Origin of the sequence: Lysobacter cavernae, from assembly GCF_042648505.1 — a bacterium.
In the GTDB taxonomy this organism is placed as follows: domain Bacteria; phylum Pseudomonadota; class Gammaproteobacteria; order Xanthomonadales; family Xanthomonadaceae; genus Lysobacter_L; species Lysobacter_L cavernae.
The window spans coordinates 226,166-639,649 of sequence record NZ_JBHRXK010000002.1; the positions used below are offsets into that span (position 1 = coordinate 226,166).

General features: G+C 69.2%; 341 protein-coding genes, 2 tRNA genes and 1 pseudogene (1 of these 344 running past the window's edge). 185 read left to right on the forward strand and 159 right to left on the reverse strand.

Going from position 1 to position 413,484, the window contains the following annotated elements; translation table 11 throughout:
* A protein-coding gene (locus tag ACFOLC_RS05465) for a TonB-dependent receptor family protein (RefSeq protein ID WP_386758220.1) crosses the window boundary here: on the forward strand, positions 1 to 670 show its 3' portion. It extends 1,436 nt beyond the left edge of the window; only the last 670 of its 2,106 coding nucleotides appear in the window; its start codon lies beyond the left edge, outside the window; it ends in the stop codon at positions 668 to 670.
* 2 nt (positions 671 to 672) lie between these two features.
* Here the strand turns inward: ACFOLC_RS05465 and mddA are convergent, their stop codons facing one another.
* Entirely contained in the window at positions 673 to 1,431 is a 759-nt protein-coding gene (gene mddA / locus ACFOLC_RS05470) for a methanethiol S-methyltransferase (protein WP_386758221.1), read from the reverse strand.
* Between the two features lie 187 nt (positions 1,432 to 1,618).
* Here mddA and ACFOLC_RS05475 point away from each other — a divergent pair, with 187 nt between their 5' ends.
* The 4 genes from ACFOLC_RS05475 to ACFOLC_RS05490 all read left to right on the forward strand — a co-directional run bounded on the left by ACFOLC_RS05475 (position 1,619) and on the right by ACFOLC_RS05490 (position 5,749).
* Entirely contained in the window at positions 1,619 to 2,671 is a 1,053-nt protein-coding gene (locus ACFOLC_RS05475) for an alpha/beta fold hydrolase (RefSeq protein WP_386758222.1), read from the forward strand.
* Positions 2,672 to 2,934: 263 nt separating this feature from the next.
* Entirely contained in the window at positions 2,935 to 4,899 is a 1,965-nt protein-coding gene (locus tag ACFOLC_RS05480; RefSeq protein WP_386758223.1) for a SpoIIE family protein phosphatase, read from the forward strand.
* On the forward strand, positions 4,899 to 5,330 hold the full coding sequence (locus ACFOLC_RS05485) for an ATP-binding protein (protein WP_386758224.1): 432 nt from the start codon (positions 4,899 to 4,901) through the stop codon (positions 5,328 to 5,330). Before ACFOLC_RS05480 ends, ACFOLC_RS05485 begins: the two co-directional genes overlap by 1 nt.
* Positions 5,331 to 5,359: 29 nt before the next feature.
* The gene (locus tag ACFOLC_RS05490; RefSeq protein WP_386758225.1) at positions 5,360 to 5,749 is read left to right on the forward strand and encodes an STAS domain-containing protein; all 390 of its coding nucleotides are present in this window, start codon (positions 5,360 to 5,362) and stop codon (positions 5,747 to 5,749) included.
* A gap of 255 nt (positions 5,750 to 6,004) precedes the next feature.
* On the opposite strand, the gene ACFOLC_RS05495 is transcribed toward ACFOLC_RS05490, so the two are convergent.
* From ACFOLC_RS05495 to rsgA, 3 genes are all read right to left on the reverse strand, one after another.
* Positions 6,005 to 8,305 carry an NADP-dependent malic enzyme gene (locus ACFOLC_RS05495; RefSeq protein ID WP_386758226.1) on the reverse strand — a complete coding sequence of 767 codons (2,301 nt, stop codon included), beginning with the start codon at positions 8,303 to 8,305 and terminating at the stop codon, positions 6,005 to 6,007.
* Positions 8,306 to 8,473: 168 nt separating this feature from the next.
* The gene (locus ACFOLC_RS05500) at positions 8,474 to 9,736 is read right to left on the reverse strand and encodes a flavohemoglobin expression-modulating QEGLA motif protein (protein WP_386758227.1); all 1,263 of its coding nucleotides are present in this window, start codon (positions 9,734 to 9,736) and stop codon (positions 8,474 to 8,476) included.
* Between the two features lie 6 nt (positions 9,737 to 9,742).
* On the reverse strand, positions 9,743 to 10,867 hold the full coding sequence (rsgA, locus tag ACFOLC_RS05505; RefSeq protein WP_386758228.1) for a ribosome small subunit-dependent GTPase A: 1,125 nt from the start codon (positions 10,865 to 10,867) through the stop codon (positions 9,743 to 9,745).
* Between the two features lie 171 nt (positions 10,868 to 11,038).
* Here rsgA and ACFOLC_RS05510 point away from each other — a divergent pair, with 171 nt between their 5' ends.
* The 6 genes from ACFOLC_RS05510 to ACFOLC_RS05535 all read left to right on the forward strand — a co-directional run bounded on the left by ACFOLC_RS05510 (position 11,039) and on the right by ACFOLC_RS05535 (position 15,165).
* Entirely contained in the window at positions 11,039 to 12,289 is a 1,251-nt protein-coding gene (locus ACFOLC_RS05510; protein WP_386758229.1) for a pyridoxal phosphate-dependent aminotransferase, read from the forward strand.
* A 9-nt stretch (positions 12,290 to 12,298) separates the two neighbouring features.
* Complete coding sequence (locus tag ACFOLC_RS05515; protein WP_386758230.1) at positions 12,299 to 12,928, forward strand: SGNH/GDSL hydrolase family protein; 630 nt, start codon at positions 12,299 to 12,301, stop codon at positions 12,926 to 12,928.
* 32 nt (positions 12,929 to 12,960) lie between these two features.
* Positions 12,961 to 13,632: a methyltransferase domain-containing protein gene (locus tag ACFOLC_RS05520; RefSeq protein WP_386758542.1), complete on the forward strand. Its 672-nt coding sequence runs from the start codon at positions 12,961 to 12,963 to the stop codon at positions 13,630 to 13,632.
* Positions 13,633 to 13,655: 23 nt separating this feature from the next.
* Positions 13,656 to 14,024 carry a VOC family protein gene (locus ACFOLC_RS05525; protein WP_386758231.1) on the forward strand — a complete coding sequence of 123 codons (369 nt, stop codon included), beginning with the start codon at positions 13,656 to 13,658 and terminating at the stop codon, positions 14,022 to 14,024.
* 60 nt (positions 14,025 to 14,084) lie between these two features.
* Positions 14,085 to 14,708 (forward strand): hypothetical protein, encoded by a 624-nt coding sequence (locus ACFOLC_RS05530; RefSeq protein ID WP_386758232.1) that lies wholly within the window; start codon positions 14,085 to 14,087, stop codon positions 14,706 to 14,708.
* A 259-nt stretch (positions 14,709 to 14,967) separates the two neighbouring features.
* Positions 14,968 to 15,165, forward strand: coding sequence for a hypothetical protein (locus tag ACFOLC_RS05535; protein WP_386758233.1), 198 nt, complete (start codon positions 14,968 to 14,970; stop codon positions 15,163 to 15,165).
* Between the two features lie 89 nt (positions 15,166 to 15,254).
* On the opposite strand, the gene ACFOLC_RS05540 is transcribed toward ACFOLC_RS05535, so the two are convergent.
* Positions 15,255 to 16,130: a polysaccharide deacetylase family protein gene (locus tag ACFOLC_RS05540; RefSeq protein WP_386758234.1), complete on the reverse strand. Its 876-nt coding sequence runs from the start codon at positions 16,128 to 16,130 to the stop codon at positions 15,255 to 15,257.
* A 69-nt stretch (positions 16,131 to 16,199) separates the two neighbouring features.
* On the opposite strand from ACFOLC_RS05540, the gene grxD reads away from it, so the two are divergent.
* On the forward strand, positions 16,200 to 17,126 hold the full coding sequence (gene grxD / locus ACFOLC_RS05545; RefSeq protein ID WP_386758235.1) for a Grx4 family monothiol glutaredoxin: 927 nt from the start codon (positions 16,200 to 16,202) through the stop codon (positions 17,124 to 17,126).
* Positions 17,127 to 17,198: 72 nt separating this feature from the next.
* Here grxD and ACFOLC_RS05550 read toward each other — a convergent pair whose 3' ends face one another.
* From ACFOLC_RS05550 to ACFOLC_RS05570, 5 genes are all read right to left on the reverse strand, one after another.
* Positions 17,199 to 19,043, reverse strand: a complete 1,845-nt coding sequence (locus ACFOLC_RS05550; RefSeq protein WP_386758236.1) for a DUF885 domain-containing protein — start codon at positions 19,041 to 19,043, stop codon at positions 17,199 to 17,201.
* A gap of 199 nt (positions 19,044 to 19,242) precedes the next feature.
* Entirely contained in the window at positions 19,243 to 19,779 is a 537-nt protein-coding gene (locus ACFOLC_RS05555; protein ID WP_386758237.1) for a DUF924 family protein, read from the reverse strand.
* 112 nt (positions 19,780 to 19,891) lie between these two features.
* Positions 19,892 to 20,458, reverse strand: a complete 567-nt coding sequence (locus ACFOLC_RS05560) for a lysozyme inhibitor LprI family protein (RefSeq protein WP_386758238.1) — start codon at positions 20,456 to 20,458, stop codon at positions 19,892 to 19,894.
* Between the two features lie 80 nt (positions 20,459 to 20,538).
* Positions 20,539 to 21,105: a GNAT family N-acetyltransferase gene (locus ACFOLC_RS05565; RefSeq protein ID WP_386758239.1), complete on the reverse strand. Its 567-nt coding sequence runs from the start codon at positions 21,103 to 21,105 to the stop codon at positions 20,539 to 20,541.
* Positions 21,102 to 21,509 carry a GFA family protein gene (locus ACFOLC_RS05570; protein ID WP_386758240.1) on the reverse strand — a complete coding sequence of 136 codons (408 nt, stop codon included), beginning with the start codon at positions 21,507 to 21,509 and terminating at the stop codon, positions 21,102 to 21,104. Before ACFOLC_RS05570 ends, ACFOLC_RS05565 begins: the two co-directional genes overlap by 4 nt.
* A 196-nt stretch (positions 21,510 to 21,705) precedes the next feature.
* On the opposite strand from ACFOLC_RS05570, the gene ACFOLC_RS05575 reads away from it, so the two are divergent.
* Positions 21,706 to 22,005, forward strand: coding sequence for a hypothetical protein (locus ACFOLC_RS05575; protein ID WP_386758241.1), 300 nt, complete (start codon positions 21,706 to 21,708; stop codon positions 22,003 to 22,005).
* Between the two features lie 78 nt (positions 22,006 to 22,083).
* On the opposite strand, the gene ACFOLC_RS05580 is transcribed toward ACFOLC_RS05575, so the two are convergent.
* Positions 22,084 to 22,860, reverse strand: a complete 777-nt coding sequence (locus tag ACFOLC_RS05580) for an AMP nucleosidase (protein WP_386758242.1) — start codon at positions 22,858 to 22,860, stop codon at positions 22,084 to 22,086.
* A 215-nt stretch (positions 22,861 to 23,075) separates the two neighbouring features.
* Here ACFOLC_RS05580 and ACFOLC_RS05585 point away from each other — a divergent pair, with 215 nt between their 5' ends.
* Both ACFOLC_RS05585 and ACFOLC_RS05590 read left to right on the forward strand, forming a co-directional pair.
* On the forward strand, positions 23,076 to 24,518 hold the full coding sequence (locus tag ACFOLC_RS05585) for an amidohydrolase (RefSeq protein WP_386758243.1): 1,443 nt from the start codon (positions 23,076 to 23,078) through the stop codon (positions 24,516 to 24,518).
* Positions 24,519 to 24,643: 125 nt separating this feature from the next.
* On the forward strand, positions 24,644 to 25,927 hold the full coding sequence (locus ACFOLC_RS05590; protein WP_386758244.1) for an amidohydrolase family protein: 1,284 nt from the start codon (positions 24,644 to 24,646) through the stop codon (positions 25,925 to 25,927).
* 809 nt (positions 25,928 to 26,736) lie between these two features.
* Here ACFOLC_RS05590 and ACFOLC_RS05595 read toward each other — a convergent pair.
* Positions 26,737 to 28,371 carry a GGDEF domain-containing protein gene (locus ACFOLC_RS05595; RefSeq protein ID WP_386758245.1) on the reverse strand — a complete coding sequence of 545 codons (1,635 nt, stop codon included), beginning with the start codon at positions 28,369 to 28,371 and terminating at the stop codon, positions 26,737 to 26,739.
* A 148-nt stretch (positions 28,372 to 28,519) separates the two neighbouring features.
* On the opposite strand from ACFOLC_RS05595, the gene ACFOLC_RS05600 reads away from it, so the two are divergent.
* The 5 genes from ACFOLC_RS05600 to ACFOLC_RS05620 all read left to right on the forward strand — a co-directional run bounded on the left by ACFOLC_RS05600 (position 28,520) and on the right by ACFOLC_RS05620 (position 35,278).
* Positions 28,520 to 28,924, forward strand: a complete 405-nt coding sequence (locus ACFOLC_RS05600; protein ID WP_386758246.1) for a DUF1761 domain-containing protein — start codon at positions 28,520 to 28,522, stop codon at positions 28,922 to 28,924.
* A gap of 7 nt (positions 28,925 to 28,931) precedes the next feature.
* Positions 28,932 to 29,564 (forward strand): 2-hydroxychromene-2-carboxylate isomerase, encoded by a 633-nt coding sequence (locus ACFOLC_RS05605; protein ID WP_386758247.1) that lies wholly within the window; start codon positions 28,932 to 28,934, stop codon positions 29,562 to 29,564.
* Positions 29,565 to 29,654: 90 nt separating this feature from the next.
* The gene (locus ACFOLC_RS05610; protein WP_386758248.1) at positions 29,655 to 30,602 is read left to right on the forward strand and encodes a DegV family protein; all 948 of its coding nucleotides are present in this window, start codon (positions 29,655 to 29,657) and stop codon (positions 30,600 to 30,602) included.
* 789 nt (positions 30,603 to 31,391) lie between these two features.
* Positions 31,392 to 34,826, forward strand: coding sequence for an amidohydrolase family protein (locus tag ACFOLC_RS05615; protein ID WP_386758249.1), 3,435 nt, complete (start codon positions 31,392 to 31,394; stop codon positions 34,824 to 34,826).
* Between the two features lie 107 nt (positions 34,827 to 34,933).
* Complete coding sequence (locus ACFOLC_RS05620; RefSeq protein WP_386758250.1) at positions 34,934 to 35,278, forward strand: hypothetical protein; 345 nt, start codon at positions 34,934 to 34,936, stop codon at positions 35,276 to 35,278.
* 181 nt (positions 35,279 to 35,459) lie between these two features.
* Here the strand turns inward: ACFOLC_RS05620 and fghA are convergent, their stop codons facing one another.
* From fghA to ppc, 3 genes are all read right to left on the reverse strand, one after another.
* Positions 35,460 to 36,290 (reverse strand): S-formylglutathione hydrolase, encoded by an 831-nt coding sequence (gene fghA, locus ACFOLC_RS05625; protein WP_386758251.1) that lies wholly within the window; start codon positions 36,288 to 36,290, stop codon positions 35,460 to 35,462.
* Between the two features lie 100 nt (positions 36,291 to 36,390).
* A complete protein-coding gene (locus tag ACFOLC_RS05630) occupies positions 36,391 to 37,500 on the reverse strand; it encodes an S-(hydroxymethyl)glutathione dehydrogenase/class III alcohol dehydrogenase (RefSeq protein ID WP_386758252.1) in 1,110 nt (369 codons plus the stop codon).
* Between the two features lie 166 nt (positions 37,501 to 37,666).
* A complete protein-coding gene (gene ppc / locus ACFOLC_RS05635; RefSeq protein ID WP_386758253.1) occupies positions 37,667 to 40,432 on the reverse strand; it encodes a phosphoenolpyruvate carboxylase in 2,766 nt (921 codons plus the stop codon).
* A 170-nt stretch (positions 40,433 to 40,602) separates the two neighbouring features.
* Here ppc and ACFOLC_RS05640 point away from each other — a divergent pair, with 170 nt between their 5' ends.
* A complete protein-coding gene (locus ACFOLC_RS05640) occupies positions 40,603 to 42,252 on the forward strand; it encodes a hypothetical protein (RefSeq protein ID WP_386758254.1) in 1,650 nt (549 codons plus the stop codon).
* A gap of 33 nt (positions 42,253 to 42,285) precedes the next feature.
* Here the strand turns inward: ACFOLC_RS05640 and ACFOLC_RS05645 are convergent, their stop codons facing one another.
* Positions 42,286 to 43,677: a glutamate--cysteine ligase gene (locus tag ACFOLC_RS05645; protein WP_386758543.1), complete on the reverse strand. Its 1,392-nt coding sequence runs from the start codon at positions 43,675 to 43,677 to the stop codon at positions 42,286 to 42,288.
* Positions 43,678 to 44,022: 345 nt separating this feature from the next.
* On the opposite strand from ACFOLC_RS05645, the gene ACFOLC_RS05650 reads away from it, so the two are divergent.
* Entirely contained in the window at positions 44,023 to 44,718 is a 696-nt protein-coding gene (locus tag ACFOLC_RS05650; protein ID WP_386758255.1) for a VIT1/CCC1 transporter family protein, read from the forward strand.
* Between the two features lie 62 nt (positions 44,719 to 44,780).
* Entirely contained in the window at positions 44,781 to 45,833 is a 1,053-nt protein-coding gene (locus ACFOLC_RS05655) for a LacI family DNA-binding transcriptional regulator (RefSeq protein WP_386758256.1), read from the forward strand.
* A gap of 146 nt (positions 45,834 to 45,979) precedes the next feature.
* Here ACFOLC_RS05655 and ACFOLC_RS05660 read toward each other — a convergent pair whose 3' ends face one another.
* From ACFOLC_RS05660 to ACFOLC_RS05670, 3 genes are all read right to left on the reverse strand, one after another.
* On the reverse strand, positions 45,980 to 47,641 hold the full coding sequence (locus tag ACFOLC_RS05660) for an alpha-amylase family glycosyl hydrolase (RefSeq protein ID WP_386758257.1): 1,662 nt from the start codon (positions 47,639 to 47,641) through the stop codon (positions 45,980 to 45,982).
* 109 nt (positions 47,642 to 47,750) lie between these two features.
* Positions 47,751 to 49,244, reverse strand: coding sequence for an MFS transporter (locus ACFOLC_RS05665; RefSeq protein WP_386758258.1), 1,494 nt, complete (start codon positions 49,242 to 49,244; stop codon positions 47,751 to 47,753).
* Positions 49,245 to 49,478: 234 nt separating this feature from the next.
* A complete protein-coding gene (locus tag ACFOLC_RS05670) occupies positions 49,479 to 52,268 on the reverse strand; it encodes a TonB-dependent receptor (RefSeq protein WP_386758259.1) in 2,790 nt (929 codons plus the stop codon).
* A 362-nt stretch (positions 52,269 to 52,630) separates the two neighbouring features.
* On the opposite strand from ACFOLC_RS05670, the gene ACFOLC_RS05675 reads away from it, so the two are divergent.
* Positions 52,631 to 54,277, forward strand: a complete 1,647-nt coding sequence (locus ACFOLC_RS05675) for an alpha-glucosidase (protein WP_386758544.1) — start codon at positions 52,631 to 52,633, stop codon at positions 54,275 to 54,277.
* 42 nt (positions 54,278 to 54,319) lie between these two features.
* On the opposite strand, the gene yihA is transcribed toward ACFOLC_RS05675, so the two are convergent.
* Positions 54,320 to 54,925, reverse strand: a complete 606-nt coding sequence (gene yihA / locus ACFOLC_RS05680; RefSeq protein ID WP_386758260.1) for a ribosome biogenesis GTP-binding protein YihA/YsxC — start codon at positions 54,923 to 54,925, stop codon at positions 54,320 to 54,322.
* 189 nt (positions 54,926 to 55,114) lie between these two features.
* Between yihA and ACFOLC_RS05685 the strand changes: the two genes are divergently transcribed.
* The 4 genes from ACFOLC_RS05685 (at position 55,115) to ACFOLC_RS05700 (ending at position 58,399) form a co-directional block, all read left to right on the forward strand.
* Positions 55,115 to 55,954 carry a c-type cytochrome gene (locus ACFOLC_RS05685; RefSeq protein WP_386758261.1) on the forward strand — a complete coding sequence of 280 codons (840 nt, stop codon included), beginning with the start codon at positions 55,115 to 55,117 and terminating at the stop codon, positions 55,952 to 55,954.
* Positions 55,955 to 56,067: 113 nt separating this feature from the next.
* Complete coding sequence (locus tag ACFOLC_RS05690; protein ID WP_386758262.1) at positions 56,068 to 56,724, forward strand: thiol:disulfide interchange protein DsbA/DsbL; 657 nt, start codon at positions 56,068 to 56,070, stop codon at positions 56,722 to 56,724.
* Positions 56,725 to 56,841: 117 nt separating this feature from the next.
* Entirely contained in the window at positions 56,842 to 57,621 is a 780-nt protein-coding gene (locus tag ACFOLC_RS05695; protein WP_386758263.1) for a thiol:disulfide interchange protein DsbA/DsbL, read from the forward strand.
* 40 nt (positions 57,622 to 57,661) lie between these two features.
* Positions 57,662 to 58,399: an endonuclease/exonuclease/phosphatase family protein gene (locus ACFOLC_RS05700; protein WP_386758545.1), complete on the forward strand. Its 738-nt coding sequence runs from the start codon at positions 57,662 to 57,664 to the stop codon at positions 58,397 to 58,399.
* On the opposite strand, the gene cobA is transcribed toward ACFOLC_RS05700, so the two are convergent.
* The 8 genes from cobA to ACFOLC_RS05740 form a co-directional block, all read right to left on the reverse strand.
* Positions 58,384 to 59,178, reverse strand: a complete 795-nt coding sequence (gene cobA / locus ACFOLC_RS05705) for a uroporphyrinogen-III C-methyltransferase (RefSeq protein WP_386758264.1) — start codon at positions 59,176 to 59,178, stop codon at positions 58,384 to 58,386. The genes ACFOLC_RS05700 and cobA overlap by 16 nt on opposite strands.
* A gap of 33 nt (positions 59,179 to 59,211) precedes the next feature.
* On the reverse strand, positions 59,212 to 61,989 hold the full coding sequence (locus tag ACFOLC_RS05710) for a nitrate reductase (RefSeq protein WP_386758265.1): 2,778 nt from the start codon (positions 61,987 to 61,989) through the stop codon (positions 59,212 to 59,214).
* The gene (gene nirD / locus ACFOLC_RS05715; protein WP_386758266.1) at positions 61,989 to 62,354 is read right to left on the reverse strand and encodes a nitrite reductase small subunit NirD; all 366 of its coding nucleotides are present in this window, start codon (positions 62,352 to 62,354) and stop codon (positions 61,989 to 61,991) included. The genes ACFOLC_RS05710 and nirD overlap by 1 nt, the downstream gene beginning before the upstream one ends.
* A gap of 2 nt (positions 62,355 to 62,356) precedes the next feature.
* The gene (gene nirB, locus ACFOLC_RS05720; RefSeq protein ID WP_386758267.1) at positions 62,357 to 64,810 is read right to left on the reverse strand and encodes a nitrite reductase large subunit NirB; all 2,454 of its coding nucleotides are present in this window, start codon (positions 64,808 to 64,810) and stop codon (positions 62,357 to 62,359) included.
* A gap of 13 nt (positions 64,811 to 64,823) precedes the next feature.
* Entirely contained in the window at positions 64,824 to 65,279 is a 456-nt protein-coding gene (locus ACFOLC_RS05725) for a GNAT family N-acetyltransferase (RefSeq protein ID WP_386758268.1), read from the reverse strand.
* A gap of 1 nt (position 65,280) precedes the next feature.
* Entirely contained in the window at positions 65,281 to 66,450 is a 1,170-nt protein-coding gene (locus ACFOLC_RS05730) for a nitrate/nitrite transporter (RefSeq protein ID WP_386758546.1), read from the reverse strand.
* A 428-nt stretch (positions 66,451 to 66,878) separates the two neighbouring features.
* Complete coding sequence (locus tag ACFOLC_RS05735; RefSeq protein ID WP_386758269.1) at positions 66,879 to 67,967, reverse strand: CmpA/NrtA family ABC transporter substrate-binding protein; 1,089 nt, start codon at positions 67,965 to 67,967, stop codon at positions 66,879 to 66,881.
* A 7-nt stretch (positions 67,968 to 67,974) separates the two neighbouring features.
* Positions 67,975 to 68,547 carry an ANTAR domain-containing response regulator gene (locus ACFOLC_RS05740; RefSeq protein WP_386758547.1) on the reverse strand — a complete coding sequence of 191 codons (573 nt, stop codon included), beginning with the start codon at positions 68,545 to 68,547 and terminating at the stop codon, positions 67,975 to 67,977.
* A gap of 89 nt (positions 68,548 to 68,636) precedes the next feature.
* On the opposite strand from ACFOLC_RS05740, the gene ACFOLC_RS05745 reads away from it, so the two are divergent.
* A complete protein-coding gene (locus ACFOLC_RS05745) occupies positions 68,637 to 69,605 on the forward strand; it encodes an NAD(P)-dependent oxidoreductase (protein ID WP_386758270.1) in 969 nt (322 codons plus the stop codon).
* Between the two features lie 40 nt (positions 69,606 to 69,645).
* Here the strand turns inward: ACFOLC_RS05745 and ACFOLC_RS05750 are convergent, their stop codons facing one another.
* The 5 genes from ACFOLC_RS05750 to ACFOLC_RS05770 form a co-directional block, all read right to left on the reverse strand.
* A complete protein-coding gene (locus tag ACFOLC_RS05750) occupies positions 69,646 to 71,076 on the reverse strand; it encodes a sugar porter family MFS transporter (RefSeq protein WP_386758271.1) in 1,431 nt (476 codons plus the stop codon).
* A gap of 111 nt (positions 71,077 to 71,187) precedes the next feature.
* Positions 71,188 to 72,525: a xylose isomerase gene (xylA, locus tag ACFOLC_RS05755; protein WP_386758272.1), complete on the reverse strand. Its 1,338-nt coding sequence runs from the start codon at positions 72,523 to 72,525 to the stop codon at positions 71,188 to 71,190.
* Between the two features lie 181 nt (positions 72,526 to 72,706).
* Entirely contained in the window at positions 72,707 to 75,082 is a 2,376-nt protein-coding gene (locus tag ACFOLC_RS05760; RefSeq protein ID WP_386758273.1) for a glycoside hydrolase family 95 protein, read from the reverse strand.
* A gap of 57 nt (positions 75,083 to 75,139) precedes the next feature.
* Positions 75,140 to 77,977 (reverse strand): TIM-barrel domain-containing protein, encoded by a 2,838-nt coding sequence (locus ACFOLC_RS05765; RefSeq protein ID WP_386758274.1) that lies wholly within the window; start codon positions 77,975 to 77,977, stop codon positions 75,140 to 75,142.
* Between the two features lie 47 nt (positions 77,978 to 78,024).
* Positions 78,025 to 79,707 (reverse strand): GH35 family beta-galactosidase, encoded by a 1,683-nt coding sequence (locus ACFOLC_RS05770; RefSeq protein WP_386758548.1) that lies wholly within the window; start codon positions 79,705 to 79,707, stop codon positions 78,025 to 78,027.
* Between the two features lie 315 nt (positions 79,708 to 80,022).
* Between ACFOLC_RS05770 and ACFOLC_RS05775 the strand changes: the two genes are divergently transcribed.
* Complete coding sequence (locus ACFOLC_RS05775; RefSeq protein ID WP_386758275.1) at positions 80,023 to 81,087, forward strand: DUF4380 domain-containing protein; 1,065 nt, start codon at positions 80,023 to 80,025, stop codon at positions 81,085 to 81,087.
* 118 nt (positions 81,088 to 81,205) lie between these two features.
* Here ACFOLC_RS05775 and ACFOLC_RS05780 read toward each other — a convergent pair whose 3' ends face one another.
* From ACFOLC_RS05780 to ACFOLC_RS05790, 3 genes are all read right to left on the reverse strand, one after another.
* Complete coding sequence (locus ACFOLC_RS05780) at positions 81,206 to 83,131, reverse strand: sialate O-acetylesterase (RefSeq protein WP_386758276.1); 1,926 nt, start codon at positions 83,129 to 83,131, stop codon at positions 81,206 to 81,208.
* 237 nt (positions 83,132 to 83,368) lie between these two features.
* The gene (locus ACFOLC_RS05785; RefSeq protein WP_386758277.1) at positions 83,369 to 85,579 is read right to left on the reverse strand and encodes a cellulase; all 2,211 of its coding nucleotides are present in this window, start codon (positions 85,577 to 85,579) and stop codon (positions 83,369 to 83,371) included.
* Positions 85,580 to 85,743: 164 nt separating this feature from the next.
* Positions 85,744 to 88,743 carry a TonB-dependent receptor gene (locus ACFOLC_RS05790; protein WP_386758278.1) on the reverse strand — a complete coding sequence of 1,000 codons (3,000 nt, stop codon included), beginning with the start codon at positions 88,741 to 88,743 and terminating at the stop codon, positions 85,744 to 85,746.
* A gap of 797 nt (positions 88,744 to 89,540) precedes the next feature.
* On the opposite strand from ACFOLC_RS05790, the gene ACFOLC_RS05795 reads away from it, so the two are divergent.
* Complete coding sequence (locus ACFOLC_RS05795; protein WP_386758279.1) at positions 89,541 to 91,226, forward strand: glycoside hydrolase family 43 protein; 1,686 nt, start codon at positions 89,541 to 89,543, stop codon at positions 91,224 to 91,226.
* A 37-nt stretch (positions 91,227 to 91,263) separates the two neighbouring features.
* Entirely contained in the window at positions 91,264 to 92,901 is a 1,638-nt protein-coding gene (locus tag ACFOLC_RS05800; protein WP_386758280.1) for a family 43 glycosylhydrolase, read from the forward strand.
* A 16-nt stretch (positions 92,902 to 92,917) separates the two neighbouring features.
* Here the strand turns inward: ACFOLC_RS05800 and ACFOLC_RS05805 are convergent, their stop codons facing one another.
* Positions 92,918 to 93,874 (reverse strand): LysR substrate-binding domain-containing protein, encoded by a 957-nt coding sequence (locus ACFOLC_RS05805; RefSeq protein ID WP_386758281.1) that lies wholly within the window; start codon positions 93,872 to 93,874, stop codon positions 92,918 to 92,920.
* Positions 93,875 to 94,147: 273 nt separating this feature from the next.
* Here ACFOLC_RS05805 and ACFOLC_RS05810 point away from each other — a divergent pair, with 273 nt between their 5' ends.
* The 5 genes from ACFOLC_RS05810 (at position 94,148) to ACFOLC_RS05830 (ending at position 98,583) form a co-directional block, all read left to right on the forward strand.
* Positions 94,148 to 94,888, forward strand: a complete 741-nt coding sequence (locus ACFOLC_RS05810) for an SDR family oxidoreductase (RefSeq protein ID WP_386758282.1) — start codon at positions 94,148 to 94,150, stop codon at positions 94,886 to 94,888.
* A gap of 10 nt (positions 94,889 to 94,898) precedes the next feature.
* On the forward strand, positions 94,899 to 95,525 hold the full coding sequence (locus ACFOLC_RS05815; protein ID WP_386758283.1) for a 2-dehydro-3-deoxy-6-phosphogalactonate aldolase: 627 nt from the start codon (positions 94,899 to 94,901) through the stop codon (positions 95,523 to 95,525).
* Entirely contained in the window at positions 95,522 to 96,670 is a 1,149-nt protein-coding gene (gene dgoD / locus ACFOLC_RS05820; protein WP_386758284.1) for a galactonate dehydratase, read from the forward strand. Before ACFOLC_RS05815 ends, dgoD begins: the two co-directional genes overlap by 4 nt.
* Positions 96,671 to 96,805: 135 nt before the next feature.
* A complete protein-coding gene (locus tag ACFOLC_RS05825; protein ID WP_386758285.1) occupies positions 96,806 to 97,699 on the forward strand; it encodes an SMP-30/gluconolactonase/LRE family protein in 894 nt (297 codons plus the stop codon).
* The gene (locus ACFOLC_RS05830; protein WP_386758286.1) at positions 97,696 to 98,583 is read left to right on the forward strand and encodes a 2-dehydro-3-deoxygalactonokinase; all 888 of its coding nucleotides are present in this window, start codon (positions 97,696 to 97,698) and stop codon (positions 98,581 to 98,583) included. The genes ACFOLC_RS05825 and ACFOLC_RS05830 overlap by 4 nt, the downstream gene beginning before the upstream one ends.
* Before the next feature lie 105 nt (positions 98,584 to 98,688).
* On the opposite strand, the gene ACFOLC_RS05835 is transcribed toward ACFOLC_RS05830, so the two are convergent.
* Together ACFOLC_RS05835 and ACFOLC_RS05840 are read right to left on the reverse strand one after the other, a co-directional pair.
* Positions 98,689 to 100,278 (reverse strand): sodium/sugar symporter, encoded by a 1,590-nt coding sequence (locus ACFOLC_RS05835; RefSeq protein ID WP_386758287.1) that lies wholly within the window; start codon positions 100,276 to 100,278, stop codon positions 98,689 to 98,691.
* Positions 100,279 to 100,469: 191 nt separating this feature from the next.
* Positions 100,470 to 103,043: a glycoside hydrolase family 3 protein gene (locus ACFOLC_RS05840; RefSeq protein WP_386758549.1), complete on the reverse strand. Its 2,574-nt coding sequence runs from the start codon at positions 103,041 to 103,043 to the stop codon at positions 100,470 to 100,472.
* Between the two features lie 561 nt (positions 103,044 to 103,604).
* On the opposite strand from ACFOLC_RS05840, the gene ACFOLC_RS05845 reads away from it, so the two are divergent.
* On the forward strand, positions 103,605 to 104,672 hold the full coding sequence (locus ACFOLC_RS05845) for a LacI family DNA-binding transcriptional regulator (protein ID WP_386758288.1): 1,068 nt from the start codon (positions 103,605 to 103,607) through the stop codon (positions 104,670 to 104,672).
* A gap of 43 nt (positions 104,673 to 104,715) precedes the next feature.
* On the opposite strand, the gene eda is transcribed toward ACFOLC_RS05845, so the two are convergent.
* The gene (eda, locus tag ACFOLC_RS05850; protein ID WP_386758289.1) at positions 104,716 to 105,354 is read right to left on the reverse strand and encodes a bifunctional 4-hydroxy-2-oxoglutarate aldolase/2-dehydro-3-deoxy-phosphogluconate aldolase; all 639 of its coding nucleotides are present in this window, start codon (positions 105,352 to 105,354) and stop codon (positions 104,716 to 104,718) included.
* Complete coding sequence (locus ACFOLC_RS05855; protein ID WP_386758290.1) at positions 105,341 to 106,351, reverse strand: sugar kinase; 1,011 nt, start codon at positions 106,349 to 106,351, stop codon at positions 105,341 to 105,343. Before ACFOLC_RS05855 ends, eda begins: the two co-directional genes overlap by 14 nt.
* Positions 106,352 to 106,548: 197 nt before the next feature.
* Here ACFOLC_RS05855 and ACFOLC_RS05860 point away from each other — a divergent pair, with 197 nt between their 5' ends.
* From ACFOLC_RS05860 to ACFOLC_RS05875, 4 genes are all read left to right on the forward strand, one after another.
* The gene (locus tag ACFOLC_RS05860; RefSeq protein ID WP_386758291.1) at positions 106,549 to 109,335 is read left to right on the forward strand and encodes a TonB-dependent receptor; all 2,787 of its coding nucleotides are present in this window, start codon (positions 106,549 to 106,551) and stop codon (positions 109,333 to 109,335) included.
* 185 nt (positions 109,336 to 109,520) lie between these two features.
* On the forward strand, positions 109,521 to 112,631 hold the full coding sequence (locus ACFOLC_RS05865; protein ID WP_386758550.1) for a TonB-dependent receptor: 3,111 nt from the start codon (positions 109,521 to 109,523) through the stop codon (positions 112,629 to 112,631).
* Between the two features lie 318 nt (positions 112,632 to 112,949).
* Entirely contained in the window at positions 112,950 to 114,320 is a 1,371-nt protein-coding gene (locus ACFOLC_RS05870; protein WP_386758292.1) for a pectate lyase family protein, read from the forward strand.
* A gap of 131 nt (positions 114,321 to 114,451) precedes the next feature.
* The gene (locus ACFOLC_RS05875; RefSeq protein WP_386758293.1) at positions 114,452 to 115,558 is read left to right on the forward strand and encodes a pectinesterase family protein; all 1,107 of its coding nucleotides are present in this window, start codon (positions 114,452 to 114,454) and stop codon (positions 115,556 to 115,558) included.
* 135 nt (positions 115,559 to 115,693) lie between these two features.
* Here the strand turns inward: ACFOLC_RS05875 and ACFOLC_RS05880 are convergent, their stop codons facing one another.
* The 4 genes from ACFOLC_RS05880 to ACFOLC_RS05895 all read right to left on the reverse strand — a co-directional run bounded on the left by ACFOLC_RS05880 (position 115,694) and on the right by ACFOLC_RS05895 (position 120,553).
* The gene (locus ACFOLC_RS05880) at positions 115,694 to 116,530 is read right to left on the reverse strand and encodes a rhamnogalacturonan acetylesterase (RefSeq protein ID WP_386758551.1); all 837 of its coding nucleotides are present in this window, start codon (positions 116,528 to 116,530) and stop codon (positions 115,694 to 115,696) included.
* 127 nt (positions 116,531 to 116,657) lie between these two features.
* Positions 116,658 to 118,292 carry a carboxylesterase/lipase family protein gene (locus tag ACFOLC_RS05885; protein ID WP_386758294.1) on the reverse strand — a complete coding sequence of 545 codons (1,635 nt, stop codon included), beginning with the start codon at positions 118,290 to 118,292 and terminating at the stop codon, positions 116,658 to 116,660.
* On the reverse strand, positions 118,289 to 119,257 hold the full coding sequence (locus ACFOLC_RS05890; RefSeq protein WP_386758295.1) for an alpha/beta hydrolase: 969 nt from the start codon (positions 119,255 to 119,257) through the stop codon (positions 118,289 to 118,291). Before ACFOLC_RS05890 ends, ACFOLC_RS05885 begins: the two co-directional genes overlap by 4 nt.
* Before the next feature lie 9 nt (positions 119,258 to 119,266).
* On the reverse strand, positions 119,267 to 120,553 hold the full coding sequence (locus tag ACFOLC_RS05895) for a pectate lyase family protein (RefSeq protein WP_386758296.1): 1,287 nt from the start codon (positions 120,551 to 120,553) through the stop codon (positions 119,267 to 119,269).
* 234 nt (positions 120,554 to 120,787) lie between these two features.
* Between ACFOLC_RS05895 and ACFOLC_RS05900 the strand changes: the two genes are divergently transcribed.
* The 10 genes from ACFOLC_RS05900 to ACFOLC_RS05945 all read left to right on the forward strand — a co-directional run bounded on the left by ACFOLC_RS05900 (position 120,788) and on the right by ACFOLC_RS05945 (position 130,780).
* Complete coding sequence (locus ACFOLC_RS05900) at positions 120,788 to 121,621, forward strand: 2-keto-4-pentenoate hydratase (RefSeq protein WP_386758297.1); 834 nt, start codon at positions 120,788 to 120,790, stop codon at positions 121,619 to 121,621.
* Positions 121,618 to 122,613, forward strand: a complete 996-nt coding sequence (locus ACFOLC_RS05905) for a TRAP transporter substrate-binding protein (protein WP_386758298.1) — start codon at positions 121,618 to 121,620, stop codon at positions 122,611 to 122,613. Before ACFOLC_RS05900 ends, ACFOLC_RS05905 begins: the two co-directional genes overlap by 4 nt.
* Before the next feature lie 46 nt (positions 122,614 to 122,659).
* The gene (locus ACFOLC_RS05910) at positions 122,660 to 123,178 is read left to right on the forward strand and encodes a TRAP transporter small permease (RefSeq protein WP_386758552.1); all 519 of its coding nucleotides are present in this window, start codon (positions 122,660 to 122,662) and stop codon (positions 123,176 to 123,178) included.
* 3 nt (positions 123,179 to 123,181) lie between these two features.
* Complete coding sequence (locus ACFOLC_RS05915) at positions 123,182 to 124,465, forward strand: TRAP transporter large permease (protein ID WP_386758299.1); 1,284 nt, start codon at positions 123,182 to 123,184, stop codon at positions 124,463 to 124,465.
* Positions 124,466 to 124,468: 3 nt separating this feature from the next.
* A complete protein-coding gene (gene pelA, locus ACFOLC_RS05920; protein ID WP_386758300.1) occupies positions 124,469 to 125,674 on the forward strand; it encodes a pectate lyase in 1,206 nt (401 codons plus the stop codon).
* 29 nt (positions 125,675 to 125,703) lie between these two features.
* Complete coding sequence (locus ACFOLC_RS05925; protein ID WP_386758301.1) at positions 125,704 to 127,317, forward strand: family 43 glycosylhydrolase; 1,614 nt, start codon at positions 125,704 to 125,706, stop codon at positions 127,315 to 127,317.
* Positions 127,318 to 127,357: 40 nt separating this feature from the next.
* Positions 127,358 to 128,449: a LacI family DNA-binding transcriptional regulator gene (locus ACFOLC_RS05930; protein WP_386758302.1), complete on the forward strand. Its 1,092-nt coding sequence runs from the start codon at positions 127,358 to 127,360 to the stop codon at positions 128,447 to 128,449.
* 122 nt (positions 128,450 to 128,571) lie between these two features.
* Positions 128,572 to 129,417: a 5-dehydro-4-deoxy-D-glucuronate isomerase gene (kduI, locus tag ACFOLC_RS05935; protein WP_386758303.1), complete on the forward strand. Its 846-nt coding sequence runs from the start codon at positions 128,572 to 128,574 to the stop codon at positions 129,415 to 129,417.
* A gap of 102 nt (positions 129,418 to 129,519) precedes the next feature.
* Positions 129,520 to 130,275: a 2-dehydro-3-deoxy-D-gluconate 5-dehydrogenase KduD gene (kduD, locus tag ACFOLC_RS05940; protein ID WP_386758304.1), complete on the forward strand. Its 756-nt coding sequence runs from the start codon at positions 129,520 to 129,522 to the stop codon at positions 130,273 to 130,275.
* A 31-nt stretch (positions 130,276 to 130,306) separates the two neighbouring features.
* Positions 130,307 to 130,780 (forward strand): cupin domain-containing protein, encoded by a 474-nt coding sequence (locus tag ACFOLC_RS05945; protein WP_386758305.1) that lies wholly within the window; start codon positions 130,307 to 130,309, stop codon positions 130,778 to 130,780.
* A 76-nt stretch (positions 130,781 to 130,856) separates the two neighbouring features.
* On the opposite strand, the gene ACFOLC_RS05950 is transcribed toward ACFOLC_RS05945, so the two are convergent.
* The 4 genes from ACFOLC_RS05950 to ACFOLC_RS05965 all read right to left on the reverse strand — a co-directional run bounded on the left by ACFOLC_RS05950 (position 130,857) and on the right by ACFOLC_RS05965 (position 138,148).
* Positions 130,857 to 133,817, reverse strand: a complete 2,961-nt coding sequence (locus ACFOLC_RS05950; RefSeq protein ID WP_386758306.1) for a TonB-dependent receptor plug domain-containing protein — start codon at positions 133,815 to 133,817, stop codon at positions 130,857 to 130,859.
* Positions 133,818 to 134,509: 692 nt separating this feature from the next.
* The gene (locus tag ACFOLC_RS05955; protein WP_386758307.1) at positions 134,510 to 135,232 is read right to left on the reverse strand and encodes a hypothetical protein; all 723 of its coding nucleotides are present in this window, start codon (positions 135,230 to 135,232) and stop codon (positions 134,510 to 134,512) included.
* Positions 135,229 to 136,200 (reverse strand): alpha/beta fold hydrolase, encoded by a 972-nt coding sequence (locus ACFOLC_RS05960; protein ID WP_386758308.1) that lies wholly within the window; start codon positions 136,198 to 136,200, stop codon positions 135,229 to 135,231. Before ACFOLC_RS05960 ends, ACFOLC_RS05955 begins: the two co-directional genes overlap by 4 nt.
* Positions 136,201 to 136,204: 4 nt before the next feature.
* Positions 136,205 to 138,148, reverse strand: coding sequence for a M1 family metallopeptidase (locus ACFOLC_RS05965; RefSeq protein WP_386758309.1), 1,944 nt, complete (start codon positions 138,146 to 138,148; stop codon positions 136,205 to 136,207).
* Between the two features lie 217 nt (positions 138,149 to 138,365).
* Here ACFOLC_RS05965 and ACFOLC_RS05970 point away from each other — a divergent pair, with 217 nt between their 5' ends.
* Positions 138,366 to 139,106, forward strand: a complete 741-nt coding sequence (locus tag ACFOLC_RS05970) for an SDR family oxidoreductase (RefSeq protein WP_386758310.1) — start codon at positions 138,366 to 138,368, stop codon at positions 139,104 to 139,106.
* Between the two features lie 565 nt (positions 139,107 to 139,671).
* Here ACFOLC_RS05970 and ubiE read toward each other — a convergent pair.
* Positions 139,672 to 140,469, reverse strand: a complete 798-nt coding sequence (gene ubiE / locus ACFOLC_RS05975; protein ID WP_386758311.1) for a bifunctional demethylmenaquinone methyltransferase/2-methoxy-6-polyprenyl-1,4-benzoquinol methylase UbiE — start codon at positions 140,467 to 140,469, stop codon at positions 139,672 to 139,674.
* A 109-nt stretch (positions 140,470 to 140,578) separates the two neighbouring features.
* Between ubiE and ACFOLC_RS05980 the strand changes: the two genes are divergently transcribed.
* The 7 genes from ACFOLC_RS05980 (at position 140,579) to ACFOLC_RS06010 (ending at position 146,753) form a co-directional block, all read left to right on the forward strand.
* Complete coding sequence (locus tag ACFOLC_RS05980) at positions 140,579 to 142,264, forward strand: MFS transporter (protein WP_386758312.1); 1,686 nt, start codon at positions 140,579 to 140,581, stop codon at positions 142,262 to 142,264.
* Positions 142,261 to 143,358, forward strand: a complete 1,098-nt coding sequence (locus tag ACFOLC_RS05985) for an HlyD family secretion protein (protein WP_386758313.1) — start codon at positions 142,261 to 142,263, stop codon at positions 143,356 to 143,358. The genes ACFOLC_RS05980 and ACFOLC_RS05985 overlap by 4 nt, the downstream gene beginning before the upstream one ends.
* Positions 143,359 to 143,379: 21 nt before the next feature.
* Positions 143,380 to 143,877, forward strand: coding sequence for a GNAT family N-acetyltransferase (locus ACFOLC_RS05990; protein WP_386758314.1), 498 nt, complete (start codon positions 143,380 to 143,382; stop codon positions 143,875 to 143,877).
* Positions 143,874 to 144,332: a nucleoside deaminase gene (locus tag ACFOLC_RS05995; protein ID WP_386758315.1), complete on the forward strand. Its 459-nt coding sequence runs from the start codon at positions 143,874 to 143,876 to the stop codon at positions 144,330 to 144,332. Before ACFOLC_RS05990 ends, ACFOLC_RS05995 begins: the two co-directional genes overlap by 4 nt.
* 74 nt (positions 144,333 to 144,406) lie before the next feature.
* On the forward strand, positions 144,407 to 145,126 hold the full coding sequence (locus ACFOLC_RS06000; protein WP_386758316.1) for an AraC family transcriptional regulator: 720 nt from the start codon (positions 144,407 to 144,409) through the stop codon (positions 145,124 to 145,126).
* Positions 145,127 to 145,168: 42 nt separating this feature from the next.
* Positions 145,169 to 146,263, forward strand: a complete 1,095-nt coding sequence (locus ACFOLC_RS06005) for a hypothetical protein (protein WP_386758317.1) — start codon at positions 145,169 to 145,171, stop codon at positions 146,261 to 146,263.
* Between the two features lie 43 nt (positions 146,264 to 146,306).
* Positions 146,307 to 146,753 (forward strand): OsmC family protein, encoded by a 447-nt coding sequence (locus ACFOLC_RS06010; protein ID WP_386758318.1) that lies wholly within the window; start codon positions 146,307 to 146,309, stop codon positions 146,751 to 146,753.
* A gap of 192 nt (positions 146,754 to 146,945) precedes the next feature.
* Here ACFOLC_RS06010 and hslU read toward each other — a convergent pair whose 3' ends face one another.
* From hslU to ACFOLC_RS06065, 11 genes are all read right to left on the reverse strand, one after another.
* A complete protein-coding gene (gene hslU / locus ACFOLC_RS06015; RefSeq protein ID WP_386758319.1) occupies positions 146,946 to 148,343 on the reverse strand; it encodes an ATP-dependent protease ATPase subunit HslU in 1,398 nt (465 codons plus the stop codon).
* A gap of 83 nt (positions 148,344 to 148,426) precedes the next feature.
* Positions 148,427 to 148,978: an ATP-dependent protease subunit HslV gene (hslV, locus tag ACFOLC_RS06020; protein ID WP_386758320.1), complete on the reverse strand. Its 552-nt coding sequence runs from the start codon at positions 148,976 to 148,978 to the stop codon at positions 148,427 to 148,429.
* 500 nt (positions 148,979 to 149,478) lie between these two features.
* Positions 149,479 to 150,306 (reverse strand): tyrosine recombinase XerC, encoded by an 828-nt coding sequence (xerC, locus tag ACFOLC_RS06025; RefSeq protein ID WP_386758553.1) that lies wholly within the window; start codon positions 150,304 to 150,306, stop codon positions 149,479 to 149,481.
* Positions 150,307 to 150,412: 106 nt separating this feature from the next.
* A complete protein-coding gene (locus ACFOLC_RS06030; RefSeq protein ID WP_386758321.1) occupies positions 150,413 to 151,087 on the reverse strand; it encodes a DUF484 family protein in 675 nt (224 codons plus the stop codon).
* Positions 151,080 to 151,958, reverse strand: coding sequence for a diaminopimelate epimerase (gene dapF / locus ACFOLC_RS06035; protein ID WP_386758322.1), 879 nt, complete (start codon positions 151,956 to 151,958; stop codon positions 151,080 to 151,082). Before dapF ends, ACFOLC_RS06030 begins: the two co-directional genes overlap by 8 nt.
* Positions 151,951 to 152,202 (reverse strand): LPS translocon maturation chaperone LptM, encoded by a 252-nt coding sequence (gene lptM / locus ACFOLC_RS06040; RefSeq protein ID WP_386758323.1) that lies wholly within the window; start codon positions 152,200 to 152,202, stop codon positions 151,951 to 151,953. Before lptM ends, dapF begins: the two co-directional genes overlap by 8 nt.
* 40 nt (positions 152,203 to 152,242) lie before the next feature.
* On the reverse strand, positions 152,243 to 152,689 hold the full coding sequence (locus tag ACFOLC_RS06045) for a YbaN family protein (RefSeq protein WP_386758324.1): 447 nt from the start codon (positions 152,687 to 152,689) through the stop codon (positions 152,243 to 152,245).
* Between the two features lie 134 nt (positions 152,690 to 152,823).
* Entirely contained in the window at positions 152,824 to 154,917 is a 2,094-nt protein-coding gene (locus ACFOLC_RS06050; protein ID WP_386758554.1) for a S9 family peptidase, read from the reverse strand.
* A 192-nt stretch (positions 154,918 to 155,109) separates the two neighbouring features.
* Entirely contained in the window at positions 155,110 to 157,257 is a 2,148-nt protein-coding gene (locus ACFOLC_RS06055) for a prolyl oligopeptidase family serine peptidase (protein ID WP_386758325.1), read from the reverse strand.
* 217 nt (positions 157,258 to 157,474) lie between these two features.
* Positions 157,475 to 157,801 carry a hypothetical protein gene (locus tag ACFOLC_RS06060; protein WP_386758326.1) on the reverse strand — a complete coding sequence of 109 codons (327 nt, stop codon included), beginning with the start codon at positions 157,799 to 157,801 and terminating at the stop codon, positions 157,475 to 157,477.
* A 93-nt stretch (positions 157,802 to 157,894) separates the two neighbouring features.
* Entirely contained in the window at positions 157,895 to 158,863 is a 969-nt protein-coding gene (locus ACFOLC_RS06065) for a helix-turn-helix transcriptional regulator (protein ID WP_386758555.1), read from the reverse strand.
* A 188-nt stretch (positions 158,864 to 159,051) separates the two neighbouring features.
* On the opposite strand from ACFOLC_RS06065, the gene ACFOLC_RS06070 reads away from it, so the two are divergent.
* The 6 genes from ACFOLC_RS06070 (at position 159,052) to ACFOLC_RS06095 (ending at position 165,638) form a co-directional block, all read left to right on the forward strand.
* A complete protein-coding gene (locus ACFOLC_RS06070; protein WP_386758327.1) occupies positions 159,052 to 159,630 on the forward strand; it encodes a hypothetical protein in 579 nt (192 codons plus the stop codon).
* 131 nt (positions 159,631 to 159,761) lie between these two features.
* Positions 159,762 to 162,734, forward strand: coding sequence for a molybdopterin oxidoreductase family protein (locus ACFOLC_RS06075; protein WP_386758328.1), 2,973 nt, complete (start codon positions 159,762 to 159,764; stop codon positions 162,732 to 162,734).
* Positions 162,731 to 162,934 (forward strand): hypothetical protein, encoded by a 204-nt coding sequence (locus ACFOLC_RS06080; RefSeq protein ID WP_386758329.1) that lies wholly within the window; start codon positions 162,731 to 162,733, stop codon positions 162,932 to 162,934. The genes ACFOLC_RS06075 and ACFOLC_RS06080 overlap by 4 nt, the downstream gene beginning before the upstream one ends.
* Positions 162,931 to 163,776: a 4Fe-4S dicluster domain-containing protein gene (locus ACFOLC_RS06085; protein ID WP_386758330.1), complete on the forward strand. Its 846-nt coding sequence runs from the start codon at positions 162,931 to 162,933 to the stop codon at positions 163,774 to 163,776. Before ACFOLC_RS06080 ends, ACFOLC_RS06085 begins: the two co-directional genes overlap by 4 nt.
* Before the next feature lie 103 nt (positions 163,777 to 163,879).
* Entirely contained in the window at positions 163,880 to 164,857 is a 978-nt protein-coding gene (locus ACFOLC_RS06090) for a dimethyl sulfoxide reductase anchor subunit family protein (RefSeq protein ID WP_386758331.1), read from the forward strand.
* Positions 164,858 to 164,975: 118 nt separating this feature from the next.
* The gene (locus ACFOLC_RS06095; protein ID WP_386758332.1) at positions 164,976 to 165,638 is read left to right on the forward strand and encodes a DUF481 domain-containing protein; all 663 of its coding nucleotides are present in this window, start codon (positions 164,976 to 164,978) and stop codon (positions 165,636 to 165,638) included.
* A 99-nt stretch (positions 165,639 to 165,737) separates the two neighbouring features.
* Here ACFOLC_RS06095 and hemC read toward each other — a convergent pair whose 3' ends face one another.
* From hemC to ACFOLC_RS06120, 5 genes are all read right to left on the reverse strand, one after another.
* Positions 165,738 to 166,655 carry a hydroxymethylbilane synthase gene (gene hemC / locus ACFOLC_RS06100; RefSeq protein ID WP_386758333.1) on the reverse strand — a complete coding sequence of 306 codons (918 nt, stop codon included), beginning with the start codon at positions 166,653 to 166,655 and terminating at the stop codon, positions 165,738 to 165,740.
* 152 nt (positions 166,656 to 166,807) lie between these two features.
* Entirely contained in the window at positions 166,808 to 167,233 is a 426-nt protein-coding gene (locus tag ACFOLC_RS06105; RefSeq protein WP_386758334.1) for a DUF1801 domain-containing protein, read from the reverse strand.
* Positions 167,234 to 167,512: 279 nt separating this feature from the next.
* Entirely contained in the window at positions 167,513 to 168,097 is a 585-nt protein-coding gene (locus tag ACFOLC_RS06110) for a hypothetical protein (protein ID WP_386758335.1), read from the reverse strand.
* 152 nt (positions 168,098 to 168,249) lie between these two features.
* Entirely contained in the window at positions 168,250 to 168,981 is a 732-nt protein-coding gene (locus ACFOLC_RS06115; protein ID WP_386758336.1) for a LytR/AlgR family response regulator transcription factor, read from the reverse strand.
* 87 nt (positions 168,982 to 169,068) lie between these two features.
* Positions 169,069 to 169,773 (reverse strand): alpha/beta hydrolase, encoded by a 705-nt coding sequence (locus ACFOLC_RS06120; RefSeq protein WP_386758337.1) that lies wholly within the window; start codon positions 169,771 to 169,773, stop codon positions 169,069 to 169,071.
* Between the two features lie 158 nt (positions 169,774 to 169,931).
* Between ACFOLC_RS06120 and ACFOLC_RS06125 the strand changes: the two genes are divergently transcribed.
* The 4 genes from ACFOLC_RS06125 to ACFOLC_RS06140 all read left to right on the forward strand — a co-directional run bounded on the left by ACFOLC_RS06125 (position 169,932) and on the right by ACFOLC_RS06140 (position 176,238).
* The gene (locus ACFOLC_RS06125; protein WP_386758338.1) at positions 169,932 to 170,300 is read left to right on the forward strand and encodes a DUF2946 family protein; all 369 of its coding nucleotides are present in this window, start codon (positions 169,932 to 169,934) and stop codon (positions 170,298 to 170,300) included.
* A gap of 54 nt (positions 170,301 to 170,354) precedes the next feature.
* On the forward strand, positions 170,355 to 171,638 hold the full coding sequence (locus ACFOLC_RS06130) for a TolC family protein (protein WP_386758339.1): 1,284 nt from the start codon (positions 170,355 to 170,357) through the stop codon (positions 171,636 to 171,638).
* On the forward strand, positions 171,635 to 172,906 hold the full coding sequence (locus tag ACFOLC_RS06135) for an efflux RND transporter periplasmic adaptor subunit (protein ID WP_386758340.1): 1,272 nt from the start codon (positions 171,635 to 171,637) through the stop codon (positions 172,904 to 172,906). Before ACFOLC_RS06130 ends, ACFOLC_RS06135 begins: the two co-directional genes overlap by 4 nt.
* 149 nt (positions 172,907 to 173,055) lie before the next feature.
* A complete protein-coding gene (locus ACFOLC_RS06140; protein ID WP_386758341.1) occupies positions 173,056 to 176,238 on the forward strand; it encodes an efflux RND transporter permease subunit in 3,183 nt (1,060 codons plus the stop codon).
* Between the two features lie 84 nt (positions 176,239 to 176,322).
* Here ACFOLC_RS06140 and ACFOLC_RS06145 read toward each other — a convergent pair whose 3' ends face one another.
* On the reverse strand, positions 176,323 to 177,873 hold the full coding sequence (locus ACFOLC_RS06145) for an arylsulfatase (protein ID WP_386758342.1): 1,551 nt from the start codon (positions 177,871 to 177,873) through the stop codon (positions 176,323 to 176,325).
* 497 nt (positions 177,874 to 178,370) lie between these two features.
* Between ACFOLC_RS06145 and ACFOLC_RS06150 the strand changes: the two genes are divergently transcribed.
* Entirely contained in the window at positions 178,371 to 179,378 is a 1,008-nt protein-coding gene (locus tag ACFOLC_RS06150; protein ID WP_386758343.1) for an XdhC family protein, read from the forward strand.
* Positions 179,375 to 179,977 carry a nucleotidyltransferase family protein gene (locus ACFOLC_RS06155; protein WP_386758344.1) on the forward strand — a complete coding sequence of 201 codons (603 nt, stop codon included), beginning with the start codon at positions 179,375 to 179,377 and terminating at the stop codon, positions 179,975 to 179,977. The genes ACFOLC_RS06150 and ACFOLC_RS06155 overlap by 4 nt, the downstream gene beginning before the upstream one ends.
* 80 nt (positions 179,978 to 180,057) lie before the next feature.
* Here ACFOLC_RS06155 and ACFOLC_RS06160 read toward each other — a convergent pair whose 3' ends face one another.
* Positions 180,058 to 180,441, reverse strand: a complete 384-nt coding sequence (locus tag ACFOLC_RS06160; protein WP_386758345.1) for an HU family DNA-binding protein — start codon at positions 180,439 to 180,441, stop codon at positions 180,058 to 180,060.
* A 244-nt stretch (positions 180,442 to 180,685) separates the two neighbouring features.
* The gene (locus ACFOLC_RS06165; protein WP_386758346.1) at positions 180,686 to 181,591 is read right to left on the reverse strand and encodes a LysR family transcriptional regulator; all 906 of its coding nucleotides are present in this window, start codon (positions 181,589 to 181,591) and stop codon (positions 180,686 to 180,688) included.
* Between the two features lie 128 nt (positions 181,592 to 181,719).
* Here ACFOLC_RS06165 and ACFOLC_RS06170 point away from each other — a divergent pair, with 128 nt between their 5' ends.
* The 3 genes from ACFOLC_RS06170 (at position 181,720) to ACFOLC_RS06180 (ending at position 183,722) form a co-directional block, all read left to right on the forward strand.
* Positions 181,720 to 182,583, forward strand: a complete 864-nt coding sequence (locus ACFOLC_RS06170) for a pirin family protein (RefSeq protein ID WP_386758347.1) — start codon at positions 181,720 to 181,722, stop codon at positions 182,581 to 182,583.
* Between the two features lie 88 nt (positions 182,584 to 182,671).
* Positions 182,672 to 183,352 (forward strand): hydrolase, encoded by a 681-nt coding sequence (locus ACFOLC_RS06175; protein WP_386758348.1) that lies wholly within the window; start codon positions 182,672 to 182,674, stop codon positions 183,350 to 183,352.
* 294 nt (positions 183,353 to 183,646) lie between these two features.
* Positions 183,647 to 183,722, forward strand: a tRNA-Ile gene (locus ACFOLC_RS06180).
* Here the strand turns inward: ACFOLC_RS06180 and ACFOLC_RS06185 are convergent.
* Entirely contained in the window at positions 183,679 to 184,944 is a 1,266-nt protein-coding gene (locus ACFOLC_RS06185; protein WP_386758556.1) for a cation:proton antiporter, read from the reverse strand. The genes ACFOLC_RS06180 and ACFOLC_RS06185 overlap by 44 nt on opposite strands.
* Before the next feature lie 453 nt (positions 184,945 to 185,397).
* Here ACFOLC_RS06185 and ACFOLC_RS06190 point away from each other — a divergent pair, with 453 nt between their 5' ends.
* The 4 genes from ACFOLC_RS06190 (at position 185,398) to ACFOLC_RS06205 (ending at position 191,764) form a co-directional block, all read left to right on the forward strand.
* Positions 185,398 to 186,486 carry a sensor histidine kinase gene (locus ACFOLC_RS06190; RefSeq protein ID WP_386758349.1) on the forward strand — a complete coding sequence of 363 codons (1,089 nt, stop codon included), beginning with the start codon at positions 185,398 to 185,400 and terminating at the stop codon, positions 186,484 to 186,486.
* 11 nt (positions 186,487 to 186,497) lie between these two features.
* Entirely contained in the window at positions 186,498 to 187,355 is an 858-nt protein-coding gene (locus ACFOLC_RS06195) for a LytR/AlgR family response regulator transcription factor (protein WP_386758350.1), read from the forward strand.
* A gap of 186 nt (positions 187,356 to 187,541) precedes the next feature.
* Positions 187,542 to 190,640 (forward strand): efflux RND transporter permease subunit, encoded by a 3,099-nt coding sequence (locus ACFOLC_RS06200; RefSeq protein ID WP_386758351.1) that lies wholly within the window; start codon positions 187,542 to 187,544, stop codon positions 190,638 to 190,640.
* 26 nt (positions 190,641 to 190,666) lie between these two features.
* A complete protein-coding gene (locus tag ACFOLC_RS06205) occupies positions 190,667 to 191,764 on the forward strand; it encodes an efflux RND transporter periplasmic adaptor subunit (protein ID WP_386758352.1) in 1,098 nt (365 codons plus the stop codon).
* Positions 191,765 to 191,833: 69 nt separating this feature from the next.
* Here ACFOLC_RS06205 and rpoD read toward each other — a convergent pair whose 3' ends face one another.
* Positions 191,834 to 193,693 carry an RNA polymerase sigma factor RpoD gene (gene rpoD / locus ACFOLC_RS06210; protein WP_386758353.1) on the reverse strand — a complete coding sequence of 620 codons (1,860 nt, stop codon included), beginning with the start codon at positions 193,691 to 193,693 and terminating at the stop codon, positions 191,834 to 191,836.
* A gap of 83 nt (positions 193,694 to 193,776) precedes the next feature.
* A complete protein-coding gene (gene dtd, locus ACFOLC_RS06215) occupies positions 193,777 to 194,217 on the reverse strand; it encodes a D-aminoacyl-tRNA deacylase (RefSeq protein ID WP_386758354.1) in 441 nt (146 codons plus the stop codon).
* A 93-nt stretch (positions 194,218 to 194,310) separates the two neighbouring features.
* On the opposite strand from dtd, the gene ACFOLC_RS06220 reads away from it, so the two are divergent.
* The 4 genes from ACFOLC_RS06220 (at position 194,311) to ACFOLC_RS06235 (ending at position 198,752) form a co-directional block, all read left to right on the forward strand.
* Complete coding sequence (locus ACFOLC_RS06220; protein ID WP_386758355.1) at positions 194,311 to 195,231, forward strand: lauroyl acyltransferase; 921 nt, start codon at positions 194,311 to 194,313, stop codon at positions 195,229 to 195,231.
* A 62-nt stretch (positions 195,232 to 195,293) separates the two neighbouring features.
* Positions 195,294 to 196,733, forward strand: coding sequence for a hypothetical protein (locus ACFOLC_RS06225; protein WP_386758356.1), 1,440 nt, complete (start codon positions 195,294 to 195,296; stop codon positions 196,731 to 196,733).
* Positions 196,730 to 197,257 (forward strand): PH domain-containing protein, encoded by a 528-nt coding sequence (locus ACFOLC_RS06230; protein ID WP_386758357.1) that lies wholly within the window; start codon positions 196,730 to 196,732, stop codon positions 197,255 to 197,257. Before ACFOLC_RS06225 ends, ACFOLC_RS06230 begins: the two co-directional genes overlap by 4 nt.
* Positions 197,241 to 198,752, forward strand: a complete 1,512-nt coding sequence (locus ACFOLC_RS06235; RefSeq protein ID WP_386758358.1) for a PH domain-containing protein — start codon at positions 197,241 to 197,243, stop codon at positions 198,750 to 198,752. The genes ACFOLC_RS06230 and ACFOLC_RS06235 overlap by 17 nt, the downstream gene beginning before the upstream one ends.
* 33 nt (positions 198,753 to 198,785) lie before the next feature.
* On the opposite strand, the gene ACFOLC_RS06240 is transcribed toward ACFOLC_RS06235, so the two are convergent.
* Positions 198,786 to 199,859 (reverse strand): CDP-glycerol glycerophosphotransferase family protein, encoded by a 1,074-nt coding sequence (locus ACFOLC_RS06240; RefSeq protein WP_386758557.1) that lies wholly within the window; start codon positions 199,857 to 199,859, stop codon positions 198,786 to 198,788.
* 43 nt (positions 199,860 to 199,902) lie between these two features.
* Here ACFOLC_RS06240 and ACFOLC_RS06245 point away from each other — a divergent pair, with 43 nt between their 5' ends.
* From ACFOLC_RS06245 to ACFOLC_RS06265, 5 genes are all read left to right on the forward strand, one after another.
* Entirely contained in the window at positions 199,903 to 200,676 is a 774-nt protein-coding gene (locus tag ACFOLC_RS06245; protein WP_386758359.1) for a glycosyltransferase family 2 protein, read from the forward strand.
* Between the two features lie 437 nt (positions 200,677 to 201,113).
* Positions 201,114 to 202,010, forward strand: a complete 897-nt coding sequence (locus tag ACFOLC_RS06250) for a glycosyltransferase family 2 protein (protein WP_386758360.1) — start codon at positions 201,114 to 201,116, stop codon at positions 202,008 to 202,010.
* Positions 202,007 to 203,224, forward strand: a complete 1,218-nt coding sequence (locus tag ACFOLC_RS06255; RefSeq protein WP_386758361.1) for an O-antigen ligase family protein — start codon at positions 202,007 to 202,009, stop codon at positions 203,222 to 203,224. Before ACFOLC_RS06250 ends, ACFOLC_RS06255 begins: the two co-directional genes overlap by 4 nt.
* The gene (locus ACFOLC_RS06260) at positions 203,221 to 204,066 is read left to right on the forward strand and encodes a glycosyltransferase family 2 protein (RefSeq protein WP_386758362.1); all 846 of its coding nucleotides are present in this window, start codon (positions 203,221 to 203,223) and stop codon (positions 204,064 to 204,066) included. The genes ACFOLC_RS06255 and ACFOLC_RS06260 overlap by 4 nt, the downstream gene beginning before the upstream one ends.
* 37 nt (positions 204,067 to 204,103) lie before the next feature.
* Positions 204,104 to 205,219: a glycosyltransferase family 4 protein gene (locus ACFOLC_RS06265; RefSeq protein WP_386758363.1), complete on the forward strand. Its 1,116-nt coding sequence runs from the start codon at positions 204,104 to 204,106 to the stop codon at positions 205,217 to 205,219.
* Here the strand turns inward: ACFOLC_RS06265 and ACFOLC_RS06270 are convergent.
* The 4 genes from ACFOLC_RS06270 to def all read right to left on the reverse strand — a co-directional run bounded on the left by ACFOLC_RS06270 (position 205,205) and on the right by def (position 209,919).
* A complete protein-coding gene (locus ACFOLC_RS06270; protein WP_386758364.1) occupies positions 205,205 to 206,935 on the reverse strand; it encodes an ArnT family glycosyltransferase in 1,731 nt (576 codons plus the stop codon). The genes ACFOLC_RS06265 and ACFOLC_RS06270 overlap by 15 nt on opposite strands.
* A gap of 64 nt (positions 206,936 to 206,999) precedes the next feature.
* Positions 207,000 to 208,292 (reverse strand): 16S rRNA (cytosine(967)-C(5))-methyltransferase RsmB, encoded by a 1,293-nt coding sequence (gene rsmB, locus ACFOLC_RS06275; RefSeq protein WP_386758365.1) that lies wholly within the window; start codon positions 208,290 to 208,292, stop codon positions 207,000 to 207,002.
* The gene (gene fmt, locus ACFOLC_RS06280) at positions 208,289 to 209,209 is read right to left on the reverse strand and encodes a methionyl-tRNA formyltransferase (RefSeq protein WP_386758366.1); all 921 of its coding nucleotides are present in this window, start codon (positions 209,207 to 209,209) and stop codon (positions 208,289 to 208,291) included. The genes rsmB and fmt overlap by 4 nt, the downstream gene beginning before the upstream one ends.
* 194 nt (positions 209,210 to 209,403) lie before the next feature.
* Positions 209,404 to 209,919, reverse strand: coding sequence for a peptide deformylase (def, locus tag ACFOLC_RS06285; protein ID WP_386758367.1), 516 nt, complete (start codon positions 209,917 to 209,919; stop codon positions 209,404 to 209,406).
* Positions 209,920 to 210,104: 185 nt separating this feature from the next.
* On the opposite strand from def, the gene ACFOLC_RS06290 reads away from it, so the two are divergent.
* From ACFOLC_RS06290 to ACFOLC_RS06305, 4 genes are all read left to right on the forward strand, one after another.
* Positions 210,105 to 211,253 carry a LysM peptidoglycan-binding domain-containing protein gene (locus tag ACFOLC_RS06290; RefSeq protein WP_386758558.1) on the forward strand — a complete coding sequence of 383 codons (1,149 nt, stop codon included), beginning with the start codon at positions 210,105 to 210,107 and terminating at the stop codon, positions 211,251 to 211,253.
* 77 nt (positions 211,254 to 211,330) lie between these two features.
* Entirely contained in the window at positions 211,331 to 212,467 is a 1,137-nt protein-coding gene (gene dprA, locus ACFOLC_RS06295; protein WP_386758368.1) for a DNA-processing protein DprA, read from the forward strand.
* An 84-nt stretch (positions 212,468 to 212,551) separates the two neighbouring features.
* Positions 212,552 to 213,040 (forward strand): DUF494 family protein, encoded by a 489-nt coding sequence (locus tag ACFOLC_RS06300; RefSeq protein ID WP_386758369.1) that lies wholly within the window; start codon positions 212,552 to 212,554, stop codon positions 213,038 to 213,040.
* A 216-nt stretch (positions 213,041 to 213,256) separates the two neighbouring features.
* Complete coding sequence (locus ACFOLC_RS06305; RefSeq protein WP_386758370.1) at positions 213,257 to 215,737, forward strand: DNA topoisomerase I; 2,481 nt, start codon at positions 213,257 to 213,259, stop codon at positions 215,735 to 215,737.
* 134 nt (positions 215,738 to 215,871) lie between these two features.
* On the opposite strand, the gene ACFOLC_RS06310 is transcribed toward ACFOLC_RS06305, so the two are convergent.
* Positions 215,872 to 216,906 (reverse strand): NADP-dependent oxidoreductase, encoded by a 1,035-nt coding sequence (locus ACFOLC_RS06310; RefSeq protein ID WP_386758371.1) that lies wholly within the window; start codon positions 216,904 to 216,906, stop codon positions 215,872 to 215,874.
* Between the two features lie 117 nt (positions 216,907 to 217,023).
* Positions 217,024 to 217,623, reverse strand: coding sequence for a TetR/AcrR family transcriptional regulator (locus ACFOLC_RS06315; RefSeq protein ID WP_386758372.1), 600 nt, complete (start codon positions 217,621 to 217,623; stop codon positions 217,024 to 217,026).
* Between the two features lie 224 nt (positions 217,624 to 217,847).
* On the opposite strand from ACFOLC_RS06315, the gene ACFOLC_RS06320 reads away from it, so the two are divergent.
* From ACFOLC_RS06320 to ACFOLC_RS06335, 4 genes are all read left to right on the forward strand, one after another.
* A complete protein-coding gene (locus ACFOLC_RS06320; protein ID WP_386758373.1) occupies positions 217,848 to 219,023 on the forward strand; it encodes a lytic polysaccharide monooxygenase auxiliary activity family 9 protein in 1,176 nt (391 codons plus the stop codon).
* A gap of 79 nt (positions 219,024 to 219,102) precedes the next feature.
* Positions 219,103 to 219,672, forward strand: coding sequence for a Sua5/YciO/YrdC/YwlC family protein (locus ACFOLC_RS06325; RefSeq protein WP_386758374.1), 570 nt, complete (start codon positions 219,103 to 219,105; stop codon positions 219,670 to 219,672).
* A gap of 99 nt (positions 219,673 to 219,771) precedes the next feature.
* Positions 219,772 to 220,383, forward strand: coding sequence for a DUF1579 domain-containing protein (locus ACFOLC_RS06330; RefSeq protein WP_386758375.1), 612 nt, complete (start codon positions 219,772 to 219,774; stop codon positions 220,381 to 220,383).
* Positions 220,384 to 220,480: 97 nt separating this feature from the next.
* Positions 220,481 to 221,185, forward strand: coding sequence for a DUF4124 domain-containing protein (locus ACFOLC_RS06335; RefSeq protein WP_386758376.1), 705 nt, complete (start codon positions 220,481 to 220,483; stop codon positions 221,183 to 221,185).
* A gap of 66 nt (positions 221,186 to 221,251) precedes the next feature.
* Here the strand turns inward: ACFOLC_RS06335 and ACFOLC_RS06340 are convergent, their stop codons facing one another.
* The gene (locus ACFOLC_RS06340) at positions 221,252 to 222,028 is read right to left on the reverse strand and encodes an SDR family oxidoreductase (RefSeq protein ID WP_386758377.1); all 777 of its coding nucleotides are present in this window, start codon (positions 222,026 to 222,028) and stop codon (positions 221,252 to 221,254) included.
* Between the two features lie 83 nt (positions 222,029 to 222,111).
* Here ACFOLC_RS06340 and ACFOLC_RS06345 point away from each other — a divergent pair, with 83 nt between their 5' ends.
* On the forward strand, positions 222,112 to 222,330 hold the full coding sequence (locus ACFOLC_RS06345; RefSeq protein WP_386758378.1) for a hypothetical protein: 219 nt from the start codon (positions 222,112 to 222,114) through the stop codon (positions 222,328 to 222,330).
* A 194-nt stretch (positions 222,331 to 222,524) separates the two neighbouring features.
* On the opposite strand, the gene sppA is transcribed toward ACFOLC_RS06345, so the two are convergent.
* Positions 222,525 to 224,408: a signal peptide peptidase SppA gene (gene sppA, locus ACFOLC_RS06350; protein ID WP_386758379.1), complete on the reverse strand. Its 1,884-nt coding sequence runs from the start codon at positions 224,406 to 224,408 to the stop codon at positions 222,525 to 222,527.
* Positions 224,409 to 224,562: 154 nt separating this feature from the next.
* On the reverse strand, positions 224,563 to 225,942 hold the full coding sequence (locus ACFOLC_RS06355) for an MATE family efflux transporter (protein WP_386758380.1): 1,380 nt from the start codon (positions 225,940 to 225,942) through the stop codon (positions 224,563 to 224,565).
* A gap of 189 nt (positions 225,943 to 226,131) precedes the next feature.
* Between ACFOLC_RS06355 and ACFOLC_RS06360 the strand changes: the two genes are divergently transcribed.
* Positions 226,132 to 227,619, forward strand: a complete 1,488-nt coding sequence (locus tag ACFOLC_RS06360; RefSeq protein WP_386758381.1) for a DUF3667 domain-containing protein — start codon at positions 226,132 to 226,134, stop codon at positions 227,617 to 227,619.
* The gene (locus ACFOLC_RS06365; protein ID WP_386758382.1) at positions 227,616 to 227,948 is read left to right on the forward strand and encodes a DUF4286 family protein; all 333 of its coding nucleotides are present in this window, start codon (positions 227,616 to 227,618) and stop codon (positions 227,946 to 227,948) included. Before ACFOLC_RS06360 ends, ACFOLC_RS06365 begins: the two co-directional genes overlap by 4 nt.
* Before the next feature lie 53 nt (positions 227,949 to 228,001).
* Here ACFOLC_RS06365 and ACFOLC_RS06370 read toward each other — a convergent pair whose 3' ends face one another.
* The gene (locus ACFOLC_RS06370) at positions 228,002 to 228,649 is read right to left on the reverse strand and encodes a DUF3106 domain-containing protein (protein ID WP_386758383.1); all 648 of its coding nucleotides are present in this window, start codon (positions 228,647 to 228,649) and stop codon (positions 228,002 to 228,004) included.
* The gene (locus ACFOLC_RS06375) at positions 228,636 to 229,679 is read right to left on the reverse strand and encodes a hypothetical protein (RefSeq protein ID WP_386758384.1); all 1,044 of its coding nucleotides are present in this window, start codon (positions 229,677 to 229,679) and stop codon (positions 228,636 to 228,638) included. Before ACFOLC_RS06375 ends, ACFOLC_RS06370 begins: the two co-directional genes overlap by 14 nt.
* Before the next feature lie 443 nt (positions 229,680 to 230,122).
* Here ACFOLC_RS06375 and ACFOLC_RS06380 point away from each other — a divergent pair, with 443 nt between their 5' ends.
* Complete coding sequence (locus tag ACFOLC_RS06380) at positions 230,123 to 232,321, forward strand: primosomal protein N' (RefSeq protein ID WP_386758385.1); 2,199 nt, start codon at positions 230,123 to 230,125, stop codon at positions 232,319 to 232,321.
* Positions 232,322 to 232,347: 26 nt separating this feature from the next.
* On the opposite strand, the gene ACFOLC_RS06385 is transcribed toward ACFOLC_RS06380, so the two are convergent.
* From ACFOLC_RS06385 to ACFOLC_RS06395, 3 genes are read right to left on the reverse strand one after another with little or no spacing between them, the layout of a single operon-like run.
* The gene (locus ACFOLC_RS06385) at positions 232,348 to 234,897 is read right to left on the reverse strand and encodes a hypothetical protein (protein WP_386758386.1); all 2,550 of its coding nucleotides are present in this window, start codon (positions 234,895 to 234,897) and stop codon (positions 232,348 to 232,350) included.
* Positions 234,887 to 235,630: a protein-L-isoaspartate(D-aspartate) O-methyltransferase gene (locus ACFOLC_RS06390; RefSeq protein ID WP_386758387.1), complete on the reverse strand. Its 744-nt coding sequence runs from the start codon at positions 235,628 to 235,630 to the stop codon at positions 234,887 to 234,889. Before ACFOLC_RS06390 ends, ACFOLC_RS06385 begins: the two co-directional genes overlap by 11 nt.
* Positions 235,631 to 235,687: 57 nt before the next feature.
* Complete coding sequence (locus ACFOLC_RS06395) at positions 235,688 to 236,437, reverse strand: NYN domain-containing protein (protein ID WP_386758388.1); 750 nt, start codon at positions 236,435 to 236,437, stop codon at positions 235,688 to 235,690.
* A gap of 114 nt (positions 236,438 to 236,551) precedes the next feature.
* On the opposite strand from ACFOLC_RS06395, the gene tal reads away from it, so the two are divergent.
* From tal to ACFOLC_RS06410, 3 genes are read left to right on the forward strand one after another with little or no spacing between them, the layout of a single operon-like run.
* Entirely contained in the window at positions 236,552 to 237,517 is a 966-nt protein-coding gene (gene tal / locus ACFOLC_RS06400) for a transaldolase (RefSeq protein ID WP_386758389.1), read from the forward strand.
* 7 nt (positions 237,518 to 237,524) lie between these two features.
* Positions 237,525 to 238,889, forward strand: a complete 1,365-nt coding sequence (locus tag ACFOLC_RS06405) for an MFS transporter (protein ID WP_386758390.1) — start codon at positions 237,525 to 237,527, stop codon at positions 238,887 to 238,889.
* Entirely contained in the window at positions 238,886 to 240,190 is a 1,305-nt protein-coding gene (locus tag ACFOLC_RS06410) for an NAD(P)/FAD-dependent oxidoreductase (RefSeq protein ID WP_386758391.1), read from the forward strand. Before ACFOLC_RS06405 ends, ACFOLC_RS06410 begins: the two co-directional genes overlap by 4 nt.
* Before the next feature lie 24 nt (positions 240,191 to 240,214).
* On the opposite strand, the gene ACFOLC_RS06415 is transcribed toward ACFOLC_RS06410, so the two are convergent.
* The 7 genes from ACFOLC_RS06415 to rhlB form a co-directional block, all read right to left on the reverse strand.
* Positions 240,215 to 240,682: a DUF1203 domain-containing protein gene (locus ACFOLC_RS06415; protein WP_386758392.1), complete on the reverse strand. Its 468-nt coding sequence runs from the start codon at positions 240,680 to 240,682 to the stop codon at positions 240,215 to 240,217.
* Positions 240,683 to 240,847: 165 nt separating this feature from the next.
* Entirely contained in the window at positions 240,848 to 241,741 is an 894-nt protein-coding gene (gene rpoH / locus ACFOLC_RS06420) for an RNA polymerase sigma factor RpoH (protein ID WP_386758393.1), read from the reverse strand.
* A 217-nt stretch (positions 241,742 to 241,958) separates the two neighbouring features.
* Positions 241,959 to 242,672: a uracil-DNA glycosylase gene (gene ung, locus ACFOLC_RS06425; RefSeq protein ID WP_386758394.1), complete on the reverse strand. Its 714-nt coding sequence runs from the start codon at positions 242,670 to 242,672 to the stop codon at positions 241,959 to 241,961.
* A complete protein-coding gene (locus tag ACFOLC_RS06430) occupies positions 242,669 to 243,517 on the reverse strand; it encodes a response regulator (RefSeq protein WP_386758395.1) in 849 nt (282 codons plus the stop codon). Before ACFOLC_RS06430 ends, ung begins: the two co-directional genes overlap by 4 nt.
* The gene (ftsX, locus tag ACFOLC_RS06435; RefSeq protein WP_386758396.1) at positions 243,514 to 244,524 is read right to left on the reverse strand and encodes a permease-like cell division protein FtsX; all 1,011 of its coding nucleotides are present in this window, start codon (positions 244,522 to 244,524) and stop codon (positions 243,514 to 243,516) included. Before ftsX ends, ACFOLC_RS06430 begins: the two co-directional genes overlap by 4 nt.
* Positions 244,521 to 245,207 carry a cell division ATP-binding protein FtsE gene (gene ftsE, locus ACFOLC_RS06440; protein ID WP_386758397.1) on the reverse strand — a complete coding sequence of 229 codons (687 nt, stop codon included), beginning with the start codon at positions 245,205 to 245,207 and terminating at the stop codon, positions 244,521 to 244,523. The genes ftsX and ftsE overlap by 4 nt, the downstream gene beginning before the upstream one ends.
* A 239-nt stretch (positions 245,208 to 245,446) precedes the next feature.
* Positions 245,447 to 247,186, reverse strand: coding sequence for an ATP-dependent RNA helicase RhlB (rhlB, locus tag ACFOLC_RS06445; RefSeq protein ID WP_386758398.1), 1,740 nt, complete (start codon positions 247,184 to 247,186; stop codon positions 245,447 to 245,449).
* Between the two features lie 257 nt (positions 247,187 to 247,443).
* Here rhlB and trxA point away from each other — a divergent pair, with 257 nt between their 5' ends.
* On the forward strand, positions 247,444 to 247,770 hold the full coding sequence (gene trxA, locus ACFOLC_RS06450; protein ID WP_386758399.1) for a thioredoxin TrxA: 327 nt from the start codon (positions 247,444 to 247,446) through the stop codon (positions 247,768 to 247,770).
* 257 nt (positions 247,771 to 248,027) lie between these two features.
* Entirely contained in the window at positions 248,028 to 249,707 is a 1,680-nt protein-coding gene (gene rho, locus ACFOLC_RS06455) for a transcription termination factor Rho (RefSeq protein WP_386758400.1), read from the forward strand.
* Between the two features lie 69 nt (positions 249,708 to 249,776).
* On the opposite strand, the gene ACFOLC_RS06460 is transcribed toward rho, so the two are convergent.
* Complete coding sequence (locus ACFOLC_RS06460; protein ID WP_386758401.1) at positions 249,777 to 250,628, reverse strand: protein tonB; 852 nt, start codon at positions 250,626 to 250,628, stop codon at positions 249,777 to 249,779.
* Positions 250,629 to 250,742: 114 nt separating this feature from the next.
* On the opposite strand from ACFOLC_RS06460, the gene ACFOLC_RS06465 reads away from it, so the two are divergent.
* The gene (locus ACFOLC_RS06465; protein ID WP_386758402.1) at positions 250,743 to 252,578 is read left to right on the forward strand and encodes a monovalent cation:proton antiporter-2 (CPA2) family protein; all 1,836 of its coding nucleotides are present in this window, start codon (positions 250,743 to 250,745) and stop codon (positions 252,576 to 252,578) included.
* 52 nt (positions 252,579 to 252,630) lie between these two features.
* Here ACFOLC_RS06465 and ACFOLC_RS06470 read toward each other — a convergent pair whose 3' ends face one another.
* From ACFOLC_RS06470 to ACFOLC_RS06485, 4 genes are all read right to left on the reverse strand, one after another.
* On the reverse strand, positions 252,631 to 255,843 hold the full coding sequence (locus tag ACFOLC_RS06470; protein WP_386758559.1) for an ankyrin repeat domain-containing protein: 3,213 nt from the start codon (positions 255,841 to 255,843) through the stop codon (positions 252,631 to 252,633).
* Between the two features lie 97 nt (positions 255,844 to 255,940).
* Complete coding sequence (locus ACFOLC_RS06475; protein WP_386758403.1) at positions 255,941 to 256,210, reverse strand: YcgL domain-containing protein; 270 nt, start codon at positions 256,208 to 256,210, stop codon at positions 255,941 to 255,943.
* A 195-nt stretch (positions 256,211 to 256,405) separates the two neighbouring features.
* Positions 256,406 to 257,419: a cytochrome d ubiquinol oxidase subunit II gene (cydB, locus tag ACFOLC_RS06480; protein WP_386758404.1), complete on the reverse strand. Its 1,014-nt coding sequence runs from the start codon at positions 257,417 to 257,419 to the stop codon at positions 256,406 to 256,408.
* Complete coding sequence (locus ACFOLC_RS06485) at positions 257,419 to 258,822, reverse strand: cytochrome ubiquinol oxidase subunit I (RefSeq protein ID WP_386758405.1); 1,404 nt, start codon at positions 258,820 to 258,822, stop codon at positions 257,419 to 257,421. Before ACFOLC_RS06485 ends, cydB begins: the two co-directional genes overlap by 1 nt.
* Before the next feature lie 153 nt (positions 258,823 to 258,975).
* Between ACFOLC_RS06485 and ACFOLC_RS06490 the strand changes: the two genes are divergently transcribed.
* A complete protein-coding gene (locus tag ACFOLC_RS06490) occupies positions 258,976 to 261,345 on the forward strand; it encodes a prolyl oligopeptidase family serine peptidase (RefSeq protein WP_386758406.1) in 2,370 nt (789 codons plus the stop codon).
* Between the two features lie 100 nt (positions 261,346 to 261,445).
* Here ACFOLC_RS06490 and ACFOLC_RS06495 read toward each other — a convergent pair whose 3' ends face one another.
* Both ACFOLC_RS06495 and ACFOLC_RS06500 read right to left on the reverse strand, forming a co-directional pair.
* Positions 261,446 to 262,351, reverse strand: a complete 906-nt coding sequence (locus tag ACFOLC_RS06495; protein WP_386758407.1) for a DUF2950 domain-containing protein — start codon at positions 262,349 to 262,351, stop codon at positions 261,446 to 261,448.
* Positions 262,352 to 262,371: 20 nt separating this feature from the next.
* A complete protein-coding gene (locus tag ACFOLC_RS06500) occupies positions 262,372 to 263,958 on the reverse strand; it encodes a DUF3300 domain-containing protein (RefSeq protein WP_386758408.1) in 1,587 nt (528 codons plus the stop codon).
* 130 nt (positions 263,959 to 264,088) lie between these two features.
* Here ACFOLC_RS06500 and hemF point away from each other — a divergent pair, with 130 nt between their 5' ends.
* Positions 264,089 to 265,057: an oxygen-dependent coproporphyrinogen oxidase gene (hemF, locus tag ACFOLC_RS06505; protein WP_386758409.1), complete on the forward strand. Its 969-nt coding sequence runs from the start codon at positions 264,089 to 264,091 to the stop codon at positions 265,055 to 265,057.
* Here hemF and ACFOLC_RS06510 read toward each other — a convergent pair whose 3' ends face one another.
* A complete protein-coding gene (locus ACFOLC_RS06510; RefSeq protein WP_386758410.1) occupies positions 265,058 to 265,552 on the reverse strand; it encodes a DUF421 domain-containing protein in 495 nt (164 codons plus the stop codon). It lies immediately after the preceding gene.
* A gap of 713 nt (positions 265,553 to 266,265) precedes the next feature.
* Entirely contained in the window at positions 266,266 to 269,046 is a 2,781-nt protein-coding gene (gene polA / locus ACFOLC_RS06515; RefSeq protein ID WP_386758411.1) for a DNA polymerase I, read from the reverse strand.
* 98 nt (positions 269,047 to 269,144) lie between these two features.
* Here polA and ACFOLC_RS06520 point away from each other — a divergent pair, with 98 nt between their 5' ends.
* The 3 genes from ACFOLC_RS06520 (at position 269,145) to ACFOLC_RS06530 (ending at position 271,129) form a co-directional block, all read left to right on the forward strand.
* Entirely contained in the window at positions 269,145 to 269,450 is a 306-nt protein-coding gene (locus tag ACFOLC_RS06520; RefSeq protein ID WP_386758412.1) for a DUF2782 domain-containing protein, read from the forward strand.
* A 150-nt stretch (positions 269,451 to 269,600) separates the two neighbouring features.
* Positions 269,601 to 270,350 carry a methylated-DNA--[protein]-cysteine S-methyltransferase gene (locus ACFOLC_RS06525; protein WP_386758413.1) on the forward strand — a complete coding sequence of 250 codons (750 nt, stop codon included), beginning with the start codon at positions 269,601 to 269,603 and terminating at the stop codon, positions 270,348 to 270,350.
* Positions 270,347 to 271,129: a 2OG-Fe(II) oxygenase gene (locus tag ACFOLC_RS06530; RefSeq protein WP_386758414.1), complete on the forward strand. Its 783-nt coding sequence runs from the start codon at positions 270,347 to 270,349 to the stop codon at positions 271,127 to 271,129. The genes ACFOLC_RS06525 and ACFOLC_RS06530 overlap by 4 nt, the downstream gene beginning before the upstream one ends.
* A gap of 15 nt (positions 271,130 to 271,144) precedes the next feature.
* Here ACFOLC_RS06530 and uvrD read toward each other — a convergent pair whose 3' ends face one another.
* Complete coding sequence (gene uvrD / locus ACFOLC_RS06535; RefSeq protein WP_386758415.1) at positions 271,145 to 273,334, reverse strand: DNA helicase II; 2,190 nt, start codon at positions 273,332 to 273,334, stop codon at positions 271,145 to 271,147.
* 591 nt (positions 273,335 to 273,925) lie between these two features.
* On the opposite strand from uvrD, the gene ACFOLC_RS06540 reads away from it, so the two are divergent.
* From ACFOLC_RS06540 to ACFOLC_RS06555, 4 genes are all read left to right on the forward strand, one after another.
* A complete protein-coding gene (locus tag ACFOLC_RS06540) occupies positions 273,926 to 274,903 on the forward strand; it encodes a M61 family metallopeptidase (RefSeq protein WP_386758416.1) in 978 nt (325 codons plus the stop codon).
* Between the two features lie 110 nt (positions 274,904 to 275,013).
* The gene (locus ACFOLC_RS06545) at positions 275,014 to 275,706 is read left to right on the forward strand and encodes a glutathione S-transferase N-terminal domain-containing protein (RefSeq protein ID WP_386758417.1); all 693 of its coding nucleotides are present in this window, start codon (positions 275,014 to 275,016) and stop codon (positions 275,704 to 275,706) included.
* Between the two features lie 41 nt (positions 275,707 to 275,747).
* Entirely contained in the window at positions 275,748 to 277,988 is a 2,241-nt protein-coding gene (locus tag ACFOLC_RS06550; RefSeq protein ID WP_386758560.1) for a S9 family peptidase, read from the forward strand.
* 317 nt (positions 277,989 to 278,305) lie between these two features.
* Complete coding sequence (locus tag ACFOLC_RS06555; protein WP_386758418.1) at positions 278,306 to 279,169, forward strand: hypothetical protein; 864 nt, start codon at positions 278,306 to 278,308, stop codon at positions 279,167 to 279,169.
* 77 nt (positions 279,170 to 279,246) lie between these two features.
* On the opposite strand, the gene ACFOLC_RS06560 is transcribed toward ACFOLC_RS06555, so the two are convergent.
* The 3 genes from ACFOLC_RS06560 to ACFOLC_RS06570 form a co-directional block, all read right to left on the reverse strand.
* Positions 279,247 to 279,780 carry a 2OG-Fe(II) oxygenase gene (locus tag ACFOLC_RS06560; protein WP_386758561.1) on the reverse strand — a complete coding sequence of 178 codons (534 nt, stop codon included), beginning with the start codon at positions 279,778 to 279,780 and terminating at the stop codon, positions 279,247 to 279,249.
* The gene (locus tag ACFOLC_RS06565; protein WP_386758572.1) at positions 279,729 to 280,172 is read right to left on the reverse strand and encodes a hypothetical protein; all 444 of its coding nucleotides are present in this window, start codon (positions 280,170 to 280,172) and stop codon (positions 279,729 to 279,731) included. Before ACFOLC_RS06565 ends, ACFOLC_RS06560 begins: the two co-directional genes overlap by 52 nt.
* 90 nt (positions 280,173 to 280,262) lie before the next feature.
* Positions 280,263 to 280,946: a YdcF family protein gene (locus ACFOLC_RS06570; RefSeq protein WP_386758419.1), complete on the reverse strand. Its 684-nt coding sequence runs from the start codon at positions 280,944 to 280,946 to the stop codon at positions 280,263 to 280,265.
* Positions 280,947 to 281,101: 155 nt separating this feature from the next.
* On the opposite strand from ACFOLC_RS06570, the gene ACFOLC_RS06575 reads away from it, so the two are divergent.
* The 3 genes from ACFOLC_RS06575 to ACFOLC_RS06585 are packed head-to-tail and all read left to right on the forward strand — an operon-like array spanning position 281,102 to position 283,933.
* The gene (locus tag ACFOLC_RS06575; RefSeq protein WP_386758420.1) at positions 281,102 to 282,313 is read left to right on the forward strand and encodes a beta-ketoacyl-[acyl-carrier-protein] synthase family protein; all 1,212 of its coding nucleotides are present in this window, start codon (positions 281,102 to 281,104) and stop codon (positions 282,311 to 282,313) included.
* Positions 282,310 to 283,098 carry a beta-ketoacyl synthase chain length factor gene (locus tag ACFOLC_RS06580; RefSeq protein ID WP_386758421.1) on the forward strand — a complete coding sequence of 263 codons (789 nt, stop codon included), beginning with the start codon at positions 282,310 to 282,312 and terminating at the stop codon, positions 283,096 to 283,098. The genes ACFOLC_RS06575 and ACFOLC_RS06580 overlap by 4 nt, the downstream gene beginning before the upstream one ends.
* Positions 283,091 to 283,933 carry a glycosyltransferase family 2 protein gene (locus ACFOLC_RS06585; protein ID WP_386758422.1) on the forward strand — a complete coding sequence of 281 codons (843 nt, stop codon included), beginning with the start codon at positions 283,091 to 283,093 and terminating at the stop codon, positions 283,931 to 283,933. Before ACFOLC_RS06580 ends, ACFOLC_RS06585 begins: the two co-directional genes overlap by 8 nt.
* Before the next feature lie 68 nt (positions 283,934 to 284,001).
* On the opposite strand, the gene ACFOLC_RS06590 is transcribed toward ACFOLC_RS06585, so the two are convergent.
* The 11 genes from ACFOLC_RS06590 to ACFOLC_RS06640 form a co-directional block, all read right to left on the reverse strand.
* Positions 284,002 to 284,499: a hypothetical protein gene (locus ACFOLC_RS06590; protein ID WP_386758423.1), complete on the reverse strand. Its 498-nt coding sequence runs from the start codon at positions 284,497 to 284,499 to the stop codon at positions 284,002 to 284,004.
* Between the two features lie 92 nt (positions 284,500 to 284,591).
* Positions 284,592 to 285,326, reverse strand: coding sequence for a 3-oxoacyl-ACP reductase FabG (gene fabG / locus ACFOLC_RS06595; protein WP_386758424.1), 735 nt, complete (start codon positions 285,324 to 285,326; stop codon positions 284,592 to 284,594).
* A 132-nt stretch (positions 285,327 to 285,458) separates the two neighbouring features.
* Entirely contained in the window at positions 285,459 to 285,893 is a 435-nt protein-coding gene (locus tag ACFOLC_RS06600) for a phosphotransferase (protein ID WP_386758425.1), read from the reverse strand.
* Complete coding sequence (locus tag ACFOLC_RS06605; RefSeq protein WP_386758426.1) at positions 285,886 to 288,255, reverse strand: MMPL family transporter; 2,370 nt, start codon at positions 288,253 to 288,255, stop codon at positions 285,886 to 285,888. Before ACFOLC_RS06605 ends, ACFOLC_RS06600 begins: the two co-directional genes overlap by 8 nt.
* A complete protein-coding gene (locus tag ACFOLC_RS06610; RefSeq protein ID WP_386758427.1) occupies positions 288,252 to 288,476 on the reverse strand; it encodes a hypothetical protein in 225 nt (74 codons plus the stop codon). Before ACFOLC_RS06610 ends, ACFOLC_RS06605 begins: the two co-directional genes overlap by 4 nt.
* The gene (locus ACFOLC_RS06615; RefSeq protein ID WP_386758428.1) at positions 288,473 to 288,673 is read right to left on the reverse strand and encodes a hypothetical protein; all 201 of its coding nucleotides are present in this window, start codon (positions 288,671 to 288,673) and stop codon (positions 288,473 to 288,475) included. The genes ACFOLC_RS06610 and ACFOLC_RS06615 overlap by 4 nt, the downstream gene beginning before the upstream one ends.
* On the reverse strand, positions 288,670 to 289,341 hold the full coding sequence (locus ACFOLC_RS06620) for a LolA-related protein (protein ID WP_386758429.1): 672 nt from the start codon (positions 289,339 to 289,341) through the stop codon (positions 288,670 to 288,672). Before ACFOLC_RS06620 ends, ACFOLC_RS06615 begins: the two co-directional genes overlap by 4 nt.
* Positions 289,253 to 290,236, reverse strand: coding sequence for an LpxL/LpxP family acyltransferase (locus ACFOLC_RS06625; RefSeq protein ID WP_386758430.1), 984 nt, complete (start codon positions 290,234 to 290,236; stop codon positions 289,253 to 289,255). Before ACFOLC_RS06625 ends, ACFOLC_RS06620 begins: the two co-directional genes overlap by 89 nt.
* The gene (locus ACFOLC_RS06630; protein ID WP_386758562.1) at positions 290,233 to 290,550 is read right to left on the reverse strand and encodes a hypothetical protein; all 318 of its coding nucleotides are present in this window, start codon (positions 290,548 to 290,550) and stop codon (positions 290,233 to 290,235) included. The genes ACFOLC_RS06625 and ACFOLC_RS06630 overlap by 4 nt, the downstream gene beginning before the upstream one ends.
* Positions 290,551 to 290,714: 164 nt before the next feature.
* Positions 290,715 to 291,404 carry a ketosynthase gene (locus ACFOLC_RS06635; RefSeq protein ID WP_386758431.1) on the reverse strand — a complete coding sequence of 230 codons (690 nt, stop codon included), beginning with the start codon at positions 291,402 to 291,404 and terminating at the stop codon, positions 290,715 to 290,717.
* 22 nt (positions 291,405 to 291,426) lie between these two features.
* A complete protein-coding gene (locus tag ACFOLC_RS06640; RefSeq protein WP_386758432.1) occupies positions 291,427 to 291,696 on the reverse strand; it encodes a phosphopantetheine-binding protein in 270 nt (89 codons plus the stop codon).
* Between the two features lie 154 nt (positions 291,697 to 291,850).
* Here ACFOLC_RS06640 and ACFOLC_RS06645 point away from each other — a divergent pair, with 154 nt between their 5' ends.
* From ACFOLC_RS06645 to hemB, 11 genes are all read left to right on the forward strand, one after another.
* The gene (locus tag ACFOLC_RS06645; RefSeq protein ID WP_386758563.1) at positions 291,851 to 293,221 is read left to right on the forward strand and encodes an NAD(P)/FAD-dependent oxidoreductase; all 1,371 of its coding nucleotides are present in this window, start codon (positions 291,851 to 291,853) and stop codon (positions 293,219 to 293,221) included.
* The gene (locus tag ACFOLC_RS06650) at positions 293,218 to 294,261 is read left to right on the forward strand and encodes a chorismate transformation enzyme, FkbO/Hyg5 family (RefSeq protein ID WP_386758433.1); all 1,044 of its coding nucleotides are present in this window, start codon (positions 293,218 to 293,220) and stop codon (positions 294,259 to 294,261) included. The genes ACFOLC_RS06645 and ACFOLC_RS06650 overlap by 4 nt, the downstream gene beginning before the upstream one ends.
* A 78-nt stretch (positions 294,262 to 294,339) precedes the next feature.
* Entirely contained in the window at positions 294,340 to 294,588 is a 249-nt protein-coding gene (locus ACFOLC_RS06655; RefSeq protein ID WP_386758434.1) for a hypothetical protein, read from the forward strand.
* A gap of 239 nt (positions 294,589 to 294,827) precedes the next feature.
* Positions 294,828 to 295,259 carry a post-PEP-CTERM-1 domain-containing protein gene (locus tag ACFOLC_RS06660; RefSeq protein WP_386758435.1) on the forward strand — a complete coding sequence of 144 codons (432 nt, stop codon included), beginning with the start codon at positions 294,828 to 294,830 and terminating at the stop codon, positions 295,257 to 295,259.
* Positions 295,252 to 296,919 (forward strand): PA domain-containing protein, encoded by a 1,668-nt coding sequence (locus ACFOLC_RS06665; protein ID WP_386758436.1) that lies wholly within the window; start codon positions 295,252 to 295,254, stop codon positions 296,917 to 296,919. Before ACFOLC_RS06660 ends, ACFOLC_RS06665 begins: the two co-directional genes overlap by 8 nt.
* 214 nt (positions 296,920 to 297,133) lie before the next feature.
* Entirely contained in the window at positions 297,134 to 298,600 is a 1,467-nt protein-coding gene (locus ACFOLC_RS06670; protein ID WP_386758437.1) for an OprO/OprP family phosphate-selective porin, read from the forward strand.
* A gap of 28 nt (positions 298,601 to 298,628) precedes the next feature.
* Entirely contained in the window at positions 298,629 to 299,633 is a 1,005-nt protein-coding gene (locus ACFOLC_RS06675) for a sulfate ABC transporter substrate-binding protein (RefSeq protein WP_386758438.1), read from the forward strand.
* 187 nt (positions 299,634 to 299,820) lie between these two features.
* Positions 299,821 to 300,693, forward strand: a complete 873-nt coding sequence (gene cysT, locus ACFOLC_RS06680) for a sulfate ABC transporter permease subunit CysT (RefSeq protein ID WP_386758439.1) — start codon at positions 299,821 to 299,823, stop codon at positions 300,691 to 300,693.
* Between the two features lie 299 nt (positions 300,694 to 300,992).
* Positions 300,993 to 301,835 carry a sulfate ABC transporter permease subunit CysW gene (gene cysW, locus ACFOLC_RS06685; protein WP_386758440.1) on the forward strand — a complete coding sequence of 281 codons (843 nt, stop codon included), beginning with the start codon at positions 300,993 to 300,995 and terminating at the stop codon, positions 301,833 to 301,835.
* A gap of 151 nt (positions 301,836 to 301,986) precedes the next feature.
* Complete coding sequence (locus ACFOLC_RS06690; protein ID WP_386758564.1) at positions 301,987 to 303,027, forward strand: sulfate/molybdate ABC transporter ATP-binding protein; 1,041 nt, start codon at positions 301,987 to 301,989, stop codon at positions 303,025 to 303,027.
* A gap of 232 nt (positions 303,028 to 303,259) precedes the next feature.
* On the forward strand, positions 303,260 to 304,255 hold the full coding sequence (hemB, locus tag ACFOLC_RS06695) for a porphobilinogen synthase (RefSeq protein ID WP_386758441.1): 996 nt from the start codon (positions 303,260 to 303,262) through the stop codon (positions 304,253 to 304,255).
* A gap of 241 nt (positions 304,256 to 304,496) precedes the next feature.
* Here the strand turns inward: hemB and ACFOLC_RS06700 are convergent, their stop codons facing one another.
* A complete protein-coding gene (locus ACFOLC_RS06700) occupies positions 304,497 to 305,348 on the reverse strand; it encodes a TolB family protein (RefSeq protein WP_386758442.1) in 852 nt (283 codons plus the stop codon).
* A gap of 142 nt (positions 305,349 to 305,490) precedes the next feature.
* Here ACFOLC_RS06700 and aroE point away from each other — a divergent pair, with 142 nt between their 5' ends.
* Both aroE and ACFOLC_RS06710 read left to right on the forward strand, forming a co-directional pair.
* The gene (gene aroE / locus ACFOLC_RS06705) at positions 305,491 to 306,333 is read left to right on the forward strand and encodes a shikimate dehydrogenase (protein WP_386758565.1); all 843 of its coding nucleotides are present in this window, start codon (positions 305,491 to 305,493) and stop codon (positions 306,331 to 306,333) included.
* Positions 306,334 to 306,347: 14 nt separating this feature from the next.
* Positions 306,348 to 306,602 carry a YkgJ family cysteine cluster protein gene (locus ACFOLC_RS06710; protein WP_386758443.1) on the forward strand — a complete coding sequence of 85 codons (255 nt, stop codon included), beginning with the start codon at positions 306,348 to 306,350 and terminating at the stop codon, positions 306,600 to 306,602.
* A 16-nt stretch (positions 306,603 to 306,618) separates the two neighbouring features.
* Here ACFOLC_RS06710 and ACFOLC_RS06715 read toward each other — a convergent pair whose 3' ends face one another.
* A complete protein-coding gene (locus ACFOLC_RS06715) occupies positions 306,619 to 307,179 on the reverse strand; it encodes a gamma carbonic anhydrase family protein (protein WP_386758444.1) in 561 nt (186 codons plus the stop codon).
* Between the two features lie 146 nt (positions 307,180 to 307,325).
* Between ACFOLC_RS06715 and ACFOLC_RS06720 the strand changes: the two genes are divergently transcribed.
* Positions 307,326 to 308,756: a coniferyl aldehyde dehydrogenase gene (locus tag ACFOLC_RS06720; RefSeq protein ID WP_386758566.1), complete on the forward strand. Its 1,431-nt coding sequence runs from the start codon at positions 307,326 to 307,328 to the stop codon at positions 308,754 to 308,756.
* A gap of 61 nt (positions 308,757 to 308,817) precedes the next feature.
* Here ACFOLC_RS06720 and ACFOLC_RS06725 read toward each other — a convergent pair whose 3' ends face one another.
* A complete protein-coding gene (locus tag ACFOLC_RS06725; protein ID WP_386758445.1) occupies positions 308,818 to 310,146 on the reverse strand; it encodes a type II toxin-antitoxin system HipA family toxin in 1,329 nt (442 codons plus the stop codon).
* Positions 310,143 to 310,400, reverse strand: coding sequence for a helix-turn-helix domain-containing protein (locus ACFOLC_RS06730; protein WP_386758446.1), 258 nt, complete (start codon positions 310,398 to 310,400; stop codon positions 310,143 to 310,145). The genes ACFOLC_RS06725 and ACFOLC_RS06730 overlap by 4 nt, the downstream gene beginning before the upstream one ends.
* A 196-nt stretch (positions 310,401 to 310,596) precedes the next feature.
* Here ACFOLC_RS06730 and xth point away from each other — a divergent pair, with 196 nt between their 5' ends.
* The gene (gene xth, locus ACFOLC_RS06735) at positions 310,597 to 311,367 is read left to right on the forward strand and encodes an exodeoxyribonuclease III (RefSeq protein ID WP_386758447.1); all 771 of its coding nucleotides are present in this window, start codon (positions 310,597 to 310,599) and stop codon (positions 311,365 to 311,367) included.
* Positions 311,368 to 311,432: 65 nt separating this feature from the next.
* Here xth and ACFOLC_RS06740 read toward each other — a convergent pair whose 3' ends face one another.
* Together ACFOLC_RS06740 and ACFOLC_RS06745 are read right to left on the reverse strand one after the other, a co-directional pair.
* Positions 311,433 to 311,705, reverse strand: a complete 273-nt coding sequence (locus ACFOLC_RS06740) for a GlsB/YeaQ/YmgE family stress response membrane protein (protein ID WP_386758448.1) — start codon at positions 311,703 to 311,705, stop codon at positions 311,433 to 311,435.
* Between the two features lie 106 nt (positions 311,706 to 311,811).
* Positions 311,812 to 313,176 carry an AMP-binding protein gene (locus ACFOLC_RS06745; protein ID WP_386758449.1) on the reverse strand — a complete coding sequence of 455 codons (1,365 nt, stop codon included), beginning with the start codon at positions 313,174 to 313,176 and terminating at the stop codon, positions 311,812 to 311,814.
* Between the two features lie 83 nt (positions 313,177 to 313,259).
* On the opposite strand from ACFOLC_RS06745, the gene ACFOLC_RS06750 reads away from it, so the two are divergent.
* From ACFOLC_RS06750 to ACFOLC_RS06810, 13 genes are all read left to right on the forward strand, one after another.
* A complete protein-coding gene (locus ACFOLC_RS06750) occupies positions 313,260 to 313,871 on the forward strand; it encodes a 4'-phosphopantetheinyl transferase family protein (RefSeq protein ID WP_386758450.1) in 612 nt (203 codons plus the stop codon).
* 67 nt (positions 313,872 to 313,938) lie between these two features.
* Positions 313,939 to 314,622: a 16S rRNA (guanine(527)-N(7))-methyltransferase RsmG gene (rsmG, locus tag ACFOLC_RS06755; protein ID WP_386758451.1), complete on the forward strand. Its 684-nt coding sequence runs from the start codon at positions 313,939 to 313,941 to the stop codon at positions 314,620 to 314,622.
* Between the two features lie 105 nt (positions 314,623 to 314,727).
* A complete protein-coding gene (locus tag ACFOLC_RS06760; protein ID WP_386758452.1) occupies positions 314,728 to 315,546 on the forward strand; it encodes a ParA family protein in 819 nt (272 codons plus the stop codon).
* Positions 315,543 to 316,448 carry a ParB/RepB/Spo0J family partition protein gene (locus ACFOLC_RS06765; RefSeq protein WP_386758453.1) on the forward strand — a complete coding sequence of 302 codons (906 nt, stop codon included), beginning with the start codon at positions 315,543 to 315,545 and terminating at the stop codon, positions 316,446 to 316,448. Before ACFOLC_RS06760 ends, ACFOLC_RS06765 begins: the two co-directional genes overlap by 4 nt.
* 14 nt (positions 316,449 to 316,462) lie before the next feature.
* The gene (locus tag ACFOLC_RS06770) at positions 316,463 to 316,897 is read left to right on the forward strand and encodes a hypothetical protein (RefSeq protein ID WP_386758454.1); all 435 of its coding nucleotides are present in this window, start codon (positions 316,463 to 316,465) and stop codon (positions 316,895 to 316,897) included.
* Entirely contained in the window at positions 316,890 to 317,885 is a 996-nt protein-coding gene (locus tag ACFOLC_RS06775; RefSeq protein WP_386758455.1) for an NAD-dependent epimerase/dehydratase family protein, read from the forward strand. Before ACFOLC_RS06770 ends, ACFOLC_RS06775 begins: the two co-directional genes overlap by 8 nt.
* 148 nt (positions 317,886 to 318,033) lie before the next feature.
* Positions 318,034 to 318,765: a glycosyltransferase family 2 protein gene (locus tag ACFOLC_RS06780; RefSeq protein WP_386758456.1), complete on the forward strand. Its 732-nt coding sequence runs from the start codon at positions 318,034 to 318,036 to the stop codon at positions 318,763 to 318,765.
* Positions 318,766 to 318,849: 84 nt separating this feature from the next.
* Positions 318,850 to 319,191 carry a lipid-A-disaccharide synthase N-terminal domain-containing protein gene (locus ACFOLC_RS06785; RefSeq protein WP_386758457.1) on the forward strand — a complete coding sequence of 114 codons (342 nt, stop codon included), beginning with the start codon at positions 318,850 to 318,852 and terminating at the stop codon, positions 319,189 to 319,191.
* A gap of 184 nt (positions 319,192 to 319,375) precedes the next feature.
* Positions 319,376 to 321,124: a DUF885 domain-containing protein gene (locus ACFOLC_RS06790; RefSeq protein WP_386758458.1), complete on the forward strand. Its 1,749-nt coding sequence runs from the start codon at positions 319,376 to 319,378 to the stop codon at positions 321,122 to 321,124.
* A gap of 274 nt (positions 321,125 to 321,398) precedes the next feature.
* Complete coding sequence (gene rpmB, locus ACFOLC_RS06795; protein ID WP_386758567.1) at positions 321,399 to 321,635, forward strand: 50S ribosomal protein L28; 237 nt, start codon at positions 321,399 to 321,401, stop codon at positions 321,633 to 321,635.
* A gap of 10 nt (positions 321,636 to 321,645) precedes the next feature.
* Positions 321,646 to 321,813 (forward strand): 50S ribosomal protein L33, encoded by a 168-nt coding sequence (gene rpmG, locus ACFOLC_RS06800; protein ID WP_386758568.1) that lies wholly within the window; start codon positions 321,646 to 321,648, stop codon positions 321,811 to 321,813.
* 369 nt (positions 321,814 to 322,182) lie between these two features.
* Complete coding sequence (gene cls / locus ACFOLC_RS06805; protein WP_386758459.1) at positions 322,183 to 323,607, forward strand: cardiolipin synthase; 1,425 nt, start codon at positions 322,183 to 322,185, stop codon at positions 323,605 to 323,607.
* 59 nt (positions 323,608 to 323,666) lie between these two features.
* The gene (locus tag ACFOLC_RS06810; RefSeq protein WP_386758460.1) at positions 323,667 to 327,185 is read left to right on the forward strand and encodes a PAS domain-containing hybrid sensor histidine kinase/response regulator; all 3,519 of its coding nucleotides are present in this window, start codon (positions 323,667 to 323,669) and stop codon (positions 327,183 to 327,185) included.
* A 195-nt stretch (positions 327,186 to 327,380) separates the two neighbouring features.
* On the opposite strand, the gene ACFOLC_RS06815 is transcribed toward ACFOLC_RS06810, so the two are convergent.
* The 7 genes from ACFOLC_RS06815 to acs form a co-directional block, all read right to left on the reverse strand.
* Positions 327,381 to 328,715, reverse strand: a complete 1,335-nt coding sequence (locus tag ACFOLC_RS06815; RefSeq protein WP_386758461.1) for a type II restriction endonuclease — start codon at positions 328,713 to 328,715, stop codon at positions 327,381 to 327,383.
* Positions 328,618 to 329,187 (reverse strand): very short patch repair endonuclease, encoded by a 570-nt coding sequence (locus ACFOLC_RS06820; protein WP_386758462.1) that lies wholly within the window; start codon positions 329,185 to 329,187, stop codon positions 328,618 to 328,620. The genes ACFOLC_RS06815 and ACFOLC_RS06820 overlap by 98 nt, the downstream gene beginning before the upstream one ends.
* Before the next feature lie 3 nt (positions 329,188 to 329,190).
* The gene (gene dcm / locus ACFOLC_RS06825; protein WP_386758463.1) at positions 329,191 to 330,435 is read right to left on the reverse strand and encodes a DNA (cytosine-5-)-methyltransferase; all 1,245 of its coding nucleotides are present in this window, start codon (positions 330,433 to 330,435) and stop codon (positions 329,191 to 329,193) included.
* A 541-nt stretch (positions 330,436 to 330,976) separates the two neighbouring features.
* Positions 330,977 to 331,450 (reverse strand): hypothetical protein, encoded by a 474-nt coding sequence (locus ACFOLC_RS06830; protein WP_386758464.1) that lies wholly within the window; start codon positions 331,448 to 331,450, stop codon positions 330,977 to 330,979.
* Positions 331,451 to 331,868: 418 nt separating this feature from the next.
* Positions 331,869 to 333,317, reverse strand: coding sequence for an alpha/beta hydrolase (locus tag ACFOLC_RS06835; RefSeq protein ID WP_386758465.1), 1,449 nt, complete (start codon positions 333,315 to 333,317; stop codon positions 331,869 to 331,871).
* Between the two features lie 165 nt (positions 333,318 to 333,482).
* Positions 333,483 to 334,166 carry a response regulator transcription factor gene (locus ACFOLC_RS06840; RefSeq protein WP_386758466.1) on the reverse strand — a complete coding sequence of 228 codons (684 nt, stop codon included), beginning with the start codon at positions 334,164 to 334,166 and terminating at the stop codon, positions 333,483 to 333,485.
* A gap of 187 nt (positions 334,167 to 334,353) precedes the next feature.
* Positions 334,354 to 336,396, reverse strand: coding sequence for an acetate--CoA ligase (gene acs, locus ACFOLC_RS06845; protein ID WP_386758467.1), 2,043 nt, complete (start codon positions 336,394 to 336,396; stop codon positions 334,354 to 334,356).
* A gap of 158 nt (positions 336,397 to 336,554) precedes the next feature.
* On the opposite strand from acs, the gene ACFOLC_RS06850 reads away from it, so the two are divergent.
* The 3 genes from ACFOLC_RS06850 to ACFOLC_RS06860 all read left to right on the forward strand — a co-directional run bounded on the left by ACFOLC_RS06850 (position 336,555) and on the right by ACFOLC_RS06860 (position 341,184).
* Positions 336,555 to 337,973, forward strand: coding sequence for a DcaP family trimeric outer membrane transporter (locus ACFOLC_RS06850; protein WP_386758468.1), 1,419 nt, complete (start codon positions 336,555 to 336,557; stop codon positions 337,971 to 337,973).
* Between the two features lie 11 nt (positions 337,974 to 337,984).
* The gene (locus ACFOLC_RS06855) at positions 337,985 to 339,652 is read left to right on the forward strand and encodes an MFS transporter (protein WP_386758469.1); all 1,668 of its coding nucleotides are present in this window, start codon (positions 337,985 to 337,987) and stop codon (positions 339,650 to 339,652) included.
* Between the two features lie 137 nt (positions 339,653 to 339,789).
* Complete coding sequence (locus ACFOLC_RS06860) at positions 339,790 to 341,184, forward strand: amino acid permease (RefSeq protein WP_386758470.1); 1,395 nt, start codon at positions 339,790 to 339,792, stop codon at positions 341,182 to 341,184.
* A gap of 218 nt (positions 341,185 to 341,402) precedes the next feature.
* On the opposite strand, the gene ACFOLC_RS06865 is transcribed toward ACFOLC_RS06860, so the two are convergent.
* The 3 genes from ACFOLC_RS06865 to ACFOLC_RS06875 all read right to left on the reverse strand — a co-directional run bounded on the left by ACFOLC_RS06865 (position 341,403) and on the right by ACFOLC_RS06875 (position 344,010).
* Positions 341,403 to 341,720, reverse strand: a complete 318-nt coding sequence (locus ACFOLC_RS06865; RefSeq protein ID WP_386758471.1) for a hypothetical protein — start codon at positions 341,718 to 341,720, stop codon at positions 341,403 to 341,405.
* Between the two features lie 76 nt (positions 341,721 to 341,796).
* A complete protein-coding gene (locus ACFOLC_RS06870) occupies positions 341,797 to 343,002 on the reverse strand; it encodes a DesA family fatty acid desaturase (protein ID WP_386758472.1) in 1,206 nt (401 codons plus the stop codon).
* A 132-nt stretch (positions 343,003 to 343,134) separates the two neighbouring features.
* Complete coding sequence (locus ACFOLC_RS06875) at positions 343,135 to 344,010, reverse strand: CHAD domain-containing protein (protein WP_386758473.1); 876 nt, start codon at positions 344,008 to 344,010, stop codon at positions 343,135 to 343,137.
* A gap of 100 nt (positions 344,011 to 344,110) precedes the next feature.
* Between ACFOLC_RS06875 and mutM the strand changes: the two genes are divergently transcribed.
* From mutM to ACFOLC_RS06890, 3 genes are all read left to right on the forward strand, one after another.
* Entirely contained in the window at positions 344,111 to 344,953 is an 843-nt protein-coding gene (gene mutM / locus ACFOLC_RS06880) for a bifunctional DNA-formamidopyrimidine glycosylase/DNA-(apurinic or apyrimidinic site) lyase (RefSeq protein WP_386758474.1), read from the forward strand.
* 243 nt (positions 344,954 to 345,196) lie between these two features.
* A complete protein-coding gene (locus ACFOLC_RS06885) occupies positions 345,197 to 345,760 on the forward strand; it encodes an ECF-type sigma factor (protein WP_386758475.1) in 564 nt (187 codons plus the stop codon).
* A gap of 12 nt (positions 345,761 to 345,772) precedes the next feature.
* On the forward strand, positions 345,773 to 348,610 hold the full coding sequence (locus ACFOLC_RS06890) for a serine/threonine-protein kinase (protein ID WP_386758476.1): 2,838 nt from the start codon (positions 345,773 to 345,775) through the stop codon (positions 348,608 to 348,610).
* A gap of 366 nt (positions 348,611 to 348,976) precedes the next feature.
* Here ACFOLC_RS06890 and ACFOLC_RS06895 read toward each other — a convergent pair whose 3' ends face one another.
* The 3 genes from ACFOLC_RS06895 to ACFOLC_RS06905 form a co-directional block, all read right to left on the reverse strand.
* Positions 348,977 to 349,606, reverse strand: coding sequence for a thymidine kinase (locus tag ACFOLC_RS06895; protein WP_386758477.1), 630 nt, complete (start codon positions 349,604 to 349,606; stop codon positions 348,977 to 348,979).
* Positions 349,607 to 349,650: 44 nt separating this feature from the next.
* Positions 349,651 to 350,520, reverse strand: a complete 870-nt coding sequence (locus tag ACFOLC_RS06900; protein ID WP_386758478.1) for a methylglyoxal synthase — start codon at positions 350,518 to 350,520, stop codon at positions 349,651 to 349,653.
* Positions 350,521 to 350,629: 109 nt separating this feature from the next.
* On the reverse strand, positions 350,630 to 351,355 hold the full coding sequence (locus ACFOLC_RS06905) for a hypothetical protein (RefSeq protein ID WP_386758479.1): 726 nt from the start codon (positions 351,353 to 351,355) through the stop codon (positions 350,630 to 350,632).
* Between the two features lie 121 nt (positions 351,356 to 351,476).
* Between ACFOLC_RS06905 and ACFOLC_RS06910 the strand changes: the two genes are divergently transcribed.
* The 4 genes from ACFOLC_RS06910 to ACFOLC_RS06925 all read left to right on the forward strand — a co-directional run bounded on the left by ACFOLC_RS06910 (position 351,477) and on the right by ACFOLC_RS06925 (position 355,779).
* Positions 351,477 to 353,456: a UvrD-helicase domain-containing protein gene (locus ACFOLC_RS06910; RefSeq protein ID WP_386758480.1), complete on the forward strand. Its 1,980-nt coding sequence runs from the start codon at positions 351,477 to 351,479 to the stop codon at positions 353,454 to 353,456.
* A 113-nt stretch (positions 353,457 to 353,569) separates the two neighbouring features.
* The gene (locus ACFOLC_RS06915; protein ID WP_386758481.1) at positions 353,570 to 354,061 is read left to right on the forward strand and encodes a GNAT family N-acetyltransferase; all 492 of its coding nucleotides are present in this window, start codon (positions 353,570 to 353,572) and stop codon (positions 354,059 to 354,061) included.
* A 78-nt stretch (positions 354,062 to 354,139) separates the two neighbouring features.
* Positions 354,140 to 355,054: a 5'-nucleotidase, lipoprotein e(P4) family gene (locus ACFOLC_RS06920; RefSeq protein WP_386758482.1), complete on the forward strand. Its 915-nt coding sequence runs from the start codon at positions 354,140 to 354,142 to the stop codon at positions 355,052 to 355,054.
* Between the two features lie 401 nt (positions 355,055 to 355,455).
* Positions 355,456 to 355,779 (forward strand): hypothetical protein, encoded by a 324-nt coding sequence (locus tag ACFOLC_RS06925; RefSeq protein WP_386758483.1) that lies wholly within the window; start codon positions 355,456 to 355,458, stop codon positions 355,777 to 355,779.
* A gap of 13 nt (positions 355,780 to 355,792) precedes the next feature.
* On the opposite strand, the gene ACFOLC_RS06930 is transcribed toward ACFOLC_RS06925, so the two are convergent.
* The 4 genes from ACFOLC_RS06930 to ACFOLC_RS06945 all read right to left on the reverse strand — a co-directional run bounded on the left by ACFOLC_RS06930 (position 355,793) and on the right by ACFOLC_RS06945 (position 360,940).
* Positions 355,793 to 356,860, reverse strand: a complete 1,068-nt coding sequence (locus ACFOLC_RS06930) for a fimbrial protein (RefSeq protein ID WP_386758484.1) — start codon at positions 356,858 to 356,860, stop codon at positions 355,793 to 355,795.
* Positions 356,861 to 356,898: 38 nt separating this feature from the next.
* Positions 356,899 to 359,571 (reverse strand): fimbria/pilus outer membrane usher protein, encoded by a 2,673-nt coding sequence (locus tag ACFOLC_RS06935; protein WP_386758485.1) that lies wholly within the window; start codon positions 359,569 to 359,571, stop codon positions 356,899 to 356,901.
* Between the two features lie 32 nt (positions 359,572 to 359,603).
* Positions 359,604 to 360,335: a fimbrial biogenesis chaperone gene (locus ACFOLC_RS06940; protein WP_386758486.1), complete on the reverse strand. Its 732-nt coding sequence runs from the start codon at positions 360,333 to 360,335 to the stop codon at positions 359,604 to 359,606.
* A gap of 74 nt (positions 360,336 to 360,409) precedes the next feature.
* A complete protein-coding gene (locus ACFOLC_RS06945; protein WP_386758487.1) occupies positions 360,410 to 360,940 on the reverse strand; it encodes a fimbrial protein in 531 nt (176 codons plus the stop codon).
* Between the two features lie 349 nt (positions 360,941 to 361,289).
* Here ACFOLC_RS06945 and ACFOLC_RS06950 point away from each other — a divergent pair, with 349 nt between their 5' ends.
* Positions 361,290 to 362,195, forward strand: a complete 906-nt coding sequence (locus tag ACFOLC_RS06950) for a hypothetical protein (RefSeq protein WP_386758488.1) — start codon at positions 361,290 to 361,292, stop codon at positions 362,193 to 362,195.
* A 26-nt stretch (positions 362,196 to 362,221) separates the two neighbouring features.
* Positions 362,222 to 365,002: a glycerol-3-phosphate 1-O-acyltransferase PlsB gene (gene plsB, locus ACFOLC_RS06955; RefSeq protein WP_386758489.1), complete on the forward strand. Its 2,781-nt coding sequence runs from the start codon at positions 362,222 to 362,224 to the stop codon at positions 365,000 to 365,002.
* An 18-nt stretch (positions 365,003 to 365,020) separates the two neighbouring features.
* Here the strand turns inward: plsB and ACFOLC_RS06960 are convergent, their stop codons facing one another.
* A complete protein-coding gene (locus tag ACFOLC_RS06960; RefSeq protein WP_449284291.1) occupies positions 365,021 to 365,230 on the reverse strand; it encodes a YdcH family protein in 210 nt (69 codons plus the stop codon).
* A gap of 115 nt (positions 365,231 to 365,345) precedes the next feature.
* Between ACFOLC_RS06960 and ttcA the strand changes: the two genes are divergently transcribed.
* The 3 genes from ttcA (at position 365,346) to ACFOLC_RS06975 (ending at position 368,183) form a co-directional block, all read left to right on the forward strand.
* On the forward strand, positions 365,346 to 366,251 hold the full coding sequence (ttcA, locus tag ACFOLC_RS06965) for a tRNA 2-thiocytidine(32) synthetase TtcA (protein ID WP_386758490.1): 906 nt from the start codon (positions 365,346 to 365,348) through the stop codon (positions 366,249 to 366,251).
* A 134-nt stretch (positions 366,252 to 366,385) separates the two neighbouring features.
* The gene (locus ACFOLC_RS06970; protein WP_386758491.1) at positions 366,386 to 367,291 is read left to right on the forward strand and encodes a recombination-associated protein RdgC; all 906 of its coding nucleotides are present in this window, start codon (positions 366,386 to 366,388) and stop codon (positions 367,289 to 367,291) included.
* A gap of 94 nt (positions 367,292 to 367,385) precedes the next feature.
* Positions 367,386 to 368,183, forward strand: a complete 798-nt coding sequence (locus ACFOLC_RS06975) for a M48 family metallopeptidase (RefSeq protein WP_386758492.1) — start codon at positions 367,386 to 367,388, stop codon at positions 368,181 to 368,183.
* 39 nt (positions 368,184 to 368,222) lie between these two features.
* Here the strand turns inward: ACFOLC_RS06975 and ACFOLC_RS06980 are convergent, their stop codons facing one another.
* Entirely contained in the window at positions 368,223 to 369,083 is an 861-nt protein-coding gene (locus tag ACFOLC_RS06980) for an alpha/beta fold hydrolase (RefSeq protein ID WP_386758570.1), read from the reverse strand.
* 5 nt (positions 369,084 to 369,088) lie between these two features.
* Complete coding sequence (gene hemH / locus ACFOLC_RS06985) at positions 369,089 to 370,117, reverse strand: ferrochelatase (RefSeq protein WP_386758493.1); 1,029 nt, start codon at positions 370,115 to 370,117, stop codon at positions 369,089 to 369,091.
* A 215-nt stretch (positions 370,118 to 370,332) separates the two neighbouring features.
* On the opposite strand from hemH, the gene ACFOLC_RS06990 reads away from it, so the two are divergent.
* The 5 genes from ACFOLC_RS06990 (at position 370,333) to ACFOLC_RS07010 (ending at position 373,535) form a co-directional block, all read left to right on the forward strand.
* The gene (locus tag ACFOLC_RS06990; protein ID WP_386758494.1) at positions 370,333 to 371,199 is read left to right on the forward strand and encodes a lipid-binding SYLF domain-containing protein; all 867 of its coding nucleotides are present in this window, start codon (positions 370,333 to 370,335) and stop codon (positions 371,197 to 371,199) included.
* A gap of 130 nt (positions 371,200 to 371,329) precedes the next feature.
* The gene (gene tatA / locus ACFOLC_RS06995) at positions 371,330 to 371,575 is read left to right on the forward strand and encodes a Sec-independent protein translocase subunit TatA (protein ID WP_386758495.1); all 246 of its coding nucleotides are present in this window, start codon (positions 371,330 to 371,332) and stop codon (positions 371,573 to 371,575) included.
* 39 nt (positions 371,576 to 371,614) lie between these two features.
* The gene (gene tatB / locus ACFOLC_RS07000) at positions 371,615 to 372,067 is read left to right on the forward strand and encodes a Sec-independent protein translocase protein TatB (protein WP_386758496.1); all 453 of its coding nucleotides are present in this window, start codon (positions 371,615 to 371,617) and stop codon (positions 372,065 to 372,067) included.
* Positions 372,068 to 372,069: 2 nt separating this feature from the next.
* Positions 372,070 to 372,852, forward strand: a complete 783-nt coding sequence (gene tatC / locus ACFOLC_RS07005; RefSeq protein ID WP_386758497.1) for a twin-arginine translocase subunit TatC — start codon at positions 372,070 to 372,072, stop codon at positions 372,850 to 372,852.
* Positions 372,849 to 373,535, forward strand: coding sequence for an RDD family protein (locus ACFOLC_RS07010; RefSeq protein ID WP_386758498.1), 687 nt, complete (start codon positions 372,849 to 372,851; stop codon positions 373,533 to 373,535). The genes tatC and ACFOLC_RS07010 overlap by 4 nt, the downstream gene beginning before the upstream one ends.
* A 2-nt stretch (positions 373,536 to 373,537) precedes the next feature.
* On the opposite strand, the gene ACFOLC_RS07015 is transcribed toward ACFOLC_RS07010, so the two are convergent.
* Both ACFOLC_RS07015 and ACFOLC_RS07020 read right to left on the reverse strand, forming a co-directional pair.
* Positions 373,538 to 374,446 carry a hypothetical protein gene (locus ACFOLC_RS07015; protein WP_386758499.1) on the reverse strand — a complete coding sequence of 303 codons (909 nt, stop codon included), beginning with the start codon at positions 374,444 to 374,446 and terminating at the stop codon, positions 373,538 to 373,540.
* A gap of 110 nt (positions 374,447 to 374,556) precedes the next feature.
* Positions 374,557 to 375,309 carry a glutamine amidotransferase gene (locus ACFOLC_RS07020; RefSeq protein WP_386758500.1) on the reverse strand — a complete coding sequence of 251 codons (753 nt, stop codon included), beginning with the start codon at positions 375,307 to 375,309 and terminating at the stop codon, positions 374,557 to 374,559.
* 100 nt (positions 375,310 to 375,409) lie between these two features.
* Between ACFOLC_RS07020 and glyQ the strand changes: the two genes are divergently transcribed.
* Entirely contained in the window at positions 375,410 to 376,360 is a 951-nt protein-coding gene (gene glyQ / locus ACFOLC_RS07025) for a glycine--tRNA ligase subunit alpha (RefSeq protein WP_386758501.1), read from the forward strand.
* On the forward strand, positions 376,360 to 378,468 hold the full coding sequence (gene glyS, locus ACFOLC_RS07030) for a glycine--tRNA ligase subunit beta (RefSeq protein ID WP_386758502.1): 2,109 nt from the start codon (positions 376,360 to 376,362) through the stop codon (positions 378,466 to 378,468). The genes glyQ and glyS overlap by 1 nt, the downstream gene beginning before the upstream one ends.
* 78 nt (positions 378,469 to 378,546) lie before the next feature.
* On the opposite strand, the gene ACFOLC_RS07035 is transcribed toward glyS, so the two are convergent.
* Positions 378,547 to 381,462 carry a TonB-dependent receptor domain-containing protein gene (locus tag ACFOLC_RS07035; protein WP_386758503.1) on the reverse strand — a complete coding sequence of 972 codons (2,916 nt, stop codon included), beginning with the start codon at positions 381,460 to 381,462 and terminating at the stop codon, positions 378,547 to 378,549.
* 390 nt (positions 381,463 to 381,852) lie between these two features.
* On the opposite strand from ACFOLC_RS07035, the gene ACFOLC_RS07040 reads away from it, so the two are divergent.
* The 3 genes from ACFOLC_RS07040 (at position 381,853) to ACFOLC_RS07050 (ending at position 388,233) form a co-directional block, all read left to right on the forward strand.
* Positions 381,853 to 383,646, forward strand: a complete 1,794-nt coding sequence (locus tag ACFOLC_RS07040) for an autotransporter assembly complex protein TamA (protein ID WP_386758504.1) — start codon at positions 381,853 to 381,855, stop codon at positions 383,644 to 383,646.
* A gap of 7 nt (positions 383,647 to 383,653) precedes the next feature.
* Positions 383,654 to 387,559, forward strand: coding sequence for a translocation/assembly module TamB domain-containing protein (locus tag ACFOLC_RS07045; protein WP_386758505.1), 3,906 nt, complete (start codon positions 383,654 to 383,656; stop codon positions 387,557 to 387,559).
* Between the two features lie 179 nt (positions 387,560 to 387,738).
* A complete protein-coding gene (locus tag ACFOLC_RS07050; RefSeq protein ID WP_386758506.1) occupies positions 387,739 to 388,233 on the forward strand; it encodes a hypothetical protein in 495 nt (164 codons plus the stop codon).
* A gap of 128 nt (positions 388,234 to 388,361) precedes the next feature.
* Here ACFOLC_RS07050 and ACFOLC_RS07055 read toward each other — a convergent pair whose 3' ends face one another.
* From ACFOLC_RS07055 to ACFOLC_RS07065, 3 genes are all read right to left on the reverse strand, one after another.
* A complete protein-coding gene (locus ACFOLC_RS07055; RefSeq protein ID WP_386758507.1) occupies positions 388,362 to 389,516 on the reverse strand; it encodes a hypothetical protein in 1,155 nt (384 codons plus the stop codon).
* Between the two features lie 444 nt (positions 389,517 to 389,960).
* Entirely contained in the window at positions 389,961 to 391,850 is a 1,890-nt protein-coding gene (gene mnmG, locus ACFOLC_RS07060; protein WP_386758508.1) for a tRNA uridine-5-carboxymethylaminomethyl(34) synthesis enzyme MnmG, read from the reverse strand.
* A gap of 511 nt (positions 391,851 to 392,361) precedes the next feature.
* Entirely contained in the window at positions 392,362 to 392,895 is a 534-nt protein-coding gene (locus ACFOLC_RS07065) for a hypothetical protein (protein WP_386758509.1), read from the reverse strand.
* 195 nt (positions 392,896 to 393,090) lie between these two features.
* On the opposite strand from ACFOLC_RS07065, the gene ACFOLC_RS07070 reads away from it, so the two are divergent.
* The 5 genes from ACFOLC_RS07070 to ACFOLC_RS07090 all read left to right on the forward strand — a co-directional run bounded on the left by ACFOLC_RS07070 (position 393,091) and on the right by ACFOLC_RS07090 (position 397,340).
* Positions 393,091 to 394,020 carry a DMT family transporter gene (locus tag ACFOLC_RS07070; protein WP_386758510.1) on the forward strand — a complete coding sequence of 310 codons (930 nt, stop codon included), beginning with the start codon at positions 393,091 to 393,093 and terminating at the stop codon, positions 394,018 to 394,020.
* Positions 394,021 to 394,029: 9 nt separating this feature from the next.
* Complete coding sequence (locus ACFOLC_RS07075) at positions 394,030 to 395,010, forward strand: threonine ammonia-lyase (RefSeq protein WP_386758511.1); 981 nt, start codon at positions 394,030 to 394,032, stop codon at positions 395,008 to 395,010.
* A gap of 214 nt (positions 395,011 to 395,224) precedes the next feature.
* Positions 395,225 to 395,983 carry a hypothetical protein gene (locus tag ACFOLC_RS07080; RefSeq protein ID WP_386758512.1) on the forward strand — a complete coding sequence of 253 codons (759 nt, stop codon included), beginning with the start codon at positions 395,225 to 395,227 and terminating at the stop codon, positions 395,981 to 395,983.
* A 29-nt stretch (positions 395,984 to 396,012) separates the two neighbouring features.
* Positions 396,013 to 396,759 (forward strand): MHYT domain-containing protein, encoded by a 747-nt coding sequence (locus tag ACFOLC_RS07085; protein ID WP_386758513.1) that lies wholly within the window; start codon positions 396,013 to 396,015, stop codon positions 396,757 to 396,759.
* A gap of 155 nt (positions 396,760 to 396,914) precedes the next feature.
* Complete coding sequence (locus ACFOLC_RS07090) at positions 396,915 to 397,340, forward strand: ketosteroid isomerase-related protein (RefSeq protein WP_386758514.1); 426 nt, start codon at positions 396,915 to 396,917, stop codon at positions 397,338 to 397,340.
* Between the two features lie 11 nt (positions 397,341 to 397,351).
* Here ACFOLC_RS07090 and ACFOLC_RS07095 read toward each other — a convergent pair whose 3' ends face one another.
* The 4 genes and pseudogenes from ACFOLC_RS07095 to bioH form a co-directional block, all read right to left on the reverse strand.
* Positions 397,352 to 397,969 (reverse strand): hypothetical protein, encoded by a 618-nt coding sequence (locus tag ACFOLC_RS07095; protein ID WP_386758515.1) that lies wholly within the window; start codon positions 397,967 to 397,969, stop codon positions 397,352 to 397,354.
* Between the two features lie 106 nt (positions 397,970 to 398,075).
* The gene (locus ACFOLC_RS07100; RefSeq protein WP_386758516.1) at positions 398,076 to 399,083 is read right to left on the reverse strand and encodes a multidrug resistance efflux transporter family protein; all 1,008 of its coding nucleotides are present in this window, start codon (positions 399,081 to 399,083) and stop codon (positions 398,076 to 398,078) included.
* The gene (bioC, locus tag ACFOLC_RS07105) at positions 399,080 to 400,000 is read right to left on the reverse strand and encodes a malonyl-ACP O-methyltransferase BioC (RefSeq protein WP_386758517.1); all 921 of its coding nucleotides are present in this window, start codon (positions 399,998 to 400,000) and stop codon (positions 399,080 to 399,082) included. The genes ACFOLC_RS07100 and bioC overlap by 4 nt, the downstream gene beginning before the upstream one ends.
* Before the next feature lie 95 nt (positions 400,001 to 400,095).
* Positions 400,096 to 400,854 (reverse strand): annotated as a pseudogene (bioH, locus tag ACFOLC_RS07110) (pimeloyl-ACP methyl ester esterase BioH); the annotation flags it as partial.
* Here bioH and ACFOLC_RS07115 point away from each other — a divergent pair.
* Entirely contained in the window at positions 400,847 to 401,143 is a 297-nt protein-coding gene (locus ACFOLC_RS07115; RefSeq protein WP_386758518.1) for a hypothetical protein, read from the forward strand. The pseudogene bioH and the gene ACFOLC_RS07115 overlap by 8 nt on opposite strands.
* On the opposite strand, the gene bioF is transcribed toward ACFOLC_RS07115, so the two are convergent.
* Positions 401,133 to 402,332, reverse strand: coding sequence for an 8-amino-7-oxononanoate synthase (gene bioF, locus ACFOLC_RS07120; protein ID WP_386758519.1), 1,200 nt, complete (start codon positions 402,330 to 402,332; stop codon positions 401,133 to 401,135). The two genes, ACFOLC_RS07115 and bioF, sit on opposite strands and share 11 nt — an antisense overlap.
* 3 nt (positions 402,333 to 402,335) lie before the next feature.
* Positions 402,336 to 403,451: a biotin synthase BioB gene (gene bioB, locus ACFOLC_RS07125; protein ID WP_386758520.1), complete on the reverse strand. Its 1,116-nt coding sequence runs from the start codon at positions 403,449 to 403,451 to the stop codon at positions 402,336 to 402,338.
* Positions 403,452 to 403,500: 49 nt separating this feature from the next.
* On the opposite strand from bioB, the gene ACFOLC_RS07130 reads away from it, so the two are divergent.
* Both ACFOLC_RS07130 and ACFOLC_RS07135 read left to right on the forward strand, forming a co-directional pair.
* Positions 403,501 to 404,229, forward strand: a complete 729-nt coding sequence (locus tag ACFOLC_RS07130; RefSeq protein ID WP_386758521.1) for a ComF family protein — start codon at positions 403,501 to 403,503, stop codon at positions 404,227 to 404,229.
* A 63-nt stretch (positions 404,230 to 404,292) separates the two neighbouring features.
* Positions 404,293 to 404,832 carry an HdeD family acid-resistance protein gene (locus ACFOLC_RS07135; RefSeq protein ID WP_386758522.1) on the forward strand — a complete coding sequence of 180 codons (540 nt, stop codon included), beginning with the start codon at positions 404,293 to 404,295 and terminating at the stop codon, positions 404,830 to 404,832.
* Positions 404,833 to 404,838: 6 nt separating this feature from the next.
* Here the strand turns inward: ACFOLC_RS07135 and ACFOLC_RS07140 are convergent, their stop codons facing one another.
* On the reverse strand, positions 404,839 to 405,345 hold the full coding sequence (locus ACFOLC_RS07140; RefSeq protein ID WP_386758523.1) for a Rid family hydrolase: 507 nt from the start codon (positions 405,343 to 405,345) through the stop codon (positions 404,839 to 404,841).
* A 178-nt stretch (positions 405,346 to 405,523) separates the two neighbouring features.
* Between ACFOLC_RS07140 and ACFOLC_RS07145 the strand changes: the two genes are divergently transcribed.
* On the forward strand, positions 405,524 to 406,075 hold the full coding sequence (locus ACFOLC_RS07145) for an HdeD family acid-resistance protein (protein WP_386758524.1): 552 nt from the start codon (positions 405,524 to 405,526) through the stop codon (positions 406,073 to 406,075).
* A gap of 48 nt (positions 406,076 to 406,123) precedes the next feature.
* Here the strand turns inward: ACFOLC_RS07145 and ubiA are convergent, their stop codons facing one another.
* A complete protein-coding gene (ubiA, locus tag ACFOLC_RS07150) occupies positions 406,124 to 407,032 on the reverse strand; it encodes a 4-hydroxybenzoate octaprenyltransferase (RefSeq protein ID WP_386758525.1) in 909 nt (302 codons plus the stop codon).
* Positions 407,033 to 407,170: 138 nt separating this feature from the next.
* Here ubiA and ACFOLC_RS07155 point away from each other — a divergent pair.
* From ACFOLC_RS07155 to zapE, 5 genes are all read left to right on the forward strand, one after another.
* Positions 407,171 to 407,247: transfer RNA gene (locus ACFOLC_RS07155), tRNA-Arg, on the forward strand.
* Positions 407,248 to 407,360: 113 nt separating this feature from the next.
* Positions 407,361 to 407,876: a c-type cytochrome gene (locus ACFOLC_RS07160; protein ID WP_386758571.1), complete on the forward strand. Its 516-nt coding sequence runs from the start codon at positions 407,361 to 407,363 to the stop codon at positions 407,874 to 407,876.
* A 148-nt stretch (positions 407,877 to 408,024) separates the two neighbouring features.
* Positions 408,025 to 409,752, forward strand: a complete 1,728-nt coding sequence (locus tag ACFOLC_RS07165; protein WP_386758526.1) for an ExeM/NucH family extracellular endonuclease — start codon at positions 408,025 to 408,027, stop codon at positions 409,750 to 409,752.
* 55 nt (positions 409,753 to 409,807) lie between these two features.
* Positions 409,808 to 410,506, forward strand: coding sequence for an alpha/beta hydrolase (locus ACFOLC_RS07170; RefSeq protein WP_386758527.1), 699 nt, complete (start codon positions 409,808 to 409,810; stop codon positions 410,504 to 410,506).
* Positions 410,503 to 411,720 carry a cell division protein ZapE gene (gene zapE, locus ACFOLC_RS07175; RefSeq protein ID WP_386758528.1) on the forward strand — a complete coding sequence of 406 codons (1,218 nt, stop codon included), beginning with the start codon at positions 410,503 to 410,505 and terminating at the stop codon, positions 411,718 to 411,720. The genes ACFOLC_RS07170 and zapE overlap by 4 nt, the downstream gene beginning before the upstream one ends.
* A 47-nt stretch (positions 411,721 to 411,767) precedes the next feature.
* On the opposite strand, the gene ACFOLC_RS07180 is transcribed toward zapE, so the two are convergent.
* The gene (locus tag ACFOLC_RS07180; protein WP_386758529.1) at positions 411,768 to 413,111 is read right to left on the reverse strand and encodes an APC family permease; all 1,344 of its coding nucleotides are present in this window, start codon (positions 413,109 to 413,111) and stop codon (positions 411,768 to 411,770) included.
* Positions 413,112 to 413,484 lie beyond the last annotated feature (373 nt).

The window sequence follows — 413,484 nt, forward strand, 5'->3', positions numbered from 1 at the left end:
CGCCGGTTTCAACCGCGATCTGCAGCCGGCGCGGTTCGACTCGGCCGAGGTCGGTGCGCGCTGGCGTTTCGCATCGACCAACGCCAACGTCGCGGCGTACCGCATCGACGGCAGCGATGAGATCGTGCCGGCCGACAGCCGTGGCGGCCGCGCCAGCTTCGCCAACGCCGGACGCACCCGTCGCGAGGGTATCGAGGCCGGACTCGACGCACGGCTCGGTGCACAGTGGAGCTACGCGCTGACGCTGAACTGGTTGCGCGCGACCTTCCGCGAGGACTTCAGCTACCGCGTGGTCAGCGGCGGCAGCGAGCAACTGCGCCAGGTCGCGGCCGGCAACCGCATCCCCGGCATTCCGCGTGCCGACGGTTATGCCGAACTGGCCTGGAGCAGTGCCGACACGCACACGCTGATTGCCCTGGAGGCCCGCGCCAGCGACCGCATTGCCACCGACGACCGCAACAGCGATGCCGCGCCCGGCTACGCGCGCTTCGCGCTGCGCCTGCAATGGCGAGCGCGCAGCCCGGGCTGGCACGGCTTCGTGCGCATCGACAACCTGTTCGACCGCGATTACGTCGGCTCGGTGATCGTCAACGAGGGCAACGAGCGCTATTTCGAGCCGGGCGCCGGGCGGGCATTCACCGTGGGGCTGGGCTGGACGACAGGCAGTTGAGGCTACGGGTGCGCCGACTGCACCGCCCGGCGTGACGCGCGGCGCGCGCCGGGCACCAGCATCGGCACATCGCGGCGGTACTGCGCGTACTCGGGCAACGTGTCGAGCAGGTCACGCTCTTCCAGGCGGATCGCGATGAGGATGTAGGCGGTGGTCATCACGGCAAACAGCAGGTGGGTGACGGTCATCGTCGGCGTCGCCCAGAAAGCGAAGAACCAGCCGACGTAGAGCGGATGCCGGACCAGCCGGTACGGGCCGGGTGTCTTGAACCCCAGCGACCGATACGGACGACCGCGGAACTGCAGCCACACCTGGCGCAGGCCGAACAGGTCGAAGTGATTGATCAGGAACGTCGACACCAGCACCAGGGCCCAGCCGAATGCGAAGGCAGCGTACAGCGCCACGCGCGCGATCTCGTTCTCCACGTTCCACACCACGCCGCCGATGGGACGCCACTGCCAGAACAACACGATCAGGGCCAGGCTCGACAGCAACGTGTAGGTGCTGCGCTCGGCGCTTTCGGGAATCACGCGCGTCCATGCACGCTTGAACGCGGGCCGCGCCATCACGCTGTGTTGCAGGGCAAACACCGACAGCAGCGCCAGGTCGATGGCCAGCGCCAGGCCCAGGCTGGAGTCGCGCGTCGAATCCATCGCCTTGGGCACCCACAGGTTGCCGACGAAACCGATGGCGTAGAGGAACGTGGCGAAGAACACCAGGTAGCACGCCACGCCGTAGAGCAGGATCAGGGTACGTTTCATCGCAGCCTCGATGCGCCGGAGCGCGTCGGGGGACACGCGGCCGGCCGTTGGGAAGGTGCGGCAGCATCGCCCGCACCCATGGGTCGAAACAGGGGAACGATGTCCCGGCACGCGCCACGGCATGCCGCTACCAGGTGAGGTTTGTCCCGTCTAGACTGCGGCCGGGTGCAGACAGGGTTCCTCCGCGATGAGGCAGTCGATCCGTTACCTCACCACCGGCGATGGCACGCGACTTGCCTGGGCATCGATGGGCTCGGGCATGCCCCTGGTCAAGGCCGCCAACTGGCTGAGCCATCTCGAATACGACGTGGAAAGCTCGATCTGGCGCCACTGGGTGCGCTTCTTCGGCGAGCACTTCCGCTTCATCCGCTACGATGAGCGCGGTTGCGGCATGACCGGCGGCGATGCACGCGGCCTGTCGCTCGATCACTGGCTGGCGGATCTGGAAGCGGTGATCGACGCAGCGGACCTCGATCGACCGTTCGCGCTGATGGGCATCTCACAGGGTGCGGCGGCGTGCGTGGCGTACGCGATCAAGCATCCGCACCGCGTCTCGCACCTGCTGCTGTACGGCGGCTACGCGCGCGGTGCGTACGAACGCGACGATGCCGAGGCCGCGCGCATGTACCATGCCATCGTCGACATCGCGCGCGGCGGCTGGGCCGACCAGAACCCGGTGTTCCGGCAACTGTTCACCGCGCGTTTCATTCCCGACGCCACCGAAGCGCAAGTGCACTGGTTCAACGAACTGGCGCGCACCACCACGACGGCGGAAGCGGCCGGCGCGCTGCTGGAGTCGCGCGCGCGCGTCAACGTCACCGCACTGCTCGGCCAGGTCGCCACGCCGACGCTGGTGCTGCACGCCCGCCAGGACGGCGTGGTGCCACTGCAGGAGGGTCGCCTGCTCGCCGCGGGGATACCCGATTCGCGCTTCGTCGAGCTCGAATCGCGCAATCACGTGCTGCTGGAAAACGAGCCGGCCTGGAGCCGATTCTGCGAGGAGACGCTGCAGTTCCTGTGCAAGGGCCAGGAGAAACCGGCGCTGTCCACGCTGACCGAGCGCGAGCGCGAGATCGTCGCCGGACTGGTGGCGGGCCACACGAATTCCGAGATCGCCGCGACGCTGTTCATCAGCGACAAGACGGTGCGCAATGCCCTCACCCGCATCTTCGGCAAGCTGGGCGTGCGGTCGCGCATGCAGGCCATGGCGCTGCTGCGCGACGATGCGACAACGCGCTGAGGACTGAAGCGTCCAGGTTGGCATCACAAACCTGTTCGACCGCGACTGCGCCGGCTCGGTCATCGCCAACGACAACAACGTGCGCTATTTCGATCCCGACGCCGGCCGCATCGTGACGCTTGGCCTGGATCGGGCACCGCACTGACCGACCGCCACTTTCTGTGACGGCCAACGCAGCTTGCCGACGCCACGCCTCGCCCCATTCACCTCACCGATTCCCTGCGTATGATCGGGACAGGGGATTGATGCAAGGCTCACTCGCGATGTCCACCGGACTTCAAGCACTGCCGCTCGGCCGGATCGACAGCGTGCGCTGGCGCGACAGCCTGCGCTTGCGGATCGCACTGTGGTCGGGCCTGGTCGGGGTGCTGCTGGTGGGCCTGATGATCGGCGGCGTGGCCTGGTACCTGCGCGGGCAGATCGACCGCGACGCGCACCTGGACACGATGGCCAATGCCCTGCAGGCCGCCGAGCAATTGGATGCAACGATGCGTGCGGTGACGGTGAGCACCGACGGGGTGTCGGACCTGGCCGCCAACTCGGGACTGGATCCGGCGGCGCTGACGGCAACGCTGCGCTCGCTGGTCAAGGCCACGCCCGGCTGCGCCGGCGGGCTGCTGGCATTGGAGCCGACCGCGCCGGGCGGTACGCCTTTCGCGCGCTACGTGCAGGTCGACGGTGTCGACCGCGACTTCGTGGCCGAGGGCTACGGCTACCGCAGCAAGCCGTGGTACGCCCGCACGCTGGACACGTCCGCGGGCTGGTGGTCGGAGCCGTATTTCAGCGAGACTGCCGGCAACCGCTGGATGGTGACTTACAACAAGCCGCTGCGCCCGACCGGCAACCGCAGCCGCGCCGGCGGAATGGTCAGCCTGGACCTGCCGCTGAGCGCGTTGACCGACCACCTGCAGACCCTGGCCCACCTGCCCGACTGGCGCGTCAGCCTGGTCGCCCCCGGCGGCACGCTGGCGCTCAATCCGGACGTGACGGTGAGCCGTGGGCTGTCCCTGGACCGCTTCATCCAGCAGTCCGGCCGCCACGACCTGCTGCCGGCGGCGCAAGCGGTGCACGAGCAGCGCCACCTGCAGCTGGTGCACATCGACGCACTGAACGGCGAAAAGCGCTTCACCGTGGTCGAGCCGGTCGGCGACACCGGCTGGAGCGTGCTGGTGGCACAGTCCTACTCGCTGATCATCGCGCGTCTGAATCGCATGCTGATGGTGCTGGCGGCGACCGGCCTGCTGCTGGCCGGGCTGTGCATGCTGCTGATGCGGCGCCTCGCCGGCCGCATAGGCCAGCCGGTACAGCAGTTGGCGACATCGGCCACGCGCCTGGCCCAGGCCAACTACGAGACCCCGGTACCGCATACCGCACGCCTTGACGAGGTCGGCCTGCTGGCACGCGCCTTCGATCGCGCGCGCGGCTCGATCCGCACACAGCTGAGCGAGATCGAACACCTGGCGCGCAACCGGCAGAAGCTGGAGAGCGAGCTGTCGATCGCGCGCGACATCCAGTTGGCGATGCTGCCGGCGGCGCCGGAGGTGCGGATCGACGGCCACCGCCTGCAAGCGCATGCACAGCTGGAGCCGGCCAAGGCGGTCGGTGGCGATTTCTACACGTTCTTCGTTCGCGAAGGCCGCGCGTTGTGGTTCGCGATCGGCGACGTCTCTGACAAGGGCGTGCCGGCGGCACTGTTCATGGCACGGGCGATGACCGTGCTGGAGGTCGCCACCGGCCTGGGCGGCGCCCCGGACCGGGCGTTGCGCATGGCGGCCACGCGCCTGATCGAAGGCAACGACACCTGCATGTTCGCCACCGTGCTGTGCGGCGTGGTGGATGCCGGCAGCGGTGAACTGGCCTTGGCCAGCGCCGGCCACGAAGCACCGGTGCTGCTGCACGCCGACGGCCGTCGCGAACTGATCGAGGTGCCGACGGCACCGCCGCTGGGCGTGGAGATTGCCGACCACTACCCGGTGTGGCGCGGCCGCCTGCAACCCGGCGACGCCCTGGTCGCGTACACCGACGGCATCAGCGAAGCGCTGAACTGCGACCAGCAGGCCTTCGGCAACGAGCGCATGCTGGTCGCCTTGCCGGCCGCTGCGGACGCGCGCGGCCTGTGCGAGGCGTTGGTGGCCGCCGCCCACGAGTTCGCCGACGGCGCGACGCAATCGGACGACATCACGGTGCTGGCATTACGCTACGACCCGACCGACCGAGGCGACAGCTGATGCGGTTTCACCTGGAGATCCCGTGCGAACGTGCGCACCTGGCTTCACTGCTGAGCGCGATCGACCAGGCCCTGCACGCACACGCGGTGACGGGCGCGTTGCGCGAGGATCTGCATCTGATCGCGGAAGAGGTGGCCTGCAACGCGATCGACCATGGCGACAGTGGCGGCGAACGCGCTGCGTCGCGTCACCTTGTCGTCGGCATCACCCGCGATGACGACGACCTGCATGTCGAGTTCCGCGACAACGGCCGCCCGTTCGACCCGCTGGCGCAGGAAGCACCGGACCTGGACGCGCATATTCTGGAGCGCCCGATCGGCGGCCTCGGCGTGCACCTGGTGCGCGAACTCGCACACAGCATCCGTTACCGACGCGAGGGACCGTACAACGTACTGCACGTGGTGCTGCGCACCGCCGATCGCTCCCGCTGACCCTCCGCCCCTCCACCGGTGAAATCCACATGGAACTGCTGATCCGCATCGACCCTCCGAACAACGGCTCGCAACGCATCGCGCTGGAAGGGCGCCTGGACACCCACAGCTACGCCGAGCTGGACCGCCAGCTGCAACCGTTGCTGGGTCCGGGCACCCATTCGCTGGTGCTGGACCTGGGCGAACTGGAGTACATCAGCTCGGCCGGCATCCGCTCGATCTTCAAGGCGCGCAAGGCGCTGGCCGCTCATGCCGGCAAGGTGCTGGTGTTGAATCCGCAGCCGCAGATCCAGAAGGTGTTCGACGTGGTGAAAGCGGTGCCGATGAGCGAGATCTTCACTTCGGCCGAGGAAGCGGACGCCTATCTGGACGCGATGCAACGCAAAGTGCTGCGGGGAGATGAGAAAGACGACGCCTGACCGTCATCCCCGCGAAAAAGAACGACGGCAACCTGACTGACTCGCGCGCGAACGCTCGAGCACTGCGCGCCCGGGCGGCTGCGGGTTGGGGACAGGGCGCACTGACTAAATCAGCGCCGCCTCAAGGCAACGCTGAATGAGTGTCGTCAATCCCGCGAAGGCGGGATCCAGCGCGTTCAAGCCGCTGAAAGATCAAGTCCCTGGATTCCCGCCTTCGCGGGAATGACGAGCGGAAGCGACTTGATCGGCATTGCCTTAGCCCCCCTGCCCCAGCGACGCGCGGATCTGCGCGTCGACCGCGGCGATCGCGGTCATGTTGACCACGCGGCGCGGTGTCGAAGCCGGCGTCAGGATGTGCGCCGGCTTGTCCAGGCCCATCAGGATCGGGCCGATGGCGACTCCGTCGGTCATCACCCGGATCATGTTGTAGGTGATGTTGGCCGCATCCAGGTTGGGCATCACGAACAGGTTGGCGCGGCCCTTGAGCGTGGTGCTGGGGAAGATGCGGTGGCGCAGCTCGTCGTCCCAGGCGGTGTCGGCCTGCATCTCGCCGTCCATCTCCAGCTTGGGCATGCGCTGCTTGATCAGCTGGTAGGCACGGCGCATCTTCGCCGCCGAGGCGTTGTCGTGGCTGCCGAAGTTGGAGTGCGACAGCAGCGCGACCTTGGGCTCGATGCCGAACAGCTTGAGGCGGTAGGTCGCCTGCAGCGTGGCCTCGGCGATCTGCTCGGCGCTGGGGTCGACCTGGACGTGGGTGTCGAGGAAGAACCACACACCCTGGTCGTTGATCACGCCGGTCATGGCGGCCGTGCCCTGCACGCCCTTGTCGAAGTCGAACACGCTGCGCAGGTAGCCCAGCTTCTTGTGGAATCGACCGACCAGGCCCGAGATCATCGCATCGGCTTCGCCACGCTCGACCATCAGCGCGGCGATCAGCGTCGGCCGCGAGCGCAGCAGGTTCTTGGCCGCGGCCGGGGTCACGCCGCGACGCTCGGTCAGGGCGTGGTACTGCTGCCAGTAGTCGTTGAAGCGCGGGTCGTCATTGATGTTGGTCAGCTCGAAATCGACGCCGGCGCGCATGCGCAGGCCCAGGCGCTCGATGCGCGTGTCGATCACGTCCGGGCGGCCGATCAGGATCGGGAAGGCCAGCTTCTCGTCGATCACCGTCTGCACCGCGCGCAGCACGGTTTCTTCTTCGCCCTCGGCGTAGACCACGCGCTTGCGGTCGCTGCGGGCGCGGTCGTAGACCGGCTTCATCACCAGGCCGGTGCGGTAGATGAACTGGCCGAGCTTCTCCTCGTACGCCGCCATGTCCTCGATCGGACGCGTGGCGACGCCCGACTCCATCGCCGCCTGGGCCACGGCCTTGGCCAGCATCACCAGCAGGCGCGGATCGAACGGACGCGGGATCAGATACTCGGCGCCGAAGGTCGGCACATCGCCGCCGTAGGCGCTGCCCAGATCGGACGACTCCATGCGCGCCAGCTGCGCGATCGCGCGCACGCAGGCCAGCTTCATCTGCTCGTTGATGACGGTGGCGCCGACGTCGAGCGCGCCACGGAAGATGTACGGAAAGCACAGCGCGTTGTTGACCTGGTTCGGGTAGTCCGAACGGCCGGTGGCGATGATGCAGTCCGGACGCACGGCCTTGGCGTCCTCCGGCAGGATCTCCGGATACGGGTTGGCCAGCGCGAGGATGATCGGCTTGGCCGCCATCGTCGCGACCATCTCCGGCTTGAGCACGCCGCCGGCGGACAGGCCGAGGAAGACGTCGGCGCCTTCAACAATCTCGGCCAGCGTGCGCTGCGCGGTGTCGCGAGCGTAGCGGGCCTTGTCCGGATCGAGGCGGTCGCGGCCGGCGTAGATCACGCCCTCGCGGTCGAACGCGGTGATGTGCTCCTTCTTCACGCCCAGCGCGACCAGCATGTCGAGGCAGGCGATGCCGGCGGCGCCGGCGCCGGTGGTGGCCACCTTGACGCTGCCGATGTCCTTGCCGACCACTTCCAGCGCGTTGAGCACGGCGGCGCCGACGATGATCGCGGTGCCGTGCTGGTCGTCGTGGAACACCGGGATCTTCATCCGCTCGCGCAGCTTGCGCTCGACGATGAAGCACTCCGGCGCCTTGATGTCCTCGAGGTTGATGCCGCCGAAGGTCGGCTCGAGGCTGGCGATGATGTCGACCAGCTTGTCCGGGTCGCGCTCATCGACCTCGATGTCGAACACGTCGATGCCGGCGAACTTCTGGAACAGCACGCCCTTGCCTTCCATCACCGGCTTGCCGGCGAGCGGGCCGATGTCGCCCAGGCCGAGCACGGCGGTGCCGTTGCTGATCACCGCGACCAGGTTGCCGCGCGCGGTCAGCTCGCTGGCAGAGGTCGGGTCCTCGACGATCGCCTCGCAGGCGTAGGCCACGCCCGGCGAGTAGGCTAGGGCCAGGTCGCGCTGGGTCACCATCGGCTTGGTCGCGCTGACCTTGATCTTGCCCGGCGGGCTGAGGCGGTGGTAGTCGAGCGCGGCTTGCTTGAGATCGTTGGCGGACGGCGATTGGTCGGACATCAGGACGGAAACCACGGGCGGGCCGCCGATTCTAGCCGCTTTCCCGCGGCGGCCGAGGACGGTGTGGTATGGCCATGCACGTCGCCTTGGCAAACGGGCAATCCCGCCACCTTGCCGATGCTGGCGTCATCGCGCGTCTCGGCCGATGACCACGCTACCGGCGCCGCGCTATACGTCGAGGAAACCGTCGCTGCGGGCGATGCTGTCGAGGCGGATGCGGTTGGCGAACAGCGAGAAGGCCAGCATCCCGGCCAGGCCGTTGGCGCGTGCCACCCAGTGCGGTAGCCAGCGCGGCGGCGCCAGCACCCCGGACTCGAACAGCGGCTCGAAGCGCTGCACGTCGGCCAGGGTCATCTTGCCGGCAAACAGCCAGCGGCACAGCTGCAATTTGCGCTGGCGCAGCGCCCAGCGGAAGAAGGTGTGCACGCCGACCAGGCCGCGCAGGTACACGGTGTCCTTGGTGAAGGCGGCGCCGCCGCTGGTCGGCACGCCGCGGAACACGCGCTGGGCCGAGGCGAAGCTGTCCTCCGGCGACTGCTCTGCAGCGAGGAAATAGCGGAACACCTCGATGAAATCGGCGCCGTCCAGCGCCAGCGCCACCGCCTCGATGCGCAGGCTCAGGCGCTTCATGCGGCCGATGTCGATGCTGCCGGTGATCTGCTCGGCGAAGGTCGCCAGGCCTTCCTGGGTCTCGGTGCTGCGCGGTGAGGACAGCGCCAGGCTCGGCAACACCGGCTGCTCGCGACCGTTGAGCGCGGTCAGCGAGTGCACGAAGGCCTCGTGCTGCAGCAGCTGGTTGCGGTCGTAGTCGCTGAAGGCGGCGCCGTGGCGCAGGCGGATGCGGGTGGCGCCGGCGGCAGCCTTGGCGATCAGGTCGGGGTCGAGCTCGACCTCGATCACGCGGCCGTCGAAGTAGTCGTCGAGGTCGCGTTGCAGTTGCAGCTGCAGCGCGGTGGCGGAGATGGTGACGTGCTCGGCCGGCGCCATCAGCTCGTGATCGAGCTCGTCGGCGATCGAGATGAAGTGCTGCGCCGCCTCGCGCGTGCTCGGGCCGTTGCCGGGCAGGGCTTCGTCAGGGCGACCGAACAGGCGCACCGAGTGCGCGGTCACCGCCGGCGTGCCCAGCGCCTCGATCAGCTCGGCCGCGGTCGCCCAGCTGCGCGCCGATTCGGCGACGTAGCAACCCAGCGGATGCTGCGGATCGGCCGCGGCGGCAATGGCCGCCAGCTCACGGCGCACCTCGCCGAAATCGTGGCGCGGGTACTCGACCTGCGGCAGCTTGGCGACGCCGCGGGCGTAGTCGGCGAGGAATTTATCCTCGAGGCCGGCCGGCCAGCTGGCCAGGCCCAGCAGCTTGATGTCGCGCACCGCGTGCACCATGCGCGCGTCGAGCGCGGCATGGTGGGCGACCTCGGGCGCGCGTTCACTCATGGCCGATCAGTGGCGGCCGTACTTCTCGTCGGGCCGCTTGTTCGGCGCTTTGCCCTGCACCTTCGCCGCGGCACTCTCGGCACGGCGGTTGGCGAGCTTGTTGGCGGCGCCGGCGACCTCGTCGCGCAGCTTGAGGTAATTGGCGAATCGCTGCGGATCGAGTTTGCCCGCCTCGATCGCCGCACGCACCGCGCAACCGGGCTCGCGTGCGTGTGCGCAATCGCGGAACTTGCACTGCTCGGTCAGGGCCTCGATGTCGCTGAAGTTCTCGGCGACGTCTTCCTCACCGGTCGGCTTGAGCTCGCGCATGCCCGGCGTGTCGATCAGGCAGGCACCGGACGGCAGCGGGATCAGCGCGCGGTGGGTGGTGGTGTGGCGACCGCGCGCGTCGTGCTCGCGCACCGCGGCGGTCTTCATCTTGTCGACGCCGAGCAGGGTGTTGGTCAGGGTCGACTTGCCGGCGCCGGAGGAACCGACCAGCACCGCGGTGCGGCCGGGCCGCAGCCACGCGCTGAGCGCGGCGACGCTGTCGGCGTCCTTGGCGTTGACCGCGCGCACGGCGATGTCCTGCGCGGCCAGCTCGACCAGGGCGGCCAGCGCCACGGACACGGCGTGGTCGTTGCTGCCGACGGCCTGGTCGGCCTTGGTCAGCACCACCACGGGCTCGGCACCGCCGCGCACCAGCAGCAGGTAGCGCTCGATGCGGCGCGGATTGAAGTCGGCGTCCAGCCCGCAGACGATGAACACGGTGTCGACGTTGGCCGCGATCAGCTGCTGCTGGTAGTGCTCGCCGGCGGCGCCGCGCTTGATCGCGCTGCGGCGCGGCAGCAGCGCCACCGCCTTGCGGCCCTCGATGAGCAGCCAGTCGCCGACGCCGGGGCGCTGGTCGATGGTGACCGTGCCCTTGCGGTAGCCGGGCGGGCGCTGCCACTGCGGCAGGGATTCGACCGGAAACCCGCTGTCCGGGCCGTCGGCGACGACATAACCGCTGCGGTGTTGCTCGACCACCCGCACCGGCCGCGCCTGCGGGTGGGCCGCCAGCAGCTCGCGCCAGGCAGGTTCCGCCGGCAAGGTTTCACCGGCCGCCACGGGCCAGCCGATCGCCTGCAGGGCGAGAATCTCGGGAGTCAAAAGGCACGCTTCGCATCGGGCATGGCCGGATTCTACATACGACCGCCTGGCGGCTTGCGGTCCGACGTAGGGCGGGGAGCACCAGGCAGGGCGATTTACCGCCCATATCCGCTGAATTGGACCGATGATTCGGCTAGTCTGAGGGCTGTCCGTCCCATCCCCCTGCCGCCGATGTCCCTGCCCCCCGTGAAAACCCGCGAACGCCTGTCCGAAGTCCGTTATGAAATCCGCGGTGAACTCGCCCGCCGGGCACGCGAGCTGGAGGCCCAGGGCCGCAAGCAGATCAAGCTCAACATCGGCAATCCCGGCGCGTTCGGTTTCCGTGCCCCCGAGCACCTGCAGCGCGCGATCGCCGAGCGCATCGCCGACACCGACCCGTACACCCACCAGCAGGGCCTGCCGGCCGCGCGCGAGGCGATCGCCGCGTTCCACAAGCAGCGCGGCACGCCCAACGCCGCGCCCGAACGCGTGTTCATCGGCAACGGCGTCAGCGAGCTGATCGACCTGTCGCTGCGCGCGCTGCTCAACCCCGGCGACGAGGTGCTGCTGCCCTCGCCCGACTACCCGCTGTGGTCGGCCGCGACCATCCTCAACGACGGCCGCCCGGTCTATTACCGCTGCGCGCCGGAGAACGGCTTCCTGCCCGACCCGGACGAGATCGAGGCGCTGGTGTCCTCGCGCACCCGCGCGATCGTGCTGATCAACCCCAACAACCCGACCGGCGCCGCCTACCCGCGCGAGCTGCTGGAACAGATCGTCGCGATCGCCGCGCGCCACAAGCTGCTGCTGATGACCGACGAGATCTACGACTCGATCCTCTACGACGGCGCGCAGTTCACCCCGATCGCACCGATCGCCGGCGACCTGCCGTGCCTGAGCTTCGGCGGCCTGTCCAAGGTGCACCGCGCCTGCGGCTGGCGCGTGGGCTGGGCGGTGCTGTCGGGCGACCCGCTTGCCAGCGGCGACCTGCACCACGCCATGGACCTGCTCGGCGCGCTGCGCCTGTGCGCCAACGTGCCGGGCCAGTTCGCGATCGAAGCCGCGCTGCACGGCGAAGACACCATCGCGCCGCTGTGCGCGCCGGGCGGCCGCCTGTACGAGGCACGCCGCGCGGTGGTCGACAGCATCGCCGCCAGCAAGCACCTGCAGCTGGTCGCGCCGGCCGGCGCGCTGTACGCGTTCCCGGCGGTGACCGGCGCGGCGGCGCAGGGCTTCGATGACCACAAGTTCGCGCTCGAGCTGCTCGAAACCGAGGACGTGCTGGTGGTGCCGGGCTCGAGCTTCAACGTGCCCTACCGCAACCACTTCCGCGTGACCCTGCTGCCGCAGCCGGACGACCTGCGCGAGGTGTTCGCGCGCATCGAGCGCGTGCTCGACCGCCACGTCGAGCGCGCCGGCACCCAACGCGCCGCGGTGGCCTGAGCTGCGGCCATGGCCTCCGTGCCGACAACCGCGCTGTCCTACCTCGCGCTCGGCGACAGCTACACCATCGGCGAGGGCGTGGCAGTGGACGGGCGCTGGCCGGTGCAGCTTGCCGCCGCCCTGCACGCACACGACATTGCCCTGGCGGCGCCGCGCATCATCGCCACCACCGGCTGGACCACCGACGAACTGGCCTGGGGCATCGACGGTGCCGAGCCGCTGGGCGAGTGGGACTTCGTCAGCCTCGCCATCGGCGTCAACAACCAGTACCGCGGCCGCAGCGCGGTCGATTACCGCGGCGAGTTCGAGGCGCTGTTGCTGCGCGCGATCCGCTACGCGCGCGGCCGTGCCGACCGGGTACTGGTGCTGTCGATCCCGGACTGGGGCGTGACCCCGTTCGTGAAGACCACCCCGGCCCAGCCCGAGACCATCGCCACCGAGCTCGACGCCTTCAACACCGCCGCGCAGGTGGTGTGCGAGGCACACGGCGTCGCCTTCGTCGACATCACCGCGGCCTCGCGCCAGCGCGGCGCCGAAGTGGACATGCTGGCCGAGGACGGCCTGCACCCGTCGGCGGCGATGTACACGCTGTGGACCGCACTGGCGCTGCCGGTCGCGCGCGACCTGCTGGCGCAATGAGCGCCTATCCGGCCAACGACGCGACACGGCCGCTGCCGCGCGAACAGGCCGCGGACATCGCCGGCGCATTCCGGCCCGCAACACGCTTCGGCAACCGCTGGGACTACTACTACACGCGCAGCAAACTGCGCAGCGACCCGCTCTACCCGGGGGTCTGCGACGCGCTGCGCGGCAGCGACGCCCCCTTGCTCGACCTGGGCTGCGGCCTGGGCCTGCTCGCCCACGCACTGCGCGCCGACGGGCAGACGCTGCCCTACCGCGGTGTCGACAACGACGCCGGCAAGGTCGCGCGCGCACGTCAGGCAGCGGCGCGCGGTGGCGTGGCCGATGCGGTGTTCGACACGATGGACCTCGCCACGACCCTGCCTGCCCACCGCGGCAGCGTCACGGTGCTCGACGTGCTGCAGTTCATCCCGCCCGCGGCGCAGGCGCGCCTGCTCGACACTGCAATCGCGATGCTGACGCCGGGGGCGAAGCTGGTGATCCGCACCGGCCTGGACGACGGCAGCGGCCGCGCCCGCATCACCCGCTACGCCGACCTGTTCGCGCGTGCGGTGGGCTGGATGAACGCGGCGCCGAAGCATTACCCAGAGGCCGAATCCCTGCGTGCGCGCTTCGACGCCGCCGGGTTGGCGTCGCAGTTCATGCCGCTGTCTGGGAATACGCCATTCAATAACTGGCGGATCGTGGCGGTGAAACGATAGTTTGGCGTCACAACGGAGGCTGCATGAGTCTTAACCGCCTTGTTCCAATGCAGCCGGTCAGTGATATGCCGGCGAGCGTGGCGTTCTACGAAAAACTTGGCTTCGCTGTTGAGAATCGCAATGACGAGTGGGGATGGGCCATGCTGCGTTGCGGGAACTGCCAACTCATGCTTGATCAGTCAATCAATCTCCATCCTGGTATTCCCAGAATTTCAGTTCTTTATCTCTATCCGGAAGATCTGGCGAGCTTCCATCGTCGTGCAAAAGAGAATGGCCTCTCCGTCCCTGATCTGGACACTACGTTCTATGACATGGCCGAGTTTCGCCTGGAGGACCCGGACGGCAACCGCCTGTGGATTGGGCAAGCCCAAAGTACTCACGGTGGCGCCTAACAATTCATTCAAGCCCCAAGCCGCTTCGCGGCTGGCTTAGCTCAGGAGTTGGATGCCCCGATGAAGCTGATCGCAGCCCTTGGCCTCGTCACTGTTCTTGTGGCCTGCGCCACCGTACCAGTTGCGGACCCGTGCGCCCATGACAAGGCGGCATTGCTCGCGCTCGACGAAAGCGCCTTCGACCAGGACCTGTCCAACGGTGGAGGTGGTTGGAGAAAGATCGGCAATGTTCCAGGCTGCGAGCCCGCTGCCGCTGACCTCATCTCGGCTTACCGGGTCCAACATCCCTCCGCGAGTTCCACTCTGGCCTGGCACGAAGGACAGATGCTGGCCTCGGCGGGGCAAAACACACGTGCCATTCCGCTGCTTGAAGGCGCCAGGAAAGACCCGTCCCAGGATCACGCCGGCTGGAATCACTACGTCGACGCCACGGTTGCGTTTCTTCGCAACGACAAGGCCGGGCTGTTGCAAGCCAGGGATCACCTTGCTGCGGTTCCCTACCCGACCGACGCGGGCATGCCCGCGCTGAGGGACGGTTACATCGAGCTCCCCACGCAACCCGGGCAGCCTTCCATAAAGATGCGTTGGCCACCGAATATCGAGGTGGTCGATGGATTTGTCGCCTGCTTCGGCAGGGCATACAACGAAGCTTATGGCGCGTCGTGCCGTCCTGCTGCTCCATGAAAGCACACCGACCATTCACCAAGCTGCACAGCAAGACCTGACGCGAACCCGCCATGCCCAAGCCCATCGTCATCGCTCTCTTGGCCGTCGCGGCGTTCGCAGTGCTGTCGCTGGCCTCGGGTGCCGCGTATCTGGAGGCGACTTTGCCCGGGGGACTTCCACTCGGAAACGCACTGGCGGCGGTGGGGCTGTGCGCGCTGGCTGGCGCCGCGCTCGGACTCAGCGCACGCGCGGCACGACGCTGCGCGTGGCGTCTGTCATGTCCTTGCTCGTAGCCGTCGCCTGGCTGCCCGGCTCCATCGCGCTCGCCGGCAACCTGGCGCTCAACTTCAGCGGCGGGCGGGGTTTCGCCTGGATGACCTTCAGCCTGGTCGCGGTCTGCACTGCGACCTGTTCGCTGGCGTGGGCGGTTGTCGCCTGCTGGCTGGCGGCACGCAGACGCGCAAGCACAGCCTGATCGTCCATCCAGTCCAAGCCACGGCCCGATCAGGCGGGGACCACATCACGGTACAGGGAAGCTCATCGATCCCTGCCACACGGGTGCAGTCAAGCCACGGGGTTCCCGCCTGGCCGAAGGCCAGCCTGCCCTGAGCCTGTCGAAGGACGGGAATGACGAGTGAAAGCAATTTCAGGCAGCGCTTCCATCGCCTCCGGCAGCACGCAGCGATAACCCAGTGCATCCAGCCGCCGCAGCAGCAGCGCCAGGGTCTCGGCATTGCGGCCGTGCGCGGCGCCCTCGTGCAGCAGCACGATCGCGCCCGGCGCCAGGTCGCGTTCGATCCGCGCCACCACCCGCGCCGGGTCGCGCAGCACCGCGTCGAAACCGCGCGCCGACCACGCCACCCGGGCCAGGCCGTGCTCCTTCAATGCGACCGCGACGAACGGATTGGCCATGCCGACCACGGCGCGGAACCAGCGCGGCGGCATGCCCGCCAGTTCGGCCAGGGTCGCCTGTGCCGTGGCGATCTGCGCCCGCATCGCCCGCGGCGACAGCGCCCAGAACGTTGCTGATGGATGGTCGTGGCTGTGGTTGCCGATGCCGTGACCGCGGCGGACGATCTCGCGCAGCTGCGCCGGCCGCACCTGCGCGCGCGCGCCGACGACGAAAAACGTCGCCCGCGCGCCGTGCGCGTCGAGCAGGTCGAGCAGCGCCGGCGTGTCGTCGGAGGGACCATCGTCGATGGTCAGCCAGACCACGCGCTCGGACGTCGGCAGCCGCGTCAGCACCGGGCTCAGCAGGCGCGACTGCGGTCGCAACGTCGCCCAGACCAGGACCAGGTGCGTGAGCAGCAAGGCCGGCAGGCCGACGCGCCAGCCATAGCCCCACCACAGCGCGATCACCGCCAGCTGCGAGGCGCCGAACAGCCACGCCCAGGCGTGCGGACGGCGCGGCGGACGGTGCAGGGCGGCGGCCGGATTCATGCCCCATCCTACCTTGCGCCGTAGACTGCCCGCCCCCACCTCGACACCGTCCCCACCAGGTTGCTGCCCATGTCCCTCGACCCCGCGCTGCGTTCGCGCATCGAATCCCTCCTGCAGTCGAACCGCGTCGTGCTGTTCATGAAAGGCTCGCCGGACGCGCCGCAGTGCGGCTTCTCGGCCAAGGCCGTGGGCGTGCTGAACACGTTGCTGCCGGCCGGCTACGGCCACGTCGACGTGCTCGCCGACGCGCAGATCCGCGAGGGCATCAAGCAGTACGGCGAGTGGCCGACGATCCCGCAGCTGTACATCGACGGCCAGCTGGTCGGCGGCAGCGACATCGTCGTGCAGATGGCCGGCAGCGGCGAGCTGCACGGCGTGCTCGGCCTGCCCGCACCCGATCGCAGCCCGCCGAAGCTGAGCATCACCCCCGCCGCCGTGCAGATGCTGCGCGGTGCGATCGCCAACGCCGGCGACGGCTACGCCGTGCAGCTCGACATCGACGCGCGCCACAACGCCAAGCTGCAGCTGGCCCCGGTCGATGCCGACGCGGTCGCGGTCGAGGTCGACGGCGTGCGCGTGCAGACCGATTGGCTCAACGCGCGCCGCGCCGACGGCGTGAGCATCGACTGGGTCGATGACGAGCGCGGCCGCGGCCTGATGATCCACAACCCGAACGCGCCGCCGGCGGTGCAGGCCATCGCGCCCGCCGATGCGGATGCACGCGTGCGCGCCGGCACGTTGCGCCTGGTCGACGTGCGTCCGGCCGACGAGCGCGCGCTGGCGTCCGCGCCGGTCGCGTTCGATACGGTCGACCAGGGCGTCGAGGCCCTCGAAGCCCTGCCCAAGGACACGCCACTGGCGTTCCTGTGCCATCACGGCGGCCGCAGCCAGCAGGCGGCCGAGCACTTCCGCGGCCTCGGTTTCAGTGAGGTCTACAACGTCGTCGGCGGCATTGATGTCTGGGCCGATTTCGACGCGGGGATTCCCAAGTACTGATCGCTGCGGTGCGACGGGGCGCTTGCTTCGTCGCAGCGACACCACGGCCCGGAGCTGCTGGACAGTGGGGCATCAGCGCGCGGGCACGCGCTCCTGCGTCGCGATCCAGTCGTCCACGGCTGCCTCCACCACCGCCAGCGGCAGTGCACCGTTGCCGAGGATCAGGTCGTGGTAGGCACGGATGTCGAAGCGATCCCCCAACTGCTTGCGCGCACGTTCGCGCAACTCGACCATCTTCAGGTGACCGATCTTGTAGGAGCACGCCTGGCCCGGCTGCACCAGGTAGCGATTGATTTCGGTACGCACCTCGACCATCGGCATGCCGAGTTTGCCGTGCATGTAGTCGACGGCCCGCTCCGGCGTCCAGCGCTTGCGGTGCAGGCCGGTGTCGACCACCAGGCGCACCGAGCGGAACAGTTCCGCGCGCAGCCGGCCCAGATCGCCCCACGGGTCGTCGCGGTACAGGCCCATCTCGGCGGCGAGCTGTTCGGCGTACAGCGCCCAGCCTTCGGTGAAGGCACTGGGGTTGAGGCTGCGACGCAGCACCGGCAGGTCGGTCAGGGTCTGGCCGATGGAAATCTGGAAGTGATGCCCGGGCGAACCTTCATGGTAGGTCAGCGTCGGCAGGCTCCAGCGCGTGTTCACCTGCATGTCGGCCAGGTTGATGAAGTAGGTGCCCGGCCGTGACCCGTCCATCGCCGGCGGGATGTAGTACGCACCGGGCGCGGTGGCCTGCGACGCCTTCGGCACCGCTCGCACGTCCAGCGGTTGCGGCGGAACGCGGCCGAAGTACGTCGGGATGTGCGGCTCCAGCGCGACCAGCGTGCGGCGGACGTCGGCGATCAGTTCCGCGCGCCCGGCATCGGAGTCGGCGTACTGGAAGCGCGGGTCCTTGGTGAGCGCGGCCATGCGCTCACCCACCGTGCCGTCGCGCAGGCCCTGCTTGCGCAGCAGCGCATCCATCGCCTTTTCGATCCGCGCCACTTCGGCCACGCCGATGCGGTGGATCTCGTCCGCGTCAAGGTCGGTGCTGGTGTACCAGTGCAATGCGGCGTTGTAGTACGCGTCGCCCTCGGGAACCGCCCACAGCCCGCGGCTGCCCGGCTTGGTCGCGATCACCTCGTCCAGGCGCGCCAGCAGGCGCGCGTAGCCGGGATTGGTGTCGGCACGCACGGCGGCAATGGCCTGGTCCACCAGCGCAGCGCGGCGCTCGGCGGACAGGCCGGCGATCTGGGCGAGCTTGCGCCGGAACGCGTTGACGAACGAGCTGTCCTGCGGCGCAGGCTGGATCAGGCTGCGGATCTGCGCCGCCGCGCCTTCCAACCCGACCTGGGGCGGCAGCACGCCGTTGCGTGCCTGCAGGTCGAAGTTGGCCCGCACCTGATCCAGCTTGGTGGCGATGGCATGCAGGCGCGAGATGTACGCCTTGGCGCTGGCCTCGTCGCGCACCGCGTGCTGGTTCTCCATGAACTGCGGCAGCGACACCGGTACGCTGAAGAGCTGGTCGACGGCGTAGGTGGACGCACCCACCGGCAGCCAGGCCGGCGCCCAGTCGACGCGCATCAGTTCGATCTGCCGCGCGTAGAACCACGCGGCCAGGTCGTAGCTCCAGCGATCCTGCCCGGCGAGCTGGCTGCGATCCCACTGCTGCAACGTGTCGAGGTAGCCCTGGATCTCCTTGCGCAGCACGTCGCGGCGCGGCAGCGAGACGTCGGTGAGCTGGCCGGACAGGTCGATGCCGTCGCCGGAGATGCCCAGCGCCGTGCGCAGCTCCGGATCCCTGCGGATGGCCCCCATCGCCTGTGCATCGATCAATGCGCCGACGGTGGCCGGCCGCGCTTCGGGCTCGGCTGCATGGCAGGACGCACCGATGCACAGCGCGGCGATCCAGGTCAGTGGGTGAAGAACACGACGCATCGAAGCTCCTGAAGTGGTCACGGCCTCGCATCGATGCACGGACCATGCACGGATGGAACGACCAAGAGGGGCCGGCAGCCTGCCAGTTTGCTCGGCACCACGCCATTCCGGCGCGCCGCGCGGTGACCGCTGCATGCCCGGACTGTGATCGCGTTCGCCTGAACGTGCTGGTTAGAGCGTGCTGCCTGGCACGTGCTACCTAGAATCCGCCGCCGGCGTCGAGGTAGGTCTGTTCGTCCGGGGTGTTGACGCGGCCGAGTTCGCGGTTGCGGTGCGGGAAGCGGCCGAAACGCGCGATGACATCGCGATGGGCGATGGCGTACTTCATGAAACCCTCGTCGAGCGCCTGCATCAGTTCGATCGCGCGGTCCTGGTCGGCGAGCGCCTCGGAATGCTCGAACGGCAGGTAGAAGAACACGCGCAGGCCCGGCTCGACGGCGCGGTCGTAACCGAGTTCGATCGCCCGCGCCGCGTAATGCCGCGCCAGCGGATCGGTGGCATAGGCGTGGCCGCTGCCGCGGAAGACGTTGCGCGGAATCTGGTCGAGCAGGATCACCAGCGCCAGCGCGCCGTCGGCGCTGTCCATCCAGTCCTCCAACTCACGCCGGGCGGCGCGGTGGTGGGCGTCGAGAAAGTCGGCGCGACAGCGCGCGTCGAAGGCCGCGTCGCGCGCGAACCAGCGTGCGTAACCGGCCTCGTGCCAGAAGGCGAGGATGGACTGAGGGGTGGGGAGCATTGGCGCGGCAGGGATAGCAGTGGCGGGCTGTCGAGCGTAGCGCAGCGAAGTCGAAGGGTGAGCGGACCCGTCATGCGTCAGACGCAGGGACCGCTGTCTCCAGGCTGTCGCCTCACACCGACTCGTCGCCGAGCTGGGTTTCCAGCTCGTTGATCCACAGCTCGGTGGCGCTCTCCAGCGTGACCGCGTGGATCAGCGGCCGGATCGAACCACCCGAGTACGACTGCGAGACGAAGCGCGCATAACGCTCGCGGAAATCCAGCCAGCTGCGGTGCGCCTCGTCGAAAGTGGCTTGGGTTTCGCCGTCGAGCTGGCGACGCAGGTGCGCCACCACCGTACCCAGGCGCGCGTCGGCGCTGCGGAACTCGTCGATGGCCTGCTGGTTCATGTCGGCCTGGCTCACCGCCTCGTCGTCGCTCTTGCGGGCGACTTCCTCGGCCTTGCTGAAGTAGTTGTCGGCGATGCGCGCCGCGGTCTCGGCCTTGCCAATCAGGCGCTGCTCGAAGCGGCGCAGGTCGTCGAGGTTGGTGTTGGCGCTGTCGAGCCCCTGCTTGAGGTTGAGCAGCTTCTGGTTGCGCTCGATGGTCTCGACGGTGCGCCGGCGCTCGACCCGGCGCTGGACGAAGTAGAACGCCCAGGTCAGTGCCGCGCCGACGAACAGATAAATGAACTTCTCCATGACCGCTCCCTCGTCCCTCGGTTACGGCCGACAGTGTGCCGCGTCGGCGTCGCGGACGTTGCGATCCGCGTTGCGACGCGTCACGCGTGCAGCGGCAGGCCCAGCACGGCGTCCTCGTACTCGTTGGCACCGACGCGGAAGCGGCGCTCGCCCAGGCGCGCGAAGCCGCAGCGCGCGTAGAACGCCAGCGCCCGCTCGTTCTTCGCGTACACGCCCAGCAACAGGCGCCGGCTGCCGCGCTCGCGTGCCACGTCGATCGCCGCCTGCATCAGCCTTGCGCCGAGGCCGCCGCCGTGGAAGCGGTGCAGCAGGTAGATGCGCTTGAGCTCGAGGTCGTCCGGCTGCGGATCGGGCACCGGCAACGCCGCCGGCGTCAGCACCGCGTAACCGACCGGGGCCGCGCCGACCGCGGTCTGTGCGACCCAGACGTCGGCATCGTCGCGGGCCAGCCAGCCGGCATAGACAGCGGCGGCGTGCTGGCTGCGGCAATGCGCCAGGATGTCGCCGCCGTCGAGGATGCCGGCGAAGGTTTCCAGGAAGGTGGCTGCGCCCAGCAGGGCCAGCGCCTCTTCGTCGCCGGGGACGCAGGGCCGGATCGTCGTCTCCGTGCCGGGCCCCGGCAGGTCGCGCAAGGGCTGGCCGCTCACAGGTACGCGGTCACGGTCGGGGGGTTCATCCAATTGTCGTGAAGCCCATCGGAGTAATGCACCGGCAGCGCGGCCAACTGTTCCGGGGTGAGGCCATCGAGGCACACCACACTGACGGTGAAGAACTTGCCGCCGATCTCGGGGATGTCGCCCTGGCCGTAGGCGCGCACGCCGCAGGTCTTGCAGAACGGCCAGTGCACGGCCCGGGTGTTGAACTGGTAGTCGGACGTCGCATCGTCGCCGCTGAGCAGGCGGAAGGCATCGGGCTTGACGCTGGCGCCCCAGTTGCGGGTCTTGCTGCAGATCGAGCAGTTGCACTTGCCGGTGCCCTGGTCGAGGTCAAGATCGGCCTCGAAGCGGACGGCGCCGCAGTGGCAGCTGCCGGTGTAGGTCTGGATGGTCATGGGGGCCTCCTCTGGTCGCAGCGGCGAGCTTACTCCCGCCGTGTCACCGGGGCTGCGACGGGCAGCCAGGCGCAGCAGCCGCTCCGATGGCCGGCGCCCCAGGCGGCCATCGGAGCGGCTACCCTCGCCTTTCGCCACGGCCAGCGGCCGGGCGTCTAGCGCAGTTCACACGGACAATCCATCGAGGGACCTGATCATGAAGCCGAGCTTTGCTGTCGTCCTGTTGTCGTTCGCCGCCGTCGGCGCGTTCGCCCCGAACGCCCACGCCCAGCAGGTCTGCTACAAGCTGTGCACGGTGCCGCCGTCGCTGTGGTGCCAACCGGCGCACTTGCCGCCGCCGTCGTCCCCGGTCATCTGCCGCACCCCGATCCCGGGGACCATGGCCGCGAACACCGCGTTCGCCGAGCCTGCCGCCACCGACAAGAAGGCGTGCATCCCCCGGTACGACTACAACGAGGAAACGCAGCAGTTCGAACAGGCCGTGGCCTGCGACTGATCGCCACGCCGATCGGCACCACCGCAATGCGACAAGGCCGGCATCATGCCGGCCTTGTCATTTCCGCCACCGTCGCGGCTACTCGTCGAAGCGCAGGTGCTTGACCGATTTGCCGTTGCGGCGGATCAGCCGCAGTGCCTCGATGCCGACGTTGATGTGGTTGTCGACGTAGTCGGCACTGACCCGCGCATCGGAGGCCTCGGTCTTCACGCCTTCCGGGATCATCGGCTGGTCGGACACCAGCAGCAGCGCGCCGCAGGGGATGCGGTTGGCGAAGCCGGCGGCAAAGATCGTCGCCGTCTCCATGTCGATGGCCATGCAGCGCATCGCCCGCAGGCGCTCCTTGAAGGCCTCGTCGTGCTCCCAGACGCGGCGGTTGGTGGTGAACACGGTGCCGGTCCAGTAATCGTGGCCGAGGTCGCGGATCATGGTCGAGACCGCGCGCTGCAGCGCGAACGCCGGCAGCGCCGGCACCTGCGCCGGCAGGTAGTCGTCGCTGGTGCCTTCGCCGCGGATCGCGGCGATCGGCAGGATCAGGTCGCCGAGCTGGTTCTTCTTCTTCAGCCCGCCGCACTTGCCCAGGAACAACACCGCCTTGGGCATGACCGCGCTGAGCAGGTCCATCATCGTCGCGGCGTTGGGGCTGCCCATGCCGAAGTTGATCATGGTGATGCCGTCGGCGGTGGCGCTGGGCATCGGCCGGTCCAGGCCGATCACTTCGGCGCCGGTGAGGCGGGCGAAGGTGTGCAGGTAGCCGCCGAAGTTGGTCAGCAGGATGTGTTCGCCGAACTGGTCGAGTGGCACGCCGGTGTAGCGCGGCAGCCAGTTGTCGACGATCTGTTCCTTGTCTTTCATGGGGAGGCCGTGATTCGTGATGGGAGATCGGTGATTTGCAGGATACGGCGACGGATGGGAACGAGCGAGGCCCCGGGCTGGCGCGTGACCGTCTTCGCGAATCACGGATCACCCATCACGAATCACAGCCTCCATGACCATCGTCAGGGTTGGCAGCGGCGCGCGACACCGGCTACGGTGCGGAAGCTGTTGCCGTGCCATCCCGGGGAAATCCAATGCTTCGACCGCTTGTCGCCGCGCTGGTCGCGGTGCTGTCTGCCGGCCTTGCGCAGGCCGCGACGCCCGCCCAATCGCCGTCCCGCTTCGTCCAGGACCCCTACGCCAGTACCTACCGGCCGATCGCCTCCGGCCCGGTGCTGATCGAGCACGCCACCGTGCTGACCGGCACCGGTCAGCGCCTCGACAATGCCGACGTGCTGTTGCAGGGCGGCAAGGTGGTCGCGATCGGTCACGCGTTGCAGGCACCGGCCGACGCCACCCGCATCGACGCCAACGGCAAGTGGGTCACGCCCGGCATCATCGACGTGCACTCGCACCTGGGCGTGTACCCCAGCCCCGGTGTCAGCGCGCACAGCGACGGCAACGAGATGACCGGCGCGGTCACCGCCAACGTCTGGGCCGAGCATTCGGTGTGGCCGCAGGACCCGGGGTTCGCCGCGGCGCTGGCCGGTGGCATCACCTCGCTGCAGATCCTGCCCGGCAGCGCCAACCTGGTCGGTGGCCGCGGCGTGACGTTGAAAAACGTGCCGGCGACCAGCTATCAGGCGATGAAATTCCCGGGCGCGCCGTGGGGCGTGAAGATGGCCTGCGGCGAGAACCCCAAGCGCGTCTACGGCCAGAAGAGCGGCCCGGCCACGCGCATGGGCAACGTCGCCGGCTACCGCGCCGCCTTCATCGACGCCAGCGAGTACCTGCGCAAGAACGGCGGCAAGAAGGCGGAAGCCGAACCGAAGAAGAAGCGCTGGTGGTCCGGCAACGGCAACGGTGCCGACAGCGAGAAGGACACCGGCGGCAAGCGCGACCTCAAGCTCGACACGCTGGCCGGCGCGATCAATGGCGACATCCGCGTGCATATCCACTGCTACCGCGCCGACGAGATGACCACGATGCTCGATCTGGCCAAGGAGTTCGGCTTCAAGGTCGCCGCTTTCCACCACGGCGTTGAGGCGTACAAGCTCGCCGACCGCCTCGCCAGCGAGGGCGTCTGCGGCGCGCTGTGGGCCGACTGGTGGGGCTTCAAGATGGAGGCCTTCGACGGCATCCAGGAGAACATCGCGATCGTTGACCGTCCCGCCAACAGCTGCGCGATCGTGCATTCGGACTCCGAGGAAGGCATCCAGCGCCTCAACCAGGAGGCGGCCAAGGTGATGGCGCACGCCAAGCTTGCCGGCATGGACATCGCCCCAGAACGCGCGATCCGCTGGCTCACCCAGAACCCGGCCAAGGCGCTGGGCATCCTCGCCGAAACCGGCACGCTCGAGCCGGGCAAGATGGCCGACGTGGTGGTCTGGAACGGCAATCCCTTCAGCGTCTACGCGCAGGCCGAGCAGGTCTACGTCGACGGCGCACGCGTGTACGACCGCCACGACCCATCACGGCAGCCGGTGTCGGATTTCATGCTCGGCCAAGGCGCTGCCGCGCAGGGGGGCGTGCTGTGAAGGCTGCAAAGAACTTCCGCGCTTTTGCTTTGGCTCGTCATTCCCGCGAAGGCGGGAACCCAGGGACGTTCGCCTTTCTGGGGCAACGTCAAGAACAAAGTCCATGGATCCCCGCCTTCGCGGGGATGACGAGCAGGAGGGTTGCGCTTGTCCTGTGCCTGTTCGCATCGGCTGGTGCTCACGCCCAGGACGTCCTGATCCGCAACGCCACCGTCCACACCGCGACCGCGCGCGGCACGCTGCACAACGCCGACGTGCTGGTCAGCGGCGGCACCGTGCGCGCGGTCGGCACCGGCCTGAGCGCGCCGGCCAACGCCCAGGTGATCGACGCGCAGGGGCGGCCGCTGACGCCGACGCTGTTCGGCGGCATCACCGAAATCGGCCTGGAGGAGGTCTCCGGAGAGAAGGCCACCGTCGACAAGACCCTCGCGCTCGGCGCCGACACCAAGCAGATGACGGTGCGGCCGGAGTTCGACGTGACCCTGGCCTACAACCCCGACTCGGTGCTGGTACCGGTGACGCGCATCGAAGGCATCGGCTGGACCCTGCTCGGCGCCGGCACCGCCAGCGGCGGCTCGATCGTCGCCGGCCAGGGCGGCGTGATGCGGCTGGACGGCAGCGCCGATCCGATCGGCCCGCGCGAGTTGTTCGTGCGCATCGGTGGCGATGCCGCCGGGTTGAGCGGCAATTCGCGCGCGGCGCAGTGGATGATCCTCGACCAGCTCATCGACGAAGTGCGCGGACGCATCCCGCCCGATGCCAATGCGGCGCTGCTCACTCCGGCCGGTCGCGCCACGCTCGCCAGGTACATCGGCGGCGGCGGACGCGTGGTGGTCTCGGTCGACCGCGCGGCTGACATCCGCCAGCTGCTGCGTTGGTCGGCGCGGCACAAGGTGCGCATCGCCATCGCCGGCGGCGCCGAGGCCTGGCGCCTGGCGCCACAGCTGGCCGCGGCCAAGGTGCCGGTGTTCGTCAATCCGCTCGGCAACCTGCCGTCCGACTTCGACCAGATCGGCGCGACCATGCAGAACGCGGCACGGCTGCGCACCGCCGGCGTGCAGGTCGGCTTCTCGCAGTCCGGCGACGCCTCGCACAACGCGCGCAAGGTGCGCCAGCTCGCCGGCAACGCGGTCGCCAACGGCCTGCCGTGGGAAGACGGTCTGGCCGGGCTGACACGGGTACCAGCCGAGGCCTTCGGCGTCGCCGACAAACTCGGCACCATCGTCCCCGGCCAGCGCGCCGACCTGGTGCTGTGGAGCGGCGACCCGCTCGAGGTCAACACGGTGGCGCTGCAGGTGTGGCTCGACGGCCGCGCGATCGAGATGCGCAGCCGCCAGACCGAGCTGCGCGATCGTTATCTGCGTGCGGAGAATGGGTTGCCGCGGGCGTATCGGGATAACGCGCGCTAGAACGAATGTTAGTCATCTCATCTACTGTGACTCTCTTATTCGCAGCCATATTGGCTGCGAAAGACTGCGCGTCTACCTGCCCACCAACGCAAGCGCCTCCACCACCGCCGCCTCCACGCAAAGACGATTGGTCGTTTTGCGTTCCAACCTCGGCCGATGAAGCGTTTTGGGCGCAGATGCTAGAGGGCAACTACAAGGTTGCAGGTCTAGAGGGTGCAGCGCACGCTTCTTATTCAGGCGATCTGCACATTTCGGGAGGCGGCCCATCACTCCTACTGCGTAAGCAAGTTGGACAAAAAACAACTTACGGTACAGCGCGGTATATGCGCTGCGGTATCGAGACAAGAGTTTTGTTTCTTCATGTCGAATACAACACTCCCCCCGGAAAACAAGAGCTGCTTTGCAGTGTCGCTCCCTATATCCAATTTCCCAATCGAATCATATGCACATCGGAGGACGGTTGGCGTGCAGATTCAAGCCGTGAAGCCTGGTTTGAGGTGACAACGGATGCGTACTAACAATTCCTTCAAGCCGAAGCCGCTTCGCGGCTCGACCTAGGGAACATCTGAACAATTGTCGTCCTTCCCGCGAAAGCGGGAATCCAAGGACGTTGTTGTTCAAGGGTAACGCCCATGGATCCCCCGCCTTCGCGGAGATGACGGCACTTATTCGGTGCGGCCTTGATCGATTGAAGCCAAAGACACTGGACTCCTGCCTGCGGGAACGAGCAAAAGCAGAGTTGTTCATACCTCTCCCAAGCTCGGGCATCAGTCTTTCCGTCTTCAACTCGCGAGAAGGACTGGAGGGCCCTATGCCTCCGCCGCCAGCACCACCACCCGATTGCGCCCCTCGTGCTTGGCGCGGTACATCGCCTCGTCGGCGCGCTTGATCAAGGTTGCGGCGGTGTCGGTCGGGTCGCATTCGACCACGCCCACGCTCAGGGTCAGTGCCACCGGCGCATCCTTGACCATGCGGCAGCTGGCCTCGACCTTGCGCCGGATGCGCTCGGCGGTGCCGCGCGCATCCGCGGCATGGCTGCCCGGCAACAACAGCAGGAACTCCTCGCCGCCGATCCGGCCAAGCTGGAACTCGGGCATGGTTTCGCCGTGGATCGCATCGATCACCGCGCACAGGCAGGCATCGCCGACCGGGTGGCCGTAGCTGTCGTTGATCGCCTTGAAGCGGTCGAGGTCGAGGAACAGCACCGACAGCGGCAGGCGCTTGCGTCGGGTCTCGGCGATGGCGCGGTCGAGACGGGTGATGATGCCGGCGCGGTTGAGCACGCCGGTGAGCGCGTCGTGCTCGGCGTGCTGCTGGGCGGCATCGCGCTCGCGGCGGAAGGTCAGCATGCGGTCGGCCAGGCCCAGCACCAGCACCACCGCGGCGAAGGCCTGCATGATCGGCAGGCCGTATTCCAGCCACGGCGCCAGCGGTACGCCGGCACTGAGCTGCATCGCGCGCGCGGTCGACACCGTGACCAGCGGCACCCAGGCGATCAGCACGAAACCGGCGTGGCGACCGCCACGCAGCCACACCGTGAGCAGGGTGAGCACCGCCAGCAGGTTGCCGAGCAGCAGCAGGCCGTTGCCCAGCGGTGGGAACCAGCCCTTGTCGGCCGGCCACGGCGACACCAGCGCCAGCAGCAGCAGCGCCGGCAATGCCGCCCCGACCAACCACAGCGCGCGGCTCAGCCACGGCGCACGCGGGCGCAGGTCGGCGAACTCGAGCAGGAAGCACACCGTCACGATCGTCGAGCTGGTGGCGATGAACCAGATGCCGGCGACGCCGAAACGCGCCAGCCACGCCAGGCCCGGCATGGTGTAGGCGTCGCCGTAGGCGCACAGCACGTACAGCAGCTGCAGCGCCATGCTGGCGGCGAACAGCAGGTAGACGCGGTCGCGCAGTTGCAGCCAGAACAACAGCACCACCAGCGTCACGCCGATCAGGATGCCTAGGCTGAGCCAGAGCACGCGCACGTGACGGTGGTCCTCGACTGCGTACGCGTGCGCGCTGCGCACCATCACCTGCAACGGGTAGCGCGCGCCCTCGACGCCGATGTAGACCGGCCCGGGCGCGTCCAGCGGGAAAGCCAGCGCCCGCCGCGAATGGCTGGGATCGAGCCCGGCGGTGAAGATCGAAGCCACGCACGGCTGGTAAAGCGGCGGCGCCAGCACCGTCACGCGCGCGCTGTAGGGGTGGTAGACCAGCAACACGCGAGGCTGCTCCGACGCCGCCGGCTGCAGCCGCCACCCGCCGTTGCCACGCACGGCGCCGGCCAATTGGCTGGTCGAGTCCTGGGTGACGTAGGCGGTTTCGGGCAAGGCCCGCGCTGTGGCAATCGACGGCGCTGCCGGGGCCTGCTCGATGCGGTCGATGCGCACGATGCCGACGCGCACGTCCCCTGTCGCCCACGCCTGCGCGCAGGCACACCCCAGCAAGAACATGGCCGCGACCCAGATCCGTCTCATGAATCCCCCGCGCCGGCCGGGGCAGTGTCCGCCTGCCCGCATGACACCGCAAGCCCCGGCGGCCGTATGCTGGCGGCCGTCGTGGAGACGGGCCGTCCGTTTCCATCCACCTCGGAGCCTCGTGATGACCCTGCCTTCGATCGACGTCAACTGGATCGCGGTGATCGCCGCCGCCGTCTCCGCCTTCGTGCTCGGCGGACTCTGGTACGGCCCGCTGTTCAAGAACGCCTGGTGCCGCGAGGCCGGCATCGACCCCAATACGGCGCCACGGCACCCGGCGCGGATCTTCGTCACCGCGTTCGTCTGCAGCCTGCTGGCGGCGCTGGTGTTCGCTCTCTTCCTCGGCCCCAAGGCCAGCGCCGCGGACGGTTTCGGCGCCGGCTTCGTGGTCGGCGTGTTCTTCGTGGCGATGAGCTTCGGCATCAACTACGCCTTCGCCCAGCGCAGCATCAAGCTGTGGATGATCGACGCCGGCTACCACATCGCGCAGTTCAGCCTGTACGGGCTGATCCTCGGCGCCTGGCACTGAGGCCAGCATGAGCGGCGCGGCCCTCACCTGGTACTTCGACTTCATTTCGCCGTTCTCGTACCTGCAGTGGCAGAAGCTCAAGCCGCTGCTGCGCGAGCGCCGGGTGCAACTGGTGCCGATCGTGTTCGCCGCGGTGCTCGACGCCTGCGGGCAGAAGGGACCGGCCGAGATTCCGGGCAAGCGCGAATTCACCTACCGCCACGTGCTGTGGCTGGCGCGGCAGGAAGGCGTGCCGCTGCGCTTTCCGCCGGCGCACCCGTTCAACCCGCTGCCGGCGCTGCGGCTGAGCCTGGCCGCCGGCACCACGCCGGAGGCGGTGGACTCGGTGTTCGACTGGATCTGGGCGCAGGGCCGCGCCGGCGACAGCATCGAAGCACTGGCACCGCTGCTGGCCGCGCTCGACGTCGCCGCCGAAGCCTTGGACAGCGACGCCACCAAGGCCGAATTGCGCCGCAACACCGATGCCGCGATCGCCGCCGGCGTCTACGGCGTGCCGACCCTGGCCCTGGCGGACCAGTTGTTCTGGGGCAACGATGCCCACGACTTCGCCCTCGCCGCACTGCGCGACCCGGCCCTGCTGAGCGAGGCCGAAATGCAGCGCGTCGGCCAGTTGCCGGTCGGCCTGCAGCGCCGCCGCTGAGCCGGCGCACGGCGGGACTCGCACGCCGTCGCGGAAAAGGTATGCTGCCGGTCACACTTCGATCGCCAGCGCCGCATCCGGAGGGGGACCATGCGCATCGGACTCGTCGTCGACTCGGCTTGCGACCTGCCTTTGGACTATCTGCAGCAACACGAGGTCACCGTGCTGCCGATCACCGTCCGCATTGGCGAGGCCGTGCTGGCCGACCACCGTAACGAGCAGGCCACGCTCGAATTCCTGCATGCCCACGTCGCCGAACGCGGCCACGAGGCCGAGACCATGCCGTACACGGTGCAGCAGATCCAGGACCTGTTCCTGAGCCGGCTGGTCATCGACTACGACTACGTGTTCTGCATGACCATCACCAAGACGCGCAGTCCGATCTTCGACAATGCGCAGCAGGCCAGCTTCGCCATCCTCAGCGACTACAAGACCGCGCGCGTCGCCGCCGGCAACCAGACGCCGTTCGCGCTGCGCGTGATCGACACGCAGAACCTGTTCGCCGCGCAGGGCATTGCCGCGGTCGAGGCGGTGCGCCTGCGCGCCGCCGGCGAAGGCGCGCCGAAGATCCGCGCGCGGCTGGAGCACCTGGCCCTGCACACCCAGGGCTACCTGGTGCCGCCGGACCTGTACTACCTGCGCAACCGCGCCCGCACCAAGGGCGACCGCAGCGTCAGCCTGCTCAGTGCCGCGCTTGGCAGCGCGCTGGACATCAAGCCGGTGCTGCACTGCAACCGCGGCGAGACCGGGCCGGTCGCCAAGATCAAGGGCTTCGATCCGGCCGTGGAAAAACTGTTCGCCCACGCCACCCAACGCATCAAGGCCGGCGAGTTGCTGACCCCGACCCTGTGCGTGAGCTACGGCGGCGAGCTGGAGACCCTGCACACCCTTCCCGGCTACGAGCACCTGCGCGTGGCCTGTGCGAACAACAACATCGAGCTGTTCGAGAGCGTGATGAGCCTGACCGGCATGGTCAACGTCGGCAAGGGCGCGGTGGTGGTGGGGTTTGCGGCCGAGGGGCAGAAGTTCCACGGTTAACGGGCAGTCGCAAACATGGTTTGAAAACCGTGAGCTATTCGCTCCTGCTCGTCATTCCCGCGAAGGCGGGGGCGAAGCACCGCTGCTTGCGAACCATTGGTTCGCGCGGCGCTGAGCGCTATCGGCGCTATGCACGATGGCCGGAGATCGAAGATCCAGGGACTTTGCTTTGTCGCTGCAATGGATCTATAGCAAGAGCTTCCGTCCGTTGTCGCGGCCGGGTCACTTTTCTTTGCTGGCCCAAAGAAAAGTAACCCAAAGAAACGGCCTTCCTCGACAAATCAGCCCCACGATCGGAGCGACTGAGGGGATTTTCCGACTCGCCATCCATGGCTCGGTCGGAAAACGGCGTGCATCCATGCACGCCGCCCTTCGGGTCTAGAAGCTGATCGGCTGTTCAAAAGCTAAGACCAAAACCGTCATTCCTTGGCTTCTGCTTGATATAGGGCATCGGCGTGCCAGTCCCATCTCCAGACCCGAAGGGCGCCGCACATGGATGTGCGGCGTTTTTCGACCGAGCCATGGATGGCGAGTCGAAAAATCCCTGTAGTAATGAAGCCTTAGGTTTGCCCTGTCGAGGAAAGCCCTTCTCTTTGGTTACTTTCTCTTGGGCCAGCAAGAGAAAGTAACCCGGCCGCTGCAGGCGGACGGAAGCACTCGCAGTTGCTCCAAAGAGAGGCTCAGCAAGATCAGGCTGCCACCCAACTCCGCAAACAGGACTTTCCGCCTACAGCCGCGCGGCCCCCATCACGCTAGGCTGCGGACTTTGTCCGTCCGCATGGCCCTTGCATGAACCCGACCCGCCGTCTGCTCGCCGTCGCGCTCGCCAGCGCACTGTCCTTCCCTGTCGCCGCCCAGCAACCACCGCCGTCGCCCGCACCCGACAAGGACGCCGCGCAGCTCGAGCAGGACGCGCTCGATCCCGCCGGCACCGATCCGGCCAAGGCCTCGACGCAGACCGCCAAGGGCCGCAGCAAGCCCGGCGAGGACGCCAAGGACGAGAAGAAGTGGGACGTCAGCGCACCGCACGGTGAAACCAAGAGCGTGCGTTTTGATACCGACGAAGGCACCTGGATGGACGTCGATGTCTCGCCGGACGGGCGCGAGATCGCCTTCTCGCTGCTCGGTGACCTGTACCGGCTGCCGATCGGTGGCGGCCGCGCGCAGCGCGTGACCAGCGGCCCGGCCTGGGACGTGCAGCCGCGCTGGTCGCCCGACGGCCGCGAGCTGGCGTTCACCTCCGACCGCGGCGGCGGCAACAACTTCTGGCGCATCCGTGCGGACGGCAGCCACGCCACGCAGGTGACGAAGGAAGACTTCCGCCTGCTCAACAACCCGGCGTGGACGCCCGACGGCCAGTACCTCGTCGGCCGCAAGCACTTCACCGGCGAGCGCTCGCTGGGCGCGGGCGAGCTGTGGCTGTACCACATCGGCGGCGGCGGCGGCCTGCAGCTGACCAAGCAGAAGAACGACCAGCAGGACCTCGGCGAACCCGCCGTGTCGCCGGACGGCCGCCACGTGTACTTCTCCGAGGACGTCACCGGTGGGCCGCAGTTCGAGTACAACAAGAACCCGCACGACGTGATCTACGCGATCAAGCGCCTCGACCGCGACAGCGGGCGCATCGAAACGCTGGTCAGCACGCCCGGCGGCGCGGTGCGGCCGCAGCCGTCGCCCGACGGCAAGTCGCTGGCCTTCGTCAAACGCGTGCTCGAGAAGTCGGTGCTGCACGTGCTCGACCTCGCCAGTGGCCAGGTGCGGCCGGTGTGGGACGGCCTGTCGCACGACCAGCAGGAGGCGTGGGCGATCTTCGGCCCGTACGCCAACTTCGACTGGACGCCGGACTCGAAGTCCGTGGTGATCTGGGCGCAGGGCAAGCTGTGGCGGGTCGACATCGCCAGCGGCAAGCAAACCCATATCGCCTTCAACGCCGAGGTCGAGCAGACCGTCACCGCGCCGCTGCGCTTCACGCAGCAGATCGACGAAGGCACGTTCGCGCCGAAGATGATCCGCGACGTCGCCACCTCCGCCGACGGCCGCACGCTGGTCTTCCACGCCATCGGCCAGCTCTGGCGCAAGCGCCTGCCCGACGGCCGGCCCGAACGCCTGATGTCCAACGACGGCGTGCACGAGTACCAGCCCAGCTTCAGCCCGGATGGGCACAAGCTGCTCTACACCACCTGGTCCGACGCCGGTCTCGGCGCGATCTACGTGCGCGATGCCGGCGGCGGCGGGGCCGGCAAGCGCCTCACGCAGGAGAAGGGCTTCTACTACGGCCCGCGCTTCTCGCCGGACGGACGCCGCATCGTCTACAGCAAGTCCGGCGGCGGCAGCCTGACCGGCTCATTGTGGGCCGGCGACAAGGGCATCTACGTGATGCCAGCCGACGGCGGCAAGGCCGTGCGCGTGGCGCTTGAAGGCGAGACGCCGCAGTTCAGCGCCGACGGCAAGCGCGTGCTCTATCTCACCGGCGGCGGCCTCAAGAAGAAACTGATGTCGGTCGGCCTCAACGGCGAGGACGCGCGCGAGGTGTTCGACCTCAAGTACGTCGACTCGGTAACCGTGTCGCCGGACGGCAAGTGGGTGGCCTTCACCGAGCTGTTCAACGCCTATGTCGCACCGATGGCGAGCACCGGCAAGGCAATCGAGTTGGGCAAGGACAGCAAGGCGCTGCCGGTCACCCAGGTCAGCGCCGATGTCGGCAGCTACCTGCACTGGGCGGCCGACTCGAAGTCGCTGCACTGGATGGTCGGTGACCGCTACTTCTCGCGCGACCTGAGCCAGAGCTTCGCCTTCCTGCCCGGCGCACCGGAAGAGTTGCCCAAGCCGACCGCCAACGGCGGCATCGCCGTCGGCCTGAGCGTTGCGGTGGATGCGCCCCGCGACGTCGTCGCCTTCACCCACGCCCGCGTCGTCACCATGCGCGATGCCGAGCGTACGCAGGAAGTGATCGAGGACGGCACCGTGCTGGTGCGCGGCGACACCATCGAGGCGGTCGGCGCGAACGTGGCCATTCCCGCCGGCGCGCGCGTGATCGACGCCGGTGGCAAGACGATCGTGCCTGGCTACATCGACGTGCACGCGCACGCCGCGCATTTCGGCCAGGGCGTGGTGCCGCAGCAGAACTGGGCGTACTACACCAATCTCGCCTTCGGCGTGACCACGATGCACGACCCGTCGGCGACGACCGAGTTCGTGTTCTCCGAGGCCGAGCTGCAGAAATCCGGGCGCATGGTCGGCCCGCGCATCTTCTCCACCGGCACGATCCTGTACGGCGCCGACGGCGACTTCAAGGCGGTGGTCAACTCGCTCGACGACGCGCGCAGCCACCTGCGCCGGATGAAGGCCAACGGCGCGTTTTCGGTGAAGAGCTACAACCAGCCGCGCCGCGAGCAGCGCCAGCAGATCAACACCGCTGCGCGCGAGCTGGGCATGCTGGTGGTCGAGGAAGGCGGCAGCACCTTCCACCACAACATGACCATGGTGCTCGACGGCGTCACCAGCATCGAGCACAACATCCCGGTCGCGCCGCTGTACAAGGATGTGGTCGAGCTGTGGCGACAGACCGACGTGCGCAACACGCCGACGCTGGTGGTCAGCTATGGCGGCCTGTCCGGCGAGTACTGGTGGTACGCGCGCGACAACGTCTGGGAGGACAAGAAGCTCAACCGCTTCTTCCCGCGCGAGACGCTGGACGCGCGCAGCATCCGCCGCGAGACCGCGCCGGACTGGGACTACTGGCACGTCGAGGTCGCCAAATCGGCCAAGAAGCTGCGTGACGCCGGCATCAAGATCCAGGTCGGCGGCCACGGCCAGTTGCAGGGCCTGTCGCCGAACTGGGAAATCTGGATGCTCACCCAGGGCGGCTTCAGCAACTTCGAGGCGCTGCGCGCGGCCACCATCGACGGCGCCGACCTGCTCGGGCTGTCGGGCCAGATCGGTTCGCTGGAGGCTGGCAAGCAGGCCGACCTGGTGGTGCTCAACGGCAACCCGCTGGAGAACATCCGCAGCACCGCCGACACCCGCTACGTGATGGTCGACGGCCGCTTGTTCGACGTCGACGCCGACATGGCCGAGATCGGCAACCGCGCGGCCAAGGCACCGGTGTTCTACTGGCAGCAGCACCGCGATGGCCGGACGTTCGGTGTCGAGTTCGGCCCGACCGCGGTCTGCCATTGCCCCAAAAGCGGACACGGCCACGGTGCGCACGCGCATCTCGATTGATGCCACGCGTGATCACCCGCGCCAGCGCATCGTGCCGGCGCAGTGCTTTCACGGCGGGCCAATACCGGCCCGCCTAGACTGCAGTCATTCCCACCCGAGATCAGCGCATGGCCACCCGTTACTACCTCAGCCTGCCCGACGCACAACGCGCCCGCGGCAGCGACCCGACGCTGTCGTTCACGGCGGTCAGCGCCGAGGGCTTCGCCGAGCAACTGCAAGCGGCGCTGCGCGAAGGCGCGCTGTTCGAACGCTGGAAGGCGCAGCAGGACGACCCCGACGCGGTTGAACCGGCGCTCGGCGCGACCGACCCCGATGCCACCGTGCAAGGCCAGCAGGACGACCTGCACATCGACCTGGTGGTGACCTCCAGCATTTCCGGCGAGGTACTCAAGCAGCGCCTGCGCTGGCTGGCTGGCAGTGCCTGGGAACTGCGCGACGTAACTGCCGCCTGAGTTGCCATTCCCCTCTCCCTCCGGGGTGAGGGGCTGCGCTTGCGAGCCATTGGCTCGCGCAGCACTGAACGCCTTCGCGTCCACGCGATGGCATTCGCGAACATGCGGGTCTGTGATGCCTGTTACCCCGCCGGGAGAATGGCTACAAACTCGACCGGCGAAGGTTGAACCAACACCTGCTTCAGCCGTGCAATGCCTGCGCGTGGTAGGCGATGTGTTCACCGATGAAACTGGCGATGAAGTAATAACTGTGGTCGTAGCCCGGCTGCATCCGCAACTGCAGCGGGTGGCCAGCCTGCGCGCAGGCCGCCTGCAGCAACTCCGGGCGCAGTCGGTCGACGAGGAATTCGTCGGCCTCGCCCTGGTCGATGAGCAACGGCAACCGCTCGCTGGCCGCGATCACCAGTTCGCTGGCATCCCATGCTTTCCACGCATCGCGGTCGTCGCCCAGGTAGGCAGCGAACGCCTTCTCACCCCACGGCGTGCGTGACGGCGCCACGATCGGAGCGAACGCCGAAACGCTGCGGTAACGCCCGGGGTTTTTAAGCGCGGCAAGCAACGCGCCGTGCCCGCCCATCGAATGCCCGCTGATGCCACGCGCATCGCTCGCCGGAAAATCCGCTTCGATCAGCGCTGGCAATTCATCGACCACGTAGTCGTGCATGCGGTAATGCGTGGCCCACGGCGCCTGCGTGGCGTTGACGTAGAAGCCGGCGCCCTGGCCGAGGTCGTAGCCGTCGGCATCGGCGACGTCGGCACCGCGCGGGCTGGTGTCGGGCGCGACCAGGATCACGCCGTGCTCGGCGGCGTAGCGCTGCGCACCGGCCTTGGTGATGAAGTTCTGCTCGCTGCAGGTCAGGCCGCTGAGCCAATACAACACCGGCAGCTTCTGCGTGGCCGCCTGCGGCGGCAGGTAGATGCCGAAGCGCATCTCGCAGCCGAGCGTGTCGGAGTGGTGTGACCAGACCTGCTGCGAGCCGCCGAAGCAGGCGTGTTGTTCGATGCGTTGCATACGTTGCCCCGATTTGTCATCCCGAGCGCAGCGAGGGATCTGCTGTCGTCTTCGTTTAGAAGCGGAGGCATATCCCTCGCTTCGCTCAGGACGACAGTGGTCAGTAATGGATGACGGAACGGATCGACTTGCCCTCGTGCATCAGGTCGAAAGCGTCGTTGATCTCGTCCAGCGGCAGCGTATGGGTCACGAATGGCGCCAGCTCGATGTCGCCGCGCATCGCATCCTCGACCATGCCGGGCAGTTGCGTGCGGCCCTTCACGCCGCCAAACGCCGTGCCCATCCACTTGCGGCCGGTGACCAGCTGGAACGGCCGCGTGCTGATCTCCTGGCCGGCGCCGGCCACGCCGATGATCACCGACTGGCCCCAGCCGCGGTGCGCGCACTCCAGCGCCGCACGCATCACGTTGATGTTGCCGATGCACTCGAACGAGTGATCCACGCCCCAGCCGGTCATCTCGACGATCACCTGCTGGATGGGCTTGTCGGAGTCCTTCGGATTGACGCAGTCGGTCGCCCCCATTTGCCGCGCCAACTCGAACTTGCTCGGGTTGGTGTCGATGGCGATGATGCGCCCGGCCTTGGCCTGGCGCGCGCCCTGGATCACCGCCAGGCCAATGCCGCCGAGGCCGAACACCGCCACCGAATCGCCCGCCTGCACCTTGGCGGTGTTGTGCACGGCCCCTATCCCGGTGGTGACGCCGCAGCCGAGCAGGCAGACCTGCTCGTGGTTGGCCTGCGGGTTGATCTTCGCCAGCGACACCTCGGCCACGACCGTGTACTCGCTGAAGGTCGAGCAGCCCATGTAGTGGTAAATCGGCTCGCCGTTGTAGGAGAAGCGACTGGTGCCGTCCGGCATCACGCCCTTGCCCTGGGTGGCGCGCACCGCCACGCACAGGTTGGTCTTGCCCGACTGGCAGAACAGGCACTGGCCGCACTCGGCCGTGTACAGCGGGATGACGTGGTCGCCCGGCTGGACGCTGGTCACGCCCTCGCCGACCTCGACCACCACGCCGGCGCCCTCATGGCCCAGCACGCACGGGAACAGGCCTTCCGGATCATCGCCGCTGAGCGTGAACGCGTCGGTGTGGCAGACGCCGGTGTGGCTGATCTTCACCAGCACCTCGCCGGCTTTCGGCGGAGCGACGTCGATCTCGACGATCTGCAAGGGCTGGCCGGGGGCGAAGGCGACGGCGGCACGGGATTTCATGGGGGGACTCCTGCGGATGCACAGGCGCCAATTCTAGTTGTCGAGCGCAACGGGCGCGTGGCACTAGCGGGCGAATGCCATGCCGGTGGCGTGCAGGATGGCGCTGCACCGCGACCCGGATCGCCCGATCCGCCCTTTCGCCTGGCCTTGGCACGCGTAGCGTGTCTCAGCCGGTGTTCTGGATGCCCGCCGAGATCCCGTTCACCGTCGCCACCAAGGCCTGCAGCAACGCGTCGTCCGGCCGGCCGGCGGTACGCCAGCGTGCCAGCAGGTCGACCTGCAGCAGGCTGATCGGGTCGACGTAGGGATTGCGCAGGCGGATCGACTGGCGCAGGCGATAGTCGCCGGCCAGCAGTTCGTCGCTGCCCTTGATCGTCAGCACCGCGTCGCGGGTGCGCTCGAACTCGGCGGCGATGCCGGGGTGGAAGCGTGCATGCAGCTCGCCGGACAACAGCGAATAGCGCTCGAAGATGCCGGGCTCGGACTTGGCCAGCATCATCTCCAGGTCGTCGATCAGCGTGCGGAAGAACGGCCAGTCGCGCGCCATCTCGGCCAACAGGTCGCGGCCGTGTCGCTGCAACGCGCGCTCCAGCGCGGTGCCGACGCCGTACCAGGCGGTCAGCCCGGCACGGTTCTGCGACCAGGCGAACACCCACGGGATCGCCCGCAACGAGGTGATGCCGGCCCGAAGTGAAGCCGAAGGGTCACCATCGCCGCTGCGCTTGCTCGGCCTCGAACCGATGCGCAGCCGCTCGATCACGTCGATGGGCGTGGCGGCGCGGAAGTACGCCGGAAAATCCGCATCCTCGTGCACCAGCGCACGGTAGTGCACGCGTGCGTCATCGGCGAGCTCGGCGGCAACCTCGCGCCAGCCGTCGCCGCGCGGGTCCGGCGTGCGCGGGCGCAGCGTCGCGCGCAGCACCGCGCCGGCGGTCTGCTCCAGGTTGCGCAGGGCGATCGCACGGATGCCGTACTTGCGGTGGATCACCTCGCCCTGCTCGGTCAGGCGCAGGTAGCCGTCGACCGAACCGCGCGGCGCGGCGATCACCGCGCGCTCGGTCTTGCCGCCGCCGCGGCTGATCGAACCACCGCGGCCATGGAAGAACGCGATCTGCACGCCGCATTCGCCAGCCAGCCGGGTCAGCGCGGTCTGCGTGCGATGCAGCGCCCAGCGCGAGGCGAGCATGCCACCGTCCTTGGCGCTGTCGGAATAGCCGAGCATCACCACCTGACGATTGCCGCGCGCCTGCAGATGCCGCCGGTAGACCGGATCGGCGAACAGTGCCCGCAGCGTGTCGGGCGCGGCGTCGAGATCGTCAACGGTCTCGAACAGCGGCGCGACGTCGAGCGGCACGCGGCCCTCGCCGTCGATGCAACCGGCGATGCGCGCCAGTGCCAGCACCGCCAGCGCATCGGCGGCGCTGCGGCTCATGCTGACGATGTAGGGCCCGAATGCACGCGGGCCATAACGCGGACGCAGCCGTGCCACCGCGCGGAAGACTTCCAGGGTCGGTCGCGCATGGCCGTTGCCGACACTCGGCGCGGGCATGCTGCCATCCAGCAAAGCATGCAACCGCGCGGCGCGTTCCTCGCGGCTGCGCGCCTCCCATTGTCGATCGCCGAGCAGTTCCGCCAGTGCCGCATCGTGCGTGCCCGAGTCCTGGCGCAGGTCGAGGCTGGCGAGGTGGAAGCCGAAACACTCGATGCGTCGGCGCAGCCGCTGTACCGAAAACGCGCCTGCGTGCTCGCCCTGGTGCGCGCGCAGGCTGTCCTCGACCGTCTTGATGTCGGCCAGGAATGCGGCTGCGTCCGGATAACCGTTGACGTGGTCCTCGGCGGTCGCCTTCAGCCGCGCGCCGATCAGCACGAGCAGGTTGCGGTAGGGCATGTCGGCGTGACGCGGGCGCAGGCTGGCAGCCGCGTTCGGCAGCAGGTAGCGGTACTCCTCGATGCGTGCCCGCACCTCATCACTGACCGTGACACGTTCGCTCGACTGGCTCAGCAGTTCGGCCAGCGCGGCGACCTCTTCGCGGTATTTTCCCAGCACCAGCGCACGTTGACCGGCCAGCGATGCCGCGATGGTGTCGGCGCCGACGTTCGGATTGCCGTCCATGTCGCCGCCGACCCAGGTGCCGAAACCCAGCACGTTCGCCAGCGGCACGGACTCGCCGTAGCTGCCGCGCAACGCGTCCTCGAACAACTCGTAGAACACCGGCAGCACGCGGTACAGCACTTCCGACAGGTAGAAGCCGACGTGCTCGAACTCGTCGGCAACGCTGGGTTTCACCGGCGGCGTTTCCGCGGTCTGCCAGCTCGCGGTCAGGGCCAGGCGGATGCGCTCGTGATCGGCGCGGCGCTCATAAGGCGTGCGGCCGCGGTCGATGTCGTCGATCAGGCAGTTGACGATCTGTCGTTCCTTTTCCAGCAGCGCGCGGCGCACCGCCTCGGTCGGATGCGCGGTGAACACCGGCTCGATGCGCAACCGCGCCAGCAATGCGGCCAGTTCCTCCAGGCTCACGCCCTGCGCGGCCAGAGCCGCGAACACCTCGCGCAGGCTGCCCGGTTGCGCGTCGGCGCCGCTGCGCTCGTAGTCGCGACGGCGGCGGATGCGATGCACGCGCTCGGCGACGTTGACCGCCTGGAAGTAGGTGGCAAACGCGCGCACCAGGTCGCCGGCATGCTCCAGCTCGGTGCCGGCCAGCTCGGCGGCCAGCTCGGCCACCGGCGCATTGCGCTCGCGGTGGCCGATCGCGGCACGGCGCAGGCGCTCGACTTCGGCCAGGAACTCCGGGCCGCGCTGCTCGGCGAGGATGTCGCCGACCAGCGCGCCGATGATCTTGACGTCCTCGCGCAACAGGGCGTCGGTCGGGGCAAACTCGACCACACGCAGGGGTTCTTCGGAGGCTTCCACGGGCTCGGCGGCTGGATTCATCCACCGAGCCTACCGCACTGCAACATTTGCCGGCGATGGTTACACGCGCAACGGATTGCCGCGGGCTCTGGCCTGTGGGACGTGCCACATCGCCCCCATCGACGTGCGCCACGACCGGTCGCCTGCCGTGTTCACGTTATTGCTGGTTTGACTGTCCCCGGGTACTCATCATGCTCCGCCTGCTCACGCTGTCACTGCTGTTGCTCGGTTGCGCCGTGCTGTCCTCGTGCGAGGGCCCGTCCACCCGCACCGATGTGGCCGGGCCGCCGCTGTTCGAGACCTTCGGCAATCTGCACCGCGACATCGACACGCCCGTGCCCGCTGCGCAGCAATATTTCGACCAAGGCCTGCGCCTGGCCTACGGCTTCAACCACGAGGCCGCCGGGCGCGCATTCGCCGAGGCCGAGCGCCTGGACCCGAACTGCGCCATGTGCGCCTGGGGCCGTGCGCTGGTGCTGGGCCCCAACATCAACCTGCCGATGGCGCCGGAACTGGCCGCCGACGCGACCATGTTCGCCACCCGCGCGAAGAACCTCGCCGCACGGGCGCGCCCGGTCGATCGCGCGCTGATCGATGCGCTGGCGCAGCGTTACGCCACGCCCGCGCCGGACGACCGCAGGCCACTCGACGAGGCCTACGCGCAGGCGATGGCCGAAGTGGCTCGGCAATACCCGGACGACGACGACGTGGCGGTGCTGTACGCCGAGGCGCTGATGGATCTGTCGCCCTGGGCGTACTGGGCGCCCGACGGCCAGCCGACGCAGTACACACCGCGCATTGTCGACACGCTGGAGCGCGTGCTGCGGCGCAACCCCAAACACATCGGTGCGATGCACTACTACATCCACGCCGTCGAGGCCTCCACCGACCCCAAGCGCGCCGAACCCTACGCCGACCAGCTGGCCGCGCTGGCGCCGGGATCGGGTCATCTGGTGCACATGCCGGCGCACGTCTACATCCGCGTTGGCCGCTACCACGACGCGACGCTCAGCAACTTCGCCGCCAGCTCCGCTGACAAGGCGTTCCTGGCCGTGTGCCGTGGCAGCAACGGTGCCTATCCGCTGGGCTACGTGCCGCACAACTGGCACTTCGCCGCGATGACGGCGGCCCTGCACGGCTCGCGCACGCTGGCGCTGGAGGCGGCCGACCAGACCGCCCAGCGCGTGGACCCGGCGCAGATGGAGGCGATGGCCTTCATGCAGCAGTTCGTGGTCGCGCCGCTGTTTGCGCAGGTGCGTTTCGGTGAGTGGGACAAGATCCTCGCCACCCAGGAACCGCCGTCGGAGCTGCCCTACCCGCGCGCGGTCTGGCACTTCGCGCGCGGCATGGCCCTGGTGCGCCAGCGCAAGGCCGGTGAGGGGCAGAGGGAATACCTCAAGCTGCAGGCCATCGCCCGCGATCCAGCACTGCAGAAAGTGATGCTGTTCGACATCAACCGCGCCGACCACGTGCTGGCCGTCGCCGACAGCATGCTGCGCGGCGAGATCGCCCTGGCACGTGGTGACCGCAAGGGCGGGATCGCCGCGCTGCGCAAGGCGGCGACGGCGGAAGATCAGCTCAACTACAACGAGCCGCCCGACTGGCCGCTGCCGGTGCGCCCGTACCTGGGCGCGGCATTGCTGGACGCCGGCCGCGCCAAGGAGGCGATGGCGGTCTACGACGAGGACCTGCGCAAGTACCCGGAAAACGGTTGGTCGCTGTACGGCCTGTCGCTGGCGCAGGCCAGGCTCAAGCAGACCGATACCGCCGCCAACACGCGCCGCCGCTTCAACGCGGCCTGGCAATGGGCGGACGTCCAGCTGGAGTCGTCGCGGTTCTGAGGTTGCGGCACCCGGTGCCGCAGCGCGCGTCACTCAGTACGCGAACTGCGTGAACACCGGGTCGACGTTGCCACCCCAGGCGCCATGGAAGAGTTCGAGCTTGCGTTCGGCCGGGGTGATGCCGGCCTCGACGAACTCCATCATCGGCGCGAGGTAGACCGACTCGTCGGCGCCGTTGCTGTTGTGATGGGCGCGGCGCTGCAGGCCATGCGCGGAGATCTCCAGCGCGCGCCGGGCCAGGTCGAGCACGCTGCCGCGGCGGAACGGCAGCTTGAGCGCATGCTTGGGCACGCCATCGCGCAAGGCGTGGCGCTCGGCCAGGGTGAAGTCGCGGACCAGGTCCCAGGCGGCGTCGAGCGCGGTGTCGTCGTAGAGCAAGCCGACCCAGAACGCCGGCAGCGCGCAGATGCGGTTCCACGGGCCGGAGTCGGCACCGCGCATCTCCAGGTATTTCTTCAGCCGCACCTCGGGGAAGGCGGTGGTGCTGTGGTCGGCCCAGTCGCGCAGCAGCGGCCGCTGGCCCGGGTAGGCCGGCAGCTTGCCGTCGAGGAAATCGCGGAATGATTGCCCGGACGCATCGATGTAGTGACCGTCGCGGTAGACGAAGTACATCGGCACGTCGAGCAGGTAGTCGACATAACGCTCATAGCCGAAGCCGTCCTCGAACACGAAGTCGAGCAGGCCGGTGCGGTTCGGATCGGTGTCGGTCCAGATGTGCGAGCGGTAGCTCAGGTAACCGTTGGGCTGGCCCTCGGTGAACGGCGAGTCGGCGAACAGCGCGGTCGCGATCGGCTGCAGCGCCAGCGACACGCGGAATTTCTTGACCATGTCGGCTTCGGAGCCGACGTCGAGGTTGACCTGCACGGTCGAGGTGCGGGTCATCATGTCCAGGCCGAGCGAGCCGACCTTGGGCATGTACTCGCGCATGATCTTGTAGCGACCCTTGGGCATCCACGGCATCTCGTCGCGGCGCCACTTGGGCTGGAAGCCCATGCCGAGGAAGCCCAGGCCCATCGGCTCGGCCACCGCGCGCACCTCCTTGAGGTGGCTGGAGGTCTCGCAGCAGGTGTCGTGCAGCGTCGCCAGCGGCGCGCCGGACAGCTCCAGTTGGCCGGCCGGCTCCAGCGACACCGAGGCCTGCTCGCGACTGAGCGCGATGACGCGCTGCGCGCCATCATCGGCATGTTCCGTCACCGGCGACCAGCCAAACCGGGTCAGCCCCTTGAGCAGCGCCTCGATGCCGCGCTCGCCGTCAAACGTCGGCGGGCGCAGGTCGTCGCTGCGGAAGCCGAACTTCTCGTGCTCGGTACCGATCTTCCAGTCGGAGCGCGCGCGCGCGCCCGAGGCCAGATAGTCGATCAGCTGCGTGCGCCCCTCGGCTCCCGCGGCAATGGCAATTTCCTTGACCTGACTGGGACCGGACACAGACACCTCGCACATGGAACCCCTCTGCAAGGCCCGATGCCCTGCTCGCGCGATGAAGCCACGGCGCGGAAGCGGCCGCGACACCGCGGCAGCGGATGTCGTCGTCCTGACTGCGATGTTGGGACGCCGCCCCTGATCGCAAGTCCCGGGCAGTGTAGCGGCCGGCCCGGGGCGAACAATGCCGGTCTTGCAACGCTGTAGTGCGAGCCGCCCACTGGCAGCGGTCGCGGCCCGCGTGCTGGCGCGCCCAGTCCGCCGGCGCATCCTTGGGTATACGCTGCGGCCATGAATCTGAATGCCTCCCGCCGCGACGCGGCCGCCACTGTCGATACCGCAGGACCTGCGATGCACCCATTGCACCGGGAAACCCACCGCTCCGGCCGCGTCGGCTGGTTGCGCGCGGCGGTGCTCGGTGCCAACGACGGCATCGTCTCGGTGTCCGGCCTGGTGGTCGGTGTGGCCGCGAGCGGCGCGACCCATTCGGCGGTGCTCTTGAGCGGCATCGCCGGTGTGGTCGCCGGGGCGATGTCGATGGCCGCCGGCGAGTACGTGTCGGTGCAGTCGCAGGCCGATACCGAGCGCGCCGACATCGACCTCGAACGGCGTCAGCTGGCGCAGGCGCCGCAGTACGAGCTCAACGAGCTGACCCACATCTACGTCCGCCGCGGCCTGCAACCGGAGCTCGCCCGGCAGGTCGCCGAACAGCTCAGCGCCCACGACGCACTGGCGGCGCACGCGCGTGACGAACTCGGCATCACCGAGACGCTGCGTCCGCGCCCGGTGCAGGCAGCGCTGGCATCGGCGACGGCGTTCAGCAGCGGCGCGACGCTGCCGATCGCAGCGGTGCTGCTGGCGCCAGCCGGACAGGTAGAACCGATCACCATCACGGTGACCCTGGCCAGCCTGTTCCTGTCCGGCGCCCTGGCCGCGCGCGTCGGCGGTGCCCGCGTCCTGCGCGGTGCGTTGCGGGTGGTGTTCTGGGGAGCGCTGGCGATGGTGGCATCGTCGCTGGTCGGACGGTTGTTCGGCATCGCCACCTGAGACACCGATGCCGTGCCGCGTTGCGGCATGCCTTGTATCGCCGCGCTCACTACACTGCTGCCATGTCGCAACTGCAGCTCCCTTCGCGCAGCAAGAAGACCAAGACCACCTCGTTCGACATTGCCCACAAGGCCGGTGTCTCGCAGGCGACCGTGTCGCGGGTGCTGCGCGGCAGCCCGCTGGTCAACGCCGAGACGCGCCAACGAGTCGAGGCCGCCGTGCGCGAGCTCAACTACAAGGTCGACCGCCATGCCTCCAGCCTGCGCACGCAGCGCTCGGGCACGCTGGCGCTGCTGCTGTTCGAGGACCCGACTCCGGACGAATCGCACATCAATCCGTTCTTCCTGTCGATGCTCGGCTCGATCACCCGTGCCTGCGCGCGCGAGGGCCAGGACCTGCTGATCTCGTTCCAGCAGCTGTCAGACGACTGGCACGCCGACTACGAGGACAGCATGAAGGCCGACGGCCTGATCCTGCTCGGCTACGGCGATTACCTCGCGTACCAGGGCAAGCTGGAGAAGCTGGTCGCGCAGGGCACGCGCTTCGTGCGCTGGGGTGCGGTGCTGCCGGACCAGCCGGGGCTGTCGATCGGCTGCGACAACTTCAACGGCGGGCGCCTGGCAGGCGAGCACCTGGTCGGCCTCGGCCGCCGCCGCATCGCCTTCCTCGGCGGCGCTTCCAGCCACAGTCCGGAATTCTTCGACCGCTTCCGCGGCTGCGACGCCGCACTGCGCGAAGTCGGCGGCGCGATGGAAGCGATCCTGCAGGTGGATGCGGAAAGCTCCGAGGAAGACGGCTACGCCGCCGCCGGCGAGCTGCTGGCACGCGGCGGCGCCTTCGACGCGGTGTTCGCCGCCAGCGACCTGATCGCGCTTGGCGCGATGCGCGCCCTGGCCGACGCCGACCTGCGCGTGCCCGAGGACATCGCCGTGGTCGGCTTCGACGACATCCCGATGGCGCGCTTCGCCACGCCGCCGCTGACGACCGTGTTCCAGGACACCAAGCGCGCCGGCGAACTGCTGGTGGAGACCCTCATGCGCCAGGTCATGGGCGAGACGACGCAGAGCATCACGCTGCCGGCGTCGCTGGTGGTGCGCAAGTCGAGCGGGGCGTAGCAGCAAGAGCGCCCCCTCTTCCGTCCTTCGGGCACCTTCTCCCACAAGGGGAGAAGGAAAAGCGATTCGATCGAAGCTCGGGTTATCCCTCTCCCCTCGCGGGAGAGGGATAGGCCGCCGCACGCGGCCAGGGAGAGGGATCGCAGTCAGCGCGGCCGCTTCACCCGCATCGCCTTGCCCAGCTCGCGCCGCAGCGCCGCCTGCGTCACCGGTGCGTCCAGCAGATACACCTCCACCCCATGCGCCGGCACCGTCGCCGTCAGCGTGCTGCGTTCGCCGACCACCACTTCGCCACCGCCGATGGCGGCGCGCCATTGGCCCGGCTGCAGCCAGTGCTTCACTTCGAACGGCGCCGGCTGGCTGCCCTTGTTGAGCAGCACCAGCGCGATCTGTGAAACGCCCTCGTGCTGGTAGACGCGATAGAACGCGGCACGATCGCTCTTCATCAGCACGTTCAGCTGCAGGCCACGCTGTAATGCCGGCGACGCCGCCCGCAGCTTGGCGATGCGCTTGAGGTTCTCGCGGATCGGATGCCCGACCGCAGCGTCAACGCGGTCCTGGCCGAAGTAGTTGCGATTGCCGGCATGCTCGGCGCGGCCGCGCATGAAGCCGACCTCCGAGCCGTAATACACGACCGGGATGCCGCGCGCGGTGAACAGCCAGTTGTTCGCGTCGATGAAACCGTCGTCGCTGGCGTCCATGCGCGGCATGTCGTGGTTGTCGTAGAAGGTCATCAACTCGTACGGGTTGGCGTACGGGCCGTCATCGAGGTACAGCCGCGGCGGCAGCTGCTCGAATCCCTTGCCTTCGCGTCCGAACACCTGCGCCATGCGTTCCTTGAGCGGGAAATCGAGCACGCTGATCGCGCCGTTCTGCTGCCATGTGTGTGGCGCGATCTTGTCGGGGTGGTACTCGAAGTTCTCGCCGAACATGAAAAGGCCCGGGCGCTGCGCGCGCATGCGGTCGGCGAACTGCTTCCAGAACGCGTGCGGCATCCAGCCGATGGTGTCGATGCGCAGCGCGTCCGCGCCCTGCGACAGCCACTGCAGATAGGCGCCGGACAGGTAATCGAGCACCGCCGGGTTGCGGTCGTCGAAACTCGCCAGCTCGGCGATCTCCACCTGCGTGCGGAAGAACGCGTGCAGCGGGTTGTGCCCGGGGTCGAGCTGTGCCGGCGACAGGTTCTGGTGGTCGGCGACAAGCTGGCCGTCGCGGTCGAACACCTGGCCGAACTTGGGCAGCTGTTTTGGCATCGTGAACGCGGGCGAGCCGTGGTTGCCGACGATGTCGAGCACGACCTTCAGCTGCTGCCCGTGCATGGCCTGGGTGAAACCGGCGAAGTCGAGGCCCGGGCTGGGCAGGTGCTCGTCGAGCTGGTAGAAGTTCACGCCCCAGTAGCCGTGGTAGCCGGTCTTGCCCTGGTCGGTCCAGAAGCTGCCCCAGCTGACCGGCTTGCCGCCGGTGAACGCCGCATCGGGCTGGTCGACGATCGGCGTGATCCACACCGCCGAGAACCCCATGTCGCGGATGTAGCCGGCGTTGTCGATCACGCCTTTGAAGTCACCGCCGAGGTAGCCGATGTTGTCGCTCTCGCCGTCCGGGCCGGGAACGGGCCGGTCGAAGCTGCGCGTGGCCGGGTCGGGGCCGCCTTGTTCGCGCTGGTCGTTGCTCGTGTCGCCGTTGACGAAGCGGTCGGTGACGACGAAGTACACCGCTTCGCTGGCGAACGGTTCCAGCGTGCCGTAGTAGTCGGCGGCCGACACGGTGGCGCTGGCGAGCAACAGGGGCAGCAGGGTCAATCCGCGCATGCGAGTTCCAGGGTTTCCGACAGTAGCCCCGGTAAGCGCAGCGCACCCGGGGAGATGTTGGATGCGCAACACCCGGCTGCGGCCTCCGGCCTTGCCCGGGCTACGCACGTCATTTCGAGGCGACCGCGGCGACGGCCTGTATCCGCGGCTCGTGCACGCGCAGAACGCACAGGCCCGCCACGATCAGGCTGATGCCGCCGATGGTCAGCGCCTGGATCGGCTGCCCGCCGAAGAAGGCCTTGAGCAGGAACCCCAGCAGGCTGGCCGCGACCAGTTGCGGGATGACGATGAAGAAATTGAAGATGCCCATGAACACGCCCATCTTTTCCGCCGGCACGCTGTCGGACAGCAGCGCATACGGCAGCGACAGGATCGAAGCCCAGGCGAAGCCGACGCCGACCATCGACAGCAGCAGCCAGTGCGGGTCGCGGATCAGCAGGAACGACATCAGGCCCAGACCGCCGAGGCTGACGTTGATCAGGTGGCTCATGCGCAGGCCGATGCGGCGCACCATCCACGGAATCACGATGGCCGCCAGCGCGGCGAAACCGTTGTACGCGGCGAACAGCACGCCGACCCAGTTGGCGCCCTCGTTGTACAAGGCCGAACCGGTGTCGCTGCTGCCGTAGTGGACACCGGTCACCGCGGCCGTGGTGTAGATCCACATCGCGAACAGGGCGAACCAGGAGAAGAACTGCACCACCGCCAGTTTGCGCATCACCAAAGGCATGTCGTGCAGGTCGCCGACGATGTGGGCGAAGGCGCTGTCGCGGGACATCAGCGTGACCACGACCAGGGCCAGGCCGTAGCCGGCGAGCAGGCCGGCGAGGATGTAGAGCTGCTTGTCGAGACCGTAGTGCAGCACCGCGAATGCCGCGGCCGCGCCGAGCGCGAGCCAGCCCAAACCGTTGCGGCGCGCGCGCGCGTGGTCGAGCGGCCGCTGCGGCGGGCGCGGCAGGGTGTCGTGCGCGCGCAGCACCTCCGGTGGGTACTCTCGCGTGCGCACGACGGTCCAGCCGACCGCCAGCAGCAGCACCGCGCCGCCGAAGTAGAAGGCATAGCGCACCGTGTCCGGCACCTCGCCGGGGCCGGCGGTGTTGCCGACGCCGGCCTGCGCCAGCAGCCACGGCAACAGGCTGGCGATGACCGAGCCGATGCCGATGAAGAAACTCTGCATCGCGTAGCCGCTGGCGCGCTGCGAGGTCGGCAGCTGGTCGCCGACGAAGGCGCGGAACGGCTCCATCGAGATGTTGATCGACGCGTCGAGCACCCACAGCAGGCCGGCGGCGATCCACAGCGTCGGCGAGTTGGGCATCGCGAACAGCGCCAACGTCGCCAGCACCGCGCCGATCAGGAAGTACGGGCGGCGCCGGCCCAGGCCGGTCCAGGTGCGGTCGGACAGGTAACCGACGATGGGCTGCACGATCAGCCCGGTCAGCGGCGCGGCGATCCACAGCACCGGGATGTCGTCCATGCTCGCGCCGAGCGTCTGGAAGATGCGGCTGACGTTGGCGTTCTGCAGGGCGAATCCGAACTGGATGCCGAGGAAGCCGAAGCACATGTTCCATATCTGCCAGAACGACAGCTGCGGTTTGGACGTCATTCGTGGGCGTGCTCGGTGGTGTCGCCGGCCAGGCGATTGGGTAAGGCCGTCATCCCCGCCGAAGCGGGGGTGATGGACCGCGCTTGTGACATGCATTGAAGTGCATGTCACGCGGCTTTGAACGCCATCGCGCCTTGCGCGATGGCCGGGGATCGTCAGACCCCGTGACTTTCACCCCTTTCGGGGTGAGAGCCAAGTCGCTCCCGCTCACGCGGGAACGGCAGCACCGGTGCTTCAGAACTTCGCCGCAAAGCGCAGCCCGTACATCCGCGGGGTATTGAGATAGCGGATATTGACCGAGTTGTTGACGAAGCCCTTGCCCGAATAGACCTCGTCGGTGAGGTTGGACACGAAGGCATCCATGCGGAAGCGCTCGTCCTCGCCGAAGTTGAGGCCGGCCGACAGGTTCAGCGTGGTGTAGCCGTCAACCTTGTCGTTCATCGCCAGACCGGTCGCGGCCGGGCCGGCGCCGGCCGGGTTGGAGCCGTTGTTGAAGGCCATCTGCGCCAGCGGGATCTCGATGACGTTGCCGTTGGCATCCTCGCCCCAGCCGCGGCTGTTGTACGCGGTCAGGTAGTAGTCGGAGCGATAAGCGAGGTTGATGGTCCAGTCGAACGAACTCACCGCGCCCCAGTTGACGCCGATCGTCTGCGACAGATTGACGTTGGCGTTGTACTTGGAGGTGTTGGGCAGGCGGTTGCCGTCAAGCGGGACGATCAGGCTGGAGCGCGTGTCCAGCACGTCGGAGTCCTTGAACTCGGTGTCCAGGTACGTGAAGTTGTAGCCCAGGCTGAGGCCGTGGTCGAAACCGAAGCGGCCTTCGAACTCCGCACCCAGTACGTTGGCGTCGGCGGCGTTGTCGTTGAGCACCTGGCGCGACACCGCGTTCGGGTTGTCCGGCGTCGGCATCGGCACGTCGATCATGTTCTGCAGCACCTTGTCCTTGTAGTCGTAATAGAACAAGGCGGCGTTGAAGCGCACCGGCATTTCGCCCCAGACCAGGTCGCTCTTGTAGCCGACCTCGTAGGAGGTGAGTTGCTCGGGCTTGAAAGTGATCGACAGCAAGGTACCGTCGGCCAGCGACATCGGCCGGTTCAGGCCGCCCGAACGCGTGCCGGTGGACACCGTCGCATACAGCATCTTGGCGTCATCGAAGTCGTACTCGGCGCCGACGCGCCAGTCGACGTAGCTGTCGTCGTAGACGCTGATGCTGGTCGCGCCCGGGCCGTAGTCCGAGCGCGTGATCACGTCGATCTGGTCGCGGTAGGCGTTGAGGAACTCGTCCCAGTTGTCCTGGAAGCCCAGGCTGGCGAAACCGTTGAGGAAGTAGTCGATGCCGTTGCTGCAGCCGGCGGTGGTAGCCGGGGTCCAGTCGTTGTTGGTGCACACGGTCGGCACCGGCATGCGGTCGCCCGGGTCGCGCAGCTTGAAGCCCGGCGACAGCAGGGTCAGGCCGGTGGTCCACGGCGTGGTGGTGGTGTTCGGCGGCACCCCGAAGAAGTCCTCGAACAACGCATCGGGCACGACGAACTGGTATTTGACGTGACGATCGCGCGCGGTCTTCTTGTCGTCGGTGTAGCGGATGCCGCCGAGCAGGCGCAGCTTGTCGGTCGCCGAGAACGTGAAGTCACCATAGACCGCGTTGGACTGGACCTTGGAGCCGTCACCGCGGTTCTCGCCGCCGAGACCGTCCTGCCAGCCGCAGGTGGTGCCGGGCGCGAACCACTCGCAGTCACCCCAGTAACCGTTGCCGACGTCCCACGACACGTAGTCGTACGTCTCCTCGTAATTGAACACGCCTGCCGACCAGATCAGGCGACCGGTGTCGCCGAAGAAGCGCAGCTCGTTGGTCGTGGTACTGGACTTGTCGGCCTGCATGAAGGTGTCGGACCACTGCAGGCGTTCCGGATTGTGATACGCCTCGACCTCGCTGCCCGGGTACACCGGACCCAGCTGCCACTCGCGCGAGGAATTGCGGTTGTAGAAGTCGTACTTGCGGTAGGAGGTGCTGAACTCCATCGACACCGCATCGGTGAAGTCGTATGTGAAGGTGCCGGAGATGCCTTCTATGTCGTTGGTGGTCTCGCCCTGGGTGCGGAAGTACTGCTTGAACGGGTCATCGAGGTCGTCGATGTCGTAGCCGGCGGACTGCGCGCGCTCGGTGAACATGCCCGGGTCGCCGGTGCCCTCTTCCTTGACCTTGTCGAGCATGACAAAGGCCGAGAACTTGTCGTTGGGTTCCCACAGAAACGTCACGCGCGCGGCCGAGTTGTCGATCGCGCCCGGGCCTTGCAGGTCGAACGGATAACCGTTGCTGATGTAGGAGTCGCGCGACTCGTTGAACAACGCCACGCGCGCGGCCAGCGTCTCGCCGAGCGGAATGTTGACCGTGCCCTCGTAGCTGCGGAAGTCGTAGTTGCCCGCGCCGATCTTGAGGTCACCGCTGAAGGCGTCCATCTCCGGCCGCTTGGAGATCACGTTGATCGAACCGGCAGCGGCGTTGCGGCCGCGCACCGTGCCCTGCGGGCCCTTGTGCACTTCCACACGCTCGACGTCGAAGAACATCGGACCGATCGAGCGCGGCCGCGGCAGGTAGATGCCGTTGTAGTAGGTCGCCACCGCCGGGTCGGACGAGAAGTCCGAGTCGGATGCGCCGATACCGCGCAGGTAGATCTCGTACTTGCCTTCCTGCTTGGTGATCTGCAGCGCCGGCACCACGTTCTGCAGGTTGCGGAAGTCGGTGTTGACGCCGAGTTTTTCCAGCTCGTCGCCGGTGAACGCCTGGATCGAACCGGCGTATTCCTGGATCGACTGCTCGCGGCGGTTGCCGGTCACGGTCACCGCATCGAGCTCGTGCGCGCCCGGCGTGGCCGCCGGCTGCGCCGCGACCGTGTCGCTGGCCGCCTGCGGTGCAGCGGCGGCCTGATCGGCGGCCCACACGGTCCAGGAACTGCACAGGCCGAACGAGGCCAGCGCCACGGTCAACAGATTGGGTTTCAATGAAGCCGATTTGAATTTCAACATGCCCCCTCCCAGAAGCGGTGTCGGTGTTCTGTCGCGGCGCGATGACGCGCGGCAGTGCGAAATGTCACGCCGCGGCAGCCATTGCCTTCGGTGCGGCCAATCTTAGGCAGGCGATTCGTCTTGCAACGCACTCTGCATACGTATTCATGACAAGAACCGCACATTGCGATCACATCGCCGCATCGTGCTGCTATGCAGCATTGCGCTGAATACGTATGCAGGCGCTGGTCATGCGGTACGCGATCGGTAAGCTCGCCTGCATTCCGCGGCCGCGTCCTCGCACGTGTGCCGCTCATGCAGCGACGGGGTGGCGGTTGAACGACTCGGCAGAACGGCAGGACACGCACGCGCAGAGCACGCATGTGCACGACTCGGCGCGCAGGCACGGCGACACCTGGTGGCGCGGCGCAGTGATCTACCAGATCTACCCGCGCAGCTTCCGCGACCACGACGGCGACGGCGTCGGTGACCTGCGCGGCATCATCGACAAACTCGATTACGTCGCCGGCCTCGGCGTCGACGCGATCTGGATCTCGCCGTTCTTCAAGTCGCCGATGGCCGACTTCGGCTACGACATCGCCGACTACCGCGCGGTCGACCCGCTGTTCGGCACGCTCGCCGACTTCGATGCCTTGCTGGCCAAGGCGCACGACCTCGGCCTGAGGGTGATGATCGACCAGGTGCTCAGCCACACCTCGGCCGAGCACGCCTGGTTCAAGGAAAGCCGCGCCAGCCGCGACAACCCCAAGGCCGACTGGTACGTGTGGGCCGACCCGCGCGATGACGGCACGCCGCCCAACAACTGGCTGTCGCTGTTCGGCGGCGTCGCCTGGCGCTGGGAGCCGCGTCGCGGCCAGTACTACCTGCACAACTTCCTGGCCTCGCAGCCCGACCTCAACTTCCACAATCCCGACGTGCGCACGGCGGTGCTCGACAACGTGCGCTTCTGGCTCGATCGTGGCGTCGACGGTCTGCGCCTGGACGCGATCAACTTCTGCTTCCACGATGCGCAGCTGCGCGACAACCCGCCCAAGCCGCCGGAACTGCGGGTCGGTCGTGGCTTCAGTCCCGACAACCCGTACGCGTTCCAGTACCACCACCACAACAACACGCAGCCGGAGAACCTGGCGTTCCTGGCTGACCTGCGCGCGCTGCTCGACCGCTATCCGGGCGCGGTCGCGCTGGGCGAGATCTCCTCGGAAGACTCGCTGGCGACGATGGACGAGTACACGCGCGACGGCCGCCTGCACATGGGCTACAGCTTCGAACTGCTGACTGACGACCACAGCGTCGATTACATCCGCGGCACCGTGCAGACGCTGGAAGCGCAGATGTCCGAGGGCTGGCCGTGCTGGGCGATCTCCAACCACGACGTGCAACGCGTGGTCACGCGCTGGGGACGAGGCGACGAACCGCCGCACCACGCCACGCAGCTGAGCGCGCTGGCGTGTTCGCTGCGCGGCTCGGTCTGCGTCTACCAGGGCGAGGAGCTGGGCCTGCCCGAGGCCGAGGTGCCGTTCGAAGCGCTGCGCGACCCCTACGGCATCGCGTTCTGGCCGACCTTCAAAGGCCGCGACGGCTGCCGCACGCCGATGCCGTGGGACGCCAGCGCCGGCGCCGGCTTCAGCCGCGGGGCGCCGTGGCTGCCGATCCCCGCCGCGCACCTGCCGCTGTCGGTGGCGGCGCAGGAAGCCGACCCGCAGTCGCCCCTGCACGGCTTCCGGCGTTTCCTGCACTGGCGCAAGACGCAACCGGCGTTGCTGCACGGCGCCATCGAATTCATCGACACGCCCGAACCGGTCATCGCATTCGTGCGTGGCCGCGGCGACGACGCGCTGTTGCTGGCGTTCAACCTGTCGTCGCGCCCGGTCGAGATCGAGCTCGAAGACCGACGGATCGGCGACGGCCGCTGGCACCGCGTCGAAGGCCATGGCCTGCCCAGCGGCTTCCTCGACGGCACGTTCCTGGCCTTGCCGTCGCACGGGGCATGGGTCGCCCGGCGCGGCTGATCGCCCCACCCGCGGCGCCGGAATCGCCGGCGCCGTCGGCTGCTAGAGCTGCAGCCAGCCGCCGATCACCGCGCGCGCCTCGTCGACGCCCTGCTTGGACTCGCCCGAGAACACCTGCACGCTGACCGCGTCGCGGTACTCGGCCGTCATCTCCTTGCGCACCGCCAGCATCGCGTTGCCCTGGGCGCCGCGGCCGAGTTTGTCGGCCTTGGTCAGGATGGCGTGCGCCGGCAGGCCGCGGCTGACCGCGTAGCCGAGCATCTGCCGGTCGTACTCCTTGAGCGGGTGGCGGATGTCCATCACCACGACCAGGCCCTTGAGCGCGGCGCGGGTACGGAAGTAGTCGTCGATGAAGGCCTGCCAGTGCGCCTGCAGGTCCTTGGGCACCTTGGCGTAGCCGTAGCCGGGCAAGTCGACCAGGTACTTGTCGGTGTGCGGGGGCACGTCGAAATAAACCAGCTGCTGGGTGCGGCCGGGGGTCTTGGACACCCGCGCCAGCGCGTTCTGCTGGCAGATCGCGTTGAGCGCGGTGGACTTGCCGGCGTTGGAACGGCCGGCGAAGGCGACCTCGAAGCCACCGTCGGGCGGCAGTTGCCGGGCGTTGTGCGCCGCCAGCAGGTATTTGGCGCGGGCTAGGGGATTGGACATGCGCCTAGGATCGCATGTCCAAGATCGCGCGTCGGCGCCACCGGCCACCCGGCCGCGGTGCCCGACGACCTTGCCCAGGCAGGCGCAAAGGCCGATCCGCGTTGACCCGACCGGGAGCGGCGACGATAATTCCGCGGTTCCGGCGTCCGCGCAGCGGCCCGCCATCCCAGTGTTTCGGAGCCCAGCTACATGAGCCAAGCCCGCGTCCTCGGCCTCCTCGGCGTCGCTGCCATCGCAGTCGCCGCCGTCGCCTACGCCCAGACCACGGTCAACCCGGTCCCCGACCATGCACCGGTCGAAACCGCGCCGCTCAACGGCGCGCCGGAGAAGGTCGTGTGGGGCGACGTCAAGGCGGGCCAGACCAAGGCCGGCACCTGCGCGGCCTGCCACGGCCTGGACGGCAACCCGACCGATCCGCAGTACCCGCGCATCGCCGGCCAGAGCGAGCGTTACATCGCCCACCAGATCGCCCTGTTCAAGAGCGGCGAGCGCAGCACCGGCATGGCCGCGGTGATGAAGCCGTACGCCGACGCGCTGACCGCGCAGGACGCGCGCGACCTCGGCGCCTACTTCGCCACGCAGAAAGCCGGTGCCGGCGTCGCCGATGACACCGTGATCGCCAGCGGCCCGAACAAGGACAAGAAGTTCTTCGAGGTCGGCCAGCAGCTGTTCCTGGCCGGCGACGCGTCGCGCGGCATCCCGGCCTGCCTGGCCTGCCACGGCCCGGACGGCGCCGGCAACCCCGGCCCGGCCTACCCGCACATCGCCGGCCAGCAGGCCGCCTACACCCAGCGCCGCCTCGAGGAATACCGCACCGGTACCACCGTCGAGCGCGACCCGCACCTGTTCAACGTGATGGCGACCGTGGCCAAGCAGCTCAGCGACGAAGAAATCGGCTCGCTGGCCAGCTACCTGCAGGGCCTGCACGCGCGCAGCGACGACCTCGCCGCCGCCGCGATGCCGGCTCCGGCCGCCGCCCCGGCGCCGACCCCCGAACCGGCCCCGGCGACCCCGACCACCGGCTCGTGAACTTTCGCCGGTGACTGCGGTCACAGCGGTACTCCTTGTTGTTTGGTGCGCCGGTCGTGAGTTCACGACCGGCGTTTTTATTTCCATCGCCCCACCCCGATGAGCCCACGCCGATGACGCGCCGTCCGCTCCTGCTTGCCCTGCTGTTGCTGGCCCTGCTGCCCACGCTGGCCCTCGCCGCCGACAAACCGGCCGCACCGGCACTGGTGGCCGGCACCGACTATGAGGTGATCGAAGGCGGCCAGCCGTTCGCCCCGGTCAAGGGCAAGGTCGAGGTGGTCGAGGTGTTCGGCTACACCTGCATCCACTGTGCGCATTTCCAGTCGCAGGTGTCGGCATGGAAGAGCAGGCACGCCGCCGACGTCCACTTCGTGCCACTGGCCGCCCCGTTCGGCGGCGGCTGGACGCCGTACGCCAAAGCGTTCTACGCCGCGCAGTCGCTCGGCCTGCTCGACAAGAGCCACGACGCGATGTTCCTGGCCCTGCACAGCGACGGCAGCCTGCCGCTGCGCAACCCGGCGCCGCAGGAGATCGCCGCGTTCTACGCCAAGTACGGCGCCGACCCGCAGCGCTTCATCCAGGCCTACGACAGCCCAGCGGTCGCGGCACGCATGCAGCAGGCCGACGCGTTCATCCAACGCAGCGGCGTCGAGGCCACCCCGACCCTGGTCGTCAACGGCAAGTACCGCGTGCTCGGCAACAGCTTCGACGACGTGCTGCGCATCGCCGACCAGCTGGTCGCGCGCGAACGCGCCGGCGCCAAACGTTAACCACGGCGCCCCGCCCCGGTACAGCGGCCGTTATCCTTGCTCCAGTGATCCTTTGACCGGCGGCGCAACGTCTGCGCTGCCCGCCGGCCCCTCTCAGCCTTGCGGAGAATCCGATCCATGACCTCGCGCCTGTCCCTCCTTCCGGTGGCCCTGACCGCCCTCCTCGCCCTGTCCGCGTGCAGCTCGCCGCAGGCGCCGGCCCCGGCCGAAACCGCCGCGCCGACCGCGCCGGCGACCACCGAGGCCGCACCGGCGGCGGCACCGACGACCACCACCGAAGCCGCGCCGGCCGCGGCCGCCGCAGCGACGCCGCCGAGCGGCCCGGCTCCGGTCGCCGGCACCGACTACGTCGAAATCGCCGGCGGCCAGCCCTACGAGCCCGGCAACGGCAAGATCGAGGTGGTCGAGGTGTTCGGCTACACCTGCCCGCACTGCGCCACCTTCGATCCGCTGATCCAGGCCTGGAAGACCAAGCAGCCGGCCGACGTGAAGTTCGTGGCCCTGGCTGCGCCGTTCGGCGGCTACTGGGAGCCCTACGCCAAGGCGTTCTACACCGCGCAGGCGATGGGCGTGCTCGACCAGAGCCATGCGGCGATGTTCAACGCGATCCACGTCGAGCGCTCGATGCCGGTGCAACCGCTGCCGACCAACGACCAGATCGCCGGCTTCTACGCCCAGTACGGCGCCGACCCGAAGCAGTTCGCCAGCACCATGGCCAGCTTCGCGATCGCCGCCAAGATGAAGCGCGCCGGGCAGTTCATCACCCGCAGCGGCGTCGACAGCACGCCCAACCTCGTCGTCAACGGCAAGTACAAGGTCATCGGCAAGAACTTCGAGGACACCCTGCGCATCACCGACCACCTGGTCGCGCAGGAACGGGCCAAGGCGGGCGGCTGATCGCAACCGTCGCGCCCGCATGACCATGCGCCGGCTCCGTCTGCTCAGTGCCAACATCCAGGCGGGGTCCAGCACGCGCGGCTACCACGACTACGTCGCGCGCAGCTGGTCGCACGTGCTGCCGGCGGGCAACAAGCGCGGCAGCCTCGACACCATCGCGCAGCTGGCCGGCGCGCACGACATCGTCGGCCTCAACGAGAGCGACCCGGGCAGCCTGCGCTCGGGCTTCACCAACCAGACCCACTACCTCGCCCAGCGCGGTGGCTTCGACTACTGGAGCCACCAGCCCAACCGCCGCGTCGGCGGCGTCGCCTCCAGCGCCAACGGCCTGCTGAGCCGGCTGGAGCCGCGCGAGGTCAGTGACCACTCGCTGCCCGGCCGCATCTCCGGCCGTGGCGTGCTGGTCGCGCGTTTCGGCGACGGCGACGACGCGCTGACCATCGCCGTCGCCCACCTGTCGCTGGGCGCCACCTCGCGCGCCTCGCAGCTGAGCTTCATCGCCGAGCTGCTGCACGACCACCCTCACGCGGTGCTGATGGGCGACTTCAACTGCTCGATCGACCGCCCCGAGATGCAGGAGCTGTTCCGCCGCACCCGCCTGCAGCCGCCGGACGGCAACGTGCCGACGTTCCCGAGCTGGCGCCCGCAGCGCGCGATCGACCACATCCTGGTCGGCGACGGCCTCAAGTACTCCGGCGCCAAGGCGCTACCGGCCGCGCAGTCGGACCACCTGGCGCTGTCGCTCGACCTCGACGTGCCGGATCACGCGCTGCGCTGAGGCGCGTCGCAGGCCGGGGTCGATGCGTCCACCGGGTTGCTGGCCTGCGCCAGCGCAGCGCCGACCAGGATCACGCCCGGGCTTGCCAGCCGCAGCGCGCGCGCATCGGCCGTCAGGCGGCCGAGCGTGGTCAGCAGGCGGGCCTCGTCGGGCTGGCTGGCCGACTGCACCACCGCCGCCGGCGTGTGCGCCGGCAACTGGCGCAGCAGCCCGGCCGCCAGCGATTCGATCCGGCGCATGCCCATGTAGATCGCCAGCGTGGTGCCGGTGGCGGCCAGTGCGGCCCAGTCGGGTTCGCCGTGGTCGTGGGTGTGGGCGGTGACGAAGGTGATTCCGTGGCAGTGGTCGCGGTGGGTGAGCGACACGCCCAGGCCGGCGGCGGCGGCGAAACCGGCGCTGATGCCGTTGACGATGCGCACCTCGATGCCGGATGCGCGCAGGAAGGCGATCTCCTCGCCGGCGCGGCCGAACAGCAGCGCCTCGCCGCCCTTCACCCGCACCACGCGTTCCCCCTGCAGCGCGTAGCGGCGCATCAGCCGGCAGATGAAGTCCTGCGGCGTGGAACGGCAGCCGCCGCGCTTGCCGACGCGGATCACCCGCGCCTGCGGCGCCAGCGTCGCGATCTCGGGATTGACCAGTTCGTCGAGCAGCAGCACCTGCGCACCCGCCAATGCCTTGACGGCCTTGATCGTCAGCAACTCCAGGTCGCCGGGGCCGGCCGACAGCAGCACGACTTCGGGCTTGTCGCCGCGCGGGGACCGGGTGGTTTCGTCGTGCATGTGGCCTCCTGTGATTGGTGTCATCGACGCGCGTCACGCCCGCTGCGGCTGTCGACACAACTGCGCCAGCTGCGGCAGGCACGAGCCGCAGACCGTGCCGCAGCCCAGACGTTGCTTGAGCGCGGCGACGTCGGCGCCTTGCACGACCTGTGCGCGGATGGCCGACTCGGTCACCTGCAGGCAGGTGCACACCACCGCGTCGCGTGCACCGCCGCCGGCATGGGCGAACACCGCCAGCCGCGAGCCGCTCCACAGCTGCGCGGACAACGCGGTGTCGAGCAGCGATTCGCTGGTCGGATTGCGCTGCGTATCGGTCAGCAGCAGGCCGTCGATGCGGCTGTCTCCACCCTCGCCGCGCCAGGCCACGCGCTTGAGCAGACCGCGGCGGGCGTCGCGGTATTCGAGCGTGTCGGCACCCGGCTGCAGCGCCAGCGCGTCGGTCAGGGCCGCCAGCCAGTCGGCGGACCGCGCGGTGTCGGCGGCGGCACGCAGCACCAGCCAGGCGCTTGCTCGCTCGTCTGCGCCGGGCTCGGCCTGCAGCGAAACCGCCGCGTAGTCGCAATCCTTCAACAGCGGCTGCACCGCGGCCCGCAGCGCCAGCGGGTCGCCGCGCCGCGCCGCCAGCAGGTGCCAGCCAAACGCGGCCTTCTCCACGCGTACCGCGGCGTGCTTGAGTTCGGGTTGCAACGAGCGCGCATCGAACGCCGGTTGGCTGACCTCGTTGATGCCGCCGCTGGACAGGTGCTGCCCACTCCAGTGCATCGCCGCGAACACGGTGCCGGAGCCGACCTCATCCGACAGCTCCAGCGGCAGCACCAGCTCGCCGCGCTTGCTGGCGATGCGCACCAGCTCGCCGGCGCGCAGGCCACGACGGGCGGCGTCACCGGGGTTCATGCGCAGCCCGGGCTCCGGGCTGTGCGCGAACAACCCGGGCACGCGCCCGGTGCGCGACATCCCGTGCCACTGGTCGCGCAGGCGGCCGGTGAGCAGGCGCAGCGGATAGCGCGCTGATACAGGCTCGGCCACCGGCTTGTAGGGCGTGACGTGGAAGCGCGCGCGGCCGTTGGCGGTGGCGAACACGCCGTCCTCGTAGCGGCGCGGCTGCCCACCTTGCGCGCCAGCCGGGAACGGCCACTGCTGCGGTCCCTGCGACTCCAGCACTGCGTAGTCGAGCCCGCCGATGTCGAGATCACGGCCGACGGTGAGGCGGCGGTGCTCGTCGAAGATCGCCGCGGTGCCGTCGAAATCGAACAGCGGCGCCGCGCCCGGCGACGCCAGGCGCGCCTCGATACGGCGCGCGACCTCGTTGGCGATCCACCAGTCCGGCTGCGCCTGTCCCGGTGCCGGCACCGCGCGTCGCACGCGCGAGATGCGCCGTTCGGAATTGGTCACCGTGCCTTCCTTCTCGCCCCAACTCGCCGCCGGCAGCAGCACGTCGGCGTACGGCACGGTGTCGGTGTCGGCGAAGGCCTCCTGCACGACCACGTACTGCGCGCGCTGCAGCGCCTCGCGCACGCGGCCGATGTCGGGCATGGAGTGCACGGGGTTGGTGCAGGCGATCCACACCGCCTTGACCTTGCCGCTGCGCACGGCCTCGAACAGTTCCACCGCCGCCAGCCCCGGCTTCGCCGAGAGACTGTGCGCGGGCAGACTCCACAACGCTTCCACTTCGGCACGATGCTGCGCGTCGCCGATCTCGCGGTGCGCGGCCAGCATCGTCGCCATGCCACCGACCTCGCGCCCGCCCATCGCGTTGGGCTGGCCGGTGAGCGAGAACGGGCCGGCGCCCGGTCTGCCGATCTGGCCGGTGGCCAGGTGCAGGTGGATCAGCGCGAGATTCTTGTCGGTTCCGTGTGCGGACTGGTTCAGCCCCATGCAGTACAGCGACAGCGCCGCCGGGCTGCGGCCGAACCATTCGGCCGCCTGCACCAGGTCGGCCACGGCGATGCCGCACAGTTCCGCCGCCATCCGCGGCGTGTAGTCGCGCAGCAGCTGCTTGAGTCCGGCAAAGCCTTCGGTGTGCGCCTTGATGTACTCGCTGTCGACCAGGCCTTCCCAGACCAGGTGGTGCAGCATGCCGTTGAACAGCGCCACGTCGGTGCCGGGCTGGATCGCCAGGTGCAGGTCGGCGACAGCGGCCGTGTCGGTGCGGCGCGGATCGATCACGATCCAGCGCACGTCGGGGTCGCGCTCGCGGGCTTCTTCCAGGCGGCGGAACAGCACCGGGTGCGCGTACGCCGCGTTGCTGCCGGCAAACAGCACCGTCTTGGCCAGCTCCAGGTCCTCGTAGCAGGTCGGCGGGCCGTCGGCGCCGAGCGCGAGCTTGTAGCCGGTCACCGCGCTGGACATGCACAGGCGCGAGTTGGTGTCGATGTTGTTGGTGCCGAGCAGGCCCTTGGCCAGCTTGTTGAAGACGTAGTAGTCCTCGGTCAGCAGTTGTCCGGAGATATAGAACGCCACCGCGTCCGGGCCGTGCTGCTGGACGATATCGGCCAGGCGGTCGGCGACGGTGTCGAGCGCGACCGCCCAGTCGACGCGATGGCGCGCTTCATGGCGCTGGTGGCGCAGTTCCGGCATGAGCACGCGGCCGTGCGGGCTGCGCGCGGTCTGCGGCAGGTTGCGGCCCTTGCTGCACAGGCGGCCGAAGTTGGCCGGATGTTCCTTGTCGCCTTCGATGCCGATGATGCGGGCGTTGCCATCGGCGTCGTGCTCGGCCTCGATCACCACGCCGCAGCCGACGCCGCAGTAGCAGCAGGTCGAGCGGGTGAAGCTGCGCTCGCGCTGCACCATCGACACGCCGGCGCCGTCCATCAGCCATCGCCTCCGTTCGATGGCACCGCCGGCAGCGCCAGCCACACCTCGCCGTCGTCCACGCGCACCGGGTAGGTGCGCGCGCAGCCGACGTCGGGCGCGCAGGCCTCGCCGTTGGCCAGAGCGATGTTCCAGCCGTGCAGCGGGCAGGTCACGCTCTCGCCGGCGACGATGCCCTGCGACAGCGGCCCGCCCTTGTGCGGGCAACGGTCGAGCAGCGCGTGCACGTTGCCGCTGGCGGTGCGGAACAGCGCGATGTCGTCCGCTCCGTCGCGCCGGATCACCCGCGCGCCGAGCGCAGGGATGTCGTCGAGTTGGCAGATGCGGACCCAGGTAGCGGCCTGTGGTTCGAGGATTGCCGCCATGCCTAACCCTCCGCCTCGACCAGCTGCGCCGGAATGCGCAGCGGCTGGTACTCGCGCGCCTGCGTGCCGGCGATGCGCGCCGCCCACGGGTCGGGCAGGCCTTCCAGCGCGTACAGCAGGCGCTCGAACAGCGCGCGGCGGTTGGCCGCGTCATCGACGACCTGCTGGCGGATGTAGTCCATGCCGACGCGCTCGATGTAGTGCACGGTGCGGTCGAGGTAGTACGCCTCCTCGCGGTACAGCTGCAGGAACGCGCCGGTGTACTCGCGCACCTCGTCGCCGCTCTTGACCTTGACCAGGAACTGGGCGACCTCGGTCTTGATGCCGCCGTTGCCGCCGATATGGATTTCCCAGCCCGAATCCACCGCGATGATGCCCACGTCCTTGATGCCGGACTCGGCGCAGTTGCGCGGGCAACCGCTCACCGCCAGCTTGACCTTGTGCGGGCTCCACATGTTGGCCAGCATCGTTTCCAGGTCGATGCCCATCTGCGTGCTGTTCTGCGTGCCGAAGCGGCAGAACTCGCTGCCGACGCAGGTCTTCACCGTGCGGATCGACTTCCCGTAAGCGTGGCCGGACTTCATGCCCAGGTCGCGCCACACCTCGACCAGATCCTCCTTCTTCACCCCGAGCAGGTCGATGCGCTGGCCGCCGGTGACCTTGACCATCGGGATCGCGTACTTGTCGGCGACATCGGCGATGCGGCGCAGCTCGCCGGCATTGGTCACGCCGCCCTTCATCTGCGGTATCACCGAGTAGGTGCCGTCCTTCTGGATGTTGGCGTGGGCGCGCTCGTTGATGAAGCGGCTCTGCGGGTCGTCCACCGCGTCGCGCGGCCAGGTCGAGATCAGGTAGTAGTTGATCGCCGGCCGGCAGGTCGCGCAGCCGTTGGGCGTGCGCCATTCCATGAAGTCGTACACCGCACGATGGGTGAACAGCCGGTGTTCGCGGACGGTCTTGCGCACGTCGGCGTGCGTGTGCGCCGTGCAGCCGCACACCGCTTTCGTCTTCGGCGTCTCCTGGAAATTGGAACCCAGGCAGTTCATCAGGAGCTGCTCGACCAGGCCGGTGCACGAGCCGCAGGAACTGGCCGCCTTGGTGTGCTTCTTGACCTCGTCGACGGTGAACAGGCCCTGCTCGTTGATCGCCTTGACGATCGTGCCCTTGCACACGCCGTTGCAGCCGCAGACCTCGTCGCCGTCGGCCATGGTGCTGGCGCGGTCCTGGCCGGCGGTGCCGGCATCGCCCAGCGACTTCTCGCCGAACACCAGCTGGTCGCGGCGCTCGTCGACCGGGCTGGCGTCCTTGATCAGCTTGAAGTACCAGCCGCCATCGCCGGTGTCGCCGTACAGGCAGGCGCCGACCAGCCGGTCGTCCTTGAGCACCAGCTTCTTGTAGACGCCGCCGGCCGGGTCGGACAGCACGATCTCCTCGGTGCCGTCGCCACCCATGAAGTTGCCGGCCGAGAACAGGTCGATGCCGGTGACCTTGAGCTTGGTCGACGCCACCGAGCCCTTGTAGATGCCGATGCCGAACGTCGCCAGGTGGTTGGCGCAGACCTTGGCCTGCTCGAACAGCGGTGCGACCAGGCCGTAGGCGATGCCGCGATGGCTGGCGCACTCGCCGACCGCGTACACGCGCGGGTCGAAGGTCTGCAGCGTGTCGTTGACGACGACGCCGCGGTTGCAGTGGATGCCGGACGCCTGCGCCAGGGCGATGTTGGGGCGGATGCCGGCCGCCATCACCACCAGGTCGGCGGCGACCTCCTCGCCATCGGAGAAGCGCACCGCCGCCACCTCGCCGTGCTCGTTGCCGACGATTTCGGTGGTGGAGGTGTTGAGGCGGAAGGTCAGGCCGCGCTCGACCAGCGACTTCTCCAGCAACTGCCCCGCGGTCGGGTCGAGCTGGCGCTCCAGCAGCCAGCCGGCCAGGTGCACCACGGTCACGTCCATGCCGCGCAGCTTCAGGCCGTTGGCCGCTTCCAGGCCGAGCAGGCCGCCGCCGATCACCACCGCATGCTGCTTCACCTGGGCGGTGTCGATCATGGTTTGCGTGTCGTGGATGTCGCGGTAGCCGATCACGCCCTTCAGCTCCTTGCCCGGCACCGGCAGGATGATCGGCAGCGAACCGGTCGCGAGCAGCAGGCGGTCGTACTGCGCCTGCGTGCCGTCGGCGGCGATCACGCGCCGGTGCACGCGGTCGATCCGCGTGACCTCCTTGCCCAGGTGCAGGGTGATGCCGTGCTCGGCGTACCACGGCAACGGATTGAGCACGATGTCGTCGAAGGCCTGCTCGCCGGCCAGCACCGGCGACAGCAGGATGCGGTTGTAGTTGGGATGCGGCTCGGCGCCGAACACGGTGATGTCGTACATCCCCGGCACCAGCTTGAGCAGCTCCTCCAGCGTGCGGATGCCGGCCATGCCGTTTCCGATCACGACGAGTCTGGGCTTCTTCATGTTTGCGTCCTTCTCACAGCATCCGGGTCATGAACACGCTGTACGGGTCGGCGGCGTACTGCGCGAACGGCCCGCAGGCATGGAAGCCAAAGCGTGCGTACAAGGCGCGTGCCGCGCCGAATTCCGGCTGCGACCCGGTCTCCAGACTCAGCCGCCGGTAGCCACGCCGCTGCGCCTGCTCCAGCAGGTGGCCCATCAGCGCCGAAGCCACGCCGCGGCGCTGGTGCCGCGCCGAGGTGCGCATCGACTTGATCTCGGCGTGGTCAGCACCGAGTTGCTTGAGCGCGACGCAGCCGAGCAGTTCGTCACCGTCGCGGGCGCTCCAGAACGTCACCTCCGGTGCGCGCAGCGCATCGAGGTCGAGCGCATGCACACTCTCCGGCGGCGAGATGCGGTGCATCTCGTCGAGATGCGCGCGCAGCAGCGCGGCGATCTCGGGGCCGGTCAGCGGGTCGACGACGATCTGCATGTCAGACCCGCGCCGCGCTGGTCGCGGCCCAATGCACGCGCCAGCGCTGCTTGACCCCGACCAGGCACAGCGACGCCGCCAGCGCGATGCCGGCGAACAGCCACAGCCCGAGCGCATAACTGCCGACGTGCTGCTTGAGCACGCCCATGCCGGCGGCCAACAGGAAGCCGCCGACGCCGCCGGCCATGCCGATCAATCCGGTCATCAGGCCGATGTCGGCAGCGAAGCGCTGCGGCACCAGTTGAAACACCGCGCCGTTGCCGGCGCCCAGGCACAGCAGCGCGACCACGAACAGCGCCACCGTCGCCGCCGCGCCGCCGATGCCGAGCGCCACCGCGGCGATCAGCACCGCGACCGCGACGTACACCGCCTGCAGCGTGCGCGTGCCGCCGATGCGGTCGGCCATCACGCCACCGAGCGGGCGCATGCCCGAGCCGGCCATCACGCAGGCCGCGGTGGCCCAGCCGGCCGCCTTCGGCGAGAAGCCGAACTCGTCGTGGAAATAGCCCGGCAACACGCCGGCGAAACCGACAAAACCGCCGAAGGTGACCGCATAGAACAGCATGAACCACCACGAATCGCGGTTGCCGACCAGCACGCGGCCGTAATCGGACAGGTGCCGCTGTGGCACCGTCACCGGCGCGTCCTTGGCCCAGCGCGCGAACACCAGCAGCACCAGCACCAGCGGGATGCAGGCCAGGCCGAACACCTGCTGGAAGCCAAACGCCGTCGCCAGCATCGGCGCGAACAGTGCCGCCAGCACCGTGCCGGAATTGCCGGCACCGGCGATTCCCAGCGCGGTGCCCTGGTGCTGCGGCGGATACCAGCGCGAGGCCAGCGGCAGCGCCACCGCGAACGAGGCGCCGGCCACACCGAGCATCGCGCCCAGCAGCAGCATCTGCGCGAAGCTGTGCACGCCCAGCGTCCACGCCGCCAGCAACGCCGCGATCACCACCACCTGCGCCAGCACGCCGGTGCGCTTGGCACCGATCCGGTCGGCCAGCAGGCCCAGGAACAGGCGCAACACCGCACCACACAGGATCGGCACCGCCACCATCAGCGCGCGCTGCTGCGTGTCCAGCTGCAGCGCCTGCGCGATCTGCACCTGCAACGGCCCCAGCAGGTACCACACCATGAAACTCAGGTCGAAATACAAAAACGCCGACAACAACGTGGGCGTATGCCCGGCCTGCCAGAACGAACGATTCATCCGCGCAATCTCCGGTCGAAGACCGCTGCGCCGCGCGGAATCACCGCCGGCGACAACGACTGCAAAGGGTGGAGAAACAAAAAACGGCGCCTACCGGTTCGCACCGGGAGACGCCGTCGTCTTGGCTTGCCGGACCGCCGTTGGCCCGCTCGCCGGATCTGGTTGTCACGGGCACGTCGTTGCACCCGCAGGTATTACTAAGCAATCAGCGTGCCAACTTATGACGGCATGCCGGCACCGATCGAATCCGTCGTCAATTCAAGCAGTTGGATCACCGCCTTGGGCCACGGGCCGGCGATCGAACCGGTCGGCCGCAACGCAAGCGCACCAGTTGCGTGCAGGCCGCACCGCTTTTGTGCAATGCACCATCAAGGTGCCGGCGGTGACGCTTATTCCCAGGCGCTGCCGTCGAACAGGATCGAGCGGCGCGAATCCTGCGCGGGGACCGGGACGCCAATGCGGGCGGCGGCGGCGCGGTAGCTGTCCAGCCGGTGCACATTGGCCAACAGCGCATCGTCGGCCGCGCGCTCGGCGGCCGCCAACCAGCCCCAGCGGCGGAACTGCTGCAGGAACCAGCGCCCGTCCGACAGCCAGGGGAAATTGACGGCACCGCCGTTGTGAAACTGCAGCGCTTGCACCGGCCCGGCATCGTCAGCGGCGGCGTCAGGCAGCAGGCACTGCGCGATGCGCTCGGCCGGCAGGCCGATCACCTCGGCATCGGCCAGCCACGCCACCGCCTCGCGACGGTTGGCGCGCTCGTCGAGCCAACGGCAGGCCTCCAGTACCGCTGCGGTGAGCGCGATCGCCGTGTCCGGTTCCAGCGCTGCGAACTCACGCCGGCAGGCCAGCACCTTCTCCGGATGGCCCGGCCAGATTCGTCCGCTGCGCATCACCCGACGCCCCGCCGCCAGTGCCTGCGCCTGTGTCACCCACGGCTCGCCCGCGCAGAAGCCGTCCAGTTCGCCGCGGGCCAGCGCATCGGGCATCTGCGATGGCGACAGCGTCACGCTGTCGATCGCGGTCATCGGGTCGACTCCCTGCGCCGCCAGCCAGTAGTACAGCCACATCGCGTGCGTGCCGGTGGGAAAGGTCTGCGCGAACACCGGCCGCCGCGGCAACGTCGCCAGCAGTTCGGCCAGCGGCCGCCCCTGCTGCAGCGGCTGCGCCAGCGACGGCGACAGCGCGATCGCCTGGCCGTTGTGGTTGAGCGTGAGCAGGATCGCCAGTTCGCTGCGCGGGCCGCCGATGCCGGTTTCCACGCCGTAGACCAGCCCGGCCAGGGCCTGCACCGCATCGAGCTCGCCCGACAACAGCCGGTCGCGGACCGCCGCCCACGACGCCTGCCGATGCAGCTGCAGCTGCAAGCCATGCTTGCGATCCAGGCCCAGCCGCACCGCCGCGACCAGCGGTGCGCAGTCGATCAGCGGCATGAAGCCCAGTTGCAGCGTGCGGCAGCCGTGGTTGCGTGTCTGGCTCATGCCGGCCTCATCCCAGTAGATCGGCCATGGCGATGATCCGGCGGGCCACGTCCGCCAGCTTCAAGCCCTGGTTCATGGCCTGCTGGCGCAGCGCGGCATAGGCCTGGGCCTCGCTCATGCCGCGCTTCTCCATCAGCAGTCCTTTGGCACGGTCGATCAGCTTGCGCTCGTCCAGTTTGCACTGCACTTCGTCGAGCTTACGGCGCACGTCCGCCTGCTGCTCGAAGCGGGCCAGCGCCACCTGAATGATCGGCGCCAGCCGCGCCGGTGCCAGCCCGTCGACGACGTAGGCGGTGACGCCGGCACCGACCGCGGCACGGATCAACTGGTCGTTGCCGTCGGCCGAGAACATCACCACCGGCCGCGGCGCATGGCGATGCACCAGCGCCAATTGCTCCAGCGTGTCGCGCGAAGGCGAATCGACGTCGACGATGACCACGTCGGGCTGCTGCGATTCCACCGCCTTCAACAGTTCCCGCGCCGACGCCACTTCGGCCAGCACCTCGTGGCCGGCGGCAAGCAGCGTCTGGCGCAGCTCGCCGATCGGCTTGTGGGTATCGTTGACCAGCAGAATGCGCAGCACCGCGGGCAGCACCGAAGTGGAAGGAGTGGTTCGTTGCATGTTGCCATGCAACATTAGCGTCTGCAGCATCCTCTGGAGCGATCCGAATGGCCTTGTATCCCCTGTTCGCCAACCTGTCCGGCCGCGAGGTGCTGGTGGTCGGCGGCGGCGAAGTGGCGACACGCAAGATCGAAGCCCTGCTCGACGCCGACGCCCACGTGCTGGTCCATGCCCACGCGCTCGACGACACGCTGTCGCAGTGGTTGCAGCAAGGGCGGCTGCAGCGCCTGTACGGGGACTTCGATCCCGATTGGCTGGAGCGGGTCTGGCTGGTGGTGGCGGCCACCGACGACCGCGCGTTCAACGCCCGCCTGGCCGACGAGGCGCAGCGGCGCCGGCGCCTGGTCAACATCGTCGACGACGCCGAGCTGTCCAGTTTCCACGTCCCGGCGGTCGTGGCCCGCGCACCGTTGCAGGTGGCGATCTCCTCCGGTGGCGCCGCGCCGATGCTGGCGCGACGCCTGCGCGAGCAGTTGGAAGCGCAGTTGGACGACTCCCTCGGCAAGCTCGCCGCCTTGTTCGCACGCCATCGCGGCACGATCCGCGCGCGCCTGCCGCAGCTGGCGCAACGCCGGCAGTGGTTCGACACGATGCTCGACGGCGCGGTCGCCGAACTGCTGCGCACCGGCCAGGATGCTGCGGCCGAAGCGACCCTCGTCGCCGCCCTGCACCAGGTCACGCAGGCGCCGCTGCGCGGCCGGGTCAGCCTGATCGGCTGCGACGACGGCGACCCGGGCCGGCTGACGCTGCGCGCGCTGCGCACGATGAACCAGGCCGACGTGCTGCTGTACGACGCCGAGGTCGCCGCGACCGTGCAGGCGCTGGCGCGACGCGACGCCGAACGCCTGCCGATGCCGCCCGCACCGGCCGCGCGGCAGGCGCTACTGCTGCTGCACGCCGGCGCTGGCCGCCACGTCGTCTGGCTGCAGGCCGGTGTCGCGCTGCGGACACCGCCGCCGGTGGCACTGGTGGCTGAGCTGGCCGCGCACGACATCGCCTGCGACGCGGCCGGCTGAGCCGCAGCGGCGGCACCAGACGCCGCTGCTGGCGCCGACATCAGCCCTGCATCTGCTCCAGCTCCTTGCCCTTGGTCTCGTGCACGCAGCGCAGCACGAAGAACACCGAGACCACCGCCGCAGCCAGGTACAGACCGTAGGTCGCGGCCAGGCCGATGCCGGCGAGCAGGATCGGGAGGCTCACCGTGATGATGAAGTTGGATGTCCACTGCGCCGCACCGGCCACCGCCAGGCCGGAGCCGCGGATCTGGTTCGGGAACATCTCGCCCAGCATCACCCACATCACCGGGCCCCATGACACGTTGAAGAACACCACGTAGGCATTGGCCGCGACCAGCGCCAGCACGCCCATGCCGTCGGACAGCTGCAGCTTGCCGCTGGCGTCGAGGGTGCCGGTGGCGAACGCGACCACCACCCCGGCCAACGCCACCGCCATGCCGGCCGAGCCGATCCACAGCAAGGGCTTGCGCCCGACCTTGTCGATCAGCGCCACCGTTACCAGGCAGGCGCCGATGCTGAGCGCGCCGGACAGCACGTTGATCAGCAGCGCGTGCTCCTCGGAAAAACCGACCGCCTGCCACAACACCGCGCCGTAATAGAACACCACGTTGATGCCGACCAGCTGCTGGAACGTGGCCAAACCGATGCCGACCCAGACGATCGGGCGTAACTTGCCGGTGGCCTGGTTGATCAGGTCCGACAGCCGCGGGCGGTGGTGGTCGGCCGACAGCGAGGCGCCGATCTCGGCCAGCTTGGTGTCGGCCTCGGCCGCGCCGTACAAGCGGGTCAGCACGCGCCGCGCATCGTCCAGGCGGCGCTTGACGACGAGGTAGCGCGGGCTCTCCGGAATCAGCAGCAGCAACAACAGGAACAGCAGCGACGGAATCGCCTGCATCCAGAACATCCAGCGCCAGGCCTCCTGGCCAGCCCACAGCGGCTGCGTCGAGGCACCGGCCGCCTTGGCCAGCAGGTAGTTGCTCAGGAACGCGCAGAACAGGCCGCCGATGATCGCGATCTGCTGCACCGTCGCCAGCCGGCCGCGATAGCGCGCCGGCGCGACCTCGGCGATGTAGGCCGGCGACATCACGCTGGCCGCGCCGACCGCGAAACCACCGAGCACGCGCGCGAACACGAACCACAGCGAGCTGTGCGCGGCACCGGCGCCGAGCGCCGACAGCAGGAACAGCGCCGCGGCGATGATCAGCACCGAACGCCGGCCCCAGCGGTCGGCGAGACGGCCGGCGAAGAACGCACCGATCGCGCAGCCCAGCAGCATCGAGGCGACCTCGAAGCCGAGCCCGGCCTTGCTTGAACCGAACGCCTGCTGCAGGCCGTCGACGGTGCCGTTGATGACGCCGCTGTCAAAACCGAACAGGAAGCCGCCGATGGTGGCGACGCAGCTGATCAGGACGATGAAACCGGTGTTTTCCGCGCCGCGCATGGCCGCGGCATCGAGGGTGGTGCTGTTCATGTCGTCGTTCTTCTCGTGATGTTCTTGACCGCCCCGCACCCGGACTCGCGGCCCGGGTGCCCCTCCACCTTCGCCATCCCCGCTTTAGCGGGAATGACGAGCAAAGCCCGTTTACCGCAGCAGGTACTGGTTGAGCAGGTTCTCGTACTGCTCCTGGCGGCCACTGAGCTTCGCCGGCTCGCCGCTCTTGAGCGCCAATGCATGCAGGTCGGACAGCCCCAGCTGGCCGTTCGCGAACTCCTTGCCGGCACCGCTGTCGAAGCTGGCGTAGCGCTGCGCGCGCCACTGCTCCCACGGCGAATCGTTGAGCAGCGCGTGCGCCACTTCCAGGCCGCGCGCGAACGCGTCCATGCCGCCGATATGCGCCATGAACAGGTCCTGTGCATCGGTCGACTCACGCCGCACCTTGGCGTCGAAGTTCAACCCGCCCGGGGCCAGCCCGCCCTGGCGCAGCACCACCAGCATCGCGCCGACGGTGTCGTACAGGTCCGTCGGGAACTGGTCGGTGTCCCAGCCGTTCTGGGCGTTGCCACGGTTGGCGTCGATGCTGCCAAGCAGGCCGTGATCGGAGGCGACCTGCAGGTCGTGCTCGAAGGTGTGGCCTGACAGCGTGGCGTGGTTGGCCTCGATGTTGAGCTTGAAGTCCCGGTCCAGTCCGTGCTTTTGCAGGAAGCCGGCGACGGTGGCGCTGTCGAAGTCGTACTGGTGCTTCATCGGCTCCATCGGCTTGGGCTCGATCAGGAACACGCCCTTGAAGCCGATGCTGCGGCCGTAATCACGCGCCATGGTCAGGAAGCGCGCGAAGTGCTCCAGCTCGCGCTTCATGTCGGTGTTGTGCAGGCAGGCGTAGCCTTCGCGGCCGCCCCAGAACACGTAGTTCTCACCGCCCAGCTCGACGGTGGCGTCGAGCGCCGCCTTGACCTGCACCGCCGCGCGCGCGACCACCGCAAAATCCGGATTGGTCGCCGCACCGTTCATGTAGCGCGGGTGCGAGAACAGGTTGGCCGTGCCCCACAGCAGCTTCACGCCGGTCGCCTGCTGGCGTTCCTTGGCCATCGCCACCAGGTGCTTGAGGTTCTTCTCGTACGGGCCGATGTCCTCGGCGTCCGGCGCCAGGTCGATGTCGTGGAAGCAGTAGTACGGCACGCCGAGCTTGGTGAAGAACTCGAACGCGGCGTCGAGCTTGGCCTCGGCGCGCGCCAGTGGTGCGTCGGCGGCGTCCCACGGGTAGTTGCGCGTGCCCGGGCCGAACGGATCGTGGCCGGCGTTGCAGAAGCTGTGCCAGTAGCACACCGCGAAGCGCAGGTGCTCGGCCATGGTCTTGTCGCCGACTTTCTTGGTGGCGTCGTAGACCTTGAAGGCCAGCGGATTGTCGGAATCGCGTCCCTCGAACGCGATGCGGCCGATGCCGGGGAAGTATTCCTGGGCGCCGATGTAGGGAGTGGTCATGGGGATATTCTCGGAGGGGTGACAGAACGGGAGGCGGCTACAGCGACGCCGAACGCGGCGCCTTCGGCCTGCACAGGCACGGCCCTGCATGGCGACGACGTTGCGCTGCGACGGGCCGTAAGCGCGCCGCTTGACACCGCGGGTGCCGACGTCGAGACCGGGTAGCGACTCATGCGAGCGCTCATGCCCGCACCAGCGCGCCGTCGCGCAGCACGAACTGCGCGCTGCGGCCCCGCTTCAGCGCCACCTTCAACGTTTGATTTCGGTGGACGATTTCGTAATCGCCGCCCGCATCGCTGCGCAGCGTGGCTCGCGTGAGCAAGCCGTCGCGCCAGGTCAGGTCGACGCTGGCCGCGCCGCGCACGCGCAGGCCGCGTACTTCGCCGCGCGGCCACGCCGCCGGCAATGCCGGCAGCAGGAAGATCGACCCGCCCCAGCTCTGCAGCAGCATCTGCGTGATGCCGGCGGTGCCGCCGAAATTGCCGTCGATCTGGAACGGCGGGTGCGCGTCGAACAGGTTGGGGTAGGTGCGGTCCGGCTGCAGCAGGCGTTGCAGGATGCGGTAGGCGTGCTCGCCGTCGCCGAGCCGCGCCCACAAGTTCAGGCGCCAGCCGAGGCCCCAGCCGGTGGCGTCATCGCCGCGGATGTCCAGTGATTTCTTCGCTGCTGCCGCGAGTTGCGGCGTGTCGCGGACGTTGATCTGCGCGCTCGGGTACAGCGCGTACAGGTGCGAGACATGGCGGTGGTGGATCTCCGGCACGTCCATGTCCCAATCCTCGCGCCACTCCTGCAACTGGCCCGCCTTGCCGATGCGGTCCTGCGGCAGGCGTTCGCGCAGTGCCTGCAATTGCACGGCGAAATCGCCGTCGACGCCGAGGATGCGCGACGCCTCGATGCAGTGCGCGAACAGGTCACGCAGGATCTGCGAGTCCATCGCCGGGCCGGCGCACAGCGTGCTGCCGTGCGGGTGCATGTTCTCCGGCGACAGCGACGGGTTGGTGACCAGTTCGCCGCTGCGCGGATCCTCCACCAGCGTATCGACGAAGAACTCGGCCGCGCCCTTCAACAGCGGCTGGATGCGCGCGAGCAGGGCGCGGTCGCGGCCGTAATCCCAGCGCTCCCACAGGTGCTCGCACAACCACGCGCCACCCATCGGCCACAGTCCCCATTTCGCGCCATCGATCGGCGCGACTTGTCGCCACAGGTCGGTGTTGTGGTGCGCGACCCAGCCGCGCGCGCCGTACATCCTGCGCGCGGCATCGGCACCGGTCTTCGCCAGGTCCTCCACCATCGCCGCCAGTGGCTCGACGCACTCACCCAGCGCGGTCGGCTCGGCCGGCCAGTAGTTCATCTGCGTGTTGATGTTGATGGTGTACTTGCTCTCCCACGGCGGCTGCCGCAGGTCGTTCCAGATGCCCTGCAGGTTGGCCGGCTGCGTGCCGGGGCGGGAGCTGGCGATCAGCAGGTAACGGCCGAACTGGTGGTAAAGCGCAGCCAGGGCCGGGTCGTTGTCCTGTGCGAAGGCCTGCACGCGCTCGTCGGTGGGGCGGCCCGCGCCTTCGCCGCGGCCGAGGTCGATCTGCACGCGGCGGAACAGGCGGCGATGTTCCTGGATGTGGTCGGCGAGCAGCGTGTCGTACTGCTTGTTCGCCGCCGCATCAAGCCGGACGCGGGTGATGGACGCCGGATCGCCGCCCACGTCATCGAAGCGGCGGTAGCTGGTGGCCGCGGTCAACAGCAGCAGCGCGCCGTCGGCACCGGTCAGTTCCAGACGGTCGTCGAGCGCGCGCAGCGTGCCGCCTTGCGCGATCACTCGCATCCGCATGGCGAAGCGCAGCCGGCCTTCGATGCCGAACGCCGCATCGTTGCGTCCGTGCAGCAGCACCTCATTGTCGCCGACGTGCACGACCTCGCCGTCCTGCGGCGTGTCCAGACCGATGCGCAGGCCGAGCCGCCCGGGTTTGCCGACGCCCAGGCGCACCACCAGGCACTGGTCGACCGGCGAGACGAAAGCGTCGCGGCGGTGCACGACCTGGCGGCTTTCGAATGTCGTCGTCGCCAACGCACAGTCGAGGTCGAGTTCGCGCCGGTAGTCGCCCAGATCTGAGACTTCGAGGAAATCCAGCACCAGGTCGCCGAGCGGCTGGTACGGCATCTGCTTGCGCGGCCTCGCGATCATCGCCGCATCTGCCAGCGCTTCGGCCTCGACGTAGCGGCCGGCGAAGATCAGCTCGCGCACCTTCGCCAGTGCGGCCAGCGCGTCCGGGCTGACCGGATCGTAGGGACCGCCTGCGTACAGCGTGTCCTCGTTGAGCTGCAGCCGCTCGTGCTGGCCGCCGCCCCACACCATCGCACCGAGGCGACCATTGCCGAGCGGCAACGCTTCGACCCATTGCGTCGCCGGGCGGCGATACCACAGCGTCAGCGCGTCGGCAGCGGTGGCTTGCGCTGCCAAGGATCCGGTCGCCGACGCGAAGCGCACGCCACCGAAGCCGGCCAAGGCCAGTGCCGCGGTGGTCGCCTTCAACAGCTCGCGCCGGGTCGAATCGATGGTCATGCCTTCATTGTCCATCCGACAGCACCCCTTTCCCGCTAGCGGGAAAGGGGTGCTGCATCACTTCGCTGCCGGCCGCTTCACCATCAGCGCTTTTCCGTCGTACTGCACGCTCGCATCGGCCACCGGCTCCAGCGCACCGGCATCGGCGCGCGGGCCATCGACGAAGCGCACGTGGAAAGTCCGCTGCGCCTGCATGCCCTCGAACGAACCTTCTCGCGCGCCAATGGTCAGCTCGCCGTTCTTGTCGTTCCACGCCAGTGCAATGCGGCTGGACTCACCCTTCTCGTAGCCGTAACCCTTGCCGTCGTCCTCGTACAGCGAGAACGCACCGTCGCTGCCGATGTAAACGGTGATCGTCAGCGGCGCATCGGGCTTCTCGCCCACCCACTGCTGCACCGGACCCATCGGCACGATCGAACCGGCGCGCACGAACAGCGGCATCCGTTCGAGCGGCGCGGCGGCGGCGATTTTCTGCCCACCGGCGACCTTTTTGCCACTGTAGAAGTCATACCAGTCGCTGCCCGCCGGCAGGTACACCGCGCGCTGCGTCGCCTTGAATTCGCTGACCGGCGCGACCAGGAAGGCCGGGCCGAACAGGTATTCGTCGTCGATGTCGCGCGTGTTCGCGTCCTGCGGGAAATCCATGAACAGGCCGCGCAGGAACGTGCCGTCGCGGTGGTACGTGTCGCCGGCCAGCGTGTACGTGTACGGCAGCAGCAGGTAACGCAGCTTGTTGTAGTAGGCGAGGCTGTCGTAATAGGGCGTGCCTTCCGGCGCGATGTTCCAGATCTCGCGGAACGGGAACTGGCCGTGCGATCGGAACAGCGGCAGGAAAGCGCCGTACTGGAACCAGCGCGTGTTGAGCTCGCGCCACTCGGCCAGGTGCGCCGGGTCCTGCTTCTCGTAGCGCTTCTCCACCGAGAAGCCGCCGATGTCGAGCGTCCAGTTCGGCAGGCCCGACAGCGACATGTTTACGCCTGCGCTGATCTGCTCGCGCAGGTTATCCCAGCGCGAGACGATGTCGCCGCTCCAGCTCGCCGTGGCGTTGCGCTGGGTGCCGGCGTAGGCCTTGCGCGAAAGGATGAACACGCGCTTGCCGTCCTTCGCGCGGTCATGCTCGTAAACGCCCTGCGTGTGCGCCAGCGGATAGGAGTTGAAGTACTCGGTCGACGGGCCAATCGCCGTCGGCGTGGTGCGCGCCTTGCGCTCGCCGATGTCGATGTTGGAGTGCAGGTCGGGCTCGTCGGCGTCCAGCCACCAGGCGTCGATGCCAAGTACGTTGAGCTTCTCGTCGATCTGGCGCCAGTAGATGTCGCGCGCTTCGGCCGCGTACGGATCGTAGAACGAGTTCAGGTAACCCTCGCCGATCCAGTCACGCTCGCCGACCTCGACGTTGCGCTTGTACATGTAGCCCTTGGCGTCGAGCTCCTTGTAGTTCGCGGTGGTCGGGTAGAACTTCGGCCACACCGAGATCATCAGCTGCGCGTGCTTGGCGTGGATCGCGTCGACCATGCCCTGCGGGTCGGGCCAGAACGTCTTGTCGAAATCGTGCGAGCCCCAGGCGTCGGCCGGCCAGTACGACCAGTCGAGCACGATGTTGTCCAGCGACAGGCCGCGCTTGCGGTACTCGTCCACCACGCCGACCAGCTCGGCCTGCGACTTGTAACGCTCGCGGCTCTGCCAGAAGCCGTAGGCCCACTTGGGCAGCAACGTCGCCTTGCCGGTCAGGCGGCGGTAGCCCTTGACCAGGTCGTCCATGTCGGCGCCGGCAACGACGTAGTAGTCGATGATCTGGCCGGCCTCGGACCACAGCGACAGGTCTTTCGCCTCGGCCGCCGGCAACGGATCGCGATGCAGCAGCGCGATGTAGCTCGGGTCGATCAGGTCCCATTGGATGCGCAGCTTGTGGCGCTGGCCGGGCTTGAGGTCAAGCGCGAACTCGTGGTGCCACGGGTTCCAGTTCTGGCGCCAGCGGTCGAGCTTGAGCTCACCGTCGATCCACAGCTTCGCGTATTCGCTGGAATACAGCGAGAAGGTGTGGCGGCCGGCGCTTTGCGCCTCGATCTCGCCTTCCCACACCACCTGCATCGGCTTGTCCTTCGCCTTGGCGTCGGCCGGATAGTTCTTGAGGTCCTTGATGTACTGGTAATTGACCTCGCTCTCGCGACGCACGAGCTTCTCGACGCCGTCGAGGGAGTAGCGCGCGGTCAGCGCGCCTTCCTTGCCGTCGGCGTCGAACAGCTTCAGCGTCTGCCCGACCGGCTGCAGCCCGCGCGGGTCGCCCATCCGCGAGATCGAGTCGTTGTCCCACAGCAAGCCGTAGTTCCGGCTGGAGACCAGGTACGGCACGGCGTTGTCGATGTTGTGCTGGAGCAGCTCGACGTCGCGGCCCTTCAGGTTCATCCAGCCCTGCTGGTGCTGGCCGAAGCCGTACAGCGCCTCGTCCTGCGGCTCGAAGCGCTGGCGCAGGTTGAAGTACGGACGGCCTTCGACCTGCAGCGGCTTGAACTCGCGGGAACCGGCGACTTCGCTGAGCAGCGGCTTGCCGCCGGCGTCGAAGAAGCGGACCTGGCCGTCCTTCACCGACACCGTCGCGCTGATCTGCGGCAGGTTCATGCGCACCGTGCCGTCCTGCTCGCTGACCTCGAACTTGGGCGCGGCCGGCTTGCCCTCGTCCACCCGCATCAGGCTCGCCGAGCGTGCGAATTTTCCGGCCGGATCGGCGCTGACGCGGACGATGGCGTCGCTGACGGCCTGCAGGCGCACCGGCGCCACACCGTCCTGGGTCGGGCGCACGACGATGCCGCCGTCGATGGTTTCGTAATGCTTCGCTGCCTGCCCGCCGCATGCGGTCAGCAGCAGCGCGAAGGGGATCGTCAGTAGGACTTTGTGCATCGGTCGTTGCGCCTGTAGTTTTTGCTTGCCGCGGCAAATGCTTTTCATCAATACGTTGCCAGCTTCACGCGCAGCAGCTGCGTGGCCGACGAGAAGTTCAGTCCGTAATCGGTCTGGTCGCCGTTCCACACGCGCTGGAACTGCCACTGCCCATCCGCGTAGGTGCCTTCCTCGACGCGGTCGTAGATCATCTGGCCGACGCTTTCGCTGGCCGGGTGGATCGTCACGCGCGCATGCATGCCGGTGACCAGGAACTCATCCGGGCCCAGCTCGACGACCAGCGCCGCGCCACTCGCTTCGGGATTGCCCGGCGGTTTGCCCTGGTACCAGAACTGCGGCACGCCGTAGGTGATGGTCGCGTTCCAGCGGTCGTTGAGCTTGAGCAACTGCTCGGGTTCGCCGGCGCGCTCGGCGGTGCCGTGCACGCGGCCTTCGGAGGCAGCCTTGGCGATCACCCGCATCGCCGGTTTCACCAGGCCGTAATTGAGCTTGAACGGCGCCAGTGACTCCTCGTTGATGCGCTTGGCGCCGAGCGGCCAGTTCGAGTACTTCGTGTAGTCGATGCCGAACGGCGACCAGCCGATCGCCTGGTGGCCAAGCGTGGCGAAGAAGTAGCGCGCGTACGGCACGTCGTTGCCGGTCTCGGCGACAAACAGCGCGTTGTCGGCGCGCGCGTAGCGGTCGATCACGGTGGTGTACTTCTCGTGCTCGCGCATGTAGATGTCGGGCGCGAGGAGATCGATGTGCGGTGCGGCGAGCTTCCACACGTCGAGCACGTTGTCGGTGGCGCCACCGCTCTCGTATTGGCCGGGCAGGTCGGGGTGGAACGGGTCGCGCAACGCGGCGTTGACGTACATCGGCAACGGGTATTCGGCCTTGCCGGCCTGCGTCACCTGATCGATGAAGCGTGCGACGTGCCAGGCGTGGAAGTACTCGTCGGCGTCCTTGCCGAACGCTTCACGCCAGGTGCCAGCCGGCTTGCCCAGCCCCTTCACCAGTGCATCTGGCGCCGGGCCATCGAAGACTTTCTGCGCCAGCGGCGAGAAGTCGCGCACGCTGCCGTAGGTGCCGGGCTCGTTCTCCGGCTGCACCATGATCACCGTTCGCTGCGGGTCGGCCTGCCTCAGGTGCCGCATCAGTTGCACGAAGGCCTTGCGGTCAGCCTCCAGCGTCGCCGGCGCGTGCGGCGACAGCGAATTGAGCACCTTGCCGTTCGGGTCGATGACGCGCGGGAAGCGCGCGTTGTCCAGCTTCACCCAGGCCGGCGCGTAGTTCGGGCCGTTGTTCTTCCAGGTCGCGAACCACAACAGCACCACGCGCAGATCGCGCTCGCGCGCCTGCTTCAGCAGCGTATCGAGGAAGGAGAAGTCGAACTGGCCTTCCTTCGGCTCCACCTGCTCCCACGCGACCGGCACCATCACCGTGTTCGCACCGACGTATTCCACCGCCGGCCACACCTGCGGCAGCGCGGCTTCGTAGTTGCTGGAATTGTTGACCTGCGCGCCGAGGATCAGGAACGGCTCGCCGTCGACCAGCAGCGCGTGGCGGCCGTCCTTGCTGACGAATTGCGGGATCGGGGTCGGCTTCGCCGGTTGCGACGACGCGGTCGCGGTGGCAGCGCCAGGTTTCGGCATGGCGGGTTTGTCACCATTGCGCGTGCAGCCTGCCAGCGCCATCAGCAGCGCCAGTACGACGATCAACACTGGCGCAGCGCCAGAGCGCGACTCCATGGACGCTGTGGACATGCTCCCTCCCTTGGTCTTCCGCCCGCGTGTCGCCTGCTTCGGCGCACCCGATGCGGCGGCCGCATACAGGCGGCCGTCATCTGGTTATCGGTCGAGCATAGGAAGGCGAGCCATAACCGTCCAATGAAATATGCCCCAGGTCTGTATATGGCTATGGAATAGCTTGCCAGGCGGGCACGCGCTTGTTGCCCATCGCTCCACGGCCACGAATGGTGAGTACAAAACGCCGATGGATTCCGGCTTTCGCCGGACCGGCGATCCGGGCAAAGTCGCGTCTTCCGCCGCCACGGGTTCACCGCCATGACTGCCGCAGCCACGGCCCGATTCTCCCGCAGCAAACGTCGCCTGGCGTGGCTGCTCGCCGCCGTGCTGGTGCTACCGCAGGCACAGGCGCAGGACACCCTGCGGCTGCGCAACGACACGGTCGAGCTGCAACTCGCACCACAACTCGGTGGCCGCGCCGTGCACCTCGCGCTGCACGGCCGCGCCAACGTGCTGAAGGTCGGCACCGCGGTGCGCGAGCAACCCGCACCGCGCCTCGCAGCCGATGCCGGCAACATCGCCTACCTCGGTCACGAAATCTGGCTCGGCCCGCAGAGCGCGTGGTGGCGGGATCAGGACGCGAACCCGGCGCGACGAGACGTGCAAGCCGACTGGCCACCGGACCCGTGGTTGGCCTTCGGCCGCAACCGCGTGCTGCAGCACGACCCGCACGACGTGCAGCTGCAAGGCCCGGCCAGCCCGGTCAGTGGCGTGCAGGTGACGCAGCGCTACACGCTGTCCGCGCAGCGGCCGGGCACGGTGGAGGTGAGTGTCGAAGCGCGCAACGTGCGAGGCACGCCAGTCGCGCGCGACATCTGGTTCAACACCCGCGTCGCACCGACCACGCGCGTGTACGTACCGGCCGTGCCCGGCGACGTGCGCGTGCGCTCGGACACCGACGCTGACTACGCCGAGCTGCGCGCCGTCCACAGCGACGGCCTGTTCTCGTTGGCGCTGGATGCGTTGCCGGCGGGCAAGCAGGGCCGGCGCGGCAAGGTCTTCATCCAACCGGGCGCGGGCTGGATGGCCGGCTTCGCCGCGGACCAGTTGTTCGTGATCCGCTTCGAGCAGCAGCCGCGCGAACGCATCCATCCGGAGCACGGCCAGGTCGAGCTGTACCTGGAGTGGCGCGCGGACGATGCCAGTGCCGGACTGCTGGAGATGGAAGTGCACGCGCCGTATCGCCACCTCGCAGCCGGCGAGCGCATGAACGCGCGCGAGTGGTGGACGCTGCTTGCATACAACGGGCCGGACGAGCGTGCGGCGCAGGTTGCGTTCCTGCGCAGGCACGCGGTGGCACTGGGCATCGAAATGCCGGAGTGAGTGGCCAAAGTCGCACCCGGCCGGCCATATAGCCCGGGCAAGCACAGCGCACCCGGGGCTTTCGTGCAGGAGGGATGAACCCGGGTGCGGCCTCGGCCTTACCCGGGCTACCTGTACGTCACCACGCCTGTGTCCGGAACGGCGACGCCGGCAAGCCTTCGGCATTGACGAGGTCGGCCTCGGCCGGGTTGTCGCTCCACGCGTAGCGCGCGGCGGCCGGCTGTGCGACGGCATCGCTGCGCACGACCACGGTGTCACCGACGACTTCGGCGGTGGCCCGGTACCAGCGGCGATCGGCACCGGCGAGTTCGAATCCACGCGCCTGCCTCCCACCGCCGCGCACGGCCACGACGCTGCCTTGCGTGTCGAAGCGCAGGATCGCGCGATCGCCGTCGATATCGATGCCGCGGTACACGGGCCCCGAGTACACCTGCGTCTTGCCGTAAGCGACATGGCGTGCACCCAACGCAAGGCGATGGCCGACGGTGCCCTTGTCGCGCGGATGGATGTCGTCGGGATCACCGACGTCGACGATGACGGCCTGCGCGGTGGCCGGCAGCGACAGCGCCGCCGACTGCGATTCGCGCAGCGTCGCCCACGGACTTGCGCTGACGACGCCGCTTGCATCGCGCTGGTCGCTGCCGGAAACCCAGTTGGCCAGCTGTACCCACAGGAACGGCAACTTCGGCGCATGCCAGTCGCCGCGCCAACCTTCGATCATCGCCTTGAACTGGTCGCGGTAGCGGGTCGCGCCGGTGTCGCTGGCGTTGCTCTCGCCCTGGTACCAGATCACGCCACGCAGCGGGTACGGCTGCAGCGGATGGATCATCTTGTTGTACAGCAGCGTGTCGAGCTGGTTCTTCTCGTCGCGCAGGGTGATGTCGGCGTCGCTGCTGCGGAATTTCCATTCGTCGGTGAGCGCGCGACGTGCGCCGCCATTGATCTGGACATAAAGCTGCGTGGCGCTGCCGCCAATGCCGCCACCGCCGGATTCGTCGACGACACGCACCGCGATGGTGTTGCGCCCGGCATGCAACGCCGCGGCCGGCACCGCGTATTCACGCGGGATGTTCCAGGCCTGGCGCAGGCCGCCGACGCGCTGGCCGTTGACCCAGGTTTCATCGTCATCGTCGATCTGGCCCAGGCCGAGGCTGATGCCGGCCTTGGCTTCGCTCGCGCTCAGCTTGAATGTGGTGCGGTACCAGGCCACGCCGTCCATGCCGGGATAACCCTGCAGCTCCCAGATCGAAGGCACCTTGACTGCCGCCCAGTCGCGCTCGTCGAGCTTCGCCGCGGAGAAGTCGGCATTGGCGTCGTTGGGCCATCGCGCGATCTTGGCGCGCGTGCCCGCTTCGACCTTCGCATCGGCATCGATCTTCGCGCGCAGCTTGGCGTCGAGCGCCGGCTTGTCGAGGCCCAGCATCGGCAGGCCCATCCACGCCTCGATCGCGCTGCCGCCCCAGCTGCTGTCGATGATGCCGACCGGCACGCCGGTGGCGGCGCGCAGGTCCTTGGCGAAGTAATAGGCCACCGCGCTGAAGTCGCCGGCCGTCTGCGGTGACGCGGCTTTCCAGCTGCCGCCGGCGAGGTGCGTCTCCGGCTTGTCGGCCCACGACTTGGGCACCTTGAAGTGGCGGATGCTCGTATCGTTCGCTCGGGCGATCTCGGCCTGCGCGCCGTCGGTCTGCAGCAGTGGCCACTCCATGTTGGACTGCCCGGAAGCGAGCCACACGTCGCCGACCAGCACGTCGCTCACGCTGCGGGTTTCGCCGTCGCCCGTGACGGTCAGCGTGTACGGGCCACCGGCCCGGTGCGCTGGCAGTTGCACCTGCCAGCGACCGTCCTGGCCGGCCGTGGCCTTCGCGGTCTTGCCGTCGAAGCCGACTTTGACCTTCGCACCGGGCGTGGCCCAACCCCACACCGGCAACGGTTTGTCGCGCTGGACGATGGCGCCGTCGCTGAACATCAGCGGCAGGTCGAGGGCGGCGAAAGAAGGAGAGGAGAACATCAGCGCAACACCGAACGCGATGCCCTTGCCCGTCATTCCCGCGAATGCAGGAGCCCGGCGACGTCCACCGGCATCCCGACTGGACGAAGGAAGTTGCGAATGGCAAAGCCGCTGGATGGCGCCACCGTTCGGCATCCCCACAGACCCCGTATTCACGGGAATGACGGTCATAGCTAGGTTCATCCACCTGTCTCCTCGTAAAGATCTCGAATTACCCGAACACTTGCGCCCTCGCCCCTGCCGCTGCCCCGCAGGTGGGAGAGGAGTCGACCCTCACTCCCTCGGCTCGCCATACACGATTCCCCGCCCGTGCGTGCCCAGGTACACGCGCCCGTACACACGCGGATCGCCAACGACCAGGCGGATGTCGCCGAAGCGGTGGGCGTCGTCGTCGATGCGAGTCCAGTGGCGGCCGTCGTCTTCGGAGCGATACACACCGATCTTGCCGTCGATCTGGCCGTAGACAAACAGCGTCGGTGCGCCGCCATCGTCCTTCGGCTTGCCCAGGCCGAGTGCGAACGCGTTCTCCACCTTGGGCAGGCGCTCCAGTCCTTTCGCGCTCCAGCGCAGCAGGCCGCGCCAGGATGCGGCGATGTAGACCGTGCCGCTGTGTCCTGGCGCAGGACGCAACTGCGCACGGAACCGCTCGCCGATCGCACCGATGCCACCGGCGGTTTCCTTGAATGTCACGCCGCCGTCGCCGCTGACGTAGAGCTTTCCGCTGACCGGGTCGAAACCGTAGTACAGCGCCGCATCGACACGGTCGGCTTCGACCACCGCCGTCGCCGGCAGGCCTTTCACGCGTCGCCAGTGCGCGCCGAAATCGGCGCTGAGCCAGTGCCCGGCCTTGCGCGGCTGCCACAGCACGCGCTTGCCGTCGGCGGCCACGGTGATGTGCCCGGCGCCATCGCCTTCCGGCGGTTCGCCGGCGAACTCGCGCCACGTGCGGCCAGCGTCCAGCGAATACGCCGCGCGCGCGACGTTGCCGGGATCGTCGTGGAAGTGGCCGCTGCGTACCAGCACGTCCGGTGCGCGGCCGGCCTGACTCATGCTCTCGGTGTTGCTGTAGCGCGGTGGCTTGGCGAACTGCACGGTGGTCCGGTCGAGCCTGTCGTGGACGAAACCGTCGATGTCGCCCAGTCCGCTGATCAACGGCGCACCCTGCGACGGGCTGAGCAGCGCCAGCGGCACGGTTTCCTCGAATCCGCGGTTCTCGAAGCGCCACTGCACGCGCTCACCTTGGTCGAAGGCGGTGAGGTTGCGCGAGGTCCACGCGCCGTAACCGGTGACGAACAGCGCGCGGTCGCCGTCGAACGGATCGATCTCGACATCGGCCAGCCAGTGCGGCGTGGCCTGCGCGGTCCAGGGCGAGGCGCTGTGGTCGTAGTCGGAACGCTCCAGCACCGGCTTCCACGTCTTGCCACCGTCGATGCTGCGGAACAGCTCGTCGCGTGGCCCGTAACGGCAGAACGTGCTGGCGATCAGCACCTGCGGATTGCGCGGGTCGACCGCGACCGCACCCCAGCCGAAGCCGTCGCCCTGCGTATCGATGGACTGCGGTGCCGGTGTGATGTCGGTCCAGCGCTGCTGCGCCGGCTCGTATTTCCACACGGCGCCGTCGTGCATCTGGTCCGGGCCGGGCTCGTCGCCGTAGCTCAGGTAGTAGCTGCCGTCGCTGGCGCGGACCATGTGGTTCGGGCGCAGGCCGACGGGCTGGCCGGCGACGGGCTTCCAGGTCGCACCGGCGTCTTCTGATACATACAGACTGGTTTCGCGTGTGGATACGCCGGCGTAGAGGCGCTTGCTCGGCGAGCCAGGCTTTCCGCTTCGCGGATCGAACACGACGAAGACGATGCCGATCTGCTGTGTACGCCACTTGTTGGCAGCGCTTGCGGATGGCGAAGTCGCGATCTGTGGAAATGCCTTTACCTGCGACCAGCGCGCGCCGTGATCGTCGCTGCGCCACAGCCCGTGCGTGCGCGATCCCAGCAGCAGCACGCGGCCGTCGTTGGGATCGACCGCCAGCCGCTCACCGTTGCCGCGACCGAGCTCGTTGCCGCCGAGCTTGAACGGCAGGTCGCTGCGCGTAAACGTGCGGCCGCGATCGGCCGAGCGCAGGATCGCGGCGTTGCCGGCCTGATCGGTGGTGTAGGTGCCGGCGGCAAGGTAGACGCGCTCGGGATCGGACGGGTCGACTGCAAGGCTGTCGATGCCCATCAGGTTGGCATCGTCGCGGCCGATCCAGTCGGTCAGCGATTGCCACTCGCCTGCGACCGCATCCCAGCGATACGCACCGCCGATGTCGGTGCGCGCGTACAGCAGGCCCTTCTCATGCGGATGAAACACCAGCCCGCTGACGAAACCACCGCCGCCAATGGGGACGCTGCGCCACCGGTAATTTTCAGAAGCCTGCTTGGCCGACGCATCAAGCGCTAGCAGCAGGCCGAACAGGGCGGCCATCAGGCCCAGACGACGCGTGTGCATTGGATTCTCCGGCTCACGGTTCCAGCGCGCCCGTATCGGCACGCCCCTGCGGAAACAACCGTGCGGACGGCCATGGCCGCACAGCCATGGCACGCCCCGTGTGATCCGCCCGGATGCCCGGTACGGAAGGAAGGGGAGCCACGCTCCCCTTCCGCAGGCCGCACTCAGAACGTCAGGCGCAGGGTTGCGGCGTAACGCCGGTCGTTGACGAACCAGGACGTGGTGCGCTCGCCGGCCGCGTTCTGCTGCATGTACGTGCGCTGCTCGGCGTTGTTGAGATTGTTCATCTCAAGGCCGACCTGGATGTTGTCGGTGATCCTGTAGAAGATCGAGCTGTCCAGCTGGCCGTAGCTGTCGCTGTACACCGGCAGCTTCCAGGCCACGTTGTCACCTTCCAGGTCCATGTTGGTGCCGTTGTAGCCGGTGGGGCCGACCGCCAGCAGGAACTCGCTGCGCCAGTTGTAGGCCAGGCGCACCTGCAGCGGGCCCTTCTCGTAGAACGCGGCGATGTTGTACGAGTTCTTCGACAGGCCATCGGCCGGCAGCTCGCCGAACAGCGAACCGTCGGTGTCGACCGGCACCACGTCGAGGTTGTTCGGCACCTTGGTCGAGCTGTCGATGTAGGTGTAGTTGGCCGACATGCCAAAACCGCTCATCCAGCCAGGCAGGAAGTCGAAGAACTGGTTCCAGCCAAGTTCCGCGCCCTGGATCGTGGCCGTGCCGACGTTGACCGGGCGAGTGATCAGGTAGTCATAGCTGTTGCCGTCCACGCCGGGATAGGACACCAGTTGCGACTGGCGACGGAAGTAGTCCTTGATGTCCTTGTAGAACAGGTTCACCCAGGCCATGCCGCCGTGGTCCGGAGCGAAGTACCACTCCAGCGACAGGTCGTACTGGTTGGCCTTCATCGGGTTCAGGTACGGGTTGTCGTACGAACTGCCGCTCAGGTCCAGGTCGGTGACCGGCAACTCGCTGCCGTCCACCGGCGGCGTGATCCCGGGCTTGGTGCTGACATTGAGGATCTGGTAGGCCTGCATGTCGCCGAAGTCGGGACGGGCGATGGCCTTGGACGCGGCAAAGCGCAGGATCACGTTGTCGATCGCCTCCCAGCGCAGGTTCAGGCTGGGCAGCACGTCGGTGTAGCTGTTCTTGGCTTCGACCGGCTCGGACCCGCCCGTGCCCAGGTACGGTGCGTAGGCCACGTTCGGGTAGACCACGAAGCCCTGTGCGCTGTTCTCGGTGCGCACCACGCGCACGCCGATGTTGCCGTCGAACAGCGCGTCATCCAGGCCGAAGTTGAGCATCGCGTACGCGGCCTGGGTGGTCTCTTCCTGGACGTTGGTGTACTCGCCGGAAGGCTGGCGCGGGTTGAACACGCCAAATACCGCGTCCTGCCCGTTGATGTAGTACGGCGCGGCAGCCTCGTGGATGGCGATGTAGCTGTCCGGGTAGCCCAGCGCGGTCGACAGCACCGGCGCATACAACGAGCCCGGCGTGTTGGCTCCACCACGGTAGAAATTGTCGAAGCTGTTCTGGTTGACCAGGCTGGAATTGACCTGATCGTTGAGGTCGAGCGAGGGCATGTCGTTGCTCGGCAGTGCCCACCACGCCATCCAGGGCTTGAATACCGCCTGCCAGTTGTAGCCGGTGTCGATGCTGGTGGCCCGGCGGTTGGTCATGCGCACGCCGAACTTGACCGACTCGATAATGCTGGCGTCGAAGCTGTGCTTGAGGTCGGCGCGCCAGGCGAGCTCCTCGGCCTCGTTGTTGACCACGTCCTCCATCGTGAAGCCCCAGTAGTAGTTGGCGGGGTTTCCGGTGAACTGTTCGTCGACGCCGATGCTCGGCACGCCATTACCACCGAGGGTGACGTCGATGTAGGGCACGTCCACGCCCAGGGAGACGGTGGAATCCAGCAGTTGGGTGTCGGCCTGGATGTACTGGAACTCGGTCGAGAACTCGGTGGCGTCGCTGAGATCCCAGTTCAGGCCGAACGAGAAGTCGGTGGTCTTGGATTGCCGGTGCGACGCGCGGATGTCCGTACCCATCGGCACGCCGTTGGGCGAGATGATCCGGCCCGAGCGGAACACGTTGCCGTCCAGTTCGTAAGGCTGGCTGGTGTCGAGCGTGATCTGGGTGGGATCGTTGTCGAGGAACATCGCGTCCTCGTACCACAGCTCGTCGTACTTGCTCTGGAACGCGGTGGCGAAGACCTCGATGTCGTCGCTGGGCTGCCATTGCAGGGCGATGTAGGCGCCGTCGCGCTCGCGTTCGTATTCCAGCGTGCGCCAGTCGGCGCCGCGCGGCAGCCACAGCCGCTCGTTGGTGCCGTCGCCGTCCAGGTCGGTGTTGGCGGTCTCGAAGAACGGCCGCACGAACAGGCCGTCGGTGCGCGTGGCCAGCTCCGAATGGGCGACATCGACCAGCAGGCCGAATTTTCCGGCGCCGGTCTCCCAGGTGTTGCTGTACAGCGCCGATGCGGACGGCTTCCACTCCTTGGCAAAGTCGGCGTAGTTGCCGCTGAGGCTTGCGGCGATCTTCTGGCCGTCGACGTCGAACGGCTTGAAGGTGCGCAGGTCGACCGTGCCACCCAGGCCGCCTTCGATCATGTCGGCCTTCTGGTTCTTGTAGACGTCCACGCCGGCCATCAGCTCGGACGGCACGTCCTGGAAGCTCAGGCTGCGGCCGCCGGAGGCCGAGAAGCTGTCGCGTCCGTTGAGCTCGGACCGCACCTGGGTCAGGCCGCGCACCTGCACGCCGCTGCCTTCGGCCGAGAAATGCTCCGGGTCACCCTTGGACAGGAAGTGGTCGATGGTCACGCCCGGGATGCGCGACAGCGTCTCGGTGACGCTGCGGTCGGGCAGCGCGCCGATATCCAGCGCGGTCACGGAATCGACGAAAGTGTCTGCGTCGCGCTTGATGTCCTGGGCCCGGTACACGGAGCCGCGGATGCCGGTGACGACGACGGCGTCCAGCTCGGTCGCCTCGTCCTGCGTCGTGGCCGGCTCCTGCGGCTCCTGCGCGGCGGTGGAATCGGCCGATTGCGCATACAGCGGGCCGGCGATCAGTGCGCCGACCACGGCCATGGCGATGGCCGAACGGCGCAGCCGTGCGGATGAATGACGATCGAGTGCGGACGGGCCGCGATCGGAACGCAACGACATTTTCTCTCCCTCCCTTGAAGCGGATGTTCGACTCCGGGTGCCGTTATTGACGGTCTTTGCGATTTACCGGAGCCGCTCTGGTTTCTTTGTTGTCGCCGGTTGGCGGCGACTTTGCTTTTCGTGTTCCCTGCAAAATCGGGCGAAGCAACATCTCCACCGCTCCCGCCTGGGTACAGGCCGGGAGAGGCGTTGAAAGCGATCTGTCAGAAGCTGGAGCGCACGGCGAAACGGCGGTCGCCATGTGCGCAGGCGCGTGGACGCGACCCGCGGGCGACGATGCCGGTGGCGATGGCCAAACTCCACGGCGCGTCAAAGCCGCGGACGTGCGCGAGCCCATGCCGCGGGCGGCGGTGGTGTGAAGACATGTTGCCCTCCCTCGTCTGCTGCCGGGGCGTCCTCGAAACGCGTCGTCATGCGCGTTTTCGGGCGCCCTCATCTGTTCAGTCCGTATGCCTGCAGGCGACGACGGTCACCTGCGACACGGACCCATCGGCCGGAGCTTAGGAGTCACAGCCATGCCATACCAATGAAATGTTGACGCGAAGCTATATCGTGATCGGCATAGCCCACCCGCGCCTGGCGCCCCTCCCTTCACGGGGAATGCGCCCCCTTCTCCTGTCCGCAACCGTCGTCTGCCGCCCACACTGCCATCCCAGGTATTCGCTCCCGGAATAACCCATCCAGGAAAATTTCATTTGTTGCAGGTCGCCGGCCACGCAACGCTTGCGGAAGCAAGGGCGGGCATTGTCGGTCATCGCACCCGGTCCGGGCACTGCACACAACGGCCGAGGTCGACGATGGGCTTGATCAAACGGTTCGCCTGTCTGCTGGCGCTGTGCCTGGCGGTATCGCCGGCACCGGCAAGCGAGGTGGTGCCTGAGGTGGTGTTCACCGAAGTGCGCTATGCCGGTGATGACGGCGGGCCGGCGGTGGGCCCGACGCAGTACCGCAATCCGGTGATTGCCGGCTTCTACCCGGATCCGTCGGCGATCCGCGTCGGTGACGACTTCTACCTAGTCACCTCGACCTTCGGCTATTTCCCCGGTTTGCCGGTGTTCCACAGCCGCGACCTGGTGTCCTGGCGGCAGCTCGGCAATGCGATCGATCGCCCCGGCCAGATCGACTACGGACGCGACGAAGTGACGCGCGGCCTGTTTGCCGCCTCGATCAGCCACCACGACGGCACCTTCTACATCGCCAACACCTGCTTCTACTGCGACGGTGGCAATTTCATCGTCACCGCGAAGGATCCGGCCGGGCCGTGGTCCGACCCGGTGTGGCTGGGGTTCGAGGGCATCGACCCGTCGCTGTTCTTCGACGACGACGGCCGCGCGTGGATGGTCAACAACGGCATCCCGCAGGTCCCGATGCGCTACGACGGTCACCGCGCGATCTGGCTGCAGCAGTTCGATGCGGCTGCGAAAAAGATGGTCGGGCCGCGCGCGGTGCTGGTCGATGGCGGCGCCAACCCGGCCAGCAAGCCGGAGCATGTCGAAGGCCCGCACCTGTTCAAGCGCGACGGCTGGTACTACCTGACCGCGGCCGAAGGCGGCACTGGCGAGCAGCACGCGCAGATGGTCTGGCGCAGCCGACGCGTCACCGGCCCCTATGCGCCGTCGCCGGGCAATCCGGTGCTGACCCAGCGCGACCTGGACCCGGCGCGCACGGCCCCGATCACCTCCACCGGGCACGCGCAGTTCGTCGAGTTGCAGGACGGCTCGTGGTGGGCGGTGTTCCTGGCCACGCGCCCGTACCGCGGCAACCAGTACAACCTGGGCCGCGAAACGTTCCTGCTGCCGGTGACCTGGCGCGACGGCTGGCCCGTGGTGCTGCCGCGTGGCGAGCCCGTGCCGGCGGTGCGGGAGCGGCCGGCGCTGCCACGCGATCCGCAGCCGCTTGCGACCAGCGGGCCGCTGCAATGGCGCGAGCGCTTCACCACCGACACGCTGCCGCCGCAATGGATGACGATCCATCCGCCGCAGCGGGCGTGGTTCCGCACCGGCGCGGGCGGCCTGAGGCTCACGCCTTCGGCCACGCCGCTGGGCGTCCACGGCGGCGACGGGCAGCCGACCTATCTGGCGCATCGCCTGCAACACCACCAGGCCACCCTCACCGCGACGCTGGCGCCGTTCCGGCCGGCCGCGGGCGAACTGGCCGGGCTGGCGCTGCTGCAGAACGAAAGCCATCACTACGTCGTCGGCGTCGAGGGCAGCGATTCCGGACCGGTCGTTGTGCTCTACCGCCGCGCCGGCCAGCAGGACGACGTGCGCGGGCAGCGTCTGGCCCGTGTCGAACTGCCCGCGTTCGACCGCCCCGTTTCGCTGCGCTTCCAGCTCGATGGGCCGCGCCTGGATGTTTTCTACGCGACGCAACCGGAGCAGTGGCTGCCACTGGCGACCGGACTGGACGCCAGCCTGCTCAGCGTCGACGTCGCCGGCGGCTTCATCGGCAACACCTTCGGCCCCTACGCGGTGCGGCCGTGACCGGCGTGCCGACGATACCCATCAGGAACCTCGCGCAATGACCGACGCCTCACGCCGCAACGCGTTCAAGCTGCTGCTGGCCGGCGCGGCGGCCGCGCCCTTCGCCCGCGGCGCAGACGCCGCCTCGCCCTGCGCGAAGGGCACCCCGGCCCCGCACTGGCGGGCCGGCATCGAGGGCCAGCGCCGGGCCGACCTCGGCGACGGCACCTACCTCAACCCGATCGTCGCCGGCGACCACCCGGACCCCACCGTCCTCAAGGACGGGGACGACTACTACATGACGTTCTCGTCGTTCCATTCGTACCCGGGGCTGGTCATCTGGCATTCCACCGACCTGGTGAACTGGACGCCGATCACCGCGGCACTGCGCCAATCGCTCGGCGTGGTCTGGGCCGTCGACCTGTGCAAGCACGGCGATCGCTACTTCATCTACATCCCCGCCGATCCGCATGGAAAGGGCTGGTCGATCTACGCGATCTGGGCCGACGACATCCACGGCCCGTGGAGCGACCCGATCGACATGGGCATCCACGGCTGCATCGACCCGGGCCACATCGTCGGCGAGGACGGCAAGCGCTATTTGTTCGTCAACGGCATCCGCAAGATCCGCCTGCGCGACGACGGGCTGGCCGCCGATGGCGCACTGGAGCCGGCCTACCAGCCGTGGCGTTACCCCGACGACTGGGTCGTGGAGAACTTCGCCCCGGAAGGGCCGAAGCTGCTGCGGCGCGGCGAATGGTTCTATCTGGTCACCGCGGTCGGCGGCACGGCCGGCCCCCCGACCGGGCACATGGTGATCGCGGCCCGCTCGAAATCGGTGCACGGCCCGTGGGAACACTGCCCGCACAACCCGCTGGTGCGCACCACCAGCGCCGACGAGCCGTGGTGGTCGCGCGGCCACGCCACGCTGGTGGAAGGCCCGGCCGGCGACTGGTGGATGGTCTACCACGGCTACGAGAACGGCTTGCGCACGCTCGGCCGCCAGACCCTGCTCGAACCGGTCGAATGGACCGGCGATGGCTGGTTCCGCGCCCTCGGCGGCGACCTCTCGCAACCGTTGCCCGCACCGAAGGGCGGTCGCGCCGGTCCCGCGGGCGTTGCGTTGTCCGACGACTTCAGCACCGACCGGTTCGGCGTGCAGTGGGGATTCCACGAACCCGCCCCCGACGAGACGCGGCGCATCCGCTACGAAGCCGGCGGCCTGCGCATCGCCGCCAAGGGCGGCTCACCGACGGACAGCACGCCGCTGACCTGCATCGTCGGCGATCACGCGTATGCCGTGGAGGCGACGCTCGACCTGGAGGACGGCGCCGAGGGCGGATTGCTGCTGTTCTACAGCCCGAAGGCCTTCGTCGGCGTTGGCTTCACGCCCACGCAGATGAAGACCTATCAGTTCGCCGAGGAACAGCCGTGGCTGCGGCAGGCGATGCGCACGCGCCGTGTGCGGATCAGGCTGACCAACGACCGCAACGTCGTGACCTTCCACTACGCTCGCGATGACGGCACGCATGACAACGGCCGCCACTGGGTACTGCACGGCCACCGCATGGAAGTCTCCGGCCTGCACCACAACGTCTTCGGCGGCTTCCTCAGCCTCAAGGTCGGCCTTTATTGCGCCGGCCAGGGCAGCCTCGTGGTGCGCGACTTCACCTATCGCGCCCTGGGCTCGGGATGACGATGCCGCCGCGCAGTCAGCCTGCGGCGGCCGGATACAACTCCCGCGCCGTCTCCCGCAGCGCCTCCAGCACGCGTTCGGCGCCAGGCGAGAGCGGGTGATCGCGGCGGCGGATGATGCCGAAGTACTCCATGCCCACGCCCAGCTCGACCGGCAGCACGGCCAGCAGGCCGGCGCGGCAATACGGCGCGACCGCGTCGGCCGGCAGCGCGGTCAGCAGGTCGCTGTTCTGCAGCAGGTTGGTCGTGACCGGCAGCGAGGTGGTCTCCACCACATTGCGCGGCGGCGCCAGGCTGCGTTCGAGGAACATCGCATCGAGCTTGCCGCGCAGCACGCTGCCCGGCGGCGGCAGGATCCAGCCGTAGTCGGCCAGTTGCGCATGGCCCAGCGTCGGTTGCCGGGTCAGCGGGTGGCCGGCGCGGGCGATCACCGCGTGCGGCTCGTCGGCCAGCGGTTCGAACTCCAGCGTGTCGATGCCCTCAGGGCCGAGGATGCGGCCGATCACGATGTCGAGCTGGCCGTCGAGCAACTTCGCCACCAGCGGCCGGCTGTAGTCCATCTCCACCGAGACCATGATGTCGGGGAACTCGCGCTTGATGCTGGCGATCGCCTGCGGGACCAGGTTGGTGCCGGGATTGACCACGGTGCCGATCGCCGCCTGGCCCATGCGGCCGCTGCGCAGCGCGGTGATCTCCTCGTGGGCGCGACCGATCTCCGACAACGCGGCGCGGGCGCGGCGGATCAGCACCTGGCCGTACCAGGTCGGCTCGACGCCGCGGGCGTGGCGATCGAACAGCTTCACACCCAGCGTGGCTTCCATCTCGGTGAGCAGCTTGGACGCGGCCGGCTGGGTCATGCGCGCCGCCTCGGCCGCGCGCAGCACCGAGCGGTGCTCGTCCAGGTGCAGCAGCAGCCACAGCTGGCGGGTCTTGAGCCGCGCCAATGGCGTGGCCTGCGAAGTGACGGTCAACATGGTTCCCTCCCCGTGCGCGCCGGACATTGCGACGAGCTATATGGCAAGGGAATAGAATTGGCTGAAAATTTCATTTGCGCAACATAGCTGCGCCGTCGAGGCTATCGCGGCTTCTCCCACCCTCCCGTTCGCGGGCGAGGCACCCTTTCCCGGCAACAGGAGAGGGGTGATGGGAGGATGCTTGAACAGCTGCCGGAAAGGCACGCGGGAGAACGAGGACAAAATGATCCGACGCGACAGCGAGGGCACAGCGCCCGCGCCAAGGGGCCAGCCGTGAGCGGCCGTCTGCAAGGCAAGGTGGCGATCGTCACCGGTGCGGCCAGCGGCATCGGCGCGGCGACGGCGCGGCTGTTCGCCGAGCACGGCGCGACCGTCGCCGGCTTCGACCGCAACGCCCCCACTGCGCCGCATGCCGGCGTCGAATACCTGGTCGCCGATGTCACCGATGGCGCCGCGATCGACGCCGCGGTCGCGCAGGTGCGCGCGCGCCACGGCCGCATCGACGTGCTGGTCAACAATGCCGGCGCCGACGTGTTCGCGCAGCCGCTGCAACTGAGCGACGGCGACTGGCAGCGCTGCCTCGACCTCAACCTCAAGGGCGCCTGGAACCTGGTCCGCGCGGTGCTGCCGTCGATGCTGGACAACGGTGCGGGCAGCATCGTCAACATCGCCTCGGTGCACGGGCACAAGATCATCCCCGGCAGCTTTCCCTACAACGTCGCCAAGCACGGCCTGATCGGGCTGACCCGCGCATTGGGCATCGAGTACGCCGCACGCGGCATCCGTGTCAACTCGATCTCGCCCGGACTGATCCTGGTGCCACGCATCGAGGCCTGGTTCGCCGCGCAACCGGGCATGCGCGAGCAGCAGACCGGACTGTTGCCGTGCAAGCGCATCGGCACGCCGGACGAAGTCGCGCATACCGCGCTGTTCCTCGCCAGCGACGAGGCACGCTTCATCAATGCCACCGACATCCTGATCGATGGCGGCCGTTCGCAGATCTACCACGACTGACAACGCCTCGATGACCTCTACCGCCCTTGCCTTCCACCTGCCGCTGATCGCGATCCTGCGCGGCATCACGCCTGCGGACGTGCTCGATCACGTCGGCGCGCTGGTCGAGGAAGGCTACGACGCGATCGAGATACCGCTGAACTCGCCCGACTGGCAGCGCAGCCTCGCCATCGCGCAGCAAACGTTTGGTACGAGGGCATACCTCGGCGCCGGCACCGTGCTGACGCAGGACGACGCCGACGCGGTCGCCGCACTCGGACTGCGCTTCATCGTCACGCCGAACACCAACCCGGCGCTGATCCGCCATGCCAGCGCACGCGGCCTTGCGGTCATCGCCGGCTTCGCCACGCCGAGCGAGGCGTTCGCCGCGCTCGCCGCGGGCGCGCCGATGCTGAAGTTGTTTCCCGCGGCGACGTTCGGTCCCGGCTACGTGCGCGCGTTGCGCGCGGTGCTGCCGGCGCAGACGCCGTTGTTCGCGGTCGGAGGCATCGCGCCGGCCAGCATCGCCGGCTATCTCGCCTCCGGCTGCAGCGGCGCTGGCCTCGGCGGCGAGTTGTACCGCGCCGGCCAATCCATCGAACAGACGCGAGCCAACGCCCGCGCCTTCAAACAGGCTTACATGGAAGCAATCGAATGAAGATCGCGCGCCTGAGTACTTACCGCGTCGCGCCGCGCTGGTGTTTCCTCAAGATCGAAACCGACGACGGCCTGGTCGGCTGGGGCGAGCCGGTGATCGAAGGCCGCGCGCGCACGGTCGAAACCGCGGTGCACGAGCTGTCGGACTACCTGGTCGGACAGGACCCGTCGCGCATCAACGACCTGTGGCAGACGCTGTACCGTGGCGGTTTCTACCGCGGCGGGCCGATCCTGATGAGCGCGATCGCCGGCATCGACCAGGCGTTGTGGGACATCAAGGGCAAGGCGCTGGGCGTGCCGGTGTACCAGTTGCTCGGCGGCCTGGTGCGCGACCGCATGAAGACCTACCGCTGGGTCGGCGGCGACCGCCCGGCCGAGATCATCGCGCAGATGCAGCGCCACCGCGCCGACGGCTTCGACACGTTCAAGTTCAACGGCACCGAGGAGCTGGGCATCATCGACACGCCGCGCGCGATCGATGCGGCGGTGGCGAAGGTCGCGCAGATCCGCGATGCGTTCGGTTTCGACATCGACTTCGGCATCGACTTCCACGGCCGCGTCAGCGCGCCGATGGCGCGCGTGCTGCTGCGCGAGCTGGAACCGTTCCGGCCGCTGTTCGTCGAGGAGCCGGTGCTGCCCGAGCAGGCCGAGTACTACCCGCGCCTGGCGACGGCCACTTCCATTCCGCTGGCCGCGGGCGAGCGCATGTACTCGCGCTTCGACTTCAAGCCGGTGCTGGCCGCGGGCGGGCTGTCGATCCTGCAGCCGGACCTGTCGCACGCCGGCGGCATCAGCGAATGTTTCAAGATCGCGGCGATGGCCGAGGCCTACGATGTCGCGCTCGCGCCGCATTGCCCGCTCGGGCCGATCGCGCTGGCGGCGTGCCTGCAGCTCGATTTCGTCGCACGCAACGCGGTACTGCAGGAGCAGAGCATCGGCATCCACTACAACGACGGCGCCGACCTGCTCGACTACGTGCTCAACAAGGACGACTTCCGCTGCGTCGACGGCAATATCGCCGCACTGCCGAAACCGGGGCTGGGCGTGGAAATCGACGAGGCGCGCGTGATCGAGGCCAGCCGCAACCCGCCGGACTGGCGCAACCCGCTGTGGCGCCATGCAGACGGCTCGGTGGCGGAGTGGTGAGATGATCCCTCGTCCCGGCTTGGCCGGGACGCGCTTTTTTTGTTCGTCATTCCCGCGAAGGCGGGAATTGAATGCTACGTCCATGGATTCCCGCCTTCGCGGGAATTACGCTGTTTCGAGTCTTCTGGATTGTTCGTGACCACCGCCACCCTCGCCATCGACTCCCGCAACCAGCTCGGCGAAGGCATCCTCTGGTGTGATCGCGCGCGGGCATTGTGGTGGGTCGACATCACCGGCGCGCGGCTGTGGCGGCACCATCCCGGCAGCGGCGACGCGCGCAGCTGGCCGATGCCGCAACCGCTGGCCTGCATCGCGCTGACCGACTCCGGACGCTTGCTGCTGGGTCTGGCGAAAGGCCTGCACCTGACCGACATCGACATGACCACGCCACCGGTCGATGGCTCGACGTTGTCGTTGCAGCCGTTGGCCGAAATCGAAGCCGACAACAGCCACACCCGCCTCAACGACGGTCGCGCCGACCGCTTTGGCGGCTTCGTGTTCGGCACCAAGAACGAACGCGGCGACGCTGCGAAGACCGGCGCCTTTTATCGCTGGCATCCGCAACATGGCCTGCACGCGCTGGCACTGCCCGGGGCGTGGATTCCCAATTCGATCGGCTTCTCGCCTGACGGGCGCACGATGTACTTCTGCGATTCACCCGAACGCCGCATCCTGTACTGCGATTACGACGAACGCGGCGCAGCGTCATCGCCACGATTGTTCGCCACTATCGACGCGCCGGGCGAACCAGACGGTTGCACCGTCGATGCCGAGGGCCATCCGTGGAGCGCGCAGTGGGCGGCGGGGCGCGTCGTGCGTTACCGGCCCGATGGCACCATCGAGCGCATCGTTTCGGTACCGGTGGAAAATCCAAGCTGCTGCGCGCTTGCCGACGATGCGCTCTACATCACCAGCGCGCGCGAGGGCATGAGCGAAGCAGCACTCTCGCAGTCACCGCAGGCCGGGGGTGTTTTCGTCGCCGCACTGGAGCGCGCGTTCGGCCTACCGGAAAGCCGGGTGGCACTGTGATCGCAGTCGACTGGGGCACCACGCGCCTGCGCGCCTACCGGCTCGACGCCGACGGCGCGGTGCTGGAACGGCGTGACGGCGGCGAAGGCGCACTGTCCTGCGCCGGCCGCCACGCGCAGGCGCTCGCCGCACTGATCGCCGGCTGGGACGACGGCGCGATCGTGCTGTGTGGCATGGTCGGCGCGCGCGGCGGCTGGCGGGAAGTGCCCTATGTCGATTGCCCGGCCGATGCGGTGCAACTCGCCGCCGCGCTGCTGCCGCTGCAGGACGAGGACCTGCCTGACCGCAAACTGTGGCTGGTGCCGGGAATGGCCGACCACACGCGCAGCGTGCCCGACGTGATGCGCGGCGAGGAGACGCAGGTGGCCGGACTGCTCGACACGCTCGATGCCGGCGAGCACACGGTCTGTCTGCCCGGCACGCACAGCAAGTGGGTGCGGGTGGAAAGCGGCCGCATCACATCCATCGCCACCGCGATGACCGGCGAACTGTTCGCACTGCTGCGCACGCACAGCACGTTGGGCCGCCTGATGGAATCCGCGCAACACGACCGCTTCGACGCAGCCGCGTTCGACGACGGTCTGGCGCGCAGCGCGCAGCCCGGTGGCTTCAGCCATCACCTGTTCGGCGTGCGCAGCCTGGGGTTGTTCGGCCGCTGGCCGGACGAGGCATTGCCGTCATACCTGTCGGGATTGCTGATCGGGCACGAAGTGCGCGCGTTGGCGGCATCGTCATCCGCGCCGGTGCACCTGCTCGGCGGCGATGCGCTGGTCGATGCGTATGCGCGGGCACTGGCAGCGCTGGGAATCGCCAGCATCCGCCACGCGGAAACACTGGGTGCCACCGGCATGCACCGGCTGGTGCGATTGCGCGGCATCGCCTGACACGTTGTTGAAACGCGCTTCGTGCGCGTTCTTGAATACGCGAGTCCGGCATTGCCCGGACTCGCCCACGCGTCCCACGCCGTGCGCGGGACGCAACGCGATCGGTCACCAGTACGCCGCGTACAACGCCACCAGAATCGCGACCACACCCAGTGCACCGATATTGAAGCCCAGCGGCGTGCGGTAACTGACATCGTCGACGCGGATCAGGTCACTGCCTTCCTTCTGCTTCGGCGTGGCCAGCGACACGATCACCGCCAACGCCAGCGCCAGCAGGAACACCAGGCCGACGCGGTCGATGAACGGCAGCGCCGGCCAGGCCAGCTTCAGCACCACCGACAGCGCGAACGAGCCGATCGCCGCGGCCAGCGCGCCGGCCTCGTTGGCGCGCTTCCAGAACAGACCGAGCACGAAGATCACCACGATGCCCGGGGTGAAGAAGCCGGTGTACTCCTGGATGTACTGGAAGGCCTGGTCGAAGCTGCCCAGCAGCGGCCGCGCCGTCAGGATCGCCAGTACCACCGCCACCGCCGCGGCGATGCGGCCGACACGGACCAGCTTGACCTGCTCCTGCTCGTGGTCGCCGTTCGCGCTCGCCTTGCGGCTACCGTGCTTGGCGTAGAAGTCCAGGGTGAAGATGGTCGCGATCGAATTGATCTTCGATGCCAGCGAGGCCACGATCGCCGCCACCAGCGCCGCGAACACCAGGCCCAGCACGCCGCTGGGCAGCAGCGCCATCATCGTCGGATACGCCTGGTCGGGCTTGGTCAGGTCCGGTGCCAGCATCACTGCGGCGATGCCAGGCACCACCACCACCAGCGGCATCAGCAGCTTCAGGAACGCGGCAAACAGCACGCCCTTCTGCGCCTCGCCCAGGTCCTTGGCGGCGAGCGCACGCTGGATGATGTACTGGTTGAAGCCCCAGTAACTGACATTCATGATCCACATGCCGCCGATCAGCACGCTGATGCCGGGCAAGTCCTTGTAGAAGGGATTGTCGCGGCTCAGGATCATGTCGAAGTGCTCCGGGTGCGCCGCGAGCAGCTTGTGGTAGCCGGCAACCACGCTGCCATCGCCGACCTGTGACAACGTCAGCCAGCTCACCAGCAATCCGCCGAGCACCAGCAGCGTAACCTGCACGATGTCGGTCAGCGCTACCGCCTTCAGCCCGCCGTACAACTGGTAGGCCAGGGCGAACGCGCCCAGCAGTGCCAGCGCCAGCATCTGGTCGATGCCGGTGACCTGGCTGACCGCAATCGAGCCCAGCCACAGGATCGATGTCAGGTTGACGAACACATACAGGCCCAGCCAGAACACCGCCATCAGGGTGCGGATGCCGGTGCCGTACCGTTGCTCCAGGAACTGCGGCATCGTGTAGATGCCATTGCGCAGGAAGATCGGCAGGAAGAACTTGCCGACGATCAGCAAGGTGGCCGCGGCCATCCATTCGTAGGAGGCAATCGCCAGGCCGATCGCGTAGCCCGAACCGGACATGCCGATGATCTGCTCGGCGGAGATGTTGGCCGCGATCAGCGAGGCGCCGATCGCCCACCACGGCAGCGACTTGCTGGCGAGGAAGTAGTCGCTGGCGGATTTCTTGTGGCCTTCCTTCTCGCGCGACACCCATTGCGCGAGCGCGAAGATGCCGATCAGGTAGACCAGCAGGATCGCCAGATCCAGAGTCGAAAGCTTCAAAGCATCATCTCCCCATTTGTCCTGGAGCTCCCTGTTTGCGGGGCCCCTGTTTTTTGTTCGTCATCCCCGCGAAGGCGGGGATCCGATGTTTTGACCGGCCGGAACGAAAGTCGCCGCCTCCCCGTCTGGCTCAAGGCCAACCTGCCTTGAGCCTGCTGAAGGGTCGGGATGACGGCGACGCAAGCGCTCCGTCACTTCGTGGTCCTGCACTCCAGCGTCCGCTCCGCCTGCCCCTGCTCCGCCAGCGCGATGCGCGAGAACGACAGCTGCAGCGGCACCGCGGTTTCGATCGTCAACAGGCTCGACAACTTCGACAGGTCCGCGCCGGCCACCGCGAAGCACTTCAACGGCACCCCGAGCGTGGTCCACTGCCCCACCGGCAGCGACGCCAGCGTCGCGCGCAGCGGCAAGGTGGCGCCGCACTTTTCGCCACAGGCGACGCCCATCGCCACGTCGCCCTTAGGCGCCGCGTCCACGCGCACCGTGAGCACGAGCTGCACGTCGCCGTTGGCCTCGCGGGTCAGGTCCTTGGGCGCGTCGGCGATCAACGACACGCTCGCGGCCGTGGTCCCGGACCAGGTCACCCGCCGCGCGTCTTCCTGGCGCTGGTGGTCGACCGCAGTCACCTTGATGCTGTCGTCGTACAGCGCGACCGGCAGCGTGGCGACCTTGGCGCCATGATGGGTCGCGTTCTCCAGCTTCATGGTCAGGTCCGGTGCGAGCATGCCGAGCGCGTAGAACACGCCCGGCTGTGCCTGCGCGAGCGACACGCCAGCCTCTTCCGACAGCGGCTTGAGGTCGCCGTTGCCGGCGTAGGTCAGGCCGTGGCCATAGGCGAACTGCGGGTTGTAGTCCTTCTGGCCGACGTTGTTCGCGTACTGGTCGGCGCGGCGCGGCCAGGAGAAGCTGAGCTTTCCCTTGAAGTCGTAATGCACACCGCCATCGGGCTTGCGCAGCAGCACGTCGGCGATGCCGCCGCCTTCGCTGCCCGGCAGCCACGCGGCGACGAACGCATCGGAGGCGTTGATCTCGCGGTTCACCCACAGCGGGCGGCCGCTGAGGAACACCGTCACCACCGGGATACCCTCGGCCTTCAGCTTCCTGATCAGTTGCAGGTCGCTGTCATCGCCGGGCTTGTACAGCAGCGTCGGGATGTCGCCCTGGAATTCGGCATACGGGTTCTCGCCGATCACGACGATGGCGGCGTCGGGTTTGGTTTCATACGCACCATCGATCGCGAGTTCCGCACTGCCGCCGCCGGCCTGCACCGTTTTCTGCAGGCCTTCCCAGATCGTCTCGCCGTTCGGGAAATCGGCACGGGTGGTGCCAGTGCCCTGCCAGTTCAGTGTCCAGCCGCCGCTCTGCTTGGCCATGCTGTCGGCGCCGTCGCCGGCGACGAGGATCTTCTTTTTCGCATCCAGCGGTAGTACACCGCGCTGGTTCTTCAGCAGCACCAGCGACTCACGCACCGACTGGCGCGCGATGGCGCGGTGTTCGGGCGCGCCGAGCAACTCGAACTTGCCACCAAGCTCGCGCTGGGACGGCTTGCCGGCGTCGAACAGGCCCAACCGGAACTTCACCCGCAACACGCGCCGCACCGCATCGTCGAGCCGCGCCATCGGGATCGTGCCGGCCTTCACCGCGGCCAGCGTGCTCTCGTAGAACGGCTTCCAGCTGTCGGGCGCCATCATCATGTCGATGCCGGCGTTCACCGCGGCGGGGCACTGCGTGTTGTCGCAGCCTTCGACCTGGCCGTGCGCGTTCCAGTCGGTGACGACGAAGCCGCCGAAGTTCATGCGCCCCTTCAGCACACCGGTGACCAGCGGCTTGTGACCGGCGATCTTGACGCCCTGGTAGCTGCTGAAGGAAGTCATCACCGCCTGCGCACCGGCCGCGATCGACGGCGGATAGCCGGCGTTGTGCACGTCGCGCAGCACCTCCTCGCTGACCTGGGCATCGCCCTGGTCCTTGCCGTTGGTCGTGCCGCCGTCGCCGAGGTAATGCTTGACCGACGAGATCACGTGCGCGCCGTCGAGGAACTCGCGGCTGCCGACCTTGCCCTGCAGGCCTTCGACCATCGCGCCGGCATAGCTGGCGACCAGCTTCGGATCTTCCGAATAACCCTCGTAGCTGCGGCCCCAGCGATCGTCCTGCGGCACCGCGACGGTCGGCGCGAAGGTCCACTCCATGCCGGTGGTGCGCGTCTCGATCGCGGTGACGCGGCCGATCTGCCGGATCAGTTCCGGGTTGCGCGCCGCGCCCAGGCCGACGTTGTGCGGGAACACCGTCGCGCCGACCACGTTGCTCTGCCCGTGCACGGCGTCGATGCCGTACAGGATCGGGATCGCCTTGCCACCGCCAGAGGTGTCCATCGACGCATCAAAGAACGCATCGGACTGCGCCAGCCACTGCGCCGGCGTCGCGTTGTACTTGCCGCCGGGATCGGAACTGCCGCCGGCGAGCACCGAGCCGAGCCGGTACTTGCGCACGTCCTCCGGCGTCAGGCTGGCGGTGTCGCCCTGGATGGTCTGGCCGACTTTTTCCTCGACGGTCATCGTCTTGAGCAGCGCGTCGATGCGTTTTTCCAGCGCCGCGTCAGCCGGCAGCGGCCACTTCGGCGCGGGCCAGCGGTCGGGGTGGATCGTGCCGCCGGGCGGTGTATCCGCGGCGCCGCTGTACCCGGCGATCGAGCCCAGCGCCAATGCGCAGGCCAGGACGAGTCCGCGACGGCGGACCAGGGCAGAGCGTGAGGGCTTCGTTGCGATGTTCAAGCCAGACTCCCGAAAAAAATCGACCCGGCGCCCAGCACCGGATCGCGTCGATGACTGCACCCGGCCGGCACGGTTGCCGTCGGGCGCCACATTTCATAAAGCGATCGCCTTCGTAACGGGCGTCACCAGTGCCGGTCGCGGATGGCCACGTTGCCACGCCCTGCCAACCGGGCCTCGCCCCGTGGATCAGTCGTACCAGCCCCTGCCACCGAGCGAGGCTGCGCGAAGAATGACAGCGCTGTCAACAGCAATGACAGCGCTGACATCCCAGATTATGCTGCAGCTGAAAACACAGCCATTATGTTGCAGTGCAATAGCTGCAGTGCAGCATAATTTCAGCCCAGCCTTGAGGAACGACATGTCACAGGCGCGCAGGAAACGGAGCGTCGGCGTGGCACCACCGGTTGGCTTACCGCCGCTTACCTTGCGCGCTCATTCGTCGTCGATTCCAAGATGTTCCCGCCGGCTGGCTGGCGACGCGCGCATGCCGGCCGACTGGCGGAGTCGACGACACAATCGGCCTGACGCCTGTCGACGTAACGCAGAGCTGCCTCGATGACACATCGACTCAAGCCTGCGGTAGTGGTCGCACCGGCCAGCGCGGACGGCGTGCGCGCCGCGCGGATGGAGGATGTCGCCGCCGCTGCCGGCGTTTCGATGAAGACCGTCTCGCGCGTGTTCAACCGCGAACCGAACGTGCGCGAGGCCACGCGCTCGCGCGTCGAGCAGATTGCGCGCCAGCTCAACTACCAGCCCAACACTTCGGCGCGCAGCCTCGCGGCCAATCGTTCGTACCTGGTCGCGCTGCTGTATGACAACCCGTCGTCGAACTACGTCATGGAAGTGATCGACGGCGTGCTCGATGCCTGCCGCAATGCGCACTACAACCTGATGCTGCGACCCATCGACTACACCGGCGCCGGCCACGTCGAGGCGGTGGCGGAACTGGTCGCGCAGTACCGGCCCGACGGCCTCGTGCTGACGCCGCCGCTGACCGACGACCGCGCTCTGCTGGAACGCCTGCAGCGACTGGGCGTGCGCCACGCCAGCCTTTCCGCCCGCCCCGGCAACGCCCAGCTCGGTGCGAGCTTGAACGAGCGCCGCGCCGCGGCGGAAATGCTGGAGCACGTGGTCGCACTCGGACACCGCCGCATCGGCCACATCACCGGCCACCGCGACCACGGCGCACGCGCGTGGCGCCTGGCCGGCTATCGCGACGGCCTGCGTCGCGCCGGGATCGAGTTCGATCCGGCGCTGGTGATCGAGGGCGAGCACACCTTCCACTCCGGCGTCGAAGGTGCGCGCCGGCTGTTGGGCCTGGCCGATCCACCGACCGCGCTCTTCGCCGCCAACGACGACATGGCCGCCGGCGTGATCTACGAGGCCTGCGAACGCGGCCTGCGCATCCCCGACGACCTGTCGGTGCTCGGCTTTGACGACACGCCGCTGTCGCAGCAGATCTGGCCCGGCCTGACCACCGTGCGTCAGCCCAGCCGCGACATGGGCCGCATCGCCGCCGAGCAGTTGCTGCTGGAGATCCGCGGCACCGGCACCGGACAGGTCGTGCAGGTGCCCTACCAGCTGCAGCTGCGGCGCTCGCTGGGTCCGGCCCGACAGCCTTGAAGCCGAGGCGCCGGGCGACCGGCGCGCCTGCGGTTCGCCTCGGTCAGCCCGCGCCCAGCGTCGCGACCGCCTCGCGCGCCAGCGTTTCGATCCGCCCCCAGTCGCCCTGCGCAAGCGCATCGGCCGGCGTCAGCCACGAACCGCCGAGGCAGGCGACGTTCGGCTGGCGCAGATAGTCGCGCGCACGCGTGGCATCGATGCCGCCGGTCGGACAGAACCGCACCTGCGCGAACGGCCCGCGCCAGGCCGACAACAGTGCCAGCGCGTTGATCGGCTCGGCCGGGAACAGCTTCAGCAGTCGGTAGCCCGCCGCCAACGCCGCCATCACCTCGCTGCCAGTGGCGACGCCGGGCAGATAGGCCAGCGCGGCGTCGCGCCCGGCCTGCAGCAGCTCCGGTGTGCAGCCAGGCGACACCGCGAACGTGGCGCCGGCGTGCTGCACCGCGCGCAGTTGTTCGGCGTCGAGCACGGTACCGGCGCCCACGGCGATGTCCGGCACCGCCTCGGCGATCGCCGCAATCGCAGCCAATGCCACCGGCGTGCGCAGCGTCACCTCGATCGCGCCGATGCCGCCTCGTCGCAGTGCCGTCGCCACCGCCACCGCTTCGGCGACGCTGGCCGGCGTGTACACCGGCACGATGCGCTCACCGTCCAGCACGACCTGCGCGTCAACGACGGACATGGAAACCGGCCTGGGCGACGAAAGCGTCGATGTCGGCGCCGCCGACCAGGTTGAAGTCGCCGGGCAGCGAGTGCTTCAGGCAGGCCGCGCCGAGGCCGAAATGCAGCGCGTCCGCCGGCGTCATCGTCGTCAGCAGGCCGTGCAACACGCCGGCGGCGAAGGCATCGCCGGTGCCGATGCGGTCGACGATGGCCGTGAGTTCGTAACTGGGTGCGCGTTCGCGCCCGCCATCGCGCGCCAGCAGCACCGCCGACAGCGTGTGCCGGTCGACGCTGTGCTGGCTGCGCAGCGTGCTGGCCAACCAGCGCAGGTGCGGGAACGCCGCGAACGCATGCCGCGCCGCCTCCGCCACCGCGTCCTCGCCTTCGGCGGCGATGTCGATACCCAGCGTCACCGCGATGTCGCGGTGATCGGCGAACAGCAGGTCGGCCTCGGCAAAAATCTCACGCAGGATCGTCGCGGCGTCACCGTTCCAGGCCTGCCACAACTTGCCGCGGAAATTGCCGTCGAACGACACCGCCGCGCCGCGCCGGCGCGCGGCGCGGGCCGCGGCGAGCGTCGCCTGCGCGGTCGCCGCGCCCAGCGCCGGGCTGACGCCGGACAGGTGCAACCAGGTCGCGCCGTCGAGCAGCGCATCCCAGTCGTAGTCGGCGTGGCGGACGAAGGCCGAATCGGCGCGGTCGTACAGCACTTCACTCGGCCGCTGCAGCGCGCCGTGGGCGAGGAAGTACAGGCCCATGCGGCCGTCGCGCGCGCGCACGTCGCGGCTGTCGACGCCCCAGCGGCGCAGTTCGGCCACCGCCGCCTCGCCGAGGGCGTTGTCGGCCACCGTGCCGACCATTGCCGCGTCGTGGCCCAGCCGCGCCAGTGACACGGCGACATTGGCCTCGGCACCGCCGATGTGCACCTCCAGTTGCGGCGTCTGCAGCAGACGCTCGCGCCCCGGCGCCGACAGGCGCAGCAGCAGCTCCCCGAAACACACGACCCGTTGTTTCACAGCCCCTCCCGAGTGATGTAACCGTCCGGCAGCATGGCGGACGGACCGCTCATGCTGCGCCGCAGCATGCGGCCAGCGAAACCTTTTGCTAGGTTTTGGCCATCGGTGTCATTGCCGACGCAGGACCACCATAGCAAGCACTACCATCGAGTCAATACGCAGATTTAAAGCTGTTCAGATCATCGGGAGGGGAACCCATGCAGTTGCAGCACCTTGCGAAAAAGACACCGGTTACCTTGCTGGCCGCCGCCATCGGCGTGGCCTTGCACATGGCGGCCGCGCCAGTTCTGGCACAGGACGCAAACGCCGGTACTGGCGCCGCCACACCGACGGAAAGCAGTCAGGATGCCACCAACCTTGATGCTGTCACCGTCACCGGCTTCCGTGGCAGCCTGGAGCGGGCACTGGACGTGAAACGCAGCGAGACCGGGGTGGTCGACGCGATCGTCGCCGAGGACATCGCCGACTTTCCCGACCTCAACCTGGCCGAGTCGCTGCAGCGCATCCCGGGCGTGTCGATCGCCCGCGACGCAGGCGAGGGCCGGCAGATCTCGGTACGCGGCCTCAGCCCGGATTTCACCCGCGTGCGCATCAACGGCATGGAGGCACTGACCACCACCGGCGGCACCGATAGCTCCGGCGGCGCCAACCGCGGTCGCGGCTTCGACTTCAACGTCTTCGCCTCGGAGTTGTTCAACAGCATCAAGGTTCGCAAGACCGCCTCGGCCGAGATCGAGGAAGGCTCGCTCGGCGCCACCGTCGACCTGCAGACCGCGCGCCCGTTCGACTACGCCGGCTTCACCTTCGTCACCGGCGCACAGTTGGGCTACAACGACCTGGCTGGCGATCTCGACCCGCGCGCGACCATGCTGATCAGCAACACCTGGGCGGACAACAAGTTCGGTGCCTTGATGTCGGTGGCCTACACCAAGCGCCGCCTGCTCGAGGAAGGCCACAGCACCGTGCGCTGGGCCAACGGCACCAGCAGCGGTGGCTTCTCCGGCACGCCGCCCGTCGAAAGCAGCAGCGTGTTCCATCCGCGCATCCCTCGCTATGGCGTGCTCGAGCACGAGCAGGAGCGCCTGGGCGTCACCGCCTCGCTGCAGTTCGACCCCAGCGACCGCACGTCGATGGGCCTGGACCTTATGTACGCCGACCTCGACGCCACGCGCGGCGAGAACTTCCTCAACGGGCTGTCCTTCAGCCGCACCGGCTCCGGCAAACCGCAGACGCAGGTACTCGAGAGCGAGGTCGACGGCCGCGGCAACATGGTGTACGGCCGCTTCAACAATGTCGACGTGCGCTCGGAAGCGCGCTACGACGAGCTGGAAACCAAGTTCACCCAGTACAGCTTCTACGTCGACCACGACCTCACCGATGCGTTCAAGCTCAACGCCCAGTTTGGCCAGGCCAAGTCCGAGTTTGAGAACCCGATCCAGACCACGATCACCATCGACCGCCTCAACGCACAGGACTACAGCTACGACTACCGCGGCAATGACCGCCTGCCGGTGATCGACAACGGCTTCGACGTCAACGACCCATCGCAGTGGGCCTTCATCGACGGCACGTCCGAGATCCGCCTGCGCCCCCAGTTCGCCGAGAACACCATCGACACCGGCCAGGTCGGCTTCGCCTGGAGCCTGAGCGACGGCTTCACCCTCAAGGGTGGCGGCCAGTTCAAGGAGTACACGTTCAACACGCGCGAGGAGCGTCGCGCCTCGGAGCTGGTGGTACCGCCCCTGCCACCTGGCACGACTCTGGCCGATCTGACCCGGCAGATCGGGCTGGAGGACATCAGCGTCGGCGCCGGCAATGACTCGACCTGGCTGATCCCGGACATCGACGCATTCAACCGCATCTTCAACATCTACGGCGACAGCGGCATCTTCGCCGTCAGCGATCAGGTGCCTGGCGTCCTGGGCAACAACCGCAGCGTCACCGAGCGTGACCAGGGCTTCTGGCTGCAGGGTGACTTCTCCACCCAGATCGGCACGCTGCCGTTGAGCGGCAACTTTGGCGTGCGCCAGGTCGATACGACGCAGACCTCCACCGGTTACGCCATCGTCGGCGGTGCGCCGGTGCTGACCACGGTCAAGCGCAGCTATGACGACACCCTGCCTTCGTTCAACCTGGTCGCCGATGTCACGCCGGACTTCCTGGTCCGCTTCGCCGCGGCCAAGGTGATGGCGCGTCCGGGCTTAGGCAACCTGACACCCGGCGTGACCGTCAACGTCAGTGGCGGTGCGCGCACGGTCAACGGCGGCAATCCGCTGCTGGAGCCGTTCCGGGCCAAGACCGTCGACCTGAGCTTCGAGTGGTACTTCACCGACGAGGCGTTGCTCGGCCTGGGACTGTTCTACAAGGACATCGACAGCTTCGTGCAGACCTCGCGCGAGACGCGTCCGTACTACACCTCCGGTCTGCCCGACAGCCTGCTGATCGGCACGGGCGCCTCACCGATGGACGACTTCCAGTTCAACATCCCGGTCAACACCCCCGGCGGCGAACTGACTGGCCTGGAACTGAGCTACCAGCAGCCTTTCACCTTCCTGCCCGGGCTCTGGAGTGACTTCGGCGTGCAGCTCAACTACACGTATGTCGATTCGCAGATCCAGTACGTGACCTCCTCCGGTGCAAGTTCGCTCAAGACCGACCTGACCGGCCTGTCCAAGAATGCCTACAACGCCACGCTCTACTACGAAGGCGACAGGTTCAGCGCGCGCGTGTCGGCCGCCTACCGCGACGACTACCTGACCACCGTGCCAGGACGCAATGACAACGACGTGGAAGGCACGGAGGCCACCACCACCATCGACATGTCGATGTCGTACAAGGTAAACGAGCACTTCGAGCTGACCCTGGAAGGACTGAACCTGACCGACGAATTCCAGGACCAGTGGGTGGACTCGATCGGCGACCGCGCCTCGGTCTACCACCACACCGGGCGCCAGTACTTCCTCGGCGCGCGCTACAAGTTCTGACCCTCGGCCGCGCGCGGTCGGGCACGGTGACGTGTCTGGCCGCCGCGGCTTTTTTTGTTTCCATACCAGCCCCGCCGGAAACCACGACAAATCGGCATCTTGGGAGAGGAGATTTGAACATGTGCAGCTTGCGGCGGACGACGCCGATCACCGTATTGGCCGCCTCGATCGGCCTGGCCTTGCAGATGGCAGCGTTGCCCGTGCTGGCGCAGTCAGCGACGGCCGCGACCGATGGCGGCAACGACACCGCCAATGCCGCTACCGCCACCGACCTCGACAAGGTCACCGTCACTGGTTTCCGCGCCAGTCTGCAGAAGTCGCTCGACGAGAAGCGCTACAGCGTCGAACAAATCGATGCGATCTACGCCGAGGACATCGGCAAGTTTCCCGACCAGAACCTGGCCGAGTCACTGCAGCGCATTGCCGGTGTATCGATCGATCGTGAGGGCGGCGAAGGCCAGAAGATTTCGATCCGGGGCCTGGGCTCGGACTTCACAAGGGTCCGCATCAACCAGTTGGAGGCGCTGTCCACCGCCGGCACCGGCACCGCCGGCGTCAACCGCAGCCGCGGTTTCGACTTCAACACCTTCGCCTCTGAATTGTTCAGCGAGGTCAAGGTCAACAAGAGCCAGTCGGCGCAGATGGACGAAGGCTCGCTGGGTTCGACTGTCGACCTGCGCAGTGCGCGCCCGTTCGATTTCGACAGCTTCCAGGCCTCGGCCAGTGCCCAGATCGGTTACAACGAACTTTCAGAAAAATACGACCCGCGCGTGTCAGGACTGATCAGCAACAGTTGGGCCGACGGCCGCTTCGGCGCCCTGCTGTCGGCCGCCTACAGCAAGCGACATATCTTCGAGGAAGGCTACAACCCGGTGCGCTGGGAGCACGGCAACTATCGCAACTCCAACCAGAGCAACGCCAACAACAACGGCACATACGGCTTCTGCAGCCCGGTCGGCTACGACCCGCAGACGCCGCGCAACCCTACTTCGGGTGAGATCAGCAACGCCAGTAGCAACAACGGCTGGGGTACCTACGGCATCGACGCCAACAACTGCGGTACCGACCTGGCGCGCCCGGCCAACACGCCGGAGAACATCGCCGCCTACGAGACCGCGACCAACGCCTGGCTTCCGCGCTATCCGCGCTACATCCGCACCGAGCACGAAATCGAACGCCTGGGTGTAACGGCGGCGCTGCAATTCAAGGTGTCCGACGACACTCTGCTCAGCTTTGACGGCATGTACTCCAAGCTCGACAAGAATCTCCGCGAGGACTCCCTCGGCGCCAACCTGCACCGCGCCGCGAACCTGGGCGGCAAGACCCAGATCGTCGTGCGCGAAGCGCAGGTCGACAACCGCAACCGTTTGACCTATGGCGTGTTCGACAACGTCGACTTCCGCACGGAGTCGACCGCGATCGAGGAGAGCACCGAGTTCAAGCAGTTCACCCTCAACCTGGGACACCGTTTCAACGACGACGTGCGACTGGATGCGCTGGTGGGCCACTCCTCATCGGATTACGAGCGCCCGACGTTCTCGCTGGTCAGCTTCGACAATTCCAATATCGACGGATTCGCCATCAACCTGCGCAACGGCGGGATACCAGGCATGACCCTGCCGTTCAACACCAGCGATCCAGCCGCTTGGTCGTGGCTGGGCTACGGCAACGCGCCGGTCAACTCCAACGGCACCGCGCGCGGCGGCAACATCAGCGAGGTGCGGTTGAATCCGTCCTACGTCAGCAACACCTTCGACACCGCCAAGCTCGACGTGCAGTTCATCCTTACCCCGACCTTCACCTTCCGTAGCGGCCTGGCTTACAAGGACTACGACATGAGCACGGAAGAGTACCGGCACATCAGCTACGGCCGCCTGGCGCAGGCGTTACCGGGTGGGGTGTCCGTGGCCGACATGAGCACCACGCTGTCCGGCTTTGGTCGCGGCCTCGACGACAACCTGCCGAGCAGTTGGCTGATTCCGGACTTCGACAAGATATCGCAGCTGCTCGACATCAACTGCAACTGCGACACCGGCGTGCGCGGCGGCGATTACCGCCTGGCCAGCATCGGCCACTTCGGTGCGTCCAACAACAACTTCGACGTCAACGAGAAAAGCCTGGGCACCTACTTCCAGTTGGACTTCAACACCGACCTGCTCGACCGCGCCTTCCGCGGCAATGTCGGCGTGCGCCTGGTCAACACCCAGATCACCGCATCCGGCTACGCGCCGTGCACGGCCAGCAATCCGGATGGCATGTCGAGCGATTGCGAGGCGTTCTTCGGCGTCGCCAGCGCCACCGCCGACCCCGGCGAGCGTTATCTGGTCAGCAGCGTCGTCACTCACGACTACGACGACGTGCTGCCGGCTCTGAACATGGCCTGGGACGTAGCGGAGAACGTGGTGTTGCGTTTTGGCGCGGCCAAGACCATGGCGCGGCCGACCCTGACCTACCTCTCGCCCAGCGTCAGCGGAGGACCAACCAGCTATGCCGACGATGACCGAACCTATTCGATCAACCTCGGCAACCCGCAGCTTGATCCATTTCGCTCGACCAATTACGACCTCAGCGCGGAGTGGTACTTCCAGGAAGGCGCATTGTTGTCGGCGGCGGTGTTCTACAAGGACATCGACAGCTACATCCAGCGCACGCGCCTGCTGACCACGTGGGAGGACATGGGCTATTCGCTTGACATGCTGCCGGCCGGCTTTACCGCCGACACGTTGTTCAACGTGCAAAGTTACTTCAATACCCCGGGCGGACCGCTCAAGGGTTACGAGCTGGCCTACCAGCAGCCGTTCACCTTCCTGCCGGGGGTCTGGAGCAACTTCGGCATGCAGCTGAACTACACCCATGTCGATTCGACGATCAAGTACATGTTCAGCTCGGCTACCAACGGCAACACCACGGTAGTCACCGAGTTCACCGAGAACCAGTTGGTCAACCTGTCGCCGAACTCCTACAACGCAACCCTCTACTACGACGACAACACCTTCAGCGCCCGCATCTCGACCAGCTACCGCGATGGCTACATCAACGAGGTGCTGAGCCAGGAAAGCGTCTGGGACCTGGACGGCAACGAGATGGCCACCGCCAACGTGACCGGCAAGTACAGCGTCCGCAACGTCGACTTCAACATGTCCTACCGGGTCAACGATTCCCTGACCCTGACCATGGAAGCGATCAATCTGCTCGACACCGAAGACAGCCGCTACGTCGATTCGGCACTGTCGATGCAGGACCGGTACACCCACACCGGCCGCCAGTACTACGTCGGCGCGCGCTTCACGTTCTGATGTCCACCCGCGCAGGCGAGCCGACGACGGCCCGCCTGCGCGACCCGGCTGCAGGCGCGGACAAGCAGCGCTGCAGCGCATGCTCCATTCCGGGACCACCGGGAGACACGTTCCCGAAAGTCGCTTCTCCAGGTCTTTGAACTCAACGGTTTTGGATGCCCCACCGCACGACGGCAGGGGCATCGGCAGGTCGCGCCCGGAATCCCCGGGACGTGCGTCGGAACAGGGCGATGCACGGAAGCGAAAGGCGTCTCACCGGGACGGTGCGGACGACAACCGCCAGGACGGCAGGTTCAGGCTGCAACCACGAGGAAGGCTATGAAGACATCCGCATCGCGTCGCCTGTTGGCGACAGTGCCAGCGCTTGCTGTCGCAATGGCAATGCCGTTGGCCGCCATCGCCGGCCGCATCCCCGATCTCGAACGCGACACCCTGCCCGCCGGCGACGGCTGGGCCTCGCTGCAGACCGTCGCCCGGCCCGATGGCACCACCGGCGGCAGCGCCGCCGACGCCGCGCACGTGTACACCGTCGGCGACCGCAACGCGCTGGTCGCCGCATTGAAGTACCCCGATCCGACGCCAAAGATCATCCGCATCGAAGGCATTATCGACGCCAATGTCGACGCCAACGGTGTCCCGCTCGGCTGCGACGACCATGCGCGGCCCGACCCGCAGACCGGCACGCCGTATTCGCTCGGCGCATTCCTCACCGCCTACGACCCGGCGACCTGGGGCCGCGACAACCCCAGCGGTCCGCTCGAGCGCGCGCGCGTCGCCTCGGCCGCGGCGCAGTCCGCGCGCGTGCGTATCCGCGTGCCGGCCAACACCACGATCGTCGGCACCACCCGCGGTGCCGGCCTGCGCGGCGCCTGGCTCGACATCCGTCCGTCGTCCAGCAACGGCAACCAGCCGATGAACGTGATCGTGCGCAACCTGGTGCTTGAAGACACCTTCGACTGCTTCCCGCAGTGGTCGCCCACCGACGGCGCGCAGGGCAACTGGAACTCGGCTTACGACAGCATCTCGGTGCGCAACGCGACCCACGTGTGGGTCGACCACAACACGCTGCGCGACCGCGTCACCACCGACGACACGCTGCCGAGCTACTTCGGCCGGCTCTACCAGGTGCACGACGGCCTGCTCGACGTGACCAACGAATCGGACCTGGTGACGGTCTCGTGGAACCGCTTCGAGCAGCACGACAAGACCATGCTGGTCGGCTCCTCCGACAGCGCCGTCGTCGACCGCGACAAGCTGCGCATCACCGTGCACCACAATCTGTTCCTCGACCTCGGCCAGCGCGTGCCGCGCGTGCGCTACGGCCAGATCCACCTCTACAACAACCACTACAAGCTCAGCGACGACAGCGCGGCGGAGCGCTACGGCTACAGCTGGGGCGTCGGCGCCGAGTCGCGAATCTACGCGCAGAACAACCACTTCCGCGTCGGCGCGGCGGTCACGCCGGACCGCTTCATCTCGGTGTCGAAGGGCACGGCGATTCACGCCGAAGGCACGCTGGTGAATGGCGTGTCGGAACACAGCACGGTGGACGTGGTGGCCGCCTACAACGCCAGCCATGACACCGCGCTGCTGCCGGAAACGGATTGGCAGCCGACGCTGCACGGGCCGATCGAACCGGCGGGCACGGTGCCGGTCTCGGTACAACAGGGGGCGGGCGCGTTCCGCTGAGCCCCGGCCCCGGAACGCCTGAAGGTTCTTTCCTGCAACTCCCCCGTCGTGTGCATCCACCATCGCGCCGGTAAGCCTGCCGCCGTCATTCACGGCAGGCCCGACGCTTCCGCCACCCAAGGAGCATCGAGATGAGACTTCGCAGCTATCGCACCTGCCTGCTGTCCGCATTGCTGCCGGGCATGCTTGCCGCGGTTCCCGCCACCGCGGCGCAACCGCAGGACCTCGACGGACCGGTGATCGTCGTCGCCGCCGACGGTTCCGGCGACTACACCACCGTGCAGGCCGCGGTGGACGCCGCGCCCGCGTACAGCAGCCAGCGCGTGACCGTGCTGATCGAACCGGGCGTCTATCCGCAGCCGCTGACGATTCCGGCCAGCAAGCCCAACCTGACCCTGGCCGGCGCCAGCGGCAACGCGCGCGACGTGATCATTTCCTGCGACCGCTCCGCCGGTACGTCACGCCCGGACGGCGGCACCTACGGCACCAGCGGCAGCGCCTGCGTGGTGATTTCCGGCAACGACACGCACTCCCACGACCTGACCTACGCCAACACCTATGACCGGCTGGCGCATCCGGAAAACACCGGCACGCAGGCGGTGGCGGTACGCACCACCGGCGACCGCCTGGTGTTCGGCAACGTGCGCTTCCTCGGCCACCAGGACACGCTGTACGCCAACTCGCCCAGCGATTCGGTGCCGGCGCGGCAGTACTACCGCAATTGCTACATCGAAGGCGATGTCGACTTCGTCTTCGGCCGTGGCACCGCGGTGTTCGACGGCTGCGAGATCCGCTCGCTGGACCGGGGCAGCACCAGCAACAACGGTTTCGTCACCGCGCCCAGCACGCCGGCGGGATTCGCCCACGGTTTCCTGATCACGCGCAGTTGCTTCACCAGCGACGCTCCGCCCGCCACGGTCTACCTGGGGCGCCCGTGGGTTCCCAGTTCCAATCCATTGGCGCAGCCGCAGGTGCTGATCCGCAATTCGTGGCTGGGCCGGCAGTTCAGGCAGGAAGGCTGGGTGGCGATGACCTCGAACATCGACTGGCGCAATTACCGCCTGGGCGAGTACCGCAACTTCGGCCCGGGCGCGCTGGTCACGATCGACCGTCCGCAGATGGACGACGAGGAAGCCGCGCTGCACACGCCGCAGGCTTACCTGGCCGGCAACGACGGCTGGAACCCGGTGCCGCCGGGCCCGCCGGCGCCACCGGTGTGCCGGGCGCGCGGGCAGTAGCGGACAGGCGAAGGGCGGCCGGTCGGGTCGCCCTTCGTCGCTTCCGGCGCCAGCATCGATGCAGTCGCCGCATCATCTCCACCCTCGGATAATCCGGGGCTCGTTCCATCGTTGGGAAGCGGAAACGCCCGCGGCTTAAGGCACCAGCTGCGCCCGCAACTGCGGCACCGCGCGCGCCAGCTCGTCGGCGACGATGACGGCGAAAAAGTCCGCGCCGGCCGGGCCCAGGTGGGTGTAGTCGAAGGCGAGCTTGGCCTGGCCCATCGGTTCGACCGCGGTGTTGCCGGCGGCGCGGGCCGTGGGCGTAGCGGTGGTCGTGCCAGTCGCCGGCATCGACGCAGCGTCGGCGGTGGTGCCGCCCTGCGCCGCAGCGACCAGTTCCGGCGACGGCGGGCGCTGTGCAAACTGCATCGCACCGACAGGGCCCAGCGCCTGCACCGCGGCCGTGCTGCGCGCATGCAGGTCGACCAGCGGCACGCGCGCCTGCGTCGCGACCTGGCGCATCGCCTGCGCCCACGGCGTGAGGTCGTCGACCAGCGTTCCGTCGACGAACTGGCGCCGCGTCAACGGCGTCACCAGCACCGGTGTGGCACCGGCAGCGCGGATGTCGTCGATGTAGCGGCGCAGGTTGTCCGGGTATTCGCGGGCCAGATCGGTCGAACGCCCGGGCTTGCCGGGCTGGTCGTTGTGGCCGAACTGCACCAGCACGTAGACGTGGCGGTAACCGCCGCCGCGCATCTCGCGCTCGACGATCTCCCACGAGCCCTCGGCGCGGTAGTTGTAGGTGCTGCGGCCGCCGCGGGCGAGGTTGACGCAGGCCAGGAACGAGGTGACGTGGCGGTTGCAGAAGCTACCGCCCCAGCCGCTGTGCACGGACACCGTGGAGTCGCCGACCAGGATCAGCTTGTCGGCGCGGATCGGCGTCACCGGCGGGCGCGGTTCTGCAGCGACGGCATGCAGGCCCGCCAGCATCAGCACCCCGAACAACGATGTTCTCGTCATCGCTCTTTTCCCCTTGTCGATTGATTGATTGCGTCGTCCGCCGCTGCACGGCGCGATTTGAACGCCGCCGCAATCACGCGGATGCCGTGACGTTGGCTCACATCGTTCCGCGCTGTACGAACGGCACGCGCTGGTACAGCCGCCGTTCGCCGCCGCGCGGGTCGTTGGCCAGCGTCGACGTCGCATCGAACAGCATCGTCTCGCGGCGTTCCAGCGAATAGGGCGCCCACGCCGGCAGGCCGGCATGGTTCGGGTTGCCGCTGCGCGCGAAGGCGAGCAAGGCCGCGCTCATCGCCGCGGCCAGCGCCTGCGCCTCCATGCCGTCGCCGGTGCGCGAACCGGGCTGGCGCACGTTGTCGAACACCAGCGCGATGTCGAGCGTGTGGAACGCGCCGAACTTGCCGCCGTCCAGCGGCGAGCCCCAGTCGAGCTGGTAGGCCCAGGTCGGCGCGGCCGCCGGCACGGTTTGCCGCGCGCGCGCCTCGCACTCCTCGATCGCGCCGCGCCACGAGCGCCCGGCGGTGGTGGCGGCGAAGAACATCTGCGACGGCGTGTAGTGCGGGTACAGGCGGCGGTATTCGGCGACCACGTCGGCGACCGGCAGGTCGACGAACTGCTCGCGTTCGAGCTTGGCCGGCAAGTCGTCCCAGCTCAGAGCGAAGTTCTTCGGATCATTGCCGAGGAAGGCGCGCGTCTCGTCGCGGGTGTTGCCGATCACCATCGGGATGCGCGCCGACTGTACCGGCGCGTCCGGCCAGAACGGGTGCCGCGGCAGCGTGGTGCCGTCGAGCACCGGGCCGAAGTACAGCGCGCTGCTCTCCACCCGCGACGGGTCGCGTGCCTGCGCCGCCTCCAGCAACTTTTCAGGCGGCAGCGTGAGCAGGCGGTCGAGCCGGTCGGACGGCACGCCCAGCGCGTCGAGCAAGACCTGCGCGCGTTGCGTCGCCGCGCGCGGGCCGGCGGCGGTGACCTGCTGGCCGCTCATCGTCCAGGCGCGGTGGAACAGGCCGGCCGCGGCCGGCATCGCCATCAGCGTGGCGATCTTGGCGCCGCCGCCGGACTGGCCGAACACGGTGACGTTGCCGGCGTCGCCGCCGAACGCATGCGCGTGCTGTTTGACCCACTGCAGCGCCTGGATCAGGTCGAGTTGGCCGACGTTGCCGGAGCCGGCGTACTGCGCGGCATCGAACCCGCCCAGGTGCAGGTAGCCGAACGCGTTGAGGCGGTGATTGACGGTGACGACGACGACGTCGCCGCGTCGGCACAGGTTGCCACCGTCGTAGAGCGGGTCGCTGCCGGAACCGTTGTTGTAGCCGCCGCCGTGGATGTAGACCAGGATCGGGCGCTTGCCGCCGTCGCCCAGGCCCGGCGTCCACACGTTGAGGAACAGGCAGTCCTCGCTGATCGCCTCTTTGCCTTTCGACTGCGGCGCGGCTGCGCCGAACGCGATGGCGTCGCGGACACCGCGCCAGGGCGCTTCCGGCACGGCCGGCCGGAACCGGCGCGCGGCGGTGTCGGCGCCGTAAGCAAGGCCCTTGAATACGTGCACGCCGCGATCAAGGGTGCCGCGCACGCGGCCGCTGCGGGTGCGGACGATCACGCTGTCGGCGCCGCTGGCGGCGGGCGCCCAGACCGGCCACGCCAGCGCCGCGGCGAGGCTGGCGCCCGCGCGCAGGAAGTCGCGGCGCGTCGTAGCCGGCACACCCTCGGGGAAGGAACTCGGTGCACTCATGGTGTCTTCTCCGTCACCGAACGGATCCAGGCATCGGCCATCTGTGGCCACAGCGCCAGCGGCGAGCCGGCGATATCGCGCACGCCGAAGCCGTGGCCGCCGTGCGGGTACAGATGCAGCTGCGCCGGCACGTGGGCACGGCGCAAGGCGTCGTAGAACAGCAGGCTGTTGTCGACCGCCACCGACGTGTCGTCACTGGCGTGCAGCAGGAAGGTCGGCGGCGTGGTGGCACCGACCCGGTTCTGCAGCGAGTACGCGGCGATCTGTGCCGGCGTCGGCGCGGCGCCGAGCAGGCGTTCGTGCGAGATCGCGTGCGCGTGCACGCCCATGTCGATCACCGGATACATCAGCAACACAAAGTCCGGGCGCGCGCTGATGCCGTCGCGCGCATCGACCGGCGCGCGCAGGCGCTCGTCGAAACGCGTGCCGAGGCTGGCGGCGACGTGGCCGCCGGCCGAGAAACCGATCGCGCCGATGCGCTGCGGGTCGAGCCGCCACTCGTGCGCGCGCGCACGGATCAGCCGCAGCGCGCGCTGCGCGTCGGCGAGCGGGGCATCCCGCGCATCGTCGTGGCCTTCGCCGGGTAGGCGGTAACGCAGTACGAACAGCGTGTAGCCGAGCTGGTCGGCAAACACCGGTGCCAGCGCCGAGCCTTCCTTGTCGAGCACGATGCGGCGATAGCCGCCACCGGGGATCACCAGCAGCGCCGCGCCGTTCGGCTTCGCCGGCCGGTACACGACCAGGTGCGGGCGGGTGACGCCGGTGACGATGCGGTCGGGCAGCGCCGGGTTGTGGCTGCGCTCGACGATCTGCTGCGCGAGCGCGACGCGTTGCGAGCCCGGCGCGATTTCGTCGGGCCACAGGTACAGGCGCGAGGCCGCTTCCGCCGCGGTGTCGGCCGACGGCGTGTCCGCGCCGGCGGCGCCGGCGAACAGCAGCAGGACAACCAGCGCGAGCTTGTGCATCGCGATGCCTTACCTCAACGGCTCGCCGCGCGGATACGACGTGCGTGGCTCCATCGTGTCGAGGTGCCACTCCGCCTCGACAAAGGCCTTGCGGGTCAGCGCGTACTGCGGATAGCCGCCGACCTCGTCCTGGCTGTCGATGATGACGCCGCGGCCTTCGACCACGTCGGCGACGATGCGGCGGTCGATCGGGTCGCGGTTCCACGGCGTCGCGCCGACGTCGGCGATCACCGCGTCCTGCACCTTGGCCGATGGCAGCAGCGTCACGCCGAACGGCAGTGCCGGCGCGCGCTTGATCGCATCGATCGAGATCGGCGCCGTGGTGTAACGGCCCTGCTGCGGCAGCGGCTGGCCGATGCGGTCGACGGCGAGGTTGTCATCGAAGTACACGTCGATGTCGCCGGAGCCGCCGGCCATGAACAACGCCAGCGGCTCGGTCGAGATGCCGGCGCGCAGCACGTTGCCGCGCGCGACCATCTGCCCGCGCGAGTACGCATGGCCCTGCCATTCCTCGGCGATCAGGTTGTAATGCATCGCGCGCTGGCCCGGGTTGTAGATCAGGTTGTTGAGCACCTGCCCGCGCGCGCCGCCCTTGAACAGCGGGTTGCGCTCGTAGTTGTGCGCGTACAGGTTGCCGACGATCAGCACGTCGTTGACGTGGTCGTGGATCAGCGAGCCCTTGCTGTGCTCGCCCTTGGCGTGGGTGGCATTGGCCAGACCCTCGGCGATGATGTTGTGGCTGTAGGTGATGCGGCGCGAGGCCGCCTCCATCCACCCCTTCTCGCCTTCGCCGAGGAAGCGCGTGCTCGACGCCGACAGGTTCTCGTCGGTGGCCCAGCTCAGCGAGCAGTGGTCGACGATCACGTCGCGCGCGCCGCGCACGGCGGTGATCGCGTCGATGTCACCGGAGCGTTTCGGCCGGTGGCCGTCGCCGGGACGCACGCGCAGGTGGCGCACGATCACATCGTGGGCCGCGATCGTCAGCCCGCCCTTGATGATCGTGATGCCGGGCGCCGGCGCGGTCTGGCCGGCGATGGTCAGGAACGGCTCGTTGATGCGCAGCTCCTTCATGCCCAGGTCGATCACGCCGCCGACCTCGAACACGACGGTGCGCGGGCCCTTGGCGTTGACCGCCTCGGCGAACGAGCCCGGCCCTTCGGCCGCCAGCGAGGTGACGCGGATGATGCGGCCGCCGCGGCCGCCCGGCGTGCGCGCGGCCCAGCCCTGCGCGCCCGGGAAGGCCAGCGGGGCATCCGTCGCGGCGGCGGCCGTGACGGCGCCTGTCCCCGCGGACATGGCAATGGCACCGGGGGCCAATCCGGCGGCAATCGTGGCCGCGATCAGCACCGGCAGTGCCCGGCCAAGACCCCGTCGATTGCCGATAAAACCCTGTATTTGCTTGAGTTCTTCCATCCAACATCTCCCCTGAGCCGGTTCGGACCGTGGACCCGATTGTCAATGACACCGGTTTCCTATACAACTCCCCTTACGGGCCATCTTCTCAGCCACGCTCCGGGGAAACGAACAGGCATGGACACACACCCGTCGAACGACGGCTTCGACAGCGCCGCGACCGCCCAGCGGCTGGTGCAGGCACGTCGCGCCGCGCAGGCCCTGCCGGACTACCCGGGCGCGCTGCCGGCCACGCTCGACCAGGGCTACGCCTGCCAGGACCGTGCAATCGCGCTGTGGGGACAGCCGATCGCGGGTTGGAAGGTCGGCCGCATCCCGCCGGCCTGGGAGCCGCGCCTGGGTGAGGAGCGTCTGGTCGGGCCGATCTTCGCCAACGCCGTGCAAATGCCGGCATCCGGTGTGGCCGGCCGGTTTGCGGTGATTCCGGGGGGATTCGCCGCCGTCGAGGCCGAGTACGTGTTCCGGCTGGGGGCCGACGCGCCGGCCGACCGCACCGACTTCAGCCACGCCGAGGCCGAGACCCTGGTCGATGCGCTGTTCGTCGGCATCGAGCTGGCCGGCAGCCCACTGCCGCTGATCAACGAACTCGGGCCGCCGGTGGTGGTGTCGGACTTCGGCAACAACGCCGGCCTGATCCTCGGCCCGCAGATCCCCGGCTGGCGCGAGATCGACGAGTCCCGCCTGCTGTGCGAGACCTTCATCGGCGGCGCCAGCGTCGGCCGCGGCGGCGCGCCCAACATCCCCGGCGGCCTGCGCGCCGCGCTCGTGTTCGCGCTCAACCGCTGCGCCCGGCGCGGCTACCCGCTGCGCGCCGGCACCCTGGTCAGCACCGGCGCCAGCACCGGCATCCACGACATCGTCGCCGGCCAACACGCCCGGGTATCGTTCGGCTCTTGGGGCGAGCTGCATTGCGACGCCGTGGCGGCCACACCGACGGGAGATCACGCATGACCTCGCGCCGCAGCTTCATTGCCGGCGTCGGCGCGGCCTGTGCCGCGGCCGCGTTGCCGTCGCTGCGCGCGGTCGCCGATGACGGTGCGCGCGTGCTCACCGCCACCGACGTGCACGTCAAGGACTACCCGACCGTGCAGGCGGTGCAGTGGATCGGCGAGCAGCTCGAGCGCGAGACCGGCGGCCGCCTGCGCCTGCGCCAGTACCACTCCGGCCAGCTCGGCCGCGAGGCCGAGTCCATCGACATGGCCCGCTTCGGCGCGATCGATATCACCCGCGTCTACTCCGGCGCGCTCAACAACGCCTTCCCGCTGACCCAGGCGCTGTGCCTGCCGTACGTGTTCGAGTCGGTGGCGCACTGCCGCCGCGCGCTCGACGGCGACGTCGGCACCGAAGTGTTGCGCAGCTTCCAGTCGCGCGGCCTGGTCGGCCTGGCGATCTACGACTCTGGCGCGCGTTGCTTCTACAACTCCAAGCACCCGATCGTGCAGCCAGGCGACCTGCACGGACTGAAGATCCGCGTGGCCTCCTCCGACATCTTCATCAAGCTGATCCGCCTGCTGGGCGCCAACCCGACGCCGATGTCGCTGGGCGAGACCTTCTCGGGCATGGAGACGCACATGATCGACGGCGCCGAGAACAACATGCGCAGCTTCCAGTCCAGCCGCCATTTCGAGGCCGCGCGCTACTGGTCGCAGAGCCAGCACTCCTATGCACCCGACGTGCTGGTGATGTCGCGCGCCACCATCGAAGCGCTGTCCCCGGCCGACCGCGAACTCGTCCTGCACACCGCGCGGGCCTCCGTGCCGGTGATGCGCGAGTTGTGGGACGAGTCGGAAGCCACCGCACGCAAGACGGTGCTCGACCACGGCATCCAGGCCAACGACGTCGACATGCCGGCCTTCCGCAAGGCCGCCCAGCCGCTGCTGGACGAGTACCACCGCCGGCCGGAGATCGAAGCCCTGTACCGCCGCATCCGCGACCTGGCCTGAGGCGAACCCCATGAATGAGATCGCAACCGAAGCCGAGGCCGCCCACATGCCCGAGGCCGCCATCGAAGCGCCGGCCGGCGCCGTACAGCGCGTGTTCGACCGCATCGCCGCGCTCGCCATCGCCACCTCCGCCGCCGCCCTGCTCGGCCTGGTGGTGGTGCAGGGTTGGCAGGTGTTCACCCGCTACGTGCTCAACGACTCGCCCAGTTGGACCGAGCCGGTCACGCTGCTGTTGCTGAGCACGGCCATGAGCCTGGGCGCCGCCGCCGGCGTGCACACCAACCGCCATTTCGGCTTCTACCTGCTCGCCGACCACACCCACGCCAGCCTGCGCCGCGCGCTCGACATCGGCCGCCCGCTGCTGATCGCGGCGGTCGGCGCGGTGGTGGCCTGGTGGGCCGGCCTGCTGCTGCTCGACGGCCTGGACATCAAGATTGCCGGCGCATCGATGCCGCAGAGCATCAATTACCTGCCGCTGTCGCTCGGCGGTGCGCTGATCACGCTGTTCGCCCTGTTCAAGGCGTGGCAGGCCGTGCGGCCGTCGCGCGCAGAAGGAGTGTCCTGAGCCATGGCCATCGCCATCCTGCTGGGCCTGTTCGTGCTGTTGCTGCTCGCCGGCGTTCCCGTCGCCTTCTCGCTGGCCGTCGCCGCGCTGGCCACCCTGCTGTACCTGGACCTGCCGTCCATGGTGCTGATGCAGCAGATCTCCGCCGGCGCCGGCTCGGCGTCGCTGATCGCGATCCCGTTGTTCATCTTCGCCGGTGAACTGATGCTGCGCGGCGGCATCTCCGACCGCCTCATCGCGCTGGCGGCCTCGCTGGTCGGGCGCATGCGCGGCGGCCTGGGCCAGGTCAGCGTGCTGTCGTCGCTGTTCTTCGGCGGCGTGTCCGGATCGGCCATCGCCGACGTCTCGGCGGTCGGCGGCACCATGATCCCGCAGATGATCAACCGCGGTTACGACCGCGACTACGCCGTCAACGTCAGCATGACCGCGGCACTGGTCGCACTGCTGGTGCCGCCGTCGCACAACCTGATCCTGTTCTCGGCCGCGGCCGGCGGCGGGCTGTCGATCGCCGACCTGTTCGCGGCGGGCATCGTGCCGGCGCTGCTGATGACCGCGGCGATGATGGTCACCGGCTACGCCGTGGCCCGCCACCGCGGCTACGGCACCGAGCCGTTCCCGGGTTGGCGCGCGGTGCTGCTGCGCCTGATCGGCGCGCTGCCGGGGCTGGGCCTGGTCGCGCTGATCTTCGTCGGCATCCGCGCCGGCATCTTCACCGCGGTGGAGAGCGCGGCGATCGCAGTGGTGTACGCGCTGCTGGTCACCGCGGTTCTGTATCGCCAGCTGGGCTGGGGCGAGTTCTTCGCCTCGGTCACGCATGCCGCGCGCACCACCGGCGTGATCTTGTTCGTGATCGCCACCGCGGCGGTGTTCGGCTGGCTGCTGGCGTACCTGGAAGTGCCGGCCGCGGCCGTGACCTTCCTGCAGTCGATCGCCGACAGCCAGACCACGGTGCTGCTGATGATCGTGGTCATCCTGCTGCTGCTGGGCATGTTCATGGACCTGGCGCCGAAGATCCTGATCTGCACGCCGATCTTCCTGCCGGTGGTCAAGGCCTACGGGATCGACCCGATCCACTTTGGCCTGGTCATGGTGCTGGCCGGCGGCATGGGCCTGGTCACCCCGCCGATCGGCTCGGTGCTGTTCATCGGTACTTCGATTGGCAAGATCACTGTCGGCGAGAGCATGCGCACGATCTGGCCATTCTGGCTGGCCGGCCTGCTGGTGCTGCTGGTGGTGGCGTTCTTCCCGCAGCTGTCGCTGTGGCTGCCGGCGCTGCTGAGGGCCTGAGCGATGCACCTGCGCCGATTCGTACTGGTCCTGGGCAGGCTGGTTCTGGGCAAGCTGGTTCTGGGCAGGCTCGTCCTGGGCCTGTTGCTGACCGTACCCGCAGCCGCCCTGGCCGCCGACAAGCCAACCGCGCCGTCGCTGGACGGCTTTGACGACGGCATCAAGCACTGGCAAAGCACGCACGGCCAAGACTACCCGCGCTACGCGCCGGAACAAGTCGCGCAGATCGCCGACAACCTGCTGCGTTACCAGCACGCCGACGGCGGCTGGCCGGTCAACCAGGACCCGGCGCGCATCCTCGACCAGGCCGAGCGCGCCCGCCTGCTGGGCGAGCAGTCGCGCAACGGCGGCAGTTTCGACAACCGCAACAGCTACACCCAGGTGCAGTACCTGGCCGCGGCGCAGGCGCGCACCGGCGACGCGCGTTACCGCGCCGCGGCCGTGCGCGGACTGGACTTCATCCTCGCCCAGCAGCTGCCCGGCTGCGGCGGCTGGCCGCACTCGGTGCCGGCGCGCGAGAGCTACCACGGTCTGATCACCTTCGCCGACGAGGTCACTCCCGGCGTGCTGAGCGCGCTGCGTCAGACCGGCTCCGTTGACGGTGCTCGCGGCCAGGGCGACTTCGCCTTCGTCGATGCCGCGCAACGCCAGCGCATCGACGCCGCGGTCGCGCGCGGCGACGACTGCGTGCTGCGCCTGCAGGTGCGCCAGGACGGCATCGCCACCGCCTGGGCCGGCCAGTACGACCCGGCCACGCTGCAGCCGGTGCGCGGGCGCCGCTTCGAACTGCCGTCGATCGTGGTCGACGAGAGCGTGTCGACCGTGCGCTACCTGATGTCGATCCCCGTGCCGTCGCCGCAGGTGGTCGCCGCGGTCGACGCGGCGGTGGCGTGGCTGCGCCGCGTGCAACTGCACGGCCAGCGCCTGGAGACCGTGCAGGCCACGGCGGAGCAGTACCGCTACCACAGCAGCACCAGCGACCGCCGCCTGGTCGCCGACCCGGCCGCGCCGCCGCTGTGGGCGCGCTTCTACGACCTGGCCGACAACACCGTGGTGCTCGCCAACCGCGAGGGCGAACGCGTCGCCAGTTACGACCAGATCCCGCGCGAGCGCCGCACCGGCTACAACTGGTACGGCACCTGGCCGCAGTCCCTGCTCGAGCGCGACTACCCGCGCTGGCAGCAGCGCCTGGCCCAGCGCAAGCCCTGACCCCACATCTCTTCGTTGCAGGAGTTCCGATGAAGCTGTCGCGTCACTGGGCCGTTGCCGCCCTGGCCACCGGCCTGATCCTGTCGGCCAGCAGCTTCGCCGTCACGCCGTCCGTAGCCGACTCGGCTGCGCCACAGTGGCAGCGCGGCATCGAACAGCAGCGCCAGGCCGACCTGGGCAACGGCACCTTCCTCAACCCGGTGTTCGCCGGTGACCGCCCCGACCCGTCGGTGCTCAAGGACGGCGACGACTACTACCTGACCTCGTCCTCGTTCGACGCCTACCCCGGCCTGCCGATCTGGCACTCGCGCGACCTGGTCAACTGGCAGCCGCTGGATCACGCGATCAGCAAGAATGTCGGCTCGATCTGGGCACCCGACATCGTCAAGCACAAGGGCCGCTACTACATCTACTTCCCGGCCCGCACCGGCGGCACCGAGGGCAGCACCCGCAGCAACTACGTGGTCTGGGCCGACGACATCCGCGGCCCGTGGAGCGAGCCGGTCAACATCGGCCTGGGCAAGTACATCGACCCGGGCCATGCGGTGGGCGAGGACGGCAAGCGCTACCTGTTCCTCAGTGGCGGCGATTACGTGCAGCTGTCCGACGACGGTTTGCGCGTGGTTGGCGAACCCAGACACGTCTACGACGGCTGGCAGTACCCGGAAAGCTGGGACGTGGAGGGCTACGCGCAGGAAGGCCCGAAGATCCACAAGCGCGGCGACTGGTACTACATGACCACCGCGGTCGGCGGCACCGCCGGCCCGCCGACCGGGCACATGGTGATCACCGCGCGCTCGAAGTCGATCCACGGGCCGTGGCAGAACGCGCCCAACAATCCGATCGTGCGCACCGTCGACCGCGGTGAACCGTGGTGGTCGCGCGGCCACGCCACCGTGCTCGAAGGCACCGACGGCCGCTGGTGGATGATCTACCACGGCTACGAGAACGGGTACTGGACGCTGGGCCGCCAAGCGCTGCTGGAACCGATCGAATGGACCGACGACGGCTGGTTCATCGCCAAGGGCGGCGACCTCGGCCAGCCGCTGAAGAAGCCTTCCGGCGCGAAGATCGGCCAGCACGGCATGGCGCTGTCGGACACCTTCGACGGCAGGAAGCTCGGCCAGCAGTGGTCGTTCTTCAATCCCGCGCAGGACGAGTACCAGCGACTGTCCTTCGCCGACGGCACGATGAGCGTGCAGGGCAAGGGCAAGACCCCGCATGACAGCTCGCCGCTGACCGTGATCGCCGGCGACAAGGCCTACCAGTTCGACGTGCAGATGCAGATCGAGCCGGGCGCGATTGCTGGGGCGCTGCTGTTCTACAACGATCGCCTGTACGTGGGCGTGGGCAGCAATGGCGAAAAATTCGTCATGCACCGCTACGGCCAGGAGCGTCCGGTCGAGGGCCTGGCGCCGGGCAAGGGCGGCACGCTGTGGCTGCGGGTGACCAACCACCGGCACATCGTCACCTTCCACACCAGCACCGACGGCAAGCACTGGCAGAAGTACCCGGTGCAGATGGAAGTGTCCGGCTACCACCACAATGTCGCCGGCCAGTTCCTGGCGCTGAAGCCGGCGATCTACGCTGCCGGCGACGGCCGCGTGCACTTCCGCGACTTCCGCTACCGCGCGTTGCCGTGACCGGACGTCACGGGCACGCGACGGATAGAATCCACGCACCATGACCGAATCCAGTTCCCGCCGCCGCACCGCCGCCGCACGCAACCCGGGCACTGCGCCCGAGCCGCCCGCGGTGCTGCCCGGCAAGGCCACGATCAACGACATCGCCCGGTTGAGCGGCGTGTCGAAGAAGACCGTCTCGCGTGTCATCAACAACTCGCCGCTGGTTCACCCGGAAACGCGCGAGAAGGTGCTGGCGCTGATGAAGCAGTACGGCTACACGCCCGATCCGCAGGCGCGTGGGCTGGCGTTCCGGCGCTCGTTCCTGATCGGCCTGATTTACGACAACCCGACCGCGCAGTACATCGTCAACATGCAATACGGCGCGCTCGACGCGCTGCGCGACTCCGGCTACGAACTGGTCGTGCACCCCTGCGACAGCTCGCGCGAGGACTACATCGACGGCGTGCGCCGCTTCGTCCAGCAGCAGAAGCTGCACGGCGTGATCCTGATCCCGCGCGTGTCCGAGGACGAGCAGCTGGCCACGGCCCTGCGCGAGATCGGCGTGCGTTACGTGCGCATCGCCTCGGTGCCGCTCGACGCGCCGGCCAGCATGCTGGTCACCAACGACCGCCAGGCCGGCACCGAGGCCGCCAACTACCTGGAGTCACTGGGCCACCGCACGCTCGGCCTGATCACCGGCCCGCGCCGCTACCGCTCCACCATCGAGCGCGGCGGCGGCTTCCTCGACGGTCTGGGCGAGCGCGGCATCGAACTGCCGGCCGACTACATCTTCGAGGGCGGTTACACCTTCGATTCCGGCGTTGCCGGTGCCGAGTACCTGCTGGCCAAGTCGCCACGGCCGACCGCGATCTTCGCCTGCAACGACGAAATGGCCGCCGGCGTGTACAAGGCGGCGATGCGGCGCGGCCTGGCGATCCCCGGCGACCTGTCGGTGGTCGGCTACGACGACAGCCCGGTGGCCGCGCAGCTGTGGCCGGCGCTGACCACGATCCACTCGCCGACCCGCGACATCGGCCGCCAGGCCGCGCAGATCCTGCTGGCCGACGAGGCCGCCCCGGCGCCGCTGGCGCCGCGCACGGTCACCCCGCAGCTGCTCGTGCGCGACTCCAGCCAGCGCCCGCACCCCTGACCCACCCTTGGCACCACCCCGCGACGGGTTTCCCAGGCAAAATTGACACCGGTTACCTAAACCCGATTATGATGGCCCAACGGCCGCAAGGCACCGCAAAAACCCGAGATTCTGGAGGCCCGATGTTCCGCAAGACCTACCACGCCACCCACCCCGACATGATGGTCGGCGCCAGCAACGAGCAGCTGCGCGAGCGCTACCTGATCGGCGACCTGTTCACGGCCGGCCAGGTCACGCTGAACTACTCGCACAACGAGCGCTTTGTGATCGGTGGCGCCGCCCCGACCACGGCCGCCATCGCGCTGCCGGCCCAGACCGAACCGGCCTCGGCCGCCGGCAAGCCGTTCCTGGAGCGTCGCGAGCTGGGCGTGGTCAATGTCGGCGACGGTGTCGGCACGGTCACCGTCGACGGCACCGCCTACACCCTGCAGCCCAAGGACGGCCTGTACGTGCCGATGGGCAGCGCGCAGGTCGAATTCGCCTCGGGCGATGCCGCCACGCCGGCCAAGTTCTACCTGGCCTCGACCCCGGCGCACACCCGCTTCGAGACCAAGCACATCTCGATCTCGCAGGCGGTGCCGCTGGAGCGCGGCGCACTGGAAACCAGCAACGAACGCACGATCTACCAGTACATCGTCCCGGCCACCTGCCAGTCGTGCCAGCTGCTGCTCGGCCTGACCGTGCTCAAGCCCGGCAGCGTCTGGAACACCATGCCGCCGCACCTGCACGACCGCCGCTCGGAGGTCTACTTCTACTTCGACCTCGGCGACCAGCGCGTCATGCACTTCATGGGCGATCCGGCCGACATGCGCCACCTGGTGATCGCCAACGACGAGGCGGTGGTGTCGCCACCGTGGTCGATCCACATGGGCTCGGGTACCAGGAACTACTGCTTCATCTGGGCCATGGGTGGCGAGAACCTCGACTACACCGACATGCACCAGCTCGACATCTGCCAGCTCAAGTAATTCATCCATGACGTCATTCCCGCGAAAGCGGGAATGACGAGCAATACAACGAAGCCCTTCGCGGGCTCATGACCGTCAACCGAATCGCAAGGGGAAATGCCGATGGCCAATCCGTTCAGTCTTGAAGGCAAGGTCGCGCTGGTCACCGGCGCCAACACCGGCCTGGGTCAGGGCATCGCGCTGGCACTGGCGCAAGCCGGTGCCGACATCGCCGGCGCCGGCATCGTCCCGGCCGATGAAACCGCGCAGAAAGTCCGCGCGCTCGGCCGCCGCTTTGTCGACATCGAGGCCAACCTGTCCAGCGTCGAGCCGGTCGAGCGCATCGTCCGCGAGACCGTCGCCGGCCTCGGCGGCCTCGACATCCTGGTCAACAACGCCGGCCTGATCCGCCGCGCCGACGCGGTCGAGTTCAGCGAGAAGGACTGGGACGACGTCATGAACGTCAACATCAAGGGCGCGTTCTTCATGTCGCAGGCCGCCGGCAAGCACATGCTCGCCCAGGGCCGCGGCAAGATCATCAACATCGCCTCGATGCTGTCGTTCCAGGGCGGCATCCGCGTGCCGTCGTACACCGCCAGCAAGAGCGGCATCGCCGGCATCACCCGCCTGCTCGCCAACGAGTGGGCTAGTCGCGGCCTCAACATCAACGCGATCGCGCCAGGCTACATGGCCACCGACAACACCGCCCAGCTGCGCGCGGACGAGGCGCGCAGCAAGGCGATCCTCGACCGCATCCCGGCTGAGCGCTGGGGCGAGCCGTCCGACCTGGGCGGCGCGGCGGTGTTCCTGGCCTCGCGTGCGTCGGACTACATCAACGGCGCGATCATCCCGGTCGACGGCGGCTGGCTGGCGCGCTGACCGGCGCGTACACGTTCTGGAGGCAGCCACGATGACCCCCTCCCCACGTCGGCATCGCCTCACGGCCGCGATCCTGGTGATCGCGGCCGCTCTTTCCTGTCACGCCGCAGAACCGACCGCAACCGACGGCCCGCGCAGCGATTCGTACGTGCAGCACGCACACGACATCGCCGTGCAGCAACCCGGCCCGCACGAAGGCCTGGGCACCACCACGGCGTATCCGTTCTTCGAGGCCGCGCAAGGCTTCGACATCGTGTTCCGCCAGCGCGCGCTGCACCGCGGCGCGACCATCGGCACGCACCGCAACGACAAGGACGAGATCTACTACGTGCTGTCCGGCCGTGGCGAACTGCTGCTCGACGGCAAACGCAGCCAGGTCGGTGCCGGCGATGCCATCCTGACCCGCAACGGCAGCACGCACGGTTTGAAGCAGCTCGGCGACGAGGACCTGGTGATCATCGTGGTCTATCCAAAGCGCAAGGATCCAGCACTGACACGTCCCTGACCGTGGACAGTCCGACGCAAAAGAACGGCCGGTGGCGAACCACCGGCCGTTCCTGTTTCGCCGCTGACGGGTCCGCTCAGAAACGCAGATCGGCACGCACGTAGAAGTAACGCCCGTCCGGAATGTCGTAGTTGGAGGCGTCGTAGCCGTTGAGCGAGCACGACAGGCAGATCGGCGGGTCTTCGTTGAACAGGTTGTTGACGCCGCCGGTCAGCTGCAGGCCCTTGAGCCAGTCGAAGCGATAGCCCAGCTGGATGTCGTGGTAGGTGGTGGCATCGAGCTTGTTGGTGCCGGCCCAGATCGGATCGCCGGCATCGTCGGTGCCGACGATCGCGCCGTCACTGCAGATCGGGAACGACGCCGCGTCGCCGCAGTCCTCCTTCAGCTCCGACAGGTGGCGCACGGTCCACGCCGCGTTCCAGCGGTCCATGTGCCAGTCCAGCGTCGCGGTCGAGGTCCAGTCCGGGATCGCGCTGTCGGTGACTTCGATGCCGACCGTGCGCGGTTGCACCTGCCCGGCCGCGCCGACCGCGTCGTAGCGGGTGACGAAGGTGTTCTGCCAGCTCAGTTTGAACTGGCCAAACGAAGTCTCCGGCAAGGTCCAGAACACATCGGCGTCCCAGCCCGAGGTCTTGATCGAGCCGAGGTTGGTGAGGCGGTTGTTGAAGCCGTTGATGCTGCCGACCGAAGACCGCGTGATGCCGTCGCAGAACAGCGGATCGAGCGTGTCCACGCACAGGTCGAGCTGGGTCTGCGCGTCGATCGCCTGCACCGCGCCCTCGATGGCATGGCGATAGAACGTGACCTCGAAATCGAGCTTCTGCGACCACGACACGTCGCTGGCGAAGGCCGGGCTGAACACCATGCCGGCGGTGAAGCTGCGCGCGGTTTCGGGCTCAAGCTGGTCATTGCCGCCGGTGGTGACCGAAATCTGCGAATTCGACTGCGCGGCCCCGGGCGGCACGCCCAGCGCGGTGCAGTTGGCCGGGTTGCCGGTGGCAGGCGAACCGTCGACACCGATCAGGCAGGGGTCGTCGATCTGCAGGTCGGCGCGGCTGGCCGAGCCGTACAGCTCGCCGATCGACGGCGCACGGAACCCTTCGGCATAGGTCGCACGGAACAGCAGCTCGTCGGCGACCTGCCAGCGCAGGCCGTACTTGGGCGTGAACTGGCCGCCGAAGGTGGAGTAGTCGGAGTAGCGGCCGGCCAGGCTCAGGTCGAGGCCCTTGCCGAACGGGCTGTCCTTGAACAGTGGCACGTTGAATTCGACGTACACCTCGTTGACGTCGTACTCGCCCGAGGTCGGCAACGACGGCACGCCGTTGTAGAAGCCGGCCACGGTGATCGGATCGGGCTGGTAGGAGCCCTCGTACTTGCGGAACTCGTAACCGCCGGCGAACGACAACGGACCGGCCCACATCTCCAACAGGTCGCCGGAGATGTTGGCGGTGAACTGGGTCAGCTCCTGCTCGCTGCGGTCGCGCACGATCGGCTGGATCCATTGCAGCATCTGCGGCGTGATCGTGCCGGGGCCTCCGAAGATGTTGAGCGGCACGCAGCCCGGCGTCGCCGCGCACACCGCCGGATCGCCCAGGGCGATGTTGACGTTGCGGATGTTGTAGCTGCCGCGGTTGGTCTGGTCGGCCTCGTTCTTGCTGTAGGCGGCGTTGACGTCCCAGAACCAGGTGCGCTCGGCGGCGTCGAAGCTGCCCTCCAGGCCGGTGGCGACATACTGGGTGTCGACCTGCTGCTCGAAGATGCGCGCACCGCCCTCGACCGGACGGCGGCCGATCAGCACCAGGTTGGCACCCGCGCCGCTCGAGATCAGGTCGATGCCGAACGGGTTGTGGGGATTGAGCCCCGAGATGGTGATGTCGTCGGCGAACGGATTGCCGGTACCGGCATCGGGACCGAAGAACAGCGGCTCCGGCGCGGCCTGGTTGACCGACTCGCGGCGGTTGTACAGCGCCTTCGCGTACCAGTGGATGTTGTCATTGAAGTAATAGCGCAGCTGGCCGAACACGCCGCTGCGCTTGGACGGCGTCAGCACCATGTTGTATTCGGCGAAGTTGAAACGGTTGGCCGTGCCGAAGCCGATGAAGTCGTTCGGGTAGCTCACCCCACCGGGGAAGCTGCTGCCGTTGGGCGTGGTGATGTTGCAGAACGGGCGGTCCGGCGTGGCGGGGTCCTCGTCGTGATCGATCGCCGGGCACAACGCGTTGGCGGTGTCGGGGAAGAAGACGAAGCGACCGTTCGGCGTTGCCGAACTGCCGAAGCTCAGGCCGGTGCCGGGGATCGGGAAGCGCGCCTGCTCGCGGTCCTTGGAGTAGACCGCATCCTGGTCGACGTAGCTGGCACCGAGGAACAGGTTGAGCTTGTCGGTGTTCATGCCCCAGGCCAGGTCGACGCCCTGCAGGGTGCCGTCGCCTTCGCCGTACTCGCCGTAATTGAGCGTGACCTGGCCGCCGTCGAAATTGCGCCGGGTGATGATGTTGACCACGCCGGCGATCGCATCGGAACCGTACAACGACGAGGCGCCGTCCTCGAGCACCTCGATGCGCTCAACCAGTGCCAGCGGGATCGTGTTGAGGTCGGTCGCGGCGCCGACGCCGGAAGCGGAGGACTCGTTGACCCAACGCAGGCCGTCGACCAGCACCAGCACGCGCTTCGGGCCGAGGTGACGCAGGTCGACCTGGGCCGAACCGGCACCGACACCGTCGCCGTTGGGCGAGAAACCGAAGTTGCCCGACGAATTGAACTTGGTGTTCAGCGCCGAGCCCGAGCCGGTCAACTCCTGGACGATGTCGCCGATCGAGGTCAGGCCGGTGCGCTCGATGTCCTCGCGGGTGAGCGTCTGCACCGGCGTCTGGCTTTCGATCTCGGCCTTCTTGATGCGGGTGCCGGTGACCTGGACGGTGTCGAGCGTGGTGGCATCCGACGCCGGCGGCGTCTCCTGCGCGGCGGCCACGCCGGGCAAGGCAAGCAACAAGGACCACTGGATGGCTTTGGTCAAGGTCTGGCGGCGCAACGCTTTCATCGGCTTCTCTCCCTTAAAAAGATTGGCTGAATAGCTAAGGCGCGCCGCACCCCCTGCCGGGCGGCGTCAGGGAGTTGTAAACAATTCGTGAATCCGCCACAAGCGGCAAAGTCAATGGCCACTCTCGTCGCATGAGCAGGAAGGAGGGGCCGCCCGGCCAAAGCCGGTAACGCCGGGCACGGCGCCACCGCCACGATTCATGGCTCTTGGCTACGGGAAAAACATACAGAATCATGGGGTTGCGATCAGACACCGCAACTGGGTCGCCAGCAGTGCGCTCTTGGGCAAAAGCAAAGAGCCCGCTTTGCGGGCTCTTCTTGACATCATTGGCAGCCAGTGGGCATGCCATCAAGTTGTTCCTCCGGGACACCACAATGGTGCCGGCCCTCCGGCAATCCCCCCCCCCCGCGATCGTGAACCGGGGGCGGAGAGCTCCGGGCGATGGAATGCGCTGCTTGCCAGGCGAAAACGAGCTTTGGATCGACGCAGGAACTGGTCATGATTGATCGCATGCGGTGCTCAGATGGGCGGCATTCTCCGGCGACCGAACGTGCTGTGCCCATGTCGATCCTTAGCCGCAACGCCCGCGTGACTTTTGACTAAAACATTGCCCTGTCTCAGGAGCTAAGACGATAGGGTCTCGAAGCCCATCTCGACTCCATCAACCCACTGCGCCGCACACTCACGCAGCCTCAGTTCCACTTCGGCAGCTTGCTGCTGTCCAACCCGCCGACCTCGAACACCGCCGTGCGCGTGCCGCCGGCCTTCACCGGGAATTCGATCGCGACGAGCTTGGCGTTCTTGACCGTGCGCCACAGCGCGCGCTCGTCCTCGATGAACATCGCGATCGCCTCGTCGGTCTTGGGGCGGCTCGCGGCCATCGGCTTGGGCGCGGCTTCGTCGACCGTCACCTTGACCTTGCAGCCGCCATAGCAATCGAAGTCGCCCGCTTCCAACGTGAGGTAGCTGCTGCGCCCCCACTCGGGATGGTCGCGGAAGATCAGTCGCACCGGTTTGGCACCGCTGGCATCGGTGGCGACGTTCTGCTTGGCGTAGATCGCCGCCGACAACTGGCTGCCGCCTTTCACCGCTTCGGCCTGATAGGCCCACAACCCGGCTGTGCGGCGCTGTTCGCGCGCCTGCGTCGCCTTGGCCCTGGCCTCCTCGTACTGCGGCGCGATGCGTTCGGCGGCGGCGCTGCCAGGGAACCTGGCGATCAGCACGTCGCCGTGGGCGCGGGCGAGCTCCCAGTTCTGCTTGCCGTACTCGACGTCGAAAACCTGAGCGGCCTCGTCGGCAGCCCGCTCGTTGGCGGCGGCCTGCGCTGCCGCGGCGACCCGTGGGTCTTCGGCCGGTTGGCATGCGGCCAAGGCCAGCACCGTGGCAAGCAGCAGCGAAGATTTGGCAACGGTCATCGTGGTTGTCCTCGTTCGATCAGCATCGTCACTGCCTGAGCGACCGCACCGGGTTGTTCCATCAGCGACATGTGGCCGCAGCCGTTGAGCAGCACGCGGCTCGCCTGCGGAATTTTCTGCGCATACAGATCGAGCGCGCTGGCGTCGATCACCGCGTCCTGCCGGCACCACAGCAGTAGCGTCGGCTGTCGGATCGCCACGGACTCGTCGCCGGGCAGGAAGCGCTCGTCGCTGCGGCCGATCTTGTCGAGCACGGCCTGCTCGAACGCAGCGTCGCGCCGGCGCCGGGCGATGTAGATGCCGTCGACCGGCCACGGAATCCACGGCTTGGCCCGGGCATCGAAGAACACGGTGTCGAGGTAGCTCTGCAGCGACGCCGGGTCGCTGACCGCAAACGGATTGCCCCCGGCCAGCACCTGCTCGCCGAAGCGGTTGTCCTTGAAACGCACGCCGGCGGCGTCAAGCAGGCCGAGCCGGGCGACCTCGCGCGGATGCCGTGCCGCAGTCAATGCGGCGATGCCACCGCCCATCGAATGGCCGAGCAACACCACACTGCGATCGCCTGCGACCTGCTCGATGAACTGCGCGATGCGCGCACTCTGCGCGACAAAGCCATAATCGGCGCCGCTGCGGCGCAGGCTCTCGCCCCAACCCGGCAAATCCGGGATCAGCAGGCGGTACTGCTTGCGCAGACGTTTGGCCAGCGGGTACCAGTTCTCCTTGCTGCCGGTGAAGCCGTGCAGCATCACCACGGTCGGCGCGTCGCCCGGCGCTGCGTCGCTGTAGGCATAGACCCAGCGGTGGTCGCCGACCTCGACACGGGCCGTGGACAAGCCGGCAGCCAGACGCTGGCGGACGTAATCGGCGCGCACCACGCGGTAGGGATCGCGCCAGACGAGGATGCCGAGCACCAGCAACAACGCGGCCGCCACGAAGGCGGCCGCGAGGATGGCACGGGATGCTCGCATCGGCCTATTGCGCCGGCTTGGCCTGTGCCTTGGCGATCACCTCTTCCACCGAGGCGGTGGTGATCGGGTGGTAGCCCGGCCGCGCCTTGGCAAAGGTGTCCTGCGCCAGCTTCAGGCCTTCCGGGGTTTTCACCAGTGCGCTGTAGGTCGGCATGATCAGCTTGCGGCGGCCGACACGGGCGATGAACTCGGCGGCGGCGGCGTTGGCCTGGGTGTAGCCGCTGCGCACCGCCAGTGGGTACCAACGCTGCGCGATCTCGCCGTTGGGCGTGCCGCTGAAGTGGTAGGCGGCATCGAGTGCGGCCAGTTGCCCGGGCTTGAGCGTGTCCGGCATGCCGTCGATGAAGTGCACCCATTCCTGCGTGCTCCACTTCGCGGTCGCCACGGTGTCCGGCAGCGTGCCGGCGTCGAGCCACGCCGTGCGTGCGGCATCGACCGCGTCGAAGCGCGGTGACACCGTCTTCGGCGCACTGGCCGGCACGCCCGGCTGGTAGATCCACTCGTCGAGTTCGGCCTCGCTGACCTTGCCCGGGTGCTTGGCGAGCAGGTTGGCCTTGGCGTACTCGATGAACTTCGTGGTCGGGATCGACTGGAACGCGAAGTGGTTGAAGTACTCCTTCAGGAACGGGTCGAACACGTCGCGGCCGTAACGCTCTTCCAGGAACTGCAGGAACCACGCGCCCTTGGTGTAGACGGTCGAGCTGCTGGCGCCATCGGGATCGGACAGCGTGCCCGGGCGCAGCGCCAGCACCTGCAGCTTCGGGTCGATCTCCTTGTACTCGGCGGCCAGCTCGTTGCGCGAGATCACCTTCTCCATGTCGGCCGCTTCCTTGCCGTACAGGTCCTCGACGATGCGGTTTTCGACGTAGCTGGTGAAACCTTCGTTGAGCCAGCCGTCCTTCGGCGTGGAGAACGTCACCAGGTTGCCCGACCAGCTGTGCGCCAGTTCGTGCGCGACCAGCGACACCAGCGACTTGTCGCCGACGATCACGGTTGGCGTGGCGAAGGTCAGGCGCGGGTTCTCCATGCCGCCGTACGGGAACGATGGCGGCAATACCAGGATGTCGTAGCGCTGCCAGCGGTACGGGCCGTACAGGCGCTCGGCCGTGACCATCATCTTCTCGGTGTCGGCGAACTCGGTGGCCGCCTTTTTCACCATGGCCGGCTCGGCCCACACGCCGGCGCGCTCGCTGATCGGCTGGAAGGTCAAGTCACCGGCGGCGATCGCCAGCAGGTACGACGGAATCTTCTGCGGCATGGCGAAGCTGTAGTCACCGTCGCGTGCCGCGTTGGGATCGTTGTCGGCGCTCATCAGCACCATCGCGTCCTGTGGCGAGGTCACGTGCGCGGTGTAGGTGAAGCGCACGCGCGGCGTGTCCTGCAGCGGCACCCACGAGCGTGCGTGGATCTGCTGCGACTGGCTGAACATGAACGGCGTCTTCTTGCCTTCGGTCATCGCCGGCGTCAGCCACTGCAGGCCGGACGCGTCGGGCGAGGTGCGGTAAGTCACGCGGATGCGCGGATTGCGCTGCGGCGACTCGATGGTGAGCTTGCTGCCCAGCACCTTGTCCTTGCCGGCCACGGCGAACGTGAGGTCGTCCCACTTGCCGTCGGCACGTTCGCCGACCACCTTCTCGACGGTGATGTCACGCGTGTCGAGGACAAGCTGCGTGGCGCTCTTGTCGAGCCAGTCGAGCGTGTAGGTGGCGCTGCCGGACAGCTCCTTCTTGTCGAAGTCGACCTTGAGCTGCAGGGCGAGGTCGTTGGTGCGGACCTTGTCCGGCTGAGAGTACGAGTACTCGTCGACTTCGGCGACGGCCTTCGGGTCGGCGGTGGCCACGGCGGCCCCCTTGGCGGCGGGGTCGGCCGGCGGCGCGGCATCGCGCGAGCAACCGGTGGCGGCCACGGCAATGGCGGCGAGGCAAAGAGTCAGGATCGAAGAACGCATGAAAGGCCCACGGCTACAGGGTGTAGCGGCCGAGTTTAGCGCCTCGCCCGGCCAGGGGCATCGCCGAGCATGGCCGTTGCATGGGCCGGTGTCAGCGGCTGCCGGCGCAACGCTGATTTCCGATGCGGCGGCGCTGCAACGGTTCGTCCCGCGCGCCCCGGCTGTCATGGCCGGGGGAACTGCCTAGGCTGCGTACTTTCCCCTCCTGGTGACTCCGATGACTGAACTTGCAGGAAAGGTAGCGCTCGTGACCGGCGGCAGCCGCGGCATCGGCGCGGCGATCGCCCGCCGCCTGGCCGCGGACGGTGCCGACGTGGTGCTGACGTACGCCGCTTCGCGCGACCAGGCCGAGGCCGTGGCTGCGGAAATTTCCGAAAGCGGCCGCCGCAGCCTGGCACTGCGCGCCGACAGCGCCGACCCGGACGCCGTGGCTGCAGCGGTCGAGCGCACCGTCGCCGAATTCGGCCGCCTCGACATCCTGGTCAACAACGCCGGCGTGTTCGCCTACGGCCCGTTCGAGGCCGAGACCCGCGAAAGCTACGCGCGGGTGATGGCGATCCACGTGCAGGCGCCGTTCGTGGCCGCGCAAGCCGCATCAAGGCACCTGCGTGAAGGCGGCCGCATCATCACCATCGGCAGCTGCCTGGGCGAGCGTGTCGGCGCCCCCAACATGACCCTGTACTCGGCGAGCAAGGCCGCCGTGATCGGTCTCAGCAAGGGCCTGGCACAGGACCTCGGCGCGCGCGGCATCACCGCCAACGTGGTGCAGCCCGGCCCGATCGACACCGACATGAATCCGGCCGATGGCGACGGCGCCGATGCCCAGCGCCAAGGCCTGCCACTGGGCCATTACGGCAGCGCCGACGACGTCGCCGCGACGGTCGCGCACCTGGCCGGTCCGGGCGGCCGCTTCATCACCGGTGCGGTGATCTCGGTGGACGGCGGGTTTTCGGCGTAATTGGCAAAAGCAACTTAAACCGTTAGCTCCTGACGCGAGCTTAAAGTCGCGGGAGGTCAAACGCGGCAGAGCACTGCAACTGCAAGAAGCATCCATACGAAGGCCTTGCTCCTTCCCGGCAATGAATGGCCGCAGCAAATGCAAGACCCGAAGGGCGGCGCGCATGGGGTGAAGGCGCGTGCTTGCGAGCCACTGGCTCGCGCGCGTCTGAACGCCCACGCGTTAGCGTGGACCGGTCTTTGGCTGCGTAAGCAGCCAAAGTGCGCCGTTTTCCGACCGAGCCATGGATGGCGAGTCGGAAAGTCCCCGTAGCAGTGAATCCTTAGGTTTGCCCTGTCGAGGAAGGCCGTTTCTTTGGTTACTTTCGACCGGAGGAAGTCCTCTTCGGATCTTTGGGCCAAAAGAAAAGTGACCCGCGGTTTTAGACGCGGAAGCTGTTGATCTTCAGGTAACGCCAAGCACCTCCGCTCATGACGAACGGTGCAACCGGCCTGAAAAGCAAACTTCCCTGGATCCCCGCCTGCGCGGGGATGACGGCACTGGTGGGCTGATCAGCTGAGAACGATCAGACCTTGTAGCCGGTATGGATCGCCACGATCCCACCCGACAGGTTCTTGTAGTCGCAACGCGCAAACCCCGCCGCCTGCATCATCGACTTCAACTCCTCCTGCGGCGGGTGCTTGCGGATGCTCTCGGCCAGGTACTGGTAGCTGTCGGCGTCGCCGGCGAACAGCTTGCCGAGTTTGGGCAGCACGTTGAACGAGTGGAAGTCGTAGATCGGCTTGAACCAGTCGGCCTTGACCTGCGAGAACTCCAGCACGCGCGCCTGCCCGCCGACCTTGAGCACGCGCTGCATCTCGCGCAGCGCCGCGTCCTTGTCGGTGACGTTGCGCAGGCCGAACGCGATCGTGACCAGGTCGAAGCTGGCGTCCGGGAACGGCAGCTTCTCGGCGTTCATCTGCACGTACTCGAAACCGCCGACCTTGCCCATGTCGGTCATGCGGTCGCGGCCGACGCGCAGCATCGCACCGTTGATGTCGCCCAGCACGATGCAACCTTGATCCCGCGCATCCTGAGCTTGTCGAAGGACGCGGTCGCGCAGCAACAGGGCGATGTCACCGGTGCCACCGGCCAGGTCGAGCACGCGATCGCCGCGCTTCACCTGCGCAGTGGCGACGAAGTAGCGCTTCCAGACGCGGTGGACACCCAGCGACATCAGGTCGTTCATCAGGTCGTACTTGCTGGCGACCGAGGAGAACACCTGCCCGACCAGTTTCTGCTTGTCGCCGGTGGGAACGTCGCGGAACCCGAAGTGGGTGGTGCCGGACGGGCGGTCGTGCGGGTTGGGGCTGGATGCGCTCATGCGGCGATTATCGCACCGTGCGTGCGACAATTCGCGGCGCCCACGCCGTCCACGGGCGCCGCGCCGGACATCGCGCCCACAGCGCGCGCCGAGGAGGACCACCGCGCCGATGAGCCGCTACGCACCGCGCGAATGGTTGCCGCACGAGCGGCCGGCGATACCGGGTTCGCCATCGACCCCGCTGCATTCGGCGCGCCGCCGGCTGGCCTTCTTCGCCGTCGGCCTGGTCGTGGCGCTCACCGGCGGCCTCGGCAACGCCCTGGTCACCGCCAACCTGGTCAACCTGCAGGGCGCGGTCGGCGCGACCTCGGCCGAGATCGCCTGGTTGCCGGCGGCCTACGTGATGACCAACGTGTCGGTGAACCTGTTCCTGGTGAAGTTCCGCCAGCAGTTCGGCCTGCGCCTGTTCACCGAGGCCTTCCTCGCCCTGTACGCACTGGTCACCTTCGCGCACCTGTTCGTCAATGACCTGGGCTCGGCGATCGCGGTGCGCGCCGCGCACGGCATCGCCGGCGCGGCGCTGAGCACGCTCGGCCTGTACTACACCATGCAGGCCTTCCCGGCCGCGCATCGCCTGCGCGGGCTGGTGGTTGGCATCGGCGTGGCGCAGCTGGCGCTGCCGCTGGCGCGGATCTTCTCGGCCGAGCTGCTCGAATTCGGCGAATGGCGCGGCCTGTACCTGCTCGAATTCGGCGAATGGCGCGGCCTGTACCTGTTCGAACTCGGCCTGGCGCTGCTGGCGCTGGGCGGCGTGCTGATGCTCAAGTTGCCGCCGAGCGATCGCATGAAGGTGTTCGAGAAGCTCGACTTCCTCACCTTCACCCTGTTCGCGCCCGGCATCGCCCTGCTGTGCGCGGTGCTGTCGCTGGGCCGCATCGACTGGTGGCTGGAGGCGCCGTGGATCGGCTGGGCGCTGGCCGGTTCGATCGTATTGCTGGTGGCGGCGTTCGCACTGGAGCACTTCCGCGCCAACCCGCTGATCAACACGCGCTGGCTGGCCAGCGGCGCGATGATCCGGCTGGGCGTGGCGGTGCTGCTGATCCGCATCGCGTTGTCGGAACAGAGCACCGGCGCGATCGGCTTCCTGCAGGCGCTGGGGTTCACCAACGACCAGATGCACGGCTTGTTCGCGATGGTGTTGCTGGGCTGCGTCGCCGGCATTGTCGCCAGTGCGCTCACCATCACCCCCAACCGGATGATCGTGCCGTCCGTCATCGCCCTGGCCTGCATCGCCACCGGCGCGCTGCTCGACGCGCATTCCACCCACCTCACCCGCCCCGCCGACATGCTGGTGAGCCAGTTCCTGATCGGCTTCGGCAGCACGTTCTTCCTCGGTCCGGCGATGGTGTCGGGGATCGGCCAGGTCATCGCCCAGCCGCGCAACCTGATCACCTTCGTGGTGCTGTTCGGCATGGCACAGAACCTGGGCGGGCTGTTCGGCACCGCGGCGCTGGGCACGTTCCAGACGGTGCGCGAGAAGTACCACTCCAGCCAGCTGGTCGAGCACCTGACCCTGCTCGATCCGCAGGTCGCCGCACGCGTGCAGGCCGGCGCCTCCGCCTACGCCCCCGTCATCACCGACCCGGCGTTGCGCAACGCCCAGGGCGTGCGCGCGCTGGGCGCGACGGCTTCACGCGAAGCCAACGTGCTGGCCTACAACGATGTCTTCCTGGCGATCGCCGTGATCGCGTTGCTGACCATGGCGTGGATGCTGGTCCATCGCCTGCGCCTGCGACGGCGCGATCGGCTCGCCGCACGCCCCGCCCCTGCCCAGGCCACCTCGTCCGCCCCATGAACAACCCCGCTCCCGCCGATGCCACGCCCGCAGTTTCCGCGGCCCGCAACCGTCGTCGCCGCTGGCAGATGGCCGGCTTCGCCGCGGTCGCGTTGGCCGGCGCGTTGATCGTGCTCTACGCCTGGCACCTGCCGCCGTTCCGCAGCGCCATCCAGAGCACCGAAAACGCGACCGTGCGCGGCCAGGTCACGATCATCGCGCCGCAACTGGGCGGCTATGTCACTGCGGTGCCGGTGCAGGATTTCCAGCACGTCACACGCGGCCAGCTGCTGGTGCAGATCGACGACCGCATCTACCGCCAGCGGCTGGAACAGGCGCAGGCACAGCTGCAGAGCCAACAGGCCGCACTGGCCAATGCGCAGCAGCAGGCGCGCAGCGCGCAGGCCGGCGTCAGCCAGAACCAGGCCGAGATCACCAACGCCCGCGCCCAGGCCACGCGCACCGCCGCCGACCTGCGGCGCATCGAGCGCCTGGCCGCGCAGCAGCTGCTGTCGCAGGCCGACCGCGACCAGGCCCGGGCCGCGCACACGCAGGCCACCGCCGCGGTCGCCCAGGCCGAAGCCGGTCTGGAGATCGCGCGCCAGAACGTGCAGACCGTCGCGGTCAATCACGGCGCGCTGGAAGCGGCCGTCGCCAACGCGCAGGCCGCGATCCGGCTGGCGCAGATCGATCTGGACAACACCCGCATCCGCGCGCCGCGCAATGGCCAGCTCGGCCAGGTGACCGTGCGCCTGGGCGCCTACGTCAACCCCGGCACGCAGCTGATGGCGCTGGTGCCGCAACGGATGTGGGTGGTGGCGAACATGAAGGAAACGCAGATGGCCCGCGTGCGCATCGGCCAGCCGGTGTCGTTCACCGTCGACGCGCTCGGCGGTGCGAAGCTGCGCGGCCGGGTCGAGGAGATTTCACCGGCCACCGGCTCGGAGTTCAGCGTGCTGCCGGCCGACAATGCCACCGGCAACTTCGTCAAGATCGCGCAGCGCATCCCGGTGAAGGTCGCGATCGACCGCGGCCAGCCGCTCGCCGCGCGCCTGCACCCAGGCATGTCGGTGGTGGTGCGCATCGATACCGAGGCCAAGCCCGACACGCGCTGAGCGCGCTGGCATGATGCGCACATGACCGCATCGCCACCCGATGTCCGCTGGCAGGCCCGCCTGTTCCGCGAGATCGACACCGACACGCTGTACGCGCTACTGAAACTGCGCGCGGAAGTGTTCGTGATCGAGCAGCAGTGCGTTTACCTCGACCCCGACGGCAAGGACCGCCACCCGCAGGCCGTGCACCTGTTCGGCCTCGCCGACGACGGCGCGCTGGCGGCGTACCTGCGCATCCTGCCGGCGGGGCTGAGCTACCCGCAGGTCAGCTTTGGCCGCGTGCTGACGGCACCGGCGTACCGCGGTCTCGGGCTCGGCGATCCGATGCTGCGCGCGGCACTGGCCGACATCGCCGCCCGCTGGCCCGGCAGCGACGTGCAGATCGGCGCGCAGGCGCACCTGCAGGACTTCTACGGCCGCCACGGCTTCGTGCCGTCGTCCAAGCCTTACCTCGAGGACGGCATTGCGCACCTGGACATGCTGCGCCGCGCCGCCCCCACCCACGAGATTTCCGAATGACGATCGTCACGCCCGACTACCGCGCCCTGCTCGCCACCGCCGTCAACGAGGCTAGCCAGGGGCTGGCCGAAGGCGGCATCCCGATCGGTGCGGCGCTGTACCGCGACGACGGCACCCTGCTCGGTTGCGGCCACAACCGCCGCATCCAGGAAGACGACCCGTCCGTGCACGGTGAGACCGACGCCTTCCGCAAGGCCGGCCGCCAGCGCCGCTACCGCGACACCATCATGGTCACCACCCTCGCCCCGTGCTGGTACTGCAGCGGCCTGGTGCGCCAGTTCAACATCGGCACGGTGGTGGTCGGCGAGTCGGTCAACTTCCGCGGCGGCATCGACTGGCTGCGCGAGAACGGTGTCAAGGTGATCGACCTGGAAGACGGCGAATGCGTGCAGATGCTCGGCGACTACATCGCCGCGCATCCGGACGTGTGGAACGAGGACATCGGCGAGGACTGAGTCCGCGCGGAGCGCACGCGGGTACATGACTTCCGTCGCATGACCGCGCGCGCCATCCGGCACACGATCGCCACATGCCCGACCCCAGCGGTTATGAAGCTTGCGGTTACGAAACCCGCCACGATGCCGGCGATGCCCTGCACATGCACCGGCATGGCCAGGCCTATGCCGCGCTGGTGCTGGAGGGCCACTACATCGAGACCAGCGTCGACGGCCCGATCGAATGCGCGCCCGGCACGCTGCTGCTGCACCCGCGTTATCACGCCCACGGCAACCGCTTCGGCCGTCACGGTGCCCGCGTGGTCAACCTGCTGCTTCCCGACGACATCGCTTCGACTGCGTTGCGCGCACTGCAGGTGCCACAGCTGGCCGAAGCGGCGGCGGTATTCCGCCACGGCGCGCACGACCTGCGCGCGCTGATCGATGCCTCGCAGGCCGCCCCCATTGCGACGCTGCAGGATTGGCAGTCCGCCTTCCTCGATGAACTGCAGCACGGCGACGCACCGATCCAACGCATCGCCCGCCACGCCGGCGTCTCCAGCGAGCACGCCAGCCGCACCTTCCTGCGCAGCCACGGCATGTCGCCGCAAGTACTGCGGCGCGAGCTGCGCTGCCGCCAGGCGCTGTCGCTGCTGGCCGGCAGCGAATCGCTGGTCGACATCGCCGCGCGCAGCGGTTTCGCCGACCAGAGCCATCTGACCCGCACCGTGCGCGCGGCGACCGGCCTGCCGCCGTCGCGGCTGCGGCGGCAGATCAATTGCGTTCAAGACCGCGACGTCGCGGCGATGCGCTAATGACGGCAACGGCGGCACCGTGACCGCCCAGGACTCGTCCCCATGCGCACCGCATCCCGCACCACCCGCCTGCTGCCGTTGACACTCGCCCTGTGGCTGGCCGCGGCGGCCGTGGTCGCCGCACCGGCCACGCCCGCCGCCGCGCCCAAGTCCGATCCCGCCGCCACCGCGGCCATCGCCGAATCCGCCGGCGTCCTGCTGCAGGGCGACAGCCAGCGCGCGATCGTGCTGCTGGAGCAGGCGCCGGCAACCGGCTTCGTCGGGGCGGACGCGGACTACCGCACGTGTGTGATCGACCGTTTCCGCAGCACGACCCCGGTCAACGACCTCAGCGCCGTCAGCGAGCCGTGGGTGCGCGAGGCGCTGCGCCTCTACCAGGACTACTGGTGGCAGTCGCTGCAGGCGCCGGCGCAGCGTTCGACGCAGGAGGTCGCGTTGTTCCGGCAGTTGCAGACCCACCTCGGCAAAGCCGGCTCCGCCGCCACCGACCTGGACAGCCTGGAGCCGCTGCTGCAGCAGGCGCTGCTCGAACGCGGCTACCACGCCCAGCTCGGCCGCACCCTGCCGCTGCGCGACCTGATGCTGTGGCACACGCAGACCACGCGCTATTACGACGTCGAGCTGCCGGAAGGCCAGCACCGCGCCCGCGTCGAACTGCTTGACGACTTCGCCAGCCGCGGCTGGGGCTCGTACGCGCGCTGCGGCCGCGGCGGCGCCGCCGGCTGGGCCACCGCCGAGGCGCTGTACGCGGTGGTGCCGGCCTATGTCGATGGGCTCGACAGCGAGGCGTTCCGGGTGGTGTTCCTCGGCCACGAAACCCAGCACTTCGCCGACCAGAACGCCTATCCCGGCATCACACCGTGGGAGCTGGAATACCGCGCCAAGCTCGTTGAACTGGTGCAGGCGCGCGAGGTCAGCGGCAAGCGCCTGGGCTACATGATCACCGCGCAGGGCGACGACATGGACTCGCCGCACACCTATGCCAACAAGCGCGTCGTCGCTGACTTGACCGCGCGGTTGGGCAAGGCGCCGGACGCGGTGAGCATCGACGAATTGCAGGTGGTCGCGCGCGAACTGCTGCTCGACGACACGCGTCGGCGCAAGACCTCGCCGTCCAACGGCTCTGTCGCCAATTAACGTCCCTGTGGCATGGTGGCGGCCTCCCACACAGGCCGCCACCATGTCCGAGCACATCGCCTCGATCCGCTGGAACCGCAACGGCCAGCCCTTCGACTACGAGCACTACCCGCGCGACCACGAAGTGGCCTTTGACAACGGCAATACGATGAAGGGCTCGGCCGCACCGGCCTACTTCGGAAGCGCCGACGGTGTCGACCCGGAGGAAATGCTGGTCGCCGCGCTGTCGTCATGCCACATGCTGACGCTGTTGGCGATCGCGGCGAAAAAGAGCTGGGTGGTCGACCGCTACGAGGACGACGCAGTCGGCACGCTCGCCAAGAACGAGGACGGCCGGATGATGGTCACGCACGTCACGCTGCGGCCGCGCATCGCCTTCGCCGGCAAGGCACCCGATGCGGCCGAGCTGGAACGCCTGCACGAATCAGCGCACCGCAACTGCTTCATCGCCAACTCGGTGAAGACCGCCGTGCGCGTGGAAGCGCGCTGAACCACGACGTACTGATACGGCCTGAATTTTGTTCCATGTAGGGGCGACTTCAGCCGCGAGCCTTTCGCGTGTGCGCGGGCATCCACTAAAAGCTCGCGGCTGAAGCCGCTCCTGCAACGACTGGCCTGAGGGCCGGATCAACCTCCCAGCCTTCGAACCCTTCTCCACCCGAGGAGAAGGAACGGCGTGGCCTCAGAGGATGTAGCGGCTCAGGTCCGGATCCTGCACCAGCTCGCCCAGGTGCGCGTCGACATAGGCGCGATCAATGCCGACCGCCTGGCCACCGCGATCGGGGGCTTCGTAACTCAAGGTGTCGAGCAGGCGCTCGAGCACGGTATGCAGGCGGCGCGCGCCGATGTTCTCCTGGCGCTCGTTGACCTGCGCCGCGATCTCGGCGAGGCGATCGACGGCATCGGGCGTGAACGCCACCGCGACACCCTCGGTCTTGAGCAGCTCGATGTACTGCGTGATCAGCGCGGCCTTGGGCTCGGTGAGGATGCGGACGAAGTCGTCCTTGTTCAGCGCCGAGAGTTCCACCCGGATCGGGAAACGGCCCTGCAGCTCGGGGATCAGGTCGCTGGGCCTGGCCAGGTGGAACGCACCGGAAGCAATGAACAGGATGTGGTCGGTCTTGACCGCACCGTACTTGGTGCTCACGGTCGAACCTTCCACCAGCGGCAGCAGGTCGCGTTGCACGCCCTCGCGGCTGACATCGCCGCCGCCGACGTTCTCTCCGCGCTTGGCGACCTTGTCGATCTCGTCGATGAAGACGATCCCGTGCTGTTCGCAGGCTTCGATCGCGGCCTCGCGCACCTCGTCCTCGTTGACCAGCTTGCCGGCTTCATCTTCGGTCAGCTGCGCACGCGCGGCCTTGATCGCCAGTGTCTTCTTGTGGGTCTTGGCACCGGCCACCTGCGAGAACATCTGCCGCAGTTGCTGGCCCATCTCTTCCATGCCCGGCGGCGCCATGATGTCGACGCCGACGTTGAGCGCGGTCTCGATCTCGATCTCACGCTCGTCGAGGGCACCGCTGCGCAGTTGTTTGCGCAGCTTGGCGCGGGTCTCGTTGTCGGCCGATGCGCTCTGCGCCGATGGCTCGTCCTTCGCCGCCTCCGCGACGTTGAAGCCGAACGAGGTGGCCGTACCGGTGCGACGCGGCAGCAAGGCGTCGAGGATGCGTTCCTCGGCGCGCTCCTCGGCCTGGGTGCGCACGCGCTGCTTGGCCTGCTCGCGGTACAGCTTGACCGCGGTGTCGGCCAGGTCGCGCACGATCTGCTCGACGTCCTTGCCGACGTAACCGACCTCGGTGAAGCGCGTGGCCTCGACCTTGACGAACGGCGCGTTGGCCAGCGTGGCCAGGCGCCGCGCGATCTCGGTCTTGCCGACGCCGGTCGGGCCGATCATCAGGATGTTCTTCGGCATCACCTCGTTGCGCAGCTCATCACTGAGCTGCATGCGCCGCCAGCGGTTGCGCAGCGCAATCGCGACCGCGCGCTTGGCCGCGTGCTGGCCGACGATGTGGCGGTCGAGCTCCTGCACGATCTCGCGCGGGGTCATGGTGGCGTGACTGGTGTCGGGCTTGATGGACATGGAAGGTGCTTCTCGTAGGAGCGGCTTCAGCCGCGATCACGACGGGGAATGTGTTGCTGGAGCCTTCGCGGCTGAAGCCGCTCCTACAGTTCTTCAACCACGACATTGCGGTTGGTGTAGATGCACACGTCGCCGGCGATGTTGATCGCCTCGGTGGCGATGGTGCGGGCGTCTAGTTGCGTGTGTGCGATCAATGCGCGCGCCGCCGACAGCGCGTACATGCCGCCCGAACCGATCGCAATGATGCCGTCCTCCGGCTCGATCACGTCGCCGGTGCCGCTGATGATCAGCGAGGTCTCGCGGTCGGCCACGGCGAGCAACGCTTCGAGTTTGCCGAGGCGGCGCTCTGTGCGCCAATCCTTGGCCAGCTCGACCGCGGCACGGGTCAGTTGCCCGTGCTTTTCGAGCTTGGCCTCGAACAGCTCGAACAGGGTGAATGCATCGGCGGCGGCGCCGGCGAAACCGGCGATCACCTGGCTGTCGCGGCCCAACCGGCGCACCTTGCGCGCGTTGGCCTTCATCACGGTGTTGCCGAGCGTGACCTGGCCGTCACCGGCGACGGCTACGCGACCGTCGCGGCGCACCGAGACGATGGTGGTGGCGTGGAATACGTTGGGGTTCTGGCTCGGGTCCATGCGACCTCCGGGGGTGTCCAGGACGAAGTGGGGCCGGCCCGGGCGGCTTCAAGGCCGTAGTTGGCGGCCTACCCGCCCACCCTCCGACGTCGGGCGCTACGCACCTACGCTCAGGGCGAACGGGAATAGATTGGCTTGAGCTTTGGGCTTTTTGAGCTTTCGACAGCCCACCACCTCTCTAGACCCGAAGGGCGGCGTGCAGGATGCACGCCGTTTTCCGACCGAGCCATGGATGGCGAGTCGGAAAATCCCGATACGCGTTCCCGTTCGTGGGGCTGATTTGTCGAGGGAGGCCGTTTCTTTTGGTTACTTTTCTTTGGGCCAGCAAAGAAAAGTAACCCGGCCGCCTTTAGGCGGACGGAAGCTGTGGCTGTTGCTTGTTCCAAACATCAAGACAACAGCAACGCCCCTGGATCCCCGCCTTCGCGGGGATGACGAGCAACAGCAAAAAAACGACGCGCGGCTGCATCATCGACGCCAACAACGCCAACAAAACCGTTCTACGGTTTACGTTTCGCGCGCGGATGCGCCGCGTCGTACACCTTGGCCAGGTGCTGGTAATCCAGATGCGTATAGATCTGTGTCGTGGCGATGTCGGCGTGGCCGAGCAGCTCCTGCACGCCACGCAGGTCGCCGGACGACTCGAGGATGTGGCTGGCGAATGAATGCCGCAGCAGGTGCGGATGCACTCGCTTGAACAGCCCCTGCCGCTGCGCCAGAAGGCGCAGGCGCAATTGCACCGCGCGCGGCGTGATCGGACCGCCGCCACGACCGGGAAATACCGGCGCATCGCCGTCGGCCCCGGTGGATGTTCGCCAATCGGTTAGCGCTGTGCGTGCGTGCGAACCCAGCGGCACGCTGCGCTGCTTGCTGCCCTTGCCGAGTACGGTGACCAAACCGTCGGACAGGTCGAGATCACGCCAGCGCAGGCCGCACAGCTCGCTCAGGCGCAGGCCGGATGAATAGAACAACTCCAGCAGCGCGCGATCGCGCAGGCCCAGCGGCGCATCGATCGGCACCTCGACCAGCACCTTGGCCTCGTCGGGATCGAGCACCTGCGGCAGCTTGCGCGACGCCTTGGGCGAACGGATCGCCGCGGCCGGGCTTGCACTCAGGCGGCCCTGCCGAACCAGCCAGGCATAGAAGCTGCGGCACGCCGACAGCCGGCGCTGCAGGCTCTTGGGCGACAGGCCGCGACGGTGCTCGGCAGCGACGAAGGCACGCAGCTGCTCGGCGTGCAGCGCGCCGACATCGAGGCCCTGTGTGTGCGACCAGCCGGCCAGTGCGGCCAGATCACGGCGATAGGCGTCGAGCGTGTGCGCCGACATGCGCCGCTCGACTGCGAGGTGCGCGAGGTAGTCGTCGATGGCGGCGACTGGTGCTACCACGTCATCCCGCTGCGTGCCGGCATGACGCGATGGCGCGGGAGTGCGGTTAGCGCTCATACCTCGTCAGCGCCGTTGCCAGCGACTCACCCATCATGCGCAGGAACAGCGTGCCCATGCCCGGGAAGAAACGGTTGGCATCGCGACTGCCAATCGCGACCAGGCCGACACCCGGCAACGGCAGCAGCGCAGTCGATTGCACGTCCTCGGCGCGCATTGCGTACAGCAGCGAGTGTTTCTCCGGCTGCAGGCGCCCGCACAGCGGCTCGCCATCGGCCAGGCAGTCGCGGAACGGCTGCAGGCGCGCGTCGTCCGGTGCGATCACCTGCAGCCAGTCGGCATCGTCGAGGCCGGCGACCGGGTGAAACATCACCAGTCGTATCAGGTCGCCATTGAAGTCTTCGGCCAGACTCGCTGTCATCGCCCGCAGGGTGTCGGCAGCGCTGTTCTGGCGCATCAAGGCAAGCGTGAGCTGGTGCGTGCGCACGCTCAGGCGCTCGTTCTCCTGGGCGTTGCCGAACAGCTCGTGCAGGCGGCGCGACAGCTCGCGGTTCTTGTCACGCAGCACTTCCAGCTGGTAACTGGCCAGCGACGCCGCCGGGCCTTCATCGCGCGGCACCACCAGGCTCAACGCCAAGTCCGGGAACTGCTGCAGAAAGCGCGGATGCCGGCGCAGCCAAGCGGCGATTTCGTGTGCGCTCAGCTTTTCTTGGGTCTCACTCATGCGTCCACTCTCCTTCGAACACGAAGGCCGTCGGGCCGGCCATCGCCAGCGGCGCGTCGTCCGCTGGCCAGGAAATCCGCAGTTCGCCACCGGGCAACATCACGCTGACGTCGCGGTCGACGCGACCGCGCCGGATCAGCACCGCCGCCGCGGCGCAGGCGCCGCTGCCGCAGGCCTGGGTCTCGCCGACGCCGCGCTCGTACACGCGCAGGCGGATGCGCTGGCGCGACTCGACCTGGGCGAAGCCGACATTGACCGATTCGGGAAACGCCGCGTGCGACTGCAACACCGGCGCCACGGTCTCGACCGGCGCGGCGGTGATGTCGTCGACCTCGATCACCGCGTGCGGGTTGCCCATCGACACCGCGCCGAAGGTGAACACCGCGTCGTTGTGGTCGAGCACGTATTCGTCCTGGGCGCCGACAAAGCCGCGCAACGGGATCCGCGCAGGCGCGAACACCGGCGTGCCCATGACGATGCGGTAGTGGCCGTCGCCGAGGGCGGTCACCGCGTGCAAACCGACCGGGCTGTCGAGCAGGAAGCTCCGATCAAAGGCAGTTCCATCACCGGCCGCGCCATCGCGCACCAGCCATGCGGCGATACAGCGCGCGCCGTTGCCGCATTGCTGCGACGACGAGCCGTCGGCGTTCCAGATGCGGTAGCTGGCGACGGCTCCGTCGCTGCGCGGGGCCTCGACGGTCAGGATCTGGTCGCAGCCGACGCCGCGGTGGCGATCGGCGAGTGCCCGGCACAGCGCCGGAACGGGCGGAGTCGCACCGTCGCGCAGGTCGAGCACGACGAAATCGTTGCCGGCACCGTGCATCTTGCTGAAATGCATGCGAGTGGCGTCCGCGCGCGCGGCTTCAGTCATTCCCGTCGCCATCGGCCGGTGGCGGAACCGGCTCGACCGGGGTGTCGGCGTCGGTGGCGGCCGGCGTGTCGCTGCTCGGCGGCACGGCATCGGCCGGTGCCGCGGGCTCGGCCGGCAGTGTCGCCGGATCGACCGGAATGGGCTTGGGCGGCAGGACCAGCGGGCCCTTGTTACCGCAACCGGCCAGTGCCAGCGGCAGGGCCAGCAGCAGCGCGAAGGGGATCAAGGCAAGGCGTGCATTCATGGCCGCAGTGTAGCCCGCGGCACTGCGCGAAACGAAGCCGTCAGCGTGGCGGTTCAGGTCGCGCCCACAGCCAGATCGCGACCACGCTCATGATCGCGGTGCCGGTCGCGGCCATCCAGGGTTTCGGTGCGGTCAGGAACATGATCACCGCGCACGCGGCCATGGTCGTCACGGCCAGCCACTTGGCGCGGCGGCTGACTGCGCCGTGCGCCTGCCAGTCGCGGATCATCGGCCCGAACTGGCGGTGCGCAAGCAAGCGGGCGTGCAGGCGCTGCGAGCCGCGCGCGGCAGCGAACGCCGACAGCAGCACGAACGGCACCGTGGGCAGCCCGGGCACCACGATCCCGACGATGCCCAGGCCCAGGCTGGCATAGGCCAGCAACCACCAGGCCCAGCGGAAGCGGCTTTTGCCCTTTGCCCCGTTTGCGAGGGAAGGCGGGGATGGGGGCGTGGCGGGACTGGACGAATCTGGCTGCGGCTTGGACATGGGGTTTCGTGCTTGTCATTCCCGCGAAGGCGGCTCCGCTTTACCTCAGCGGAGCTGAGCATCCATGGACGTGACGGGGCCTGCAAGCAACGCCCATGGATCCCCGCCTTCGCGGGGATGACGGTGGCCTTCCGTTATTGGCGCGAAGCGTCAGCCAGCCCCAACTGGTCGAGCATGAACGCGTACATCTCCGACAACTCGCGGTAACGGCGGAAGCGACCGGACTTGCCGCCGTGGCCGGCGTCCATGTTGGTGCGGAACACGATCGGCTGCTGGCCGGCATCGAGGTCGCGCAGGCGGGCGACGTACTTGGCCGGCTCCCAGTACTGCACCTGCGAATCCCACAGGCCGGTACCGATGAACATCGCCGGATAAGCCTGCTTCGACAGGTTGTCGTAGGGCGAGTACGACAGCATGTAGTCGTAGTAGTCCTTCTTCTCGGGGTTGCCCCACTCGTCGTACTCGTTGGTGGTCAGCGGGATGCTGGCATCGAGCATGGTGGTGACCACGTCGACGAACGGCACCTGCGACAGGATCACCCGGTAATCGCCGGGCGCCATGTTACTGATCGCGCCCATCAACAGGCCGCCAGCGCTGCCACCGTAGGCGGCGACGCGGTCCTTGGCGGCGTAGCCCTGCTTGACCAGGGTGTCGGTGACGTCGATGAAGTCGGTGAAAGTGTTCTTCTTGTGGAACAGCTTGCCGTCGTCGTACCACTTGCGGCCCATTTCCTGACCGCCGCGGATGTGGGCAATGGCGTAGACCATGCCGCGATCGAGCAGGCTCACCACCGGGCCGTTGAAGCGCGGATCGGTCGAGCTGCCGTAGCTGCCATAGGCGTACTGCAACATCGCCGCCTGGCCGTTCTTCGCAAAGCCCTTCCTGTAGACCAGCGACACCGGCACCTTGGCGCCGTCGCGTGCGGTCGCCCACACGCGTTCGGTAACGTACTTGTCCGGGTCGTAGCCGAGCACCGGCTCGCGCTTGAGCAGCTTGCGCTCGCCGGTGTCGACATTGACCTCGTAGGTGGTGCCCGGGGTGGTCAACGAGGTGTAGCTGTAGCGCAGCCACGGCGTGTCATGCTCGGAGTTGACCGACAGGCCCATCGCGTAAGCCGGCTCGTCGGCCTTGACGAATTCTTCCTTGCCGTCCTGCTTGAGCAGGCGCAGGCGCTCCAACCCATTCGAGCGCTCGGCCACGGCGGTGAAACCGTCGAACAGCTCGAAGCCTTCGATGAAGACATCGTCGCGGTGCGGCACCCACTCCTGCCACTGCTTGCGCGAGCTCGCGTCGCTCGGCGCGGTCATCAGCTTGAAGTTCTTCGCGCCGCCTTCGTTGGTGCGGATCACCCAGCGGCCGTCGAGGTGGTCGGCCTGGTACTCGACGTCGCGCTCGCGCGGTGCCAGCACGACGAATTTGTCGGGATTGGCCGCCGGCGCGCAGCGCATCTCGCTGGACACGGTGCTCTCGACGCCGATGCAGAGGTAGCGGTCGTCGCGCGAGCGGTCGATGCCCATGTAGAAGCTGTCGTCCTTCTCCTCGTACACCAGCACGTCCTGTGACGCGGGCGTGCCGAGCACGTGCTTCTTGACGCGCACGGTGAGCAGGGTTTCCGGGTCGTTCTCGACGTAGAACAGCGTGCGGTTGTCGTCGGCCCAGACCAGGTTGGGCGACACGCCGGTGATCTCGTCGCTGTAGACCTCGCCCGTCTCCAGGTTCTTGAAGCGGATGACGTACTGGCGGCGGCCCACGGCGTCATCGGCCCAGGCCAGCACCTTGTTGTCCTGGCTCACCTCCCAGTCGCCGACGCTGAAGTAGTCCTTGCCCTTGGCCATCACGTTGACGTCGAGCAGCACCTGCTCCGGCGCCTCCATGCTGCCGCTGCGGCGGGCGTAGATCGGGTAGTCCTGACCGGCCTCGAAACGGCTGTAGTACCAGTGGCCGCGCTCGCGGTACGGCACCGAGCTGTCGTCCTGCTTGATGCGGCTGACGATCTCCTCGTACAGCGTGTTCTCCAGCGGCTTGAGCGGCGCCATCACCGCATCGGCGTAGGCGTTCTCGGCGTTGAGGTACGCCAGCATCTCCTTGTTCTCGCGCTTGTCGTCGCGCAGCCAGTAGTACTCGTCCTCGCGCTGTGCGCCGTGCGGGGCCTTGACGGCATGCGGTTTCTTGGTCGCGTCGGGCGGGGTGGCCGCGGTGGCGGCGAAAGACGGCATGGACGTGGTCATGATCAAGGCGGCCGAGAGCAGGAGAGAGGTCGATTTCATAGATGGGTCCGGTTGTGGACAGCGCAATGGGGCGGCCGACACCCTCTCCCTGGCCGCTTCGCGGCCTGTCCCTCTCCCACAAGGGAGAGGGAGGCCCACCTCTCCCCTTGCGGGAGAGGTCGCTGCGCAAAGCGCGGCGGGAGAGGGGTGCTACTACTCGCTCAACTCATTCCACAGGAAGGTAAACGCCAGCGCACTCATGTGCGCCGCCTGGGCATTGTTGGCCGAGCCGCCGTGCCCGCCCTCGATGTTCTCGTAGTAACGCACGTCCTTGCCGGCTTCGAGCATCTTCGCCGCCATCTTGCGCGCGTGACCCGGGTGGACGCGGTCATCACGGGTGGAGGTCATGAAGATCACCGGCGGGTAGTCGCGCTGCGCGTTGAACAGGTGGTATGGCGAGAACGTGCGGATGAACTCCCAGTCGGCCGTGTCCGGATCGCCGTACTCGGCCATCCACGAGGCGCCGGCCAGCAGGTGGCTGTAGCGCTTCATGTCGAGCAGCGGCACCTGCACCACGACCGCACCGAACAGGTCCGGGTACTGGGTCAGCATGTTGCCGGTGAGCAGGCCGCCGTTGCTGCCGCCCTGGATGCCCAGATGCTCCTTCGAGGTGATCTTGCGCGCGACCAGATCCTGCGCGACCGCGGCGAAGTCCTCGTAGGCCTTGTGGCGATTGGCCTTGAGCGCAGCCTGGTGCCAGCGCGGGCCGTACTCGCCGCCGCCGCGGATGTTGGCGACCGCGTACACGCCGCCCTTCTCCAGCCAGCCCTTGCCGACGCTGCCCGAATACGCCGGCGTCAGCGAGATCTCGAAGCCACCGTAGCCGTACAGCAGGGTCGGCGCCTTGCCGTCGAGCTTGAGGTCCTTGCGCCGCACCAGGAAGTACGGCACGCGGGTACCGTCCTTGGAGGTGGCGAAGTGCTGCTCGATGACGTTGCCGGTGCCGTCGAAGAACGCCGGCATGGTCTTGAGTACTTCAGGGCGCTTCCCGATCTGCGCCAGCGACAGCGTGGTCGGGGTCAGGTAGTCGGTGGCGGTCAGCCATACCGCATCGCTGTCGTCGGCGTCGACCGCGGCCACGCCGAGCGTGCCGAACGTCGGCGCACCGGTGAACTCGCTGCGCGGCCACTCGCCCTCGCCGGGAGTGAGCACGCTGAGGCGGTTCTTGACGTCGTCGAGGACGTTGAGCACCAGGTGGTTCTGGGTCCAGCTGAAGCCAGCCAGCGAGGTGCTGTCGCTCGGTGCGAACAGGGTGGTGAAGGCGCGCTTGCCGGCCATGAAGTCGTCAAACTTCGTCGCGATCAGGCTGCCGGCGGCGTAGGTCTGGCCGGCGGCGCCGTAGGGCTCGCGCAGCTCCAGCAGCAGCCACTGCTTGTGCACCGACTTGCTGGCCGAATTCGGCGCGTCGATCTTGATCAGCTTGCCGTCGCCGCCCCGCAGGTACAGCTCGTCGTTGTAGAACGCGAGCGTGCGGCTGACGAAGTCGCGCTCGAAACCCTTGGTGTGGTCGTGGCTGGCGGCGATGTACATGTCGGTCGGCTGGCCCTCGTAGACGGGCTTGGCATCGGCTAACGGTGTTGCGCGCTTCCATTCCTTGACGATGCGCGGGTAACCCGAGCTGGTCATCGAGCCGGCACCCGAGGCATCCTTTCCAAAATCGGTAAACACGTAAACCGTGTCGCGGTCGATCCACTGCAGGCCGCCCTTGGCCTCGGGCCGGAAGAAGCCGTCCTTGAGCCAGGTCTTGGTCGTCAGGTCGAACTCACGGGTGACGTCGGCGTCGGCGCCGCCGCGCGAGAGCGCGATCAGGCAGCGCGCGGGTTTTTCACCTTGGAGCTTGGGCTTCAAACAGTCGGCACCGTGCCAGACCCAGTTCTCGCCCTCGGTCTTGTTCAGCGCGTCGAGGTCGATCACGGTCTCCCACTGTGGCTTGTCCTTGCGGTACTCGGCCAGGGTGGTGCGGCGCCACAGCCCGCGCTCGTGCTGCTTGTCCTTCCAGAAGTTGTAGTAGTAGTCACCGATCTTCTCCACGCCGGGGATCTTGGCGTCGGAATCGAGGATCGCGCGGATGTCGGATTCGAGCTGCTTGAACTGCGGCGTGGTGGTGAGCTCGGCCTCGGACTTGGCGTTGTGCTGCTTGACCCAGGTCAGCGAGCGCTCGCCGGTGACGTCTTCGAGCCAGGCGTAGGGGTCGTCGGACACGTTCTTGGATTCCTTGGCGGGGGCGGCACCGGCGACCGACGCGGCGGCGAGGCCTGCGGTCAGCAACAAGGTGTGGCAGGCCTGCGACAGCGTGGGCATGGGCGCTCCGTGGGTGTGTAGGTTAAAAAAACAAACCCGAACGCTAGCACAGGCCACCGCCGCGGCCGCCGTGCCGAAGGTCAAGGCGTCCGTATCGCCCGCGTCGGCACTACCCGCGGGCGTGCGGGCCGTTGCTCTGCCCATTCTTTCGCCCGCCCATCGTCTGCGCGGCGCACCCGGTGCGGCGACTCACCCAAGCCGCAACCACCGCGGGCATTCAGGCCGCCTGCGGTTGCCGCCGCGGCACAGCCGGCAGCTTGCGCCGGCGCGCCTGCAAACCCGTCCGGCGCCGACGCGGCTGCGCTTGCTCGTGCCCACGTGCCGGCTCGTACGGCAGACGGAAACGGTGCAGCGCCCACCACGCGCTCAACGGCATCGCCAGCAACCACAGCGGCATCCAGCCGAAGGTGTCACTGAAGCCGCGCGCGGCCGGCACCAGCAGCACCAGCACGACGCCGATCGCCAGTGCGTAACGCGGTACATCGTCCAAGCCCGGTTCGGGGGCGGACGAGTCGGTGCGGGAACGCTGGGCGGCGGTGGTCATGGCGGTGGCTCCGAGGAGGGTGGTCGCCACCATCGCCGCGCCCCGTCTCAGAGGCTGCGACCTTGCGTCGCCGGCCGCGAAAGGCCGTGCGGCTCAGCCGTCGTAGTTGCTCAAGGCCAGCGACAGCACGCTGCGCGCCTGCTCGCGCAGGGACGCCGGCTCGATGATCTCGGCGTCGCTGCCGTAATGCATCACGTCCATCAGCAGCTCGCGGCCGGTGCTGTAGGGCACCTTCAGCTCGAAGCGGCCGTCGGCGAGGAAGCGGCCCTGCTGCTGCGAATGCCAGTGCTCGTCAGCGACCCAGCGCGCGGCCTTGGCGCTGAACACGATCGTCGCCCAGCCCTTGGGTTCGCCGGAGAAGATGCCGTAGCTGGAGGCCAGCTGGCGGTCGAGTTCCTCGTCGGGCACGTCGCGCGCCGGCTCGTCGAGCAGCCTGGCCGCGCTGATGCGGTCGACCGAGAAGCTGCGCAGCGCCTCGCGCTCGTGGTCCCAGGCGTCGAGGTACCAGTTCTCGCGGTAGTGGGTCAGCCGCTGCGGCGACACCGTGCGCCGCGTCTTCTCGTCGGTCGAGCGCGCGCGGTACTCGAAACTCAAGCGCTTGCGGTCGAGCACCGCGGTGGCGACGTTGCGGAACGAATGCTCGTCGAGCCTGCGCGTGCGATGCGGGATCACCCGCACCCGCTCGACCGGCACGCGACGGCCGCCGGCGTGTTCGTCGAGCAGCTTCTCGATGCGGTGCTGCAGCGGCGCCAGCGCGGTCGACAGCACGCCGCCACCGCTGCGCACCAGCAGTTGCTGGGCGGCGAGCAGCGAGTGCAGCTCCTCCGAACTCAGCCACAGCCCCGGCAACTCGAAGCGGTCGCTCTCGCTGTGGTCGTAGCGGAAGCCCGCCTCGCCGTTGCCGACCACCGGCGCCATCAGGTAGTCGCGCAGGTAGGCCAGGTCGCGGTAGACCGTGGCGCGCGAGCACTCCAGGTCCTCCTGCAGGCGCTGCACCGTCACCGGATAGCGGGCGGCGCTGAGGATGCGGTGCAGGGCGTGGATGCGTTCGATGCGTTCCATGGCGGCGCGGCTCGGGTCTTCAGCGGCAAGCATGACATCGGCGCCGCCCCGGCCGCCACTGCGCCTGCGGCCGTGCGGCCGGGACCACGGATGGGTTAACCACTCCCTAACCCGGCCCTGCGCACACTGCGCGCCGACGACGGCATGAGGTGGGCATGCGGGAGACAGGGAGGTTGCAGCGCGATCGCATGATCGCATCGGGAGTCGTGATACTGGTCCACGTCGCGCTGGGCGCGATCCTGGCGCGCCTGCTCCACGGCGCGGCCACGGCCGACGCCGCAGCCGATCCGCCACCGACCTACGTCGAGTTCATCCCGCGCCGCAGTCATGCCGGGAAGGCGACCTCGCCCATGCCACCATCGCCGCGACCGCCAACGCCGCGCATCGCGCGCGACACGCCGCTCGCACCGACGCCACCGACGGCCACCGCGGCCGACCCACCGCCGGCAAACAGGTCGCTGTCGGCCGTGCTGATCGGGCAGGCGCGGGATTGGGCCGAGCGGAAGGCGCGTGCGGAAGCCCTGCCCGTCGATCCGTTCGAGCGCCCCCATCGATTGCAGGGAGTACCCGCCGAGCGCTTCCACATGCGCGAGCCGTTGTCGGTGGCCAGCGTGGTCGACCGCATTGGCAGCGTATTCTATGCGCCCGGCAGCGAACGCGACCCCTGCCCGCGCAATCGCCAGCACATCGCCGCGCTGGCCACCGGCGGCGGCGAAAAAGCCCTGCAGCAGGAGATCGAATTCGAGCGCCGGCATTGCCGGCCGTAGGCAACGCTGAATAAGTGCCGTCATTCCCGCGAAGGCGGGAATGACGGGCAAAGGGGACTTGGTCAGCGTTGCCCTGGTTCCGTCGCCGCGGCGAGGTCGCGATGCGCCAGCCGGATGGGCACAATGACCGCATGCGCACGCCTGCTCCACCAGAGCCAGCCATCGACACCTCGCCCTCGCCCGGCGACGAGGTCAAGACCACCACCTGCTACATGTGCGCCTGCCGTTGCGGCATCAAGGTGTGGCTGCAGGACGGCGGGCCCCAGGGAAAGATGATCCGCTACATCCAGGGCAACCCCGAGCACCCGGTCAACCAGGGCGTGCTGTGCGCGAAGGGCTCGGCCGGGATCATGCAGCACTACTCACCGGCGCGGCTGAGCAAGCCGCTGCTGCGTGTGGGCGAGCGCGGCGCGGGCGAGTTCCGCGAGATCGAATGGGACGAGGCATTGCAGATCGCCACCGACTGGCTGGCGCCGATCCGCGAGCGCAATCCCGACGAGCTGGCGTTCTTCACCGGGCGCGATCAATCGCAGGCGCTGACCGGCTGGTGGGCGCAGCAGTTCGGCACGGTCAACTACGCCGCGCACGGCGGCTTCTGCTCGGTCAACATGGCCGCCGGCGGGCTGTACACGCTCGGTGGCAGCTTCTGGGAGTTCGGCGAACCCGACTGGGAGCACGCGCAGTACCTGATGCTGTGGGGCGTGGCCGAGGACCACGACTCCAACCCGATCAAACTCGGCCTGGGGAAGCTCAAGGAACGCGGCGCCAAGATCGTCGCGGTCAATCCGGTGCGCTCGGGCTACGGTGCGATCGCCGACGAGTGGATCGGCATCCGCCCCGGCACCGACGGCCTGTTCGCGTTCGCGCTGATCCACGAACTGCTCAAGGCTGACCGCATCGACCTCGATTACCTAGTGCGCTACACCAACGCGCACTGGCTGGTGGTGCGGAATCCGGGTGGCCCAGACGATGGCTTGTTCGCGCGCGATGCGGAAGGCAGACCGCTATGTGCTTTGCTCCCCTCTCCCTCCGGGCGAGGGGAGAGGGGCTTTGCGCCCGCCGACGCCACCGACATCTCACCCTCCGTTGTCGGCGAACACACCCTGCCCGACGGTCGCCGCGCGGTGCCGGTGTTCCACCTGATCGCCGAACGCTACCTCGACCCGCAGTATTCGCCCGATGCGGTCAGCGCGCGTTGCGGCATCCCCGCCGACACCATCCGCCGCATTGCCCGCGAGCTGGCGCAGGCCGCCTTCGACCACGCCATCGAACTGCCGATCGCGTGGACCGACGCGCACGGTCGCGAGCACGCGACGATGACCGGGCGACCGGTGGCGATGCACGCGATGCGTGGCATCAGCGCGCACAGCAACGGCTTCCACACCTGCCGCGCACTGCACCTGCTGCAATTGCTGCTCGGCGCGATCGACACGCCGGGCTCGTTCCGTTACCAGCCGCCGTTTCCCAAGCCGATCGCACCACCCAATCGCCCGGGCAAGACCCGCCAGGCCAACGGCGCGCTCGATGCCGCACCGCTCGGCTTCGTGCACGCACCCGAAGACCTGCTGGTCGACGCCGACGGCAATCCGCGCCGCATCGACCACGCGTTCTCGTGGGCTTACCCGCTGTCGGCGCACGGCATGATGCACACGGTCATCCGCAATGCCTGGGCCGGCGATCCGTACAAGATCGACACGCTCATGATGTTCATGGCCAACATGAGCTGGAACTCGGCGATGAACACCGGCCAGACCATCGGCTGGCTCACCGACAAGGACGCCAACGGCGAGTACAAGATTCCGCGCATCATCTATGCCGACGCCTACGCCTCGGAGATGATCGCCTACGCCGACCTGGTGCTGCCGGACACGACGTATCTTGAGCGCTTCGACGCGATCTCGATCCTCGACCGGCCGATTTCCGACGCCGACGGCGCCGCCGACGCGATCCGCCATCCGCTGCTCGATGCTGCACAGCAATCGCTGCATTCCGATGCACGGCCGCGCGACGTGCGCGGCTTCCAGAGCGTGCTGCTCGATCTCGGCGCGCGACTGGGGCTGCCCGGCATGGTCCTTGATGACGGCTCACCGAAGTACCACGACTACGCCGATTACATCGTCCACCACGAACGCGCGCCCGGCGTCGGCCTGCTCGCCGGCTGGCGCGGCGAACACGGCGAACTCGAAGCCAAGGGTCCGCCGAACCCGCAGCAGCTGCAGCGCTACATCGAGCACGGCGGCTTCTGGCGCAGCGAGCTTCCCGAGCACGCGCGCTATTACAAGATGGCCAACCGCGGCTACCTCGACTGGGCACAGCGCATGGGCTTTCTCGGCCACGCCGAACCGATCGTGCTGCAGCTGTACTCGGAGACCTTGCAGAAGTTCCGCCTCGCCGCGCAGGGGCACGGCCCGCTGCAGCCCCCCGCGGAGCACCGCGAACGCGTGGCGACCTACTTCGATCCGTTGCCGCTGTGGTACGAGCCGTTTGAGGGTGCGCAGGCGCAAGTGCGAAACTCCACGCCCGCCCCGAACCCTCATCCGCCCTACGGGCACCTTCTCCCGGGGGGAGAAGGAGAAAACCGGTTCCCGCTGTCCGCCGTCACCCAGCGGCCGATGTTCATGTATCACGCCTGGGGCGCGCAGAACGCGTGGCTGCGTCAGATCGCCACGCGCAACTGGCTGTACCTGCACCCCGACACCGGCGCCCGCTACGGCATCGACGATGAAGACTGGATCCACGTGAGTTCGCACCTCGGCACCATTACCGTGCAGGCCAAGTTTGCCGGCAACGTCCAGCCCGACACGGTGTGGACCTGGAACGCGATCGGCAAGCGCCGCGGTGCGTGGCGGCTCGACAAAGCCGCGCCCGAGGCCACACAGGGCTTCCTGCTCAACCACCTGATCAGCGACATCACGCCACGCGGCGACTACGCCAACGCCGACCCCGTCACCGGCCAGGCCGCCTGGTTTGACCTGCGCGTGCAGATCGCCAAGGCCGCGCCGGCCGCGCAGAGCCAACCGCAGTTCGCGCCGTTGCCGCTCGGCACCGCCGATAATGCGCCGCTGCGCTACGGCGCCGGTTTTCGCCGGGAGAGGCGCAAATGAAGTCTTCGCTGCGCCTGCTCGCCGGCTGGTTGTGTATCGGCCTCGGTCTGGCACTGATGGTGCTGCTCGGTCTCGGCGCCGACTTGCCCAGCGCCACCTCGCCCACCCCGATCCTGGTCGCCCTGCTGCCCAGCGTGAGCTTCGGCCTCGCCCTGTGCACGGTCGGTGCCTGGCTGATCGCCACCCGCAAACGCCCGTGACCGACCTGCCACCGCCATCGAAGAAGAAGCTGGGGCTGGTGATCGATCTCGACACCTGCGTCGGTTGCCACGCCTGCGCAGTCAGCTGCAAGGAATGGAACGCCGGCGGCTTCGCCGCGCCGCTGACCGACGAGCAGCCCTACGGCCGTGACCCGAGCGGTGTCTGGTTCAACCGCGTGCACAGCTACGAGATCGCGGCGACCGACTTCACCACGCCGGCGTTCGATCCGCACGCAACGACTTCAGCCGCCGACCGCAATCCGGGCAACGCCTGCACGTCCAGCCACAGCCTCGCGGCCGAAGCCGCGCAGCCGGCGATGACCCTGCACTTCCCGCGCTCGTGCCTGCACTGCGAGCAACCGGCCTGCGTCACCGTGTGCCCGACCGGCGCCAGCTACAAGCGCGCCAGCGATGGCATCGTCCTGGTCGACGAGGACAAATGCATCGGCTGCAAGCTGTGCTCCTGGGCCTGCCCGTACGGCGCACGCGAGTACAGCGCGGTCGAAGGCGTGATGAAGAAATGCACGCTGTGCATCGACCGCATCTACAACGAGCACCTCGACGAGGCCGAACGCCAGCCGGCGTGCGTGCAGGCCTGCCCGACCCGGGCGCGTCACTTCGGCGACCTCGGCGACCCCGAGTCGAGAGTGTCGAAGCTCGTCGCCGCGCGCGGCGGCGTCGACCTGATGCCACAGCTGGGCTACCGGCCGGTCAACCAGTACCTGCCGCCGCGGCCGCGCCGTGCCGCGCAGACGCCGGCCGCCGAGGCCCCGGCCGAACCCCTCGACACGACCGCGCTGCCGCCGGTGCTGCGCTGGCTCGACCGGGTGCTGTCGCGATGAACACTCCTTGTCGTCCCGAGCACAGCGAAGGACCTGCTTTCACGCTTCACCACGCACCGCTGGCACAGCAGGTCCCTCGCTGCACTCGGGACGACAAATAGACATGCATCCCGCCCTCTCCGTCATTTTTTTCACCGCGCTGTCGGGTGCAGGCTACGGCCTGCTCGCCTGGACCGGCCTGGCCATCGTGTCGATGCTCCTGTCCGGTGACCGACCGCAGCAAGGTGCCGTGCCCGCGATCTGGGGCGTGCTGATCCTCGTCGGCCTGGTGCTGGTCACGACCGGCCTGCTCAGCTCGGTGCTGCACCTGGGCAAACCCGGGCGCGCCTGGCGGGCGTTCTCGCAGTGGCGCAGCTCGTGGCTGTCGCGCGAGGGGGTGTTGGCGCTGGCGAGTTACGTGCCCGCCGTCGCGCTGCTCGCCCTGGTCGCCGCCGTCGCGTCCGGCCAGCCGCATGCGCTGCTGAACACCGCAGCGACGCCGCTATTGGCCGCGGCCATGCTGCTGCTGTCGCTGGCGACCGTCGTCTGCACCGCGATGATCTACGCCTCGCTCAAGCCGATCCCGGCCTGGCGCCATCGACTGGTCGTGCCCGGCTACCTCGCCTTTGCCCTGTTGACCGGCGGCCTGTTGTTCGCGGTGACCCTGGCGCTGGTCGGCGTGGACGCTGCCACCGTCCAGGCCTTGGCGGTGCCGATCGCGGCGGCCGCGGCGCTGGTCGCCGCGCTCAAGCTCGCCTACTGGCGCGCCATCGACCGCGAACCGTTGCCGGTCACGCGCGGCGACGCGCTGGGCCTGCCCGAGCGCACGCCGAGCGTGTTCGAGCGCCCGCACACCGAGCCCAACTACCTGACCCGCGAGATGGTGTTCGTACTCGCGCGCAAGCACGCGCGGCGGCTGCGTGCGATCGGCCTGGTCCTGTTCGGCGCGCTGCCGGTGCTGGCCGCGGCCCTGGCCTGGGCGCTGCCGGCCAGCGCGACGCTGGCCTTCGGCCTCGCCGCGGCGTCGGCACTGGCCGGCGCGTTGGTCGAGCGCTGGCTGTTTTTCGCCCAGGCCCGGCATCTGGTCAGCCTGTACTACTGAGCCACAGGCTGCGGCGCCGGTTTGCTGAACCGGGCATTCAGCGGGTCGCGAGCCCAGATTGGGTCTGTAACCGCTTCCATGGCATCATCCTGGCTGAGTCCACTGCCCATTCCCGACGATGTCCGGTGTCCTGGGGCTGGTCCTGCTCGGCAGCCCGTTCGTCACTCTGCCGTCGCCAGCAATGAATGGCGACCCGACGTTGATCGCGATCGCCAGCGATCCGGCGCAGATGCGGCTGTACTGCTTCTCGACCCGCTGCGGCGACGAGGAATGGCGCCTGGCCTTGGCGCAGCAGGCCACGCCGGCGCGCGCGCGCCACGACGGCCGCCGCTCGCTGCGGCTGCCCGGCAGCCAGCGCTACACCAACCTCAGCGCCCCGGCGACGCCGCGCGAGAGCCAGTCGCTGTACTCCAACGACTGGCGCATCGGCACGCGCTACCGCGTGCAGGCCCTGCGCGACGGCCCGACCCAGCTCGGCCTGCAGTTCGGTGCCGGCTACCGGCTGGCGCCGCTGCACGACGACGGCATCGGCCAGCCCGGCGCGGTGGTGCGCGGCGAGCTCAACTTCGGCCAGCGCATCGGCGAGCGCGCGCTGTGGACGCAACGCGTGCAGGTCGAGAGCGGTCGCGGCGACACCTTCGTCAAGCAGTCGGTCAGCCTGGACGTGAACCTGTGGCCGAACTGGACGCTGGAAAGCGACTTCGCCATCCGTCACGACTCGCGCAACGGCGGCGGCAGCGAGAGCGCGGAAAGTTCGATCGAGTTGCGGCGCCGGTTCTAACCCGGCAACAACCCGTCATGACCCGGAGATCGTTGTAGCTAGGAGCGGCTTCAGCCGCTCCTGGAAACCGCTCCTACCTGCAACAAAACCCGGGCCGGATCAGAGGCTCGCCGCGATGAATTCGCCCGCGCCCTGCGCCAGCAGCTGCTGCGCCACCTCCAAGCCGAGGCATTCGGGCGCATCGCCGCGGCCTTCGCCGTGGGCACGCACCACGCGGCCGTCGGCCGCCGAACCGACCAGGCCGTCGAGCCGCAAATGCTCGCCGTCGAGCCTTGCGAATGCCGCCACCGGCACGTGGCAGCTGCCGTGCAGGGCACGGTTCATGGCGCGCTCGGCCTCGGCGCAGGTGCGCGTGGCACTGTCGTCGAGCACCGCGCACAGTGCGCGCGTGTCCAGGTCGTCGTCGCGGCACTCGATCGCGATCGCGCCCTGCGCCGGTGCCGGCAACCAGTCCGGCGCCTGCAGGCGCACGCGGATGCGCGCGTCAAAGCCGAGTCGCTGCAGGCCGGCGCAGGCCAGCACGATGGCGTCGTAGTCGCCGCCGTCGAGCTTGGCCAGGCGCGTGTTGACGTTGCCGCGCAGGTCGAGCAACTCCAGGTCCGGGCGCAGCGCACGCAACTGCGCCTGCCGGCGCAACGACGAGGTGCCCACGCGCGCACCGACCGGCAAGGCGGCAATGCCGTCGAAGCGGTTGCTGACGAAGGCGTCGGCGTAATCGGCGCGGGCCAGGATCGCCGGCAGGGCGAAGCCCGGCTCCAGTTCCATCGGCACGTCCTTGAGCGAGTGCACCGCACAATCGGCTTCGCCGCGCTGCATCGCCAACTCCAGCTCCTTCAGGAACAGGCCCTTGCCGCCGATCGCCGCCAGCGAGCGATCCAGCACCTCGTCGCCGCGCGTGCTCATCGGCACCAGCGTCACCGCCAGCCCCGGGTGCGCGGCGCGCAGGCGGGCGGCGACGTGCTCGCTCTGCCACAGGGCGAGCGGGCTCTTGCGGGTGGCGATGCGCAGGGTCTTCATGGCGGCATTATCGCCGCTGCGCGGGCCCGGCCCAACTTCTCGTCATGCGGGCGCGATGGCTGCGCCGTGCCGCTCGGCAGCAACTTTTTGCTCGTCATCCCCGCGAAGGCCGGCTCCGCTTTCGCGGGAATGACGAAGTGTTTAGACGTTCCCTAACGGACATGGACAATCCAGCGCCGCACGATCCGCTCGAACTCGGCCTTCTTGTCGTTGAAGTCCGCCAAGCGCTCGAACTCGACCATCGCGCGGTCCGGGCCCAGCCACTTCAGCAGCCCGCTCGGGTCATCGATCGCGAATCCACCGGCCGGCGACTCGCGGACCTTGGCGCCCAGGTGCAGGACGACGCCGAAGCCGGTCTTGCCGCGCAGGTGGGTGGTGGCGAAGTACTCGCCGGTGCGGAAGCTCGGCGTGTTCCACTTGATCCCTTCGGCGATGCCCGCATCGAGGCCGAGCATGAGCCGGCGCAGCGCCTCGACCCCGGCCTTGCACGGGTGCTCGAGCTTGGCCATGAAGTCGTCGACGGCCCGGGTCGAATCGGCGGGCGTGGTGTGAGTGGGTTTTGATTTCGCGCTCGACATGACGCCTCCTTGCGAACGAATGTCTCGATCAAGCTAAGCCACGAAACGGCCTCGGCTTGAAGCGGTTTCGGCTTGGATGAACGGTCAGGCCGCTGACCAGCACAGCCTTACCTCGGTCGCGACTGAAGCTCCAGGACGTTGCCCTCGGGGTCAGTGACGTAAACCCACGTGAGCGGTGAACTGCAGTGCGCCCTGACACCCGAATGAAGCCAAGCCGCAAAGCGGCTTCGGCCTGAATGAATTGCCAAGCCGCAAAGGCGTTGATGTTTAACGACCTGCTCACCGCTGTTCCATGCGATTCACGTTACCGCGCGAGTCTGTGGTGCACAGCCACTGGGCACCCTTGAGGCTGAGAAAAACCTCGAACCCGCCAGCCGCAGGCACGTGCGATATCGGGAGAACAAAGACTGAGTTCATTCCGCTCTTCAGTGCCAGTGCGCTCTTGCATGCAGCGACGGCCGCGTCCGCAGATTCTTTGCTTGTGCTGCTGGATTGTGCCGATTGTCCCTCGCTGGCAGGCGCACCGCTTTGGGGTGCATTGCGCATTACTGCTGCGGGAGTAATGGAGCAAATGCCGTTGGCACCGTTGTTTCCAGTGTAGGACATCTGCGTACCCCCGTCGGGAGTTCGATTGATTGAAAGCGTTATTCCGCTTTTGGCATCCCGAGCTTCATAGTAATTTTCGCTGAACCTGCGAAGGTCAGTCTCCCTGCCGTCGACGAACACTGGACCACCTTCATCGGCATGTACCTCAACTCCGCCAGGGCAGGTGCCATTGAAGGACGAAATTGCGGCGCTTGCTGACTGCGCCACGAAAAGCGTTGCCACAGAAACCAGTGCGGCGAAACAGTGCATACGGGTCATGGTGCTATCCACTCTTGTTTTCTGGGGGAGGGGGCTGTTCTGGAACTGGGGCTGGTCAGCGTTCTGTCACTTGCGGCCTAACACCTGAATGAAGCCACGTCGCGATACGGCTTGGCAGGAATGCAAGGTGAGTGACACGACCTGCCCGGCCGTCACAGGTGCTTGAGCGTCTCGCGCAATCCCGACACGCAGCGGCGGCTGACTTCGAGCGGTTGCTTGCCGTGGCGCAGCACCGCCTGGACGTGGCCGTCGGGGGCGCGCTTGAGTTCGACGATCTCGTGACGCGCCACCAGGCAGTTGCGGTGGATGCGCACGAAACGCTCGCCGAATTCGTCCTCCAGCGATTTCAGCGATTCCTCGATCAGGTCCTCGCCGCGCGCGTGGTGGACGATCACGTACTTTTCTTCGGCGTGCAGGTAGTGCACGTCCTCGACCGGGATCAGGCGCAGGCTGCCGCGCAGGCGCGCGCACAGGTGGCTGCGGCGCTGGCCGTTGCCGGCCGTGGTGGCGGTGCGCTCGCGCCCGGCGGCGAAGGTGCGCACGCGCTCCAGGGCCGCGCTCAGGCGCTCGGCCCGCACCGGTTTGACCAGGTAGTCGATCGCCTCGGCCTCGAACGCCGACAGCGCGTGTGCGTCGTAGGCGGTGCAGAACACCACCGCCGGGCGCGGCTCGAACGCCGCCAGGTGGCGCGCGGCCTCAAGGCCGTCGATCCCGGGCATGGCGATGTCGAGCAGGACCAGGTCGGGGCGGTGCTCGGCGCAGGCGTGCAGGGCGTGCTGGCCGTCGGCGGCCTCGGCGACGACCTCGACCCCGTGCTGATCGGCCAGCAGCGCGCGCAGGCGCTCGCGCGCCAGTGGCTCGTCGTCGGCGATCACTACCCTCATCGGCCCAGCCTCCACCCCGTCCGGCCTGCTCACGCCAGATAGTAGCCCCGCGCGCGCGCAGCGGCCATGTCCGACTGGGCCGCAGTCTCAATTGCCGTTGAAGCGCTGCTCCAGCCAGTCGCCGAGGGCATGGATTTCCTCGGCGCAGACCTGGTGTGCCATCGGGTAGCAATGCCAGTCGAGCGCGAAGCCCAGCTCCTGCAACACCGCCGCGCTGCGCTCGCCGATCTGCACCGGCACCACCGGGTCGAACTGGCCGTGCGCCATGAACACCGGCTGCGCGATGGCGGCCACCTGCACGCTTGCCGCCGCCTGCTGCGGGTTCAGCGGCAGGTAGGTCGACAGCCCGGCCACGCCGGCCAGCGGCCGTTGCCGGCGCAGGCCGGCGGCGAGGGCGATCGCGCCACCCTGGGAAAAACCGATCAGCACGATGCGTTCGGGCGGCACGCCGCGCTCGCCCTCGCGTGCAATCAAGGCCTCCACCTGCGCGACCGATTCGGCCACGCCGGTCTCGTCGGCGCGCTGGTTGAAGTCGAAGCTGACGATGTCGTACCAGGCGCGCATGCGCACGCCGTTGTTGATTGTCACCGCCCGCACCGGCGCGTGCGGAAACACGAAGCGCAACGCCGGCCAACCCGGGCGCAGCAACTCCGGCACGATCGGCGCGAAGTCGTTGCCGTCGGCACCGAGGCCGTGCAGCCACAGCACGGTCCATGCGGGGGCGGCGGCGGTCTCGTGCTCGACGGTGTCGAGTGGGGTGGTCGGGAGCGAGGCGGTCGAGAGCGTGTTCATCGCCGCATTGTCGCCGCTGGTGCACAGGCTCGCCAGCGCGGTGACCGCGCGCCAGCGCCTGCCTCCCCTGTAAACCGCGTCAGGTGCGTGCGACGGGCGTGCTGCACGGCGCAGTACTGCAATGTTGTATCGCCGGCCCCGCCGGTTACCCTAGGGCCATGTTCGGCACGTCCGCCCTCTCGTCTGTGCTACGGCTGCTGGTGATCGGTCTGTTGCTGACCGGCATCGTGCTGCGGCCGGCGCTGGCGTTCGCCGAGGAGATTCATGATCTCACCGCGCACGCCGCGACAGCCTCGGCCGCCGACAGTGGGTCCGAGCATCACCGCGCACCGGCGCCCGGCCAGGACGGCCCGTCCGACGACAGCCACTGGCACCTGACCCATTGCTGCGGCCAGCAGGCCGCGGTGTTGCCGCGCCTGGACCTGGCCCTGCTCGTCCCGGTCACCGCGTCGCCGATACCGGCGGCGACGGTGTCCTTCGTGCCGACACCACGACCCGCGCCGTTCCGCCCTCCGATCGCAGCGTGACCGTGCCGCCGGCCCTGGCGCCGGCGTTCCGTCATCTCATTCGGAGCTTTCCCCATGCTTTTGCGACTCGCGGCCTTGGCCGCGCTGGTCGTCGTGTTCGCCGTGGCCGCGCCCGCGCGAGCCGGCGACCGGCCCCTCAACGACACCCTGACCCTGGACGACGCCTTCGCGCGCGTCGCCGCGTCCCACCCCGACCTGCGCCTGATCGACGCCCGCGACGACGTGCTCGCCGGCGAGCGTGACCAGGCCGCGCAACGGCCGGCACTGGTCGCCGGCGCCGAACTCGAGAACGCCTTTGGCAGCGGCGATTACGCCGCACTCGACCGCGCCGAACTCACCCTCAGCCTGGCCTCGGTGCTGGAACGCGGCGGCAAGCTCGATGCCCGCCGCGCGCTCGCGCAAAGCCGCATCGACGCCCTCGCGCTCGAACGTGAAACCACCCGCCTGGACCTGCTGGCCGAAGTGGCGCGGCGCTACCTGGCGGTGGTCGCCGCGCAACGCCTGCGCGGCATCGCGCAGGCCGACATCGGCCAGCGCCAACGCACCGTCGCCGCTGCGCGGCAACGGCTGACGGCCGGCGCCTCGCCGGAGTCGGTGGTGCTGACCGCGCAGGCGGCACTGGCCCGCGCCGAGCTCGAACGCCACCGCAGCGCGCAGACCGAAATCGCCGCGCGCCAGCACCTGGCCGCCCTGTGGGGCGAGCGCGAACCGCGCTTCGCGATCGCCGCCGGCGACCCGCTGGCGCTGCCGGCCATCGCCGATTTCGATGCGCTGGCCGCGCTGTTGCAAGGTACGCCCGAGCTGGCCCGCTTCGCCGACCAGCGCCGCATCGGCGAGGCGCGGCTGCAGCTGGCGCGCGCGCAGGCGGTGCCGGATCTGGACTGGCAGCTTGGCGTGCGTGCGCTCAATGAAAACAGTGACGCCGCCCTGGTCGCCGGCGTCTCGATGCCGCTGGGCAGCGCGCGCCGCGCGCAGCCGCAGATCCGCACCGCGCAAGCCGAGCTGGCGATGGTCGAGGTCGAACGCGAGGCGCAGGGCCTGGCGCTGTACTCGACCCTGGTCGATGCACACGGCCGCTACCGCATCGCGCAGTTGGAAGTCGCGCGGCTGCAGGACGACGTGCTGCCCAAGCTCGGCCAGGCCGAGGCGGAGGCCGAACGCGCTTACCGCGCCGGCGCCATCAGCTACCTGGAATGGGCGCAACTGCAGTCCGAGCGCACCGCGATGCGGCGGCAGCAGATCGAGACTGCACTGGATGCGCAACGCGCCCTGATCGAAATCCAGCGACTCACCGGCCAGGCGTTCATCGCCGCTCCTGCACAAGGTCCCGCACCATGAAGCCCTCCTCCCTGATTGCCACGTTCGCGCTGACCCTGCTGCTGGCCGCCTGCGGCGGCAGCGCGCCGGACGACGACCACCCTGCCGACGAAGCAGCCGGCCACGCCGACAGCGGTCATGCCGACGCCGAGGAGCCCCAGCAGGGCGAACACGGCGGCCGCCTGCTGCAGCAGGGCGGCTACACCGTCGAGCTCGCCATTGCCGAGGACGGCACGCCACCGAAGTACCGGGCGTGGCTGTACCGCGATGGCAAGCCGTTGCCGCCGAGTGCCGGCACTGTCGAGGTCCGGTTGCAGCGTCTGGGCAACATCGCCGAGAACCACGCGCTCAAGCCGCAGGCCGACGGCAGCCTGCTGGCGGCCAGTGTCGTCGGCGAGCCGCATTCGTTCGCCGTGGTCGTGCTCGCCGGGATCGACGGCAAGACGTTGCGCTGGGCCTACGACAGCTTCGAGGGCCGCACCGTGATCGGCGCGAAGATCGCCGAGGAGTCCGGCATCCGCGCCGCCGCCGTGGGCGCCGGCACGATTGCCGACGAGCACGAAGTGCAGGGCCTGCTGACCCCGATCGAAGGCCGCGAGGCCAAGGTGATGGCGCGCTTCCCCGGCCCGATCCGCAGCCTGCGCGCCAACGTCGGCGACCGGGTACGCGCCGGACAGGCACTCGCCGTCGTCGAGAGCAACCTGAGCCTGACCAACTACACGGTGACGGCGCCGATCTCCGGCGTGGTGCTCGCGCGCAACGCCGCCGTCGGCGCGGTGGCGGGTGAAGGCAGCGCGCTGTTCGAGATCGCCGACCTGTCGCAGCTGTGGGTCGACCTGCACATCTTCGGCGCCGACGCCCAGCACATCCGTGCCGGCGTGCCGGTGGCCGTGACCCGCATGAGCGACGGCGTGACCGCACAGACGGTGCTCGAGCGGGTGCTGCCCGGCACCGCGACGGCCAGCCAGAGCACGGTGGCCCGCGCCACCCTCGCCAACGGCGACGGCCAGTGGCGCCCGGGCTCGGCGGTCAAGGCACGCATCACGGTCGCCCAGCAACCGGCGGCGCTGGTGGTGCCGCTGGCCGCGGTGCAGACCTTCCGCGATTGGGAGGTGGTGTTCGTGCGCGTCGGCGACACCTACGAGGTGCGTCCGGTCGAGCTGGGCCAGCGCGATGCCACGCGCGTGGAGGTCCTGTCAGGGATCAAGCCGGGCGACCAGGTGGTGGTCGAGCAGAGTTACCTGGTGAAGGCGGACATCGAGAAGTCCGGCGCTTCGCACGATCACTGACACGACACAGGACCGTCATCCCCGCGCAGGCGGGGATCCATGGACGTTGATCCTGCTTTCGCAGGCTCGGCTCGACGAAAAAGCAAAGTCCTTGGATCCCCGCCTTCGCGGGGATGACGAGCAAGGGCAAACACAACCAGGAGCATCCCATGCTCGAAAAAATCATCCGCTCCGCCATCGCCCACCGATGGCTGATGCTCGCCCTCACCCTGGCGCTGGTCGCGCTGGGCGTGTGGAGCTTCACCAAGCTGCCGATCGACGCCACGCCCGACATCACCAATGTCCAGGTGCAGATCAACACCGAGACCACCGGCTACTCGCCGCTGGAGTCGGAGCAGCGCGTCACCTACCCGATCGAGACCGCGATGGCCGGGCTGCCCGGCCTGGATTACACGCGCTCGATCTCACGCTACGGCCTGTCGCAGGTCACCGTCGCGTTCAAGGACGGCACCGACCTCTACTTCGCGCGCCAGCAGGTCAGCGAACGCCTGCAGCAGATGCGCTCGCAGCTGCCGACCGGACTGGAACCGGAGATGGGGCCGATCGCGACCGGCCTGGGCGAGATCTTCATGTACACGGTCGAGGCCAGCCCGGAAGCGCGCAAGCGCGACGGCACGCCGTGGACCGCGACCGACCTGCGCACCCTGCAGGACTGGGTGGTGCGTCCGCAGCTGCGCAACACGCCGGGCGTCACCGAGGTCAATACCATCGGCGGCTACGCGCGGCAGATCCACATCACCCCGGAGCCGGCGAAACTGGTCGCGCTCGGCTTCACCCTGCGTGACGTGGTGCAGGCCGTCGCCGCCAACAACCAGAACCTCGGCGCCGGCTACATCGAGCGCAACGGCCAGCAGTTCCTGGTGCGCGTGCCCGGGCAGGTCGCGGACCTGGACGCGATCGGTGACATCGTGCTCGATCGCCGCGAAGGCGTGCCGATCCGGGTGCGCGATGTCGCGCACGTCGGCGAAGGCCCGGAGCTGCGCAACGGCGCCGCCACCCAGAACGGCAAGGAAGTCGTGCTCGGCACCGTCTTCATGCTGGTGGGTGCGAACAGCCGCGAAGTCGCGCAGGCCGCCGCCGCCAAGTTGGCCGAGGCCAACAAGAGCCTGCCGCCCGGCACCCACGCCAGCCCGGTCTACGACCGCACGGCGCTGGTCGACCGCACCATCGCCACCGTCGCCAAGAACCTGATCGAAGGCGCGGTGCTGGTGATCGTGGTGCTGTTTGCGCTGCTCGGCAATTTCCGTGCGGCGTTGATCACCGCGGCGGTGATCCCGCTGGCGATGCTGTTCACCGTGTTCGGCATGGTGCGCGGTGGCGTGTCCGGCAACCTGATGAGCCTGGGCGCGCTCGACTTCGGCCTGATCGTCGACGGCGCGGTGATCATCATCGAGAACTGCCTGCGCCGCTTCGGCGAGATGCAGCACCGGCTCGGCCGGGTGATGAACGAGGAAGAGCGCTTCGACCTGGCCGCCGCGGCCACCGCCGAGGTGATCCGGCCGAGCCTGTTCGGGCTGGGCATCATCACCGCCGTCTACCTGCCGATCTTCGCGCTCACCGGCATCGAGGGAAAGATGTTCCACCCGATGGCGATCACCGTGGTGCTGGCCTTGACCGGCGCGATGCTGCTGTCGCTGACCTTCGTGCCGGCGGCGGTGGCGTTGTTCCTGGGCGGCCGCGTCGAGGAGAAGGAGAACCGCCTCATGCAGTGGGCCAAGCGCCGTTATGCGCCGCTGCTGGCCTGGTCGCTACGGCGCCGCGCGTGGGTCATGGGCGGGGCGGTGGCGCTGGTCGCGGTCTGCGGCCTGTTCGCGACGCGCTTGGGCACCGAGTTCATCCCCAACCTCGACGAGGGCGACATCGCGTTGCATGCGCTGCGCATCCCCGGCACCAGCCTCGACCAGGCGGTGAAGATGCAGGCAACGCTGGAGGCGCGGCTCAAGCAGCTTCCCGAGGTCGAGCGTGTCTTCAGCAAGCTCGGCACGGCCGAGGTCGCGACCGACCCGATGCCGCCGTCGTTGGCCGACACCTTCCTGATGATGAAGCCGCGCGCGCAGTGGCCCGACCCACGCAAGCCACGCAGCCAATTGATCGCGCAGATCGAGGCCGCCGCCAAACAGTTGCCCGGCAACAACTACGAGTTCACCCAGCCGATCCAGATGCGCATGAACGAGTTGATCTCGGGCGTGCGCGCCGATGTCGCGATCAAGCTCTACGGCGATGACCTGGACACGCTGGTCGCGGTCGGCAAACGCATCGAGGCGGTCGCCAAGACCGTGCCCGGCGCCGCCGACGTCAAGCTCGAACAGACGACAGGCCTGCCACTGCTGTCGGTGGTGCCGGACCGGCAGGCGCTGGCGCGCTATGGCCTGAACCCGGGCGATGTTCAGGAGACCGTGGCGACGGCCGTGGGCGGTGCCGTGTCGGGCCAGTTGTTCGAGGGCGACCGCCGCTTCGACATCGTCGTGCGCCTGCCCGAACGCCTGCGTCAGGACCCGGCAGCGCTGGCCGACCTGCCCATCCCGTTGGGCGATGTACTCGCGGGCGGTGCCAACGCCGATGAATCCAGCCGCAGCGGCGGCTGGGTGTCCGGCACGCCACGCACGGTGCCGTTGCGCGAAGTGGCGACGCTGGAGACCGTGCTCGGCCCCAACCAGATCAACCGCGAAAACGGCAAGCGCCGCGTGGTGATCACCGCCAACGTGCGCGGACGCGACCTCGGCGGCTTCGTTGCGCAGCTGCAGTCGCGCGTGGCCGCGCAGGTCGACGTGCCGAGCGGCTACTGGGTCGACTACGGCGGCACGTTCGAGCAGTTGATCTCGGCCAGCCAACGCCTGTCGGTGGTGGTGCCGGTCACCCTGGCGATCATCTTCGCGCTGCTGTTCTGGGCGTTCGGTTCGGCCAAGGACGCGGCGATCGTGTTCAGCGGCGTACCGCTGGCGTTGACCGGCGGCGTGATCGCGCTGGCCTTGCGCGGCATTCCGTTGTCGATCTCGGCCGGCGTCGGCTTCATCGCGCTGTCCGGCGTCGCCGTGCTCAACGGCCTGGTGATGATCGCCTTCATCCGCAAGCTGCGCGAGCAGGGCGACCCATTGGACAACGCCATCGTCGACGGCGCCCTGGGGCGACTGCGACCGGTGCTGATGACGGCGTTGGTGGCTTCGCTTGGCTTCCTGCCGATGGCGTTCAACGTCGGCGCCGGCTCCGAGGTGCAACGGCCACTGGCGACGGTGGTGATCGGCGGCATCGTCTCCTCGACGCTGCTGACGCTGCTGGTGCTGCCGGCGCTGTACCGCTGGCTGCACCGCAATGGGGAAAAGGTCGTGGTGTAGTCCCTCTCCTGCAGGGGAGATGGCCGCGGTTGCCGTGGACTGTCGGTCCGGGCCTGGTGACAGGCCCGAACCGCTTCGTGTCGTTCAGCTGTTGGGATGCAACGATTCCACTTCCTTCAGGCGCTTCATCGCATCGACCTGCTTCAGCAGCCCGTAGTTGATGCCGCCGGCATTGAGGGAACTGCCGGCTTGGTACGGGTAGTCCATGAAGTCGGAGAAGAAGCCCTTGATCTGGCCCATCACCGGCACGATCAGCCACATCTGACGCCCGAAGAATTCCAGTGCACCGGCGCCTTCTTCCAGACCGCGCTCGTAGGGATCCATGCGCAGATTGGTGATCGTCGTCCAGTTGGTCACGGTGCGCGAACCGGTGGCGATGTTGCCGTGGGCCTGCACTGCGAAGCTGAGCTTCCAGTCCTGGTAGCGCAGCGCGTTGAGGTTGCCGCCCTGGTCGAAGTAGAAGATGGCGGCACGCGGCCCCTGCTTCTCCTTGCCCTGGAAGTACGGCATGAAGTTGTAACCGTCCAGTTTGACCTTGAATTTCTTCTTGTTGAGCGTCGTGCCCTTGGCCAGTTGCTCCTTGACGTCGGGCACGCCGGCCGCCGCGCACAGGGTGGGGAACATGTCGATCAGCGAGATCGGATCGTTGTAGACCGTGCCCGGCTTGATCGTGCCCGGCCAGCGGATCGCCATCGGAATACGGAAGCCGCCTTCCCAGGTCGAGCCCTTCTCACCGCGGAACATGGTCATGGCGCCGTCGGGCCACAGCGCGATCTCGGCGCCGTTGTCGGTGGTGTAGACGACGATGGTGTTGTCGTCGATGCCCAACTCGTCCAGCAGATCCAGTAGTTCGCCGACGTGGCCGTCGTGCTCGACCATGCCGTCGGCGTGCAGGCCCTTGCCGGTCTTGCCCATCGACTCCTTCTTCAGGTGGGTGAACACGTGCATGCGGGTGGTGTTGAACCACACGAAGAATGGCTGCTCGGCCTTGACGCTCTTCTTGATGAATTTTTCGGCCGCGCCCAGGAACTCCTCGTCCACCGTGGGCATGCGTTTGATATTCAGCGGGCCGGTGTCCTCGATCTTGCCGTCGGCGTAGGAGTGGATCACGCCGCGCGGCCCGTACTTCTTCTTGAAAGCTGGATCCTTCGGATAGAAGTAGCCCTCCGGCTCCTCTTCGGCGTTGAGGTGGTAGAGGTTGCCAAAGAATTCGTCGAAGCCGTGATTGGTCGGCAGGTGCTGGTCCTGGTCGCCGAGGTGGTTCTTGCCGAACTGGCCGGTGGCATAGCCCTGGGTCTTCATCACGTCGGCGATGGTCGGCATCCAGTCGGCGATGCCGTGCGGGTCGCCCGGCATGCCGATGGTCAGCAGGCCGGTGCGGAACGGCTCCTGGCCGAGAATGAACGACGCGCGCCCGGCGGTGCAGCTCTGCTGGCCGTAGGAGTCGGTGAACATCGCGCCTTCGTTGGCGATGCGGTCGATGTTGGGCGTCTGGTAGCCCATCAGGCCGCGGGTGTAGCAACTGACCTGGGGAATGCCGATGTCGTCGCCAAAGATGACGAGGATGTTGGGTTTACCTGAAGCAGCTTTTGACGAACCGCGCCCGCCCTTTGCCGGGGCTTTCTTCGATGCCATGACCGTCTCCCGATGAGTGGATTCCGCTCAGGCATGATTCGGCGAGCGGGACCCTGGATTTTTCATAGGAGACGTCAGTCCGGCGTGAACCGCGGTGTGCAGCGTGCGTTTATCCCTTCACCAGCGCCTGCGGGCACGGCCCACCTGCATCGGCCCAGGTCTTGAACGCGGTGACGAACCGCTCGTGCGGCACCGGCGCGCGCGTGCCGCCAGGTCCGGCGCTAACGCGGCCAATCGCCGACACGGCCGGTTGCAGCAGCCGACGTTGCCAAGCGCCATGAACGCTCACTCGATGCCTCCGGACGAACCCGGGATACCGGGAACCTTACGAACGGCGACGCCCGCGGCGTTAGCCGATTGTTAATGGATTCTTGCCCGATCCTGCAGCGCTGCGCCGGCCGGCCGCGGCGGCGCAGCCCGCCCCATAATCACCGCCTCGCGCGAGCGTGGCGGCGGCATTGCTTAGACTCGACGCTGCAACGCCCTTCGGAACCGTCATGGACTTTTCGCCGGTCATCGCCCGTTCGCCCGCCCCGTTCGGCACCGGTGGCGCGCGCGCGGTGCTGGACGCCGCCGCGACCGCGCTGCGGCACGACGACGAGGCCGCGCTGGCGCTGGTGCTCGACACCGAGGGTTCGACGTATGTCCAGGCCGGCGCCCTGGCCCTGTTCGGCGCGGCCGGCCGGCAGGTCGGCTGGCTCAGCGGCGGCTGCCTTGAGCCGGACATCGCACTGCGTGCGCAGCAGGCCGTGCGTGCCCAACGCATCGAGTGGCTGGAGATCGACACGCGCAGCGACGAAGACCTGTTCGCCGGCTCGGCGGTCGGTTGCCGCGGCCAGTTGCGGCTGGCGTTGCTGCCGCTGCGTGCGCTGACGGCGTGGGCCACGCTGATCGCGTCCTGGTGCGATGGCATCGGGCCCCTGCGCATCACGTTGCAGGCCAATGGCGGCATCACGGCCCGCGTCGGTGACCGCCGTGTGCAATCCACCCTGGCCACCGCTCCACTGTCCTGGGGCGGCAGTGCGACGCAGTGGGCGGTCGAGGTCCCGCGGCCGCCGGCGGTGCTGGTGTTCGGTGGCGGTCCGGAGTCGCCGATCCTGCTGCCGCTGCTGCGCACGCTCGGCGCGATGACCACGCTGGTCGAACAACGCCCCCGCTGGCGGGCGATGGCCGCCCACGCCGATCGCGCGCTCGAACTGCCGCCGACCCGCGCCTTGGCATCGCCGCAGGCCTGCGACGCCGCGCTGGTGATGCATCACCACTTCGAACTCGACCGCGAAGCGCTGGCGGCGTTGGCCGGGACCACGACCGGTTTCATCGGCCTGCTCGGCCCGGTGCGGCGGCGCGAGGACCTGTTCCGCGTATTACCCGCCGGCGCGCGCGAGGCACTGCTGCCGCGCCTGCATTCACCGGTCGGCCTGCGTCTGGGCGGCACCGGCCCGGAAGCGATCGCGCTGAGCATCGCCGCGCAACTGCAGGCGCATCTGCACGGCGAGGCCGCGTGACACCGGCGCATGCCGCGCTGGTGCTGGCCGCCGGCGGCAGCCGCCGGCTTGGCCGGGCCAAACAGCTGCTGCGGCGTGACGGCGAGGCACTGGTGCACCGCGCGGTGCGCCTGGCCGCACAGACCCGACCGCAACGCCTGCTGGTGGTGACCGGCGCGTACGACACGGTGGTGCGCGCCGCGCTGGCCGGCTTCGGCATCGAGCCCCTGTTCAATCCGCACTGGGCGCAAGGCCTGGCGAGCAGCCTGCAGCAGGCAGCAGCGGCGTTGCACGATTTTTCCGGGGCCACGCTGGTCGTCGGTTGCGATCAACCCGCGCTCGCGGCCGAGCATCTGCAGCAACTGCTCGACGGCGCCTCGACGGCGGCATCGGGTTGCGCGGCCACCGCGCACGGCAGCGCACTGGGCATCCCCGCGGTGGTCTCGGCGGCGCTGCTGCGCGAGGCCGCGCATCTGCAGGGCGACCGCGGCCTGGGCGCGGCGCTGACGCGGCTGCCGTCGGATTCGGTCTGGCGACTGGAAGCGCCGGAGCTGGCGCTGGATATCGATGTCGAAACCGACGTCGTCAAGGCGCAGGCGCTGGGCCTGCTCGACCGCTAGCCGCGGCCGTTGCTACGCGGCGCATGCCGCGCCGGAAGGAAGGATGCGGTGGCGTTGCGCACACCGCATCCCGGCGGTCATCAGGCCGCGGCGTCCTTCAGCTTCTTCAGCGGACGCACCTTGACCTTCACCGATGCCGGCTTGGCAGCGAACCACTGCTCTTCCTTGGTGAAGGGGTTGATGCCCTTGCGCTTCGGCTTGGCCGGCACGTTGACGGCGGTGATCTTCAGCAGGCCCGGCAGGGTGAACGAACCCGCGCCCTTCTTGCTGACCGAACCGTGCACGGCGCCTTCCAGCGCGGAGAACACGGCGCGCACGTCCTTGGCCAGCACGCCCGTCGCCTCGGCGATGTGCGCAACCAGACCGGACTTGCTCAGCGCTTCCTTGATCGGCTTCGGAGCGGCCGGCTTGGCGGCGGCCTTCTTCGGTGCGGCTTTCTTTGCCACTTTCTTCGTCTTCGCCATATGTGTCTCGTAGTACTCGATGGGTGGATGGGTTGCCCGAAAACCCCACTAGGCAAGCGGAATGTAGGGCAACACTCTCGCGCCGCCAAGTCCAAGAAGGCGAAAAATGCGGCTTTATGAGCTCCAGGGCGCCCACGCTGCCACGACCACCTCCGTTTTCACGGCGGAATTGACCTAAACGGTGGCTTTGCGCGCGGCGCCGCCACCGATGCCGCGCCCCGTCACGGACACGCTTGGCCCGCCTTCAGTCCTCGTCGAGGTGCTGGAACCGCTCGCCGAGAAAGTCGATCAGCGCCCGCACCGACGGCAGCAACCCGCGGCGCGACGCGAACACGGCATGGATGATTTCGCGTCGCGGTGCCCACTGCGGCAGCACATGCACCAGTTCGCCGCGGGCGAGCGGTCCGCTCACCACCATCGTCGGCAATTGCACGACGCCGACACCGGCCATTGCCGCCGTGCGCAGCGCCAGCATGCCGCGGGTGATGTAGCGCGGCCGGTGATACACCGTCGCCTGCGCGCCGTCGGGGCCGAACAACTGCCAGACGTGCTCGTTCTGCGGCACGCCCAGATCGAGGCTGGGCAGTTGCGACAGGTCGGCCGGCACCCGCGGTGTGCCGGACTGCTGCAGCAGCGCCGGGCTGGCCACCAGGCATTGGCCGCGATCGGCCAGCACCCGCAGGACCAGGTCGCTGTCCTGCAACGGCGGCGGGCGCACGCGGATCGCGACATCGACGCCTTCGCCAATGACATCGACGCGGCGGTTGGTGGCCTCGAGGTGAAGCTCGACACGCGGGTGCGCGACCATGAAGTCGGCCACCATCTCGCCGATGCGCGAGTCCAGCAGCGTGACCGGGCACGTCATCCGCACGATCCCGCGCGGCTCCGAGCGGGTCATGTCGATGGCCTCCTGCGCGGCCTCGGCTTCGACCAGCATCGCCTTGCAATGCGTGTAGTAGGTCTGGCCGACCTCGGTGACCGAAAAGTGCCGGGTCGAACGCTGGATCAGGCGTATGCCCAGGCGCTCCTCGAGCAGGGCGATGCGCCGGCTCAATTTCGACTTGGGCACGCCGAGCGCGCGCCCGGCCGGGGCGAAGCCGCCGCGCTCGACCACCTGCGCGTAGTAGTACAGGTCGTTGAGGTCCTGCATCGTCCGCGCCCCAGCGTTCACCAGATAGGACTCTGAGGATAAATCCTGGCGACTACCGCGACCATCGTTGCGGGAATACCGTGATCTCCACCAAGCGGCCCGCTCCGGACCGCCCGCAGGAGATCCCCATGAAGAAGGTCCTCGGCGTCTACAGCGCCCCCAAGCCGCACTGGGTGGGTGACGGGTTCCCGGCCCGCTCGCTGTTTTCCTACAACAGTCACGGCCAGCACCTGAGCCCGTTCCTGCTGCTCGACTACGCCGGGCCGCACCAGTTCGCGCCGGCGGCGCAGCCGCGCGGCGTCGGCCAGCACCCGCATCGCGGCTTCGAGACCGTCACCATCGTCTACGAAGGCGAAGTCGAGCACCGCGACTCCACCGGCGCTGGCGGCAAGATCGGCCCGGGCGACGTGCAATGGATGACGGCGGCGTCGGGCATCCTCCACGAGGAATTCCACTCGCACGATTTCACCCGCAGCGGCGGCACGCTGGAGATGGTGCAGCTGTGGGTCAACCTGCCGGCCAAAGACAAGATGGCCGTGCCGGGTTACCAGACCCTGCTCGACGCCGAGATCCCGGTCGTCGACCTGCCCGGCGGCGCCGGCACGCTGCGCGTGATCGCCGGCGAATACGCAGGGCAGCGTGGGCCGGCGCGCACCTTCACCGCGATGGACGTGTGGGACCTGCGCCTGCGGCAGGGGCACAGCACCGACTTCGAATTGCCCGAAGGCCGCACGCTGGCGCTGGTCGTGCTGCGCGGCACGGTGCTGGTCAACGGCAGCCAGGTCGCGCGCGAGGCGCAGCTGGTGATGCTCGATCGCGCCGGCCGCGGCGTCGCCATCGAAGCCAACAGCGACGCCACGGTGCTGCTGCTCAGCGGCGAACCGATCGAGGAGCCGATCGTCGGCTACGGCCCGTTCGTGATGAACACGCAGGAGGAGATCGCCCAGGCGATCCAGGACTTCAACAGCGGCCAGTTCGGCCAGATGCACTGACCCGATCCGCGTCGCTGCCTGGTCCGCCCGAAACGCAGCGACGCGCGGCCATCAACCGCGCTTCCACCCACCCCACAGGAGCACATCCATGAGCACTCCCGCCAACTTCAGCGGCGCCAGGCCGATCATCCACCCCGACGACGCGGTCATGCTGCTGATCGACCACCAGAGCGGCCTGTTCCAGACCGTCGCAGACATGCCGATGACCACGCTGCGCGCGCACGCCACCGCGCTGGCCCAGATGGCGACCCTGGCCAAGCTGCCGGTCATCACCACCGCGTCGGTGCCTCAAGGCCCGAACGGCCCGCTGATCCCGGAAATCCATCAGGCCGCGCCGCATGCCCAGTACGTGGCTCGCCGCGGCGAAATCAACGCCTGGGACAACCCGGATTTCGTCGCTGCGGTCAAGGCCACCGGCCGCAAGCAGCTGATCGTCGCCGGCACCATCACCAGCGTGTGCATGGCGTTCCCGAGCATCGCCGCGGTCGCCGACGGCTACCAGGTGTTCGCCGTGATCGATGCTTCGGGCACCTACTCGAAGATGGCGCAGGAGATCACCCTGGCGCGCATCGTCCAGGCCGGCGTGGTGCCGGTGGACACCGCCGCGGTCGCCTCCGAGTTGCAGAAGACCTGGCACCGCGACGACGCTCAGCAATGGGCCGAGGTCTACACCCGCATTTTCCCGCCGTACCAGTTGCTGATCGAGAGCTATCTGAAAGCGCAGGACGTGGAAAAGAACCACGAAGCGCTCGACTCGGAGCGCGGGTGAGCAACCGCGACGCGCGGCCCCGATAGTGGGCTGCGCGTCGATCCGGAGCGACGACCACAACAGCGCGCGGCACGCAATCAACCACTACGGCCTCAGCGCCCGGCCTTCGTCCATGGCGACGACGCGTGCCGGTGGACTCAATCAACTCCGTGATTCGATCGCCTCGATGCACAGCAGCATCTGATCAAAAAGCATTCTTGGCCTGGCAAGGCGACCATCGCCTACGGCCCGACTGATCGAACCATCGGAACTCGACGTCTGCGCATGGCCCACTGTTACTATGCGCCCCCACGTGGGCCTATAGCTCAACGGTTAGAGCAGGGGACTCATAATCCCTTGGTTCCAGGTTCGAATCCTGGTGGGCCCACCACAAAGCCATCCTTCTGGTAGAACGCACTCACCAGCGGCGATGCCATGAACGTGGTCACCAGCGTCATCACGAACAGCATGGTGAAAAGTTCCGGGCCGATCACGCCGGCCTCGAATCCGATCTTGATGACGATGAGCTCCATGAGGCCGCGGGCATTCATCAGCGAGCCCACCGCCAGGCTGTCCCGCCAGCCATGGCCGCTCAAGCGGGCGCCGGCCGCGCATCCGACGATCTTGCCGGTGATGGCCACCAGGAGCACGATGATCAGGGCGCCGGCTCCGGCTCCCGCGAACGCATGCGCGGTCGTGTTCTGGCCAGCCAGTGCGAAGACCACCGGCATCAGGAAAACAACGGCGACCGGCTCGATCCGCTTCACCAGCGCATGCAGCAAACGCTCGTGGCGCGGGAGGCAGGCCCCGAAGAGGAACGCGCCGAACACCGCGTGCAGCTCGATCCATTCGGCCGCCGCCGCGCACGCCATGCAGCCGATGATCACCCACGCGAATGTGGAAGCCCGCATCTCATCGTCGCTGGCACGATCGCGCAGGAGGCGCGCGTACAGCGGCTTGAGCACCAGGAATACGACCGCGACCAGCCCGATGCCGCCCAGTACCGTGAAGAGCGCCTGGAAGGGAGTGTCGCCACGCGTCAGCGCCAGCACGAGCGCCAGGAAGATCCATACGCAGGCATCGTCGATGACGGCCGCGCCCAGCGCCAGGCGACCGGGCAGCGATCGCGTCAGGTTGCGGTCCTTGAGAATGCGCGCCAGCACCGGGAATGCGGTCACCGACATCGCCGCCGCGACGAACAGGGCGAACGGCCAGAAGCCCACGCCTTCGGGGGCATATCGGTCATAAAGAAAGGGGGAAATGGCCAAGCCGAGCAGCAGGGGCACCACGACGCCCAAGCCCCCGACGAAGACAGCCGAACGCACCTGTGCACGCGTGCCTTCCGGAGCCCGCAGTTCCAGGCCGACCAAAAACATGAACAAGGCGACGCCGACCGTGGCAAGACCCGACAGGGCGGGCAGGGATTGCTGCGCGAACACGACGGCATGCGCGTCGGGAAGCCATGCCCCGAAGACGATCGGGCCCAGCAGGAGGCCCGCGGCCATCTCGCCAATGACGGGCGGCTGGCCGATGCGTTTCAGAAGGAAACCGCAGAGTCGGCACGCGACGAGGATCAGCGTCAACTGCGCCAGCAACAGTGTGGGTGCGTTCAAGGCCTTCTTCCCCGGCAGCGGACGACGCCCCGGCGCGCCAATCCTACTTCAGGCGCTCGCGGGTCCAGCAAGATCGCAGGCGCCGAAGCAATGGCTTGGTGGCTCTGGTGATGCCGTGATCGGTCGTGGTCGTTTAGGCAACGAGAGCACGCAAAAACAACCCTCACGGTGAAGCGGGCGCCCGGCGATGGATGCCGGGCGCTGCGACTGGCGGGGGCGGGGGCAGCTGCCGGGCATGCGCGCGACCGCGGGGTTTCTGGCCGAGTGCTTTCACGGCACATGCTGAGCACTGCCGCGCGGATCGCGGCTACTGCCTGAAACGGTGCCCTGCGCGATCCGGGGCTCCTCCACGCAGGTACGGTTGCGGCCAGGCGTGCGCATTCGCCGCCGAACCGTTGCAGTGGCCTGCCCGGACGGGGGTAGCATCGCGTTACCTGCGCCCAGCCCAAGTCCATGGCCATCGCCGCCGCTCATCCGCTCGACCTGCCGCGCCAGCACCTGTTCTGGCTGCTCCACCTGGGCGGCTGGCTGGCCTATTTCGGCCTGGGTTATCTGTCGGCCATCGCCCACGGCAAGCCGTCGGGTTACTGGATCGTGCCGTTGACGGCGGCCACCACCGGCGCCGTCGTCACGCTGGGCCTGCGCTACCTGCTGCGGGCCTGCTGGGCGCTGCCGCCGCGGCGCCTGCTGGCGGTGATGGTGCTGCCGATCCTGGCCAGCTCGGCGCTGATGGACCTGACCACCCGCACCGTGCTGGTCGAGTTCTGCGAGACCTGCGTGCCGATGAACCGTGCCGCGTACGTGGCCTACGCGCTCACCTACATCTACGTGGTGCTGGCCTGGGTCGGCCTGTACCTGGGCATCAAGTACTACCGCCAGTTGCAGGACGAAACCCGGCGCGCCCTCGCCGCGCGCACCATGGCGCACCAGGCACAGCTGAAGATGCTGCGTTACCAGCTCAACCCACACTTCCTGTTCAACACCCTCAACGCCATCTCCACCCTGATCCTCGACCGCGACAACGCCACCGCCAATCGCATGGTGCAAAGCCTGTCGTCGTTCCTGCGGCACTCGCTCGACAACGACCCGATGCAGCGCGTCACCCTGCGCCAGGAGCTGGACGCGCTGACCTTGTACCTGGACATCGAGAAGATCCGCTTCGCCGAGCGCCTGCGCATCGAGACCGACATCGACGAGGACTGCTGGCGCGCGCTGCTGCCCAGCCTGCTGCTGCAGCCGCTGGTCGAGAACGCCATCAAGTACGCCGTGGCCAAGCAGGTCGCCGGCGGGTTGTTGCGCATCGAGGCGCGGCGCGAAGGTGAGCAACTGCGGCTGCGCGTGATCGACGACGGCCCCGGCTGCGACTGCCTCGAAGGCGACCAGATGCCCGCGGGCAAGGGCGTCGGCCTGCGCAATACGCGCGAACGGCTGAACGTGCTGTACGGCGACGCCGGCGGCTTCGCCGTGCACAACCGCGAACCGCGCGGCATCGAGGTGACGCTGCGGTTGCCGTTCGAGACCGCGCAGACGGTGGGGGCCTGAGCGTGGACCGCATGCCTGCCGCCAGCGACGGCGCAGCGCACCCGGGCGCGACACGCCTGCGCGCGCTCATCGTCGACGACGAGCCGTTGGCCCGGCGCGGCCTGGAAATCCGCCTGCGCGACCATCCCGATGTCGAAATCGTCGGCCAGTACGGCGATGGCGCCGCCGCGATCACGGGCCTGCGCAAACACCATCCGGATTTGATGTTCCTCGACGTGCAGATGCCGGGCATCGACGGTTTCGAGACGCTGCGCAGCATTCCCGCGGCCGAGCTGCCGCTGGTGGTGTTCGTCACCGCCTACGATCATTACGCGATCCGCGCGTTCGAGGCCTCGGCCACCGACTACCTGCTCAAGCCGGTCGACGAGTCGCGGCTGAGCCAGGCGCTCGATCGCGTACGGCGCAGCCACGTGCAGCGCGAGGCCAGCGGCCACTGCGCGCACCTGCTCGGCCTGCTCGGCGAGCTGAGCGGGCGGCCGCCGCTGGACCTCGACGCAGCGCTGCGGCCGGACGCGATCGAGCAACTGCGTCGCGAGGACAAGCTGGCCGTGCGCGACGGCGGCCACACGGTGCGCGTCGACCTGGCCGCGATCCGCTGGATCGATGCGGCCGGCGACTACATGTGCATCCACACCGACGGCGACACGCCGCAAGGCAAGACCCTGATCCTGCGCGCCACCATGGGCGAGCTGGAAAAACAGCTCGATCCGCAGCGTTTCCCGCGCATCCACCGCTCCACCATCGTCAACGCGCGGCGGGTGGTGGAACTGCGTCCGCACAGCAACGGCGAAAGCTTCCTGCGCCTGGACTGCGGCCAGGAGCTGAAACTCTCGCGCAGCCACCGCGACAAGCTGGCGCTGCTGCTGTAACCCCGCGCGCTGTAACCCGCGCCGGCACACGGCGCCTCGCCCGCCACGCCGCAAATATCGTGCCGAAACGCTTCGGCGCAGCTACCACACCGTTGGGCGCAAACCCTGCCCCAGCGTGACTTCCGGGGCATAACGTCGCCTGGCAGCGGGCGCATCGTCCACCGCACTTCCGTTGCGGACCCGCCGATGAAGCTCACCGATGCCTCGCTGCGCAATCCCGCCGCCGTGGCGGTGGCCGTGGCCATGGTCTGCGCGTTCGGCCTGATGAGCCTGCTCGACCTGCCGCTGCAGCTGTTCCCCGACATCGAGCGACCGCAGATGTCGATCCAGACCGGCTGGCGCGCGGCCTCGCCGCAGGAAATGGAGTCGGAGATCGTCGAGCCGATCGAGGCGGTGATGCAGGGCCTGCCCGCGCTCGAGGAGATCGCCTCCAACGTCAACGCCGGCAATGCCCAGATCAACCTGACCTTCGCCGTCGGCAGCGACATGGACGCGATGCTGGTGGAGGTGCTGTCGCGGATGAACCGCCTGCAGCCGCTGCCGCGCGATGCCACCCCGCCGGTGGTGCAGGCCGGCGCCGACAACGCCAACAACTCGCTGACCTTCTTCTTCGTGCAGAAGCTGCCGGACACGCGTGGCGACATCCTCGACTACCGGCAACTGATCGAGGACCGCATCGTGCCGCGCCTGTCGGCGGTGGACGGCGTCGCCGGCGTCGAGATCAACGGCGGCGCGCCGGAAGAGCTGACCATCACCCTCAACCTGGAACGCGCCGCTGCGCTGGGCATCCAGATCCCCGAGGTGGCGGCGGTGGCCGCGCGCGCCACCGACATCTCCGGCGGCGTGGTCGAGGCCGGACGCCGCGAGTACGTTCTGAGGTTCGCCGGGCGCTATTCCCCCGAAGCGCTCGGCAACCTCATCCTCGCCTGGCGCGACGGGCGGCCGGTGCGCCTAGCCGATGTCGCCACCGTCGAGGTCAAACGCCCCGAGCAACGCCAGTTCGCCTATCAGAACGGCAACCCCGCCATCGGCCTGCGCATCCTGCGCGAGAGCGGCGCCAATGTGCTCGACACCCTGGACGAGGTGAAGCGCGTTGTCGCCGACGTGCGCGAGAAAGAGCTCAAGCCGCGCGGGCTCGACATCGCGCAGAGCTTCGACGCGTCGGTGTTCATCAATCGCGCCATCGGCCTGTTGTCCGGCAGCCTCGGTGCCGGCGTACTGCTGGCGGTAGGTTGCCTGTGGTGGTTCCTGCGCGACGTGCGCGCGACGTTGCTGATCGCCTGCGCCATCCCGATTTCGCTGCTGGCCACCTTCATCGTCCTCAAGCTCGGCGGACGCAGCCTCAACGTCATCTCGCTGGCCGGGCTGGCCTTCGCCGTCGGCATGGTCATGGATGCCGCGGTGGTGGTCGCCGAGAACATCGTGCGCCTGCGCGAGACCGGCCTGCCGGCGCGGCAGGCGGCGCTGGAGGGCACCCGCCAGGTCGCCGGCGCACTGGTCGCCTCCACGGTCACCACGGTCGCGGTGTTCGTGCCGGTGATCTTCATGGACGACGTCGAGGGCCAGCTGTTCTCCGACCTGGCATTGACCATCTCGATCGCGGTGGGCATCTCGTTGCTGATCGCCGTGACCGTGCTGCCGGCGGCGGCAGGCAGCTGGTTGCGCGCCAATCCGCGTGACGCCCAGCAGCACCGCTATTGGGCGCGCGTGACGGAGTGGGCGCTGCGCACCACCGGCGACCGCAAGCGCCAATGGAGGTGGGTGGGCGCGGTGGTGGGCGGTCCGATCCTGCTGGCGGCGTTGCTGATGCCACAGATCGACTACCTGCCTCCGGTGAAGCGCGCGGCGGTGGACGCGGTGTTCAACTTCCCACCCGGCATGAGCCCGGAGCGCGTCAACAGCGAGATCGCGCCGACGTTACTTGCGCGCATGAAGCCGTACATGGACGGGCAGAAGGGACCGCAGCTGAGCAACTGGTACCTGTGGCTGTGGCCCGGCGGCGGCACTATCGGCGCGCGCGTGGCCGATCCGGCGCAGATCGGCGAACTCGAGCGCATCGTCCGCGACGAAGTCGTCACCGGTTTCCCGGACACCCGCGCCTTCGCCAGCGAAGGCGAGCTGTTCGGCGGCTTCGGCGGTTCGGCGCGCGCCATCGCCATCCACCTGCAGCACACCGACGGCGACGCGTTGGCGCGCGCGGCGGAGGCCGGCCGCAAGCGGTTGTCGGAGCGCTTCCCCGGCGCCAACGTGCAGGCCTGGCCCAATGCCGATGCCGGCGCGCCGGAGCTGCGCGTCCACCCCGACGACCGCCGCCTGGCCGAAGTCGGCTGGCGACGACCGGAACTGGGCACGGTGGTGCGCACGCTCGGCGACGGCCAATGGCTGGGCGAGCACTTCGACGGCGATCGCCGCCTGGCCATCATCCTGCGCAGCGACCGCGAGAACGACCTCGAGCGCCTCGGCGTCGCGCCGCTGGCGACCCCGCAAGGCGGCGTGTTGAGCCTGGGCGAGTTGGCGCAGGTGGACACGGTGCTCGCACCGAATCAATTGCGCCGCATCGACCGCCGCCGCACCGTCACCCTGACCGTCGACCCGCCGCCGGCGATGTCGCTGGAGGCGGCGCTGCGCATCGTCGACGACGACGTGGTGCCGGCACTGCGCGAGGTCCTGCCCGCCGACGCCGACGTCCGCGTGTCCGGCAGCGCCGACCGCCTCGACGAGGTCGTGCGCAGCATGGGCCTGAACTTCGTCATGGCGCTGGTGGTGCTGTTCATGTTGATGGCGGCGATGTTCCGCTCACTGCGCGACAGCGCCTTCGTGATGGCGACGCTGCCGATGGCGGTGCTCGGCGGCGTGCTCGGCCTGCGCGCGCTCGACCTGGCCGCCGGGCAGACCCTCGACCTGCTGTCGATGATCGGTTTCATCATGCTGCTGGGGATGGTGATCAACAACGCGATCCTGCTGGTGGCGCAGACGCGCGAGGCGCAGGCCGCCGGTGCCGGCCTCGACGACGCCCTGCGCCAGGCCCTGGACCAGCGCCTGCGACCGATCCTGATCGCCGCCCTGACCGGCGTGCTCGGCGCACTGCCGATGGCCATCAACCCCGGGCCGGGCGCGGTGATCTACCGCGGCCTGGCGGCGGTGTCGGTCGGCGGCGTGGCGCTGAGCCTGCTGTTCACCGTGGTGCTGGTGCCGGCGCTGCTGCGCCTGGCCGAATCGCGCCGCGATGCCGCGACGGCGGCCGATCCGCTCGCCACTGCGCCCCTGCCCCAGGCTTCGTCCTGATCGTTTTCTCTCCCCCGGAGGTTGCCATGCGCACCTTGCACCAGTGCCTCATCGCCGCAACCGTTGCGGCTGTCGTGGTGGTTCCACTGATCGACCTGGACGCCGATGCCAGCGCCCCCGCCCAGCCGCCGGCGCCGCCCGCCGTGGTCAGCGTGGCCGCGGCGATCAGCACCGAACTGGCGCCACGCCACTGGGCGCCCGGCAGCGTGATCAGCCGCCAGGACGCGCGCGTGGCCAGCGAACAGGACGGACGCGTGATCGAGGTCGTGGAGGTCGGCCAGCAGGTCCGCGCCGGCCAGCCCCTGGCAGTGCTCGACGACACCGCACTGCGCCTGCGCGAACGCGAAAGCCAGGCCGACCTGGGCCGCATCCAGGCCCAGCTCGACATGGCCACGCGGCAGGAGCAGCGCTACGCGCAGCTCGCCGCGCAGCAGAACATCGCCCGCGCCCAGTACGAGCAGTTGCGCGCCGACCGCGACACGCTGGTGCAGGACCGCGCCCGCGCCCAGGCCCTGCTCGCGCAGACGCGCCACCAGCGCACGCAGATGGTGGTGCGCGCGCCGTTCGCGGGCGTGGTCGCCGAGCGCCAGGTGCAGCTGGGCGAGTACCTCACCACCGGCGCCGCGGTGGCGCGGCTGGTCGACACCGCCGCGCAGGAAGTGCGGGCGCGGGCCCCGGTGGACCTGGGCCCGCACCTGGCCGTGGGCACGCCGGTGCTGGTGCGCGTGGGCCAGACCGAGCGCCCGCACCCGGTCAGCGCGCTGGTGCCGGTCGGCGACGAGGCCTCGCGCCAGCTGGAGCTGCGCATCGCCCTGGCCACCAGCGAGCTGCCGGTGGGCAGCGCGGTGGACGTCGGCCTGCCCAGCGCGACGACGCGCGCGGTGGTGGCGGTGCCGCGCGATGCGGTGGTCCTGCGCCGCGAGGGTTCCTTCGTGCTGCGCGTCGGCGGCGATGGCCGGGCCGAGCGGCTGGCAGTCACCACCGGCACCGCGGTCGGCGAACTGGTCGAGGTCGCCGGCCCGGTGGCCGCGGGCGACCGCCTGATCGTGCGCGGCGGCGAACGCGTCGAGCCCGGCCAGGCCGTCACCGTCCAGACCCTGTCGCGCGCGGTGTCCGCGCGTTAGGGCCGCGACCCCGCCCATAACGAAACAGGCCCCTTGCGGGGCCTGTTGGTGACGACGGCTTGCCAGCGGTCAGTCGATGTCGAGGAAGCTGCGCAGCTGCTCGGAGCGGCTGGGATGGCGCAGCTTGCGCAACGCCTTGGCTTCGATCTGGCGGATGCGCTCGCGGGTGACGTCGAACTGCTTGCCGACTTCCTCGAGGGTGTGGTCGGTGTTCATGTCGATGCCGAAGCGCATGCGCAGCACCTTGGCCTCGCGCGGGGTCAGGCCGGCGAGCACGTCGCGCACGGTCTCGGTGAGGTTGATGTTGACCGTGGCCTCGACCGGCGACTCGACGTTGGTGTCCTCGATGAAATCGCCCAGGTGCGAATCCTCGTCGTCACCGATCGGCGTCTCCATCGAGATCGGTTCCTTGGCGATCTTCATGACCTTGCGGATCTTGTCCTCGGGCATGTCCATTTCTTTCGCCAACTCTTCCGGCGTCGCCTCGCGGCCGTACTGCTGCAGCATCTGCCGGCTGATGCGGTTGAGCTTGTTGATCGTCTCGATCATGTGCACCGGGATGCGGATGGTGCGCGCCTGGTCGGCGATCGAGCGGGTGATCGCCTGGCGGATCCACCAGGTGGCGTAGGTCGAGAACTTGAAGCCGCGGCGGAACTCGAACTTGTCGACCGCCTTCATCAGGCCGATGTTGCCTTCCTGGATCAGGTCGAGGAACTGCAGGCCGCGGTTGGTGTACTTCTTGGCGATCGAGATCACCAGGCGCAGGTTGGCCTCGACCATTTCCTTCTTGGCCTTGCGCGCCTTGGCTTCGCCGTAGGCCATCGCGCGGCTGATGTCCTTGATGTCGGCCAGGGTCAGCAAAGAGGCCTGCTCGACCGCGATCGTGGCCTCCTGCTCGGAGATGACCTGGTCCTTGACGTCACGCAGGCCCGACGACCACTTCTGCTTGCGCTTGAGCAGCTCGTCGACCCATTCCAGGTTGGTCTGGTTGCCTTCCCAGGCGCGGATGAAGTCCTTGCGCGGCATCTTGGCGACGCGCGTGGACAGGTCGAGGATGCGGCGCTCGTGGTCCTTGATCTTGCCGACCACTTCACGCAGGTTTTTCACCAGCACGTCGGTCAGCGGCAGCGGTAGCTTGAGCGTGACGAACACCGCGGCGATGTCCTCGCGCAGCTTGATCACGCTCTTGTGGCCGGGGCCGTGCTTGGCGTAGGCCTTGAGGAACTTGGCGTAGTCGCCGGAGATGGCCTCCATGCGCGCGGCGACCTCGACCGGATCGGGACCGGACGCGACCTCCTCGGCTTCCTCGTCGGCCGCCGTCTCGTCCTCGTCCTCGTCCTCGTCGCCGTCAGCGACCTCGGCCACGACAACCGGCGCCGGCGGCTCCGGGGTCTCGTCGAGGTGGTCGTTGAAGCCCACGATAATCTCGGCCAGGCGCTTCTTGCCGGCCTTGTGCTGCTCGTAATCGTCGATGATCAGCTGGATCGTCGCCGGGAACAGCGCCAGCGAGGCCTGGACCTGGTTCAGGCCCTCCTCGATGCGCTTGGCGATGGCGATCTCGCCCTCTCGGGTGAGCAGCTCGACCGTGCCCATCTCGCGCATGTACATGCGCACCGGGTCGGTGGTGCGGCCGCCTTCACCGTCGAGCGCGGTCAGCGCCGCGGCGGCTTCTTCGGCCGCGGTGTCGTCGACTTCGCGGCCGCTGGCGGCTTCGCCGGCGAGCAGCAGCGTCTCGGCATCCGGCGCAACCTCGTGCACCTCGATGCCCATGCCGTTGATCATGCCGATGATGTCTTCGATCTGTTCTGCATCGACCATGTCGTCGGGCAGGTGATCGTTGACCTCGGCATAGGTCAGGTAGCCCTGTTCCAGGCCCTTGCTGATCAGTTGCTTGATGTCGGACTGGGGGGCCGGACGTTCGTTGGCCATGGACTGGACACCGGAGGTTGAGGCTGGGGAACCGAGCATTATACCCGGCGAGGCCAGCCTTGGCTGAAAGGAAGAGTTCGGGGTCAGGCCCGCAACAGGAAAGTCACCGGACCGTCGTTGACCAGACTGATCACCATATGGGCACCGAACCGCCCGGTTTCCACCCCCCCAGCATGGTTTTGTCGGCAGATTGCCACCAGACGACTGAACAACGGTTCAGCCCGTTCCGGTGCGGCCGCGGTGCTGAAGCCCGGCCGCATCCCGCTGCGGGTGTCGGCCGCCAAGGTGAACTGGCTGACCAGCAACAAACCGCCGCCGGTGTCGGCCAGTCCGCGGTTCATGCGCCCGGCCTCATCGGCAAACACACGGTAACCGAGCAGGCGTTCGGCCATGCGCTGCACCTGCGCCTCGCCGTCGTCGGGCTCGACCCCGACCAGCGCCAGCAGCCCCGGTCCGATCGCACCGACGGTGGCGCCGTCGACGCGCACGCTGGCTTCGGTCACGCGCTGGATCAGGGCCAGCATGTCGGCTCTCGCATGGGGCGTCCGCACAGGAGTGGAAGCACGATGCTGTCGGTGCCGGCCGGAGCGGTCAACCGGCACGGTTAGACTCGTCGCATGAGCCGACTTGCTGCACGCTTGCTGTACGCCTTCGCCGCCCTGCTCGGTCGCCTGCCGTGGCCGTGGCTATTGCGCCTGGGCGACGGCCTGGCGGCGTGGTGGCGCTGGCGCGACGTGCGCGAGAGTCGGGTCGCGCGCATCAACCTGGAACTGGCCTATCCGGAGCTGCTGCCGCCCCAGCGCGCGCAACTGCACGACGCGATCCTGCGCACCACCGCCCGCCAGGTGCTGGAGACGCTGCGGCTGTGGACCCGCCCGCACAGCGAGAACCTGCGCCTGCTGCGCGAGCAGCACGGCACCGACCTGATGGACCAGGCGATCGCCGCCGGCCGCGGCGTGATCATCGCCGCGCCGCACCACGGCAACTGGGAGCTGCTCAACCAGTGGCTGGCCTGGCGCACGCCGCTGGCGATCCTGTACCGGCCACCGGAGTCGGCGGTGGTCGAGGCCTTCCTCCACCTGGTCCGCGCCGACACCGACGCGTCCCGCGTCACCCAGGTGCGCGCCGAAGGCCCGGCGATCCGCCAGCTGTTCAAGATCCTCAACGGCGGTGGCGTGACCGGCATCCTGCCCGACCAGCAACCCAAGGCCGGCGACGGCGAGTTCGCCCCGTTCTTCGGCGTGCCGGCGCTGACCATGACCCTGCTCGGGCGGCTGGCCGCGCGCACCGGCGCGACCGTGCTGTTCGCCTGGTGCGAACGCATCGACACCCACGCCGACCGGCCCGGCTTCGCCCTGCACATCGAAGCGGCGCCGGCGGCGGTCGCCGACCCCGATCCGGCGGTGGCGGTGGCGGCGCTCAACGCCGCGGTCGAGCGCATCGCGCGCCGCGACCCGGCGCAATACCAGTGGACCTACAAACGCTATACGCTGCGGCCACCGGGTTCCGGGGAAGAGAATCCGTACTGGAATCGCTGATCAACAGCCGCTGATCAACAACCGCTGATCAACCACATTGATCGACGCTGGGGGAGGCATCGATGCGCCATTGGTTGTTGCTGTTCGCTTTGTTCACCGCACCGGCCGTGGCCGGTGACGACCTCGACGCGATGAACGCCGCGAGCCAGGCCTGGGACCGCTACGCGCAACTGGGCAGCCGCGACGACCCGGCCGCGGCCGACCTGCTCGCCGGCTCGACCCTGCGCCATTACGGCTTCCTGCGTGACGCCGCGCTGGTCGCCTCGGCCGAACAGGTGCGGCGCCTGCCGCTCAGCGACCGCGTGTTCGTCTACGTGCTGCGTGCCAAGCTCGACGGCGATCGCCTGGCCGCGCTCGATGACCGCGACATCGCCCGCCTATGCGTGCGCGAGGGCTGGTGCGGCGTCGCCTCGCCCGCCCCGGGCGAGGCCGTGTCGCAGCTGAGCCACGTCACCCTGATCGCCAGCGACCGCGCGGTCGGCGAGCTGGGGCCGCCGACCGGCACCCAGTTTCAGTTTGGCCCCGAGCTTGCACGTGAGGCCGGCGCCTGGAAGGTGATGGCGGAAACGCTGGCGCTCGACGAATCGACCGGCATCCAGCACGAGATCACGCGCTCGGGGATGTCCGAGACGCAGATGCTGCAGTTCATCGTCGCCCGCCTGGCCGGTGGCGAAGGCGACGCGCCGCCGCTGGCGGTGCTCGACCGCCCACTGCGCGATGACGCTACCGCGCGCACCCGCCTCAACGAGACCTGGCCGCGCTACGAGGACGGCTACCGCGCCCGCGTCACCGCGCTGGAGAAGAAGGCCGCCGACGGCGACAGCCTGGCGCAGTTCGCGCTGGGCTCGCTGCTGTACTCCGGTGCCCTGCCCGCGATCGCGCCCAAGGACAGCGTCCGCGCCCTGCAACTGCTGGAACAGGCCAGCGACGCCGGCAATGCCCAGGCCGCCGCCGCGGTGATCCAGGCACTCACCCAGGACTACACCCCGGCCAAGGGCAAGCCGGTGCCTGCCGACACGGTCGCCAAGCTGGCCCGGCACACGCGCCGCGCCGCCGAGGGCGGGGTCGGCCCGGCCATGGCCCACCTCGGCGGCCTGATCTTCAACGGCGCCGGCGGCAACGGCCGCGATTGCCAGCAGGCCGAGGAATGGAGCGCACGCGCCGAGGACGCCGGCGTCACCGGCGCGCGCAACGACCGGGTCTGGTTCCTGGCGACCTGCCCGATCGCCGCGCAGCGCGACCCGAAGCGGGCGATGGCGCTGGCCGGGCACATGATCGCCCAGGCCGACACGCTGTCCTACGCCGAACTCGACACGGTCGCCGCCGCGCTCGCCGCCAACGGCCGCTTCGACGAGGCCGTGCACTACCAGCAACGCGCGATCGCGGGCCTGCCGCAGGAAGCCACCGACACCCGGCGGCGGATGCGCCAGCGCCTGGCTGTCTACCAGCGACGCCACGACTGGGTGCAGGACTACAACGCCTACGAGCAGCCGGTGCTATGAGCGACCCCGACCGCATCCCGACGGCACCGACGCACGCCGCGCCACCCGACTCCGCCGACTGGCAACCGCTGCCGTTGCGCGCACGCGCGCTGTGCGTGCTCGGTGCGTTGCCTCTGGCGGTCCCGGCCGCGGTTGCCGGCTTCGTGCTGGGCACGGCGTTCGACCGGCACCTGCCGCTGCTGTCGTCGACCGGCGGCGCGGTACTCGGTGCCACGCTCGGTCTTGGTTTCGGCGCCTGGCTCGGCCTCAAGCACTACCGCCACACCTTCTGGCACCTCGACGACGACGGCCTGGCGATCCGCCGCGGCAAGCTGTGGCAGCGCGAGACACGGGTGCCGGCCACGCGCGTGCAGCACCTCGACCTCAAGCGCGGCCCGCTGCAGCGCCGTCGCCGGCTGGCGACGCTGGTGGTGCACACCGCCGGCACCCGCCACAGCGCGGTGACGCTGGCGCATCTCGATGTCGACGACGCCGAGCGCCTGCGCGATCACCTCGGCCGCCAGAACGATGACGTCGACGCCTGACCCCGCACCGGGCGCATCCGCGGCGCCGGTCACCGCCGAACGCCGCCTGCATCCGATGTCGTGGCTGTTCGTGCTGCTGCAGCAGCTCAAGCAGTTCATCGTGCCGCTGCTGGCGCTGCTGTTCTTCGGTCGTGGCGACCGTAACGAGCTGTGGCCGTTGATCGGCGTCGGCGTGCTGGTGGTGGTGTCGCTGTGGCAATACGCCACCTACCGCTACGGCGTGGCCGGCGACCGCCTGGTGGTGCGCAGCGGCCTGCTTGAACGCAGCCTGCGGGTGATCCCGTTCGCGCGCATCCACAACGTCGCCCTGCAGCAGTCGCTGCTGCACCGGCTGTTCGGCGTCGCCGAGGTGCGGCTGGAGTCGGCCGGCGGCAAGAAGCCGGAAGCGCAGATGCGCGTGCTCAAGCTGTCCGACGCGCTGGCGCTGGAGGCGCTGGTGCGCCGGCGCGGTGCGGTCACCGATGCCGAGGCTGCACCGGAGCCGGCCGCCGAACCGCCGCTGCTGGTACTGCCGCCGGGCGAAGTGCTGCGGCTGGGGCTGGTGTCCAACCGCGGCCTGATCGTGGTCGGTGCGGCTTTTGCCGGCGCCTCGCAGTTCAGTCCGCGGCTGATCCCGAACGCGTTCGAGTCGCTGGGCGGCGAGCTGTTCGGCTACGCCGGCGCGCACGGCTTCGGCCCGGCCGAGTACGCGCTCGCGGCGGCCAGCCTGTTCGCCGGGTTCGTGCTGCTGTTGCGGTTGTTCTCGATGCTGTTGGCGCTGCTGCAGTACTACGGCTTCCGGCTGAGCGAGCACGAGCGCCGCCTGACCGTCGAGCGCGGCCTGCTCGCGCGCTGGCGCACCAGCGCCTCGCGCCGGCGCATCCAGGCCTGGACCCTGCGCGAAGGCCTGATGCACCGCCTGCTGCGGCGGCGCAGCCTGGAGGTCGACACCGCGGTCGCCGACGACAACCCCGAGCAGTCGCGCGCGCTGCGCGAACTGGCGCCGATTGCCCCAGCCGCAACCTGCGACGCGCTGATCGAACACCTGCTGCCGAAAGCGCAGTGGTCGCAGCTGGAGTGGCGGCCGCTGCCGGCGGCGAGCTGGTGGCGGCTGTTCCTGCCGGGGCTACCGTGGACGCTGCTCATCACCGTCGCACTGACCTGGCGCTTCGGCGGCTGGGGGCTGCTGGCGCTGGGGTGGCTGCCGTGGGCGGCGTTCAAGGCGCGCCGGCGTGCCCAGCGCAGCGCCTACGCGATGGGCGCCGAACTGGTGGCGGCGCGCGAAGGCTGGTGGAGTCGCACCTGGCGCTTTGCCGAACTCGACAAGCTGCAGGCGCTGCAGCTGACCCGCTCGCCGGTCGACCGCCGCTGCGGCACGGCGACACTGTGGCTGGACACCGCCGGCGCCGGCGCGATGGCGCCGCCGCTGCGGATCCGCTTCCTGCCCGAAGCCGAGGCGCGTGCGTTGTACGCGGCCCTTTCACGCACGCTGGCGAAGCGCCCTTTGCGTTGGTAGCCGCCGCTTCGGCAAACGAGGCCACCGCCACCCTTACGCGCCACGGCCCCAGTAACCCAGCTCACGGCGGATCTGCAGTCCCCGCAGCAGCGACGCCAGCGGCTTGCGCCGCAGCGGCCCCAGCTCGCCGCGCAGCAACGCCTCGGTCGCGGCCAGCACGCGCTCGGACGAACGCCCGTCGCGGTAGGGATGGATCGCATCGGCGTACGCGGCCAACGCGGCCTGCAGCTGCACGCTGGGCGCAAACGCCTGCGCCAGCATCGCCGGCAAGCGCTGTGGGTCGTCGAAATCGAGCATGTGCGGCTTCGGCGCGCGGTTGCGGAACGTCACCACCGGCTTGCGCTGCACCACGAACTCGGACACCACCGAGGTGGTGTCGGCGACCAGCACGTCGGCGGCGCGCTGCGCGGCGACCAGTTGCTCGGTCTCGACGAAGGCCGCGTTGGCACCGGACAGGGCGCGGTAGCGTTCAAACAGTTCCGGCGCGCATTTCGGGTGCAGGGTCAGCAGCCAGTAGCGATCGCCGCGTGCGACCTGCGCGGCGATCGCCTCGGACAGGTGCGGCGCCGCGCTCAGGCGTTCGGTGAAGGTCGAGGCGAACAGCACCACCGGGCGCGTCCCGGCCGGCCGCCGCAACGTCGCGGCGCTGCCGTCGTCGTCACGGAACAACGGGTCGAGCTTGGGCCAGCCGGTCTCGACCACGGCGAAGTGGCCGGCCTGCGCGGCCAGCGCGCGGAACGGCGCGGTCGTTGCCGGGCCCTGCGTGCAGTACAGGTCGAACAAGCCGCGCACGCGGAAGTGGCCGCGCGTGTCCTCGCGCTTCTCGACGTTGAAACCGTGGAACAGCTGCACCTTGGCGCCAGCCACGAACGGCGGCACCCAATTGGCGGCGCTGAACACCGCCCGCGGCTTCAGCGCGACCGCCTCGTGCAGGCCGGCTTTGCCAGGCGCGATCATGCGCACCGGTGCCGGCAGCGTCGCGCCGGCGGCGCCGTCGACCAGCCACGCGTGGGCGCGATGGCCGGCGGCTTGCAGCGCCTGCGCCAGCGGTTGCAGGATGGGCAGCGCGTACCGCTCGCTCGCGAACAACAGGTAATCGGCCATCAACGCTTCCTCGAACCCTTCATCGACGCAGGACACGCCGGCGGCCATGCCGCTATCAGCCTGCATTATCGCGTTCAACGAGGCCGACCGCATCGGCGACTGCATCGCCTCGCTGGCGTTCTGCGACGAGGTCGTGGTGGTCGACTCGCATTCGACCGATGCCACCGTCGCGATCGCCACATCAATGGGCGCGCGCGTGCTGCAGCGGCCGTTCGACGGCTTCCGCAGCCAGAAGCAGTTCGCGATCGAGCAGGCCGCGCACGACTGGGTGCTGTGCCTGGACGCCGACGAGCGCGTGAGCGACGTGCTGCGCACCTCGATCGAGGCCGCGCGCGCGACCGGTTTTGACGGTGCCGCCGGCTACCGCTTCGCCCGCCTGAGCGAGTATTTCGGCAAATTCCTGCGCCACGGCAACGCCTACCCGGACCGGGTGCTGCGCCTGTTCGACCGCCGCCGCGGTGGCTGGCGCGGCCAGCGCGAAGTGCACGAGGCCGCCAGCGTCGACGGTGCCGTGCGCACGCTCGCCGGCGACCTGATCCATCACCCGTACCGCTCGCTCGAGCAGCAACTGCTCAAGACCCAGCGCTACGCGCGGATGATGGCCGAGCACGATCACGCGCGCGGCAAGCGTGCGACGCTGGCCAAGCTGGTGCTGTCGCCGGCGTGGCGGTTCTGGCGCGGCTACCTGCTGCGCGGCGGCTTCCTCGACGGCTGGCACGGCCTGGTCTATGCCTATGTGCGCGCCAACTACGTGCGGCAGAAGGCCGTGATGCTGTGGCTGCTGCAGAACGGGCAGCCGGTCACCACCCCCGAGCGCTGAGCGCCGGCCGCCCTGGCCCGCGGCTGGCCGCTGGCTCAGGGACCGGTCATGAAACCGCTGTCCGCCCGGCCCATTGGACCTTGGCGCGGCGAACGGCTGATAATTTGCGCGCGACCTGCCCCGCATGGAGGTGCCTGGGGGCAGGCGAATCCGCCCCGTGGCCGGCGGCGTTCGTCCACGGTTCATGACGGTCGATCGCATTATCTGCAGCATCAGGAAACCCCGTCGGCCGACCCTGGAACCAGCAGGGCGCTGCCTGTCAGCCGGCGGCCCGCAGACCCCGGAGACGCCCCAGCACCGCGCCATACCCCCACAAGCTCGATTGAAGTCGCATTTTCCTGGAGGCGACCGCGACGTACCGAACGCGCACATGCACCATGCATGCTGTTACCGGCTGTTACCGACCCGCCCCCTTGCTGCCCTGCCATAGCCCAGCCATGCCCAACCCCATCGTTCCCAGCGTCGCCCTGATCATCTGCACCTACAACTGGAAGGAAGCCCTGGCGCTGGTGCTGCAGAGCGTGACGCGACAGAGCCGCCTGCCGGACGAGGTGATCGTCGCCGACGACGGCTCGCGCGACGACACCGCGGCCCTGCTGCGGGAGATCGCGCGCGATTTCCCGGTGCCGTTGCGGCACGTGTGGCAAGCGGACGAGGGCTTCCGCCGTGCCCGCGCGCTCAACCGCGGCTTTGCCGCCACCGCCTGCGATTACGTGATCCAGCTCGACGGCGACATGCTGCTGCACCCGGAGTTCGTCGCCGACCACCTGCGCCTGGCGCAGCCGGGCCGGTTCCTGCAGGGCACCCGCATCCGCACCACCGCGGCCGAGGCCCAGCGCCTGCTGGCCGGGGGCGAGCCCCGTTTCGGCTGGTTCGTCGACGCCTACTACCGCAATGACCACGACCGCAGCACCTACCACTACGGCCGCCGTCATCACAGCCTGCGCCTGCCGTGGCTGGCGCGGCTGAAGTCGCGCGCCTCCGGTCACCCGATGGGCTGCAACGTCAGCTTCTGGCGCAACGACCTGCTGCGCGTCAACGGCTATGACGAACGCATGGTCGGCTACGGCAGCGAGGACCTGGAAATCGACGCGCGCCTGCACCACGCCGGCATCAGGCGCCACCAGATCAAGTTCGCGGCACTGACCCTGCACCTCGAGCACGGCAGCGCCGGGCCGTCGGACCCCAGCGACCCGGACCTGCCCAACAATCGCCTGCTGCAGGCCAGCCGCGACGAGCGCCGGGTCCGCGCCGAGCGGGGCCTGGATGCGCACTTGGCCGAGCTGTCCCAGCCCCCCGCCGACCTGCGGACGCTGGCAGGCGGGCCGGCATGATCGCGCAACCGCATCCGCGGTCGATCGCCGCGGCAGCGCTCGACCGCGGCAGCGCCTTCCCGCCCTGGGTCCGCGCCTGGCTGCTGCTCGGCCTGGGCTGGCTGATCATCGGCATGGCGGTGCTGCCCGCCGGCCCCTCCTACAACCCGGGCAAGCTCTACACCTACAGCGTCGGCCTGGGCCTGTACCTGCCGGCCCTGGTGTTGCTCGCGCGCCCGCGCGAAGCCCTGGCGCTGTGGCGCCAGCCGCTGATGCCCTGGGTGATCGCCCTGCTGGCGTGGGGCTGCGTGTCGCAGCTGTGGAGCCACGCGCAGCGGCCGGAAGACCAGATCGCGCGCAACCTGAGCATCGTGGTGTTCCTGTACGCCTGGATGCGCGCCATCGACGGCGACGCGCGACGCGTGCGTTTGCTGCTGATGGGCTGCGCCGTGGTCCTGGCCGCGGTCGCGGTGGCCGCCTTCGTGCATTACGAACTGCAGCCCGAGGACGGCCGGCGGCTGGCCGGCTTCGGGGTCATGGCCAATGCCAACCTGGCGGCCGCGGCGATGGGCGTGGCCGCGTTGTGGCTGAGCGCGTGGTCCCTGCGCAACCCCAGGTACCGGCTCGTCCAGGCGCTGGCCTGGATCGTGCTGGTCGTGTTCGTGCTGCTGACCTTCACCCGCAGCGCGTGGGCCGCCTTGTTCGCGGGCCTGCTGGTGTTCGTGCTGCTCGGCCGCTCCCGGCCGTGGCTGTACGGCAGCATCCTGGCCGGGCTCGGCGCCGTCTGCTTCATCGCCTACCTGCCGGAGATCACCGAGCGCGGCTGGTCGCTGCGGCCCGAGATCATGAAGCAGTCCTGGCTGCTGTTCCGCGAGTCGCCGTGGCTCGGCCTCGGCCAAGGCAGCGAGTTCACCATCCGCGCCGGCAACGAGGTCCTGACCCATGCCCACAACCTGTTCAGCCAACTCGCCATCCAGCTCGGCCTGCCCGGGCTGGTGCTGTGGTCGGGGATCTGGCTGGGCCTGGCCTGGCGCGGCTGGCGCCACCGCCACAAACCGCTCGGGCGGCTGGTGCTGGCGACGTGGGTGTTCGCGATGGTGATGGTGCAGGTCGACCTGCCGCACCTGCTCGACAGCCCACGCCCGGGCTGGCTGGTGCTGTGGCTGCCGATCGCGCTGAGCTTCGCGCTGGGCCGCGACGAGCCGGTGGCGCGGAGCAAGGCCGTGCGCCGATGAAGGTCTCGCTGGTGGTGCTGACCTACAACTGGCCCGAAGCACTGGAGCCGGTACTGCGCAGCGTCGGCGCCCAGACCCGCCTGCCCGACGAGGTGCTGATCGCCGACGACGGCTCGGGGGCACCGACCCGGGCGCTGATCGAGCGCCTGCGCGACGGCTTCCCGACCGCGCTTGAGCACGTCTGGCAGGACGACCGCGGCTTTCGCGCCGCGCGCTGCCGCAACCGCGGCATCGCCGCCAGCCGCGGCGACTACGTCGTCCTCATCGACGGCGACATGCTGCTGCACCCGCACTTCATCGCCGACCACCTGATGCTGGCCGAGCGCGGCTGTTTCCTGCAGGGCGGGCGGCTGAAGGCGACGCGTGCGGAAAGCGCGCGCCTGCTCGGCGGCGGCCATCCCGTGTTCGCGCCCTGGTGCGCGGCCGATTTCCACGAATTCGACGGCACCCGCCGCCTGTACGCGTTCCGCCAGCCGCTGCTGGCGCGGTGGAAGGCGCGCTCGCGCAACGGCGGCCGGGTGATGAGCTGCAACATGAGCTTCTGGCGCGACGACCTGCTGCGCGTCAACGGCTTCGACGAGCGCATGGAAGGCTATGGCGCGGAAGACCGCGAGCTCGCGGAGCGGCTGCAGAACGCCGGCCTGCGCCGCCGCGCGTTGAAATGGTCGGCGCTGGCCACGCACCTCTGGCACGATTCACGCGCACCGGTCGACGTCGACGACATGAGCCTGGCCAACAACCGCTTGTTCCACCTCACCCGCACCCAGGGCATCACGCGCTGTGCGCAGGGCATCGACGGGCATGCCGAGCTGCTCGGGGCCCCTGCGCGCGCGGCATCATGAGCGCAACGACCCACTGCCGCGCGGTCGGGGACGGCGCATGAAGCTGCTCTACACCAACTTCCACGACGGCGACGGCGGCGGGCACACCACCTACCTGCGCACCCTGGCCGCGGCGCTGGCCGCGCAGCACGAGGTGCACGTCGCCGCGCCGGCGGGCAGCCGCCTCAACCGCGAGGCCCGCGCCATCGCCGGCGTGCACGTGCTCGACCAGCCGTTTCCCAATGGCCTCAAGCGGCTGGCCGCAAGGTGGCGCGCGCGCCGGCAACTGGCGCAGTACCTGCGCCGCCATGCCTTCGACCTGATCCACGTCAACGGCTCGGCCGATCACCGCCTGGTGTTGGCGTCGCTGCCACGCGCCGGCAACGCGCCGAAGCTGGTGCTGACCAAGCACAACAGCAAGCCGATGACCGGCCTGGGCCATCGCCTGCGCGCGCGCCGCACCGACCAGGTCATCGCCGTGTGCGAGTACACGCGCCGCGAACTGATGCACACCGCGTATCGCCGCTGCCGGCTGGACACCGTGCACAACGGCGTCGACATCGACCACTGGACGCCCTGGTCCGACGAGCGCAGCGCGGGCGAGCGCCTGCGCCTGGGCGCGGGGCCGGCGCAGCTGGTGCTCGCCAGCAACGCCGGCACCGCCGATTACAAGGGCTGGATGGACCTGGTCGAGGCATTGGCACTGCTGCCGCCGGAGCAGCACGCGCAGGTGCGGCTGCTGATCGCCGGCCGGCCGCTGTCGGCCGCGCAACTGCAACGCATCGCCGAGCTCGGCCTGGCCGAACAGGTGCACTACGCCGGCATGCTCGCCGACACCCGGCCGCTGGTGGCGGCGGCGGACGTCGGTTTCGTGCTGTCGTGGGACGTCGAGACCATCTCGTTCGCCTGCCGCGAAATGATGGCGATGGGCAAGCCGATGCTGCTCAGCGATTACGCCGGGCTGCCCGAGAACATCCACGTCGGCGAGGACGGCTGGCTGGTGCCGGCACGTTGCCGCGCGTCGATGGCGGCGTCGCTGCAGTTGCTGCTGCAATGCCGCGACCGCTTGCCGGCGATGGGCGCGGCGGCACGCGCGCACGCCCAGCGCGAGTTCGGCTTGCCGCTGTTCGTGCAACGCACGCTGGCGGTGTACCGGCAGCTACTGGCGGTGTGAAGCCGCTTCCGGTGCGGCGCACCGCTGCGACGCCGCGCCCGGCACCAGCGTCCAGCCGCGGCGGTTGGCCTGGCCCAGGTGCTGGGTGCGGGCGCGGTCGATGCACGCCGCCAACGCCACGTCCTGCACCAGCAGCCAGCGCGTATGCGGCGACTGCCGCTGCCAGGCCAGGCCGCGCCGCATCTGCTCGTCGAAGGCGACCTTGAAGCCGAACTCGGCGACACGGCGGTCGGCCATCAGCAGGTTCTGCTCGCGCCAGGCGACCAGGCCGAGTTCGGCCTGCGGGCCGATTCTGCGGCCGACCTGCGTCATCAGCCCGCGCGCCGACGAGGAGTCGTTGAGCAGCGGCGCCATCACCAGCCCGAACGTGACCCACAAGCCGACCAGGGTGGCGGCCATCGCCGCGAACGCGCGCCGGCGGCCGGCCCACAGCAGGCAGGCCAGCCCCCAGCAGCCGACCGCGACGGTGCTGGCGGCCAATGGTTGCACGACGTCCTCGAGCGAACGCGCGGTGACGAAGCGGCGCTCGAGGCCCGGCTCGCCGAACCACATCGCCAGACCGCCGAACAGCAACGCGCCGGCCAATACCGCAGTGAAAACCAACGCGACGCGCTGCGCCGCGCGTTTGCGCAGCAGGCCCGGCAGCAGCGGCGCCAGCGCCAGCGCGGCCATCGGCAACGCCGGCAGGATGTACATGTCGCGCTTGCCGCCGGGGATGCTGAAAAACACCAGCACCAGCGCCCACCACGCCAGCGGCAGCAGGTAACGCGGGTCGCGCCGGCGCAGGCGACGGCGCCAGGCGGGGATCGCCCACGGCAATGCCAGCACGGTCGGCAACCACATCGTCGCCATCACTTCCAGGAAGTACCAGGCCGGCTGGCCGTGGTCCCACGAGTTGCCGTAGCGCTTGGCGGTCTGGCGCAGCAGGATGTCGTCGAGATACGCGCGGTACTCGGGCGTGGCGTGGCCCAGCGCGACGGCGATCATCGGCACCAGCCACACGCATGCGGCCAGCACGAACGCGAGCGGGCCGAGCCAGAACTGCGCGCTACGCACATGCACCTTGACGTCCCAGCCGCGCAGCGAGGCGATGCCGGCCGGGATCAGCATCAGCAGCGCGATCGCGCCGACGCCCTTGCTGATCGTGCCCAGCGCGGCCGCGGCCCAGCCCAGCATCCACATTGGCCAGTTCGGCCCGCGGTTGTTGGCGACCTGCAGCACGTGGCGCAGCAGGCCGTAGTTGGCCAGGGTGATCCAGAACACCACCAGCGGATCGATCTGCGCCTTCTTCGCCTGCCAGGTGAACTGCAACGCGAGCAGCAGCGCCCAGCCGGCATACAGGCCGACGCGACGCGTCCAAAGACGCTTGCCCAGATCGACCACGCACCACAGCGTGCCCAGCGCGGCCAGCAGCGACGGCAGCAGGAAGGCGACACGCCAGTTTCCGAACACGGTGTAGGCCGCGGCCTGCAGCCACATGAACAACGGCGGCTTGTCCGAGTACAACTCGCTGCCGCGGTGCGGGAACAGCCAGTCGCCGCTTTCGACCATCTGCCTGGCGACCAGGGCGAAACGCGGTTCGTCGGCCGGCCACGGGTCGCGCAGGCCGAGGCCGGCACCGAGCACGAGCACGGCGACCAGCCAGAACAGCGTGGTGTCGTTCAACCACACGTTGCGGATGGGGGCAGTGCTCGAGGAGTGGGCAATATTCGGCATGCGCGGATGATATCCGCCCGATGTGCGGGTCTTGTCACAACGTGGCCCGCGGCCACGCTCACGCTCATGCCTTGCGCAGGCGCGCGTAGAAGAAACCGTCGTGGCCGCCCTCGCCCGGCAGGCGTTGGCGACCGGCGCCGCTGACGCGACCGAAACGCGCGTCGAGCGGCTCGACCACGGCATCGGGCGTGCGCGCGAGGAACGCGGCGACCTGCGCCTCGTTCTCGGCCTTGAGGATCGAGCAGGTCGCGTACAGCAACACGCCGCCGCGCGCGAGCGTGCGCCACAGCGCGTCGAGCAGGCGCGCTTGGGTCGCGGTCAACGCGACCAGGTCGGACGCGCGCCGGTGCAGCAGCACATCGGGTTGGCGCCGGGCGATGCCGGTGGCCGAGCACGGCGCATCCAGCAGCACCGCCTCGAACGGCACCCCGTCCCACCACGCGTCGAGGTCGGCGGCGTCGGCCACGCGCAACTGCGCATCGACGCCGACGTGCAGGCGCGCGAAACCGGCGCGCACGCGGTCCAGGCGTTGTGCGTCGATGTCGATCGCGGTCAGGCGCAGCGACACGTCGCGTTCGAGCAGGTGCGCGGCCTTGCCGCCGGGCGCGACGCAGGCATCGAGCACGCGCGCACCCGATGCCGGCATCAACGCCTCGATCACCAGCTGCGCCGCCGCGTCCTGCACCGAGACCGCACCGTCGGCGAAGCCCGGCAAGGCGGTGACCGCGGTCGGCACGTCCAGGCGCAGCGCATCGGGCAGGGCCAAATCGACCGCCGCTTCGATGCCGGCCGCCTGCAGGCGCGCGCGGTAGTCATCGCGCGTGCTCTGACGACGGTTCACGCGCAGCCACAACGGCGGCGCCTGCGCGGTGGCGGCGAGGATCGCATCCTGATCCTGTGGCCAATCCGCGGCGAGGCGCTCGCGCAACCACGCCGGCCAGTGCGCATCCACCGCGGCCGCGGGCAGGCCCTCGCGCTGGGCACGGCGCAGCAGCGCATTGACCAGGCCGGCCTGGTGGCGGCGACCGAGCGTGCGCGCGGCTTCCACCGTCGCCGCGACCGCGGCGTGCGCCGGCAGGCCGAGCGGATCGAGCTGGGCAAAGCCGGCGAACAACAGCGCGCGCAACTCGAAGTCGCGCTTGGCCAGCGGCCGCGGCATCCACGTCGTCAGCGCCGATTCGTAGCGCGCCGGTTGCCGCAGCACCGCAAAGCAGATCGCCTCGACCAGCGCGCGGTCGCGCGGATCGGCGAGCTTGGGCAGGTGCGCGGCGAGCTCGGCCTTGAGCGAGCGGCCGTGATGCAGCACCGCGTCGAGCACGCGCGCGGCCGCGGCGCGCGACGCGGCGCCGCTGCTCATGCCGGCCTCAGGTCAGGCCGGCCGTTGAGGTAGTCGGCCGCGGTGACCGCCTTGCCGCCGTCGCGCTGCAACACGCGGATGCGCAGCACGCCGGCGCCGCAGGCGACATCGAGACCGTCGCGACCAGCGCGCAGCAGCGTGCCCGGCACCGCGCCGTGGTGTTCATCGAGTGCCACCGCACCGTGCAGGCGCAGGCGCTCACCGGCGACGATGGCCTCGGCCATCGGCCAGGGATTGAACGCACGCACCTGCTTGGCCAGCACCGCGGCCGGCTGCGACCAGTCGAGCCGCGCCTCGGTCTTGTCGAGCTTGTGCGCGTAGGTGATACCCGCGTCCGGCTGCGGTTGCGGCAGCGGGCGGATGCCGGCGCGCAACAGCCCCAGGCCGTCGCGCAGCACCTGCGCGCCGAGTTCGGACAGGCGGTCGTGCAGCTGGCCGCCGGTCTCGTGCGCGCCGATCGCCAGCGACTGCGCCAGCAGCACCGGGCCGGTGTCCAGGCCTTTCTCCATCTGCATCAGGCCCACGCCGCTCTCGCTGTCGCCGGCCTCGATCGCGCGCTGGATCGGCGCCGCACCGCGCCAGCGCGGCAGCAGCGAGGCGTGCACGTTCCAGCAGCCGTAGGTGGGAATGTCGAGCACCGACTGCGGCAGGATCAGGCCGTAGGCGACCACGATCATCAGGTCCGGTTGCAGCGCGCGCAGTGCGGCTTTCGAGGCGGCGCTCCTGAAGTTCTCCGGCTGCACCACCTCGATGCCACGCAGCAGCGCCTCGCGCTTGACCGGCGACGGCGTCAGCTCGCGGCCGCGGCCGGCGGGGCGGTCGGGCTGGGTGTACACGGCGACGACCTCACCGTGTTGCGCGGCCGCGCGCAGGCACGGCACGGCGAAGTCGGGAGTTCCGGCAAAAACGATGCGCATTGGACGGGAATGGGGAATTAGGGAATGGGGAATCGCAAACGGCGGGGCGCCACGACCGCGGCGGCCAGGCTACGGCCCGTCGATCACGCAACGAACGATCTTGAGTCTTGCGCTTGCGCCACGAAACGGGAACGAGCAGGCACCTCGCCCAGGGACCAGGGCACGGCCCGATCCTCCATTCCCGATTCCCGGCTTTACGCCGCGGCCTGGCGGCGCTGCTTGGCGAGCTTCTTGCGCACCATCTCGCGCTTGAGCGGCGACAGGTAATCGACGAACAGCTTGCCGGCGAGGTGGTCCATCTCGTGCTGGATGCACACCGCGAGCAGGCCGTCGGCCTCCAGCGTCTGCGCCCGGGCGTCGCGGTCGAGGAAGTTCACCGTGATGCGGTCGGCGCGGGTGACGTCGGCGAAGATGCCGGGCACCGACAGGCAGCCTTCCTGGTAGACCTGCTCGCCGTCGCGCGCGGTGATCTCCGGGTTGATGAACACCCGCGGATCGTTCTTCTCTTCGCTGAGGTCCATCACCATGAAACGCTGGTGCACGTCGACCTGGCTCGCGGCCAGGCCGATGCCCGGCGCGTCGTACATGGTCTCGAACATGTCGTCGAGCAATTGCTGGAATTCGGCGGACGTCACGCGCGCGGGATCGACCGGCGCGGCGACGGTGCGCAGGCGCGGATCGGGGAACTCGAGGATCGGAAGCAGGGCCATGGCGTCGAAATGGGGGCGTGTGTCACAACCACAAGAAGTGGGGCAATTGTAACGCCGTTGCGACCTGCAAAAGCTTGCAACCGCCTGCTTCTTCTGGGCTATATTGCCGCGGGGCCCCGCCGTCACCGGCGCGTGGCAAAGCTGCATGGGGCAGCGCTGTAAGGGGATTCTGGCAGATGGCCGCTATGCTTAAACCGTTCCGCACGGTCGTGACCGCTGCGTTGCTGACGATTGCCACCTACGGCATCGCCGCCGAGATCCGCGGCGACCATCCGGACACCTACACGGTGAAGCGGGGCGACACGCTGTGGGACATCGCCGGGCGCTTCCTGAAGAAGCCGTGGCTGTGGCCGGAAATCTGGCAGGCCAACCCGCAGGTCAAGAACCCGCACCTGATCTATCCGGGCGACGTGCTGTCGCTGGCCTACCTCGGCCGCGTCGCGGTGCAGGAAGGCCCGCGCGAAGAGGCGCCGATCAACGCGATCCCGCTGGCCGAAATCGAACCGTTCCTGAAGAACCTGCGCATCGTCGAAGAGTTCGACGCGCTGCCCTACGTGGTCGGCCTCGAGGAAGACCGCCTGCGCAGCAGCCTCAACCAGGTCGCCTACATCAAGGGCCTGGCCGACGCCCAGCCCGGCCAGCGCTACGCCGTGGTCCGCCCGACCCAGCGATACGTCTCGATCGACCCGGCGCGCTGCTGCGAGAATTCCGGCCGCCGTCCGGCCGACCTCGACTTCCGCGGCCGCAGCAACATCCTCACCGAGCAGCTGTGGACCTACCAGGTCGCGCCCAAAGGCGGCGACTTCCTCGGCTACGAGCTGATGCAGCAGACCACCGGCACCATCAGCCGCGGCCTGGTCGGCGACGCCGAGGCCGCGACCCTGCTGATCGACAATTCCGGCCGCGAGGTGCGCGTCGGTGACCGCCTGATCCCGGTCGAGGCGCAGCCGTACGACCTGCAGTTCATCCCGCACCCGCCGGCGCAGGAGCTGCAGCCTGGTCAGGCGCACGTGCTGGCGGTGGCCGATACGCTCACCAGCGGCGGCACCCGCGACGTGGTCGCGCTGTCGGTCGGCGCCCGCGACGGCATCGACAACGGCACCGTGCTCTCGACCTGGCGCGACGGCAGCACCGAGATCGACCGCGTCCAGGCCGGCCTCGACCGCAGCCCCGACGCGGTCAGCCGCAGCGGCAAGGTCAAGCTGCCCGACGAGTTCGCCGGTCACGTCATGGTGTTCCGCACCTTCGACAAGATCAGCTACGGCCTGGTCATGGACAGCGTCAAGCCGACCCGCATCGGCTACGAGCTCAAGCACCCGGACGCGACCTACTGACGCGCAGGGGTTTTCCCTACCGCAGTCCACGACGGCGCCCGAGGGCGCCGTCGCCGTTTTGCGCCCAGGCTGGGCCGATGCTCACCGACGACACCGCGGCCCTGCTGCGCCTGATCCTTGCCGGCGGCGCCAGCGCGCCGCGGCGGCAGCTGCTCGAACACCATGCCAGCCCGGCCGCCGCCCTGGCCGCCGGCACCCGCGCCTGGAAGGACTGCGCCCTGTCCGACGCGCAGGTCGCGGCGCTGCGCCAGGACGATCCCACCGCACTCGTCGCCGTCCGCGCCTGGCTCGACGAACCCGACCACCACCTGCTCGGCTGGCACGACCCGGACTACCCGCCGCAGCTGCGGCGCAGCCCCAGCCCGCCGCTGGCGCTGTTCGTCGCCGGCGACCCGACCCGGCTCTGGCACCCGGCGGTGGCCGTGGTCGGCAGCCGCTCGCCGACCCCGGGCGGCCGCGACAACGCCCGCGACTTCGCCCACGCCCTGGCCGCGGCCGGGCTGGCGGTGGTCAGCGGCCTCGCCGCCGGGGTCGACACCGCCGCGCACGAGGCCGCGCTGGCCACCGGCGGCCTCACCGTCGCCGTGCTCGGCACCGGCCCGGACGTGCCCTACCCGCACGCCAACGCCGGCCTGCACGCGCGCATCGCCGCGGCCGGGGCGGTGGTCAGCGAGCACCTGCCCGGCACCGGCCCGCGCAAGGAGCACTTCCCCAGCCGCAACCGCATCCTCGCCGGACTGGCGCTGGGCACCGTGGTGATCGAGGCCGCGCAGCGCTCCGGCGCGCTGATCACCGCCCGTCAGGCCGGCGAGGCCGGGCGCGAGGTGTTCGCGGTGCCCGGCTCGATCCACAACCCGCTGGCGCGCGGCTGCCACCGCCTGATCCGCGACGGCGCCGGCCTCGTCGAGCACGCCCAGGAGGTCATCGACGCCCTGGCGCCGCTGGCCAGCGAGCTCGCCGGCGACTTGCGTACGCGCCTGGCCACCCCCATCTCGGGCGGCCATGGGAACGTCACACGGCGCCGCCAGGATGAGGCGCACGGCGATCCCGACTACCAGTCCTTGTGGAGTGCGCTCGGTCATGACCCAACAGGTATGGACCAGTTGGTCGAGCGCACCGGATTGACGGCCGCGGAAGTGTCCTCCATGCTGCTGCTCATGGAGCTTGACGGACGTGTGGCGACCCAGCACGGCCGGTACTTCCGTAACCGTTAAGTCGGCGACCTCACCGTTGGAACTTAACTGCGGTTTGTCTGCAAGTTCTGCCCACCGCGCCGCGTGCGGCGCAGGCCGAGGGAAATGAAAGAGAGCATCCTGGACGTCCTGCTGTACCTGTTCGAGCACTACTTCACCGACGATGCGGACCTGGTCCGCGACCGCGATTCGCTCCGCAGCGGCCCCCTGTTCGACGAACTCGGCCAGGCCGGCTTCAGCCCCGCCGAGATCAACAAGGCCTTCGAATGGCTCGACGCGCTGGCCCAGCAACGGCCCGGCGCCAGCGTCGTGCGCGCCGACGGCCCGACCCGGGTCTACTTCGGCCCCGAACTCGACAAACTCGACGTCGAATGCCGCGGCTTCCTGATGTTCCTGGAGCAGCACCGCATCCTCGACGCCGGCCAGCGCGAGCTGGTGCTGGACCGGGCGATGGCGCTGGACCAGGACGAGCTCGACCTGGACGACCTCAAGTGGGTGGTGCTGATGGTGCTGTTCAACCAGCCCGGCTCCGAGGCCGCCTACGCCTGGATGGAAACGCAGATGTTCGAGGACGAGCCGGAACCGGTGCACTGACCGCCTGGCCCGCCAGCGCCGCTGCCCTGGCGGCTGAACAGGCGCCGGCAACGCAGCCTGCCGAGCCGGTAACGTTTCCGGCGCCTTGCGCTTGACAGCCCTAGCCGTCGCATGGCCTCAATAGAATAAGGAATCCCCCTCCACGCCCGCGGCCGCATGCTGCGGGCGTCGCCTCTTTACCGCCAGCAGCGCCGGCACCGGTCCTGCGGAGCCCCCATGGCCAAGAACCTCCTCATCGTCGAATCGCCCGCCAAGGCCAAGACGATCAACAAGTACCTCGGCAAGGACTTCACCGTCCTGGCCTCCTACGGCCATGTCCGCGATCTGGTACCCAAGGAGGGCGCGGTCGACCCCGAGCGCGGCTTCGCCATGCGCTACGACCTGATCGAGAAGAACGAGAAGCACGTCGAGGCGATCGCCAAGGCCGCCAAGGCCGCCGACCACCTCTACCTGGCGACCGACCCGGACCGCGAGGGCGAGGCGATCAGCTGGCACATCGCCGAGATCCTGCGCGAGCGCGGCCTGCTTCAGGACCGCACCCTGCAGCGCGTGGTGTTCACCGAGATCACGCCGCGCGCGATCAAGGAAGCGATGACCCACCCGCGCGACATCGCCAGCGACCTGGTCGACGCCCAGCAGGCGCGCCGCGCGCTCGACTACCTGGTCGGCTTCAACCTGTCGCCGGTGCTGTGGCGCAAGGTCCAGCGCGGCCTGTCCGCCGGCCGCGTGCAGTCGCCGGCGCTGCGCATGATCGTCGAGCGCGAGGAGGAGATCGAAGCCTTCGTCGCCCGCGAGTACTGGTCGATCGAGGCCGAGTGCGCGCACCCGACCCAGGCCTTCACCGCCAAGCTCAACAAGCTCGACGGCAAGAAGTTCGAGCAGTTCACCGTCACCGACGGCGACACCGCCGAGGCCGCGCGTCAGCGCATCGTCAAGGCCGCCGCTGGCGCGCTGCACGTCACCGACGTCGCCAGCAAGGAGCGCAAGCGCCGTCCGGCCGCGCCGTTCACCACGTCCACGCTGCAGCAGGAGGCCTCGCGCAAGCTCGGCTTCACCACGCGCAAGACCATGCAGGTCGCGCAGAAGCTGTACGAAGGCGTGGCGATCGGCGATGAAGGCACGGTCGGCCTGATCACCTACATGCGTACCGACTCGGTGACGCTGTCGGTGGACGCGATCTCGGAGATGCGCGACGTGATCGCGCGCGACTACGGCACGCGCGCGCTGCCGGACAAGCCCAACACCTACCAGAACAAGTCCAAGAACGCGCAGGAAGCGCACGAGGCGGTGCGCCCGACCTCGGCGCTGCGCACGCCGACGCAGGTGTCGCGCTTCCTCAGCGACGACGAGCGCCGCCTGTACGAGCTGATCTGGAAGCGCGCGGTGGCCTCGCAGATGGTGCCGGCCACGCTCAACACCGTGTCCGTCGACCTGGCCGCCGGCAGCGAGCACAGCTTCCGCGCCTCCGGCACCACCGTGATCGACCCGGGTTTCCTGGCCGTGTACGAGGAAGGCAAGGACACCAAGGCCGCCGAGGACGAGGACGAGGGCCGCAAGCTGCCGGCGATGAAGACCGGCGACCGCGTGCCGCTCGACCGCATCCACGCCGACCAGCATTTCACCCAGCCGCCGCCGCGCTTCACCGAAGCGGCGCTGGTCAAGGCGCTGGAGGAATACGGCATCGGCCGCCCCTCGACCTACGCCTCGATCATCCAGACGCTGTTGTTCCGCAAGTACGTCGAGATGGAAGGCCGCAGCTTCCGGCCGTCCGACGTCGGCCGCGCGGTGTCCAAGTTCCTGTCCAGCCACTTCACCCAGTACGTCGACTACGACTTCACCGCCAAGCTCGAGGACGAGCTCGATGCGGTGTCGCGCGGCGAGGAGGAGTGGATCCCGCTGATGGAGAAGTTCTGGGGCCCGTTCAAGGAACTGGTCGAGGACAAGACCGAATCGGTCGACCGCAGCGAAGCCACCGGCGCGCGCGAACTCGGCACCGACCCCAAGACCGGCAAGCCGGTCAGCGTGCGCCTGGGCCGCTACGGGCCATACGCCGCCATCGGCAGCACCGCCGAGACCGAAGAAGAGAAGCCGCAGTTCGCCTCGCTGCGCCCCGGCCAGAGCATGCACACGATCACCCTGGCCGACGCGCTGGAGCTGTTCAAGCTGCCGCGCAAGCTCGGCGAGAGCGAGGGCGCCGAGGTCAGCGTCGGCATCGGCCGCTTCGGCCCGTTCGCCAAGCGCGGCAGCGTGTACGCCTCGCTGAAGAAGGAGGACGACCCGTACACGATCGAGCTGGCGCGCGCGGTGTTCCTGATCGAAGAGAAGGAAGAGATCGCCCGCAACCGCATCATCAAGCAGTTCGACGGCAGCGACATCCAGGTGCTCAACGGCCGCTTCGGCCCGTACATCAGCGACGGCAAGCTCAACGGCCGCATCCCCAAGGACCGCGAACCGGCCTCGCTGACGCTGGAGGAAGTGACCCAGCTGCTGACCGAAACCGGCAAGCCGATGCGCGGCCGCTTCGGCAAGAAGGTCGCGGCGAAGAAGGAGCCGGCCGCCAAGGTGGCGAAGAAGGCCGTGGCGAAGAAGACGCCCGCCAAGAAGGCCGCGACCAAGAAGGCGCCGGCGAAACAAGCGGCCAAGAAAGCCGTGAAGAAGACCGCCACCAAGAAGGTGGCGAAGAAGGTCAGCGGCTAGTTGCGACGTGGTGGCCGGCATGCGCACGGCCGCCACTGCCTCTGCGGTGCTGTCGCGCCTGCGCACCCCGGATCAAACACGCAGCAGGACGTGGACGCCCTCCCGCGCCCACGCCATTGCCCGCCTCGGTGGCTTCAAGCCGCCGCGACGCGCACCACGAGCTTGCCGAAGTTGCGCCCCTCAAGCAGCCCGATGAACGCCTCCGGTGCGTTTTCCAGCCCGTCGACCACGTCCTCGCGCGGCTTCACCCGGCCCTGCGCGATCCACTGGCTCATGTCGCGGCGGAAGGCGTCGAAGCGGTCGGCGTAGTGGTCGAGGACGATGAATCCCTGCACGAGCAGGCGTTTCTGTACGGCGTCGCCCATGAGCAGCGGCAGCCGGTTCGGACCCGGCGGCGGCGTGTCGTCGTTGTAATGCGCGATCACCCCGCACACCGGCACGCGCGCACCGATGTTGAGCAGCGGCAGTACCGCATCGAAGACAGCACCGCCCACGTTCTCGAAATACACGTCGATGCCGTCCGGACAGGCGGCGGCAAGCCGTTGCGGCAACTGCGGGTCGTGTCGGTCAAGGCAGGCATCGAAGCCGAGCTCCGCGACCGCATGGCGGCACTTGTCGGCGCCACCGGCGATGCCGACCACGCGCGCGCCCTTGAGCTTGGCGATCTGCCCGACCACCGCGCCGACCGCACCGGTTGCGGCCGCCACGACCACGGTTTCGCCCGGCTTGGGCCGGCCGATGTCGAGCAGGCCGACATAGGCCGTGAACGCGGGCATGCCCAGGGCGCCCAGCGCCAGCGACGGCTGCGCCATCTCGCCCAGTGGGGCCAGGTCCTTGCCGTCGGACAGGGCAAAGTCCTGCCAGCCGGCACTGCCGAGCACCAGGTCGCCCACGCGGAATTGCGGATGCCTGGAGGCCACGACGCGACTGACCGTGCCGCCGGCCATCGGCCCACCCAGCTCCACCGAGGGGGCGTAGGTCGGCCCGATTTCGTTCATCAGTCCGCGCATGTAGGGATCGAGCGAGAGATACAGCGTGCGCAGCAGCACCTGGCCCGCCTCCGGCGACGGGACGGCGGCCTCCTCGAGGCGGAAGTCCTGCGGCGTCGGCAGGCCGCGCGGGCGCGCGGCGAGGACGATGCGGCGATTGACGGTGTCGTTTTGCGGCATGGGTTGCTCCTGTGGGTGGGACGCCTGCGATGGTTCGTCGAGCGATCACGAATAGACCGGTCGCCTTGAAAACGACTGCAAAACGACTGCAAAAACGAGAGTGGTCCGTCTCCCGCCTCAGACGTCTTGCGCCAGACCCAGCCCCTGCCGCGTGCCGGCCATGGCCGTGTCCAGCGGTGCCCGCTCGCGCGCGATCTTGGCCAGCAGGCTGGCGCCGAGCCAGCTCTGGTAGAGCGTGAGCGCGACGGCGTGCGCGTCCAGCGCGGCCGGCAGCGAGCCATCCGCCTTGCCCGCCTCGATGCAGCGCGCCAGGCGCTCGACCACGCTGCGGGTGCCGCGCTCCAGCACCGCGCGCATGCTCTCCGACAGATCGCAGACCTCCGCGCCGAGCTTGACCGCAAGGCAACGGCTGCGCGCACCATCGCCGGCCTGCGAGTCGAGCCAATCGTGGAAGTAGCCGATCAGTCGCTGCGCGGCCGGCCCCGGCAGCGTCAACAGCGCGTCCATCCGCGCCAGATGGTCGGCGAAGTACGCTTCGAGCACTGCTTCGCCGAAGGCCTCCTTGGAACCGAAGTAGTGATAGAACGAGCCCTTCGGCACCCGCGCCGTCGCCAGGATTTCGGCCAGGCCGACCGCGGTGAAGCCCTTGCGCAGCAACAGCGGCTGGGCCACGTCGAGGATGTGCTGGCGGACGTCGGTAGCGGGAGGCGCGTTCATGGCGCTGCACCCTAGCGGCAATTAGACCGGTCGTCTAGTGTTCTCTCGCCTGCCCGTCGACTGCCCTGCCACCGGCCTGTCGCCCCTCATTGCCCGGCCAACCGTGACTGACTCACAGCGGCTGGCGTGCAATTTCGTGACCTTCTCGATGTCTCGCGATGACAACGTTGTCTATTCTCGCCTGCCGGGGGGATCCGACAGCCACACACCGATCGGAGACCGAGATGAAACCAGCACCGCACCTGCGATGGCCCGCCATCGCCACCGTCCTGCTCGCCAGTGCCTTGCCGGCCGCGGCCGTGCACGCGCACGGCTCCATGGTCAAGCCGCAGAGCCGCGTCTACACCTGCGCCCAGGGCAACCGCGAGAATCCGACCGACCCGGCCTGCGCCGCCGCGGTCGCGGTGGCCGGCCCGCAGCTGCTGTACGACTGGATGAGCATCAACCAGGCCGCCGCCAACGGTAACCACCAGGCGGTGGTCCCGGACGGCAAGCTGTGCAGCGGCAACAACCCGACCTTCCGCGGCCTCGACCTGATGCGCAGCGACTGGCAGGCCACGCCGATCGCGCCTGACGCCAACGGCCGCTACGAGTTCCAGTTCAAGGGCACCGCGCCGCACGCCACGCGCGACTGGACCTTCTACATCACCCGCCCGGGCTGGGACCCGAACGGCCCGCTGCGCTGGTCCGACCTGGAGCCGTTCTGCACGCTCGGCAACACCCCGCTGGGCGCCGACGGCACCTACCGCCTCAACTGCCCGCTGCCGCAACGCAGCGGCCGCCACGTGATCTACAACACCTGGCAGCGCGCGGACTCGCAGGAGGCGTTCTACACCTGCACGGACGTGCAGTTCGCCGGCGGCACCACTCCACCACCACCGCCGACGTGGCTCGACGCCGGCGCATTGACCGCGCAGAACGACCTGCCCGCGGGCAGCACCGTCAGCGTGCGCGTGTTCAACGCCAACGGCAGCGATGCCGAGCGCATCGACACCGTGCTGCAGGTCGGGCAGACCTCGATCAGCGCCTGGCCGCTGCACGTGGCGCAGCAGGTCAACGCGACCGCGCAGTACGCGCGCATCGGCGTGCTGAGCAACGGCGTGATCACCCCGATCGCTTCGGCCAGCGGCAACCGCGTCTACCTCAGCGGCAGCGGCCGTCGCCACCAGATCGACATCCGCCTGCCCGACACCACCCCGCCGCCGCCGGACGGCGATTACGACCACGTCTACCCGCAAGGCATCGGCAGCTACGTGCCGGGCCAGACCGTGGTCAAGGGCAGCGACGGCAAGCTCTACGGCTGCAAGCCGTTCCCGGAAGGCGCCTGGTGCAACATCAACCACGACGCCTACCGCCCTGGCACGGGCTACGCCTGGCGCGACGCCTGGGTGCCGTTCTGACCACCGCGCGGGTCCGGCTCAGGCCGGACCCGCGCGTCGGCATGCGAGACTGGGTGCGCGCTCCGCCGACTCCGCCCGCATGCCGTCCCAGCCGTCTCTCTCCATCGCCGACAGCGCCGCCGCCCTGCGCCGCGGCGCGGTCATCGCCTACCCCACCGAGGCCGTGTGGGGCCTGGGCTGCGACCCGTTCGACGAGGTCGCGGTGATGCGCCTGCTGGCGATCAAGCAACGCCCGGTCGCCAAGGGCATGATCCTGATTGCCGGCGCGCTGGCGCAATTCGACGGCCTGCTCGATTGGGCCGCGCTGCCAGGCGAACGCCGCGATGCCGTGCTTGCCAGCTGGCCCGGGCCGCACACCTGGATCGTCCCGGTCACGCCGCGCGTGCCGCGCTGGATCACCGGCGACCACGACGGCGTCGCGGTGCGCGTCAGCGACCACCCGACCGTGGTCGCGCTGTGCGCGGCGTTCGGCGCGGTGCTGGTGTCGACCAGCGCCAACCTCGGCGGCGAGCCGCCGGCCTATGCGCGCGCAGCGCTCGATCCGCAGTTGCTCGCCCGCATCGACGGCGTGTGCCTGGGCGAAACCGGCGGCCGCACCGCACCCAGCACCATCCGCGACGCCCGCAGCGGGGCACAGCTGCGCGGCTGATGGCGGCCCCGCCCGGGCCCACGCCGGCTTAACGGCCGCGGTCGTAGCGTCCGGGCGCCGGCGTTGATCGGCAACGCCGATGCCACCGAGGAGACCGCCATGAAGACCGTGCAGGTTTGGTTGTGCGCGCTGGCGCTGCTGGTCGCGTTGCCGCTGGCCGCGAAGGAGCCCAAGGCCGCCGAGCCGCCCAGGATGACCGCCGGGCAGCAGGCGATGATGGAGGCGTGGGAAAAGGCGTCGTCCCCCGGCGCGCAGCACCAGCAACTGGCCGCGATGGCCGGCACCTGGAGCGTCAAGCAGCAGATGTGGATGGACCCGAAGTCGCCGCCGATGGTGCAGACCGGCAGCGCCACCACCACCGCCGTGTTCGGTGGCCGCCACCTGCGCCAGGACTACCGCGGCGAATGGATGGGCAAGCCGTTCGAGGGCGTCGGCTACACCGGCTACGACAACGTCACTGGCAAGTACTACAGCAGCTGGATGGACAGCGGCTCGACCGGCCTGTTCGTTGCGCACGGCGATTACGACTCCGCCCGCAAGACCTACACCTTCAAGGGCGAAATGGCCGACGCCGCCCAGGGCGGCGCCAAGGTGCCGATCCGCGACGTGCTGCGCATCGTCGATGACGACCACCACACCTTCGAGATGTACGAGACCCGTGACGGCAAGGAGGCCAAGGTGATGCAGCTGGATTACACGCGGCAGAAGTGACCGCGGCGCCGGATCGACGTGACCGGCATCGACGCCGGCCACGCCACGCGGGCGCGGTGGTGTGGCGGCGCTGGGCGCTGCGGCGCACACTGCGCGGATGAGGTCGCGCCTGCCCCGCTGGCTGCCACTCGCGCTGCTGTTCGCGGCGACGATTACTTGTGCCGCCGAGATCACCATCTATCGCTGCACCGATCAACACGGCCGCCTGACCCTGCGCGACACCCCGTGCGCCAAGGGCGAGACCCAGCAGGCGCGCGAGATGCAGCGGCCGAAAGACCCGCCGCCGCGCCCGGCCGCGGTCGTCAAACCCGCCGCCCCGGCCGTGACGGCCGCACCGCCAGCGCCGCGTTACGTGGTGGTGACACCGCCGCGGCCGATGTACGACTGCGTCACGCCCGACGGCGAGCACTACCTCAGCGATACCGACGCGGGCAATCCGCGCTGGGTGCCGCTGTGGACGCTGGGCTATCCGGCGTATCCGATGGCGCCGTACCCGCACGGCGGCGTCAGCGGCCGCCTCGACTTTGGCGGCGGCGACGTGCGCGGCAGCGTGCGCCTGGGCGAGCCCGGGTACGCGCGACCACCGCGACCGGGACCGCCGGTGGCGGCCTTGCCGGCGGGCACCTGGGTGCGCGACGCGTGTTACCCGCTGCCGCAGCAGGACGTCTGCGAGCGCCTGCGCGACCGTCGTTACGAACTCGGCCGCCGCTACAACAGCGCCCTGCAAAGCGAGCGCCACCGCATCGACGACGAGCAGCGCATCCTCGACGCGCGCCTGGCCAACGATTGCGCAGGCTATTGATGCCGCCTGGGCATGACCGGATCGTGCCCGCGATACACCCGCGCGCGGCGGGCCTGGCCGGGGCGATCAGAACCCGTAGCGCAGGAAACCGCCGTCGACCGCGATGCACTCGCCGCTGACGTAGCCCGCCGCCGGCAGGCACAGGAACGCGACCGCGGCGGCGACCTCCTCCGGCTCGCCGATGCGGCCCAGCGGCGTGCGCAGCAGCACTTCGTCGAGATAATCGGGGTCGGCGAGCTTGTCGGAGGTGCGGCGCGTGCGCACGTACCACGGCGCCACCGCGTTGACGCGGACGCCGTCCTCGGCCCATTCCACGGCGAGGTTGCGGGTCATCTGGTGCATCGCCGCCTTGCTCATGCCGTAGGGCGCGCCGGTGCGCACGTGGGTGATGCCGGAGACGCTGCCGACGTTGACGATGCTCGACGCCGCATGCCGCGTCAGCAGCGGGTGCGCGTAGCGCGACAACTCGAACGCCGAGAACAGGTTGATCTCGAAGATGCCGCGCCACTCGTCGTCGCTGTAGTCGGTGGTGGCCTTGCTGACGTTGCCGCCGGCGTTGTTGACCAGGATGTGCAGACCCTCGCCGAAGTCCTCGACCCAGTCGAGCAGTTCGCGGCGCTGCTCGTCGATGGCGACGTCGGCGACGAAGCCCTGCACCTCGCGCTCGGGGAAATCCTCCAGCAGCTCGGCCCGCGCCGACTCCAGCGCCGCGGCATCGCGCGCGGCCAGCAGCACGTCGGCACCGAAGCCGAGCAGCTCACGCGCGATCGCGCGGCCGATGCCGGCGCTGCCGCCGGTGACCAGCGCGAGTTGTCCGTCGAGCCGCCAACGCTTCGGGTCCATGTCGTTCTCCGCCGTCTCGGAATGCCGTGGCCGCGCGCGGCGGCCGGGTTAGCATAGCCGCCGGACCAAGCGAGGGTGCCGCAATGACGCGAACGCTGCTGTGCACACTGACGGTGCTGGCGCTGCTGGCCGGCTGCTCCAAGCCACGTGCTCCCGACAAGGAGCGCCCGGTCGAACCACAGGCGACGCAGCTGCGCGACGCGATCCAGGCGCCGATCGAGCAGGCCCAGGCGGCGCAGGACGAGGCGGTGAAGGCGGCTGAGCAACAGCGCGAGGCGATCGAGGCCGCCACCGGCCACTAACCTGACGACTAAGGCTACGCTGAATAAGTGCCGTCATCCCCGCGAAGGCGGGGATCCATGGACGTTAGCCCTTGAACAACAACGTCCTTGGATTCCCGCCTCCGCGGGAATGACGAGCAAGGGGACTTGATCAGCGTTGCCCTAACGAACGCCCGACCGGAGCCGGGCGTTGCATCGTCACTGCGGGCCTGCGCTTACAACTCGCAGAAGCAGTACGCCAACGACTTCACCGGCACGCCGGCGGTCGGTGTCACCGCGCTTTCGAGGAAGCGCAGGTCGGCCGCGACCTGCGGCATCGCCTTGGCCAGCAGGCCACGGGCAAAGTCGGATTGTTGCAGCCAGGCGCCGCCGAGGCGGCTGCTCGCGAAACCGGTGAAGAAGCGTTCGAACGGCGTCGCCGCCTTCTCGATGTAGCGCACCTGGTAGGCATCTTCCTTGCCGAGCTTGGCGCGCGCGGCGACGTCGGTGATGGCGTCGTGCAGGTTGCCGAGCGCATCGACCAGGCCGCGCTCCTTGGCTTGCGCACCGCTCCACACGCGACCGCGTGCGATCGCGTCGACCTGCTCGACCGGCTTGTTGCGCGCCTGCGCCACCTTGCCGGTGAAGTCGCGGTAGCCCTTGTCGATCACCGACTGGATCACCTGGCCGACCTCCGGCTGCAACGGCCGGGTGATGTCGAACGCACCGGCAAACCTGGTGGTGCCGACGCCGTCGCTGTGCACGCCGATCTTGTCGAGCGCACGCGGGATGGTCGGGATCAGGCCGAAGATGCCGATCGAACCGGTGATGGTCGAGGCGTCGGCGTAGATTTTGTCGGCGTCCATCGAGATCCAGTAGCCGCCCGAAGCGGCCAGGTCACCCATCGACACCACCACCGGCTTGCCGGCCTTCTTCAGCGCGACGATCTCGCGGCGGATCTGCTCGGAGGCGAACACCTCGCCGCCCGGCGAATCCACGCGCAGCACCAGCGCCTTGACCTTGTCGTCGTCGCGCGCCTCGCGCAGCAGCGCCGCGGTCGACTCGCCGCCGATCGTGCCCGGCGGCTGTTCGCCGCCGCTGATCTCGCCCTCGGCGACGACCACGGCAACCTGCGGCCGCGTGTCGACCGCGGTGAGCGCACCGTTGAGCTGCAGCAGGTATTCGTCGAGCGAGGCCTGGCGGAAACCGCCGTCGGCATCGTGGTCGGCGATACCGCGCTCGATCAGCAGATCGTCGACCTGCTCGCGCGTTTTCAGACCGTCGACCAGCTTGGCCCGCAGCGCATGCTGGGCCAGGTCGCCCTGCACCGCGCTGAGCTGCGCCGGCAACTGCTCGATGCCCTGCGCCAGCTGCGCGGCGTCGAGCTTGCGCGCCTTGGCGATGTCGGTCAGGTAGCGCTGCCAGACGTCGTTCATCCAGAACAGGTCGGCCTCCTTGGACTCGGGCGAGGCCGCGTCGAGCACGTACGGCTCGGCCGCCGACTTGTACTCGCCGACCTTGAACAGGTGCACGTCGACGCCGAGCTTGTCCTGCAGGCCTTCGCGGTAATAGCTGCGGTAACGGCCGAGGCCTTCGAGCAGCATCCCACCCATCGGGTCGAGGTACACCTCGTTGGCCTGCGCGGCCAGCAGGTACTGCTTCTGGTCCATCATCTCGGCGAACGCGACCACCTGCTTGCCGCTCGCCTTGAGCCGCGCGATCGCGTCGGCGACCTCGCGCAGCGAAGCCATGCCGCCGCCCTGCAACTTGCCCAGGCGCAGCACCACGCGCTCGATGCGCTTGTCGTCGCCGGCCGCGTCCAGTGCGCGCAGCAGGTCGCGCTGCTGCACTTCGCCGCCCTTCTCGCCGAACGCCTTGCCCAGCGCGCGCGTGGCCGGGTCGCTGCTGTACTGCTCGACCAGCGTGCCCTCCGGCGCGATCACCAGGGTGGTGCGATCGAGCAGCGGCTTGGTGCGCGGGCCGGCGCCGAGCACGATCAGGAACAGCAGCAACAGGGCGAAGAACAGCAGGTTGAGGATCAACCGGCGGGTGAAGTTCATCGCGTCCCAGATGCCGACGAAGAAGCGGGCGATCGGGCCGCGACGCGGGGTGTCGTTCATTGCACAGACTCCTGATTGCTGCTGCGGCGTCCTGGATGACGGCGGCAGCATGACCACTGCAGCCTACCCGCTGACCGGGGCGGATTCACCCGCCATTCGTAACACGGGGATTTCAAGGGCACGTGACGCCGACGGGGCGGCCGGCGTTCAGTGGTCACGGCCCGCGCAGCATCAGCCGGTCAGGGTGACTGGAGCGCAGGAAGCGGCTGCACAGCAGCACCGCGGCCACGGTCAGGCCGGCGATCAGGCCGATCCACATGCCCTTCGGTCCCCAGCCCAGGCCCAGCCCGAGGCCGGCGCCGAGCGGCATGCCGATGCCCCAGTACGCCAGCGCCGCCAGCAGCATCGGCACGCGCGTGTCCTTGAGGCCGCGCAGCGCGCCGGCAGACAGCACCTGCACGCCGTCGGGAAACTGGAACGCCGCGGCGTACAGCAGCAACGACGCCGCCAGCGTCGCCACCGCGGCATCACTGGTGTAGAAGCCCACCAGCATCTCGTTGCCGGTCAGCAGCACCAGGCCGGAGAACAGCTGCGTGCCGATCACGATCGCGTAGCCGGCCCAGGCCGCGCGGCGCACGCCATGAAAGTCGCCGCGGCCGAGCGCGTGGCCGACGCGCACCGTGGTCGCCTCGGCCAGCCCCATCGGCACCATGAAGCACAGCGCCGACAGGTTGATCGCGATCTGGTGCGCCGCCGCCGGCACCTCGCCGAGGCGGCCGATCAGCAGCGCGGTGGCGATGAACAACCCGCCCTCCATCAGCACGGTCACGCCGATCGGCAGGCCGGTGGCGAGCAGGCCGCGGATGATCGGCCACTCCGGCGCGTCGAAGCGCTCGAACAGCTTGAGGTCGGCGAAGCGCTTTGAGCGCCACAGCACCACGAAGAAGCCGATCGCCTGCAGCCACAGCATCAGCGCCGAGGCGATGCCGAGGCCGCCGGCGCCGAGCTCGGGCAGGCCCAGCTTGCCGAAGGTCAGCACATAGCCGACCGGCAGCAGCACCAGCAGGCCGCCGGCACTGAGCACCAGCGTCGGCAAGGTCCAGTGCAGGCCCTCGCTGAGGTAGCGCATGCAGAAGAACAGCGTCAGTGCCAGCACGCCCCAGCGGATGCCGTGCAGGAACTCGGTCGCGCCGGGAATGATCGCCGGCGCGATCCCCATCGGTCCAAGCAACAGCGGCATGAAGGTCAGGAACGCGAACAGCACCAGCCCTAGCCCGAACGCGAGCCACAGCGCCTGCCGGAACAAGGCGCCGATCTGGCCGCGCTGGCCGGCGCCGTCGAGCTGCGACACCGACGGCGGCACCGACAGCAGGGTGCCGATCGGCACCATCATCGGCAGCCACCACAGCGCGGTGCCGATGGTGACCGAGGCCAGCGTGGTGGTGCTGTGGTGGCCGGCCAGCACGTTGTCGACAAAACCGATCAAGCCGGTGGACACGTGCCCGCCGACCAGCGGCGCGGCGAGGATGGCGGTGGTGCGGATTTCGCCCGTCAGGCCCGTGCGGGCGGGCGTGGACGAAGCAGACAGGGACATCGGGACAACCAGACGCGCGACTGCGGCCGCGCGACCGCTTCGATTGTCGGGCGCTGGCGCCGGGTCGCGGCGGCCGGCTATCTTACCGGGCCAACATGAACGGGTTGTGTTGGCGTTTCCAGCGTTGCGAACCGCGCACGAGCGGCGTTTGCAGCTGGTTGCCACACTTCGGGGAGAAGCTGCACGACCATGAGCACATCGGCCGATCACGCCACACCGAGCCACTGCGAGAACTGCGGTGCGCCGCTGCAGGGCCACTACTGCTACGCCTGCGGGCAGTCGGCGCTCAGCCCGCTGCGCCACACCGGGCATGCACTGGAGGAGGTGTTCGAGTCGTTCTGGCACCTCGACGGTCGCATCTTCCGCACCCTGCGCGACCTGCTGTCGCCCGGCCGCGTCGCCGCCAATTACCTGGCCGGGCAACGCGTGCGCTACATCGCGCCGCTGCGCCTGTTCGTGATCCTGAGCGTGCTGACGTTCTTCGTCGCCCAGGCGGTGATCCACGTCGATACCACTCCGGAGGCTTACGGCAACACCAGCTCGTCCGAGGGCAAGGACGACAAACGCAAGGACAAGGGCAACGCCGGCAAGCGCTTCGCACGGGCCGACACGGTGGCCGAGGTCGAGCGCATCCGTGCAGAGGAAATGGAGGACCTGGACAAGGCCCGCACCGCGGTGCTGCTGCTGCCGGTCGCGCGCAAGGGCATCGACACCGCCATCGCCGACACCCACCGCCAGGCCGATCGTCGCATCGAGGTGTTGCGCGCCGAGCAGGGGCTGAGCGAGGACCAGGTGGCCGCGGCCAGGACCGAAGGGATCCGTCAGGCGACCCCCGGCGCGAAGGGGGCCGCCACCGTGGAAACCGCCGCGACCCTGGCCGAGCTCGAACGCCTGCGCAACGAACGGGGGAAGGCGCAACGGCTGGCGCTGGCCGCGCTGCCGGCGGCCAGCGCCGACGCGCGCAACAAGCAGCTGCGCGACATCCGCCGCAGCAACGAGGCCGCCGGCTGCCGCGCCGCGCAGTTGCAGCTCGATTACGCCCTCGCCAGCGAAGGCAAGCTCAAGCGCAAGGTCAACGAGGACCTCGTCGCCTACGGCGATCCCGACTGCGACCGCGGCCTCAGCTTCAACGGCGACGAATGGGACGCGGACACCAATCCCCTCACGCTGAAATGGGCGCCGGCGTTCGTGAACCGCTGGATCAACTCACAGGTCGGCCACGGCCAGGAGAACATCGCCCGCGCCCAACGCGATCCCTCGCTGTGGGTGCGCGCCCTGCTCGGCGCGGTGCCCAGCGCGCTGTTCCTGCTGGTGCCGGTGTTCGCACTGCTGCTCAAGCTGGCCTACCTCGGCTCCGGGCGCGGCTACCTCGAACACCTGGTGGTCGCGCTCTACAGCCACGCCTTCCTGTGCGTGGCGCTGCTGGCGATGTTCTTCCTGTTCGGCCTCGACAACGCCTGGACTCCGCACTGGCCGCCGTTCGGCTGGATCAGCGGCCTGCTGATCGGGCTTCTGTGGCTGTCGATGCCGATCTACCTGCTGCTGATGCAGAAGCGCGTGTACGGCAATGGCTGGTGGCTGACGCTGTTGCGTTATTTCGTCGTCGGCAACCTGTACTTCGTGCTGCTGAGCTTCGCCGCGGTGTTCGTCGCCATCGCCAGCCTGGTGCGGATGTGAGCGCGGCCGAGGCGGCCGGCGTGATCTACGAGGTCAACCTCGACCTCGACGCGGTGATCCGTGCCGAGTATCTGGCCTGGCTCGATGCGCACGTGCGCGAGATCTGCGCGTTGCCGGGCTTCGTCGCCGCGACGGTGTTCGATGTGCTCGATCCGGCCGCCGAACCCGGCCACGAGCGGCTGTGCGTGCAGTACACGTTGAGCGATGCGGCCGCGCTCGATGCTTACCTGCGCGAGCACGCGCCGCGGATGCGCGCCGAGGGCGTCGCCCGTTTCGGCGAGCGTTTCCGCGCCAGTCGTCGTGTGCTGCAGCCGCGGCAGACGGTCTGAGCACCGGGCCCGACGATCATGCAGCGGCCGCCACGCGGCTCAACGCGGCGCGCTCATTGCTGCAGCTGCTGCCACAACCAATCGCCGAGGTGGCCCGGGTAGGCCGCCAGCAGGCCGCTGCGCAGGGCCTCGCGGCGCTGCGGCGGGGTGCGCTGCACCAGCACGCCCAGATCGGCGCGTTGTGTCGGCGTCATCGCACGCAGCGCCTGCAGCAACGGCGCGTGCTGTTCGGCCGGCACCTGCGCCAGCAGCGGCTGCAGCACCGCGTAGTCGGCGCCCAGCTCCGGGCCCAGCAGCCAACCGCGCCGCTGGCTGCGGTCGAGCGCGTCGAACTGCGCACGCCAGGCCTGTTGCAACTGCGGGGGCAGCGCGGCGTACCACGCAGTGGCGTCCTGCACCCGCGCGCGCTCGGCAGCGGGCAGGGCCTGCCAGGCGAGGAACCGCTCGCGGCGGGTGTCGCGCTCCGCGCGCGGCAGCGCGTCCCAGGCCGCGGCGCGCTGCGCGTAAGCCGCGTGCTGTTGCGGTGTCCATGCGTTCCACTGCAGCAGTTGCCGCTGCAACGCGGCATGCGCGGCCGGCGGCAGCCTGGCCAGGCTTTGCAGCAGCTCCGCCGGCGGCGCCGAGTACGCCGGGAGCACCGCCAAGGCACACCCGAGCGCGAGGCCGAGGGTTGCCGTCCGCCGACGCTCACTGCGGCGCATCGTCAGTCTCCGTTTCGGTTTCGCTGCCGGTCGCCTCGGTGGGCGCGGCTGCCGGTACGGCGGGTTCGACCGCGGCAGTCGCGGCCAGCGCCGTGGCATCCGGTGCGGTGACACCGGCGGCCTGTTGCGCGGCCAGCCAGCTGTGGAATTCCAGGTCAGCGGCCGCCGCCTCGCCCGGCGGGTCGGCGAGCAGGGCAAAATCGCGGTGGGCGATCAGCGCGGTCTCGCGGCCGTAGCGCGCCGCCGGCTCCTCGGCCGCGGGCAGCCGGTCCGAACTCACCTGGCGTGCGCCCGAGGCGCCGCCGTGCAGGCGCTCCAGCACCGGCCCCAGCGGCCAGTGCGACGGCCACCAGAACGTAACCGCCAGCGCCGTCACGCACAGCAGCAACAGGCCCCACAGCAGCGGCAACAGCCAGCGCGGTCGCGGCGCCCGGCCGGCGGCCGGGGTCGTGGTGGCGCCCGCCCCGCCCCGGGGCTCGCCGTGCAGGGCCGCCTCGCGGGCGTTGCTCAGGCGCACCAGCCGGTCCGGCGGCAGCGTCTTGATGCGGCGGTGGACCTGCTCGCGCAGGCGCTGCCAGGCCACCGGGTCGGCGCGGCCGTCGGCGTGGTGTGGCAGGGCACGCTGCAACGCCAACCGGTAGCTCGGCTGGGCCACGCCGAGCGCGGTCGCGGCCTCGTCCTCGGACAGGCCCGCGGCCAGGCGCAGCAGCAGCGCCGCACGCGGGCCGCTGCCGAGTTCGCCGAGACGGTCGGTCGCGTCCAGGGGCAGGGCCACCTCGGTGCGACGGCGCAGCTGCGGCTGCGCCAGCAGGCCGGCCCAGAACCGCCCCGGCCACTGCGCCATCGGCACGGTCTCGGCCTCGGTGCGGAACTGCCGCATGGCCTCGGCCAGGGCGGCATCGCCGGCAACGGCATCGCCGGCCTGCAATTCAGCCAGCACCGCACCACGACGCTCGACGCCGCGCAGGAAGGCCGACAGCGCCGGCGGCGCGGCGGCGGCCGGGGAGGGGGAACGGGAAGAAACGCTCATCGAGACAGCATCACCATGCACCGCATCATAGCGAGGCCGCCCTCGCACAAAACCGCTTGACAACCCGGCAACGCGCGCTCCGCGAAGCGGGACGCGGCCTGCACGCAAAAAACGGTTGTGCACAGCAGTAATCGAATCGTCATCGGGACCGCGTACTCGCACGCACGGGACCGCATGACAGCGATGTTTCACGGCTAACGCATTGATATAAAACAAAATATCAGCGTTGGCACTTTTTTCACCAACCTGGCTGCAGGGCTTGTTGCAACGCCATCGCGCCCATCTGCCGACACGCCATGCACAGATTTATCCACAGCGCGTGTGGATAAGGCCGAATCTTCTTTGCGTTCGGCCACTTGCGTGACTTTTGTCACGCAACCGCGAGCAATGGTCCGCAAGCCACGCTGGTCCGGAACGGCCCCGACCTTCGCTAGACTGCGGCGATGTCCGATGCCCCTGTTCACGCGCCGACGGTCTGGCGGGTCGCCTTGCCGCTGCCGCTGCCGCGGCTGTTCGACTACCGGCCGCCGGCCGGCCACGTTGCCACGGCCGCCGACGTCGGCACGCGTGCGCGGGTGCCCTTCGGCAACCGCGAGCTGGTCGGCGTGATCGCGCAGGTCGGCGCGGCCAGCCAGGACAGCCCGGAACTGAAGACCGCCCTCGCCGGGCTCGACCCGGAGCCGCTGCTGCACGGCGAATTGCTCGACTCGCTGCTCTGGCTGGCGCGCTATACCCACGCCCCGCTCGGCGAGGTGCTGGCGACCGCGCTGCCGGCGCCGCTGCGCCGCGGCGAGCCGCTGCCCGACACCCATGCCTGGGCCTGGCAGCTCACCGAGGCCGGTCAGACCGCGCGCGAACGCCTGCGCGCCGGCCAGCCGCGGCGCCTGGCCGACCGCCTGCAGGCCGGGCCCTGCGACGAGGACAGCCTCGACGACACCTTCGACCGCTGGCGCAGCGCGGCCAAGGCACTGGCCAAACGCGGCCTGGCCGAACGGCTCGCGGTGCCGGCGGTACCGCGCGCGCCGACGCCGCAGCCCGGGCCGGTGCTCAACGCCGAGCAGCAGGCTGCGGTCGACGCGGTGCTGGCCGCACGCGACGGCTTCGCCGCGCTGCTGCTCGACGGCGTCACCGGCAGCGGCAAGACCGAGGTCTACCTGCACGCGATCGCCGACTGCCTGGCGCGCGGCAAGCAGGCGCTGGTGCTGGTGCCGGAGATCGGCCTGACCCCGCAGACCCTCGCCCGCTTCCGCGCGCGCCTGGGCGTGCCGGTGCACGCACTGCACTCGGGACTGGGGGACGGCGAGCGCGCCCGCACCTGGGCCGCGTTCGCGCGCGGCGAGGCGCGGGTGGTGGTCGGCACTCGCTCGGCGGCGTTCCTGCCGCTGCCCGATGCCGGCCTGATCGTCATCGACGAGGAGCACGACGGCAGCTTCAAGCAGCTCGACGGCATCCGCTATCACGCCCGCGACTTCCTGCTGGTGCGCGGCAAGGCGCTGGGCGTGCCGGTGCTGCTGGGCAGCGCGACGCCGTCGCTGGAATCGCTGCGCAACGCCCAGGCCGGCCGCTACGCGCACCTGCGCCTGCGCGAGCGCGCCGGCAACGCGCAGCCGCCGCGCGTGCGCGTGGTCGATGTGCGCAAGCGCCCGCTCGAGGCCGGGCTGTCGCCGGAACTGCTCGCCGCGATCGAGCAGGCGCTGGCCGCCGACGGCCAGGTGCTGGTGTTCAAGAACCGCCGCGGTTACGCGCCGGTGCTGCTGTGCCACGACTGCGGCTGGAGCGCGCAATGCCAGCGCTGCGACGCACCGATGACGGTGCACGCCGGCGGCCGCCGCCTGCAGTGCCACCACTGCGGCGCACGTCGGCCGGCGCCGGATGCCTGTCCGGACTGCGGCGGCCTGGCATTGCAGTCGCAGGGCGCCGGCACCGAACGCATCGAGGAAGCACTGGCGGCGAAATTCCCCGAGGTGCCGGTGCTGCGCATCGACCGCGGCACCACCCAGCGCCGCGATGCCCTCGAACAGCACCTGGCGCGGTTCGGCACCGCGCGCGGCATCCTGGTCGGCACGCAGATGCTGGCCAAGGGCCACGACCTGCCCAACCTCACCCTGGTCGCGGTGGTCGGCATCGACGAAGGCCTGTTCTCCGCCGACTTCCGCGCCCCGGAGAAACTCGCCCAGCTGCTGATCCAGGTCGCCGGCCGCGCCGGCCGCGCCGACAAACCCGGCGAGGTCGTGCTGCAGACCCACCATCCCGACCACCCGCTGCTGGCGACGCTGCTCGCCGGTGGTTACGCCGCATTCGCGCAAGCCGAACTGGCCCAGCGCGAGGAAGCGGCCTTCCCGCCGTTTACCCACCTCGCCCTGCTGCGCGCCGAGGCCAAGCACAGCGACGCCTGCAACGCCTTCCTGCAGGCCGCGCGTGCCGCGTTGCGTGACGCCGATGCCGGACTCGAACTCAACGGCCCGCTGCCGGCACCGATGCCGCGCCGCGCCGGCTACCAGCGCGCGCAGCTGCTGGTGTCGTCGCCGGAGCGACGCGCGCTGCACGCCGCGCTCGACGCCGCCCTGCCGGCGATCTACGCGCTGCCGGAAGCACGCCGGGTGCGTTGGTCGCTCGACGTCGACCCGGTCGATCTGTACTAACGACCAGGAGTTGTCGCGCCCGACCATTAACAAAGGTGCCGTCGTTCACCCGTATCAGCCGCGCGCGCGGCATCCTTCCTGTCGCACTTCGGGCCGACCGCGGGCGGCCACACCCACGCCGCAAACGCGTACAGCGCCAACGCCACCAGCAAGGCCGCACGCAGGCCGATCGCCATCGCCAGCAGCAATGCCGCGATTGCCGCGACCACCGAGGCGCAGCCGTTGAGCCCCCAGGCCCACGGCACGAACGCCGGTGCATTGCGCGCGAGCCGCGCCAGGCCGAGCGGGAACGGCTGCCCCATCGCGAACGCGAGCGGGGCAATGCCGGCCAGCCCGCACGCGGCCCGCAGCCACACCGGCCACGCCGCGCCGTAGGCGTGCACGACGACGAACACGACGACCTGCCACAACAAACCCAACGCGATCGCGTGCACCGCCCAACGGATGCGGCGCACGATCGCGGCATCGGTCGATGCCTGCGACGTGGCCAGGAGCCGCTGCGCGTGCGCGCTGCCGAGGCCGGCGCAGATCAGGAAGCCGGCCAGGCCCACGCTCGCCGCCAGCAATGGATGACCGACCAGCAAGGTCAGCCGCGACAGCGTGGCGATCTCGACCAGCATGAAGCCCAGGCCGAGCGCGAGGAAGTACAGCCCGGCGCGCGCACGCGCGAACTTCATCGCCGCGGCCGACGACGCCCGCGGCAGCACCCGCAACGGCAGCAACACCAGCAACAGTGCCAATGGCAGTGCCTGCACCAGCGCGGCGACCAGCAGCAGGTAACCGGAATCAAGCAGCACCGCGCTGCCCTGCTCGCGCAAGCGCCACAGCGCCGGCAGGCTGCGCCAGCGGAAGAAGTCGCCGAAGTAGGGCCGGTCGTCACGGGCCGGTGCGACCGCGAAGCGGTAGTCGCGCAGGTAGTCGCGTGCGCGCGATGACAGCAACGCCTGCACGCCCGCGTACAGGGTCGGGCGTTCCGGCACGTGGAAGCGGTTGGCCTGGTCGGAACGCAGGCCCGGCGCGAACACAGGATCGAACCCCTGCGCGTCGGCGAAGGCGCGCATGGCCGCCAACTCCGGCGCGGCGAAGCGATCGTGCTGCACCAGCCAGGTGCTGGCATCCCAGTTGCGCACGGCGACCAGCCGCGCGCCCGGCGCCATGCCCTCGCCACGCAGGGCCGCGATCGCGGTGGCGGCGAGTTTCAACTCGTCACGCGGCGGCTGTTTGCTCCAGCGCGTGATCGCCAGCGTGCCGCCGGGAGCCAGTCGCGCCAGATAGTCGCGCAGCGCCTCGACCGTGAGTGCGTACTGCTCGGCCGCGGCCTGCACGCCGGCACCGCTGCCGGCGAAGGAATCGCCGGCGACCAGCACGATCAGGTCGTAACGCGCACGGCTGGCGCGGGCGAACGCGCGCGGCTCGGCGGCATGCACGCGCACGCGCCGGTCGCGGTAGAGCTGGCCGCTGTAGTCGGCGTAATCGTCGCGCACCAGCCGCAGCCGCTGCGGGTCGAGCTCGACCGCGTCCACCGTGCGTGCGCCCAGCGCCAGCGCCTGCAGTACCTCCAGGCCGCCGCCGGCACCGAGCACCAGCACCGACCCACGCGCCCGCATCCGGTACGGCAAGGCCGAGGTCATGCGACCCAACCACGCCTGCGGCGCGCGCCCGGTGTGGCGCGTGATCACCGACGGCCCTTCGCCGTCGGTGTACAGCCCCAGCTGCGCCGGCAGCTCCTCGCTGCTGCCCAGGCTCAGGCCGGGGGCGTGACGCAGTGGCACGCGCGGGCTCTCCAGCACGGCCAACCAGCCGTAAGGACCGCGACGCTCGTCGATGACGCGCGCCCCGGGCAGCAGCAAGGCCTTGCTCAGGCTCTTGAACTCGTTGACCCGTGGCGCCAACGCGTGACCGGGCAGCAGCGCCAGCGTGATCAGCAACGCGAGCGCGACCAGCCGGCGTTGCGGCGCCACCAGCATCGCCGCGACCGGCCCGCACAAGGCCGCCAGCAGCAAGCCGCGCTCGACCGGCAGGTACGCCATCGCCAGCGCCGCCAGCGCGCCGACGCCGGCACCGAGCAGGTCGGCGGCGTACAGCCGCGGGATGCGCTCACCGTGCCGGGCAAAGGCCAAGCCGAAGCAACTCGCGGCGAAGAAGAACGGCACCGCCAGGACCAGGTACAGCGCGCTCAGCCACAGCAGCTGGCGCGGGTTCCAGACCAGTTCGAGCCCGTTGAACGGGATCGCGCGCGCCAGCCACAGCACCAGCACCGCGCTCATGGCGAACCCCCACGCGCAGCGCGCGAACATCGACTCGAAATCGGCCCGCAAGCGCTCCGGCGTGCACACACGCAACCACAGGCTCAGCCAGGTACCGCTGCCGCCGTGGCCGAGCAGGGCCAGGCTGATGATCACCACCGCGAACGGATACCAGTGCGCGATCGCCAGCCAGCGCATCAGCAGCAGCTGGTAGGCCAGCGCCGCGGCCGAGATCAATGCAATGGCGAGCGCAAGCCGATCAGGGCGACCGCCGCCCTGGCCATCGGCAGAGGCGTTGGCGAGCGCACGCGCTTGCCCGTCAATGCGCACCGGTCAACGGCACGAAGCGCACCGGCAGGATCTGCCGCGTGCGCATGCGACCGTCCGCCTGCTTCTCGACCAGCAACAGGGTCTGGGTGAAGAAGCTGCTGCCGACCGGGATCACCATGCGCCCACCCGGCTTGAGCTGGGCGACCAGCGGCGGCGGGATCGACGACGCGGCCGCGGTCACCACGATCGCGTCGAACGGCGCCTGCTCCTTCCAGCCGTAATAGCCATCGGCGCTGCGCGTTGCGATGTTGCGATACGGGCGCAGCCGCTGCGCGGCCTGCGTGGCGAGCGGCGCGACGATCTCGATCGTGTGCACCTGCGCACCGAACTCGGCCAGCACCGCCGCCTGGTAGCCCGAGCCGGTGCCGACCTCGAGGATCTTCTGACCGGCCCGCGGTCGCGCCAGCGACGTCATCAACGCGACGATGTACGGCTGCGAGATGGTCTGCCCGTAGCCGATCGCCAGCGGCCGGTTGTCATAGGCGTAACGCCGCTGCGCGGCCGGCACGTAGGCGTGGCGCGGTACGCGGCCGAGCACGTCCAGCACCTCGCGATCGATATGCGCCGGCGTGTCGGTATCGGCACGCGCCTGCGATTGCAACTCGACCAGCAGCGCACGCCGCGCCGCGGCGTAGGGATCGGCCACCTGCGCGGCCACCGGCACGGCACATGACAGCAGCGCCGCCAGCACGGCGTTGCGCGTGACTCCGGCGATGGCGGCTGCGCCCCGCATGGCGGCGAGTCTAGGCCGCCGCGCGTTAGCGCCTTGGCAACGTGCAGCGGCTGCGCGTCAGGCGGTCTTCGCCGCTTTCTTCGGGTTGGCCTTGGGCTTGTAGCGGATCCACACGATCTGGTTGTCGCGCTTGACCTCGAACAGCTCGGTCGCCTCGATCAGATCGCTGAGCTTGCGGTAGCCGTAGTTGCGCGAATCGAACGAGGCCTGGTTGCTGATCTGGTGGCCGACCGCGCCCAGGTGCGCCCAGCCGTCGTCGCCACTGGCCGACTCGACCGCGCTGCGCAGCATCTGCACCAGGCGCGTGTCGCCGCGCAGTTCCTTGGCATTTTTAGGCTTGGTCGCGGCGCTGGGTTCGGTGCTGGTCGGCTGGCCCAGGGCTTCGAGGTAGGTGAACTTGGAGCAGGCGTTGACGAACGGCAGCGGCGTCTTCTTCTCGCCAAAGCCGTACACCTTGACGCCCTCGGTCAGCAGCCGCATCACCAGCGGGGTGAAGTCGGCATCACTGGAGACGATCGCGAAGCCGTCGAGGTTGCGCGCGTACAGCAGGTCCATCGCGTCGATCACCATCGCCATGTCGGAGGCGTTCTTGCCGCTGGAGTAGGCGAACTGCTGGATCGGGCGGATCGCGTACTCGTGCAGCGTCGCCTCCCAGCCCTTGAGGTGCGGGCTCTTCCAGTTGCCGTAGGCGCGGCGCACGTTGGCCGCGCCGTGGCGGGCGACCTCGGCCAGGATCACGTCGATCTTCGCCGCCGGCGCGTTGTCGGCGTCGATCAGCAGGGCAATGCGTTTCTCGGCCTCGGCCATGGTGCGGTCCTCATCAGGCCCGCTCGGACCTGCCACGCCGAGCGTAGCGCAAGGCGGTGGCAGCCGCGTGCATGACGCGGCCGCGGCAATCGCGCAGAATGCCCGAAGACACAGATGAGCCAGACAATGACCAGCCAGCTCGAACATCTCCGCGCCCTGTCGTCGGTAGTCGCCGACACCGGCGACATCGACGCCATCGCCCGCTTCCACCCGCTCGACGCCACCACCAACCCGTCGCTGCTGCTCAAGGCCACCAGCCTGCCCGCCTACGCGCCGTTGATCGACAGCGCGATCGCACAGGCGCGCGGCACCGACCTGGACGCGCGCGTGGCCGACGCCTGCGATGTCCTCGCCGTGACCGTCGGCGCGCAGATCCTCAAGCTGGTCCCGGGACGGGTCTCGACCGAGGTCGATGCGCGGCTGAGCTTCGACACCGCCGCCACGCTCACGCAGGCGCGCAAGCTGGTCGCGCTGTACGAGCAACTCGGCATCGGCCGCGAGCGTCTGCTGATCAAGATCGCCTCGTCCTGGGAAGGCATCCGCGCCGCCGAACAGCTCGAGCGCGAGGGCATCCACTGCAACCTCACGCTGCTGTTCTCGTTCGCGCAGGCGGTGGCCTGCGCCGAGGCCGGCGTGTTCCTGATCTCGCCCTTCGTCGGCCGCATCCTCGACTGGCACCTGGCCAACGGCGCGGCCGCCCCGGCCACGCCGCAGGACGACCCCGGCGTGCAGTCGGTCACGCGCATCTGGCAGCACTACAAGCGCCACGGCTTCACCACCGTGGTGATGGGCGCGAGCTTCCGCAACACCAGTCAGGTGCTGGCACTGGCCGGCTGCGACCGCCTGACGATCTCGCCGGACCTGCTCGACGCACTGGCGCAGGCCGACGGTGACGTGCCGCGCGCACTGGTCGATGACGGCGCCCGCAGCGCCGCGCCGCCCGTGCTCAGCGAGAGCGCGTTCCGCTGGCAGCACAACGAGGACGCGATGGCGACCGACAAGCTTGCCGACGGCATCCGCCGCTTCGCCGCCGACCAGCGCAAGCTCGAGGCGTTGTTGGCGCAGCGCTTGCAGGGCTGAGGCCGCGATGACGGCCGCCGCGACGATGACGCCGGGCCGCCGCCTGCGCAGCATCTTCAGCGGCTCGGTCGGCAATCTGGTGGAGTGGTACGACTGGTACGCGTATTCCGCGTTCGCGATCTACTTCGCCCCGCACTTCTTCCCCAAGGGCGACACCACCGCGCAGCTGCTCGACACCGCGGCGGTGTTCGCGGTCGGCTTCCTGATGCGCCCGGTCGGCGGTTGGCTGCTGGGCCTGTACGCCGACCGCCACGGCCGCAAGGCGGCGTTGATGCTGTCGGTGCTGCTGATGTGCGCCGGCTCGCTGCTGATCGCGGTGGCGCCGGGCTATGAGCGCATCGGCCTGGCCGCACCGGCGCTGCTGGTGTTCGCGCGCCTGCTGCAGGGCCTGAGCGTCGGCGGCGAGTACGGCACCTCGGCAACCTACCTGAGCGAGATGGCGACCTCGCGCCACCGCGGCTTCTGGTCGAGCTTCCAGTACGTGACGCTGGTGATGGGACAGTTGCTGGCGCTGGCCCTGCTGGTGCTGCTGCAGCGTTTCGTGCTGAGCGAACAGCAGCTGCACGACTGGGGCTGGCGCATTCCGTTCGTGGTCGGCGCGCTGTGCGCGGTGAGCGCGCTGTACCTGCGCCGCGGCATGCAGGAAACCGAATCCTTCACCGCCGCGCGCAGCCACGGGAAGCAGCCGCGCAGCAGCCTGCGCGTGCTGCTGCAGCATCCGCGCGAGGTGCTGACCGTGATCGGCCTCACCCTCGGCGGCACGCTGTCGTTCTACACCTTCACCACCTATCCGCAGAAGTTCCTGGTCAACACCGGCGGTTTCAGCAAGGCCGATGCGACGCTGATCTCGGCCGCCTCGCTGCTGGTGTTCATGCTGCTGCAGCCGCTGGTCGGTGCGTTGTCCGACCGCATCGGCCGGCGCCCGATCCTGATCGCCTTCGGCGTGCTCGGTACGCTGTGCACCTACACCATCCTCAGCGGCATCGCCCAGGCCAGCACAGTGTGGGGCGCCTTCACCTGGGTCATGGCGGGCCTGCTCATCGTCAGCGGCTACACCGCGATCAACGCGGTGGTGAAGGCCGAGCTGTTTCCGGCGCATATCCGCGCACTCGGCGTCGGCCTGCCGTACGCGCTGACGGTGTCGCTGTTCGGCGGCACCGCCGAGTACCTGGCGCTGTGGTTCAAGCAGCTCGGCCACGAGTCGTGGTTCTACGTCTACGTCACCGTGTGTGTCGCGGTGTCACTGTCGGTGTACGCGCTGATGCGCGACACCCGCCTGCACTCGCGCATCGATCGCGACCACGAGCACCACACTGCCGACCCACCGCAGCCCGTGCCCGTCGCGGCACTGCCACGACCGGAGCACGCATGAGCACGACACGCCCCCATGTCGTCATCGTCGGCGGCGGCTTCGCCGGCCTGTGGGCGACGCGCGCGCTTGCCAACGACGACGTGCGCATCACCCTGATCGACCGCCAGAACCATCATCTGTTCCAGCCGCTGCTGTACCAGGTCGCCACCGCCGGCCTGTCCGCGCCCGACATCGCCGCGCCGCTGCGCCACATCCTGCGCGCGCAAGGCAACGTCGAGGTGCGCCTGGGCGAGGTGACCGGCCTCGACACGCAGGCACGCACCGTGTCGCTGCGCGACGGCGGCACGCTGGGCGAAAGCCCGCTGCACTACGACTACCTGGTGCTGGCCAGCGGCGCGACGCACGCCTACTTCGGCCACGACGAATGGGCCGGCGACGCCCCCGGCCTGAAGACGCTCGACGACGCGCTCGCGATCCGGCGCCGGCTGCTGCTCGCCTTCGAACGCGCCGAGGCCTGCGACGACCCCGACGAGCGCGCCGCCTGGCTCAGCTTCGCCGTGGTGGGCGGCGGCCCGACCGGGGTCGAACTGGCCGGCACGCTGGCCGAGATCGCCCGCCACACGCTCAAGCGCGAGTTCCGCCGCATCGACCCGTCGCAGGCCAGGGTGCGACTGATCGAAGCCGGCCCGCGCGTGCTGGCCTCGTTCCCGCAATCGCTGTCGGCCAAGGCGCAGCGCCAGCTCGGGAAGCTTGGCGTCGAGGTCGTCACCGGCGCGCCGGTGAGCGCGATCGACGCGCACGGCTACACGCTCGACCACGGCGGCCAGGGCACGGTGTTCGTGCCGGCGCGCACGGTGCTGTGGGCCGCCGGCGTCGCCGCCTCGGGACTGGGCGCCCTGCTCGGCAACCAGCGCGACCGCGCCGGCCGCGTGCTGGTGGAGCCCGACCTCAGCGTGCCCGGCCGCCCGGAGATCTTCGTCGCCGGTGATCTCGCCAGCGTGCAGCAGGACGGCAAGCCGGTGCCGGGCGTCGCCCCGGCCGCGAAGCAGATGGGCGCGCAGGTCGCGCATGCGATCCGCGCGCGCCTGGCCGGGCAGGCGGCCACGCCGTTCCGCTACCGCGACTTCGGCAACCTCGCCACCATCGGCCGCATGGCCGCGGTGGTCGACCTGCACGGCTTCAAGCTGTCGGGGCTGCTGGCCTGGTGGTTCTGGCTGCTGGTCCACGTCATGTTCCTGATCGGCTTCCGCAACCGCCTCATCGTCATGATCAACTGGGGCTGGGCGTACTGGAGCTATCAGCGCCACGCGCGGATCATCCTCGGCGGCGGCAGCGCCCGCGCAACCGAACCGTCGGACTGACCCGGGCCGACGGCGCGCAATCACTCACAGGCGATCGATGCGGCACAGGAAGCAGCCGTAGCGCGCGTTGTGCGCGTGCACGCTGACGATCGCCGCGTCGGCAAACAAATCCTGCAGCGCCGATTCGGCGGACGTTCCCTCGACCACGGTGGCCGCGCGTATCGAACCGTCGGCGTCGTAACCGCGCAACGACAGCAGGCGGCACCGCAGCAGCGGCGGGATCTCGTCGACATGGGTCGCGGCCGCGACGTGCTCGCGCACGAAGATCGGGCCGCTGGCGCGGTACGGGCTTGCGGCCGGATGGTGCTCGAACGGCAACAGCAGCACCGTTTCGCCGGGCTGCGCGGCGACCAGCGAGATCCGGCACGGATAAGCGGTCGGCGAGTCGACGGTCACGCGGCGCATGTCGCGGCTGGCCAGCGTGGCGTCGTCGAGCGCGAACAAGGGTGCAAACAAGGTGGGCGCGAGCCCTTCGATTCGATACGAGACCATCGGCGTGTTCCGTCAGCAAGGGACGGCCACGTTATTGGTCACGCGGCGACGGCGATATCCGTTTCTTGCGCGGGCATGGTTCCCCCGCGATCCGCTCCACCTCCCCACCAATGCAAACGGCCCGGTTGCCCGGGCCGTTGCGGTGACGCCTTCACTGCGGGCGGCTTACGCCGCGAACAGCGCGCGCATCTTCTTCAGCGCGTTGGCCTCGATCTGACGGATGCGCTCGGCGCTGACGCCGTACTCGTCGGCCAGTTCCTGCAGGGTGATCTTGCTGTCGGCGTCGAGCCAGCGGCGCTTGATGATGTCGCGCGAACGCGCATCAAGCCCGGCCATGCCCGCGCGCAGCAGCGACAACTGGCTGTCCTCCTCGTCCTCGCGCTCGTACATCTGCGAGGGATCCTCGTCGTGCGTGCGCAGGTACGCGGCCGGCGACGGCGGCGCGTGGTCGTCGTCCTCGTCCGACGGCGCATCGAAGCCGATGTCGCGACCGGACAGGCGCGACTCCATCTCCAGCACCTCACGCTCGGAGACGTTGAGGTCCTGCGCGACCAGGCGCACTTCCTCGGCGTTCATCCAGCCCAGGCGGGTCTTGGACTTGCGCAGGTTGAAGAACAGCTTGCGCTGGGCCTTGGTCGTGGCGACCTTGACGATGCGCCAGTTCTTGAGGATGAACTCGTGCATCTCGGCACGGATCCAGTGCACGGCGAAGGACACCAGGCGCACGCCCTGGTCCGGGTCGAAGCGCTTCACCGCCTTCATCAGGCCGATGTTGCCTTCCTGGATCAGGTCACCGATCTGCAGGCCGTAGCCGTTGTAGCCGCGGGCGACGTGGACGACGAAACGCAGGTGCGAATGCACCAGCTCGCGCGCGGCGTCGAGGTCTTCGCCCTCGCGGAAGCGGCGGGCCAGCTGCTGTTCGTTCTCGGCGCTCAGCACCGGGATGCGGTGCACGGCACCGATGTAGGCGTCGAGCGAGCCGAGTGGGGCCAGCCCATTGAGGGTCGGCACCGGCAGGTTGTTGGCGATCAGGGCAGTCGAAACGGCGGTCTGGGTCATGGCGGTCATCTTAGCAGTCGGGGTCTAGGACTGCTAAAGACCCCGGAAGTTCCGCAGCGTTGCAATGCTGGAACACTGGCGCGGCTCGGAAAGCAGACCGGCAGGCTGCCGGAACGGGCGTGAATCCGGGGTCAAACCGGCCGCGGCAGCTGAACACGCGGTTCACGCCGGGCCCTTCCGCCCGAGGCCCAGCCGCAATGCCGCAGGTGATCGCCGGTCAGACCCGGCCCAGGTTCGCGCGCGGCGGCAGCGACCAGTCGATCGGCGCCTGGCCGTGACGGGCCAGGTACTCGTTGGTCGCGGAAAAATGCCCGCAGCCGATGAAACCGCGGTGCGCCGACAAGGGTGACGGGTGCGGCGCCTTGAGCACGCGGTGGCGGCGCGGGTCGATGACCTTGCCCTTGGCCTGGGCGTAGCTGCCCCAGAGCAGGAACACCAGGCCGTCGCGCTCGCGGTTGAGGGTGTCGACGACGTGGTCGGTGAAGCCCTCCCAGCCTTTGCCCTGGTGCGCGCCGGCGCGGCCGTCCTCGACCGTGAGCACGGCGTTGAGCAGCAGCACGCCACGCTGCGCCCACGGCAGCAGGCAGCCGTGGTCGGGCCGGGCGATGCCGAGGTCGCGCTGGACCTCCTTGAAGATGTTGTCCAGCGACGGCGGCACCGCCACCCCGGGCTGCACCGAGAAGCACAGGCCGTGGGCCTGACCGGGGCCGTGGTACGGGTCCTGGCCGAGGATCACCACCTTCACCGCATCGAATGGCGTGGCGTCGAACGCGGCGAAGATCTGCGGCCCGGGCGGGTAGATGCGTGCGCCGCTGGCCTTGCGCTCGCGCAGGAACGCCGCCAGCGCCTGCATGTCGGGGCGCGCGAACCAGTCGCCGACGCGCGCCTTCCACGACGGCTCCAGCCTGATGCGGTCGGCGCCGTCGTTCATGCGTCGAGCGTGGCCTGCTCGGGCAGCCGCGCCAGGCGCAGCTGGAACAGGGTCTTGGTGACCAGCAGGCGCTCCTCGATCGGCTTTAGCACCAGGTCGTTGGCGCCGGCGCGCAGCAGCGCGCTCTGGTTGTCGGCGTTGGCGTCGCCGGTCATCACCAGCACCGGCAGGCGGCGCTTGCCGTAGCCGAAGTCGTGGCGCACGCGATCGAGCAGGTCGTTGCCGCTGAGCGCGCCCTTCAGGTACACGTCGGTGAGCACGAGGTCGGCGCCGGGGTCATCATCGCCGCGGTGCGCTTCGAGGTGCTCCAGCGCTTCCTCGACGCCGATGAAGTGCAGCACGCCCAGGCCGTGGCGTTCGAGCATGCGCTTGGTTGCCAGCGCCACCACCTTGCTGTCCTCGACGTAGAGCACGCGCGCGCCGGGAATCGGCTGCGGCTGCACGTAGCCGCGAATGAACGCCGCCAGCGCGGTGTGGCCGAGTGCCTTGTCGAAGTAGTCGGTGACGTCCTCGGTGAAGCGGCGCGCCTCCAGGTGCGCCTGGGCGTCGCCGGACACCACGATCACCGGCACGTAGGCCTGGCCCGCGGCCTCACGCACGCTGCGCGCCAACGCCACGCCATCGCCGTCGGGCAGCACCAGCGAGGTGGTGACCAGGTCGACGGCGCCGGCGGCGAGCGCGGCGCGGGCTTCGGTGATGCCGCTGCAGGGCACGACGACCGCATCGGCAACCTCGCGCGCGAGCACGTCGCCGATCAGCTTGCGCACCAGTTTGGAACCGTCGACGACCATGATCCGCGGCGCGGCGGTGTCGAAGTGGCGCAGATCACGCGGGGAGGTCGTCATGTCGAGGTCGGCCGGGTCTGGCGCAGGTAGTGGCCGGTGACAAAGCCGGCGCCGAGCCAGCCGAGCACGCCGGCGCCGAGCACGATCGCCGCCGCGTACGGCAGGGTGAAGCCCTGCAGCTCGAACGCGCTGCCGTAGCTGCTGGCCAGCTCGGCCAACGGCACGCGCAGGGCGAGGTCGGCGGCGGTCAGCAGCGCCAGCGCCAGCGCGCCGGCGACCAGGCCGTAGCACGTGCCCAGGTACAGGAACGGCCGGCGGATGAAGCCGTCGCTGGCACCGAGCAGTTGCAGCACGCCGATCTCCTCGCGCCGCGACTGGATGTCCAGGCGCACGGTATTGCCGACCACCAGCAACGCACCCAACCCGAGCAGCGCCGCCAGCACCCACGCCAGGCGCCCGCCGAAGCGCAGCCAGTTGTCGAGGCGCTGCCGCCAGCCGGCGTCGTGCTGGACCAGGTCGGCCTCGGGCAGGGTCTGCAGCGACGCGGCCAGCAAGGCCTCGTCGCCCTTGGGGGTGACCAGCAGCAGGCTCGGCAGCGGGTTGCCCATCCCGTCGTCCAGCGACAGCGTCGCGATCGCTTCGCCCAGTCCGCTGCGGCTGCGCAGCTCGGCCAGGCCCTGTTCGGGCGTGCGCAGCTCCAGCGCGGCGACGTCGGCGCGGCCGCGCAGTTCGTCGGCCAATGCGCGGGCACGATCGAGCGCGACGTCGGTTTTCAGGAACAGGCCGATCTGCCGCGACTGCTGCACGCTGCCTGTGAAGCGCTCGACGTTGGCCAGCGCCGCCCACAGCCCCAGCGGCAGCGCGATCGCCACCGCCATCACGCCGATGGTGAGCGCGGTCGCCCACGGCTTGCCGAACATGCGGCCGAAGCTGGCGACCAGGCTGTAGAGGTGGTGATCGAACCAGGTGCCCAGCCGCGAGCGTGGCGGCTGCGGCCGCGCCGGGGCCGGGGCCGGGGCCGGGGCCGGGGCCGGGGCCGGGGCCGGCGTCATCGTCGGTGCGCTCACAGGGCCAGGTCCTCCGGCGAAATATCGTCGACCAGACGGCCCTGGTTGAGCACCAGCACCCGTTTCTTCATGCGTTTGACCAGAGCCAGGTCGTGGCTGGCGACCAGCACGCTGGTGCCGCGCTCGGGCAGCGACTCGAACAAGGCCATGATCTCGGCCGACAAGGTGGGGTCGAGGTTGCCGGTGGGTTCGTCCGCCACCAGCAGACGCGGCTCGCCGACGATGGCGCGGGCGATGCCGACGCGCTGCTGCTCGCCGGCCGACAGCTGCGTCGGCAGCGCCTTGGCGCGCGCGCCGAGGCCGACCTTGTCGAGCACGCCGCGCACGCGCTTGCCGATGTCGCCGCGACGCAGGCCGCGCAGGATCAGCGGCAGGGCGACGTTGTCGGCAACGCTGCGGTCGGCGAGCAGGCGGTGGTCCTGGAACACCACGCCGACGTCGCGCCGGTGCAGGGCGACGCGACCGCCGCGCACCTTGAGCAGGTTCTTTTCGCCGAACAGCACCGCGCCGCGACTCGGGCGTTCGCTGAGGTGGATCAGTTTCAGCAGCGTGCTCTTGCCAGCACCGGAGTGGCCGGTGACGAACAGCATCTCGCCCGGCGCCACCGCGAAGCTGACCTCGCTCAGCGCCTCGTGGCCGCTGCTGTACCGCTTGCTGACGTTGTCGAAGCGCAGGACGCTCATCGCTCACCGGTGCTTAAACGCGTGCCGACCAGTATCGGCGGCGGCGGCGGCGATGGCTAGCGTGAATCCGGCGACGACGGCGAAATCGCGACGCGGTTCCGCGATCGTGTGCGTGATCCAGACCGCAGCCGATCACGCCGCACGCCGGCAGCGGCGACGTGGCGGATCACAGGTGCGTTGCACCTTGATCCGCCCGTCTGGGCCACTGCGCTCGCGTGCCGGAGCGACAGCGGTTGACCTCAGTGCTGCGAGCGCGGCGCGCGCGTGACCAGCGACTTCAGGCTGCGGCCGATGCGGCTGAGCAGGCCGGGCTTGGCATCGGCTGGCTTGGTGCTCGCCTGCCCAGCCACCGGTTTGGCGGCGACGTGGATGGCCTTGCCCGCTGCGGTCGGCGTTGCGGCAGCGGTCTCGCCACCTTCGATGCGACGGCCACCGCGACGGCGGCGGCGCTTGCGCGGCGCGCGCTCGCCCTCGGCGGCGGCCACGGTCGCAGCCAGGGTCGGCAGCGCGTCCGGGGCACTGGCTTCGGCCTGCGGGCGCGGCTTGCGCTCGCCGCGCGGCGGACGCGGCGCGCCGGCTTCGGCACCGGCTTCGCTGCGCGGACGCTCGCGACGCGGGCCACCTTCGCTGCGGCTGCCACCGCTGCGACGGCCAGCGCCAGCACCAGCGCTGCCGCTGCGACCGCCACCACGACGCGCGTCATCGGCGGCTTTCTGCTCGCGCGCCTCCTTGAAGATCGCGCCGATGCTTTCCTCCTCGACCGCCTCGCCGCCTTCCGGCACCACGCGCGGTGCGCGCGGCAGGGCCGTGAGCAGATCGGCATCGACCGTGGCCACCGGCAGCTTCTGCTCGATGTAGGCCTCGATGTCGGGCAGCGACATCGCATAGCGCTCGCAGGCAAAGCTGATCGCGTCGCCCTCGGCGCCCAGACGGGCGGTGCGGCCGATGCGGTGCACGTAGTCCTCGGCGTCGAACGGCAGGTCGTAGTTGTAAACGTGCGACACGCCGTCGATGTGCAGGCCGCGCGCGGCCACGTCGGTGGCGACCAGCAGTTCGAGCTGGCCCTTCTGGAACTTGTTGAGCAGCGACTCGCGCTTCTTCTGCGGTACGTCGCCCGACAGCACGCCAACGCGGTAGCCGCCCTTCTCCAGCGCGCGCGCGACGCGTTCAACCCAGGCCTTGGTGTTGACGAACACCATCGTGCGCGCGCCTTCGCTGCGCGACAGCAGGCCGAGCAGCAGCGGGATCTTCTCCTCGTCGGCCGGGAAGTAGACCTTCTGCCGAACCTTGGCCGCGGTGATGAACTCGGTCTCGACCACAACCTTCTCGGGCTCGTTCATGTGCTCGTAGGCCAGTTCGAGCACGCGGTGGCTGAGCGTGGCCGAGAACAGCAGGGTCTGGCGCTCGGTGCGCACCGGCATCCGGCGCAGCAGGAAGCGGATGTCCTTGATGAAGCCCAGGTCGAACATGCGGTCGGCCTCGTCGAGCACGCACATCTCGCAGGCGTGCAACGACACCACCTTGTGCTGCTTGACGTAGTCGATCAGGCGGCCGGGGGTGGCGATGATGACGTCGGCGCCCTGCTGCAGCAGCTCGCGCTGCTTGTCGTAGTCGACGCCGCCGTAGACCAGGGCGAACTTGAGGCCGAGCTGGCTGCCGAACTTGACCGCGTCCTTGTGGATCTGGATCGCCAGCTCGCGGGTCGGCGCCAGGATCAGCGCGCGCGGGTCCTCGGGCTTGCGCTCGGCCAGGGCCGGCTGGGTCAGCAGGCGGTTGATCACCGCGACCAGGAACGCCAGGGTCTTGCCGGTGCCAGTCTGGGCCTGGCCGGCGACGTCGCGGCCGTTCAGGGCCAGCGGCAGGGTCAGCGCCTGGATCGGCGTGCAGCGGGTGAAGCCGGCGGCTTCCAGGCCCGCGAGCAGGCTCGGGTGCAGGTCGAACGAGGAAAAGGAAACGTCGGTTAAGGGCTTGTCGCTCATTAGCTATGGACTGTCCGCGCGCAACACGCTGTTTTGCGTGGGTGCGCTTGCGTGGGTGGCGTCCGCATCGCAGACTGCCGGGGCCGATTTCCCCGATGACACACGGGAACTCGGCTCGGATGGAGGTCGGCGGAGGGCTTGAAGCCACCGCGGAACGCCCCAGTTTACCGTAATGCCCGACTCGGCAACGCCCGGCCCCCGGCGCACCCCATCCGCGTCACCCTGGCCGTACCGGTCCAACCCGCAGGAGATCCCCCGTGAGCGAGAAAGTTTTGCATGTCGGCGATGCCGATTTCGACGCCGCCGTACTGCAGTCGTCCGAACCGGTGCTGGTCGACTTCTGGGCCGAATGGTGCGGCCCCTGCAAGATGATCGCGCCGGCCCTGGACGAGCTCGCCGAGGCCTATGACGGCAAGGTCAAGATCGCCAAGGTCAACGTCGACCACAACCGCAGCACCGCGATGAAGTACCACGTGCGCTCGATCCCGATGCTGCTGCTGTTCAAGGACGGCCAGGTCCAGGCCACCCAGATCGGCGCGGTCGGCAAGGCCCAGCTGAGCCAGATGATCGACAAGGCGCTGTGAGCGCGCGGCTCGCTGGCCCGCCGCTGCGGCGGTGCCGGCGAGCCCCCCCCCCTGCACTCCCGACGCCGGGGTGCAGGCCCGCCGGGCCCGCCCGGCAACGTGAACGGTCCACCCGGCACCGCTTGCCGCGGCGCGATGGCAGTGCTAGTTTCGCTGTACCCGGCGCGTTTCAAGCGCCGCACCCCCTCTCGATAACCACGTCCCTGACGTCCCGCTCGCCGCACGCGAGCGCTCGCCGCTTAGCGAGGAATCCCTGCTTGTCCGATAACACCCCCGACGCTGGCGACACCGCCGAAAAGCGCGTGCGTAAGCCGCGTGTCAGCAAGGCCGAGGCCGCTCCGGCCGCCGCCACCGAATCCAAACCCGCAGCGCCGGCCGCACCGCCGGCACCTGCGGCACCGGCGCCCGTCGCGGCGGCCAGTGAATCCGCCGCCTCTCCGGCACCCTCCGGCGGCGACAACGCCCCGGCCCAGGGCGGCGAAGGCGGCCAAGGCGCGCGCGAACCGCGCGCGAACGTCGAAGGCGACAACCGCGGCGGCAACCGCCGTGACCGCTTCCGCAACCGCCGTGACCGTGACCGCAACCGCGGCCGGGACGGCGGCATGCAGGACGAGGGCGGCAACGGCGAGAACTTCGTGCCGCGTCCGCACCCGCAGGTGCCGGAAGGCTTCCCGCAGTACTCGCTGAGCGACCTCAAGTGGATGCCGGCGGCGAAACTGCTCGACCTGGCCGAGCAACTGAACATCCACGAAGGCGTCGCCCGCGCCCGCAAGCAGGACGTGATCTTCGCCCTGCTCAAGGTGCTGACCCGCCACGGCGAAGGCGTCGCCGCCGACGGCGTGCTGGAAATCCTGCCGGACGGCTTCGGCTTCCTGCGCGCGGCCGAGGCCTCGTACCTGGCCGGCCCGGACGACACCTACATCTCGCCCAGCCAGATCCGCCGCTTCAACCTGCGTACCGGCGACCACCTGTCGGGCCGCATCCGCTTCCCGAAGGACGGCGAGCGCTACTTCGCCCTGTCGATCGTCGACACGATCAACGGCGAGCCGCTGGAAGCGTCGAAGAACAAGGTGCTGTTCGAGAACCTGACGGCGCTGTTCCCGCGTCGCAAGTTCAAGCTCGAGCGCGGCGACGGTTCGACCGAGGACATCACCGGCCGCATCCTCGACCTGATGGCGCCGCAGGGCAAAGGCCAGCGTGCATTGATCGTGTCGCCGCCGAAGGCCGGCAAGACGATGATGATGCAGCAGATCGCCACGGCCATCACCTACAACCACCCCGACGTGCACCTGATCGTGCTGCTGATCGACGAGCGCCCCGAGGAAGTCACCGACATGCAGCGCACCGTGCGCGGCGAGGTGATCAGCTCGACCTTCGACGAGCCGGCCGGCCGCCACGTGCAGGTCGCCGAGATGGTGATCGAGCGCGCCAAGCGCCTGGTCGAGCACAAGAAGGACGTCGTGATCCTGCTCGACTCGATCACCCGCCTGGCCCGTGCCTACAACAACGTCGTGCCGTCGTCGGGCAAGGTGCTGTCGGGCGGTGTCGACGCCAACGCGCTGCACCGCCCGAAGCGCTTCTTCGGCGCCGCGCGCAACGTCGAGGAAGGCGGCTCGCTGACCATCATTGCCACCGCCTTGATCGACACCGGCAGCAAGATGGACGAGGTGATCTACGAGGAGTTCAAGGGCACCGGCAACTCGGAAGTCCACCTCAACCGCCGCATCGCCGAGAAGCGCGTCTACCCGGCCATCGACATCAACCGCTCCGGCACCCGCCGCGAGGATTACCTGATCGAGCCGGAGCTGCTGCAGAAAATCTGGATCCTGCGCAAGCTGCTGCACGGCATGGACGAGATCGGCGCGATGGAGTTCCTGCTGGACAAGATGAAGACCACCAAGAGCAACGACGAGTTCTTCAGCTCGATGAAGCGCTGAGCTAGCAAAGATCCTGCCGCTCGCAATACGCACAACGCCGGCCTCGTGCCGGCGTTGTGCGTTTGTGGGTCAGCTGCCGCCCAGCGGCGTCTTCAGCTGCAGGCCGCTGTCGAGTGGATAGACGCCGCCCGCGACCAGGGCATCGGCGCCGGCGCCGGAGATCTCGGTCCGCCACGGAATCAGCTGTCGCGGCCCAGGCACGTAGGTGGTCCAGGCGTAATCCTTTGGCTCCGCCTGACCGGGTGCGATGAAATCCACCGGCACGCGCACCGACCAGTAAGGTGCAGCCACCTCCTCACCTTCCGTCGGCGGCGTGAACGTCCACTTCATGGCGGCCGCCATGGCCGACTTGGCCAGCATGTCGCGCCAGCGGGTCATCGCGTACCCGTTGGTCACTACGCGCAAATTGACCTGCTCGGCGACTGCATCAATGACCTGTCCATCACGGCCAACCTTGAGCACGAGGTACACCGAGCCGCCGACACCGGCGTATGCCGCCTTCTCCGGGTATCGCGGTGGCGTCAATCGATCCTTGCTCCGGACCGTCTGGGTATCCGGCTGTTCCTGCCCGAACTGCGCACCGCGTATGTCCACGGCGAAATTCCCGTCGTCAAGTTTCCTGGCGACGATGCGTATGCTCATGTTCGCGCGGGCACGTTGCGTACCCTCCTTCAACTTGATCGGCTCGAAGCGCCATTGCGGCACGGCCTTCCCGATCATGGCGACGATGCCCACTGGCAATTCGGACTCCCGCTCGAGCGTGTGCGCGGCAACGCTGCCGTCGGCATTGATGTCGATCGCGCCCTTCACCAGCAGGCTCGACTCGATCTGCTTGCGCACATCCCCCGGTTTTCCGCCCTCGCCCCAGGCCAGGCCCGTTACCAGCAACAACCCCAAAGCCCAGCCGCCCAGCTTACGCATGTCGCCTTCCCCGTCAGTGCATTCCGTTGGCCCCATCACAACCTGCATCGCGCACGGAATCAAGCACGCGGGCCGGTCGTCATTGCGGGGCATAATCGGCCCTCGGAGGTGACGATGCACGGCGGCGGTCTCGAACTCGCATTGGTATTCCTGCTGGCCGCGGTGATCGCAGTGCCGGTGTTCCGGCGCTTTGGTCTCGGCGCGGTGCTGGGCTACCTCACTGCCGGCGTGGTGCTGGGGCCGTACGGGCTGAAGTTCGTGCGCAATGCCGAGCCGGTGCTGACCGCATCGGAGATCGGCGTGGTGATGCTGCTGTTCGTGATCGGCCTGGAGCTGTCGCCGTCGCGTCTGCGGGTGATGCGCAAGCCGGTGTTCGGCGCCGGCGGCGCGCAGGTCGTGCTCACCGGGCTGGCGCTCGGGTCGGCGGCGATGTTCGGCGGCTTCGGTTGGCAGGCGGCTCTGGTGATCGGCCTCGGCCTGGCGTTCTCCTCGACCGCGATCGGCCTGCAACTGCTGTCCGAGCACAAGACCCTGACCAGCGAACACGGCCGGCTCGCGTTCGCGATCCTGCTGTTCCAGGACCTGGCGGCGATCCCGCTGCTGGCGGCGATCCCGCTGCTGGGCCGCGCCGGGTCGCTCGAGCACGGCGGCCTGGGCTGGGACGAGGTGGCCAAGGCGATCGGCGCGATCGCCGCGGTGGTGATCGGCGGGCGCGTGCTGTTGCGGCACGTGTTCCGCATCGTCGCTCGCACCCAGATGCCGGAGGTGTTCACCGGCGCCGCGCTGCTGACGGTGCTCGGCGCGGCCTGGATCATGCAGAGCGCGGGACTGTCGGCTGGGCTGGGCGCGTTCCTCGCCGGCGTGCTGCTGGCCGACTCGGAGTTCCGCCACGAACTCGAAGCGCAGATCGACCCGTTCAAGGGCCTGCTGCTCGGCCTGTTCTTCATGGCCGTGGGCATGAGCATCGACCTGCAGCGGGTGCTGGCCGAGCCGCTGCTGATCGCGGTGCTGGCGGCCTCGCTGATGCTGGTGAAGTTCACCCTGCTGTACCTGATCGGCCAGCACCCGGGCGGCCTCAACGCCCGCGAATCCCTGCGCCTGGGCGCGGTGCTGGCGCTCGGCGGCGAATTCGCTTTCGTCATCTTCAACGAAGCGGTCAAGGCCGGCCTGCTCGACGACCCGACCCGCGACCGGGTCATCGCCGCGGTCGGCGTGTCGATGGCGCTGACGCCGTTGCTGCTGATCGCGGTCAACCGCCTGATCGATGCGCACCCACCGGCCAAGCCGGAACGCGCGTTCGACCCGATTCCCGACCATCAGCCGCAGGTGTTGATCGCCGGCTTCGGCCGCTTCGGCCAGATCGTCGCGCGCCTGCTGGCCGCGCACAAAACCCCGTTCATTGCCATCGAGCACAGCGCCGACCAGGTCGATTTCGTGCGCCGCTTCGGCAACCCGGTGTATTACGGCGACCCGGCCAAGGCCGAGCTGCTGCGCTCGGCCGGCGCGGCGCTGGTGCGGGTGTTCGTGGTCGCCATCGACGGCATCGAGGACAACCTGCGCACAGTGCGCACGATCCGCAAGCTGTACCCCGGTGCGGTCGTGTTCGCGCGCGCGCGCGATCGCCGCCACGCCTGGGAACTGATGGACCTGGGTGCGCGGCCGATGCGCGAGACGTTTCTCTCCAGCCTCAAGCTTGGCGAGGAGGTGCTGGTCGAACTGGGCGTGCCGGCCGGCGTCGCCCGCGATCACGCCGAACGCTTCCGCGACCACGACCGTCGCCTGCTGCGCGCGCAGTACCTGATCCGCGACGACGAGGACGCGCTGCTGCAGTCGAGCCAGGACGCGCGCCGCGAGCTGGAAGAGCTGTTCAACGCCGACCAGGGCGAGGGCCTGCTGCGCGAAATTGCCGATGCGACCGAAACGCCGGAAGCGAGCGAAGAAGAGGAATAAGACCAACGGGAGGCACACCCAGGCGCCCTCCCGTGCCGGCACCGGGCCGCGGCTAGCGCTGCTCGCGCAGGAACCGCGCCATCGACACGCCGTTGCCCGGTGCCGGCGGCGCGAACTCGGCGGCGATGTCGATGAAGCCGCGCATCACCGCGATCTCGCGTGGGGTGCGATTGAGCGAATCGCGCAGGTCCGGGTCGGCGCCAGCGCGCAGCAGCCATTGCACCACACGCAACAGGCCGTGCAACGCCGCCAGGTGCAACGGGCCGAAGCCGCGCGGATCCTGTGCGTCGAGCGCGGCATCGTGGTCGCGCAGCAGGTCGAGGCCGGCGATCAGCACGTCCTCGTCGGCGGCGGTGCCGGGCTCGGCACGGGCACCGAGCAGCAACAGCAGCGGGGTCACGTCCGCGGCGGAACGGTCGGCATCGACGCCGGCCAGCAGCAGCGTGTCGAACAACGCGACCAGGCGCGAGCGCTCGCGCGCGGTGAAGCCGTACATCGCCGCGCAATGCAGCGCCTGACGACCCTGCGCGTCGCAGGCCTGCACGTCGGCGCCGGCGGCGAGCAGGCGCGCGGCCAGATCGGTGAGGCCGAGCGCGCAGGCCACCATCAGCACGGTGAGCTCGCCGGGCAGGCGCTGCTCCAGCGAGGCGCCGGCCGTGACCAGGCGGTCGACGATCTCGGCGTGGCGCATGCTGACCGCGGCCGACAGCGGCGTCGCGCCCGAGTGCGCAGCCAACTGCGGGTCGGCGCCGCGGGCCAGCAGCAGGTCGACGACCGCGCGGTGGCCGCCACCGGCGGCGCGCAGCAGTGCGCTGCAGCCCTGATGGTCGAGCGCATCGACCGGCAGGCCGAGGTCGAGCAGGCGCCGCACCGCGTCGGCGTCGCCGACGATCGCCGCCGCCGGCACGTCCTGCGCCTGCAGCGGGCGCCGCGGCAGCGCCCAGCCGCGCCAGTCGAGCCAGTCGGCGAGGTCACGCCGGCCCGAGGCCAGCGCCACGCCGAGCGGGGTCTGGCCGTCGGCGGCCAGCAGGTCCGGCGCCGCGCCCTGTGCCACCAGGCGCTTGAGCATGTCGTCGCGGCCCAGCGCCGCGGCCAGGTGCAGTGCGCTCATGCCGTGGCTGTCGCGGGCGTTGAGGTCGACGCCGATGGCGAGCAGGCGCTCGACCAGCCGCGGCCAGCCCAGGCGCACCGCCAGGGTCAGCGCCGGATCACCGGCGGCCGAACGCGCGAACGGGTCGGCACCGCGCTCGAGCAGGTCGAGCGCGCAGGTTTCGAGCCCGGAGGCGGTCGCGTCGCCGTCGGCGCTGCAGGCGGCGAGGAAACGCGCCAGGCCGCCACTGCCCGCCGGTGACGCTGCGCGCCGCAGCAGGGCCTGCAGCGATGGCACCGCCGCCGCACCACGGGCCAGCAGTGCGAACAACGGCGTGTCACCGTTGGCATCGCGCACGTCGGCATCGGCGCCCTGCGCCAGCAGCCACTCGACCCGTGCCGCAGACACGGCGGCCTCGTCGTCGTGCAGCAAGGCCCCGCGTTCGCGCGGGGTCAGCAGCTGCGCCAGGCCGCCGAGCTCGTCGTCGCGGCCGTCGCGCAGGCCGTCGCGCAGCAACGCGGCCGGTACCCGGTCGGGCAGCGGCGCGTCGTCGTCGGTGTCCTCGCTGAGCGCTGCCGGCAACGGATAGGCGCGGTCGAGCGCGGCCACCAGCGACCAGCGCCCGGCTTCGGCGGCGCGGTCGATCGCGCGCTTGCCGTCGCCGTCGCGCTGTTCGGGGTCTACGCCGAGATCGAGCAGCTTCTGCACCAGCGCCGGCGAGGCGGCCTCGGCCTGGCAGGCCAGCACCAGCGCGTTGCGGCCGCGGCCGTCGAGCGCCACCGCGGCCGCAGCACCGCCGCGCGGCAGGTGTTCGAGCAGGCGCTCGAGCACGCCCAGGTGGGCACCGCGTGCCGCGTCGAGGAACGGCGTGCGTTGTTCGTGATCGCTCGGGTCGGCGTCGGCGCCGGCGGCGAGCAGGGTCGTCACGATCTCCAGATGACCGGCGTGCGCGGCCTCGTGCAGCGCGCAGCGGCCTCGCGGATCGCGCGCATCAACGCGTGCCTTCTGCTTGAGCAGCAGGGTGACGCCGGCGGCATCGTCCTCCTCGGTCGCGGCCGCGGCCAGCAGCGCCGGCTGGCCGCCGGCGGGCTCGGGGTGGGCGCCGCGTTCGAGCAGGAACTTGGCCAGGCGCCAGTTGCCGGCGGCGCAGGCGATGCCGAGCGGCGACAGGCCGTCGCGGTTGAGCGGGTCGAGTTCGGCGGCGGCATCGCGCAGCAGCGCGGCCACGCCGGGGTCGGAACTGCGCGCGGCGTGGTGCAGCGGCGTGTTGCCGTCGCCATCGCTCAGGCGCGGGTCGGCGCCGTTGGCGAGCAGGGTCATCACCGCATCGGGGCGGCCGTGCCAGCTGTCGCGCGTGGCCGCCAGCAGCGGCGTCATGCCGGCGTGGCTGGCGTTGAGGTCGGCGCCGTGCGCGATCAACGCGCGCAGCAGGCGCAGGTCGGGCAGCACCGCGGCCAGCACCGCCAGGCTGCGCTGGTCGCGCTCGTCGGCCGGTGGCGGCGCGCCGACGTCAACGCCGAGTTCGATCAGCTCCAGCGCGCGCTCGACCCGGCCGGCGCGCGCGGCGGCGTACAGCGCCGGCTGCAGCGGCTCGCCATCGAGCAGCGGCGCATCGGCGGTCTCGGCCTCGTCGTCGTCATCGAAACCGAAGCCCGGCAGCGGCTCGGCCGGCGCGACCTGCTGCAGCAGCGCATGCAGCGCCGGCGCGGCCAGCGCGAACAGCACGACCACAGTCCAGCGCGCGCCACCCTCGAGCAGGCCGGGCCAGGCCAGCAGCAGCACCACCGCGGCCAGGACCAGGACAATCGCGGCGACGCCGAGGCCACGCCAGGCACCGAGCTCGAGCTCGGCCAGCGCCTGCCAGTGTTCGCGCAGCGGGCCGCCGTCGCGTTCGGCGCCGAGCCACATCGGCCACAGCCGCCACAAGCCGAGCAGGGCCACGCCGACCACCACGCTCAGGCCGAGCGCGGCGCCGAGCGATCCGGTCTGCAGCAGCGACGACAACGGCCAGGCGACCACGGCGCCGAGCACGGCGACCGCCGCGGCCCAGGCCAGCGCCAGGGCGCCGCCGTCACGCAGGCCTTCGCGCCGCGGCGGCAGCTCGCCATCGCGCCAGGCGCGCACCGCCAGTGCGAACACCGGCTGCGCCAAGGTGCCGGCGAGCGCGGCGACCATGCCGCCGAATGCGGTCAACAGGCACAGGCCGAGACCCGCCGCTAAAGTCGCGCCAAGACGCACCGGCGCACGGTCAAAGGGGGACAACGGCTTGTGCTCAGGCATCGGTGCCCCAGTCCTCGGTCATCGGATCGAGCGGGGTCGGCGGGAACTGCAGGTGGAAGCCACGCGCGGCCAGGTTCTCGCGCACCACCGCCGCGTCCTCGCGGGCGAGCTTGCGTTCCGGCGTCAACACTACTTCGAGCACGAACTGCAGCCCGCCCAGTTGCGTGCGCAACAGTTCGGGCAGGCGCGCAAAATCATCGCGCGCGGCGAGGTACACGTAGGTGTCGTCCTTGCGGAGACTCTTGTAGACGTAGGCTTGCATCGATCGGGGCAGAAGCACCGCGGACCGGGGGACGTCCGCACAGCGTGATGTTGCGCACAGCATACCCGCCGACGCCACTCGCGCGAACTTCACGTTCAGCGTATGGCGCAGCCGCGGATGCTAGCCACCGGGACGCCGCCGGTCACCTCGCCAAGGTCCGATCGAACCGGCGGCAGCACGGCCGCCGGCCTGCGCTCAGTGGTAGCCCGCGTCGGCGGCGACCTTGCCCTTGAACACGCTGTACGACCAGTAGGTGTAGCCCAGGATCGCCGGCAGCAGCACGATCAACCCGACCAGCACGAAGCCCTGCGACGACGGCGGCGAGGCCGCATCCCAGATGGTCAGGCCCGGCGGCACGATGTTCGGCCAGATGCCCAGCACCAGGCCGATGAAGCCGAGCGCGAAGAAACACAGCGTCAACACGAACGGCGCGGCGTCGCGGCCCTGCCGCATCGCCGCGCGCCACAGCGCCAGCGCGTTGAGCAGCGCCAGCACCGGCACCGGCGCCAGCCACCAGAAATTGCCGCCCTCGAACCAGCGCGCCATGATCCGCGAGTCGAGGAACGGCAGCCAGGCGCTGACCAGGCCCATGAACGCCACCACCACCAGCACCAGCGGCCGGGTCACGCCGCGCGCGACCTGCTGCATGCGGCCGTCGGTCTTGAGGATCAGCCAGGTCGAACCCAACAGCGCGTAGCCGAACAGCACCGCCACGCCGGTCAGCATCGAGAACGGACTGAACCAGCCGAACACGCCGCCGAGGTACTTGCCGCCCTGCAGCGGCATGCCCTCGACCAGCGCGCCGAGGATCACGCCCTGGAAGAACGCGCAGAACATCGAGCCCAGCGCGAACGCCGCGCCCCAGGCCGGTTTGCTGCGCTGCGCCTTGAAGCGGAACTCGAAGGCGACCCCGCGGAACACCAGCGCGATCAGCATGAACAACACCGGCAGGTACAGCGCCGACAACACCACCGCGTAGGCCTTGGGAAACGCCGCCAGCAGGCCGGCGCCGCCGAGCACCAGCCAGGTCTCGTTGCCGTCCCAGATCGGCGCGGCGGTGTTCATCATGTGGTCGAGCTGGTGCTCGTCCTCGGCGAACGGAGCGAGGATGCCGAGGCCGAGCACGAAGCCGTCGAGCAGCACGTACATCAGCACGCCAAAACCAATCACGCCGAACCACACCACCGGCAACACGGTCTGCAGGTCCATCACGCGCCCTCCTCGAGGTTGTCGCCGGCCGCCGACAGCGGCCGCGCCGGCGTTTTCTCGCCGTGCTCGGTGTGCTGCGGCGGTTCGTGCGGTAGCGGGCCCTTCACGATCAGCTTGCGCAGGTACCAGATGCCGGCGCCGAACACGATCGCGTAGACCACCGCATAGACGATCAGCGAGGTCATCACGCTGGCCGCGGCCAGGATCGGGCTGACCGCGTCGGCGGTGCGCAGCAGGCCGTAGATCACGTACGGCTGGCGTCCGATCTCGGTCACGTACCAGCCGGCCAGCAGCGCGACGAAACCCGACAGCATCATCGTGTGCCAGCCAAACAGCAGCAGGCGCGACTGGTACAGGCGGTCGCGCCACAGCGCCCAGGCCGAGGCCAGCGCCAGCAGCAGCATCAGCACGCCCAGGCCGATCATCACCCGGAACGCGTAGAACACCGGCTTCACCGGCGGTCGCTCGCTGGCCGGCACCGCCTTCAGCGGCGCGATCTCGCCGTCGAGGGTGTGGGTCAGGATCACGCTGCCCAGGCGCGGGATCGCGACCTCGTAGTCGTTGCGTTCTTCTTTCTCGTTGGGCACCGCGAACAGCACCAGCGGCACGCCTTCGCCCTTAGGCTTGTGCTCCCAGTGCGCCTCCATCGCCGCGACCTTGGTCGGCTGGTGCTCGCGCACGTTGAGGCCGTGCAGGTCGCCGACGAACACCTGCGTCGGCACCGTGATCGCGGCGAAGATCACCGCCGCCTTGAGCATGCGCCGGCCGGCTTCAACGTGTTCGCCACGACGCAGATAGGCCGCGCTGACGCCGCCGATCACGAAGCAGGTGGTGATGAACGCGGCCAGCACCATGTGCGCCAAGCGCAGCGGGAACGACGGGTTGAAGATGATGTCCCACCAGCTCGCCGGCGAGAACACGCCGTCGACCAGCGTGTAGCCGGTCGGCGTCTGCATCCAGCTGTTGGCCGAGATGATCCAGAACGTCGAGATCAGCGTGCCCAGCGCGACCATGCAGGTGGCGAAGAAATGCATGTTCTCCTTGACGCGGCCCCAGCCGAACAGCATCACGCCGAGGAAGGTCGCCTCGAGGAAGAACGCGGTCAGCACCTCGTAGCTCAACAGTGGACCGAGGATGTTGCCCGCCTGCTCGCTCAGCGTCGCCCAGTTGGTGCCGAACTGGAAGCTCATGACGATGCCGGACACCACGCCCATGCCGAACGACACGGCGAAGATCTTGGTCCAGAAGAAGTAGAGGTCGCGCCACAGCGTGTCGCGCGTGCGCAGCCAGCGCCATTCGAGGAAGGCCAGCCAACTCGCCAGGCCGATGGTGAAGGCCGGGAACAGGATGTGGAACGAAATCACGAACCCGAACTGGATGCGCGACAGCAGCAGAGCGTCCACGGCGTTACTCCCTAACTTCCATGGCTACGTAGTGTGCGCCGCGTCACGTGGGCCGGTCAAAGCAGCCATGACGCATGGCCCGATCGTGCAAAGCCAGGGGCTGCTAGGCTGCGGGGGTTTTGACCCTTTCATGACGTTGCCGGTTACCTGCCCATGCGCCTGACGCCGCTTGCTTCCGTGTTGACCTTCTCCGCCCTGCTGCTCGCGTCCGTGGCGCATGCGCAGACACCGATCACCCTCGACCAGACCATGGCCGATCCCGACTGGATCGGGCCGCCGGTCGAGCAGGCCTGGTGGGCCTGGGACGGCCAGCGCGTGCAGTACCAGCTGCGCCGCGAAGGCGCGACGATCCGCGACACCTGGCAGCAGGACGTCAGCGGCGGCGTTGCCGTGCGCCTCGACGGCGCCGCGCGCGCCGATCTCGATGCCGCGCAGCCGGTGCTCGATGCGGCGCGCACGCGCATGGCGTTCGTGCGCAACGGCGACGTGTTCGTGCGCGACCTGCGCAGCGGCGCGCTGACCCAGGTCACGCGCAGCAACGCCTCCGAGGCGCGTCCGCAGTGGAGCCGCGACGGCAACCTGGTGTTCCGCGTCGACAACGACTGGTACCAGTGGCGCGCCGGCCAGGGCGTCGGCCAGGCCGCGGTGGTCAAGGCCGAGAAGGACCCGGCCGCGGCGCCTAAACCTGATGACCTGCGCGAACGCCAGCTGGCGATGATCGCCACGCTCAAGAACGACCGCGCCCAGCGCGACGCCGCCCGCCAGCAGAACGAGGCCTGGCGTCGCGCCGACGCCACCAGCGCGCCGGCGCCGACCTACCTCGGCGACGACCTCAAGATCGTCGACAGCGCGCTGTCGCCCGATGCGCAGTGGCTGCTCGTGGTCACCCAGGCCAAGAACGGCGACGAGGGCACCGGCGGCAAGATGCCCAAGTACGTGACCGAATCGGGTTACGAGGAGTTCGAGGAAGTGCGTACGCGCGTCGGCCGCAACGCCCCGCTGCCGCACCGGCTGTGGCTGGTCGATGTCGCCGACGCCAAGGCCCGCGAGCTCAAGTTCGACGCCCTGCCCGGCATCAAGGACGACCCGCTCGCCGCGCTGCGCAAGGCCGCCAAGCAGGAGCCGCTGAAGGGCGACCGCGACGTGCGCATCGAGTCCGACGGCGACGGCTCCGGCCCCGCGATCCATTGGAGCGACGACGGCCGCAACGCGGCGGTGCTGGTGCGCGCGGTCGACAACAAGGACCGCTGGCTGGCCAGCGTCGACCTCGCCGCCACCAAGCTGGTGAACCGTGACCGCCTGACCGACAAGGCCTGGATCAACTGGGGCTTCAACGATTTTGGCTGGACCGCAGACAACGCGTTGTGGTTCCTGTCCGAGCGCAGCGGCTACTCGCACCTGTACATCAATGAAGGCGGCAAGTCGCGCGCACTGACGTCGGGCAAATGGGAAGTCTCGGCGCCGCAGCTCGCACCGGACGGTCACAGCTTCTACTTCACCTGCAACCAGAAGTGGCCGGGCGACTACGAAGTCTGCGCAGTCGACCGCAACGGCGGCGCGGTACGCGAAGTCACCGCACTCGATGGCGTCGAGGATTTCACCCTGTCGCCGGACGGGTCGAAGCTGCTGGTGCGTCACTCCGACAGCTACACGCCGCCGCAGCTGGCCGTGCTCAATGCCAACGGCGACGGCCTCACGCAGCTGACCGACACGCGCAAACCCGAGTTCAAGAGCCGCGAGTGGATCCAGCCCGAGTACGTGCAGGTGCCGAGCAAGCACGGCGCAGGCGTGGTGTGGGGCAAGTTCTACGGGCCGAAGACTGTCGAGCCCGGCAGGAAGTACCCGATCGTGATGTTCGTGCACGGCGCCGGCTACCTGCAGAACGTCAGCACGCGCTACCCGAACTACTTCCGCGAGCAGATGTTCCACAACCTGCTGGTGCAGCAGGGCTACGTCGTGCTCGACCTCGACTACCGCGCTTCCGAAGGTTACGGCCGCGACTGGCGCACCGCGATCTACCGGCAGATGGGCACGCCGGAACTGCAGGACTACCTCGATGGCCTCGACTGGCTGGTCGCCACCAAGCAAGGCGACAAGGATCGCGCCGGCATCTACGGCGGCAGCTACGGCGGCTTCATGACCTTCATGGCGCTGTTCAAGCAACCCGGCACGTTCAAGGCCGGCGCCGCGCTGCGCCCGGTCGCCGACTGGTCGCAGTACAACCACGAGTACACCAGCAACATCCTCAACACCCCGGCGCTCGACCCCGAGGCGTACAAGACCTCCTCGCCGATCGAATACGCCGACGGCCTGCAGGACAACCTGCTGATCGCGCACGGCATGATCGACGACAACGTGTTCTTCAAGGACTCGGTAGTGTTGACCCAGAAGCTGATCGAGCTGCGCAAGGGCAAGTGGGAGATCGCGCCGTATCCGCTGGAGCGCCACGGCTTCACCCACCCCGACAGCTGGTACGACGAGTACCGCCGCATCTACGAGCTGTTCGAGCGCACGTTGAAGTAAGGCGAAAACCAATCCCTCCTGCGGGGGAGAGGCAGGCCGCCGCAGGCGGTCAGGGAGAGGGCCGCGACGGCAACGCCGCGGCCTTTTCGTTCCGGTGCCCTCAGGGCACCGCGGCGGTCGTGCCGGCCGGCACTTCCTTCCAGCTGCTGTCCGGGTCGAACTTCGCCATCGCCTTGGCCAGCTTCTCGCTGCCGGGGCCGAGGTCCTTCTCGAACACCTCGCCGTCGTGGCTGATCATGAAGCTCATCACGCCGCTGTCGCCGTACTTGGCCGGCCAGGCGACCAGGGCGAAGCCGCGGCTCATGTCCTTGCCGATCGCGTAGGGGTAGGCGCCGCCCGGGGCCGACGGCCCCTGCGCGGCGAGGATGCGGTAGTGGTAGCCGTGCCAGTCGCTGCCCGGCGTGGCATCGGCGAACAGCGGTCCGAGCGGACTGACCTCGCCGCTGTCGTCGTCCGACCAGTACAGGCCGTCGTGGTGACCATCGCTGCTGAGCACCTTCTGCGCGTACTCGAGCACGCCGTCGCCGTCGCGATCGAGCTGTGCGTAGTCGTTCTGGGCGTCGTGGTAGGCGCGCACCGATTCGATCGTGGCCAGCTCGTTGCGGCCGATGCGGCGCTGGCGGATCTCCTCGGCGCCGGCCTTCGTGTCGAAGGCCCACCCCGACGCGCCCTTGGCCAGCGGCACCGGGAACGTCCACGACTTGTCACCGACGGTGAGCGCGCTGCGGCCGTCGGCATCCTTGAGGATGCTGTGGCGCACCTTGTACGCGGCAAGGAAGGCCTCGACCTCGGCGCGATCGACGCCCTCGGTCGGGATGTAATCGCGCCAGTTCTTGCCGAACAGCGTCGCCAGTCTGGCGTCGTCGGGGCGCTGCGTGCCCAGTGCCGCGACCAGCGCCTCGCCGGCCGCCTCCGGGGTCGGGTACGCCTGCTGCGCGAACGCGGGTGCCACCGTGGCCAAGGCCAACATCACCACCAGCGGCAACGGGCGTGCAAGGGTGTTCATGCGAGTGTTCATGGAGCCTCTCAACGGCGATGGCCGCCGCCCTGACGCTGCGGCGGACGGGAGGAACGCTGCACCGGGTGACCGGCGCTGGCGCTGCGCTGGGCTTGCGGACGTTGTGCGGATGCATGGCTGGCACGGCCGCGACTGGCCTGCGCGTGCGACTGCTGCGGATTGCGCGCGCCGGCAAAGGCGTTGTTGCGCGATCCCTGGCTGCCCGCATGCTGCGTGCGCGCGGCCTGCCGGGCCTGGTGGTTGCCCTGCTGCTGCGTGTGGCGCTGCTGCGCTTGCGGGCGCGGCTGCACGCGCTCGCGCGCCGCCGCGCTGGCCTGGGCGCGATCACGCGACCCGGCTCCGACCTGCGCGCGGTCACGCGCACCTGCACTGGCCTGCGCACGATCGCGTGCGGCGGCGCGATCGCGATCGCCCTGCCCGGCCGCGCGTGCGCGGTCGGCGGCCTGTGCGCGCTGTGCATCGCGATCACCGGCCTGAATGCGCTCGCGTGCCTGGCGGTTGTCCGCGGCGGGGGCCTCGAAGCCGCGCTGCGCCATCGACGACCGCGCACGCTGGCGCGCGTCCGCACGCGCCGGATCATCGCCGCGGAAAGCATCACGCCGCGCGCCGTCGTTCAACTGGCGACCGAATTGCTCGCGGCTGGCGCGGTCGCGGTACGGCACGCCGTCGCGGTGCACCGCGTTGTGCTGCCAGGTGTTGTTGTTGACGTTGATCTGCCGGTTGACGTTGATGTTGTTGTAGCGGTTGACGTCGATGTCGATGTCGTTGTCGTGCCAGTCGAAATCGCCCCACAGCGCGTTGGTGATCGCCACGCCGGTGCCGAAGGCCAGCCCGGCGACGAGCGCGCTGCCGGCGTAATAGCCCGGCGGCGGCGGGTAGTAGGCCGGTGGGTACGACGGGTAGGCCCAGGTGCCGTAGACCGTGGTCGGGTTGTAGCTGGGCACGTACACCGTCTGCGGGTCGGCCGGCTCGATGATGATGGTCGGCGAGGTGGCGGTCTGCACCTCCTGGACGCTGGCGCCTGCCGCTGGCGCCGGTGGGGCGGGCTGCACGGTGACCTTCTGGTACTGGTTGGACTGCAGGTTGCCGGCAGTCTGTGCCTGCCGGCGCAGGCGCTGCACGGCGTCCATGACGTCCTCGGGCTGGGCCAGGAAGGCGTCACCCAGGCGCTGCACCCAGGCCGGGTCCTGGCCGAGGGTCGCCAGCGCCTGCGGGAACGCCACCAGCGCCTGCACGCTCGGGTCCCACGGCTGCGTGGCGACCTGCGCTACCGCGGCATCGCCCTTGGCATCGGGATGTGCCTTCGACCAGGCCACGGCATCGGCGACGTTGCCCGGGTAGGTGGCGGCCATCAGCACCTGCGCCAACAGCGAGTCCGGGTACAGCGCGATCGGCGCGACCATCTGGTCGAGTTCTTCCTGGCTGAACACCGCCTCGGCCGGCGTGGCGGGCGCCGGTGCTGGCGCGGTGGCCGGAGCGGCCGGTGCCGGCGTGGCGGCGGGTGTCGTGGCCGTGGTGGCCGGCGCCGGCTCACGCGAACACGCGGCCAGGACCAGCAGCAGGGCTACGGCAAGGGTTCGACGGTGGCTGCGCACGGGCTTCTCCAACGCTGGGTCGTGCAGTCGATGACGACAGTCAAGAACGGAGGGGACCCGCCATGCCGCAGACGGGTCCCGGATCGGCGGCGGCTATCATGCGCGCCGACCCCGCAAAGTTCCCGTGAACATGACCGCGCCCCTTTCCGGCTTCGATGCCGTCCGCGACTACCTGACCGGCCTGCAGGACCGCATCTGCGCCGCCATCGAGGCCGCCGACGGCAGCGCCCGCTTCCGCGAGGACCTGTGGCAGCGGGCCCCCGACATTGCTGGCGACGGCGCAAATGCGCTCGCCGGCGGCGGTGGCCGCACCCGCATCCTGCGCGACGGCGCCGTGTTCGAGCAGGCCGGTATCGGCTTCTCCGACGTGTCGGGCACCCAGCTGCCGCCGTCGGCCACAGCGGCGCGGCCGGAACTGGCCGGCGCCTCGTGGCGCGCGGTCGGCGTGTCGCTGGTGTTCCACCCGCGCAATCCGTACCTGCCGACCACGCACGCCAACGTCCGCCATTTCCGCGCGCTGCGCGACGGTGAAACGGTGGCGTGGTGGTTTGGCGGTGGCTTCGACCTGACCCCGTTCTACCCGTTCGACGAGGACGTGCGGCACTGGCACCGCACCGCCCGCGCGCTGTGCGAGCCGTTCGGCGGCGCCGCGCGCTACGCCAAGCACAAGCACTGGTGCGACGAGTACTTCTTCCTCAAGCATCGCAACGAGACGCGCGGCGTCGGCGGCCTGTTCTTCGACGATCTGCACGAGGACTTCGAACGCGACTTCGCCTACCAGCGCGCGGTCGGTGACGGTTTCCTCGACGCCTACCTGCCGATCGTCGAACGCCGCAAGCACACGTCGTTTGGTGAGCGCGAGCGCCAGTTCCAGCTGTACCGGCGCGGCCGCTACGTCGAGTTCAACCTGGTGCTCGACCGCGGCACGTTGTTCGGCCTGCAGTCGGGCGGGCGCACCGAGTCGATCCTGATGAGCCTGCCACCGCTGGTGCGCTGGGAGTACGGCTATGCGCCGGAAGCGGGCAGCGCCGAGGCACGACTGCAGGACTACCTGCGCCCGCGCGACTGGCTGGGCGAGCAGTCCGACGACGGCGCCTGATCACACCGCCTCGCCCTCGTCCTGGCTGTGCGGCTTGCGCAGCAGCAACGTGATATGGCCGTTGGTCTCCAGCAGCGCCAGCCGGATCAGGCCGACGTCACCGCACCCGGCCTCACGCATCGCCTTGGCGAAGTCCTCGCGGCTGACCAGTTCGCGCCGCAGCACCTCGCGGAACACGTGGCCGTCGCGCGCCAGCACCACCGGCTCGCCTTCGAGCAGCCGCTCGGCGCCTTTGCTGCGCGCGGTGACGAAGCCCACCACCCAGTTCAACGCGATCAGCGTGGCCGCCAGCAGCAGTCCGCCGGCCATCGAGGTGTCGCTGCCGAGCAGGGCGTTCTGCACGGCGTTGCCTAGCAGCACGATCAGCAGCACGTCGAAGGCGGTGAATTGGCCGATCGTGCGCTTGCCCGACAGGCGGATCATCACCAGCAGCACGACATAGACCACCACCGCGCGCAGCACGAACTCCCACCACGGCATCGACAGCTCGAACATGCGGTTCTCCGACGGCCAGCCTGCGATGGCCATTGTGCGTCAGCGCGGGCCATGAACTGAGCAGACGCGTCTAACCTTTTTCGCTGAAGCTGGAATCCTAGAACCCCAGGCAAAGTCCATGGATTCCCGCTTTCGCGGGAATGACGGTTTTCGGTTCTGGTGGAGCACCTACCCTCTCTGGTTGGGAGCTCTCTCAGTAAGGGGAGCGCGGCGAAGCCGCGGGGGTGAGGATGGTCTGCTTACGCGGCATTGCCGCGTAGACCATCCGAACGCCCGGCGTGCTACGCCGGGCCGGGACAGGAAGCACATGGCGGGGCCCAAAGTTTGCGTAGCGAACTTTGGGTTTTTATTGCCTGCGCAAAAAAGCGCAGACAATAAAAAGCCCCGCAGGCAGGGGGGGCCGGCGGGGCTGGTGGAGCGGGACCTGGGGAGGGGCCTTCGCTCCGGGATCACTCCAGGGGAGGGAGAGATCGGCGACAGGCGTTGCACCTGTCGCGACCTATATGACCATTGCACACATGGATGGTTCGTGAAGATCAGGGTTAATAAATTGTTGGATTCAGGTTCGATTCACCCTGTGAAAACGTTTTAAGTTCGGTGAACCTGTTCAGTTTGTTCAGATAAAGCGACCCCGAAAAACTTGGGCACCGCACCAGTCCAGCCCCTGTGCCGAGCCGGGCGACAGGGGGCGGAATGGGCAGGACCGGCCACCGTCAGTGGGCCTGCTCCCAGTTGTCGCCGACCCCGCTGTCGACCACCAGCGGCACCCGCAGCTGCGCCGCGGCCGACATCCGCGCCGTCGCCTCGGCGACCAGGGTGTCGACGAAGCCGGCCTCGACCTCGAACACCAGTTCGTCGTGCACCTGCAGCACCATCAGCGCGCGCCCGCCCTGCCCGGCCAGCCAAGCGTCGATGGCGATCATCGCGCGCTTGATGATGTCGGCCGCGGTGCCCTGCATCGGCGCGTTGATCGCGGCGCGCTCGGCGCCGGCACGCAGGCCCTGGTTGCGCGCGGCGATGTTGTCCAGGTACAGGCGGCGGCCGAACACGGTTTCGACGTAGCCGCGCTCGCGCGCCTGCTGGCGGGTGCGCTCCATGAAGTCGCGCACGCCCGGGTAGCGGCTGAAATACAGCGCGATGTAATCCTGCGCCTCGCCGCGGGCGATGCCGAGCTGGCGCGCCAGGCCAAACGCGCTCATGCCGTACATCAGGCCGAAGTTGATCGCCTTGGCGGCACGGCGCTCGTTGCCGCTGACCGCGTCGATGGCCTTGCCGAACACCTCGGCGGCGGTGGCCTTGTGGATGTCGGCGCCGGAGGCGAATGCGCGCAGCAGGCCGTCGTCCTGCGACAGGTGCGCCATGATCCGCAGCTCGATCTGCGAGTAGTCGCAGGCGACGATCTTGCGGCCGCCCGGCGCGACGAACGCCTGGCGGATGCGGCGGCCGTCGTCGGTGCGGATCGGGATGTTCTGCAGGTTGGGATCGCTGGACGCGAGCCGGCCGGTGGCGGCGCCGGCCTGGTGGTAGCTGGTGTGGACGCGGCCGGTGACGGGGTTGACCATCTCCGGCAGTTTGTCGGTGTAGGTGCTGCGCAGCTTGGCCAGGCCGCGGTACTCGAGGATCACCCGCGGCAGCTCGTGCTGGTCGGCGATCGCTTCCAGCGCTTCTTCGTTGGTCGACGGCGCCCCCGATGGCGTCTTCACCAGCGCCGGCAGCTTGAGTTCGTCGAACAGCAGTTGCCCCAGCTGCTTGGGCGAGTCCAGGTTGAACGTGCGCCCGGCCAGTTCGGTGGCCTTGAGCTGCGCGGCGAGCATGCGCTTGCCCAGGTCAGCCGACTGCCGACGCAGCTCATCACCGTCGATGCGCACGCCGGTGGCCTCGATCCGCGCCAGCACCGGCACCAGCGGCATCTCGATCTCGCGGTAGACGCGCTCCAGGCCCGGTTCGGCGGCCAGCTTCGGCGCCAGCGCGCGGTGCAGGCGCAAGGTCACGTCGGCGTCCTCGGCGGCGTAGCGGGTGGCGTCGTCGAGCGCGACCTGCGAGAACGCGATCTGCTTGGCCCCCTTGCCGGCCACCTGCTCGTACTTGATCGTGTCGTAGCCGAGGTAGCGCTTGGCCAGCGAGTCCATGTCGTGGCGCGTGGCGGTGGCGTTGTAGACGAAACTTTCGAGCATGGTGTCGTCGGCATAGCCGGCCACGTCGACGCCGTGGCGGCGCAGCACGTGCAGGTCGTACTTGCCGTGCTGGCCGAGCTTCTTCTTGCCGGCATCGGCGAACAGCGGCCGCAGCTTGGCCAGCGTCGCGTCGCGGTCGAGCTGCGCCGGCGCGCCCGGGTAGTCATGCGCGAGCGGCAGGTACGCGGCGCGGCCGGGTTCGACCGCGAAGCTCAGGCCGACCAGGTTGGCGCGCATCGGGTCGAGCGCATCGGTCTCGGTGTCGAAGGCGAACTCGCCGACGGCCTGCAATTGCGCGAGCCAGGCGTCGAGCTGCTCGTGCGTCAGCACGGTCTCGTACTCGCCCGGCATGGCCAGCGTCGCGTCCGGCGCCTGTTCCGACGGCGCATTGGAGCGTGCATAGCCGGCGGCGGTGTTGCGCACGCCGGCGCTGTCGTCGCTGGCCGCGCCACCCTCGAGCTCGCGCAAGGCCTGCTTGAAGCCGTAACGCGCGTACAGCGTGCGCAGGTCGTCGACGTGGCGCTCGCGCAGGCCCAACGCTTCCGGCGTGCGGTCGAGCGCGACATCGGTCTTGATCGTGGTCAGCGTGCGGTTGAGCGGCAGCCGCGGCAATGCCGCCCGCAGGTTGTCGCCGATCTTGCCCTTGACCACATCGGCGTGGGCGATCACGCCGTCGAGCGTGCCGTACTCGCCCAGCCACTTGGCCGCGGTCTTGGGACCGCACTTGTCGACGCCGGGGATGTTGTCGACGCTGTCGCCCATCAGCGCCAGGAAATCGACGATCTGCTCCGGCTTCACACCGAACTTGTCGAGCACGGCGGCCTCCGAGTCCATGCGGCTGCCGCTCATGGTGTTGACCAGGGCCACGCCGACGCCGTTGTCGAGCCGGCGCACCAGTTGGGCGAAGTCCTTGTCGCCGGTGGAGATCGTCACGTCGATGCCCTGTGCGGCCGCCTGCAGCGCCAGCGTGCCGATCACGTCGTCGGCTTCGACCCCGGGCACGCGCAGGATGGTGATGCCCAGGGCCTCGACGATGTCGCACATCGGCTGCACCTGCGCGCGCAACTCGTCCGGCATCGGCGGGCGCTGCGCCTTGTACTGCGGGTAGAGCTCGTCGCGGAAGGTCGGGCCGGGCGCGTCGACCACGAAGGCGACGTAGTCGGGCTTCTCGTTCAAGGTCGCGCGCAGCATGTTGACCACGCCGAACAAGGCACCGGTCGGCTCACCGGCGTCGTTGCTCAGCGGCGGCAACGCATGGAAGGCGCGGTAGAGGTAGCTGGAGCCATCGATCAGGACCAGTCGCGGATGAGTAGGTGTCATGGCGGCGATTCTACGCCGGCCTGTCTATGCCCCTCACCGCCATCCGGGCGCAGGCGCGTATCCTGTGCCTTAGCCCGTCAATGGATTGGAGAATCACCATGCACACCGCCACCACCGCCCTGCTCGCCCTGCTGCTGCCGCTGTCGCTGGCCGGTTGCGCGACCCTGGCCGGTAGCGACGACCCGACCGCCGGGCTCGAAGGCGCGCAAGTGCGCACCCGCACCGTCGAAGGCGGTGACGTGATCGACGAATACCACGTCGCCGGCCAACTGCGCGTGGTCAAGATCACCCCGGCGCGCGGGCCGGTGTACTACCTGGTCGATGACAACGGCGACGGCGTCCTCGACAGCAGCAAGGGCGAAGGCCCGATCTCGCCGGTGCAGTACAAGCTGTTCAGCTGGTAAGCAGCAACAGGGGCCGACCTGCAGGCCGCGCGCCCGGATACTCATATCGAGGCGGCGCGCCACGACGCCGTGCATCGGCAGCAAGAAGCGGATATCGCGTGTCGGGCGCTTTCCCTAGATTGGATCGCGTCCCCGCCACTGAGGCACGCGATGAACGCTCCCACTATTCCGACGCTGCGCGACCCGCGCTGGGCCGACCTGGTCGCCCGCAACCGCGCCGCCGATGGCCGTTTTGTCTATTCGGTGCGCAGCACCGGCGTGTATTGCCGCCCGTCCTGCACGGCCCGCTTGCCGCGGCCACAGAACGTGCGCTTCCATGCAACGCCCGCCGAGGCCGAGCAGGCCGGGTTCCGCCCCTGCCAGCGCTGCCAGCCGCAGCGACCGGATCAGCACGGCGTCGATCATCCGATCCGTTTCGCGATGACGCCGTGTTCGCTCGGTTTTGTGTTGGTCGCGGTCAGCACGCGCGGCATTCGCGCGATCCTGCTGGGCGACACGCCGGATGCACTCGCGCGCGAACTGCAGCAGCGTTGGCCGCAGGCGCGGCTGGTTGCCGATGCCGACGGCCTGGCCGATCGCGTCCGCGACGTGGCTGCCTTCATCGACGCCCCGCAACGCGGGCTCGACTGCGTGCTGGACCAGGACGGCACCGCCTTCCAGCAACGCGTCTGGCGCGCGCTGCGCGCGATCCCGGTCGGCGCCACGGCCAGCTACCGCGACATCGCCGAGCGCATTGGCGCACCGACCGCGGCACGCGCCGTGGCCGCGGCCTGCGCGGCCAACGTGCTGGCGGTGGCGATCCCCTGCCATCGCGTGGTCCGGCACGACGGCGGCCTGTCCGGCTATCGCTGGGGCCCTGCACGCAAACACGCGCTGCTGCAACGCGAGGCGCGCGCATGAGCGCGTTGCCGCAGCGCACTACTGACACGGCGTCGCTCGCGCAACGCGTGGACTGGCTGGACTGGGCCGGCATCGCCAGCGAACTCGACGCACGCGGTCATGCCCACGTGCCGGCGCTGCTCGATGCGGCGCAGTGCCGCGCGCTGGCCGCGGGGTACGACCGGCCCGACGGTTTCCGCAGCCGGGTGGTGATGGCGCGGCACGGCTTCGGCCGCGGCGAATACCGCTACTTTGCCTACCCCTTGCCCGCCGCCGTGGCCACGCTGCGCGCCGCGTTCTACCTGCGCCTGGTGCCGATCGCCCACCGCTGGAACGAGGCAATGGGCAGCGATGTGCGCTACCCCGCCACGCACGCGGATTTCATCGCGCGCTGCCATGCGGCGGGGCAGACCCGGCCGACGCCGCTGCTGCTGCGCTACGACACCGGGGATTACAACTGCCTGCACCAGGACCTGTACGGCGAGCATGTGTTCCCGCTGCAGCTGGCGGTGCTGCTGTCGCAGCCGCAACGTGGCCCTGGCGGTGACCTCAACAAAAGCGGCTTGAACGACGGTGATTTCAGCGGCGGCGAGTTCGTGCTGACCGAACAACGCCCGCGCATGCAATCACGTGCCGAGGTGGTACCGCTGCAACAGGGCGATGCGGTGGTGTTCGCCGTGCACCAGCGGCCGGTGCAGGGCACGCGCGGCCCGTACCGGGTGCAGCTGCGCCACGGCGTCAGCCGCGTGCGCTCGGGCCGGCGCCATACCCTCGGTGTGATCTTCCACGATGCGCAGTGACTGCGCTGCGTCGGTTCAGGCCGGCTGCAGATTGGCGTACGCCAGCACCAGCCACTTGGATCCCGCATCGTCAAAGTTGACCTGCACGCGCGCGTGCGCGCCGCTGCCTTCGTAGTCGGTGACGGTGCCGGTGCCGAAGCTCGCGTGGCGCACCTGCGCGCCGAGCTTGACCGGCGGCGCCTCGATCGCGGCATGGCCCACTGCCGCCGGGCTGCGGCGCGGGGCACCGCCGTACATCGGCCGCGACACCTGCACCTTCGGCCGCACTTCGTGCAGCAACGCCGGCGGAATCTCGCGCAGGAAGCGCGACGGCATGCCGTACATGTCCTGGCCGTGGATGCGGCGCGACTCGGCGTAGCTCAGCACCAGCTTCTGGCGCGCGCGGGTGATGCCGACGTAGGCCAGGCGCCGCTCTTCCTCGAGCCGGCCGGATTCCTCGGTCGACTTGCTGCTCGGGAACAGGCCCTCCTCCAGCCCGCCGAGGAACACCAGCGGGAACTCCAGGCCCTTGGCGCTGTGCAGGGTCATCAGCTGCACGCCGTCCTCGCCGGCCTGGGCCTGGCCCTCGCCGGCCTCGAGCGCGGCGTAGCTGAGGAAGGCGACCAGCTCCGGCATCGCCGCGGCGTCCTCGTCGTCGCTGCGACTGAAGCGCGAGGCGACGGAGACGAGTTCGTCGAGGTTGTCGACGCGCGAGTCGAGCTGGCCGCGCGATTCGTTGAAGTAGTGGTCGCGCAGGCCGGAGCGGATCAGCACGTGGTCGATCTTCTCCGGCAGCGTCATCTCGGCCACTTCCGCCTCGAGGTCGTCGACCAGCTTGATGAAGCCGGCCAACGCGTTGCGCGCGCGCGCCGCCAGCACGCTTTCGCCGCTCATCCAGCGCGCGGCCGCCCACAGCGGCGCGGCGTCGGCGCGGGCGCGCTTGCGCACTTCGTCCAGGGTGCGCTCGCCGATGCCGCGCGTGGGCGTGTTGACCGCACGCTCGAACGCGGCGTCGTCGGCGCGGTTGCTGATCAGGCGCAGGTAGGCCAGCGTGTCCTTGATTTCGGCGCGCTCGAAGAAGCGCTGGCCGCCGTAGACGCGGTACGGCACCTGCTCGGCCAGCAACGCCTCTTCGAACGCGCGCGACTGCGCGTTGCTGCGGTAGAGGATGGCGACGTCGCCGTGGCTGCCACCGTCGCGCACCCACTGGCGCAGGCGCTCGATCACGAAGCGCGCCTCGTCCATCTCGTTGTAGGCGGCGTACAGGTCGATCGGTTCGCCGACGCCGGTGTCGGTCCACAGCTTCTTGCCGAGGCGGTCGGGGTTGTGCGCAATCACCGCGTTGGCGGCATCGAGGATGTTGGCGCTGGACCGGTAGTTCTGTTCCAGCCGGATCGTCTGCGCTCCGGCGAAATCCTTGAGGAACTTCTGCACGTTCTCGACCTTGGCGCCGCGCCAGCCGTAGATGGCCTGGTCGTCGTCGCCGACCACGAACACGTGGCCGCTGTCGCCGGCCAGCACGCGCACGAATGCGTACTGGATCGCGTTGGTGTCCTGGAACTCGTCGACCAGGATCTCGCCGAAGCGGTGGCGGTAATGCGCCAGCAGCGCCGGGTTGTCGCGCAGCAGCTCGTGCGCACGCAGCAGCAGCTCGGCGAAGTCGACCAGGCCGGCGCGTTCGCAGCGCTCCTGGTAGGCGGCGTAGGCCTTGTGCATGACATCGGCCCAGGGATCGCCGCTGCCGGTCTGGATGTTCTGCGGGCGCCGGCCCTCGTCCTTCTGCGCGTTGATCCACCACGCGATCTGGCGCGGCGGGAAGCGGGTGTCGTCGAGCTCCAGCGCCTGCACCACGCGCTTGACCAGGCGCAGTTGGTCGTCGGAATCCAGGACCTGGAAGCCTTCCGGCAGCTTCGCCTCCTGCCAGTGCAGCCGCAGCAAGCGATGTGCCAGGCCGTGGAAGGTGCCGATCCACATGCCGCGCGCGCCGTGGCGCAGTTGGGCGTCGACGCGGTGGCGCATCTCGCCGGCGGCCTTGTTGGTGAAGGTCACCGCGAGGATGCCGTGGGTGGGCACGCCGCAGACCTCGTTCAACCAGGCGATGCGGTGGGTGAGCACGCGGGTCTTGCCGGAACCGGCGCCGGCGAGGACAAGGTAGTGACCGGGCGGGGCGCTGACGGCCTCGCGCTGCGCCGGGTTCAGCGCGTCGAGCAGGTGGGAGACATCCATCGACGTATTGTAACGGTGGCTGCGTTGGTATCAGCCGCGGACCGGCTTTTGCCGTCATCGCCAAGAAGGTGGAGACGAGGCGCCGATGCCTTTGCTCGTCATCCCAACGCAGGCGGGGGCGAAGCGCCGCTGCTTGCGAGTCATTGACTCGCGCAGCGCTGAGCGCCATCGGGCTGTGCCCGATGGCTGGGGATCGAAGATCCAGGGACGTTGCGGTTGCTTTTGATCGTCATCCCCGCGCAGGCGGGGATCCAGGGACTTTGCTGTTGCTTCGTAGCCCGGGTAAGCGCAGCGCACCCGGGCCTTCGTGGGATGGAGCAACCGCCAAAGCTTCCGTCCGCTGTCGCGGCCGGGTCACTTTTCTTTGCTGGCCCAAAGATCCGAAGAGAACTCGCTTCGGTCGAAAGTAACCAAAAGAAACGGCCGTCCTCGACCAATCAGCCCCGCGATTGGAACGGCCAAGGGGATTTTCCGACTCGCCATCCTGGCTCGGTCAGAATACGGCGTGCATCCATGCACGCCGCCCTTCGGGTCTGGGGCGTTGGGTCGGCTGTCCAAAAGCGACAGCGACGAGCAAAATCCCGTTCAATCATGGGACGCCCCTGGCTACTGTTGCTGGCGCTCGCCGCCGCGCTGAATTCATCGGCTGCCGAGCCGGGCGGGTCCTCCGCCTACGACAACGAACGCCTGCTGCGCGCCGATGGTGGCGTGCTGCGCGTGCACGTGATCGACGCGCCCAGCCCGGCCCGCGCCGACGAGCTGCAGCGTTGGCTGGCCGGGGCGGCGGAAGCGATGCTGACCGCGTACGGGCGCTTCCCGCTGCCGGAGGCGACGGTACGGATCGAACAGAGCCAGCGCCGCAGCACCAGCCCGGTGCCATGGGGCCAGACCCTGCGCCGCGACGGCGTCAGCGTATTGCTGTACGTGCGCGGTGACGCCGGTTACGCCGAGCTGCGCGACGACTGGACCGCGGTGCACGAGCTGGCGCACCTGTTCCACCCCTACCTCGGCGACGACGGCCGCTGGCTGGCCGAGGGCCTGGCCAGCTACTACCAGAACGTGCTGCGCGCGCGGGCCGGATTGCTCACACCGGAGCAGGCCTGGGACAAGCTCGATGCCGGCTTCGGCCGTGGCCGTCGTGAGAACAGCGGTGCGCCGCTGGACGAGATCAGCCGCCGCCACCGCGGCACCATGCGGGTGTACTGGGCCGGCGCGGCGTACTGGCTGGAGGCCGACCTGTCCCTGCGCCGGCACGGCAGCAACCTCGACACGGTGCTGTCGCAGTACGCGCGTTGCTGCCTGCACGGCACCGGCGCGGTGCGGCCGCAGGCGTTCGTCGCCGAACTCGACCGTATCGCCGGTGGCGACGACTTCCAGCGCCGCTGGCGACGCTATGCCGCCTCGCGCGAGTTCCCGTCACTGGATGCCAGCTACACGGCGCTCGGGCTGGAGCCGGTGGGCGACGGCCTGCGGTTCTCCGATCGCCGCGACGCCGTGCGTCTGCGCCAGGCCATCACCGGGCCTCGGCCGGCGCGCACAGGGACAGGCCCAGCAACCCGGCCTCGATGAAGGACGAGCGGGCCAGGGTGGCGGCCGGGCGACGACACCGCCAAATCGGCCACGGCGCCGCCCCGGGCGACCCGCTTACACTGGCGCCCTCATCACGCCGGGCACGCGCAATGATCGACCTGCATTACTGGCCGACCCCGAACGGCCACAAGATCACCCTGTTCCTCGAAGAGGTGGGGCTGGACTACACCATCCACCCGGTCGACATTGGCGCCGGCGACCAGTTCAAGCCGGACTACCTGGCGATCTCGCCGAACAACAAGATGCCGGCGATTGTCGACCGCGCGCCCGCCGACGGCGGTGCGCCGATCAGTGTGTTCGAGTCCGGCGCGATCCTGCTGTACCTGGCCAACAAGACCGGCCGTTTCTTCGCCGACGACCTGCGCGGCAAGGTCGAAGTCAACCAGTGGCTGCACTGGCAGATGGGCGGGCTCGGGCCGATGACCGGCCAGTACGGCCACTTCACCGTCTACGCGCCGGAGCCCATTGCCTATGCGATCGACCGCTACACCCGCGAAGTGCTGCGCCTGCTCGGCGTGCTCGACAAGCGCCTGCAGGGCCGCGAGTTCATCGCCGGCGACTACTCCATCGCCGACATGGCCGCGCACCCGTGGATCAACCCGTACACCAAGGCGCCGCTGGACCTGACGCCGTTCGCCAACGTGCGCCGCTGGCACGCCGCCATCGCCGCGCGTCCTGCCGCACAACGCGCCTACGCGCTGGCCGAACGCTACGGCGCACAGCGCGAAATGACCCCGGAAATGCACCAAATCCTCTTCGGAACCCCGTCGACCCACGCATGAAGACCCTGACCGTTCGCGGCGCCGCCGCCTGCCTGCTCGCCATGTCACTCACCACTGCCCTTCCCGTCCTCGCCGCCGAACCCGTCACCGCACCGGGCAAACTCACGCTCGAAGCCCTCGCCGGCGACGCGCCGTTGTCCGGCCCCAGCCTGATGAAGGCCAAGGTCGCCCCCGACGGCAGCCGCGTGACCTTCCTGCGCGGCAAGGACAGCAACAAGAACCGCCTCGACCTGTGGGCCTACGACATCGCCAGCGGCGCCACCGCGCTGCTGGTCGATTCCAACGACATCCTGCCGGGCGAGGAAGTGCTCAGCGACGCCGAGAAGGCGCGCCGCGAGCGCCAGCGCATCGCCGCGCTCAGCGGCATCGTCGATTACCAGTGGGCACCGGACAGCCAGTCGCTGCTGTTCCCGCTCGGCGGCGAACTGTATCTGTATGACCTGAGCAAGCCGGGCAAGGCCGGCGTGCGCAAGCTCACGAACGGCGAAGGTTTCGCCACCGACCCGAAACTATCGCCCAAGGGCGGCTTCGTCAGCTTCGTGCGCGAACGCAACCTGTGGGTGATCGACCTGGCCGGCGGCAAGAGCACGCAGCTGACCAAGGACGGCAGCGACACCATCGGCAACGGCGTCGCCGAGTTCGTCGCCGACGAGGAAATGGACCGCCACACCGGTTACTGGTGGGCGCCGGATGATTCGGCGATCGCCTACGCCCGCATCGACGAAAGCCCGGTGCCGGTGCAGAAGCGCTACGAGGTCTACCCCGACCGCACCGAGGTGATCGAGCAGCGCTACCCGGCCGCCGGCGACAAGAACGTGCTGTTGCAGCTGGGCGTGGTGTCGATCGGCAAGGCCGCGCCCACGCCGAAGTGGATTGATCTGGGCAAAGGTGAGCCTACCAAGGGCGCTGACATCTACCTCGCCCGCGTCGACTGGCGCGACCCGCAGCGGCTGACGTTCCAGCGCCAGTCACGCGACCAGCACACGCTCGAACTGATCGAGGCCGACCTCGTCTCCGGCAAGCAGCGCACGCTGGTCACCGAGACCAGCAAGACCTGGGTGCCGTTGCACAACGACCTGCGCTTCCTCAAGGACGGCCGCATCCTGTGGAGCAGCGAGCGTAGCGGTTTTGAACACCTGTACGTGCTCGACGGCGACGGCGGCCACGCGCGCGCGTTGACCTCCGGCGAGTGGCCGGTCGACGGCGTGCTCGCGGTCGACGAGGTCGCCGGCCAGGTCTACTTCGCCGCCGGCAAGGATTCGCCGCTGGATACGCAGATTTACCGCGTGCCGCTCCCCGGTGGCGACAAGAATCTGCATATCGAACGCCTGTCCAAGCCCGACGGCGTGCACAGTGCGAGCTTCGCCACCAACGCCAGCGTCTATGTCGACAGCTGGTCCAACCCGGCCACGCCGCCGCAGCTGGAGTTGTACCGCAACGACGGCACCCGCATCGCCGCGCTGCTCGACAACGACCTGGCCGACCCGAAGCACCCGTACGCGAAGTTCCGCGCCGCGCACCGGCCGATCGAATACGGCACGCTGACCGCCGCCGACGGCAAGACCGCCCTGCAATACAGCCTGCTCAAGCCGACCGGCTTCGACCCGGGCAAGCGCTACCCGGTGGTGGTGATGGTCTACGGCGGCCCGGCCTCGCAGACCGTGCGCCGCGGCTGGGCGCCGGACTTCAACCAGTACCTGGCGCAGCACGGCTACGTGGTGTTCTCGCTCGACAACCGCGGCACCCCGCGCCGCGGTGCGGCCTTCGGCGGCGCGCTGTACGGCAAGCAGGGCACGGTGGAAGTGGTCGACCAGCTCAAGGGCGTGGACTGGCTGCAGGCGCAGCCGTGGGTCGACGGCCAGCGCATCGGCGTGTACGGCTGGTCCAACGGCGGCTACATGACATTGATGCTGCTGGCCAAGGCCAGCGATCGCTATGCCTGCGGCGTCGCCGGCGCGCCGGTCACCGACTGGGGTCTGTACGACACGCACTACACCGAGCGCTACATGAACCTGCCCGCCGCCAACCCCGACGGCTACCGCGAAGGCCGCGTGCTGCAGCACATCGACGGCCTGAAGTCGAAGCTGCTGCTGATCCACGGCATGGCCGACGACAACGTGCTGTTCAGCAACTCCACCGTGCTGATGAGCGCGTTGCAGAAACGCGCGCAGCCGTTCGAGTTGATGACCTACCCGGGCGCCAAGCACGGCCTCAAGGGCGCCGACAACCTGCACCGGCTGCGCATCACCGAGGAGTTCTTCGGACGCTGCCTGAAGCCATAACGCAAGAAGCCCGGCGCAAGCCGGGTTCTTTGTTCGTGGCCGATGGTGGCAAACGTGCCGCGATCTATCACGCCTCCATCACTGTGCCCGCTATTTTCTGCGCCACATGTTTGGCCGCACCACTGCGGGCAAACAACGCAATCCACTCGCTCAGGAGCAAATAGACAGTGACCGGAAACTGACAGGAACAGACCGCGGCCCTCACGATCAATGGCTGGGGCACGACCGACGCCGATTACGCCCACTTCAACGTCAAGCGCGAGATCCTGCCGGAGGCCGATGGCTGGCAGACGCGCGACCTCACCGGCAACCCGCATGTGTTCGAGTGGTGGTACAGCGACGTGCAGCTGGCGGACGGCACGACGATCGTCTGCACGGCCTCGCCCCAAGCATCGCTCGGCTTCGTGCCGCAGCTGGGGGACACCCCGATGGCGGTGGCCCGCATCCAGCTGCACGAGAACGGCGTGCAGCGCAACGAGATCGCCACCTTCCCCACCGCCGAGTTCAAGGGCGCGACGGACCATTGCGACATCGTCGCCGGCCCTGTGACGATGCAGGGCGACCTGAAGACCTGGCGGGTCAAGGGCACGATCAACGGCCTGGGCATCGACCTGACGTTCGAGCAGGAGGCGATGCCATTCCGCCCGGGCAGCGGCTATTTCTTCGCCGGCAGCACCGAGCGCTTCACCGGCTGGTTCTGGGCGCGGCCGTCGTTCGACCGCTACGTGGCGCTGGCCGTGCAGATGCAGTTCCGCGACCGCGTGACCGCGCCGCTGCTGTGGGTCTACGACCTGCAGGAAAAACGCGAGCTGGTGCGTGCCTTCAGCTACGACGAGCTGACCCTGGCCACCGGCCGCACCGTCGAACACCCGGACCCGTTGCACGGCGAGGGCTACCCCTCGATCACGGTGTACGACTACCGCAAGGGCCGCGCCAACGTGCGCGTGCGCATCGACGACCAGAAGGTCATCGCCGGCTTCTTCGTGTACGACATCAGCAACCCGGCGATCCAGCAGTTCCTGAAGGGCGTGGGTTACAACGGCGCCTATTACACCCGCCGCGCGAGCACCGCCGAGCTGATCCTCGACCTGCCCGACAGCGGACTCCAGGACCGCGTGACCGGCTCGACCCTGCACGAGCTGCAGGAGTTCTATTTCCCGCAGTACCTGCTGCCACGGTAAGCCACGCACGCATTTCGTCGTCGGGGCGGCGCGCACTTGCGCGCTCCCGCTCCGCGCAAGTGTCGGGCCGTAGCGGCTCAGCGCCGCATCCGCACGTACAAGCGCTTGGCCAGGTACAGCACCTTGCCGGAGAAACCGTGGTCCTGCGCCTGCAGCAGCTTGGCAATCTCTTCCTGCTGGCCGCGGATGTAGCCGTCGCGCTGCTGCAGCAGCGCCTGCAACTCGGTCACATCGGCCTCGCCCAAGGTGTGGCCGGCACGCAGGTGCGCGGGCAGCTGCCGCTTCACGTAGTGCGTGGTGTGGCGCCCGGCGCTCTGCTCGGCGGGGCGGTCATCGCTGTAGAAGTACAACGCGATCGACTTGCGGCTGCGTTCGCGTTGATCCTCCGGTAACTGGATCGGATCGAACGCGTGCCAGCTGTGCTCGGTGGTCTCGAAGATAACGCAACGGTTGAACGCCGGCGGCACCGACACCGCCGGGCGACGGTCGGCATAGGGATCGACGAACAGTTCGAGGTTGCCGCCCCAGTCCGCCCGCCAGTCGTGGTTGAGGTAGACGATCAGGTTGAGGCGGCGGTGCCAGCGTTCGCTGGGGTGGTAGTTGAAGTCGATGTGCGGGTCGAGCGCGGCGCCGTGGCGGTTCTCGTGGGTGCCGCGCCCAGGTAGAACGGGTCGTACAGCAGCCCGGGGATGTCGGTGATGCGGCCAATCAGGTCGAGTAACGGCGGCGACTGGATCGCCTCGTCGAGCGCGACGTAGTCCGGACCGAGGCCGCGAATGCGGTCCAGTGTCGACTTGCCGCCGGGCCGACCGTCGTCGCCGATGTAGTTGCCGCGCTCGAACGCTGGAAACTCTCGCAGCAGCGCCTGCGCGAAGTCCGCATCGAGGAAGTCGTCGATCACCACGTACCGGAACGGTTCGGCGTGCAGGAAACGCTCGCGCCAAGCCTCGGTCTGGGCCACAACAGCGGGATTGAGCAGCGACAACGGCGAGGTTGCGGACATCGTTTCTTCCTGGAAACCAAGGTCGCGATTATGCGGGAAGGTGCATACACCAGCAGCTAGACCGGGCCGGTGCGCCTGGCGCGCGCCGGCTCAGCTGACGCGGGCGAGCATGCGCCGGTGCCCGATCAGCCGCGCCCAGCGCGCGCCGATGTCGGTCAGGCAGACGTAACCGGCCTCGCCGGCCAGGCGCAGCCACATGTGCGGATCGAGCCGCAGCCGCGGCTCGGCCGCGCACAGCTCGGCGTCGAAGCCGAGCTGGCGTGCGAACAGCGCGCAGCGCGCCAGGTGGTAGCGGCTGCTGAGCAGGGTCACGCGCGTGCGCATGCCGTCACCGAGCAGTTGGCGGGCGTTGCGCAGGTTCTGCAGGGTGTCGCGCGATTGCGCTTCCAGCCGCAGCGGCGCGTCCAGTGCGAGTCCGCGCGCGAACAATCCCTGCCGCGCGAGTTCAGCTTCGCTGGCCTCGCCCGGCGCGCCGCCGCCGAGCAGCACCACACTCACCGGCGGACGCTCCTGCCACAGCGACACGGCGCGGTCGTGCCGTGCCGCGAAATCGCGATCGAGGCGACCCTGCGGCGCGTGCTTGCCGAACAGCAGCACGCACTGCCCGTGCGCGGGCAGGCACGACGCCTTGCGCGCGATGCGCAACACGTGGACGAAGTAGCCGACATAGACCAGACCGGCGCTGAGCACACAGGCGGCGCCCGCCACGGCCATGGCATGCAGCACATCGCGGTCGCCGAACAGGGCCAGTCGATGGGCAAGGCGGCTGGTCATGTCTGACTGAACGCGGAACGCGGACGATGGGGCGAGTGGGCGTTCAGTCTACGCCGCGGGTGGCGGCAGAAGGCGCTGGCTATACTCCGCCCTTGTTCGCAAGAGAGTCCTGCGTGCCGTCAGCACTTCGTCCGCCCCGCCCCGCCGTAGCGCCGATGCCGCCGCTGGCGATCCGCGCCTACACCGCGACCACCGCGCTCGGTCGCGGCCGCGAGGCCCAGGCGACGGCGTTGCGCGAACGCCGCAGCGGCCTGCGCCGCAACGACTTCGCCGCGCTCGCAGCGGGCGAGGCGCCGCTGGACTGCTGGATCGGTCGCGTCGACGGTCTCGAGCATGTACAGCTGCCGGCCGACCTCGCGCCGTGGGACAGCCGCAACAACCGCCTGGCCTGGCTGGCACTGCAGCACGACGGCGTCGAGGCGGCGATCGCGGCAATGATCAACCGCTACGGTGCCGCGCGCGTCGCGGTGGTGGTCGGCACCTCGACCTCGAGCATCGGTGCCAGTGAGGAGGCCTACGCCCGCCTCGAACGCGGCACCGACGGCACCGGGCAAATCCCCGTCGACCTCGCCCGCCCGCTCGTGCACACGCCGCATTCGCTCGGCGACTTCGTCCGCGCGGCCACCGGCCTGCAGGGACCGTGCGTCACCGTGGCCACCGCCTGCTCGTCGAGCGCCAAGGTGTTCGCCCAGGCCGCGCGGCTGATCGGCGCCGGGCTCGCCGACGCGGCCCTGGTCGGCGGCGTCGACACTTTGTGCGGCAGCGTGCTGTTCGGCTTCAACGCGCTGCAGCTGGTCGCCGCCGAGCCATGCCGGCCGTTCGACGCCGAGCGCAGCGGCCTGTCGCTCGGCGAGGCCGGCGGTTTCGCCGTGCTCGAACGCGCCACAACCGACGACAACGGCCTGTGCCTGCGTGGCTACGGCGAATCCAGCGACGCCCACCACATGTCGACACCGCACCCCGACGGCCTCGGCGCGCGCCTGGCGATGCGCGATGCGCTCGCGCGCGCCGGCATCGCCGCCGCCGAGGTCGGCTACCTCAACCTGCACGGCACGGCGACACCGGCCAACGATGCGGTCGAGGCGGCCGCCGTCGCGGCCTTGTTCCCCGATACCCTGCACGCCGGTTCGACCAAGGGCTGGACCGGGCACACGCTCGGCGCCGCCGGCATCGTCGAATCGGTGATCGCGCTGCTCGCGCTCGAACACGGCGAATTGCCCGGCACCCTCCACAGCGCCCGCGCCGATCCCGCCTGCGGCCCGCAGATCCGCTTCGACAATGCCCAGGCACGCGGGCTGCGCTACGCCATGAACAACTCCTTCGGCTTCGGCGGCAACAACTGCTCGCTGGTGTTCGGTCGCGCATGAGCCCGCTCGTCGCCAGCATCGCCGGCATCGGCTTCTGGACGCGCGGACTGCCGTCGTGGGCCGCCGCGTGCGATTACGCCCGTGGTGGCACCGTGGCGGACGACGCACCGGCGCGCCCGTCGCCGCAACTGCTGGCGCCCAACGAGCGCCGCCGCGCACCGGAAACGGTCGCGGTCGCGCTGGACGTCGCGCTCGCCGCCTGCCACGCCGCCGGCCGCGATCCGGCGACGCTGCCGTCGGTGTTCGCCTCGACCCACGGCGACCTGGCCATCACCGACTACATGTGCGCGACCCTCGCGCACGAGCCGCGCGCGCTGTCGCCGACCCGCTTCCACAACTCGGTGCACAACGCCGCCGCCGGCTACTGGACCATCGGCACCGGCGCGCTGCAGCCGGCGACCGCGCTCAGCGCACACCACGCCAGCTTCGCCCAGGGCCTGCTCGACGCGCTGGCGCAGCTGGCCTGCGGCGAGGACGCGGTGCTGCTGGTCGGCTACGACAGCCAAGCCGTCGGCCCGCTCGCGCAGATGGCGCCGAGCACGGGCCTGCTCGGCGGTGCGCTGGTGCTGACCCGCGCCCAGCCCGGCACGATCCAGCTCAGCGCGCGCCTGGGTGCGGCCGCGCCGGCAACCGACGCGGCGATCGGACCGCTGCAACGGTTCGCCGCCGGCAATGCGATGGCACCGATGCTGCCGCTGTTCGATGCGCTGGCCACCGGCCGCGACCGCGTCGCCCTGCCGACGGGCGCCGGCCGCGTGCTGCAGATGGAGGTCGTCCATGCCTGAGTCGATGGCGCACGACGCGGCCCGTCTGGATCACCACGCCATCGCCGTGGTGATCCCGGCGCTCAACGAGGCGCTGCGCATCCGCGAGGTGGTCGTCGCCACGCTCGCCGAATGCGCGCAGGTGATCGTGATCGACGACGGCTCCGACGACGGCACCGCGCAGTGCATCGCCGACCTGCCGGTGACCGTGCTGCGCCACGCCCGGCGCATGGGCAAGGGCGCCAGCCTGCGCGACGGCTTCGCCGAAGCACTGCGCCGCGGCGCGCGCGCCGTCGTCACCATGGACGGTGACGGCCAGCACTGGGCCGGCGACATTCCGCGCCTGCTCGCCGCCGCCAACCGCCACCCCGACCACATCGTGATCGGCGCGCGCCTGCGCCGACGCTCGCAGCAGCCGCTGTACCGGCGCCTGGCCAACGCGTTCGCCGACTGGGGCATCGCCTGGGGCACCGGCTACCAGATCGCCGACAGCCAGAGCGGGCAGCGCCTGTACCCGGCCGCGGTGGCCGCGCTGCACGAGGTGCCCGGCGAGGATTTCGTGTTCGAGGCGCAGATCCTGATTTCGGCCGCGCAGCAGCTGCACACGCGCTGCGTGTCGGTGCCGATCGAGTCGCGCTATCAGTGCGTGCACTCCGACGCGCAGTTCCGCGCCAGCCACTTCAAACCGGTGCGCGACTTCAGCCGCATCACCACGCACATCGTGCGCGGCGTGCTGCGGCGTGGCGGCATCGCGGCGGTGTACCGCCGCATCCGCGCCAACCCGCCGCTGATCGAAGATCCCAGCGGTGAGTTCGCGCGCACCGCCTTGCTACCGTCGCAAGCGCGATCGCCCTGACAGGTTGTTGAAAGACATCCATCCATGACCGCGCTGACAGAGTGTTTTCAACACGCTGCAATCCGGCCTCATTTGCCCGGCGGTACCGGCGTGGGGGCGGGCACGGGAGCCGGAACGGTTTCCGGCGGCGGCGGATTGCGCACGAAGATGGCCAGCCCGTGCGCGTACTTCTTGCTCGGGCTGATGCTCACGCCGATGCCGCCGGAGCTGAAGCTGCCGCCGCGGTAACCGCCGTAACTGCCGCCGCCGGCCCCGACGCCGATGCTGCTGCCGCCGTAACCGTCCTCGGTGCCGACGAACAGCACGCCGTTGGCGCCCAGCTTGGCGGCCTCGATGCGCAGGTTGTTGATCACGGCGTTCATCTTGTTCTGCTCGCCGTAGGTGAAGCTGCCGCTGGCGGTCTGCAGGCGGGCGATCTCTTCGAAGCCACCCGGCGGCGCGGTGAAGTAGACCCGTACCTGCGCCGGATCGATCGGCGCGCGCGGCGTGCCGGTGACCAGTTGCGAGGTGGAGGCGCAGCCGGCCAGCACCAGGGCAAGCAACAGCAGCGGTAGGAGGCGGCGCATGGCGGTGCTCCGGAACAGGCGTGGACGATGCCACGATGCTACGCCAGCCGCGCCCGCACGGGATGAGGCCCCGATCACCGCGCGGCCGACATTCAGCTCATGCCACCGTCGATGCCGATCACCTGGCCGTTGATGTAACCGGCCGCGTCCGAGCACAGGAAGCCGACCAGTGCCGCGACCTCGTCGGGGCGACCGGCACGCGCGGCCGGCACCAGCTGCCTGATCGCCTCGGGCGGGAATGCCGTCGCGGCCAGGCGGCCCTCGATCACGCCGGGCGCGATCACGTTGGCGGTGATCCCGCGCGAGGCCATCTCGCGCGCCAGCGACTTGCTGGCGCCATGCAGCGCCGCCTTGGCCGCGGCGTAGTTGGCCTGGCCGCGGTTGCCGAGCACCGCCGCCACCGACGACACGCTGACGACACGACCCCAGCGGGTGCGCGCCATCGGCAGCAGCAGCGGCTGGGTGACGTGGAAGAAGCCGTGCAGCGACACGTCGATCACCCGCTTCCACTGCGCCTGGCTCATCCCCGCCAACGGCGCGTCGTCGTGGATGCCGGCGTTGTTGACCAGTACCTGGATCGGACCGTCCGCGAGCAGGCGCTCGATGGTCGCGCGCGCGGCGTCGCCGTCCACGACATCGAACGCGACCGCCTCGGCGCGGCCGCCAGCGGCGACGATCGCCTCGGCAACGGCTTCGGCCCGCGCCAGGTGCTGGTTGGCGTGCACGATCACCTGCAGGCCGTCGGCGGCCAGGCGCCGGCAGATCGCGCTGCCGAGATCGCCGCTGCCGCCGGTGACCAGGGCACGACGGGACGAGGTGTCAGGCATGGGGTTCGGCTCTGCTGTTTCCTTCTCCCCTTGGGAGAAGGTGGCGCGAAGCGCCGGATGAGGGTTCGGTGGCGTGGCGAGGCTACAGATTGCCACGCCGGATGCACACCGGGTCACGCGCCTCAACACCCCTCAGCCCAGCAGCACCGCGGCGCGACCTTCGGCAAGCAGCGTGCCCGCGTGCAGGATACGGAAAGCGTACTGCTGGCTGCCTTCGGCCTCGAGCAGCACTTCGGCTTCGCCCTCCAGCGCGCCGCCCAACCCGTCAATGCGCGCGACGTGCAGCTGCACGTCGCGCAGCGCCACCAGCAGGCCCGGCTGTGCCGCGCCGCCGCTGGCGCGCGCGCGCAACCCACCGTGCATCGCCATCGCCTGGGCGCCGTACTCGCACAGGTGCACCGCGTGCAGGTTGTCGCGGTGTCGCAACGGATGCGCCGGATCGCGGTGGTTGTGCGCACGCAGGCGGATGCGCTGTGCATCCCAGTCGACGATCTCGTCCCACAGCGCCATCGCGCCCTGGTGCGGGATCAGGTCTGCCGGAACCGACGTGGCGGCCGCGTCATGCATCGGCTGTCTCCGCGGCTGTCTTCACGATCGGCGCGCGCACCAGCAGCAAGGCCAGCACGAAATTGAACACCACGCCGAGCGCGACCGTGCCGCCGATCGCGCGCAGCACCGGGATGCTCGACGACGCCAGCAGCGCGAACACCAGCAGCGTGGTCAGGCTGCACACGATCACCGCGTGCAGCGTGCGCAGTTGCTCGGCGCGGTCGTCGCCGGCGTGGTCGAAGAACAGCGCGTAATCGAGGCCGAGGCCGGCGGCGAGGATCAACGCGATCAGGTGGAACAGGTTCAGCTCGACGCCGAAGCCGCGCAGCACCGCGAGGATCAACAGTGTGGTCAGCGCCATCGGCGCGAGCACGCGCAACACCCGCCGCGGCGAACGCAATGCGACCCACACCGTAGCCGCCAGCAGCAGCGCGGCCAGCGCCAGCGCCCACAACACGCGCTCGCGGTACGCCGCCACCAATGACTCGGAGGCCTGCTTGAGGTCGAGCAACCGCGCGCCGTGCTGCTGTGCGACGCGCGCGACGGCGGCCGGGTCGGTGAGCCCGCTCAGCGCCACCAGTGCGGTGGCGTGGCCGTCGCGTTCGAGCAGCAGCCCGCCGACACTGGCCGCGAGCGGCGTGCCGGCAAGATCGCGCACGGTCAACGCCGGCGCGGCCTTGGCGCGGGCGACGTCGTCGACGAAACCGCGAAAGGCATCGCCACGGAACGGGCTGGTGGCGAGCGCGCTGTCGAGTGCCGTCTGCAGCGCGACCGCGTCGGGCAAGCGCGCCTGCCGCGCACGCTGGATCGCGGCGCTGGGCAGGTAGCGCGCGGCCAGGTCGAAGCCGGCCAGTGCGCCGGTCGCACGTAACTGCTGCAACGCCGGCAACAACCGCTCCGACCCCTGCAGCGCCGCCTCGGCATCGCGCGCTTCCAGCGCGATCAGGTAACGCACGTCGGGGGCGCCGAGTTCGCCGCGCAGCTGCGCATCGCGCGCGAGCGCGGCGGTCGGCACCGGTGTCAGCTTGGCCAGATCGTTCTGCCAGAACGGCCCCGGCGCCCAGGTCACGATCGCCGCGGCCGCCAGCGCCAGCAGTGCAAAGGCGCCGGCGCCGAACCGCGGCCACCGCGCGAGCCGTGCCCACAGCCGCGCCAGCCGCGCCGAGTCGGCGGCGTCGCGCGGTGCCGGGTCGATCAACGCCGGCAACACGAAGCGCGTGGTCAACGCCGCGGTGGCGAGGCCGACGATGGTGAACACCGCCAGCTGCTCGAGGCCGTCGACGCCGGAGACGAGGAAGGTGAGGTAGGCGATGCAGGTCGAGGCAACGCCGGTGCCCAGCGTTGGCCACAGCATGCGCGCGCTCGCCCACGGCGACAGCCCGGCACGCTGGTGACTGAACAGATGGATCGGGTAATCCTGCGCAACACCGATGAGGGTGAAGCCGAACGCGACCGTGATGCCGTGCACGCCGTCGAACGCCAGCGCGACCGCGGCCAAGCCGGCCAGCCCGGCGCTGGCCAGCGGCAACGCGCCCAGCAGCGGCGCCTTCCAGCTGCGGTAGGCCAGCCACAGCAAGGCGATGAAGACCAGCGTGTCGAGCGTGCCGATCAGGCTCGCCTCGCGCGCGGTGCGGCCGCCGATCTCGACCGAGAACGCGCCCGGGCCGCTGAGCGTGAGCTTGGATCCGCTGTCGCCGTGCACCGCGGCGAAGGCCGTACGGATGGCGTTGACCGCGGCCGCCTGGCCTGTCGGATCGAATCCGGCGGCCTGCGTCTGCACCGCCAGCAACGCCTCGCGACCGGCGCGATCGAACCAGACGCCGTGCCGGCGTTGCGGCGCGTTGGCCGGTTGCCAGGCCTCGGCGAGCTTGAGCGTTTCCAGGGTCGGGTCGTTCGCCAGCAGCGGCTCGATCAGCGCCGCCGCCGGCGAGCCGAGGTCCTGAACGCGCTGGTCCAGCTCGTCGCGCAGGGTCGCGGCATCGAGGGCCTGCGCATCCAGCGTCGGCGACAGCAGGTAACGGTACGGCCGCAGGTGCTCGGGTATCGCCTCGAAGCCGAGTTCACCACCGTTGGCCACCAGCTCGAACTGCGGCTGCGCCGCCAGACGCGCACGCAGCACCGTCGATTGCGCGGCCAGCACCGACGCATCGGCGCCGGACAGCGCGATCAGCAGCAGGCGCGAGCCGGGGCCTTCGCCGAGTTCGTCGATCAGCAGTTTCTGTTCCGGTGTGCGCGCGGACGGCATGAACTTGCGCAGGTCGCCGCTGAGCTCAAGCCGCTGCGAAACCGCCCAACCGGCCAGCACCAGCAACAACATCCACAGCAAGGCGAGCGCGATGCGCATGCGGGCTGTCAACGATATGTGCGTCAGCTGTTTCATGATCGAAAAGCGGCCGCCGAAGTTTCGTTGGCCGCGGGCGCGGCATCCGGCTTTTCGGCACGCCCACTCGTATCGTGGGCCGGCATGAACTTGCGCAGGTCGCCGCTGAGCTCAAGCCGCTGCGAAACCGCCCAACCGGCCAGCACCAGCAACAACATCCACAGCAAGGCGAGCGCGATGCGCATGCGGGCTGTCAACGATATGTGCGTCAGCTGTTTCATGATCGAAAAGCGGCCGCCGAAGTTTCATGGGCCGCGGGCGCGGCATCCGGCTTTTCGGCACGCCCACTCGTATCGTGGGCCGGCATGAACTTGCGCAGGTCGCCGCTGAGCTCAAGCCGCTGCGAAACCGCCCAACCGGCCAGCACCAGCAGTGCCAGCCACGCCAGTGCGAGTGCGAGGCGACGACGCGACGTCATCGCGCCACACCGTCGCCGTGGCAAAGCATGGCCAGCGCGTCGGTGGCCATGACGGGCGTCACTGCCTGCGCGGCACCGGCCAGCAGGGTGCGCTGCGTCTCCGCGCCGACCGGTTGGGTCTCGATGCAGCGCAGCTCGGCGCCGCGGCCGTACAGGGTGATCGCCTGCAGTCGGGCGGCCAGCGCGGCGTCCTTGGGCGCCAGCGTCAGCGTCCAGTGCTGGCGCGTGCCGGCGCTGGCCAGGCGGTAGTGCTGCTCCAGCGCGGCGCGATCACCGGCGAGCAGCGCGCCGAAGCTGGCCTGCAAGCCGGCCAGTTCCGGGGCGCGCGCCAGCGAGAACCTGCGCGATGGCTTGCCGGCGCGCGCGATCATCGCCTCGCCGGCACGGATCGTGGTGGTCTCGGCATAGGGCGCGCGCACCTCGCGCACCAGCGTGGCCGCGTCGGGGCGGCGGTACTCGCCACTCAGGCGCAACGGCGTCTTCAGCAGTTTCGAGCCGCGCAGCTCGACGAAGGCGGTGCGATCCGGCGCCGGCCGCGCCAGCCGGGCGAGGATCCAGTCGGCATCGACGCGTGCGGCCTCAGGCGGAGCGGCGTACAGCGGCGCGGCGGCCAGCAACAGCGCCAGCAGCAGCGTCCGTGCGCGAAGGTTCGTGGGGAGCTGCGTCATCGACATGCCAGAAGTCGTAGAAATTGAACCAGTTGTACGGCGCGCGGCGCGCGTGGTGCTGCAGTCGCGTGGCATATCGCCGCACCAGCGCGGCCACCGCCTCGCGGCGCTGCGAGCGCTCGATCATCAGCCCGTCGCTGAACGGCTCGAAGACCAGTTCGTAGCGGTTGCCGCCGCGGTACAGGCCGAAGGCCAGCAGCACCGGCACCTGCAACGCCGCCGCGATCAGCCACGGCGCGGTCGGGAACGGCGCCGGATCGCCGAGCAATGGCGCCGGCACGCCCGCCTCGCCGGGGTGCACGCGATCGACCAGCAGCGCCACCAGCGCGCCCTCGTCGATGGCCTGCTTGATGGCGAGCACGACCGAGGGCCCGTCCTGGCCGGCATCGATCACGCTGCGCGCGAGCTGCGGGTTGAGTGCATCGAGCAGCTGCGTCAGCGCCGGGTTGTGCGTCTTGTCGAGCACCACGCGCACCTGCACCTCGGGCCGGGTCAGCACCAGCACGCGCAGCGCATCGAAGCTGCCCAGGTGCGAGCCGAAAATCAGCGCGCCCTGGCCGCGCTCGAACTGCGCCCGCAGCAGGTCGAGTCCGTCGACGCGGATGTCGAAGCGCTGCAGCTGCCCGTCAAGCAGGAACACGCGATCGAGGATGGTCGCGGCGAAGGTGTGGAGGTGGCGGGCGACGTCGCGCCACGACGGCGGCCGCGGCAGCACGCGCGCCAGGTAGGCCCGCGACGCGCGCCGCTCCGGACCGCGCACGCACAGGAAGTATGCCGTGATCGGGTACAGGCAGGCCCGCCCCAACGCGCGACCGCCGTGGCGCGCGATGTTGCGGATCAGCCGGATCGCGAACCAGCTGCCGCCTTCGGGACGCTGTGTCCAGTCCGCGCTCATGCCGGTTCCGGCCCCGCGGCCACCACTTCACCGGTGGCGAGCACGGTGGCGCCGCGCAACACGCGGAAACGCCAGCGCGGTGCGGCGCTCCTTCGATCGGGCTCAGGACAGGTTTCCAGTTCGATCTGCGCGGTCTGCCCCGGCAACAACGGCTGCACGAACTTCACCTGCGGCAGGCGCATCGCCGGCAGCGGGCCGTGCTGCGCTTCGATCGCCTCGACCACGCGCTCGAGCAGCACCACGCCGGGCACCAGCGGCCGCCCCGGGAAATGCCCGGGCAGGCAGGGGTGGTCGGCGGGAATGACGAAGTGCATGGAGTGGCGGTGGCGACCGGTGCAGGGATTGACAGGATAAGCCACCGGGCCGTAACCGCAGCCGGTGTCGATGCTCAATCAGCCCGCTTTCTCACAAGACCCGAAGGGTCTGGATACATTGGCCGCCGATGCCTTCTCTAGAAGGCAACAGCCAATCAAAGCTCTTATTCGAACAACTCACGCCAGAAGCGCGGGCCCAATCCCGCCATCTGCCGCAGGAAATCGAACAGGTTGCGGTACGGCCGGTGCGGGAACAGGCGCCGCCGCAGGACGTACTCGCCAATGAAAAAACCACCGACGATGCCGTAGTTGAACAGGTTGGCGAACAGCGACCACTGCTCCTGGCTGATCGACACCGCCGGCACGTGGCCCAGTCGCGCCAGCACGCCGCCGGGCACGGCGATCACCGCCAGCACGCCATTGGCCAGCGCCAGCGCGACCAGCAACCCGGCCCAGGCCGCGGTCAGGCGGCGCGAGTAGCGGTACAGCTCCGGCGCCAGCGCCTGCGGCGTGCAACGCTCCATCGCGGCCACGATCCGGGTGATCAGTGCCTCGCGTGGCGGCCACAGGCTGCGCCCGAACAGCCATGCGACCAGGGCGACGAACAGCATCGGCGGCGCCAGCAGCAGCAGTTGCGCGTACGGCGTGCCCGCCAGCCAGACCAGGCTGGCAGCCAGCGGCAATGCCAGCGTCCAGGCCCACGGGCGTCGTTCCAGCAGCGGGCCGGCGAGGACGAGCAGCACCAGGTCGGCCAGCGCGATCGCGGCGGCATGGCCGCCACCGTCGTGGGTGGCCCAGTGGGCGAGCAGCGGGTAGGCGACGGCCAGGCCCAGCCGCAGTGCGGCAGCGTTCAAGGACGTGGGTCCGGCAGTGGGCTCAGGCGGTCTTGTGCTGCTCGATGTGCGCGGCCAGCGCGCGCAGCGAGGCGAAGATGCGCCGGTTCTCGTCGCTGTCGGAGCGCAGTTGGAAGCCGTAGCGCTTGGACACCACCAGCGCCAGCTCCAGCGCGTCGATCGAGTCCAGTCCCAGGCCTTCGCCGAACAGCGCCGCGTCGGGCTCGATCTGCTCCGGTGCCACGTCCTCGAGGTTCAGGCTTTCGACCAGCAGCTGCGCCAGCTCGCGTTCGGCGGGGCTTTGTTCAGACATCGGGCAATCCATCGGGGCGTTCGAGGGGCGCCACGATCCGGCATCGCGCCGCCGTACGCAACCGGGTCGGGGCGCACGGACGGCACGTTATCATTTGCGCATGACCCAACCCGCACCCGCGACCGGCCCCGCCACCGCCACGCCGAGCGCAAATGTGAACGCCACGCCCCCTTCCGGCACCGCCCTGGCCCCCGATGTCCTGGTGATCGGCGGCGGCCCGGCCGGCACCACTGCAGCCACGCTGCTGGCGCGTCGCGGCTGGCGCGTGCTGCTGCTGGAAAAGGACGCACACCCGCGCTTCCACATCGGCGAATCGCTGCTGCCGATGAACCTGCCGATCCTCGAGCGCCTGGGCGTGCTCGAACAGGTCCAGGCGATCGGCACGCACAAGCCCGGCGCCGAGTTCCCCATCGACGCCGACAACTACAACACCTTCCGCTTCGCGCGCGCGCTGAACCCGCAGTTCGGCTACGCCTACCAGGTCAAGCGCGAGGAGTTCGACCAGCTGCTGTTCCGCCACGCCCAGGCCAACGGCGTCGATGCGCGCGAGCGGCACCCGGTCGAGCGGGTCGAGTTCGGCGCCGACGGCCGCCCAGCGCTGGTGCATGCGCGCGACGTCGACGGCAACGCATTGCAGGTGACGCCGCGTTACGTGGTCGACGCCAGCGGCCGCGATGCGTTCTTCGGCAGCCAGCTCAAGCTCAAGAAGAAGAACCCGCTGCACCAGTCGGCGGCGATCTTCAGCCATTTCCGCGACGTCGAGCGCCGCCCCGGCGAGGACGCCGGCAACATCACCGTGCAGCGCTTCGCCCACGGCTGGATGTGGCTGATCCCGCTGCGCGAGGGCGTGATGAGCGTCGGCGCGGTGTGCTTCCCCGAGTACCTCAAGCAGCGCCGCGGCGGGACCGAAACCCGCTCCAACGAGGCGTTCCTCATGCAGACGCTGGCGTCCGAACCGTCGGTGGCCCGGCGCATGCGCAACGCCCAGCGCATCGCCCCGGTGCACGTCACCGGCAACTACTCCTACACCTGCACGCAGATGACCGGCCCGGGCTGGGTGCTGGTCGGCGACGCTTACGCCTTCGTCGACCCGGTGTTCTCCTCCGGCGTCTACCTGGGCATGAACAGCGCCGAGCAGGCCGCACAGGTGGTCGACGGCGCCCTGCGCGATCCGGCGCGCGAGGCCGCGCTGCAGCGCGCGATGGTCACGCGCCTCAAGCGCGGCCTCAAGCACTTCCAGTGGTTCATCTACCGCTTCACCACGCCGGTGATGCGGGACCTGTTCAACCATCCGCGCAACGTCTGGCAGGTCGAGCAGGCGGTGATCTCGATGCTGGCCGGCGACGTGTTCGACAACCCGGCGGTGCTGCGGCGGCTGCGCCTGTTCCGCGCCATCTACGCGATCACCGCGCTGCGCATGGCACCGCAGGCGCTGCGCGGCTGGTGGCGCCGGCGCCGCCAGGTCGGCGTCGACTTCCGCGGCGACACCCTGCAACCGGGCAATCCGCAGGAGCAGGGCCGGTGAGCGCGGTGCGTTCCCTCGGGGTGACGCCGCCACGACTGGCGGTCGATTATGTCGACGCCGCGTCGGTCGATGGCACGCCGCAGGCGCTGCTCGCCGCCGACGACACCCTCGCCGTGTTCGGTTTCGGCGCCGCCGCGCCGTACCACGACGACCCGCGCTACCTGCGCGTCGCCCTGGAACCGTTCGGCGCGGCGTCGTTCGAGGTCTGGCGCGGCGCCGGCCCGGTCACGCACGGCCGCGACGGCGACATCGCCTGGGCGCAGGACGGCGCGCTGCTGTTCGGCGCGATCGAACTCGACGAGCGCCCCGGCAGCGGCATCGGCGGCACCGACATCGAGGCCACCGCCGCGGCCATCTACGCCCAGCTGCCGGCTTTCCTGCAGCAGCGTGGTTACCCGCACCTGCTGCGGGTGTGGAACTACCTCGACGGCATCACCGTCGGCGAAGGCGACGACGAGCGCTACCGCGTGTTCTGCGTCGGTCGCGCGCGCGGGCTGGGCGCGGTCGATCCGGCGATGCTGCCGGCGGCGACCGCGGTGGGCCAGGTCACTGCCGGCCACGCCGACGACGTCCCGCGCCTGCAGGTGTACTGGCTGGCCGCGCGCTCGCCCGGCACACCGTTGGAGAACCCGCGCCAGGTCAGCGCCTACCGTTACCCGCGCCAGTACGGGCCGCAGCCGCCGAGCTTCGCCCGCGCGATGCTGCCACCGGCCGGCGCGGCGATGCCGCTGCTGCTGTCGGGCACCGCCGCGATCGTCGGCCACGAATCGCGCCATGCCGACTCGGTGCTCACCCAGCTCGACGAGACCCTGGCCAACTTCGACAGCCTGCTTGCCGCCGCCCGCGCGCAGCGTCCGGACCTGCCGCCGCATTTCGGCGTGCACTCGCGGCTCAAGGTCTACGTGCGCAACCAGGACGAACTGGCGCAGGTCGCCGCGGCGCTGGATGCCCGGCTGGGGCCGGGCGTGCCGCGCATCGTGCTGCACGCGGCGGTGTGCCGGCGCGAGCTGCGGATCGAGATCGACGGCGTGCATGCCTGAGCCGGCCGGGTTCGCGCAGGCTTGCTTTGCGCGACGGCGCCGTTATCGTGCTAGCCACTTGACTTGGGAGATACCGCAATGGGATTGATCAGCCTGATCTGGGGCATCGTCGCGATGATCTGGATGGTGGTCGCGTTGATACCGCTGCTGGGGTGGGGCAACTGGCTGCTGATCCCGTTCGCCACGGTCGGCGCCATCATCGCCGCGATCGGCATCCTCTTCACGCGCAGCGAGAACCGCGGCCGCGCCAAGACCGGCCTGATCCTCAACGGCATCGTGATCGTGGTCGGCATCGTCCGCCTCGGGATCGGCGGCGGCGTGATCTGAGAACCCCTGCCTGAGCCGGGGCCGCGCGCCTCGATGACCAGGCAATCTGGCCGCCCGTGGCGGCGAAATCCGTAGCGCGGCGCGTGCTGCGTTGCACGGTTGTGCTGATCGCAACGTCGGGCGCACACTCGGTGCGGGCTTGGGGGGAAGCCCACAACCGCACCCCTGGTATTCGAATCGTCACGGTCCTGCAGGACCGTGCGGGGTGCTCCTATCATCGTGATTCGGAGCGCAACCCAATGAAATGGACAAGTGTTTGTGTGTTGTATTCGGGCTTGGCACTGGGCCTGTGCGTCAGCGCCCACGCCGCAGAGCCCACTGCGCCCCCAGCTGAAACCACCTTCAGTGGCATCAAGGTCGGTGTCGACCCCGAGACCGGCCGACTGCGTCCGCTGACGCCCAGCGAAAGCCGGCAACTCGACCAGGTTCTGACCCAGGGTCAGCAGCCCCAGCTGGCGGCGCGCGTGGCCAAGAGCTTCAAGGCACCCAGCAACGAAGCCGCAGCGCACGCCACCGTGCGCCGCCACGCCAACGGCGGCGTGTCGGTGAAGCTGCCGGAAAGTCAGATGTCGTCCGTGGTCGCACAGCGCGATGCCTCGGGCCAGCTGCACATCCAGCACGCCGATGCCGATGGCACCGCCGCCGCCGCGGAGGGCCTGCCCCATGAATAAGCACACGCTCACCTGCGCGCTGGCACTGGTATTGGCCGGCGCCTTCGCCCCGACCCATGCCGCGCAACTGGTGCTGCTCAACGGCGACACCGGCACCGGCACCGGCCTCGAGGACCCCACTGCTGTCGTTCCGGTCGGCCTCAACCCCGGCACCACGGTCGGCCAGCAGCGCCAGATCGTCTACCGCTTCGCCATGGACCTGTGGGGTTCGGTGCTCAAGAGCGATGTCCCGATCAAGGTCGCCGCCTCGTTCCAGCGGCTCAGCTGCACCGCCACCGGCGCCACGCTCGGCTCGGCCGGCGCCAACTGGATCGACCGCGATTTCGCCAACGCGCCACTGCCCGAAACCTGGTACAGCGCCGCGCTGGCCGACTCGCTCGCCGGCACCGACCTGGACCCGATCCCGGACGATCCGGCCGACATCGTCTCGCGCTTCAACGGCGACCTCGGCAAGCCCGACTGCCTGGCCGGCAGCCCCTGGTACTACGGCCTCGACGGCAATACCCCGGCGGGCAGCATCAACTTCCTCAACGTGGTGATGCACGAGATCGGCCACGGCCTCGGCTTCCAGGGCTTCCTCAACAAGGGCACCGGCGTGTTCATCGATGCCGACGGCACCGGCCCGAAGACCGATGCCTACACCCATAACGCCTTCGACAACGTCGAGGGCAAGCGTTTCGACGATGCGGCGATGACGCCGGCGCTGCGCGCCGTCGCCATGCGCACGCCGGGGCGGCTGGTGTGGAGCGGTGCGCGGGCCAACGCCGAAGCCGCGCTGGTGCTCGACAACCGGCAGCTGTTCAAGGCGACCGCACCGGCCGCGGTCGCCGGCAACTACCTGTACGGCATGGCCAGCTTCGGCCCGCTGCCCACCCCGACCAACTTCACCGGCACCGTGGTGCTGGGGCAGGATCCGGCGGATGCGGCCGGGCTGTCGACCACCGATGCCTGCTCGCCATTGACCAATGCCGTGGCCGGCAACATCGTGCTGGTCGATCGCGGCAGCTGCGGCTTCGTCGTCAAGGCCGCCAACGTGCAGGCCGCCGGTGGCATCGCCATGGTCGTGGCCGACAACGTCGCCGATTCGCCCCCGCCGGGCTTGGGCGGCAGCGACCCCAGCATCACCATCCCGGCGATCCGCATCACCCTGGCCGACGGCAACACGTTCAAGGCCAACCTGCCGGTGAGCGCGGGCTTCGTGGTCGATCCGGCACTGCTGCAGGGCGCGGACGACGCTGGCCGCGTGCGGCTGTACGCGCCCACGGTCGTCGCCGGTGGCTCGACGTTCTCGCACTACGACACCGAGTCGAGCCCGAATGCGCTGATGGAGCCGTTCAACACGCCCAGCGTGCAGGCGCAGTACAACGTCGACCTGACGCCGGCGCTGTACCGCGACATGGGCTGGGGAGTGAATCCCGGCAACGCCCGTATCGGCCAGTGCAACACCGGCGTGGATCTTCTCGAAGAAGGCGGCTTCATCGTCGGCGCCAACGTCCAGGCATGGAACAACCTGTGCCGCACCTCGACCTCGCGCCCCGGCCAGTACGTGCAATGCATGGTCGACCTGCAAAAGCGCCTGCGCAGCGCCAAGCTGATCCACCCCGTGCAGGGCGCGACGATCCTCCTGTGCACCGCGGCCAGTCTGCGACCGAAGCATTAGATTGCACTAGCGGGAGCCAGCCACGGCTCCCATCCCACTATTACCGGCGCCGCAAGGCGCCGGTTTTTTTTGGGATGCACATGCCGGTTTGGCATGAACAGATGACGCAAAACCTTTTCCTTCATGATGCGAGCGCGGCCACATTCGCGCCATGAGCCGTCACGGCATCACGCCGACGGCGCTCACCTCCCCTCCTTCCACCCAGGAGCCGGCCATGCCGACCCGTCCACGTCGACCCCGACCTTCGCCTTCCCCGCTCTGGCTCGGTGGCATGCTGGCCTGCGCGCTGGCCACACCGGCGCAGGCGCAGTCCGCCCTCACGGTCGAGGAGTTGACGCAGCGGCTGCAGGCGATCGAGCAGCGCCTGGGCACTACGCCCACCGCGGCAAGCGACAGCGCCGGCCTCGGCGACCTCGACCAGCGCCTGCGCGTGATCGAGCGCAAGCTGGAATTGCAGGCCGAGGAGTCCACCGCCAAGGCCGCAAGCACACCGACCGTGACGCTCAGCGCCAGCAAGGGGCTGGCAGTGAAGTCACCGCCGCCGGGCGACGTCGAGGTCAAGCTCAAGGCACTGGCGCAGGCCGACGGCCGCTTCTTCATCGACGACGACGCCACGCCACAGAACGACACCTTCCTGTGGCGGCGCGCGCAACTCACGCTGGACGGCAACTGGACGCCGCTGCTCGGCTTCCGGCTGACCTCGGAACTCGCCGGCGACAGCGTCAGCCTGCTCGACGCCTGGGTCGACGTGAAGTTCGATCCGCGCGCGACGTTGCGCATCGGCAAGAGCAAGAGCCCGGTCGGCCTGGAGCGCCTGCAGAGCAGCGGCGCGACCGAGCTGATCGAGCTCGGCTTCCCCAGCGAGCTCGCGCCCGGCCGCGACCTGGGCGTGCAGCTGCAGGGCGAATTCGCCGATGCCGCCGTCAGCTACGTGTTCGGCGTCTACAACGGCGCGGCCGACGGCCGCGACAGCCCGACCACCAATCCCGACAACGATTTCGAGATCGCCGCGCGCGTGTTCGTCGAGCCGTGGAAGAACGCCGGCAACGCGCTGTCCGGGCTCGGCTTCGGTCTGGCCGGCAGCAGCGGCGACAAGCACGGCAGCGGCAACAATTTCCTGCCGCGTTACCGCACGCCGGGCCAGGTCACGTTCTTCAATTACCGCAGCGCGGTCACCGCCGACGGCGAGCACACGCGCTGGTCGCCGCAGGCGTACTACTACCGCAACGCCTTCGGCCTGCTCGGCGAGTACATCAGCTCCCGGCAGGAGCTGCTGCTGCCGGCCAGTGGCGCGCGCGAGGCGCTCGATCACCGCGCCTGGCAACTCACGGCAGGCTATGTGCTCACCGGTGAGGACGCCTCGTACCGCGGCGTGAGCCGACCTAACCATCCTTTTACGGTCGGCAGTGCAGGCTGGGGTGCGTGGGAGCTGGTCGCGCGTTACGGCGAGCTCGATGTCGACGACGACGCCTTCCCGCGCTTCGCCGACCCGGCCACGGCGGCGAGCCAGGCCACGGCCTGGGGACTGGGCGTCAACTGGTACCTCACCGGCAATTTCAAACTGGTCGCCAACTACACGCAGACCCGATTTGAAGGAGGTGCGCCCGACGGTGGCGCCACCGCCGGTGCCGATCGCGAGGACGAAAAAGCGTTTTTCACCCGTGCGCAGTTCTCGTTCTGACCTTCCTTCCCCACAAGGAAAGCCCTAGATGAAAACCCTCTTCCGCAATGCATTGATCGGCCTGGTCCTGGCGGCGGGCAGTGCCGGCGCCAAGGACGTCGAGCTGCTCAACGTCTCCTACGACCCGACGCGCGAGTTCTACGCCGAGGTCAACCAGGCCTTCGCCGCGCAATGGCAGCAGCAGACCGGGCAGACGCTGAACATCCGCGCCTCGCACGGCGGCTCCGGCAAGCAGGCGCGCTCGGTGATCGACGGCCTCGAGGCCGACGTGGTCACCCTCGCGCTGGCCGCCGACATCGACGCGATCGCCAGCAACGGCAAGCTGCTGCCGGCCAACTGGCAGGCGCGACTGCCGCACAACAGCGCGCCGTACACCTCGACGATTGTTTTCCTGGTGCGCAAGGGCAACCCCAAGCAGGTGCGCGACTGGGCCGACCTGGTCAAGTCCGGTGTCGCGGTGATCACGCCCAACCCGAAGACCTCCGGCGGTGCACGCTGGAACTACCTGGCCGCGTGGGCCTGGGCCTCGCAGCAGTACCGCGACGGCGGCAAGGTCGTCGACTACCTCACGCGCCTGTTCAACAACGTGCCGGTGCTCGACACCGGCGCGCGCGGCGCCACCACCACCTTCGTCGAGCGCGGCATCGGCGACGTGCTGCTGGCCTGGGAGAACGAAGCGCTGCTGACGCTGGGCGATGCCGACACGCGCAGCAAGTTCGAGATCGTCGTGCCGAGCCTGAGCATCAAGGCCGAACCGCCGGTGGCCTGGGTCGACAAGAACGTCGCCCGCCACGGCACCGGCAAGCAGGCCGAAGCCTACCTGCGCTTTCTCTACACCCCCGAAGGGCAGCGCCTGGCGGCCAAGCACGGCTATCGCCCGGCCGAACCGGACAAGGTGCCGGCGCCGGAGCTGGCGAAGTTTCCGCAGGTGAAGCAGGTGACCATCGACGGCGCGTTCGGCGGCTGGAAGAAGGCGCAGGCCGAGCATTTCTCCGATGGCGGCTTCTTCGACAAGATCTATCGGCCGCGGTGAACCCGATGCCCGGCTCGTCCGCTCTCAACCGCTGCCCGTCACCGTTCGTCCTGGGCGTAGGCCGCAGGCCGAAGTCGAAGGACGAGCGGGCCGGAAACGCTGCGGGACCGTCCATCCTTCGACTTCGGCGCTTCGCGCCTACGCTCAGGACGAACGGTGGTGGGTGGCGCAAATTTGAGTACGGGCAATGAGCGCGATCGTGCAACCCTCTCTGCGCGTCGTTGCGCGTCATTTTCGCAACCCGCTGCCCGGCTTCGGTCTCAGCCTCGGCCTCGGCCTGGCGTGGTTGAGCGTGGTGGTGCTGTTGCCGCTGGCGGCGCTGACGATCCGCGCCGCCGGCCTGGGCATGGACGGCTGGCTGCGCGCCGTCCAGGACCCGCGCGTGCAGGCCGCGCTCAAGCTCAGCTTCGGCACCGCGCTGGTGGCCTCGCTGGTCGCGTTGTTCGCCGGCGCGCTGGTGGCCTGGGTGGTGGTGCGTTACCGCTTCCCGGGCCGACGCCTGCTCGATGCGCTGGTCGACCTGCCGTTCGCGTTGCCGACCGCGGTCGCCGGCATCGCCCTGACCGCGATCTATTCCGCCAATGGCTGGGTCGGACGCTGGCTGGAGCCGGCCGGTTTCAAGATCGCCTACGCACCGGCCGGGATAGTGATCGCGTTGATCTTCATCGGTCTGCCGTTCGCGGTGCGCACGGTGCAGCCGGTGCTGGAGGCATTGGGCCGCGAGCAGGAGGAAGCCGCCGCCTCGCTCGGCGCCGCGCGCCTGACCACGCTGCGCCGGGTGATCCTGCCCGAATTGCTGCCGGCGCTGCTGACCGGGTTCTCGCTGGCGTTCGCACGTGCCCTGGGCGAGTACGGCTCGGTGATCTTCATCGCCGGCAACCTGCCGTACAAGACCGAGATCGCACCGCTGCTGATCACCATCCGCCTGGAGGAATACGACTACAACGGCGCGGTGGCGATCGCGGCGCTGCTGCTGGTCGCCTCGTTCGTGTGCCTGCTGGCGATCAATGCGATTCCGTTGCTGTTTGCGCATGAGCGCAGGGAGCGGCAGCGTGAGTGATTCATCAGTCCTCGTCCATCGCGGGCACTTCGCCCGAAACCAAATGGACCATGGCAACAGCCAACGCTTCCGTCCACTAGCGCGGCCGGGTCACTTTCTCTTGCTGGCCCAAGAGAAAGCAACCAAAGAGAAGGGGCTTCCTCGACAAATCAGCCCCACGATCAGAATGGCTAAGGGGATTTTCCGACTCGGCATCCTGCCTCGGTCGGAAAACGCCGCACGTCCCTGTGCGGCGCCCTTCGGGTCTAGAGACGCGCTCGGCCCTCCATTGCAAAGCAAGTGCAATCGGGAGTTTCGTCATGCATGACGACCTGCACGAACCGCGCTGGCTGCGCTGGGCGCTGATCACCGCCGCGGTACTGGTGATGGCCTTGCTGGTGGTGATGCCCTTGCTGATGGTGCTCGGTGCCGCCTTCGCCAAGGGCGTGGGCGTGTGGCTGGCCGCGCTGACCACGCCCGATGCGCTTGCGGCGCTCAGGCTGACCTTGTTCACCGTGGCGATAGTAGTGCCGGTCAACGCGCTGTTCGGCCTGCTCACCGCGTGGGCGGTGACGCGCTTCAATTTTCGCGGCAAGCAGTTGCTGTTGGCCTTGATCGATCTGCCGTTCGCGGTGTCGCCGGTGGTCGCCGGCCTGTGCCTGGTGCTGCTGTTCGGCTCGCAGGGCTGGTTCGCCTCGCTGCTCGCGCAGCACGACATCAAGATCCTGTTCGCGCGACCCGGCATCGTGCTGGCGACATTGTTCATCACGTTTCCGTTTGTCGTACGCGAGTTGATCCCGCTGATGCAGCAGCAGGGCGCCGACGAGGAGCTGGCGGCGCGTTCGCTCGGCGCCGGCGCGTGGACGATGTTCCGCCGCGTGACGCTGCCCAACATCAAGTGGGGCCTGTTGTACGGCGTACTGCTGTGCGCGGCGCGAGCGATGGGCGAGTTCGGCGCCGTGTCGGTGGTGTCCGGTCACATCCGCGGGCTCACCAACACGCTGCCGCTGCACATTGAAATCCTCTACAACGAGTTCGACAGCACCGCGGCGTTCGCTGCCGCATCGCTGCTGGCCGGGCTGGCGTTGATCACCCTGATCCTGAAGTTCTGGTTGGAAGCCCGCCATGGCGACGCCCTTGCACACTCCCATCGCCGACACTGATGCCACGCTGGCGCTTGGCGCCCCCGGCACGGGTTGGCGGGTCAGCCGCGCGCGTGCGGCTGCGATCGCATCCGCGCAGGTGACCGCGCCAGCGATCTTTGCGAAAGTCACAGCCGGGCCGCATTCGCGCCCGCAGCACCACAGCGCTGGAATGGACCTGCACATCCGCCAACTGAGCAAACGCTACGGCGCGGTCGCCGCGCTCGACCAGGTCGACCTGGACGTCGAATCCGGCGAGCTGGTCGCGCTGCTCGGCCCGTCCGGCTCCGGCAAGACCACGCTGCTGCGCGTGATCGCCGGCCTGCTGCATCCCGACGACGGTCGCGTGCTGTTCGGCGAGAACGACGCGACGCGGCTGAGCCTGCGTGAGCGCAACGTCGGTTTCGTGTTCCAGCACTACGCGCTGTTCAAGCACATGACCGTGGCCGAGAACATCGCCTTTGGCCTGCGCAGCCGCCCGCGCAGCCGGCGTCCGGACAAGGCGACGATCGCCCGCCGCGTCAACGAGCTGCTGGGATTGATCCAGCTGCCGGAGTTCGGCGGCCGTTATCCGGAACAATTGTCCGGCGGGCAGAAGCAGCGCGTCGCGCTGGCGCGCGCGCTGGCGATCGATCCCAATGTGCTGCTGCTGGACGAACCGTTCGGCGCGCTCGACGCCAAGGTCCGCGTCGAGCTGCGGCGCTGGTTGCGCAACCTGCACGAGCAGACCGGGCAGACCACGCTGTTCGTCACCCACGACCAGGAAGAAGCGCTGGAGCTGGCCGACCGGGTGGTGGTGTTGCGCGACGGTCGCATCGAGCAGGTCGGCACGCCCGACGAGATCTACAGCGCGCCGGCCTCGGCCTACGTGTTCGACTTCATCGGCCGCGCCAACGTGCTCGACGGCCACGTCGAGCACGGCCACTTCGTCGCCGGCGCGCACGCGCTGCATCTGCCAACCGACACCACCGACGGCGCCGCGCGCTTGTACGCGCGCCCGCACGATATCGCCCTGACTGCCGTCGACGAAGGCTTGCCGGCGCACGTGATCGCCGCGCACCGCCTGGCCGACCGCATCACCCTGGAGTTGCATGTGGACGGCCAGGCGCGCGCGTTTGAACTCGATTTCGTCGCAACGCCGGATCTTCACACACCCACGCCCGGAGACCGCATCGGCCTGCGTCCGCTGCGTTATCGCGTCTATCCGGCCTGACCCTCTCCCTACGTGCTTTATGCATGCACGGCACCTCGTCCCTCTCCCTTGCGGCGACCGAAGGGAGTGCAGGGCTGAGAGGGGCAGGCCGCCGAAGGCGGCCTGGGAGAGGGAGTGACGCCTTTGCCGCACCTGCCTCCAGCGCAAGCCCAGCGCGGCGGATCGATGCGTTCCGCACAACGCCGCCACGACCGTCCCCGACCACCAGGAGCGGGGGAGTAAACTGCGCGCCATGAGCAGCTACCCCTATTCCCGCCCGCGGCGGATGCGCTTTGATGAGTTCTCGCGCCGGTTGATGCGCGAGTCGGTCCTCACCGCCAACGACCTGATCTACCCGGTGTTCGTGCACGAGCGCGACGGCCGCGAGGCGGTCGCCTCGATGCCCGGCGTGGCGCGGCTGTCGATCGACGAGCTGCTGCGCGAAGCCGAGACCGCCAGCGAGCTGCGGGTGCCGGCACTGACGCTGTTCGGCGTGCCCGATACCGACAGGAAAACCGCCGACGGCGCGGTGGCCTGGAGCGAGGACGGCATCGTCCAACGCGCGGTGCGCGCGCTCAAGCAGCGCTTTCCCGACCTGGGCGTGATCACCGACGTCGCGCTCGACCCGTACACCACCCACGGCCAGGACGGCCAGCTCGACGACAGTGGCTACATCCTCAACGACATCACCGTCGAGGCGCTGGTCAAGCAGGCGCTATCGCACGCGCAGGCCGGAAGCGATGTGGTCGCGCCCAGCGACATGATGGACGGCCGCATCGGCGCGATCCGCAACGCGCTGGAAGAGGGCGGCCTGGTCAACACCCGCATCCTCGCCTACAGCGCCAAGTACGCCAGCGCCTTCTACGGCCCGTTCCGCAGCGCGGTCGGCTCGGCCGCGGCGCTGGGCAAGGGCAACAAGTACACCTACCAGATGGACCCGGCCAACTCCGACGAGGCACTGCACGAGGTTGCGCTCGACCTGGAGGAAGGCGCCGACATGGTCATGGTCAAGCCGGGCCTGCCGTACCTGGACATCGTGCGGCGGGTGAAGGACGAGTTCCGCGTGCCGACCTACGTCTACCAGGTCAGCGGCGAGTACGCGATGCTCAAGGCCGCGGCCGGCAATGGTTGGCTCGACGAGCGGGCGTCGGTGCTGGAGTCGCTGCTCGCGTTCAAGCGTGCCGGCGCCGACGGCGTGCTGACCTATTACGCGCTGGATGCGGCGCGCTGGTTGCGCGAGGCGCAGTAGCCACCTTTCACCGTCGTCCCCGCGCAGGCGGGGTGCTCTTGTCCGTCATTCCCGCGTAGGCGGGAATCCATGGACGTTTGTACTTTTAGCCGTCATCCCAGCGAAAGCTTGAATCCATGTTGTCCTTGTCTTCTTCCCTTGCCGAAGTCGAAGGCAGCGTCCTTGGATTCCCGCCTACGCGGGAATGACGGTCGGATGGTCCCTGAGCACGCTGTACGCCTTCACGGCTACCAACGCGGGCTCAGAAACACCCCACCTTCCCCGTCACCGCCGGCGCCTTCATCCGGTAGATGTCGTACTTGCCCGCACGCGGCGCCTTGGCCGCACCGGTGACCAGCAGCTCGCCGGGTTTGTTCCAGTCCAGCGCCGGCGCGAAGGTGATGCCGTCCTCGCTGTTGAACAACAGCTTCAGCGGCTGGACGCCGTCGTAGCGCCGGCCATCGCATTGGGCGACGAACAGGCGCACCGGCTGGTCATCGACGCTCTTCGAGCGCGCGAACACGATCGCCTCGCCGTCGCCGAGCCAGGCCGGGTCGAGTTCGTCGGCGGCGGTGTTCACGCCCGGCACCGGCCTGGGTGCAACGAAGGCCTTGCCGTCCCAATGCGCCACGAACAGGTCCTGACGGCCCGCGCCGCCGAAGCCGTCGCTGGCGAACAACAGGTGGCGACCGTCGCGGCTCGGCGTCGGCGCCCACTCGTCTCCGCGGCTGTTGACGCCGGGGCCGAGGTTCTCGGGCTTGCCGAAACCGCCGTTGGCCAGCACCGCGGCGCGGTACAGGTCATCGCCACCGACGCCGCCGGGGCGGTCGGAGAAGAAATACAGCCAACGGCCGTCGGCGCTGAACAATGGGTCGTAGTCCTTCGCCGGCGAATTGATCGGCAGTGGCCGCGCGTCCTGCCAGCGGCCGTCCTTCAGCGTCGCCTGCCACAGGTCGCGGCCACCGGGACCGCCTTCGCGGTCCGCGCTGCCCCAGACGATGCGCTGGCCGTCCGGGCTGACGCTGCCGCGGACCTCGCTGGCCTTGGTCGACACCACGCCCATGCCCTCGATGCCGAACTCGGACAGATACGCCGCCGCGGCCCCGCTGAACATGCACGCGCCCACTCCCAGCACCGGGAGTAGACTGAAACTCCAAAAGGCCGTTGCGCGTCGCATCGTGCGTCTCCTGTCTTTGTGGTGTTCAGTCTAGCGAGGGTCCGTCGTGTCCAATTTCGCCTCTGTCGCAAATCCGGCGCTGGTCAAACGCTACGCGGTGATCGGCCATCCGGTTGCGCATTCGCTGTCGCCGCGCATCCACGCCGCGTTCGCCAAGCAGACCGGGATCGCGCTCGAATACACCACGATCGACGCCGCGCCGGAACACTTCGACGCGCTGCTGGCCGAGTTCGCCGCCGAAGGCGGCCTCGGCGCCAACGTCACCCTGCCGCACAAGGCACGCGCGGCGGCAATCTGCACGCGCCTGAGCGAGCGCGCCCAGCGGGCCGGCGCGGTCAACACCCTGATCCGCACCGCCACCGGCTGGGAGGGCGACAACACCGACGGCGTCGGCCTGGTGCGCGACCTCACCGAGCGCCACGGCCTCGACCTGCGTGCGCGCCGCACCCTGCTGCTTGGCGCCGGCGGGGCCGCGCGCGGCGTCGCGGCGGCGCTGCTCGATGCCGGCATCGGCGACCTCTACATCGTCAACCGCACACCCGAGCGCGCCGACGCGCTGGCCGATGCGCTCGGCCAGCCCGGCCGCGTGCACCCGCGCTATTTCCGCGACATCGCCTCGATCGGCACCTTCGACCTGATCGTCAACGCCACCTCGGCCGCGCGCGACGCCGCGCTGCCGACCTTGCCGGTGGCGCTGGCCGGACCGCGCACCGCGGCGGTGGACCTGAGCTACGGCGAGGTCGCGATTCCGTTCCTCGCCTGGGCCCGCGCCGCCGGTGCGCACGACCGCATCGACGGCCTGGGCATGCTGGTCGAGCAGGCCGCGGAAAGCTTCCAGCGCTGGCACCACGTGCGCCCGGAAACCGACGCGATCTTCGCCGTGCTGCGCGAGCACCGCGCCGAACTGGTCACCGCCGACTGAGCGCAACCGCCCCGATGGATTGCCGCGCCCGCTGCGGCGCGTGCTGCATCGCGCCGTCGATCACCTCACCGATCCCCGGCATGCCGCACGGCAAGCCGGCGGGAATGCCATGCGTGCAACTGGACGACGTCTACGGCTGCCGGCTGTTCGGGCAGCCGTCACGGCCGGCGTTCTGCGCCTCGCTGCGGCCGTCGCCGGCGATGTGCGGCAGCACGCGCGAAGAGGCGCTCGATCATCTGGAACTGCTCGAAGCCCTGACGCGGCCGTAGCCGGCGTGGCCGCCGATCAACGCTGCAGCAGCGCACCGTCCTCGGCCATGCCCAGGTAACGGTCCTTGAGCCGCACGTAATGCTGCGCGCTGTAGTGCAGCTGCTCGATCTCGCGCTCGCTGAGCTTGCGCACGAAGCGCCCCGGATTGCCCAGCCACAGCTCAGCCTCGCCGACCTGCTTGCCCGGTGCGATCACCGCGCCGGCACCGACAAAACCGTAGCGATGCACGCGCGCGCCGTCGAGAATCCGGGCGCCCATACCGATCAGGCAGAACTCGTCGAGCGTGCAGGCGTGCAGGATCGCGCCGTGGCCGACGGTGACGTCGTTGGCGATCACCGTCGGCAGCCCGCCCGGACGGGTGAACGGTCCCTCGTGGGTGACGTGGACGATGGTGCCGTCCTGGACGTTGGTGCGCGCGCCGATGCGGATCGAATTGACGTCGCCGCGGATCACGCAGCCCGGCCAGATCGAGGCGTCATCGCCGAGGGTGACATCGCCGATCACCACCGCGGCCGGGTCGATATAGACCCGCTCGCCGTGGCTCGGAAACGCATCGAGGTAGGGGCGCATCGTCATGCGCGAATTTTACCCGCTTCCCGCGCCGTCGGTCCGTCGCCACGCCCATCGGCGGCGCATTCGGATCGGCCGCGCCGCCCCCCTTATGCGCCCGTTTCGCCCTTCCTCGGCGCCCCCCGACCGGGTCTACACTGCCGCGCATGGACATCACTGCCGACACGCCCTTGGACGAACTGACCGCCACCCGCGAGCGCCTGCGCCGCGCCTGGCAGGCGCGCAAGCCGGACTACGCGCAGCGCAGCGCCGACCTGGCGCGCCTGCGCGACGCCTTCCGTGCCCAGGTGCCGGCGATGGACGCGGCGATCCGCGCCGACTTCGGCCACCGCAGCGAACACGAGAACCTGCTGTCGGAGGCGATGATCACCCTGGCCGAGATCGACCACACGCTGGCGCAACTGCGGCGCTGGATGCGGCCGCGCCGGGCCGCGGTCGGCTGGCGTTTCTGGCCGGCGCGCGCGCAGGTGCGGCCGGAGCCGGTCGGCGTGGTCGGCATCCTGTCGCCGTGGAATTATCCGGTGAACCTGGCGCTGGTGCCCCTGGTCTCGGCGATCGCCGCCGGCAACCACGTCTACCTCAAACCGTCCGAACACACCCCGCATACCAGCGCCTGGTTGCGCGAGCTGCTGGCGCAGGTGTTCCCGGCCGACCGCGTCGCCGTGGCACTGGGCGGCCCCGAGCTCGGTGCCGCTTTCGCCGCGCAGCCCTTCGACCACCTGCTGTTCACCGGCTCGACCGCGGTCGGGCGCAAGGTGATGGCCGCGGCGGCACCGAACCTGACCCCGGTCACGCTCGAACTCGGCGGCAAGGCGCCGGCGATCGTGTGCGCGGATTTCCCGTTGCCACGTGCGGTGTCGCGCATCGCCACCGGCAAGTGGTTCAACGCCGGCCAGACCTGCATCGGCGTCGACTACGTGCTGGTCGACGCCGCCCGGCACGGCGCATTCGTCGACGCGATCCAGGCCGAGCTGCGCGCCCGTTACGGCGATTTCAACGACCCGCGCGACTACACCCGCATCATCAACGACGCCCAGTACGCGCGCCTGCGCGGCTACGTCGACGACGCGCGCGCGCGCGGCCTGACCGTGATCGAGCCGCTGACCGGTGACCTCGACGACGCCGCGCGTGCGCGCCTGGCCGCGCAGCGCATCTTCCCGCCGACGCTGGTGCTGGATCCGCCGGCGCAGGCCGAGGTGATGCGCGACGAGATCTTCGGCCCGATCCTGCCGATCGTGTCGTACCGCACGCTGGACGAGGCGATCGCACGCATCCACGCGCTCGACCGGCCGCTGGCGCTGTACCCGTTCAGCGATGACAACGCGGCCGTGGAGAAGATCCTCGCCCACACGCTGGCCGGTGGCGTCACCGTCAACGACACCCTGATGCACTTCGGCGCACGCGACCTGCCGTTCGGCGGCATCGGCCCGAGCGGCATCGGCGCGATCCACGGCCGCACCGGCTTTGACACGTTCAGCAAGCTGTTGCCGGTGTTCCGCCAGCGCCGCTTCGCCGGCAGCGACCTGCTCAAGCCACCCTACCGCGGCACGCTGGACAAGATGGTGCGCTGGCTGGCGAAGTAGTGGGGCTCGTCCACCTGGCGTGCCCGTGCTGGTGGGCACTCTGGCAAAGCGGCGGGCCTGCCTATCGCTTGCCGAGCAGGTCCGATCTGCCGGCGACCGTGCGTTTCCGCTTCTCTGGCATCGGCTCGGAGAATCCCGTGAACGCAGCGCCCAGCTCCATGTCACCCAGGGCGTAGGTGCGCTTGCCCCGCAGGCTGGCGATGCCATCCTGCCAGGCGAGCAGCATGCGTTTGCCGATCTCCGCGAAGCCAGGATGTTCAGCCATCGCATCACGGACCCGCGGCCCCACCTCGGCCATCGCCATTCCAATTCGCTCGACGATGTCGGCCTGCTCACGCGGCGGGAGTCCGAAGGTCGCGGCGATGAACGTCTGCAAGTGCTTGCCGGGGTCCCAGGACTTCTTGCCCATGAAGGCGATCGCGGGCGGATTGCGGGCGTAGTCGGGATACGCGGCGGTGGTGATCATGTCGTAGGCCGGCGCGAGGTGGACGTCGTCTCGCCGGGTGTAACGCAGGGCCACGTTCTTGGCGTGGCAATCCGCGTTGCGCAGCGCGTAGGTCAGCAGCAGCAACGTCGCCATCTGGCGGAAGACCTCGGCGCGGCTGGCGATCGGCACGTGGTCGCGCACGGCCTTGGCAATGCGCTCCCAGGTGGTTTCGTACTTTGCTGCTGGACGCAGGCCGAGCAAGGCACAGAAGTCCTCCATGCCCCAGTGACGCGCACCGTTCTCGTCGACATCGAAGCGATGGACGACCAACGCCTGGCCGTCACAGGACACTTCGGTCATCGCCGTGGACATCACCCGGCGGGTCACCTGCATGCACAGGTGCTCGTTCAAGGACACGAAGGGCAGGAGCCGTGACGAGCCTTTGATGATGTGCCGGTGGGTGAGCAGTGTGGTCTTCGTATGTCGGCCGACTGAGATCTTCTCGGCATCGCTGTCCAGGAACTTGGGCACCACGCCCGATACGCCACTGGCCGCGTGCTGGCGGACCAGTTCGGCGAAGGCTTCTTCAGAGTTGTCGCCCTGCAGCAGGCCGGCGACGTCGACAGGCTTGGCCGGCTCCTCCAGATTTGCCCCCCGCGTGGCCACCTGGATGCGGCCGATCATGTTGCGGCCGATCACCGACAACAGCGCCATCGGGCTGGCGCCGATGTGGGGGCCAAACTGCTCCTGCAGCGCCTGCAGCAGGTAGCCCTCGGGCAGGTTCATCTGGAAAACCGGGTGCAGGACATCGTCCCAAAGGTAGGCGTCGCGACGCACGCGCATGGTCAGGGAGACGAAGTCCTCGGGCGCCACGCCGTCGTGGTAACGCATCGCGCTTTTGAAGTCGCCGACCGCTTCGAGCGTGGCGACTTCGCGTCCGAGCACGTGGACAGACAGGCTCATGTATCGCCCCCGCGCTCGCGGCGAAGTTCATCCAATGAACCGGACGCCCCCATGTCGACGAACCGGAGCTCCATGCCGAGCACGGCCAGCACCGCCAGCAGCTTGCGTGAGCCGAACTCGGCCAGCTTGCCGCGCTCGAAGCGGGACAGCGCCTCCTGGGAGACGCCCGCGCGAGCGGCAACATCCCCTTGCTTCAAGCCCAGGGAGCGTCGCCGGGCCGCTACTGCTTCACCGAGCTCCAGCACTGTTTGCATTTGACTTATTTGTCAATAAATTCATTGTTTTTTGATTATTTGACATATACATCTAATTTTCAAGCCCCAGCACCGTCATGACACTGACGGGCAACCGGCAGGCATTTGCCCTGACCGGATCGATCTGGTTATACGCGCGGGGTATCAGATCCAGTTGCCACACGACAAAATGAATGGACCAACCGGATAGCGCACCATGAAAATCGCCAGCTGGAACGTCAACTCGCTCAACGTGCGTCTGCCGCACCTGCAGCAATGGCTCGCGGACTTTGCGCCCGATGTCGCCGCGCTGCAGGAGACCAAGCTCGAGGACGCGCGCTTCCCCGACGACGCGCTGGCCGCCGCCGGTTACCGCAGCGTGTTCGCCGGGCAGAAGACCTACAACGGTGTGGCGATCCTCTCGCGTGAATCCGCCCGCGACGTGCAGATCGGCATTCCCGGTTTCGACGACGGGCAGCAGCGCGTGATCGCCGCCACCGTCGGCGACGTGCGCATCGTCAACCTGTACGTGGTCAACGGCCAGGACGTCGGCACCGACAAGTATGCCTACAAGCTGCGCTGGCTCGAGGCGGTGCACGGTTGGCTGATCAAGGAGCTGTTGGCGCACCCGCGGCTGGTGGTGCTCGGCGACTTCAACATCGCCCCCGACGACCGCGATGTACACGACCCGGCGGTGTGGAACGACGAGCACATCCTGACCTCGACCGCCGAGCGCACCGCCTTGCAGAAACTGTGCACGCTCGGGCTGCACGATGCCTACCGCCTGCACCACGACGGCGCCGGCGAATTCAGCTGGTGGGACTACCGGCAGGCCGCGTTCCGCCGCAACCTCGGCCTGCGCATCGACCTGACCCTGGTGTCGGATGCGCTGCGACCGCACTGCGTCGCCGCCGGCATCGACCGCGAGCCGCGCACCTGGGACCGCCCCAGCGACCACGCGCCGGCGTGGGTCGAACTGGCCGGCTGACGCTGCCCGTCATGCCCAACAAAAAGGCCCGGCAATGCCGGGCCTTCTGCATTGCGCGGTGTGCGTCAGCGCACGCGGCCACGCCGGAACAGGTTGACGATCGCCAGCAGCACGATCGCGCCGACCAGCGACATCAGCAGTCCGCTCACGCTGAAGTTGCCGTCGTTGATCTCGCCACCGCCGATGCCGAGCAGGCCACCGAGCCAACCGCCGAGAAAAGCGCCGACGATGCCGACGATGACGTTCAGGAAGATGCCCTGCTGGCCGTCGGTCTTCATGATCAGGCTGGCCAGCCAGCCGATGACGCCACCGATGATCAGCCAAATGATGAGGCCCATGCTCGTGTCTCCTTGTCCATTCAGAGGATGAGAACGCAACAACCCCTGCGTGGGGCGTGGGCAGTCTGTACAGGCCGGCGTGACGGCGGTGTCAGAATCGCCGGGGCTACGGCTCGCCGTGCAGCATGGCCTGCAGCGCCTGCTGCGGCAGCTTGCCGGTCTCGTTGCGCGGCAGGGCGGCGACGCGGCGCAGCGGCCGTGGCAGGAACACCGGGTCCAGGCTCTGTCGCAGCGCGTGCAGGATCGCCGCCTCGTCCAGCGTCGGCGCCACCGCCAGCGCGGCAATGCGACGCACGCCGATCGCGTCTTGCGCATCGAGCTGGAACACCACGCCGTCCTCGACACCGGGTACGGCCAGCAGCTTGCGGGTGAGGTCGCCAAGCGACGCGCGCTTGCCGGCGATCTCGAGCAGGTCGGCGTTGCGGCCACGCAACTCGAAGCGGCCGTCAGCGTGGACCTCGATCAGGTCGGCCAGCACCACCGGCTCGCGCAGGTGCGGTGCGTGCACCGCGGTGCCGTCGGGTTGCGGCGCCACGCGCACGCCGGGCAGCGGCGTCCACGCCGACTCGCGCGCGGTGCGTCGGCGCGCGAACACGCAGGTTTCGGTGGAGCCGAACACTTCACGCACCTCGCAGCCAAACCGCGCCTCCGCGGTCTGCGCCAGTTCCACCGGCAACGGCGCGGTCGCCGAGACGATGCCGGCCAACGCCGGCAGCTGTACTCCGGACTCGACCAGCGCGCGCAGGTGCACCGGCGTGGTCACCAGCAGCGGCGGTCGCGGCGCCTGAGCCAGCGCATGGGCGACGTCATCGGGAAAAAACGGGCGGGCGGCATGCACGGCGACGTCGCCCAGCAGCGGCAGCAGCACCGACATCTCCATGCCGTACATGTGCTGCGGCGGCACGGTGGCGACGAGGTGGGTGACCTCGTTGTCGAGCAGGTCGGCGAGCGCGGCCAGATTCTGCCGCGTGCTGGCGCAAAAGCCGGCCCAACTCTTCGGGTTCGGGCGCGGCTGGCCGGTGCTGCCGGAGGTGAAGCCGATCGCGACCAGGGCGTCGGGGTCGATCGTCAGCGCCGCGCCGTCGGCTTGCGGCAGCCGTGTGGGCAGGCGCCAGGCCTGCGGCGGCAGCACCTCGTGGGCGTCGTCGGCCAGTGCGTAGCTGCCGGGGTGCTGGGCCAGCACCTCCTCCACCACGGCCGGTGCGCGCGACGACGGCAACAACGTGGTCTGGCCGCGCAGCGCGGCCGCGCAGAACGCCACCAGGAAACGGTAGCGGTCCTCGCACAGGTTGACCGCGTAGCGCGCGGCCGGCAGCAACGCGGCGACCGCGCGCACCTCGCGTGCGAAACGCGCGCGTGTGATCGCGCCGCCGCCGTCGAAGGCGATCGGCCGCTCCCCGGCACCGACCACCAGCGGCGTCTGCGGGCCGGCACTGACATTGGCAAGCGTGGATTCGATGACCGCGGACATGCTGTTTTTCCTGCGGCCTGGGCCGCCTTCCCCCTGCGACTAGATTACGCTGGCACACCCGGCCCCGGCCAAACCGGTCGTTCATGTCCCTGTCCGACAGTTCATCTGGCACCCCGGCCGTGTCGCCGGTCGCGCCGCTGCAGTGGGCCTGGCTGCCGCACCACCACGGCCGACCGGCGGAACCGCAGGCACGGGCCTGGCTGGCCGGGCAGCTCGCGGTCGACGCGGCCGCCTTGCCGCTGGCGCGCGACGCCCGCCAGCGGCCGTGGCTGGGCGCGCCGTTCGAGCGCCACGACATCAACTGGAGCCACAGCGGCGACGGCCTGCTGGTGGCGCTCGGTGACGGCGTGCGTGTCGGCGCCGACCTCGAGCGGCTGCGCCCGCGGCCGCGGGCGCTGGACCTGGCACGGCGTTACTTCGGCCCCGACGAGATCGACTGGCTGGCCGCCGCGGCCACCGCGCAGGCCCGCGACCACGCCTTCCTGCGCCTGTGGTGCGCCAAGGAGGCGGTGTTGAAGGCGCACGGCCACGGCATCGCGTTCGGCCTCGACCGGGTGCGCTTCGCCGAGCGCGACGGCCGGTTGCAGCTGGCCTACAGCGACAGTGCCCTGGGCGCTGCCGGCGACTGGTCGCTGCACGAGTTCGCGCCCGTGCCCGGCTACATCGCCGCGCTCGCCTGGCGCCCGCGTCGTTGAACCGTCGCTGCAACGACGGCCCTGCAACAGCGCGCATCCGATCGACATCGGCAATACTGCGCGCCGCATGAACACCGTCAACGCCCTCGACCCCGCCCTGCGCCGCAGCCTCGAAGCCGGCCTGGTCACGCTCGCGCTCGACCCGGCGCTGGCGGCGCCGCTGCTCGACTACCTGGCCCTGCTGGTGCGCTGGAACCAGACCTACAACCTCACCGCGGTGCGCGACCCGCGCGAGATGGTGAACAAGCACCTGCTCGATTCGCTGGCGATGCACCCGTTTATCGATAAGTTTGTTGTCGACGGCATCGCCGGCGGCGCGCTCGCCGACCTCGGCACCGGCCCCGGCCTGCCCGGCATCCCGCTGGCGATCGTCAAGCCCGGCCTGCGCGTGACCCTGGTCGAGAGCAACGGCAAGAAGGCGCGCTTCCTGCGCGAGGCCGTGCGCCAGCTCGGCCTCAAGGACGTGCGCGTGGCCGAGTCGCGCATCGAGGCGCTGGACGAGCCCGGCGTGTACGACGCGATCACCGCGCGCGCGCTGGCGACGCTGCCGTTGATCGTCGAACTCGGTGGCCACCTGCTCAAGCCCGACGGGCACCTGCTGGCGATGAAGGGCGTGGCGCCGACCGACGAGATCGCCGCCTTGCCACCGGGCTGGACGCTGCAGGCTGCGCACCCGCTGACCGTGCCGGGCCTGGACGCCGAGCGCCATCTGATCGTGGTGGGCCGCACGGATGCCCAGTCAGCCCGATAACCGGACCGGTCACGACGGGCGACAAGGACACGACTGGTCGCGGCGGGCATAATCCCCGGTCCGGCCTTGCGCCGGCCACCCTCCGCCACAGCCAGGACGAGCCGCATGGCCCGCATCATCGCCGTCGCCAACCAGAAGGGCGGGGTCGGCAAGACCACCACCGCCGTCAATCTGGCCGCTGCCCTGGCCAAGACGCCCAAGCGCGTGCTGCTGGTCGACCTGGACCCGCAGGGCAACGCCACCATGGGCAGCGGCGTCGACAAGCGCGAGCTGGAGACCTCGGTGTGCGAGGTGCTGCTGGGTGAGGCGCAAGTGCGCAGCGCGATCGTGCGCACCGCCGAGGACTTCGACCTGCTGCCGGGCAACATCGACCTGACCGCGGTCGAGGTGCAGCTGATGGCCGAGCCCGGCCGCGAGCAGCGCCTGCGCGCCGTGCTGGAGCCACTGCGCGGCGACTACGACTACATCCTGATCGACTGCCCGCCGGCGCTGTCGCTGCTGACCCTCAACGCGTTGACCGCGGCCGACTCGATCATCGTGCCGATGCAGTGCGAGTACTACGCGCTGGAAGGCCTGAGCGCGCTGATCGACACCATCGAGGCGCTGAAGTCGCGCCTCAATCCCCAGCTCGAGATCGAAGGCGTGCTGCGCACCATGTTCGACGTGCGCAACAACCTCGCCAATGCGGTCTCGGCCGAGCTCACCACCCACTTCGGCGACCGCGTGTTCCGCACCATCGTGCCGCGCAACGTGCGCCTGGCCGAGGCGCCCAGCCACGGCCAGAGCATCGTCGGCTACGACAAGGCCAGCCGCGGCGGCATCGCCTACATGGGCCTGGCCGGCGAGGTGCTGCGCCGCCAGCGCGAGCGCGACCAGGCCGCCAAGGCGGCGCGCGCGCCCGAACCGAAGGAGACGACGGCATGAGCGTTGCCAAAAAGCGCGGCCTTGGCCGCGGCCTCGAAGCCCTGCTCGGCCCCAAGGCGGCCGCCGAGGCGCCGGTGCTGGAAGCGGTCGAGGGCGACACCCTGCGCACGCTGCCGGTCGACGCGCTGTCGCCGGGCAAGTACCAGCCGCGCAAGCACTGGGACCAGGACAAGCTGGCCGAGCTGGCCGAATCGATCAAGGCGCAGGGCGTGATCCAGCCCATCGTCGTGCGCGACCTGGGCGGCAAGCGCTACGAGATCATCGCCGGCGAACGCCGCTGGCGCGCCTCGCAGCTGGCCGGGCTCAGCGACATCCCGGTGGTGATCCGCGAGGTCGACGACCGCACGGTCGTGGCGATGGCGCTGATCGAGAACATCCAGCGCGAGGACCTCAACCCGCTCGAAGAAGCCACCGCGCTGCAGCGCCTGATCGACGAGTTCGACCTGACCCACGCCCAGGCCGCCGAAGCGGTCGGCCGCTCGCGCGCGGCGGTGTCCAACCTGCTGCGCCTGCTCGAGCTGCCGGCCGAGATCCGCGTGCTGGTCGAGACCCACGCCCTGGAGATGGGCCACGCCCGCGCCCTGCTCGCGCTGACGCCGCAGGCGGCGATCGCGCTGGCGCGCCAGGCCGCCGACCACGGCTGGTCGGTGCGCGAGGTCGAGCACCGCGTGCAGCAGCTCGCCGCCGGCATGCTGCCCGGCAGCGGCGGCAAGCCCAAGCCGGCCAAGGCCAAGCCGCAGGCCGACATCGTCACGCTCGAGCGCGAGTTGTCGGAGTCGCTCAACACCCGCGTCAACGTGCTGCACGGCCGCGCCGGCAAGGGCCGGCTGGTGATCCACTACACCGACCTCGACTCGCTCGAGGGCGTGCTGGAAAGGCTGCGCGGTACCGTCACCGAGTAACGCGCGCGGCCGCGATGAACCCCTACCGCTATCGTGTTTCGCTGCGGGCCACCCACCCCAGCGCCGACCTTGCGCCGCTGTTCGATGCGCTTGGACTGACGCCCAAGCGCAGCTGGCGCGCCGGCCAACCGCGGCCAACGCCGCACGGCAACGCGCTCGCCGGCGTGTACCGCGACAGCTACGGCTACGCCGAACTCACGCCCGACGAACAGGCGCGCGACTGGAGCCGCGAGCACGTCGAGGATTTCCTCGACGGCGTGCAGCAACGGCTGTCGATGCATCGCGACCGTTTCCACGCGTTCACCGCACAGGGCGGCCGCTGCGGGCTGTTTATCGGCCTGTTCAGCGAGCAGAATTTCGGCTTCGAAATCAGCCCCGACCTGAGCGCGGCCATGGCCGCGCTTAAGCTGACCTTGGGTTTCGACATTTATCCTGACCCCGATGACTGACACAGACACCGCCCCCATCCTCGTCACCGGCGCCGCCGGCTTCATCGGCGCCCACGTCTGCCGCGCCCTGCGCGCGCGCGGCGCGGCCGTGATCGGCCTGGACAACTACAACGACTACTACGAACCGCAGCTCAAGCGCGACCGCGTGGCCGCGCTGTGCCCGGACGTCGACATCCGCGCGCTCGACCTGTGCGATCGCGACGGCCTGGCCGCGTTGTTCGACGAGGTGCGGCCGACGCGGGTGATCCACCTCGCCGCACAGGCCGGCGTGCGTTACTCGCTGACGCACCCGCATGCCTACGTCGACAGCAATCTGGCCGGCTTCGTCAACGTGCTGGAACTGTGCCGCCACCGCGGCGTGCAACACCTGGTCTACGCCAGTTCGTCGTCGGTGTACGGCGACTCGGCCACGCCGCCGTTCTCGGAGGACCAGCGCATCGACCAGCCGCGCTCGCTGTACGCGGCGACCAAGGCCGCCAACGAGCTGATGGCGCACACCTACGCACACCTGTACGGGCTGCACGCCACCGGGCTGCGTTTCTTCACCGTGTACGGCCCGTGGGGCCGGCCGGACATGGCACCGCTGCTGTTCTCGCGCGCGGTGCTCGCCGGCCGTCCGATCGACGTGTTCAACCACGGCCGCATGCGCCGCGACTTCACCTTCATCGACGACATCGTCAACGGGGTGCTCGGCGCGCTTGACCACCCGCCGGTCGATGCGGCGCCGCCAGCGGTGCCGCACCGGGTGTTCAACCTTGGCAACCATACGCCGGTGGAACTCGAGCGCTTCATCGCGGTCATTGAATCCGCCGCCGGCACGCCGGCCCAGAAGGTCTACAAACCGATGCAACCCGGCGACATGATCGAGACCATGGCCGACACGTCGCACGCCCACGCCGCCTTCGGCTTCGAGCCCGCTACGTCGATCGAGGTGGGCCTGCCGCAGGTGGTGGACTGGTGCCGCCGCTACTTCGGCCGCAACGCCTAGTGCCGCGTATTTTCCTTCTCCCTGCGGGAGAAGGTGCCCGCAGGGCGGATGAGGGTCGGGGCGAGTACGATGCTCCGCGCTCGCGCCGCACCCTCACCCCAACCCCTTTCCCAATGGGAGAGGGGATCAGCAGCTGAGCCTTTATTAGATGACGCAGCAAGCCCCGCAACTCTCCGTCGTCGTCCCCGTGTTCAACGAGCGCGACAACGTCGCGCCGCTGGTGGGCGAGATCACCGCCGCGCTGCGCGGTGTGCTGCCGTTCGAGATCGTCTACGTCGACGACCACTCACGCGACGACACGCTCGACGTGCTGCGCGCGCTCAAGGCGCAGGTGCCCGAGCTGCGCGTGATCCACCACGTCAGCCAGAGCGGCCAGAGCACCGCGATCCGCACCGGTGTCAAGGCCGCGCGCGGCGCCTGGATCGCCACCCTCGACGGTGACGGCCAGAACGACCCGGCCGACATCCCCAAGCTGCTGGCGCAGCGCGCGAGCGCCGCGCCCGACATCAAGCTGTTCGCCGGCTGGCGCGTCCATCGCCGGGATTCGGGCAGCAAGCGCTGGGCGTCGAAGTGGGCCAACGCGATCCGTTCGCGCATGCTGCGCGACGCCACCCCCGACACCGGCTGCGGCATCAAGCTGTTCGAGCGCGCCGCCTTCCTCGACCTGCCGTACTTCGACCACATGCACCGCTACCTGCCGGCGCTGATGCAGCGCGCCGGCTGGAAGACCGTCAGCGTGCCGGTCAATCACCGCCCGCGCAGCGCCGGCGTGTCCAAGTACAACAACCTGGGCCGCGCCCTGGTCGGCATCGCCGACCTGCGCGGCGTCGCCTGGCTGATCAAGCGCGGCAAGCTCACCCAGGTCCGTGAGATCGAGTAAGCCTCAATCGCCGTCATTCCCACGCAGGCGGGAATGACGGGTAAATGAGGGAATCATTGCAACGGCACACGAGTGGATTCCGCCATGGACTTCGATTTCATGAATGCCCCGATCGCCTGGCTCGAATGGACCGGGCTGCACATGTCGCCGTGGAAGATCATCGGCCTGACCGGCGCGTTGATGTTCGGCGGGCGCTGGCTGGTGCAGTTCATCGCCTCGCGCAAGCACGGCAAGCCGGTGATCCCGCGCCTGTTCTGGTACATGAGCCTGGCCGGCAGCGCGATGACGCTGAGCTACTTCATCTTTTCGCAGAAGCAGGACTCGGTCGGGGTGGTGCAGAACCTGTTCCCGTCGTTCACCGCGGCCTACAGCCTGTACCTGGACATCAAGCACCGCGGCTGGCACCGCGACCGCGCCAGCCACTGACACCGGTCTTTTTCACAGGGAAGGTGGCCCGCGGCACGGCAAAACCGCCCCCTCACCGCCGCCCCGAGCGGGTCTGGCCGCTGCCATCCAACCGGCCACCCCTGCGCAAAACGCCCGCATCGGCCAACGCGGCGCGCGTCCGGGATGCGAAGATCGGCGTTCCGTGCCACCACCGGTCCTTCCCGTGAAACCACTGCTTGCCGCCCTGCTGTTCGGCCACCTCGCCCTCGCCCCGGTCGCCGCGCACGCCGGCGCCGTCGACACCCGCTTCGAAGCCATCTACACGCAGGAATGGCAATGGCGACAGGACCAGCTTGGCACCGCCGACGAGGACAACGACAGCTCCGGCAACCAGCAGCGGCTGCCGTCGGTGGACGCGGCCAGCCAGAGCGCGCGGCTGAAGGTCTGGGAGGACGTGCTCAAGCGCCTGGACGGCGTCGATGCGGACAAGCTCAGCCCGACCAACCGCATCAACCTCGCCGTCTACCGCGCCCAGGTCGAGAACCTCGCCGCCGAAGTGCGCCTGCGCGGCTACGAGATGCCGTTCAACTCGGACTCCTCGTTCTGGTCCAACCTCGGCTTCATGACCCGGCGCCCACTGCGCACGGCGCAGGACTACCGCACCTACACCGCGCGCCTGAATGACGTGCCGCGCTACTTCGACGAGCACATCGCCAACATGCGGACCGGGCTGGCGCGCGGGTTCAGCGTGCCGCGCGCGGTGCTGGACGGCCGCGATGTCTCGATCTCCGCCATTGCCGGGCTCAAGGACCCGCTGCAGTCGAACTTCTATGAGCCGTTCAAGAAGATGCCAGCAACGATCCCCGCCGACGAGCAGGCACGCCTGCGCGCCGCCGGCGTGGCCGCGATCCGCGACCGCATGGTCCCGGCTTACGCGAAACTGCTGACCTTCTTCCGCGAGGAGTACGTGCCGCAGGCGCGCACCACGCTGGGCGCCGAGCAGATGCCCGACGGCGCGGCTTACTACCGCCAGCAGATCCGCGAATACACCACGCTCGACCTCGACCCCGAGCAGATCCACAAGATCGGCCTGGACGAGGTGGCGCGCATCCAGGCGGAAATGGACGCGATCATCCGCGAGGTTGGCTTCAAGGGTGACTTTCCGGCCTTCCTGAAGTTCCTGCGCACCGACAAGCAGTTCTACGCGACCACCCCGCAGGCGCTGCTCGACCGCGCGGCGTGGATTTCCAAGCGCGTCGACGGCGAGGTCGGCAAGTTCATCGGCACCCTGCCGCGCGGCCGCTTCACCATCATCCCGGTGCCGCCGGACATCGCCCCGTTCTGGACCAGCGGCCGTGGCGGCGCCGGCACGTACTGGCTCAACACCTACGACCTGCCCTCGCGCGCGCTCTACAACCTGCCGGCGCTGACCCTGCACGAGTCCTCGCCCGGCCACGCGCTGCAGGGGTCGCTGGCCCAGGAGCAGGGCGACCTGCCGGCGTTCCGCCGCGAGACCTACATCTCCGCCTACGGCGAGGGCTGGGGTTTGTACAGTGAAAAACTGGGCAAGGAGATGGGCATCTACGAGACCCCGTACGAGGACTTCGGCCGCCTGACCTATGAGATGTGGCGCGCCTGCCGCCTGGTCATCGACACCGGCGTGCACCACAAGGGCTGGACCCGCGAGCAGGCCCTGGCCTACCTGCGCGAGCGCACCGCGCTGAGCGAACACGAGGTCACCACCGAGGTCGACCGCTACATTTCCTGGCCGGGCCAGGCGCTGAGCTACAAGCTCGGCGAGATCGCCATCGTGCGCCTGCGCGCCGAGGCCGAGCAGGCGCTGGGGCCGAAGTTCGACGTCAAGGCCTTCCACGACGCCCTGCTCAGCCAGGGCTCGGTGCCGCTGCCGGTGCTGGAACAGCAGGTGCGGGCGTTCATCGCCCAGTCCGCCACCAAGGCCAAGGCGGGCTGAGTCAGCCAGCTGAACCCGCCGTCCGGGCGGGCCGGCTCGCCTTGTGGATAAGTGCTTGCCCGGGCCGCCGGTCGCGGGCATAATGCGCGGCTCGCTGCGTCCGGCTGTGCCCTTTGGGGCCGCAGACCGGGCGGACCCCGGAAGCGCGATTCCGGCCCGCCTCGTGCAACGAGAAACTCCTTCCTGCATCGCGCGCCGCCGACGCCTCCGCGTGCCGGCGCCGGGGCCGCCGCCTCCCTGGCCAAGGGAAGCACCATTACCTTTCGAGGTGCGTATGTCCCGTGTATGCCAAGTAACCGGCAAGCGAACGACGACTGGCAACAACGTCTCGCATGCCATGAACAAGACCCGCCGCCGCTTCATGCCGAACCTGCATGAGCGCCGCTTCTGGGTCGCTTCCGAGAACCGTTGGGTGAAGCTGCGTGTTTCCGCCAACGCCCTGCGCACCATCGACAAGAATGGCATCGACGCCATTCTGGCCGAGCTCCGCGCCCGCGGCGAAAAGATCTGAGGAGGATCGAATCATGGCTTCCAAGCGCGACAAGATCCGCCTGATCTCTTCGGCCAACACCGGCCACTTCTACACCACCGACAAGAACAAGAAGAACACGCCCGGCAAGATGGAGGTCAAGAAGTACGACCCCGTCGTGCGCAAGCACGTGATCTACAAGGAAGGCAAGATCAAGTGACGTTTTGGCCCATTCGCGCGCAGCGCGAATGGCTTTGCCAAAACGTCATTCCCGCGCAGGCGGGGATCCAGTGACCTGGCTTTCTGCTCTTGTTCCACAGAAGCCCGCCGAAAGGCGGGCTTCTGCTTTTAGGGCACTGCAGAAGAGCTAAAGACAACGTCCCTGGGTTCCCGCCTGCGCGGGAATGACGAACATAGGCAAGAGCAAGGGCAAATGGGTTCCCGCCTGCGCGGGAATGACGAACATAGGCAAGAGCAAGGGCAAATGGGTTCCCGCCTGCGCGGGAATGACGAACAAAAGCCAGATCGCTTGGCCAGCCATGTGGTCGGCCCCGATGCCGCCATCACCCCGCCATGCTCCAATGCGCCGATGCTCCTCGACCTCCACCCTGGCTACTGGCTGCTCGCGCTCGACTGGCTGATCCGCCTGGCGGCGCTGGCATGGATCCCGGTGCGCAGTCCGCCGGCAGCGGCGCGCAGCTGGTTGCTGCTGGTCGGCTTCGTGCCGCTGCTGGGCCTGCCGCTGTACCTGGTGCTCGGCCACCCGTGGCTGGCGCGGCAGCGGCGCCAGCGCCAAGCCCACGTCTCGCAACTGATCCACGAGCGTCAGGCCGACCTGACTGCGTTGCGCTGGTCGTCCACGGCGGCGGACGGCAGCGCCCTGGCCGATATTCCACGCCTGGCCGAACGCCTGGGTGACTTCATGCCGACCCGCGGCAACGCCGTGGTGCTGCACGACCGCTACGACGAGTCGCTGACCGCGCTGCTGGCCGACATCGACGCCGCCGAACAGGAACTGCACCTGCTGTACTACCTGATGTTCGACGACGCGGTCGGGCGCGCGATGGCGGCGGCATTGCTGCGTGCAGCCGCGCGCGGCGTGCGCTGCCGCGTGCTGCTCGATGCGGTCGGCGCCAAGCCGGGCCTGCGCGCGTGGGCGAAGCCACTGCGCGCGGCCGGGATCGAGGTCCGCGCCATGCTCGCCGGCGGCCTGGCCTGGCGTGGCCTGTCGCGGATGGACCTGCGCAATCACCGCAAGCTGGCGGTGATCGACGGCCACGTCGGCTACATCGGCTCGCAGAACCTGGCCGACGCGAACTTCGTCGCCGGCCACCCCAACCGCGAGCTGGTCGCGCGCGTGCAAGGGCCGGCGGTGCGGCAGCTGGCGGCGCTGTTCGCCAGCGACTGGTACATCGAAACCGGCGAACTGCTCACGGTCGCGACCGCCGCGCACGCCCCTGCGGGCACGACGCCGACGCAACTGCTGCCGAGCGGCCCGGCCTACCCGTTCCAGAACGCGCGCGACGTCGTGGTCGCGCTGATCCAGCGCGCGCAGCGCAAGGTGGTGCTGGCGACGCCGTACTTCGTGCCCGACGACGCCACCCTGACCGCGCTGCGCATCGCCGCGCTGTCCGGGGTCGAGGTGTGGCTGGTGCTGTCGCTGACCAACAACCAGACGCTGACGCGCTGGGCGCAGCAATCGTATTACGAGGAACTGCTCGAAGCCGGCGTGCGCATCGCCCTGTACCGGCCGCATTTCCTCCACGCCAAGCACCTCAGCGTCGACGACGACATCGCCCTGGTCGGCTCGATCAACCTCGACATCCGCTCGTTCGCGCTCAATGCCGAGGCCGGCCTGCTGTGCTACGACCCGGCGCTGGTGGCGCGGCTGCGCGAGGTCGAAGCCGAGTACCTGGCCGACGCCGAATTCGTCGACCTGGCGGCCTGGCGGCAACGGCGGCCGTGGCGGCGCAGCCGCGAGGGCATCGCGCGCCTGGCCGATTCGTTGATGTAGCGCCCGCGTCGCCGCCTCGCGTTCTACACTCGACGGATCGGTTGAGGAGGCGGGCACGGGTGATTCCCGGCTGGATATTGCTGCTGGTGTCGGCGGGCTACGTCGGCGTGCTGTTCACGGTCGCCTACTACGGCGACCAGCGCGAAACCACGCCCAAGGCGCGCTGGCTGCGGCCGGCCGTCTACTCGCTGGCGCTGGCGGTGTACTGCTCATCGTGGACGTTCTACGGCGCGGTCGGCACCGCCGCACGCACCGGCCTGGGCTTTCTGCCGATCTATCTCGGCCCACTGCTGATGCTGGCGTTCGGCTGGCGCATCATCGAGCGACTGGTGCTGATCTCCGGCGAACACCGCATCGTCTCGATCGCCGACTTCCTGTCCTCGCGCTACGGCCGCGCCCCCGGGCTGGCGGCGCTGGTCGCGGCGGTGGCACTGACCGCGGCGGTGCCGTACGTCGCGCTGCAGTTCAAGGCGGTGGCGATGAGCGTGGAAGTGCTGGCCGACGTGCCCAGCGACGCCGGCCTGCTCGCCGACCCGGCGTTCTACGTGGCGCTGCTGCTGGCGGTGTTCGCGATCCTGTTCGGCACCCGCCAGATCGACGCCACCGAGCACCACCGCGGCATGGTGCTGGCGGTGGCGCTGGAATCGCTGGTCAAGCTGCTCGCCTTCGTCGCGATCGGCGTGTTCGCCCTGCTGCACCTGCCCGGCACCGGCACGCTGCCGGCGCGGATGGTGCAGGCCGCCAACGTCGTCACCGCACCCGGACTGCCGGCCGGCTTCGTCGCCCAGACCCTGCTCGCGTTCACCGCGATCGTGTGCCTGCCGCGCCAGTTCCACGTCGCCGTGGTCGAGTGCCAGGACGCCGGCGACCTGCGCTCGGCGCGTTGGTTGTTTGGCGGCTACCTGGTGCTGATCTCGCTGCTGGTGGTGCCGATCACACTGGCCGGGCAGAGCCTGTTCGCCGGCAGCGCGGTCTCGCCCGACACCTACGTGCTGGCGCTGCCGCTGGCGCTGAAGCAGGAAACGCTGGCGTTGATCGTCTACATCGGCGGTTTCTCCGCCGCGACCGGCATGGTGATCGTCGCCAGCGTCGCGCTGGCGACCATGGTCAGCAACGACCTGGTCATGCCGCTGCTGTTGCGCGGCGGCGTCCTGCACGAGCGCGCGCCGCCCGACAGTCTGGGCATCGACAAGCAGATCCTGTGGGTGCGCCGCGCCACCATCGTCGCCCTGGCGATGATGGCCTACGCCTACCACCGCGGCTCGGCCTACTACGGCCAGGCCGGCGAGGACACGCTGGCCCAGCACGGCCTGCTCGCGTTCGCCGCGGTCGCGCAGTTCGCGCCGGCGCTGATCGGCGGCCTGTACTGGCGCGGCGCCAGCCGGTCCGGTGCGTTTGCCGGCCTGTTCGCCGGCACCGTGCTGTGGCTGTACACGCTGCTGCTGCCGGCGCTGGCGCGCGGCGGCTGGTTCGACACCGGCTGGGTCGAGCACGGCCCACTGGGCGTGACGTGGCTGCAGCCGGAGCAGTTGTTCGGCCTGCAGGGTTGGGACTCGCTGACCCACGGCGTGTTCTGGTCGCTGCTGTTCAACGTCGGCGTGTTTCTGTTCGTGTCGGTGCGGCAGCGGCCGCGCCTGCAGGAGCAATTGCTGGCCGCACCCTACCTCGACCCGTACGTGCAGCGGCCCGCGCTCGGTCCCGGCGGCTGGGCCGGCAGCGTGCGCGGCGGCGAACTGCTGGCACTGGCCGAGCGTATCGTCGGCGAGCGCCATGCGCGTCGTGCGTTCGAGGACTACGCGCAGCAACAGGGCCGCGCCTGGCAACCCGAGCAACCGGCCGACCGCGCGCTGGCGCAGTTCACCGAACGCCTGCTGGCCTCGGCGATCGGCGCCGCCTCGGCGCGCCTGACCCTGACCACGGCGCTGCGCGGCTCGGGCATGGAGCTGGGCGAGGTGGTCGCGCTGCTCGACGAGGCCAACCAGGAGCTGCGCTTCAACCGCCAGATCCTGTCGACGACGCTGGAGAACATCAGCCAGGGCGTCAGCGTGGTCGATGCGCAGATGCGCCTGGTGGCGTGGAACCGCCGCTACCAGGAGTTGTTCGACTACCCAGACGGCATGCTCTACGTCGGTCGCCCGGTCAGCGACCTGATCCGCTGGAACGCCGAGCGCGGCGAGATGGGCGCCGGTTCGCTCAACGAAGGGCCACTGACCGAAAGCACGATCAACGAGCAGGTGCGGCGGCGCCTGGCCCACCTGCGCGCCGGCGCGCCGCACGTGTTCGAGCGCGTGCGCGCCAACGGCCAGGTCATCGAGATGCGCGGCCGGCCGCTGCCGGGCGGCTACGTCACCACCTACAGCGACGTCACCGACTACAAGCGCGCCGAGCAGGAGCTGCTCGAGATCAACGAGACGCTGGAGCAGCGCGTCGAGCAGCGCACGCGCGAGGCCGAGGCCGCGCAGCAGTCGAAGACGCGCTTCCTCGCCGCGATCAGCCATGACGTGCTGCAACCGTTGAACGCGGCGCGGCTGTTCGCCTCGGCGCTGCGCGAGGGCAACGACGCGGCCGAGCAGGCACGCCTGGCCGAACGCGTCGACGCCTCGCTGCGCGCGGCCGAGGACCTGCTCGACGGCCTGCTCGACATCTCGCGCCTGGACGCCGGCGCGCTGCGCATCGACATCACCGACTTCGACGTCAACGAGCTGCTGCGCGAGCTGGTCGCGCAGTACGCACCGGTGGCAGCCGGGCGTGGGCTGCAACTGCGCGTGCGCGCGCCGGAGCGGCCGCGACCGGTGCGCAGCGACCGCCGCCTGCTGCGGCGCGCGCTGCAGAACTTCCTAGCCAACGCGCTGCGCTACACCCGCACCGGTGGCGTGCTGATCGCCGCGCGCGTGCGCGAAGGCGCGGTCGAGCTGCAGGTCTGGGACACCGGTCCGGGCGTGTCCGAGCACCACCTGGCGCAGATCTTCGACGAGTTCCGTCGCTTCGAGCAGCCCGGCGTCGGCGGCGAGCGTGGCCTCGGCCTGGGCCTGTCGATCTGCCAGCGCATCGCGCGCACGCTCGACCACCCGTTGCGCGTGCGCTCACGCGTCAACGTCGGCAGCGTGTTCTCGATCACGGTGCCGTTCGGCCGCGCGATCTACGCGGCGCCGCTACCGGAGCCGCAGCTGGTGGCCGGCGGCGATGCGCTGGCCGGCCTGCACGTGCTGTGCGTCGACAACGACCGCGAGATCCTCGATGGCATGCGCACCCTGCTGCAGCGCTGGGGCGTGACCGCATTGACCGCGGCCAATGCCGACGAGGCACTGGCGCTGCTGGGCGGGCAACCCGATGCCGCCCCGATCGATGTCGTGCTCGTCGACTACCACCTGCACGACCGCCTCGACGGCCTCGGCGTGATCGCCGCACTGCGCGCGCACAGCGGCCGCAACCTGCCGGCGGCCTTGCTGACCGGCGACGGCAGCGACGCGCTCAAGCTGGCCGCACGCGAGCACGGCTGCCGCGTGCTGACCAAGCCGATCAAGCCGGCCTCGCTGCGCGCGTTCCTGGCGGCGCAGCGGCAGGTGGTGCAGGTTTAGCCATGCCCTTTGCTTGTCTCCCTCCTTTGGAAAAGGAAGGAGGGTCGGGGAGGGTTTGCTTTTGCGGTTGCTCTGGCAAATAACAACAGCAAAGCCCCCCCTTTTTCAAGGGGGGGCGCACGCCGTCACTCGCTGGGTATTCGCTTGGCTGGGCCAGCCCATGGATTGCGTCGGGCTCCAGCAAGAACGCCATAACTAATGGGCTACGCGTAGGAACGGCCGGGTTCGACCGATCTCGTCCTCGAAGAACTGCCGGAATGACATCACGTTCGAGTGTGTCGAATAGAACGTTTCCTTGCTTGCCTTTAGCGACTCCGGAACCACCAGGCCAATGCCTTCGGCCTGCATTTCGTCCAGAGACTGGCTCGATACGCGATCATCGACCGTGGCCAGGAAGATCGCGCAGTTGAAGCGCTCATGCGTGAGCTGTTTCCAGCGTTCTCTCAGAGTTGTCTTCGCGGACAGGACGAGTGATTCTATGAATGGGCGCGATTCGCCCAACGTGAGCGTGCGCTTGTCCGGAAGCACGAAGTCGGGACGACGCCCTCCAAGAACGGCCTGCTCCTGAAATCGGATACGGCCGTCTTTCAGGATTGTGGCCAAATGAAACTCAAACGAGCGCCCGGCCCGCGTCTTGCGCTGCTGGCTCGCGCTGAGAAAGACCGCATCCAGCAACGGGAATCCGCGCACCACGGCGGTGATCATGTCCGGCTCACGGATAAGTAAATTCACGACCTCTGATGCGCGCCGTCGCAACTCGTGGCGTTTGAATATTTCGTACTCGATATCGCGACTGATCCGCATGATCGCGTCGCCCGGTGCGGCCAGCCGGTAGGGATCGAGACTCGGAGTTCCAGTCGATGCGAAATATGCCTGCTGGGCTTCCGCGGCGATTTCCGCTGGTGCCGGCAGGCGCGAAACGGACTGGATGAATTCATCCAGATTTCCGATGCGGATCGCATGGTGAAGCTGGTCGATGAGCAGCGCCGCCTCGTCCGCCGCCAGGTCCCTTGCGGTCGCCAGCATTGCCGGATCGAAGAGACCGAAATGAAAGTCTGACGATATGTTCAGCGTCGTTTCGAGGATCTCTGCATCCTCACTGGTCGAATCGATGACCACGAACCAGTGGGATGCGTCCTGCAACGGCTCACGCAGTCGACCAGCAAGCAGCAGTGATGCGGGACTGAGTCCAGCGAACAGATCGTGTGGCACCACGGTGAAGTGGGTCTCAGGACCTTTGTTGCTGTAGTGCCGCATGCCGGACGTCTTGATCTCGCCGGTTTGCGGCCAGAACGAAATACATGGCGAGAAGTAGATGTGAGGCTTGTCCAGGTTGGTTGCGGACAGCGGTGGAAAGAAGCCGGACTCGCGAACTTCCCTCGGAATGTAGAACCCTGCTTGATGCTTACCGGAATCGTCAGCCCAGGACGTATCATTCCGCGAAAGTTTCTTCAGGAACATCGCGCTGCTTTGCGCCGCAAGCTCCTCGAGCTTTGACCAAATGGACTCTTCGGGTTCGTCGTGCTTCATTCGTCATCCTGCCGGGTCGATTTTTCAAGGTGTCTGGAATTCGCACTTCGTTGGAACGTATCTGGCTGGACAGCCCATCAAAGATGGTCGCGCGATCAGATTCGGTAACCCCCCTGAGTGAACATTCCCAGATCACACATGCGCGCCACCCCATCTCGGCAAGTTGCGCGAGTACGCGTTCATCCCGGCTCTGATTCGACTCGATCTTGTCCCGCCAGAACTCAGGCCGGGTCTTTGGCAGGCGGAAAAGCGGACAGGCGTGCCCGTGCCAGAAGCAGCCATGAACGAAAACCACCATCCTGTATCGCGGCAACACCAGATCTGGACGCCCCGGCAGACCGGCTCCGCCAAGTCGATAGCGGAACCCTCTCGCGTGGAGCGCCCTACGCACGAGTAGTTCCAGTTTCGTATCAGACCCGCGTATCCGCGACATCTGCGCGGACCGCTGCTCGGGGGTGAGGATGTCGACCAATGCTTAGGCGGCTTTCTTCGCGCGCTTTCCGGGCACGGTGGATTCCGCTTTGATGAAGGGCGCCATGACGCGCGCGACTTCGGCAATCACCGGCACCACAACGGAATTCCCGAACTGTTTATAGGAACGAGTATCGGAGACCGGAATTCTGAAGGAGTCATCGAATCCCATCAGTCGTGCGCATTCGCGTGGCGTTAGGCGGCGTGGATTCTTCTTCGATCCCTGTGATATTAGGATCTCAGAACCGTCCTTGTAGTAACGGGCCGATAGCGTTCTCGCAGTGTCCTTGGCGGTCACCAAGCCGAAGCCAAAGCCGTTGCCCTTCTCGCGGTGCTTCGTCGCGTAGTTCTGCAGGTAAGCCCATAACTTGTCGGAGAGGGTATAGGCGGCGGAAACCCTGCCGTTCGCTCCTTCCAGAAAATTCCATTCTGAAGGATCCGTTCCATCCTGCTTGTGCAGGATGCTAGACAGCTTCGGTGCCGCTTCGAAATCGGGCAGTTTGAGGTCATTCCAGTCGAACCCGACGTAATCGCGAAACCCAACAATGATAATGCGCTCGCGATGCTGAGGAACGAAGTGCTTGCCGTTGATGACCTTCGTCATGACGTGATAGCCGAGCTCGTTGCGCAATACGTCCGTTATGGTCGCGAACGTGCGGCCCTTGTCGTGGCTGACGAGGTTCTTCACGTTTTCCAGCAGGAAGGCTTTTGGGCGCTTCTCTGCAATGATCCTGGCGACATCGAAGAACAGGGTACCCTGCGTCTTGTCGGCGAAACCGTGCGGCCGGCCAAGCGCGTTCTTCTTTGATACGCCAGCAATGGAGAACGGCTGGCACGGAAAGCCCGCGAGCAGCACATCATGGTCGGGCACGTCCTTTTCGTGCACGGTGGTGATGTCGCCTGCGAACACATGATTGGGGCCGTCATGGAAGTTCGCCGCGTACGTCTTGCGGGCGTAGGCATCCCATTCGCTGGTGAAGACACAGCGTCCACCCTGCTTTTCGAACGCGATTCGCATGCCGCCGATGCCGGCGAAGAGGTCGATGAATGTGAAGTCTGCAGGAGCGTCGTTCTCCAAGCCCTGCAAAGGAAGAAGCCGCTGCCGGATGGCATCGCTGACGTAAGGCGGCGGATCGCTTTCGCGCGTATGCCATCGACGAACCGTCCGTGCATCCACGCCAAGCGCCATCGCAACCTCGCGGGGGCTGTATCGCTGGAGTGCGTAGTCGATCAGGGCATGTGTATCCATTTGTAGCTCCAGGAAATATGGGGGCAGCTTGTCCGTTTTCGTCCCGTGGGGGAAGAGGAACACGCCATGAGATCGCGGATGGCGCTCACCGCCTGCGACTGGCTGTGGACAACTTCGGTGACCGGCTGGCCGGTTGAGGCTATCGAGGTCGAAAGGCGAAGCCCCGAAGCTCCGAGCGCTGCCCCGGAGGGCCAACGCTGGAGCCTCAAGCTCGGGGCTTCGACCCCAAAGGGTCCAACCGTGGAGCCCGAAGCTCCGGGCTTCGACCCCGGAGGGTCCATCGGTGGAGCCTGAAGCTCCGGACTTAGACCCCAAAGGGTCCAGCGGTGGCGTTCGAAGCTCGGGGCTTCGACCCACCACGCCCGTCCCGTCGAGCTCAAGACTACGACGTTCGAGCCCACCGCCCCAAAGGGGCGACACCCGCCTCGCCGCAGCCATCGCCGGGCAACAAAAACCCGGCGGACGAGGCGGCTGCCTCGCCCGCCGGGCTGGGTCTTCGCTCACCGCCGCGCGGGATGCACGAGGCGGCTGCCGCGGCGGATCAGCCGGCCGGTTCGGGCTCGGGCTGCTCGGCGCGGCGGCTGCGGGCGAAGCGGCCCGACAGCTCCTTGCGGGCGCTCTTCAGCGCTTCACCCTTGCCCGAGACCTCGAGCAGGCGGTAGCCCTCCAGCGCGATCGACATGATGTCGCTGCCCAGCGCCATCTCGGTGTCGTCGGCGGTTTCCACCAGCTGGCGCAGCTGTGCCAGGCGCGGCCGCAGCTGGTCGAGTGCGGTGCGGTCGGCCAGTGCCTCGGCCAGGCCCAGGTTGGGCGGCACCATTTGCGGGTTGCTCTCGAGCATGGTCAGGGCCAGGTCGCAGAAGGCGCGCGACTTGGGGCCCATCTTCTTCAGTTCGATCCGCTGCTCGGGCTGCAGCACCAGCATCGGCGCCATCACCCGGCGCAGCGTGCCCAGTGCGCCGTCCATGTCGGCCAGGTCCTGCGCCGAGAGGTTCAATGAAATCAGGTTCTGCATGACGTTTCCTTACGTTCCTTTTGCGAGTCCGGGCATGCCGACAAAGGCTGGGCCGGACGGTCCATGCTCCGCCGCGTTCCGTGCGGGCGGGTGCTGCAAGGCCGACAGGTCGGCGAGGGAGCGGGGCCGAGTGTGGCAGCGGCGCGGGCGGCGTGCCAGCGGCAGGGCGGGCTTCAACCCGCCACTCCGGCGTCCGGTGGCATGACGGCGGGTTGAAAGTGCTGGCGGGTTGAACCCGCCCTACGAAGCTGACCAAGCCGATCAAGCCGGCCTCGCTGCGGACGTTCCTGGTGGCGCAGCGGCAGACGGTACGGGTTTAGGCCTGCGCGTTGCGGCATATCCGTTCTTGCCGGATGTTCGAGCTGTGGATTCAACAGAGCTGCGCAGTGGTTCAATCAAGCGCGCATGCAACGACGCGTCATTGGCCGCGGATTTCCGTCGCGATGCGCGCGGCCATGTAGGCATGGAACGGGTTGTAACTGAGCCGGCTCAGGCTGTCCTGTGACACCACCAGGGCATTGCGCTCGCCACGCACCGCAATCGCGCCCAGCTGCACGGTCCTGCGTCCCGATGGGCGATGGCCGTAAAGCGGGTCGTCGTCCGCAAACGGCAGCGCGATATGCGACAGCGAGTACACATCGGCCGGGTAACGCAGCCCGGTGGCCTGCGCCTGCAGCGCGCTGCCACCTGCAGGCCGTGATCGCGCCACTGCCGCCGCGTCGCCTTCCGACGCCGTGCCGACCACGGTGAGCGTGTAGCGGCGCGGCGCGGCCTGCAACGCCGTGCGCGACCAGCCGCTTGCGGCCGGGCGCAACATCGGCGCGATGGCCCGCGTGCGATTGACATCGAACAGGATCAATTCACTGCCGTTGGCCGCCAGCTTGTCGAACAGCCGTGTCATCACGCCATGCGCACTGACGGTGTCGTCGACCACCGACTGGAACGCCAGAATCGGTGGCACGCGGCCCATGCGCCGCTGCCGTTCCACTGCTTCTATTGCAGCGTGCAGGTCGGCGGTCACCAGATACGATTCGCGCGCCGCGCGCACCGGAAACGAGTTGTACTTGAAGGGGTTGTATTCCGGCAGCACGTCCAGCCAGGCGGACTTGGCGTAACGGCTGAGCATCGCCGGCAGGCCCGCCAGGCCGGCATAGCGGGCAAAGCGATTGACCTCGATCATCGGCGACAGCAGGACGATGCGGTCGACGTCGTTGGGTGCGCCGCGTTCGATGCGCCCCATCACGTGCCGCAATGCCAAGGCGGCGCCGTTCGAGTACCCCACCAGGTGGACCGGCAAACCGCCGCCGGCGCGAGCACGCGCCGCGGCCATGGCCATCTCGACCGCCGCATACCATTCCTTGCGACCTTGCTGCGTGAGCGCGGCGGGCACGGTGCCATGCCCGGGCAGGCGCGGCACGATGGCAATGAAGCCACGCTGCCGATACAGCTCGGCCAGGCTGCGCATGCTGTACGGGGCGTCGGTCAGGCCGTGCAGCAGCACCGCCACGCCCAGGGCTGCGCCCGCGGGCTCGAGCACGAAGGAGCGGTTCCAGTCGCGGCCGAACGCCGCCGGCGAAGTGAGGCTGGCATCGTGGTAACGGTTCAGCGGCGTGCGATCGCCCGGTTGCAGTTGGCTTTGCATGTCGCGATGGAGCTGCTCGAACAGTTTGTTTTCCGCCGTGACATAGGCCGGCCAATCGCCACGGGCGATGGCATCCGCGGGCAGCTCGGTGGGCACGATCGTGTGCCATGGCTGCAACGGCGGGCCCTGCGTCGCCTGCCAGGCGCGAATGCCCACCAGCATGAGCACCGCCAGCGCCACGGCCGTTGCGCCCTTGCGGACCACCTTGTCGACAGCGGCCGCCATGCGCCGCAAGAAGGCACGGGTCTGGCGACGAAGAGGCTCATCACCATCTGTGGGTCGCGAGACCCCATCCTCACCCTCGGGAGTTGCCGTCATGCGCCCTGCCCATGCTGTGACCGATGTGGTCCATCGTCGCATGCGCGAACGATGGCGCGGCGCTGGACCTCGCTACTCCGCTTCTTCCGGCGGCGGCACGATCGCGCTGGGGTCGAGTGCGAGGCGGCCGGCGATCAGCACGGCCTGGGTGCGGTTGTTGGCGCCGAGCTTGCGCAGGATCGCGGTGACATGCGCCTTGACCGTGGCTTCGGACACGCCCAGCTCGTAGCCGATCTGCTTGTTGAGCAGGCCGGCGCCGAGCATCTGCAGCACCCGGAACTGCTGCGGGGTGAGGTCGCGCAGGCGTTGCGCGGCGTCGTGCTCGTCGGCGTGCGCGGCCGGCGCCGACAGTGCCGCCGCTGGCGCCCAGCGGTCGCCGTCGAGCACGCGCGTGATCGCCTCGCCGAGCGTCGCCGCATCGGCGGACTTGGGAATGAAACCGACCGCGCCGTGGTCGAGCGCGCGCCGCATCACCGCCGGCTCCTCGCGCGCCGACACCACCACGACCGGCAACTGCGGGTGCAGCGCACGCAGGTGCACCAGCGCGCTGAAGCCCTGCGCGCCGGGCATGTTGAGGTCGAGCAGCAGCAGGTCGACGTCGGGCTCGCTGTCGATCAGCGCGTACAGCGCGTCGACGCTGTCGGCCTCGCGCAGGCGCGCATCCGGCAGCACGCGCGCGACCGCGCCGCGCAGGGCTTCGCGGAACAGCGGGTGGTCGTCGGCGACGATGATGACGGGAGCGGGCGGGGTCGGCATGTGGGGGATCGCTTCTGCTCGTCATTCCCGCGCAAGCGGGAATCCAAGGACGTTGCTTCTGGACACCTTACTGCAGGTGTCCGCTGTGTAACTGGAAGAACAGCAAAGTCAAAGTCCATGGAGAGTGCCGCCGTTCGGCGGCCCAAAAGACCCCGCCTTCGCGGGAATGACGGTCAAAAGGCACAGGTCACGGTACGCGCCGCTCCTTCACCAACGAATCGACCACCGATGGATCGGCCAGCGTCGAGGTGTCGCCGAGCTGGTCCGGTGCGTTCTCGGCGATCTTGCGCAGGATGCGGCGCATGATCTTGCCGCTGCGCGTCTTCGGCAGGCCCGGTGCCCACTGCAGATGGTCGGGCGTGGCGATCGGGCCGATCTCGGCGCGCACGTGCACGACCAGTTCCTTGCGCAGCTCGTCGCTCGCCACTTCGCCGGCGATCAGGGTCACGTAGGCGTAGATGCCCTGGCCCTTGAGGTCGTGCGGGAAGCCGACCACCGCCGCCTCGGCCACCTTCGGGTGCGAGACCAGCGCGCTTTCCACTTCGGCCGTGCCGATGCGGTGGCCGCTGACGTTGATGACGTCGTCGACGCGGCCGGTGATCCAGTAGTAACCGTCGGCATCGCGGCGACAGCCGTCGCCGGTGAAGTAGCTGCCCGGGTAGGTGCGGAAGTAGGTGTCGATGAAGCGCTCGTGGTCGCCGTAGACCGTGCGCATCTGCCCCGGCCACGAATCGAGCAGGACCAGGTTGCCCTCGGCCTCGCCTTCGAGGACGTGGCCGTTGGCGTCGACCAGCGCCGGCTGCACGCCGAAAAATGGTTTTGTCGCCGAGCCGGGCTTGAGGTCGATCGCGCCGGCCAGCGGGCTGATCAGGATGCCGCCGGTCTCGGTCTGCCACCAGGTGTCGACCACCGGGCAACGCGAGTCGCCGACGACCTCGTAGTACCAGCGCCAGGCTTCGGGATTGATCGGCTCGCCGACCGTGCCGAGCAGGCGCAGCGACTGGCGCGAGGTCCGCGTGACCGGCTCGTCGCCGTCGCGCATCAGCGCGCGGATCGCGGTCGGCGCGGTGTAGAAGATCGTGACCTGGTGCTTGTCGATCACTTCCCAGAAACGCGACACGCTGGGGTAGTTGGGCACGCCTTCGAACACCAGCGCGGTCGCGCCATTGGCCAGCGGGCCGTAGACGATGTAGCTGTGCCCGGTGACCCAGCCGACGTCGGCGGTGCACCAGTAGATGTCGTCCTCGCGCAGGTCGAACACGACCTCGTGGGTATAGCTGGCGTAGGTCAGGTAACCGCCGGTGGTGTGCAGCACGCCCTTGGGCTTGCCGGTGCTGCCGGAGGTGTAGAGGATGAACAGCGGGTCCTCGGCGTTCATGCGCTCGGGCGCGCACTCGCTGGGCTGGCCGTCGACCACGGCGTCGTACCAGCGGTCGCGCGGCATCTGCATGTCGACCGCGGCGTGGGTGTGGCGCACCACCAGCACGGTCTCGACGCTGTTGGTGCCGGGCAACTTCAACGCCGCGTCGACATTGGCCTTGAGCGGGATCTTCTTGCCGCCGCGCAGGCCTTCGTCGGCGGTGATGATCAGCTTGCTGCCGCAGTCGGCGACGCGGTCGGCGATCGAGTTGGGAGCAAAGCCACCGAACACCACCGAGTGGATCGCGCCGACACGGGCGCAGGCCAGCATCGCGACCACGGCCTCGGGGATCATCGGCAGGTACAGGGTGACGCGGTCGCCCTTGCGCACGCCCAGCGCGCGCAGTGCGTTGGCGAGCCGGCACACGCGCTCATACAGATCGCGGTAGCTGATGTGCTGGGCCGGCTGCGCCGGATCGTCGGGCTCGAAGATCAAAGCGGTCTTGTCACCGCGCGTGGCCAGGTGGCGATCGAGGCAATTGACGCTGGCATTGAGCTCGCCGTCGGCGTACCAGCGGATGTGGAAGTCGTCGAGGGCGAAGCTGACGTCCTTGATCCGGGTCGGCTGGACGAACCAGTCCAGCCGCTGCGCGATGCGACCCCAGAAGCCGTCCGGGTCGGCCACCGACTGCGCGTACAGGCGCTCGTACTGCTCGCGGGTGATCCGCGCCTGGGCGGCGAAATCCGCATCGATCGGGTAGACGGTGGCGGGGTGGTTCATGGCGCGCTCCGGGCAACGGGTCTTCGGTGTAGCGGGGGGTCGTGGATGCTCCGGCCGCGCACTGCGATCCGGCCGCCCAGTGTGACGCATCCACTGTTAAAGCCCGATTGGGCCGGCTTTAGACGATGGTCGTAAGCGCCCCCCGTCCCGCCGCACTTACGACCAATGGGGAATGGTTGTGCAGCGCGATGCCACCGCAGGCTGGCCGCAGCCGTGCATTGGGTGCGGCGTTCCTTTGGGAGGGAATCATGTCCGCAGGCATTGCATCGCCGACGAGCCCGGCCGCGACGATCCGTCGCCGCCCGCTCGCGGCCGCGTTGCTGGTTGCACTGGCGTTACCGGGGATGGCGTTCGCGCAGACCGCGAAAGAGAAAGAGCTGGAGGCGCGCGTCGCCCAGCTCGAGGCCATGGTCCAGCAGCTGGTGTCGCAGCAGCAACAGCAACAAACCGCCATCAGTGAAGTGAAGACCGCGCAGGCGGTCGCACCCGCCGCCGCCACCGCACCTGTCGCCGCCGGCAAGCCGACCATCCAGAGCGCACCGATCATGGCCACGGCCAACCCCGGCACGCGCTTCAGCTACGGCGGCTTCATCAAGCTCGATGCCTCGGTCACGCAGACCAACGACGGCGACATCGCCGACGGCACGGTCGGCCGCCTGTTCTACGTGCCCAAGGCGATTCCGGTCGGCGGTGGCCGCACCAACGAGGACGGCGCCGACACCGACATGGGCGCGAACTTCTCGCGCTTCTGGTTCGGTGCCGACACCGACCTGGACAGCGGCGACAAGCTCAAGGCCTACCTGGAATTCGACCTGTACGGTGGCGGCAGCACCGCTTTCACCGGCAACGAGGTGTCCACCAACACCTACGCGCTGACCCTGCGCCAGGCCTACGTGCAGTGGAACAACTGGCTGGCCGGCCAGACCTGGAGCAACTTCCAGGACACCGCGGCGCTGCCGGACACGGTCGACTTCCTCGGCCCGACCGAAGGCACGGTGTTCGTGCGCCAGGCGCAGATCCGCTACACCAACGGCCCGTGGTCGTTCTCGATGGAAAACCCGGAGACGGTGTACACGCCGTACCTGGGCAACATGGCGCAGGTCGCCGGCGACGACGGCGTGATGCCCGACTTCACCGCGCGCTACACCACCAAGGGCGACTGGGGCCACTTCGGCGTCGCCGGCCTGGTGCGCCAGCTCAAGTACCAGAACGGCCCGGCCAACCTCGACTCCGACAACACCGGCTACGGCCTGAGCGTGTCGGGCAAGTTCAACCTCGGCAAGAACGACGACATCCGCTACATGCTCACCGGCGGCAGCGGCATCGGCCGTTACGTCGGCCTGGCGCTCAACAACGACGCCGTGCTCGATTCGACCGGTGATCTGGAAAACATCGACCTGATCAGCGGTTTCGTCGGCTGGCGCCACGTGTTCAGCCCGAAGCTGCGCACCAACCTGTTCTACTCGCGCGCGCAGTACGACAACGACACCGCGCTGACCGGCCTGGGCATCACCCGTGCCGCGCAATCCGCCCACGTCAACCTGATCTACACGCCGCTGCCCAAGCTCGACCTGGGTGCCGAGCTGATCTGGGGCCAGCGTGAACTCGAAACCGGCGACCGCGGCGATCTCAATCGCCTGCAGACCCACGTCAAGTACAGCTTCTGAGGACGACAACCATGTCCAGCATCTCCGCCTCCGCCGGCAAAGCAGGCGCCGCCCCACTGACCCAAGGCCACAAGAAGGTCATCTTCGCGTCCAGCCTGGGCACCGTGTTCGAGTGGTACGACTTCTACCTGTACGGCTCGCTCGCGGCGATCATCGCCAAGCAGTTCTTCAGCGGCGTCAACGAGACCACCGGCTTCATCTTCGCCCTGCTCGCCTTCGCCGCCGGCTTCGCCGTGCGTCCGTTCGGCGCGATCGTGTTCGGCCGCATCGGCGACATGATCGGCCGCAAGTACACGTTCCTGGTCACCATCGTGATCATGGGCATCTCGACCTTCCTGGTCGGCATCCTGCCCAGTTACGCCAGCATCGGCATCACCGCGCCGATCATCCTGATCGTGTTGCGCATGTTGCAGGGTCTGGCCCTGGGCGGCGAGTACGGCGGTGCGGCGACCTACGTGGCCGAACACGCCCCCAACGGCAAACGCGGCCTGTACACCAGCTTCATCCAGACCACCGCGACGGTCGGCCTGCTGCTGTCGCTGATCGTGATCCTGGGCGTGCGCGAATCGATCGGCGTCGAGGCGTTCGAGGCCTGGGGCTGGCGCATTCCGTTCCTGCTGTCGATCATCCTGCTCGGCGTGTCGGTGTGGATCCGCATGCAGCTGTCCGAGTCGCCGCTGTTCCAGCAGATGAAGGCCGAGGGCAAGACCTCCAAGGCGCCGCTGACCGAGAGCTTCTTCTCCAAGAACGGCAAGATCGTGCTGCTCGCCCTGCTCGGCGCCACCGCCGGCCAGGCCGTGGTCTGGTACGCCGGCCAGTTCTACGCGATGTACTTCCTGACCCAGTCGCTGAAGGTCGACGCCACCACCACCTGGCTGCTGATCGGCGGCGCGCTGGCGATCGGCACGCCGTTCTTCGTGTTCTTTGGTTGGCTGTCGGACAAGATCGGCCGCAAGAAGATCGTCATGGCCGGCTGCCTGATCGCCGCGCTGACCTACTTCCCGCTGTTCAAGGCGCTGACCCACTACGCCAACCCGGCGATTGCCGAGGCCAGCGCCAGCGCCCCGGCCGTGGTCACCGCCGATCCGAAGACCTGCAGCTTCCAGTTCGACCCGGTCGGCAAGAAACAGTTCACCAGCTCGTGCGACATCGCCACCGCGGCCCTGGCCAAGGCGGGCGTGCCGTACACGGTCAACCCGGCCCCGGCCGGCACGGTCGCCAGCGTCGCCGTCGGCAGCGTGCAGGTGCCCAGCTACGAAGCCACCGGCCTGGCCAAGGACGTGGCCAAGAGCAATGGCGAGGCCTTCAGCGGCGCGCTCAAGACCGCGTTGAGCGACGGCGGCTACCCGGCCAAGGCCGACGATGCCCGCATCAACAAGCCGATGGTGCTGGTGATCCTGACCCTGCTGGTGATCTACGTGACGATGGTCTACGGCCCGATCGCGGCGTGGCTGGTCGAGCTTTTCCCGACCCGCATCCGCTACACCTCGATGTCGCTGCCGTACCACATCGGCAACGGCTGGTTCGGTGGCTTCCTGCCGACGATCTCGTTCGCCCTGGTCGCCGCCACCGGCAACATGTACTACGGCCTGTGGTACCCGATCGTCATCGCGCTGATGACCTTCGTGATCGGCTCGCTGTTCCTGCGCGAGACCAAGGACGTCGACATCACGCAGTAAGCACCAGGCTCCACGTCGCGCTTCAGCAACAACGCCGGCCTCGTGCCGGCGTTGTTGCATGCGCGGTTGGCCGCGCCGCCAGATACCGGCGGCGACAGGGTATTGTTCGGCCTCCCGTTTTCCCGGATGCCTGGACGATGCCCCATTCCCAACACCCGCCGGCTGCCGCCGCCGCGGATCCGACTGCCCGGCCGCAGCTCGGCCACGCGATGAAGCCGCGGCAGCTGATCATGATGGGCCTGGGCAGCGCGATCGGCGCCGGCCTGTTCCTCGGCTCCGGCGTCGGCGTGCAGGCGGCAGGGCCGGCGGTGCTGGTGTCGTACCTGGTCGCCGGCGCGCTGGTGATCATCGTCATGCACGCACTGGGCGAGATGGCCGCCGCCCACCCCACCAGCGGCGCGTTCTCGGTCTACGCCAGCGACGCCATGGGCGCGACCGTCGGCGCCGCCGTCGGCTGGCTGTGGTGGGCGCAACTGGTGATCGTGATCGCGGCCGAATCGGTCGGCGCCGCCGGGCTGTTGGCGACGGTCTGGCCGGCGTTGCCGGTGGCCGGGCTGTCGCTGGGGTTCATGGTCGTGTTCACCGCGATCAACCTGATGGGGGTCAAGAACTTCGGCGAGTTCGAGTTCTGGTTCGCGATCCTCAAGGTGGTCGCGATCCTCGCCTTCATCGCCATCGGCGCGGCGCTGCTGCTCGGCCTGCTGCCGGGCGTGGCCTCGCCCGGCCTGTCGCACTTCACCGCGCACGGCGGCTTCGCGCCCAAGGGCCTGGCCGGGATCGGCGCGGCGCTGCTGGTGGTGGTGTTCGCCTTCGGCGGCACCGAAATCGTCGCGGTCGCCGCCGCCGAAACCGAAGACCCCAGGCGCAGCATCACCCGTGCCGTGCGCACCGTGGCCTGGCGCATCCTGGTGTTCTACGTCGGCTCGCTGAGCGTGATCATCGCGGTGGTGCCGTGGACCAGCGAGGCGCTGCGCTCGCCGTTCGCGGCGGTGCTGCAGGTCGCCAACATCCCGGGCGCCGCCACCGCGATCACCCTGGTCGCGGTGATCGCGCTGCTGTCGGCGCTCAACGCCAACCTCTACGGTGCCTCGCGCATGATCTTCTCGCTCGCCCAGCGCGGCGAGGCGCCGCGCTTCCTCGCGGCCCTCAACCGTCGCCGGGTGCCGGTGGCCGCGGTGCTGTCGTGCGTGGCGTTCGGCTTCTTCGCCACGCTGCTGGAGTCGTGGTACCCGGAGAAGGTGCTGCCGGTGCTGCTGAACCTGGTCGGCTCGACCTGCCTGATGGTGTGGACGATCTCGCTGCTGTCGCAGCTGATCCTGCGCCGGCGCGCGGACCGCGCCGGCACGCCGCTGCCGTTCCGCATGTGGGGCTTCCCCTACCTGACCTGGCTGGGCCTGGCGATCCTCGCCACGATCTTCGCGCTGACCCTGTTCGCCGACGGGGCGCGCCTGCAGCTGCTGTCGACGACCGCGCTGACGCTGGGCATCGCCGCGATCGGCGAGGTGGTGCGGCGCTGGCGGGCGCGCGGCTGAGTCGTGCCGTGATTGCTTCCTTCTCCCGTCGGGAGAAGGCTTGCCCTGAGCTTGCCGAAGGGTGGCGCGAAGCGCCGTACCCTCACCCCAACCCCGCTTCGCGCCCCGGCCCACGCCAGCGGCGTGGGCGCTCCACCGCACGCGCGCCGATGGCGCGAGAGCCATGCGGTTTCACCCCGAGGGGAGAGGGGCTTTGGCTGCCTCCGCCCGGCGGCGGTTTACTGCGGCGGCGCCGCCAGTTCGCGGGCGTCGAGGAAACCGTCGCGGTTGCCGTCCTGCAGCGCGAACCGCTCGGCCAGCGTCTGCCGGTGCGCGACCCGGCTGACCGGCTGGCCACGACCGCCGGGCAACTCTGCCGCCACCAGCACGCCGTCGCCGTCGGCGTCCATGCGTTCGAAGGCGTAGCCCATCCAGGCCTGGTACTCGTCCAGCGAGACACGGCCGTCGCCGTCGCCGTCGATGCGCGCGAGGTAGTCGGTGGTGGCCTCCACCTGCGCCGCAGCCGGCGCCATCGCGAACACGCCGCCCACGAGCATGCCCCCCACAAGCAACAAGCCCACGCCTTGCGGCGTGGGCTTGCGGCAGAACCTTTCCGACATGCGCGGCCGGCGCTCAGGCATGCGCCGGCGCCAATGCGTAGCCCTTCATGCGTGCCGAGAACGCCTGCAGCGCGGCGATGCCGCTGGCCTCGGCCTCGGTGCACCAGGCATGCAGTTTCTGCAGCGTCGCCTGGGCGTCGTTGGAGCGCTCGTCGAGCACCTGCGCCAGGCGCGCACGGAAGTCGGCCAACTGCGCCATGCGCGGGCTCTCGTCCACCCACGCCTGCAGGCGCGCGCGCTTGTCGTCGTCGAGCCAGCGGCCGCCGTCGGCGAGGCCGTGGCGCAGCTTGCGCGGCAGCGCGCGCATGCGCTCGCCGGCCTGGCGCCGCTCTTCGCGCAGCGCCGGCAGGGTGACGTTGCGGTAGTAGTCGGTCATCGCCTGGAAGCGGATCGCCAGCAGCGCCTTCAGCGTCTCGCCGTCGGGCATGGCGATGTTGGGGCGCACGTCCAGGGTCGGCGCCACGCGCAGCACCTTGGCCAGGCCGACCGCCTGGAACAGCTTGATCGCGCTCCAGCCAATGTCGAACTCGAACTTGCGCAGCGCGAACTTGGCCGAGCTCGGGAACGCGTGATGGTTGTTGTGCAGCTCTTCGCCGCCGATCCACACGCCCCACGGCGTCAGGTTGGTGGCGGTGTCGGTGGTCTCGAAGTTGCGGTAGCCCCACCAGTGGCCGAGGCCGTTGACCACGCCGGCCGCCCAGAACGGGATCCACGCCATCTGGATCGCCCACATCGCGATGCCGACGAAGCCGAACAGGGCGAAGCTGATGAACAGCAGCAGCACCGGGCCCATCGTCGCGTGCGGGGTGTAGAGCTTGCGTTCGATCCAGTCGTCGGGGCAGCCCTTGCCGTACTTCTCGATGTCCTCGCGCTGCGCGCGCGCCTCGCGGTACAGCTCGACGCCGCGCCAGAACACGGTCTTGATGCCCTTGATCTGCGGGCTGTGCGGGTCTTCCTCGGTCTCGCACTTGGCGTGGTGCTTGCGATGGATCGCCGCCCACTCGCGCGTGATCATCGAGGTGGTCAGCCAGGTCCAGAAGCGGAAGAAGTGCGCCAGGACCGGGTGGAAGTCGACCGCGCGGTGCGCCATCGAGCGGTGCAGGTACAGCGTGACCGAGAAGATGGTCAGCTGGGTCGCCACCAGGAAATAGATCACCAGGGTGGAGACGCTGGCCTGCAGCAGGCCGCCGGCGAGGAAGTCGAGCAGGGAAGCGGGCATTTCAAACTCCGAGTACACAGACGGACCGGCGCACAAGGCCCAGTCCTGCGCGGGATGATGCCACCCCGGCCCCACCGTTCGCGCCGGTACGGCAGGACTGGGATGGGGGTCATTCAGGCCTGGCGCAAGCCGTCAAGCTGAATCTCCCGGTGGCGCCGCCGCGGCCGCGGCGATGCGCTTGCGGCTGCGCGCCAGCTCGGGCTTGGCGTAGGCCTTGAGCGCGGCGCGGTCGGCCGGGCTGAACGGCGAATCGCGGCCGCAGTGCTCCAGCAGCAGAGTCAGGTCCTGGGCCTGGCCGAGCCGCTCGGTGAGGCGCTTGTCGAAGCCGGACCGCTGGGCGCCGGTGGCGTCGGGCCGGGCCAACGTCGCAACAGGCATGGCGGCCGCCGCCAGCGCGCGACGCTGCTGCGACACCCGCCGCGCGCGCCGGCGCCAGCGGTGCCAGCCCTCGTCGTCACCGTCCTCACCGCCCGCGGCCACCCGCCGCCAAGCCCGTTGCATGCTCCGCTCGCTGTCGGCCAGCGCCACCCGCACCGCGGCCGGCGTGAGCCGCTCCCAGGCCAGGGCCGGCACCGCCGCGCGCAGCACCGCCAACAACGCGCGCCGTTGGTCCAGGGCCGGGTCCACGGCCAGCACCGCCTCGGCACAGGCCGCGCGCGCGGCTACGGCGGCCTCCCGGGCCTGCTGCAGGGGCTGCCGCGTCGCCGCCGCGCGCTTGCGCGCCAGCAGGCGTTCGAGCGTCTCCACCAGCGCCTGCGCGTCGCGCAAAGCCGACAGGCCGTCGTTGATCCGATGCAGCTCGCGGTCGAGCAGCACGTAGCCCGGCCCGAGCGCGCGGTCGCCCAGCGCCAGTGTCGCGCGGGTACGGCGCAGGGACTTGCGGGCGCGGTGCACGCCCTCGTGCAGCGCCTCGCCCGGCTCCTCAAGCGCGGCGATGGCGGCGTCGAGTTCGGCGCAGGCGTAGTCGCGCAGGGCCGGGCCCGGTGCTGGTTCGGCGCGCTTGTTCACGGCAGGCTCCGAAGCGACCTTCTGGGCAACCCACGGTGTGGCGCGCCGTGCGCTGCTCTCGCGGAACTGACTCTCGTGGAACTGATAGTACGCTGGGCGCATGCCCGAACTGCCCGAAGTCGAAACCACCCGACGCGGCCTGGCGCCGCACCTGGAAGGCCGCATCGTCACCGCGGCGACGCTGCGCCGGCCCGACCTGCGCTGGCCGATCCCCGCCGAGATCCGCGAGGTGCTGCCCGGCCAGCGCATCGCCGCGGTGCGCCGCCGCGCCAAGTACCTGCTGCTCGACACCGCCGCCGGCAGCGCGCTGCTGCACCTGGGCATGTCCGGCAGCCTGCGCGTGCTGCCGGCCGACACCCCACTGCGCGCGCACGACCACGTCGACCTCGCGCTCGATAGCGCCGGCGCGACACCCGGCCGCGTGCTGCGCTTCAACGACCCGCGCCGCTTCGGCTGCCTGCTGTGGCAGCCAGCGGGCGAAATCCACGAACTGCTGGCCGGGCTCGGCCCGGAGCCGCTGTCGGAGGGGGGCGACGGCGCGGCTTTCAATGGTGACTACCTGTTCGCGCTGAGTCGCGGCCGCAGCGCGCCGGTGAAGACCTTCCTGATGGACCAGCGCGTGGTGGTCGGGGTCGGCAACATCTATGTCGCCGAGGCGCTGTTCGCCGCCGGCGTGTCGCCGCTGCGCGCGGCCGGCAAGGTCTCGCGCGAGCGCTACGCGCAGCTGGCCGCGGCGATCAGGACGATCCTCGGCCAGGCCATCACCCGCGGCGGCACCACCCTGCGCGATTTCATCAGCCCCGACGGTGCACCGGGTTACTTCGAACAGGAGCTGTCGGCCTACGGCCGCGGCGGCGAACCCTGCCCGCGCTGCGGCCGGCCCCTCAAGCAAGCCACGATCGGCCAGCGCGCGACGGTCTGGTGCGGGCATTGCCAGCGGTAGTTCGGGCACGCATCACCTATCCACTCGGCCGGCTTCATCCGCCGTCATTCCCGCGAAGGCGGAAATGACGGGCAAAAGCGACTTGATCAGCGTTGCCTTAGTTAGGGGCGATTCGCGCCGCAGGCGCGAACGGGGTATGGCAACGCCGACGGGGCCCAAAGTTCGCGCAGCGCACTTTGGGGTTTCCCGGGCGGCCAAGCCCGGGAAACGGTTATAGTCCGGCCACTGCGCCCGGGGGTCACAATGACCGAAACCGCCGACATCACCTTATTGCTCGATGCCGCGCGCGAAGGCGACCGCGCCGCGCTCGATCGCGTGCTCGCCACCCTGTACCAGGAGCTGCACACGATGGCGCGGCGCCAGCTCGCCGGCCAGCACGGCCAGACCCTGGACGCGACCGCGCTGGTGCACGAGGCCTACCTCAAGCTGATCGGCCGGCGCGAGGCGCAGTTTGACGACCGCGCGCATTTCTTCGCTTACGCCGCCTCGGCGATGCGTTCGGTGGTGGTCGATTACGCGCGCCAGCGCCTGGCGCAGAAGCGCGGCGGCGACCTGCACCGCGTCACCGAGCTGCCCGACGACGTCGAAGGCGGCCTGCGCCTGGACGAGGAGACTCTCGGCCTGGACACCGCGCTGACCAAGCTCGCCGCGGTCGACCAGCGCCTGGCGCACGTGGTCGAGCTGCGCTACTTCGCCGGCCTGTCGGAATTGGAAATCGCCGCACTGCTGGAACGCTCCGAACGCAGCATCCGCCGCGACTGGCAGAAAGCGCGGCTGTTCCTGCTGGCCTCGCTCAAGGACAGCTGAGCCGCCGACCCCATGGACCCCGAGCGCTGGCAACGGCTGTCACCGCTGCTCGATGCGCTGTTCGAGCTGGCCCCGGAGGCCCGCACGCAACGCCTGCAACAGTTGCGCGAGGACGACCCGTCGCTCGCCGACGAGTTGCAGGCGCTGATCACGCTCGACGAGCACCACGAGGACTTCCTCACCGAGCCGCTGATCACGCCGATGGCCGGCCTGCGCGCCGGCGCCGAGATCGGCCCGTACCGGATCGAGCGCCTGCTCGGCGAGGGCGGCATGGGCCAGGTCTGGCTGGCCGCGCGCGCCGACGGCCTGTACCAGCGCCGGGTCGCGCTGAAACTGCTGCGCCCGGGGCTGGCCGACAGCAACCTGCGCCTGCGCTTCTCGCGCGAGCGGCAGATCCTGGCGCGGCTGGCGCACCCGCACATCGCGCGCCTGCTCGACGCCGGCGTCAGTGGCGACGGCGTGCCCTACCTCGCGCTCGAGTACGTCGAAGGCGAGCCGATCACCGACTACTGCCGCAGCCACCAGGTGCCGCTGGAGCAGCGGCTGCGCATGTTCCAGCAGATCTGCGACGCGGTCAGCCACGCCCACGCCAACCTGATCGTGCACCGCGACCTGAAGCCGTCGAACATCCTGGTCACGCCCGGCGGCGACGTGCGCCTGCTCGATTTCGGCATCGCCAAGCTGCTCGACACCGACGCACCGGTGCTCGAGCAGACCCGCACCGGCGTGCGCGCCTTCACCCTGCACTACGCCGCGCCGGAGCAGGTGCGTGGCGAGCCGGTCACCACCATGACCGACGTGTACTCGCTGGGCGTGGTGCTGTACGAGCTGCTGGCCGACACCAAGCCCTACCGGCTCAAGCGCCAGACCGACGCCGAGTGGGAGGAGGCGATCCTGGGCGCCGATCCGCTGCGGCCCTCGCAGATGGTGCTGCGCCGCACCGAGGACGCCGGCGTCGACGCACACGCGCTGCGCCGTCACGCGCGGTTGCTGGCCGGCGACCTCGACAACATCGTGCTCAAGACGCTGTCCAAGCGTCCCGAGCAGCGTTACCCCTCGGTCGAGGCGCTGGCCCTGGACCTGCAACGTTACGAGGCCGGCCGGCCGGTGCAGGCGCGTGCGCAGAGCCTGGGCTACCGCTTCGGCAAGTACCTGCGCCGGCACCGCTGGGCGCTGGCGACCGCGGCGCTGGTCGCGGTGGTGCTCAGCGCCGCACTCGGCATCGTCGCCTGGCAGGCGCGGCAGGCGGTGCAGGAGGCCGGCCGCGCGCAGGCAATGCAGGACTTCATGGTCGGCGTGTTCGAGAGCGCGCGCGGCACCCCGGAAGGCCAGGCGCTGGACCTGCGCGGCCTGCTCGACGCCTCGCTGGCCCGCGGCAACCGCGAACTGGCACGGCAACCGCGCGCGCGCGCCGAACTGCTCGGCGTGATCGCGCGGCTGCGCATCGGCCTGGGCGACTACCGCGAGGCACTGGCCCTGCTCAACCGCCAGGCCGGGATCCTGTCCGGCAGCGACGACACGCCGGTCAGCCTGCAACTGGAATCGCTGACCCAGCGCGGCCAGGCCCTGCGCCTGCTCGACGAGGCGCCGCAATGCATCACACTGATGCAGCCGGCGCTCGGCGTCGCCCGCCGCGAACAGGCGCAGCTGCCGCCGCAGGTCAGCGAGTTCTACTCGCAACTCGGCCGCTGCCGCCGCGACAACGGCGAGCGCCAGGGCGCGCGGCAGCTGTTCGAGCGCGCCCTGGCGCTGCGCCGCGACGGCCCGGACCGCGACGAGGTCGGCTCGGTCGAGAACCTGATCGACCTGGCCGGCCTGCAGGCCGATGCCGGCCAGCGCGACGCGGCCCTGCAGGGCTATGCCCAGGCACGCGCACAGCTGCAGCAGAAGGTCGGCGAGCGCCATCCGCTGCAGGTCGAGATCGGCCACAAGCTGGCGGTGCTGCGCGACGACCTCGGCCAGGTCGATGCCGCCGAGCGTGAGGCGAGCGAGGCCTATGCGGTCGCGCTCGAGGTCTACGGCACCCAGCATCCCTCGACCCTGGCGGTGCGCCGGCAACTGGCCAAGCTGCACCTCGACCAGGGCCGCTATGCCGAGGCCGAACTCGAATTCCGCGAGGTGCAGGAGCAGACGCTGCGCCGTCTGGCGCCGTCGCGCAGCGACCCGGCCAAGGCCGCACGCGGCAACGCCGAGCTGGCCGGCCTGTACCGCAATCTCGGCCTGATCGCCTGGGAACGCGGCGAAACCCCGCGGGCCTTGAGCGCGATGCAGAGCGCCGTCACCCGCGCGCGGCAGAGCGGCGACGGCCTGCGCCTGGCCGACAGCCTGTACGCGCAGGCGCGGGTGCTGCACGGCAGCGGCCACGAACACGCCGCGCTCAAGGCCGCCGAGCAGGCCCGCGAGCTGCGCGCGGCGCGACATGGCGACACGCATCCGTCGATCGGCGACAGCGAGCGCCTGCTCGGTGAGATCGAAATCGCGCTCGGCGAGCACGACGCCGGCCTGGACCGGCTCGAACGCGCGGTGGTGCTGACCCGCAACGGTTACGGCGCCACGCACCCGAACACGCGCCGCGCCGAGTTGGCGCTGGCGCGGCAGCAGGCGCTCGACGGCGATGCCGCCGCGCTGGTGCGCCTGGATGCCCTGGCCGCACTGCCGCAGGCCGATCCCGAGCTGCGCCGGGTCGCCTGGCGCGCACAAGCCTATGGCGCGCAGCTGCGCTGCCACGGCCCGGACCGCGAGCCGGCGTTGGCGACGTTGTCCGCCCTGCAGCAGCTGCTGCAGACCGCGCAGCCCGACGGCGGCGTGATCCCGCGCGAGGTCGAGGCGATCGTGCGCGGTTGCGGCTAGCGGGATGTTGCCCCCCCCCGTGTCGGCGGTTTGATTCCGTCCTCGGCCACAATTTGTAAGTGCTGAAAACGTAGTCCCAGCAAGGCTTTTATCCCTGCGGGACTTTTGGTTTTCTGCGCTCGTCCGATAGCGATATGTCGGCCATAGTGCCCTCCCCCTGTCGGCAGACAATTTAGAAGGGAGGTGGAATGGCAAAGCATCCCGCAGATTGAGTGTCCCGATCCTCGTCGCATAGGCTGCGACAGGCTTAGCCGTGATGTTTCAAGAGGTTGCATTGCATCCTCCTAACCGGAGGGAGAGGCTGATGCCTCCAAACGTCAGCTTCCATTCCGCGAAAGGAACAACCTCTTGAAACATCGCAGCTAGCTAGCTGCGCGACAGCGGCAGCGACGGCTGCAGCGGCTCGATCGTGCCCTCGCCGCGCAGGATCTTCTTGTACTCGGCGCGCGACACCGAGACGTAGCGGTCGTTGCCGCCGATCTCGACCTGCGGGCCCTCGTGCACGGCGCGGCCCTGAGCATCGACGCGCACCACCATCGTCGCCTTCTTGCCGCTGTGGCAGATGGTCTTGATCTCAGTCAGCTCATCGGCCCAGGCCAGCAGGTACTGGCTGCCCTCGAACAGCTCGCCGCGGAAATCGGTGCGCAGGCCATAGCACAGCACCGGGATGCGCAGCGCGTCGACCACCTCGCTGAGCTGCCACACCTGCGTGCGGCTCAGGAACTGCGCCTCGTCGACCAGCACGCAGTGCAGCGTGCCGTGCGCGGTAATGTCGCGGCGGATCAACGCCTCCAGGTCGTCGTCGCGCTCGAAGGCGATGGCATCGGCGCGCAGGCCGATGCGCGAGGCCACCGTGCCGCTGCCGGCGCGGTCGTCCAGGCGCGGCGTCAGGATCGCCACACGCATGCCGCGCTCACGGTAGTTGTGCGCCGACTGCAGCAACGTCGTGGTCTTGCCGGCGTTCATCGCCGAATAATAGAAATAGAGCTTGGCCATCCGCGAATTCTATTCCGGACGGCGCGGCCCGGCATGCGCCGCAGTCATCGCCGGCGCTGGTACACCGCCGCGACCCAGCGTTGCGCCACCGCCGGCGAAGTGATGCACACCGCCTCGTCGGTCACGGTGGTGACCGCGCGCTCGAGCAGCTGGATGTCGGCCTCGTGCTGGCGCGCCACGTGCGGGTCCTCGAAGAAGAGCGCGCGCTGGCAGCGCCGCTCCAGCACCAGGTCGGCGATCTGCGCGTCGCCGCCCATCGGCCCGCTCTGGTAACGGTGCACCCAGGCCCGGTCCTGCGGCCAGCCGCGGCTCCAGGCCAGCTCGTTCAGGCGCTGCCCGGTGGTGCCGGTGGCGACGCGCCGGGCAAAGCGCGACAGCAGCTCGAAGTGCTCGGCGGCGAAGGCCAGCATCTGCGCCTTCATCGCGTCGTGCGCGATCAGCGCCAGCGTCTGCGACTCCAACGCGTGGAAACGGTCGGCCGCGGGGTCCGGCGCGAGGCCGGCATGGACGCGCTCGACCTCGATCCAGTCGCGCGCCGAGGCCACGGTGGTGAGGAACGGTTTGCCGTGGATCACGCACTGGCGCTTGAGCGCGACCGCCTCGGGAAAGATCGAGGACGGATCGACCGGGTCGATCAGGTAGATCGCGCCGTCGAGCGTGCGGCCTTCGCCGTCCAGCCCGACCACCTCAGCCACCAGTTTCATCAGCCCGCCCTCGCGGCCATAGGGGTAGCGGCGCAGGCCGGTGTAGCCCGACAGCATGCCCGCCGCGGCGATCGCGTCGTAGGTGCGGCCGACCGTGTGCAGATCGAGGCGCAGCTCGCGGATGCCGGCCTCGCAGGCGCGCAGCCAACGGAACAGCGCGGCGTCCTCACTGAGGTGGTGCAGGCGGTTGGCGGCCAGGCCGAGGTGCATCGCGGGCTCCGTCACAGGGCGAACAGTGGGGATGAGGGAAGGACAGCAGTCTGCGGTGGAGCTGTTGCACTAACGGCCTGCGCGCGCCGCGCTCGACACGCCGCCGGCCTCAACGCCCGTCGATCACTTCGGCCGGACCGACATCGACGTTGCCGTCGCCGCGCAATGCGTCCTCGACTTTCCAGTAGCGCTCGGGGTCGTAGCGCTCCTGTGCGTGCATGCCGGCCAGGTCGAGGCTGCCGTTGCCGCCGAACAGCTCGCCGCCCGGCCCCGGCGTGGTGACCGCGAGGTTGCCGACAAAGCCGGTGCGGCTGCCGGTGACCTGCGTGCGCGCCCGGCTCATGGCCTGGGCGAAGCGCGGCTTGGCCACGTCGTCCCCGTACTGCGCATACAGTGCGACGCCGTCGCGCAGCGCCCGTTGGCGCTGGCCTTCGTCGAGTGCCTGCCACATCTTCTCGCGCAGCAGCAGGAACTGCGGGTACATGCGCTCGGCCGCCAGATCGGCCCAGACGTAGGCCTGCACCGGATCGCGCTCGACCCCGACGCCGTGCCAGTACATCAGGCTGATGCGGTGCTGCGAGTACTTGTCGGCATAACGCGCGGCGTGGCGGAAGTGGCGCAGGGCGTCCTGCCAGTCGCCCTTGCGCGCGCTGTCGGCGCCATACAGGCGCCACAATTCATTGGGATGGGTCGCGGCGAAGCGGCGGCGGAAGTCGAATTCATAGAGATTGGTGCGGTCGGTATCGGCCAGCACCGCGGCTTCGGCTTCGGCCTCCGGCGCGCTGCCGCCAGAAGCCAGCGCACAACAGGCCAGCACGATTGCGCTCCAGTCCATCACGATCTCCTTGTGTGTTGCGCCCCAGCGCACGGTCTTCGATGGCCGTCGTCCGTTCGATGCCGGACATTCTTCGCCACGGACTCGCAATGCCGCGAGCCGCTCCTACAATAGCGCCTCCATGCACGGCCTCAACCCCCCCCAACGCGCCGCCGTCCTGCACACCGACGGCCCCCTGCTCGTGCTCGCCGGCGCCGGCAGCGGCAAGACGCGCGTCATCGTCGAGAAGATCGCGCACCTGATCGCCTCCGGCCGCATGCCGGCCAAGCGCATTGCCGCGATCACCTTCACCAACAAGTCGGCGAAGGAGATGAAAGAGCGCGTCGCCAAGCGCATCAAGGGTGACGCGGCCGACGGCCTGACCGTGTGCACCTTCCACGCACTGGGCTTGCGCTTCCTGCAGATCGACCACGCCAAGGCCGGGCTGCGCCGCGGCTTCTCGGTGTTCGACAGCGACGACAGCAGCGCGCAGATCAAGGACCTGTTGCCGCCGGGCAGCAAGAACGACGTCATCGACAACGCCCGCAACCTGATCTCGCGCGCCAAGAACGCCGGCCTGTCGCCCGACGAGGCCCTGGCCGCGGCGCAAAGCCCGCGCGAGATGGAAGCGGCGCTGCTGTACCAGCGCTACCAGGCGCGGCTGAGCACGTTCAACGCGGTCGATTTCGACGACCTGATCCGCCTGCCGGTGCAGTTGCTGGAGGCCGAGGAAGACCTGCGCCTGGCCTGGCGCGAGCGCATCGGCTACCTGCTGGTCGACGAGTGCCAGGACACCAACGACGCCCAGTACCGCCTGCTCAAGGCGCTGGCCGGTGACAAGGGCTTGTTCACCTGCGTGGGCGACGACGACCAGTCGATCTACGCCTGGCGCGGCGCCAACCCGGACAACCTGCTGCAGCTGGGCAAGGACTACCCGGCGCTGCAGATCGTCAAGCTCGAACAGAACTACCGCTGCTCCAACCGCGTGCTGCGCACCGCCAATGCACTGATCGCGCACAACCCGCACGAGCATCCCAAGACGCTGTGGAGCGACCAGGCCGACGGCGAGCGCATCCGCGTCTGGGAGTGCCGCGACAACGCCCACGAGGCGGAGAAGGTCGCCGGCGAGATCCACTTCCTGGCCGCCGCCAAGCAGGCGCCGTGGAGCGATTTCTGCATCCTGTTCCGCGGCAACCACCAGAGCCGCGCGCTGGAAAAAGCGCTGCAGCTGCTGCGCGTGCCGTATCACCTGTCCGGCGGCACCGCATTTTTGGAGCGTGGCGAAGTCAAGGACGCGCTAGCGTGGTTGAGGTTAATCGCCAACCCCGACGACGACGCGGCGTTCCTGCGCGCGGTGCAATCGCCCAAGCGCGAGGTCGGCGCGACCACGCTGGCCAAGCTGGCCGAGATCGCCCAGCGCGCGCACATGCCGATGTCGCGTGCCGCCGAGCAGATCGGCGTGCTGAAACAACTGGCGCCGCGCGCATCCAACGCGCTCGACGGTTTCGTCAACATCGTCCGCCATCTGCGCGGCGAAGCGTTCAAGATCAGCCCGGCGCAGCTGGTGCGTTCGCTGGCCGACAAGAGCGGCCTGCTCGCGGCGATCCGCGCGCAGTGCAAGGACGAGGCCAGCTACCAGCGCCGCAAGGAAAACCTGGAAGAGCTGTCGGACTGGTTCGACGGTGGCAAGGGCTCCGGCCCGGGCGAGCTGGCCGCGCAGCTGGCGCTGCTGTCGCATGCCGACAAGGGCGAGGCCGGCAACCAGGTGCGGCTGATGTCGCTGCACGCGGCCAAGGGCCTGGAATTCCGCTACGTGTTCATCGTCGGCATGGAGGACGGCACGCTGCCGCACGAGATGGCGCTGGAGGAGGGCTCGCTGGAAGAAGAGCGGCGCCTGCTCTACGTCGGCATCACCCGCGCCAAGGAGCAGTTGTGGCTGTCGCACTCGAAGGAGACGCAGCGCTGGGGCGACAAGATCCGCCTCAAGCCGAGCCGCTTCTTCGAGGAACTGCCGGCCGTCGAGGTCCAGCGCGACGGCGCCGACCCGGTCGCCGATGCGGCGCGCAAGCAGGAGCGCGCCAGCGCCGGATTTGCCGCGATCAAGGCGTTGCTGGAAGGTTAGCCCTCCCGTCACTTCACCGCCCACAGCCTCGTTTGCCGATCGCGCTGTACGTGGCGGCGCCGTGACCCGCCTCGCGCTAGGCTGGCCGCCCCCTGTTGCCACCGCGCCACGCCATGGCCATCGACATCCGCAGCGCCGACGCCGCCGATCACGCCGCGATCCTGGCCCTCAACCTCGAATCCGAGCAGCTGCTCAGCCCACTGAGCGCTGCGCGCCTGGCCCGGCTCGACGCGCAGGCGGCCTACCACCGCGTGCTCTGCGACGACGGCGCGGTGGTCGCGTTCCTGCTCGCGTTCGCGCAGGGCGCCGATTACGACAGCCCCAACTACCGTTGGTTCGCGCAGCGCTACGAGCGCTTCCTCTACATCGATCGCGTGGTCGTGGCCGCCTCGCACCAGGGTCGGCGGTTGGGTAGCCGGTTGTACGAAGACCTGTTCGCGTTCGCGCGCGGGAGCGGCATCGCCACCGTGACCTGCGAGTTCTACGTGGTTCCGCTCAACGAGGCCTCGCGCCGCTTCCATGCCGGCTTCGGCTTCCGCGAGGTGGGCACGCAATGGGTGGCCGAAGGCCGCAAGCAGGTGTCACTGCAAACCGCCACGGCCTGATCACCGCGACGGCCCGCGCGGCGGGCGCGGCCGCCGGCCTCGGCTACACTCGCGGCCCCCTCCAGATCCGGGACCGCGATGCGCACCAGCGTCCTCACCCTGTCCATCCTGAGCGGCGCGCTCGCGCTCGCCGCCTGCCAGCGCAGCGACGCGCCGGCCGCCCAGCCCGCCGCACCGGTCGCGGCCGCGATGCCGGCCAGCGCCGCCACGGCCACCGTCGCCGCCGACGACAACCTCAACGCGGTGCTGTGGATGCAGGCATCGGCCGAGTACCAGGCCGCGACCATCACCGTCTACCGCGCCGCCGCCGACGGACTCGACGCCGCGCTGAAGCAGAAGCACTGGGATGCGCTGGTGCCGGACGAGCGCGGCAACGCCGCCACCGGCCTGAAGCCTGCGGTGATCATGGACGTCGACGAGACCGTGCTCGACAACTCGCCGTACCAGGCGCGCCTGGTCCGCAACGGCAGGGCGTACGACGAGCTCAGCTGGGACCAGTGGGTCGCCGAGAAGAAGGCCAGGCCGGTGCCGGGCGTGGTCGAGTTCGCCAAGGCCGCCGCGGCCAAGGGCGTGACCATCGTGTACCTGTCCAACCGCGCCGTGCACCTCAAGGACGCCACCCTGGCCAACCTGAGGGCGGTCGGCATGCCGGTCGCCGACGACAGCGTGTTCCTCGGCCTGGGCACCGTGCTTGACGGCTGCGAGCAGCACGGCAGCGAGAAGAACTGCCGACGCCGCCTGGCCGGGCAGCAGTACCGGGTGCTGATGCAGTTTGGCGACCAGCTCGGCGATTTCGTCCAGATCACCGCCAACACCCGCGACGGCCGCGCGCAACTGCTCGACGAGTACGCCGACTGGTTCGGCGAGCGCTGGTGGATGCTGCCCAATCCGAGCTACGGCTCGTGGGAGCCGGCGCTGTTCAACAACGACTGGTCGCAATCGCGCGCGGCGCGGCGCGAGACCAAGCGCCAGGCGCTGGACGTGGCGCCCTGAGCGACGGCAACACCAGCTGGTGCGTCGCACAAGTATTACTTACTTATAAATCAATTGTTTACATAATATATCTTGAGGTGTTGCATTAGGTTTTGAGGGCGGTTAGTCTGCTCCCATCCGGCGCGAGCCGGAGCCATGCCACAACTCGAAGTCCCTCCGGCTGCGGCCGGATTTAAAGGAGGCCCCGCGCCTCCTTTTTCTTTGCGCGCAGCCGCGGGATTGCCCCGCCATCGTGCTGGCGAGCTGACCCGGTTCCGCCCTGTCGCGCAGGCCACCCGTCACCCGACGTGACGCGACCACTGCAGTTTCTTCACGCACGGGGGGTTATGCCCTCAAGCCCGACGCCCGCCTGCCAATAAGGCGCATGGGCGTATCAGGCGGAGTGGAGCGCAAGGACTGCCATGGGTCGACTCGGCGCAACAGCAGGCATCCTGCTCTGGGCACTGGCGGTATCGCCGGCGGCGCAGGCCAATGACGGCCGGATCTCCTTCCACGGCAGCGTGGTCGTGCCGACCTGCGGCCCCGCACTCGGCGTGCCGGCGGCCAGGGCCCTGCCGCACAGCACCCAGGCACGTTGCCCGGATACATCGGCCAGCACCCACTATTCCCTGAGGGTCGAACCGGCCGCCAGCGCATTGCCGGGTTCGCAGCTGATCAGCTACCACGACAACTACCTGCGCGCCGCTGGCACGTCGGCGTGGCTGGCCACGCAGGTGTACGACTGAACCGCAGCGCCGGCTAGTTGTACGTCATCGTGTAGGTCACCGTGGCCGACACCCTGCCCGCACCCGGAGCGCCGAGCCGGTAGTACTGCACGTAGAAGGGGATCTGCCACGCTCCCGAAGGGCTGATGCCCACGGGTCGCGCACTGTCGAACGGCACGGGGTTGAATGCACTGTCGAGAATCTGCACGCCGACGTTGTTGGCGTTGCCACTGCCGAGAGCCTGACGGACGACGCCGGTCAGGCTCGCGTGTTGCCGGTTGCTGTCCAGAGTGACCCTGGTGTTGACGCCGGCTTCGCAGGTCAGGTTGAGGTTGAAGCCGGTGCGCCCGGCCGTGGTTCCGTTGGGCGCCGGCAACGACCGCACGCTGATGGTGGGCAGGGTCACGGTGAAATCCTTCGTGCCGGCGTTCACGCCGCAGGTCGGCGTCCGCACGATCGCGGCGCTTACCTGCAGTGGTGTCGCCATCGGCCCACTGCTGGGCGTCACCCCGTACTCGTACCAGTAGAACTGCATCAGCCGGATGGTGTTGAGCGTGCCCGGGGCGATCGTCCCGGTCTTGATGAGCTGCGCGGTGAAGTTCTCGGTGATGCTGCCGCTGCCACCGTTGCTGGTGATCGGCCCGATCTCGAAACCGCGCGTCGCACCGGGACCGCAGCGCAAACAGGCGTTGGAGGACGGTTGGAACGGGCTGCCGGTCAGCTTGAGCGCGACGCCGGCGACGCTGGTGGCAAACACGATCCCGCCGGAGCCGGTGTCGGAAGAGTGTCGCGTGGCCAGGTCGCCGGCCTGGAGGTAGAGCCCCTGGTTGCCAGTCAACGCGGGAATGCCGGTGCAATTGAAGGTCATGCTGACCGGCACTTCCGCGATCACCGAACCGGTCGCCTGGCTCGACGAAACGACAACGGTGCCAAAACTGATGACACCGCCCGAGGTGCTGCAGTTCGACGTCGCCGCCTGCGCGCTCCACGGCAACGCCGCCAGGCCGGCGACGATCGCCAGCAAGGCCAGCAACCGCATCAGCGACCGCACCCGCGCTACGGTGCGCGGGGCAAGGTCGAGGGGAAGGTCAGGCAGGTTCATGGCAACGGGTCATCGATCGGCATCGTGAGCGGTGGCGGTCACTGCGCGGCCACGGCGGAAGGGGCGTCCGGCGTGCAGCGCACGTCCAGCGTCGGGTAGTCGGACGTCGCCGCAGCGGCCTGCGGCGACGACGGCATGCGGTAGGAGACGCGGCACTGACGGGCTTCGCCCTCTTCCTGCCAGCTCAGGGTCATCGTGCCCTGCGCGTCCGCGCCGCGCACCAGCAGGCGACCGCCCTGGCCGACGATGCCGAGCACGCGGCCCTGCGCGTCGCGGCCTTCGGCGCCGAACGGCACGGCGCGGCCGTCGCCCGTTCGCGCGCGCACCAGCGCGGTGCGACCGTACTCGGTCTCGAACCTGAGCATCGCCACCGAGCCGGCGTACGGCGCCACGCGCGCGCTGGTGGCGGCCAGCTGCACGTCCAGCGACACCCCCTTCGGGTCCAGCTCCACGCTATTGATGTGGTACGGCGTCAGGTACGGGACCAGTGCGTAACCGAAGCGGTTGATGCGCACGCCCGGCGCGCTGATGACGCGCGCGCCCGTGGCGTGCGGCGCCTGCACGATCGCCAGCGTGTCGCCGGCCGGCTGGCCGAAGGTGACGCCGCCCGGATGCGCCACCACCGCGCCGGCCATGCCGAAGGAGGCCTGCGAATAGCCATCGCCCTGGCCGTAGCTGGCGTTGAGGACGGTGTAGCTGCCGCGGTAACCGGTATTGACGCTGCCGGAGGTGCCGGCGTCATCGCCGTGGGCGGCGCTGGCGCCGTAGGTGAACTGGCCATCGACACCCGCCTGGCCGGACAAGGTCACCTGCCCCTGGGTCTGGCCGCTGTCGTCGCGCGTGGCACTGGCGGTGAGGCTGGGCGCCCTTGGACTGGTGCCCAGTGGCAGGCTGAAGCTCAGGTAGAACTGGTTGCTGTAGCGCCCGTCGACATCGCGCACGCGGTTGGCCGACACGGCGTAGCTGAGCGAACGCAAGCTGTTGCTGTAGCCCAGCTGGAACTGCACGTCGGTGCCGCTGCGGTTCCAGTAGTCGCGCGCCGACGCGGTGGCGTACACGCTGCCGCCGGCCTCGCCCAGGGTCTGGCTGAGGTTGATGTCGAAGCGGTTGCGTTGACGCTCCAGGCCGTACGGGTTGGCCAGCAGGTCGGCATTGCGTCGGCCCTGCAGCGCCTCGCGCTGCGCCGGGGTAAGCACGCCGGGCAGGTTCTGCGACGCGTCGAGCGCATTGAGATCGCCGTTGACCAGCGCGCCGTTGGCGTAGTCGCGCGCCAGCAGCGCATCGCGCAGGCTGTAGTAGCCGCTGGTCGAGTAGCGATAGGACGCCAGACTGAAGGAGGTGCCGGTGGTCGGCAGGATCTTGCTGTAGGTCGCGCGCAGGCTTTGTCCGGTCGTGCTGTCCGCGCCCGGCAGTTGCGTGCGGGCGGCCGTCAGGTCCAGCGCCATCGCCCCCAGGCGGGTGTTGAGCGACAGGCCGCCCAGCGCGGCGGAGTAGCCGTCGCTGCCGAGCAGGCCGCCGTACGCGGTGACGGTGTTGGTGAGGCCGCGCTGCACGGTGGCCTGCAGCAGTTCCGGTTCGTCCTGCAGGCCCTGGTCGTGCACTCGGCCGACGGCGACAGCGACGCGGTAGAGGCCGGGACGCAGCTGCTGTGGCACCGAGGCGTAGGGCACGGCGAACTCGCGCACACGGCCGTCGGCCTCAGTCACGCTCACGTTCAAATCGCCGCCGTAGCCGGTGGCGTAGAGGTCGTCGATGACGAACGGGCCCGGTGTCACCGTGGTCTCGTAGAGCAGCGCGCCGTTCTGGCGGATGGTGACGCGCGCATTGGTCTCGGCCACGCCACGCACCGTCGGCGCGTAGCCGCGCAGCGAGTCGGGCAGCATGCGGTCGTCGGTGGCCAGCTGCACGCCGCGCACGCCGACGCTGTCGAACAGCTCGCCGCTGGTGTAGCTGTCGCCCAGGGTGATCTGCGCGCGCCAGGACGGAATATCGCGACGTGCATAGGTGGCAATGGACTGCCAGTGACGGTCCGAGCCGTTGCCTGCCGCCGCCGATTGCCAGCTCAGGCTGCCGTCGTGGCGGAAGCGCCAGGCACCGACATTGAGGCCGACGTTGACGCCTAGATAGCCGGACGTCTGGCTCTGGCCACCGCTTTGCGTGCGATAGCTGTTGAGGTTGTAGTTGAGCAGGGCGGCGGTCGCGCCCGTATCCCACTGTTCCGGGCCGACGTAGCCGCGCGCGCGGTAGCCCAACCAGGCCTGCGGCACGGTCACGTCCAGGCGCAGTTCGGCCTGGTCGTAGGTCACCGTGGCATCGGGGATCAGGTCGGCCAGCGCGATGCAGCCGTCCGAATCCGCCAGGGCGGCGCGGGCGGCATCGGACAGCTTGTCCTGGGGCAGGCCCAGCTGGTCCAGCAGGGCCGGCGTGAAGCAGGGCACGGCCGCGGTGCCTGGCGTGGGGGCGGCGAAACGCACGTCGGCCACGCCCGACCACTGCTGGGCCAGGTACAGGTCCAGACGATAGACGCCCGGCACCACCGCATTGCCGCGCTCGAAGCGCGACAGGTCGACCGCCTGCTCGCTGCCGCCCGCGAGCAGGCTGACATCGAACTGCGCATCGGCCGGCGCGGCCGGGTCGGCATGGGCATGGGCGCAGGCCAGCAACGCAAACGCGATCGCCGCACCGAGCGCGGCGCGGCCCGGTACGTTCAAGACAGCCGGCGAAAGAGAGCCGGCGCGTCGCATCAAGGGGTCACGGTCGCGCTGAACGGCGACGACGCGCCGTAGTCGTTGATCGCATTGAAGCGGACGGCGGCGCCGGCGGCCGCCGGCTTGCCCAGCTGCGGCACGCGCAGGCGCAGTTCGGCGAAGGGCGCGACCATGCCGGTCTCGACCTCGTACGCCTTGCCGGCATCGGTCACCGCCAAGGTGCTCAGCGTGATGTGGTACGGCGTCGGGTTGCGCACGACCAGCTCACCGGCCGCGGCGCGGAAGGTCAACTGCGCAGGCGCCTTGAACGGATCGCCCGCCAGGCCCGGCGGGCGGAAGAACAGCTTGAGCCGCGAGCGCAACGCCAGCTGCAGGTAATTCTGGTTGGCCGCGCCCTGCTCCGCCGGTTTCGACGGGATTTCCAGCACGTTGAGCCAGAACAACGACTCGCGGTCGGCTGGCAGCGGCTCACGGGTGTAGAGGATGCGCAGGCTCTGGTCGCGCTGCGGCTCCATTCGGAACATCGGCGGCGTGACCAGGAACGGGGTGTCGACGGTGTCCGGCGTCGCCTTCGGGTCGCCGCGGTCGATCCACGCCTGCACCAGCGCCGGACGCTCGTTGTCATTGGTCAGGCGCACGGTGACCTCACCGTCCTTGGCCGGCAGCACCACGCGGGTGCCACCGATCACGACGTTGGCATGGGCCGGGGGAGCGCACACGCACGCGCCGAGCAGCGCCGCAGCGAGGGCGCGGGTCCAGAGGTTCATCGGGAGTACCTGAGGGGGATCGAACGGAGTGGGTTGCGGGCGCAGCGATGCTGCTGCGCCCGCAGGCGCAGCACTTACTGGTACTGCATCGTGAACTGGACGCTGGTGCTCACCGTGCCGGCCGTGGCCTGGCCGAGGGCGTAGTACTGGGCGTAGTAGTTCAGGTTGGCGGCGCCGCTGGTGATGGTGGCTTCGCTGGACTCCTGCGCACCGGAAGCCAGGTGGAGCTTGATCGGGCTCATGTCGCCGTTGAGCAGACGGACCTGCACGTTGCCGGCGCCGCCAGCGGCGGTGTTCTTCAGGAAGCCCGTGCCGGTGTCGATGTTCGGGCCGTGCTCGAAGTAGGTGATGGCCCTGGTCAGGCTGGTGCCGCACTCGGTCAGCGCGATGGTGAACAGCTTGTTGCCGGCGGTGGCGCCGAGGGTGTTCAGCGCGGTGGTCGACACCGTCGGCAGCGTCACGGCAATCGCGGCCGGGCTGGCGGCGCCGCCGATCTTGCAGGTGGCGGTGGTCACCTGGCCGTTGACGGTGATGGTGCCGTCGATCGCCATGGCCGGCATCGGGGCCAGCGCGGCGATGGCCGCAACGAGGAGGAGCTTCTTCATACGAATACCTTTGATGTGGTGGTCGATCGACCGGTGGCAGGACGCGTTGCTGCCGGCGGAATGCCGGGTCGATGGCCAAGAAGCAGAAACTGTGCCAAACCTGTCGAAAGGCCTAGGCCATTGGTCATTACGATCGTGAAAACGGTCACATCTCGATTTAACAAACGGGATAAAGATCACATTTCCTTCACCCTGACGACCAAAGCTGACGCGTCGTGTCAGCTTTCCGGCTGCAGGCAGGTTCGGGTGCGCCGAGAAGCCGTCGCCGTTCTCATTCCCGACCGGCACGGCTTGCCGCCGCCCGGGCCGCCGGCCAAGATTCCGTCAGCGACCGGGGGAGCCGCAGCCAATGCCATCGAACCGACGTGCCATCGCCGCGCTGCTGCTCGCCGCCGTCGCGGTCGCGGGCGGCTGCGGGCGCGACGCCGCGCCGGTCGCCGAAACGGCACCGGCGCAACCGACCCAGGCGGTCACCCAACTGGTCGCCGACCTGCGCGCCAACGACCTCGCCGGGTACGCCCGTCACGCGGTGCCGCCGGCGCTGCACGCCCGGCTCGAAACCGCCTGGCGCGAGGGCCGCACGCGCTGGCCGCTGACCGAGTTGCCGCTCGACGACCGCCTGCCCGGCTTCATCACCGCCCTGGCCGCCCCCGGCGCCGACAAGCAGCTGCTGACCACCTACAACCGCCAGTTCGCCGGCGCCCACGGCGAGCTGCGCTCGGCCGCGGCGACGCTGAGCCTGTTCGCCACCCAGTACCTGCGCAGCGAGGGCGACTACAGCGACGACGAGCGCGCCCACTACGTGCAGCTGGTCGCGGCGATGAGCCGCTGGGGCCAGCAGGCCCCGCTCGGTGACGCCCAACGCGCCCGCAAGGCGATCCCGCAGCTGGTCACCGCCGCGCGCCTGACCGGGCTGGCCGGACCGGACCGGTTCCGCGAGGCCGGCATGCAGCGCAGCCTGGAGCGGCTTGGACCGTTCTTCGGCCGCTTCAAGCAGGTGCTGGCCGGTTACGGGCTCAACCTCGACGCCGCCTTCGACAGCGTGCAGGCGACACTGATCGAACAAACCGGCGACCACGCCCGGGTCCGGCTGCACTACACCCTGGCCGGGCAGGCAATCGAGGCCCAGCTCCAGGTCGAGCGCCGCGACGGCCGCTGGTACCTGCGCGACATCCTGCGCCACGCCGAGGCCGAAGCCGCGGCCACGTCGGACGCGGCGGTCGCCGCACCCGCCGCCGCGCGCCCGTCGAGCTGAACGCGGTTCCGACGCCGAAAGGCATAATGGCCACGATGCCGAAACAGACGCCCCTGCCTTTTCCGCACGCCGCCCAGGCCGCGCCCCCCGGGGAGACCCCGCCGATCGCGGACGCCGACCCGAACCGCCCGCCCGTCGCCGCGGACGCCGCGGATGCGCACGCCAGTGCCGGGCACCGCGCCGCCGAGCCCCCGGCCCCGGCTGGCCCACCCGATACCGACCCGACCCAGGCCGAGCTGCCGATCACCCCGCCCGCGCCCCTGCACCGCCTGCCGCCCGTGCGGCGGCCGTGGTGGGCCAAGTTGCTGGGGCGGTTCATGGCGCCGTGGGTGCAGCTGACCATCGAGCCCAGCAACCCGACCGCCGAAATCCCCGAGGAGTGGAGCGGCCGTCCGGTCTGCTACGTGCTGGAAGGCTACGGCCTGAGCAACGCGCTGATCCTCGAACGCGCCTGCCGCGAGACCGGCCTGCCGTCGCCGCTGCAGCCGCTGCCGGGCGACCCGCTGGGCCGCAAGCGCGCCTACCTCGCGCTGTCGCGGCGCAACGTCAACACCCTGACCCAGCTGCAGGCCCTGGCCGGCACCGCCCCGGCCACGACCAAGAGCCATTCCAGCTCGCTGGCGCGCCTGCTCGACGCCCACCGCGCCGACCCGGCCCTGGACGTGCAGCTGGTGCCGGTGTCGATCTTCGTCGGCCGCGCGCCGGACAAGAGCAGCGGCTGGTTCTCGGTGCTGTTCTCGGAAAACTGGGCCCTGGTCGGCCGCTTCCGCCGCCTGCTCGCGATCGCCCTCAACGGCCGCGACACGCTGGTGCGGTTCGCGCCGCCGGTGAGCCTGCGCGAGATCGTCGACGAGGGCCTGCCGCCCGAGCGCACGGTGCGCAAGCTGTCGCGCGTGCTGCGCACCCACTTCCGCCGCATCCGCGCGGCGGTGATCGGCCCCGACCTGTCGACCCGGCGCCTGCTGGTCGACCAGGTGCTGACCTCGGCCTCGGTCAAGGACGCCATCGCCGACCAGGCCCGCCGCGACAACTCCAAGCTGGCCGAGGCCTGGAAGAAGGCGCACACCTACGCCTACGAGATCGCCGCCGATTACTCGCACCCGGTGGTGCGCTCGGCCAGCTTCCTGCTGACCCCGGTGTGGAACCGCATCTACCGCGGCGTGCTGGTCCACCACCTCGACCAGCTCAAGCAGGACGCGCCCGGCTTCGAGGTGGTCTACGTGCCCTGCCACCGCAGCCACATGGATTACCTGCTGCTGAGCTACCTGCTGTACACGCGCGGCATCGTGCCGCCGCACATCGTCGCCGGCATCAACCTCAACCTGCCGGTGATCGGCACCATCCTGCGCAAGGGCGGCGCGTTCTTCATCCGCCGCAGCATCCGCGGCAGCGCGCTGTACTCGGCGGTGCTCAGCGAATACGTCGCCCAGCTCGTCGCCGGCGGCCACTCGATCGAGTACTTCGTCGAAGGCGGGCGCTCGCGCACCGGCCGGCTGCTGCCGCCCAAGGGCGGCATGGTGGCGATGACGCTGCGCGCGTTCCTGCGCCAGCCAACGCGACCGGTGCTGTTCCAGCCGGTCTACATCGGCTATGAGAAGCTGATGGAAGGCAGCAGCTACCTCGACGAGCTGTCCGGCAAACCCAAGGAGAAGGAATCGATCTGGGCGCTGCTGTGGGGCATCCCCAAGGTGTTGCGCAGCAACTACGGCCAGGTGGTGGTCAACTTCGGTGAACCGATCCGCCTCAACGACGTGCTCGCCGAGCACGCCCCGGACTGGGACGGCCGGCCGATGGGCGAGGAAGACAAGCCGGCCTGGCTGTCGCGCACGGTCGACGCCTTGGCCGATCGCATCCAGGTCAACGTCAACCGCGCCGCCGACGTCAACCCGATCAACCTGCTGGCGCTGGCGCTGCTGTCGACGCCCAAGCACGCGATGGGCGAGGCCGACCTGCTCGCGCAGATCGCGCTGAGCAAGACCCTGCTGGCCGAGCTGCCGTACTCCGACCGCGTCACCGTGACCCCGCATTCGCCGCAGGAGATCGTCGCCCACGGCGAGGAAATCAGCGTGCTCAGCCGCACCGCGCACCCGCTCGGCGACGTGCTCGGCGTGACCGGCGACAACGCGGTGCTGCTGAGCTACTTCCGCAACAACGTGCTGCACCTGTTCACCGCGGCCTCGTGGATCGCCTGCTGCTTCCAGAACAACCGGCGCATGAGCCAGGCCGGCGTGCTGCGCCTGGGCCGCAACGTCTATCCGTTCCTGCAGGCTGAATTGTTCCTGCCGTGGAGCGAGGAAGAATTCGCCCAGCGCCTGACCGACACCGTCGAGGTGTTCATCCGCGAGGGCCTGCTCGAGCGCGTCAACGAGGACGACGGCGGCATCCTCGCCCGCAACGCCGGCCAGACCGACGAGGTGTTCCGCCTGCGCGCGATCGGCCACTCGCTGCAGCAGGCGTTCGAGCGCTACTACATCGCCATCTCGGTGCTGGTGAAGAACGGCGCTGGCACGCTCACCGCCGGCGAGCTGGAAAGCCTGTGCCAGCTCGCCGCGCAGCGCCTGTCGCTGCTGTACGCGCCGGCGGCGCCGGAGTTCTTCGACAAGACCCTGTTCCGCGGCTTCATCCAGAAGCTGCGCGCACTCAAGCTGGTGTGGCCCGACGCCAACGGCAAGCTCGCCTTCGACGCGCGCCTGGACGCCTGGGCCAAGGACGCCAAGGTCATCCTCGGCCGCGAGCTGCGCCACACCATCGAGAAGATCAGCCCGGAAGGCGCCAAACCGGCGGCCGAGCCGCCACAGGCGACGTGAGCCTCCCGCGCCTGGCTGTCAGGCCGGTTCGTCCGGGATCAGCGCGCTCTCCAGTCGGGCGATGCAGTCCTTCAGCCACAACCGGCGCTTCTTCAGGCGCTTGATCGTCAACTCGTCGGCGTCGGTGTCGCCGACCAGGCGGTCGATCGCGGCGTCGAGGTCGCGGTGCTCGAGCCGCAGCTCGGCCAGCTGGCGCGCAATGACGGCGGGATCGTCGCTTTCGATCATGGTTGAAGCTTAGCGCGCGCCGACGACGGCCGTCACCGCGTCCCCGGCCAACGGCTGCGGCGCCCATCCGGCAGATCAGGTCCAGCCGATCAACTCCAGTAGAATCGGCGGTCCGATGAACACCGTCCTGTCTTTGCGCGAACCCCGGCCGCACGTGCGCACCGACCCGCGTCGCGCCCACGAGCAGCACAAGCTCGGCAAGCGCCTGCGTCGCCAGGTCGGCCGCGCCATCGCCGACTTCGGCATGATCGAGGACGGCGACAAGGTCATGGTGTGCCTGTCCGGCGGCAAGGACAGCTACACGATGCTCGACCTCCTGCTGCAGCTGCAGAAAAAGGCGCCGGTGCGGTTCGAACTGGTCGCGGTCAACCTCGACCAGAAGCAGCCGGACTTCCCCGCGCACGTGCTGCCGGCCTATCTCGCATCGATCGGCGTGGCGTACCAGATCCGCGAGCAGGACACCTACTCGGTGGTCACCCGCGTGGTGCCGGAAGGCAAGACCATGTGCTCGCTGTGCTCGCGCCTGCGTCGCGGCGCGCTGTATGCGCATGCCGCCGAGCAGGGCTTCACCAAGATCGCGCTCGGCCACCACCGCGACGACCGGGTGGCGACGTTCTTCCTCAACCTGTTCTTCCACGCCAAGCTGGGCGGCATGGCGCCCAAGCTGCTGTCCGACGATGGCCGCCACGTGGTGATCCGCCCGCTCGCCTACGTGCGCGAGGACGACATCGCCGCTTATGCGGAAGCAAAAAAGTTTCCGATCATCCCCTGCAACCTGTGCGGCTCGCAGGAGAACCTGCAGCGCCAGCAGGTCAAGAAGATGATGGACGCGTGGGAGCGCGAAACGCCCGGCCGCATCGAGTCCATCGCGCGCGCGCTGGGTGACATCCGCCCGTCGCAGCTGAGCGATCCGAAGCTGTTCGATTTCGTGGCGCTGGGTCGCCACGGCGACGCGCCGCTGCCGGATGCGCACGCGTGGTTGGCGGGTGAAGCGCCGGCGTTGCACGACGACACGACTTGATGCATTCAGCCTTTCACCGTCATTTCCGCGAAGGCGGGAACCCAGGGACGTTGCCGTGACTTTTCAACAGCAAACGACGCTGGGTTCCCGCCTTCGCGGGAATGACGATCTACACCCTCCCTTCAGGACCTTCGATGTTCTTCCGCAACCTGACCCTGTTCCGCTTCCCGACCACCACCAAATTCGATGACCTCGACACCGGCCTCGGCGAGTGCCAGCTCAAGCCGGTCGGCCCGCTCGAACTGAGCTCGCGCGGCTTCATCTCGCCGTACGGCCGCGACGCCGAGCTGCTGACCAACCGCCAGGGCGATGCGATCTGGCTCACCGTCGGCGGCGAGGACCGGCTGCTGCCGGGCTCGGTGGTCAACGACATGCTGGCCAAGAAGCTGGCCGAGATCGAACACAAGGAGGGCCGCAAGCCCGGCGGCCGCACCCGCAAGCGCATCAAGGACGAGCTGATCGTCGACCTGCTGCCGCGCGCTTTCATCAAGCCCAGCCGCACCGACGCGCTGCTCGACCTCGGCCACGGCATCGCCGTGGTCGACACGTCCAGCCGCAAGACCGGCGAGAACGTGGTCAGCGAAATCCGCCGCGCGCTCGGCAGCTTCCCGGCGCTGCCGCTCAACGCCGAGGTCGCGCCGCGCTCGATCCTGACCGGCTGGCTCGCCGGCGAGCCGCTGCCAGACGGCCTGTCGCTGGGCGACGAGTGCGAGCTGCGCGATCCGATCGACCAGGGCGCGGTGGTCAAGTGCCAGCGCATGGAACTGCAGGGCGACGAGATCAACAAGCACCTGGAGTCGGGCAAGCAGGTCACGCGGCTGGCGCTGAACCTCGACGACCACGTTTCGTTCGTGCTCGGCGAGGACCTGGTGGTGCGCAAGTTTAAGCTGCTCGACGGCGCCGTCGACCAGCTCGAGTCGAGCGAGCGCGACGACCTGCGCGCCGAACTCGATGCCCGTTTCGTGCTGATGGCCGGCGAGGTCAAGCGCCTGTTCAACGTGCTCGAAGCCGCGCTGAAGTTGTCCAAGGTCGAGGCCTGAGCGGTCGTTCCCGTGCCGCGACCATGACGTCGCGGCCCGGTCACGTGGCCGCGGTGTACTTCGCCTATGCTGCCGCGATGACGAGTGCCCACGCGTGAGCGGCTGGTTCCGACTGCTGTCCGGCAAGCCGCGCCCACCGTCGCGCGGCATCGCCCGCGACGCCGTCACGATCACACTCGCCGACGGCCAGGCGGTTGAGGTGCAGCGTGTGCGCGACCCACGCGCGCGCCGGCTCAAGCTCAGCGTCGACGAGCGCGGCGCGCGCCTGACCCTGCCACTGCGTGCCAGCGATGCGGCCGGCGAGCGCTTCGTGATCGAGCACGGCGATTGGCTGGCGACGCAGCTGCGCAACGCCGGTAGCGTGATCGGCGCGTTGCAGCCGCACGTCACCGCGGCAGTGCCACTGCGCGGTGCGATGCAGCCGCTGCAATGGCACGACGGCCGCTACCTGCGCCTGGCGCTGGACGACGCCACGCTCGCCATCACCGCCCCGGCCACGGTCACCGATGCCGCCCTGCGCCGCACGTTGCGCGACTTCTACGAGGCGCAGGCGCGCGCCGACATCGGCCGCTGGCTGCCGCAGTACCTGCCCGGCCTGCCGCGGGCGCCGTCGCGGCTGCGCTTTCGCATGATGTCGTCGCAGTGGGGCTCGCTCGCGCCTGACGGCGCGCTCTCGCTCGACCTGTCGCTGATGCTGGCGCCGCCGCCGGCGTTCGAGTACGTGCTGGTGCATGAGCTGTGCCACCTGATCCACGCCGACCACTCGCGCCGTTTCTGGCGCGAGGTCGAGGCGCGCTGCCCGCACTGGCGCGACCAGCGCGACTGGTTCCGCAGCGACGGCCGCCGCCTCAAGGCGACGCTGCACGCGTTGTGCGGCAAGCTGAAATCGTAGGCCCGCGCGTACGCGCGAACCGATGCGGTCACGGCGCGCTCAGCGCGTGAAGAAATCGCCGATCGCAGCGGCCACGCCGGCCGGGTCTTCCATGTGCAGGTGATGGCCACCGGCCAGCACGACCAGCTCGCCTTGCGGCAGCAGGCCGGCGCGCTCGCGGCGCAGGGGATCGGGCAGATAGGGCTGGGCGGGGTCGGCGAAGATCACCCGTGCCGGACACTCGATCCCCTGGACCAGGTCGCGCACCTGCGGTTCGGTCATGCGCGTCATCGTCGGCAGGGTCAGGCGCGGGTCGCTGCTCCAGACGAAACCGCCCTCCACCGGCGCGACCCCGCGCTCGACCAGCAAGCGTGCGACCGGTTCGCTCAGGCCATTGACCGCCATGCGCGCGCGCACCGCCAGGGCCAGGTCGGGGAACACGCGCAGCGGCTTGCGCGGCAACCCGCGCGTGGCCGCGATCGCCTCGCGCAGGCGGGTGACGGTGCGCTCGGGTGCCTCGGCCAGTGCGCCCAGCGCTTCGATCGCGAGCAGGCGCTCGACGCGCTGCGGGCAAGCCGCGGCGACCAGGCTGGCGATGCCGGCGCCCATCGAATGCCCGAGCAGGGCGAAGCGCTCCCAGCCCAGCGCATCGGCAATGTCGAGCACGCTGTTGACCGCGCCGGCGAACGAATAGTCCGCGCCCGGGTGCAGGTGCGCGCTGGCGCCGTGACCGGGCAGGTCGGGCGCGACCAGCTCGATGCCGGGCAGGTGCGGCGCCAGCGGAACGAAGCTGGCGGCGTTGTCGAGCCAACCGTGCAGCGCGAGCACGCGCGGCACATTGTCCCGCGCATCCTGAGCCTGTCGAAGGACGCGCAGGCCGGTGATGCGGCCCAGGCGGGTGTCGAGGACGAAGTCGTGCAGCACCGTCATCCTTGCCACTCGTCCAGCGCGCGTTGCGCGATCGCCGCCAAGGCATGCGCGTGCGCCGGGCGGTCGTTGAGGCAGGGGATATAGCGCAACCGGCCGCCGCGCGCGGCGAAGTCCTCGGCCAGCATCATCGCCACCTCCTCCAGCGTCTCCAGGCAGTCGACGGCGAAGCCCGGCGCGACCACGTCGACCTCGCGCACGCCGCGCTGCGCCAGTGCCGCCAGGGTGTCGCGGGTGGCCGGCTCCAGCCAGCGCTCGCGGCCGAAGCGCGACTGGTAGCTCAGCGTCCAGGCGTCGTCGGCCAGGCCGAGGCGCTGCGCGATCGCGCGCGCACTGGCCTCGCACTGGCGCGCGTACGGATCGCCGGCATCGACGAAACGCTGCGGCAGGCCGTGGAAGGAGAACAACAAGTGCGCACCGGCGCCGTGCTCGGCGCGGTGGCTGCGGATCGAAGCGGCGACCGCCTCGATCCAGTCGGCCTGCGCGTGGTAGTCCTCGACCATGCGGGTCTGCAGACCCGTGGCGCCGGCCAGCACGTCGCCGACCGAGGCCGTGGTCGAGGTCGAGTACTGCGGGTACAGCGGCAACGCCAGCACCCGCGCGACGCCCTGCGCGCGCAGGACCTGCAGCGTCTGCGCCAGCGCCGGTTGCCCGTAGCGCATCGCCGCGACCACGCGCAGCTGCGGCAACTCGCGCTGCACCGCCTGCGCCAGCCGCTGCGTGTGCACCGCCAGCGGCGAGCCGCCGTCGTGCGCGCCGTCTGCGGCATCCGGCAGCCAGATGCTGGCGTACTTGCGCGCCACCTTGGCCGCACGCAGCGGCAGGATCACCAGGTGCAGCAACGGCCACCACAGCCAGCGCGTCAACGTGACCACGCGGCGGTCGTGCAGGAACTCGCTGAGGTAGCGCCGCACCGCCGGCGCGGTCGGTGCATCGGGCGTGCCAAGGTTGACCAGCACCAGCGCGGTATCGCGTGGCGCGGCCGTAGAATCGTGGGCGGGGGAAGCGATGCGGGCGGCGGCGGGCATCCGCATAGGATGACAGCTGCGGCGATGCGGATCAGCACCTGAGCGCTGCAGCCGGCAGCATCGGCAATTCCGTGGCGATTCATCGCCGCTTCACTAGCCTGAGCCGCAATGCTCGCCCATGAAGCCACTCGCCCACGAAGCGCCGCGGCTTGGCGTTGTCGAACCCGAGCACCGGGTTGTGGTCGAATCCACACCATCGTTTTCTGGAGTCCGCCATGCCCCGCTTGCCGCGCCTCGCCGTCCTCGTGCTGTCCCTGTCCCTCGCCACCGCCGCCGTCGCCGGCCCCGACGAGGACGAGCGCGCCCGCAACGCGGTGCGCGTGCTCACCGACATCCAGCAGATCCCGGAGTCGTCGATCCCCGACAAACTGCTCGACGAGGCGCGCGGCATTGTCGTGGTGCCCGACTCGCTCAAGATCGGCCTGGTGCTCGGCGGCCGCCGCGGTCACGGCCTGCTGTCGGTGAAGAATCCCGACGGCACCTGGTCCAGCCCCAGCTTCGTCAAGCTCACCGGCGGCAGCATCGGCTTCCAGGCCGGCGTGCAGTCGGCCGACATCGTGCTGGTGTTCCGCAGCGACCGCGGCCTGGACTCGATCGTCAACGGCAAGGTCACCCTCGGCGCCGATGCCGGTGTCGCCGCCGGCCCGGTCGGCCGCAACGCCTCCACCGCCACCGACGGCCAGCTCAAGGCCGAGATCTGGTCGTGGTCGCGCGCGCGCGGCCTGTTCGCCGGCATCGCCCTCGACGGCGCGGTGCTGAGCATCGACGATGCCGCCAACGAGGCCGTGTACGGCCGCGACACCACGCCGCGGATGATCTTCGAAGGCCGCGCCCACGGCCAGCCGTCGACCGCGGTGGTCGATTTCCGCGACCGCCTCGAAGAAGCCAGCGCGATTGCCCGCAACGCGCGCGGCAACGCCGATGCCGATGCGCGTGCCCGCAGCGGTGCGCCTGCGCCGCGCCCAGCGGCCGCGCCGACGGCCACGACCGTGCCGCAGCAGGCCCCGGCACAGCCGAACCCGCCGCAACCGCAGCCGTTCGAGACCGTGGAAAGCCCGGTCAAGGCCGAACCGCTGCCCTGATCGCCGCCAGCCCCGCTTCAAGCCGGGCCGCTCCAGCCTGGGCCGCTCCAAGCTGGCGGTCGCGTGGAAATAACGGCGGCTGTCATAGCGCTGCGGTATCCTGATCGTCCTCCTTCCAGCGGATACCCTCATGGGCGGTTTGAGTCTTTGGCACTGGCTGATCGTGCTGGTGATCGTGGTGCTGGTGTTTGGCACCAAGCGCTTGGGCAACGTCGGCAAGGACCTTGGCGAGGCCGTGAAGGGCTTCAAGAAAGGCATCCACGACGACGAGGCCGACAAGCCAGCCGCGCAGCTGCGCGACGAGACCCGCAACGGCGAGGCCGACAAGCCGGCCGGCGACACCGAAAAAACCCACGACGACCGCAGCGCGCGCTGAGGCGCGCCGCGTCGTCCTGCTGCCGCGTCGTCGCCTGTCATGTTCGACATCGGCTTCTCCGAGCTGTTCCTGATCGCGGTCGTGGCGCTGCTCGTGCTCGGCCCCGAACGCCTGCCCAAGGCCGCGCGTTTTGCCGGCCTGTGGGTGCGGCGCGCGCGCGCGCAGTGGTACTCGGTGAAGTCGGAGTTGGAGAACGAGCTGGCCGCCGAGGAGCTCAAGCGCGACCTGCGCCAGACCCAGGACACGCTGCGCCAGACCCGTGACGAGCTCAGCACCGGCCTTGGCGAGGCACGCAACCGGCTGCAGCGCGAGGGCGACTCGCTGCGCCGCGAGTTCGACGACATCGCCGCCGACGCCACCGCACCGGCCGTGTCGGAATCGTCCGTGACGCCTGAGGCGGCGGACGCACCCGCGCCGCCCGCGCTGGCGTCGCCACACGACCCGAGCGTCTCCGACCCGCCCGACCCGCGCCCCGACGCCGAACGCCCGTGACGATGAGCCACGACAGCGAGCCGGCCGCCGAGGCCGGGCACGGCAGCCATGCCGAGCCGCGCCTGATCGACCACCTGATCGAGCTGCGCGCGCGCCTGCTGCGCGCCGTGGTCGGGCTGCTGGTGGCGTTCGTGGCGCTGCTGCCGTTCGCCAACAAGCTCTACGCCTTCCTGGCCGCGCCGCTGCTGGCCAAGCTGCCGGCCGGCGGCCAGCTGATCGCGGTCGAGGTCGCCTCGCCGTTCTTCGCCCCGGTCAAGCTGGCGTTCTTTGCCGCGCTGATGATCACCATGCCGTGGCTGCTGTACCAGGCCTGGGCCTTCGTCGCGCCGGGCCTGTACCAGCGCGAGAAGCGCCTGGCGCTGCCGCTGCTGGCCTCGGCGGTGGCGCTGTTCTACTCCGGTTGTGCGTTCGCGTTCTTCCTGGTGCTGCCGACCGTGTTCGGCTTCCTCGCCCAGATCACGCCCACCGGCGTGGCGATGATGACCGACATCAACGCCTACCTCGACTTCGTGCTGGTGATCTTCCTCGCGTTCGGGGCCAGTTTCGAGCTGCCGGTGGCGCTGGTGATCCTGGTGCTGCTGGGCTGGGTCACGCCGCAGCAGCTGCGCGAGTCGCGCGGCTACGCCATCGTCGGCGTGTTCGTGATCGCCGCGATCATCACCCCGCCCGACGTGGTCTCGCAGCTGATGCTGGCGGTGCCGATGTGCCTGCTCTACGAGGTCGGCATCGTCGCCGCGCGCTGGCTGGTGCCGCACGCCGACAGCGGGTCGACGCCGACGTCGTGATCGCCGCCGGTTTCTGGCAGCGCTACGCGGCCTGGTCGCTGGACGCGGCGCTGCTCGCCGTGCCGACCGCGGCACTGGCCGCCCCCTCGGTCGCAGCCCATGCCCACGTATTGGGCGACCTCGGCCAGGCGCTGCTGCAGCGGATCTATACGACCCTGGCCGAACACCTGCTGCAGGCCGAATCGTTGCCGGCCGCTGTCGCCGCGGTGCTGCACGACCCGGCCCTGGCGCCGGCCCTCACTGCCACGCACGCGGCGCTGCTGCAGTTGTTGCTGGCGCCAACCGCGGCCTTCGTGTTGCTGGGGGCGCTCTACCACGCCGTCGCCGAGGCCTCGCCCTGGCAGGGCGGCGCCGGCAAGCGCGCGCTGGGCCTGGCGGTGAGCGACCGGCGCGGCGCGCGTCTGGACGTCGGGCGCGCGGGCCTGCGCCATCTCGCCGGCGGCCTGTCCTGGCTGACGCTCAACCTCGGCCACCTGCTCGCCGCGGTGGCTCCGGCCCACCGCGCGCTGCATGACCGGTTCAGCGGCACGCAGGTGATGGCTCTGAGCGGCTCACGGCGGCTGCCGGCCTGGGCGCGGCTGTGGCTGGGAATCCAGGTGATCGCCGCGGTCGCCGCCAGCGCGTGGCTGGGCCTGCTGACGGCGGCGATGGCGCAGCGCGCGCTCGAGGCCGCGCTGCGCTGACTTCAGACCGCGACGTGGTGGTCGCCGGCCACCGGCGGCGGCGTCTCGCCGCAGACGTCGCGCCAGAAGTAGTACATCACCCCGAACATCACCACGTAGAGCACCACCAGCAACGCGATGTACACCGGCAGCACCAGCGCCACGCTCAGCGCCGGGTGCACCAGGCCGCCGATCACGGCGAGCAGGCCGAGTACCAGCCCCAGCACCAGCCCCAGCACGATCGACGCCAGGAACACGACCACCGCCAGCACCAGCATCGGCAGCAGGTTCTTCAAGGTGCCGACCAGGCCATCGCCGATCGCGCCGCCGATCGAGCGCGGGGTCAGGGCGATCTGGCCGAAGCCGATCGCGTAGACGCCGGACAGGAACAGCGCCAGCAGCGTGCCCAGGCCGAGCACGCGACCGAAGCCTTCCGGCAGCGCCGGCAGCGCCGACGGATCCGGCGACTGCCCCTGCTGCGACAGCGCCAGCACCTGCAGGTACCACTCGAGCAGCCCCTCGCCGAACAGCTTGATCACCACCAGCGCCACAACCAGGTAGATCGCGGTCATCAGCAGGCCGAAACCGATCAGGCGCAACGCATCGCCGCGGTCGCGCAACGGCGCCAGCACGTCGCTGGCACGCGCCGGCTGGCCGGATTCGCTGGCGTGGATCAACCGCAGGTAGCCGCCGACCAGCGGCGGCAGCAGCACGATCGAGAACAGGGTCAAGGCGGCGGCGATGACCAGGCTGCCGTTGGTGTCGGGCTTGAACAGCGACTGCAACACCAGCTGGATCACGCTGGGGACCAGCGCCACCACCATCAGCAGCGCTGCGCCGCCGAATACCGCGCGGGCGTTGTGGCGGCCCAGGTTGATGGCGCGCTTGAGCCAGGAGAGACCCGCGAGCGGTCCCATTGCGTGTGTCGTCATGTGTCTTGGTCCCCGGGACGAAGCGTGGCGCGTCGGTGCGCCGATGGCGCTGATGCTAGCCGATTTGCGTCGATCGATCCGTGCCGGTCGATAGCGGCGGACGGCTTGCGCTAGCGGCGAGCCAGGCCAAGCGCGTGGTGGACGAAACGCCGCAGCACGCGGCGCGCCTGCGGCGTTGCGCGGATGTTGCCGGTGATGGTCTTCGGGCACTGGCCCTCGCGCTGCAGCGCGACCTTGCGCGCCTGCACGTAGCCGCGCATGTGGGTGGCGCTGAATTCGGGATGGAACTGCACGCCCCAGGCGCGGTCGCCCCAGCGGAATGCATGGCACTCGTCGCGCTGCGAGCGGGCCAGCACGGTCGCGCCGTCCGGCACGCGCAGCACCGACTGCAGGTGGGTGGCCTGGACCGGAAACTGTGCGGGCAGGCCGGCGAACAGCAGGTCGTGCTCGGCGTGCGGGTGCAGGTCGAGATCGACCGTACCCATCTCGCGCCCGGCTGGGTTGTCGCCGACCTCGCCGCCGAGCGCATGCGCGAGCAGCTGGTGGCCGTAGCAGATGCCCAGCAGCGGCAGGCCCGCGTGCGCGGCGTCGCGCAACCAATCGGCGCTGCGCTCGCTCCAGTCGTGGCGGTCGGTGACCATCGCGCCGGAACCGGTGACGATCACGCCGGTAAATGCAGTGCCGGCAGCCCCCGCGCGTGACGGCAGCGCTTCGCCGGCTTCGACATTCACCACCACCGCCTCGTCGGCGGCAAGGCCGGCAGCGACGCGGATCCAGTGTGGAAAACCGCGGTGGCGGCGCATCGAGACAACCGGCTGGCCGGTCTCGAGGATCAGGAAAGGACCGGGATGGCGATGGGTCACGGCGGCGTTCGGCAAGGCGGTCTGGGAGGCGTGTGCGGGCCAAGAATCGCAAGGCCCGTCGCTATACTAGCGCGCTTTGCTGCAACTCCATGAGCGACGCATGGCCGCCCCCACCTCCCCGCAACCGCCGACGTTTCAACAGCTGATCCAGCGCCTCAACGCCTACTGGGCGGAGCAGGGTTGCGTGTTGATCCAGCCGCTCGATCTCGAAGTCGGCGCCGGCACCTTCCACCCGGCGACCTTCCTGCGCTCGCTCGGCCCGGAGCCGTGGAACGCCGCCTACGTGCAACCGTGCCGCCGCCCCACCGACGGCCGCTACGGCGAGAACCCCAACCGCCTGCAGCGCTACTACCAGTACCAGGTCGCGATGAAGCCCAGCCCGGACAACATCGTCGAGCTGTACTTCGACTCGCTCAAAGCCCTGGGCGTGGACCCGCTGGTGCACGACCTGCGCCTGGTCGAGGACAACTGGGAATCGCCGACGCTGGGCGCCTGGGGCCTGGGCTGGGAGGTCTGGCTCAACGGCATGGAGGTGACCCAGTTCACCTACTTCCAGCAGGCCGGCGGCATGGAATGCCGGCCGGTGCTGGGCGAGATCACCTACGGTCTCGAGCGGCTGTGCATGTACCTGCAGAACGTCGACAACGTCTACGACCTGATCTGGACCTACGGTCCGCCGGATTCTGATGGCCGCGTCACGCCGGTGACTTACGGCGACGTCTACCACCAGAACGAGGTCGAACAGTCGACCTACAACTTCGAGGTCGCCGACGTGGCAGAACTATTCCACCGCTTCGACGCCTGCGAGCGCGAGGCCCAGAAGCTGATCGAGCTGGGCCTGCCGCTGCCGGCCTACGACCAGGTCTGCAAGGCCAGCCACTCGTTCAACCTGCTCGACGCGCGCCGCGCGATCAGCGTCACCGAGCGCCAGCGCTACATCCTGCGCGTGCGCCGCATCGCCCAGGGCGTGGCCGAGGCCTACTACGCACAGCGCGAGAAGCTCGGCTTCCCGGTGCTCAAGAAGGCCGCCGCCGGCCAGGAGGCCGCGTAATGGCGATGCGTCCGCTGCTGATCGAACTGGGCACCGAGGAGCTGCCGGTCAAGGCGTTGCCGGGCCTGGCGCAGGCCTTCTACGACGGCGTCATCGACGGCCTGGCCAAGCGCGGCATCGCCTTCGCGCGCGGCGAGTCCAAGCCGCTGTACACGCCGCGCCGCCTCGCCGTGAAGCTGCCCGGCGTCGAAACGCAACAGCCCGAGCAGAGGTCGGAGGTGCTCGGCCCCTACCTCAACATCGCCCTTGATGGCGACGGCCAACCGACCAAGGCGCTGCAGGGTTTTGCCACCAAGGCCGGCATCGATTGGACCGCGCTGGAGAAAACCACCGACGCCAAGGGCGAGCGCTTCGTCCATCGCGCGGTCAAGCCCGGCGCGCTCACGCGCGAGCTGCTGCCGGAGATCGTGCGCGAGGCCATCGCCGCGATGCCAATTCCCAAGCCGATGCGCTGGGGTGACCACGATTACGGCTTCGCGCGCCCGGTGCACTGGCTGGTGCTGCTGCACGGCAAGGACGTGGTCGACGCCGAACTGCTCGGCGTGCGCAGCGACCGCATGAGCCGCGGCCACCGCTTCATGCACGACAAGCCGGTATGGTTCTCCACGCCCGACGACTACGTCGAGTTCCTGCGTGGCGCGAAAGTGCTGGTCGATCCGGACGAGCGCCGCGAGCGCATCGTCCACGAGGTCAACACCGCCGCGCAGGCCGCTGGCGGCAGCGCACGCATTGACGCCGGCATCCTCGAGGAGGTCAACGGCCTCACCGAGTGGCCCAAGGCCGTGGCCTGCAGCTTCGAGCGCGAGTTCCTCGCCGTGCCGTCCGAAGCCTTGATCGCGACGATGGAAGCCAACCAGAAGTTCTTCCCGGTGCTCGACGCCGACGGCAGGCTCAGCGAGCACTTCGTCGGCATCGCCAACATCGAGTCGAAGGACGAGAACGAGGTGCGCAAGGGCTACGAACGCGTGATCCGTCCGCGCTTCGCCGATGCCAAGTTCTTCTTCGTCGAGGACATGAAGCAGGGCCTGGTGTCGATGAACGACGGCCTGGCAACGGTGAAGTACCAGGACAAGCTCGGCACGATCGCCGACAAGGTCGCGCGCGTAGCCGCATTGGCCGAGGCCATCGCGGCGCAGGTCGGCGTCGAACCGGCACTGGCGCGTCGCGCCGCCGAGTTGTCGAAAGCCGACCTGCAGTCGCGTCTGGTCAACGAGTTCCCCGAGCTGCAGGGCATAGCCGGCCGCTACTACGCCGCGGTCGAGAACCAGCCGCTGGAGGTCGCGGACGCCATCGACGAGGCCTACATGCCGCGCTTTGCCGGCGATGCGATCGCGCCGAGCAAGTTGGGCCAGGTGCTGGCGATTGCCGAGCGGTTGGATACGTTGGCCGGCGGCTTTGCCGCGGGACTGAAGCCGACCGGCAACAAAGATCCCTTCAGCCTGCGGCGTAACGCGCTGGGTTTGGCTCGCACGATTGTTGAGTCGGGCTCCGACTTGGATCTTAAGGTTTTCATCAGCTCCGCCGTCGGATTGATCGGAGAGAAGGGAGGAGCGGGAAAGGGGAAACCAGAGTTGTTTGATTTGATGGATGCGCGCTCGAAAGAAATCTATGACTTCATTTTCGACCGCCTTCGCGGCTACTACACCGACCAGTCGGTGCCGTCACAGCAGTTCAGCGCCGTCGCCGAACTGAAGCCGGCTTCACTCCTCGACTTCGACCACCGCCTCAGCGCCATCGGCGAATTCGCCAAGCTGCCCGAAGCCGAAGCCCTCGCCGCCGCCAACAAGCGCATCCGCAACATCCTCAAGAAGGTCGACGGCGAGCTGCCGACCACGATCGACGCAACGCTGTTCGCCGAGAACGCCGAGCGCGACCTCGCCGAAGCGGTCGATGCCGCCATCGCCGACACCGACCCGTTGCTGGCGCAGCGCGACTACGTCGCCGTGCTCGGCCGCCTGGCGCGGTTGCGCCCGCAGGTCGACGCGTTCTTCGACGCGGTTATGGTCAACGTCGACGACGTGGCGCTGCGCAACAACCGCCTGGCCCTGCTCAAGCGCCTGTCCGACCGCCTCTGCAGCATCGCCGCGATCGAGCACCTGTCGATCTGACCTGTAGTCGCGGTTATCACCACTGAAGAAAGGGCCGGCTATTCGCTGGCCCTTTCTTCGTCCCGCTGTGGCTTCGACTCAGAACTTGTAGTTGGCGCCCACGTAGTAGGCGCGGCCGATCGCGTCGTACAGCGCCGAACCGAAGCCGGTGCCGAACAGATTCACCGGCGGATCAGAGTCGAACAGGTTGGTGACGCCGGCGTAGACCTCCCAACCTTCGCCGAACCGGTAAGCGCCGCGCACGTCGTGGAAGACGCCCGAGCCGGCCTTGATGGGCGTCGTCGAGGTCGGGTTGGCCTTGAAGCTGGCGTTGGTGACGCGCAGCCCGTCGGAGACATAGCGCGAGTTCCAGCTCACGTCCCAGCTGTCACGTCCGTACATCACGCCGAGCGTGGCTTTCCACTCCGGGAAACCCAGGGTTTTGTTCTGGTCCTCGGACTCGTCCGGGGAATCCTGGAACGGGAAGTCGGTATAGCCCAGGACCTTGGTTGCGTTGAGGTTCCAACGCATCTTGCCGCCCACCAGGTCGAAGTTGTAATAGACCCCGATATCCACGCCGTCCGTCTCGGTGGCGGCGATGTTCTCGTTGATGGAACGGACGAAGGTGATCTGGCCGGTGAGCGGATCGCGCGTGATGTTGCCGCAGAAGACATTGCCGATGCCCGAGACCGAGTCGACGCAGCGGTCCGCGGTTTGCTGGCCGCTGGGCGCGGTGATTGCGTCTTCTATCTTGATTTCCCAGTAATCGGCATTGAGGCCGAAGCCCGGCAGGAAGGTCGGTGTGAAAACGAAGCCCGCGGTCCAGCTGCGGCCCGTCTCCGGATCGAGGTTGGGGTTGCTGCCCGACAACCCTTCGTTGGTGCCGGTCACCTCGTCCTCGAAGCCCGGGGGAATACCGAGCGCGGCGCAGTTGGCGCGGCGCACGGCCGGATCCGCGGCGTTGTCGAGCTGCCTGCTGTCGCAAGGATCGGTGATGGCAAAGAAATTCTGCGACTGCCCGCTGAACAGTTCGTCAATGTTCGGCGCACGCACCGCCGCCGACATGTTGCCGCGGATGCGCAGGCTATCGTTGACCGCCCAGTCCAGGTTGTAGCGCCAGGCCTCGGTGCTGCCGATGGTGTCGTACTGCGAATAACGGGCCGCGGCGCCCACGGCGAGACTCTTGACCATGACAAGATCGGACAGGATCGGCACCGCGACTTCGGCCCAGACTTCCTTCACGTTGTAGCTGCCGCCCGAGCTGGGGATGGCGTTGAGGAAGGTCTGGCCGGAGACGTCCAGCGGATCGTTGTCCTGATGGCTGGTCTCGCGGCGGTACTCCACACCCATGCCCAAGCTCATCGGGCCAGCCGGCAGGTCGAACAGGTTGTTGTTGGTCAGCGAACCACCGGCGACGAACTGGGTCAGGCGTGTCTTGGTGATGGTCGTGGTGTTGAACCGGCTGGACGCCGCCGTACTGATGGCGCCATCGCCGAAGACGCTGAACGGAATGCAGCTGGCGGCCACCTCCGGCGAGATGATGCCGTCGGGGCTGAGGCTGTTGAGGAAATAAGCCTCGTTGACCGCGGTCGGATCGATCTGCGAGCGGCAGACGATCTGGCCGGTGGCCGGATCACGCACCGCATCCAGGCCGGCATAGAAACGCTCGAGCACGCGGTTGTTGAGGTTCTCACGGCGCTCGTGGGTCCGGCCGTAGTTGACCGATGCGTCGTACAACCAGTCCTCCGTCACGACGCCCTCAATGCCGAACACGACGCGGCCGGTCTGGCGCTCGGTGGCCTCGCCGCGGCGGCCTGCATCGACGTCGTTGCGCGACACCCGGAAGTCGCTGTTGCCCGTCACCGCGGCCAGTTCCGGCGAGATGTAGGCATTGTCCGACTGGATCAGGTGAGCATTGCCGGTAGTCGCGCTGCCGAAGGCCGGCGAGAAGTACGACTTGACGTCGACCAGACTGTAGGTGCCTTCAAAGTACAGGCGGTGATCCTGGGTCAGGTCGAAACCGGCCACCGAACTGAGCGTGGTGCGGTCGTACTTGGGTTGCAGCTGCAACGTCCGATTGCCGTCGATGTGATCGCAATCCGAGCAGCGGGCGGTGTCCATGACCCCGTCAAAGCGCTGATTGCGGAAACTGCCGCCCGGATCGAACACGTAGCGATTGGCGAGGTCGGTCTGCGTGGTGGTCGTGAACGTGCCGCCATCGGTGATACGGAAGCTGCCGGCGTCGGGCATCAGCACGCTATCCGTCGGGCCTCCCGGCGTGTTGATCGTGCTGTAGACCTGGCGGCCGAAGCGATCACGGAATTGCAGGGCGTTCTGACGGCTGTGCTCGAGCGACACCGCGAAGTTACCGCGGTCCTCGGCGAAGTTCTTGCCGCCGGTGACCGACAAAAACTTCTCGTCGAAGCCGCCGTGCTGGCTGTCGCCGTACTGCGCGCGCAGGGCCAAGCCTTCATAGCTCTTCTTGAGGATGAAGTTGACCACGCCGCTGACCGCGTCGGCGCCGTACACGGCCGAAGCACCACCGGTGATGATTTCAACCCGGTCGACCCAGTCGGTGGGGATCAGGTTGGTATCGACCGCCGACGAACCCGAGGACGAAGCAACCATGCGGCGGCCGTTGACCAGCACCAGGGTGCGGGCCGTGCCGAGGTTGCGCAGGTCCTGCATGGCCACGCCGGCGGTGCCGATGAAACGGCCGGAGTTGCCCATCGTGAACGTGGTGGCCAACTGCGGCATCGTGGTCAACAGGTCGCCGATGTTGACCGCACCGGTGGCCTTGATGTCCTCAGCGGTCAGGATGCTGATCGGTGCCGGCGACACCACGTTGGGGTTGGAGATGCGCGAACCGGTCACGGTCACCGTGCCCAGTTCTTTCACTTGCGCATCGTCCGCAGCCGCGGCTGCAGGATCCACACTTTGGGCCTGCGCTTTCGGCACGATCACAGTGGTCAATGCAGCGCACACGGCCGCGGTCAGAAGTTTCCTGTGCTTCATCAGAGCTCTCCGTTGGCAAACACTCAGTCGGGGGAATCCGAGCGAAAGACGGCAGCTTGGCCAGAGCAGCGCTGGCTATTTGCGCAATGTGGCGGAAATTACGACTTCTTAACGAGACCCGCAAGGGCCGGGGACACCCCAAGTCCGCGCTCCCCCCGCGCCCCCATTCAGTCTGAGGGCGATCCGCCCGCAACGCCTCAAAGCAACTCCGCTGCGAAGCCCGATGCGGCGTTGTACCGCGGCCCTCTCGTCATGCCCGACGTCGACACGGCGACTCGCGTCCGGGCCGGGCTCGCCACCATCGGCGGCGGCTTTGGACACCGCGGTGTGATCGATCGTGGCTTCGTGCATTGATCGGCTTTTTGACGCCGTCCGGTTATTCTGCCGCGCATGCCCCCCCTCCCCCGCGTCCTGGCCACCGCTGCGTTGTTGCTTGTCGCAGCTGGCACAGCCCAGGCGGCGAAGGTCGTGCAGGTCGACATCCACGGCCTCGACGAGATCAAGGCCGCCAACGTGCGCGGCGCCTTGTCGCTGGTCGACACGATCGACAAGGAGGTCTCGGGCCGGCGCCTGGGCTACCTGCTGCGCGAGGCCGAGGACGAGACGCGCGAGGCGCTGGAACCGTTCGGCAATTACTCGCCGCAAATCGAGATCGAGCGCAGCGGCAGCGGCAGCGGCGAAGCGGTCAAGGTGTCGATCACGGTGACGTTGACCGATCCGGTGCGCGTACGCCGCGCCGACATCGCCATCATCGGCGAGGGCAACGAGGACCATTACCTGCAGGAAGACCTGGCCGCGTTCAAACCGCAGGTCGGCGACGTGTTCGAGCACGCGCTGTACGAGGCCAGCAAGACCAAGGTCACCCGCCGCCTGGCCGAGCGCGGCTACTTCGATGCCGACTTCGTCTCGCGCCGGGTCGAGGTGACCCGTGCCGAGCGCGCGGCCGACATCGACCTGGTCTGGAACAGCGGTGGCCGCTACGACATGGGCGCGATCACCTTCACGCAGACGCCCGAGCACATCATCCGCGACAGCCTGCTCGACAAGCTGGTGTACTGGGAACAGGGCAGCTACTGGCACCAGGGCAAGCTCGACCGCTTCCGCGAATCGCTGACGCGGCTGGACTACTTCTCCAGCATCGACATCGAGCCGCACCCCGAGGCCGTGGTCGACAACGAAGTGCCGGTGACGGTGACGCTGACCCCGGCCAAGCGCACCGTCTACACCGCCGGCCTGAGTTACGGCACCGACAGCGGCGCCGGCGTGCGCCTGGGCGCCGAACGGCGCTACGTCAACGACCGCGGCCACAAGGCGCTGGCGCAGATCGACTGGGCCGAGACGCGCAAGACCGCGACCGCGCAGTACCGCATCCCGGCGTTCGCCTGGCTCGACGGCTGGTTCACCTTCAGCGCGCAGTACTACGACGAACAGAGCGACTACATGGACACGCGCAAGGTCGAACTGGTCGCCAGCCGCAGCGGCCAGATCAACCGTCGCCTCAACGCCATCGCCTCGGTGCATGCGCTGCGCGAACGCTGGGCCTACGTCGCCGACGATGACGGCGACGAGGCCACGCCGGTGAGCTACCAGTACGCCACGTTTCTGTACCCGTCGTTGCGCGGCGAATACATCGATGCCGACGACCGCATCTTTCCGCGCAAGGCGGTCGGCCTCACCGTCGAGGTGCGCGGCGGCCTCGAAGGCGTCGGCTCCGACGCCAATTTCGCCCAGGCCTGGGCGGTGGCCCGCTGGTACCAGGGCATGGGCCCGAGCAACCGCCTGATCCTGCGCGCAGAGGCCGGCGGCACCTTCACCAACGCGCTCATCAACATGCCGCCGAGCCTGCGCTTCTTCGCCGGCGGCGACCGCAGCATCCGCGGCTACGGCTTCCGCGAGGTCGGCCCGACCACGATCGGCAGCGACGGCAAGAAGTACGCGCTCGGCGCCAAGAACGTGCTGACCGGCACCGCCGAGTTCGAGCACTACTTCAACGACAGCTGGGGCGGCGCGGTCTTCGTCGACGCCGGCGACGCCTTCGACGACACGCCCGACATCCACACCGGCGTCGGCTTCGGCGTACGCTGGAAATCGCCGGTGGGGCCGGTGCGCTTCGACATCGCGCGCGGCCTCAACGACCCGGACTCGGACTACGAGATCTACCTCAACATCGGTGCGGACTGGTGAGGCACGGATGAGCGAGCAGGCCGCCCAGAGCCACGACGAACGCATCGCGCAACTGCGCCAGCGTCGACGCGCGCGCCTGCGCTGGCTGGCGGTGCGCGGCAGCCTCGCCGCCGGCGTGCTGACCCTGCTGCTGGCGGGCTTCGCCTACTGGCTGCTCGCCACGGTCGGCGGCCGTGACCTGCTGCTGGCGCAGATCGTCGCGCGCCTGCCCGACAACGCGGCGCTGTCGTGGAAAGCAGTGGACGGCCCGCTGTCGGGGCCACTGACGATGCGTGGCGTGCGCTTCACCTACGACCGCATCGTGTTCACCGCCGACCGCGTGCACCTGGACCCGGCGATCCGTCCACTGTTCGGCCGGCGCCTGCGTCTGGACGCGCTGCAGATCGGCGGCGCCACGCTCGAAATCCCCAAGAGCGACGAGCCGTTCGAGCTGCCACGCTGGCCCGAGGTGCTGCCGCAGATCGCACCGCCGCTGGAACTGCAGGCCGACGACGTGCGCGTCGATGGTTTCCTGCTGACCCAGGAAGGCGAGAAGCTGATCAACATCCACACCCTGCGCGCTGGTCTGGATGCGCAACAGGGCAAACTGCATGTCGAGAAGCTCGCCGTCGACAGCGACCGCGGCCGCTTCGACGTGCACGGCGACTACGCGCCGCGCGACGATTACCGTACCGACCTGACCGCAACCGCGGTACTGCCCGCGGCCCATGGCCGCACGCCGGCACGGCTGGGCCTGGTCGCCAAGGGCGACCTGTCGCGCATGGACGTGGCCGTGTCGGGCAAGGCCCCGGGCCCGGTGCGCGCCACGCTGACCCTGCGCGGCAAGGACGATCCGCGCTGGCAGCTGCGCGCCAACGCCGACGCGCTCGACCTCGGCCTGGTCACCGGTGCCGAGCAGGCCGATGACGACCAGCCGCTGACGCTGCAGCTCGCAGCCGACGGCATCGGCGGCGCGGTCGACCTGCAAGGCAGCTTCGCCCAGGGCGACCTGCGCGCGACCGTGCTGCCGTCGAAGATCAAGCTCGACAACCAGATCCTCGACGTGCAGCCGCTCGCACTGGAAGTGTTCGACGGCCGCGTCGCCTTGCGCGGGCGCGCGGATTTCACCGATGCCGCAAACGCCTCGTTCCGCTTCGCCGTCAACGCGCGCGGACTGCAGTGGCACGGCACCGCCACCGCCGCGCCGGCCAAACCAGCGGCCAGCACCAGCGCGAAGAAGCTCGCCCAAGCCACCAGCCAGGCCAGCGGCCAGACGCCGGGCGTGGCCATCGGCGCCGACGCCGACCTCGGTGTTGCCGGCACGCTCAAGGCCTGGGCGGCGATCGGCCACGCCACGCTGAGCCGCGATGGCGACCAGGCAACGGTGCAGTTCGACGGCCGCGGCGACGACCAGCGCATGACGCTGAAGACGTTCAAGGCGCAGATGCCCAGTGGTGAACTCGACGCCACCGGCACGCTGGCATGGGCACCGGCGCTGGGCTGGGACCTTAACGCGACGCTGGCCGGCTTCGACCCCGGGTATTTCGCCCCCGACTGGAAAGGCTCGGTCAACGGCAAGTTGACCAGCACAGGCCGCACCCGCAACGACGGCGGCCTGGAGATCGGCGTCGACGCACGCGAGCTAGGCGGCCGCCTGCGCAACCGCCCACTCAAGGGCCAGGGCCGTTTCGCGATGCACGGCGCCGGCACCGCCGGCGGCACCACCGCCTACGACGGCGACGTCGCCCTCAGCCTCGGCGGCAGCCGCATCGACGCCAAGGGCAAGGTCGCCAACACGCTCGACGTCGATGCGAAGTTTTCGCCGCTGGTGCTCAGCGACCTGCTGCCCGACGGCGCCGGCACGCTGCGCGGCACGCTCAAGCTCAGCGGTGCGCCCACCGCGCCGAACGTCGTCGCCGATCTCAGCGGCAGCGGCTTGCAGTACGGCGATTACCGTGCCGACAGCTTCACCGCCAAGGGCCAGCTGCCGTGGCAGCGCGGCAACGGCGCGATCGCCGTGCGCGCCAGCGGGCTCGCGGTCGGGCTGCCGCTGGCGTCGCTGAGCGTGGACGCGCGCGGCGCGGTCGAAGCGCTGCAACTGCAGGGCGAGGCGCGCGGCGACATCGGCACGCTGACGCTGGCCGGCCACGCCGACAAACGTGGCACCACCTGGCAGGGCGCGCTGGCGACGCTGCAGCTGACGCCGGCCAAGGGCGCGTCCTGGCGCCTGCAACAGCCGGCGCAGTTCCGCTGGGACGGGCGCAACGGCACGCTCAGCAACACCTGCCTCGCCGCCAGCGGCGGCGGCTCGCTGTGCGCCAGCGCCGACTGGCCGCGACGTGGCGTCGACGTGCGCGGCGAGGGCCTGCCGTTGAGCCTGGTCGTGCCCTACCTGCCCGAGCGCGAAGGCCGCCAGCCGTGGCTGCTGCGCGGCGACATCGCGCTCAGTGGGCAGCTGCGTCCGGTCGGCAATGCCTGGCGCGGTCAGTTCAACCTGAGTTCGTCCGGCGGCGGCCTCAAGAACAGCGAGCGCTCGCGCAGCGAGATGCTCAGCTACGACAACCTCAAGCTCGACGCGACCTTCGACCCGCGCCGGATCAACGCCGAGTTCAACACCGCCTTCAACAGCGGCGGCCACATCGACGCGCGCATCACCACCGGCTGGGACGACTACGCGCCACTCGCCGGCGAGCTCGCGTTCAACACCGACCAGTTGGTCTGGCTGGAACTGTTCTCGCCCGACATCGTCGAGCCCAAGGGCCGCCTCGACGGCCGCCTCACCCTCGCCGGCACGCGCGCGCAGCCGCAGCTCGGCGGCCAGGCGCGGCTGTCGCAGTTCAGCACCGAGCTGCCGGCGCTGGCGATCGTGCTCGAGGACGGCGACGTGCAGCTCAACGCCCTGGCCGACGGCAGCGCGCGCATCGCCGGCCAGGTGCGCTCGGGCGAAGGCACGCTCAACGTCGACGGCTCGCTCAACTGGCAGAACCTCGATGCCCCCCTGCAGTTGAACGTGCGCGGCAACAAGGTGCTGGTGTCCGACACCCGCGACCTGCACGCAGTCGCCAGTCCCGATCTGCAGGTCGCCTACACCGCCGGCCAGCCGCTGCAGGTCACCGGCACCGTCACCGTGCCGTCGGCGCGCATCGACCTGGAACGCCTCGACCAGGGCGTATCGGCGTCGCCCGACGTGGTCGTGCTCGACCCGGTCGACCCGGAGGACACCGCCAGCACGCCGCTCGAGCTCGACCTCACCCTGGCCCTGGGCGACGACGTCAAGCTCAACGGCTTCGGCCTCGAGGGCAGCCTCGGCGGGCAGATGCGCGTGCGTGCACGCCCGGGCCGCGAGATGACCGCCAGCGGCCAGCTCGATGTCGAGGGCCGCTACAAGGCCTACGGCCAGGAGCTCGACATCACCCGCGGCCGCCTGTCGTGGTCGAACGGCCCGGTGTCCGACCCGGTGCTCGACGTGCGCGCCGAGCGCAAGGTCGGCGACGTCACCGCCGGCGTCGACATCCGTGGCCGCGCCAGTGCGCCGACCGCGCAGGTCTGGTCGGACCCGGCCAGTTCGCAGTCCGAGGCGCTGTCCTACCTCACCCTGGGCCGGCCGCTGTCGAGCGCGAGCAGCGACGAGAGCCAGCAGGTCAACGCCGCCAGCGCCGCACTCTCGGCCGGCGGCAGCATGATCGCCTCGCAGATCGGCGCCAAACTCGGCCTCGACGACGCCGGCGTCAGCGACAGCCGCGCGCTCGGCGGCAGCGTGCTCGGCATCGGCAAGAACCTGTCACCGCGCCTGTACGTCGGCTACGGCGTGTCGCTGCTCGGCACCGGCCAGGTGCTGATGCTCAAGTACCTGCTACGCAAAGGCTTCGACGTGCAGATCGAATCGAGCACGGTCGAGAACCGCGCGTCGATCAACTGGCGCACGGAGAAGTAAGGGTGGAGGCTTGCCCTCGCTCGCGATCTGCCGCACGCAGTCGATCGATGATGCCCCTCTGTGCCGTGCTGCTGGGATCGTGGCTGATGGGCTGCAGCCCACGGTCCCCGCCTGGCGAAGCGCCCTTGGCCGGATGCCCGGCGCGGTTCGCAGCGACGGCCGGACCCGGTTTCAGCGCGATGCTGCCAACCGACGCGGGCATGCATGGTCTGTGGGATCCGCACAGCTTTGCCGACGTCTGCACGCGGGCCCGCTGGGAGGCCCGGTTCATGGAGAACTCGTCGATCGAACGGTCCATCGCGAACGGAAGTTTCGTGCCGATCTACGTACACACTGACGGTTCGCCGATGATCGAAGTCAGGACCGGCCTGGGCGGCGCCGCGGCTGCGCTTACGCCGATCGAGCAGGATCGGGTGGTCCGCACTTCGCGTCCGTACCTGTTCCGCTCGCAGGGGCTGCTCTCGCTCAGCGGCATCGAGTACATCTCCGGGATGCAGGACGCGGCCTCCCGCACGATCGCACTGGCGCCGGGAAAATGGACGGTGCGGATCATGGATCTGCGCGCCGATGTGCCGGGACAGGACCCGGAAACGGTCCCTGACTTCGTCGCGCTCATCAATCCGGAGAGCATCGGCGCCGTCGACTACGCCCGTTCGGTGGAAACCTTCGACTAATCGCCCACGATCATCCTGGAAACGCAACTGCGCGGGATGGAGCCACGCGGCGTGAACTGCGATGCCGCCTGCGCCAACGTCGTATCGAGCGTGATGGCGCCACCGTGACACCGCCGTGCAGTGCCGTGTCATGGCGCGAGCGAGTAACGCTGGCCTTTCAGCAGGGGCTTGCCGTCAACGACGTCGGTCCAGACGACATACGCCGCATCGTCCGCGACCGCTAGCTGCGCAAAACCCGTGGCCCGGCCCTGCCCCTGCAACCGCGCCACTTCGCCACGCTGCAGTTCACGCGAGAGGTCGGATGCGAGTCTGGCAAACCAGAGCGATTGGCCTTGCGCCTCCTCGCGCGTCCACACCGCCCAGACGGCATCGTCTCCGATGGCCGTGCCGATGCGGCCCTGCACGGCGGCTCCCTGGTCCAGCGTGATCGGTGCAGTGAAGCCCGTGCCGGCATCGGTGCTGCGTGCAAGCTTCAACGTCGGTGTATCCCCGGCCGCGGTGTACCAGCCGACGACCGCTTCGTCGCCGCGCGCGGCGACCGCCGGGCCATTGACCGGGCACGCCGGCATTTTCCAGTGGTCGGCATGGACCAGGTGCGCCGGTGTCCACGCACCATCAACGAAACGGGTGACGGCAATGTCGCGGATTTCCTCCGGCGTGCGGTCGCGGTACACCAGCAGCGGGCCGCGCGACGTCAGCGCCGCATCGGTCTGGCAGCAGTCGCAGGTCATCGCATCGAATTCGCGTTCGTCGTGGCGCTGCAGCGACGCATCGAAGGCGGCCGTGCGCAGGGTCATCGCAGCCGGAACCGGCCCTGAGCCTGTCGCGGCGTGGCCTTCGTGGCCTTCGTGACCACCGCCGCTGTTGCGACCGTCCAGCCAGGCGATGCCTAGGCGGTCGCGCGCCGCCGGCCACAGCGAGACGAAGCCGTGTTCGGTCGGGGTGCCGTCGTCGTTGACCAGCGTGGGCTGCGACCAGGTGACACCGCCGTCGCCGGAGCGCACCAGCGCGACGTCGTAGGCGTAGGTCGCGGCCGCGGATTTGCGCAGCCAATGCGCCCACAGCGCGCCATCGGCGGTGACAGCCAGGTGCGGCGTGTCGGCCCAGTTGACGAACCAATCCGCGCCGCGGGCGATCTCGCGCGGCGAGCTCCAGGCGCTGTTGGCGTAGCGGGCGAACATGAGCGCATGGCCTTTGGCTTGCGGCTCGATCCACGACAGCAGCAACGCGCCGTCGGGTGCGCGGATCAGGTCGGGTTGCGCGGCGACGCCCGTGGTTGGCAACGGCCAGTCCGCGGGAACAGCCTTCTTAGCGGCGACTACCGGCGCAGCATCCGTAGTCGGCGCGACCGTCTGCGGTGGAGTGGAACGCTGGCAGGCCACCGGCAAACACAGCATCGCCGGCAGGAGCAGAGGCAGGAGGCGGAGGGGCTTCATGCGCGCAGACTAGCGCGCCGGGCTCGGCCTGCGCGAGTGGCGTGCCCTGAAGAATCCAAGCCCCATGACCGTTCGTCCTGAGCGTAGCGCAGCGAAGTCGAAGGATGAGCGCGACGGCAGCCTTCCCACCCGTTCGCGCTTCGGCTTCGGCGCAAAGCGCCTGCGCTCAGGGCGAACGGTGATTGGCAACCAGCGCGCTGCAATCCACGACGGCGGGCAGCGCCAGCGTCACGCCGCGCCGCGATACCGCCTGGGTGCGACGATGCCAAACGCGCCGCAGCGCGCGAGGCTCTACGCCACCCGGCTGCGGCGGGCGCGGGTCAGGTGCACCAGCAGCAGCGAGATCGCGGCCGGGGTCATGCCCGGGATGCGCTGCGCCTGCCCCACGGTTTCCGGCTGCACGCGCTGCAGCTTCTGGGTGATTTCCGCCGACAGGCCGCGCACCGTGGCGTAGTCGAAGTCGGCCGGAATCGCGGTGCCTTCGTGGCGCTGCTGGCGCGCGATCTCCTCGCGCTGGCGCTCGAGGTAGCCGGAGTACTTCACCCCGATCTCGACCTGTTCGGCCACGGCCGTGTCGCTTACTGCCGGACCGAGCGACGGCACGCTGGTCAGCTGGGCGTAATCCAGTTCCGGGCGCTTGAGCAGGTCGAGCGCGCTGGTTTCGCGGCTGAGCTCGATGCCGAGCGTACCCATGACTTCACGGCCCAGGGCATTGTTCGGCGCCGCCCACACCGACGACAGGCGCGCGCTTTCGCGTTCGATCGCCTCGCGCTTGGCTTCGAAGCGGGCAAAGCGCGCGTCATCGACCAGGCCCAGTTCGCGCCCGACCGGGGTCAGGCGCAGGTCGGCGTTGTCCTCGCGCAGCTGCAGGCGGTACTCGGCGCGCGAGGTGAACATGCGGTACGGCTCGCTGGTGCCGTGGGTGATCAGGTCGTCGACCAGCACGCCCAGATAGGCCTGGTCGCGGCGTGGGCTCCAGCCCTCGGCGCCGGTCACGAAGCGCGCGGCGTTGACGCCGGCGAGCAGGCCCTGCGCGGCGGCTTCCTCGTAACCGGTGGTGCCGTTGATCTGGCCGGCGAAGAACAGGCCCGCGACGGACTTGGTCTCGAGCGTGGTCTTGAGCCCGCGCGGGTCGAAGAAGTCGTACTCGATCGCGTAGCCGGCGCGGGTGATGTGCGCCTGCTCGAAGCCGCGGATCGAACGCACCAGTTCCAGTTGCACGTCGAACGGCAGCGAGGTCGAGATGCCGTTCGGGTAGATCTCGGCGACGTCGAGGCCTTCGGGTTCGACGAAGATCTGGTGGCTGGTCTTCTCGGCGAAACGCACCACCTTGTCCTCGATCGACGGGCAATAGCGCGGGCCGATGCCCTCGATCTGGCCGGTGTACAGCGGCGAGCGGTCGAGCGCGCCGCGGATGATGTCGTGGGTGCGCTCGCTGGTGTGGGTGATCCAGCACGAGACCTGGCGCGGTTGGTCGGCGTGCGAGCCGATGAGGGACATCACCGGGCGCGGATCGTCGCCGGGCTGCTCCTCCATCACCGAGTAATCCAGCGTGCGGCCGTCGATGCGCGGCGGCGTGCCGGTCTTGAGGCGGTCGACCGCGAACGGGCCTTCGCGCAGTTTCCGGGCGAGCGCGATCGCGGGCGGGTCGCCGGCGCGGCCGGCGGCGTAGGTGGTCTGGCCGACATGGACCTTGCCGGCAAGGAAGGTGCCGGCGGTCAGCACCACCGCCGGCGCGACGAAGCGCAGGCCGGTCTGGGTGACGACGGCGGCGACACGGCCGTCAGCGAACTCGATGTCGTCGACCGCGGCCTGGAACAGGGTCAGGTTGGGTTGGCTCTCGATCGCACGGCGGATGAAGCTGCGGTAGAGCGACCGGTCGGCCTGGCAGCGCGTGGCGCGCACGGCCGGGCCCTTGCTCGCGTTGAGCCGGCGCCACTGGATGCCGGCAGCGTCGGCGGCGCGCGCCATGACCCCGCCGAGGGCGTCGATCTCCTTGACCAGGTGGCCCTTGCCGATGCCGCCGATCGCCGGGTTGCAGCTCATCGCGCCGACGGTCTCGACCGAATGGGTCAGCAGCAGCGTGCGCGCACCGGCGCGCGCCGAGGCCAGCGCGGCTTCGGTGCCGGCGTGGCCGCCGCCGACCACGATCACGTCGTATTGGTAGAAGTTCTGGGTCATGGCTCGGTCCGGGGCGCCGCGGCCCGGGCGCGCGCGAATTCTAGGGCAGCGCGGTCCAGCCCGGCGTCGCCGTGTGAACACAGGATGAAGGTTGGCACGGTTCCTGCGACATCTCCCCTGCACCCAGCGGGGCAGGCGCTAGGCGCCGGCCGGAATTGGAACAGGGGCTGGTCAAGCGCTCGCAGGGGAAGCCGGGGGCCGAATGTCGGGGGACATTCGGCCCCTTTTTTATCTACCGCTTACGGCATTGATTGCTTGAGGACTGCGCGGCGGGAGGCCGGGGGCGACGGCCGCCTCGGCATGTTGCGCGTGCCCGGAATGGGCGCCGACGCCCGACGAGGACGGAACAGGGGGGATCCGTGATTCCTCATCGGGCGCCGACATGGAGCGGGAACTTCTTTCCGATTACGTCCAAAAGCGACGCTGCCGGTCAATACACGTAGATTGCGGTCAGTCTGGCGCCAGTGCAAGTGGCAAAAATGTGACTGCGCCCGAGCTTGCGACCCAAGCCTTAGCGCTCCACCTCGCGCTGCCCGGCGGCGCCGGTCGAACGGCGCATCATCTGCTGCACCGGCGAGCCGCCTTCGCGGCGCGGCGCGCTGGACGGACGCGGTGCCGGCCGGCTCGGCGCCGGACCGGCCTGGCGCGGCTGCATCCGCCCGCCGCCCTCGCCTTGGCGACGCAGGCCGTCGAGATCGCGCCAGGGCGCCTTGCCGCTGTCGGGGCGGTACGGCGGCGGCGTGCCGGTGCCGGGTCGCGGCGGGCGCACCACCGGCGGCCGCGGGTGGCCGCCGTGGTAGTACGGGTAAGGATTGCGGTACGGATACCCGTAACCGTAGCGGTACGGGTAGCCGCCGCCGTACCGGTAGGGGTAACCGTACGAGGGGTAATAGCCACCGTAGTAACCGCCGTAGTAGCGGTAGTCGACGCTGGGTCGGCCGTAGTAGTAGTCACCGCGACCGCCGTTGCCGCGGTAGGTGTAGTCGGTGACGCAGCCGGCCAGCAGGGTGGCGGCGAGCACGGGCAAGAGCAGTTTGCGGATCATGGTCGGAACCCCCCGGGTCATGGCGCCAGCTTCGGCCCGAGCCATTGAACTCGGCCTTAATTGTTCCGGGCGGCGCCGACGTAGCGCGGATTGGTTCAGACCCGCTCGCGGCCACCATAGCGCGAACCGCCAGATCACGCGTTGCCGCCCCGGATCGCCAATGCCAGCATGATCGGCCGCCCCCCGAGCCCGTCCATGACCCTGCATCGCGCCTCCGGCCACTGGCGACTCGGCCTGCTGCTGACCGTGATCACCGCGCTGTGCTGGGCGACGTTGCCGATCGCGCTCAAGCTGGTGCTCGAGGTGCTCGACCCGATCACCCTGACCTGGTTCCGGTTCCTGGTCGCGGCCGCGTTCACGGCCGCCTGGCTCGGCGCGCGCGGCCGGCTCGGCGGTTACCGCGCGCTCGGCCGGCGCGGTGCGGCGATGCTGGCGCTGGCCGCGCTGATGCTGGTCGGCAACTACGTGTTCTACCTGCTCGGCGTGCAGTACACGACGCCGGCCAACACCCAGTTGCTGATCCAGCTGGCGCCGCTGCTGATGGCGCTGGGCGGGATCTGGGTGTTCGGCGAGCGCTTCCGCACCGCGCAATGGCTCGGCCTGGCGCTGCTGGCGGTCGGCATGGGCCTGTTCTTCGCCGACCAGCTGGTCGCGGCGGCACGCGCACCCGGGTACATGCTCGGCTCGGCGCTGGTGATCGTCGGCGCGATCGTCTGGGCGGTGTACGCGCTGCTGCAGAAGCAGCTGCTGGTGCGACTGGGCTCGATGCAGATCCTGCTGGCCATCTACGTGTTCGCCAGCATCGCGCTGCTGCCGTTCGCGCACCCCGGTGCGCTGCTGCGGCTCGATGCGTTGCACTGGGCGATGCTGGCTTATTGCGCGCTCAACACGATCGGCGCCTACGGCGCGTTTGCCGAGGCGTTGGCGCACTGGGAGGCGTCGCGGGTGTCGGCGATCCTCGCCACCACACCGTTGCTGTGCATCGCCGCCGCGGCGCTGGTGCACGCATGGTGGCCGCAGGCGCTGGCCCCGGAGCGGATCACCGCGCTGGGCTGGTTCGGCGCGGCGCTGGTGGTCGCCGGCTCGGCCGCGGTAAGCCTGCTCAACCGGCGCGACGCGCGCTAGCATCGGCCGATGAACGACGCTGCCCCGCCGTCCCTGCTCCCCGACTTCGCCGCCGTGCTCGCCGCGGCCGCGCGCATCGCCCCGCTTGCCCACGTCACCCCGGTGCTGCGTTCGCGCAGCCTCGACACGCTGGCCGGCTGCGAGCTGCACTTCAAGGGCGAGCACCTGCAGCGCACCGGCTCCTTCAAGTTCCGCGGTGCCTGCAACGCGATCTGGTCGCTGAGCGACGCCGACGCCGCGCGCGGCGTGGTCACCCACTCGTCCGGCAACCACGGCGCGGCGCTGGCGTTGGCCGCCCGCACCCGCGGCATCGCCTGCCACGTGGTCGTGCCCGAGGGCGTGGTCGCGAGCAAGCTCGCCGCGATCGCAGCCTACGGCGCAACGCTGCACCATTGCGCGCCCAGCATCGCCGCGCGCGAGGCGTTGTGCGGGCAGGTGCAGCGCGCCACCGGCGCCGAACTCGTCCACCCCTACACCGACACGCGGGTGATCGCCGGCCAGGGCACCGCGACGCTGGAACTGCTCGCCAACGGCACCGCCTTCGACGCGCTGGTGGTGCCGGTCGGCGGCGGCGGCCTCGCCAGCGGCACCGCCATCGCCGCCGCCGCGCTGGCGCCGGCGACCCGACTGTTCCTGGCCGAACCCAGCGGCGCCGCCGAAACCTGGGCCTCGCTGCAGCGCGGCGAACGCGTCACCGACTTCGTCCCCGACACTATCTGCGACGGGCTGCGCGGTACGCTCGGTGCGCCCAACTTCACCGTGCTGCAACAGCACCGCGCCGAAGTACTGACCGTCGACGACGCCGCCACCGTGGCGGCGATGCGCCTGCTCTGGCAGCGCAGCAAGCAGTTGGTGGAGCCGTCGTCGGCGGTGGCTCTGGCGGCGGTGCTCGGCCACCCCGACCGCTTCGCCGGACAGCGTGTCGGCCTGGTCCTGTCCGGCGGCAATGTCGACCTGGACGCACTGCCGGCACTGTTCGCGCGCGGCTGACCGCGATCACCGCGCCGATGCCACCGAGCGTCGTGTTTGCGTCGGCGGCCATTGCTTTTTTTGTGAACTTGCCAGCAATATTCTTTGCCGCATTTGGCGGATTCGCCGTAAGCATCTGAATGTGCAGGCGGTACCGGATGGGGATCCGGTCGTGGCGGCGTGGGGACAACCAGGTTTCAAAAACAACACTGCAAGGCCAGGGGGGTGGCTGATGGTGGATGTTGAATTTCGCGTGGTCGCCGACCGCCGCGAGGGCTTGCTGCTGGCGCTTGGGCAGACCGTGATCGCCTGCGACTTCACCCTGTTGCGTCAGCGCATGCTGAGCAGCAACGAGGGCGTGGTGCTGACCATGCTGGTGCGCGGCCCCGACAGCGGCCTGTTGCAGCTTGAGGAACGCCTCGGCACGCACCCGCTGGTGCGCAGCTTCGAGGCCGCGCCGGTACTCGACGGCCCGGCCGCTCGCCTGGCCGAGTCCCCGCCGCGATCAACACCCACCACCACGGCCACGCACGCGGCCGCACCCAGCCCCGCCGATTCACGCCGGATCGAAACCCTGCTGCCTCAACTGGCACGCGACTACCCGAACATCTTCATCCCGTTGCTGGTACTGGAACACGACCTGACACCGGAGCAACGCGAGCCGACCCTGCATTACATCGGCCAGCGCGTCGGCGCCTGGGTCTACAAGCGCGACTTCGCCCTCGGCGGCCACCTCGCGCTGGGCGACGCGGTGCGCCACATCGCCCTGCCGGCGATGCGCCAGATCGTGCAGGCCGAGCTGCACGGCGAGGCCTTGGCGGTCAAGAACAGCCCGTTCTGCCATCGCGGCACGCATGGCGCCTGCTGCCACTTCCTGCGTGGTCTGCTCGGCGGCCTGCTCGGCGGGCCGCACGGCACGCAGGGCCTGCGCGTCATCGAACACCAGTGCCGCAACGCCGGTGCCGACAGCTGCAGCTTCGAGTTCCACGCCTGAGTCATTCCAACCACAAAGGGGGGTTCGCAATGCCGCACGATCACGCCATCCAGTGCATCCACGATCCGCTGTTGGTCGCTCTCTCGTACCTGGTCTGCGTCCTGGGTTCGTTCACCGCCTTGCAGTTGGCCATCGCGATCCCGGCCGCGCGCGGCGCGGCGCAGCGCTGGCGCGCGATCTTCGGTGCCGGCGCGGCGATGGGCGGCGGCGCGATCTGGGCGATGCACTTCATCGCCATGCTGGCCTGCCGGATGGACCTGCCGGTGTCCTATGACCTCGGCATCACCGCGCTGTCGGCGGCGATCGCGATCGCCTCGTGCATGGCCGGCCTGGCCATCGCCAGCGCCGGCGTGTTCGGCTGGGGCAAGCTGGTCCTGGCCGGGTTGTTCATGGGCGTGGGCGTGACCGGCATGCACTACACCGGCATGGCGGCGATGCTGATGCCGGCGACGATCGACTACGACACGACCCTGGTCGCGGCCTCGGCGGCGATCGCGATCGTCGCCTCGATCGTCGCGCTGTGGCTGGCGTTCAACCTGCGCGGCTGGCTGCAGATGCTGGGCAGCGCGCTGGTGATGGGCGTGGCGGTGTGCGGGATGCACTACACCGGCATGCTGGCGGCGCGCTTCCTGCCCAGCGGCAGCAACGCGCTACCGGTCGGCCTCAGTGGCAACAACCTCGGCATGGGCATCTTCGCGGTGACCACGCTACTGCTGGCGGTGGTGCTGTCGACCAGCCTGATCCGCCAGCGCCAACGCGAGATGGTGCAGATTTGATCGACCGTCCACGCTGAACCCGGGAGGCCCACTCGCGCGGGCCTCCTTGTTTTCGCGGTGTGTTTCGCGGCGTTTTCTGCGGTGCATCACGTTCGCGGGCACCGACCGCGCCGGTATCATCAGGCACCGCTCCCGTTCGCCCGCCAGGACACGCGATGAAGATCGATGGCACCCGCAGCCACGACCGCGCCACCGAGCTCGTGCTCGCCTATTACGCCGCCTTCAACCGCGGCGACTGGGACGGCATGCTGGCGCTGCTCGGCGACAGCATCGTCCACGACCTCAACCAGGGCCCACGCGAGGTCGGCCGCGAGGCGTTCGCGGCGTTCCTGCAGCGCATGGCCGCCAGTTACCGCGAGCAGCTGCACGACATCGTGGTGATGGTCTCGCCCGACGGTGCACGCGCCGCGGCCGAATACATCGTGCACGGCGAATACCTCGCCGACGACGCCGGCCTGCCGGCCGCACGCGGGCAGAAATACGTGCTGCCCGGCGGCGCGTTCTTCGAGATCCGCGATGGCCGCATGCAACGCGTAAGCAACTACTACAACCTGGAAGAGTGGATCGCGCAGGTCAGCTGAGCGCGCGGGCGCTAGCGGGTGCCGGGCCCGGCGTTGGCCGCGGCCAGGTAATTCAGCCCCTCGCTCAGCAGCAACCGCGTCACCGCGGCGCGCTCGGCCAGTGGCCGCGCCTGCACGGCATCGAGCAGCGCGCCGACCGAGCGGCAACGGGCGTCGTGGTCGCCGCCGTTGAGGCCAGCGACGAAGCCGTCGTCGAGCAAGGCCGCACGCACGCCAGCCGCCTTCAGCGCCTGCTGCGCGGTGGCGGCATCGAAGGGCTGCCGCGGCGACTGCGCCGCAGCGATGACCAGGTCGGCCACCGCGGTGGCGAAATGCGTGCGACTGGCCTCACCCAGTTGCGCGGCGATGGCGTTGTAGCCGGCGATGCTGCGCTCGGCCTGCGGATCGAACAGCGTGCACAGCACGCGCGCGTCCTGCGGCGACTGGGCGCTGGCGTGCACGGCCTGGAACAGGCCGTCGATGCTGGCATCGGGTGCGCGCCGCAGCAGGTCGCGGCCGTCGGCCGCCAACACGCTGGGATCGATGCCCCATTGCGCCCAGGAAACGTCCTGCGCGAAGGCCGGCGCGGCCGCCATCAGGGCCAACATCAACCCGGCACGACGCGCGCGATCAAAGACTGACAAAGGCACGGCAACGTCTCCAGAGGGTGCGCACCGACTCTAGTCGGCAGCGGCTGAACCGGACATACGGCGTCGAGCATGCGGCTTCGGGCGCGCGAGTGTTGAACGTGCGCGCTCAGGCGCCGCGATCGCCGCGCAGCTCCTGGGTGGCGCGACGGTCGCCGGCCGCGGCGCGTGCCGCGACCAGGCTGAACACGACGATGCCGACCACCACCAGCAACGCGCCGCCGAGCGCGCGCCCCTGCGGCCAGGCCTCGCCGAGCCAGAGCACGCCGATCACCGTGGCGAACAGGATCTCGGCAGCCTGCATCGCCTCGGCCGCGGCCAGGGCGGTCGGGTCGTTGCGGACCATGCCGGTGGCCTGGAAGAACAGCACGGTGGCGATCACCCCGGCGCCGAGTGCGACGCCGGCGGCGAACCCCACCTGCCCCAGCGACGGCAGGCCGGCATCGGCGAATGCGTAGACGGCGACCGCGAGCCACAGCGGCTGGCTCGCCAGGGTCATGCCGAACACGCGCTGGGTCGCGTTGAGCTCGACACCGGCACGTTCGAGGTGCAACAGCAGGCCGCGGTTGCCGAGCGGGTAGGCGAACGCCGACACCGCCACCAACGCCAGCGCGATCCAACCGTCGCGGTCGAGTACGCCACCGCCGTGGCCGAGCTGCAGCAGCAGCACGCCGGCGACCACGACCAGGCCGCTGAGCAGCGCCGGCAACGGAATCCGCGCGCGTTGGTCGCGACCGTGCTTGTTTCGATACAGAAACGGCGCGCACAGCATGCCGGCGATCACGGTCAGCTGGAACGTGCCGGCGATCAGCCACGACGGCCCGCTGGCGGCGGCGTAGCTCAGGCACACGTAGAACAGCACGAAGCCGATGCCGCTCCACAGCAGCCACGGTCCGGGATGGGCGCGGATCGCGCGCCACACCGGTGCGCTGCCACCCTGCCACGGCATCAGCGGCAGCAGCAGCGGCAAGGTGATCAGGTAGCGCAGCGACGCGGTCCAGGCCCAGTGCCCGCCGTCGACCGCGGCGGCGCGGTTGAGCACGTAGGTGCAGGTGAAGAACAACGCCGAGGCCAGCGCGATCGCCACCGCAACCAGCGCCACGCGACGCGGGCTCACGGCCGCTTCCTGATCGGGATCTGATGCACCGGCACCTGCACCTCGTCGACGCCGCCGACACGGATCGGCGTACCCGGCGGCGGCCCCCAGGCATGGGCGTAGATCACTTCCCAGGTCGCCGGCAGGCGGCCGTCGCCGCGCCGGTGCGGCTCGTAGGCCAGCGCGGCGCGCGCGAAGCGGGCGCGACCGGTCAGGCTGCGGCGGCGGTCAACCATGGCATTGGTCGCGCCGAGCGTGCGCAGCTCACGCATCAGGTCGGCGAGGTCGGGGTGGGCGAGCGTGAACTCGTCGCGGTCGAGCACCGGATTCTTGAAGCCGGCCGCGATCAGCGCGTCGCCGAACTGCGCGATCGATGCGAACGGGCTGACGTGCGGCGCGTTGTCGGCCTGCGCGAACGCGCCGCGCAACTCGAACAGCGTGTCCGGGCCAAAGGTCGACACCAGCAGCAGGCCGTCGGGCTTGAGCACGCGACGGAAGCCGGCGAACACCGCCGGCAGGTCCTCGACCCACTGCAGGCACAGATTGGAATACAGCACGTCGACACTGGCATCGCGCAGCGGCAGCGCGCGCGCGTCGGCGCACAGCGGCTGCGGCCGGCGTGCGAAATCCAGCAACCGGCGCCGGTCGCCACCGCTGTTATGGCGCGCCTCGTGCAACATCGGCAGGGCCAGGTCGAGCGCCAGCACCTGCGCCTTCGGCCAACGTTTCTGCATCGCCACGCTGGCGTGTGCCGGGCCGGAACCGACATCGAGCACGACCTGCGGCGGCGCACGGCCGTGCGCCGGGTCGTCGCGGTAATCCAGCGTCTCCATCAGGCGCGCGCCGACCTCGCGCTGCAACGCGGCAGCACCGTCGTAGCCATGCGCGGCGCGCGAGAACGCGCGGCGCACCTGGCGGTGATCGAACAACTCGCTCATGCGTTGTTGCCTTGCGGTTGCCGTTGTTCGTCATCGCCGCGCAGGCGGGAGTCCAGTGCCTGCGCTTGCGATGCAACCGCGCGGGAATGGCGATCCAAAGCCGTCATGAAGTCATCGATCTCTTGCTCAACGGTCTGCGTCGCGCCGAGGAACGGCGCGTGGCCGGCACCGGCGATGACCACGCTGCGCGCGTGCGGCGCCAGCGCGGCGGCAGCCGGCATCGCGCCGGCCGGGACCAGGCGGTCGCGGCGACCGGAGATCCACAGGCTCGGCACCTGCAGCTGCACCAGCTGCGCGCGTGCATCGAAGGTGTCGAGCAGGACCAGCCCGTCCTGCAGCGCACGCGGGGCCGGCTCGCCGCGTGCGAACGCCTGCAGCTTGAGGCTGCGCAGGTCGTCCTGGGCGGTGTTCGAACCCAGCGCCTCCAGCGCCAAAAACCCTTCCAGGGTGCCGCGGAAGTCGCGCTGCAAGGCCGCGCCGAAATCGCGGAACAGCTGCGCGGACACCCCATGCGGCCAATCGTCGGCGGCGACGAAACGCGGCGACGACGCCACCATGATCAGCCCACGCACCTGCTGCGGAAAATCCAGCGCGGCGCGCAGCGCGACCTGGCCGCCCAGCGACCAGCCCAGCCACACCGCGTCGGGCACGCGCGCGACCAGTTCCGCGGCGAGCGCGGCCGGGTCGAGCGCGGTCATGTCCTCGCGCGCATGGCCGTGGCCGGGCAGGTCGACCAGGTGCAGGGTGTAGCGCGCGGCCAGGCGCTCAGCCAGCGGCGCGAACAGGCCGCCGTGCATCGCCCAACCGTGAATCAATGCCAGCGCCGGCCCGTGGCCGCGCGTTTCGATGTACATGCTTTTGGTTTGCCTAGCGGTGGGGGGAACGCCGGGCCGGGGCAGCCAACGCCGCCAGGGCCTCGTCGCGGCGATCGGCCGCGACCAGCAGATGATCGTGGTACAGGCCGGTCAGGACATTGCAGGGTATGCCCTGTTCGGCCAATGCCTTCAACGTGTCGAGCATCGCTGCCAGATCGGTCTGCGCGCGCGGGCACCGGCACGGTCACCCGTCGCGGGCGCGCACCGCCCGGGCCGCGACGACGCACTGCTGCAGTGCGTCGTTCGCATGACGCAGCTCACGCCGTGACCGCGACGCCGAGGTCGGCGCGATCACGCGCCTTCGCCAGCGCCGCCACCAGGCCGTCGACGTCGCCGACGCCGTGCAGCGCCGACAGTGTCACGCGCAGGCGCGCGCTGCCTTCGGGTACGGTCGGCGGGCGGATCGCGGCAACCCAGTAACCGGCCTGCTCCAACGATTGCGCCATCGCCAGCGCGCGGCTGTCGTCGCCACACAGCACCGGCTGGATCGGTGTTTGCGAATCGAGCAGCTTGAGCCCGGCCTGGCGCGCGCGTTCGCGGAAGCGGCCAGTGAGCTCGCGCAGCTTGTCGCGGCGCCAGTGCTCGCTGCGCGCGAGCTTGACCGCGGCCAGCGTCGCCGCGGCCTGCGCCGGCGGCAACGCGGTGGTGTAGAGGTAGGGGCGGGCGGTTTCGGCCAGATGCCCGATCAGGGCCTCGTCGCCGAGCACGGCCGCGCCGTAGCCGCCCAGCGCCTTGCCGAGCGTGGCCAGCTGCAGCGGCACCTCCTCCACGCCGAGGCGGGCGGCGGCCACGCTGCCGCGGCCGTCGGCGCCAAGCACGCCGACGCCGTGCGCGTCGTCGACGTACAGCAGCGCCTTCTGCACGCGCGCGACCAGGGCCAGCTCGCGCAGCGGGGCGACGTCGCCGTCCATGCTGAAGACGCCATCGGTGGCGAGCATCGCCACGCTCTCGGGCAGGCTGCGCAGCTGCCGCAGCGCGCCCTCGGGATCGGCGTGTGGGTAGCGGCGCAGGCGGCAGCCGGCCAGGCGCGCGGCGTCGATCAGGCTGGCGTGATTGAGGCGGTCCTGCACGCACAGCGACTCGTCGTCGAGCAGCGCCTGCCCCACTGCCAGGTTGGCGAGGAAGCCGCTGCCGAACAGCAGCGCGCGCGGGTAGCCGAGCCAGTCGGCGAGTTCGCGCTCGAGCGCGTCGTGCAGGGCGTGGTGGCCGCACACCAGGTGCGAGGCGACGCCGCCGCCGCCTTCGCGCGCGGCGGCGTCCTGCAGCGCGTTGATCACCGCGAAGTGCTGCGACAGGCCGAGGTAGTCGTTGCCGCAGAAGTTCAGCAGCGAACGGCCGTCGACCTGGCAGCGCGCGCCGTCACGGTGGCTGACCGTGCGGCGCACGCGCGTGCGCGCGGCGGCGGCGCGTTCGGCGCGCGCTGCCTCGATCCGCTCACGCCACGACGCGCGGCTCATGGTTCAGGCCTGTGCTGAGGAGACCGCAGCGCGGTCGTCCCGAAGCACCGCGCAGGAACGCGGGGCGGCATCCGTGCCGGTGTCCTCAAGGATGTCAGCGTGCACGGTGGTCCCCCCGGCTTGAAGTGACTGTTCGACCAACTGCATCGGGCGCAGGCCCAGTCGGGCAAACAATGCCATATCGCGCTCGGTGTCGGGGTTGCCGGTCGTCAGCAATTTCTCACCGTAGAAGATGGAATTGGCCCCGGCCAGGAAGCACAGCGCCTGCAGCTCGTCGCTCATGCTCTCGCGGCCGGCTGACAGCCGCACCATCGACTGCGGCATCAGCAGGCGCGCCACGGCAACCGTGCGCACGAATTCGAACGGGTCGAGTGGCTCGGTGCCGGCCAGCGGCGTGCCCTCGACCTGGACCAGGCGGTTGATCGGCACCGAGTCCGGGTGTGCCGGCAGGTTGGCCAGGGCCTGCAGCAGGCCGGCGCGCTGCTCGCGCGACTCGCCCATGCCGACGATGCCGCCGCAGCAGGTCTTCATGCCGACGTCGCGGACGTGGCCCAGCGTGTCCAGCCGGTCCTGCATCTCGCGGGTGTGGATGACCTGGTTATAGAACTCCGGCGCGGTGTCGAGGTTGTGGTTGTAGTAGTCGAGGCCGGCCGACTTCAACGCCTTGGCCTGATCGCCCGACAGCATGCCCAGCGTGGCGCAGGTCTCCAGGCCGAGCGCCTTCACTTCCGCAATCATCATTGCCACTTTCGGGATGTCGCGGTCCTTGGGCGAGCGCCAGGCCGCGCCCATGCAGAAACGCGAGGCGCCGGCGGCCTTGGCCTGGCGGGCCTTCTCCAGCACCGCTTCGGTGCTCATCAGCTTCGAGGCCTCGACGCCGGTGTGGTAGCGCGCGGCCTGCGGGCAGTAGCCGCAATCCTCCGGGCAACCGCCGGTCTTGACCGACAGCAGGGTGCTGACCTGGACCTGCGCCGGGTCGAAATGGACGCGGTGCACGGACGCGGCGCGGTGCAGCAGTTCCGGGAACGGCAGGTCGAACAGCGCGCGCACTTGCGCGCGCGACCAGTCGTGGCGCAACTCGCTGTGGCGAGCGGGGGGGGATTCGCTGACGGCAGGCATGGGGGTTTTCCGACGGACACGGCGGGACAGGCCCGGCAGTCTGGAAAGCATGACGACCCCTGTCAACCAAATCGCCGCTGCATCGGTTGACGGCTGGCTGGCCCGGCTGGGCCGGAGCCTGTGGCCGCCGCACTGCCTGCTCTGCGGCGAGCGCGGCCACGCCGGCCTCGACCTGTGCCCGGCCTGCCGTGCCGAGCTGCCGTGGCAATGCCACGCCTGCGCGCACTGCGCCCTGCCGCTGGCGGTCGCCGCCGAGGCCTGCGGTGATTGCCTGCAACGGCCGCCGCCGCAAGCAAACACGCGCGCCGCCTTCGTCTACCGCGCCCCGCTCGACCGGCTGCTGCCGCGCGCCAAGTTCCACGGCGACCTCGCCAGCGCCCGCCTGCTCGCGCAACTGATGGCGCCGGCCCTGGCCGGTGCCGACCGGCCGCAGGCGCTGCTGCCGGTGCCGCTGCACCCAGGCCGCCTGCGCCGGCGCGGCTACGACCAGGCGCTGGAACTGGCGCGGCCGCTGGCGCAGCAACTCGGCCTGCCGTTGCGCGACGACCTGCTGCAGCGCGTGCGCGCCACCGCGCCGCAGTCGCGGCTCGACGCCGGGCAACGCCAGCGCAACCTGCGCGGCGCCTTTGCCGTGCGCACCGGCGCCGGGCTGCCCACCCACGTCGCCGTGGTCGACGACGTGATGACCACCGGTGCGACCGTGCAGGCGGCGGCGCGGGCTTTGCGACACGCCGGCGTGGCCCGCGTCGATGTGTGGGTATGCGCGCGGGTGCCGTGAGGCTTGACCCGCCGCGGCCCGCGCCGTTTCATGGCTGCTCCGACCGCACAGGGACGAACGCGCATGAACCACGCAGCCGACGACACCCGCAATCGCAACCGCTGGCTCATGCTGCTGTATGGCCTGCTCGGGCTGGCCTTCGGCGCGGCCGTGCTGCTGTGGCCGGACAACACCGTGGTCGCGCTGCTCATGGCCTTCGGCGCACTGGCGGTGATCGACGGCATCTACGCCATTGGCTGCGTGTTCCGCAAGGTCGTCGCCCTGCCCAACGCGCTGCTGCTGGCCTATGCGGTGCTGTCGATCGCACTCGGCGTGGTCGCCCTGCTGCAACCGCTATGGCTGGCGATGAGCCTGTTCTGGCTGGTGGCCGGCTGGCTGATCGTGGCCGGCATCGCGCGCCTGGTGCTGGCGGCGCTGCTGCGCCGGCTGGTCGAGGGCCACTGGTGGCTGGCGATCAGCGGCGTGTGCATGATCGCGCTGGGGGTGTTCTTCCTGACCTACCCGGAGCTGCGCCTGCAGGCGATCACGCTGTGGCTGGCCGTGGCCGCGCTGATCTACGGCGGCATCCAGACCGCGTTCGCGCTGCGGCGCTTTCGCCGGTAAGTCCGGTCAGCGCTGCGCCGGCGCCGCAATCTCCGCCTTCGCACGCCGGCCCGATCCGATGACCGCCTCGGCGCGGATTTCCATCGGCGCGTCCTTGGAGAACAGGGCGGTGGTGCCGACCGCGGTCCAGGCCGGGTAGTGGCCCTTGAAGAACTCGCGGTGGATCTTCAGCACCGGGTCGGCCCGGCGCCGGAATTCGGCGTGGTCGCGGGCGACGTGGAAGCTCTGCAGCTCGACCACGTCGTCCAGGGTCGCGCCGGCCGCCTCCAGGTGCGCTTTCAACTGCTGGAACGCCCAGCGGATCTTGGCCTCCTCACTGTCGCCCTCGCTGGCGGGAATGCCCGACACGATCACGCGGTCGCCGATGCGCACCACCGGGCTGTAGTGCAGGTCATGGTACGAGTCCTCCCAGCCGGCCGGCGCCAGGTGCTCGCGGCTCGGCGGCACCGCCTGCTGGGCGTGGGCGCTGGCAGCCAGGCCACACAGGAGCAGCGACAGACTCAGACGGCGCATGGCAGCACTCCAGTGACGGGACCGGCCGCGATTGCAGCACAACCGCCCCCGCGCCGGCTTCACATCGGTTGCGACTTCGGCGATGGCGACTTCACACGGGCCCGCAATCGCCCGTGACATGCTCCGCGCCCATGTGCCGGCGCGCCGCGTCCGGCTTGTTCACGCCAAGGAGGTCGTCATGAATGTCGGTTTGCTCGCAGGTCTCGGACGCAGCTGGTGGGTGCTGGTGGTGTACGGCGTGATCGCCGTGCTGTTCGGCGTGGCCGCGTTCGCGTGGCCGGGCACCACCGCGGTGGCAATTGCCTGGGCGTTCGGGGTGATGGCGCTGGCCGAGGGCGTGACCAGCGTGATCGCGCTGTTCCGCAAGGACGTGGCGATCTCCAAGGGCTGGCTGGCGCTGTATGCGATCGCCTCGCTGGTGTTCGGCGTGCTGGCCGTGCTCAACCCGGTCACGACTGCCGGCGTTTTGCTGCTGTTCCTCGCCGCCTGGCTGCTGGTCGCCGGCATCTATCGCATCGTGTTCGCGATCCGGGTGCGCAAGGAGATCGAGGGCGAGTGGCTGATCGCGCTCAGCGGCGTGCTGGCGATCGTGCTCGGCGGCCTGTTTGTCGCCTACCCGGGCGCCGGCCTGCTGACCGTGGCGCTGTGGATCGGCGCCGGTGCGCTGATCTACGGCGTGCTGCAGATCATTGCCGGCTTCCGCCTGCGCAAGCTGGCGCACACAATGTGAGCCTGGCGAGGCGGGCGCGAAACGTGCCCGCCTCAAAGCCGGCCCGCCTCAGCCGGCCGCACCGCGCCGCGCCAGGTCCAGCGCGATGCCGGCGAACACCGCCAACCCGACCCAGTGGTTGTGCAGGAACGCGCGGAAGCAGGCCGCACGTTCGCGATGGCGCGCGATCGCAAACTCGTACACCACCAACGCCGCCGCCACCGTCAGCCCGGCCCAGTAATAGCCGCCGAGCCCGGCACGCTGCCCGACCAGCACCAGCGCGACGAAGAACAGCGCGTACAGCACGCCCTGCGCGACCAGGTCGAGCTCGCCGAACAGGATCGCGGTCGACTTGCTGCCCATCTTGAGGTCGTCCTCGCGGTCGACCATCGCGTACCAGGTGTCGTAGGCGGTCGACCACAGGATGTTGGCCGCGTACAGCAGCCACGCCAGCGCCGGCACCTCGCCGCGCACCGCCGCAAACGCCATCGGGATGCCCCAGCCGAACGCCAGCCCCAGGTACACCTGCGGCAGGTGGGTGTAGCGCTTGAGGTAGGGGTAGCTCGCCGCCAGCGCCACGCCGATGAAACTCATCCACACCGTGAGCCGGTTGAGCGTGAGCACCAGCGCGAACGCGATCAGCATCAGCACCGCGAACAGCGCCAGTGCTTCGCGCCCGCGCACCGCACCGGTCGCCAGCGGACGGTTCTGGGTGCGTTCGACGTGCGGGTCGAGCCAACGGTCGGCGTAGTCGTTGATCACGCAGCCGGCCGAGCGCGTCAACCAGACCCCGGCGCTGAACACGAACAGCGTCCATAGCGGCGGCACGCCATCGGCGGCCAGCCACAGGCCCCACCAGGTTGGCCACAGCAGCAACAGCCAGCCGATCGGACGGTCGCCGCGCACCAGCTGCCAGTACAGCGCCAGCCGGGTCTTCCAGACCGGTGCGGGTGGGGTGTCGAAACGTTCGTAACTCATCTTATGCAACCAGTGAAGTGCCCGGCGGCGTGCAATCGCGCCGTGCGCGGCAACGCGTCGCCACGGTTTTGCCGCTAGAATGCCAGCCCCGCGCTGCGTGGCCATCGTTCGATGCCAGGCCGCCGGGATCTCAGCCAGGCGCCCGTAGCTCAGCCGGATAGAGTAGTGGCTTCCGAAGCCATTGGTCGGGGGTTCGAATCCCTCCGGGCGCGCCATCCCCTGTCTCCGGACGGGGGAGCCGGCTTTATACTGGCGCGCGGCCGCACCCTGGGTGCGGTTCTTGTTGATGGCTCTGCATGCCCGACCGGGCGTGCGCTATAGGTGGATCGTGCGCAATTACGACCTTGAATTCCTGAAGAAATTCTCGATGGTGATCGGCTTCCTCGTGGTGGTCACGGTCGGCCTGATGATCGGCGCGTACTTCGTGCACAAGCAGATCCCGCCGGAAATCGATCCGGCCGTGGCCCAGCGTCAGTTGAACCGCATCGCCCCGGTCGGCGCGGTCTACGCCGGCTCGACCGGCGCCGCCTCGCAGGCCGCCGCGGCCGCCGCGGCTGCAGCCAAGGCTGCATCGCAGGTCGCCTACGGCGGCACGCTCGACGGCGCGGTGATCTTCGACGGCCTCTGCGCGGGCTGCCACAAGTCCGGCGCCGGTGGCGCGCCGACCATGGACCAGGCGCACTGGGGTCCGCGCCTGGCCCAGGGCAAGGACACCCTGCACAAGCACGCGATCGAGGGCTTCACCGGCGCTGCCGGCGTGATGCCGCCGAAGGGCGGCAACCCGGCCCTGACCGACGAGCAGGTCATCGCCACGGTCGACTGGATGCTCGGCAACCTCAAGTAAGGTCGCCGCGCTTCGCACTGAAAACGCCGCCTACGGGCGGCGTTTTTGTTGCTGGCGACCGCGCCGGCCCGGTCCGTTGCCCGCGCGCCTGCGCCGATGCGATCGACACGACGCGATAATGCGCGCCCCTTCCCACCGATCCCCCGCGATGACCCGCATCCGCGCCGCGCTGCTGCTTGCCCCCTGCCTGTTGCTGGGTTCGACCGCCGCGCTGGCGCGCGAGGTGGTGACGATCGGCAGCGTGCAGGGCCGCGGCGCGCACAGCGCGCGGGTCGGCCAGGACGTCACCGTCGAGGGGGTGGTGGGCGTGCGCTTCGACGGGCCCGGCGCGCGGGTGGGCTGGTTCCTGCAGGACGCCGGCGACGGCGACGCCACGACCTCCGACGCCGTGTTCGTGCACGACCCCGCCAGCACGCCGGTGGTCGCGGGTGAACGCGTGCGGGTGCGCGGCCGCGTCGTCGAGCAGGACCTCGGCGGCGCCAGCCGCACCGCGCTGGAAGACCCGCGGGTGCTGCAGCGCCTGGGCCCGGGCACGGTAACCGCGACCGTCGTCAACCAGCTGCCGCCGGACTGGGAACGCCTCGAAGGCATGGCCGTGCACCTGCAGGCGCCGCTGTGGCTGGGCGAGCGCAAGGACACCCGGCAGGGCGTCAGTTTCGGCGAGCGCCCCTGGCAGCCGACCGAGCGCGCCGCGCCCGGCAGCGCACAGGCGCAGGCGATCGCCCAGGACCACCGCCGGCGCCGGCTCTGGCTCGACGAGGGCCGCGCCGACGCCGACCGCGCCGCGGCCGCGCTGTGGCCGGACGGCCTCGACCGCGCGCGCCGCGACAGCCGCCTCGACGACGTCGTCGGCGTGCTCGACCAGTTCGGCGGCGACTACGGCGTGCACCTGGGCCAGAGGCCGACGCTGCGGCCGGGCGCGCGACCGCACCCACCGCGCGTCGCCGGCGACCTGCGCATCGCCGCGCTCAACCTCGAAAACCTGTTCAACGGCGACGGCCACGGCAGCGGTTTCCCGACCGCGCGCGGCGCACGCACCGCGGCCGAACTGGCCGCGCAGCTGGCCAAGCACGTCGCCACCCTGCGTGGCCTCGACGCCGACCTGGTCGCCCTGATGGAACTGGAGAACGACGGCTACGGCCCCGAGTCCAGCCTGGTCGCGCTGGTCAGCGCCCTCAACCGCGACGGCGGCGGTGCCTGGCGTCACATCGACGCCGGGCACGGCCCGGGCGACAACCCGATCCGGGTCGGCCTGATCTACCGCGACGACCGCGTGCGGCCGCAGGGCGCGCCGGCGACGCTGACACAAGGCCCGTTCGGGCCGCACAGCCGGGTGCCGCTGGCGCAGGCGTTCGTGCCGGTCGCCGGTGGCCGCGACGACGGTGCCGCCTTCGTCATCGTCGCCAACCACTTCAAGTCCAAGGGCTGCAGCGGTGCCGAAGGCGCCGACCGCAACCAAGGCGACGGCACCGCCTGCTGGAACGCCACGCGCACCGATTCGGCGCGCCGCCTGGATGCCTGGCTGCAGAGCGACCCCACCGGCTCCGGCAGCGATCGCACGTTGATCGTCGGCGATCTCAATGCCTACGCGCAGGAAGCGCCGTTGCGTGCGTTGGCCGAAGCCGGCTGGCGCGACGCCTTCGCGGTGGCCGGCATCCGCGCGCCGTACAGCTATGTCTACGACGGCCAACTCGGCCGCCTCGACCACGCCCTGCTCAGCCCGGCGCTGGCCGCGAACCTGCGCGGTGCGGCCGAATGGCACAGCAATGCCGACGAACCCGAGGCCGCCGGTTACCGCGCCGGTGGCACCGGTCCCTGGCGCAGCGCCGACCACGACCCGCTGTTGCTCGGCTTCGCCCTGCGCCGCGGTCACTGACCCTCTGGCCGCGCGGATTACGGGCCCTGAACCCGTCGCCCCGTATCATGACGGCATGAACAGCCCCGCCTTTCCCACCGACGCCTCCACCGCGTTGATGCTCGACGGCCCGGCCGGCGCGCTCGAGGCGATCGTCGAGGCGGCCGAGGCGCCGCCGCGGCCGATCGTGGCGATCGTCTGCCACCCGCTGCCGACCGAGGGCGGGACCATGCACAACAAGGTCGTGACCATGGTCGCGCGCGCGCTGCGCGAGTCCGGCGCGGCCACGGTGCGCTTCAACTTCCGCGGCGTCGGCGCCTCCAGCGGCCGTTTCGACGAGGGCCTCGGCGAGGCCGACGACCTGCGCGCGGTCGCCGCCTGGGTGCGCGCGCAACGTCCGGACGCGCAGCTGTGGCTGGCCGGTTTCAGCTTCGGCGCTTACGTCACGCTCAAGTGCGCGGCCGAACTCAAGCCCGGCATGCTGATCTCGGTGGCGCCGCCCGCGGCCGGACGCAGCTGGGACTTCAGCCAGATCGTGCCGCCGGACGGCCCGTGGCTGGTGATCCAGGGCGAGGCCGACGAGATCGTCGACCCGCAGGCGGTGTACGCCTGGCTCGACAGCCTCAAGCAGCTGCGCCAGCCGCCGGAGCTGGTGAAGATGCCCGACACCAGTCATTTCTTTCACCGCCGCCTGATCGACCTGCGCGGCGCGATCAAGAACGGCGTGCGGCCGTACCTGCCGCCGGAGCTTCCGGTCGACCCTCAGAGCGCATGAACGCCCCGACCGCGGCGACACGCGCGCCCGCCCTGAGCCACACCGACGGACCGTCCGCCGCCTATGCCGCCGGCGTGGCCCGCGGCGACTGGAACGACGACCCCGCCCAACACCCGGCGCTGCGCGAGCTCGACCGCATCCACGCGGCGTTGCTCGACCCGCCCAAGCGCAGCTTTTTCGATGGCCTGCGCGGCAAGTCGCCACCGGCACCACCCGGCCTGTACCTGTGGGGCGGCGTCGGCCGCGGCAAGACCTTCCTGATCGATCTGTTCTTCGACGCCCTGCCCCTGAGGGACGTCGCGGTCGCAGGCCGCACCGATGCCCCTCCCCCGCCGGCCGGGAGAGGGGGGGACCGTTCGCAGGGCGAACGGTGGGGTGAGGGCGGCAAGCGTCGCACCCACTTCCACCGTTTCATGCGCGAAGTCCACGCGCAGCTACGTGCCCATGCCGGCGAGCGCGACCCGCTGGTGACGATCGCGCGCGACTGGGGCAAGCAGCTGCGTGTGCTGGTGCTGGACGAGTTCTTCGTCAACGACATCGGCGACGCGATGCTGCTCGGACGCCTGCTCGAACACCTGTTCGCGCAAGGCGTGGCGCTGGTGACCACGTCCAACACCGAGCCCAGGCATCTGTACAAGGACGGCCTGCAGCGCGAGCGCTTCCTGCCGGCGATCGCGCAGATCGAGCGCCATTGCCGCGTACTCTACCTCGACAGCGCGCAGGACTACCGCCTGCGCGCATTGACGCGCTCGCCGGTCTACCGCGCGCCGCTCGACGGCGAATCGGAGCGCTGGCTGGCGCAGCGCTGGCACACGCTCACCGCCACCTGCCCGCACGAGGCCGGGCCGTGGTTGATCGACGGCCGCGAGATCCCGGTGCGCGCGCTCGCCGAAGGCCACGCCTGGTTCGACTTCGCCGCGTTGTGCGAGGGCCCGCGCGCGGCCAGCGACTACATCGAGATCGCGACCGAGTGCCACACCGTGCTGCTCGGCGGCATTCCGTTGTTCGACGGCCGCAACGACGATCCGGCGCGACGTTTCGTGCACCTGATCGACGAGTTCTACGACCGCCACGTCAACCTGGTGTGCACCGCCGCCGCCGCGCCGCAGGCGCTGTACGCCGGGCAGAAACTCGCGCACGCGTTCGAGCGCACCGCCTCGCGCCTGATCGAGATGCAATCGGCGCAATACCTGGCGCTGGAGCACCGCGGCTAGGCCGCGCGTGCCCGGCACCGTCCCGGTGCCGCAGAGGGCTGGCCCGCTCAGCCGCGACGCGTGGCGCGTCCGCTCGTCGCCGCCAGCACCGCGTAGACCACCACCAGCGCGGTCAATGACGCCGCGATCGCCAGCCACTCCCTCTCGGTCAGTGTGGTCAGGATCGCCACCATCGCCAGCACCGCCACCACCGGCACCAATGCCCCGCCGGGCAACACCAGCGGCGCGCCGTGGCCCCGCAGGTCGATGGCCTGCGCACGCCACGCGGCCACCGCGACCGCGGCGAACACCAGGCAGATCGCGCCGCCGGAAATCAACGCCAGCGCTTCGAAGCTGCCGGCCACTGCCAGCACGATCGCGATGCCGGCGTGCGCGAACAGGCCCAACTGCGGCACGCGATACTTCGCATCGACCCGAGCGAACGGACGCGGCAGGAAGCCATCGCGACCGAGTGCAAACAGCAGGCGCGACGACGAGAACAGGTTGCCCATCAGGAAACCGAGCATCGACACGCAGGCGGTGACCAGCAGCACGCCGCGTGCCGGCCCCCACACCGCGCCCGCGGCGTCGGCGAGCGGCGCATCGCTGCCCGGCAACGCGGCACCTAGCATCCCCTGGCACACCACCTGGAGGCCGACGTACAGCAGCACCACGATCGCGATCGCGCCCAGCGTGGCGCGCGGCACGTGCGTGGCCGGATCGCGCACTTCACCCGAGGGCACCAGCGCGGTCTCCATGCCCGCGTAGGCAAAGATCACCAGCATCAGCGACGAGCCCAGCGCGCTCGACGACGGCAACGCGCTCCAGGAAAAACTGACCTGCTGCCAATCGATGAAGAACAGGCCGAGCGAGGCCAGCAGAAACAACGGCAGCAGTACCAGCGCCGCCAACGCCACGATCATGCGCGCGCCGAGCCGCACGCCAAAGGCATTGAGCGCGAACAACAGCGTGTAAGTCGCCGCGATGAGCAGGCCGCGCGGCCACGGTTGCGCGAACCAGGGAAACGCATGCGCCGCCTGGCCGGCCAACGCCGCCGCCGCACTGGCACTGGAGGTGACGCTGCAGATCCACATCAAGGCGCCGGCGAGGAAGCCGGCGAACGGCCCGAAGGTGGCGCTGAGATAGGTGTACGGCCCGCCGGTGGTCGCGGCACGGCTGCCGATCGCGGCAAAGCACAGCGCGATCGGCACGATCGCCGCCGCCCCCACCACGAACGCCAGCGGCGCGGCCGGGCCCATGCGCGCGGCCAGCAGCGCCGGCAGCATGAAAATGCCGACACCGACGACGACGTTGATGATCGACGCCCCCAACTGGAACGTCCCCAGCGTGCGCACCAGCGCGGCCTCGCCCTGCAGCGGCGCGGAGGAAACAGAGCGGGCAACGTCGGCCATCGAGCAATCACGGCATTCAAAGTCGCAGGAGGGTCGCATGACCGGGCCGTTCTTGTCTAAGGCAGCCTCTTTCTGTCCGATCTGCGCATCAAAGCGATCTGCTTGTCGCCCGGAGCCGGGTGATACCCCGTATCACTTCACGGCTGTGATTTTCCCTGGCGAGGCAAGCATTCTTTCGATGTAATTGTTTGTTTCTTATTCGAATACCCGCTTGACGTGCCGATTAGCAGATCGGAATACTCCGCCATCCCCGAGCCGGGGTCTATTTGGCGTTAGCAGGCTGCTGAAATACCTCCCACCCGCATAGACTTGTCCCATTACCGTTCTGCTTGCCCCGAGACCTTCGATGCGTGGTGCCGACGTACTGCAAGAA

Coding starts and splice junctions, on each gene's coding strand:
- ACFOLC_RS05560 (WP_386758238.1), bottom strand. CDS start 20,458: ATGGAGAAGTTCATTTATCTGTTCGTCGGCGCGGCACTGACCTGGGCG.
- ACFOLC_RS06585 (WP_386758422.1), top strand. CDS start 283,091: ATGCCTGAGTCGATGGCGCACGACGCGGCCCGTCTGGATCACCACGCC.
- ACFOLC_RS06065 (WP_386758555.1), bottom strand. CDS start 158,863: ATGGAACGCATCGAACGCATCCACGCCCTGCACCGCATCCTCAGCGCC.
- mnmG (WP_386758508.1), bottom strand. CDS start 391,850: ATGACCCAGAACTTCTACCAATACGACGTGATCGTGGTCGGCGGCGGC.
- ACFOLC_RS06940 (WP_386758486.1), bottom strand. CDS start 360,335: ATGAACCTCTGGACCCGCGCCCTCGCTGCGGCGCTGCTCGGCGCGTGC.
- ACFOLC_RS05605 (WP_386758247.1), top strand. CDS start 28,932: ATGAGCGGCGCGGCCCTCACCTGGTACTTCGACTTCATTTCGCCGTTC.
- kduI (WP_386758303.1), top strand. CDS start 128,572: ATGTTCCGCAAGACCTACCACGCCACCCACCCCGACATGATGGTCGGC.
- ACFOLC_RS06725 (WP_386758445.1), bottom strand. CDS start 310,146: ATGAGCCTGTCTGTCCACGTGCTCGGACGCGAAGTCGCCACGCTCGAA.
- ACFOLC_RS06410 (WP_386758391.1), top strand. CDS start 238,886: ATGAGCACGACACGCCCCCATGTCGTCATCGTCGGCGGCGGCTTCGCC.
- ACFOLC_RS06885 (WP_386758475.1), top strand. CDS start 345,197: ATGACCGAAACCGCCGACATCACCTTATTGCTCGATGCCGCGCGCGAA.
- ACFOLC_RS06815 (WP_386758461.1), bottom strand. CDS start 328,715: ATGAAGCACGACGAACCCGAAGAGTCCATTTGGTCAAAGCTCGAGGAG.
- ACFOLC_RS06195 (WP_386758350.1), top strand. CDS start 186,498: ATGCCTGCCGCCAGCGACGGCGCAGCGCACCCGGGCGCGACACGCCTG.
- ACFOLC_RS06780 (WP_386758456.1), top strand. CDS start 318,034: ATGACGCAGCAAGCCCCGCAACTCTCCGTCGTCGTCCCCGTGTTCAAC.
- ACFOLC_RS05640 (WP_386758254.1), top strand. CDS start 40,603: ATGCTCCGCCTGCTCACGCTGTCACTGCTGTTGCTCGGTTGCGCCGTG.
- ACFOLC_RS06545 (WP_386758417.1), top strand. CDS start 275,014: ATGATCGACCTGCATTACTGGCCGACCCCGAACGGCCACAAGATCACC.
- ACFOLC_RS06710 (WP_386758443.1), top strand. CDS start 306,348: ATGGATTGCCGCGCCCGCTGCGGCGCGTGCTGCATCGCGCCGTCGATC.
- ACFOLC_RS05895 (WP_386758296.1), bottom strand. CDS start 120,553: ATGTCCGCGGGGACAGGCGCCGTCACGGCCGCCGCCGCGACGGATGCC.
- ACFOLC_RS06510 (WP_386758410.1), bottom strand. CDS start 265,552: ATGTTCGAGCTGTCGATGCCGTGGTGGGAGTTCGTGCTGCGCGCGGTG.
- tal (WP_386758389.1), top strand. CDS start 236,552: ATGAGCCAGACAATGACCAGCCAGCTCGAACATCTCCGCGCCCTGTCG.
- ACFOLC_RS05555 (WP_386758237.1), bottom strand. CDS start 19,779: ATGCTCCCCACCCCTCAGTCCATCCTCGCCTTCTGGCACGAGGCCGGT.
- ACFOLC_RS06055 (WP_386758325.1), bottom strand. CDS start 157,257: ATGCCCACGCTGTCGCAGGCCTGCCACACCTTGTTGCTGACCGCAGGC.
- ACFOLC_RS07065 (WP_386758509.1), bottom strand. CDS start 392,895: ATGATCCGCAAACTGCTCTTGCCCGTGCTCGCCGCCACCCTGCTGGCC.
- ACFOLC_RS06105 (WP_386758334.1), bottom strand. CDS start 167,233: ATGTCGAGCGCGAAATCAAAACCCACTCACACCACGCCCGCCGATTCG.
- ACFOLC_RS06605 (WP_386758426.1), bottom strand. CDS start 288,255: ATGAAACAGCTGACGCACATATCGTTGACAGCCCGCATGCGCATCGCG.
- ACFOLC_RS06060 (WP_386758326.1), bottom strand. CDS start 157,801: ATGACCACCGCCGCCCAGCGTTCCCGCACCGACTCGTCCGCCCCCGAA.
- ACFOLC_RS05860 (WP_386758291.1), top strand. CDS start 106,549: ATGCAGTTGCAGCACCTTGCGAAAAAGACACCGGTTACCTTGCTGGCC.
- ftsE (WP_386758397.1), bottom strand. CDS start 245,207: ATGAGCGTCCTGCGCTTCGACAACGTCAGCAAGCGGTACAGCAGCGGC.
- ACFOLC_RS06010 (WP_386758318.1), top strand. CDS start 146,307: ATGTCCGAGCACATCGCCTCGATCCGCTGGAACCGCAACGGCCAGCCC.
- ACFOLC_RS06840 (WP_386758466.1), bottom strand. CDS start 334,166: ATGCCGACCCCGCCCGCTCCCGTCATCATCGTCGCCGACGACCACCCG.
- fabG (WP_386758424.1), bottom strand. CDS start 285,326: ATGCCTGACACCTCGTCCCGTCGTGCCCTGGTCACCGGCGGCAGCGGC.
- ACFOLC_RS06250 (WP_386758360.1), top strand. CDS start 201,114: ATGCCCAACCCCATCGTTCCCAGCGTCGCCCTGATCATCTGCACCTAC.
- ACFOLC_RS06355 (WP_386758380.1), bottom strand. CDS start 225,942: ATGTCCCTGTCTGCTTCGTCCACGCCCGCCCGCACGGGCCTGACGGGC.
- ACFOLC_RS05630 (WP_386758252.1), bottom strand. CDS start 37,500: ATGAAATCCCGTGCCGCCGTCGCCTTCGCCCCCGGCCAGCCCTTGCAG.
- ACFOLC_RS06375 (WP_386758384.1), bottom strand. CDS start 229,679: ATGAGCGTTTCTTCCCGTTCCCCCTCCCCGGCCGCCGCCGCGCCGCCG.
- ACFOLC_RS05930 (WP_386758302.1), top strand. CDS start 127,358: ATGACCGAATCCAGTTCCCGCCGCCGCACCGCCGCCGCACGCAACCCG.
- ACFOLC_RS06690 (WP_386758564.1), top strand. CDS start 301,987: ATGGACCTGCACATCCGCCAACTGAGCAAACGCTACGGCGCGGTCGCC.
- ACFOLC_RS06145 (WP_386758342.1), bottom strand. CDS start 177,873: ATGGCATCGAAGAAAGCCCCGGCAAAGGGCGGGCGCGGTTCGTCAAAA.
- ACFOLC_RS06930 (WP_386758484.1), bottom strand. CDS start 356,860: ATGAACCTGCCTGACCTTCCCCTCGACCTTGCCCCGCGCACCGTAGCG.
- ACFOLC_RS06835 (WP_386758465.1), bottom strand. CDS start 333,317: ATGGCGGCCGCTGTCGACAAGGTGGTCCGCAAGGGCGCAACGGCCGTG.
- ACFOLC_RS05775 (WP_386758275.1), top strand. CDS start 80,023: ATGACTGCCGCAGCCACGGCCCGATTCTCCCGCAGCAAACGTCGCCTG.
- ubiA (WP_386758525.1), bottom strand. CDS start 407,032: ATGAGTTACGAACGTTTCGACACCCCACCCGCACCGGTCTGGAAGACC.
- lptM (WP_386758323.1), bottom strand. CDS start 152,202: ATGAATGCACGCCTTGCCTTGATCCCCTTCGCGCTGCTGCTGGCCCTG.
- ACFOLC_RS05495 (WP_386758226.1), bottom strand. CDS start 8,305: ATGTCCGACCAATCGCCGTCCGCCAACGATCTCAAGCAAGCCGCGCTC.
- ACFOLC_RS06175 (WP_386758348.1), top strand. CDS start 182,672: ATGAGCACTCCCGCCAACTTCAGCGGCGCCAGGCCGATCATCCACCCC.
- ACFOLC_RS06200 (WP_386758351.1), top strand. CDS start 187,542: ATGAAGCTCACCGATGCCTCGCTGCGCAATCCCGCCGCCGTGGCGGTG.
- ACFOLC_RS06890 (WP_386758476.1), top strand. CDS start 345,773: ATGGACCCCGAGCGCTGGCAACGGCTGTCACCGCTGCTCGATGCGCTG.
- ACFOLC_RS05800 (WP_386758280.1), top strand. CDS start 91,264: ATGACCGACGCCTCACGCCGCAACGCGTTCAAGCTGCTGCTGGCCGGC.
- ACFOLC_RS06135 (WP_386758340.1), top strand. CDS start 171,635: ATGAAGCCCTCCTCCCTGATTGCCACGTTCGCGCTGACCCTGCTGCTG.
- ACFOLC_RS06330 (WP_386758375.1), top strand. CDS start 219,772: ATGAAGACCGTGCAGGTTTGGTTGTGCGCGCTGGCGCTGCTGGTCGCG.
- ACFOLC_RS05745 (WP_386758270.1), top strand. CDS start 68,637: ATGGCCTTGTATCCCCTGTTCGCCAACCTGTCCGGCCGCGAGGTGCTG.
- ACFOLC_RS06380 (WP_386758385.1), top strand. CDS start 230,123: ATGTCCGATGCCCCTGTTCACGCGCCGACGGTCTGGCGGGTCGCCTTG.
- ACFOLC_RS06340 (WP_386758377.1), bottom strand. CDS start 222,028: ATGGACCCGAAGCGTTGGCGGCTCGACGGACAACTCGCGCTGGTCACC.
- ACFOLC_RS06395 (WP_386758388.1), bottom strand. CDS start 236,437: ATGGCCGAGGCCGAGAAACGCATTGCCCTGCTGATCGACGCCGACAAC.
- ACFOLC_RS07050 (WP_386758506.1), top strand. CDS start 387,739: ATGCTGCCAACCGACGCGGGCATGCATGGTCTGTGGGATCCGCACAGC.
- uvrD (WP_386758415.1), bottom strand. CDS start 273,334: ATGGATGTCTCCCACCTGCTCGACGCGCTGAACCCGGCGCAGCGCGAG.
- rsmG (WP_386758451.1), top strand. CDS start 313,939: ATGAACACCGTCAACGCCCTCGACCCCGCCCTGCGCCGCAGCCTCGAA.
- ACFOLC_RS06390 (WP_386758387.1), bottom strand. CDS start 235,630: ATGCGGGGCGCAGCCGCCATCGCCGGAGTCACGCGCAACGCCGTGCTG.
- ACFOLC_RS07045 (WP_386758505.1), top strand. CDS start 383,654: ATGAGCGAGCAGGCCGCCCAGAGCCACGACGAACGCATCGCGCAACTG.
- ACFOLC_RS05525 (WP_386758231.1), top strand. CDS start 13,656: ATGAGTCTTAACCGCCTTGTTCCAATGCAGCCGGTCAGTGATATGCCG.
- ACFOLC_RS06165 (WP_386758346.1), bottom strand. CDS start 181,591: ATGCAGGACCTCAACGACCTGTACTACTACGCGCAGGTGGTCGAGCGC.
- ACFOLC_RS05695 (WP_386758263.1), top strand. CDS start 56,842: ATGACCTCGCGCCTGTCCCTCCTTCCGGTGGCCCTGACCGCCCTCCTC.
- dcm (WP_386758463.1), bottom strand. CDS start 330,435: ATGGATACACATGCCCTGATCGACTACGCACTCCAGCGATACAGCCCC.
- ACFOLC_RS06465 (WP_386758402.1), top strand. CDS start 250,743: ATGCACGGCGGCGGTCTCGAACTCGCATTGGTATTCCTGCTGGCCGCG.
- bioB (WP_386758520.1), bottom strand. CDS start 403,451: ATGCCTGCCGTCAGCGAATCCCCCCCCGCTCGCCACAGCGAGTTGCGC.
- hemH (WP_386758493.1), bottom strand. CDS start 370,117: ATGCCCGCCGCCGCCCGCATCGCTTCCCCCGCCCACGATTCTACGGCC.
- hslU (WP_386758319.1), bottom strand. CDS start 148,343: ATGTCCATCAAGCCCGACACCAGTCACGCCACCATGACCCCGCGCGAG.
- ACFOLC_RS06520 (WP_386758412.1), top strand. CDS start 269,145: ATGCACACCGCCACCACCGCCCTGCTCGCCCTGCTGCTGCCGCTGTCG.
- mddA (WP_386758221.1), bottom strand. CDS start 1,431: ATGAAACGTACCCTGATCCTGCTCTACGGCGTGGCGTGCTACCTGGTG.
- ACFOLC_RS05970 (WP_386758310.1), top strand. CDS start 138,366: ATGACTGAACTTGCAGGAAAGGTAGCGCTCGTGACCGGCGGCAGCCGC.
- plsB (WP_386758489.1), top strand. CDS start 362,222: ATGGCCACGATGCCGAAACAGACGCCCCTGCCTTTTCCGCACGCCGCC.
- pelA (WP_386758300.1), top strand. CDS start 124,469: ATGCACCTGCGCCGATTCGTACTGGTCCTGGGCAGGCTGGTTCTGGGC.
- glyS (WP_386758502.1), top strand. CDS start 376,360: ATGGCGATGCGTCCGCTGCTGATCGAACTGGGCACCGAGGAGCTGCCG.
- ACFOLC_RS07070 (WP_386758510.1), top strand. CDS start 393,091: ATGACCCTGCATCGCGCCTCCGGCCACTGGCGACTCGGCCTGCTGCTG.
- ACFOLC_RS06960 (WP_449284291.1), bottom strand. CDS start 365,230: ATGATCGAAAGCGACGATCCCGCCGTCATTGCGCGCCAGCTGGCCGAG.
- ACFOLC_RS05500 (WP_386758227.1), bottom strand. CDS start 9,736: ATGAGTGAACGCGCGCCCGAGGTCGCCCACCATGCCGCGCTCGACGCG.
- ACFOLC_RS05925 (WP_386758301.1), top strand. CDS start 125,704: ATGAAGCTGTCGCGTCACTGGGCCGTTGCCGCCCTGGCCACCGGCCTG.
- ACFOLC_RS05955 (WP_386758307.1), bottom strand. CDS start 135,232: ATGACCGTTGCCAAATCTTCGCTGCTGCTTGCCACGGTGCTGGCCTTG.
- ACFOLC_RS06915 (WP_386758481.1), top strand. CDS start 353,570: ATGGCCATCGACATCCGCAGCGCCGACGCCGCCGATCACGCCGCGATC.
- ACFOLC_RS06655 (WP_386758434.1), top strand. CDS start 294,340: ATGGGATTGATCAGCCTGATCTGGGGCATCGTCGCGATGATCTGGATG.
- ACFOLC_RS07015 (WP_386758499.1), bottom strand. CDS start 374,446: ATGACGACACACGCAATGGGACCGCTCGCGGGTCTCTCCTGGCTCAAG.
- ACFOLC_RS05535 (WP_386758233.1), top strand. CDS start 14,968: ATGTCCTTGCTCGTAGCCGTCGCCTGGCTGCCCGGCTCCATCGCGCTC.
- ACFOLC_RS06005 (WP_386758317.1), top strand. CDS start 145,169: ATGCGCACCGCATCCCGCACCACCCGCCTGCTGCCGTTGACACTCGCC.
- ACFOLC_RS06360 (WP_386758381.1), top strand. CDS start 226,132: ATGAGCACATCGGCCGATCACGCCACACCGAGCCACTGCGAGAACTGC.
- ACFOLC_RS05550 (WP_386758236.1), bottom strand. CDS start 19,043: ATGCGTCGTGTTCTTCACCCACTGACCTGGATCGCCGCGCTGTGCATC.
- ACFOLC_RS07085 (WP_386758513.1), top strand. CDS start 396,013: ATGCCGCACGATCACGCCATCCAGTGCATCCACGATCCGCTGTTGGTC.
- ACFOLC_RS06925 (WP_386758483.1), top strand. CDS start 355,456: ATGGGTCGACTCGGCGCAACAGCAGGCATCCTGCTCTGGGCACTGGCG.
- cysT (WP_386758439.1), top strand. CDS start 299,821: ATGAGCGCGATCGTGCAACCCTCTCTGCGCGTCGTTGCGCGTCATTTT.
- ACFOLC_RS05665 (WP_386758258.1), bottom strand. CDS start 49,244: ATGACGTCCAAACCGCAGCTGTCGTTCTGGCAGATATGGAACATGTGC.
- ACFOLC_RS06970 (WP_386758491.1), top strand. CDS start 366,386: ATGTTCTTCCGCAACCTGACCCTGTTCCGCTTCCCGACCACCACCAAA.
- ACFOLC_RS06830 (WP_386758464.1), bottom strand. CDS start 331,450: ATGCAGAACCTGATTTCATTGAACCTCTCGGCGCAGGACCTGGCCGAC.
- ACFOLC_RS05900 (WP_386758297.1), top strand. CDS start 120,788: ATGGACACACACCCGTCGAACGACGGCTTCGACAGCGCCGCGACCGCC.
- ACFOLC_RS06870 (WP_386758472.1), bottom strand. CDS start 343,002: ATGCCCGCTTCCCTGCTCGACTTCCTCGCCGGCGGCCTGCTGCAGGCC.
- cysW (WP_386758440.1), top strand. CDS start 300,993: ATGCATGACGACCTGCACGAACCGCGCTGGCTGCGCTGGGCGCTGATC.
- ACFOLC_RS05960 (WP_386758308.1), bottom strand. CDS start 136,200: ATGCGAGCATCCCGTGCCATCCTCGCGGCCGCCTTCGTGGCGGCCGCG.
- ACFOLC_RS06730 (WP_386758446.1), bottom strand. CDS start 310,400: ATGCAAACAGTGCTGGAGCTCGGTGAAGCAGTAGCGGCCCGGCGACGC.
- cls (WP_386758459.1), top strand. CDS start 322,183: ATGCTCCTCGACCTCCACCCTGGCTACTGGCTGCTCGCGCTCGACTGG.
- dprA (WP_386758368.1), top strand. CDS start 211,331: ATGCTCACCGACGACACCGCGGCCCTGCTGCGCCTGATCCTTGCCGGC.
- acs (WP_386758467.1), bottom strand. CDS start 336,396: ATGCGTCACACTGGGCGGCCGGATCGCAGTGCGCGGCCGGAGCATCCA.
- ACFOLC_RS06775 (WP_386758455.1), top strand. CDS start 316,890: ATGACTGACACAGACACCGCCCCCATCCTCGTCACCGGCGCCGCCGGC.
- ACFOLC_RS06900 (WP_386758478.1), bottom strand. CDS start 350,520: ATGCACCTCGGCCTGGCCGCCAACCGCCTGCACCACCTCAGTGAGGAC.
- ACFOLC_RS06750 (WP_386758450.1), top strand. CDS start 313,260: ATGTCCCTGTCCGACAGTTCATCTGGCACCCCGGCCGTGTCGCCGGTC.
- cobA (WP_386758264.1), bottom strand. CDS start 59,178: ATGCACGACGAAACCACCCGGTCCCCGCGCGGCGACAAGCCCGAAGTC.
- ACFOLC_RS05485 (WP_386758224.1), top strand. CDS start 4,899: ATGCGGTTTCACCTGGAGATCCCGTGCGAACGTGCGCACCTGGCTTCA.
- ACFOLC_RS05685 (WP_386758261.1), top strand. CDS start 55,115: ATGAGCCAAGCCCGCGTCCTCGGCCTCCTCGGCGTCGCTGCCATCGCA.
- ACFOLC_RS06675 (WP_386758438.1), top strand. CDS start 298,629: ATGAAAACCCTCTTCCGCAATGCATTGATCGGCCTGGTCCTGGCGGCG.
- ACFOLC_RS05760 (WP_386758273.1), bottom strand. CDS start 75,082: ATGACCATCGATTCGACCCGGCGCGAGCTGTTGAAGGCGACCACCGCG.
- ACFOLC_RS05985 (WP_386758313.1), top strand. CDS start 142,261: ATGAACAACCCCGCTCCCGCCGATGCCACGCCCGCAGTTTCCGCGGCC.
- ACFOLC_RS07180 (WP_386758529.1), bottom strand. CDS start 413,111: ATGGCCGACGTTGCCCGCTCTGTTTCCTCCGCGCCGCTGCAGGGCGAG.
- ACFOLC_RS06640 (WP_386758432.1), bottom strand. CDS start 291,696: ATGTCTGAACAAAGCCCCGCCGAACGCGAGCTGGCGCAGCTGCTGGTC.
- ppc (WP_386758253.1), bottom strand. CDS start 40,432: ATGAATCCAGCCGCCGAGCCCGTGGAAGCCTCCGAAGAACCCCTGCGT.
- ACFOLC_RS06540 (WP_386758416.1), top strand. CDS start 273,926: ATGGGACGCCCCTGGCTACTGTTGCTGGCGCTCGCCGCCGCGCTGAAT.
- ACFOLC_RS06490 (WP_386758406.1), top strand. CDS start 258,976: ATGCGCCTGACGCCGCTTGCTTCCGTGTTGACCTTCTCCGCCCTGCTG.
- ACFOLC_RS06265 (WP_386758363.1), top strand. CDS start 204,104: ATGAAGCTGCTCTACACCAACTTCCACGACGGCGACGGCGGCGGGCAC.
- ACFOLC_RS05990 (WP_386758314.1), top strand. CDS start 143,380: ATGACCGCATCGCCACCCGATGTCCGCTGGCAGGCCCGCCTGTTCCGC.
- ACFOLC_RS05770 (WP_386758548.1), bottom strand. CDS start 79,707: ATGGAGTCGCGCTCTGGCGCTGCGCCAGTGTTGATCGTCGTACTGGCG.
- polA (WP_386758411.1), bottom strand. CDS start 269,046: ATGACACCTACTCATCCGCGACTGGTCCTGATCGATGGCTCCAGCTAC.
- ACFOLC_RS06140 (WP_386758341.1), top strand. CDS start 173,056: ATGCTCGAAAAAATCATCCGCTCCGCCATCGCCCACCGATGGCTGATG.
- nirD (WP_386758266.1), bottom strand. CDS start 62,354: ATGGCGGCAATCCTCGAACCACAGGCCGCTACCTGGGTCCGCATCTGC.
- ACFOLC_RS06575 (WP_386758420.1), top strand. CDS start 281,102: ATGCCGCCGCTGGCGATCCGCGCCTACACCGCGACCACCGCGCTCGGT.
- ACFOLC_RS06625 (WP_386758430.1), bottom strand. CDS start 290,236: ATGAGCGCGGACTGGACACAGCGTCCCGAAGGCGGCAGCTGGTTCGCG.
- def (WP_386758367.1), bottom strand. CDS start 209,919: ATGGCCCTGCTTCCGATCCTCGAGTTCCCCGATCCGCGCCTGCGCACC.
- ACFOLC_RS06760 (WP_386758452.1), top strand. CDS start 314,728: ATGGCCCGCATCATCGCCGTCGCCAACCAGAAGGGCGGGGTCGGCAAG.
- bioC (WP_386758517.1), bottom strand. CDS start 400,000: ATGAGCGAGTTGTTCGATCACCGCCAGGTGCGCCGCGCGTTCTCGCGC.
- ACFOLC_RS06850 (WP_386758468.1), top strand. CDS start 336,555: ATGTCCGCAGGCATTGCATCGCCGACGAGCCCGGCCGCGACGATCCGT.
- ACFOLC_RS05885 (WP_386758294.1), bottom strand. CDS start 118,292: ATGAGTGCACCGAGTTCCTTCCCCGAGGGTGTGCCGGCTACGACGCGC.
- ACFOLC_RS06860 (WP_386758470.1), top strand. CDS start 339,790: ATGCCCCATTCCCAACACCCGCCGGCTGCCGCCGCCGCGGATCCGACT.
- ACFOLC_RS05980 (WP_386758312.1), top strand. CDS start 140,579: ATGAGCCGCTACGCACCGCGCGAATGGTTGCCGCACGAGCGGCCGGCG.
- ACFOLC_RS06300 (WP_386758369.1), top strand. CDS start 212,552: ATGAAAGAGAGCATCCTGGACGTCCTGCTGTACCTGTTCGAGCACTAC.
- ACFOLC_RS05510 (WP_386758229.1), top strand. CDS start 11,039: ATGTCCCTGCCCCCCGTGAAAACCCGCGAACGCCTGTCCGAAGTCCGT.
- ACFOLC_RS05710 (WP_386758265.1), bottom strand. CDS start 61,989: ATGGACGGCGCCGGCGTGTCGATGGTGCAGCGCGAGCGCAGCTTCACC.
- ACFOLC_RS05650 (WP_386758255.1), top strand. CDS start 44,023: ATGCACCCATTGCACCGGGAAACCCACCGCTCCGGCCGCGTCGGCTGG.
- rsmB (WP_386758365.1), bottom strand. CDS start 208,292: ATGAGCAGCGGCGCCGCGTCGCGCGCCGCGGCCGCGCGCGTGCTCGAC.
- ACFOLC_RS05790 (WP_386758278.1), bottom strand. CDS start 88,743: ATGTCGTTGCGTTCCGATCGCGGCCCGTCCGCACTCGATCGTCATTCA.
- ACFOLC_RS05870 (WP_386758292.1), top strand. CDS start 112,950: ATGAAGACATCCGCATCGCGTCGCCTGTTGGCGACAGTGCCAGCGCTT.
- ACFOLC_RS06475 (WP_386758403.1), bottom strand. CDS start 256,210: ATGCAAGCCTACGTCTACAAGAGTCTCCGCAAGGACGACACCTACGTG.
- ACFOLC_RS05575 (WP_386758241.1), top strand. CDS start 21,706: ATGAAGCCGAGCTTTGCTGTCGTCCTGTTGTCGTTCGCCGCCGTCGGC.
- ACFOLC_RS05915 (WP_386758299.1), top strand. CDS start 123,182: ATGGCCATCGCCATCCTGCTGGGCCTGTTCGTGCTGTTGCTGCTCGCC.
- ACFOLC_RS06045 (WP_386758324.1), bottom strand. CDS start 152,689: ATGTCCAAGCCGCAGCCAGATTCGTCCAGTCCCGCCACGCCCCCATCC.
- ACFOLC_RS07075 (WP_386758511.1), top strand. CDS start 394,030: ATGAACGACGCTGCCCCGCCGTCCCTGCTCCCCGACTTCGCCGCCGTG.
- tatB (WP_386758496.1), top strand. CDS start 371,615: ATGTTCGACATCGGCTTCTCCGAGCTGTTCCTGATCGCGGTCGTGGCG.
- ACFOLC_RS06125 (WP_386758338.1), top strand. CDS start 169,932: ATGTTCGGCACGTCCGCCCTCTCGTCTGTGCTACGGCTGCTGGTGATC.
- ACFOLC_RS05880 (WP_386758551.1), bottom strand. CDS start 116,530: ATGCTGGCGGGCCTGCATGCCGTCGCTGCAGAACCGCGCCCGCCGGTG.
- ACFOLC_RS06495 (WP_386758407.1), bottom strand. CDS start 262,351: ATGAACACCCTTGCACGCCCGTTGCCGCTGGTGGTGATGTTGGCCTTG.
- ACFOLC_RS06770 (WP_386758454.1), top strand. CDS start 316,463: ATGAACCCCTACCGCTATCGTGTTTCGCTGCGGGCCACCCACCCCAGC.
- ACFOLC_RS05615 (WP_386758249.1), top strand. CDS start 31,392: ATGAACCCGACCCGCCGTCTGCTCGCCGTCGCGCTCGCCAGCGCACTG.
- ACFOLC_RS06670 (WP_386758437.1), top strand. CDS start 297,134: ATGCCGACCCGTCCACGTCGACCCCGACCTTCGCCTTCCCCGCTCTGG.
- ACFOLC_RS05570 (WP_386758240.1), bottom strand. CDS start 21,509: ATGACCATCCAGACCTACACCGGCAGCTGCCACTGCGGCGCCGTCCGC.
- ACFOLC_RS05995 (WP_386758315.1), top strand. CDS start 143,874: ATGACGATCGTCACGCCCGACTACCGCGCCCTGCTCGCCACCGCCGTC.
- ACFOLC_RS05765 (WP_386758274.1), bottom strand. CDS start 77,977: ATGCACAAAGTCCTACTGACGATCCCCTTCGCGCTGCTGCTGACCGCA.
- rhlB (WP_386758398.1), bottom strand. CDS start 247,186: ATGAGCGACAAGCCCTTAACCGACGTTTCCTTTTCCTCGTTCGACCTG.
- fghA (WP_386758251.1), bottom strand. CDS start 36,290: ATGCAACGCATCGAACAACACGCCTGCTTCGGCGGCTCGCAGCAGGTC.
- ACFOLC_RS06715 (WP_386758444.1), bottom strand. CDS start 307,179: ATGACGATGCGCCCCTACCTCGATGCGTTTCCGAGCCACGGCGAGCGG.
- ubiE (WP_386758311.1), bottom strand. CDS start 140,469: ATGAGCGCATCCAGCCCCAACCCGCACGACCGCCCGTCCGGCACCACC.
- ACFOLC_RS05845 (WP_386758288.1), top strand. CDS start 103,605: ATGACACATCGACTCAAGCCTGCGGTAGTGGTCGCACCGGCCAGCGCG.
- ACFOLC_RS06765 (WP_386758453.1), top strand. CDS start 315,543: ATGAGCGTTGCCAAAAAGCGCGGCCTTGGCCGCGGCCTCGAAGCCCTG.
- ACFOLC_RS06405 (WP_386758390.1), top strand. CDS start 237,525: ATGACGGCCGCCGCGACGATGACGCCGGGCCGCCGCCTGCGCAGCATC.
- ACFOLC_RS06945 (WP_386758487.1), bottom strand. CDS start 360,940: ATGAAGAAGCTCCTCCTCGTTGCGGCCATCGCCGCGCTGGCCCCGATG.
- kduD (WP_386758304.1), top strand. CDS start 129,520: ATGGCCAATCCGTTCAGTCTTGAAGGCAAGGTCGCGCTGGTCACCGGC.
- ttcA (WP_386758490.1), top strand. CDS start 365,346: ATGAACACCGTCCTGTCTTTGCGCGAACCCCGGCCGCACGTGCGCACC.
- ACFOLC_RS06115 (WP_386758336.1), bottom strand. CDS start 168,981: ATGAGGGTAGTGATCGCCGACGACGAGCCACTGGCGCGCGAGCGCCTG.
- dtd (WP_386758354.1), bottom strand. CDS start 194,217: ATGCTGGCCCTGATCCAGCGCGTGACCGAAGCCAGCGTGCGCGTCGAC.
- ACFOLC_RS07035 (WP_386758503.1), bottom strand. CDS start 381,462: ATGAAGCACAGGAAACTTCTGACCGCGGCCGTGTGCGCTGCATTGACC.
- ACFOLC_RS06950 (WP_386758488.1), top strand. CDS start 361,290: ATGCCATCGAACCGACGTGCCATCGCCGCGCTGCTGCTCGCCGCCGTC.
- ACFOLC_RS07140 (WP_386758523.1), bottom strand. CDS start 405,345: ATGCGCCGTCTGAGTCTGTCGCTGCTCCTGTGTGGCCTGGCTGCCAGC.
- ACFOLC_RS05735 (WP_386758269.1), bottom strand. CDS start 67,967: ATGAGCCAGACACGCAACCACGGCTGCCGCACGCTGCAACTGGGCTTC.
- ACFOLC_RS05540 (WP_386758234.1), bottom strand. CDS start 16,130: ATGAATCCGGCCGCCGCCCTGCACCGTCCGCCGCGCCGTCCGCACGCC.
- ACFOLC_RS05610 (WP_386758248.1), top strand. CDS start 29,655: ATGCGCATCGGACTCGTCGTCGACTCGGCTTGCGACCTGCCTTTGGAC.
- ACFOLC_RS05815 (WP_386758283.1), top strand. CDS start 94,899: ATGACCTCTACCGCCCTTGCCTTCCACCTGCCGCTGATCGCGATCCTG.
- ACFOLC_RS06315 (WP_386758372.1), bottom strand. CDS start 217,623: ATGAACGCGCCTCCCGCTACCGACGTCCGCCAGCACATCCTCGACGTG.
- ACFOLC_RS06610 (WP_386758427.1), bottom strand. CDS start 288,476: ATGAAACAGCTGACGCACATATCGTTGACAGCCCGCATGCGCATCGCG.
- ACFOLC_RS05910 (WP_386758552.1), top strand. CDS start 122,660: ATGCCCGAGGCCGCCATCGAAGCGCCGGCCGGCGCCGTACAGCGCGTG.
- ACFOLC_RS05965 (WP_386758309.1), bottom strand. CDS start 138,148: ATGCGTTCTTCGATCCTGACTCTTTGCCTCGCCGCCATTGCCGTGGCC.
- ACFOLC_RS05805 (WP_386758281.1), bottom strand. CDS start 93,874: ATGTTGACCGTCACTTCGCAGGCCACGCCATTGGCGCGGCTCAAGACC.
- ACFOLC_RS06235 (WP_386758358.1), top strand. CDS start 197,241: ATGACGTCGACGCCTGACCCCGCACCGGGCGCATCCGCGGCGCCGGTC.
- ACFOLC_RS06170 (WP_386758347.1), top strand. CDS start 181,720: ATGAAGAAGGTCCTCGGCGTCTACAGCGCCCCCAAGCCGCACTGGGTG.
- hemC (WP_386758333.1), bottom strand. CDS start 166,655: ATGAAGACCCTGCGCATCGCCACCCGCAAGAGCCCGCTCGCCCTGTGG.
- ACFOLC_RS06660 (WP_386758435.1), top strand. CDS start 294,828: ATGAAATGGACAAGTGTTTGTGTGTTGTATTCGGGCTTGGCACTGGGC.
- ACFOLC_RS06740 (WP_386758448.1), bottom strand. CDS start 311,705: ATGGGCCTCATCATTTGGCTGATCATCGGTGGCGTCATCGGCTGGCTG.
- ACFOLC_RS06290 (WP_386758558.1), top strand. CDS start 210,105: ATGCTTAAACCGTTCCGCACGGTCGTGACCGCTGCGTTGCTGACGATT.
- ACFOLC_RS06895 (WP_386758477.1), bottom strand. CDS start 349,606: ATGGCCAAGCTCTATTTCTATTATTCGGCGATGAACGCCGGCAAGACC.
- ACFOLC_RS05865 (WP_386758550.1), top strand. CDS start 109,521: ATGGCAGCGTTGCCCGTGCTGGCGCAGTCAGCGACGGCCGCGACCGAT.
- ACFOLC_RS06270 (WP_386758364.1), bottom strand. CDS start 206,935: ATGCCGAATATTGCCCACTCCTCGAGCACTGCCCCCATCCGCAACGTG.
- glyQ (WP_386758501.1), top strand. CDS start 375,410: ATGGCCGCCCCCACCTCCCCGCAACCGCCGACGTTTCAACAGCTGATC.
- ACFOLC_RS06665 (WP_386758436.1), top strand. CDS start 295,252: ATGAATAAGCACACGCTCACCTGCGCGCTGGCACTGGTATTGGCCGGC.
- ACFOLC_RS06990 (WP_386758494.1), top strand. CDS start 370,333: ATGCCCCGCTTGCCGCGCCTCGCCGTCCTCGTGCTGTCCCTGTCCCTC.
- ACFOLC_RS06920 (WP_386758482.1), top strand. CDS start 354,140: ATGCGCACCAGCGTCCTCACCCTGTCCATCCTGAGCGGCGCGCTCGCG.
- ACFOLC_RS05655 (WP_386758256.1), top strand. CDS start 44,781: ATGTCGCAACTGCAGCTCCCTTCGCGCAGCAAGAAGACCAAGACCACC.
- ACFOLC_RS05795 (WP_386758279.1), top strand. CDS start 89,541: ATGGGCTTGATCAAACGGTTCGCCTGTCTGCTGGCGCTGTGCCTGGCG.
- ACFOLC_RS06855 (WP_386758469.1), top strand. CDS start 337,985: ATGTCCAGCATCTCCGCCTCCGCCGGCAAAGCAGGCGCCGCCCCACTG.
- ACFOLC_RS06220 (WP_386758355.1), top strand. CDS start 194,311: ATGAGCCGACTTGCTGCACGCTTGCTGTACGCCTTCGCCGCCCTGCTC.
- hslV (WP_386758320.1), bottom strand. CDS start 148,978: ATGGACCCGAGCCAGAACCCCAACGTATTCCACGCCACCACCATCGTC.
- fmt (WP_386758366.1), bottom strand. CDS start 209,209: ATGCGCATCGTTTTTGCCGGAACTCCCGACTTCGCCGTGCCGTGCCTG.
- hemB (WP_386758441.1), top strand. CDS start 303,260: ATGAGCAGCTACCCCTATTCCCGCCCGCGGCGGATGCGCTTTGATGAG.
- ACFOLC_RS05530 (WP_386758232.1), top strand. CDS start 14,085: ATGAAGCTGATCGCAGCCCTTGGCCTCGTCACTGTTCTTGTGGCCTGC.
- ACFOLC_RS07145 (WP_386758524.1), top strand. CDS start 405,524: ATGAATGTCGGTTTGCTCGCAGGTCTCGGACGCAGCTGGTGGGTGCTG.
- ACFOLC_RS06460 (WP_386758401.1), bottom strand. CDS start 250,628: ATGCGTAAGCTGGGCGGCTGGGCTTTGGGGTTGTTGCTGGTAACGGGC.
- ACFOLC_RS06320 (WP_386758373.1), top strand. CDS start 217,848: ATGAAACCAGCACCGCACCTGCGATGGCCCGCCATCGCCACCGTCCTG.
- ACFOLC_RS06205 (WP_386758352.1), top strand. CDS start 190,667: ATGCGCACCTTGCACCAGTGCCTCATCGCCGCAACCGTTGCGGCTGTC.
- ACFOLC_RS06415 (WP_386758392.1), bottom strand. CDS start 240,682: ATGGTCTCGTATCGAATCGAAGGGCTCGCGCCCACCTTGTTTGCACCC.
- ACFOLC_RS06120 (WP_386758337.1), bottom strand. CDS start 169,773: ATGAACACGCTCTCGACCGCCTCGCTCCCGACCACCCCACTCGACACC.
- ACFOLC_RS06090 (WP_386758331.1), top strand. CDS start 163,880: ATGCATCCCGCCCTCTCCGTCATTTTTTTCACCGCGCTGTCGGGTGCA.
- ACFOLC_RS05490 (WP_386758225.1), top strand. CDS start 5,360: ATGGAACTGCTGATCCGCATCGACCCTCCGAACAACGGCTCGCAACGC.
- ACFOLC_RS07135 (WP_386758522.1), top strand. CDS start 404,293: ATGAACCACGCAGCCGACGACACCCGCAATCGCAACCGCTGGCTCATG.
- ACFOLC_RS06150 (WP_386758343.1), top strand. CDS start 178,371: ATGGACTTTTCGCCGGTCATCGCCCGTTCGCCCGCCCCGTTCGGCACC.
- ACFOLC_RS06630 (WP_386758562.1), bottom strand. CDS start 290,550: ATGCACTTCGTCATTCCCGCCGACCACCCCTGCCTGCCCGGGCATTTC.
- ACFOLC_RS05585 (WP_386758243.1), top strand. CDS start 23,076: ATGCTTCGACCGCTTGTCGCCGCGCTGGTCGCGGTGCTGTCTGCCGGC.
- ACFOLC_RS06345 (WP_386758378.1), top strand. CDS start 222,112: ATGACGCGAACGCTGCTGTGCACACTGACGGTGCTGGCGCTGCTGGCC.
- xth (WP_386758447.1), top strand. CDS start 310,597: ATGAAAATCGCCAGCTGGAACGTCAACTCGCTCAACGTGCGTCTGCCG.
- ACFOLC_RS05660 (WP_386758257.1), bottom strand. CDS start 47,641: ATGCGCGGATTGACCCTGCTGCCCCTGTTGCTCGCCAGCGCCACCGTG.
- ACFOLC_RS06565 (WP_386758572.1), bottom strand. CDS start 280,172: ATGTCCGCAACCTCGCCGTTGTCGCTGCTCAATCCCGCTGTTGTGGCC.
- ACFOLC_RS05890 (WP_386758295.1), bottom strand. CDS start 119,257: ATGCACAAGCTCGCGCTGGTTGTCCTGCTGCTGTTCGCCGGCGCCGCC.
- ACFOLC_RS06050 (WP_386758554.1), bottom strand. CDS start 154,917: ATGACCACGTCCATGCCGTCTTTCGCCGCCACCGCGGCCACCCCGCCC.
- ACFOLC_RS06550 (WP_386758560.1), top strand. CDS start 275,748: ATGTCACTCACCACTGCCCTTCCCGTCCTCGCCGCCGAACCCGTCACC.
- ACFOLC_RS06080 (WP_386758329.1), top strand. CDS start 162,731: ATGAAGTCTTCGCTGCGCCTGCTCGCCGGCTGGTTGTGTATCGGCCTC.
- ACFOLC_RS06225 (WP_386758356.1), top strand. CDS start 195,294: ATGCGCCATTGGTTGTTGCTGTTCGCTTTGTTCACCGCACCGGCCGTG.
- ACFOLC_RS06245 (WP_386758359.1), top strand. CDS start 199,903: ATGCCGCTATCAGCCTGCATTATCGCGTTCAACGAGGCCGACCGCATC.
- ACFOLC_RS06030 (WP_386758321.1), bottom strand. CDS start 151,087: ATGAGTGAGACCCAAGAAAAGCTGAGCGCACACGAAATCGCCGCTTGG.
- ACFOLC_RS07115 (WP_386758518.1), top strand. CDS start 400,847: ATGTACATGCTTTTGGTTTGCCTAGCGGTGGGGGGAACGCCGGGCCGG.
- ung (WP_386758394.1), bottom strand. CDS start 242,672: ATGAACGACGGCGCCGACCGCATCAGGCTGGAGCCGTCGTGGAAGGCG.
- tatA (WP_386758495.1), top strand. CDS start 371,330: ATGGGCGGTTTGAGTCTTTGGCACTGGCTGATCGTGCTGGTGATCGTG.
- ACFOLC_RS06745 (WP_386758449.1), bottom strand. CDS start 313,176: ATGTCCGCGGTCATCGAATCCACGCTTGCCAATGTCAGTGCCGGCCCG.
- ACFOLC_RS06335 (WP_386758376.1), top strand. CDS start 220,481: ATGAGGTCGCGCCTGCCCCGCTGGCTGCCACTCGCGCTGCTGTTCGCG.
- ACFOLC_RS05590 (WP_386758244.1), top strand. CDS start 24,644: ATGACGAGCAGGAGGGTTGCGCTTGTCCTGTGCCTGTTCGCATCGGCT.
- rpoD (WP_386758353.1), bottom strand. CDS start 193,693: ATGGCCAACGAACGTCCGGCCCCCCAGTCCGACATCAAGCAACTGATC.
- ACFOLC_RS05515 (WP_386758230.1), top strand. CDS start 12,299: ATGGCCTCCGTGCCGACAACCGCGCTGTCCTACCTCGCGCTCGGCGAC.
- ACFOLC_RS06525 (WP_386758413.1), top strand. CDS start 269,601: ATGAACGCTCCCACTATTCCGACGCTGCGCGACCCGCGCTGGGCCGAC.
- ACFOLC_RS06130 (WP_386758339.1), top strand. CDS start 170,355: ATGCTTTTGCGACTCGCGGCCTTGGCCGCGCTGGTCGTCGTGTTCGCC.
- sppA (WP_386758379.1), bottom strand. CDS start 224,408: ATGAACGACACCCCGCGTCGCGGCCCGATCGCCCGCTTCTTCGTCGGC.
- eda (WP_386758289.1), bottom strand. CDS start 105,354: ATGTCCGTCGTTGACGCGCAGGTCGTGCTGGACGGTGAGCGCATCGTG.
- ACFOLC_RS06095 (WP_386758332.1), top strand. CDS start 164,976: ATGTCCGGTGTCCTGGGGCTGGTCCTGCTCGGCAGCCCGTTCGTCACT.
- ACFOLC_RS05750 (WP_386758271.1), bottom strand. CDS start 71,076: ATGAACAGCACCACCCTCGATGCCGCGGCCATGCGCGGCGCGGAAAAC.
- ACFOLC_RS07170 (WP_386758527.1), top strand. CDS start 409,808: ATGAACAGCCCCGCCTTTCCCACCGACGCCTCCACCGCGTTGATGCTC.
- yihA (WP_386758260.1), bottom strand. CDS start 54,925: ATGTCCAATCCCCTAGCCCGCGCCAAATACCTGCTGGCGGCGCACAAC.
- ACFOLC_RS06305 (WP_386758370.1), top strand. CDS start 213,257: ATGGCCAAGAACCTCCTCATCGTCGAATCGCCCGCCAAGGCCAAGACG.
- ACFOLC_RS06190 (WP_386758349.1), top strand. CDS start 185,398: ATGGCCATCGCCGCCGCTCATCCGCTCGACCTGCCGCGCCAGCACCTG.
- ACFOLC_RS06070 (WP_386758327.1), top strand. CDS start 159,052: ATGATCGCATCGGGAGTCGTGATACTGGTCCACGTCGCGCTGGGCGCG.
- ACFOLC_RS05725 (WP_386758268.1), bottom strand. CDS start 65,279: ATGCAGATCGTCGTCGACCCGCTGACCGGCCCCGAGATCGCCGCGCTG.
- xerC (WP_386758553.1), bottom strand. CDS start 150,306: ATGTCGGCGCACACGCTCGACGCCTATCGCCGTGATCTGGCCGCACTG.
- ACFOLC_RS06570 (WP_386758419.1), bottom strand. CDS start 280,946: ATGACCAGCCGCCTTGCCCATCGACTGGCCCTGTTCGGCGACCGCGAT.
- ACFOLC_RS06110 (WP_386758335.1), bottom strand. CDS start 168,097: ATGACCCGTATGCACTGTTTCGCCGCACTGGTTTCTGTGGCAACGCTT.
- ACFOLC_RS06905 (WP_386758479.1), bottom strand. CDS start 351,355: ATGGACTGGAGCGCAATCGTGCTGGCCTGTTGTGCGCTGGCTTCTGGC.
- ACFOLC_RS07130 (WP_386758521.1), top strand. CDS start 403,501: ATGACGACCCCTGTCAACCAAATCGCCGCTGCATCGGTTGACGGCTGG.
- rpmB (WP_386758567.1), top strand. CDS start 321,399: ATGTCCCGTGTATGCCAAGTAACCGGCAAGCGAACGACGACTGGCAAC.
- ACFOLC_RS06260 (WP_386758362.1), top strand. CDS start 203,221: ATGAAGGTCTCGCTGGTGGTGCTGACCTACAACTGGCCCGAAGCACTG.
- dapF (WP_386758322.1), bottom strand. CDS start 151,958: ATGACTGAAGCCGCGCGCGCGGACGCCACTCGCATGCATTTCAGCAAG.
- ACFOLC_RS06430 (WP_386758395.1), bottom strand. CDS start 243,517: ATGACGACCTCCCCGCGTGATCTGCGCCACTTCGACACCGCCGCGCCG.
- ACFOLC_RS06370 (WP_386758383.1), bottom strand. CDS start 228,649: ATGCGCCGCAGTGAGCGTCGGCGGACGGCAACCCTCGGCCTCGCGCTC.
- mutM (WP_386758474.1), top strand. CDS start 344,111: ATGCCCGAACTGCCCGAAGTCGAAACCACCCGACGCGGCCTGGCGCCG.
- ACFOLC_RS05670 (WP_386758259.1), bottom strand. CDS start 52,268: ATGTTGAAATTCAAATCGGCTTCATTGAAACCCAATCTGTTGACCGTG.
- ACFOLC_RS05595 (WP_386758245.1), bottom strand. CDS start 28,371: ATGTTCTTGCTGGGGTGTGCCTGCGCGCAGGCGTGGGCGACAGGGGAC.
- ACFOLC_RS05950 (WP_386758306.1), bottom strand. CDS start 133,817: ATGAAAGCGTTGCGCCGCCAGACCTTGACCAAAGCCATCCAGTGGTCC.
- ACFOLC_RS06325 (WP_386758374.1), top strand. CDS start 219,103: ATGCCGTCCCAGCCGTCTCTCTCCATCGCCGACAGCGCCGCCGCCCTG.
- grxD (WP_386758235.1), top strand. CDS start 16,200: ATGTCCCTCGACCCCGCGCTGCGTTCGCGCATCGAATCCCTCCTGCAG.
- ACFOLC_RS05580 (WP_386758242.1), bottom strand. CDS start 22,860: ATGAAAGACAAGGAACAGATCGTCGACAACTGGCTGCCGCGCTACACC.
- xylA (WP_386758272.1), bottom strand. CDS start 72,525: ATGACCACTCCCTACATCGGCGCCCAGGAATACTTCCCCGGCATCGGC.
- ACFOLC_RS05690 (WP_386758262.1), top strand. CDS start 56,068: ATGACGCGCCGTCCGCTCCTGCTTGCCCTGCTGTTGCTGGCCCTGCTG.
- ACFOLC_RS06075 (WP_386758328.1), top strand. CDS start 159,762: ATGCGCACGCCTGCTCCACCAGAGCCAGCCATCGACACCTCGCCCTCG.
- ACFOLC_RS06620 (WP_386758429.1), bottom strand. CDS start 289,341: ATGACGCAGCTCCCCACGAACCTTCGCGCACGGACGCTGCTGCTGGCG.
- ACFOLC_RS06255 (WP_386758361.1), top strand. CDS start 202,007: ATGATCGCGCAACCGCATCCGCGGTCGATCGCCGCGGCAGCGCTCGAC.
- ACFOLC_RS06580 (WP_386758421.1), top strand. CDS start 282,310: ATGAGCCCGCTCGTCGCCAGCATCGCCGGCATCGGCTTCTGGACGCGC.
- ACFOLC_RS05945 (WP_386758305.1), top strand. CDS start 130,307: ATGACCCCCTCCCCACGTCGGCATCGCCTCACGGCCGCGATCCTGGTG.
- ACFOLC_RS06590 (WP_386758423.1), bottom strand. CDS start 284,499: ATGCGCCGCCTCCTACCGCTGCTGTTGCTTGCCCTGGTGCTGGCCGGC.
- ACFOLC_RS06160 (WP_386758345.1), bottom strand. CDS start 180,441: ATGGCGAAGACGAAGAAAGTGGCAAAGAAAGCCGCACCGAAGAAGGCC.
- ACFOLC_RS05475 (WP_386758222.1), top strand. CDS start 1,619: ATGAGGCAGTCGATCCGTTACCTCACCACCGGCGATGGCACGCGACTT.
- tatC (WP_386758497.1), top strand. CDS start 372,070: ATGAGCCACGACAGCGAGCCGGCCGCCGAGGCCGGGCACGGCAGCCAT.
- ACFOLC_RS06230 (WP_386758357.1), top strand. CDS start 196,730: ATGAGCGACCCCGACCGCATCCCGACGGCACCGACGCACGCCGCGCCA.
- ACFOLC_RS06615 (WP_386758428.1), bottom strand. CDS start 288,673: ATGACGTCGCGTCGTCGCCTCGCACTCGCACTGGCGTGGCTGGCACTG.
- cydB (WP_386758404.1), bottom strand. CDS start 257,419: ATGGACCTGCAGACCGTGTTGCCGGTGGTGTGGTTCGGCGTGATTGGT.
- nirB (WP_386758267.1), bottom strand. CDS start 64,810: ATGAAGAAGCCCAGACTCGTCGTGATCGGAAACGGCATGGCCGGCATC.
- ACFOLC_RS06530 (WP_386758414.1), top strand. CDS start 270,347: ATGAGCGCGTTGCCGCAGCGCACTACTGACACGGCGTCGCTCGCGCAA.
- rpoH (WP_386758393.1), bottom strand. CDS start 241,741: ATGACCCAGACCGCCGTTTCGACTGCCCTGATCGCCAACAACCTGCCG.
- ACFOLC_RS05905 (WP_386758298.1), top strand. CDS start 121,618: ATGACCTCGCGCCGCAGCTTCATTGCCGGCGTCGGCGCGGCCTGTGCC.
- ACFOLC_RS06785 (WP_386758457.1), top strand. CDS start 318,850: ATGGACTTCGATTTCATGAATGCCCCGATCGCCTGGCTCGAATGGACC.
- ACFOLC_RS05620 (WP_386758250.1), top strand. CDS start 34,934: ATGGCCACCCGTTACTACCTCAGCCTGCCCGACGCACAACGCGCCCGC.
- ACFOLC_RS05480 (WP_386758223.1), top strand. CDS start 2,935: ATGTCCACCGGACTTCAAGCACTGCCGCTCGGCCGGATCGACAGCGTG.
- ACFOLC_RS07040 (WP_386758504.1), top strand. CDS start 381,853: ATGCCCCCCCTCCCCCGCGTCCTGGCCACCGCTGCGTTGTTGCTTGTC.
- ACFOLC_RS05785 (WP_386758277.1), bottom strand. CDS start 85,579: ATGCACACGCGTCGTCTGGGCCTGATGGCCGCCCTGTTCGGCCTGCTG.
- ACFOLC_RS06310 (WP_386758371.1), bottom strand. CDS start 216,906: ATGCCGCAAAACGACACCGTCAATCGCCGCATCGTCCTCGCCGCGCGC.
- hemF (WP_386758409.1), top strand. CDS start 264,089: ATGACCGCGCCCCTTTCCGGCTTCGATGCCGTCCGCGACTACCTGACC.
- ACFOLC_RS06600 (WP_386758425.1), bottom strand. CDS start 285,893: ATGCATGACGCGGCCGCCACGTCGGTTCCGGCAGACCTGATCCCGCAC.
- ACFOLC_RS05875 (WP_386758293.1), top strand. CDS start 114,452: ATGAGACTTCGCAGCTATCGCACCTGCCTGCTGTCCGCATTGCTGCCG.
- ACFOLC_RS05600 (WP_386758246.1), top strand. CDS start 28,520: ATGACCCTGCCTTCGATCGACGTCAACTGGATCGCGGTGATCGCCGCC.
- ACFOLC_RS06910 (WP_386758480.1), top strand. CDS start 351,477: ATGCACGGCCTCAACCCCCCCCAACGCGCCGCCGTCCTGCACACCGAC.
- dgoD (WP_386758284.1), top strand. CDS start 95,522: ATGAAGATCGCGCGCCTGAGTACTTACCGCGTCGCGCCGCGCTGGTGT.
- bioF (WP_386758519.1), bottom strand. CDS start 402,332: ATGAGCCGCGCGTCGTGGCGTGAGCGGATCGAGGCAGCGCGCGCCGAA.
- ACFOLC_RS07165 (WP_386758526.1), top strand. CDS start 408,025: ATGACCCGCATCCGCGCCGCGCTGCTGCTTGCCCCCTGCCTGTTGCTG.
- ACFOLC_RS06470 (WP_386758559.1), bottom strand. CDS start 255,843: ATGGTCGCCGCGCTCGCCGGCACCTTGGCGCAGCCGGTGTTCGCACTG.
- ACFOLC_RS06000 (WP_386758316.1), top strand. CDS start 144,407: ATGCCCGACCCCAGCGGTTATGAAGCTTGCGGTTACGAAACCCGCCAC.
- ACFOLC_RS05780 (WP_386758276.1), bottom strand. CDS start 83,131: ATGACGGGCAAGGGCATCGCGTTCGGTGTTGCGCTGATGTTCTCCTCT.
- ACFOLC_RS07090 (WP_386758514.1), top strand. CDS start 396,915: ATGAAGATCGATGGCACCCGCAGCCACGACCGCGCCACCGAGCTCGTG.
- ACFOLC_RS06865 (WP_386758471.1), bottom strand. CDS start 341,720: ATGCTCGTGGGCGGCGTGTTCGCGATGGCGCCGGCTGCGGCGCAGGTG.
- ACFOLC_RS06700 (WP_386758442.1), bottom strand. CDS start 305,348: ATGTTCAGCGGGGCCGCGGCGGCGTATCTGTCCGAGTTCGGCATCGAG.
- zapE (WP_386758528.1), top strand. CDS start 410,503: ATGAACGCCCCGACCGCGGCGACACGCGCGCCCGCCCTGAGCCACACC.